This window comes from Nonomuraea helvata (genome assembly GCF_039535785.1).
Classification (GTDB): domain Bacteria; phylum Actinomycetota; class Actinomycetes; order Streptosporangiales; family Streptosporangiaceae; genus Nonomuraea; species Nonomuraea helvata.
This window is the reverse complement of the sequence record NZ_BAAAXV010000009.1, coordinates 508,590-955,263: the sequence shown is the minus strand read 5'-3', so window position 1 is coordinate 955,263 and position 446,674 is coordinate 508,590. Positions and strand designations below refer to the sequence as shown.

457 protein-coding genes, 3 tRNA genes and 6 pseudogenes (2 of these 466 only partly in view) are annotated in these 446,674 nt (G+C 69.2%); 276 read left to right on the top strand and 190 right to left on the bottom strand.

The genetic code is table 11. The annotated features are described in order from the left end of the window. Both ABD830_RS37240 and ABD830_RS37235 read right to left on the bottom strand, forming a co-directional pair. Positions 1-436, bottom strand: the 5' portion of a protein-coding gene (locus ABD830_RS37240) for a response regulator (RefSeq protein WP_344998172.1). The gene continues 212 nt to the left of window position 1, outside the view; the window shows 436 of its 648 coding nt (coding positions 1-436); the start codon lies at positions 434-436; the stop codon falls past the left edge of the window. Beyond that, complete coding sequence (locus ABD830_RS37235; RefSeq protein ID WP_344998170.1) at positions 433-1,533, bottom strand: sensor histidine kinase; 1,101 nt, start codon at positions 1,531-1,533, stop codon at positions 433-435. Before ABD830_RS37235 ends, ABD830_RS37240 begins: the two co-directional genes overlap by 4 nt. A 109-nt stretch (positions 1,534-1,642) precedes the next feature. On the opposite strand from ABD830_RS37235, the gene ABD830_RS37230 reads away from it, so the two are divergent. Beyond that, positions 1,643-2,719: an alpha/beta hydrolase family protein gene (locus ABD830_RS37230; RefSeq protein ID WP_344998168.1), complete on the top strand. Its 1,077-nt coding sequence runs from the start codon at positions 1,643-1,645 to the stop codon at positions 2,717-2,719. Here the strand turns inward: ABD830_RS37230 and ABD830_RS37225 are convergent. Further along, positions 2,680-3,504 carry an NmrA family NAD(P)-binding protein gene (locus ABD830_RS37225; RefSeq protein WP_344998166.1) on the bottom strand — a complete coding sequence of 275 codons (825 nt, stop codon included), beginning with the start codon at positions 3,502-3,504 and terminating at the stop codon, positions 2,680-2,682. The genes ABD830_RS37230 and ABD830_RS37225 overlap by 40 nt on opposite strands. Before the next feature lie 62 nt (positions 3,505-3,566). Further along, complete coding sequence (locus tag ABD830_RS37220; protein WP_344998164.1) at positions 3,567-4,742, bottom strand: FAD-dependent monooxygenase; 1,176 nt, start codon at positions 4,740-4,742, stop codon at positions 3,567-3,569. Between the two features lie 73 nt (positions 4,743-4,815). Between ABD830_RS37220 and ABD830_RS37215 the strand changes: the two genes are divergently transcribed. Beyond that, entirely contained in the window at positions 4,816-5,382 is a 567-nt protein-coding gene (locus ABD830_RS37215; protein WP_344998162.1) for a TetR/AcrR family transcriptional regulator, read from the top strand. A 12-nt stretch (positions 5,383-5,394) separates the two neighbouring features. Here the strand turns inward: ABD830_RS37215 and ABD830_RS37210 are convergent, their stop codons facing one another. The 4 genes from ABD830_RS37210 to ABD830_RS37195 are packed head-to-tail and all read right to left on the bottom strand — an operon-like array spanning position 5,395 to position 8,478. Further along, a complete protein-coding gene (locus tag ABD830_RS37210) occupies positions 5,395-6,033 on the bottom strand; it encodes a maleylpyruvate isomerase N-terminal domain-containing protein (RefSeq protein WP_344998160.1) in 639 nt (212 codons plus the stop codon). A 60-nt stretch (positions 6,034-6,093) separates the two neighbouring features. Beyond that, positions 6,094-6,822, bottom strand: coding sequence for a nucleotidyltransferase (locus ABD830_RS37205; RefSeq protein WP_344998158.1), 729 nt, complete (start codon positions 6,820-6,822; stop codon positions 6,094-6,096). Between the two features lie 48 nt (positions 6,823-6,870). After that, positions 6,871-7,809: a ribose-phosphate diphosphokinase gene (locus ABD830_RS37200; protein ID WP_344998156.1), complete on the bottom strand. Its 939-nt coding sequence runs from the start codon at positions 7,807-7,809 to the stop codon at positions 6,871-6,873. Between the two features lie 33 nt (positions 7,810-7,842). Next, entirely contained in the window at positions 7,843-8,478 is a 636-nt protein-coding gene (locus ABD830_RS37195; protein ID WP_344998154.1) for an HAD family hydrolase, read from the bottom strand. Positions 8,479-8,598: 120 nt separating this feature from the next. Between ABD830_RS37195 and ABD830_RS37190 the strand changes: the two genes are divergently transcribed. Continuing rightward, positions 8,599-10,398, top strand: coding sequence for an alkyl/aryl-sulfatase (locus tag ABD830_RS37190; protein ID WP_344998152.1), 1,800 nt, complete (start codon positions 8,599-8,601; stop codon positions 10,396-10,398). Between the two features lie 4 nt (positions 10,399-10,402). Here the strand turns inward: ABD830_RS37190 and ABD830_RS37185 are convergent, their stop codons facing one another. Continuing rightward, positions 10,403-10,864: a hypothetical protein gene (locus ABD830_RS37185; RefSeq protein ID WP_344998150.1), complete on the bottom strand. Its 462-nt coding sequence runs from the start codon at positions 10,862-10,864 to the stop codon at positions 10,403-10,405. Between the two features lie 34 nt (positions 10,865-10,898). Continuing rightward, positions 10,899-12,308 (bottom strand): purine-cytosine permease family protein, encoded by a 1,410-nt coding sequence (locus tag ABD830_RS37180; RefSeq protein ID WP_344998148.1) that lies wholly within the window; start codon positions 12,306-12,308, stop codon positions 10,899-10,901. A 39-nt stretch (positions 12,309-12,347) separates the two neighbouring features. Between ABD830_RS37180 and ABD830_RS37175 the strand changes: the two genes are divergently transcribed. From ABD830_RS37175 to ABD830_RS37165, 3 genes are read left to right on the top strand one after another with little or no spacing between them, the layout of a single operon-like run. Continuing rightward, positions 12,348-13,760, top strand: coding sequence for an MFS transporter (locus tag ABD830_RS37175; protein WP_344998146.1), 1,413 nt, complete (start codon positions 12,348-12,350; stop codon positions 13,758-13,760). A 34-nt stretch (positions 13,761-13,794) separates the two neighbouring features. Further along, positions 13,795-14,208 (top strand): hypothetical protein, encoded by a 414-nt coding sequence (locus ABD830_RS37170; RefSeq protein WP_344998144.1) that lies wholly within the window; start codon positions 13,795-13,797, stop codon positions 14,206-14,208. A gap of 5 nt (positions 14,209-14,213) precedes the next feature. Next, positions 14,214-15,218 carry a CehA/McbA family metallohydrolase gene (locus ABD830_RS37165; protein ID WP_344998142.1) on the top strand — a complete coding sequence of 335 codons (1,005 nt, stop codon included), beginning with the start codon at positions 14,214-14,216 and terminating at the stop codon, positions 15,216-15,218. A 24-nt stretch (positions 15,219-15,242) separates the two neighbouring features. Here the strand turns inward: ABD830_RS37165 and ABD830_RS37160 are convergent, their stop codons facing one another. Further along, a complete protein-coding gene (locus ABD830_RS37160; RefSeq protein WP_344998140.1) occupies positions 15,243-16,526 on the bottom strand; it encodes a hypothetical protein in 1,284 nt (427 codons plus the stop codon). Next, positions 16,523-17,623 (bottom strand): HesA/MoeB/ThiF family protein, encoded by a 1,101-nt coding sequence (locus ABD830_RS37155; RefSeq protein WP_344998138.1) that lies wholly within the window; start codon positions 17,621-17,623, stop codon positions 16,523-16,525. Before ABD830_RS37155 ends, ABD830_RS37160 begins: the two co-directional genes overlap by 4 nt. Before the next feature lie 338 nt (positions 17,624-17,961). Here ABD830_RS37155 and ABD830_RS37150 point away from each other — a divergent pair, with 338 nt between their 5' ends. The 3 genes from ABD830_RS37150 (at position 17,962) to ABD830_RS37140 (ending at position 22,734) form a co-directional block, all read left to right on the top strand. Then, positions 17,962-20,916, top strand: a complete 2,955-nt coding sequence (locus ABD830_RS37150; protein ID WP_344998136.1) for an AfsR/SARP family transcriptional regulator — start codon at positions 17,962-17,964, stop codon at positions 20,914-20,916. 343 nt (positions 20,917-21,259) lie between these two features. Then, complete coding sequence (locus ABD830_RS37145) at positions 21,260-21,895, top strand: hypothetical protein (protein ID WP_344998134.1); 636 nt, start codon at positions 21,260-21,262, stop codon at positions 21,893-21,895. 35 nt (positions 21,896-21,930) lie between these two features. Next, positions 21,931-22,734, top strand: a complete 804-nt coding sequence (locus ABD830_RS37140) for a class I SAM-dependent methyltransferase (RefSeq protein ID WP_344998132.1) — start codon at positions 21,931-21,933, stop codon at positions 22,732-22,734. A 30-nt stretch (positions 22,735-22,764) separates the two neighbouring features. Here ABD830_RS37140 and ABD830_RS37135 read toward each other — a convergent pair whose 3' ends face one another. Further along, a complete protein-coding gene (locus ABD830_RS37135; protein ID WP_344998130.1) occupies positions 22,765-25,248 on the bottom strand; it encodes an NHL repeat-containing protein in 2,484 nt (827 codons plus the stop codon). 219 nt (positions 25,249-25,467) lie between these two features. On the opposite strand from ABD830_RS37135, the gene ABD830_RS37130 reads away from it, so the two are divergent. The 3 genes from ABD830_RS37130 to ABD830_RS37120 all read left to right on the top strand — a co-directional run bounded on the left by ABD830_RS37130 (position 25,468) and on the right by ABD830_RS37120 (position 27,201). Continuing rightward, the gene (locus ABD830_RS37130) at positions 25,468-25,830 is read left to right on the top strand and encodes an FG-GAP repeat protein (protein ID WP_344998128.1); all 363 of its coding nucleotides are present in this window, start codon (positions 25,468-25,470) and stop codon (positions 25,828-25,830) included. Further along, positions 25,814-26,254: a MarR family winged helix-turn-helix transcriptional regulator gene (locus ABD830_RS37125; protein ID WP_344998126.1), complete on the top strand. Its 441-nt coding sequence runs from the start codon at positions 25,814-25,816 to the stop codon at positions 26,252-26,254. Before ABD830_RS37130 ends, ABD830_RS37125 begins: the two co-directional genes overlap by 17 nt. Before the next feature lie 224 nt (positions 26,255-26,478). Beyond that, positions 26,479-27,201: a VOC family protein gene (locus tag ABD830_RS37120; RefSeq protein ID WP_344998124.1), complete on the top strand. Its 723-nt coding sequence runs from the start codon at positions 26,479-26,481 to the stop codon at positions 27,199-27,201. Positions 27,202-27,506: 305 nt separating this feature from the next. On the opposite strand, the gene ABD830_RS37115 is transcribed toward ABD830_RS37120, so the two are convergent. After that, positions 27,507-27,902 carry a P-loop nucleotide/nucleoside kinase family protein gene (locus ABD830_RS37115; protein ID WP_344998122.1) on the bottom strand — a complete coding sequence of 132 codons (396 nt, stop codon included), beginning with the start codon at positions 27,900-27,902 and terminating at the stop codon, positions 27,507-27,509. A 414-nt stretch (positions 27,903-28,316) separates the two neighbouring features. Between ABD830_RS37115 and ABD830_RS37110 the strand changes: the two genes are divergently transcribed. Together ABD830_RS37110 and ABD830_RS37105 are read left to right on the top strand one after the other, a co-directional pair. Next, entirely contained in the window at positions 28,317-28,904 is a 588-nt protein-coding gene (locus ABD830_RS37110; protein ID WP_344998120.1) for a hypothetical protein, read from the top strand. Between the two features lie 256 nt (positions 28,905-29,160). Then, positions 29,161-29,811, top strand: coding sequence for an MOSC domain-containing protein (locus ABD830_RS37105; RefSeq protein WP_344998118.1), 651 nt, complete (start codon positions 29,161-29,163; stop codon positions 29,809-29,811). A 247-nt stretch (positions 29,812-30,058) separates the two neighbouring features. Here ABD830_RS37105 and ABD830_RS37100 read toward each other — a convergent pair whose 3' ends face one another. From ABD830_RS37100 to ABD830_RS37090, 3 genes are all read right to left on the bottom strand, one after another. Then, entirely contained in the window at positions 30,059-30,622 is a 564-nt protein-coding gene (locus ABD830_RS37100; RefSeq protein ID WP_344998116.1) for a GNAT family N-acetyltransferase, read from the bottom strand. A 375-nt stretch (positions 30,623-30,997) separates the two neighbouring features. Next, positions 30,998-31,789: an ArsR/SmtB family transcription factor gene (locus ABD830_RS37095; protein WP_344998114.1), complete on the bottom strand. Its 792-nt coding sequence runs from the start codon at positions 31,787-31,789 to the stop codon at positions 30,998-31,000. A gap of 842 nt (positions 31,790-32,631) precedes the next feature. Next, positions 32,632-33,474, bottom strand: a complete 843-nt coding sequence (locus ABD830_RS37090; protein WP_344998112.1) for an alpha/beta fold hydrolase — start codon at positions 33,472-33,474, stop codon at positions 32,632-32,634. A gap of 94 nt (positions 33,475-33,568) precedes the next feature. On the opposite strand from ABD830_RS37090, the gene ABD830_RS37085 reads away from it, so the two are divergent. From ABD830_RS37085 to ABD830_RS37030, 12 genes are all read left to right on the top strand, one after another. Further along, positions 33,569-34,144: a TetR/AcrR family transcriptional regulator gene (locus ABD830_RS37085; RefSeq protein ID WP_344998110.1), complete on the top strand. Its 576-nt coding sequence runs from the start codon at positions 33,569-33,571 to the stop codon at positions 34,142-34,144. 254 nt (positions 34,145-34,398) lie between these two features. After that, a complete protein-coding gene (locus tag ABD830_RS37080; protein WP_344998108.1) occupies positions 34,399-34,710 on the top strand; it encodes a barstar family protein in 312 nt (103 codons plus the stop codon). 219 nt (positions 34,711-34,929) lie between these two features. Further along, complete coding sequence (locus ABD830_RS37075; RefSeq protein ID WP_344998106.1) at positions 34,930-35,433, top strand: hypothetical protein; 504 nt, start codon at positions 34,930-34,932, stop codon at positions 35,431-35,433. A 350-nt stretch (positions 35,434-35,783) separates the two neighbouring features. After that, positions 35,784-37,637, top strand: coding sequence for an IS481 family transposase (locus ABD830_RS37070; protein WP_345002207.1), 1,854 nt, complete (start codon positions 35,784-35,786; stop codon positions 37,635-37,637). Between the two features lie 298 nt (positions 37,638-37,935). Then, positions 37,936-38,577 (top strand): HAD family hydrolase, encoded by a 642-nt coding sequence (locus tag ABD830_RS37065; protein WP_344998104.1) that lies wholly within the window; start codon positions 37,936-37,938, stop codon positions 38,575-38,577. Positions 38,578-39,095: 518 nt separating this feature from the next. Then, a complete protein-coding gene (locus tag ABD830_RS37060; protein WP_344998102.1) occupies positions 39,096-39,413 on the top strand; it encodes a hypothetical protein in 318 nt (105 codons plus the stop codon). Positions 39,414-40,301: 888 nt separating this feature from the next. Next, entirely contained in the window at positions 40,302-41,576 is a 1,275-nt protein-coding gene (locus tag ABD830_RS37055; RefSeq protein WP_344998100.1) for a glycosyltransferase, read from the top strand. A gap of 467 nt (positions 41,577-42,043) precedes the next feature. Continuing rightward, on the top strand, positions 42,044-42,850 hold the full coding sequence (locus tag ABD830_RS37050) for a MerR family transcriptional regulator (protein WP_344998098.1): 807 nt from the start codon (positions 42,044-42,046) through the stop codon (positions 42,848-42,850). Between the two features lie 3 nt (positions 42,851-42,853). Beyond that, positions 42,854-43,771 (top strand): hypothetical protein, encoded by a 918-nt coding sequence (locus ABD830_RS37045; protein ID WP_344998096.1) that lies wholly within the window; start codon positions 42,854-42,856, stop codon positions 43,769-43,771. A 295-nt stretch (positions 43,772-44,066) separates the two neighbouring features. After that, complete coding sequence (locus ABD830_RS37040) at positions 44,067-44,351, top strand: hypothetical protein (protein ID WP_344998095.1); 285 nt, start codon at positions 44,067-44,069, stop codon at positions 44,349-44,351. A 23-nt stretch (positions 44,352-44,374) separates the two neighbouring features. Then, positions 44,375-44,632, top strand: coding sequence for a hypothetical protein (locus tag ABD830_RS37035; RefSeq protein WP_344998093.1), 258 nt, complete (start codon positions 44,375-44,377; stop codon positions 44,630-44,632). A gap of 127 nt (positions 44,633-44,759) precedes the next feature. Beyond that, positions 44,760-46,238 carry an NF041680 family putative transposase gene (locus ABD830_RS37030; protein ID WP_344987595.1) on the top strand — a complete coding sequence of 493 codons (1,479 nt, stop codon included), beginning with the start codon at positions 44,760-44,762 and terminating at the stop codon, positions 46,236-46,238. 437 nt (positions 46,239-46,675) lie between these two features. On the opposite strand, the gene ABD830_RS37025 is transcribed toward ABD830_RS37030, so the two are convergent. Then, a complete protein-coding gene (locus tag ABD830_RS37025; RefSeq protein WP_344998091.1) occupies positions 46,676-46,996 on the bottom strand; it encodes a hypothetical protein in 321 nt (106 codons plus the stop codon). A 679-nt stretch (positions 46,997-47,675) separates the two neighbouring features. On the opposite strand from ABD830_RS37025, the pseudogene ABD830_RS37020 reads away from it, so the two are divergent. Next, positions 47,676-49,109: pseudogene (locus ABD830_RS37020) on the top strand (IS481 family transposase); the annotation flags it as partial. Positions 49,110-49,566: 457 nt separating this feature from the next. On the opposite strand, the gene ABD830_RS37015 reads toward ABD830_RS37020, so the two are convergent. Further along, complete coding sequence (locus tag ABD830_RS37015) at positions 49,567-49,908, bottom strand: inositol monophosphatase family protein (RefSeq protein WP_345002208.1); 342 nt, start codon at positions 49,906-49,908, stop codon at positions 49,567-49,569. A gap of 80 nt (positions 49,909-49,988) precedes the next feature. On the opposite strand from ABD830_RS37015, the gene ABD830_RS37010 reads away from it, so the two are divergent. Then, positions 49,989-50,876, top strand: coding sequence for an IS5 family transposase (locus tag ABD830_RS37010; RefSeq protein WP_378521066.1), 888 nt, complete (start codon positions 49,989-49,991; stop codon positions 50,874-50,876). On the opposite strand, the gene ABD830_RS37005 is transcribed toward ABD830_RS37010, so the two are convergent. Beyond that, a complete protein-coding gene (locus ABD830_RS37005; protein WP_344998088.1) occupies positions 50,871-51,416 on the bottom strand; it encodes an inositol monophosphatase family protein in 546 nt (181 codons plus the stop codon). The genes ABD830_RS37010 and ABD830_RS37005 overlap by 6 nt on opposite strands. Next, a complete protein-coding gene (locus tag ABD830_RS37000) occupies positions 51,413-51,673 on the bottom strand; it encodes a DUF5919 domain-containing protein (RefSeq protein ID WP_344998086.1) in 261 nt (86 codons plus the stop codon). Before ABD830_RS37000 ends, ABD830_RS37005 begins: the two co-directional genes overlap by 4 nt. Between ABD830_RS37000 and ABD830_RS54420 the strand changes: the two genes are divergently transcribed. The 5 genes from ABD830_RS54420 to ABD830_RS36975 all read left to right on the top strand — a co-directional run bounded on the left by ABD830_RS54420 (position 51,636) and on the right by ABD830_RS36975 (position 55,008). Next, positions 51,636-51,980 carry a phage integrase central domain-containing protein gene (locus ABD830_RS54420; protein ID WP_378520979.1) on the top strand — a complete coding sequence of 115 codons (345 nt, stop codon included), beginning with the start codon at positions 51,636-51,638 and terminating at the stop codon, positions 51,978-51,980. The genes ABD830_RS37000 and ABD830_RS54420 overlap by 38 nt on opposite strands. Before the next feature lie 126 nt (positions 51,981-52,106). Next, positions 52,107-52,796: a site-specific integrase gene (locus ABD830_RS36990; RefSeq protein ID WP_344998082.1), complete on the top strand. Its 690-nt coding sequence runs from the start codon at positions 52,107-52,109 to the stop codon at positions 52,794-52,796. A 538-nt stretch (positions 52,797-53,334) separates the two neighbouring features. Then, positions 53,335-53,715: a type II toxin-antitoxin system RelE/ParE family toxin gene (locus tag ABD830_RS36985; protein WP_344998080.1), complete on the top strand. Its 381-nt coding sequence runs from the start codon at positions 53,335-53,337 to the stop codon at positions 53,713-53,715. Continuing rightward, positions 53,712-54,044 (top strand): helix-turn-helix domain-containing protein, encoded by a 333-nt coding sequence (locus tag ABD830_RS36980; protein ID WP_344998078.1) that lies wholly within the window; start codon positions 53,712-53,714, stop codon positions 54,042-54,044. Before ABD830_RS36985 ends, ABD830_RS36980 begins: the two co-directional genes overlap by 4 nt. A 343-nt stretch (positions 54,045-54,387) precedes the next feature. Further along, on the top strand, positions 54,388-55,008 hold the full coding sequence (locus ABD830_RS36975; RefSeq protein WP_344998076.1) for an SMI1/KNR4 family protein: 621 nt from the start codon (positions 54,388-54,390) through the stop codon (positions 55,006-55,008). A 666-nt stretch (positions 55,009-55,674) separates the two neighbouring features. On the opposite strand, the gene ABD830_RS36970 is transcribed toward ABD830_RS36975, so the two are convergent. Further along, positions 55,675-56,256, bottom strand: coding sequence for a hypothetical protein (locus ABD830_RS36970; RefSeq protein WP_344998074.1), 582 nt, complete (start codon positions 56,254-56,256; stop codon positions 55,675-55,677). A gap of 172 nt (positions 56,257-56,428) precedes the next feature. Next, complete coding sequence (locus ABD830_RS36965) at positions 56,429-57,682, bottom strand: IS110 family RNA-guided transposase (protein ID WP_344998072.1); 1,254 nt, start codon at positions 57,680-57,682, stop codon at positions 56,429-56,431. Between the two features lie 483 nt (positions 57,683-58,165). Here ABD830_RS36965 and ABD830_RS36960 point away from each other — a divergent pair. Further along, positions 58,166-59,599 (top strand): annotated as a pseudogene (locus ABD830_RS36960) (IS481 family transposase); the annotation flags it as partial. Between the two features lie 457 nt (positions 59,600-60,056). On the opposite strand, the gene ABD830_RS36955 reads toward ABD830_RS36960, so the two are convergent. From ABD830_RS36955 to ABD830_RS36935, 5 genes are all read right to left on the bottom strand, one after another. Then, positions 60,057-60,884, bottom strand: a complete 828-nt coding sequence (locus ABD830_RS36955; protein ID WP_344998069.1) for an inositol monophosphatase family protein — start codon at positions 60,882-60,884, stop codon at positions 60,057-60,059. After that, positions 60,881-61,507 carry a DUF5919 domain-containing protein gene (locus ABD830_RS36950; protein WP_344998067.1) on the bottom strand — a complete coding sequence of 209 codons (627 nt, stop codon included), beginning with the start codon at positions 61,505-61,507 and terminating at the stop codon, positions 60,881-60,883. Before ABD830_RS36950 ends, ABD830_RS36955 begins: the two co-directional genes overlap by 4 nt. A gap of 154 nt (positions 61,508-61,661) precedes the next feature. Then, on the bottom strand, positions 61,662-62,483 hold the full coding sequence (gene istB, locus ABD830_RS36945) for an IS21-like element helper ATPase IstB (RefSeq protein ID WP_344987494.1): 822 nt from the start codon (positions 62,481-62,483) through the stop codon (positions 61,662-61,664). Then, complete coding sequence (gene istA / locus ABD830_RS36940) at positions 62,483-63,706, bottom strand: IS21 family transposase (protein ID WP_344987496.1); 1,224 nt, start codon at positions 63,704-63,706, stop codon at positions 62,483-62,485. Before istA ends, istB begins: the two co-directional genes overlap by 1 nt. A 25-nt stretch (positions 63,707-63,731) precedes the next feature. Further along, positions 63,732-63,947, bottom strand: a complete 216-nt coding sequence (locus tag ABD830_RS36935; protein WP_344998065.1) for a hypothetical protein — start codon at positions 63,945-63,947, stop codon at positions 63,732-63,734. A 785-nt stretch (positions 63,948-64,732) separates the two neighbouring features. Between ABD830_RS36935 and ABD830_RS36930 the strand changes: the two genes are divergently transcribed. Continuing rightward, positions 64,733-65,464 (top strand): GntR family transcriptional regulator, encoded by a 732-nt coding sequence (locus ABD830_RS36930; RefSeq protein WP_344998063.1) that lies wholly within the window; start codon positions 64,733-64,735, stop codon positions 65,462-65,464. A gap of 5 nt (positions 65,465-65,469) precedes the next feature. Here the strand turns inward: ABD830_RS36930 and ABD830_RS36925 are convergent, their stop codons facing one another. Beyond that, positions 65,470-65,925: a hypothetical protein gene (locus ABD830_RS36925; protein ID WP_344998061.1), complete on the bottom strand. Its 456-nt coding sequence runs from the start codon at positions 65,923-65,925 to the stop codon at positions 65,470-65,472. Positions 65,926-66,098: 173 nt separating this feature from the next. Here ABD830_RS36925 and ABD830_RS36920 point away from each other — a divergent pair, with 173 nt between their 5' ends. The 5 genes from ABD830_RS36920 to ABD830_RS36900 all read left to right on the top strand — a co-directional run bounded on the left by ABD830_RS36920 (position 66,099) and on the right by ABD830_RS36900 (position 68,696). Next, entirely contained in the window at positions 66,099-66,506 is a 408-nt protein-coding gene (locus ABD830_RS36920; RefSeq protein ID WP_344998059.1) for a plasmid replication, integration and excision activator, read from the top strand. Further along, complete coding sequence (locus ABD830_RS36915) at positions 66,506-66,781, top strand: hypothetical protein (protein ID WP_344998057.1); 276 nt, start codon at positions 66,506-66,508, stop codon at positions 66,779-66,781. Before ABD830_RS36920 ends, ABD830_RS36915 begins: the two co-directional genes overlap by 1 nt. 132 nt (positions 66,782-66,913) lie before the next feature. Beyond that, positions 66,914-68,323, top strand: coding sequence for an FtsK/SpoIIIE domain-containing protein (locus ABD830_RS36910; protein WP_344998055.1), 1,410 nt, complete (start codon positions 66,914-66,916; stop codon positions 68,321-68,323). Next, positions 68,320-68,472 (top strand): hypothetical protein, encoded by a 153-nt coding sequence (locus tag ABD830_RS36905; protein WP_344998053.1) that lies wholly within the window; start codon positions 68,320-68,322, stop codon positions 68,470-68,472. The genes ABD830_RS36910 and ABD830_RS36905 overlap by 4 nt, the downstream gene beginning before the upstream one ends. A gap of 29 nt (positions 68,473-68,501) precedes the next feature. Further along, positions 68,502-68,696, top strand: coding sequence for a hypothetical protein (locus tag ABD830_RS36900; protein WP_344998051.1), 195 nt, complete (start codon positions 68,502-68,504; stop codon positions 68,694-68,696). 99 nt (positions 68,697-68,795) lie between these two features. Here ABD830_RS36900 and ABD830_RS36895 read toward each other — a convergent pair whose 3' ends face one another. Genes ABD830_RS36895 through ABD830_RS36885 form a run of 3 tightly spaced genes read right to left on the bottom strand, consistent with a single transcriptional unit; the run spans position 68,796 to position 72,194 of the window. After that, positions 68,796-69,584: an amidohydrolase family protein gene (locus tag ABD830_RS36895; RefSeq protein WP_344998049.1), complete on the bottom strand. Its 789-nt coding sequence runs from the start codon at positions 69,582-69,584 to the stop codon at positions 68,796-68,798. Positions 69,585-69,597: 13 nt separating this feature from the next. Further along, entirely contained in the window at positions 69,598-70,698 is a 1,101-nt protein-coding gene (locus ABD830_RS36890; protein ID WP_344998047.1) for an alpha/beta hydrolase, read from the bottom strand. Further along, a complete protein-coding gene (locus tag ABD830_RS36885; protein ID WP_344998045.1) occupies positions 70,695-72,194 on the bottom strand; it encodes an FAD-dependent monooxygenase in 1,500 nt (499 codons plus the stop codon). Before ABD830_RS36885 ends, ABD830_RS36890 begins: the two co-directional genes overlap by 4 nt. A 143-nt stretch (positions 72,195-72,337) precedes the next feature. On the opposite strand from ABD830_RS36885, the gene ABD830_RS36880 reads away from it, so the two are divergent. Continuing rightward, positions 72,338-73,240, top strand: a complete 903-nt coding sequence (locus ABD830_RS36880; RefSeq protein ID WP_344998043.1) for a LysR family transcriptional regulator — start codon at positions 72,338-72,340, stop codon at positions 73,238-73,240. Here ABD830_RS36880 and ABD830_RS36875 read toward each other — a convergent pair. Further along, positions 73,190-74,308, bottom strand: a complete 1,119-nt coding sequence (locus ABD830_RS36875) for a DUF3500 domain-containing protein (protein ID WP_344998041.1) — start codon at positions 74,306-74,308, stop codon at positions 73,190-73,192. The genes ABD830_RS36880 and ABD830_RS36875 overlap by 51 nt on opposite strands. Positions 74,309-74,334: 26 nt before the next feature. Next, the gene (locus ABD830_RS36870) at positions 74,335-75,396 is read right to left on the bottom strand and encodes a zinc-dependent alcohol dehydrogenase (protein ID WP_344998039.1); all 1,062 of its coding nucleotides are present in this window, start codon (positions 75,394-75,396) and stop codon (positions 74,335-74,337) included. Between the two features lie 157 nt (positions 75,397-75,553). Here ABD830_RS36870 and ABD830_RS36865 point away from each other — a divergent pair, with 157 nt between their 5' ends. Further along, positions 75,554-76,339 (top strand): SDR family oxidoreductase, encoded by a 786-nt coding sequence (locus ABD830_RS36865; protein WP_344998037.1) that lies wholly within the window; start codon positions 75,554-75,556, stop codon positions 76,337-76,339. A 9-nt stretch (positions 76,340-76,348) separates the two neighbouring features. Then, on the top strand, positions 76,349-77,278 hold the full coding sequence (locus ABD830_RS36860) for a dihydrodipicolinate synthase family protein (RefSeq protein WP_344998035.1): 930 nt from the start codon (positions 76,349-76,351) through the stop codon (positions 77,276-77,278). On the opposite strand, the gene ABD830_RS36855 is transcribed toward ABD830_RS36860, so the two are convergent. Together ABD830_RS36855 and ABD830_RS36850 are read right to left on the bottom strand one after the other, a co-directional pair. Further along, positions 77,238-77,897: a TetR/AcrR family transcriptional regulator gene (locus ABD830_RS36855; RefSeq protein WP_344998033.1), complete on the bottom strand. Its 660-nt coding sequence runs from the start codon at positions 77,895-77,897 to the stop codon at positions 77,238-77,240. The two genes, ABD830_RS36860 and ABD830_RS36855, sit on opposite strands and share 41 nt — an antisense overlap. Positions 77,898-78,080: 183 nt before the next feature. Continuing rightward, positions 78,081-78,218, bottom strand: a complete 138-nt coding sequence (locus ABD830_RS36850) for a hypothetical protein (protein ID WP_344998031.1) — start codon at positions 78,216-78,218, stop codon at positions 78,081-78,083. Here ABD830_RS36850 and ABD830_RS36845 point away from each other — a divergent pair. The 3 genes from ABD830_RS36845 (at position 78,208) to ABD830_RS36835 (ending at position 80,783) form a co-directional block, all read left to right on the top strand. Continuing rightward, positions 78,208-78,498, top strand: coding sequence for a diiron oxygenase (locus tag ABD830_RS36845; RefSeq protein ID WP_344998029.1), 291 nt, complete (start codon positions 78,208-78,210; stop codon positions 78,496-78,498). The genes ABD830_RS36850 and ABD830_RS36845 overlap by 11 nt on opposite strands. 167 nt (positions 78,499-78,665) lie before the next feature. After that, the gene (locus ABD830_RS36840) at positions 78,666-79,985 is read left to right on the top strand and encodes an amidohydrolase family protein (RefSeq protein ID WP_344998027.1); all 1,320 of its coding nucleotides are present in this window, start codon (positions 78,666-78,668) and stop codon (positions 79,983-79,985) included. Positions 79,986-80,258: 273 nt separating this feature from the next. Beyond that, a complete protein-coding gene (locus ABD830_RS36835; protein WP_345002206.1) occupies positions 80,259-80,783 on the top strand; it encodes a fibronectin type III-like domain-contianing protein in 525 nt (174 codons plus the stop codon). A 60-nt stretch (positions 80,784-80,843) separates the two neighbouring features. On the opposite strand, the gene ABD830_RS36830 is transcribed toward ABD830_RS36835, so the two are convergent. After that, positions 80,844-81,086 carry a GntR family transcriptional regulator gene (locus tag ABD830_RS36830; RefSeq protein WP_344998025.1) on the bottom strand — a complete coding sequence of 81 codons (243 nt, stop codon included), beginning with the start codon at positions 81,084-81,086 and terminating at the stop codon, positions 80,844-80,846. Between the two features lie 128 nt (positions 81,087-81,214). Here ABD830_RS36830 and ABD830_RS36825 point away from each other — a divergent pair, with 128 nt between their 5' ends. Next, positions 81,215-81,502 (top strand): hypothetical protein, encoded by a 288-nt coding sequence (locus tag ABD830_RS36825; RefSeq protein WP_344998023.1) that lies wholly within the window; start codon positions 81,215-81,217, stop codon positions 81,500-81,502. 138 nt (positions 81,503-81,640) lie between these two features. Here the strand turns inward: ABD830_RS36825 and ABD830_RS36820 are convergent, their stop codons facing one another. Continuing rightward, positions 81,641-82,354, bottom strand: a complete 714-nt coding sequence (locus ABD830_RS36820) for a replication-relaxation family protein (protein ID WP_344998021.1) — start codon at positions 82,352-82,354, stop codon at positions 81,641-81,643. Between the two features lie 382 nt (positions 82,355-82,736). On the opposite strand from ABD830_RS36820, the gene ABD830_RS36815 reads away from it, so the two are divergent. Continuing rightward, positions 82,737-82,991: a WhiB family transcriptional regulator gene (locus tag ABD830_RS36815; protein WP_344998019.1), complete on the top strand. Its 255-nt coding sequence runs from the start codon at positions 82,737-82,739 to the stop codon at positions 82,989-82,991. Next, complete coding sequence (locus tag ABD830_RS36810) at positions 82,988-83,185, top strand: helix-turn-helix domain-containing protein (protein WP_344998017.1); 198 nt, start codon at positions 82,988-82,990, stop codon at positions 83,183-83,185. The genes ABD830_RS36815 and ABD830_RS36810 overlap by 4 nt, the downstream gene beginning before the upstream one ends. A gap of 92 nt (positions 83,186-83,277) precedes the next feature. On the opposite strand, the gene ABD830_RS36805 is transcribed toward ABD830_RS36810, so the two are convergent. From ABD830_RS36805 to ABD830_RS36795, 3 genes are all read right to left on the bottom strand, one after another. Next, a complete protein-coding gene (locus ABD830_RS36805) occupies positions 83,278-83,946 on the bottom strand; it encodes a hypothetical protein (RefSeq protein WP_344998015.1) in 669 nt (222 codons plus the stop codon). Between the two features lie 18 nt (positions 83,947-83,964). After that, positions 83,965-85,212, bottom strand: a complete 1,248-nt coding sequence (locus tag ABD830_RS36800; RefSeq protein WP_344998013.1) for a tyrosine-type recombinase/integrase — start codon at positions 85,210-85,212, stop codon at positions 83,965-83,967. A gap of 142 nt (positions 85,213-85,354) precedes the next feature. Then, a tRNA-Gly gene (locus ABD830_RS36795) sits at positions 85,355-85,428 on the bottom strand. A 106-nt stretch (positions 85,429-85,534) separates the two neighbouring features. Here ABD830_RS36795 and dcd point away from each other — a divergent pair. From dcd to ABD830_RS36780, 3 genes are all read left to right on the top strand, one after another. Next, on the top strand, positions 85,535-86,110 hold the full coding sequence (dcd, locus tag ABD830_RS36790) for a dCTP deaminase (protein ID WP_344998011.1): 576 nt from the start codon (positions 85,535-85,537) through the stop codon (positions 86,108-86,110). Between the two features lie 166 nt (positions 86,111-86,276). After that, entirely contained in the window at positions 86,277-86,894 is a 618-nt protein-coding gene (locus ABD830_RS36785; RefSeq protein WP_106243913.1) for a DUF47 domain-containing protein, read from the top strand. Positions 86,895-86,899: 5 nt separating this feature from the next. Beyond that, positions 86,900-87,904 carry an inorganic phosphate transporter gene (locus ABD830_RS36780; RefSeq protein WP_344998003.1) on the top strand — a complete coding sequence of 335 codons (1,005 nt, stop codon included), beginning with the start codon at positions 86,900-86,902 and terminating at the stop codon, positions 87,902-87,904. A 9-nt stretch (positions 87,905-87,913) separates the two neighbouring features. Here the strand turns inward: ABD830_RS36780 and mshD are convergent, their stop codons facing one another. Then, positions 87,914-88,819 (bottom strand): mycothiol synthase, encoded by a 906-nt coding sequence (gene mshD, locus ABD830_RS36775; protein WP_344998001.1) that lies wholly within the window; start codon positions 88,817-88,819, stop codon positions 87,914-87,916. Positions 88,820-88,927: 108 nt separating this feature from the next. Between mshD and ABD830_RS36770 the strand changes: the two genes are divergently transcribed. Beyond that, complete coding sequence (locus ABD830_RS36770; protein ID WP_344997999.1) at positions 88,928-90,715, top strand: bifunctional metallophosphatase/5'-nucleotidase; 1,788 nt, start codon at positions 88,928-88,930, stop codon at positions 90,713-90,715. Between the two features lie 46 nt (positions 90,716-90,761). On the opposite strand, the gene ABD830_RS36765 is transcribed toward ABD830_RS36770, so the two are convergent. Beyond that, positions 90,762-91,073, bottom strand: a complete 312-nt coding sequence (locus tag ABD830_RS36765) for a pyrophosphohydrolase domain-containing protein (protein WP_344997997.1) — start codon at positions 91,071-91,073, stop codon at positions 90,762-90,764. A gap of 26 nt (positions 91,074-91,099) precedes the next feature. Next, on the bottom strand, positions 91,100-92,467 hold the full coding sequence (locus ABD830_RS36760; protein WP_344997995.1) for a sensor histidine kinase: 1,368 nt from the start codon (positions 92,465-92,467) through the stop codon (positions 91,100-91,102). Positions 92,468-92,627: 160 nt separating this feature from the next. Here ABD830_RS36760 and ABD830_RS36755 point away from each other — a divergent pair, with 160 nt between their 5' ends. Then, positions 92,628-93,611 carry an NAD-dependent epimerase/dehydratase family protein gene (locus tag ABD830_RS36755; protein WP_344997993.1) on the top strand — a complete coding sequence of 328 codons (984 nt, stop codon included), beginning with the start codon at positions 92,628-92,630 and terminating at the stop codon, positions 93,609-93,611. Positions 93,612-93,688: 77 nt separating this feature from the next. On the opposite strand, the gene ABD830_RS36750 is transcribed toward ABD830_RS36755, so the two are convergent. The 3 genes from ABD830_RS36750 to ABD830_RS36740 form a co-directional block, all read right to left on the bottom strand. After that, positions 93,689-95,341, bottom strand: a complete 1,653-nt coding sequence (locus ABD830_RS36750) for an FAD-binding dehydrogenase (protein WP_344997991.1) — start codon at positions 95,339-95,341, stop codon at positions 93,689-93,691. Positions 95,342-95,385: 44 nt separating this feature from the next. Then, positions 95,386-95,775, bottom strand: coding sequence for a hypothetical protein (locus ABD830_RS36745; RefSeq protein WP_344997989.1), 390 nt, complete (start codon positions 95,773-95,775; stop codon positions 95,386-95,388). Positions 95,776-96,169: 394 nt separating this feature from the next. Next, complete coding sequence (locus ABD830_RS36740) at positions 96,170-96,766, bottom strand: histidine phosphatase family protein (RefSeq protein ID WP_344997987.1); 597 nt, start codon at positions 96,764-96,766, stop codon at positions 96,170-96,172. A 48-nt stretch (positions 96,767-96,814) separates the two neighbouring features. On the opposite strand from ABD830_RS36740, the gene ABD830_RS36735 reads away from it, so the two are divergent. Together ABD830_RS36735 and ABD830_RS36730 are read left to right on the top strand one after the other, a co-directional pair. Beyond that, a complete protein-coding gene (locus ABD830_RS36735) occupies positions 96,815-97,762 on the top strand; it encodes a DNA polymerase domain-containing protein (protein ID WP_344997985.1) in 948 nt (315 codons plus the stop codon). Between the two features lie 145 nt (positions 97,763-97,907). Next, a complete protein-coding gene (locus tag ABD830_RS36730) occupies positions 97,908-99,407 on the top strand; it encodes a M20/M25/M40 family metallo-hydrolase (protein WP_344997983.1) in 1,500 nt (499 codons plus the stop codon). A gap of 65 nt (positions 99,408-99,472) precedes the next feature. Here ABD830_RS36730 and ABD830_RS36725 read toward each other — a convergent pair whose 3' ends face one another. After that, positions 99,473-100,966, bottom strand: a complete 1,494-nt coding sequence (locus ABD830_RS36725) for a M28 family metallopeptidase (protein ID WP_344997981.1) — start codon at positions 100,964-100,966, stop codon at positions 99,473-99,475. Positions 100,967-101,077: 111 nt separating this feature from the next. Further along, entirely contained in the window at positions 101,078-101,686 is a 609-nt protein-coding gene (locus ABD830_RS36720) for a hypothetical protein (RefSeq protein ID WP_344997980.1), read from the bottom strand. Between the two features lie 273 nt (positions 101,687-101,959). Between ABD830_RS36720 and ABD830_RS36715 the strand changes: the two genes are divergently transcribed. From ABD830_RS36715 to ABD830_RS36705, 3 genes are read left to right on the top strand one after another with little or no spacing between them, the layout of a single operon-like run. Further along, a complete protein-coding gene (locus tag ABD830_RS36715; protein WP_344997978.1) occupies positions 101,960-102,529 on the top strand; it encodes an NAD(P)H-dependent oxidoreductase in 570 nt (189 codons plus the stop codon). After that, on the top strand, positions 102,526-102,975 hold the full coding sequence (locus tag ABD830_RS36710; RefSeq protein ID WP_344997976.1) for a MarR family winged helix-turn-helix transcriptional regulator: 450 nt from the start codon (positions 102,526-102,528) through the stop codon (positions 102,973-102,975). Before ABD830_RS36715 ends, ABD830_RS36710 begins: the two co-directional genes overlap by 4 nt. Positions 102,976-102,995: 20 nt before the next feature. Further along, positions 102,996-103,766 carry an SDR family NAD(P)-dependent oxidoreductase gene (locus ABD830_RS36705; protein ID WP_344997974.1) on the top strand — a complete coding sequence of 257 codons (771 nt, stop codon included), beginning with the start codon at positions 102,996-102,998 and terminating at the stop codon, positions 103,764-103,766. 160 nt (positions 103,767-103,926) lie between these two features. Here the strand turns inward: ABD830_RS36705 and ABD830_RS36700 are convergent, their stop codons facing one another. The 3 genes from ABD830_RS36700 to ABD830_RS36690 form a co-directional block, all read right to left on the bottom strand. Beyond that, positions 103,927-104,706 carry a maleylpyruvate isomerase family mycothiol-dependent enzyme gene (locus ABD830_RS36700; RefSeq protein ID WP_344997972.1) on the bottom strand — a complete coding sequence of 260 codons (780 nt, stop codon included), beginning with the start codon at positions 104,704-104,706 and terminating at the stop codon, positions 103,927-103,929. 202 nt (positions 104,707-104,908) lie between these two features. Beyond that, on the bottom strand, positions 104,909-105,706 hold the full coding sequence (locus ABD830_RS36695; RefSeq protein ID WP_344997970.1) for an alpha/beta fold hydrolase: 798 nt from the start codon (positions 105,704-105,706) through the stop codon (positions 104,909-104,911). A 30-nt stretch (positions 105,707-105,736) separates the two neighbouring features. Further along, on the bottom strand, positions 105,737-106,687 hold the full coding sequence (locus tag ABD830_RS36690; RefSeq protein ID WP_344997968.1) for an alpha/beta fold hydrolase: 951 nt from the start codon (positions 106,685-106,687) through the stop codon (positions 105,737-105,739). Between the two features lie 151 nt (positions 106,688-106,838). On the opposite strand from ABD830_RS36690, the gene ABD830_RS36685 reads away from it, so the two are divergent. Beyond that, positions 106,839-107,717, top strand: coding sequence for an AraC family transcriptional regulator (locus ABD830_RS36685; protein ID WP_344997965.1), 879 nt, complete (start codon positions 106,839-106,841; stop codon positions 107,715-107,717). 25 nt (positions 107,718-107,742) lie between these two features. On the opposite strand, the gene ABD830_RS36680 is transcribed toward ABD830_RS36685, so the two are convergent. Then, positions 107,743-108,228, bottom strand: coding sequence for a MarR family winged helix-turn-helix transcriptional regulator (locus ABD830_RS36680; RefSeq protein WP_344997963.1), 486 nt, complete (start codon positions 108,226-108,228; stop codon positions 107,743-107,745). A 76-nt stretch (positions 108,229-108,304) separates the two neighbouring features. On the opposite strand from ABD830_RS36680, the gene ABD830_RS36675 reads away from it, so the two are divergent. Beyond that, positions 108,305-109,387, top strand: a complete 1,083-nt coding sequence (locus ABD830_RS36675) for an FAD-dependent oxidoreductase (RefSeq protein ID WP_344997961.1) — start codon at positions 108,305-108,307, stop codon at positions 109,385-109,387. Then, complete coding sequence (locus ABD830_RS36670) at positions 109,380-110,234, top strand: VC0807 family protein (RefSeq protein ID WP_344997959.1); 855 nt, start codon at positions 109,380-109,382, stop codon at positions 110,232-110,234. The genes ABD830_RS36675 and ABD830_RS36670 overlap by 8 nt, the downstream gene beginning before the upstream one ends. Before the next feature lie 160 nt (positions 110,235-110,394). On the opposite strand, the gene ABD830_RS36665 is transcribed toward ABD830_RS36670, so the two are convergent. After that, entirely contained in the window at positions 110,395-111,153 is a 759-nt protein-coding gene (locus ABD830_RS36665; RefSeq protein ID WP_344997957.1) for an SDR family NAD(P)-dependent oxidoreductase, read from the bottom strand. Positions 111,154-111,476: 323 nt separating this feature from the next. On the opposite strand from ABD830_RS36665, the gene ABD830_RS36660 reads away from it, so the two are divergent. The 6 genes from ABD830_RS36660 to ABD830_RS36635 all read left to right on the top strand — a co-directional run bounded on the left by ABD830_RS36660 (position 111,477) and on the right by ABD830_RS36635 (position 121,324). Further along, complete coding sequence (locus ABD830_RS36660) at positions 111,477-112,028, top strand: RNA polymerase sigma factor (RefSeq protein WP_344997955.1); 552 nt, start codon at positions 111,477-111,479, stop codon at positions 112,026-112,028. Then, on the top strand, positions 112,028-112,921 hold the full coding sequence (locus tag ABD830_RS36655; protein ID WP_344997953.1) for a CU044_5270 family protein: 894 nt from the start codon (positions 112,028-112,030) through the stop codon (positions 112,919-112,921). The genes ABD830_RS36660 and ABD830_RS36655 overlap by 1 nt, the downstream gene beginning before the upstream one ends. A gap of 233 nt (positions 112,922-113,154) precedes the next feature. Further along, complete coding sequence (locus ABD830_RS36650; protein ID WP_344997951.1) at positions 113,155-117,405, top strand: HAMP domain-containing protein; 4,251 nt, start codon at positions 113,155-113,157, stop codon at positions 117,403-117,405. A gap of 42 nt (positions 117,406-117,447) precedes the next feature. Then, the gene (locus ABD830_RS36645) at positions 117,448-119,820 is read left to right on the top strand and encodes a SpoIIE family protein phosphatase (protein WP_344997949.1); all 2,373 of its coding nucleotides are present in this window, start codon (positions 117,448-117,450) and stop codon (positions 119,818-119,820) included. Between the two features lie 172 nt (positions 119,821-119,992). Then, a complete protein-coding gene (locus ABD830_RS36640) occupies positions 119,993-120,517 on the top strand; it encodes a sigma-70 family RNA polymerase sigma factor (RefSeq protein WP_425567233.1) in 525 nt (174 codons plus the stop codon). 111 nt (positions 120,518-120,628) lie between these two features. Then, a complete protein-coding gene (locus tag ABD830_RS36635) occupies positions 120,629-121,324 on the top strand; it encodes an anti-sigma factor family protein (protein ID WP_344997947.1) in 696 nt (231 codons plus the stop codon). 2 nt (positions 121,325-121,326) lie between these two features. On the opposite strand, the gene ABD830_RS36630 is transcribed toward ABD830_RS36635, so the two are convergent. From ABD830_RS36630 to ABD830_RS36610, 5 genes are all read right to left on the bottom strand, one after another. Then, positions 121,327-123,591, bottom strand: a complete 2,265-nt coding sequence (locus tag ABD830_RS36630; RefSeq protein WP_344997945.1) for a tetratricopeptide repeat protein — start codon at positions 123,589-123,591, stop codon at positions 121,327-121,329. Further along, a complete protein-coding gene (locus ABD830_RS36625) occupies positions 123,588-125,273 on the bottom strand; it encodes an ABC transporter permease subunit (RefSeq protein ID WP_344997943.1) in 1,686 nt (561 codons plus the stop codon). The genes ABD830_RS36630 and ABD830_RS36625 overlap by 4 nt, the downstream gene beginning before the upstream one ends. Beyond that, complete coding sequence (locus ABD830_RS36620; RefSeq protein ID WP_344997941.1) at positions 125,270-126,472, bottom strand: type 2 periplasmic-binding domain-containing protein; 1,203 nt, start codon at positions 126,470-126,472, stop codon at positions 125,270-125,272. Before ABD830_RS36620 ends, ABD830_RS36625 begins: the two co-directional genes overlap by 4 nt. Beyond that, complete coding sequence (locus ABD830_RS36615) at positions 126,456-127,094, bottom strand: ATP-binding cassette domain-containing protein (RefSeq protein ID WP_344997939.1); 639 nt, start codon at positions 127,092-127,094, stop codon at positions 126,456-126,458. The genes ABD830_RS36620 and ABD830_RS36615 overlap by 17 nt, the downstream gene beginning before the upstream one ends. 94 nt (positions 127,095-127,188) lie before the next feature. Further along, positions 127,189-127,806 (bottom strand): dienelactone hydrolase family protein, encoded by a 618-nt coding sequence (locus ABD830_RS36610; RefSeq protein WP_344997937.1) that lies wholly within the window; start codon positions 127,804-127,806, stop codon positions 127,189-127,191. Between the two features lie 78 nt (positions 127,807-127,884). Here ABD830_RS36610 and ABD830_RS36605 point away from each other — a divergent pair, with 78 nt between their 5' ends. Next, complete coding sequence (locus tag ABD830_RS36605; protein ID WP_344997935.1) at positions 127,885-128,547, top strand: hypothetical protein; 663 nt, start codon at positions 127,885-127,887, stop codon at positions 128,545-128,547. A gap of 56 nt (positions 128,548-128,603) precedes the next feature. Here ABD830_RS36605 and ABD830_RS36600 read toward each other — a convergent pair whose 3' ends face one another. From ABD830_RS36600 to ABD830_RS36590, 3 genes are all read right to left on the bottom strand, one after another. Then, entirely contained in the window at positions 128,604-128,972 is a 369-nt protein-coding gene (locus ABD830_RS36600; protein ID WP_344997933.1) for a hypothetical protein, read from the bottom strand. Positions 128,973-129,040: 68 nt separating this feature from the next. Next, positions 129,041-132,532 (bottom strand): tetratricopeptide repeat protein, encoded by a 3,492-nt coding sequence (locus ABD830_RS36595; RefSeq protein WP_344997931.1) that lies wholly within the window; start codon positions 132,530-132,532, stop codon positions 129,041-129,043. Between the two features lie 101 nt (positions 132,533-132,633). Continuing rightward, positions 132,634-133,326 carry a response regulator transcription factor gene (locus ABD830_RS36590; protein ID WP_344997929.1) on the bottom strand — a complete coding sequence of 231 codons (693 nt, stop codon included), beginning with the start codon at positions 133,324-133,326 and terminating at the stop codon, positions 132,634-132,636. Positions 133,327-133,502: 176 nt separating this feature from the next. Here ABD830_RS36590 and ABD830_RS36585 point away from each other — a divergent pair, with 176 nt between their 5' ends. The 10 genes from ABD830_RS36585 (at position 133,503) to ABD830_RS36540 (ending at position 139,527) form a co-directional block, all read left to right on the top strand. Beyond that, a complete protein-coding gene (locus tag ABD830_RS36585) occupies positions 133,503-133,754 on the top strand; it encodes a MoaD/ThiS family protein (RefSeq protein ID WP_344997927.1) in 252 nt (83 codons plus the stop codon). Positions 133,755-133,825: 71 nt separating this feature from the next. Further along, positions 133,826-134,491, top strand: coding sequence for an LmeA family phospholipid-binding protein (locus ABD830_RS36580; RefSeq protein WP_344997925.1), 666 nt, complete (start codon positions 133,826-133,828; stop codon positions 134,489-134,491). A gap of 37 nt (positions 134,492-134,528) precedes the next feature. Next, a complete protein-coding gene (locus tag ABD830_RS36575; RefSeq protein ID WP_344997924.1) occupies positions 134,529-135,041 on the top strand; it encodes a sigma-70 family RNA polymerase sigma factor in 513 nt (170 codons plus the stop codon). Next, a complete protein-coding gene (locus tag ABD830_RS36570; protein WP_344997923.1) occupies positions 135,038-135,886 on the top strand; it encodes an anti-sigma factor family protein in 849 nt (282 codons plus the stop codon). The genes ABD830_RS36575 and ABD830_RS36570 overlap by 4 nt, the downstream gene beginning before the upstream one ends. Positions 135,887-135,914: 28 nt before the next feature. Next, positions 135,915-136,373 (top strand): thioredoxin family protein, encoded by a 459-nt coding sequence (locus ABD830_RS36565; RefSeq protein ID WP_344997921.1) that lies wholly within the window; start codon positions 135,915-135,917, stop codon positions 136,371-136,373. A gap of 171 nt (positions 136,374-136,544) precedes the next feature. Then, entirely contained in the window at positions 136,545-136,958 is a 414-nt protein-coding gene (locus tag ABD830_RS36560; protein WP_344997919.1) for a DUF4395 domain-containing protein, read from the top strand. Continuing rightward, positions 136,955-137,794 carry a sulfurtransferase gene (locus ABD830_RS36555; RefSeq protein ID WP_344997917.1) on the top strand — a complete coding sequence of 280 codons (840 nt, stop codon included), beginning with the start codon at positions 136,955-136,957 and terminating at the stop codon, positions 137,792-137,794. Before ABD830_RS36560 ends, ABD830_RS36555 begins: the two co-directional genes overlap by 4 nt. After that, positions 137,794-138,096 carry a DUF1416 domain-containing protein gene (locus ABD830_RS36550; RefSeq protein ID WP_344997915.1) on the top strand — a complete coding sequence of 101 codons (303 nt, stop codon included), beginning with the start codon at positions 137,794-137,796 and terminating at the stop codon, positions 138,094-138,096. The genes ABD830_RS36555 and ABD830_RS36550 overlap by 1 nt, the downstream gene beginning before the upstream one ends. Before the next feature lie 109 nt (positions 138,097-138,205). Then, positions 138,206-138,766, top strand: coding sequence for an RNA polymerase sigma factor (locus tag ABD830_RS36545; RefSeq protein ID WP_344997913.1), 561 nt, complete (start codon positions 138,206-138,208; stop codon positions 138,764-138,766). After that, complete coding sequence (locus tag ABD830_RS36540; protein WP_344997911.1) at positions 138,763-139,527, top strand: methylated-DNA--[protein]-cysteine S-methyltransferase; 765 nt, start codon at positions 138,763-138,765, stop codon at positions 139,525-139,527. The genes ABD830_RS36545 and ABD830_RS36540 overlap by 4 nt, the downstream gene beginning before the upstream one ends. A gap of 5 nt (positions 139,528-139,532) precedes the next feature. On the opposite strand, the gene ABD830_RS36535 is transcribed toward ABD830_RS36540, so the two are convergent. Continuing rightward, positions 139,533-140,081, bottom strand: a complete 549-nt coding sequence (locus ABD830_RS36535; protein ID WP_344997909.1) for a helix-turn-helix domain-containing protein — start codon at positions 140,079-140,081, stop codon at positions 139,533-139,535. A 232-nt stretch (positions 140,082-140,313) separates the two neighbouring features. Here ABD830_RS36535 and ABD830_RS36530 point away from each other — a divergent pair, with 232 nt between their 5' ends. After that, positions 140,314-141,555 carry a hypothetical protein gene (locus ABD830_RS36530; protein ID WP_344997907.1) on the top strand — a complete coding sequence of 414 codons (1,242 nt, stop codon included), beginning with the start codon at positions 140,314-140,316 and terminating at the stop codon, positions 141,553-141,555. 6 nt (positions 141,556-141,561) lie between these two features. Here the strand turns inward: ABD830_RS36530 and ABD830_RS36525 are convergent, their stop codons facing one another. Genes ABD830_RS36525 through ABD830_RS36515 form a run of 3 tightly spaced genes read right to left on the bottom strand, consistent with a single transcriptional unit; the run spans position 141,562 to position 144,513 of the window. Then, positions 141,562-143,196 carry a flagellar basal body-associated FliL family protein gene (locus ABD830_RS36525; RefSeq protein ID WP_344997905.1) on the bottom strand — a complete coding sequence of 545 codons (1,635 nt, stop codon included), beginning with the start codon at positions 143,194-143,196 and terminating at the stop codon, positions 141,562-141,564. Between the two features lie 7 nt (positions 143,197-143,203). Continuing rightward, positions 143,204-143,854, bottom strand: a complete 651-nt coding sequence (locus ABD830_RS36520; protein ID WP_344997903.1) for a hypothetical protein — start codon at positions 143,852-143,854, stop codon at positions 143,204-143,206. Further along, positions 143,851-144,513 (bottom strand): DUF4352 domain-containing protein, encoded by a 663-nt coding sequence (locus ABD830_RS36515; protein ID WP_344997901.1) that lies wholly within the window; start codon positions 144,511-144,513, stop codon positions 143,851-143,853. The genes ABD830_RS36520 and ABD830_RS36515 overlap by 4 nt, the downstream gene beginning before the upstream one ends. Before the next feature lie 170 nt (positions 144,514-144,683). On the opposite strand from ABD830_RS36515, the gene ABD830_RS36510 reads away from it, so the two are divergent. Next, positions 144,684-146,630, top strand: coding sequence for a hypothetical protein (locus ABD830_RS36510; RefSeq protein WP_344997899.1), 1,947 nt, complete (start codon positions 144,684-144,686; stop codon positions 146,628-146,630). 167 nt (positions 146,631-146,797) lie between these two features. After that, a complete protein-coding gene (locus ABD830_RS36505; RefSeq protein ID WP_344997897.1) occupies positions 146,798-149,674 on the top strand; it encodes an ATP-binding protein in 2,877 nt (958 codons plus the stop codon). Between the two features lie 92 nt (positions 149,675-149,766). On the opposite strand, the gene ABD830_RS36500 is transcribed toward ABD830_RS36505, so the two are convergent. Beyond that, positions 149,767-150,201: a YjdF family protein gene (locus tag ABD830_RS36500; protein ID WP_344997895.1), complete on the bottom strand. Its 435-nt coding sequence runs from the start codon at positions 150,199-150,201 to the stop codon at positions 149,767-149,769. 157 nt (positions 150,202-150,358) lie between these two features. Here ABD830_RS36500 and ABD830_RS36495 point away from each other — a divergent pair, with 157 nt between their 5' ends. Both ABD830_RS36495 and ABD830_RS36490 read left to right on the top strand, forming a co-directional pair. Then, positions 150,359-151,588, top strand: a complete 1,230-nt coding sequence (locus ABD830_RS36495) for a MurT ligase domain-containing protein (RefSeq protein ID WP_344997893.1) — start codon at positions 150,359-150,361, stop codon at positions 151,586-151,588. Beyond that, entirely contained in the window at positions 151,578-152,291 is a 714-nt protein-coding gene (locus ABD830_RS36490) for a type 1 glutamine amidotransferase (protein ID WP_344997891.1), read from the top strand. Before ABD830_RS36495 ends, ABD830_RS36490 begins: the two co-directional genes overlap by 11 nt. Positions 152,292-152,365: 74 nt before the next feature. Here ABD830_RS36490 and ABD830_RS36485 read toward each other — a convergent pair whose 3' ends face one another. Beyond that, complete coding sequence (locus ABD830_RS36485; RefSeq protein ID WP_344997889.1) at positions 152,366-152,818, bottom strand: winged helix-turn-helix transcriptional regulator; 453 nt, start codon at positions 152,816-152,818, stop codon at positions 152,366-152,368. 91 nt (positions 152,819-152,909) lie between these two features. Between ABD830_RS36485 and ABD830_RS36480 the strand changes: the two genes are divergently transcribed. After that, on the top strand, positions 152,910-153,503 hold the full coding sequence (locus ABD830_RS36480) for a dihydrofolate reductase family protein (RefSeq protein WP_344997887.1): 594 nt from the start codon (positions 152,910-152,912) through the stop codon (positions 153,501-153,503). Next, a complete protein-coding gene (locus ABD830_RS36475) occupies positions 153,503-153,823 on the top strand; it encodes a putative quinol monooxygenase (protein ID WP_344997885.1) in 321 nt (106 codons plus the stop codon). Before ABD830_RS36480 ends, ABD830_RS36475 begins: the two co-directional genes overlap by 1 nt. On the opposite strand, the gene ABD830_RS36470 is transcribed toward ABD830_RS36475, so the two are convergent. Together ABD830_RS36470 and ABD830_RS36465 are read right to left on the bottom strand one after the other, a co-directional pair. Next, entirely contained in the window at positions 153,817-154,179 is a 363-nt protein-coding gene (locus ABD830_RS36470; protein WP_344997883.1) for a DsrE family protein, read from the bottom strand. The genes ABD830_RS36475 and ABD830_RS36470 overlap by 7 nt on opposite strands. A 64-nt stretch (positions 154,180-154,243) precedes the next feature. After that, positions 154,244-156,352, bottom strand: a complete 2,109-nt coding sequence (locus ABD830_RS36465) for a transglycosylase domain-containing protein (RefSeq protein ID WP_344997881.1) — start codon at positions 156,350-156,352, stop codon at positions 154,244-154,246. A gap of 117 nt (positions 156,353-156,469) precedes the next feature. Here ABD830_RS36465 and ABD830_RS36460 point away from each other — a divergent pair, with 117 nt between their 5' ends. From ABD830_RS36460 to ygfZ, 4 genes are all read left to right on the top strand, one after another. Then, a complete protein-coding gene (locus tag ABD830_RS36460) occupies positions 156,470-156,958 on the top strand; it encodes a heme-binding beta-barrel domain-containing protein (RefSeq protein WP_344997879.1) in 489 nt (162 codons plus the stop codon). Positions 156,959-156,964: 6 nt separating this feature from the next. Then, positions 156,965-157,261, top strand: coding sequence for a DUF2470 domain-containing protein (locus ABD830_RS36455; protein ID WP_344997877.1), 297 nt, complete (start codon positions 156,965-156,967; stop codon positions 157,259-157,261). A gap of 324 nt (positions 157,262-157,585) precedes the next feature. After that, positions 157,586-157,999: a Fur family transcriptional regulator gene (locus ABD830_RS36450; RefSeq protein ID WP_344997875.1), complete on the top strand. Its 414-nt coding sequence runs from the start codon at positions 157,586-157,588 to the stop codon at positions 157,997-157,999. A 76-nt stretch (positions 158,000-158,075) separates the two neighbouring features. After that, entirely contained in the window at positions 158,076-159,014 is a 939-nt protein-coding gene (gene ygfZ / locus ABD830_RS36445; protein ID WP_344997873.1) for a CAF17-like 4Fe-4S cluster assembly/insertion protein YgfZ, read from the top strand. Between the two features lie 6 nt (positions 159,015-159,020). Here ygfZ and dtd read toward each other — a convergent pair whose 3' ends face one another. Then, on the bottom strand, positions 159,021-159,446 hold the full coding sequence (dtd, locus tag ABD830_RS36440; protein WP_344997871.1) for a D-aminoacyl-tRNA deacylase: 426 nt from the start codon (positions 159,444-159,446) through the stop codon (positions 159,021-159,023). Between the two features lie 70 nt (positions 159,447-159,516). On the opposite strand from dtd, the gene ABD830_RS36435 reads away from it, so the two are divergent. Then, complete coding sequence (locus tag ABD830_RS36435) at positions 159,517-160,425, top strand: asparaginase (protein ID WP_344997869.1); 909 nt, start codon at positions 159,517-159,519, stop codon at positions 160,423-160,425. Here the strand turns inward: ABD830_RS36435 and ABD830_RS36430 are convergent. Further along, a complete protein-coding gene (locus ABD830_RS36430) occupies positions 160,422-162,029 on the bottom strand; it encodes a DUF2207 domain-containing protein (protein WP_344997867.1) in 1,608 nt (535 codons plus the stop codon). The genes ABD830_RS36435 and ABD830_RS36430 overlap by 4 nt on opposite strands. Positions 162,030-162,057: 28 nt before the next feature. After that, positions 162,058-163,149, bottom strand: a complete 1,092-nt coding sequence (locus tag ABD830_RS36425) for an FAD-dependent monooxygenase (RefSeq protein ID WP_344997865.1) — start codon at positions 163,147-163,149, stop codon at positions 162,058-162,060. 102 nt (positions 163,150-163,251) lie between these two features. Here ABD830_RS36425 and ABD830_RS36420 point away from each other — a divergent pair, with 102 nt between their 5' ends. Further along, a complete protein-coding gene (locus ABD830_RS36420) occupies positions 163,252-164,163 on the top strand; it encodes a TetR/AcrR family transcriptional regulator C-terminal domain-containing protein (protein ID WP_344997863.1) in 912 nt (303 codons plus the stop codon). A 6-nt stretch (positions 164,164-164,169) separates the two neighbouring features. On the opposite strand, the gene ABD830_RS36415 is transcribed toward ABD830_RS36420, so the two are convergent. The 6 genes from ABD830_RS36415 to ABD830_RS36390 all read right to left on the bottom strand — a co-directional run bounded on the left by ABD830_RS36415 (position 164,170) and on the right by ABD830_RS36390 (position 167,680). Next, positions 164,170-164,904: an alanyl-tRNA editing protein gene (locus ABD830_RS36415; protein WP_344997862.1), complete on the bottom strand. Its 735-nt coding sequence runs from the start codon at positions 164,902-164,904 to the stop codon at positions 164,170-164,172. Positions 164,905-164,963: 59 nt separating this feature from the next. Then, positions 164,964-165,329: a DUF2516 family protein gene (locus ABD830_RS36410; protein WP_344997860.1), complete on the bottom strand. Its 366-nt coding sequence runs from the start codon at positions 165,327-165,329 to the stop codon at positions 164,964-164,966. Between the two features lie 119 nt (positions 165,330-165,448). Next, complete coding sequence (locus ABD830_RS36405) at positions 165,449-165,865, bottom strand: hypothetical protein (RefSeq protein WP_344997859.1); 417 nt, start codon at positions 165,863-165,865, stop codon at positions 165,449-165,451. 3 nt (positions 165,866-165,868) lie between these two features. After that, complete coding sequence (locus tag ABD830_RS36400; RefSeq protein ID WP_344997857.1) at positions 165,869-166,360, bottom strand: helix-turn-helix domain-containing protein; 492 nt, start codon at positions 166,358-166,360, stop codon at positions 165,869-165,871. Between the two features lie 61 nt (positions 166,361-166,421). Beyond that, entirely contained in the window at positions 166,422-167,327 is a 906-nt protein-coding gene (locus ABD830_RS36395; RefSeq protein WP_344997855.1) for a M56 family metallopeptidase, read from the bottom strand. Continuing rightward, the gene (locus tag ABD830_RS36390; RefSeq protein ID WP_344997853.1) at positions 167,324-167,680 is read right to left on the bottom strand and encodes a BlaI/MecI/CopY family transcriptional regulator; all 357 of its coding nucleotides are present in this window, start codon (positions 167,678-167,680) and stop codon (positions 167,324-167,326) included. Before ABD830_RS36390 ends, ABD830_RS36395 begins: the two co-directional genes overlap by 4 nt. Before the next feature lie 123 nt (positions 167,681-167,803). On the opposite strand from ABD830_RS36390, the gene ABD830_RS36385 reads away from it, so the two are divergent. Genes ABD830_RS36385 through ABD830_RS36375 form a run of 3 tightly spaced genes read left to right on the top strand, consistent with a single transcriptional unit; the run spans position 167,804 to position 169,841 of the window. Then, entirely contained in the window at positions 167,804-168,289 is a 486-nt protein-coding gene (locus tag ABD830_RS36385) for a DUF305 domain-containing protein (RefSeq protein WP_344997851.1), read from the top strand. Between the two features lie 3 nt (positions 168,290-168,292). Next, the gene (locus ABD830_RS36380; RefSeq protein WP_344997849.1) at positions 168,293-169,321 is read left to right on the top strand and encodes a cytochrome c oxidase assembly protein; all 1,029 of its coding nucleotides are present in this window, start codon (positions 168,293-168,295) and stop codon (positions 169,319-169,321) included. 16 nt (positions 169,322-169,337) lie between these two features. Then, positions 169,338-169,841, top strand: a complete 504-nt coding sequence (locus ABD830_RS36375) for an O-acetyl-ADP-ribose deacetylase (RefSeq protein ID WP_344997847.1) — start codon at positions 169,338-169,340, stop codon at positions 169,839-169,841. A 13-nt stretch (positions 169,842-169,854) separates the two neighbouring features. Here ABD830_RS36375 and ABD830_RS36370 read toward each other — a convergent pair whose 3' ends face one another. Continuing rightward, positions 169,855-170,679, bottom strand: a complete 825-nt coding sequence (locus ABD830_RS36370; RefSeq protein WP_344997845.1) for a class I SAM-dependent methyltransferase — start codon at positions 170,677-170,679, stop codon at positions 169,855-169,857. Beyond that, entirely contained in the window at positions 170,672-171,415 is a 744-nt protein-coding gene (locus tag ABD830_RS36365) for an SDR family NAD(P)-dependent oxidoreductase (protein WP_344997843.1), read from the bottom strand. The genes ABD830_RS36370 and ABD830_RS36365 overlap by 8 nt, the downstream gene beginning before the upstream one ends. A gap of 166 nt (positions 171,416-171,581) precedes the next feature. Between ABD830_RS36365 and mshA the strand changes: the two genes are divergently transcribed. From mshA to ABD830_RS36350, 3 genes are read left to right on the top strand one after another with little or no spacing between them, the layout of a single operon-like run. Next, positions 171,582-172,859 (top strand): D-inositol-3-phosphate glycosyltransferase, encoded by a 1,278-nt coding sequence (gene mshA, locus ABD830_RS36360; protein ID WP_425567230.1) that lies wholly within the window; start codon positions 171,582-171,584, stop codon positions 172,857-172,859. Positions 172,860-172,898: 39 nt separating this feature from the next. Next, positions 172,899-173,378: a type III secretion system chaperone family protein gene (locus ABD830_RS36355; protein ID WP_344997841.1), complete on the top strand. Its 480-nt coding sequence runs from the start codon at positions 172,899-172,901 to the stop codon at positions 173,376-173,378. Positions 173,379-173,429: 51 nt separating this feature from the next. Further along, the gene (locus ABD830_RS36350) at positions 173,430-174,173 is read left to right on the top strand and encodes a phosphoglyceromutase (protein ID WP_344997838.1); all 744 of its coding nucleotides are present in this window, start codon (positions 173,430-173,432) and stop codon (positions 174,171-174,173) included. 201 nt (positions 174,174-174,374) lie between these two features. On the opposite strand, the gene ABD830_RS36345 is transcribed toward ABD830_RS36350, so the two are convergent. Then, entirely contained in the window at positions 174,375-174,914 is a 540-nt protein-coding gene (locus ABD830_RS36345; RefSeq protein ID WP_344997836.1) for a GNAT family N-acetyltransferase, read from the bottom strand. 180 nt (positions 174,915-175,094) lie between these two features. On the opposite strand from ABD830_RS36345, the gene ABD830_RS36340 reads away from it, so the two are divergent. The 5 genes from ABD830_RS36340 (at position 175,095) to ABD830_RS36320 (ending at position 179,076) form a co-directional block, all read left to right on the top strand. Next, on the top strand, positions 175,095-175,436 hold the full coding sequence (locus ABD830_RS36340) for an ArsR/SmtB family transcription factor (RefSeq protein ID WP_344997834.1): 342 nt from the start codon (positions 175,095-175,097) through the stop codon (positions 175,434-175,436). Continuing rightward, positions 175,433-175,681 (top strand): hypothetical protein, encoded by a 249-nt coding sequence (locus tag ABD830_RS36335; RefSeq protein ID WP_344997832.1) that lies wholly within the window; start codon positions 175,433-175,435, stop codon positions 175,679-175,681. The genes ABD830_RS36340 and ABD830_RS36335 overlap by 4 nt, the downstream gene beginning before the upstream one ends. Before the next feature lie 177 nt (positions 175,682-175,858). Then, on the top strand, positions 175,859-177,973 hold the full coding sequence (locus ABD830_RS36330) for an MMPL family transporter (protein ID WP_344997830.1): 2,115 nt from the start codon (positions 175,859-175,861) through the stop codon (positions 177,971-177,973). A 3-nt stretch (positions 177,974-177,976) separates the two neighbouring features. After that, complete coding sequence (locus ABD830_RS36325; protein ID WP_344997828.1) at positions 177,977-178,273, top strand: tyrosine-protein phosphatase; 297 nt, start codon at positions 177,977-177,979, stop codon at positions 178,271-178,273. Further along, on the top strand, positions 178,270-179,076 hold the full coding sequence (locus ABD830_RS36320) for a carbon-nitrogen hydrolase family protein (RefSeq protein ID WP_344997826.1): 807 nt from the start codon (positions 178,270-178,272) through the stop codon (positions 179,074-179,076). Before ABD830_RS36325 ends, ABD830_RS36320 begins: the two co-directional genes overlap by 4 nt. 51 nt (positions 179,077-179,127) lie before the next feature. On the opposite strand, the gene ABD830_RS36315 is transcribed toward ABD830_RS36320, so the two are convergent. Then, positions 179,128-179,403 carry a hypothetical protein gene (locus ABD830_RS36315; protein ID WP_344997824.1) on the bottom strand — a complete coding sequence of 92 codons (276 nt, stop codon included), beginning with the start codon at positions 179,401-179,403 and terminating at the stop codon, positions 179,128-179,130. A 262-nt stretch (positions 179,404-179,665) separates the two neighbouring features. Continuing rightward, complete coding sequence (gene phoU, locus ABD830_RS36310) at positions 179,666-180,310, bottom strand: phosphate signaling complex protein PhoU (protein WP_344997822.1); 645 nt, start codon at positions 180,308-180,310, stop codon at positions 179,666-179,668. Between the two features lie 123 nt (positions 180,311-180,433). Between phoU and ABD830_RS36305 the strand changes: the two genes are divergently transcribed. Next, positions 180,434-181,615, top strand: coding sequence for a sensor histidine kinase (locus ABD830_RS36305; RefSeq protein WP_344997820.1), 1,182 nt, complete (start codon positions 180,434-180,436; stop codon positions 181,613-181,615). Further along, positions 181,612-182,304, top strand: coding sequence for a winged helix-turn-helix domain-containing protein (locus ABD830_RS36300; protein ID WP_344997818.1), 693 nt, complete (start codon positions 181,612-181,614; stop codon positions 182,302-182,304). The genes ABD830_RS36305 and ABD830_RS36300 overlap by 4 nt, the downstream gene beginning before the upstream one ends. Positions 182,305-182,356: 52 nt before the next feature. Here ABD830_RS36300 and ABD830_RS36295 read toward each other — a convergent pair whose 3' ends face one another. Beyond that, positions 182,357-182,935: a copper chaperone PCu(A)C gene (locus ABD830_RS36295; RefSeq protein ID WP_344997816.1), complete on the bottom strand. Its 579-nt coding sequence runs from the start codon at positions 182,933-182,935 to the stop codon at positions 182,357-182,359. A gap of 275 nt (positions 182,936-183,210) precedes the next feature. Between ABD830_RS36295 and ABD830_RS36290 the strand changes: the two genes are divergently transcribed. The 4 genes from ABD830_RS36290 (at position 183,211) to ABD830_RS36275 (ending at position 185,019) form a co-directional block, all read left to right on the top strand. After that, positions 183,211-183,693 carry a CarD family transcriptional regulator gene (locus ABD830_RS36290; RefSeq protein ID WP_043624891.1) on the top strand — a complete coding sequence of 161 codons (483 nt, stop codon included), beginning with the start codon at positions 183,211-183,213 and terminating at the stop codon, positions 183,691-183,693. A gap of 17 nt (positions 183,694-183,710) precedes the next feature. Beyond that, positions 183,711-184,181: a 2-C-methyl-D-erythritol 2,4-cyclodiphosphate synthase gene (gene ispF / locus ABD830_RS36285; RefSeq protein WP_344997814.1), complete on the top strand. Its 471-nt coding sequence runs from the start codon at positions 183,711-183,713 to the stop codon at positions 184,179-184,181. 183 nt (positions 184,182-184,364) lie between these two features. Then, on the top strand, positions 184,365-184,652 hold the full coding sequence (locus ABD830_RS36280) for a GlsB/YeaQ/YmgE family stress response membrane protein (protein WP_344997812.1): 288 nt from the start codon (positions 184,365-184,367) through the stop codon (positions 184,650-184,652). A gap of 97 nt (positions 184,653-184,749) precedes the next feature. Continuing rightward, the gene (locus ABD830_RS36275; protein WP_345002203.1) at positions 184,750-185,019 is read left to right on the top strand and encodes a GlsB/YeaQ/YmgE family stress response membrane protein; all 270 of its coding nucleotides are present in this window, start codon (positions 184,750-184,752) and stop codon (positions 185,017-185,019) included. Between the two features lie 654 nt (positions 185,020-185,673). On the opposite strand, the pseudogene ABD830_RS36270 reads toward ABD830_RS36275, so the two are convergent. Beyond that, a pseudogene (locus ABD830_RS36270) lies at positions 185,674-186,009 on the bottom strand (DUF2637 domain-containing protein); the annotation flags it as partial. Between the two features lie 53 nt (positions 186,010-186,062). Between ABD830_RS36270 and ABD830_RS36265 the strand changes: the two are divergent. The 4 genes from ABD830_RS36265 to ABD830_RS36250 all read left to right on the top strand — a co-directional run bounded on the left by ABD830_RS36265 (position 186,063) and on the right by ABD830_RS36250 (position 189,005). Beyond that, on the top strand, positions 186,063-186,449 hold the full coding sequence (locus tag ABD830_RS36265; RefSeq protein ID WP_344997810.1) for a PPOX class F420-dependent oxidoreductase: 387 nt from the start codon (positions 186,063-186,065) through the stop codon (positions 186,447-186,449). A gap of 64 nt (positions 186,450-186,513) precedes the next feature. After that, on the top strand, positions 186,514-187,908 hold the full coding sequence (cysS, locus tag ABD830_RS36260; RefSeq protein ID WP_344997808.1) for a cysteine--tRNA ligase: 1,395 nt from the start codon (positions 186,514-186,516) through the stop codon (positions 187,906-187,908). A gap of 41 nt (positions 187,909-187,949) precedes the next feature. Beyond that, positions 187,950-188,912 (top strand): 23S rRNA (guanosine(2251)-2'-O)-methyltransferase RlmB, encoded by a 963-nt coding sequence (rlmB, locus tag ABD830_RS36255; protein ID WP_344997806.1) that lies wholly within the window; start codon positions 187,950-187,952, stop codon positions 188,910-188,912. A 20-nt stretch (positions 188,913-188,932) separates the two neighbouring features. After that, positions 188,933-189,005 (top strand) — tRNA-Thr (locus ABD830_RS36250). A gap of 53 nt (positions 189,006-189,058) precedes the next feature. Here ABD830_RS36250 and ABD830_RS36245 read toward each other — a convergent pair. Both ABD830_RS36245 and ABD830_RS36240 read right to left on the bottom strand, forming a co-directional pair. Continuing rightward, the gene (locus tag ABD830_RS36245) at positions 189,059-189,685 is read right to left on the bottom strand and encodes a replication initiator (RefSeq protein WP_344997804.1); all 627 of its coding nucleotides are present in this window, start codon (positions 189,683-189,685) and stop codon (positions 189,059-189,061) included. 220 nt (positions 189,686-189,905) lie between these two features. Further along, positions 189,906-190,067, bottom strand: coding sequence for a hypothetical protein (locus tag ABD830_RS36240; protein ID WP_344997802.1), 162 nt, complete (start codon positions 190,065-190,067; stop codon positions 189,906-189,908). Positions 190,068-190,253: 186 nt separating this feature from the next. On the opposite strand from ABD830_RS36240, the pseudogene ABD830_RS36235 reads away from it, so the two are divergent. Both ABD830_RS36235 and ABD830_RS36230 read left to right on the top strand, forming a co-directional pair. Beyond that, a pseudogene (locus tag ABD830_RS36235) lies at positions 190,254-190,729 on the top strand (NUDIX hydrolase). Positions 190,730-190,757: 28 nt separating this feature from the next. After that, positions 190,758-191,249, top strand: coding sequence for a GNAT family N-acetyltransferase (locus tag ABD830_RS36230; protein ID WP_344997800.1), 492 nt, complete (start codon positions 190,758-190,760; stop codon positions 191,247-191,249). On the opposite strand, the gene ABD830_RS36225 is transcribed toward ABD830_RS36230, so the two are convergent. Continuing rightward, positions 191,203-191,772, bottom strand: coding sequence for an HD domain-containing protein (locus ABD830_RS36225; protein WP_344997798.1), 570 nt, complete (start codon positions 191,770-191,772; stop codon positions 191,203-191,205). The genes ABD830_RS36230 and ABD830_RS36225 overlap by 47 nt on opposite strands. A 296-nt stretch (positions 191,773-192,068) precedes the next feature. Continuing rightward, positions 192,069-192,248 (bottom strand): hypothetical protein, encoded by a 180-nt coding sequence (locus tag ABD830_RS36220; RefSeq protein WP_344997796.1) that lies wholly within the window; start codon positions 192,246-192,248, stop codon positions 192,069-192,071. A 60-nt stretch (positions 192,249-192,308) separates the two neighbouring features. On the opposite strand from ABD830_RS36220, the gene ABD830_RS36215 reads away from it, so the two are divergent. The 3 genes and pseudogenes from ABD830_RS36215 to ABD830_RS36205 all read left to right on the top strand — a co-directional run bounded on the left by ABD830_RS36215 (position 192,309) and on the right by ABD830_RS36205 (position 193,660). Then, on the top strand, positions 192,309-192,800 hold the full coding sequence (locus ABD830_RS36215; RefSeq protein WP_344997794.1) for a DUF2975 domain-containing protein: 492 nt from the start codon (positions 192,309-192,311) through the stop codon (positions 192,798-192,800). After that, positions 192,800-192,997 (top strand): annotated as a pseudogene (locus ABD830_RS36210) (helix-turn-helix domain-containing protein); the annotation flags it as partial. The gene ABD830_RS36215 and the pseudogene ABD830_RS36210, both read left to right, overlap by 1 nt. A 459-nt stretch (positions 192,998-193,456) precedes the next feature. Further along, positions 193,457-193,660: a DUF4177 domain-containing protein gene (locus ABD830_RS36205; protein WP_344997793.1), complete on the top strand. Its 204-nt coding sequence runs from the start codon at positions 193,457-193,459 to the stop codon at positions 193,658-193,660. Between the two features lie 247 nt (positions 193,661-193,907). Here ABD830_RS36205 and ABD830_RS36200 read toward each other — a convergent pair whose 3' ends face one another. Next, on the bottom strand, positions 193,908-194,369 hold the full coding sequence (locus ABD830_RS36200; protein WP_344997791.1) for an NUDIX domain-containing protein: 462 nt from the start codon (positions 194,367-194,369) through the stop codon (positions 193,908-193,910). Positions 194,370-194,806: 437 nt separating this feature from the next. Between ABD830_RS36200 and ABD830_RS36195 the strand changes: the two genes are divergently transcribed. The 5 genes from ABD830_RS36195 (at position 194,807) to ABD830_RS36175 (ending at position 201,623) form a co-directional block, all read left to right on the top strand. Next, positions 194,807-196,009, top strand: a complete 1,203-nt coding sequence (locus ABD830_RS36195; protein ID WP_344997789.1) for an MFS transporter — start codon at positions 194,807-194,809, stop codon at positions 196,007-196,009. 134 nt (positions 196,010-196,143) lie between these two features. After that, positions 196,144-196,677, top strand: a complete 534-nt coding sequence (locus tag ABD830_RS36190) for a SigE family RNA polymerase sigma factor (RefSeq protein ID WP_344997787.1) — start codon at positions 196,144-196,146, stop codon at positions 196,675-196,677. After that, positions 196,674-197,753: an ABC transporter substrate-binding protein gene (locus ABD830_RS36185; RefSeq protein ID WP_344997785.1), complete on the top strand. Its 1,080-nt coding sequence runs from the start codon at positions 196,674-196,676 to the stop codon at positions 197,751-197,753. The genes ABD830_RS36190 and ABD830_RS36185 overlap by 4 nt, the downstream gene beginning before the upstream one ends. A gap of 706 nt (positions 197,754-198,459) precedes the next feature. Further along, complete coding sequence (locus ABD830_RS36180; RefSeq protein ID WP_344997783.1) at positions 198,460-199,164, top strand: ABC transporter ATP-binding protein; 705 nt, start codon at positions 198,460-198,462, stop codon at positions 199,162-199,164. Beyond that, positions 199,164-201,623 carry an ABC transporter permease gene (locus ABD830_RS36175; RefSeq protein WP_344997781.1) on the top strand — a complete coding sequence of 820 codons (2,460 nt, stop codon included), beginning with the start codon at positions 199,164-199,166 and terminating at the stop codon, positions 201,621-201,623. Before ABD830_RS36180 ends, ABD830_RS36175 begins: the two co-directional genes overlap by 1 nt. A gap of 523 nt (positions 201,624-202,146) precedes the next feature. On the opposite strand, the gene ABD830_RS36170 is transcribed toward ABD830_RS36175, so the two are convergent. The 3 genes from ABD830_RS36170 to ABD830_RS36160 form a co-directional block, all read right to left on the bottom strand. Further along, positions 202,147-203,649: a hypothetical protein gene (locus ABD830_RS36170; protein WP_344997779.1), complete on the bottom strand. Its 1,503-nt coding sequence runs from the start codon at positions 203,647-203,649 to the stop codon at positions 202,147-202,149. A gap of 122 nt (positions 203,650-203,771) precedes the next feature. Next, positions 203,772-204,605: a hypothetical protein gene (locus tag ABD830_RS36165; RefSeq protein WP_344997777.1), complete on the bottom strand. Its 834-nt coding sequence runs from the start codon at positions 204,603-204,605 to the stop codon at positions 203,772-203,774. Next, a complete protein-coding gene (locus tag ABD830_RS36160) occupies positions 204,605-205,159 on the bottom strand; it encodes an RNA polymerase sigma factor (protein ID WP_344997775.1) in 555 nt (184 codons plus the stop codon). The genes ABD830_RS36165 and ABD830_RS36160 overlap by 1 nt, the downstream gene beginning before the upstream one ends. Positions 205,160-205,507: 348 nt before the next feature. Between ABD830_RS36160 and dnaE the strand changes: the two genes are divergently transcribed. Both dnaE and ABD830_RS36150 read left to right on the top strand, forming a co-directional pair. Further along, a complete protein-coding gene (dnaE, locus tag ABD830_RS36155; RefSeq protein WP_344997773.1) occupies positions 205,508-209,062 on the top strand; it encodes a DNA polymerase III subunit alpha in 3,555 nt (1,184 codons plus the stop codon). After that, positions 209,059-209,397 (top strand): DUF6300 family protein, encoded by a 339-nt coding sequence (locus tag ABD830_RS36150; protein WP_344997771.1) that lies wholly within the window; start codon positions 209,059-209,061, stop codon positions 209,395-209,397. The genes dnaE and ABD830_RS36150 overlap by 4 nt, the downstream gene beginning before the upstream one ends. A 30-nt stretch (positions 209,398-209,427) precedes the next feature. On the opposite strand, the gene ABD830_RS36145 is transcribed toward ABD830_RS36150, so the two are convergent. Together ABD830_RS36145 and ABD830_RS36140 are read right to left on the bottom strand one after the other, a co-directional pair. Beyond that, positions 209,428-209,880, bottom strand: coding sequence for a hypothetical protein (locus ABD830_RS36145; RefSeq protein WP_344997769.1), 453 nt, complete (start codon positions 209,878-209,880; stop codon positions 209,428-209,430). Next, positions 209,877-210,359, bottom strand: a complete 483-nt coding sequence (locus tag ABD830_RS36140) for an RNA polymerase sigma factor (protein ID WP_344997767.1) — start codon at positions 210,357-210,359, stop codon at positions 209,877-209,879. The genes ABD830_RS36145 and ABD830_RS36140 overlap by 4 nt, the downstream gene beginning before the upstream one ends. 180 nt (positions 210,360-210,539) lie before the next feature. On the opposite strand from ABD830_RS36140, the gene ABD830_RS36135 reads away from it, so the two are divergent. From ABD830_RS36135 to ABD830_RS36125, 3 genes are all read left to right on the top strand, one after another. After that, the gene (locus ABD830_RS36135; protein ID WP_344997765.1) at positions 210,540-211,811 is read left to right on the top strand and encodes a hypothetical protein; all 1,272 of its coding nucleotides are present in this window, start codon (positions 210,540-210,542) and stop codon (positions 211,809-211,811) included. Between the two features lie 66 nt (positions 211,812-211,877). Beyond that, positions 211,878-212,186: a hypothetical protein gene (locus ABD830_RS36130; RefSeq protein ID WP_344997763.1), complete on the top strand. Its 309-nt coding sequence runs from the start codon at positions 211,878-211,880 to the stop codon at positions 212,184-212,186. Further along, the gene (locus ABD830_RS36125) at positions 212,183-213,526 is read left to right on the top strand and encodes a class III lanthionine synthetase LanKC N-terminal domain-containing protein (RefSeq protein WP_344997761.1); all 1,344 of its coding nucleotides are present in this window, start codon (positions 212,183-212,185) and stop codon (positions 213,524-213,526) included. Before ABD830_RS36130 ends, ABD830_RS36125 begins: the two co-directional genes overlap by 4 nt. Here ABD830_RS36125 and ABD830_RS36120 read toward each other — a convergent pair. Beyond that, positions 213,481-214,101 carry a TetR/AcrR family transcriptional regulator gene (locus ABD830_RS36120; protein WP_344997759.1) on the bottom strand — a complete coding sequence of 207 codons (621 nt, stop codon included), beginning with the start codon at positions 214,099-214,101 and terminating at the stop codon, positions 213,481-213,483. The genes ABD830_RS36125 and ABD830_RS36120 overlap by 46 nt on opposite strands. 71 nt (positions 214,102-214,172) lie before the next feature. Between ABD830_RS36120 and ABD830_RS36115 the strand changes: the two genes are divergently transcribed. Next, positions 214,173-214,838: an esterase/lipase family protein gene (locus ABD830_RS36115; RefSeq protein WP_344997757.1), complete on the top strand. Its 666-nt coding sequence runs from the start codon at positions 214,173-214,175 to the stop codon at positions 214,836-214,838. On the opposite strand, the gene ABD830_RS36110 is transcribed toward ABD830_RS36115, so the two are convergent. Further along, entirely contained in the window at positions 214,823-215,302 is a 480-nt protein-coding gene (locus ABD830_RS36110) for a MarR family winged helix-turn-helix transcriptional regulator (RefSeq protein WP_344997755.1), read from the bottom strand. The genes ABD830_RS36115 and ABD830_RS36110 overlap by 16 nt on opposite strands. Positions 215,303-215,405: 103 nt before the next feature. Between ABD830_RS36110 and ABD830_RS36105 the strand changes: the two genes are divergently transcribed. Next, positions 215,406-215,750 carry a DMT family transporter gene (locus tag ABD830_RS36105; protein ID WP_344997753.1) on the top strand — a complete coding sequence of 115 codons (345 nt, stop codon included), beginning with the start codon at positions 215,406-215,408 and terminating at the stop codon, positions 215,748-215,750. Between the two features lie 31 nt (positions 215,751-215,781). After that, on the top strand, positions 215,782-216,102 hold the full coding sequence (locus ABD830_RS36100) for a DMT family transporter (protein WP_344997751.1): 321 nt from the start codon (positions 215,782-215,784) through the stop codon (positions 216,100-216,102). A 46-nt stretch (positions 216,103-216,148) separates the two neighbouring features. On the opposite strand, the gene ABD830_RS36095 is transcribed toward ABD830_RS36100, so the two are convergent. From ABD830_RS36095 to ABD830_RS36080, 4 genes are read right to left on the bottom strand one after another with little or no spacing between them, the layout of a single operon-like run. Beyond that, positions 216,149-217,768, bottom strand: coding sequence for a GMC oxidoreductase (locus ABD830_RS36095; RefSeq protein WP_344997749.1), 1,620 nt, complete (start codon positions 217,766-217,768; stop codon positions 216,149-216,151). Between the two features lie 51 nt (positions 217,769-217,819). Further along, the gene (locus ABD830_RS36090; protein WP_344997747.1) at positions 217,820-218,326 is read right to left on the bottom strand and encodes a carboxymuconolactone decarboxylase family protein; all 507 of its coding nucleotides are present in this window, start codon (positions 218,324-218,326) and stop codon (positions 217,820-217,822) included. Next, positions 218,323-219,381, bottom strand: a complete 1,059-nt coding sequence (locus ABD830_RS36085; protein ID WP_344997745.1) for an NAD(P)H-dependent amine dehydrogenase family protein — start codon at positions 219,379-219,381, stop codon at positions 218,323-218,325. The genes ABD830_RS36090 and ABD830_RS36085 overlap by 4 nt, the downstream gene beginning before the upstream one ends. Before the next feature lie 39 nt (positions 219,382-219,420). Then, complete coding sequence (locus tag ABD830_RS36080; RefSeq protein ID WP_344997743.1) at positions 219,421-220,179, bottom strand: class I SAM-dependent methyltransferase; 759 nt, start codon at positions 220,177-220,179, stop codon at positions 219,421-219,423. 72 nt (positions 220,180-220,251) lie between these two features. On the opposite strand from ABD830_RS36080, the gene ABD830_RS36075 reads away from it, so the two are divergent. Next, the gene (locus tag ABD830_RS36075) at positions 220,252-220,818 is read left to right on the top strand and encodes a CGNR zinc finger domain-containing protein (RefSeq protein ID WP_344997741.1); all 567 of its coding nucleotides are present in this window, start codon (positions 220,252-220,254) and stop codon (positions 220,816-220,818) included. Between the two features lie 2 nt (positions 220,819-220,820). Here the strand turns inward: ABD830_RS36075 and ABD830_RS36070 are convergent, their stop codons facing one another. From ABD830_RS36070 to ABD830_RS36055, 4 genes are read right to left on the bottom strand one after another with little or no spacing between them, the layout of a single operon-like run. Next, the gene (locus tag ABD830_RS36070) at positions 220,821-221,765 is read right to left on the bottom strand and encodes a D-2-hydroxyacid dehydrogenase family protein (RefSeq protein ID WP_344997739.1); all 945 of its coding nucleotides are present in this window, start codon (positions 221,763-221,765) and stop codon (positions 220,821-220,823) included. Between the two features lie 34 nt (positions 221,766-221,799). Further along, positions 221,800-221,946 (bottom strand): hypothetical protein, encoded by a 147-nt coding sequence (locus ABD830_RS36065; RefSeq protein ID WP_344997737.1) that lies wholly within the window; start codon positions 221,944-221,946, stop codon positions 221,800-221,802. Positions 221,947-221,997: 51 nt separating this feature from the next. After that, positions 221,998-222,360 (bottom strand): ClpX C4-type zinc finger protein, encoded by a 363-nt coding sequence (locus ABD830_RS36060; RefSeq protein ID WP_344997735.1) that lies wholly within the window; start codon positions 222,358-222,360, stop codon positions 221,998-222,000. Positions 222,361-222,378: 18 nt separating this feature from the next. Further along, complete coding sequence (locus ABD830_RS36055) at positions 222,379-222,720, bottom strand: hypothetical protein (RefSeq protein ID WP_344997733.1); 342 nt, start codon at positions 222,718-222,720, stop codon at positions 222,379-222,381. A gap of 353 nt (positions 222,721-223,073) precedes the next feature. Here ABD830_RS36055 and ABD830_RS36050 point away from each other — a divergent pair, with 353 nt between their 5' ends. From ABD830_RS36050 to ABD830_RS36015, 8 genes are all read left to right on the top strand, one after another. Next, positions 223,074-224,852 carry a glycosyltransferase family 2 protein gene (locus ABD830_RS36050; protein WP_344997731.1) on the top strand — a complete coding sequence of 593 codons (1,779 nt, stop codon included), beginning with the start codon at positions 223,074-223,076 and terminating at the stop codon, positions 224,850-224,852. Positions 224,853-224,923: 71 nt separating this feature from the next. Further along, positions 224,924-225,925 (top strand): energy-coupling factor ABC transporter permease, encoded by a 1,002-nt coding sequence (locus ABD830_RS36045; RefSeq protein ID WP_344997729.1) that lies wholly within the window; start codon positions 224,924-224,926, stop codon positions 225,923-225,925. A gap of 3 nt (positions 225,926-225,928) precedes the next feature. Further along, entirely contained in the window at positions 225,929-226,684 is a 756-nt protein-coding gene (gene cbiQ, locus ABD830_RS36040) for a cobalt ECF transporter T component CbiQ (protein ID WP_344997727.1), read from the top strand. After that, positions 226,678-227,415: an energy-coupling factor ABC transporter ATP-binding protein gene (locus ABD830_RS36035; RefSeq protein ID WP_378520912.1), complete on the top strand. Its 738-nt coding sequence runs from the start codon at positions 226,678-226,680 to the stop codon at positions 227,413-227,415. The genes cbiQ and ABD830_RS36035 overlap by 7 nt, the downstream gene beginning before the upstream one ends. 95 nt (positions 227,416-227,510) lie before the next feature. Then, positions 227,511-227,849 (top strand): STAS domain-containing protein, encoded by a 339-nt coding sequence (locus tag ABD830_RS36030; protein ID WP_051112646.1) that lies wholly within the window; start codon positions 227,511-227,513, stop codon positions 227,847-227,849. 49 nt (positions 227,850-227,898) lie between these two features. Then, complete coding sequence (locus tag ABD830_RS36025; protein WP_344997722.1) at positions 227,899-228,672, top strand: SDR family NAD(P)-dependent oxidoreductase; 774 nt, start codon at positions 227,899-227,901, stop codon at positions 228,670-228,672. Between the two features lie 7 nt (positions 228,673-228,679). Then, positions 228,680-229,444, top strand: a complete 765-nt coding sequence (locus ABD830_RS36020) for a crotonase/enoyl-CoA hydratase family protein (RefSeq protein WP_344997720.1) — start codon at positions 228,680-228,682, stop codon at positions 229,442-229,444. Positions 229,445-229,597: 153 nt separating this feature from the next. Next, on the top strand, positions 229,598-230,218 hold the full coding sequence (locus ABD830_RS36015; RefSeq protein WP_344997718.1) for a rhomboid family intramembrane serine protease: 621 nt from the start codon (positions 229,598-229,600) through the stop codon (positions 230,216-230,218). Here the strand turns inward: ABD830_RS36015 and ABD830_RS36010 are convergent. Both ABD830_RS36010 and serC read right to left on the bottom strand, forming a co-directional pair. After that, positions 230,215-230,811 carry a TIGR00645 family protein gene (locus tag ABD830_RS36010; RefSeq protein WP_345002202.1) on the bottom strand — a complete coding sequence of 199 codons (597 nt, stop codon included), beginning with the start codon at positions 230,809-230,811 and terminating at the stop codon, positions 230,215-230,217. The genes ABD830_RS36015 and ABD830_RS36010 overlap by 4 nt on opposite strands. Positions 230,812-230,931: 120 nt before the next feature. Beyond that, positions 230,932-232,044 (bottom strand): phosphoserine transaminase, encoded by a 1,113-nt coding sequence (serC, locus tag ABD830_RS36005; protein WP_344997716.1) that lies wholly within the window; start codon positions 232,042-232,044, stop codon positions 230,932-230,934. Positions 232,045-232,188: 144 nt separating this feature from the next. Here serC and ABD830_RS36000 point away from each other — a divergent pair, with 144 nt between their 5' ends. Continuing rightward, entirely contained in the window at positions 232,189-234,801 is a 2,613-nt protein-coding gene (locus ABD830_RS36000) for a hypothetical protein (RefSeq protein ID WP_344997714.1), read from the top strand. Between the two features lie 19 nt (positions 234,802-234,820). On the opposite strand, the gene ABD830_RS35995 is transcribed toward ABD830_RS36000, so the two are convergent. After that, positions 234,821-235,927, bottom strand: coding sequence for a citrate synthase 2 (locus ABD830_RS35995; protein WP_344997712.1), 1,107 nt, complete (start codon positions 235,925-235,927; stop codon positions 234,821-234,823). A gap of 183 nt (positions 235,928-236,110) precedes the next feature. Between ABD830_RS35995 and pdxH the strand changes: the two genes are divergently transcribed. Together pdxH and ABD830_RS35985 are read left to right on the top strand one after the other, a co-directional pair. Continuing rightward, complete coding sequence (pdxH, locus tag ABD830_RS35990; protein WP_344997710.1) at positions 236,111-236,764, top strand: pyridoxamine 5'-phosphate oxidase; 654 nt, start codon at positions 236,111-236,113, stop codon at positions 236,762-236,764. Between the two features lie 10 nt (positions 236,765-236,774). Then, complete coding sequence (locus tag ABD830_RS35985) at positions 236,775-238,010, top strand: MFS transporter (protein ID WP_344997708.1); 1,236 nt, start codon at positions 236,775-236,777, stop codon at positions 238,008-238,010. A gap of 9 nt (positions 238,011-238,019) precedes the next feature. Here the strand turns inward: ABD830_RS35985 and ABD830_RS35980 are convergent, their stop codons facing one another. Further along, positions 238,020-238,637 carry a UdgX family uracil-DNA binding protein gene (locus tag ABD830_RS35980; protein ID WP_344997706.1) on the bottom strand — a complete coding sequence of 206 codons (618 nt, stop codon included), beginning with the start codon at positions 238,635-238,637 and terminating at the stop codon, positions 238,020-238,022. Positions 238,638-238,738: 101 nt separating this feature from the next. On the opposite strand from ABD830_RS35980, the gene ABD830_RS35975 reads away from it, so the two are divergent. The 3 genes from ABD830_RS35975 (at position 238,739) to ABD830_RS35965 (ending at position 242,552) form a co-directional block, all read left to right on the top strand. Further along, positions 238,739-239,443 carry an iron-dependent transcriptional repressor DtxR gene (locus ABD830_RS35975; RefSeq protein ID WP_344997704.1) on the top strand — a complete coding sequence of 235 codons (705 nt, stop codon included), beginning with the start codon at positions 238,739-238,741 and terminating at the stop codon, positions 239,441-239,443. Between the two features lie 123 nt (positions 239,444-239,566). Next, entirely contained in the window at positions 239,567-241,783 is a 2,217-nt protein-coding gene (locus tag ABD830_RS35970) for an ATP-binding SpoIIE family protein phosphatase (RefSeq protein ID WP_344997702.1), read from the top strand. 16 nt (positions 241,784-241,799) lie between these two features. After that, positions 241,800-242,552: an alpha/beta fold hydrolase gene (locus tag ABD830_RS35965; protein WP_344997700.1), complete on the top strand. Its 753-nt coding sequence runs from the start codon at positions 241,800-241,802 to the stop codon at positions 242,550-242,552. Here ABD830_RS35965 and ABD830_RS35960 read toward each other — a convergent pair. Further along, positions 242,542-242,892, bottom strand: a complete 351-nt coding sequence (locus tag ABD830_RS35960; RefSeq protein WP_344997698.1) for a helix-turn-helix domain-containing protein — start codon at positions 242,890-242,892, stop codon at positions 242,542-242,544. The two genes, ABD830_RS35965 and ABD830_RS35960, sit on opposite strands and share 11 nt — an antisense overlap. Positions 242,893-242,912: 20 nt before the next feature. Here ABD830_RS35960 and ABD830_RS35955 point away from each other — a divergent pair, with 20 nt between their 5' ends. Next, positions 242,913-243,341, top strand: coding sequence for a MarR family winged helix-turn-helix transcriptional regulator (locus ABD830_RS35955; RefSeq protein ID WP_344997696.1), 429 nt, complete (start codon positions 242,913-242,915; stop codon positions 243,339-243,341). 33 nt (positions 243,342-243,374) lie between these two features. Then, entirely contained in the window at positions 243,375-244,040 is a 666-nt protein-coding gene (locus ABD830_RS35950) for an HAD family hydrolase (RefSeq protein ID WP_344997694.1), read from the top strand. Between the two features lie 135 nt (positions 244,041-244,175). Here the strand turns inward: ABD830_RS35950 and ABD830_RS35945 are convergent, their stop codons facing one another. Both ABD830_RS35945 and ABD830_RS35940 read right to left on the bottom strand, forming a co-directional pair. After that, on the bottom strand, positions 244,176-244,337 hold the full coding sequence (locus ABD830_RS35945) for a hypothetical protein (RefSeq protein ID WP_344997692.1): 162 nt from the start codon (positions 244,335-244,337) through the stop codon (positions 244,176-244,178). A 38-nt stretch (positions 244,338-244,375) separates the two neighbouring features. Beyond that, positions 244,376-245,521, bottom strand: coding sequence for an acyl-CoA dehydrogenase family protein (locus ABD830_RS35940; RefSeq protein ID WP_344997690.1), 1,146 nt, complete (start codon positions 245,519-245,521; stop codon positions 244,376-244,378). Between the two features lie 186 nt (positions 245,522-245,707). On the opposite strand from ABD830_RS35940, the gene ABD830_RS35935 reads away from it, so the two are divergent. The 6 genes from ABD830_RS35935 to ABD830_RS35910 all read left to right on the top strand — a co-directional run bounded on the left by ABD830_RS35935 (position 245,708) and on the right by ABD830_RS35910 (position 252,026). Beyond that, positions 245,708-247,072, top strand: coding sequence for a hypothetical protein (locus ABD830_RS35935; protein ID WP_344997688.1), 1,365 nt, complete (start codon positions 245,708-245,710; stop codon positions 247,070-247,072). Next, a complete protein-coding gene (locus ABD830_RS35930; RefSeq protein WP_344997686.1) occupies positions 247,072-247,857 on the top strand; it encodes a class F sortase in 786 nt (261 codons plus the stop codon). The genes ABD830_RS35935 and ABD830_RS35930 overlap by 1 nt, the downstream gene beginning before the upstream one ends. A gap of 140 nt (positions 247,858-247,997) precedes the next feature. After that, entirely contained in the window at positions 247,998-249,323 is a 1,326-nt protein-coding gene (locus tag ABD830_RS35925; protein WP_344997684.1) for a hypothetical protein, read from the top strand. Between the two features lie 44 nt (positions 249,324-249,367). After that, the gene (locus tag ABD830_RS35920; protein WP_344997682.1) at positions 249,368-250,096 is read left to right on the top strand and encodes a class F sortase; all 729 of its coding nucleotides are present in this window, start codon (positions 249,368-249,370) and stop codon (positions 250,094-250,096) included. 34 nt (positions 250,097-250,130) lie between these two features. After that, positions 250,131-250,799, top strand: coding sequence for a hypothetical protein (locus ABD830_RS35915; protein WP_344997680.1), 669 nt, complete (start codon positions 250,131-250,133; stop codon positions 250,797-250,799). Between the two features lie 81 nt (positions 250,800-250,880). After that, on the top strand, positions 250,881-252,026 hold the full coding sequence (locus tag ABD830_RS35910; RefSeq protein WP_344997678.1) for an acetyl-CoA C-acetyltransferase: 1,146 nt from the start codon (positions 250,881-250,883) through the stop codon (positions 252,024-252,026). A 42-nt stretch (positions 252,027-252,068) separates the two neighbouring features. Here the strand turns inward: ABD830_RS35910 and ABD830_RS35905 are convergent, their stop codons facing one another. The 9 genes from ABD830_RS35905 to ABD830_RS35865 all read right to left on the bottom strand — a co-directional run bounded on the left by ABD830_RS35905 (position 252,069) and on the right by ABD830_RS35865 (position 257,386). Then, on the bottom strand, positions 252,069-252,326 hold the full coding sequence (locus ABD830_RS35905; RefSeq protein WP_344997676.1) for a hypothetical protein: 258 nt from the start codon (positions 252,324-252,326) through the stop codon (positions 252,069-252,071). Then, positions 252,327-253,199 (bottom strand): hypothetical protein, encoded by an 873-nt coding sequence (locus tag ABD830_RS35900; RefSeq protein ID WP_344997674.1) that lies wholly within the window; start codon positions 253,197-253,199, stop codon positions 252,327-252,329. Continuing rightward, on the bottom strand, positions 253,190-253,495 hold the full coding sequence (locus ABD830_RS35895) for a hypothetical protein (RefSeq protein WP_344997672.1): 306 nt from the start codon (positions 253,493-253,495) through the stop codon (positions 253,190-253,192). Before ABD830_RS35895 ends, ABD830_RS35900 begins: the two co-directional genes overlap by 10 nt. Before the next feature lie 49 nt (positions 253,496-253,544). Beyond that, complete coding sequence (locus tag ABD830_RS35890) at positions 253,545-253,931, bottom strand: YbaB/EbfC family nucleoid-associated protein (protein ID WP_344997670.1); 387 nt, start codon at positions 253,929-253,931, stop codon at positions 253,545-253,547. Next, positions 253,931-254,332: a YbaB/EbfC family nucleoid-associated protein gene (locus ABD830_RS35885; RefSeq protein WP_344997668.1), complete on the bottom strand. Its 402-nt coding sequence runs from the start codon at positions 254,330-254,332 to the stop codon at positions 253,931-253,933. The genes ABD830_RS35890 and ABD830_RS35885 overlap by 1 nt, the downstream gene beginning before the upstream one ends. Before the next feature lie 84 nt (positions 254,333-254,416). Beyond that, complete coding sequence (locus ABD830_RS35880) at positions 254,417-255,031, bottom strand: TetR family transcriptional regulator (protein WP_344997666.1); 615 nt, start codon at positions 255,029-255,031, stop codon at positions 254,417-254,419. Beyond that, positions 255,028-255,459 (bottom strand): hypothetical protein, encoded by a 432-nt coding sequence (locus ABD830_RS35875; protein WP_344997665.1) that lies wholly within the window; start codon positions 255,457-255,459, stop codon positions 255,028-255,030. Before ABD830_RS35875 ends, ABD830_RS35880 begins: the two co-directional genes overlap by 4 nt. A gap of 10 nt (positions 255,460-255,469) precedes the next feature. Next, the gene (locus ABD830_RS35870; protein WP_344997663.1) at positions 255,470-256,861 is read right to left on the bottom strand and encodes a serine hydrolase domain-containing protein; all 1,392 of its coding nucleotides are present in this window, start codon (positions 256,859-256,861) and stop codon (positions 255,470-255,472) included. A gap of 69 nt (positions 256,862-256,930) precedes the next feature. Continuing rightward, positions 256,931-257,386, bottom strand: a complete 456-nt coding sequence (locus ABD830_RS35865) for an Lrp/AsnC family transcriptional regulator (RefSeq protein ID WP_344997661.1) — start codon at positions 257,384-257,386, stop codon at positions 256,931-256,933. Between the two features lie 81 nt (positions 257,387-257,467). Between ABD830_RS35865 and ABD830_RS35860 the strand changes: the two genes are divergently transcribed. From ABD830_RS35860 to ABD830_RS35840, 5 genes are all read left to right on the top strand, one after another. Beyond that, positions 257,468-258,697, top strand: coding sequence for an APC family permease (locus ABD830_RS35860; protein ID WP_344997659.1), 1,230 nt, complete (start codon positions 257,468-257,470; stop codon positions 258,695-258,697). A 65-nt stretch (positions 258,698-258,762) separates the two neighbouring features. Beyond that, positions 258,763-260,634 carry an acyl-CoA dehydrogenase family protein gene (locus ABD830_RS35855; RefSeq protein ID WP_344997657.1) on the top strand — a complete coding sequence of 624 codons (1,872 nt, stop codon included), beginning with the start codon at positions 258,763-258,765 and terminating at the stop codon, positions 260,632-260,634. A 206-nt stretch (positions 260,635-260,840) separates the two neighbouring features. Continuing rightward, complete coding sequence (locus tag ABD830_RS35850; protein ID WP_345002201.1) at positions 260,841-262,118, top strand: extracellular solute-binding protein; 1,278 nt, start codon at positions 260,841-260,843, stop codon at positions 262,116-262,118. Between the two features lie 66 nt (positions 262,119-262,184). Beyond that, entirely contained in the window at positions 262,185-263,069 is an 885-nt protein-coding gene (locus ABD830_RS35845; RefSeq protein ID WP_344997655.1) for a carbohydrate ABC transporter permease, read from the top strand. Further along, positions 263,069-263,953 carry a carbohydrate ABC transporter permease gene (locus tag ABD830_RS35840; protein WP_344997653.1) on the top strand — a complete coding sequence of 295 codons (885 nt, stop codon included), beginning with the start codon at positions 263,069-263,071 and terminating at the stop codon, positions 263,951-263,953. Before ABD830_RS35845 ends, ABD830_RS35840 begins: the two co-directional genes overlap by 1 nt. On the opposite strand, the gene ABD830_RS35835 is transcribed toward ABD830_RS35840, so the two are convergent. Continuing rightward, entirely contained in the window at positions 263,946-264,689 is a 744-nt protein-coding gene (locus ABD830_RS35835; RefSeq protein WP_344997651.1) for a class I SAM-dependent methyltransferase, read from the bottom strand. The genes ABD830_RS35840 and ABD830_RS35835 overlap by 8 nt on opposite strands. A 126-nt stretch (positions 264,690-264,815) precedes the next feature. On the opposite strand from ABD830_RS35835, the gene ABD830_RS35830 reads away from it, so the two are divergent. Beyond that, entirely contained in the window at positions 264,816-265,355 is a 540-nt protein-coding gene (locus tag ABD830_RS35830; RefSeq protein WP_344997649.1) for an RNA polymerase sigma factor, read from the top strand. Then, positions 265,342-266,160, top strand: coding sequence for a hypothetical protein (locus ABD830_RS35825; protein WP_344997647.1), 819 nt, complete (start codon positions 265,342-265,344; stop codon positions 266,158-266,160). The genes ABD830_RS35830 and ABD830_RS35825 overlap by 14 nt, the downstream gene beginning before the upstream one ends. Here the strand turns inward: ABD830_RS35825 and ABD830_RS35820 are convergent. Then, complete coding sequence (locus ABD830_RS35820) at positions 266,149-267,171, bottom strand: adenosine deaminase (RefSeq protein ID WP_344997645.1); 1,023 nt, start codon at positions 267,169-267,171, stop codon at positions 266,149-266,151. The genes ABD830_RS35825 and ABD830_RS35820 overlap by 12 nt on opposite strands. Before the next feature lie 69 nt (positions 267,172-267,240). Between ABD830_RS35820 and ABD830_RS35815 the strand changes: the two genes are divergently transcribed. The 4 genes from ABD830_RS35815 to ABD830_RS35800 are packed head-to-tail and all read left to right on the top strand — an operon-like array spanning position 267,241 to position 269,735. Beyond that, positions 267,241-267,741: a SigE family RNA polymerase sigma factor gene (locus ABD830_RS35815; protein ID WP_344997643.1), complete on the top strand. Its 501-nt coding sequence runs from the start codon at positions 267,241-267,243 to the stop codon at positions 267,739-267,741. After that, positions 267,738-268,622 carry a PASTA domain-containing protein gene (locus ABD830_RS35810; RefSeq protein ID WP_344997641.1) on the top strand — a complete coding sequence of 295 codons (885 nt, stop codon included), beginning with the start codon at positions 267,738-267,740 and terminating at the stop codon, positions 268,620-268,622. Before ABD830_RS35815 ends, ABD830_RS35810 begins: the two co-directional genes overlap by 4 nt. Before the next feature lie 43 nt (positions 268,623-268,665). After that, positions 268,666-269,196 (top strand): hypothetical protein, encoded by a 531-nt coding sequence (locus ABD830_RS35805; RefSeq protein ID WP_344997639.1) that lies wholly within the window; start codon positions 268,666-268,668, stop codon positions 269,194-269,196. Between the two features lie 32 nt (positions 269,197-269,228). Beyond that, a complete protein-coding gene (locus tag ABD830_RS35800) occupies positions 269,229-269,735 on the top strand; it encodes a hypothetical protein (protein ID WP_344997637.1) in 507 nt (168 codons plus the stop codon). Positions 269,736-269,750: 15 nt separating this feature from the next. On the opposite strand, the gene ABD830_RS35795 is transcribed toward ABD830_RS35800, so the two are convergent. Next, a complete protein-coding gene (locus ABD830_RS35795; RefSeq protein ID WP_344997635.1) occupies positions 269,751-270,959 on the bottom strand; it encodes a pyridoxal phosphate-dependent aminotransferase in 1,209 nt (402 codons plus the stop codon). A gap of 171 nt (positions 270,960-271,130) precedes the next feature. Between ABD830_RS35795 and ABD830_RS35790 the strand changes: the two genes are divergently transcribed. The 9 genes and pseudogenes from ABD830_RS35790 to ABD830_RS35750 form a co-directional block, all read left to right on the top strand. Next, positions 271,131-271,203 (top strand) — tRNA-Trp (locus ABD830_RS35790). Positions 271,204-271,282: 79 nt separating this feature from the next. After that, positions 271,283-271,528, top strand: a complete 246-nt coding sequence (secE, locus tag ABD830_RS35785) for a preprotein translocase subunit SecE (RefSeq protein WP_344997633.1) — start codon at positions 271,283-271,285, stop codon at positions 271,526-271,528. An 84-nt stretch (positions 271,529-271,612) separates the two neighbouring features. Continuing rightward, positions 271,613-272,377 carry a transcription termination/antitermination protein NusG gene (gene nusG, locus ABD830_RS35780; RefSeq protein WP_344997631.1) on the top strand — a complete coding sequence of 255 codons (765 nt, stop codon included), beginning with the start codon at positions 271,613-271,615 and terminating at the stop codon, positions 272,375-272,377. A 126-nt stretch (positions 272,378-272,503) separates the two neighbouring features. Beyond that, on the top strand, positions 272,504-272,935 hold the full coding sequence (gene rplK, locus ABD830_RS35775) for a 50S ribosomal protein L11 (protein ID WP_344997629.1): 432 nt from the start codon (positions 272,504-272,506) through the stop codon (positions 272,933-272,935). Between the two features lie 63 nt (positions 272,936-272,998). Next, positions 272,999-273,718: a 50S ribosomal protein L1 gene (gene rplA / locus ABD830_RS35770; protein WP_344997627.1), complete on the top strand. Its 720-nt coding sequence runs from the start codon at positions 272,999-273,001 to the stop codon at positions 273,716-273,718. 190 nt (positions 273,719-273,908) lie between these two features. Beyond that, positions 273,909-274,733: an SCO4651 family lipoprotein gene (locus tag ABD830_RS35765; RefSeq protein WP_344997625.1), complete on the top strand. Its 825-nt coding sequence runs from the start codon at positions 273,909-273,911 to the stop codon at positions 274,731-274,733. Positions 274,734-274,969: 236 nt separating this feature from the next. Then, positions 274,970-275,494: a 50S ribosomal protein L10 gene (rplJ, locus tag ABD830_RS35760; RefSeq protein WP_344997623.1), complete on the top strand. Its 525-nt coding sequence runs from the start codon at positions 274,970-274,972 to the stop codon at positions 275,492-275,494. Between the two features lie 72 nt (positions 275,495-275,566). After that, entirely contained in the window at positions 275,567-275,959 is a 393-nt protein-coding gene (rplL, locus tag ABD830_RS35755; RefSeq protein WP_344997621.1) for a 50S ribosomal protein L7/L12, read from the top strand. 367 nt (positions 275,960-276,326) lie between these two features. Continuing rightward, a pseudogene (locus ABD830_RS35750) lies at positions 276,327-276,710 on the top strand (glycosyltransferase family 39 protein); the annotation flags it as partial. On the opposite strand, the gene ABD830_RS35745 reads toward ABD830_RS35750, so the two are convergent. After that, positions 276,686-276,820, bottom strand: a complete 135-nt coding sequence (locus tag ABD830_RS35745; RefSeq protein ID WP_344997618.1) for a hypothetical protein — start codon at positions 276,818-276,820, stop codon at positions 276,686-276,688. The pseudogene ABD830_RS35750 and the gene ABD830_RS35745 overlap by 25 nt on opposite strands. Positions 276,821-276,843: 23 nt before the next feature. Here ABD830_RS35745 and ABD830_RS35740 point away from each other — a divergent pair, with 23 nt between their 5' ends. Next, the gene (locus tag ABD830_RS35740; RefSeq protein WP_344997616.1) at positions 276,844-278,049 is read left to right on the top strand and encodes a mannosyltransferase YkcB-related protein; all 1,206 of its coding nucleotides are present in this window, start codon (positions 276,844-276,846) and stop codon (positions 278,047-278,049) included. A gap of 23 nt (positions 278,050-278,072) precedes the next feature. Here ABD830_RS35740 and ABD830_RS35735 read toward each other — a convergent pair whose 3' ends face one another. Continuing rightward, positions 278,073-278,465: a nuclear transport factor 2 family protein gene (locus ABD830_RS35735; protein ID WP_344997614.1), complete on the bottom strand. Its 393-nt coding sequence runs from the start codon at positions 278,463-278,465 to the stop codon at positions 278,073-278,075. A gap of 145 nt (positions 278,466-278,610) precedes the next feature. Between ABD830_RS35735 and ABD830_RS35730 the strand changes: the two genes are divergently transcribed. The 44 genes from ABD830_RS35730 to truA all read left to right on the top strand — a co-directional run bounded on the left by ABD830_RS35730 (position 278,611) and on the right by truA (position 313,289). Continuing rightward, the gene (locus tag ABD830_RS35730; protein WP_344997612.1) at positions 278,611-279,123 is read left to right on the top strand and encodes a TetR/AcrR family transcriptional regulator; all 513 of its coding nucleotides are present in this window, start codon (positions 278,611-278,613) and stop codon (positions 279,121-279,123) included. A gap of 105 nt (positions 279,124-279,228) precedes the next feature. Further along, entirely contained in the window at positions 279,229-280,230 is a 1,002-nt protein-coding gene (locus ABD830_RS35725; RefSeq protein ID WP_344997610.1) for an ABC transporter ATP-binding protein, read from the top strand. A gap of 212 nt (positions 280,231-280,442) precedes the next feature. After that, positions 280,443-280,943 carry a hypothetical protein gene (locus tag ABD830_RS35720; RefSeq protein WP_344997608.1) on the top strand — a complete coding sequence of 167 codons (501 nt, stop codon included), beginning with the start codon at positions 280,443-280,445 and terminating at the stop codon, positions 280,941-280,943. Continuing rightward, positions 280,940-281,437, top strand: a complete 498-nt coding sequence (locus tag ABD830_RS35715) for a hypothetical protein (RefSeq protein ID WP_344997606.1) — start codon at positions 280,940-280,942, stop codon at positions 281,435-281,437. Before ABD830_RS35720 ends, ABD830_RS35715 begins: the two co-directional genes overlap by 4 nt. Before the next feature lie 435 nt (positions 281,438-281,872). Then, on the top strand, positions 281,873-285,343 hold the full coding sequence (rpoB, locus tag ABD830_RS35710; RefSeq protein WP_344997604.1) for a DNA-directed RNA polymerase subunit beta: 3,471 nt from the start codon (positions 281,873-281,875) through the stop codon (positions 285,341-285,343). Positions 285,344-285,359: 16 nt separating this feature from the next. After that, a complete protein-coding gene (locus ABD830_RS35705; protein ID WP_344997602.1) occupies positions 285,360-289,235 on the top strand; it encodes a DNA-directed RNA polymerase subunit beta' in 3,876 nt (1,291 codons plus the stop codon). Positions 289,236-289,847: 612 nt separating this feature from the next. Next, positions 289,848-290,222, top strand: a complete 375-nt coding sequence (gene rpsL / locus ABD830_RS35700; protein ID WP_020542315.1) for a 30S ribosomal protein S12 — start codon at positions 289,848-289,850, stop codon at positions 290,220-290,222. Positions 290,223-290,224: 2 nt separating this feature from the next. After that, entirely contained in the window at positions 290,225-290,695 is a 471-nt protein-coding gene (gene rpsG, locus ABD830_RS35695) for a 30S ribosomal protein S7 (protein WP_138670613.1), read from the top strand. Positions 290,696-290,779: 84 nt separating this feature from the next. Then, the gene (fusA, locus tag ABD830_RS35690) at positions 290,780-292,828 is read left to right on the top strand and encodes an elongation factor G (RefSeq protein WP_378520773.1); all 2,049 of its coding nucleotides are present in this window, start codon (positions 290,780-290,782) and stop codon (positions 292,826-292,828) included. Positions 292,829-293,008: 180 nt separating this feature from the next. Beyond that, complete coding sequence (tuf, locus tag ABD830_RS35685; RefSeq protein WP_344997595.1) at positions 293,009-294,202, top strand: elongation factor Tu; 1,194 nt, start codon at positions 293,009-293,011, stop codon at positions 294,200-294,202. Positions 294,203-294,460: 258 nt separating this feature from the next. After that, positions 294,461-294,769: a 30S ribosomal protein S10 gene (rpsJ, locus tag ABD830_RS35680; protein WP_012887830.1), complete on the top strand. Its 309-nt coding sequence runs from the start codon at positions 294,461-294,463 to the stop codon at positions 294,767-294,769. Positions 294,770-294,783: 14 nt separating this feature from the next. Beyond that, entirely contained in the window at positions 294,784-295,437 is a 654-nt protein-coding gene (rplC, locus tag ABD830_RS35675; RefSeq protein ID WP_344997593.1) for a 50S ribosomal protein L3, read from the top strand. Then, the gene (gene rplD / locus ABD830_RS35670) at positions 295,434-296,084 is read left to right on the top strand and encodes a 50S ribosomal protein L4 (RefSeq protein WP_344997591.1); all 651 of its coding nucleotides are present in this window, start codon (positions 295,434-295,436) and stop codon (positions 296,082-296,084) included. Before rplC ends, rplD begins: the two co-directional genes overlap by 4 nt. Then, complete coding sequence (gene rplW, locus ABD830_RS35665) at positions 296,084-296,386, top strand: 50S ribosomal protein L23 (protein WP_344997589.1); 303 nt, start codon at positions 296,084-296,086, stop codon at positions 296,384-296,386. Before rplD ends, rplW begins: the two co-directional genes overlap by 1 nt. A gap of 106 nt (positions 296,387-296,492) precedes the next feature. Continuing rightward, positions 296,493-297,329, top strand: a complete 837-nt coding sequence (gene rplB, locus ABD830_RS35660) for a 50S ribosomal protein L2 (RefSeq protein WP_043623439.1) — start codon at positions 296,493-296,495, stop codon at positions 297,327-297,329. Positions 297,330-297,340: 11 nt separating this feature from the next. Beyond that, entirely contained in the window at positions 297,341-297,619 is a 279-nt protein-coding gene (gene rpsS / locus ABD830_RS35655; protein ID WP_012887835.1) for a 30S ribosomal protein S19, read from the top strand. Between the two features lie 24 nt (positions 297,620-297,643). After that, positions 297,644-297,997, top strand: coding sequence for a 50S ribosomal protein L22 (gene rplV / locus ABD830_RS35650; protein WP_020542306.1), 354 nt, complete (start codon positions 297,644-297,646; stop codon positions 297,995-297,997). Then, the gene (gene rpsC, locus ABD830_RS35645; protein ID WP_344997586.1) at positions 297,997-298,842 is read left to right on the top strand and encodes a 30S ribosomal protein S3; all 846 of its coding nucleotides are present in this window, start codon (positions 297,997-297,999) and stop codon (positions 298,840-298,842) included. Before rplV ends, rpsC begins: the two co-directional genes overlap by 1 nt. Before the next feature lie 2 nt (positions 298,843-298,844). Beyond that, complete coding sequence (gene rplP / locus ABD830_RS35640) at positions 298,845-299,264, top strand: 50S ribosomal protein L16 (protein WP_344997584.1); 420 nt, start codon at positions 298,845-298,847, stop codon at positions 299,262-299,264. Beyond that, complete coding sequence (gene rpmC, locus ABD830_RS35635) at positions 299,264-299,500, top strand: 50S ribosomal protein L29 (protein ID WP_106253417.1); 237 nt, start codon at positions 299,264-299,266, stop codon at positions 299,498-299,500. Before rplP ends, rpmC begins: the two co-directional genes overlap by 1 nt. Continuing rightward, the gene (gene rpsQ / locus ABD830_RS35630; protein WP_344997582.1) at positions 299,493-299,777 is read left to right on the top strand and encodes a 30S ribosomal protein S17; all 285 of its coding nucleotides are present in this window, start codon (positions 299,493-299,495) and stop codon (positions 299,775-299,777) included. The genes rpmC and rpsQ overlap by 8 nt, the downstream gene beginning before the upstream one ends. 196 nt (positions 299,778-299,973) lie before the next feature. Then, positions 299,974-300,345, top strand: coding sequence for a 50S ribosomal protein L14 (rplN, locus tag ABD830_RS35625; RefSeq protein WP_026214151.1), 372 nt, complete (start codon positions 299,974-299,976; stop codon positions 300,343-300,345). An 11-nt stretch (positions 300,346-300,356) separates the two neighbouring features. Next, the gene (rplX, locus tag ABD830_RS35620; protein ID WP_345002200.1) at positions 300,357-300,650 is read left to right on the top strand and encodes a 50S ribosomal protein L24; all 294 of its coding nucleotides are present in this window, start codon (positions 300,357-300,359) and stop codon (positions 300,648-300,650) included. Then, a complete protein-coding gene (gene rplE / locus ABD830_RS35615) occupies positions 300,650-301,225 on the top strand; it encodes a 50S ribosomal protein L5 (protein ID WP_344997580.1) in 576 nt (191 codons plus the stop codon). The genes rplX and rplE overlap by 1 nt, the downstream gene beginning before the upstream one ends. Before the next feature lie 4 nt (positions 301,226-301,229). After that, positions 301,230-301,415 (top strand): type Z 30S ribosomal protein S14, encoded by a 186-nt coding sequence (locus ABD830_RS35610; protein ID WP_020542298.1) that lies wholly within the window; start codon positions 301,230-301,232, stop codon positions 301,413-301,415. A 155-nt stretch (positions 301,416-301,570) separates the two neighbouring features. After that, positions 301,571-301,969 (top strand): 30S ribosomal protein S8, encoded by a 399-nt coding sequence (gene rpsH / locus ABD830_RS35605; protein WP_020542297.1) that lies wholly within the window; start codon positions 301,571-301,573, stop codon positions 301,967-301,969. 16 nt (positions 301,970-301,985) lie between these two features. Then, positions 301,986-302,528: a 50S ribosomal protein L6 gene (gene rplF / locus ABD830_RS35600; protein ID WP_344997577.1), complete on the top strand. Its 543-nt coding sequence runs from the start codon at positions 301,986-301,988 to the stop codon at positions 302,526-302,528. A 2-nt stretch (positions 302,529-302,530) separates the two neighbouring features. Further along, positions 302,531-302,914, top strand: coding sequence for a 50S ribosomal protein L18 (gene rplR, locus ABD830_RS35595; RefSeq protein WP_344997575.1), 384 nt, complete (start codon positions 302,531-302,533; stop codon positions 302,912-302,914). Between the two features lie 25 nt (positions 302,915-302,939). Further along, a complete protein-coding gene (gene rpsE, locus ABD830_RS35590) occupies positions 302,940-303,569 on the top strand; it encodes a 30S ribosomal protein S5 (RefSeq protein WP_091090115.1) in 630 nt (209 codons plus the stop codon). Positions 303,570-303,571: 2 nt separating this feature from the next. Beyond that, entirely contained in the window at positions 303,572-303,754 is a 183-nt protein-coding gene (gene rpmD / locus ABD830_RS35585) for a 50S ribosomal protein L30 (protein ID WP_020542293.1), read from the top strand. Positions 303,755-303,756: 2 nt separating this feature from the next. After that, positions 303,757-304,212, top strand: a complete 456-nt coding sequence (gene rplO / locus ABD830_RS35580; protein ID WP_344997572.1) for a 50S ribosomal protein L15 — start codon at positions 303,757-303,759, stop codon at positions 304,210-304,212. Positions 304,213-304,379: 167 nt separating this feature from the next. After that, positions 304,380-305,684 carry a preprotein translocase subunit SecY gene (secY, locus tag ABD830_RS35575; protein WP_344997570.1) on the top strand — a complete coding sequence of 435 codons (1,305 nt, stop codon included), beginning with the start codon at positions 304,380-304,382 and terminating at the stop codon, positions 305,682-305,684. After that, positions 305,684-306,334 carry an adenylate kinase gene (locus tag ABD830_RS35570; RefSeq protein ID WP_344997569.1) on the top strand — a complete coding sequence of 217 codons (651 nt, stop codon included), beginning with the start codon at positions 305,684-305,686 and terminating at the stop codon, positions 306,332-306,334. The genes secY and ABD830_RS35570 overlap by 1 nt, the downstream gene beginning before the upstream one ends. A 113-nt stretch (positions 306,335-306,447) precedes the next feature. Next, positions 306,448-307,257: a type I methionyl aminopeptidase gene (gene map / locus ABD830_RS35565; protein WP_344997567.1), complete on the top strand. Its 810-nt coding sequence runs from the start codon at positions 306,448-306,450 to the stop codon at positions 307,255-307,257. A gap of 18 nt (positions 307,258-307,275) precedes the next feature. Further along, on the top strand, positions 307,276-307,707 hold the full coding sequence (locus tag ABD830_RS35560) for a DUF1707 SHOCT-like domain-containing protein (protein ID WP_344997565.1): 432 nt from the start codon (positions 307,276-307,278) through the stop codon (positions 307,705-307,707). A 104-nt stretch (positions 307,708-307,811) separates the two neighbouring features. Continuing rightward, entirely contained in the window at positions 307,812-308,213 is a 402-nt protein-coding gene (locus ABD830_RS35555) for a hypothetical protein (RefSeq protein ID WP_344997563.1), read from the top strand. Positions 308,214-308,496: 283 nt separating this feature from the next. Continuing rightward, entirely contained in the window at positions 308,497-308,718 is a 222-nt protein-coding gene (infA, locus tag ABD830_RS35550; protein WP_012887858.1) for a translation initiation factor IF-1, read from the top strand. A gap of 25 nt (positions 308,719-308,743) precedes the next feature. Further along, positions 308,744-308,857: a 50S ribosomal protein L36 gene (gene rpmJ / locus ABD830_RS35545; protein ID WP_003956441.1), complete on the top strand. Its 114-nt coding sequence runs from the start codon at positions 308,744-308,746 to the stop codon at positions 308,855-308,857. Positions 308,858-309,080: 223 nt separating this feature from the next. Then, positions 309,081-309,461 carry a 30S ribosomal protein S13 gene (gene rpsM / locus ABD830_RS35540; protein ID WP_125644650.1) on the top strand — a complete coding sequence of 127 codons (381 nt, stop codon included), beginning with the start codon at positions 309,081-309,083 and terminating at the stop codon, positions 309,459-309,461. 42 nt (positions 309,462-309,503) lie between these two features. Beyond that, a complete protein-coding gene (gene rpsK / locus ABD830_RS35535; RefSeq protein WP_020542285.1) occupies positions 309,504-309,908 on the top strand; it encodes a 30S ribosomal protein S11 in 405 nt (134 codons plus the stop codon). A 23-nt stretch (positions 309,909-309,931) separates the two neighbouring features. Next, positions 309,932-310,558, top strand: a complete 627-nt coding sequence (rpsD, locus tag ABD830_RS35530; protein ID WP_344997560.1) for a 30S ribosomal protein S4 — start codon at positions 309,932-309,934, stop codon at positions 310,556-310,558. 97 nt (positions 310,559-310,655) lie between these two features. Continuing rightward, positions 310,656-311,672: a DNA-directed RNA polymerase subunit alpha gene (locus tag ABD830_RS35525; RefSeq protein ID WP_043623495.1), complete on the top strand. Its 1,017-nt coding sequence runs from the start codon at positions 310,656-310,658 to the stop codon at positions 311,670-311,672. Positions 311,673-311,808: 136 nt separating this feature from the next. Then, the gene (gene rplQ / locus ABD830_RS35520) at positions 311,809-312,336 is read left to right on the top strand and encodes a 50S ribosomal protein L17 (RefSeq protein ID WP_344997558.1); all 528 of its coding nucleotides are present in this window, start codon (positions 311,809-311,811) and stop codon (positions 312,334-312,336) included. A 77-nt stretch (positions 312,337-312,413) separates the two neighbouring features. Next, the gene (gene truA, locus ABD830_RS35515; RefSeq protein ID WP_344997556.1) at positions 312,414-313,289 is read left to right on the top strand and encodes a tRNA pseudouridine(38-40) synthase TruA; all 876 of its coding nucleotides are present in this window, start codon (positions 312,414-312,416) and stop codon (positions 313,287-313,289) included. A gap of 37 nt (positions 313,290-313,326) precedes the next feature. On the opposite strand, the gene ABD830_RS35510 is transcribed toward truA, so the two are convergent. The 3 genes from ABD830_RS35510 to ABD830_RS35500 form a co-directional block, all read right to left on the bottom strand. Then, positions 313,327-315,507: a hypothetical protein gene (locus ABD830_RS35510; protein WP_344997554.1), complete on the bottom strand. Its 2,181-nt coding sequence runs from the start codon at positions 315,505-315,507 to the stop codon at positions 313,327-313,329. 105 nt (positions 315,508-315,612) lie between these two features. Beyond that, positions 315,613-316,857 (bottom strand): hypothetical protein, encoded by a 1,245-nt coding sequence (locus ABD830_RS35505; RefSeq protein ID WP_344997552.1) that lies wholly within the window; start codon positions 316,855-316,857, stop codon positions 315,613-315,615. Positions 316,858-316,881: 24 nt separating this feature from the next. Continuing rightward, positions 316,882-317,577, bottom strand: coding sequence for a CAP domain-containing protein (locus ABD830_RS35500; protein WP_344997550.1), 696 nt, complete (start codon positions 317,575-317,577; stop codon positions 316,882-316,884). A gap of 371 nt (positions 317,578-317,948) precedes the next feature. Here ABD830_RS35500 and rplM point away from each other — a divergent pair, with 371 nt between their 5' ends. From rplM to glmM, 3 genes are read left to right on the top strand one after another with little or no spacing between them, the layout of a single operon-like run. Next, positions 317,949-318,392, top strand: a complete 444-nt coding sequence (rplM, locus tag ABD830_RS35495) for a 50S ribosomal protein L13 (RefSeq protein ID WP_344997548.1) — start codon at positions 317,949-317,951, stop codon at positions 318,390-318,392. A 26-nt stretch (positions 318,393-318,418) separates the two neighbouring features. After that, positions 318,419-318,943 (top strand): 30S ribosomal protein S9, encoded by a 525-nt coding sequence (gene rpsI / locus ABD830_RS35490; protein ID WP_344997546.1) that lies wholly within the window; start codon positions 318,419-318,421, stop codon positions 318,941-318,943. Position 318,944: 1 nt separating this feature from the next. Then, positions 318,945-320,291, top strand: coding sequence for a phosphoglucosamine mutase (gene glmM, locus ABD830_RS35485; RefSeq protein ID WP_344997544.1), 1,347 nt, complete (start codon positions 318,945-318,947; stop codon positions 320,289-320,291). A gap of 47 nt (positions 320,292-320,338) precedes the next feature. Here glmM and ABD830_RS35480 read toward each other — a convergent pair whose 3' ends face one another. Genes ABD830_RS35480 through coaA form a run of 6 tightly spaced genes read right to left on the bottom strand, consistent with a single transcriptional unit; the run spans position 320,339 to position 325,629 of the window. Beyond that, a complete protein-coding gene (locus tag ABD830_RS35480) occupies positions 320,339-321,055 on the bottom strand; it encodes an ABC transporter permease subunit (RefSeq protein WP_344997542.1) in 717 nt (238 codons plus the stop codon). Further along, positions 321,055-321,969, bottom strand: a complete 915-nt coding sequence (locus ABD830_RS35475; protein WP_344997540.1) for an ABC transporter ATP-binding protein — start codon at positions 321,967-321,969, stop codon at positions 321,055-321,057. The genes ABD830_RS35480 and ABD830_RS35475 overlap by 1 nt, the downstream gene beginning before the upstream one ends. Continuing rightward, a complete protein-coding gene (locus ABD830_RS35470; RefSeq protein WP_344997538.1) occupies positions 321,966-322,823 on the bottom strand; it encodes an ABC transporter permease in 858 nt (285 codons plus the stop codon). Before ABD830_RS35470 ends, ABD830_RS35475 begins: the two co-directional genes overlap by 4 nt. After that, positions 322,816-323,724, bottom strand: coding sequence for an ABC transporter ATP-binding protein (locus ABD830_RS35465; RefSeq protein WP_344997536.1), 909 nt, complete (start codon positions 323,722-323,724; stop codon positions 322,816-322,818). The genes ABD830_RS35470 and ABD830_RS35465 overlap by 8 nt, the downstream gene beginning before the upstream one ends. Positions 323,725-323,764: 40 nt before the next feature. Further along, on the bottom strand, positions 323,765-324,700 hold the full coding sequence (locus ABD830_RS35460) for a DUF389 domain-containing protein (protein WP_344997534.1): 936 nt from the start codon (positions 324,698-324,700) through the stop codon (positions 323,765-323,767). Between the two features lie 26 nt (positions 324,701-324,726). After that, positions 324,727-325,629 carry a type I pantothenate kinase gene (gene coaA, locus ABD830_RS35455; RefSeq protein ID WP_345002199.1) on the bottom strand — a complete coding sequence of 301 codons (903 nt, stop codon included), beginning with the start codon at positions 325,627-325,629 and terminating at the stop codon, positions 324,727-324,729. Positions 325,630-325,824: 195 nt separating this feature from the next. On the opposite strand from coaA, the gene ABD830_RS35450 reads away from it, so the two are divergent. The 12 genes from ABD830_RS35450 (at position 325,825) to tsaD (ending at position 336,490) form a co-directional block, all read left to right on the top strand. Continuing rightward, the gene (locus ABD830_RS35450) at positions 325,825-327,228 is read left to right on the top strand and encodes an alkaline phosphatase PhoX (RefSeq protein WP_344997532.1); all 1,404 of its coding nucleotides are present in this window, start codon (positions 325,825-325,827) and stop codon (positions 327,226-327,228) included. 13 nt (positions 327,229-327,241) lie between these two features. Further along, a complete protein-coding gene (locus ABD830_RS35445; protein WP_344997530.1) occupies positions 327,242-327,592 on the top strand; it encodes a holo-ACP synthase in 351 nt (116 codons plus the stop codon). A 9-nt stretch (positions 327,593-327,601) separates the two neighbouring features. Continuing rightward, positions 327,602-329,053 (top strand): NAD(P)H-hydrate dehydratase, encoded by a 1,452-nt coding sequence (locus ABD830_RS35440; RefSeq protein ID WP_344997528.1) that lies wholly within the window; start codon positions 327,602-327,604, stop codon positions 329,051-329,053. 182 nt (positions 329,054-329,235) lie between these two features. Next, on the top strand, positions 329,236-330,369 hold the full coding sequence (gene alr / locus ABD830_RS35435; RefSeq protein ID WP_345002198.1) for an alanine racemase: 1,134 nt from the start codon (positions 329,236-329,238) through the stop codon (positions 330,367-330,369). A gap of 45 nt (positions 330,370-330,414) precedes the next feature. After that, on the top strand, positions 330,415-331,545 hold the full coding sequence (locus ABD830_RS35430; RefSeq protein WP_344997526.1) for an alpha/beta fold hydrolase: 1,131 nt from the start codon (positions 330,415-330,417) through the stop codon (positions 331,543-331,545). Next, a complete protein-coding gene (gene tsaE / locus ABD830_RS35425) occupies positions 331,542-332,000 on the top strand; it encodes a tRNA (adenosine(37)-N6)-threonylcarbamoyltransferase complex ATPase subunit type 1 TsaE (protein ID WP_344997524.1) in 459 nt (152 codons plus the stop codon). Before ABD830_RS35430 ends, tsaE begins: the two co-directional genes overlap by 4 nt. A gap of 210 nt (positions 332,001-332,210) precedes the next feature. After that, on the top strand, positions 332,211-332,849 hold the full coding sequence (locus ABD830_RS35420) for a hypothetical protein (RefSeq protein WP_344997522.1): 639 nt from the start codon (positions 332,211-332,213) through the stop codon (positions 332,847-332,849). 3 nt (positions 332,850-332,852) lie between these two features. Then, positions 332,853-333,389 carry a class F sortase gene (locus ABD830_RS35415; protein WP_344997520.1) on the top strand — a complete coding sequence of 179 codons (537 nt, stop codon included), beginning with the start codon at positions 332,853-332,855 and terminating at the stop codon, positions 333,387-333,389. 32 nt (positions 333,390-333,421) lie between these two features. Next, on the top strand, positions 333,422-334,351 hold the full coding sequence (locus ABD830_RS35410; protein WP_344997518.1) for a phosphotransferase: 930 nt from the start codon (positions 333,422-333,424) through the stop codon (positions 334,349-334,351). Positions 334,352-334,378: 27 nt separating this feature from the next. Next, positions 334,379-335,023 carry a tRNA (adenosine(37)-N6)-threonylcarbamoyltransferase complex dimerization subunit type 1 TsaB gene (gene tsaB, locus ABD830_RS35405; protein ID WP_344997516.1) on the top strand — a complete coding sequence of 215 codons (645 nt, stop codon included), beginning with the start codon at positions 334,379-334,381 and terminating at the stop codon, positions 335,021-335,023. 11 nt (positions 335,024-335,034) lie between these two features. After that, entirely contained in the window at positions 335,035-335,466 is a 432-nt protein-coding gene (gene rimI / locus ABD830_RS35400) for a ribosomal protein S18-alanine N-acetyltransferase (RefSeq protein ID WP_345002197.1), read from the top strand. Further along, positions 335,459-336,490, top strand: coding sequence for a tRNA (adenosine(37)-N6)-threonylcarbamoyltransferase complex transferase subunit TsaD (gene tsaD, locus ABD830_RS35395; protein WP_344997514.1), 1,032 nt, complete (start codon positions 335,459-335,461; stop codon positions 336,488-336,490). Before rimI ends, tsaD begins: the two co-directional genes overlap by 8 nt. A gap of 78 nt (positions 336,491-336,568) precedes the next feature. On the opposite strand, the gene ABD830_RS35390 is transcribed toward tsaD, so the two are convergent. The 3 genes from ABD830_RS35390 to ABD830_RS35380 form a co-directional block, all read right to left on the bottom strand. After that, a complete protein-coding gene (locus ABD830_RS35390; RefSeq protein WP_344997512.1) occupies positions 336,569-336,730 on the bottom strand; it encodes a hypothetical protein in 162 nt (53 codons plus the stop codon). A 156-nt stretch (positions 336,731-336,886) separates the two neighbouring features. Then, positions 336,887-338,722 (bottom strand): apolipoprotein A1/A4/E domain-containing protein, encoded by a 1,836-nt coding sequence (locus ABD830_RS35385; RefSeq protein ID WP_344997510.1) that lies wholly within the window; start codon positions 338,720-338,722, stop codon positions 336,887-336,889. A gap of 185 nt (positions 338,723-338,907) precedes the next feature. Beyond that, on the bottom strand, positions 338,908-340,104 hold the full coding sequence (locus ABD830_RS35380; RefSeq protein WP_344997508.1) for a class I SAM-dependent methyltransferase: 1,197 nt from the start codon (positions 340,102-340,104) through the stop codon (positions 338,908-338,910). 229 nt (positions 340,105-340,333) lie between these two features. On the opposite strand from ABD830_RS35380, the gene groES reads away from it, so the two are divergent. Continuing rightward, positions 340,334-340,645, top strand: a complete 312-nt coding sequence (gene groES / locus ABD830_RS35375) for a co-chaperone GroES (protein WP_043623565.1) — start codon at positions 340,334-340,336, stop codon at positions 340,643-340,645. A 70-nt stretch (positions 340,646-340,715) separates the two neighbouring features. Further along, positions 340,716-342,335 (top strand): chaperonin GroEL, encoded by a 1,620-nt coding sequence (groL, locus tag ABD830_RS35370; RefSeq protein ID WP_344997506.1) that lies wholly within the window; start codon positions 340,716-340,718, stop codon positions 342,333-342,335. A 619-nt stretch (positions 342,336-342,954) separates the two neighbouring features. On the opposite strand, the gene ABD830_RS35365 is transcribed toward groL, so the two are convergent. Both ABD830_RS35365 and ABD830_RS35360 read right to left on the bottom strand, forming a co-directional pair. Further along, positions 342,955-343,296: a hypothetical protein gene (locus ABD830_RS35365; protein ID WP_344997504.1), complete on the bottom strand. Its 342-nt coding sequence runs from the start codon at positions 343,294-343,296 to the stop codon at positions 342,955-342,957. Between the two features lie 616 nt (positions 343,297-343,912). Then, positions 343,913-344,404 (bottom strand): hypothetical protein, encoded by a 492-nt coding sequence (locus tag ABD830_RS35360; RefSeq protein ID WP_344997502.1) that lies wholly within the window; start codon positions 344,402-344,404, stop codon positions 343,913-343,915. A gap of 676 nt (positions 344,405-345,080) precedes the next feature. Here ABD830_RS35360 and ABD830_RS35355 point away from each other — a divergent pair. From ABD830_RS35355 to ABD830_RS35345, 3 genes are all read left to right on the top strand, one after another. Then, complete coding sequence (locus tag ABD830_RS35355) at positions 345,081-345,602, top strand: SigE family RNA polymerase sigma factor (protein ID WP_344997500.1); 522 nt, start codon at positions 345,081-345,083, stop codon at positions 345,600-345,602. Next, positions 345,599-346,777: a WD40 repeat domain-containing protein gene (locus ABD830_RS35350; protein ID WP_344997498.1), complete on the top strand. Its 1,179-nt coding sequence runs from the start codon at positions 345,599-345,601 to the stop codon at positions 346,775-346,777. The genes ABD830_RS35355 and ABD830_RS35350 overlap by 4 nt, the downstream gene beginning before the upstream one ends. 750 nt (positions 346,778-347,527) lie before the next feature. Then, positions 347,528-348,163 carry a sigma-70 family RNA polymerase sigma factor gene (locus tag ABD830_RS35345; protein WP_132334441.1) on the top strand — a complete coding sequence of 212 codons (636 nt, stop codon included), beginning with the start codon at positions 347,528-347,530 and terminating at the stop codon, positions 348,161-348,163. 109 nt (positions 348,164-348,272) lie between these two features. On the opposite strand, the gene ABD830_RS35340 is transcribed toward ABD830_RS35345, so the two are convergent. Both ABD830_RS35340 and ABD830_RS35335 read right to left on the bottom strand, forming a co-directional pair. Then, positions 348,273-348,650 (bottom strand): DUF5319 domain-containing protein, encoded by a 378-nt coding sequence (locus tag ABD830_RS35340; protein ID WP_090930411.1) that lies wholly within the window; start codon positions 348,648-348,650, stop codon positions 348,273-348,275. A gap of 39 nt (positions 348,651-348,689) precedes the next feature. Then, entirely contained in the window at positions 348,690-349,682 is a 993-nt protein-coding gene (locus ABD830_RS35335) for a helix-turn-helix transcriptional regulator (RefSeq protein ID WP_344997494.1), read from the bottom strand. A 491-nt stretch (positions 349,683-350,173) separates the two neighbouring features. Here ABD830_RS35335 and guaB point away from each other — a divergent pair, with 491 nt between their 5' ends. The 4 genes from guaB to ABD830_RS35315 all read left to right on the top strand — a co-directional run bounded on the left by guaB (position 350,174) and on the right by ABD830_RS35315 (position 354,839). Beyond that, complete coding sequence (gene guaB / locus ABD830_RS35330; RefSeq protein ID WP_344997492.1) at positions 350,174-351,655, top strand: IMP dehydrogenase; 1,482 nt, start codon at positions 350,174-350,176, stop codon at positions 351,653-351,655. A 4-nt stretch (positions 351,656-351,659) separates the two neighbouring features. After that, positions 351,660-352,781 (top strand): GuaB3 family IMP dehydrogenase-related protein, encoded by a 1,122-nt coding sequence (locus tag ABD830_RS35325; RefSeq protein WP_344997490.1) that lies wholly within the window; start codon positions 351,660-351,662, stop codon positions 352,779-352,781. A gap of 5 nt (positions 352,782-352,786) precedes the next feature. After that, positions 352,787-353,983: an RNA polymerase sigma factor gene (locus tag ABD830_RS35320; RefSeq protein ID WP_344997488.1), complete on the top strand. Its 1,197-nt coding sequence runs from the start codon at positions 352,787-352,789 to the stop codon at positions 353,981-353,983. A 79-nt stretch (positions 353,984-354,062) separates the two neighbouring features. After that, the gene (locus ABD830_RS35315) at positions 354,063-354,839 is read left to right on the top strand and encodes a phosphotransferase family protein (RefSeq protein WP_344997485.1); all 777 of its coding nucleotides are present in this window, start codon (positions 354,063-354,065) and stop codon (positions 354,837-354,839) included. A gap of 100 nt (positions 354,840-354,939) precedes the next feature. On the opposite strand, the gene ABD830_RS35310 is transcribed toward ABD830_RS35315, so the two are convergent. From ABD830_RS35310 to ABD830_RS35295, 4 genes are read right to left on the bottom strand one after another with little or no spacing between them, the layout of a single operon-like run. After that, positions 354,940-355,764, bottom strand: a complete 825-nt coding sequence (locus tag ABD830_RS35310) for a class II fructose-bisphosphate aldolase (protein WP_344997484.1) — start codon at positions 355,762-355,764, stop codon at positions 354,940-354,942. A gap of 10 nt (positions 355,765-355,774) precedes the next feature. Next, positions 355,775-356,683, bottom strand: a complete 909-nt coding sequence (locus ABD830_RS35305; protein WP_344997482.1) for a 1-phosphofructokinase family hexose kinase — start codon at positions 356,681-356,683, stop codon at positions 355,775-355,777. Continuing rightward, positions 356,680-357,816: an N-acetylglucosamine-6-phosphate deacetylase gene (gene nagA / locus ABD830_RS35300; RefSeq protein WP_344997480.1), complete on the bottom strand. Its 1,137-nt coding sequence runs from the start codon at positions 357,814-357,816 to the stop codon at positions 356,680-356,682. Before nagA ends, ABD830_RS35305 begins: the two co-directional genes overlap by 4 nt. Then, positions 357,813-358,685, bottom strand: coding sequence for an SIS domain-containing protein (locus ABD830_RS35295; RefSeq protein ID WP_344997478.1), 873 nt, complete (start codon positions 358,683-358,685; stop codon positions 357,813-357,815). Before ABD830_RS35295 ends, nagA begins: the two co-directional genes overlap by 4 nt. Before the next feature lie 178 nt (positions 358,686-358,863). Between ABD830_RS35295 and ABD830_RS35290 the strand changes: the two genes are divergently transcribed. From ABD830_RS35290 to ABD830_RS35280, 3 genes are all read left to right on the top strand, one after another. Next, positions 358,864-359,634 (top strand): DeoR/GlpR family DNA-binding transcription regulator, encoded by a 771-nt coding sequence (locus ABD830_RS35290; protein WP_344997476.1) that lies wholly within the window; start codon positions 358,864-358,866, stop codon positions 359,632-359,634. 214 nt (positions 359,635-359,848) lie between these two features. Continuing rightward, complete coding sequence (locus ABD830_RS35285; protein ID WP_378520771.1) at positions 359,849-361,582, top strand: glycerol-3-phosphate dehydrogenase/oxidase; 1,734 nt, start codon at positions 359,849-359,851, stop codon at positions 361,580-361,582. 35 nt (positions 361,583-361,617) lie between these two features. After that, positions 361,618-362,097 (top strand): DinB family protein, encoded by a 480-nt coding sequence (locus tag ABD830_RS35280; protein ID WP_344997474.1) that lies wholly within the window; start codon positions 361,618-361,620, stop codon positions 362,095-362,097. A 62-nt stretch (positions 362,098-362,159) separates the two neighbouring features. Here the strand turns inward: ABD830_RS35280 and ABD830_RS35275 are convergent, their stop codons facing one another. The 3 genes from ABD830_RS35275 to ABD830_RS35265 all read right to left on the bottom strand — a co-directional run bounded on the left by ABD830_RS35275 (position 362,160) and on the right by ABD830_RS35265 (position 367,879). Continuing rightward, complete coding sequence (locus ABD830_RS35275) at positions 362,160-363,404, bottom strand: S8 family serine peptidase (protein ID WP_344997472.1); 1,245 nt, start codon at positions 363,402-363,404, stop codon at positions 362,160-362,162. Positions 363,405-363,560: 156 nt separating this feature from the next. Further along, positions 363,561-365,612 carry a beta-propeller domain-containing protein gene (locus ABD830_RS35270; protein WP_344997470.1) on the bottom strand — a complete coding sequence of 684 codons (2,052 nt, stop codon included), beginning with the start codon at positions 365,610-365,612 and terminating at the stop codon, positions 363,561-363,563. A gap of 32 nt (positions 365,613-365,644) precedes the next feature. Then, entirely contained in the window at positions 365,645-367,879 is a 2,235-nt protein-coding gene (locus tag ABD830_RS35265; protein ID WP_344997468.1) for a protein kinase domain-containing protein, read from the bottom strand. A gap of 73 nt (positions 367,880-367,952) precedes the next feature. Here ABD830_RS35265 and ABD830_RS35260 point away from each other — a divergent pair, with 73 nt between their 5' ends. From ABD830_RS35260 to ABD830_RS35250, 3 genes are all read left to right on the top strand, one after another. Then, the gene (locus tag ABD830_RS35260) at positions 367,953-369,458 is read left to right on the top strand and encodes a succinic semialdehyde dehydrogenase (protein ID WP_344997466.1); all 1,506 of its coding nucleotides are present in this window, start codon (positions 367,953-367,955) and stop codon (positions 369,456-369,458) included. A gap of 75 nt (positions 369,459-369,533) precedes the next feature. Then, on the top strand, positions 369,534-370,355 hold the full coding sequence (locus ABD830_RS35255) for an MBL fold metallo-hydrolase (protein WP_344997464.1): 822 nt from the start codon (positions 369,534-369,536) through the stop codon (positions 370,353-370,355). A gap of 4 nt (positions 370,356-370,359) precedes the next feature. Next, positions 370,360-371,337, top strand: coding sequence for a PLP-dependent cysteine synthase family protein (locus tag ABD830_RS35250; protein WP_344997462.1), 978 nt, complete (start codon positions 370,360-370,362; stop codon positions 371,335-371,337). 17 nt (positions 371,338-371,354) lie between these two features. Here ABD830_RS35250 and ABD830_RS35245 read toward each other — a convergent pair whose 3' ends face one another. After that, complete coding sequence (locus tag ABD830_RS35245; RefSeq protein WP_344997460.1) at positions 371,355-372,098, bottom strand: N-acetyltransferase; 744 nt, start codon at positions 372,096-372,098, stop codon at positions 371,355-371,357. Between the two features lie 79 nt (positions 372,099-372,177). On the opposite strand from ABD830_RS35245, the gene ABD830_RS35240 reads away from it, so the two are divergent. Beyond that, entirely contained in the window at positions 372,178-373,671 is a 1,494-nt protein-coding gene (locus ABD830_RS35240; RefSeq protein ID WP_344997458.1) for a DUF885 family protein, read from the top strand. Positions 373,672-373,766: 95 nt separating this feature from the next. After that, positions 373,767-374,588, top strand: coding sequence for an SDR family NAD(P)-dependent oxidoreductase (locus tag ABD830_RS35235; protein ID WP_344997456.1), 822 nt, complete (start codon positions 373,767-373,769; stop codon positions 374,586-374,588). Here the strand turns inward: ABD830_RS35235 and ABD830_RS35230 are convergent. Then, the gene (locus ABD830_RS35230) at positions 374,579-375,529 is read right to left on the bottom strand and encodes a DUF2207 domain-containing protein (protein ID WP_344997454.1); all 951 of its coding nucleotides are present in this window, start codon (positions 375,527-375,529) and stop codon (positions 374,579-374,581) included. The genes ABD830_RS35235 and ABD830_RS35230 overlap by 10 nt on opposite strands. 98 nt (positions 375,530-375,627) lie before the next feature. On the opposite strand from ABD830_RS35230, the gene guaA reads away from it, so the two are divergent. Together guaA and ABD830_RS35220 are read left to right on the top strand one after the other, a co-directional pair. After that, positions 375,628-377,175 carry a glutamine-hydrolyzing GMP synthase gene (gene guaA / locus ABD830_RS35225; protein ID WP_378520770.1) on the top strand — a complete coding sequence of 516 codons (1,548 nt, stop codon included), beginning with the start codon at positions 375,628-375,630 and terminating at the stop codon, positions 377,173-377,175. Between the two features lie 182 nt (positions 377,176-377,357). After that, a complete protein-coding gene (locus tag ABD830_RS35220; RefSeq protein WP_344997450.1) occupies positions 377,358-378,296 on the top strand; it encodes a hypothetical protein in 939 nt (312 codons plus the stop codon). Positions 378,297-378,303: 7 nt separating this feature from the next. On the opposite strand, the gene ABD830_RS35215 is transcribed toward ABD830_RS35220, so the two are convergent. Both ABD830_RS35215 and ABD830_RS35210 read right to left on the bottom strand, forming a co-directional pair. Further along, on the bottom strand, positions 378,304-378,954 hold the full coding sequence (locus ABD830_RS35215; protein WP_344997448.1) for a protein-L-isoaspartate(D-aspartate) O-methyltransferase: 651 nt from the start codon (positions 378,952-378,954) through the stop codon (positions 378,304-378,306). Positions 378,955-379,092: 138 nt separating this feature from the next. Next, positions 379,093-380,286: a DUF1996 domain-containing protein gene (locus ABD830_RS35210; RefSeq protein ID WP_344997446.1), complete on the bottom strand. Its 1,194-nt coding sequence runs from the start codon at positions 380,284-380,286 to the stop codon at positions 379,093-379,095. Positions 380,287-380,650: 364 nt separating this feature from the next. On the opposite strand from ABD830_RS35210, the gene ABD830_RS35205 reads away from it, so the two are divergent. The 3 genes from ABD830_RS35205 to ABD830_RS35195 all read left to right on the top strand — a co-directional run bounded on the left by ABD830_RS35205 (position 380,651) and on the right by ABD830_RS35195 (position 383,898). Further along, positions 380,651-381,556, top strand: a complete 906-nt coding sequence (locus ABD830_RS35205; protein ID WP_344997444.1) for a CHRD domain-containing protein — start codon at positions 380,651-380,653, stop codon at positions 381,554-381,556. A 230-nt stretch (positions 381,557-381,786) separates the two neighbouring features. Beyond that, entirely contained in the window at positions 381,787-382,266 is a 480-nt protein-coding gene (locus ABD830_RS35200) for an ATP-binding protein (RefSeq protein WP_344997441.1), read from the top strand. Between the two features lie 726 nt (positions 382,267-382,992). Further along, a complete protein-coding gene (locus ABD830_RS35195; RefSeq protein ID WP_344997439.1) occupies positions 382,993-383,898 on the top strand; it encodes a DNA-processing protein DprA in 906 nt (301 codons plus the stop codon). Between the two features lie 584 nt (positions 383,899-384,482). On the opposite strand, the gene ABD830_RS35190 is transcribed toward ABD830_RS35195, so the two are convergent. The 7 genes from ABD830_RS35190 to ABD830_RS35160 all read right to left on the bottom strand — a co-directional run bounded on the left by ABD830_RS35190 (position 384,483) and on the right by ABD830_RS35160 (position 391,374). Further along, the gene (locus tag ABD830_RS35190) at positions 384,483-386,021 is read right to left on the bottom strand and encodes a hypothetical protein (protein WP_344997437.1); all 1,539 of its coding nucleotides are present in this window, start codon (positions 386,019-386,021) and stop codon (positions 384,483-384,485) included. Positions 386,022-386,029: 8 nt separating this feature from the next. Further along, positions 386,030-386,701 carry a polysaccharide deacetylase family protein gene (locus ABD830_RS35185; protein ID WP_344997435.1) on the bottom strand — a complete coding sequence of 224 codons (672 nt, stop codon included), beginning with the start codon at positions 386,699-386,701 and terminating at the stop codon, positions 386,030-386,032. A gap of 83 nt (positions 386,702-386,784) precedes the next feature. Next, the gene (locus ABD830_RS35180; RefSeq protein WP_344997433.1) at positions 386,785-388,005 is read right to left on the bottom strand and encodes an acyl-CoA reductase; all 1,221 of its coding nucleotides are present in this window, start codon (positions 388,003-388,005) and stop codon (positions 386,785-386,787) included. Continuing rightward, positions 388,005-389,030, bottom strand: a complete 1,026-nt coding sequence (locus ABD830_RS35175) for a LuxE/PaaK family acyltransferase (protein WP_344997431.1) — start codon at positions 389,028-389,030, stop codon at positions 388,005-388,007. The genes ABD830_RS35180 and ABD830_RS35175 overlap by 1 nt, the downstream gene beginning before the upstream one ends. A 46-nt stretch (positions 389,031-389,076) precedes the next feature. Then, positions 389,077-390,384, bottom strand: a complete 1,308-nt coding sequence (locus ABD830_RS35170; RefSeq protein WP_344997429.1) for an AMP-binding protein — start codon at positions 390,382-390,384, stop codon at positions 389,077-389,079. Next, positions 390,384-391,151, bottom strand: coding sequence for an SDR family NAD(P)-dependent oxidoreductase (locus ABD830_RS35165; RefSeq protein ID WP_344997427.1), 768 nt, complete (start codon positions 391,149-391,151; stop codon positions 390,384-390,386). The genes ABD830_RS35170 and ABD830_RS35165 overlap by 1 nt, the downstream gene beginning before the upstream one ends. After that, positions 391,129-391,374 carry an acyl carrier protein gene (locus ABD830_RS35160; protein ID WP_344997425.1) on the bottom strand — a complete coding sequence of 82 codons (246 nt, stop codon included), beginning with the start codon at positions 391,372-391,374 and terminating at the stop codon, positions 391,129-391,131. Before ABD830_RS35160 ends, ABD830_RS35165 begins: the two co-directional genes overlap by 23 nt. Positions 391,375-391,535: 161 nt before the next feature. Between ABD830_RS35160 and ABD830_RS35155 the strand changes: the two genes are divergently transcribed. The 3 genes from ABD830_RS35155 to ABD830_RS35145 are packed head-to-tail and all read left to right on the top strand — an operon-like array spanning position 391,536 to position 396,011. Continuing rightward, on the top strand, positions 391,536-392,372 hold the full coding sequence (locus tag ABD830_RS35155) for a hypothetical protein (RefSeq protein ID WP_344997424.1): 837 nt from the start codon (positions 391,536-391,538) through the stop codon (positions 392,370-392,372). 29 nt (positions 392,373-392,401) lie between these two features. Further along, the gene (locus ABD830_RS35150; RefSeq protein ID WP_344997422.1) at positions 392,402-394,084 is read left to right on the top strand and encodes a class I SAM-dependent methyltransferase; all 1,683 of its coding nucleotides are present in this window, start codon (positions 392,402-392,404) and stop codon (positions 394,082-394,084) included. 40 nt (positions 394,085-394,124) lie between these two features. Beyond that, entirely contained in the window at positions 394,125-396,011 is a 1,887-nt protein-coding gene (locus ABD830_RS35145) for a glycosyltransferase family 2 protein (protein WP_344997420.1), read from the top strand. 24 nt (positions 396,012-396,035) lie between these two features. Here the strand turns inward: ABD830_RS35145 and ABD830_RS35140 are convergent, their stop codons facing one another. Further along, the gene (locus ABD830_RS35140) at positions 396,036-397,160 is read right to left on the bottom strand and encodes a DegT/DnrJ/EryC1/StrS family aminotransferase (RefSeq protein WP_344997418.1); all 1,125 of its coding nucleotides are present in this window, start codon (positions 397,158-397,160) and stop codon (positions 396,036-396,038) included. After that, positions 397,160-398,134 (bottom strand): UDP-N-acetylglucosamine 4,6-dehydratase (inverting), encoded by a 975-nt coding sequence (gene pseB / locus ABD830_RS35135; RefSeq protein WP_344997416.1) that lies wholly within the window; start codon positions 398,132-398,134, stop codon positions 397,160-397,162. Before pseB ends, ABD830_RS35140 begins: the two co-directional genes overlap by 1 nt. Before the next feature lie 104 nt (positions 398,135-398,238). Here pseB and ABD830_RS35130 point away from each other — a divergent pair, with 104 nt between their 5' ends. Together ABD830_RS35130 and ABD830_RS35125 are read left to right on the top strand one after the other, a co-directional pair. Beyond that, entirely contained in the window at positions 398,239-398,967 is a 729-nt protein-coding gene (locus ABD830_RS35130; protein ID WP_344997414.1) for a cytidylyltransferase domain-containing protein, read from the top strand. Continuing rightward, the gene (locus tag ABD830_RS35125) at positions 398,964-399,929 is read left to right on the top strand and encodes a PseG/SpsG family protein (protein WP_344997412.1); all 966 of its coding nucleotides are present in this window, start codon (positions 398,964-398,966) and stop codon (positions 399,927-399,929) included. Before ABD830_RS35130 ends, ABD830_RS35125 begins: the two co-directional genes overlap by 4 nt. On the opposite strand, the gene pseI is transcribed toward ABD830_RS35125, so the two are convergent. After that, complete coding sequence (gene pseI / locus ABD830_RS35120) at positions 399,910-400,953, bottom strand: pseudaminic acid synthase (RefSeq protein ID WP_344997410.1); 1,044 nt, start codon at positions 400,951-400,953, stop codon at positions 399,910-399,912. The genes ABD830_RS35125 and pseI overlap by 20 nt on opposite strands. Beyond that, on the bottom strand, positions 400,950-401,441 hold the full coding sequence (locus ABD830_RS35115; protein ID WP_344997408.1) for a GNAT family N-acetyltransferase: 492 nt from the start codon (positions 401,439-401,441) through the stop codon (positions 400,950-400,952). The genes pseI and ABD830_RS35115 overlap by 4 nt, the downstream gene beginning before the upstream one ends. Before the next feature lie 146 nt (positions 401,442-401,587). Between ABD830_RS35115 and ABD830_RS35110 the strand changes: the two genes are divergently transcribed. Genes ABD830_RS35110 through ABD830_RS35100 form a run of 3 tightly spaced genes read left to right on the top strand, consistent with a single transcriptional unit; the run spans position 401,588 to position 404,959 of the window. Next, positions 401,588-403,033, top strand: a complete 1,446-nt coding sequence (locus ABD830_RS35110; protein ID WP_344997406.1) for a glycosyltransferase family 2 protein — start codon at positions 401,588-401,590, stop codon at positions 403,031-403,033. Between the two features lie 48 nt (positions 403,034-403,081). Next, positions 403,082-403,900, top strand: a complete 819-nt coding sequence (locus ABD830_RS35105; protein WP_344997404.1) for a CDP-alcohol phosphatidyltransferase family protein — start codon at positions 403,082-403,084, stop codon at positions 403,898-403,900. A gap of 21 nt (positions 403,901-403,921) precedes the next feature. Further along, positions 403,922-404,959, top strand: a complete 1,038-nt coding sequence (locus ABD830_RS35100; RefSeq protein ID WP_344997402.1) for a sulfotransferase family protein — start codon at positions 403,922-403,924, stop codon at positions 404,957-404,959. Here ABD830_RS35100 and ABD830_RS35095 read toward each other — a convergent pair whose 3' ends face one another. The 8 genes from ABD830_RS35095 to ABD830_RS35060 all read right to left on the bottom strand — a co-directional run bounded on the left by ABD830_RS35095 (position 404,960) and on the right by ABD830_RS35060 (position 415,026). After that, positions 404,960-405,982: a glycosyltransferase gene (locus ABD830_RS35095; protein ID WP_344997400.1), complete on the bottom strand. Its 1,023-nt coding sequence runs from the start codon at positions 405,980-405,982 to the stop codon at positions 404,960-404,962. It abuts the gene before it with no gap. Then, entirely contained in the window at positions 405,979-408,594 is a 2,616-nt protein-coding gene (locus tag ABD830_RS35090; RefSeq protein WP_344997398.1) for a bifunctional glycosyltransferase/CDP-glycerol:glycerophosphate glycerophosphotransferase, read from the bottom strand. Before ABD830_RS35090 ends, ABD830_RS35095 begins: the two co-directional genes overlap by 4 nt. Positions 408,595-408,686: 92 nt before the next feature. Further along, positions 408,687-409,415, bottom strand: coding sequence for an SRPBCC family protein (locus tag ABD830_RS35085; protein WP_344997396.1), 729 nt, complete (start codon positions 409,413-409,415; stop codon positions 408,687-408,689). Between the two features lie 77 nt (positions 409,416-409,492). After that, complete coding sequence (locus ABD830_RS35080) at positions 409,493-410,347, bottom strand: FAD binding domain-containing protein (protein ID WP_344997393.1); 855 nt, start codon at positions 410,345-410,347, stop codon at positions 409,493-409,495. Beyond that, positions 410,344-412,710: a xanthine dehydrogenase family protein molybdopterin-binding subunit gene (locus tag ABD830_RS35075; protein WP_344997391.1), complete on the bottom strand. Its 2,367-nt coding sequence runs from the start codon at positions 412,708-412,710 to the stop codon at positions 410,344-410,346. Before ABD830_RS35075 ends, ABD830_RS35080 begins: the two co-directional genes overlap by 4 nt. After that, positions 412,707-413,189 (bottom strand): (2Fe-2S)-binding protein, encoded by a 483-nt coding sequence (locus tag ABD830_RS35070; protein ID WP_344997389.1) that lies wholly within the window; start codon positions 413,187-413,189, stop codon positions 412,707-412,709. Before ABD830_RS35070 ends, ABD830_RS35075 begins: the two co-directional genes overlap by 4 nt. Positions 413,190-413,261: 72 nt before the next feature. Further along, positions 413,262-413,465, bottom strand: a complete 204-nt coding sequence (locus ABD830_RS35065; protein ID WP_344997387.1) for a hypothetical protein — start codon at positions 413,463-413,465, stop codon at positions 413,262-413,264. Then, positions 413,455-415,026, bottom strand: coding sequence for a PspC domain-containing protein (locus ABD830_RS35060; protein ID WP_344997385.1), 1,572 nt, complete (start codon positions 415,024-415,026; stop codon positions 413,455-413,457). The genes ABD830_RS35065 and ABD830_RS35060 overlap by 11 nt, the downstream gene beginning before the upstream one ends. Before the next feature lie 113 nt (positions 415,027-415,139). Between ABD830_RS35060 and ABD830_RS35055 the strand changes: the two genes are divergently transcribed. The 3 genes from ABD830_RS35055 to ABD830_RS35045 all read left to right on the top strand — a co-directional run bounded on the left by ABD830_RS35055 (position 415,140) and on the right by ABD830_RS35045 (position 418,071). Next, a complete protein-coding gene (locus tag ABD830_RS35055; protein WP_344997383.1) occupies positions 415,140-416,348 on the top strand; it encodes an ATP-binding protein in 1,209 nt (402 codons plus the stop codon). Further along, on the top strand, positions 416,345-416,977 hold the full coding sequence (locus ABD830_RS35050) for a response regulator (RefSeq protein ID WP_185070757.1): 633 nt from the start codon (positions 416,345-416,347) through the stop codon (positions 416,975-416,977). Before ABD830_RS35055 ends, ABD830_RS35050 begins: the two co-directional genes overlap by 4 nt. Positions 416,978-417,117: 140 nt before the next feature. After that, positions 417,118-418,071 carry a L,D-transpeptidase gene (locus tag ABD830_RS35045; RefSeq protein ID WP_344997379.1) on the top strand — a complete coding sequence of 318 codons (954 nt, stop codon included), beginning with the start codon at positions 417,118-417,120 and terminating at the stop codon, positions 418,069-418,071. 54 nt (positions 418,072-418,125) lie between these two features. Here ABD830_RS35045 and pcrA read toward each other — a convergent pair whose 3' ends face one another. After that, positions 418,126-420,378: a DNA helicase PcrA gene (gene pcrA, locus ABD830_RS35040; protein ID WP_446686092.1), complete on the bottom strand. Its 2,253-nt coding sequence runs from the start codon at positions 420,376-420,378 to the stop codon at positions 418,126-418,128. Positions 420,379-420,473: 95 nt separating this feature from the next. On the opposite strand from pcrA, the gene ABD830_RS35035 reads away from it, so the two are divergent. Next, a complete protein-coding gene (locus tag ABD830_RS35035; RefSeq protein ID WP_344997377.1) occupies positions 420,474-421,193 on the top strand; it encodes a PIG-L deacetylase family protein in 720 nt (239 codons plus the stop codon). Positions 421,194-421,213: 20 nt separating this feature from the next. Here the strand turns inward: ABD830_RS35035 and ABD830_RS35030 are convergent, their stop codons facing one another. From ABD830_RS35030 to sucC, 8 genes are all read right to left on the bottom strand, one after another. After that, positions 421,214-421,642 carry a PIN domain nuclease gene (locus ABD830_RS35030; RefSeq protein WP_344997375.1) on the bottom strand — a complete coding sequence of 143 codons (429 nt, stop codon included), beginning with the start codon at positions 421,640-421,642 and terminating at the stop codon, positions 421,214-421,216. Then, the gene (locus tag ABD830_RS35025) at positions 421,624-421,848 is read right to left on the bottom strand and encodes a type II toxin-antitoxin system VapB family antitoxin (protein WP_344997373.1); all 225 of its coding nucleotides are present in this window, start codon (positions 421,846-421,848) and stop codon (positions 421,624-421,626) included. Before ABD830_RS35025 ends, ABD830_RS35030 begins: the two co-directional genes overlap by 19 nt. 244 nt (positions 421,849-422,092) lie before the next feature. Then, the gene (locus ABD830_RS35020) at positions 422,093-422,776 is read right to left on the bottom strand and encodes a CPBP family intramembrane glutamic endopeptidase (RefSeq protein ID WP_344997371.1); all 684 of its coding nucleotides are present in this window, start codon (positions 422,774-422,776) and stop codon (positions 422,093-422,095) included. 45 nt (positions 422,777-422,821) lie between these two features. Further along, entirely contained in the window at positions 422,822-423,079 is a 258-nt protein-coding gene (locus ABD830_RS35015) for a WhiB family transcriptional regulator (protein WP_344997369.1), read from the bottom strand. A gap of 113 nt (positions 423,080-423,192) precedes the next feature. Continuing rightward, complete coding sequence (locus ABD830_RS35010; RefSeq protein WP_344997367.1) at positions 423,193-423,837, bottom strand: neutral zinc metallopeptidase; 645 nt, start codon at positions 423,835-423,837, stop codon at positions 423,193-423,195. Beyond that, positions 423,834-425,234, bottom strand: a complete 1,401-nt coding sequence (locus tag ABD830_RS35005) for a glutamate-cysteine ligase family protein (RefSeq protein WP_344997365.1) — start codon at positions 425,232-425,234, stop codon at positions 423,834-423,836. The genes ABD830_RS35010 and ABD830_RS35005 overlap by 4 nt, the downstream gene beginning before the upstream one ends. Positions 425,235-425,416: 182 nt before the next feature. Further along, the gene (sucD, locus tag ABD830_RS35000) at positions 425,417-426,292 is read right to left on the bottom strand and encodes a succinate--CoA ligase subunit alpha (protein WP_344997363.1); all 876 of its coding nucleotides are present in this window, start codon (positions 426,290-426,292) and stop codon (positions 425,417-425,419) included. 3 nt (positions 426,293-426,295) lie between these two features. Then, positions 426,296-427,477 carry an ADP-forming succinate--CoA ligase subunit beta gene (sucC, locus tag ABD830_RS34995; protein ID WP_344997361.1) on the bottom strand — a complete coding sequence of 394 codons (1,182 nt, stop codon included), beginning with the start codon at positions 427,475-427,477 and terminating at the stop codon, positions 426,296-426,298. Positions 427,478-427,869: 392 nt separating this feature from the next. Here sucC and ABD830_RS34990 point away from each other — a divergent pair, with 392 nt between their 5' ends. Continuing rightward, positions 427,870-428,682: a hypothetical protein gene (locus ABD830_RS34990; RefSeq protein WP_344997359.1), complete on the top strand. Its 813-nt coding sequence runs from the start codon at positions 427,870-427,872 to the stop codon at positions 428,680-428,682. Positions 428,683-428,745: 63 nt separating this feature from the next. After that, positions 428,746-429,498, top strand: coding sequence for a hypothetical protein (locus ABD830_RS34985; protein WP_344997357.1), 753 nt, complete (start codon positions 428,746-428,748; stop codon positions 429,496-429,498). A 125-nt stretch (positions 429,499-429,623) separates the two neighbouring features. Here the strand turns inward: ABD830_RS34985 and galE are convergent, their stop codons facing one another. Beyond that, entirely contained in the window at positions 429,624-430,601 is a 978-nt protein-coding gene (gene galE, locus ABD830_RS34980) for a UDP-glucose 4-epimerase GalE (RefSeq protein WP_344997355.1), read from the bottom strand. Positions 430,602-430,803: 202 nt separating this feature from the next. Between galE and ABD830_RS34975 the strand changes: the two genes are divergently transcribed. Then, a complete protein-coding gene (locus ABD830_RS34975) occupies positions 430,804-432,432 on the top strand; it encodes a cell division protein PerM (protein WP_344997353.1) in 1,629 nt (542 codons plus the stop codon). A gap of 9 nt (positions 432,433-432,441) precedes the next feature. Here ABD830_RS34975 and ABD830_RS34970 read toward each other — a convergent pair whose 3' ends face one another. Further along, complete coding sequence (locus tag ABD830_RS34970) at positions 432,442-432,861, bottom strand: hypothetical protein (protein WP_344997351.1); 420 nt, start codon at positions 432,859-432,861, stop codon at positions 432,442-432,444. A 74-nt stretch (positions 432,862-432,935) separates the two neighbouring features. Here ABD830_RS34970 and purN point away from each other — a divergent pair, with 74 nt between their 5' ends. The 3 genes from purN (at position 432,936) to ABD830_RS34955 (ending at position 435,587) form a co-directional block, all read left to right on the top strand. After that, positions 432,936-433,565 carry a phosphoribosylglycinamide formyltransferase gene (gene purN, locus ABD830_RS34965; protein ID WP_344997349.1) on the top strand — a complete coding sequence of 210 codons (630 nt, stop codon included), beginning with the start codon at positions 432,936-432,938 and terminating at the stop codon, positions 433,563-433,565. Then, on the top strand, positions 433,562-435,100 hold the full coding sequence (gene purH, locus ABD830_RS34960; protein ID WP_344997347.1) for a bifunctional phosphoribosylaminoimidazolecarboxamide formyltransferase/IMP cyclohydrolase: 1,539 nt from the start codon (positions 433,562-433,564) through the stop codon (positions 435,098-435,100). Before purN ends, purH begins: the two co-directional genes overlap by 4 nt. A 286-nt stretch (positions 435,101-435,386) precedes the next feature. Beyond that, a complete protein-coding gene (locus ABD830_RS34955) occupies positions 435,387-435,587 on the top strand; it encodes a hypothetical protein (RefSeq protein WP_344997345.1) in 201 nt (66 codons plus the stop codon). A gap of 322 nt (positions 435,588-435,909) precedes the next feature. Here ABD830_RS34955 and ABD830_RS34950 read toward each other — a convergent pair whose 3' ends face one another. The 4 genes from ABD830_RS34950 to ABD830_RS34935 are packed head-to-tail and all read right to left on the bottom strand — an operon-like array spanning position 435,910 to position 442,231. Continuing rightward, the gene (locus tag ABD830_RS34950) at positions 435,910-436,176 is read right to left on the bottom strand and encodes a DUF4190 domain-containing protein (protein WP_344997343.1); all 267 of its coding nucleotides are present in this window, start codon (positions 436,174-436,176) and stop codon (positions 435,910-435,912) included. Positions 436,177-436,236: 60 nt separating this feature from the next. Next, on the bottom strand, positions 436,237-437,163 hold the full coding sequence (locus tag ABD830_RS34945) for an ROK family protein (protein ID WP_344997341.1): 927 nt from the start codon (positions 437,161-437,163) through the stop codon (positions 436,237-436,239). Then, a complete protein-coding gene (locus ABD830_RS34940) occupies positions 437,163-438,050 on the bottom strand; it encodes a DUF7158 domain-containing protein (protein WP_344997339.1) in 888 nt (295 codons plus the stop codon). Before ABD830_RS34940 ends, ABD830_RS34945 begins: the two co-directional genes overlap by 1 nt. Beyond that, on the bottom strand, positions 438,047-442,231 hold the full coding sequence (locus ABD830_RS34935; RefSeq protein WP_344997337.1) for a glycoside hydrolase family 38 N-terminal domain-containing protein: 4,185 nt from the start codon (positions 442,229-442,231) through the stop codon (positions 438,047-438,049). The genes ABD830_RS34940 and ABD830_RS34935 overlap by 4 nt, the downstream gene beginning before the upstream one ends. Positions 442,232-442,465: 234 nt before the next feature. On the opposite strand from ABD830_RS34935, the gene ABD830_RS34930 reads away from it, so the two are divergent. Beyond that, entirely contained in the window at positions 442,466-443,314 is an 849-nt protein-coding gene (locus ABD830_RS34930) for a bifunctional methylenetetrahydrofolate dehydrogenase/methenyltetrahydrofolate cyclohydrolase (protein ID WP_344997335.1), read from the top strand. Between the two features lie 59 nt (positions 443,315-443,373). On the opposite strand, the gene ABD830_RS34925 is transcribed toward ABD830_RS34930, so the two are convergent. Together ABD830_RS34925 and ABD830_RS34920 are read right to left on the bottom strand one after the other, a co-directional pair. Next, on the bottom strand, positions 443,374-444,834 hold the full coding sequence (locus tag ABD830_RS34925) for a benzaldehyde dehydrogenase (protein ID WP_344997333.1): 1,461 nt from the start codon (positions 444,832-444,834) through the stop codon (positions 443,374-443,376). Between the two features lie 10 nt (positions 444,835-444,844). Further along, positions 444,845-446,431, bottom strand: a complete 1,587-nt coding sequence (locus ABD830_RS34920) for a thiamine pyrophosphate-dependent enzyme (RefSeq protein ID WP_344997331.1) — start codon at positions 446,429-446,431, stop codon at positions 444,845-444,847. A 143-nt stretch (positions 446,432-446,574) separates the two neighbouring features. On the opposite strand from ABD830_RS34920, the gene ABD830_RS34915 reads away from it, so the two are divergent. Then, positions 446,575-446,674, top strand: partial view of an IclR family transcriptional regulator gene (locus tag ABD830_RS34915; protein WP_344997329.1) — the 5' portion only. The gene runs 671 nt beyond the window's last position; 100 of the gene's 771 nt are visible here — the first part of the coding sequence; the start codon lies at positions 446,575-446,577; its stop codon lies off the right edge, out of view.

Below are 446,674 nucleotides of genomic sequence, written 5' to 3'. Positions count from 1 at the left end.
CGGCCCGTGAGGGCGCGCGGTCCACGTACGCGGCGAGCAGGCGCTTGGTGACCGAGGGGGAGAGCATGGCCTGGCCGCCGGCGACCGTGCGGACGGCGGCGGCCAGCTCCCTCGGCGGGGTGTCCTTGAGCAGGAACCCGACCGCGCCCAGGCGCAGCGCCTCGTGCACATAGTCGTCGAGGTCGAACGTGGTCAGCATGATCAGCTTGGGCGCGTCCGGCCCGGACATGAGGCGGGCGGCGGCGGTCAGGCCGTCCATGCCCGGCATGCGTACGTCCATCAGCACGACCTCGGGCCGCAGCCGCCGCACGGCGGAGACCGCCTCGGCGCCGTCGCGTGCCTCGCCGGCGACGGCGATGTCGCCCGCCGCCTCCAGGATCAGCCGCAGCCCCGAACGGACGAGCTCCTCGTCGTCCACGATCAGCACCCTGATCATGTCGGGATCCTCGCGCTGACCAGGAAGCCGCCGCCGTCCTGGGCGCTGGTGCGCAGCGTGCCGCCGAGCAGCTCGACCCGTTCCCGCAGCCCCACCAGACCCCAGCCCGCGCCGGGCAGTTCCTCGGGCGGCGATCCCGGCGCCTGGTTGCGCACCTCCACCTCCAGCTCGCCCGGCCCGTAGCGGATGAGCACGTCCGTGGCGGCGTCCCCCGCGTGCTTGTGCACGTTGGTGAGCGCCTCCTGAACCACCCGGTACGCGGTCCGCTCCACGCTCGCCTCGATCGGTCGCGTCTCGCCCTCGTCGCGCCTGGTCACCGCGATGCCCAGGGTTCGGGACTGGTCGAGCAGCCGGTCGAGGTCGCCGAGAGTGGGCGGCGGCCGGCGCCCGGCCTCCGACGTGGGAGAGCGGAGGACGCCGAGCACGTCACGCAGGTTCGTCAGGGCCTCGCGGCCGATCCCGCCGATCATGGCAGCCGCCCGCGCGGTCTCCTCGTCGGCCGTCCGCACCTCCAGCGCCCCGGCGTGCAGCACGATGAGCGAGACCCGGTGCGCGACGACGTCGTGCATCTCCCTGGCGATCCTGGCCCGCTCCTGCGCCCTGGCCTGCTCGGCCCGCATGACCTGCTCGCGTTCGAGGCGCCTGGCCCGCTCCGTGGCCGCCTCCCGCGTGGCCCGTACGGACAGGCCGAGGGCCAGCGGCAGCCCGATCACGACCAGCGCCACCATCAGCGCGTTCCCCGGACTCGCGGTCATCAGCCGGTGGGAGCCGCCCTGGTGCTCGCCCACGAGCGCGGCGGCCCCGCACACCGCCAGGCAGCCGCCGAGATAGGCGGCGATGCGGCGCCCCCTCAGCGTCAGCCCCGCGCAGTAGGAGGCGACCAGCAGCGGCGGCCACATCGCCAGCCAGGCGTACCCGACGGCGCTCACCGCCGCCAGCGGCCACCACGACCTCCGCGCCTGCCAGGCGGCCACGCCCGCGGCCGCGGAGACCGCGATCAGCACCGGCAGCGGCAGGTCGGAGGGCACGCCGATCTGTCCTCGCACCACGAGCAGCGAGGCCGCGAACACAGCTCCGCCGAGCAGGACGAACCGCATGTCTCACAGCGTATGGGGCGACCGGAAAAGGGCTTTACGACGAAAGTAGTAAGAGCCGATCGACGATCGGGGCATCCTCGGCGGCGGCCCGGGGCACCAGCCTGGCTCCATGCGTAGAACTCTCGCCATAGCCGCCATGTCCCTGGCGGTCCTCGCCGCGGCCCCGCCGGCGCACGCGGCCGATGTCGCCCTTCCGAAGCCGACCGGTCCGCGGCCGGTCGGCACGACCAGCCTGCACCTGGTCGACTCGAGCCGCCCCGACCCGTGGAACCCCGAGGCGTCAGAGCGGGAGCTGATGGTCTCGCTCTGGTACCCGGCGAAGCGGGCCGTGGGGCGGCCGGCGCCGTACATGACGCCCCAGGAGTCCGCCGCCGTACTCAAGGACTTCTCGAACGTCCCCCCGGACGCGCTCATCAGGACCAGGACGTACGCCCGGCTGGACGCGCCCGTGAGCCCGGGCAGGCACCCCCTGGTCGTCATGTCGCCCGGCTTCTCCTTCCCGCGCGCCACCCTGACCTCGCTGGCCGAGGAGTTCGCGAGCCGCGGCTATCTGGTGGCGGCGGTGGAGCACACGTATGAATCGGTCGCGACCACGTTCCCCGACGGCCGGACCACCACCTGCCTGGCCTGCGTGAAGGGCCAGGACAGCGTCAAGGTGGCCGCGGGACGGGTCAAGGACGTGCGGTTCGTGCTCGGAGAGCTGGTCAAGGGCCGGTGGGGCAGGGCGATCGACCGGTCGAGGATCGCCATGGTCGGCCATTCCATGGGTGGGTACGCCACCGCCCAGACCATGCTGGCCGACACCCGGATCAAGGCCGGCGTCAACCTGGACGGCACGTTCGCGCTGGACGAGCCGCTCGACCGGCCGTTCATGCTGGTCGGGGCGCCGGGGCACGCCCCCGGATACGGCTCGTGGGACAAGGCCTGGATTAACCTGAAGGGCTGGAAGCGCTGGATCACGGTGGCGGGGACCGACCACGCGGCCTTCGTCGACTACGCCGTGCTCAGGCCGCAGCTCGGCCTCCCGGCGCAGCAGCTCGACGGCGCGCGGGCGCTGCGGATCACCCGCGCTCACCTGGTCAGCTTCCTCGACCGGCACCTGCTCGGCAAGCGGGCCCCGGTCGAGGACTATCCCGAGGTCTCCGATCACACCCGGAACGCGTCGGCGTTCTCCGAGGCCCACTGAGCGAAGCTGCGCGCGTCCCGGCCGGTGACCTCGCGCACGGTCGGGACCACCGTGTAGCCGACCTCCGGGGTGTTGCCCAGGGCCTGGACGAGGAAGTCGATCGTCTGCTCGCCCATGCCGTCGGCGGCCCACTTGGCCCGCGCCTCGTCCACGGTCAGCTCCACATACTCGACGTGGCTGCCGATCGACGTCCCCAGGATCTCGACCTTCTGCCTGAGCGTGATCGCCTCGGGACCCGTCAGCACGTACGTCCTGCCGCCGTGGCCGCCCTCGACCAGCACCGTCGCGGCCACGGCGGCGATGTCGCGCTCGTGCACGAGGGCGCTCAGCCGGTCGCCGAACGGCTCCTTGATGACGCCTTCCGTCTTCACCGTCTGCGCCCACCAGCGCAGCGTGTTGGACATGAACTCGACCGGGTGGAGCAGCGTCCATTCCAGGTCGGTCGCGGCCAGCGCCTGCTCGAGCGAGCCGTCCTCGCGGCCGCCCAGCACGGTGGCCCGTCGCACGCCCGCCGCGACGGCCAGCTTCACGATCGCGGCGCCGTCCGGCAGGGGTGCGTAGTCGTCGCCCGCGAAGTTGATCAGGTGCACGCCGGTGACGCCCTCGAAGGCGTCCTCCAGGGAATCGGGCCTGGCGAGATCGCCGGCGACGACCTCGACGCCGTCGGGGAGGCCTGCCTTGGCGGGGTTCCTGGTCAGGGCGCGTACGTGCTGCCCGGCCGCGAGGAGCTCCTCGACGACGAGACGGCCGACGGTCCCAGTGGCTCCGGTGACGAGGATGGTCATGGTGAACCCCTTATTTCTCTGGAACGGAATGTTCTGCTCTTACTATAGCAGAACGGAACGCTTCATTCCGAGTATTTTCTGAGCGAGATGGCGTTGGCGGCGCGGTGGATGGGGCCGGCGATCCTGTCGATCATCCGGTCGCGCCCGGGCAGGTGGGGGAGCAGCTTGATCATCTTGAGCTGGAACCAGAGGGCCGCACGTGACCCGATCACCATGCCCTTGACGTTGGCGGGCCCGAGTGCCTGGTTGGCCTCCACGAACGGGCGCATCTCGCGCTCGTAGCCCGCCGCCCCGCCGCCCTTCGCCAGCTCGCCCGCCAGCACGTACGCGCCCACGAGTGCCAGGCTCGTGCCCTGTCCCGAGGCGGGCGAGGCGCAGTACGCCGCGTCGCCCACGAGCACGACGCGCCCCTTCGACCAGTGGTCCATGTGGATCTGCGTGACCGAGTCGAAGTAGAAGTCCGCAGCGTCGCGTACGGACTCCAGCAGCGCCGGCACCTCCCATTCGACGCCCCGCATGGCCTTCACCAGCAGGTCCTTCTGGGCGTCGATGTCGCGGTGGTCGTAGGCCAGCGGCTCCGACGACCACATGAACAGGGCCTTGGCGCTGGTGTCCTGCCTGGTGCTGTAGACGTTCGCGGTCCGGCCGGGGGCGGCGTGCACGGCCTCCTCGCGGTCCAGGCCCAGCTTGTTCGGCACCGTGCAGATCGAGATGTAGTGGCCGAGGTCGCGGGCGTACCGGGACTCCTCGCCGAAGGCGATCCTCCTGGTGGTGGAGTGTGCGCCGTCGGCGCCGACGACCAGGTCGAACCTGCGCGGCGCCGAGCGCTCGAACGCCACCGTGCCGTCTTCGGCGATGCCCGTGACGGAGTCGCCGAAGACGTACTCGACGTCGTGGCGCGTGAGGTCGTACAGCAGCTCGTTCAGGTCGCCGCGCATGATCTCGACGTCGTCGCCCGTGCGCCCGCCGAACAGCGCGGCGTCCATCGTCGCGACCTTCCTGCCCCTGGCGTCGTAGTGGGTGGCGATCCGCATGTCCGTGCTCCTGGCGCGGACCGCGTCCATGATCCCCATGCGCTCGACCACCTGGAGGGCAGCGCCCCTGATGTCCACCTTGTAACCGCCCTCGCGGATCGCGGGGGCCCGCTCCACCACGGTCACGTCGAAGCCGTGCCGCTTGAGCCAGTACGCCGTCGTGGTGCCGGCGATGCTGGCGCCGGAGATGAGGATGTTCGTCATGGCCATGACAGTACATACGTCTCAGACACGTGTCTAGGACGAATTTTCAAGACAGTTGTGCTAGCCTCTGGGCATGGGAAACAGGGAAGATCTGTTGGCCGGGGCGAAGCAGTGCCTGATCGAGAAGGGCTACTCGCGTACGACGGCACGCGACATCGCCAACGCTTCCGGGGTGAGCCTGGCGGGCATCGGTTACCACTTCAAGTCGAAGGAAGCGCTGATGAACGAGGCGCTCTTCGAGACGATGCGGGAGTGGGGGGACGAGCTCGGGGCCACTCTGGCGGCCGACGTCAAGGCGGACGCGACGCCGCTGGAGCGCTTCGAGGCGGCCTGGGACCGGGTGACGGCGTCGTTCTCCAGGCTCCGGCCGCTGTGGGTGACCCAGTTCGAGCTGCTGGGGCAGATCGACCACGTGCCGGAGGTGCGCGAGCAGTTGGTGCGCTCCATCAAGGAGGCGCGGACGGGGCTGGCGGAGCTTTTCGAGGGGCTGGAGCCGGGGAGCGATCCGGCGCGTGAGCGGCTGGTGGGGACGGTCTACCAGGCGATGCTGACGGGGTTCCTGTCACAGTGGCTGCTGGACCCGGACAGCGCGCTGTCGGGCCGCGAGGTGGTCACGGCCCTCCGCATGATCACGTCCTGACGGTGGGTGTGGTCAGAAGGCGCTGATGGTGGCCGGGGCGCGTTCGGCGCGGCTCAGGGTGCGGATGACCGCGGTCGCCCCGTGCCGGTGGACGGCCAGCCGGGCCAGCAGTTCCACCACCGGATCGATGATCGACGAGGGCAGCTCCGGTGTGTCCAGGCCCACGCTCGCCGCCAGGTCGTCCGAGTGCACGACCAGCTCCACCAGCCGCGTCAGCAGGAAGTCGTCCAGCCGCAGGGCCCAGCCCGACCACGGCAGGTCCACGACCCGGTCGGCGGGCTCGGCGGGCAGGGCGGCGATCTGCAGGTCGAGCAGCGCCTGCGCCCTGTCGGCCAGCGTCGCGGCGCCGTCCGCCGCGGCCGCCTGGCCGCCGCGCCTGATGCTCAGGTTGCTCTCGTGGTCGAGCCCCGCCTGCACCCACGGCGACCTCGAATAGTGCTCCAGGAGCTCGACCGGCTCCTGCGGCTGCCCGTTGGGCGTGAGCACGTCGTCGACCCTGACGAGCTGGTGGGCCAGGTGTCCGGCCAGCCCTCCGACGCTGAACTCGGTGAGCGCGCTCGGCTTGTCCCAGGCCGCCGCCACCGCCGGAGTGCGCAGCAGCGAAACCGCCGACGCCGCGGCCACCAGATAGGACTGCCTGATTCCCCCCATTTGCCGCCCTTCCTCCTGATTTCAGGTGGTAACTCGGGCCAAGACTATCCGTTGGATCCGTCAGGTCAGCGCCTTGCGGATCGCCGATCTGATGAACGCGCGGGCCAGCCTGCCCCTCCTGAAGCGGCTCAGCACCGGCGCCGCCGTGCCGTACCGGCGGGCCCGCACGTCGGCCACCACCTTCTCCGGCGCCCCCAGCTCGGCGAGCACGTCCAGGGCCTCCCGCTTGCTGATCAGCCGCCCCTCCCGCAGGGTGACCGTGGCCCTGGCGACCGTCAGCATCCCCAGGTCCACCCAGATGTCGCGCAGCCAGCGCCGCCGTCCGCGCGTCTTGATGAGCCAGAAGTCGCGTAAGTCGGCCCGTACGAACTCGGCCACCTCCTCGTCGGACACCGGTGGCAGCAGGCCCGCGGGCGGCGGGCCGTACAGCTGGAGGGCCCCGTCGTGCAGCTCGCGGCGGGTGATCGCGGTGACGGGGCGGCGGAAGATCCGCTCATGCGCCCACGTCACATGTTCGGCGGCGTGGTCGGCCAGCTCCTCCCTGGCCATGTACGAGCAGTGCAGCCGAGCCGCCAGCGGCCGGTCGAGCCCCCGGTGGACGGCCTTGATGCGGCGCCACTGCTCCATCGTCACCGGCGTGCCGACGACCGCGATCAGGTCCAGGTCACTGCGCCCCGGCTGGTAGTCGTCGGTCGCCAGCGAGCCGTGCGCCCATAACGCGACCAGGGGAACGGTTGGCTCGATGCCCTGGAGGAAGTCGCTCAGCAGTCGTTGAGTCGCTGCGTGCATAGTCGCCACTATGATCCATCGATCGCTGAGTGGGAAGGTCGCCCGTGATCACGAAGCGTTGAACAGCGCGCTCACCGACTCCCCGTCGTGGATGCGGCGCATCGCCTCGGCCAGCGCGGGCGCGATCGACAGCACGGTGAGCTTCTCGCTGGGCTTGGGCGGCGGCACGGTGTTGGTGCAGACGATCTCCGCGACCTCGGGCAGCGCGCTCAGCCGCTCCACCGCCCCGCTCGCGAACAGCCCGTGCGTGCACGCCACCCGCACCGTGCGCGCGCCGAGCTCGCGCAGCCGGTCGAGCAGCTCGATGACCGTGCTGCCCTTGGCGATCTCGTCGTCCAGGATGATCACGTCCTTGCCGGCCACGTCGCCGATCACGGAGCTGATCACCACGCGGTCGTCGCTGAAGCGCTGCTTGGCGCCCATCGCGACCCCGGTGCCGAGCAGGCGGGCGAAGTGGGCGGCCTCCTTGGCGTTGCCGAGGTCGGGGGAGACGACGACCGTGTTCGACAGGTCGTACCGGCGGAAGTGCGCGGCCAGCTCGCGCAGCGCGTGCAGGTGGTCGACGGGGACGCTGAAGAAGCCGTGCACCTGCGGCGAGTGCAGCGTCATCGCCAGCACCCGGTTGGCGCCCGCGGTCACCATCAGGTCGGCGACCAGCCGCGCGCCGATCGAGATGCGTGGGGCGTCTTTCTTGTCCGACCGCGCGAAAGCATAGTGCGGCAGCACCACGGTGGTCCGCGCCGCCGACGCGCCCCTGGCCGCGTCGAGCATCAGCAGCAGCTCGACCAGATGCTCCTGTACGGGCGGCACGAGGGGCTGGATGAGGAACACGTCGCGCTCCCGGCAGTTGGCCTGGAGCTGCACCTCGAGCACGTCATTGGCGAAGCGCTCTATCCGCACCGGGTGGAGAGGCGTGCCCAGGTGGCTGCAGATCTCTTCGGCCAGCTCAGGATGGGCGCTGCCGCTGAAAACCGTGATGTCTCGCACGATTTCGTAAGCATAGCCTCCTGGCCTGCACGTTCACGAGGGCGACCCCAGCAGCTCGGTGGTCAGCGCGTCGAGGTCGGGCAGGACGCGCCCCGCCAGGGCCAGCGCGTCCGGCGCGGGTGGGTAGCGCGGATGCGGCACGGCGATCACGCGCATGCCCGCCGCGTGCGCCGAGCGCAGCCCGTTGCTGGAGTCCTCCACGGCCACGCACTTCCGTGGATCGACCCCGAGCCGCCGGGCGGCCTCCAGGTACCCGTCGGGCGCCGGCTTGCCCCGCTCGACCTCCTCGGTCGAGACGGTGGCCGCGAAGCACGCCGTCAGCCCGGCCGCCTCCAGCACGACGTCGATCAGCGTGCGCGGGGACGAACTGGCCAGCCCCAGCGTGACCGACTCGTGCAGCCGCCGCACCGTCTTCACCGCCCCCGGCATCAGCGGCACCTCGTCGCGGTAGCGGGCGGCCATCTGGTCGACCACCCCCCGCGCGATCTCGTCGGGCGACAGCGACACCCCGAGCGAGTGCAGGTACGCGGCCCACTCCTGGGTGCTCATGCCCATGAGCCTGGACTGCGTGTCAGGCTGCCACGTGCCGCCGTGCTCGGCGACGAAGGCCCGCCGCACCTCCTCCCACACCGGCTCGGAGTCCACCAGCACGCCATCGAGGTCGAACACACACGCTTCCACCCGACAAGCCAACCACACGGCCTTCGGCGTGTCCTTATTGCCCTAGATTCATGCTATTGGGGCGATTTATTGGGCTATTCGGGCTCATTCTCGGGCACTCGGCTTGACATGGCAGACCTTCCATTTCACGACAAGGGCGACTTCGCGGACGCGGACCGCGGTTTCATCGGGAAGCTCAGCCCGGCAGTGATCAGGACGGCGGATGGCAGGGTCATCTGGGACAACGACTCGTACGACTTCCTCCAGGGTGAGTGCCCGGACACCGCCCATCCCAGCCTCTGGCGGCAGGGCCGGCTCTGTGCCAGGCAGGGTCTGTACGAGGTCACCGAGGGCGTCTACCAGGTACGCGGCCTGGACCTGTCGAACATGACCCTCGTCGAGGGCGAGCGCGGCGTCCTCGTCATCGACCCGCTGATCTCCGTCGAGTGTGCCGCCGCCGCGCTGAAGCTGTACCGCGACCACCGCGGCGACCGCCCGGTCACCGGCGTCCTCTACACGCACTCGCACGCGGACCACTTCGGCGGCGTACGCGGCGTCACCGGCGGCGGCGTGCCGATCCTGGCCCCCGCCGGCTTCATGGAACACGCCGTGGCGGAGAACGTCTACGCGGGCCCCGCCATGACCCGCCGGGCCGTCTACATGTACGGCCCCGCGCTGCCCCGCTCGCCCGAGGGCCAGATCGGCTGCGGCCTCGGTATGACCATCTCGACGGGCACCGTGTCGCTCATCCCGCCCACGCTGGACGTCACGCGTACCGGACAGGAGGAGACCGTCGACGGGATCCCGCTGGTCTTCCAGCTCACACCGGGCACGGAGGCCCCCGCCGAGATGAACTTCCTCCTGCCGGACCGCCGCGCACTCTGCCTGGCCGAGAACGCCACCCACAACCAGCACAACATCCTCACCCTGCGCGGCGCGCAGGTCCGCGACGCCCGCCTCTGGGCGCGTTACCTGAACGAGGCGGTCTCGCTCTTCGCCGACCGGGCCGACGTCGCCTTCGCCTCGCACCACTGGCCCACCTGGGGCCGAGACGGCATCGTACGGCTCCTCGAGCAGCAGCGGGACATGTACGCCTACCTGCACGACCAGACCCTGCGGCTGCTCAACAAGGGCCTGACCGGGCCCGAGATCGCCGAGGTCCTGCCCATGCCGCCCGGGCTGGAGGAGGCCTGGCACACGCGCGGCTACTACGGCTCGGTCAGCCACAACGTCAAGGCCGTCTACCAGCGCTACCTGGGGTGGTTCGACGGGAACCCGGCACGGCTCTGGGAGCACCCACCGAGGGAGAGCGCGGTCCGGTACGTCGAATGCCTGGGCGGCGGCTCGGCCGTGGTCCAGCTCGCCAGGCGCTACATCCGCGAGAAGGACCTGCGCTTCGCCGCCCAGCTGCTCAACCACGCCGTCTTCGCCGACGAGGGCAACAAGGAGGCGCGCGACCTGCTCGCCGAGGTCTACACCCGGCTCGGCCACGGCGCCGAGAACGCCACGTGGCGCAACTTCTACCTCATGGGCGCCCTGGAGCTGTCCGAGGGCATCGTGCCCGCCACCGTGGACGCCACCTCGCCCGACCTGCTCACCGCGCTGACCGTGGAGCAGGTCTTCGACTCGCTCGCGATCCGCGTGGACGGGCCCCGCGCCTGGAACGAGCGGCTGTCGATCGACTGGCATCTCACCGATCTGGGGGAGCGGCACCGTACGACGCTGTCCAACGGCGCGCTCATCCATCAGCGGGAGCCGGCGGACGAGACCGCGGACCTGACGCTCCGGCTGACGAAGGAGCAGCTCGTGGGGCTGCTGTCGGGCAAGGGCGTCGAGGGCGTGGAGCGCGAGGGGGACACGGCGGCCCTGCAGCGGCTGGTCGCCGTGCTCGACCGGCCGGTGCCCGACTTCGCCATCGTGACGGCCTGAACTGTTAATCCGGCCCTTCGACCTCGAGCGCCCTGCAGGCCAGCACCAGCAGCGTCACCACGGCGGCCCCGGAGCCCGGGCCCACCACGAGCGGCATGGTCAGCTCACCGGTGTGCCAGGCCGCCGCCAGGATCGCCGCCGACGTCACGACCGCCACCCCGAACATCGCCGCCCACAGCGGCAGCAGGTCGAGGTACGCGAAGAGCAACGGGAACGCCAGCCAGACGAACGGCGGCGCCACCGCGGCGAGCACCAGCCATCCGGCCGTCACCAGCCCCAGCCACACGGGCCCCCGCGCCCGGACCACCGCCAGGCAGCCGGCGGCGTAGGCCAGACCGAGCAGCACGCCGGCGAGGGCCACGGCGGTGCGGCCCTCGCGCAGCGAGCTCACCACGGCGATCGCGAGAAGCACGCAGGCGGTGGCGTGCACCGCCCACCGCAGCAACCGCGACGGAACGTCCATCATTACTCACCGACAGTAACAATGGACATGCCCGAAGTCACGCGCCCCGACGCCGCCTCATGAAGGTCGTGATCAGGAAGTACAGGATCCCGGCCAGCACGAGAGCGATGACCACCCCGATGTTCGCCGCCCCGAACGTGCTCTTCTCCAGTTCGTCGCTCATCAGGAAGCCGACCACATTGGCGATGTACGGATCGGCCGAGGTGATGAGCCCGAGCCCCACGACCGACGCCACGACCAGCGACACCAGCCCGGCCCCGTTCAGCGGGGGCGCGCCCGGCCGCAGCAGCCGCTCGTCGTATGACCGGCCGCCGGCCCGCAGCAGCCACATGTCCACCAGGAAGATCGCCACCCAGGCCGCCATCACCACGCCGATGATCGCCAGGAACGCCTGGAAGGTGCCGAGGAAGCTGTCGGACACGAACAGCAGGTAGTACCCGCCGAGCACCATGAGGACGCCGTCGATCAGCACCGCGTAGTGCCGCCTGATCGGCACACCCAGCGCCAGCATCGACAGCCCGGACGAGTAGATGTCCATGATCGCCCCGGCCAGGAAGCCCCCGATGGCGGTCAGCAGGTACGGCAGCAGGAACCACGTCGGCAGCGCCCCGGCCAGCGCACCCACCGGATCGCCCCCGGCGGCCTCGGCCAGCTTCGGATCGCCGCCCGCCAGCAGCACGCCGAACACGAGCAGCACCATGGGCGGCAGCGCGCCGCCCAGCGTCGTCCACAGCGCCACCGACCTGGGCCGGGAGTTCGCGGGCAGGTACCGGGAGTAGTCGGCGCCGCAGTTGACCCAGCCCAGCCCCAGCAGCGTCATGGCGAAGATGACCCCGCCCACCCATCCGCCGGGTCCCGCCGTGCTCTCCAGCGACCCGCCGAGTTTCGGGGCCATGAGGACCATGTAGACGACGGTCAGCACGACGAACGCGTACGTCAGGTACCGCTGCACCGCCATGATCATGGCGTGGCCGTACACGCCGACCCCGACCACCACGACGGCGGCGACGGCGAAGCAGAGGGCGGTCGCCGTCGTGGCGGGGATGCCGGGCGCGAGCCGGGTGAGGATGGCCGCGCCGCTCTGCGCGGACAGCGTGACGAGGACGATCTCCCAGCCGACGTTCGAGATGTAGGAGAAGACAGCGGGCAGCTTGTTCCCCTGGTAACCGAACGGCGCCCGGCCCAGGGCCATCGTCGGCACGCCCGACCGTGTCCCGCCGATGGCGACCAGGCCGACCAGCAGGAACGACAGCACGTACCCGATGGTCCCGGTGATGATCGCCGGGACCACGCCCAGGCCGAGACCGACGATGTACACCCCGAACGCGACGCCGAACAGGGAGAGGTTGGAGCCCGCCCAGGGCCAGAACAGGTCCCCGGGACGGCCGCGCCGCTCGGCTTCGGGAACGGCGTTGATGCCGTTCTGCTCAACGGTCATCGAATTCATGACCGGACGTTACCCGTCTTTTGGGCAGAAAGGAGAACTATGAGCCGAATGGGAGCGTCCGGAGTGGACACGCGCAGACACGCGCTGGCGGTGTGCCTGGTGGCGGCGTTCATGACCGGGCTGGACGTGAGCATCGTCAACGTGGCGCTGCCGTCGATCCGGGCGAGCCTGCACGCGAGTGAGGACGGCCTGCAGTGGACGCTGTCCGGTTATGCCCTGACGTTCGGGCTGCTGCTGGTCCCGGCCGGGAGGCTGGGGGACGCCAGGAGCCGCAGGACGCTCTTCATGTGGGGCGTGGTGCTGTTCACGCTGTCCAGCGCGGCGTGCGGCTTCGCCTGGGACACGAAGGTGCTGATCGCGGCCCGGCTGGTGCAGGGCATGGCCGCCGGAATGCTGAACCCGCAGGTCTCGGGTCTGATCCAGCAGATGTTCAGCGGATACGAGCGAGGCCGGGCGTTCGGCGCGCTGGGCGCCACCATCGGCGTCTCCACTGCCGCGGGCCCGCTGATCGGCGGCGCCCTCGTCACCGCTTTCGGGGCCGATCACGGGTGGCGATGGGTGTTCCTGGTGAACGTGCCGATCGGGATGATCCTGCTGCCCCTGGCCTGGCGTGTGCTGCCCGCGCCTGACGTCATGCCGAGTCGGGAGCGGCGGGAGAGCATGGACCCGGTCGGCGTCCTGCTCCTCGGCATCGGCGTGGCGGGCCTGCTCCTGCCCTTCATCCAGCGCCACCAGTGGGAGGGGAACGCCAAATGGGTGCTCATCCCCCTCTCGTTCCTGGTGCTGGCCGGTTTCGTGACGTGGGAGCGGTTCTACCGGCGTGAGTCGCTGGTCGACCTGGCGCTCTTCAGGAAGCGTTCGTACAGTCTGGGCTCGGCCATCGCCCTGTTCTACTTCTGCGGCTTCACGGGGATCTTCTTCATCTTCACCCTGTACCTGCAGAGCGGCCTGGGATACAACCCTCTGCAGGCCGGCCTCTCCATCACCCCGTTCGCCCTCGGCTCCGCCTCGGCCAGCGTGGTCGGCGGCCGGCTGGTGAACCGCCTCGGCCGCCGCCTGGTCGCACTCGGCCTGACCACGGTGATCATCGGCATCTCCGCGACCATGGCCGCCACCGCCCTGGTCCCCGGCGGCGGCGTGGGCCTGGCCACCGCGCTTCCCCTGCTGGTGGCTGGCATGGGCAGCGGCCTGGTCATCTCCCCGAACCAGGCCATCACCCTGTCGGAGGTCCCGCCCGCGGGCGGCGGCAGCGCGGCAGGGGTCCTGCAGACGTGCCAGCGCCTGGGCTCGGCCATCGGGATCGCGGCGGTCGGCTCGACGTTCTTCGGCGCACTGAACCAGGGCTGGCCGGTGGCCTTCCGCCACGGCCTGATGGTGGTGCTGCTCTTCATCGTCCTCGCCCTGTCGGCCGCCGCCTACGACCTGGCACGCACACAGGAGGCTGCGCGATGATGCTGGGAAGCAGAGTCGACGAGAAGGAGGCGGCGTGCGGGCGAGGCTGCGCAGGCTGTTCGCGGACGGGCGGGAGTTCGTGTGGACCAGCCACATCCACCACGTGGCCGGTGACCGCGACTGTCACAGGTGCGTGCGCCTGCGCGTCTGGGGCGCCGGGAAGAACAGCCGGGTGCTCGAGGCGGACCTGCTGTCGAAGGCGATCCTGCCGTGGGGCTGTGCGACCGACAACTCCTACCCGACGCCGGGCGAGGTGCGGAAGGTCATCGACCACGCCCTGGCGCACGGCTGGGATCCTGGCCTCGTCGGCGGGACCTTCTTCCTGAGCGAGGCCTCCGCGTTCGAACTGCCCGACTTCCTCCTCACAGACCGTCTCAGGGACGAGGGGGCGCCGGATCCGACCACACGAGTATTCGAAGCGGCCGACGCGGCTGACCAAATACCTTGATGGTCATGGATCACGGAACGGCGGAGCGGCGGTTCCCGCCCGAGCGGGTGCCGGGCCGGGGGCGTGGCTGGTACCGAGGCGACTGTCATGTGCATTCGGAGCTCTCGCACGGCGGAGAGCTGACACCGGAGCAACTCGCGGCCGGTGCCCGCGCGGCAGGGCTGGACTTCATCGCGACCACCGAGCACAACACCTCCGACGCGCACGGCGCCTGGGGCACGCTCGCCGGTGACGATCTGCTCGTGATCATCGGCCAGGAGGCCACCAGCCACACCGGGCACTGGCTGGCGCTCGGCATCCGCCCTGGTCAGGTGATCGACTGGCGGTACCGCGTACGGGACGGCGTGATAGAGCGGCACCTCGATCAGGTCCATCAAGCCGGTGGGATCTGCGTGGCGGCCCACCCGCACGCGCCGTACCCCTCAGGCGTCTTCATGTACCCGTACGACGGGTTCGACGCGGTGGAGGTGTGGAACGGGCTGTGGACCTCCAGCCTGCCGTGGAACGCGGACAACGAGTCGGCGCTGGCCGAATGGGGCCGCAACCTGACCTGCGACATTCACGGCGGACGGTGGCGGCCGGCCGCAGGCAACAGCGACACCCATCTTGAGGGCCAGATCGGCACGCCGCACACGGTCGTGCTGGCGGAGGAGCTGAGCACCGAAGCGGTCCTCGCCGGCATCCGCGCCGGCCGGAGCTGGATCGCCGAATCGGCCACGGTCGCGCTGTCGTTCGAGGTCTCGGCCGGTGATCGCAGTGCCGGCATCGGGGAGCGGCTGGAGACCTCCGGCGCGCCGGCCGTGGTGCGGGTGGACGTACGGGGGGTGCCGTCCGGCGCTGTCAGCTTTCACACCGATCGAGGCAAGGTGCACCGCGAAGCGCTGCCCGACGATGGATCGGGATCCTTGGAGTGGCGCACCAGCGCGGAGGAATCGGCGTTCGTACGCATCGAGGTACGCCATCCCGGCGGGGAGATGGCGGCCCTCACCAACCCGATCATCCTCACCTGAGATTCGTGAGCCCGACCCTATCGATCAGCCCGCGACCTCGGTCCCGCTCGCGCCACGCGACGCGCCCCGGCGGGCGGCGAGCCGTCCCGCGTACTCCTTGACGGCCAGCGACAGGGCCAGGGTCTCGGGGCCCAGCAGCAGGCCCGCGCAGAGCAGCCGGTACCAGAACGCGGCGGACAGAGGACCCTCGGCGAGCCCGTCGGCCGTCCAGCGCAGGACCTCCGCGAAGACCGGCAGCAGCAGGAGGCAGAACCAGGCGGCCACTCCGAGGAACCCCGCCAGCCACACCCAGCGGAACCAGCGTCCGACGCGCAGGTCGGTCTCGGTCGAGTCGGCCAGTTCCTCGGCTTCCTCCGGCGTCAGCCTTCCGAAGGCCTGCCGCAGCATCAGCGACTTCACACGCCACAGGTTGCGGCAGCCCAGGGCGTTGACCAGCACCGCGTACAGGTCGGTACGCAGGAAGACCAGGATCTGCCAGAGCATCTGCATGACCTTGATGAACACCCAGGCGGCCAGCAGCGACCGGACCAGGTCCGGGGGCGACCAGAGGCCGGTGTCGATCAGCAGCCGGCCGGTGAGCAGCGCGGCGAGCAGCACGGAGTCCACGGCCAGCCCCGCCAGCAGCGGGCCGTACCGCCGGCGGCGGGGGAGCGTCCACAGCTGGGTGAGGTCCGTCTCGAACACGAGCATCCACATGCGGCGGTCGACGCCGAACCGGGTCTGGATGCCGAGAGCCCGCGCGCCGAGCCAGTGGCCGCACTCGTGGCTGGCCGCCGCGAACCACACGAAGGGAAGCCAGGCCAGCGCGCTCAGCCCCGTGTCGTCGAAGGCGAAGGCGTCCTCGGCCGGGTCCGGGATCAGACCGGGCCGGAAGGCGAAGACGCCCAGCGCGTAGAGCAGGCAGGCGGCATAGAAGGTCCAGGCCACGGGGCCGAAGAAGGGGCGTACCGCCTCCGGGCGGATGCCCGTCATCCAGCGGCGGGCTTGGATGGGTGCGGTGCGGACGGGTTCCGACACGGCGCCGTCCCCCGCGTCCTCGTCGCCGTCGTCCTCGGCCAGGAAGCCGAGCTCACCGAGGGTGTCGACGAACGACGGCACGTTGACCGGCTGGCCGGCGAACTCCTCGGCCTCGGCCGCCGCCTCATCGATGCTCGCTCTCCGCTGGAGGGCGGCGATCACCACGCCGCCGACCGCCGGGATCGTCACGAACGTGCCGGTGGCGGGGTCGCCCACCAGCACCTCGTCATCGCCCTCGGGAACGACGCTGAGCGCCTTGAGCCTGACCGTGGCGGAGCCGGGGGTGGTCACCGGCGGTCACCTTCGCGCGGCGGCGCCAGACGGCAGATCTGGCACTCCGGGTTCTTGGGCAGGGGCTGCCATTCCGGCACCAGTCCCTCGCGCATGTCGAGCGTGACCCGGAACCCGGCCGCGCGGGGCGGTTCGTAGCCGGTGAGGTACCGCTGCGCCTCGAAGGCGAGCAGCGAGCCGACCTGCATCGCCATCGGGCCGGTGAGCGGGTTGCTCAGCTTCATGTTCTCCACGATCCGGTACGCGATCCCCTCCGAGGTGTCCTCGGCGGGCCGGTCGGCGTAGTCGCAGGCCAGACAGGCCGTCCGGCCCGGGTCCACGGAGAGGTACATCAGTTGGCTGCGGTTGGCGCCTCCCAGCACGTACGGGATGCCGGCCCGGACCGCGGCCTCGTTCGCCCAGAGGTTGGCGTGCGGATGGCCGTCGAGGCCGCCCGCGATCAGGTCGACGCCCTGGACCAGGTCGGCGAGGTCCTCGGGGGCGGAGACCCAGCGGTCGACGGGGTGGACCTTGATGCCCGGGTCGTAGTCGCGCACCCACGCGGCCGCGCGCTCGGCCTTGGACAGGCCGATGTCCGCATGCCGGTAGAGGAACTGCCGGGCGAAGTTACGGGGTTCGACGCGGTCCTGGTCGACCAGCGTCATCTCGCCGACGCCGAGGCCGGCCAGGCACTGCACCAGGGAGGAGCCGCCTCCGCCGACGCCGAGCACCAGGACGTGGGCCTCGCGCAGGGGCCGGAGGAACGCGGCGCGGCGGCGGTCCAGGGAGGCGTAGGTGCCGTAGAAGCTGAGGTTCGAGAAGTGGCGTTCGTCCTCATCCGGGTCGCCGAGGGTCCTGCCGTCGGCGTCCTCGATGAGGCCCAGGGAGTCGAGCCCGCTCAGGCCCCCGGTGACGTCCTCCTCGGAGAGGCTGAACCCGTGTCTGCCGAGGGCGACGCTCAGCTCGGCCGCGGTCTGCGGGGCCCGGCGCAGCTCGCTCAGGAGCGCGGCCACCTGGCCTTCCGGATCGCTCAGGGTTATCGCCTCGCGAGCGTCGAAGACCACCAGCAGATCCTCGCCGGTCGCCTCCCACTCGCATTCCTTCAACGCCACACGCATCGTGCCTCCAGCGCCAGTACGCATGTAGGGGGGTCCCGCGGGGAGGGACAAGGCGCGCAAGAGCGGAGCGCCTTGTCCCTCCCCGCGGGAGATATCGCCAGGCGGTGTCAGCGCCTCACGTGGCGGGGTTCTGGGTGGCCTTGACGGACTCGACCTTCTTGACCTTGATCTCCATGATTGCCTCCTCGTGAGGTTGCGCGGCAGGTGGTGCCGCTGGGAAAAGACTGCCTTTTGGTGCTGAAATAGCGCTTATTTTCTGCTGAGTCGGCGGTTAGGCTGCCAGGAAGTGATCATGCCGGGCGCTCACCAGGGCATTGTGCGGCTGGAGGCAGGGACGAGTGACCGTGGACGGCGTCGAGTTCCGTCTGCTGGGATCAGTAGGAGTGTGGGACACCGGACGGTGGCTGGGCCCGTCCACCGCGCAGCAGCGGACCGTCCTGGCCATGCTGCTGCTCGAAACGGGACGGCCGGTCGCGGTGGCGCGGCTGGAGACTGCGCTGTGGGGCGCCGAACCGCCCGAGTCCTCCCGCAACGCCGTGCAGGGGCACATCTCCAGGCTCCGCCGGCTGCTGGCCCCGTTCCCCGAGGTGACGCTGGTGACCTCGGGGCGCGGCTACTGCCTGACGGTGGGGCGGGACCGCATCGACCTGCACCGTTTCCGTGAACTGGTGCGCGAGGCCGGGGGCGAGACAGATTGGGAGCGCGCCTCCGGCCTGCTGCGTGCGGGGCTGGCGCTGTGGCAGGGCGTGCCCCTGGCGGACGTCGCGGGCCGGTGGCTGCCGGACGTCGTCGTACCGGGGCTCGAGGAGGAGCGGCTGGTCGCACTGGAGCGGCGGGCCGCGCTGGACCTGCGGCGGGAGCGGCATCAGGAGGTGGCTGTGGAGCTCGCTGCCCTGGTCGGTGAGAACCCGCTGCGGGAGCGGCTGGTGTCCCTGCTGATGACGGCGCTGCTGCGCTGCGACCGCCGGACCGAGGCGCTGGCCGTCTTCCGCCGCGTCAGACGCCGTTTCGCCGAGGATCTGGGCATCGAGCCCGGCGAAGAACTGCAACGGCTGCACCAGGCGATCCTCGCCGGCCGTGATGAGGCGGCCGAGGCCGTGACCGCGGCACCCGGGACCTTCGGGGGCGAGTCTTCTGTGGGCGGGGCTTCGGAGGGCGGGGCTTCCGAGGGTGGGGCGCCCGGCACCGCCGTTCTCGCCGTCCCGCGCCACCTCCCCCCGGACACCGAGCTGTTCACCGCCCGCGAGGACGAGCTGGCCGCCCTGGACCGGCTGACTCTCCCGCCCGCCGGCTCCTCGCCTACGGCGCACGTGATGGCGCCCTGCGTCATCACCGGCACCGGCGGCGTCGGCAAGACCACCTTGGCCGTGCACTGGGCCCACCGGGTACGCGACCGTTTCCCCGACGGCCAGCTCTACGTGAACCTCCAGGGGTTCGGCCCCGCCCACACCGCCCGGCCGCCGGCCGAGGCGGTGCGGCTGTTCCTGGACGCCCTGCAGGTGCCCTCGCAGCTGATCCCCACGACGCTGGAGGCGCAGGTCGGGCTCTACCGCAGCCTGCTGGCGGAGCGGCGCATGCTGATCCTGCTCGACAACGCCCTCGACTCCGAACAGGTCCGGCCGTTGCTGCCCAACGCGCCCGGCTGTCTGGCGCTGGTCACCAGCCGCGCCGAGCTGACCGGCCTGGTCGCGGCGGAGGGCGCCCGCACGCTGTCCCTGGGGCTCTTCTCTCCTGCGCACTCCCGTGCGCTCCTGACGCGCCGGCTCGGCGTGGACAAGGTGGGCGCCGAGCCGCAGGCGGTCGACGACATCGTCTCCCGGTGTGCCGGGCTCCCGCTGGCCCTGGCCATCGTGGCCGCCCGCGCCCATGCCCGCCCGGCGTTCCCGCTCGGCACGCTCATCTCGGGCCTCGACGAGGGCGCCAGTGGCGCTGACGGCGTTGACGGCGCTGACGGCCTCGACAGCCTCGACGTCTTCGACGGTGGGGACGCGGCGACGAACATGCGTACGGTGTTCTCCTGGTCCTACCGCGCCCTCAGCCCGGACGCCGCACGGCTGTTCCGGCTGCGTGGCCTGTTACCGGCGCCTGAGATCTCCACCGCCGCGGCCGCCAGCCTGGCCGGCATCTCCGTACGGCACGCCTACCGCCTGCTGACCGAGCTGACGCGGGCCAACCTGGCGGCGGAGCGCTCTCCCGGGCGTTACGGCTGGCACGACCTGCTCCGCACGTACGCCGAGGAGCTGACCCGCCTGCACGACTCGGAGGCCGAGCGGCGCGAGGCGCTGCACCGGCTGCTCGACCACTACCTGCACAGCGCCCGCCTCGGCGACGGGCTCCTGGACCTGTACCACCGCGTGCCGCTGGCCCTGGCGCCGCCGCGGCCCGGCGTGGTCCTGGCCTGGATCACCGACCGCGCGCAGAGCCTCACGTGGTTCGGTCGCGAGGCTCGGACGCTGCTGGCGGCGATCCGGCATGCCGCGGGCTCGGGGTTCGACACGCATGCCTGGCAGCTGGCGGGCGCCTGCTGGGGCTTCCTGTCCCAGGAGGGCCGCTCCGACGACCAGGCGGCCATGCACCACATCGCGCTGGAGGCGGCCGTACGGCTGAACGACCGGGCCGCGGAGGCCCACGCCCGCGTCGGACTCGCGCAGGCCCTCATCCGGCTCGGCCAGGACGGCGAGAGCGAGTCCCACCTGCGGGAGGCGCTCGGTCTGTTCGGGGGGCTGAACGACCACATCGGACAGGGACTCTGCCTCATCTATCTCAGCGTGCTGCATGACCGCCACGGCCAGTACGCGGAGGGGCTGGACCTGAGCGAGCAGGCGCTCCGGCTGTACCGGGAGGGCGGCGACCGGGCCGGCGAAGGCCGGGTGCTGAACAACATCGGCTGGTTCCACGCGCAGCTCGGGGCGTACGAGGAGGCGCTGCGCCGCTGCGAGGAGGCGCTGGCCATTCATCGCGAACTGGGCGACATGCCCGGCGAGTCGGCCACCCTCGACAGCATGGGCCACATCCATCACCTGCTCGGTCAGTACGAGGAGGCGATCGCCTACTACCGCCAGTCACTGGCCTGGCGCCGGGGTGGGAAGCGCGCGCTCGGGGCCCGGACCCTGCGGCGGCTGGGCGAGGCCCAACTGGCCGCGGGCCGGCTGCGTGAGGGCGGCGGCACCCTGCGGCGCGCCCTGGACCTCGTCGCCGAACTGGCCCCCGGCGACGCGGACGCCCTCCGCGCGCGGATCGCCGGCCTCAGCGACGTGCCGCCCGACAGGCCGGAAACCGGTGGAGGCGGCTGACGCCTGCGGTAGGGACGATCAGACGCCGATCGCCGGCGTCCACCGACTCCCTGTGCCTGTCCTCGGCGCCGGTGCATTCGATGCGCGAATCAAGGTAGTGCCCGTCTGGGCTGAAGCGGTGGAGGATGGCGTACCACCTCTTGTGGGCCTGCCAGTCCTCTGTCCTCGAGTAGCCCTCTCGAAAGGCGGCCACGACCCCGCCGAGGAACTGGCCGTCGCGCCACTGGCCGATGCGGTCGGTGCGATAGTCGGGCACATATGAATCGGGATGATCTCGGGATACGTCACGAGCCGCACCATAGCCGCCAGTTGCTTGGATCCATATGGCAGGTAACACTGCAGCGTGCACTCCGATGAGCAGACCCGGCAGTTCGCCCACGAGTTGGAAGGCCGCATCTACGTGGCGCTGCGCGACGGCGACCTCGACGCCGAACCCATGATCGAGCTGGCCTGCTTGCTGCTGGAGGGAGGCGTGAGCACTCCCGCCACGCGGGAACTCCTCGAACGCCCCACCGCCGATCTGACAGCCGCCGACCTCACCCGGCTGGGCAGGAGCCTTCTCCGCGACATCGACTTCCAGCCGACCTTCGCCCTCGAACCGGGCCTGTGGGCGGCCTTGGAGCAGGCGCTGAGTGTCGTCGAACGCGACGTCCGCGGCGCGGGAATCACCGGAACCCTCCGGCTGGTCGTCCCCGACTGGGACGACAGCGGTTCTGCCCGGGTGGAGTTCCAGGGTGGTCACCACGGCAACGGCATCTGGCCCGTCGAGGGAAGCGATGCTCAGGGGGCGCTCGTGAGCGTCGCCGACGCCGCCCAGGAGGCGATCGTGGAGATCCTGTGGAAGGTCTGGCCCGTCTGCCCTGCCCATGATCGAGGCCTACGCCCCGAAATGGAGAAGAAGACCGCTGTCTGGCGATGCACGGGCGACGGAACGCACACGGTGGCGCGGATCGGTGAGCTGTTTCCCGAACAGCGATAGATCAACTCCGAGGCGCGCGCTGCCAGAATGAGGGCATGTCCCGCGAACGTCTGCGAGCCACCTTCGACACTGTGGCCTCCCGATATCAGAAGGCGCGCCCCGACTACCCCGCTGATCTGTACGCCGAACTGCTCGCGATGACAGGGCTCGAACCGTCCGCCCACCTTCTCGAAATCGGATGCGGCCCGGGAAAAGCCACACTGCCGCTGGCGCAGGCGGGCTTCCGGATCACGGCCGTCGAGCTCGGCGACGCCCTGGCCGATGAGGCGCGGCGCGGGCTACGTGATTTCCCCGGCGTCTCGGTGGTCACCTCGTCGTTCGAGGAATGGAAACCTCCGACCGGCTCCCACTTCGACCTCATCTACGCGGCCACCGCCTGGAAATGGGTCGACCCCGAGGTGAAGTACGAGAAGGCGGCTGCGCTCCTGCGCCCAGGTGGCCACCTGGCCGTATGGAACGCCGACCACGCTTTTCCCCCGGACTTCGACCCGTTCTTCGCGGAAATCCAACGGGTGTACGACGAGATGGGGGAAGGCGACGGCGGCTCCTGGCCACCGCCGCGTCCCGAGGACCAGCCCGATACCACCGCCACCGAATTCGAGGTCTCCGGGCACTTCGCGGTCATCGGGACACGGCGTTTCGTATGGGGCCATCGCTACTCCACAGAGGAGTACATCGCCCTGCTGGAGACCTTCTCCGGCCACATCGCCATGGAGGCGGCCAAGAAGGAGCACCTCTACCGCGAGATACGCCGCCTGCTTGCCGCACGCCCCGACAGATCACTGACCCGGCACTGGCTGGCCGTCCTCACGGTCGGCCGACGCCGGGGACCCGCGTAAGGCCCATTTCGGCTTGGACCGAAACAGGACCTACGATCCGAGGACGGCGAGCCTGTACAGCCGCTCGTTGACCTTGTAGTAGAGATTGCCGAAGCCGTCGACCGTCAGCCCTTCCATCCCCGGTACGGTCAGCAGCACGGTCAGCGCTCTGCTTGTTTTGTCGATCCTGAAGATCTGGTCGCCGCTCGTGCCGTACACGTGATCCGGATCCTGGGCCACGGTCAGCAGCCTCCCGTCACGCCACGCCATGCTGGGCTTGGCGGCGTAGTCAGGGTCGGGGAACAGCCGTTTCGCCGTGATCGCCGCAGGCCGCGCCGGGTCGAGCGTGAACAGCGATCCTCCCGCCAGTCCCCACAGCTCGCCGTCCACCTCGGCAAGGGCCGTGACGGCCTTGGGCGCTGTGAGCGGCAGCTGGTACGTGCGCACGCCGCCGTCGGCGGGATCGTACGAGAACAGCACGGCCGACGCCCCCGGCGCGTAGACGGGGTCGACGCCCAGCGCACCGCGTGTGGACGTGCCGCCGAACAGCCTGCCTCCGGCGTAGGCCAGTGAGACGACGGACTGGTTCGGCGCCACGCAGACGGTCCGCCCGGCCGTGCCCTCCTTCCAGATGGTCAGTGCGCCGCTGCGCTTGCCGTACTTCGGGACCGTGCCCATGTAGACGGTCCCGTCCGGCCCGCCGGCCAGCGCGTACGGCCGGTCCTGAGGCGGCGGCCCCTTGCCCGGCTCGCAGTCGTCGGCCTTGTCGCCCGCCTCGCCGCCGGTGTACCTGAGCGTGGGCGGCCACGGGCGGGCGGGATCGTAGCTGTAGAGCTTGGCCGACGGGTAGGCGCCGATGTAGAGCAGCCCGTTGTGTGCCAGCAGGCTGTCGGTCTGGCTGAGCCCGTTGAGCGTCGGCGTGTCCGGCCGGTCGTCGTCACCGTCGCCCCGTAGCGGGTCGTAGACGCCGGTGCCGCCCGTCAGATAGCCGCCGGTGTAGACCTTGCCGTCGGGCCCCGCGCCGAGCGCGTTGATCGCGGCAGGCAGTACGGGGGTGCCGGAGACGGCTCGGGTGCTCCAGCGGCCGTTCGCGGGATCGTACTTGAAGATCCTCGTGCCGTCCGTGGCCGCACCGAGGCCGACCAGCGTGCCGTCGGCCCAGGTGTATCCGGTGACATCGAGGCCGGGGCGGACGTCGGTCGCCTGCACGGCTCGGGTGTCCACGTCGTACGAGTGCAGCAGGCCTTCCCGGACGAACCAGACCTTGCCCTCGCGGGCCGGCGAATGGTGCAGGTCCACGTCGGTGATCGTGGCGTCGGTGACGGCGGCGTACGAGCCGTCGGTCTGGCGGACGACGCGCAGGACGAGCAGGGTGCGGTCGATCCAGGCGAACAGCCTGCCCCCTGTCCAGGTGAGCCCGCCCACCATGGAGTTATGGGCGTAGGCGTCGGGAAGGAGCCGGTCCACCCGCCCGGTGACATTGTCGAACCTGATCAGCCCGGCATTGGTGCCGGTGCCCAGGTACGTGGCGTTGGCGGCCGGATCATGGGCGAGGCTGCGGACGTACTGGGCGCCCTCCACGACGGGCACGCTGCCGATCGTGGTGAAGGCGCCGCTGTCGTACTTGAAGTAGCGGCCGTCGTTGTACGTGCCCCCGTACACCTTGCCGTCCGCTCCCGGCTCCAGGTCCCAGATGAACGAGTAACCGCCCTCCGCCCTCCCGAGGTCGGTGACCGTGGACTGGCCGGGGACGTACCGGTAGAGCTTGGAGTTGGGATAAGTGCCGAGGTAGACGCTGCCGTCGGTGGCCGTGGCAGCCGCCCAGCCGCCGACGGTCGGAGTGGCCGCGGTGTCGGGAATGGTGATCTTCCTGGTCACCTGCTCGGCGGCCACGTCGATCACGGCGAGCTGGGGGTTGGTGTCGGCGGTGCCGGTGTAGAGGGCGTACGCGCTGCCGCCCGCGAACGTGGTGGCGTTCGGCACACTGCTCTCGATCTGCACGCCCAGATCGGTCACGTCCCGGGTGATCAGCACCTCGTCCCAGTAGGCGGTGCCCACGTCGGTCACGCCCGAGTAGATGAGGGCCGATACGGTGGCCGTGCCGGTGGGCGCGACGCCCGAGGCCGTGACGCGGTTCCACTGCCGGCCCGTCGCCGAGGCGTTCGCGCTCGCGCTCGCGGTGAGCAGGCGGCCCGAGGCGTCCCTGAAGCGCAGGTACAGATTCGCGGTGCCGCTGTCGGCCCAGACCTCGCCGTACAGCGTGTAGCGGGTCCCCGCCGTGGCGGGCAGGCCCGGCAGGCTCTCCCGGCCGTAGGCGGCAGCCGGGTCGGCGTCGGTGATGCGCGCGGTGGTGCGCCCGTCCCAGACCACGGCGTCGACCCCGCCCGGGCTGTGCGAGCCGCTCCAGCCGGTCAGCCCGCCGTCGAAGCCTCCGTTGACGATCCGCAGGTCGGCCGCGGACGCCGGCGCGAACGGCAGTGCGAGCAAAGTCGCGAGGAGCGCCGCCGCCACCGCTCCGCGCAGGGCGCGTCTCAAGCGCCTCCGCCTTTCCGGCGTACGGACAGGTGTTGAGCGTGCTGCTGCACAGCGTCACCTCCACGTGTGTTTCGCGCGTTTGCGATTACGGTCATGACCGTAACTTTGCGATGAAGATCCGTCAACGCCGCGCTTCCCGCCGGCGGCCCTCATCCTGCCGGTCATGCTGTTGATCATGCGCGGGCTTGCGGCCGTGACCATCGCGGTGGGCCTCGCCGCATGCTCCGCCGAGGCGCCATCGGCGCCACTCCCGACAACAGCGATTCGCCGGCCGATGTGAGCATTCTCTTCGGCGGCAAGGAAGGGCTGTCCGGGCGGTCGGCGGTCCTGCTCGAGGCCGAGAACGCGACCTTCGGGCAGTTGCTGACCGCGGGCGACTACAACGGGGACGGCTACCAGGACCTGGGGTTGGTGACGGACGATCCGGCCGACGAGGGCACCGGGGCCGTCTACCAGGGCTCGCCGAGCGGACTGAAGGGCGTGGCCGGTCACACGTTCGACGCATGGGGTGTGCAGTCCCTGGCCGTCGGCGATGTCAACGGAGACGGCTTCGGCGCATCCGCTCGTGCCCCAAGAAAGTGACCGCCGCCTCGCGGCCGAAGACCTGACCTGGTTGGCCCATCGCGCCGCCGAGGCACTCAAAGAGGCCTTCAACAAGGTGTCCCGTGCTGCCGGCCTCGCCGACCTCCGGGACTGGCTCGTCCTTGCCCTGGTCAGCGACGGTTCGCAGCGCACTCAGCTCGAGATCGCCCGCGAGCTCGACATCGACAAGACGACGCTGGCGGCCATCATCGACCGCCTGGAGAAGGACGGCCTGATCGTCCGCAACGTCTCCGAACGCGACCGGCGCGTCCGCATTCCGGCGGCCACACCGAGGGGCGTCGAGGTGAAGAACCAGGTCGCCATCGCCCGCGACGCGGCCACCAGCGAACGCCTCGCCGCCATCCCCGCGTCCGAACATGCCAAGCTCCACAGCATGCTGTGGAGCATTGTCGAAGGCGCCTGATACGGCTGAGAGGTCTTCCCCGTCGTTGCCGCCGGCCGTACTGCCGGCGGTCGCCGCGAGCTGAGCGACGCCCTCGAAAACCTTTAGAGGATTGTCGTCGGGCATGCCAACATGACTCGGGTGCCACTTCTCTTCGCGTGGCGGGCCCCGGTAGCCGAGCGTTCGGCGCGACGGCACCGCCCTGTCTGCGGCTTCGAATCAGCAGATCGGAGGTGCGGAGCGGAATGACCTGTCACCTCGTCGCGCTCTGCTTCGATGCGAACGACCCGCTCGGTCTCGCGCGCTTCTGGGCCGGCGTCCTGGGCTGGGAGCCGGCCGACGACCCTCAGGACGGCATCACGCTCCTGCCGAGCGATGACACCGGGTTCCGGATCCGGTTTCTTCCGACTCAGCAGCAGAAGGTCGGCCAGAACCAGATGCACTTCGACCTGACGAGCACGTCCCTCGAGGACCAGCAGCAGACGGTGGCGAGGTCGCTCGAACTCGGCGCCCGGCACATCGACGTCGGTCAACGCCCGGAAGAGGGTCATGTGGTGCTCGCCGACCCCGAAGGCAACGAGTTCTGCGTCATCGAACCGGACAACAAGTTCCTCGCCGACTGCGGATTCATAGGAGCGCTGGCGTCCGACGGTTCGCAGGAGGTCGGCTACTTCTGGAGCGAAGCGCTGGGCTGGCCGTTGGTCTGGGACCAGGACCAGGAGACCGCGATTCGCTCACCGCACGGCGGCCCGAAGATCACCTGGGGCGGCCCCCCGCTGATGCCGAAGACCGGCAAGTACCGGCTCCATTTCGACCTCGCGCCACCCGCCGACGGTGATCAGCAAGCGGAGGTCGACCGTCTCATCTCCTTGGGGGCGACGCGCGTCGACATCGGTCAGGGCGAGGTCGGCTGGGTGGTCATGGCCGATCCCGATGGCCATGAGTTCTGCGTTCTGACCCCGCGATAGTTGCGTACAGATCCCAGGTAGCCCGGCAAACGCATTGTCGCGCGCCGTACCCGAACACCTACGCGGGGCCCAGCTAACCCGTACGGGAGCGTAATCGTCCTGGTACATGCTTTTGAGGAAGGTGTGACCGGCTATCTGCTGGTTGGTGGGCGGCACCCTGATCTCCTGTTCTCGCCGTGATCCGGTGCGCCGATACTGCACCACGCCACCGACAACGAGGGCTTGTTCATCGGCTGAAAAGAACCGCGCCTCTAGCCGAGATGATCACGGAGGAGGATGTCGTACGCCTCCCGCCATAGGTCGTCTCAGTCCTGCAGGATCATGAGCTCCCCTTCATCAACAGGCTCCTCAAATCCAGCCAGGTACCTGTCGAGAAGATCCTCGGACACGGTCACAGAGTTGGCCCCGTGCAGCTTGTTGCGTACGGCCAGCCGCCGGCGCAGCGTCTCTGGGCTTGCCTTGAGATAGACCAGCTCCCACCGACACCCATGACTCTCGACCAGGGCCTTGTAGTAGTCACGCGTCGTGCGGCGCCAGAAGCTGTAGTCCAAGACCACCGCTTGGCCGGCTCCCAACGCCTGTGCATAGGTCGACTTGCCTGACCCCGCGATTCCGCACATCATCACGACGGACCGCGTCGACGCGTCTTGCGAACCATCCGAGAGCCGGTCATCTCCAGCCCCACCGTCAAGGTCGTTCACGTCCGGGACCTTATCGCCACGTCTGCGATCAGACCGTGCAAGCCGGTACATCGCGATGGAGTGAGACCGGGCCGGCACCTACCCTCTCGGCAAGCCGCCGAGGAAGCACTGAAGGCCGAGCTCATGCTGGCCGCCTCATTGACATCTGCCTTAACAGAGCGTTCCCGCGAGGATGCACATTAGACACGCCGTCCGCACATTTCGCCTCGGCGGGGATTCAAAGAATGCGGAAGCTCTTATGAACTCCTGTGCACCCGGCGACATCTAAAAGCATAGAGCAAGAGGCTCGGAGCGTCTCGCCCAGGCCACGGGGAGTGGATGGCCCGCCTGCGAGAAATGGCGGCACCGGAGCGCGATGTCCACGCGGCGGCTCGCGCGAGCGCTCGCAAACACCTGAGAACACGGGAGGGCACCATGAGAACGACGTTCGGCGGAACTGTCCTGGTGACCGGCGCGCTCGCCCTGGCGAGCGTGAGCGGCGGTCTGCCGGCACAGGCCGATTCGACGGCGGCCGTTCGGGCGCCGGCGAGGTCGGTGAGCACCGGCGCCTCGGCGGCCCAGGTCACCAGGTGCGACCAGGACAACGACGCCAAGAAGTACGCTCTCCCCCACAAGAGCGACATCGTCGTCAAGATCGACCACTGCATCACCAAGAGGAAGTCCGGCAGCGGCTACAAGGTCTTCTCCAGCCTGTCCATGTCCTGGGACGAGCTCAGCGAGCATTTCGGATCGATGCAGCGGTTCAATCATTTCTACGTCTATTTGTACGTCAACAGGAGAAACAATGGCGGGGGCGGCGACAAGAACTACAAGAGAACCATGTGCATCTTCACCGACGCCCTCAACGCGCGCAGGGAAAGTGCCATCGCGTGCTCCACGCCAATGGTGAGCTACAGTAAAAAGTACGACTACTACTCGGACGTGTTCGTCGTCGCCGACGTCGCGAACGACGGTAAGGGCGAGATTTACTGGGCCCTCCACCGTTCGAAGTACATCTACTGAATCTTTCGCCGTTCTTCAGAACCACCGCGTCGCCCATGCCGCGTGCGGATGATTGATCCACTGTTGTCAGCCGATGTATGGGCCCTCCCGCAACCAGCGTGTGAGTGTGGTGGCCGGGGTCAGCGAACCAGGCGGCCCAGCAGAAGGAGAAGGGATCCAGGAAGCCTGGCACAGTTGGCGGACGAGGTGCTCTCGGTGCATGAGCTCGGCGTTTAATGCGTCGCTTCGGCGCTTGGCGGCCCGTACCGTCTCCCGCATGAAGCTCGTCTCCGTCAACATCGGCAAGCCTCGACCCAACCCGTGGAAGGGCCTCAGTGCGACAGGCATCGACAAACGCCCCGTTGACGGTCCGGTCGCCGTCACCGCTCCCGGCCCCAAGGGCACTGGCGCGGTCGGTCTCGCGGGCGACCGCGTCTATGACGTGAAGAACCACGGCGGTCCCGACCAGGCCGTATACGCCTATGCCCGCGAGGACCTCGACAGGTGGCAGGACGAGCTGGGCAGACCGCTTGCCGGCGGCGCCTTCGGAGAGAACCTCACGACCCTTGGCCTCGACGTCAACGAGGCGCTGATCGGCGAGCGTTGGCGCATTGGGTCCAAGGTGGTCCTGGAGGTGTCGTGCCCACGGATCCCGTGCGCGACGTTCCAGGGGTGGCTGGAGCGCGACGGTTGGATCAAGCAGTTCACGCGGGCCGCTTTGCCGGGTGCGTATCTGCGCGTGATCGAACCCGGAGACATCCGTACCGGTGATCCAATCGAGATTGTGCACCAGCCTGGCCACAACGTGACCGTGGCGCTCGTCTTCCGTGCGATGACGCTTGAACCGGACCTCCTGCCCCAGCTGCCGGCCGCCGACGCGCTACCGGAGGAGATCAGGGAACTGGCTCGTAGGCGTACGACCAGATAGTTGACCGACTTCGGGACCCCGTCGAACGAACATACCCTGACAAGATCAAAGCCCAGGTCCCGAATCCATCGGTCTACCTGGGCTTCACGATGAGAGCGAGTGACGGGAATCGAACCCGCGCTGTCAGTTGACCTGCTTTCCCCCGCGACTCGCGACCGCCTGATCATCCTGTCTGCCGTCGACCCCGCCCGCAGGGGAAGCGTGGTTGGCGGTCATTCCGAAGCCAGAGGACCCCCACCGGGGGCCTCTACGACGCAAGCCGGTCGGTAGCGGAACGGTTGTCGGCAAGGACTCGGACGATGTCCGGATCCCATGTGTACTCGACGACGGGTAGTTCGAACCCTGCCGGGAAGCGTTCCATGAACTCTTTGGTGGGATGGCCGTCGAGACGCCGGTAGAAGGTGATCGCGGCGACGTTATCGCGCAACACTTCCAGGTAGACCGCCTTGCCAGGGTGTTGCTCGGCGGCCCAGCCAAAGGAGTGGTACACGAGTTGGCGGCCGATGCCGGACTGCTTGCGCTCCGGCTGGACGTGCAGGTTGTCGAGCAAGATGCGTCCGTCGGTTTCGACGGCGAGATAGGCGAAACCCAGGAGGGCGTTGTCATCGACGGCAACGAGCAAGCAGCGGGCGTGATCTGGTTCCGGGGCGACGGTGGCGAGCCGGGTGCTCCACATCACCTTGCGCTCATCGAGCAGGGGCCCATTCAAGTAGCTGGCGGGCATGATCCCGGAATAGGCAGTCAGCCAGCTACGAGTGTGAAGCTCTGCGATCTGCTCGGCGTCGTCTTTGGTACCGGACCTGATGTGCATGGCATAGAGGTTCGCATAGTCGCTGATAGATCCGTGAATCGCCGGAACGCCGCATTGAGAGCCGGAGTGGTCGATCGAAGCCAGTGTGCCTTCCGTCTATCCGAAGTATCTGTAATGGATCACGTAGGGGTTGGCAGAGGGACGGCCTGGCGACGGCGTGCCGCTGGAGTCGGTGGGCGACGTCGGATATGACGGGGTCGCGCTACGGTGACGCCCCGCGCGGCGCCCATGCCGTGACCGGCCCCAGGCCTGAGGCCGCAGCGCGGGGACGCCGGCGCGGGGCGTACGGCGGCGCGCCGCGCCGTCGCTTGATCTGGAGCCGGCGACTGCCGGGGCCGGGCGGCCCGCGACGTCGTCGAGCTCCGATCGGGGAGGTCATGCATCGTCCGGCAGCGGTTCGCCGGTCTCCAGCAGCGACTTCAGGCTCGACACCACGTTCGGCCAGCCGTGGCTGACCATCTCGGCCAGGCTCGATCCGGGCTCGAAGCCGTCGTGCACGACGGTGAGCTTCACGACCTGCGCGGCCTCCTCAATCGTGAAGGTGACCTTCGAGCGGGCCTCGCCGGACAGCCGGGCGAGCAACTCCTCGTCCCAGCCGAAGCGCTTGGCGAGCTCCGGGGTGATGGCGTGCCAGGTGTAGGAGAGCCGGCTGTAGGGTTCGGCCTCCAGCACGACCTGCTCAGGGTCGCTGATCAGCACGCCGTGGTTGTCCCAGGTCATCGGCGAGCCGACGGACCAGTCCGTGTTGAACTCCGTGGCCCAGTAGCGGCGGGTGAAGGCGGGCTCGGTCAGCGCCTGCCAGAGCTTCTGCGGGGTGGTGCGGATGTAGGTGGTGTAGACGAAGGTCGGCGCGTCCATCGGGGTCTCCTCCAGAGCGAGTTTCAGGTCCGCCAGGGCTTGGACCCTGGCCTGGTCGTAGCGGCTGATCCACCGGTGGGCGATCTCGTGCACGGGCGCGGCGTTGAGGTAGTGCAGCTTCTCCCGGCCCCGCCGCACGGTGGCGACGAGTCCGGCTGCCTCCAACACCGCGAGGTGCTTGCTTACGGACTGCCTGGCCATGTCGAGTCCGGCGCACAGCTCGCGCAGCGTCTGCCCGTTGCGGGCATTGAGCGAGTCGAGCAGCGCGCGCCGGCTCGGATCGGCCAGCGCCTTGAACACCTCGTCCATGTCCGCCCCTCGTACCCGGGTTGCCGCTTGTCGATATGCAGCCTTTCGGCTGCCTTTAATTTAGGCAGCCGGATGGCTGCCTGTCAAGGCACGCGGCTACGGTGGGCGGATGCGGGCATGGCGGGAGCACTGGTCCCCACAGGGTGATCCCGAGCTGATGGCCCGTTGATGGCCCGCGAAGATCGAACCAGGCCGGAAACGATCAAGGCCGGGTCGGGATTCGGGTCCCTACCTGAGCCTTCACGATGAGAGCGGGTGACGGAATCGAACCCGCGCTGCCGCACTGGACTCTTGGGCTGTGCTGCTGGGACGCCGCAGTCGTAGGTTGCGGTGTGTGCACCTACGAACGGATCCATCGGTATCGCCTCGTGTCCGCCATTTCCTGGACGAGTTCGCGCGTTGGTCGGACCCGATGTCTGTGGAGCGGATCAATCGGATTGCTCGTGCGGTCGATCAGGCCGGCCTCAATATCGACGCTCCCGTTGAGGCGGTGGAGGCGATGATCGCCTTCGAGCAAAGGTATGGCGGACTCTTGCGGACACACCGCTGAGGATTCTCAATCGGAGCATCGAGCAGCGGTTGGAGGCTCACGCGCTGTTCGCCGCAGTACGCGACTGGCCGCACCTGACACTGAGACTGACCTCTGAGCGGGGAACCGTCCCGAACCTGAGAGGGCGTTGCGTGAGTTGATGTCCTTTTCGTCGTTTGCGCTGGGCAGGGAAGGCTGGTCAGGGACTTCGCGGGCGGGCTAGGGCTGCGGTTGAGCGAACAACCCGGGACGAGTCACCCGCCGTGGCCAGGCAGCCGCCGGGGTAGCGGGTAGTGCCACCCCGGCGGCGGGGTCACTTGGCGGCGAAGGCCAGCAGTGCCTCGTTGACCTCATCGGCGTGCGTCCACAGCAGGCCGTGCGGGGCGCCCTCGACCTCGACGTAGTGCGCCTCCGGGAACGCCTCGTGGAAACGACGCCCGGTGACGTCGATCGGGAGGATGTTGTCCCTGGTGCCGTGCAGGATGAGTGACGGCTTTCCGGCCGCGCGCACCGCCGCGACGTCCTGGCGGAAGTCCTCGATCCACGCCGCCACCACCGCGTAAGCGGCGACCGGGGCGGAGGTCGTGGCGGTGTTCCAGTTGGCGGCGACGACCTCCTGGCTGATCCTCGTGCCGAGATTCTCATCCAGGTTGTAGAAGTCCTTGTAGAACTGCGTGAACCAGGCGTATCGGTCGGCGCGGGCAGTGGCGACGATGCCGTCGAACACCGACTGCGGTACTCCGGCGGGGTTGTCGTCCGCCTCCACCAGGTACGGCTCCAGCGACGCCAGGAAGGCCAGCTTGGCGACGCGCTCGTGGCCGTGGTTCTTGACGTAGCGGGCGAGTTCGCCGGTGCCCATGGAGAACCCGACGAGAATGACCTCGCGCAGGTCGAGCGTCTCCAGCAGCGTGTTCAGGTCAGCTGCGAAGGTGTCGTAGTCGTACCCGCTCCCGACCTTGCTCGACTGGCCGAAGCCCCGGCGGTCGTAGGTGATCACCCGGTAGCCGGCGGCGAGCAGCTCGCGCGTCTGACGCTCCCAGCTGTGCCCGTTCAGGGGGTAGCCGTGGATGAGGACGACCGGCTGACCGGATCCCTGGTCCTCGTAGTACAGCTCGACGTCGGTGCTGTTCTCGGTGCCTACCTTGATGTGGCCCATGAGAAATCTCCCTCCAATCCGCTAGAGAACGATCGTTCTCCGCGTATGTCCACTACAGTAGAGAACGCTGGTTCTCTGCGCAACTGGAGCTCCCGTGATCGATGAGGAAACAGCACGTGACCAGGTCGTCTCCACCGCCGACCGGTTGTTCTACGCCCACGGCGTCCAGGCCGTCGGCATGGACGCCGTCCGCACCGAGGCGGGTGTCTCGCTGAAGCGCATCTACGCCCTGTTTCCCTCCAAGGACGACCTCGTCCTGGCAGTGCTCCGCCACCGGACCGAGCAGTGGGACGCCGGCGTGGCCCGCGCCCTCGCCGCCGCCCGCACGCCCCGTGACCGGATGCTGGCCGTCTTCGACTTTCTGGCGGAATGGTTCCGCGAGGACGACTTCCGGGGCTGCGCCTTCATCAACTTCTTCGGCGAGCTGGCCGGTGGCAGCAGCCGGGTCGCCGAGGCGGTCAGGGAGCAGAAGACCTCTTTCCAGCGCCATGTTGCCGACCTGGTCCGCGAGGCGGGTGGTCCCGGCTACCTCGCCCCGCAGCTGGCCCTGCTCGCCGAAGGCGCCCAGACCACGGCCGCCATCACCGGGGACCCCGCCACGGCTGCCCACGCCCGCGCCGCCGCCGAGACCCTCATCGGGGCCGCCTTCAGTCCTGCCAGCGGATTCTGACCAGCCTTCCCTGCCCAGCGCAAACGACGAAAGGACATCAACTTGCGCAACGCCCTCTTAAGATGGCTCCTTTGGAGAGGGTAGAAATCGAAACCCGGCTGTCAGCTTGGGAATTGCAGGGATCACGGGCAATACACCACGGGTTCCGTGGTCGGCGCGTTTGCTGGGGCAGTCGTGGTTGACCCCTCGTTGCCGGAGTTAATGGCACGGCGATCAGGCTCTGGGTTGCGGCGATGCATGTTGGGGGTGGCGTGATGCGCGTCGTCGTGGATGGTCGGCAGGTGTCCTCGGAGGCCGATCTCCACCGGTTACTCGCAGGACCTTTGGACTTCGGCCCGTACTACGGCAACAACCTTGCCGCGCTCTGGGACAGGCTGAGTACCGATGTGGAGCGACCGGTGGAGCTGGTGTGGACTCATTGGGAGGAAAGCAGGGCCAACCTGGGTGCCGATCTCTTCGACAGGATCCGCCGACTCTTTGACAAAGTTCAGGCACAAGACGCGGCATGGGGCCTGCGCAACCGCTTCACCTTCGAGCTGCGCACCGCGCACACGCCGCCCGCCTGATCACCCCGTCTGCCGTCGGCTCGCCCGAAGGGGAAGTGGCCCTTGTCTGCTCGGCGTGTCCCGGGTCGATGGCAGACGGGATGATCAGGTCCCTCCCTCAGCCACCCACAGATCGGCGGCGATGAGCAGACCCTTGGCGATCACCCCGGAGCCGGAGCGCCCGCCAGGGGCGATGGTTTAAGGAGCGGCGATTGTGGCTGGACCGGTACAGTTTCGCCCATGCAGATTATTTATCGTCCACGTTGGTCGCTCGCCTTTTTCTCTGGTGGAGTCGGCGCCATCGTGGTCGCCGTCGTCTATTGCATCCTGGCCATCGCCCTTGGCTTGCCCGCAGGTTTGACGGCAGGGGTTACCGTGGCGGCGAGCATGTTGTATCTGCTTTTCATTGTGATGAAGGTGCGGCGCCGAAGTCTGACGGTTACCGAGGAGGGAATGATCGCTCAGAGAGATACCTTCAGGGTTGCGGTGAACTGGTCGGACTTCGTTGATGTGCAGTCCAAACGCATCGGTGGCCTGTATCCGGTGGACGTGATGACCTTCAGCGGCGGAGCCGTGGAGCCGGTGGACGTGAGTGGCCGTCGGCGGAAGGCAGTTCCGTCGAAGGTTCACACGATCGGTGCCGATCGACGGATTCAGGTGGGCGTCTACGCCTCTGATTGGCGTACGGGGCCGATCGGCGAGTTGGTCGCGCGTCACTCCTCGCAGGGCCAGGGAGTCGAGTAGGAATCGGGAAAGTCTCGCTCTGATGTGGCGGTGCGCCGCTGGGATCGGTGAGTGTGTTCGGTACGGCGGGCGTGCGGGCGCGGTTACGGCCCGGCTCGCCGCCGTCCGGGACCGGCCCTCAGACAGCGCGCCTGGGCGGCGGGCGGCAGAGGGCCAAGAAGGATGCGCGCCGCGCCGCCGTCTTGATCCCTATGCGATCAATTCGGCAACGCCGCTGCTTGATCGCCTGTCCTGTCTCGCTTGATGGTTGACACACTGGCCTCGCTTGATGCTTGACACCTTGATCGTTATCTGTGCCTGCTCGTGGCGTTATCGACGCTTCGGGGGAGGCTCGGGTGGCATTGGTGGAGTTGAGCGTCGTGGAGCAGCGGTATCACGCGGTGATCGAGGTGTTGTCCGGAGCGAAGGTCACCGACGTGGCCGGCCGTTACGGGATCTCGCGGCAATCGGTGCACTCCTGGGTGCGCCGCTATGAAGACGGCGGCCTGGCGGGGCTGGCCGACCGCTCGCATGCGCCGAAGGCCCATCCGATGCAGACCCCGGCCGCGGTGGAGGCGCTGATCTGCGAGCTGCGGCGGGCTCATCCGCGGTGGGGGCCGCGCACGCTGTTGTGGGAGCTGGGGCGGCGCCGGGTGGAGCCGTTGCCGTCGCGGGCGAGCATCTACCGGGTACTGGTGCGCAACCATCTGATCGAGCCGGTCACCAGGCGGCGCAGGCGCGAGGACTACCGGCGTTGGGAGCGGCCGGGGCCGATGCAGTTGTGGCAGATGGACATCATGGGCGGGCTGCTGCTGGCCGACGGCAGCGAGGCCAAGCTGATCACCGGCGTGGACGATCATTCCCGGTTCTGTGTGATCGCCTCGGTGGTGGCCCGGCCGACCGGGAGGCTGGTGTGCGCGGCGTTCGCCGCGGCGATGCGCGCTTATGGGGTGCCGCTGGAGGTGCTGACCGACAACGGCAAGCAGTTCACCGGTCGATTCGGCGGGCCGAAGGCGGGCGAGGTGCTGTTCGAGCGGGTCTGCCGGGAGAACGGCATCAAGCTGCGGCATACCGCGCCGCGGACTCCGACCACCACCGGCAAGATCGAGCGGTTCCATCAGAGCGTGCGCCGCGAACTGCTGACCGAAGCGCTGCCGTTCGCCTCGCTCGAGGCCGCCCAGGCCGAGCTGGACGCCTTCGCCGAGCACTACAACACCGCCCGACCGCACCAGGCCCTGGCGATGGCCTTCCCCGCCGACCGGTTCTTCACCGAACGCAGCGACGAGCAACGCCGGGCCGAGCGGGAACTGCCGCTGCAGTTGCCCGCCAACCTGACCACGGTGACCGCTCCCGCTCCTGCAACCGCTCCTGCGGCGCGGCCCGCCGCCACGTCCGCGGATCTCCCGGTCCCGGCCATCAATCACTCTGATCAGTCCGAACGGCCAGAGCCCATCCTGACGAGCACGGTCGATCCGCTGTTGCGCCAGGCGATCGAGGTCGATCGGGTCGTGCCCGCCTCGGGCAACCTGTCGATCGGTGGCCAGCAGCTCTGGCTCGGCCCCGACCGGGCGGGCCTGCCGATCACCTTGTGGATCAGCACTCAGCGGCTGCACGTGTTCACCACCGGCGGTGGCCGGCTCAAGAGCGTGGCCTCCCGGCTGACCGTCAAGGACCTGGCCGCGTTGCTCGCCTCGGGGCAGGCTCGCCCGGCGCCGGACGACCCCGTCGCCGAACCGCCGATCGAGGTGAGCGCCGTCGAGGTCGACCGGCAGGTCAGCTCGATCGGCACGATCAGCCTGGCCGGCCGGGCCTTGTGTATCGGCGCCCACCTGGCCGGCCGCCGCGTCATCGTGAGGCTGGACGGCATCACCGCCCGCGTCATGGACGAGCAGCGCCTGCTGCTGCGCGCCGTGTCCTGCCCGCTCCCGCTCGGTGAGTGCGTCTCCCTGCGCAACGCCCGCCCCGCCGGGTCACCGCCCGGCGCTCCGACCGAGCCCGTCACTGTCCAGCGGGTGGTCTGCAGCCGCGGCCACTTCCAGGTGGTCGGGCAGAAGATCCAGGTCGGCCGGGTTCATGCCCGCAAGATCCTGGACGTGACCGTGGACGATACCCACATCACCGTGCACGACAACGGCGAACCGGTCCGCGTCGTGCCCCGAACCACCACCCAGGAGGTCACCCGGATCAAGTCCCAGGCGCATACTAAGAAGCGAAAGATCGGCTAGGAGTGTCAAGCATCATCCGATGCCAAAGCGTCAAGCATCAAGTGAGATCAGACAGCCGGTTGAACGTGGCGGCCTTACGGCCTGAGCCGTACGGCCTGCGCGGTATCGGGTTTGATTACCTACTGGGTCACACGCACGCCGTGCTGGCCGGCCTGCTGGAGGCGGCACTGCGTGCCTCTACTGCTCTGCTCGGGCCCAGCGGGGCTGCCGTCACATGGTGATCCGGCCCGCAGAATCTGCATTAGAGTGCTGGCTGGTCGAGCAGTGGTCGCCGCGGCTACCGGAAAGGACCGAGACAGTGAAAAAGTACATGCTCTTCGATCATGATGGCGTTCTGGTGGACACCGAGTTCTGGTATTACAAAGCCGGGGAACGCGCCCTGGCGGACATTGGCTTGACCTTGGACAAGGATCAATACCTTCGGGAGATGGGCCAGGGCTTGGGCACATGGGCCCAAGCCAGGGTGGCCGGTATAGATGAACAAACCATCAGCAGACAGCGTCAGGTCCGTGATGATTACTATCAAGAATATCTGAGAACAGAAGCCATTGAGATCGAAGGCGTTGTTGAAGCTCTGGCTGAACTGTCAAGATACGTCCGTATGGCCATTGTGACAACTGCCAAACGTGCGGATTTTGAGCTTATCCATGAAAAGCGCCAGATCAAGCAATTCATGGATTTCGTTGTTGTTCGTGAAGACTGTCGGCTCGCCAAGCCGCATCCGGAACCATACCTGATCGGCGTTAAGCGCTTCGGAGCCACCAAAGAAGAGACACTGGTTGTTGAGGATTCATCCAGGGGGCTGAACTCAGCCGTGGCGGCCGGTATTGACTGTGCTGTTGTCCACAACGACTTCACAAAATCAGATGACTTCACGCAGGCTACCTATCGAATCGAAACTCTGGCTGAATTGAAGGACATTATCCTTAATGTAGACTGAAGGAGCAAGTTGGGTCGGCCGGTCTGCTCCGCGTTCTCGATCTTGTTTTCAAGCTGCTGGGCAGGGGGTCCCGCCCGGCTGTCGCGTCGGGTGGGCGTCGGATCCACGGTCTGACGGGGTGCCTCCGGGGTTGGGGTCGGGTGGGCGTGTTGGGCGGTCCGCCTGAGGGATCGAGCGCGAGAGCGAAGGCGAAACAGGCCAGGAGTGTGTCCGCCCAGGGCCAGGTCGCCGGGATTCTTGGTCACAGGTGGGTGAGTTGCAGGCGAACTCGGCGCGCAACTGAGCCGGCGACTGCACCTGCGGGGGCCGCTGCGGCGTGCCCTGCTGCAGAAGGTCAGCGACTCGGCGACAAGCGGCAGCCGCGCCGATTCGCTATTGACAGTGCGCCCCAGTCGGCCCGCGGCGTAACGTTCACCGGCGTGCCGCACCCCGGGCCGCTCCCCGCCGGCCCGCCGCTCGGCCGACATTGTCGCCAACGCCTGCTTTCGCCTGTTCGCGCACCTCAGCCGGCCCACCAATTGCGTGAGAACACGCCCGACCCGGTCGAACGCGAGCGCCTGGCTGTCGCGCTGCAGGCGGTCGAGCTAACGGTCGCCAAGACGGCCGCGGTCGCCGGCATGCCATCCCAGCAGACTCCAGGACGAGTGAGAGCTGGCGGACACGCATGGGTGCCGCTCCCCGCTTGGGGGGACGACAACATCAGGGCGGTCGTGATCTACCAGCACGCGGTCAGAGGTGCTGACCGGGTGATCACGAATGCCATCGATCAGCGGCTCAAGCAGCGGGACGAGGGCGACGATGACGGCTTGGCGAGTGTGCCGGCTTCCGAGGGCTAATTGCACGGGAGATCGAAGAGAGCCCTAGAAACGATCAAAGCCAGGTTGGGAATCCATCCCTGACCTGGCTTTTCGTAGTGAGAGCGGGTGGCGGGAATCGAACCCGCGCTGTCAGCTTGGGAACTCCTTCAGATTATGCCATCTGACCTGGGGAAAGGCCGATCTGGGCAGGCAGCGGTCGAGTGGCCGTGGGTCCCCACGATTCCCCGCTGATCGCCAACCGTACGGGCACGCAACGGGCACGACCGGCGGTGGGTGGAATATCCGGCAAGGCGCAGGTCTCCCCATGCATACGGGGCGCTCGAGGCTTGTGCTGGCTAGAAAGTTCAGCATAGGCTGAATCTCCTAGCCTAAAGGAAAGTCGGAACGGTACGTGTCTCTACGGCATCGTCAGGCGCTGCCTGCGACTCGCCCCCGTCGTGGGCGAGTCGCGGTGACAACGGCGTCGGCTCCGGGCGGTGGTGCGGACCGCGAGCAGATCCTGCACTGGGTCGAGCGGGGAGCGACAGTTTGCAGCGAAGTATGGGATTGGCGCCGATTACCGCGAGGGTCCTTGACTGGCTGCTGATCTGCGATCCGCCGGAGCGGTCGGCCGGCGAGATCGCGGAGACGATCGGGGCCAGCCGTGTTCGCCGCCTTTGGCGATATCGCGGAAGAGGGCGTACGGCTCCGCCGGGGAGACGCGGCGCGTACCCAGCGCATCCGCTCCCGCCCGGCGATCCATCGCGCTGCTGACCAACCTGCCCTCCTAGCGAATCGGCGGCGCCACCGCGGGCTGAGCCATCCGGGCCGCTCTCATCCCGGCCGAGCAGGTGGCAGCCGCTGAGCCATTGGGCGATCGCGCGGCGACCAGTTGAATGTTCAGTTCAGGAAGGCGCAGAGAACCATATGAAAGTTGTCATCATCACCAGCGGCACGCGTGGCGACGTGGCGCCCTTCGCCGGCCTGGGAGTGCGGTTGATCGCGGCGGGGCACACCGTCGCGATCGCCACGCAGGAGGCATTCGCCGACACAGTACGTGACGCCGGATGTGAGTACCGGTGGATCCCGGGTGACACCCGCGGACTTCTTGGATCCGAACAGGGGCGGGAGTGGCAGGAGCAGGGGACCGGGAAGCTGAGCGGCATGCGTACCAACATCAGGTTGGGCATGCGACTGCTGGAGGAGATGGGCAAGGGAGTCCTGGCCGCCGCCGAGGGCGCGGATGTCCTGCTGCTGCAGCGGGTCGCCGCGTGGCACGGGTACGTCGTGGCCAAGGCCATGGGCATCCCCGGCATCACGCTGGAACTCTTCCCCAGTGTGCCGACCGCGGACTTCGCGCTGCCGTCGTTCGACGTTCGGGCCTTCGGCCGGTGGGGCAACCGGAACATCCCCCGATTCGCCATGTGGGCCAGCAGCCGGATCAAGACGCCGCTGGACCGTCCGATCAGGGAGTTCCAGCGGCAACTCGGCGTGCCGGTCAGCGGGCTGGGCGCGGTCAAACTGCAGATGCTCCACGATCGGAACTGGCCGATCTACCACGGGTACAGCCCGGCCATCGCGCCCCGGCCGGCCGACTGGCGGCCTGGCGTGGAGGTCGTCGGCAGCTGGTGGCCGCCGTACCCGGACGGCTGGCAGCCGCCGGCGGAGCTGGCGAGTTTCCTGGAAGCCGGGCCGCCGCCGGTGTTCGTCGGCTTCGGCAGCATGACCGGCAGCGCCGGGCAGCGCCTCGCGGAGACCGTGTCGGCGGCGCTGCGCCAGGCCAAGGTCAGGGCGGTGGTCCAGGCGGGCTGGTCGGACCTGGCCGCGACAGGCGACGACGTGATCACCATCGGGGACGCGCCGCACGAGTGGCTGTTCCCACGGATGGCCGCGGTGGTGCACCACGCCGGCGCGGGAACGACGGCGGCCGGGCTGCGCGCCGGCTCGCCGGCGATCCCGGTGCCGGTATTCGGTGATCAACCGTTCTGGTCGGACAGGCTGGTCAGGCTGGGCGTGAGCCCGGGGTGGACGCCGATGAGGAAGCTATCGGCCGAGCGGCTGGCCGCCCTGATCCAGCAGGCGGTGACTGATCGCTCTTACCGGCAACGGGCCACGGCGATCGCCGATCGCATCCGCAAAGAGGACGGCTCCGGCCAGGTCATCCAGGCGCTGGAGCGCATCGAGCGTGGACGCACCAGTTGACGCGTTCTCAGGCCTGAGGTGAAGGCCGGAGATTCTGGCCTGTGCGACGCCGTTCAAGCGGCGGCACTTCCTGGGCTTCCTGCTTCGTCGGGCTCCCGCGACCACCGCACCGACACATCCCGATCTTCGGCAGGCGCAGCTTGCCGCAGGCGGTGAGGTCACGTCCACGTCCGTGGACGTGACCGACCTGGGCAAACGGAGGTGCAGGTCGTGCCGGGTCAAGTGGCCGTATGTATCCGTGAATGGCCTCGGCTACTCGTCCGTTCTGGCACGGATCCGGCACGTGGATCATGCGGGCTCCAGCGCGGGGGTTCGTATCAGGTGTTGACGTCACTCCAGACGACCATGTTGGTGATCGGCCCCCCTGACATGCACTACGGCACGACGGCTTCCCTGTACCGGCTGTATAGAAGCCGGTGACTGCGCGGGTTTGACCTCGCCCCAAGGGCATGGTCCAGGCTAGGCGGGTGAACGACGCGGATCTCATGCTGCCTGGCGAGTTCGGTGCTGCCACCCGGCTGTCTCCGAAAGCGCTGCGGCTCTACGCGGCGCAGGGCCTGCTGGTGCCGGTCTACACCGACCCCAGCAGCGCGTATCGCCGCTATCACCGCGACCAGATCCCACTCGGTCGGCTGATCGGCTGGTTGCGCATGCTGGACCTGCCACTGGCCCGCATAGCCTCGCTGCTTCCACTCAATTCGCAAGCCCGCCAAGCCGAGCTGCGCGCCTGGCTGGCCGCTCAGGAGATCGAGCTCCAGCAGCGGCGTGAGCTGGTTGAGGCACTCGATTGCACGAGCCGTGCAACCGCCGGTACCCCGACGCTCCGAACTCGGCCGCAACGCAAACTGCTGTGCCGGGAACGACGTGTCCACATCGACGAGTTGGAGGCTTTCATGGCCGACGCTCAGGAGCACATCTGTGCCCGGTTGCGGGCTGTCGGATTGTCCGACGACGGACCGACGTTGGTGCACTTCCACGGATTCGTGACCCGGGACAGTGACGGGCCAGTGGAGGTCGCGGTGCCGTTTACCGGCTCGGTGGAACCCGTCGACGATCTGCGGGTCAGACTCTCGCCAGCCGGCACCGATGCCGTGCTGCCGGTCGCCAAGGCGGACGCCGACTTCCCCATGATCTTGCACGTCTACGGTGCGTTGGAAGCCTGGATCGACGCGCATCGGCTGGTCTGCGTCGGCAGCCCGGTCGAGGTCTGGCCCGGCAGTGATGGCGCGGTCCTCGACGTCACCTATCCCATCGTGCCAAGTGCAGAAAGTTGAGCGATGCATCCCTACGTTGGTTCCGGACCCTACTGTTACGCCAACTCACTGGCGATGGTGTTCGGCTCCACTTCGCCCTCGCCGTCGGTGATCGAGGTGCTGACGGGTTCGCCGTTCGGCTTCGAGTTGCTGGCCGAGCGGCTGCCGCTGTTCGACCCGTACGGCTGGGACCCTGATCGGGGCCTCGATGACGCGATTGCGCTGCTGGGTTGGACCTGCCGACGCCAGGGTGCGGACGACGATGAGCAAGCCCTTGCGCTGCTGCGCGACGCGGTCAAGGCCGGCCCGATCCTGGCGGGACCCGTGGAGATGGGCCTGCTGTATCACGTGCCCGAGATGAGTGGGCCGATCGAGGCGGACCACTTCGTCACGGTGCTGGAAGCCGACGACAAGGTCATCCGATTCCACGACCCACACGGACACCCCTACGCGACCCTGCCAACCCGAGATTTCCTCGCCGCGTGGCGCGCCGACACCATCGCTTACCGAACCACGCCCTACACCATGCGCAGTGAATTTCAGCGGGTCCGAGAGGTCACCGCCGAGGCGGCGCTACACATGGCCCTGCCCGGTGCGGTCGCCTGGCTGCGCGGACGCGATGACCTCACGGTGCCACCAGGCACGCTGGGGGGCGCCGCCGCGGTCAGCCGGCTCGCCGACATGATCACCGGCGGGCTGGATCCCGAGGTGCACGATCACCTCGTACACTTCGCGATCCGGGTCGGTGCTCGACGGCTCACGGACGCCGCGACCTCCTTCGCAAACCTGGGCCGCCACCAGGCCGCCGCCGTGGCCACCCGACAGGCGCGGCTAGTGGGTAGCCTCCAATACGACCTCGTATCCGGGCTCACGACGTCCGCTGCTGAGACGCTGCGGCAGCTTGCCCCGACATACGAGGAGTTGGCCACCGTGCTCTGCTAGCTGGGAGCTGGGGGTCTGCACGGGCGCGGTGGACCCTCTGCCACGTAGAGAGGCCCTGCGATCAAAGCCCGGGTATCATATCCATCGTTCTGCCTGGGCTTTCGCAGGGAGAGCGGGTGACGGGAATCGAACCCGCGCTGTCAGCTTGGGAATTGCAGGGATCTTGGCTCGTAGGGGCGTTGACCTGCGCCTGAGGCCGGTCGTGAATGACCGTGGTTGACCCCTCGTTACCGCCCCTTATGCCACGCTAATGGCACGGCGATCATGCCGTCACCCAGGTAGTACGCTCCCTGTCATGCTCACCACGCGGTGGCCTGACGACTTCGACGACCACGCCTGGGAGATCGAGGCCAAAGGCTGGTTTGAGGGCGTCATGGTGGAGTGGAACGGGCGCCACATCCGGCCGGTGTTCTACGACCCCGTACGGCTCGGCCAAGAGATCGCCGATACCTTCGCCCGAGGCGAGGCGTACTTCCGGGAGCCCAATCTGATCGTGGTCCAAGCCACTACTCGGGACCACATGCAGACCGCTGTTGAGGGGCTGTCCGATGAGGACCTGGAGCAGTTGGTAGCCGAATGAGGGCTCGCGGAAGGTGAGACGCGGTGCGTGTTGAGCAGCTGGCGGCGGTGCGGATCCATAGCGATGGGCTGAACCCCGAGGAGATCAGTGATCTTCTCGGAGTCCGCCACTCGTCCACCGGGCCGGGAGATGTGTGGATACTCGAACCTTCGGCCGCTGACGAGGCGGCATCACTTGATGATCAGATCGCGGCTGTGATCAATCCCCTCCGCGTGGTGGCGGACAAGCTCTCAGCTTGTCGTTTAACCTCTGGCCTGGACGTTTGTGGCGATCGGGTCTGAGAGTCATCTATCCGGCATAGCGGATTGTGTCCTCTGCGATACGGCGTGTCGCCGTGACCCAGGCCAGCCACCGTCTCCACCTTCAAGGTGTCAACCCAAAGAAGAGGAGGCGGTGGCTGTGTCCTCCATGCTGGCATCCGCGGTGGCGGCTGTCCTGGAATCGGGCCAGGAGGGTGAGCGGGCCGAAGCGATGGCGGAGTTGTCGGAGTTCCGCCAGGAGATATATGGTTGCCTGACGGCGCGCGCGGATGAGCTGTTCGAGCTGGCCGAGGCGGTGTTATGCGCCGACGGGCCGGTACGCAGCCTGGTCGGACTGGCGCTGGCCCCCGAACACCGGCGCGGTCACGGCGCCTTGTATGACGCGATCAACCACGGCCGGATCGAGATCGGCCGGCTCCGCAGAGCCCTGGCTACGGTGCCGCTGCCGCGCGCGGCGGGCGGGCGGATCGTCCTGGCCGCCGATGTGACTGCGTGGCTGCGGCCAGACGCGCCGACCAGCCCCGAACGGCTGTTCTGCCACACCTACGGCCGCCGCAAGGACGAGCATCAGATGATCCCCGGCTGGCCATACTCGATGATCGCCGCACTGGAGACCGGCCGGACCTCCTGGACTGCGGTGCTCGACGCAGTGCGGCTCGGCCCCGACGACGATGAGGCCGCCGTCACCGCAACCCAGCTTCGCGACCTGGTCGCCCGCCTGATCCAGGCCGGGCAGTGGCGTCAGGGCGACCCGGACATCCTGCTGGTGGTCGACGCCGGATACGACACCGCCCGACTGGCCTTCCTCCTGGACGGCCTGCCGGTGGAGGTGCTGGGCCGGTTGCGCTCGGACCGGGTGCTGCTGCGTCCCGCCCCATCGCGTGAGGAATTCCTGCTGGCCAGCCCCGGTGGCGGACGTCCGCCCAAACATGGAGGCGAGTTCCGGATGAAGGACGAGACCAGCTGGGGCGAGCCGGCCCACCTCACGAGCACCGCCACCAGCCGGTACGGCACGGCGGTCGCCTCCTGCTGGGACCGGCTACACCCTCGGCTGGGCCGCCGCAGCGCCTGGATCGATCATGTCGGCGAGCTCCCGGTCATCGAGGGCACCCTCATCCATCTGCGGGTCGAGCACCTGTCCGGCGAACGTGATCCCAAGCCGGTGTGGCTGTGGACATCGGCCATCGGCATCACCGCCGCGCATCTGGATCGGCTCTGGCAGGCGTTCCTGCGCAGGTTCGATCTTGAGCACACGTTCAGAATGTGGAAGCAGACCCTGGGCTGGACCGTCCCCAAGATCCGCGACCCCTACGCCGCTGACCGCTGGACCTGGCTGATCATTATCGCCTACACCCAGCTTCGTCTCGCTCGCCTCCTCGCCGAAGACCTTCGCCGCCCGTGGGAGAGGCCGCTGCCGCCCGAGCGGCTCACCCCCGCTCGCGTCCGCCGGGGGTTTCGCCACCTCCGCACGAGCCTGCCCCAGCCCGCCGGTGCGCCCAAACCCACGAGCGCTGGTCCCGGACGCCCCAAGGGATCAAGGAACCGCGTCCCCGCCCGTCATCACGAGGTGGGAAAGACCGCCAAACGCGCGGCATCACTCACCGAGCACCGCGAGCAGGCAGGTTAAACGACAAGCTCAGAGCTGGCCGAGAAGGGAGCCGAGGTCGAATTGCTACTTACGAGGAGCCTGTTGGGGCCCGGAGTGGGGATGCTGTGTTTCATGCTCGACAGCCCCGTGATCAAGTTCTTGGCGGATGTGGGTGGATCAGTGTGGTTCGACGAGTACGACGAGGCCACCGAGGCGACGTGATGCGCACACCACCGCCCGCCTGATCACCAGGCGTGCAGGTCAGGGCTGGCCGGTTGACCGTGAGTGGCCGCTGTTCCCCTGCCGTTCCGGCACGGATCTGGCACGGTGAGCGAGTCTGTGCCTGACACTGCCTCAGCTACCTTGCACTTCCCCCCATATCCATAAGAGCGTGATGGATCACGTCGTCAAGGACAGCGCGAGCCTAACTTGGACGCCTTCGCAGACCACGATCTTTCTCTATGTTGCCATTGTGATCAACGCTCTTCTGTTACGCGGTGTGCTACGGAGTCGTCCTGAAGGACGGCGCTCCGAAACTCTTCGATCACCGGCCACAGCGGGCTGTCCTTCTGGTTGAAGGTGTCGATATCGATGTGCTGATCTTTGTCGATGATCCTCGCGTTCGACGCGTCGCCCTCCTCTGTCGGCTCGGTGACCGATCGACTCGCTTTCTCCGGACTGTCGCGACTGGCCAGATGGACTCCGACTATGAGAATCAAAGCAATGCCCGAGAGGGCCATCAGCCAGTAGCGCCATGCCCGACCAGACCTGGACCGCATTGGGTCTTCCATGATCACCTGTCTACTCCAATACGCATGGGCAAGTCTGGCGTTTCACGAATCAGGCCGTGAGGGCGGTAAGGATCTGGTGCCTCGTCGCCAGTTCGGAAGATTTCGACGCGCGACTCTCTGACTTTCCGCACTCTAGGCCCGAGAGCTTTTGGTTCCCGTGAGTTCCCGTCACTTCTCCTGACCCCTCGCCTTACTGACACGCGAGTGGCACGGCTGGAGTGACTACGGTCTCCAGCCCCGCTGTTCGGTGGGCTGGGGCTGAGGCAAGAAGTCCCAGACCTTCGATCGCCCCGGCCCTGAACGGAGCTCAGCCGTCATCAGGCAATCGTGAGGGTGGTACTGGTTCATACCTTCGGCGGCGGTGCGGCCCAGTACGGTGGCCGAGGGCCGGGTACGGCGCGCGGGCGGTGCGGCGGGCGGCCCAGAGTCCCGCCGCCGGCCGAGACCGGCGCCCACGCCGCACGCTCGGGCGGCGTTCGGGCGGCGGGCCGTGCGGCGGTGCGCCGCGCCGCCGCGCTTGATACTTACAAGAGCTATTCGGCAGTGTGCAGGCTGTGTCTCGTGTCCTGTCTCGCTTGATGGTTGACACACTGGCCTCGCTTGATGCTTGACACCTTGATCGTTATCTGTGCCTGCTCGTGGCGTTATCGACGCTTCGGGGGAGGCTCGGGTGGCATTGGTGGAGTTGAGCGTCGTGGAGCAGCGGTATCACGCGGTGATCGAGGTGTTGTCCGGAGCGAAGGTCACCGACGTGGCCGGCCGTTACGGGATCTCGCGGCAATCGGTGCACTCCTGGGTGCGCCGCTATGAAGACGGCGGCCTGGCGGGGCTGGCCGACCGCTCGCATGCGCCGAAGGCCCATCCGATGCAGACCCCGGCCGCGGTGGAGGCGCTGATCTGCGAGCTGCGGCGGGCTCATCCGCGGTGGGGGCCGCGCACGCTGTTGTGGGAGCTGGGGCGGCGCCGGGTGGAGCCGTTGCCGTCGCGGGCGAGCATCTACCGGGTACTGGTGCGCAACCATCTGATCGAGCCGGTCACCAGGCGGCGCAGGCGCGAGGACTACCGGCGTTGGGAGCGGCCGGGGCCGATGCAGTTGTGGCAGATGGACATCATGGGCGGGCTGCTGCTGGCCGACGGCAGCGAGGCCAAGCTGATCACCGGCGTGGACGATCATTCCCGGTTCTGTGTGATCGCCTCGGTGGTGGCCCGGCCGACCGGGAGGCTGGTGTGCGCGGCGTTCGCCGCGGCGATGCGCGCTTATGGGGTGCCGCTGGAGGTGCTGACCGACAACGGCAAGCAGTTCACCGGTCGATTCGGCGGGCCGAAGGCGGGCGAGGTGCTGTTCGAGCGGGTCTGCCGGGAGAACGGCATCAAGCTGCGGCATACCGCGCCGCGGACTCCGACCACCACCGGCAAGATCGAGCGGTTCCATCAGAGCGTGCGCCGCGAACTGCTGACCGAAGCGCTGCCGTTCGCCTCGCTCGAGGCCGCCCAGGCCGAGCTGGACGCCTTCGCCGAGCACTACAACACCGCCCGACCGCACCAGGCCCTGGCGATGGCCTTCCCCGCCGACCGGTTCTTCACCGAACGCAGCGACGAGCAACGCCGGGCCGAGCGGGAACTGCCGCTGCAGTTGCCCGCCAACCTGACCACGGTGACCGCTCCCGCTCCTGCAACCGCTCCTGCGGCGCGGCCCGCCGCCACGTCCGCGGATCTCCCGGTCCCGGCCATCAATCACTCTGATCAGTCCGAACGGCCAGAGCCCATCCTGACGAGCACGGTCGATCCGCTGTTGCGCCAGGCGATCGAGGTCGATCGGGTCGTGCCCGCCTCGGGCAACCTGTCGATCGGTGGCCAGCAGCTCTGGCTCGGCCCCGACCGGGCGGGCCTGCCGATCACCTTGTGGATCAGCACTCAGCGGCTGCACGTGTTCACCACCGGCGGTGGCCGGCTCAAGAGCGTGGCCTCCCGGCTGACCGTCAAGGACCTGGCCGCGTTGCTCGCCTCGGGGCAGGCTCGCCCGGCGCCGGACGACCCCGTCGCCGAACCGCCGATCGAGGTGAGCGCCGTCGAGGTCGACCGGCAGGTCAGCTCGATCGGCACGATCAGCCTGGCCGGCCGGGCCTTGTGTATCGGCGCCCACCTGGCCGGCCGCCGCGTCATCGTGAGGCTGGACGGCATCACCGCCCGCGTCATGGACGAGCAGCGCCTGCTGCTGCGCGCCGTGTCCTGCCCGCTCCCGCTCGGTGAGTGCGTCTCCCTGCGCAACGCCCGCCCCGCCGGGTCACCGCCCGGCGCTCCGACCGAGCCCGTCACTGTCCAGCGGGTGGTCTGCAGCCGCGGCCACTTCCAGGTGGTCGGGCAGAAGATCCAGGTCGGCCGGGTTCATGCCCGCAAGATCCTGGACGTGACCGTGGACGATACCCACATCACCGTGCACGACAACGGCGAACCGGTCCGCGTCGTGCCCCGAACCACCACCCAGGAGGTCACCCGGATCAAGTCCCAGGCGCATACTAAGAAGCGAAAGATCGGCTAGGAGTGTCAAGCATCATCCGATGCCAAAGCGTCAAGCATCAAGTGAGATCAGACAGCTGGTTATGCCTGGTGGCATTGGGGGCCTCGGCGATGAGTTCGACGAGGTCGGCTATGAGTTTCGGGCTTGCGGCGATGGTCGCGTGGGCGCTCATGCTGTGGGGGCTGCCATCGAGGTCGACGACCGCGGCTCCGGCTTCGCGGGCGATGATGACGCCGGCGGCGGTGTCCCATGGGTTGTTGGTGAGCATGACGTTGGCGTCGATCTTGCCGTCTGCGACCCGGGCGAGATCGATCGCGGCTGAGCCGAACATCCGAATGCGCTGGACGCGTGCGGCTAGGCCGTGTTTCGAAAGATCACGTGTGTGAGGCGTGTCGGTGATCGTTGAACGAAGAGGTCTCCGGTAGGTGGTTCAACGACCAAGAAGAACGAAATACCGGAGACCTCGTGACCAGCGTAGTGGTGACGAGGCGGCACGACCTCACTGATGCGCAGTGGGCGGCGCTGGAGCCGCATCTGCCTGCCGCATCGGGCAAGGGGCGTCCGCCGAAGTGGAGCAAGCGTCAGTTGATCGACGGGATCCGGTGGCGGATCCGGACCGGGGCGCCGTGGCGGGACGTTCCTGCCTGCTACGGCCACTGGTTCACCGTGTATGGCTTGTTCCGGCGCTGGCAGCGGGAGGGGATCTGGGCGCGGATCCTGGCGGCCTTGCAGGCGTGTGCGGACGCCGCCGGGAAGATCGATTGGACGGTGAGCGTGGACTCCACCATCACCCGGGCTCACCAGCACGCGGCCGGAGCACGCCGGGACGGTCACCTGCAAAAGGAACCACCCGGCGGGGTGCACAGCGAGCCGGCCGATCATGGCCTGGGGCGCTCGCGCGGCGGGCTGACCACCAAGACCCATCTGGCTTGCGAGCAGGGCCGCAAGCTGCTGGCTGCGGTGGTGACCGCCGGGCAGCGGGGCGACAGCCCGCAGTTCATACCGGTGCTCGGCAAGATCCGGGTGGCCCGCCTCGGCGGTGGCCGTCCCAGGACCCGCCCGGACCGGGTCCTGGCCGACAAGGCCTACACCAGCAAGGCCAACCGGACTCATCTGCGCCGGCGTGGGATCAAGGCGTGCATTCCGAGCAAGGCCGACCAGGACGCTCACCGGCGAGCCAAGGGATCGAAGGGAGGTCGCCCGCCCGCCTTCGACCCCGCGTTCTACCGGCTGCGTCACGCTGTGGAGTGCGGCATCAACCTGCTCAAAGGCAACCGCGGCATGGCGACCCGTTACGACAAGCTCGCCGTACGCTACGAAGCCGTCGTCATCATCGCTGCGATCAACCAGTGGCTCAATGCCTTATGAAACACGACCTAGTTCCTTGGTCAGGGCGAGACGGGGCCGGTTCCGTTCGTGGGCATCCTTGCCCACGGCATAGTCGCCGATGGCCACGATGGCGGTTTCCAACTCGCGGGCATCACTCACTCGAATGTCGGATCCGTTGGCTTGAGCACCTGCCCCTTCGGCTGCTGTATAGCGGATACCGAGGAACGGGAGATCGATGACTCCGAGCGTGGGCATGTCCGTGTCGATCAGCCCGAGAGATACACCGCACAGTGGGATGCCGTGCAGGAAGTTGGCTGTTCCGTCCAGCGGGTCGAGTGCCCACATCAGACGGTCACCCATGCGGCTGACGCCCTCTTCTTCGCCGAGGAACCCGGTCCCAGGTGTCTCTCGCGACAGGAATTCGCGTACGGCGTGTTCTACGGCGTAGTCCACTTCTGTCGCCATGTCACGGTCACCTTTGGTGGTGACGACACCGGGAGTCTTGGTTCTGATGATGTCGCTGGCGATTGATACGGCGCGTTCGGCGATGGGAAGAAGCGTTCGGGGGTCGATGGTCATACAGGTTTGCTCCGCTCCCACATATCCCTGAACACCTGGTCGAAGACGGGGAACAACCCCTCCGCGGCGGTGTTGTCTTTGATCACGAAGGTTGGCGAGTCGACTCCGCGGGATTGCGGTAGGTACGGCTGAACCACGCAGAGCGCCCGGTCAACGATCAGCAGGTTGAAACGGATCGTCTCGTCGTAGACGTGGAGTTCGAGGCGCTGGGCCGACGCGGTGTCGAGTCGATCGCGCAGCCTGGTCAGCAAGGTCAAGCTACAGGACTACGCCGAGACCTGGATCGCCCAACGGCCCGGCCTACGGCCTCGAACTGTCGATCTCTGTCACTGGCTGCTCAAGAAGCACCTTGCGCCACATCTCGGCAACGTCCAGATAGCCAAGATCAGCACTTCGGCCGTTCGGCAGTGGCGGGCCGATCTTCTCGGTAACGGTGTGTCGGTGAGCATGGCGGCCAAGGCGTATCAGCTGCTACGGGCCGTACTGATGACCGCCGCCGACGACGACCGCGTCATCCCGGACAACCCGTGCCGGATCCGCGGGGCCGGCGACGAGCACGCGTAAGAGCGTCCTGTGCTCACCGTCTCCCAGGTGTTCGAGCTGGCCGACTGAGTCGGGCTACGTCCGATCGGCAACGTCCGCAAGATCAAGGATGGTGCGTACCGGCTGCGCTTCCAGCGGCACGGCGCGATGCGCACCTATCCGGAGATCTTCCTCACACGAGCGGCGGCCGAGCGGGCGCTGTGGAAGATGGTTATGGAGGGAAAGGCCGACGCCACCCAGGACCGGCGGTTCCGCGCGATGGTGCTCCTGGCCACGTTCGCGAGCCTGCGTTGGGGTGAGGTCAGCGCGCTACGCCGGATGGATGTCGATCTCGAGGCGCGCACGGTCCGCGTCCGGGTCGCTTTCGTCGAGCGCTCTGCGGGTGGGCTGGTGCTGGGGCCTCCCAAGTCCGAGGCCGGACGCCGCACGGTGGGCATTCCGCAGAGCATCGTCCCCATCCTCCGGGAGCACATGGACACCTACGTTCAGGACGAGCCGGGCGCCCTCATGTTCCCAGCGGCCAAGGGCGGGCCGATACGCCGCAGCGGCTTCAACATCCGCACTCGCTGGGTGGATGTCGTCACGGAGATGGGTCTGACGGGGCTCCATTTCCACGACCTGAGGCACACGGGCAACATGCTGGCCGCCGAGTCCGGCGCGGGCCTTAAGGACCTCATGGCCCGCATGGGCCACGACAACGTCCGAGCGGCCATGATCTACCAGCACGCCGTCAGGGGAGCCGACGAGGCGATCACTAACGCCATCGATCGGCAGCTCGAAGCGCGCGACGATGACGGCGACGAGGGCACGACGGGCGCGCTGGTCCCCACAGGGTGATCAAGAGCTAATGGCCCGTTAATGGCCCGCGAAGATCGAATCAGTCCGGAAACAATCAAGGCCCGGGTCGGGATTCAAGTCCCCACCTGGGCCTTCACGATGAGAGCGGGTGACGGGAATCGAACCCGCGCTGTCAGCTTGGGAATTGCAGGGATCTTGGCTCGTAGACGCGTTGACCTGGAGCTGAGGCCGGTCGTGAGTGACCGTGGTTGACCCCTCGTTACCGCCCTTAATGGCACGCTAATGGCACGACGATCAGCCTGCGACCTGCTGTTCCTCGCGCGACGTGTACCCTCTGGGCGCCTGATCACTTTGCCTGCAGTTGACCCGTGCGGGGGGAAAGCGGCCAGGGCCACGGGGGCATCCTTGATTGGAGACACGCAACGGGCACCCCCGTGCGGGGCAGTGCCTGGACCCGCGAACCTACGCATCCACCAATCGGCTCGACACCAGGCTCGCCAGGCGCAACCTTCGGCGAGAGGCGACATGCATCGGATGTGGATGTGAAGAATATGACTAGATGGTTATAATCGCTTCCATGGGCTGGGAGGTCAGTCTTCATCCGGAGGTCGAGGCGTGGTACCTGACCATGTGCGTAACCGATCCGGAGACTGCAGACCTAGTCAAGGACGCGATCGATCAGCTCGCGGAGGAAGGCCCGACGGCGCGTCGTCCTCTGGTCGACCGGGTACAGGGCAGCCGGTACCACAACATGAAGGAACTACGCCCGCCCTCATCGGGGACGAGTGAGATCCGGATGCTGTTCTGCTTCGATCCGGTAAGGGAAGCGATCTTTCTGGTAGCCGGCGACAAAGCCGGCAACTGGAACCGCTGGTATCGGGAAGCGATACCACTGGCTGATGAACGATTTGCCCAGCACCTGATCACGCTCAAAGAAGAAGAGCAGGAGGAGCGATGAGCGCTCGGTACAGCAAGTGGTCGGATGTCAAGGCCAAAGCGGCAGCGCTCGACCCGCGAGACGAGACGGAACGCGCTGCTGGAGAGGCCGCCGCGCGTGAACGCCGCGAAGCGTACGTCCGCGGATTCCAGCTCGCCGAGATCCGTCAGGCCGCCGGTGTCACTCAGGCTGAACTTGCCCACACCTTGGGAGTCAGCCAAGCTCGCATCTCCAAGATCGAACACGGCGAAGTATCCGGCATCGACGTCGTACGAGAGTACATCGCTGCACTCGGGGGTCACTTGGATCTCGTAGCTACGCTCGGCGACCGAACGTGGAAAGTCGCCTGAGATAGGCGCGCCGATCCACAGCCAAGTAGGTCAGAGCTTTGACCATGCCAGCCCTGACCTGGGCCTTCCTTGTGGAGCGGGTGACGGGAATCGAACCCGCGCTGTCAGCTTGGGAACCGGCTACTGATCTTGCCGTCCTGAGCTGGGAAAACGGGGATGCAGGTCAGAGCGGATTGCTTGCTCGTGAGTGACCGCGGCTGCCCGCCTGTTCTGGCACGGATCTGGCACGCGATCGATGCCTTCATGTTGTGGCATTGTCGGCCGGAGCTGGCAGCATGCAGCCTTATGGACGTGGACGACTTCAGGTTCTTCCTCCAGCGGTCCCGCACGCGGAGTGCAGATCATGACCGAGGATGAGATCTTCGAGGCGATACGGTCAGACGCTGGGCCCGATGTCCTACCGGTGGCTTCGTGCGAGGCGGTCGCTGAGGCTGAAGAGGCCATTGGGTACCCGCTTCCTTCGCTGCTACGGCGGTTGTATCTGGAGGTGGGAAACGGAGGTTTCGGTCCTCGGGGTGGCATCATCGGTGTCCGGGGCTACGACTTCTGGAGCAGCGATATCTTCGCGGACATCACTGAATCGGCTGTGGAGTTTCACACCGAGTCCTCCGGACGACGGGCGGGCATGATCCAGTTGTTGGACTGGGGGTGTGCAATCGCGTCGTTGCTGGATTGCCGTGATCCTGAGGGTGCGATGTGGGGATGGGATCCCAACCTGTGCTGCTTGGATCATGCGCTCTTTCCTCAGGACATCACCTTCGCGTCGTGGCTCGCGGAGTCGATTGGCCGCGACTTCGCCGAGCCCTTCTATGACGGTTACTTCGAGGTCTCGTCGCAAGATGAGCCAGGGAGCGCGGTGAGCACCATCGGAGAAGAGGATGAACCGTGCATGTGGTTGCCACCCGTCTGGGTGAAAGGCAGGAAGGCCGGCATCTGGGAGCGCCGTCACCAGTCCGATGACTGACGGATTGGTTTCGTGAGCGAGTACGGGGTCCAGTTCGGGAGGAGCGCTTCCATCAGGATCTGGCCGGGGCGATCAAGAAGGCGCAGGTCTCCGATTTCGCATCCGACCTGGACTCTCGTACTGAGAGCGGGTGACGGGAATCGAACCCGCGCTGTCAGCTTGGGAACTGCAGGGATCGCGGCACGTGAGGGCTCTGAGCTGGGCGGAAGCCTGGTCGTGAGTGACCGTGATTGACCCCTCGTTACCCTGCCTAATTGCACGCTAATTGCACGGTGATCGGCCCGCCACCAGGTGTTTCCGCGCGCCGCGCACCCGCCGCCCACCGGATCATCCCGTCTGCCGTCGGCCCGCCCGAAGGGGAAGCGGGCCAGGGCCATGGGGACAAGGTGGAGCGCCCAACTGGACGAACGACCTTGGCCCCATGGCCCTGGTCTGCTCGGCTTGTTCCGGGTCGATGGTAGGCGGGATGATCCGGCCTCTACCTCGGCCACTCACGGTCCAGGTGAAAGGCAACGGCCATCCCGGAGTCGGAGGCCCCGCCGGAGGCTGCTTGAACAGAACTCTGTCAGGAGGGGCGGCGTGGGATTACGACATCACGGCGAAGCGTTCATGTCGCGCTGCGGCGTACAGGGCGCTGAGCCTGGCCGCGTCGGCGATGCCAACTGATTACCAATGGTCCCAGCCCTCAGAGCCGTACCAATGGTCCTTCAGGTAGCGGTAGCTGTCGTCGGATGTCTCGTCTGGCTCGCCGGAGGGTAGCCAAAGGAACCCCTTATTGTCGTGCAAGAACCAGTCCTGGACTCCGAACTGTGCACTGCCAGGGATCTCTTCCCCACTCTGGAGATCTGAATATGGCCATCCGCCACAGACGTAGTACAGGCCCACCCATTGGCAAGGCTCTTTGCGATCGGGATTGTCGACCACAGCTTGGACGTAAGCTTTCATGCTTGGTTCGGAGAGCGTGAAGCGGATCCAAAACGGCGCGTCGGTAATGAGAGCAAGCAGGACTCCGGCGGCAACAAACCACGGCCAGAACCAGCGACTGCCGAGGCCGCCGGTCAACGTTCCCTTGCGGTCGGCCCATACCATCCGGATCCCCCAGTAGGCGAGCAGGAGCAAGCCGACGGGGATCGTGAACAGGAACATCTCCGGCCCGTACCAGTAGGGGTAGCTGGCCCATATCAAGATGACGGCTGCCGCCGCTGAGAAGACGGCCAGAAAGGGCAATCCCGGCGGCTTGTTGATCACGGCGCTACCTTATTGCCGTCCAGTGACACAGGACAGCCTGCGCGGCTGACTTTGTGCGGCGGTGCGGCGCTCGGGCGTCGCTCCCGGTAAGTATTGCGCGGTCGTGCTACGGCGATGCCCCGCGCGGCGCGCCGTCCGGGACCGGCCCCCAGACATCCCATGCGCTTAGATGTCAAGCCGCGATCTTGGATGTCTTTTCCGATCTCTGCCGGGGCTCGCCTTCCGTGCGATGCGACCAGGCGGTTGCTTCGTCGTATTTGGTGCGTGTTTTCAGGCATCCGTGGAGGATCCCCACGAGCCGGTTGGCGAGTTGGCGCAGAGCTGCGTGATGACCTACGTCGCGTGTTCGCAGCTCGTCATAGTAGGCGCGGGCACCTGGTGAGGCGCTCAGCGCGGCGAATGCCTGAGCCCCCAGGGCATCGATGAGCCTGTCGTTGTGCACGAATCGTGCCAGCACGACCTTCTTCTTGCCGGAGGCCCTGGTGATCGGGCTGGTCCCGGCATAGTTCCTGCGGGATTTGGCGTTGTCGTACCGGTCGGGGTCGTCGCCGAACTCACCCAACACCCGGGCACCGAGTAGGTGTCCCAGCCCAGGTTGGCTGAGGTAGATCTCAGCGTCCGGGTGCCGGCCAAAATGTGCCTCGACCTGGTCTTCCATGGTCTTGATCTGCTCGTTCAAGGTAGCCAGGATCGCTGCTTGGGCGCGCACCGAGGCGGCGTATGCGGCAGTGACGACCTCAGGCTGGCTCAGATGGCGAGCCTGCAGAGCCACCTGTATCGCCGCTGCCTTGTCGGCCACGTTACGCCGCCGGGCTCGCCTGAGTGCCGCGCTGATCTGCTCAAAGGTCAGTTCGGCCGCCGAAGCCGGATCTGGTGCCGTAACCAGCAGTTCCAGGGTGTCTGCCCTGGACAGATCATCGAAGGCGGCCAGAGCTGCGGGAAAGTACTCTCGCAGTGCATGGCGTAGCCGCTGCACGTGGCGGGTGCGCTCCCAGACCAGCGTCTTATGCGCCCGGGCCACCACCTTGATCGCCTCCCCCTGAGGAGTATCACCGGCGATCACGCGATGCTGGTGCCGATCGGTTCGCACCATGTCGGCCAGTGTGCGCGCGTCCGCGGCATCACTCTTGGCCCCCGATACGCTGTGCCGCTCGCGGTAACGTGCCACCGACAACGGATTCACCGCATACACCCGGTAGCCCGCCGCGATCAACGCCTGCACCCACGGACCTCGATCGGTTTCAATGCCGATCACCACCTGATCCGCCTCTACGCCCTCAGCCACATGCCGGCCGATCAACTCATGCAGTTTCGCGATCCCGGCAACGCCTTCCTCCAACCGCGCCTTGCCCAGCCGTCGCCCCGTCTCGTCTTGCAACTCGACATCATGGTGCTCCTCAGCCCAGTCATCCCCGACGAACAGCACCTCAGTTCCTCCTACCCATGGACGGCAACCTGGTTCAGCAGCTCGCGGGAGGACTGTCCCAACCTAATGATCTAGTGCTCAAGACCGACTGCCTGGCACGACATCCCATCAGCGATCAACCCTCCCGACCACCGACAGGGGCACGATCTGGGGGTAGAACTCCCGAAAGGTCCCGGCCGCACGAGTGCTCACCTGCCGACGGCTACTGTCACCGAGTCTGCCCCAGCTCGAAGCCGACCCGGTAGCTCTCATTAGGCCGCACGCGCAGCGCGGCGGCGCTGGCGCGGGGCGTACGGCGGCGCGCCGCGCCGCCGCTTGATACTTACAAGAGCTATTCGGCAGTGTGCAGGCTGTGTCTCGTGTCCTGTCTCGCTTGATGGTTGACACACTGGCCTCGCTTGATGCTTGACACCTTGATCGTTATCTGTGCCTGCTCGTGGCGTTATCGACGCTTCGGGGGAGGCTCGGGTGGCATTGGTGGAGTTGAGCGTCGTGGAGCAGCGGTATCACGCGGTGATCGAGGTGTTGTCCGGAGCGAAGGTCACCGACGTGGCCGGCCGTTACGGGATCTCGCGGCAATCGGTGCACTCCTGGGTGCGCCGCTATGAAGACGGCGGCCTGGCGGGGCTGGCCGACCGCTCGCATGCGCCGAAGGCCCATCCGATGCAGACCCCGGCCGCGGTGGAGGCGCTGATCTGCGAGCTGCGGCGGGCTCATCCGCGGTGGGGGCCGCGCACGCTGTTGTGGGAGCTGGGGCGGCGCCGGGTGGAGCCGTTGCCGTCGCGGGCGAGCATCTACCGGGTACTGGTGCGCAACCATCTGATCGAGCCGGTCACCAGGCGGCGCAGGCGCGAGGACTACCGGCGTTGGGAGCGGCCGGGGCCGATGCAGTTGTGGCAGATGGACATCATGGGCGGGCTGCTGCTGGCCGACGGCAGCGAGGCCAAGCTGATCACCGGCGTGGACGATCATTCCCGGTTCTGTGTGATCGCCTCGGTGGTGGCCCGGCCGACCGGGAGGCTGGTGTGCGCGGCGTTCGCCGCGGCGATGCGCGCTTATGGGGTGCCGCTGGAGGTGCTGACCGACAACGGCAAGCAGTTCACCGGTCGATTCGGCGGGCCGAAGGCGGGCGAGGTGCTGTTCGAGCGGGTCTGCCGGGAGAACGGCATCAAGCTGCGGCATACCGCGCCGCGGACTCCGACCACCACCGGCAAGATCGAGCGGTTCCATCAGAGCGTGCGCCGCGAACTGCTGACCGAAGCGCTGCCGTTCGCCTCGCTCGAGGCCGCCCAGGCCGAGCTGGACGCCTTCGCCGAGCACTACAACACCGCCCGACCGCACCAGGCCCTGGCGATGGCCTTCCCCGCCGACCGGTTCTTCACCGAACGCAGCGACGAGCAACGCCGGGCCGAGCGGGAACTGCCGCTGCAGTTGCCCGCCAACCTGACCACGGTGACCGCTCCCGCTCCTGCAACCGCTCCTGCGGCGCGGCCCGCCGCCACGTCCGCGGATCTCCCGGTCCCGGCCATCAATCACTCTGATCAGTCCGAACGGCCAGAGCCCATCCTGACGAGCACGGTCGATCCGCTGTTGCGCCAGGCGATCGAGGTCGATCGGGTCGTGCCCGCCTCGGGCAACCTGTCGATCGGTGGCCAGCAGCTCTGGCTCGGCCCCGACCGGGCGGGCCTGCCGATCACCTTGTGGATCAGCACTCAGCGGCTGCACGTGTTCACCACCGGCGGTGGCCGGCTCAAGAGCGTGGCCTCCCGGCTGACCGTCAAGGACCTGGCCGCGTTGCTCGCCTCGGGGCAGGCTCGCCCGGCGCCGGACGACCCCGTCGCCGAACCGCCGATCGAGGTGAGCGCCGTCGAGGTCGACCGGCAGGTCAGCTCGATCGGCACGATCAGCCTGGCCGGCCGGGCCTTGTGTATCGGCGCCCACCTGGCCGGCCGCCGCGTCATCGTGAGGCTGGACGGCATCACCGCCCGCGTCATGGACGAGCAGCGCCTGCTGCTGCGCGCCGTGTCCTGCCCGCTCCCGCTCGGTGAGTGCGTCTCCCTGCGCAACGCCCGCCCCGCCGGGTCACCGCCCGGCGCTCCGACCGAGCCCGTCACTGTCCAGCGGGTGGTCTGCAGCCGCGGCCACTTCCAGGTGGTCGGGCAGAAGATCCAGGTCGGCCGGGTTCATGCCCGCAAGATCCTGGACGTGACCGTGGACGATACCCACATCACCGTGCACGACAACGGCGAACCGGTCCGCGTCGTGCCCCGAACCACCACCCAGGAGGTCACCCGGATCAAGTCCCAGGCGCATACTAAGAAGCGAAAGATCGGCTAGGAGTGTCAAGCATCATCCGATGCCAAAGCGTCAAGCATCAAGTGAGATCAGACAGCAGGCTGTGTCTCGTGGACTTGCGGGTCTCGGCGATGAGTTCGATCAGAGAGGCCATGAGCTTGGGACCTGCGGCGATGGTTGCGCTGGCTGTCATGCTGTGGGGGCTGCCGTCGATGTCGATCACGTTGGCTCCTGCTTGGCGGGCAATGGTGACGCCTGCGGCGGTGTCCCAGGGGTTGTTGCTGAGCATGATGGTGGCGTCGATCTTGCCGTGTGCTACCCAGGCTAGGTCGATCGCGGCTGAGCCGAACATGCGAATGCGCTGGACGCGTGCGGCTAGCTCTTGAGTGAGGGCGAGGCGGGGACGGTTGCGCTCCTGGGCGTTCTCGCCTACCGCGTAGTCGCCGATGGCCACGATGGCGGTTTCCAGGTCGCGGGCATCGCTCACCTGGATGGGGGACTCGTTGGCTTGGGCGCCCGCTCCTTCGGCTGCTGTGTAGCGGATGTCGAGGAATGGCAGGTCGATGATGCCGAGGGTGGGCATGTCGTTGTCGACCAGGCCCAGGGATACGCCGCAGAGCGGAATGCCGTGCAGGAAGTTGGCCGTCCCGTCCACTGGGTCCAATGCCCACATCAGGTGGTCGCCGGTGCGGCTCATGCCCTCCTCTTCGCCGAGGAATCCGATCTCGGGTGTCTCTCGGGTCAAGAACTCACGTACGGCGTGTTCTACGGCGTAGTCCACCTCCGTGGCCATGTCGCGGTCGCCCTTGGCGGTGACCGCACCGGGGACCTGCGTGCGAATGATGTCGCGGGCGATGGAGACGGCTTGTTCGGCGATGGGGAGGAGGGCGCGGGCTTCGATGGTCATATGGGCTTGCTCCGCTCCCACATCTCGCTGATCACTTGGTCGAAGACGGGGAACAAGCCTTCTGCGGCGGTGTTGTCTCTGATCACGAGCGTGGGGGAGTCGACTCCGCGGGCTTGCGGGAGGTAGGGCTGCACGACGCAGAGGGCTCGGTCCACGATCAGGATGTTGAAGCGGATCGTCTCGTCGTAGACGTGAAGTTCGAGGCGCTGGGACGATGTGGGGTCGAGCCGGTCGCGCAGTCTGGTGAGAACGCTGATGTTGAGCGCGGTAAGGGTCGTGAGCGTGTTCTCCACATGGCCCTCTTCTGCTTCGCGGGCACGGATCGCCGTGCCGTTCGGATCAAGGAAGAGGCAGCGAATTCGGGTGCCTGACTCCAACAGACGCCTGAGCTGGTGATCGGGATAGTTCTGGCAGAGCATGTTGAGCGACAGGCCCGCGGCGTTGATTTCCCTGGCGCTGTCGAGCAGGGTCGATGCCGGATAGGCCGAGGAGAAGGTGGAGCGGCTGCTGAACACGGCGGTCACATCGGCCATGTGCGGCAGAGCGCTGATATCGGCTGTGGGGCCGGCGCCTGTGGCTGGCTTGGGCTCTGTCCTCGGTTCAGGCTCCTCGACGGAGTTCACGGGAGAGAACAGCTCGTGGACCGACCTGCCGGGGAACATCGCTTCCAAGACGCGGCAGTGGTCGGAGTACGGCAGGCCCTTGAGTTTGTCAACGACGGCCGAATTCTGACCCCCTGACGACGGTTGAATCTTGACCCCCTGATGTTGTCGTTGGCTACTGCTCGTGCTCGGATCGGGCTGGTGGAACCCGGCCCAGGTCGCGGTTCTTCAGCCGGTAGCTGTCTCCCTTCAGTGAGATCACTTCGGCGTGGTGGACGAGGCGGTCGATCATGGCGGCGGCGACCACGTCGTCGCCGAATACCTCGCCCCAGCGTCCGAAGGGCTTGTTGGACGTGACGATCAAGCTGGCGCGTTCGTAGCGGCTCGAGACCAGCTGGAAGAACAGGTTGGCGGCCTCGGGCTCGAATGGGATGTAGCCGACCTCGTCCACGATCAGGACCGGGATGCGGGCCAGCTTGACCAGCTCGTCCTGCAAGCGGCCGACGGTGTGCGCGTCGGCCAGGCGGGCCACCCACTCGGCCGCGGTGGCAAAGGCGACCCGGTGACCGGCCTGGCATGCGCGGATCCCCAGCCCGATCGACAGGTGCGTCTTGCCGGTGCCGGGCGGGCCGAGGAAGACCACGTTCTCCCGGGCGGTGACGAAGTCCAGCGTGCTCAGATGGGCGATGGCCTCGCGTTTGAGTGAGCGCTGGTGGTCGTAGTCGAAATCTTCTAGAGCCTTGCGGGCCGGGAAGCGGGCGGCGCGGATGCGGGCCTCGCCGCCGTGGGAGTCGCGGGCGGCCACCTCGCGTTGCAGGCAGGCGGCCAGGAACTCCTCATGCGTCCAGGACTCGGCGCGGGCTCGTTCGGCCAGCCGTTCGACGGCCGCGGCCAGCGACGGCGCCTTCAGCACCCGGGTCAGATAGGCCAGCTCGGCGGCAAGGTTGCGGCCATTCGCGGCCGCCGCCGACGCGGTGCTGGTGGTTCGTGTGGCCATCACGCCACCGTCTCGATGCCGAGCAAAGCGTCGTAGTCGCTGAGCTGGCGTTGTTCCACCTCAGTGTCGATCGGCGTGGCCACGGCCTGCAGCCTGGCTGAGCGCAGCGCCGCCGCGGCCCGGGCGTGAGCGGGGTCGGTGAGCGTCTGGTGGGCGTCCCAGCAGCGCTCGTGCCGGGCCATCACCTGGCCGGCGCAGGTCACCGTGACGTGCTCCAGGTCGGCGACGACCTCGACCAGGCGGCCGATCGCGGACGGGTGAACGGAGTAGTCGTTGGAGGCGACGCGCACGTAGTGATCGCGCGCCAGCCGGGTCGCGCTGCGCCAGCCCACGGTCGGCGGCACTGGCGGCAACGCGACCATCGCCGCCCGATCCGCGCCGATCCGGTCCGCCGGACGGCAGTCCAGACGGCGATGATGGCGCTGGTTGGCTCGCTGCAGCCAACCCTCCAGCTGGGTGTTGAAGTCGTGCGGGCCGGTGAAGGCGCGGCCCGGCAGGAATGAGGTCTCCAGATAGCCGTTGGCCCGCTCCACCAGCCCTTTGGCTTCCGGATCGGCCGGCCGGCACTGCAGGATGCGAGCGCCCAACGTGCCGCGGAAGGCTTCGGCGTCGCGGGTGAGCTGCGGGCGGCCGCCTTTCCATGCCCCGATGGCGCCCTCGTTGTCCCACACGAGAGTCTTCGGGGTGGCGCCGAGCAGGGACAGCAGCGCCCACATCCCAGCGAACAGATCCCCCGCTGCGCGGGAAGGCAGCATCCGGGCCAGCAGCCAGCGCGAGTAGCCGCAGACCAGGACCAGCACCGGCAGGCTCATCCCGCGGCCGGGCCCGACCGGGATGCGGGCCGGCGGGAACCATAGATCGCATTGAGCCAGCTCGCCCGGCTGGTAGCTGGTGCGCGAGGCCGGATCGACGGGCCGGTACTCCGGCCGGATCTGCCGGATGCGGTCCTTGAGCACGGTTATCGACCGCTGCCAGCTGATCCGCTCGGCGATCACCGTCGCGGGCATGTCCGGCCACTGCCGCAGCAGCTGGCGGATCTGCGGTTCTACCGCATCCACGATCGACTTCTTACTTGGCCGTTGATACTTCGGCGGCTCCTCGGCCGCCAATGCCCGCCGCACCGTGTTCCTGGCGATGCCCAGATGCCGCGCGATCGCTTTGATCGGCATGCCCTCGGCCCGGTGCAACCGGCGGATCTCCGCCCAGTCCTCCACCTTGATCACCCTCCAGAGTGAACTGCAAGGGGGGTCAGATTTCGGCCGTCGCCTGGGGGTCAGTATTCACGCGTCGTCGACAGAGTTCGCCAGTCAGCCAACGGTGGAGTTGTGCGCGGCTTGGCCATCCGCCCTGCAGCGAAGGGTCAACCTTCTTGGCAGCCTTGTCGTACTCCTTACAGAACGTGCTGTATGTCTGCCAGTGGCGTTGCGTGAGCAGCTTCTTCAACAGGATCTGCTGGTCAGTCATGATCCGTGCCTCGGGCTGGGGGCCATATGAGCCCAGGTTAGCGACGGAGACGAGCTCGGACGAGACAAAGACGAGACGAAGTGAGACGAGAAGATCACAGACGGTACTCGCGGGCGATCGAGACGTGACAGGTCCTGGGGCAATCCTCGATCCATGACTGCGGAATGCGACTCCTGCTCGGGACGGGGCTGGAAGTACGTGAGCCTTCGCCGGACCATGGTGGCGGCTCAGACATCCGGTGACGTTGACTCCGGTGAGCGGCACAAGGGCGCTTGCTGGCGCTGCGACGGGACCGGCACGGTTGGAGCGCAGTCATGATCGTGCGTACTGGCTGCCTGAGTCCTCATGTCGTTGCTGTCCAGCCGGATCACATGCGTCTGGTCTGGCGGGAGCCCTATAAGGGTGAGGATCGAGTCCGCGTTTTCGCCTGGACGTGCGAGTGCGAGGACACCGTGTACGAGCTGTGTCATGCGGCCGGTCTCGCCCATATCCGTAGGAGGCGGCTCGTCAACGGAGCGACAGAGCTCCGCGAGACGTATCGGTGGCGGTTGGGGGAGGCGCACAGCGTCTGGGGCGCAATCCTGGGCGGGCAGGCCCGATAGGCGGGGCGTGGTGGCGTGATCAACCGGGTATTCATGCCGTCGCGCCTTGTGGCGGTGGGGGGCTTCTGTAGCGCAGTCAGGTAGTCCCCCACCAGTCACCCCACGCTTCCTCTTCCCAAGGGGGAGACAGACAGCTCGACTCGAACTAGTCTTTACGACAAGTCGAGTTGTTGGATGGTCGTCATGTCGTCTGAAGAGTTCGCCCCGCCGAAGTACGCCCAGATCGTGCAAGCAATCAGGCAGAAAATCGCGGACGGGACCTATCCTCCTGGCTCGTTGTTGCCTTCGGAGACGCAACTCGTCCGTGAGTTCCGAGTAAGCCGTCCGACCGTCGTACGGGCGCTTCAGGTTCTTCAGCTTCGTGGCGTCATCGAGAGAGAGCACGGCAAGGGCTCCTTCGTAAAGGCGACTCCGCCCGGATCGCCGGAAGAGAACACCCGGCCCGGACGGGCCGTCCTGGATCGGGTGGAGGCCGACGAGAACGGCTCCGTCGTCGATGCGGGACCTTTCGCTGCCGATGCGGTTGTGGCAAAGCTGCTCGACGTGCCCAAGGGATCCCCCGTGGTTCGCCGGCGCGTCCTGTTCCGCGATGTTGAGCGGCCAACTGACCTGGTCACTCTCTGGTGTTCAGCCCATCAGGCCGACGACACGCAGCTCGGCGAGGCGGCGCCGCTCACTTCCGGCATCAGGCAGCATCTTCAGACGAGGAAGGGCCTCAAGCTCCAGCATGTCGTCGAGCGGTTGAGTGCCCGGCATCCTTCAGCCGATGAGGCCAAGCTCCTTGAGCTACGCAAGACCGCTCCGGTTCTCGGGGTGCTGGCGAGCGTGTTCAACGGTGGCGGACGGCCTGTAATGGTTGTTGATCTGGTGATGCCGGGCGATCTTCACGAGCTTGAGGATTCGTACTCGCTGTAGGGCGCTCAGGTGTCGTAGGAGCCGTCCCAGGGTGGATAGAAGCCGATGTTATCGGGATAGAGCTCTGCGTGCTCGTTGCCTTCGTAATCTTCCAGGATGAGGCCGAACACTACGCCGTCGAACTCCAGCCGAAATGGGCGGATGGCGATGTCGCCGAACTCGACGTCGGGGAGTTCGGCGAGCCATTCGCTCAGTCGCTGGACCGCGGCATCCACCGACTCCCTGTGCCTGTCGTCGGCTCCGGTGCACTCGATGCGCGAGTCAAGGTAGCTGCCATCAGGGCTGAAGCGGTGGAGGATGGCGTACCACCGCTTATGGGACAACCAATCCTCGGTCATTGAGTAGCCCTCCCGGAAGGCGGCTACGACCCCGCCAAGGAACTGACCGTCGCGCCACTGGCCGATGTGGTCGGTGTGATAGTCGGGCTCATATGAAATCGGGATGACCTCGGGATACGTCACGCCCCGAACCGTAGTCACCTTGTACGACAATCTCCTGCTTTGCCCTTCTCGAACGGCTGACGCTCTCAAATTGATTCGCTAACTCGTGTTGTCGAGTGCTCGAAACTGGGGTACCTTCATGACAACTCGACAAGACGAGTTAGCGACAAGACGACTATCTAGGAGCAAGCCTCATGGCACTGCAAGGTCCCATCCCCGTCACGTTCGACATGGTCTTCCCGCACGGCTGCTACATCGTCGGCGAGGTCGAGCCGGTCAAGGACTTCGACGCCTCGACCAACGGGCGCTTCGTTCAGTCCCGCGACAAGCAGAGCGGAGAGCTCGTCTGGCAGGTCAGCGTCATGGACGCCGATCCGTCGCTCAAGGCCGCTCAGAAGACCGTGTCCGTGAAGATCCTCAACCCGGTGCAGCCGGTTCCTCCGGCGCCCATGGCTGGACTGCCGTTCACGCCGGTCGAGTTCGACCACATGACCGTCACGCCGTACGTCAACCAAGCAGGAAGGCTGGCGTACTCGATCAAGGTTCGCGAGATGCGCGCTCCTCGTCCCGCTGGCAAGGCGACCGCTAAGGACGCGGCGTGATGAGGCGGCGCAAGGGTTACCCGGCCAGCACGATCAATCTCAAGGTCGGTCAGGGCGCAGATGTGCGTAACCACCCGTATCCGCAGAGGTCGCCGGTCCTGGGGCTGGTCTTCGGCGGCACTCAGATCCTCGTCACCACATCTGCGAACGATCACGTCACCCTCGACGACGTCGAATTCGCTCGGAGCCTGGCGCGTGAGGCCGCCATGTTCGCGGGTGCGGTGGAGCGCATGTTCCACGGGCTCCCGAACGGCTCGGGGGTGGCGGGTCGATGACTCTCAGCCCGTACACCAAGGCCACCGCTGGCGAGGCGGCCTGATGTTCAGCGGGGCCGCAGGAAGCGGCAACTTCCGGCGGCCCCTCGGTCTTCCTCACACACGCGACATGCATGGAAGGACTTCACCCTAATGTTCAAGAGGATGCCCGGCGACGAGCCGCACCGCATCGTCTCCACCACCCCCGACACGGCGGTGGTCTTCAAACCGGCCGTGGTGCGAACCCCGGCCATCATCGCCCTGGTCATCTTCGCCGCTCGATTCGTCGCCGGCCTTGTCCGCCTCATCTGGCGGCATCCCGTGGCTCTGGCCGTGATCGCCGTTCCGGGCGCGCTCTGCTTCGTGTACGGCTGGCGCGTCGCGCTCCTGCTCGTCGCTCCTGCTCTCGCTGGTCTGGGCGCATGGGCGGTCCTCGACAGGCCGACGTTCACTCGATGGGTCGGCTGGCGGGTGACGGCGTTCGTGCGCTGGTTCTGGATCTATCGGCGACACTGGCAACCGGTCATGACCGTGTCCGGCCTGGCTCGGCACATACGCGGGCGGGAGTACGTTCCGCGGCTGGTCAAGGTCACCTCCGACTCGTGGGCCGACCGGGTCACCGTCCGGATGCTCGACGGTCAGGCGGTCAAGAACTGGACCGACAGGATCGAGAACCTGTCCCATGGCTTCGGGTCGGAGACCTGTCGAGTCTCGGTGGCCAAGGCCGGTCGGCTCGTACTGACCTTCCCTCGCCGTGATCCGCTGGCCACGCCCATACCGGCGCTTCCCATCCCGGATATACCGACGGTGGGGCCGATTGAGATCGGCAAGCTGGAGGACGGGTCCCCCTGGCTGTTGCGGCTGCACGGAACTCACGTCCTGGTCGCCGGTGCCACCGGGGCAGGCAAGGGCTCGATCATCTGGTCAGCGGTCCGCGGGCTCCTACCAGCCATGTGGGCGGGCCTGGTGGAGATCTGGGCGCTCGACCCCAAGCTGATGGAGCTGTCGTACGGCAAGGCGCTCTTCGGCGGCCGGTACGCGGCTGATCCCGCTGACTGCGCTGACCTGCTCGACGAGGCGGTGAGTGTCATGCACAAGCGCGCCGCTCGCTTCGCTGGAGTTCAGCGCTCGCACGCACCCACCCTCGACGACCCCTTCATTCTGGTCGTGGTCGACGAGGTGGCCTTCCTGACCGCCTACCAGTCCGACAAGCAGCTCAGGCAACGTATCTCCGCCGCCCTGGCCACCCTGACCACTCAGGGGCGGGCGGTCGGCGTCGGGGTGCTGGCGGCTCTCCAGGACCCTCGGAAGGAGGTCATGAACATCCGCAATCTCTTCCCGGACAAGATCGCTCTGCGCCTGGACGAGTCGGAGCAAGTGGACATGGTGCTCGGTGACGGGGCGCGGGATCGCGGTGCGCTGGCTGATCTGATCTCTCCTCGTCCGGAGCGGGGCGCGGGCGTCGGATACGTCCGGCTGGAGACCAGCCCTGACCCGATTCGTGTGCGGGCGGCGTACGTCTCCGACGAGGACATTCGTGCGATGGTCGGTGAGGTCCGATGACGCTGGCTCACTTTCTCGATGGCCTGCGCTGCTCCGTCTGCGGCGTGCTCAACGTCCTGCGGCTCGACCCGCTGCGTGGCCTGGTCGAGTGCTCCGAGTGCGGACAGACCGCGCTCACGTTCCCCGAGATCGGAGAGGAGGTCCATTGACCGACCGCAAGACTCCACGCGCTGTCCGCATGGCTCAACCGCTCGCCCGCGACGTGGCCGAGGAGATCGCCAAGCTCTACGGCGTCTGTATCCGGCCCGTGGCGCTCAGGCGGCTCGACATGACGACCGGGAAGTCAGAGGCCGGATCGATCGTGGTGGTAGGCGGTTGCTGCGGATTCGACGGGTCAGACGTGAGCATGGGCACTCCAGGGGCGGGGGTGTGACCTGTCACACAGCTGCAAGTGGACCGCAGGAAGGGTTGCGCGCGCCAAGACCGGCTAGCTCGGTCCGGCATAGGAGGCGCCTATACCGGAAGCGGCATTTCAGCGCCAGCCGATCCAGTTGGCCAGGCCACGGCCCATGAACAGCTCGAGGTCCTTGCCCTTCAGCCAGGGCAGTTCTTCGGTGAACATCGTCACGCATTCGCGCCACGTGCAGCGCATACGGGTGATGTCGGTGCCCCAGAACATCCGCTCGGCGCCGAAGGCGTCGAACACCCGGCGCAGCAGATCATGGGTGCTCGCGTACGGATACTCGTCGGTGGCCATGCTGGGGACGGCCGTGGCTTTGACGGCGATGTTGGGCTGGTCCGCCAGGGCGAGCAGGGCGTCCAGGTGCGCGGCGGCTTCCGGCAGCTTCTCGAAAGGGCTGGCCGCCAGGTGGTCCATCAGCAGCCGCATCTGCGGATAACGCGCGGCGATGTCGCCGATGAGGGGCAGATGCTGGGGCCACACCATCAGTCCCACCGGGAGCTCACGCTGGTTGGCTGCCTCCCACAACCAGTCGAGCTCGCCGGGGTCTGTCGCCATCAGGACGAACCGCAGCCCCAGCATCCCCGGTTTGTCGAGCCAGTGATCGACGAGCGACTCGTCCGCCGTTTCGTCGAGGGGAAACCAGCCTAGGGTCGCGAATCGATCCGGGTGCTGCCGCGCCGCTTCGACGGCGTAGTCGTTAGCGCCGGGGTCCCAGATCGCCGGGCAGTTGACGGCCCGGTCGATTCCGGCTTCGTCCATGTCGCGCAGGGCGTTCTCGATGGTGTACGGCGCGCGCCAGTGATGCGGCGGTGCGTTGTCACCTTCCCACAGGTGGATCTGGGCATCGATGATCTGCATAGGGTGACCTCATTCAGCTCAGGCGGGCTCTCAGCCAGTCGGCCATCAGCACGTCGCGGTCGTGCTGGTGGTTGTAGACGCAGTGTTGACCGTCGGAGAAGACGACCATCTGCTTGTCGTCGGTCGGTGCTTGATTCAGCAGCACTTCGCCCAGGTCCACCGACACCAGGGGGTCCTGGCCGCCCTGCACGATCAGCAGTGGGTAGCCGGCGTTGGGACCGTCGGCGGCGGGAGTCACGGTCTTCCAGGCGTCCAACGCCTTGTCAGCATCCTCTGTGCCGCAGAAGGCCACCATCTTGGAGAAAAAGGTGCCGATGGTCGGCGGGACCATCCATGGGGCGAGGATGCCGCCGTTGCCGCAGCACGCGCCGATCCGTGGGTCGTCCACCGCAACGGCCATGGCGAAGCTGCCGCCCATGCTGTTGCCGATGATGCCGATCGGGCGACCCGGGGCGCGCTCCTCGAGGAAGTCGATGGCGCTGCCGTACGGCTGACGCCACTGCGGGGACATATAGTGCTCGTGCTGGAATCTCGTCTCGCCCTGTCCCGGAGCGTCGAGCATCAGCGCGTCGACGCCGCGCGCCGCGAGTGCTTCGCCGAGGCTGTCGAAGTCCATGGCCCAGCCCTCGATTCCACCGATGACGATGGCCGAGGCGCCGGCGGCCTCGCCGGCGGGGATGAGCCAGCCCGCGAGCATGCCGTGATCGGTCTTGATGGAGATGCGCTTGCGATCCCCGGCCAGCTCGGCGGCTTGTGCGTACAGTTCCGCTGCGTTGGCGTAGATGGCCCTGCGTTCGGAGGTGTCGGACAGCATCATCATCTGGCTCATGCGCAGCAGGGCTGACGCCCGACGAAGGTAGCCGATCCGCGTGACACGGGAAGCGTCTTGGACCTGCTCCAGGCAGACGTCGGCGAGCTCGGTGGCCGCCGATCGCCAGTCCTGGCCGTCGAGCACGCGGGCGCGCAGCTCGATGGCATCGGCGTAGTTGACGCCGTATCCGATGGTGCGTTCGAGCGAGAACTGGCGCAGCGCTGCCTGCGACTCGATCGAGAGCTTCGAAGTGATCTCGTCGGTTTCTGCCCGGCTCCCGGTGTACTCACGTGTCACGATCACCTGGAATCCTTGTCGTCGAGTTTCGGCAGCATGAGCTGGGCATGTTGGTCCAATGCGGCGTTCCAGTCGTCGCGGGTGACGTAGGCGATGTAGCCGTCGGGCCGCACCAGGATGTGGGCCGGTGCCTGAATGCCGTAGGGAACCGCGCCCGATGGGATCGCCACGGTCGTCAGCGGCGCACCGCGATCGGGCCAGCTGATGTGGTCCAGGGCGTCGATCGCGGCGGCACCGATCGCGATCAGCGTGAAGTGCGGACCCCGGAACAGGTCGAAGAGCCGCCCGGAGCGCCCCTGGGCGTCGGTGTAGCTGGCATCCGGCGCGCGGTCGCCGGCGCCGACGAGTTGCTCGCCACCGGATGGAGCCAGAGGGCCGCCGCGGTAGGTGAGCGTGAGCTGTCGTTCCTCGTCACCGCGCTTGACGGCGGTCAGGGGCCGATCGCTCATGCTCGCGTAGAGCTCGCTGGACAGGCCGAGCACCCGGGCGGCGACGGGCTGCCGCTCTGCCTCGTAGCTGTCGAGCAGGACGTCCGGCGCTCCGGCCAGCACCTGGGCCAGTTTCCAGCCGAGGTTGTAGGCGTCCTGGACGCCGGTGTTCAGCCCCTGCGCACCGGTGGGCGGGTGAACGTGGGCGGCGTCCCCGACGAGGAAGACGTTCCCGGCACGGTAGCGCTCGGCCAGCCGGATGTTCGGCCGCCAGACCGAGGCCCAGTGGATCTCCCGCACGCGCAGCTTGGCCAGGCCCACGAACTCCTGGACGAGGCGATTCACCGCGTCCTGGCTCAGGTCGACCTTTTCCTCCGGACGGAGTTTGAGCATGAGCTGGAACTTCTCGCTGCCGGGCAGTGGGCACAGCGCCATGAATCGGCCCTTGTTGCGTGGCCAGACGTGCCAGCGCCTGCGCGACAGGCCGCTGAGCGTCACGTCGGCGACGATCATCCGGTCCGTTTCGTCGGTCGTCCCGACGAAGTCGATCCCCGCGGTGAGACGCACGGTGCTGGCGCCGCCATCGGCGCCCACCAGGAAGCGGGTGTGGATCTGTTCGGTGCCGCCCGATCCTTCGACGGTCGCGACGATGCCGTCGGCGGTCTCTTCGTAGGAGAGCAGGCGGGTGCCGTACTCCACAGCGCCGCCGAGCTCCTCCAGTCGTCGCCGGATACACGCGTCGGTCTCGTACTGCGGCACCAGCATGGTGTTGGGGTAGGGCACGTCCTCGGTCGCCTTGTGGCGCCGGTACATCACCCAGGGCAGGGTGAGCGGGCCGACGTGGAGGCCGAGCAGCGGGTAGAGCGTGCCGCGCGACTGAAGCTCGGGCAGGACTCCGAGATCGTCGAAGACCTCCAGCGTCCTGGGCTGCACGCCCTTGGCGCGGGAGCCCTCGAAGCCGTGCTCGGCCGCGTTGACGATGCGGAAGCGGATCCCGCGACGCTGCAGGTCGCAGGCCAGCGCCAGGCCGGCGGGCCCGGCGCCGACCACTAGGACCTCGATGTGCTCAGTCATGCTGCTCACCTCACTTTTCGGCTACAGTGTATCCGAAATATCGCCGTGCGGCTTTCCCTATGGTGGGCGGGACCGCCGAAAACCGTCCAATATCGGCTACGACTAGGAGTTATAGGCACTGCCTATGGCCTAATGTGGCCTGCATGCGCCTTCGCCAGCTCGAATATTTCATCGCCATCTGTGAGCACGGCTCGTTCAGCGCGGCAGCCAACCACCTCCTCGTCGCTCAGCCGTCGTTGTCGCAGCAGATCAGGGCATTGGAGCGCGAGCTTGGCGCCGAACTCCTTGAGCGCGGGCGCCAGGGAGTCGGGCTCACCGCCGCCGGTCGCGTGTTCCTGCCCAGGGCCCAGGCGGTGATCGGAGCGGTCGAGGCCGCCCGCAAGTCGGTGGCGGACCTGGTGAGCGGTGAAGAGGGAGAGCTGCACGTGCTGACCATCCGGTCGGTCGCCTCCGGGGTCCTGCCCGTGAGCATGGTGCGCTGGCACGAGCAGCACCCCGGCACGATGCTTCGGCTACACGACTTCTCCCATCGCAAGGACCTGGAGTCGGCGATGCGCGAAGGGCGTGGCGACCTGGCGATTGGACCGCGCCCTAGCGACTGGGACGGCGAGATGGTGTCCCTCGGCTTCGAGAGCCTGGTCGTGGCCGGCCGCGGCCCCTACGACAGCGAGCGTGCCACGGTGGCGGAACTCGGTGCTGCGAAGTGGGTGCACTACGAGCCAGAACAGGGGATGACGGAGGTCCTCGACTGGGCGGCACGCTGTCTCGACTTCAGCCCGCGGGTGGTGGCCCGGGTAGGCCAGGTGGCCGCCGCGCTGCGACTCGCCGTCGAAGGCGTCGGCTTCACCGTGATCCCGGCGAACGCCGTACCGCACGGATGGAGTCAGCATGTACGGCAGGCGGAGCCGCCGCTCTACCGCGAGATCGTCGCCTACAGCCGGGGCTCGATGGCGCAACTGACTCAGCGGTTCGTCGACCTGCTCACTTCGGTGGAGCTACCGCTGGTCAACCCCGCGGAGCTCCCAGCCGATGCCCTGATCCGCTGAGAGGCCGAAATCCCCGGCTGGATCGCGCCACACCGAGTGCGCGTGGTTGGCGCCCCGTTGCGTGTTGTCGTACTCGACGAGGAGCCGCGGGCCGGTGAGGCGGTAGTAGTGCGGCTGGCCTGGGGTGAGCTCGCCGGCCCAGCCGAAGTGGATCGCGTCCAGCCGTGCGTCATCTGCGTATCGACGGCGGAGGGCAGCAGCGAGCGGCTCGGGGGAACGGTCGGTGTAGGCGGCGATCAGGTCGTGGAGCAGGCCGCGCTGATCGGCCGTCATATCGGCGGCGGCGATGCCAGGCGAACCCAGACCGAGCGCCATCCGCTCATGGTCTGCCGGGGAGTAGCCGGATCCGGCCTCGGCGGCCTCGTCGATACGGTCGACGAGATCGGCCAGGCGCGGAGTCGGCAGAGGACCGCGGAACAGGTCCTGCATGTGCATCATCTGGTCGCCACGGCTGAGGCGCGCGCGGTTGCCCGAGACGATGTCGGAGATCGCCCGCGGATGCAGCAGGGCTTGGGCACGCTCCTGCTCTCCGAGCGATGTCATCAAGGTCCGGGCGAGGTCTTCTGTCCCGCCGAGCGGGCGCAGCTCACCCACCAGAAGCGGCGATGACGCCGGATCGGCGCCGATGAATGACGGCGTGGCCGCGGCTATACGTTCGTCGCGCATCAGTAGGTTGACCGACAGGTGGTGGCCGCCGAAACGCCAGCCCCAGGTGGCGTCGCCGGGATGCCCGAAGACGCGGACCCAGTACAGCCCCGGATCGCGCCCGCGGACCCGGCCCCAATCGACGGTCCACCCCTCCGCCTCGTCGAGGACGTTCTCCAAGCCGATTACGGTGCAGGCGGTGACGTACGCCTGCCGGGTCAGCCCCGTGGCCAGGAGCTGCATGGCCAGGCTCTGCTGCACCGGTGACAGTTCGCCGAGCGCGACCCCGCCGTGGTCGGTAGGGGTGTAGAACCACCGCACCCGTTCTGCCTCGACGTCCTGGTCGCCGAACGGAGTCCAGCAGGCGCGCGCTCGCGTTTCCGGATCGAGTGAGTCGAGCAGGTCGGTGGCCAAGTGGACCATCCGACGGACCAGGTCATGGTGCCCGCTCACTGGGAGATGTCCAGCATCACCTTGAGGGCGTCGCCACGCCGCTCGGCGTAGGTGTCGAACGCCTCCGCCACCGCATCGAGGGGGAAGTGATGTGTCACCAGGCTGTCGGTGTCGATCCGGCCCTGGCCCGCCAGCGACAGGGCCCGGGCCACCGACCCGGAGCCCTCCCCGCGTACGGTGTGGAGCGTGATGCCGTTGATGACGGCATGATTCAGGTCAGCGGTGACCGGCTGGTCGAAGAATCCGACCAGCACGACGCGACCACCACGCTTGACCATCCGCAGGGCGTCGTCGACCGCCGGCCCGGCCCCCGAGCACTCAAGGACGACATCCACTCCGTGTCCGCCTGTTGCGGCCCTGATCTGCGAGACGGTGTCGCCATCAGTGACGTTCAGGACGAGATCGGCCCCGAACCGCTTGCCGAGTTTGAGTCTGGACTCGCGCGTCCCGGCCAGCGCCACAAGCTCAGCCCCCAGTTGCTTGGCGACCTGTACGGCGAGCAGGCCGATCGGACCGGGGCCGAGCACGGCGACCCGAGCGCCGGCCAGCAGGTCGGCGAGGACGTCGAAGGCGTGCATCACGGTGCCCACGGTCGTCAGGACGACACCGGCGTCGAAGCTGACGCCCGCCGGAAGGCGGTGGAGTGCGGAGACGTGGTTCAGGGCGTACTCGGCGAACCCGCCGTTGACCGTCATGCCCTGGGTGCGGTGCCCCCTGGCCCGCACGCCGTAGTTGAGGCAGTCCGTGTAGGCGCCGCGCAGACAGTTGGCGCACCGCATGCATCCGCGGTGGGCCTCGGATACGACCCGGTCGCCGATCCGGAGCTCGTCCACCGTCGAGCCGACGGCCACCACGACACCGGCGTACTCATGGCCCGGCACGAAGGTGTCAACCGGCGGGCCGCCGTCCTTGAAGAAGGCCCTGCTGCGGATCTTGAGGTCGGTGCCGCACAGAGACGCACGGCGCACCTGCACCAGCACGTCCTCCGGCCCGGGCTCGGGTACCGGAAGCTCTCTTATGCGGACCTGACCGGGCTCACCGAGAACAGCTGCTCTCATCACGGCTCCAGTGTGGGGTTCACGCTGTTGAGGCGTCCAAGACGTTTGTCGGCTCGATCCCATAGCCGACTCCTATGGCGGGCGGCGGGATATTGGTCTTTGCGGGCGAGCGGCCCCTAGCGCTTCAGTGATACCGATCGTCATGAAGGGAGTTCGGGTGGACTTGGGGATCGCTGGACGGGTCGCGCTGGTGCACGGCGCGGGCGGAGGTCTCGGCGGTGCTGTCGCGCGGAAGCTCGCGGTCGAGGGAGCTGTGCTCGCCGTGGCCGACCTCCGCGGTGACGCGGCCGAGGCAACTGCCGGTGAGATCCGTGACGCCGGGGGCCGAGCACTGGCACTGGCATGGGACCTCGGTGATCTGGAGGCGGTGGAGACCAACGTTGCCCGCATCGAGAATGAACTCGGCCCGGTCGACATGCTGGTCAACAACACCGGTGGTCCACCGCCCACGTCGGTGCTGGGGGTGAGTCGTGAGGCCTGGGCAGGCCACTTCCGCTCGATGGTCCTGTCCGTGATCGCCATCGCCGACAGGGTCGTTCCGGGCATGTGCGAGCGCGGCTGGGGACGGGTCGTGACCAGCGCTAGCTCCGGGGTTGTGGCCCCGATCGCCAACCTGGGCCTGTCCAACTCCTTGCGTGCGGCGCTCCTGGGCTGGTCGAAAACCCTGGCTCGGGAGGTGGGCGGGTCAGGGGTCACCTGCAACGTCGTCGTCCCTGGGCGGATCGGCACGGCCCGCGTTCATGCGCTCGACGAGAGCAAGGCGTCTCGCGAGGGCCGATCCGTGGCCGAGGTGGCCGACGCCAGCATCGCCTCGATTCCCCTGGGCCGGTACGGGGATCCCGACGAGTACGCGGCCGTCGTCGCTTTCCTGGCCAGTGCACCGGCCTCCTACGTCACCGGATCCCTGGTCCGCGTCGACGGCGGACTCATCCCCAGCATCTAGGAAACCGCCATGCCGTTGATCATCAGGACCACCCGCGGCGTGTACGCGATCGCCCCGACTCCCTTCTTTCCCGACGGCGCCCTCGATCTGGACTCCATGCGACGCCTCGTCGATTTCTACGAGGATGCCGGGGTCGACGGCCTGACCCTGCTCGGGCAGATGGGAGAGGCGCCGAAACTGACCCAGGCCGAGGCCGTGGAGATCGTCGCGACAGTAGTGTCCAGAACCACCCTGCCGGTAGTCGTGGGCGTCTCGGCCCCGGGGTTCGGCTCGATGAAGGCGTTGACCAGCGAGGTGATGGCGCTGGGGGCGGCGGGGGTGATGGTCGGCCCGCCCAACACGCTGCGCACCGACGACCAGATCGTGGGCTACTACACCGAGGTGGCCAAGACGCTGGGAGCCGACGTGCCGATCGTCGTCCAGGACTACCCGCTCACCTTCTCCGTGGTCATGTCCGTGCCGGTGCTCACGCGCATCGCCGGAGACGTGCCGTCGGTGGTGATGCTCAAGCACGAGGACTGGCCGGGCTTGGAGAAGATCAGCGCCCTCCGTGCTGCAGAGGCAGCGGGCGAGATGCCGCGCCTGTCGATCCTGTGCGGCAATGGCGGGTTGTTCCTCGACTTCGAGATGAAGCGCGGCGCAGATGGGGCGATGACTGGCTATTGCTTCCCGGAGTTACTGGTCGACATGGTGCGCTTGACTGCCGAAGGTCACGATGACCAGGCGCACGACCTGTTCGACGCTCACCTGCCGCTCATCCGCTACGAGCAGCAGCCCGGCTCCGGCCTCGCAGTCCGAAAGTACATCATGATGCGTCGAGGGTTGTTGAGCACCGACGCCCAGCGAAGGCCGGGGAGGTCACTCAGCCCCACCGAATGCGCCGAGGTCGACTTGCTGCTCACGCGTCTGAAGCGTCGTGAAGGCGTTCGAGGCCGCTGATGATGAGGGTCAGGCCGAAGTGGAATTCCTCATCGAGCGGAACAGTGGTGAGTTCTTCGGCGGCCGAGACGGTCGCCCGATAGACGGCAGGGTCGAGGTCACGGTAGAACGCCAGGAGCTGCGGGGCTTCGTCGGGGCTGGCCGAGGCCGTACCGAACTGCTGGATGGCGAAGCCGATCACGTAGTGACCGACGGCGGTGAACGCGCGGGCGGCCAGCCCGATGGGGAACCCGTGACCGAGCAGGAGCCGCAGCACGCGCTCGCGGTGGGCCAGCCCGTTGGGGCCGACCGGCACCTGAGCGACCAGCAGGGGCAGGACATGAGGGTGGCGACGCAAAGTGTCATACAGGGCTTCCGCCACGGAGGTGATCACCTCCTGCCAGGTGGCGATGCCTTCGAGGTCGGAGACCTCCACCTCACCAAGGACCCGGTCGACGACATGGACCATGAGCTCGTCTTTGCTCGCGAAATGGCGATAAAGCGTCGCCGTTCCCGATCCCAGGGCCTCGGCGAGCATTCGCAGAGAGAAGGTCTGAACACCGACCTCGTCGACGAGTCCTAGCGCGACCGTGACGATGTGACCCACATCTACCGGAGGGCGGCCCCGCCGCTGCGTCATCGGTACCTGAGGGTGGCTTGCCCACCAGGCAGGGCTACCCGGTGTCTCCGACGAGGTCGAGCTCATCTATCCTCCCCACATTCCGGAGTCACAGTATCCGCAAGTAGTGATGGAGCTTGACGCTGAACGTCTTGGCCGGCCGTGGGTGGTGGTGGATGACGCTGCCCACCATGGCGTCCAGGATCAAGGCCGGGAGATCACGTCCTGGAGTTCACCACGCTCGATCGCCTGAAACACGATGCGCCAGCCGTGCTCGGTGCGCTTATGGTCAATCCGGTTCAGCTCGCGTCCGAGCACCTCGGGGAAGACCTTGGCCTCCACCGCGCGGGTGCCCCGCTGGCAGCGTTTCACGCCCAAGCTCCTGGCGGTCTTCGACGACCCGATGGTGCTGTTCGTCGGCGCCCTGGCCATCGAGGAGTACACCGACGCCATGCAGCGGCTCGTCATGGCGGACGAGGACCTTCAACCGCTCGCCCCGGCAGGTCTCACGGATCCATGTGACGAGGAGACGCGCCACATCAAGTACGCCCACGAAGAGCTCAAACGGCAGGTCGTCGCCCGATCCACAGCCTGCACCACCGCCAGACCGGACAGTGGCTGATGGCCAAAATGCATGGGCTACCTGGAAGAGATCGGCTACCTGGACGGCCCGGCTGAGGCAAACAGGCCGGGAGCAGCGCCGCCGGAGTGATCAGGCTCAGTCGCGCGTTTGACAGGCCGTTCAAATATTGGCAACACTGTATCCGTTAATCGATTGGTGGGTGAAGCATGAGCCGGACACTGCTGCGCGGGGCCCGCGTGATCACGATGGCGGAGGGCCGTCCCGACGCCGAGAACCTCGATGTCCTCGTCGAGGACGATCGGATCGCCGCTCTCGGCGAGGGAGTCGAAGGCCCGGCGACCGAGATCGTCGATCTGACCGGGCGCATCATCATTCCCGGCCTGGTCAACGCCCATCTCCACACTTGGCAGACCGCTCTGCGCGCAGTAGGCGCCGACTGGACCTTGATGGAGTACCTGTCGCGCATGCATGGCGGCACGGGCGCGCACGTCACGCCCGCGGACATGCACATCGCCGCGCTCGCGGGCGCTCTCAACCAGATCAACTGGGGCACGACCACGCTCGGCGACTGGTGCCATAACAGCCTGTCGGCCGGGCACGCCGACGGCTCGACCGACGGGCTCGTGCAGTCCGGCATCCGGGCGGTCTTCCTGCACGGCACCCCCTACCGGCCGCCGGGTGACCCCCACCCCATCGCAGACGTCGACCGGCTGCTGAGCGGGGCGGCGCGCGCTCACCCGCTTCTGACCATCGGCATGGCCGTTCAGGGGCCGCAGTACTCCGATCCCGCGGTCGCCGAAGCCGACCTCCGCGCCGCCGCCGACCGCGGGATCGTCGCCTCGATGCACCAGAGCGGCGGAGCCCCCGCCGCGGGATGGGACGTCGTCCACGCGGCCGGGCTGTTCGGCCCGAACATCAACATCGTGCACGGCATGGGCCTAACCGATACCTGGCTCAAGATCCTCGGCGAGGCCGGCGTCACCTTCACCAGCACGCCGGAGAACGAACTCGGCCAGGGCCACGGCACACCCACCATCGGACCGCTCCTGCGCCTGGGCACGGCGCCCTCGCTCGGCACCGACGTCGACAGCGTGGTGCCCGGTTCGATCCTCACCGCCGCCCGCATCGCCCTCGCCCACCAGCGCTCCCTCGACCACGCCCATTCGGTCAAGACGACGGGCTTCGTCTCCACCGAGCCCTCGATCACCGCCAGACAGGCGCTGTCGTGGGCGACCGTCGAGGGAGCTCGGGCCCTCGGCCTGGCCGGCACGGTCGGCCGGATCGAACCCGGCATGCAGGCCGACCTCGTGGTCATCGACGCCCGCGCCCTCAACCTGTGGCCCGCCCACGACCCGGTCGCCGCGGCGTTGCACGCCGATCTCGCCAACATCGAAGCCGTCATGATCGCCGGCCAGTGGCGCAAACGCGACCACTCCCTCACCTTCGCCGCGCTCGACACCGTCAAGGACGAACTCCAGGAATCGGGCGCACGACTCCTACAGGCCACAGGCCTCGGCCGATCCTGACAACCCCCGCGTGTAGATCGGCCTCACCCCATCCCGTCGGGCAGAGGAAGACCAGCATGAGCTCGCCAGCACAGACCGGCAGACGGCCGTGGAGACCCGCAGTCTCGTCGGTCGACGCGCCGAGACCGAAGAGGCGATGGCCGCCCTCAGTGTCGAGTCCCAGGCAGGTCTGCGCCAGTTTTCCTTCGAGCGGATGCTCGGATCGGGCTTGATCGCACGGCCCGTGCCTGCGCCGCTTCGGCCTGGTTGATCTGGCTGAGTGGGTAGGTGGTGATGAGCTTGTCGAAGGGAAATCGGCCCTGTTCACAACTCGATGAGCTGGGGAATGAGCAGGTGAGGGACTGTGTCACCTTCGAGGATGCCCATGAGGTTGCGACCGCCGGCCAGGGCCATGGAGTCACCTTCGACCTCGACGACCGTGCCTTCGCCTACTGGGACGTCGTCGAAGGCCGGTGGCTGGTCGCGCCCGGCTCGTACGCGATCCAGGTCGGCGAGAACGCCTCGCGGATCGTCGCCGAGGAGATCGTCGAGCTCGCCGGGGAGGTGATCCTCAAGGAGCTGAGCCTGGGCTCCAGCGTCGGCGACTGGTTCGCGCACCCGGCTGTCGGGCCGGTGCTCATGGGACACATCACGGCGACGATGACCCCGGAGCAGCAGGCGCAGGCGGCCGAAAACGCGGACATGCTGCGCATGATCGAGTCGCTGCCGATGCACCAGTTCGTCAGCCCGCTGGGAGTCCAGATTCCGGCCGAGAGGCTTGAGGAGATGATCGAACTCAGCCGACAGGACAGCCAATAGGGCATAGGGACGATCACAGGCGGCCCGCGATGTGGACTCGCCGTATGATCGCTTGCGTGACTAGCGATCCGTCGCCTCAGACGGGCTGACGATCGACCCCTTTCCCGGCTTGGTCGTGATCAGCCCTTGCTCGCGGAGGGATTCCATTGCCTTGCGAACCGTGACCCGGGCGACGTCGAACTCCTCCTGGAGTTTCACCTCGGAGATGAGTGTCAAGGGCGGGTAGGTACCGTCCTTGATCCGCTCGGCGACGACGCCTGCTATCTGCTCCCACTTGTAGAGCCTGGGGTCCCATTCGATCACAAGACGACTCTAGGTAGGCAGGGTGATGCAGGCATAGAACAGCAATTCCTAGGAATGGTGTAGACAGGTTAAGACAGGTTGACCTACGCTCGGGTCAGAGTTCCGTCGCGTATAGAGGTCCAGTTGCCATGGCTGACCCGAGCGCCTACCACGGCATCCATCCCGCTCCGGTGCGCAGCGGGTGTGAGCGTGTGGACTGGTCGCCGTGCGTGCCGCGGACTGATCGGGTGCGCGTGCGCGCTCACACCTGCGAATGCCTGCCGACGGTGTACGAGATGTGCGCCGCAGGTGGCCTGATGTTCATCCGCCGCATCGACAGGAAGCACGGCCAACCCGAGATTCACGAATCCACGTGGACGCGAGCGCGAGATGTGGAGGAACTCTGGCGGCGACTCATCACCGGTGAAACACACTGAGCATTAGGGCTGCCAATAGCCGACGCATTAGCCTGCTGATTACCCCTCCAATTTAGAGTAGGAGGGGCATGCCGGGGTAGATCTACTGGTGGAAGCGCTATTTGGGGGTCCGTTGGACGCCCCGACTCATATAGGAAATCACTTCTCTATTCCTAGATGCGGCCAGTGCGCGGCCAGTTGGGCCAGCCGCATGCGGCCGCCTTGAGTGTCGATGGGAAGCCATTCCTCCCCTGCAGGACCGTCGTCCACCACGCTACGGACACCCGTGGCCACTGGAACAGGGATATCTGCCAGCTTTCGCCGGAGGTTGGCCTCACGCTGCCCACTGTGCAGGGAGAACAGCACGATCGTGGTGAGCCCCGTGGACCGGGTAAGCGCCAGGTACTCGGCGAGCTTGCCTGCGACGCGGCCCAGCGGCTCGCTGCCAGTGTCGTACTCCAGGAAGAAGTCAACGGTCAGGCCGCTCTCGCGCCAGCGGCCGTAAGCGTCCGGGCGGACGATGTCACCCCACATCGGACGGCAACGGCTCTCGGGCCACCATCGCAGCAGCTCAGCGATCGGAGACCTGCGAGCGAGCCCACGCAGTGCGGCGCCGAAGCCGTTGACGCCGATCGTGTGGGCCAAGCGCTGGCTGTGGGCGATCGCGAGAGTCTGAGCCGCCTGGTAGCCGGCGGTGGACAGGGTGCCCTCGTTCTCGGCCGAGAGTACGGCTGCGCCCGCGGGCCCGATCACGTAGTGGTAGGGCGCGGTGCCCATCCCCATGGGCAGGCGAGGGCGGAAGCGCTCCAGGAGCCCGAGTTCGTGCAGGATGCGGAGGCGTTTGCGGGCAAGGTCCTCGTTGTCGAAGAACATAGGGCGAGTTGAGCCAGGGTGAGGACTCGCTGCTCCTGGATGGTGCGGAGTAGTTGACGGTCCCGGTCGGCGAGTCGTGCGGCCAGCCGAACAAGCGATTGGGGAGAGTGTCGGGGCAATCGGGTTTCCTCTCGTTCCGATAAGGGCGGCTTTATAGCACACACCTCTGGCGGCCCTTTGGCGAACGTTTCTGCCAGAGCACTTGCCATAGACATGCCAGAGGTTCCCGGCTTAATCTAAGAATGCACTACTTTCTGGAATTGATTCCAGGCACGGTGTGCGGATCTGAGGAATTGCCCCAATTTGCCATGACAGTGACGTGTTGTGGAGCCGTAGCCATGCGGCGACTTCACTCGTTCCCTTGCGGAGGAACGAGGATCACGTGGGCGGCACCGTGATGGGCTCACGGTCAGGCGTGCTGAAGGGGGCGTGGTGGGGACTGGCCGCGTGCGTCGGCATGGACCCGGCTCTGTTCTATCCGCCCCAAGGTGGCTCGGTTCGCGAGGCCAAGCGGATCTGCACCTCGTGCCCGGTCCGCACGGAGTGCCTCGCCTATGGCCTGGCGTACGGCGAGATCTATGGAATTTGGGGCGGCACGACTGAAGATGAGCGGCGGCGGATGAGGAAGGCCGCATGACCCATCCGCCGCTCACCTTCAAACAGGCCGCCGAGCGCCTCAACGTGCCCGAGTCATGGCTTCGTGAGAAGGTCGCCAAACGCCAGATCCCGCACATCCGCCTGGGCAAGCACGTCCGGTTCACCGAGGCCGACCTGGAGGAGATCCTTCGCGCCGCCCGCCAACCGGCGATCCCGGCTGGGAGGCAACCATGAGAGGCACGGCCTCAGCGCCGAGGAGGTCCAGCAGGTGCGCCGTCCTGCTCCCTCCGCCTGGCCAGAACCAACATCGACTCGGACCTGTAGACCTACTGACGCACACTCTTCGCGAGCAGGCGAGCGCGAGCCGAACTGATCCGAAGCTCCCGGCGGAGAGTCTCAGCCGAGACCGGCCGTCCAGCCGTCCGGGCGCGATGCTCAGCGTCGATCCGGAGCGCTTCCTCAACCAGGTCATGATCGGACTGCTGGCCTACCGGTGCGGCATTCGGGTCCGGACTCGGACTCCCCGACTCGGTGCTGCGCCGGAACTGCTGCAGCCGACCGAGCAGACCGGGTCCCACCTCGCTCCAGCCGATCAGCAGCAGCGGCGCGACAGCATCGAAGGCGGCCTTGCCGTACAAGCCCCCGGCTATGGGTTCGGCGATGTTCAGCGCCAACGTCGCCAGGCCCGAGAACGCCAGCAGCAGCCGAGCGGGACGCAGTTCGGCAGCCCGCACCCCGCACAGGGCCAGATGGCGGACTCCCACGATCAGGCCGATCACCGATAGATCCACCGCAGGACCGATCAACGGCGCGAGCCAGGGCGCGACGCCGAGTCTCAACCCCAGCGACCACACGTTGCCGAAGGAAAAGGCGAAGGTCAGGGCCGCGATGGTCAGCATCGTGGCCGTAACGATCCGCCGGGTGAACGCCTCTTCCGAGGTGCTGACACGCCGCGCAGGTGAGTCCGAGTCCGGACTCGGAGTCTGCATCGCCACTCTCCTCTCCCTCCCGGATCAGGCGACCGACCGGACGGCGCGGAGGCCACCGCCGAGGGCGCGATCGATGGATTCGATGAGGTCCTGATCGACGTAGGGCAGCAGGTGACCGTAGCGGTCGATGGTCGTGGTGATTGACTTGTGGCCCATGCGCCGCTGAATGGCAGCCATCGGAATGTTGTCCGAGATCAACCACGCCACATGCGTGTGACGAAGATCGTGGATTCGCGGGCGCTTGGTCAGCCCACGGGAGATCGCATCATCCACGGCAGGGAGCCAGCGACGGTCGTAGAAGGACGAGTGCCGCCACCACGACCCGGTTGGCGATTTGAAGACGAACTCCTCCGGATACTTGCCGGCGATGTGCGGCAGGATCGCGTCCAAGACCATCGGGGACAGGGCAATGGTGCGCCGGGACTGCTTGATCTTGGGCGGGCCCAGCTTGAAACTGTTGTCCGCCTGCCGCTTCCACGCCCGCCGTACCCGCAGCGTCGGCACCGGCTTGGCGAACGGCTCGATGTCGCGCACCTGCAGAGCGGCCAACTCGGCATAGCGCAGCCCGGTCCCGACAAACACGGTGAGCATGTCGCGGACGTCGGCCTTGGCACAGGAGCGCAGCAAGCTGAACTCCTGCTCGTTGAGGAAGACCATCTCATCGTCACCCTCCCCGTCGTCCAACCGGGGCAGCCGCGTGCGCGCGGCTGGGTTCGAGCTACGGATCGGTGGGATGGCCTCCACGGCACTCTGCAGGATCGTGTAGAGCAGCCCGTGCAGGTTCTGGATGGTCTTGGGCGCCAACGGCCGCCGGAGCCACTGGCGAGGCTCCGCAGGATCCGGGATCCCCCGATGCAGCTGGTTCACCCAGGTGGAAACAGTTGCCCGATCGAAAGCCTGACTCTCATCGCGCAGATCGAGATCACCGAAGACCGGCAGGATGTGGTTCTTGAGGTCGCGCAGGTAGTCACTACGCGTACGATCCTCGATCCCCGACAAGCTCGCGACGAATCGCTGCGCGTACTCGCTGAAGGGCACCGGCGGGTCAGGCTCCGGCGCAGTCGGCGTCTCGGGAGCCCACCCGAACCCTTTGATCCATCCGTCCGGCCAGTAGTGCCCGCATGCCTCCACCGCGAGCTTGAAGGTCACCGCGTGCGCCTTCTGGTCGAACGTCTCCGATGCCCAGTCGCCGCCGCGAGCGCCACCGATGCGCCAACGGACCCGGTAACGGGTGGTGCCGCTGCGCGTCTTGCGCTTGTCGATGCTTGCCACGCGACCAGTTTGTGGAGGTCAGCGGCCCTTTCAAAGGGAATCCGAAGAGATCATCTTCATGCCGTGTGACCACGGTGTGACCACAACAACGGAAAGCCCTCCCAGCGATCAAGGGATCGCCTGGCCAGGGCAGGCAAAGAAGTGGAGCGGGTGACGGGAATCGAACCCGCGCTGTCAGCTTGGGAAGCTGATGTTCTGCCATTGAACTACACCCGCATACGACCCCAACTCCGAAGCCGCGCCCCCCACTGTAGCGGAAACTTGGCGTGTAACAGCAATCCCGACCCCGCACAGTTTCCGCCTGGACGGTAGGTTGCTCACCGTGCTGCTATCTGACCGTGACATCCTTGCCGAGATCGACGCCGGACGGCTTGCCCTCGATCCCTTCGACGGGGACATGATCCAGCCCTCCAGCATCGACGTACGGCTCGACCGGTTCTTCAGGGTGTTCGAGAACCATCGCTACCCCCACATCGACCCGTCCGTGGAGCAGCCGGATCTTACGCGGATGGTCGAGCCCGACGGGGATGAGCCGTTCATCCTGCATCCGGGTGAGTTCGTGCTGGCCTCCACCTACGAGGTCATCACGCTGCCGGACCACCTCGCCTCGCGGCTGGAGGGGAAGAGCTCGCTCGGGCGGCTGGGGTTGCTGACGCATTCGACGGCGGGGTTCATCGATCCCGGGTTCAGCGGGCACGTCACGTTGGAGCTGTCGAACGTGGCCACGCTGCCGATCAAGCTCTGGCCGGGGATGAAGATCGGACAGCTCTGCGTGTTCCGGCTCAGCTCGCCCGCCGAGCATCCGTACGGGTCGGCCAAGTACGGATCGCGGTACCAGGGGCAGCGTGGGCCCACGCCGTCGCGGTCGTTCAGGAACTTTCACCGCACCAAGGTCTGATAGGGGATCCCCCCGTTAAGGCAAAAAAAGATCTCAAAGTACTCTCTGTCCCGGTGTCGTAGAACATACGTGGGGTAGCCAGAAGGAGAAGGGGACATGAAGTTCGCATTTCGCCTGGTAGCCCGTACCCTCTACACGGACCATCCCCGCACATCTGGAGAACGACGTGCGCCTGCGTCTCACGCCACGTGAGGACAGCTATTACGACCTGTTCGCCGACTCCGCGAACAATCTGGTCACCGCATCCCGCCTGCTAGTGGAGATCATCAGCGACGGATCGGACAGGGAGGCCCTGGCCGAGAAGATGCGTGCTTGCGAGCACGCCGGTGATGAACGCACCCATGCGATCATGAACCGGCTCAACGAAAGCTTCATCACGCCGTTCGACCGCGAGGACATCTACCGCCTCGCGTCCAACCTCGACGACGTGATGGACGCCATGGAGGCCGCCTCCGACCTCATCGTGCTGTATCAGATCGACCATCTGCCGAAAGACGTGGTCAGGCAGGTCGAGGTGCTCGAGCGGGCCGCCGAGTTGACGGCCGAGGCCATGCCGCGGCTGCGGTCCATGAAGAACCTCAACGAGTACTGGATCGAGGTCAACCGCCTCGAGAACCAGGGTGACCAGGTCTACCGCAGGTTGCTGGCCAAGCTGTTCAGCGGGGAGTACGACGCGCTCACCGTCATGAAGATGAAGGAGGTCGTCGACGCCCTCGAAGAGGCGGCCGACGCCTTCGAGCACGTGGCCAACACCGTCGAGTCGATCGCGGTCAAGGAAAGCTAGGCCCTGTGGACCTCACGCTCGCCCTCGTCATCGGCGTGGTCGTCGTCTCACTGGTCTTCGACTACACCAACGGGTTCCACGACGCGGCGAACGCCATCGCTACCTCCGTCTCGACCAGGGCTCTGACCCCCAGAGCCGCGCTGTTCATGGCCGCGGCCATGAACTTCATCGGCGCCCACCTGGGCACCCAGGTCGCGCAGACGGTCGGTAAGGGGATCATCGACGCTCCGGACGGCCCACACGGGCTGGTCATCGTGGCCTCGGCGCTCATCGGAGCGATCGCCTGGAACCTGATCACCTGGTACTTCGGACTGCCCTCCTCCTCCAGTCATGCGCTCATCGGTGGCCTGGTGGGCGCCGCGCTGGCCTCGGCCAGTGTGGTGCACTGGAGCGGCGTCCTCGAGAAGGTCGTCATCCCGATGGTGCTGTCGCCGCTGGTCGGGTTCACCCTGGCGGCCCTGATCATGATCGCGATCTACTGGATCTTCCGCCACAGCCAGCCGGGCAAGACCAACCGGGGCTTCCGCTACGCGCAGACCGTCTCGGCCGCCGCCATGGCGCTCGGGCACGGGCTGCAGGACGCGCAGAAGACCATGGGCGTCATCTTCCTGGCGCTCAGCGTCGGCGGCTTCGCCGCCCCGTCCGATCCGATCCCGCAGTGGGTCATCCTGTCCGCCGCCGGGGCGATCTCCCTCGGCACGTACGCGGGTGGCTGGCGCATCATGCGTACCCTGGGCCGGCGCATCATCGCGCTGGACCCGCCCCAGGGTTTCGCCGCGGAGTCGGCGGCGGCGACCGTGCTGTACGGGGCCGCCATCGGGTTCGGGGCGCCGATCTCCACCACGCACACGATCACTACGGCGATCATGGGCGTGGGAGCCACCAAGCGGCTCAGTGCCGTGCGGTGGGGGGTCGCCGGGAACATCGTGACCGCGTGGATCCTGACCATTCCGGCCGCCGCCGCGGTGGCCGCGCTGTCCTACTTCATCCTGCACGGGATCATCGAGTAAGCCCCTGGCTCACGCGGGCCCGTACATCACGTCCACGTCCCAGCGGTTGAAGCCGAGGGACTCGTACACCCTGATCGCCGCCGTGTTGGCCTCGTCCACGTACAGCATCACCTGGGCGAGGCCGCGCGAGCGCAGGTGGCACAGCCCGGCGAGGGTGAGCGCCTTGCCCAGGCCCGTGCCTTGCTGGGTGGGATCGACGCCCACGACGTACACCTCGCCCACGGGCTCGTGGCCGTGGGACGTGGAGCCGTGGATCTTCGTCCAGTGGAAGCCGGCGAGCCGGTCGCCGCGGAAGGCCAGGAAGAAGCCCTCCGGGTCGAACCACGGCTCCTGTTCGCGGCGGAGCAGGTCGTCCATCGTCCAGGCGCCCTGTTCGGGGTGGTGGGCGAAGGCCGCGGAGTTGACCTTGAGCCAGGCCTCCTCGTCCTGGCCGGGTACGAACGTGCGCAGCCGTACCCCGTCGGGCAGGGTGAAGGCCGTGAGAGGCGCGAAGAGGGATCGGCGCATCTGCCAGAGCGAGCGCACCCGTTCGAAGCCGAACTTGGCCGCCAGCTCCTCGGCCCCCGCGTGGTCGCCGTGCGCCCACAGGCGCGGCCGGCCGCCCGTCAGCTCCATGACCGAGCTCAGCAGGCGCGTGCCGTGTCCCTGGCGGCGGTGGCCGGGGTGGACGGCGAGCTCCACGCTCGGGCCCTCGACCTCGTCCGTGGGATCGACGTGGGCGTAGCCCACCAAGGTGCCGTCGGCCTCCAGCAGAAGGGAGCGGGCCTGCGGATCGCCGCCGTAGCGGAGGTGGAGCATCACGTGCTCGTTGAGCGGACGGACGCCGTCGGCGTCCGTCGCCGCCTCGACCAGGCCGAGCACCTCGGCGATCTCCGCGTCATCGAGCCGTTCCCTGACCTTCACGTGTACGCTCACACAACGAACTCTAGGCGTCCGACTGGCAAATAACGCTAGGTGACAGCCTGGCAAATCGTTACCTTTGCGACATTGGCCGCATAGGTTCGGGCCGTAACGTCTTGGGGCATGACGTCTCGTTCTTTCCTCCGGCTGGCCATGGCCGGAGCCGTCGCCTCGGGTGCGGTCATGCTCGCCACCCTCCCGGCGGACGCGAGCAGCGGTGCCAAGACGGTCCCCGTACGGCTGCTCGCGCTCAACGACTTCCACGGTAACCTCGAGCCTCCTACCGGATCCTCCGGCCGCATGGTGGACGAGAACGGCAAGACCGTCGAGGCCGGTGGCGCCGCGTACGTGGCCACGCACATGAAGGCGCTGGCCGACAAGAACACCATCGCCGTGGCCCAGGGCGACCTCATCGGGGCGACCCCCCTGATCTCGGCGGCCTACCACGACGAGCCGTCGGTCGAGTTCATGGGCAAGCTGGGGCTCAAGGTGGCCGCGGTGGGCAACCACGAGTTCGACGAGGGCTACACCGAGCTGCGGCGGATCATGAAGGGCGGCTGCCACCCGGTGGACGGCTGCTCGCCTGCCGGCCCGTGGAAGGGCGCGGCGTTCGACTACGTGGGCGCCAACGTCCTGTTCAAGAACTCCAACGAGAAGACCGACGCGCTCGCCGCGCTCGGCGGCTCGAGCTCGCCGCAGGTCAAGCAGGTGCTGTCGGACTGGGGCGTGCCCGCCCTGCCGCCGGTCAGCATCAAGTGGATGAACGGCGTGCCGATCGGCTTCATCGGCCTGGTCACGCAGACCACGCCCAGCATCGTGACGAGCGAGGGGATCAAGGACCTCAAGTTCGTGGACGAGGTCAAGGCCGCCAATGTCGCCTCCAAGCTGCTGAAGCTGGTCGGGGTGAAGGCGCAGGTCGTGCTGGTGCACGAAGGCGACCAGGTGACGGCCGGGCAGTCGCCCGACGCGTGCAGCGCCATCCCGGGGGCGGGCAACCGCATCGCCACGCAGGTGGACCCGGAGATCGACGTCGTGCTCAGCGGGCACTCGCACCAGGCGTACCTGTGCAAGGTCAAGGACCCGGCGGGCAATGACCGCCTCTACTCACAGGGCGGCTCGTTCGGGCGGGTCATCACGCAGGTGGACCTGAACGTGAACGTCAAGACGCACGACATCGACCGCGCTTCGGTCGTGGCGGACAACCACGTTGTGACCCGGACGGTTACCCCGGATCCCGAAATTTCGGCGTTCGTTCAGACGTGGAAGGACCGCGTCGCGCCCGTCGCCAACAAGCCCGTCGGCACGATCACCGCCGACATCACGAACGTGGCCGCGCCCTCCGGCGAGTCCCCGCTCGGCGACCTCATCGCCGACTCCCAGCTCGCCGCCACCAAGACCGGCGGCAACGCCCAGATCGCCCTGATGAACCCAGGCGGCGTGCGCGCGTCCCTGACGTACGCGAACTCCCCGGCGAACGAGGGCGACGGCGTCGTCACGTACGGCGAGGCGTTCACGGTGCAGCCGTTCAACAACCTCATGCAGGTCGTCACGCTGACCGGCGCCCAGCTCAAGACGGTGCTCGAGCAGCAGTTCACCGGCGGCCCCAACAACCAGGCGTTCACCAAGATCCTGCAGCCCTCGGCGAACTTCACCTACACCTACAGCCGGGGCGCCGCCTGGGGCGCCAAGGTGTCCGACATGAAGATCGACGGGGTTCCGGTCACGGACACGCAGTCGATCCGGGTCGCGGCGAACAACTTCCTGGTGGGCGGGGGCGACGCGTTCCTCGGCTTCAAGGACGGGACCGACCTGTGGAGCGGGCCGCTGGACATCGACGCCTTCGTCGATCACCTCGGCAAGGACAACCCGGTGGCCCCGCCGGCCACCAACCGCATCACCGCGGTCGACTGATCCCTTTTCGCGGCCCGTCCGGCTCCGTCCGGGCGGGCCGCCTTTCTCACTTCTCGGTTTTCCAGGCCAGCCACTTCCGCTCGACCTCTTCCTCCAGGTCCACCCCGTGGTGGTGAGCCATGAGGAGCACGTGGCACAGCACGTCGGCCAGCTCCGCACGGAAGTCGGTCTCGAGCTCCTCCGCCGTGCGCCCCTTGGTCCTGGCCCGGCCCGTGCGCATGAGGAACGCCTGCGTCAGCTCCCCGAGCTCCTCCTGGAGCTTGAGCAGGAACCAGGTGTCGTCGCGCTCGATCCCGAGCCGTTCCGCGTACTGGCTGGAAATGGATTCGATCTCGGTGGAGAGCCCGCGCAGGTCCATGCATGGGAGTGTAAAAGCGACTCCGGTCACGGTGGGCCGTACAGCGGGAGGACGGCCACGAAGCGGGCGCCCGGTGAGTGGTCGGCGATGGTGAGGCTGCCGCCGTGGGCGGCGGCGATCTCCCTGGACAGCGGCAGGCCCAGCCCGCTGCCCTCCTTGTCCTTGACCCGGGCGCTCTCCAGGCGGGTGAAGCGCTCGAAGACCCGCTCGCGGTCCTGCGGCGGGATGCCCTCCCCGTCGTCGGTCACCGTCACGACGACCTTGTCGCCCTCCACCGCCACCTCCAGGTCGATCCGGCCGGCGGCGTGCCTGGTGGCGTTGTCGAGGAGGTTCGTGAGGAGGCGGTCGAGCTGCAGGGTCGATCCGAAGACCGGGGCCGCGGCACACAGGTTGGGGACGATGGGCACCGGGGAGCCCTCGCGGCGGCGTACCTGTTCCTGCGCCACGTGGGCCAGGTCCACCACGCGGCGCTCCGGGACCGCGCCCGCGTCCAGCCTGGCCAGCATCAGCAGCTCCTCGATGATGCCGGTGAGGCGGTCGGCGGCGGCCAGCGCCCGCTCGCCCGTGACCTTCCAGTCCGTCTCGTCCGGGTAGGCGGTGGCCACCTCCAGCTGGGCGCGGAGGGCGGAGATGGGGCTGCGCAGCTCGTGCGAGGCGTCGGCGACGAAGCGGCGCTGGGTCTCGGCGGAACGTTCCAGGCGGTCGAGGGTGTCGTTCGTGGTGGTGGCGAGGTCGGTGATCTCGTCGCCGGTGTCGGGCACGGGGACGCGCCTGCTGAGGTCCTGGCCGGTGATCTCGGCCATCTCGGTACGGATGCGTTCGACGGGACGCAGGGCGGACCCGACGGTGACCCAGGCGATGCCCGCGACGCTCACCAGGACGAGCGGGGTGCCGACGAACACCAGGAGATAGACCCAGATGAGGGCCCGGTCGACCTCGGCCAGGGAGGACGCTCCGTACACCGTGACGGGGCCGTGGGGCGTCCGCACCGTGAGGGCCATGATCAGGTAGTGTCCCTCGGCCTCGTCGGGGCTGCGATAGACGGTGCGCTCGGCGGTGTAGAGGGTGTCGGCCTTGGGGGGACGGAGGCTCGTCACCTGCAAGCCCTTGGGGACGCTGTGGCTGCTCGCGACCACCCTTCCGTCCGCCGCGACCACCTCAAGTAGGTGGACGCGCGTCGGGGGCTCCAGCGCCGGGGACAGCTCTCCCGTACGTGCCTCGCTCGCCGCCCGCCGCACGGCCACCTCGACCCTGGCCTGTACGACACCGCGCAGGTTGTCCGGCACGGTGGTGAGCGTGATGGCGGACGTGACAGTGAAGACCAGCGCCGCTATCAAGGTCGCGACCGCGGTCAGGCGCGCCCGGATCGAGCGCGGAAAGAGCCGCCTCACCATCCCATCCCATCCCCCCTCTGTGTCACTGTGTGTGACATTTACCCTTCGGACGGCGATCGCAATATGGCCTCTCGTGAGCGCCCCGGGCTTTCGCTCCTGGCGATTCCGCTGACGGCGTGATCCGTATCGCCCAGGAGGTGGGAGGGCCAAGGTGGACGGCATGAGGCTTCTGGTGCTGGGTGGTACGGAGTTCGTGGGGCGGGCGGTCGTCGAGGAGGCGCAGGCGCTGGGCTGGGAGGTGACGACGTTCAACCGCGGCAGCCACGAGCCGGCGGCGGGTGTGACGGCGTTGCGCGGTGACCGGACGGCGCCCGGCGGGCTGGCCGCGCTGGAGGGCGGGGAGTGGGACGTGGTGGTCGACACCTGGTCGTGGGCGCCGTCCGCGGTCAGGGACGCCGCGTCGCTGCTGGCCGGCAGGGCAGGCCACTACGTCTACGTCTCCAGCCGCTCGGTCTACGCGCAGCCGGTGCCGTACGGCGCGGACGAGAGCGCGCCCGTCGTGGCGGCTTCGGCCGATGACGGGGATGGCGACTACCCCAGCAACAAGGCGGGGGCCGAGCTGGGCGCGGTCGCGGCCTTCGGCGACCGGGCGCTGCTGGCCCGCGTGGGCACGATCATTGGCCCGTACGAGAACATCGGGCGCCTGCCGTGGTGGCTGGGCCGGATCGCCCGCGGCGGACCGGTGATCGCCCCGGGGCGGAGAGACCTCCCCCTGCAGTACATCGACGCCCGCGACCTGGCCCTATGGTGCCTGGAGGCGGGCCGGCGCGGCCTCGGCGGGGCGTACAACGTGGTGAGCCCGATGGGGTTCGTGACGACGGAGCAGCTCCTGGAGACCTGCGTGAAGGTGACGGGATCCGACGCCGAGCTGCGATGGGTCGAGGCCGAGCGGATCCTGGCGGCGGGGGTGGAGCCGTGGCGGGACCTGCCGCTCTGGCTGACTGGCGAGGACTACGACTTCATCCACGGTGGCGACGTGTCGAAGGCGCTGGCGGCGGGCCTGCGGTGCCGGCCGCTGGAGGAGACGGTGCTGGACACGTGGACGTGGCTGCGGAGCATCGGCGGCCGGGCCCCGCAGCGCCCCGACCGCCCCACCCTCGGCCTGGACCCGGAGGTGGAGGCGCGGCTGTTGCGAGAGGCGTAGGTCAACCGGCTGCGGGGCGGCTGTTGCGGGAAGCGTAGGTCAACCGGCTGCGGGGCGGCTGTTGCGGCAGACCTAGGTCAACCGGCTGCGGCGCGGCCGGCCTGGCGCCCGGAGAAGAGGCAGCCGCCCAGGAAGGTGCCCTCGAGAGCGTTGTAGCCGTGCACCCCGCCACCCCCGAACCCGGCGATCTCGCCTGCCGCGAACAGCCCGTCGATGGGGCGTCCGTCCAGGCCCAGGACGCGCGAGTCGAGGTCGGTCTGGATGCCGCCGAGCGTCTTCCGGGTGAGTACGTGCAGCATGACCCCGATCAGCGGTCCGGCGGCCGGGTCGAGGATGCGGTGCGGCGTGACGGTGCGGCCCAGCCGGTCGCCGAGATAGCGGCGGGCGTTGCGGATGCCCTGGATCTGCGAGTCCTTGCTGTACGGGTTCGCGACCTGCAGGTCGCGGGCCTCGATCTGGCGGCGCACGAGGTCGGCGTCGAGCAGCGGCTCGATCGTCAGCTGGTTCATCTTGGCCACGAGCTCGTCCAGGGTGCCGGCCACGACGAAGTCGGCCCCGTTGCGCTTGAAGGCCTCCACCGGGGCGGGGGCGCCCTTGCCGAGGAGACGTTCGCGGAGGAACGCCTTGCGGTCGTTGCGCGTGATGTCGGGGTTCTGCTCGGACCCCGACAGCGCGAACTCCTTCTCGATGATCCGCTGGGTCAGCACGAACCACGAGTGGTCGTGGCCGGTGCCGCGCAGGTGGCGCAGCGTGCTCAGCGTGTCGTAGCCGGGCAGGCAGGGGTCCGGCAGCCGTCGGCCCAGCGCGTCGAACCACATCGAGGAGGGCCCCGGCAGGATCCGGATGCCGTGGCCGGGCCAGATCGGGTCCCAGTTGCGCAGGCCCTCGGTGTAGTGCCACATGCGGTCGCGGTTGACCAGCCGCGCTCCGGCCTCGGCGCTGATGTCCAGCATCCGGCCGTCGACGTACGCGGGCACGCCGGTCACCATGCTCTCCGGGGCGCTGCCCATCCGCTCGGGCCAGTAGCGACGCACCATGTCGTGGTTGCCGCCGATGCCGCCGCTCGTGACGATCACCGCGGGCGCGGCCAGCTCGAACTCGCCGACCTCGTCGCGGTTGGAGGCGACCCCGCGCGGCGAGTCGTCCTCGGCGAGCAGCGTGCCGCGCACGCCTTTCACGGCGCCGCCGCTCATGACCAGCTCGTCCACCCGGTGGCGGTGGTAGAAGGTGACCAGCCCGCGGGCGGCCGCCTGCCGCACCCCGGCGACGAACGGCCTCAGCACGCCCGGCCCGGTGCCCCAGGTGACATGGAACCGCGGCACGGAGTTGCCGTGCCCGTCCGCGCGCAGGTCGCCGCGCTCGGCCCAGCCGACGGTGGGCAGCAGCTTGATGCCGAGCCGGTCGAGCCAGGCGCGCTTCTCCCCGGCCGCGAACTCGACATAGGCGCGTGCCCACCGTACGGCCCAGGAGTCCTCGTCCTCGAGCCGGTCGAACTGGGCGCTGCCCTGCCAGTCGTTCCAGGCCAGCTCGAAGGAGTCCTTCACCCCCATCCGCCGCTGCTGCGGCGAGTCGACCAGGAACAGGCCGCCGAAGGACCAGAATGCCTGGCCGCCCAGGTTGGCCGCGCTCTCCTGGTCGACCACGGCGACCTTCTTGCCTTTGGCGGTGAGTTCACAGGTCGCCACGAGGCCTGCCAGGCCGGCCCCGACGACGATCACGTCAGCGTTCATGCGCCGATGATTGCGTCTGCGACATCTCCCGGTCCAGGGGGCTGTCACGCGCCCTTCGGCTCCAGCAGGCGGTCGAGTCTGAGCGCGAGGTCGATCATCTCGCACCGGAGAGAGTCGAACTTCTCCATGATCTCGGACTGGGCGGACTTGAAGTTCTCGTTCGTCTGCGCGCGGAAACCGGCGATCTCCACGACGAGAGCCTCGAGGTCCTGGCTCACCTCCGTGCGGACGTCCGCGATCTCGGCCTTCAGCTCGGCGAGGCGCGTCGCCGTCTCCGGGGCGTGGACCGGCGGGCCGGGCCTGTTCGGGCCGGTCTGTGCCGGTACGAGGCCGGAGTGGTGGGAGCGCTGGCCGGGGTTCCTGGCGGAACGCACGAATGTCTCGAGAGCTGCCACTCGGCGTTTCAAGTCGAGGATCTCTGCCTCTACGTTCACGCACTCCTACCTTCGCCATGGCCACCCCGGGCCTCACTCCATGTGTGCACATGATGGCAAGCGGTTCATGATCAGGAGCGATCGATCGCCGAAGCGGGTGCGGATTTTTCGAAAGCCGGCGCTGAGGGCGGACATGGTGACGGCCACCGCGTGACGCTCCTCCGAAGAGCCACGGTTCGCGTCGGAGAAGCACAGAGCGATGGCCGCAGGCACCAGTTTGCCGCCTGGCCGGCCCCCGTTGAAGTCCCGTCAGGATCGGTGACTCCTACTTGTCGCGTCGCACCCGTTCGGTCAGGGTCCTGAGCTCCCGCTGCCGACCACGCAGGCGCCGTTCGAGGAGTCGAAGATCTTCGCCCCTGCCGGGCTCGTCGCGGCCCGGGAGGAGCAGGAGATCCTAGAGGCGTAGCTCCGGAGGGAAGCCTGTCCACCGCAGGTCGGCGGGCAGGTGCCCCATGTCGTTGAAGAACAGGACGGAGGCCGGGCGGTCCTGTGCGTACCTGATGACGGTCAGGGCGGCGTTGCCGTGGTTGAGGCCGAGCCAGCGCCAGTCCGGGGCGTCCAGCGCGGCACGGACGAGCCAGCCGACCAGGAAGTTGTGCGTGACGACCAGCTCGTGACGCGTGCCTTCCACCGGCCCGGTGAACAGCTCCTCGGCCTCCCGGGCGAGCCGCGCGCCGTCGTCCTCCGGGAACCGGCCGACGAAGCCCAGGAGCTGTTCCGCGTGCTGCGGGGGCAGCTCCTCCTTTTTCGGTACGTACGGGATGAAGTCTCCGGCGGCCTCGGAGACCCGCACGGGCACGTCCGGGAGCTGTTCGGCGATCAGGCGGGCGGTCTGGGTGGCTCTGGGGAGCGGGCCGTGGTGGATGGCGGCCAGGGGGACGTCCCTCAGCCGTTGGCCGAGCAGCGTGGCCTGGCGGCGGCCGTTCTCCGTCAGACCGCTCTCGTCCGGCGTGGCCTCGCCGTGGCGGGTGAGGTAGAGGTATCGGGTCATCGGGCCCCTTTTGTTGATTTCGGAGGTACGTCATGGGCATGGTAAGGCGTGGCCAGTGACGAGACGCGCGACGGGATCGCGCTCACCAACCTCGACCAGCCGCTCTTCGACGGGGCGGGAGCGAGCAAGCGTGACCTGGTCGACTACCTCGACGCCGTCAGCGACCGGATCATCCCGGCGCTGCGCGACCGGGCGCTCTCGGTCATCCGGGTGCGGCCGGGACAAGAGCCGTTCATGCAGAAGAACCTGCCCAAGTACGCTCCCGACTGGCTGAGGTCGGTCTCCGTGTGGGCCGAGGCCTCACGCAGGCAGGTGACGTACGCGCTGTGCAACGACAGGAAGACGCTGCTCTGGTTCGCCAACCAGCGGGCCGTGGAGTACCACCCGGCGCTCTTCCTGGGCGACCATCCCACGCACATGGTGCTCGACCTCGACCCGCCCGAGGGCAGTGACGCCTTTTCGCTGGCCGTACGCGGGGCGTTGCTGGTGCGCCAGGCGCTGGACGACGCCGGGCTGGCGGGGGCGGTGAAGACCAGCGGGGCCAAGGGCGTGCACGTGTTCGTGCCCGTGGCCGAGGGGACCGGCATGGAGGACCTGGCGGCGGCCACCCGCGCGCTGGCGGCGCGGGCCGAGCGGCTGGATCCGGCGCTGGCGACCACGGCGTTCATCCGTGAAGACCGCGCCGGCAAGGTGTTCATCGACTCGACCAGGGCGGGCGGGGCCACGGTGGTGGCCGCGTACAGTCCGCGCGTGCGTCCCGGCGCGCCCGTGTCCTTCCCGGTGGCGTGGGAGTCGCTCGAGGACGTCGCGCCTGCCGACTTCACCGTTCACACGGCGGCGGAACTGCTCAAGGGGGCCGACCCGTGGGCCGAGCTCATGCCGGAGCCACAGCGGCTGCCCGCGGACCTGGTCGAGCAGGGGCACACGATCCCGGTCGCCCGCGTGCAGGCGATGCACGAGGGCAAACGCCGCGCCCGCGCTCGCCGCGGCGAGTGACCTTACACCGCTCGCGTCGGCGGTGGCCCCTCAGAGATGTCCGGATTTTGACGCACGTGTCGCCTTCTCAGTGATCCGCAGGCGGGTTACGTTCGCCTGGCGGCTCGGGGGACTTGCCGCATTCCCGTTCAGCAGAGGGATCTTCATGCGTCGAATCGCCATCGCACTGATCACCGCACTCTCCCTACCGCTGGCCATGGCCACGCCCGCCGGCGCCGTCGGCCTGGACGACGTCTTCGCCAAGCTGCTCGTCAAGCAGGTCAAGGGCCCGAACGTCAAGAAGCACCTCGAGGCCCTGCAGGCGATCGCCACCGCCAACGGCGGTACGCGCGCCGCGGGCACGCCGGGCTACAACGCCTCCCGCGACTACGTGGCGGGCAGGCTGCGCAAGGCCGGGTACAAGGTGACGCTCCAGCCGATCAACTACGTCGAGAGCTGGTCCGAGAACGCACCGCCCACCCTCGCGCTGACCGCGCCCGGCTCGAAGTCGTACGTGCCGAACGAGGACTTCTACTCCTTCCAGCCCTCCCCGGCCGGTGACGTGACCGCGCAGGTCCAGGGCGTGGACCTGACGCTGCCGCCGACTCCGGCGCCCTCGTCGAACAGCGGCTGCGAGGAGTCCGACTTCGCCGGCTTCGTGCCCGGCCGGATCGCGCTCATCCAGCGCGGCACCTGCGCCTTCGCCCAGAAGATCCGCAACGCCGGGCGCGCGGGAGCCGCCGGGATCATCGTGTTCAACGAGGGGCAGCCGGGGCGGACCGACGCGTTCCCGCTGGACATCGGCGAGTGGCGGGCCAACGTCCCGATGGTGTTCGCCGACTTCGCCGTCGGTAACGAGCTGGCCTCCACGCCCGGCGCGACCGTCCGGCTCAAGGTCGACTCCAAGCTCGTGCTCGGCACCAACGACAACGTGATCGCGGAGTCCCGCTTCGGCGACCCGCGCCACGTCGTGATGACCGGCGCCCACCTCGACAGCGTCACCGCCGGTCCCGGCATCAACGACGACGGCTCCGGCACCGCCTCGATCCTGGAGGTGGCCGAGGAGATGGCGCACTTCCCGGTGAAGAACAAGGTCCGCTTCGCCTTCTGGGCCGCCGAGGAGATCGGCCTGCTCGGGTCCGACCAGTACGTCGAGTCGCTGCCGGAGGCCGATCGCGATCGGATCAGGGTGTACCTGAACTTCGACATGGTGGCCTCGCCGAACTACGCGTACAAGCTGTATGACGGGGACAACTCCGACAACGTCGGCTCCCCGGCAGGGCCGCCCGGATCCGCCGAGATCGAGAAGCAGCTCCAGGCCTTCTACGGCTCGCGCCACCTGGCCACCGTCGGAACGGACTTCGACGGGCGCTCCGACTACGGCCCGTTCATCGCGGTGGGGATCCCGTCGGGCGGGATCTTCACGGGCGCCGAGGGGATCAAGACGGCCGAGGAGGCGGCGCTGTTCGGCGGCACGGCGGGGGTGGCGTACGACGTCTGCTACCACCAGGCGTGCGACACGACGGCCAACATCAACGACACGGCGCTGGACGTGGACGCGGACGCGATCGCCGACTCGATCGCCCGCTACGCCTTCAACCTCCGCTCGATCCCTTCGAGGACGGCCCCTGGGGCGGCGACGCTGGCCGCCAAGACGGCAAGCTGACAACCCGCCGCTCGGGAGGCGAGGCCGCGTCCGACAGCAGGGTCGGGCGCGGCCTCGCGATCCCCCTAGCGGGTGATCTTGACGTCGTCCACGCCCGCCTCCACCAGGGAGGCGCCCGAGGCGTCGGCGGCGTCGATGAGGATGCGGACCGTCTGGCCCGCGAACGCGTTCAGGCTGGCGGTGGCCGTGGCCCAGGCGCCGTTGCGGTTGGCGGCCGAACCGGTCTGGTTCAGCACCGTCGTCGTGGTGGTGCCGACCACGCGTACCCGGAAGTAGTCGGCGCTGGAGGCGTTCGAGCCGTGCGCGAGGTACCACGACAGCGACAGGTTCAGCGGACCCGTGGACGGGAGCGTGATGGGCGGTGACTGGATCGAGGTGATACCGCCGTCGATGTCGTAGTCACCGGCCGATGACCCCGCGAGCCGGCCGGTCACCAGGTCGTTGGCGCCGCTCACGGTGGTGCCGAGCTGCTTGGCGCCGCTTGAGTTGGTGTCCTCGGGGTCGCCGCGCTCCCACTGCCCGGTGGTGGCGGTGTCGGTGCTCGACGGGTTGACGGTCCACCCCGTGGCCGCCTCGAACGTGTCCTGCCAGACCACGGCCGGCGGCACGGCGGTCGCGATCGTCCACACCGCGTACGCGATCGCGTCGGCGTTCCTGTCGAGTGCGGTGTCGTTGATGTTGGCCGCCGTGTCGCAGGAGCGGTGGTAGCAGGCGTCGAACGCCTGCCCTGCTGTGCCGCCCCACAACGTGGCCTGGGCCGAGGACTTGATGCCTTCGGCGCCGGTGAACGTGCCGCCCGCCGGGATGCCCGCCGAGATGAACGGCCCGTAGTCCGAGCGGCCGTCGAAGTCGGTGCCCCGGGTCGGGACCCCGATCGAGGTGAAGTAGTCCTGGAGGGTCTTCTCCAGCTGCGCGGACCCGGCCGGCCCAGGGCCGGAGCCGGTGCCGTCGGAGTTGTCGCCGTCGTACACGAAATAGCCGGGGTTGGGGGAGCCGACCATGTCGAAGTTCAGGTACGCCTTGATCCGCGCGCGGTCCGCGGCCGGCAGGTTGTTCACGTAGAACTGCGATCCGCGCAGCCCCAGCTCCTCCGCGCCCCACCAGGCGAAGCGCAGGTGCTTGGCCGGCTGGAGCGACTGACGGGCCACTTCGAGCGCGGTCTCCAGGATGGACGCGCTGCCCGAGCCGTTGTCGTTGATGCCGGGCCCGGCGGTGACGCTGTCGAGGTGCGCGCCGACCATGAGGATGTCGTTGGGGTCCCCGCCCGGCCAGTCGGCTATGACGTTGTAGCCGGTGGCGCCGTTGTAGGTGAACGACTGGAGGGTGGTGGTGAAGCCGGCGGCGTCCAGCTGGCCCCGTACGTAGTTGGCCGAGGCCAGGTAGCCGGGGCGGCCGTGCGCGCGGGTGCCGCCGTTGGCGGTGGCGATGGACTGGAGCTGGGCGAGGTGGGCTTTGACGTTCGCGAGGGAGATGTCCGGCGATGCGGCGGCCCGGGCGGGTATGCCCGGCAGAGCAATCGCGAGGGATGACGCGATCACTGCGGCGATGCCTAATCGCACGCCTTTTCCGCAGGTGAGCGGCATGGTGGTGCCTCCATCCGAGGTCGAGGGTGGAAGATCCCGAGATGGTGCTCATAGGAACGTAACCCGCCAAATCGGGTTCGCCTAGGCCTATGAATGGAGGGTCAGACGGGGCCGCAGCGCCGCCAGGACGATCTCCGGCTGGTCGGCGAAGAAACGGATCGAGGTGGCCTCGGCACGGCCGCCGAGCGGGCGCACGAAGGCGATCGGCTCGGTCAGTTCGATCGTCACGTTCGTCTGCGAGGCGACCGCCACGCTGAGCCGCCCGTCCTTGATCGCGATCATCTTGTTCTCGTTGTAGCTGCGGCTGGTCCGCACGGAGGCGATCTGCTCGACGGGCACGCGCAACTCGAAGTACACGCCGTACCGGATGCGCAGCTCGTCGGAGGTGATGACGTGCGGCCGGGTGGCGCAGGAGGCGGCCATCATGACCCCGAACAGGAGCCCGTAGACGTCGCCGACGAGCACCGTGAACCGCAGCCAGACCGGCACGTCGAGCGCGACCAGCAGCAGATCGATCACCAGGGTCTCGACCGCCATCGCGAACAGCATCAGCGACAGCAAGAACGTCTGCGCCTTCGTGTACGTCGCCACGGCCGCCCCGTCGGGCACGCCATGCCGACGCCGCACCATCCACAGCCCGATGGCGGCCAGCCCCTTCAACTCGAATCCCACGATCCGCAGCACGGCTCGGCCCATCGGGTTCCTCTCTCTCGGTGCGATCAACCCCGATTAGAAACGTTGACGTCGCGTCAAGGTCAAGCCGATGGGATTCCGGCTCTCTCGACTGCTCAGAAGGGGAGTCAGGGGGTCACTGTTGATCTTTGAGAGCCAAACGGGGAGCCACTGCTCTACCCGGCCTGCGGCTTGAAGATCTTGTCCATCGCGACCGCGCTCCTGGTGGCGGCGGGCCTGACCTCTTGCCAGTAGACGGTTCGCCGCATTACATGCCTGGCTATAGGATTGCCGGCTATGGAATCTATAGATGTGCTCGGCATCTGCGGGAGCGTGCGGGCCGGGTCCCTGAACCGAGCGCTGCTGCTGGCCGCGCAGGAACTGGCCCGCGCCCCTTTCCAGGTGGAGGTATGGGCCGGCAACGCGGAGGTCCCCCGCGTCGACGCGGCCATGGGGCGTCCGTTCCCGCCGGTCGTCGCGGCCTTGCGAGATCGGGTCGCGGCGGCTGATGTGCTGCTGCTGGTGACGCCGGAGCTGAACCGCAGCATTCCCGGCAACATGAAGGACATCGTCGACTGGCTGGGGATTCTCGCACCGCCTCGCCCGCTGGCCGACAAGCCCGTCGTGCTGATGAGCGCCTCACCGAACAGGTTCGGCGGCGCGTTCGCCCAACTGCAGCTCGCCGACCTACTCCGGCGGTCCGGCGCCGAGGTCCTGTCCGACCTTGACGTCGCGGTTGGCTACGCCCACCGTCACGTCGACGACCACGGTGTCCTGGTGGGCGAGAGCCCACGACACGAAATCGCCGAACTGTGGCAGCGCGTTCTCACCCGAGTGCAAAGTCATCGGCAGGTAGTGCCGGCATGATCACCGGGCGTCAGACAGCCGCCGACAACGGGCCCGTCGGTTACGCGCTCGCCCATGCCACCCGGGCGCACCGTGCCGTGTTGCAACGCCGGATGGCACAACTCGGCCTCCACCTGGGCCAGGAACTCCTCATAGTCGACATCCACCACAACCCCGACACGACCCAGGCGGAACTCGTCCAGCGGATCGGCTTCGAGCAGCCCACCATCGCCAAGGCGCTCACACGGATGGAACGGACCGGGTTCGTCCAGCGCACCGCCGATCCCAACGACCGCCGGGTGACACGCCTGCGGCTGACCGAACGCGGCGAGGCCGTCGTGGCCGCCGTAACGGCCGCATGGGCGGAGACAGACGCCCAGGCCACCGCCGGGCTCAACGACGAGGAGGCCGAACAGCTCATCCGCCTGCTGACCGCCGTCCGCCACAACCTCGAACAACCCCACTGACTGAGACAGAACATCAGGAGATGAACGTGGACCTTGGCCTGGCAGGAAAAGTCGTGCTGGTGACCGGCGCCAGCACGGCGATCGGCAAAGCCACCGCATTGGCATTCGCCGAGGAAAAGGCGAACATCGCCGTCGGCTACCACTCCAACGCCCAGGCCGCCGCCGAAACGGTCGCCCTGGCCGAGCAGCGCGGCGCTCGCGCGATCCGCTGGCAACTCGACCTCGGCCAGCCCGACTCTCTGCAGATCGCGGTCGAGCACGCCCGCGAAGAACTCGGACCGATCGACGTCCTGGTCAACAATGCGGTCCGCTGGCCGGATTGGCCCCAGCCCGACGAACTGTTCGAAACCGCACCGCCAGAGCGATTCACCACCTCAGTAAACGCGAACCTCATCGGCCCCTACCTGCTCGCCCGCGCAGTCGTCGCCGACATGCGCAGCCACGGCTGGGGCCGCATCGTCAACGTCTCCACCGGCCTGGTCGAGGACGGCTTCCCCGGCAACGTCTCCTACATCGCCGCCAAGGCAGGACTGCACGGCCTCACCCGCGTCATGTCCCGAGAACTGGCCGCCTCCGGCATCCTCACCAACGTCGTCATGCCCGGCTTCACCCCTGCAGACAAACCCCTGCCACCCGAACTCATCGAACAGGCCGGCACCGCCGCCGCAACCCGCAGAGTCACCCACCCCGACGACGTCGCCCGAATGATCGTCTTCCTCTGCTCGACCGCTAACACCAACACCACCGGCGAAGCCATCAGAACCGACGGCCACTTCCTCAGCCCGGGCTGACCCCAGCCACATCTCGATGCTCACTGGAGCTACCACCTCGCCCACGGCGTTCTGTTACATGGTGGCCTGCGGGTATGAAACGGGTTCCGTTGCAGGTGCATCCCTCACGCCATGGCCACACCGCCATGGATCTCTGGGCGAGGTTGCATCCAAGCGTGCATCAGCCGTCGGTGACCCAGTCCATGTGTTCGATCCAGTGGTCGAGCAGCGCCCGATCCCCCTGCAATTCCAGGGAAGGAGCCGCATCCAGTGCGCGGCGCCTGCTGATCACGAGCAGGAGCTCGACGGCTGGGCCGCGTACCACGACGTCCGCCTCGGTGTGCGTGCGCTCCAGCACGACCATGTCCGGTTCCCGGCGTGCCACCCACTCCCCAGGCGCGTCGGTTGCGTGGAAATGCAGAGTCTGACCGCCCCCGCGCATCGCATCGGCGAAGGCCGGCCTGTTCTCCCAATAGCCGCGGGAAGTCATCGCGTCCAGCCAGTCCTCGAGGGCCGCCACGGCAAGCTCCGGCGCCAGCTCGTACCGCATGCCGAGCGCCGCAGCCGCGTCCGCGCGATGCACGCAAGCCTCGCTGAACAGCCGACGTGACCAGAACGGCACGCCTGCGGCGCCGCCCGCCGGATTCCACACCGGCGTGTCATCGGCGACCGATGCGAACGCCTGTCTCGCCTCGGCCGCGCCGTCGCTCAGCCAGGCGCGCCACTGGCCCGAATCGGTCGGACCCGGAACGTAGCCGGCGAACGCCCTGCTCGGCTCGGTCATCTGCTCACCCACGAGCATGGCCACCATACGCTGTGTCCCGCCGACATGGTCGACAAGGTCGGCCAGCGTCCATTTCGGACATGTCGGCACCGGGGCCGCCGCATCCCTGCCGTGCACCCAGTCGGCGAACATGCTCGTCTGCTCGACGACGGCCTTTAAATACGCGGATGTGTCCATCGCTGCACCTCCAAGTGCTTTGCGATCTTCCCGAAGTTCGCGGGCCATATGTGTGGCACTATGCCGGAAAACAGGGCTGCCGTGGTTGCGTTTGACTGTCGTGAACCGTCGGGGTTCCTGCCGGCCTCGGTTGCGTCCACGGGAGTGATGCGACGGATGCGTTGCTGCGGCATTACAACACGGAGGACCGACCTCACGTCTGTCAAGCCGATGGGGTTCCGGCCGGCCGGCCGTCTGCGTCGCCTTTGAGGACTGGCTCCAGGAAGTTCGAGATTTCATTCGCGACGACGTCGGGCCTCTCGAGGCCACACAAGTGGCCAAGATCGCTCAGCAGGACCGCACGGCCTCCGGGGATGCGCCGCACGTCGTCAAGCTGCTTGGCTTGATCTACGACGATGTCCTTCCCGCCGAGTATGTAGCAGGTCGGTACGCGTATCTCAGACAGCTCGTCGGCCTGGCTTGTCAGCGCACCGCCGGCCAGCCAGCCGTGCCACATCTGCTCTGTGACGGTCAGCATGCTGCTCGTCAGACTCGAGGTCTTCGACGGGTCCAAGGAGATTGCTGCCACTGCTTGCGTGAGGGCCTCGACATTGCCGTACGCGGCATCGAAGCCGGCGATCACCTCGTCACCGGCAGTCGTCCCCGCGGCGTTCCACGGGACGACGCCGACCAGCGCACGCACCTCGTCCGGGTGGTCAAGCGCGATACGCACCGCGATCGCACCGCCGAGGGAGTAGCCGACCAGGCAGTAAGCGTCGACGCCCGTGTCGTTGATCGCGTCGTGCAGGGTCGCGGCCAGCGTGGTGAGTCTCCCGTCCGCCGGCGCGCGTACGGACTGGCCATGTCCGGGCAGGTCGAAGATCAGGACGCGGAACCCGCTGAGGTGTCGCGCGATTCTGACCATGAGGTCGGCCGAGGCGCCGAATCCCGGCAACATGACAAGTGCCAGAGGGCCCTGGCCGTGTTCCTCCCAGTAAATGCCTGAACTGGTGTGTGGCATCGCGAGCTCCTAGGTTCGGTGCCGTCACGGTCAGTGCGACGGCGAAGTGTGGCTCGTGGTGAAGGCCAGAAGAAGGGCGGCGGTCCGTGGCGGATCCTCGAGTATGGGTGTGTGTCCGATGCCGGGCAGCACCTCCACTTTCGCGCCCGGCACGGCGCGGTACTCCTCGGCGGATGAGGATCGCCATCGCTTGTCCTCCTTGCCGAAGATCACCAGCAGCGGCTTGCCGAGGTGGATCAGCCGATCGGGGAGCGCGCGCTGCGTCAGATAGTCGTCGCCGGCCCGCGATGTCGCGGTGAACGCGTGGTAGGTCATGCCGCGCACGTCGTCCACGATCGCTTGCGGGATCTGGTAGCCGCGGCGGCTGAACGCGGTGCTCGCGCCGTTACGGATCACGCTGTCGGTCCGGAACCGCCACAGCAGCTGCCCGATGACGGGGTCGTACAAGAGCCCGGCGACGAAGCCGTTCGAGACGAAGGCGTCCAAGCGGGGTGCGGTGTCGATGATCGCGAGCGCGGTCACCAGGTCGGGTCGTTGCTCGGCGAGGGACGTGACGACCACACCGCCGGTGGAATGGCCGACCGCCACGGCGTGCTTGACGCCGAGCCGGTCCATCGCCTCCGCGACCCGGCGTCCCTGCTCGGGGATCTCGTAGCCGCCGCCGGCCGGTTTGGCAGACTGGCCGTGTCCGAGCAGGTCGATCCGGATGACGCGATAGGACTTGGTCAGCAGCGGAACGAGCGCGTCCCACGAGCGGGTCGACGAGGCGAGCCCGTGGATCAGTACGAGCGCAGGGGCATTGCGGGGGCCGTCCTGGCGCACGTAGATGTTCCCGCCGTCGAGGGGCAGCGTCGAATTCCTACTGGCCTCTGCGCCCTCCCGCGTCACCAGCTCCGCGTTCAGGAGAAGCAACCCGACGACGGCGAAGAGGACGGCCGAGGTGATCAGGAGGCGCCGCCGGCGCCGTGCCGCGCGGCTCACCTCAGCCTGCCGGTGCGGAGACCGCGGGTCGGTGTCGTCGAAAGGGCGGGGTCATCGAGCCCCAGGGGAATCACCATGGGTCTACGGTCGCCGCAGGTGCGCGCCGGAGTATTGAACGAATGTTCCGGTCAGTGGGCTCTAGCATGTGACGATGCGGTCCACCGCGTACGAACGTGACGATGTGACTGCGTGGGACGTCGCACGCCCCGCGCGGACCGGCCGGGCGGCCGGTGTCAGCATGGCTGGGTTCGGTGTCCGTAGCCTGGCCGGGGTCGGCCTCCGGATGGTCCCGCACCCGGCCGTGATGCTGGCTGTGGAGTTCGGTGACGGCACACCCTTCGTGGACGACGCCGCCGGACGGCAGCATCGGGGAAGTCTCGTCGCCGGGCTCGGGGTCGGGTTCGGCGGCGCGGTTCGCGTGCGAGGTGAGAACGTCGAATGCGTGCAGGTGCGCCTGTCTCCGACGGTGGCACGCGCGATTCTGGGCGTCTGCCCGGCCGAGCTGGAAAGTGTCGTGGTGACCCTTGAGGATCTGTGGGGCCGAGAGGCGTCACGGATCCGTGAGCAGCTGGGCGATGCCACCTCCTGGACGGATCGCTTCGTGTTGATCGACGCGGTGCTCGCCCGCCGACGCGAGGCGGCGTCGCCGGTAGACCCGGAAGTGGCCTGGGCCTGGCACCGGATCGCCGTCAGCCGAGGCCTCGTCCGGATCGACCACCTGGCGGCTGAGGTCGGATGGAGCCGCAAACGCCTGTGGTCCCGATTCCACTCTCAAATCGGCCTGCCACCCAAGCGCGCCGCAAAGCTGGTCCGTTTCGACCATGCTGCCCACCGCCTGGTCGCGGGTGAAGGCGCGGCCCGAGTCGCGGCGGACAGCGGCTATGCCGACCAGTCCCACCTGCATCGGGACGTCATGACGTTCACCGGGGTAACCCCATCGACTTTGGCCGGCGAACCATGGCTGGCGGTCGACGACACCGCATGGCCCAGCCGGCGCTCAGACCTGCGACGACAGCTCTCGACGACCTAAGACGCCTGCGCCACGTCGGTCGTGGTCAGCCATCCGGTCGGGCGGGGTCGAGGCGGGTGACCCGCCGGGTGTTGGCGAGCAGTGCGTCGGTGGTGCTGCGGACGAAGTCGAGGATCGCGCTGAGCTCGTTGTCGTCGTATCGGCCCATGATCGCGGTCATGTCCCCGACGAACGGGCCGAACGCCGTCGCCATCAGGGCGTCCATCCGTTCGTTGGGCAGCAACTGCACCACGACCTTGCGGCGGTCGTGCGGATCGGGACAGCGCTGCACATAGCCGGCCTTGCTCAGCCGGTCGACCATACGGGTGACGGCACCCGTGGTGAGACCGGTGTGCTCGCCGATGGCCCCCGCCGTCACCGGGCCCAGCCGTTGCAGCAGGTCCAAGCATTTGCGCTCGACCGCACTGAGTCCCAGCAGCCGACCGACGGCCTCGTGGAACACCACGACCGCCATGGCGAACTCGCGACCGACGAGTTCTGCGGCCTGATCGACGGGGTCGACTTGCGTCATGCGTTCAGCATATCTTACCGTTGCATTATCTTAATGTCGTGATAATGATGAGCGCAGATAATGAACGGGGCAGGCAATGAGAGTCGTCGTGGTAGGAGCAGGGCTCGGAGGGTTATGCGTGGCCAACGCGCTACGCCGCACCGGCGCGGACATCGAGGTGCTGGAGGCGCACGACGGCATCACCGACGCCGCACAGGGCTACCGGATCAACATCAACGCGACCGGGCATGACGCGCTGCACGCCTGCCTCGCGGCCAAACAGTTCGAGGACTACGAGCGGAGCCTGCACCGCCAGGACGACCCCGCGACGTACCTGTTCTCACCTGCCTTGCAGCTGCTGTCCCGCGACGAGATGCCACCGGTTCCCGGAGCCGTCGACCGGGGGGCGCTGCGGCGCGTGCTGGCCGAAGGCGTGGCTGACCGGATCACCTTCGGCCGTGAGGTCACCTCGCTCGCCGACGTCGGTGACGCCGACCTGGTCGTGGCCGCCGACGGCATCGGGTCCGCGCTGCGGCGGGAACTGCTGCCGCACGCCGGTCCAGAGCCGCTCGGCTGGACGGCGATCTTCGGTCGCAGCCCGTTGACCGCCGTGAACCGGCCATGGATGCCGCCGGTGGTCATGCGGAGCCGCTTCTGCGGCGTGACTGACCAGGCGGCCACCCTGGCCCTGTGCGCGTACGACCCACCGGTCTCGACGACGATCGCGCCGTACGTGATGTGGGTGTTGATGGGCAGAGACGAAGAACTGCCCCGACACGGTACGAGCCGCGCCGACCTCGTTCATTTCGCTCAGGACCGTACGGCCGACTGGGATGCCCGCGCGACCTCTGTGCTGCGTGACTCGATCATCGCCGACACGTTCATGACTCCGCTGCGCGCGATGCCCGCGATTCCGGACATCCCCACCGCCACGGGAATCCCCGTCGCATTCCTTGGCGACACCATCCACGCAATGTCGCCCGCCGGCGGCGAGGGCGCGAACACCGCGCTCGGCGATGCCGCCCGCTTGATGTCCCATGTGGACCGGACAGGTGACCTCACCGAGGCAGTCGCCGCCTACCACCGGGACATGCGCATCACCGCAGGCGCCGCTCTCGCCCGGTCGGCCGGGTTCGCTGTCGAGGCACACCACGTCGCCGGAAAGGCGTCCCATGTCTGAGATCCGCCTGGGCCGCAAGGCGGCCTACATAGCCTTGATGATCGCGAACGCCGCGGTCGACCTGCTCCTCCCGACGGTGATGCTGTTCGCGCTGGCTCCGACCGGCATGCCTCCTGCGGTACGGCTGGCCGTCGGCGGAACCCTGCTGAGCGGCAAGGCGATCGGTGGCCGTGCCGAGTCCGGCCGGTTCCGCTGGCGGCTGGCCGTGGTGGCGGCACTCCTGCCGGCGGCGGCGATCGTCGGTTCCTACGCCCTCGGCCTCGGCAATGTCCCCAGCATGGTGATCGGCGCGATCGCCTCCGGTGTGATCGTGCTCGCCGACCTGCTGCGCAGCCGTTGGCGGGACGGATCCAAGCATCGGGTGGACGTGTTCGCCGTGGTCGTCCTGATCGAGGTCGCGGCCAGCGTGGTACTCACCTCGATCAACGGTGACGCGCGCTTCGTGCTGGCCCGGATATCGATCTACCTGGCCATCGGCGGCATCGTGATCCTTGCGACGACCTGGTCCGAACGACCGTTGATGCGCACCGCACTCAAACCCGTTGCCTCGCAGGGCGATCCGGCGCGCGCCGAGGCGTTCGATCGGGCCTGGCAGCACTCTCGGCAGTTCCGTACGCTGTACCGGGCGATGACGGCCAGTCTGGGCGGGGTGCTGATCGTGGACGCCGTCCTGCGCGTCGTGATCATCTACAGCCAGTCCGCCGACGCGGTGGCCCGATCGTCGCTCAGTTCCCAGCTCCCGCTGATCATCCTGATCGCCGTGTGGTTCGCGGTCGGCCGGGGCCTCGCGGTGCCCCGAGCCATGCGGCTGCTGGAGGCCGAACTGGCGAACGGCTCGGCGAAGTGAGCGGCTCCACCACGGCCCATGCGGCGAACGAGCAGCGCGTTGAGGACGACGGCGACCCAGACGAACGGGCGGCACCGATGTGGAGACGCTGGTTGCGGCGAGCCTCTTGAGGGAGGCGGACTGGTGACCGTGCTCGCCCTGCGCGGAGGACGGTGGGGCGTCAGTACATGGACATCCCGCCGTTGACCGCGGCCGTGGTGCCGGTCATGAAGGCGTTGTCCTCGCCGGCGTAGAAGGCGACCGCCTGGGCGACGTCGTCCGGGTGTGCCAGGCGGCCCATCGGGGTAGCGGCCACCTGCCGCTGCCGGTGCTTCTCGTCGAGCACGTTCTTCGCCATGCGGGTGTCCTCCACCGGGCCCGGCTCGACGACGTTGACCGTGATGCCCCGCGGGCCCAGTTCCTGGGCGAGGTACCGGGCGAACTGCACCAGTGCGGCCTTTGCCGTGCCCAGTGCGATCATGCCCTCGCGGGGATGGTGGCTGAGGCCGGTGCCGAGGTAGATGATGCGTCCCCAGCCCTGTTCGGTCATGGCGGGGAGGACGGCTTTGGTGACCGCGAACGCCGCACGCATCTCGGCGTCGAGCTTGCCGCCCAGTTCGTTCCAGGTCATGTCGTGGAACGGCTTGACCACATACGGGATGAGTGCGTTGTGCACGAGCACGTCGATGCCGCCCCACGCCGCCTTGACCTGCTTGACCATGCTCTCGACCGCCGCCGCCTCGCGCACGTCGGCCTGCACCGCCATGGCCTGGCCGCCGGCGGCCTCGATGCCGGCCACGACCTCGTCGGCGGCCGTGACGTTGCGGAGGTAGTTGACCACCACGCGCATCCCTCGCGCGGCCAGAAGGCGCGCGGTGGCCGCACCGATTCCGCTGCTGGCGCCTGTCACCAATGCCACCCTGCCGGTTGTTCCAGTCACGGGCCCACCTCCTGCTCATCGCGAGCGAACGAATGCTGTGCCTGTGGCGCGAGGACGGGGAGTGGAGTCGGCAAGGGCCGGACGGCGTGATCGACGTGGCAGGCTTGGGCCTCTTCGGCCACATCAAGGCGCGCGGCGTGAGCGGCGCCCCGCTTGGACGCCGCGGGAGGCCAGTAATCAGCCTAATCTGGCGCTACGGCCGCTCTGTTGCGCGTTGCCAGACAATAGGCCATTCCATGCTGAACGCGAACCAGACGTGAACCCTTTCGGCGTGTGGCGGTAAGTAACGGTGGCCGCTGCCACTCCGAGAAGGGCTCATATGCATGACCATCACCCGTGAAGTCGATCAGTCCGACGACGCGACCCTCATCCAAGAGTCGCTCCGTGAACCGGAGATCTTCGCGGCGCTCTTCGACAGGCACGCACCCCTGTTGCACCGCTATGCCGTACGCAGATTAGGCCCGGACGCGGCCGAGGACGTCGTCTCCGACACCTTCCTCGCGGCCTTCAAGCACCGGGACCGCTACGACCGCTCGCGTCCCGACGCGCGCCCCTGGCTGTACGGCATCGCCTCGAATGTCATCGGCAAGCGAAAACGCACCGAGCTGAGCCTGTACCAGGCATATGTCCGCAGTGGCGTGCATCCGGGGGTGCCGCCGGTGGAGGACGAGGTCAACACGCTGGCCGTCAACCGGCCGCTGGCCGCGGCGCTGCTGGAACTCAAGCGCGGCGACCGCGACGTACTGCTGCTGGTCGCCTGGGCGGAGCTCACCTATGAGGAGGTGGCGAACGCGCTCGGCATCCCGGTGGGAACAGTGCGCTCCCGCCTCAACCGGGCCCGCACCAAGATTCGCGAGACGTTGGGAGACAAGTGATGGACAACCTCAAGACCATGTGGGCGGAGGTTCCCGCGGGCACCGAGCGTGACCTGGCCGGGGCCCGGCACCGGCTGCTGAACGGCATGCGGCAGCCCCGGCGCAGCCGCGCGAGGCTCAGGTTCGCGGTCGCAGGGGGGCTGGCCGCGGCGCTGACCGTGGGGTTCGCCGCCGTGCAGGTGACCTCGGACGTCAGACCGGCCAGTGCGCAGGAACTGCTGGCGCGGGCGGCGGAGTCGGCCGGGTCGGAGCCGGATCTCCACCCGCGCCCGGGCCAGATCGTGCACACGGTGGGCCGCGACCTCTACTCCAGCGGCGCGAGGTCCGGCGATTCCTCGGGCATCGAGGCCGAGGCCCGGGAGGACTGGGCGCCCGTCGACGGCTCACGCGAGTTCATGATGCGCCAGGGCGAGCAGGTCACCCTCATGAAGCTCTGCTCCGACAGCTTCAACAGAACCGTGGGCATGACCTACGTGGACCTCGCGAACTGGCCCACGGACGTGGCGGCACTCAAAGAGCGGGTACGGCAGGTGGTGGCCAAGCACCCGGCAGAGCCGCAGCTGCGCGAGACGTTCACGCTCCAGGACCTGATCAACATGTCCGCGGTACGGCCCAGCCTGCGTGCCTCGCTGTTCAAGCTGGTCTCGGAGATGAAGGGGGTGTCCATGAGGCCGTCGGTCACCGACGCCTTGGGGCGTAGCGGCATCGGCGTGCAGACCCCCGACCACATGGTTCTCATATTCGAGCCGGAGACCTACCGCTACCTGGGCTACAACTCGCTGGACGAGCAGGGACAGCTGGTCGGCGGAGGCGCTGTCGAAAGGGTGGAGCTGCTCGACAGGCTCCCGAAGGAGAAGGTGACCTTCACCGAGCCGAAGTGCATGCCGGCCTGAATGCCGCGGCATCCGTCAAGCCGAGGAGACTGCCGCCTCAAACTGCGACGTCACCTTCCCGGCACAACCCGACGGATTGCAAACGTGCCCCCATCAAGTAATCTCACGTGCAAAGATTCAGGAAACGAAGCTCCTCTTTGGCCGTATGGGCGTCGATCGGGGCGCGGTGATCGCCCCGTGACGGGTTGCAGCATCGCACCGGGCTTGGCCGTGAGGCAGACAGTGAGGTGGACATGGGTGGCTCGACCATCGAGGGGTCCCGTTCGGCCGGCGCTCCCTCGGCCGAGGTGGGAGAGCCGGAGCTGAGGCAGTTGCTCGCCGGACTGACGGCGATCAAGGACGGAAACTTCGGCACGAGGCTGCCCGGTGACGCCGACGGTCTGTTCGGCGAGATCGCCACGGTCTTCAACGGCATGGTCGACCAGTTGGCCCTGGTCACCTCTGAGGTGACCAGGGTGGCCCGCGAGGTGGGCACCGACGGGCGGCTGGGCGGCCAGGCCGAGGTCACGGGTCTGTCGGGCACCTGGACGGATCTGACGGAGTCCGTCAACGCCATGGCGGGCAACCTGACCGACCAGGTGCGGAGCATCGCCCAGGTGACCACGGCCGTGGCCAGGGGCGACCTGACACAGAAGATCACCGTGGACGCCCGGGGCGAGATCCTGGAGCTGAAGAACACCGTCAACACGATGGTGGACCAGCTGTCGTCGTTCGCCGACGAGGTGACGCGGGTCGCCCGTGAGGTGGGCACCGAGGGCGAGCTCGGCGGTCAGGCCGACGTCAAGGGCGTGGCCGGCACCTGGCGGGATCTGACCGACTCCGTGAACTTCATGGCCGGCAATCTCACCGACCAGGTCCGCAACATCTCCCAGGTGGCCACGGCGGTGGCGCGCGGCGACCTGTCGCAGAAGATCACCGTGTCGGCCCGGGGCGAGATCCTGGAGCTGAAGAACACGCTCAACACGATGGTGGACCAGCTGTCGTCGTTCGCCGACGAGGTGACGCGGGTCGCCCGTGAGGTGGGCACCGACGGGCGGCTGGGCGGTCAGGCCGACGTCAAGGGCGTCTCGGGCACCTGGAAGGCGTTGACCGAGTCGGTCAACGTGATGGCCGACAACCTCACCGCCCAGGTGCGCAACATCGCCGAAGTGACCACGGCCGTGGCCAAGGGCGACCTGTCGCAGAAGATCCGGGTGGACGCCCGCGGGGAGATCCTGGAGCTGAAGGAGACCATCAACACGATGGTCGACCAGCTCTCGTCGTTCGCCGACGAGGTGACGCGGGTCGCCCGCGAGGTCGGCACCGAGGGCAATCTGGGTGGCCAGGCGACTGTGCGTGGGGTGTCGGGCACCTGGAAGGACCTCACCGACAACGTCAACGTGATGGCCTCCAACCTGACCAGCCAGGTGCGGAGCATCGCCCAGGTCGCCACGGCGGTGGCCAGGGGCGACCTGTCACAGAAGATCACCGTGGAGGCCAAGGGCGAGGTGGCCGCCCTGGCACAGACGATCAACACGATGGTCGACACGCTGAGCGCGTTCGCCGACGAGGTGACGCGGGTGGCCCGCGAGGTGGGCACCGAGGGGCAACTGGGCGGCCAGGCGCGGGTGCCCAACGTGGCCGGCACCTGGAAGGACCTTACCGACAGCGTCAACTCCATGGCCGACAACCTGACCAACCAGGTGCGCAGCATCGCCCAGGTCACCACGGCGGTGGCCAGGGGCGACCTGACCCGCAAGATCGACGTGGACGCTCGCGGGGAGATCCTGGAGCTGAAGACCACGATCAACACGATGGTGGACCAGCTGTCGTCGTTCGCCGCCGAGGTGACCCGGGTGGCCCGCGAGGTGGGCAGCGAGGGCCGGCTGGGCGGTCAGGCCGAGGTGGAGGGCGTATCGGGCACGTGGAAGCGGTTGACGGAGAACGTCAACGAGCTGGCCGGGAACCTGACCCGGCAGGTGCGCGCCATCGCCGCGGTGACCAGCGCGGTGACCTCGGGCGATCTGACCAGGTCGATCACCGTGGACGCCGAGGGCGAGCTGGCGGACCTGAAGGACAACATCAACTCGATGGTGGGGTCGCTGCGCGAGACCACCCGGGCCAACGAGGATCAGGACTGGCTCAAGTCCAACCTGGCCCGCATGTCGGGGCTCATGCAAGGGCACCGCGACCTGGCCACGGTGGCCGAGCTGGTCATGAACGAGCTCACGCCGCTGGTGTCCGCCCAGTACGGCGCCTTCTTCCTGGCCGACGGTGAGGAGCTGCGGCTGATCAGCGCCTGCGGCTACTCCACCGAGTCCGGCCGTCCCACCCGCTTCAGGGTGGGGGAGGGGCTGGTCGGCCAGGTCGCGAGCACGCGCAAGAGCATCGCCCTCACCGAGCTCCCGCCGGGATACGTCAAGGTCTCCTCCGGCCTCGGCGAGGCGCCGCCCAGCGCCCTGGTGGTGCTGCCCGTCATCTTCGAGGAGCAGGTGCTCGGTGTCATCGAGCTGGCCTCGGTGCACGCGTTCACCCCGGTCCACCGGTCCTACCTCGAGCAGCTCACCGAGACGATCGGCGTCAACCTCAACACCATCGTGGCCAACGCCCGCACCGACGAGCTGCTGGCCGAGTCCCAGCGCCTGACCGCGGAGCTGCAGGCCCGATCCGCGCAGCTCCAGCTCCAGCAGGAGGAGCTGCAGCACTCCAACGCCGAGCTGGAGGAGAAGGCGCGGCTGCTGGCCAGCCAGAACCAGGACATCGAGGCGAAGAACCTGCAGATCGAGCAGGCCCGCCAAGAGCTGGAGGAGCGGGCCCACCAGCTGTCGCTGGCCTCCAAGTACAAGAGCGAGTTCCTGGCCAACATGAGCCACGAACTGCGCACCCCGCTCAACTCGCTGCTCATCCTCGCCCAGTTGCTGGCCCAGAACCACACGCGCAACCTCAGCCCGAAGCAGGTCGAGTACGCCGAGATCATCCATTCGGCCGGCTCGGACCTGCTGCAGCTCATCAACGACATCCTCGACCTGTCCAAGGTCGAGGCGGGCAAGATGGACGTCACCCCCGAGCGGGTGTCCCTGCGCCGGCTGATCGAGTACGTCGAGGCCACCTTCCGGCCGATGACGAGCCAGAAGAGCCTGGACTTCGAGATCGTCACCGCGCCCGGCATCCCGGTGGAGCTGCTGACCGACGACGCGCGGTTCCGCCAGGTGCTGCGCAACCTGCTGTCGAACGCGGTCAAGTTCACCGAGACGGGCGGCGTCGAGCTGCGCATCGAGCCGGCCGGCCACGGCGAGCTCCCTGCCACCGTACGCGCCCATGGCGCGGCGCTGGCCTTCCGGGTGATCGACACCGGCATCGGCATCAACGAGCATCAACTAGAGATGATCTTCGGGGCGTTCCAGCAGGCCGACGGCACCACCAGCCGCAAGTACGGCGGCACCGGGCTCGGCCTGTCGATCAGCCGCGAGATCGCCCACCTGCTCGGCGGCGCGATCACCGCGCAGAGCGCGCCCGGCCAGGGCAGCACCTTCACCCTGTACCTGCCGATCGCCCACCCTGATTTCGAGGAACTCGCCTTCGTCGCGGAGCCCTCCGCCGAGGCGCAGGAGGCCGGAGAGGACGAGCCCACGGAAGCCGGCCCGTCGGCGGCGCCGGCTCCGCAGCACCGCCGGCTCCTGGTGATCGAGCAGCGGCCCCGCGGGCTGCTGTCCCTGGTCACCGAGACGGTCGTGACGGAGCTGTCGGGAAGATGGGACGAGACGATCGAGCTCGTCACCGCGGCGGGGGTGCAGGAGGCGGCCGCCACGCTCGCCGACCAGCCCTGTCACTGCATCGTGCTCGACCTCGACCTGCCCGAGGGGGCGGCCTACCACCTGCTGGAGACCATGGAGAGCGACCCTGCCCTGGCCGGGGTGCCTGTCCTGGCCTACAGCAGCTGGCGCACCACCCAGCAGGAGACGATCCTGCGCCCGCACTCCCCGGACCGGCCCCTCGAACAGCTGTCCAGCCTGGACGAGCTCCGTGAGCGCATCGCCCTGCACCTCACCGCCAATCGGGCGGGGGAGGTGCCGCCGCTGATCCGGCGCGAACCGGCGCAGGCGCCCGCAGCGGTCACGAGTGACAGCCCGCTGGCGGGCCGCACGGTCCTGGTGGTCGACGACGACACGCGGAACCTGTTCGCGCTCACCAGCATGCTGGAAAGCCACGGCATGACGGTGCTGCACGCCGAGAACGGCCGGCTGGGCATCGACACCCTGATCGCCAACCCCGACATCGATCTCGTCCTGATGGATGTGATGATGCCGGAGATGGACGGTTACACCGCCACCAGCGCGATCCGGGCCATGCCGCAGTACGCCGACCTGCCGATCATCGCGGTCACCGCCAAGGCCATGCCGGGCGACAAGGAGAAGAGCATCGCGGCCGGGGCCAGTGACTACGTCACCAAGCCCGTCGAGATCGGCCATCTCGTCGATCGGATCCGGCACTGTCTCAACGCCTGACGCTCACCAAGGTCGCAGCTCACCGGCAAGGAGCATCCGAAGTTGCAAAGCCATCAGCAGCCACCCGCCCCCCTCTCCCGGGACGGCCGTGCGGCAGCCGACGCCGTCACGAACGTGGGGCGGCTGGCGGCCACCGTCGAACGACTGCGTGAGGAGATCCGGCGTGCCCAGCGCGCCGCCGACGGGCGTGCCCTGATCGAGGTGGCCAAAGGCATCCTGGTCGAACGGCTGCAGTGCGGCCCGACCGCGGCCGCGCAGCAGCTCGCCACTCTCGCGGAACAGGCGGACTTGACCCAGCTCGAACTGGCCGCCGACATCATCAACCAGGCGGCGCGCGACCGCATCAGCCACACCGCGCGTGACTTCCTGGATGCGACGCGGTCGGGACGGAGCCCCCGCGAGGTGGCCGATGTGGCGGTCCGGCTGCGTTCGGCCGAGATCGGCATGATGACGGCCACCGAGTCCCAGGCTGTGGCGCAGTCGTTGCTGGAGCACGCTCTCGCGCCGCTGGGAGCGACGGGTGTGGCCATCTGGGCGGCGGGACCCGACGCCTCCCTCACCCTGGTGGGCCATGCCGGATTCACCGCGGCGGAGGCCCGGCGGTGGCGCTATGTCCCGCCGGGCGTCGCCACTCCCGCCCAGCGTGCGCTGATCGAGCGGGAGTCCCTGTGGACGCGGGCGCTCAGCGAGGTCGGCCTGCCCTCGATCGGGATGCGTGAGGCGCCGGACGGGGGGCGGGTGGCCGTGCCGGCAGGGACCGGCGGACGCATCCTGGGCGTGTTGGAGATCGGCTGGCCGGCTCCGCTGGAGCCGCAGCCGCCGCAGGTGATCAGGCAGGTCGAGGCCCTGGCCGACCTGTGCGCGCACACCCTCGAACTGCCCGCCGGCTCCGGCAACACGCTGGGCCTGGCGGAGCTGACCAACCTGGCCGACGCGCTGCCGGACGCCGCCTTGGTGCTGACGCCGCATCTTGACGGTGACGGCAATCTCGCCGATTTCCGCATCAGCCACATCAACCCCCGCTTCGTCGATCCGGCCGGCCGCCCGGCCGGCGTCGTCAGCGGCGCCCTGATGCTGGAGGCGTACCCGCTGGCCGCCGACGAAGGCGGGCTGTTCTCGATGATCGAGCGCGTGCACGCGACCGGCGAGCCGTTCATCGCCGACCAGATGACGATCACGGCGCTGGTGGACCAGGTACCGCTGGACAACATCGCCACGGTCAGCGTCACCCGTCACGGCGAGGGCGTGCTGTTGATCTGGCGGCTGCAGGACGAGTCGGCACGCCTGGCCAGCCTGCTCCAGCATGCCCAGCGCCTGGGCCGCATCGGGGCGTTCGAGGAGGACGTGCTCACCGGGGAGATCGCCTGGAGCAGCCAGCTCTACACCCTTCACGGGCTGGAACCGGGCCAGCCTCCCATCCCGCTGGAGCAGCTCGCCGACTACGCCCACCCCGACGACGCCGATGCCATCGGCCGCTTCCTGCGCAAGCTGCTGCATCACCGTCTGCCGGACTCCACCACGTTCCGGTTGCAGCGGCCGGACGGCATCGCCCGGCACATCCGCGTGGTCGCCGACCCCGTCCTCGCCCCCGACGGAAGGCTGCTGGCCATCAGGGGCGCGTTCCAGGACATCTCCTCCCAGCACTGGACGGAGGTGGCGCTCGCCGCCACCCGCGACCAGCTCGCCCACAGCGAGCAGCAAGCCGCCGAGCGCAACCGGCTGGCTCTGCAACTGCAGCGGGCCATCATGCCGCCCACCCGAGGGCCGATGGAGGCCTTCGACCTGAACATCGCCGTCCGCTACCGGCCGGCCGAGCACGAGCATCTGGTCGGCGGCGACTGGTACGACGCCGCCGTCCTGCCGTCGAAGCAGATCCTGCTGTCGGTGGGTGACGTCGCCGGCCACGGGATCGAGGCGGCCACCGGCATGGTCGTCCTGCGCAACGCGCTGCGTGGCCTGGCGGCCACCGGCGCCGGCCCCAGCCAGATGCTGGGCTGGCTGAACCTGGTCGCCCACCACCTCACCGAGAACGTCACGGCCACCGCCATCTGCGCGCTCTACGACCCCCAGACCCGGGTCCTGCGCTGGGCCAGGGCCGGACACCTGCCCCCCATCCTCATCAGGCGGGACGAGGCGGTGGAGATGGACATGATCGGCGGGGTTCTGCTCGGCGCGGTGTCCGAGGCCGACTACGACGAGGGGCAGGTCCAGCTCGAGCAGGGCGACATCATCCTGATGTACACCGACGGACTGATCGAGCGCCGTGACCGCGACCTGCACCACTCACAGGAGCAACTCCTGCGGACGGCGACGCGGCCCACGTCCACGCTGGAACACCGCCTCGACTACCTGCTCACCCACAGCAACTCCGACACCGACGACGACACCTGCCTGGTCGGCATCCAACTCCACTGATCCGGCCGCGCCGCGTCACACGGCCACCGCGCCGGGTCGTGTAACCGGACAGCTCGCGCGGAAGTGCCCGCATTCGCAAAGTGCCAACCCCCGGCTCTTCTGCTGGCTACAGTGAGAAGTCCAATATCAGCGGGATATTTCGGGATTATCCGCAGCGCGAGGAGCCCGAGGCGTGAATCACCGCGTAACCGACGAAGCCATGGTCCGAGCCCTGTACCGCGAGTACGGCGCCCCCTTGATGGCCTTCGCCGTCCGCCTGACGGGGGGCGATCGGCGCTGGGCCGAGGACGTCGTGCAAGAGACCCTGGTACGCGCCTGGCGCAACCTCCACGACCTGCGTACCGACTCCGGCTCGCTGATGCCCTGGCTGGCGACGGTGGCCCGCAGAGTGGTGATCGACAACCGGCGGCGCTCCGGCTCGCGCCCCCTCGACACCGTCGAGGACGTCCCGGAACGCGCCAACGCCGTCGCGGCGGAGGACGAGCGGCTGCTCCGCGAGATCGTCGTGACGGACGCGATGCTCTCGCTCTCGCCGGCCCACCGCCAGGTGCTCACGGAGACGTTCCTGCTGGATCGCACCGTCCAGGAGGCCGCGGAGACCATCGGCGTGCCGGTGGGCACGGTGAAGTCCCGCGTCTACTACGCCATGCGGGCGTTACGGGTCGCGCTGGAGGAACGGGGGGTGACGCTGCCATGACAGGGGAGCCGCGTCACCGGGAAAGTCGCAACGGAAGTCACGGGGAAAGGGGGGTGACGTTGCCATGACACAGGAGCCGCGTCACGACAGCAGGCAGGAGGTGACGCGCTCATGACGGAGGTGCGTCACGAGGACGTGGCCGCGTACGCGCTCGGCCTGCTCAGCGAGGAGGAACGCGCCGAGTTCGAACGTCACCTGAGCGGCTGCGCGAGCTGCGCTGAGGAGGCCGGGGCGTTCGCGGCGATGGGGGAGCTGATCAAGGGCGTGCACCCGGACGATCTCCTGCCCCAACCGCCCGAGCACGAGGTCGAGTCGCTCCTGGTACGCCGCGCCGCCACCGAGCGCCGCCGCCGGCGGCTGCACCGCGCGTTCATGTCCGCCGCCGCCTGCCTCGTCGTCGCGGCCGGCGTGTTCCTCGCGGTCAGTTCGGTGACCGGCGGCCCGAACCCCGACAGCATCCACAGCCCGGCCCGCGCGCTCCTCATGACCGGCAACACGTACTCCGCCGCCGACCCGGCCACCGGCGTGTCCGCCGTCGTCGGCCTGGAGGACAAGGGCTGGGGCACCCACGTCGCGCTGGAGCTCAAGGGCGTCAAGGGGCCGCTGCAGTGCCGGCTCATGGCGGTGGGCGACGACGGCCGCTCGGAGACGGTGGCGAGCTGGGGCGTCCCCGACAAGGGGTACGGCGTGCCCGGCTCCCCCGACCCCCTGCTGCTGCACGGCGGCACCAGCCTCCCGGAGTCGGAGCTGAACCACTTCACGGTCGAGACCTTCGAGGGCCGCACCCTGGCCACCATCCAGGTGTGAGCTCAGAGAGCCGATAAGCTCGCCCGCAACTCGCTGACCTGACGCGGCTCGGCGATCCCGTCCCAAGGGGCCAGCGCCGCCAGCCCGGCCGCCCGGTGCTCCGCGGCCCGGTCGGGCCGCAGCCGGGCCAGGTGCAGGTGGGTCAGCGCCATGCTCACCCCTGCGGGGGGCAGCCGCGGCTCGGCCTCCTCCAGCAGGGCGACCACCTCGTCCTGCCGGTGATCGGGCTGGTCCAGCAGCGCCACGGCCCGCTGCACGAGGCAGCGGGCCCGCCCGACCTCGTCCGCGCTCTCCGCGTAGAGCCGCTCGGCCTCCTTCAGGTGGGACTTGGCGTCGTGGGGCTGGTCCAGGTAGTGGTGCGCGAGCGCGAGCAGCTCCTGCGCGTGTGCCGCCGCGCTCGGGTCCGAGGCCCGCTCCGCCAGGGCGAGCGACTCGTACAGGACGGCGCGGGCGTCGACGTACAGGCGTCGCGCCTCGGTGCCGCGTCCGTCGTGGTCGAGCGTCTGGCCCTTGCGCAGCAGCAGCGCGGCCACGTTGGTCAGCCGGATCGAGTGTCCCGCGAAGTCGCCGCCGGACAGCGCCTGCCCGTAGCGTACGAGTGCGGACTCGACGGCGGTGAACTCGTCGCCGCCGGCCAGCAGGATGGCCGCGTGCTGCAGGTGCAGCTCGGCGGGCCACGACTCCACCTTGACGCGCAGCGCCGCCGCTTGGTCGAAGTGCTGGCGCGCCTTGCGCGGGTCGCCCCAGGTGAGCAGGATCGCGCACTGGCGCAGCTCCGCCGTCGCCTGCACGTGCTCGTCGCCGATCGCCTTGGCCGCCCTGGCCAGCGCCTCCGCCGCCCGCAGCCGGTCCTCGTGCCGCTGCTCGAGCCGGAACCACGTCTCCAGCCCGTCCGCGATCCGCGCCAGCGCCCGCGCGGTCTTGGGCACCGGGCCCTCGAACGCCAGCACCTGCAGCAGCACCCGGTCCTCGATCGCGAACCAGGCGCGGGCCTCCTCGCCCGGCAGCAGGGCGCCGTACGTGCCGGCGCGGTCGGCGAAGTGCTCGACCAGGCGCCGCCAGGCCGCGGCCTCCAGCGGGGTGCCGCCACGGCGGAACGCGCCGGCCACCCGGACGCGCGTCATGCGGACGTTCTCGACGAGGCCCAGGTCGGCCAGCTCCCCGATGGCGTCCTCGGCCGAGGGCACGCCGAGCAGCGCGGCGGCCGCCAGGTGGTCCACCTCGGCGATCGGCAGCCCCGCCAGCAGGACGATCAGCTGCTGGGCCATCGGTCTGAGCTGCGTGATGCTCCGCTCGAGCACGAAGTCGAGCATCTTGTCGACGGACACGCTCCGCAGGTCGTCGACCAGGCCCTGGAGCGTGACCTTGCGGTTGCGGGCGAGCCAGCGGCCGATCCTGATGATCTCCAGCGGGGTGCCGAGGCAGGCGTCCACCAGCAGTCCCAGCGCCTTGGGGTCGCGGTTGGCGCGTTCCTCGCCGACGTGGCGGGTCAGCAGCCGCCGCCCGTCCTCCGGGGAGAGCGGGCCGAGCTGGATCGGCTCGACGTGCTGCGGCAGCTCGTCGGCGAACGTCCCCGCCACCACGATGTGCGCGCCCGGCACCCTGGGCGGCAGCCAGGCGACCTGGCTCCACGTGCTGACGTTGTCGAGCAGGAGCACCCGGTCGGTGCCGGTGAGCGCCTCCATCACCTGCGCGGTCGCGTCCTGCGGCTCCTGGATGGCGCCGGGCGGCCGGTCGAGGGTACGCAGGACGCGCTGGGCCACGCTCAGCGGCGTCTCCGGGCGGTCCCTGTCGGGGCCGCGGAGGTCGGCGTACCGCTGCTTGCGGGCGTCGGCGGTCAGGCCCCAGGTGGCCGCGATCGACACGGCGGACGTGCCCATGCCCATCGCGCCCTGCACGACGACGATCCCGCGCTCCTTGGCGCGCTCCTGGACCTGCTGGATCTCGGCGTCCCTGCCGACGAGCCCGTCGATCCTGTCGGGGAACGGCTGGCGGTGGAAGATCGGCTGGGGCTCGGGTCTGCGGCGGCTGCGTACGACGTGGGTGAGCCAGCCCGTGGCGACCGGCAGCGAGAGGATCAGGATGACGAGCAGCCAGGGCGGCAGCCACTCCGCCACCCGCTCCATCAGCTTCTCCTGCAGCAGCAGGGCCGTGCCGCCCGCCGTCACCAGGCCGCCCAGCCCCAGCTCGGGCAGGTGTGCCCCGGCCTGCTTGGAGAGCCGGGACAGGCGGAAGCGCAGGCGGTCCTTTCGCGAGATGTCCGTCATCGGCGTACCCCTCGCGTCAGCCCCCTGTAGAGCCAGCGCGCGGTGGCGACGACCACCAGCACGGGCACCGCGGTCGCGATCACCGCCTGCGCGGCCACCGCGCTCGCGGCGCTCATGAAGTGGCGCGACTGCTCCAGCACGATCAGTTGCAGGTGGTCGCCCGCCGGCCAGTTGAGCAGCAGCCCGACGACCGTGTCGTTCCACACCAGGACGAACGCCAGGACCCCGGCCAGCACCACGGCGGGACGCGCCTCGCGTACCACGTGGAACAGTTCCCAGCGGTCACGCGCCAGCATGGGCGCCGGCACGCGGACGAAAGCGTTGTGCAGCACGAGCACCGCCAGCGGGATCACCAGCGCCGCGTGCACGATGGCCAGCGCAGGAGCGGTGCCGACGGGGCTGAGCCGCTGCTGCAGCGGCACCGCGAACGCCTGCGGCGGCAGCACGGCCAGGGCCACCGCGACCAGCAGCACCGGCCGCCAGGCGCGGCGCGGCAGCAGGTGCTCGTGCGCCAGCACGTACGCGGCCGGCACCGCGGCGAGCAGCACCAGGCACACGACCACGAAGGCCCGCAGGAGCGTGGTGCCGAGCGCGTGCACGAATCCGGCGTCGGCCAGCGCGTCCGCGTACGAGCCGAGCGTCCACGGCCCGCCGCTCCACCACCCGGACAGCGCCGCGGCGACCGGATCGCGCAGCGAGGTCAGCACGAGCACCGCGAACGGCAGCATCCAGAGCACCGACACCGCCACGGACGGCAGCCACACCCGCCAGCCCTTGCGCGAAGGCGCGGCGGCCACCGGCTCGGCCCAGGTCGCCCGCCCGCGCAGCCCGGACAGGGCGGGCACCGCCATCACGGCCACGAGCGCGGACAGCCCCACGGAGAGCGCGGAGGCCCGCGTGTCGCCCAGGTCGCCGTGGTGCCGCCACCAGAACAGCCCGCCCCCCTCGATCTCGGCCTGCATCGACCCGGGCGCGCCCATCAGCACGACGTCGAACACCCGGGCCGCCGCGACCAGCGCGAAGAGGTACGCCAGCGCGGCCGGGCCGGCGAGCGAGGGGAGCAGCACGGACCAGAGCCGGCGCCGCCGCCCGACGCCGAACGCCCGGGCCATCCGCAGCAGGTTGGTCGGCATCCGAGCCAGCGCCTCATGGAAGACCAGGAACGCGACCCCGGCCCACTGCCAGATCAACGCCAGCCCGAACACCAGCCAGATCCACACGGGGCCGAGGAAGGCCACCTCCGTGCCGAACAGGGCGTTGACCAGGCCGCGCCGCGGGTTCGCGTCGAACATCAGCCGGAAGATCGCGCCCGTGGTGAGCGGGGAGACGGCGGCCGGCAGGACCAGCAGGAAGCGCAGCACGCCGCCGAGCACCGGCCCCGCGTTCCTGGCCAGCCAGGCCAGGCCGAGCCCCACGACGCACACGACCACGGCCAGCACCAGCCAGACGAACGAGTTGCCGAGCGCCTGGAGCACCTTGCCGTCGAACAGCACGTCGTACGCGCCGAGCCCCTCGGAGAGGCTGAGCACCACCGTCGCGCAGAGCGGGACCAGGATGACGCCCGCCGACAGCAGGACCGCGAGCAGGAGGTAGAGCGACGCGCGCCAGCGGCTTATCCCGTGCCTGACCACCGGGATCCTGGCGTCGTGATGCGGCGCCACCTCGAACATGAAGCTGTTCACAGCGCGCCCTCCCTGCTGCCGGCGTAGAGCTTGTCCTGGGCCGTGCGCGCCGCGGTGTCCGGCTCGACCGTGTTGACGGTGACGTCCGTGAACAGCTCGGTGAGCACCCGCCACAGCCCGCGACCGTCACCGCCCTCCAGACCGCCGAGTAGCCGGTCGGACAGGTCGTAGTGGGCGTTCGCCGCGGCCTTCAGCTCCTGGGCGGGCTCGCGCAGCAGCTCGTGCGGCGGCAGCGTGAACGGCGTCAGGAATCCGCCGTCGGCCACCCAGCGGGTCAGCGCGTCGGGTTTCTTGCGCTCCCTGGTCAGCCAGTTGACGAAGTCGACCGCCTTCTCGCCGCCGTCCTTCATGGCCACCGCCACGTCGCCGCCGACGACCAGCGGGGGCGGGTTCTGCCTGTAGGCGGGGAACCGGAAGTGCGCCGCGACGCCCTTGCCGGCGTAACGCTCGATGACCGGCAGGGCGAAATCGGGCGCGGCCACCAGGTCGGCGGTGCGGTAGACGAACACGTCGAGTATCGAGTCGTGGAACTGCATGGTGAGGGCGCGCCTGCCCTGCTCGGGGGTGAACGCGCTCCGCCAGATCGTTCCGAGCAGCTTCAGCACGCTCGCCACCTGTGGCGCGCGCCACCAGTCGGCATTGTCCAGCGGCGGGAACAGCCCGCCGTAGACCTCGGGGGCGTAGGCCAGCAGCACGTTCTCGAACCAGTCGCTGAGCACCCACCCGTCGGCCGCCCCGATCGCCAGCCTGCCGGGCTGCCAGCCGTCCAGGTTCGCGGGCGGCGTGCCCTCACCGGCCCGGTGCCAGACCAGCGACTTGTGCGCGATCTTGAACCAGGCGCCGAGCCGCTCGTCACTCCCGTACGGCGTCACGAGCCCGCGCCAGAACTCCGGCTGCCTGGACCCCGCCTCGGTCAGCGGTCTGATGCGGCCCTGGATCGACGGGTCGAAGAGCAGGCCGAGCCGGGGGATCACGGCCACGTCGGGAAGGACCTCCTGGGCCGGTCCGCGCAGCAGGGCGCCGATGTTGTCGCCCGCCGAATAGACGTTGACGGACCCGTACTCGTCCACCACTTCGTTGAAGCGCCGCAGCTCCTCGCCGCTCCACACCACCGCCACCTGCAGCGGCCGCTCGCCGGCGCAGCCGGCCAGCGCCGCCGCCGGGATCGCGGCCAGGAACGTCCTACGGCTCAGGGACATCGTCGATCTCCCAGAAGCGTGAAGGGGAGGCCAGGCTGGCCACCCTGGTCCTGTCGTCGGCGACGACCAGCACGGCCAGGTGGGGATCGGTGCGCAGCGCCACGCTCACCGCCGCGTGGCAGGGCCCGTGTCCCGTGCGGTCCTCTATCACCATCACCTTGGCCGGGCGCTTCCTGCACAGGGCGCGGACCAGCGCGACGCTCAGCCGCTCGTCGTGGGCCAGCTCGTGCGGCCTCGACCGTAAGAAGCCCTGGATGTCCATGCGCTTGGCCATGTACGCGACCCTGCTGTGGAGGAACGAGGGCGCGAGGTCGTCGCGCGCGGCCAGCGCGAGGTTCTGCTCGACGGTCAGGTGCGGCAGCAGCCCCGCCCCCGCCGGGACGAGCGCGATCTCACGCTCGGTCGGCAGCCACATGGTGATCTCCTGGCCGCCGACGCGGATCTGGCCGTCGTCCGGCATCTCCAGCCCCAGCAGGATGTCGGTGAACGTGTCGGCCTCGGCACCGTCGGACGCCACCACCACGGCGGTGCGCCCTGAGGCGACGGTCAGGGGGTCGGGCCTGAGCCCTCGGCGGGTCCCGCGCGTCTGCCAGGTGAGATCGGAGAGCTCAAGAAGTGGCACGTGTCCACCCGCCGTCGAGTCGGATGTCCTCCACACTCGACGTTTTCACAAACAGTGGATCATGGCAACGTAATTGCGCGATTCCGCTATGTGCTCACCCGGATGCAGAAGCTCGTCGGGCGCTGGTGAAGTGCGTCGAGAACCAGTCTCTGGCGTGCTCCGCCACGGCCTCCAGGGCGCCGGGCTCCTCGAACAGGTGGGTGGCCCCGGGCACGACGGTGATCCGGCTCTCGGAGCGCAGGCGCCGCTGGGCCTCCTCGTTCAGCTTCACCACGATCGGATCCCGGCCGCCCACGATGAGCAGCGTGGGCGCGCGTACCGCGGCGAGCCGAGGCCCGGCCAGGTCGGGCCGCCCGCCGCGCGAGACGATCGCGGCGATCTCGTTGTCGGGCTCGGCCGCCGCCCACAGGGCCGCCGCCGCGCCGGTGCTCGCGCCGAAGTATCCGACGGGCAGCCCCGCCGCCGCGTGCTGCCCGCGTACCCATGCGGTGCTCTCCCGCAGCCGCTCGGCCAGCAGCCCGATGTCGAAGACGTTCGCCCTGTCGCTCTCCTCGTCGGGCGTGAGCAGGTCGAACAGGAGCGTGCCCAGCCCTGCCTTGCTGAGCACCTCGGCCACGTAACGGTTGCGCGGGCTGTGCCGGCTGCTGCCGCTGCCGTGCGCGAACACCACCACTCCCTGAGCGGTGTCAGGGATGACCAGATCGCCCTCCACCTGCCACACCTCCCTCTTCGCCGCGACGTGTCCTCTTCTTCCGCCTTCCCCGTGTGGCGTGATCCATATACTGCGCGGATGTCCGATTTCATTGACTTCCGGGCCAGAGGACGGGCGGCCCTGCTGGCCGGCGGGGCGACCCACGACTCTCCCATGGTGGAGGGCGCGCGGCGGTGGGGAGCGGCGGCCGTGTTCCGTCCCTCGGGCGAGGTGCTCGACCGGCTGGCGGCGCTGGCCGGCACCGTGGAGGCGCCGGGCCACTGGGTGCACGGCCGGCGGACCTTGCACCTCACGCTGAGGTCTCTGGAGCCGTACCGCGAGCGGATCCCGGCCGGCGACCCGCTCCGCGTGGTCTACCGGGACGCCCTGGCCGAGGCGGTCGAAGGTCTCGCGCCCGCGAGGGTGCGTCTGGCGGGCGTGAGCCCCCATCCGGGCGGTGTCGTGGCCTGCGGCCACCCGGAGGACGACACGCTGGTCACGCTCTGGAAGCGGTTCGCGCACGCGATGGAGTCCCGCGGCGTACTGGACCTGGAGCACGGCCGGGTACGCGACCGCTGGTACGTCAGCATCGTCCACTTCGCGGGCCCGCTGACAGACCCTCGCCGGATCGTCGCGTGGTGCGACGCCCACGCCGACGTCGATATCGGCCTGGCCGAGCTGGACACGGCGGAGATCGTCCAGTTCGTCCTCACGGGGACGGGCATCCAGGTCAAGGCGCTCGAAGAGGCCCGGCTGGCATGAGACGGCGGGGCGGCACCCGGCCCCATTCCAAGGGTGTCGCCCCGCCGCCGTCCCGGTCAGCCCAGCACCAGCGCGGTGACGAAGTGCAGCAGGTGCCAGGCCACGTAGGCGCTGAGCGAGCAGAACGCCCACTCCTTCCCCCGGCTGATCCGGGAGACCCAGCGGAGCTGCTCCGCCGGCTCCTTGCGCGCCCTGACGGTCCTGGTGACGAAGTACGCCGACATCAGCCAGGCCGCGCACGAGGCCCCGAGCAGCCCGAGCGAGAGCGCGAGCAGCACCGGGGACCCGGCCGGCAGGTCCGACGGCGGGAGCTGGCGGACCCAGGCGGCCGGCACTCCGGCGAGCACCGCGGCGGTGATCCGCCGATCCTTGCGCGCCTGGCGCTTCAGCCACTGAAGGTCTCGACGCAAGTGGTTCTTGAGCATCCGGATCACCCCCGTGTGAGTAGCTGGTGACCCCAGCTAACGGGAATGTCCAGATAAGATCTCCGACCTCACAATCGAGATTTCACGACTTTTAGCGATGTTTCAGCGCCCGGCACGGCCCCGAGCTCGCGCAGCTCCACCGACACCCGCCGCGCCTCCAAGGCGTCCCCCACCTCTTCGAGCAGCCGCAGCGCCTCCCGGAGCTGCTCGACCGCCGCCGGCCGGTCGCCCTGCCTGGCGGAGATCAGGCCGAGCGCCCGCAGGGCGCACCCGAGGTCCCGCCTGGTCCCGCACTCCAGGTGGACGTCCCTGGCCTGCTGCGCGTACACCAGCGCCTCCCCGGTCAGGTCCAGGTCGAGCAGCACCATGGCCAGCGTCGTGAGCGCCGCCGCCCACCGGTCCTTGGTGCCGGTCTCGTTCTGCAGCTCCACCGTCTCCCACGCGAGCTTCAGCGCCGCCTGCGGCTTGCCGGCCGTGTGCAGCGCCTGCGCCATCGACAGCAGCGCGCTGGCCCGGTTGTCCCGCAGCTCCTCCCTGATCGCCAGCGACGCCTTGGCCGCCTCCAGGGCCGGCTGGTGCTGCCCCAGCGACAGGTACGTGTTCGCCAGCGTCTCCTGGACGTCCGCCTCCGCCCGCCGGTTCCCCAGGCCCTGCACGATGTCGAGGGCCTCGAGCGCGTACACGAACGCCACGTGCGGCAGCCCCTGCCGCCGCCGCACCCTGGCGAGCCGGTTGAGCATGCGGGCCTCCACCGGCTCGTCGCGGATCACCCGGCTGATCGCCAGGGCCTGGTTGAGGTAGTCGTCGGCCCGCAGGTAGTCCGCCAGCCGCCAGTGCACCAGCCCGATGTCCCCGAGCGTCTCCGCCTTGCCCTGCTCGTGGTGGAGCTCGACCTGTACGGCCAGCGCCTGCTCGTAGTACGACAGCGCCTCGTCGTACCGCGAGCCGTTGCGCGCGATCCGCCCGAGCGCGCACAGGGCGCGCCCGCAGCCGTACTGGTCGCCCGTCGCCGTGTACCCGGCCAGCGCGCGCTCGGCGTCCCGGCGGGCGTCGTGCGGCAGCCGCAGCAGGTCGTAGATCTCGGCCAGGCAGAGCAGCGTCTCGGCCTCGGCGTGCTCGTCGCCCAGCTCGTGGCAGATCGACAGCGCCTCCAGGCCCTCCGACAGCGCCGCGTTCGGCTCGCCCAGGTTCCGCTGCACCGTGGCCAGGATGATCAGGCTCTGCGCCGTGCCCCTCCGGTCGCCGAGCTCCTCGCGTACCTCCAGTGCCTGGCCGGCGTGTTGCAGCGCCAGCTCGTGCCGCTCCTGGGACAGGTGCAGCCGCGAGAGCGTGTGCAGGCAGTTCGCCACCCCGGCCAGGTCGCCGATCTCGCGGTAGAGGTCGAGCGCCTCGCCGGCGCACTTCAGCGCCTCCTCGTTGTTGCCCGCGATGCCGTGCACCTCCGCCAGGTCGTTGAGGGCGTGGGCCCGCCCCTCGGCGTCGCCCAGCGAGGCGAAGTCGTCCAGCGCCTCCGCGATGAACCTGGCCGCCAGCGTCGACGGCCCGATGTCCCGGTGGATCGAGCCGAGGTTGCCGCGCATGAGCGCGATCGCCCGCCGGTTGCTGACCTGCATCGCCGAGGTCAGCCCGGCCTGCTGGATCTCCAGGTTGTTCTCGTAGTAACGCAGGCTCCTGAACGGCTCGAACACGGCCTTGGCGAGCCGCCACGCCATCCCCTGCGCGCCGCTCTCCTCGGCCATCCGCACCGCCGAGACCAGCGAGCGCCGCTCCGCCTCGAACCATTCGGGCGGCGTCGCGGGGTCCGTCGCCTTGGCCAGGTAATGGTCGAGCAGCCGCACCCTGGCCTCACGCACGCCGCCCTCCGCGTGCCTGCCCAGCTCCCTGGCCAGCCGCTTGACCAGGTCGTGCACCCGGTAGCGCGGTCCGGCCAGCGGCTCCACCAGGTATGCCCGGTGCAGCTCCTCCACCGCCACCACGGCCTCGTCCACCGGCACGCCGAGCGCCGCGGCCAGCACCTCGGGCGTGAAGTCCCGGCCGGGCAGCAGCCCCACGTGCCGGAACGCCCGCCGCTGCCCCGGGCTCAGCGACTCGTACGCCAGGTCCAGCGCCGACCTGAACGCCTCCTCCGGATCGCCCATCAGCAGCCGCCCTGGCCCGCGCAGCTCCTGGACCCGCTCCTGCACACTCAGCCCGGGGTTCTCGGCCAGCTTGGCCGCCGAGATCCGCAGCGCGAACGGATGGTACGAGCACACCCTGGCCAGCTCCGCCAGCGCGTCCCTGTCGGCGGCCCGCGGCGAGTCCCCGCCGAGCACCGCCACCAGCAGCGCCACCGCGTTGCCCGGGTCGAGCACCGGCAGGTCCATGAGGTCGGCGTGCCCGGTGGCCCGCAGCGGAGCCATCCGCGTGCGGCTCGTCACCAGCACCACGCAGTCCTTGCCGCCCGGCAGCAGCGCCCGCACCTGCGCCGGGTCGGCGGCGTTGTCGAGGATGAGCAGCAGCCGGCGCCCCGCGATCCTGCTGCGGTAGAGCAGCATCAGCTCGGCGCCGTCGTCAGGGGGCATGTGCTCGCCCACCCCGAGCGAGCGCAGGATCTGCCCCAGCGCCTCGGCCGGTGTCATCGGCGGCTGGCTCGGCGACTGCCCCCGCAGGTCGATCACGATCTGCCCGTCGGGGAACCGGTCGGCGTGCAGGTGCCCCCAGTGCGTCACCAGCGCGGTCTTGCCCACGCCCGGCAGACCCTGCACGACCATGGTGTTCGTCCGCCTGGGCCGCTCCAGCCAGTCGGTGAGCAGGTCGAGGCTCTGCTGCCGCCCGGTGAAGTCAGGCACGTCCGCGGGCAGCTGGCGCGGTTTCGGCACCCCGCCGACCGGCAGCGGCTCCATCGTGCCCGGCCGGGTCAGGAACGGCGTCACCTGCCCCTGCCACGGCGCCGACAGGTGCTCCCAGCCGCCCGCCGCGTCACGCAGCGCGGACGGGTCGGCGATCCGCAGCCGCCGGTAGCCGGGCCGTACCAGCCAGCCCCGCCGGACCCACTGCGTGAGCTGCCGCTGCACCACGTCGGGAGAGCTGCCGACGAGGTCCGCCAGCGTCTCCATCGACAGCGGCGGCGCCGACTCCGAGGCCAGCACGTAACGCTCGTCGAGGTGCAGCAGCCACACGGCCAGCCGGGCTGAGACGGGCGCGCGGGCGAGCGCCTCGTGCCTGCGGGCCGCCACGTTCCTGGCGAACAGCTCCTGCACCAGCGCGGTGGCCACGGCCGGGCTGGCGGCGGCGTGCTCGCGTAACCGGCGCAGGTCGATGGGCCAGGCACGCAGCTCGGTCAGAGCGTCGATCTTGGCGCGCTCGGCGGGGCTCCAGAAGGCCAGCTCCCCGATGAGGTCGCCGTCGCCGCGGAGATCGTGAATGGCCTCGCGTTCGCCGACGGGGGTGTATTCGCGGGCGTAGCCGTAGTCGATCACATAAACGCGGTTGGCCGGCCGCAACGGCGAGCAAATGGTCTCGTTACGCCGGAAGACGCGGGGCCTCGCCCCCTCGTCGACCAATGACCGGAACAGATCCACCCCGACACCACCAATCTGGGGACGGCGGTGTCCTCGTATGACGGACGTGAAACAGCCTCAACGACAATTTGTCACATCAGCGGGCTCCGCTGTCAATCGGCTCAGACGGCGGCGGTGTCCTGGCGGTCGGGGACGAAACGGTAGCCGACGTTGCGGACCGTTCCGATCAGGGACTCGTACTCGGTGCCGAGCTTGGCGCGCAGGCGGCGTACGTGGACGTCGACCGTCCTGGTGCCGCCGAAGTAGTCGTAGCCCCAGACCTCCTGGAGCAGCTGGGCCCGGGTGAAGACCCTGCCGGGGTGCTGCGCGAGGTATTTCAGCAGCTCGAACTCCTTGAACGTGAGGTCGAGCACCCGGCCGCGCAGCCGCGCGGTGTAGGTGGCCTCGTCGATCGAGAGGTCTCCGCTGCGGATCTCGTCGGGCACGTCCTCCCCGCCGGCCTGCGAGATGCGGCCCGTGGCCATGCGCAGGCGCGCCTCGACCTCGGCCGGCCCCGCGCTGTCGAGCAGCACGTCGTCCACGCCCCATTCGGCCGTCATCGCGGCCAGTCCGCCCTCGGTGACGATCACCAGGAGCGGGCAGTCGATGCCGGTCGTGCGGATCAGCCGGCATAGGCTCTTGGCGTGCACGAGCTCCTTGCGCGCGTCGACGAGAACCGCGTCGGCCGGAGGCGTGTCGATCAGCGCGGACGCCTCCGCGGGCGAGACCCGGACCGAGTGGAGCAGCAACCCCAGCGCCGGAAGCACCTCGGCGGACGGCTCGAGGGCGTTGGTCAGCAGGAGCAGGTTGCTCATTACGGCCTCCTCAAACACGCAAGGACCCGGGGGCTACGTTGCCCAGGTCCTGTAGGTGAGGATATCCCACGAGTAAGTCGCGTCCATTGCGCGTCCAGCAGGTGAACAGCGCGTCTACTGAAACAACCTCGTTAAGGGCGACGCACAATAGACCAGAAACTGATTGTGAGGTGCCTATGGCCACGGGAAAGGTCCGTTATTGGGCTGCGGCGAAGGATGCGGCAGGCGTGGCGGAGGAGCCGTTCGACGCGGCCACTCTTGGTGAACTCATGACGAAAATCACAGCGAATCGTGCGGATCTCGCACGGGTGGTGCGGCGGTGCTCGTTCATCGTGGACGGGTCCCCGGTCGGCAAGCGGCCCCATGACGAGGTCGTCCTCGCCGACGGGGTGACGGTGGAGGTGCTGCCGCCGTTCGCCGGTGGGTGATGGGCGGCTTCGTAGGGGAATGAGTGAGCCAGTCGATAGGCTCTTGCCCCCCGCCATAGACAGGTAGCCCCATGCGCAAGCTGATCGTTTTCCTGATCGTGCTGGTCGTTCTCCTGGTCGCCGTCGACAGGGTCGCCGTGGCCGGAGTCGAGCGTGACCTCGCGAACAGGATCGCGGCCGCGTCCGACCTCTCCGGCAAGCCGACCGTGACCATCGAGGGCATCCCCTTCCTCACGCAGGCCATCTCCGGGCGCTATCCGGAGGTACGGTTCGACCTCGGCACGTTCACCTACGGCGGAGTGCCGGTCAAGAACCTGCGCGGCGCCGCCTACGACGTGACGGCGCCCCTGGAGGACGTCCTCCAGAACAGAGCCAACATCCAGGCCCGCCGCGTGGCCATCAGCGGCACCCTGACCAGGGAGACGATCGACAAGTACGCCCCCCAGGGCGTCAAGATCGGCGGCAACGGGCAGCGGCTCACGGCGTCCGGCGAGGTGACGGTGGGGGTGCAGAAGGTCAAGTTCAACGCCGAGATGCGGGTCGAGGTGGCCGACGGGGGGATCAAGCTCCAGGCCGAGAAGATCGACGGCGTTCCCGGGCAGCTCGCGCAGCTCGTCTCCTACACGATCCCGTTCAAGGGGAAGCTGCCCTTCGACGTGAAGGTCACCGGGGTCAAGAGCGTGGCCGACGGATTGGAGTTCTCGGCCGAAGCGTCTGACGTGCCGATCCGTGGATGACGTTGAACCGGGCCGGCCCGGTATACGTGATGGGGATGTGAGCGCAGCCGGTACAGCCGACGAGGAACTCGTGAGGACCCTCTTCGACGAACATGCCGGGCCACTCTACGGCTACGTCCTGCGGCTGACCGGTGACTCTGGGAGGGCGGAGGATGTCGTGCAGGAGACCCTGCTGCGGGCCTGGCGACATCCCGAGGCTCTCTCCGGCAAGCCGATCCGCGCGTGGCTGTTCACGGTGGCCCGTAATCTCGTCGTGGACCAGCACCGGGCGAAGAAGTCCAGACCACAGGAGACCGGTGACGAGGCGCTGGCGGTCATGCCGGCCGACGACCACCTGGAGCGCGCGGTCGAGTCGTGGGCGGTGGCCGAGGCGCTGGCCGCGCTCAGGCAGGAGCACCGCGAGGTGCTGCTGGAGGTCTACTACCGGGGGCGATCGGTGAAGGAGGCGTCGGCGACGCTGGGCATTCCGCCGGGCACGGTCAAGTCGCGTACCTACTACGCGTTGCGGGCGCTCAAGCTCGCCCTCGAGGAGCGGGGGTTGGCGCCATGATGACGTGCGAGGAGGTACGGCTGGCTCTGGGCGCGCACGCCCTGGGCGCGCTGGACCCCGACGAGGCGCTGGAGGTCGACCAGCACCTGGCGACCTGCGAGGAGTGCGGGGCCGAGCTGCTCGATCTCGAGGGCGTGGCCTCCTTTCTTGGCAAGGTGTCGGAGCGCGACGTCGAGCTGGTGGTCAGCCCTCCCCGGCAGGTGCTCGACCGGCTGCTGAACGACCGCGTCAAGCGGACCAGGCGCGGCCGGCTGTTGCTGGTGGCGGCCGCCTCCGTCGTGACGCTGGCGCTCGGCGGCACGGTCTGGACGGCTGTGAGCAACGACACCCCGGAGCAGAGCGCGATGGCCCCGGTGTCGGTCACCCCGGCGTCCACGCAGCCGCCGGCGAGCGTGCTGGACGCGACGGAGGACAGCAAGGCGAAGTCGCTGAGCAGCCAGGCCGAGCCGTCCGCGAGCAGGAAGCCGACCACGCGGCCGACCGCGCTGCCGACCAGGGCGAGCAAGCAGCCGAGCAGGGCGCCGCGGGAGGCGGTGGACGGGCCCACGTTCAAAGGCAGGACCGCGGGCTTCACCGCAAGCGTGTCGGCCTGGCCCGGCGACGACGGCGGGACGGAGCTGGGCGTGCAGGTCGGCGGCGTGCCCGTCGGCACCACCTGCAGCCTGATCGTCGTCGCCGCGGACGGGCGGAGCGAGCGCACACAGAGCTGGGCGGTCAGCCAGGAGGCCTACGAGGAGCACACCGTGTTCAAGCGCGTGACGTCGCTGCCCATGGACGACATCGCCAGGTTCGACGTCGTCGATCAGGCCGGGAAGGTGCTTGTCAGGGTCCCGGTGCGGAAGTAATCGCGGGCGCGCGTGGTTGCATCTGGCGATGACTGGTTGGTGGGTGGCGCTGGCGACCCTGGCGCTCGGCACTGTGATCGGGGTGGTCCGCCTGCGCCGCGACGGACGGGTGCGTGACACGGGTGACACCGGCGAGGACCGGCTGTCCGGGGCCGAGCTCGGCGTGGGGCTGGGCGAGCGGGCGACGCTGGTGCAGTTCTCCACGGCGTTCTGCCAGCCGTGCCGGGCGACCAGGCGGATCCTCGCCGACGTGAGCGAGCTCGTGCCGGGGGTGAGCCACGTCGAGATCGACGCCGAGTCGCGGCTCGACCTCGTGCGGCGGCTCGACATCATGCGCACGCCGACCGTCCTCGTGCTGGACGCCGGCGGAAGGATCGTGAAAAGGGCCGCCGGCCAGCCCCGCAAGGCCGACGTCCTGGCGGCGCTCGCCGCGGCCGTCCCACCTCCGCCGTCTCAAGAGTCGTCTCACCAACCGGACGAGATGTGACAGATGACGAGACGCCGAGTAGTGTCTTCGGCATGAACCCAACGACAGAGCTGCTCACGAAGCGGCGCGCGGTTGATTTCTGCCGCGTGACCACCGCGCTCTGTCGCGCTGCCTGAGGACGATCCCGCGGACGTCTGGTCCGCCCCGTCGACCCTTCAGGAGCATCCTTCGATGCGTGCCGACCCTAGAGCGCTGCGCTTCGGCGCGGCCATCACCACCCTGGTCCTCGCCCTCGTTCTGGTGACGGGGAGCGCCTGGCTGCTCGCCGCCCAGGCGGTGGTCTTCGCGCTCGGATTCGCATGGCGCTCGCCGTACACGATGCTCTTCAAGGCGCTCGTCACGAGCGCGCCGAAGGAGACGGAGGACGCCCGCCCGCCGCGCTTCGCGCAGGGGGTGGGGCTCGCCTTCGCGGTCGTGGGGCTGGCCGGATACCTCGCCGGGATCGTGCCGCTGGCCCTCGTGGCCACGGCCGGGGCTCTCCTCGCCGCCTTCCTCAACGCAGCCTTCGGATTCTGCCTTGGCTGCGAGATGTACCTGCTCATTCGCCGTCTACTGCCCGCCGCCAACATGGAGGTTCCCAAATGAGCCGCTCCGCCGCCCTGGTGGACGCCGACTGGGTCGAGGCCAACCTCGACACCCCTGGAGTCGTCCTCGTCGAGGTCGACGAAGACGTCAGCGCCTACGACAAAGGCCACATCCGTGGCGCCGTGAAGGTCGACTGGCGGCAGGACCTGCAGGACCCGGTGCGCCGCGACTTCGTGGACAAGACCGGTTTCGAGGCCCTGCTGTCGGACCGCGGCATCTCCAACGATGACACCGTCGTGCTCTACGGCGGCAACAACAACTGGTTCGCCGCCTACGCGTACTGGTACTTCAAGCTCTACGGCCACGAGAACGTCAAGCTGCTCGACGGCGGGCGCAAGAAGTGGGAGCTCGACTCCCGCGAGCTGGTGCGGGACGTGCCCGAGCGGGCCAAGACGCAGTACGTCGCCCAGGAGCAGGACACCAAGATCCGCGCCTTCCGCGACGACGTGGTCGCCGCCATCAGCAAGCTCAACCTGGTCGACGTGCGCTCGCCCGACGAGTTCACCGGCAAGCTGCTCGCTCCCGCGCACCTCCCGCAGGAGCAGGCGCAGCGCGCCGGCCACGTGCCCACCGCCCGCAACATCCCCTGGTCCAAGGCCGCCAACGACGACGGCACGTTCAAGTCCGACGACGACCTGCGCACGCTCTACGGCGAGGCCGGGGTCGACTTCGGCAAGGACACCATCGCCTACTGCCGCATCGGTGAGCGCTCGGCGCACACCTGGTTCGTCCTGCACGAGCTGCTCGAGCAGGACAACGTGAAGAACTACGACGGTTCGTGGACCGAGTACGGCTCGCTCGTGGGCGTGCCGATCGAGCTGGGGGAGGCCCGCTGATGACGACTGCACAGGGTTGCGGAGCGCCGGAGCAGACGATCGCGCTGCCCGCCGGGATCGACCTGGCCACCCAGGCCGTGATCCAGGGCGTGGTGACGGGAGCCGGCACCGCGTACGCACGGCTGCTCGACCACTCCGGCGAGTTCACGGGCGAGGTCGTGGTGTCCGACGAGGGCATCTTCCGCTTCTTCGCCGCTCCCGGCGACTGGACCGTCCGCATCATCGCGGGCGGTGGCGTCACCAGGGACATCAAGGTGGAGGCCAAGCTGGGCGAGGTCTCCTCGCTCGCGGTCGCCGTCTAGCCCCGTATTCCGCGAAACCATTCGCCCGCGTCCGCGCCGGACGCGGGCTTCTGGCTTTTCAGGGACGTGGCCCTGCAACGGATCGGTACGCGGCGGTGTTGTAGCAGGTGTGAGTGAAACCGACTGTCTCGACCCAGTGCGCAAGGCGCTGCTCGACGACCTCGACCAGGGGTTCGCCGAGCTGTACAGCACCTACCGCGGCCTGGTCTTCTCGACCGCGCTGCGGTTGAGCGGGCGCTGGGCCGACGCCGAGGATCTCACCGCGGAGGCGTTCCTCCGCGCGTACCGGGCGCTGGCCGGCTACGAGGGCGACCGCATCGCCGCTCTCCAGCCGCGCGCCTGGGTGATGACGATCCTGATGAACATCTGGCGCAACTGCGCCAGGACCAAGTCCCGCAAGCCGCCACCCGAACTGCATGACCAGCCGATCGAGGAAGTCGATCCCGGACAGGACGTCGAGGAGGCCGCGGTGCGCCGCGAGACCGGCGACGAACTGGTCGAGCTGCTCGGCCTGCTGCCCGAGGATCAGCGGGTCGCGGTGGTGCTCAGGCACGTCGTCGACCTGCCGGTCAGTGAGATCGCCACCGTGCTCAAGATCCCGCAGGGTACGGTCAAGTCGCATGTGTCGCGCGGGCTGCGGCGGCTGCGCGTATTGGGAGGTGCCCGATGACCCACGATCCGCTGCTCGAGGGAACGGAAGCGCCGGACGGGCTGCTCGCCGCCCTCGCCGGGCTGGCCGCCGACGCGCCCCGGGGGCTGTTCGACCGGATCGCCGCCCGCTGGGTACACGTGCCGAGCCCGATCGGTGAGCTCGGGGTCGCGTTCACCGACCAGGGCGTCGCCTACGTGCACGCGGGCGAGGGGTTCGCGGAGGCGTTCAGGAAGCGGTTCGCCCGGCCGCTGCTGCCCGCCGAACGGCCGCCCGCCGGGCTGCTGCCCGCGCTGCGCACCGGCCGCCCGTCCAAGGTCCGGCTGGACCTGCGCGGGCTGAGCGACTTCCAGCGCGACGTGCTGGAGGCGGCCCGTACGATCCCGCGCGGCGAGGTCAGGCCGTACTCGTGGATCGCGGAGCGGATCGGCCGGCCGGGCGCCGTGCGCGCGGTGGGCACGGCGCTCGGCCGTAACCCCGTGCCGCTGCTGATCCCGTGCCACCGCGTCACCAGGTCGGACGGTGTCGTGGGTGACTACGTGTTCGGCTCGGCGGCCAAGGAGCGCCTGCTGCTGGCCGAGGGCGCCGATCTGGAGCGGCTGCGGGAGCTGGCAGGGGAGCGGGTCTTCTACCTGGCCAGCGACACCACGGGCGTCGTGTGCTTCCCGACGTGCCACAACGCCAGGCGCATCACGCCCCGGCACCGGCACGGCTTCCGCACCGTCGCCCAGGCGGCGGCGGCCGGTTACCGTCCATGCCGCACCTGCCGGCCCGCCGCGTAGGCCGCTCAGGGCTTGGCCGGGTAACGGATGAGGACCGTGGCGCGTACGACGTCGGGGCCGCGCGCGCGGTAGCCGTGCGGCACGTCGGAGACCCACGAGATGTGGTCGCCCGGCCCGGCCGTGAGCGGCTCGTGGATGGGCCCCGCGCTGAGCGTGCCGGTGAAGACCGTGACGTGCTCGCTCACGCCCTCGTGATGCGCGGGCGAGGTCTGGGTGAGGCCGGGCGGGACGGTGACCCGGTAGAGCTCGTACGTGACGCGCTCGTCCTCGAACACCTCGAGCAGCTCCGCCTCCATCGCCGTGCCCCGCATGATCTGCGGCTCGGGCGGGTCGGCGAGCAGCGCCCCGATCGGCACGCCGAGCTGCGCGGTGATCGCCCAGAGCGTCTCCAGCGTGGGATTGTGCGTGCCGGTCTCGGCGTCGGCCAGGATGGCCTTGTCGACGCCGGAGCGCTTGGCGAGCTCCGACAGCGACACGCCGCGCTCCTGACGCAGTCGCCGTAGGCGATCCCCCACCACGCGAGGGTCGGCGTCCATTGCGGGCTGCGGCTCCATAGAGCCATGGTGCACGCGTCACGCTTCGTGGTCGCCAGTCCTCGCCGATAATTCTTTTGTCACTGCCAAGGGACGACACCCGCACCAGCACGCCTGTGCCCGGTCCACGGATGGGAGCGCTTTGGGGGAGTTGCGGCTGCGGCAGATGGGACAGACCGCTACGATTCTGCAGATGTCCGGTTCGACAGGTGTGATGGCGCCTCCCCGACCTGGGCCTACGTCGGCTCCGGGGATGCCGTCGCCGTACTCGCTGCCCCTGCACACCCTGCGACTGGCGGGCAAGTGCGCCCTGCCGCTGATCTTCTGGTTCGCGGCCGGCCAGCTCGCGCGCTTCGTCCTGCTGTACGGCGCCACCGAGGTCGCGTACGGCGATTTCCGGCAGGTCCGCCTGGTCGCCGTGATGACGTTGCTCACGCTCATCGTCCTGACCGCCATGACGGTCACCACCGGCATGCTCTACTCGCTGCGCGGCGCGCTGTGGGAGATGCGCGCGAGGGTCGAGGAGGGCGTGGCGCAGGAGCGCTTCTTCCGCGTGCTCGACCGGGTGGCCCCGGCCTTCGCCGTGCTCTACCTGGCGTGGGGGTTCCAGACGGAGGACGCCAGGGACGTCTACCAGATGGACATGTTCCACCATTTCCACGACCTGACGGGCGCGGCCTGGTTCGGCGAGAAGTCGCACGTCGGCCGGGGGCTCGTCGATCTGGACTGGCGGGTGTCGCTGGGGACGATGGCCGTCATGTTCGGGCTGAAGTGGCTCTTCGCGAAGCTCGTCGAGAAGGGCAAGGGCAGCTTCTACGGCTTCCTCGCCGCCTTCTCCGAGTTCGCCTTCGTCTTCTACGGCCTGAACGCCACCTTCTTCATCGCCAGCGCGCGCTCCGAGTGGCTCCAGCACCGCAACGTGGTCGCCGGCACGGAACACGTCTGGGCCGAGGCGCAGAAGAGCCTGCCGCTGTGGGAGACCGTCTCCGGCTTCTTCGGCGATGTCTGGCCGCTGTTCCTCGACGCCGTCGCCGTCCCGCTGGCCTGGCTCACCGTGGCGATGCTCGTCTTCGGCGGCTACTCCGACGAGACCCGCGCCCTGCTCAAGGGCACCCGCCTGGAGAAGGGCGTGGACCGGCTCGAACACAGCCACGACCTCACGCAGAAGTCGTTCGACCACCTCACCGGCGGCTTCAGGGACCGCTGGCTGCCGCTGGCCAACTCCCTGCGGATGGTGTTCAACAGCGGCGCGCCGCTGTTCGGGATGATGTGCCTGTGCTACGGGATCATCTCGGTGGCGGGGCAGTACGCCGAGCGTGGGCTGCTGACGCTGGTGGGGACGCAGCAGGAGAACGCGTTCGCCTTCATCGAGCCGCCGGTGTCCTTCGTGCGCGACATGATCGTGACCGTGCTGACCATGTCGCTGCTGGCGGCCGCGTACGACATCGCCGCCACCAGGGCCCGACTCAACGGCGAGCCGCTCAACGACGTCTGAGCCGTCTCACCTGCGCCTGAAGCGGAGCACCTCGACGTCCTGGTCCATCTTCTCCACCTTCTCCCGGTTGAAGAGATCCGCGGTGGGGGTGTCCGACCGGTAGTTGCTCGGGCGGAAGGAGAGCTCGACCTCGTTCGCCACCGGGGTCGGCACGATGGCCAGCCCCTGGATCTTGTACTCCTTGCCCACTTCCATCCGGTCCGTCGGGGCGTCTCCCACGTCCTCGGTCTCGACGGTCCAGGTACGGCCGGCGCGGTCCTCGAACTGGACGTCGTAGGGCTTGGCGGTCATGGTGGCGCTGCCCTCGTCGAGGACCTTCTTCGTGATGTCCACCTTCAGCCAGGTCACCTCGGCGCCGTGCTTGCTGCTCGCGGGAGCCTTGGTGGGCGCGACCGCGGCCCGGTACTCGACGTTGCGTACCGTACCGGCCTGGCCGGCGGGCACGATGATCTCCTTGGTCTCCTTGGCGTTGCTCTTCTCGAAGAAGAGGTAGCCGTCGTACGACTGGGCGGCTGTCGTGAGGAGCGACACGATCACGGCGCCGGCGGCGATCAGCAGCGTCCGCTTGCGCCGCGCCTTGGGCGCGGTGGCCCTCGACCCTTCGGACGGCCCTTCGGCCGGGTCCGCTTCGAGCGGGCCCTCGGCGTGGCTCGCCCCGTACGGACCTTCGGCGGCGTGCGCCGGCCCGGACGCAACCGGCCCGGACGCAACCGGCCCGGATGGGGCCGCGCCGGAGTGCCGTGGGAAGGGCGTGGGCGGGCCGGACGGCGACGGGCTCGGCTGCGGCTCGAAGGGCAGGGGGCCCTCGACGGCCGGTAGCGGCTGGGTGGAGCCGCCGACGGGTTCGCGGGGGGCCGGCGGCCACACCTGCTGGTCGGACAGGGCATGCCGAGCCCGGCCCTGCGCCGCGCCATGGCGTCCCTGTCCTGGCACGGGCCTCGGACGCCGGGCCGCGCCGCGGGGCGACTCCGTCGCGCCATGCGCTCCATGGGCCTCGTGCACCCCGTGGGGCCGCTCCGGCGCCCTGTGTGGCGCGGTGGGCTCGGAGGCGCCCTGGGGCGTGCTGAGCCATTCAGGCGCCTTCTGCGGCGCGGTGGGCTCGGACGCGCCTAGCGGCGAGCCGGGCCATTCCGGAGTCTGGTGCGGCGCGGTGGGCTGGGACGCCCCTTGCGGCGAGCCAGGCCATTCCGGAGCCTGCTGCGGCGCGCTGGGCCATTCAGGACCGCCCTGTGGCGCGCTGGACCATTCCGGCGCATCCTGGGGTGCGGCATCCGGCCACCCCAGCGCGTCCTGCGACCCGCTCGGCTGCGCCTCCAGCGCGTCATAGCCGGGAGGCGGCGTCGCGCGGCCGTGACGCCCGCCGTGGCGCGGCCCGAGCCCGGGCAGCGCTCCCCCGGAGGGCAGCCGAGGGACGGGCGCCGTCTCCGCACCGGGCGGCACGTCGTCCCAGGGGCCCGGCCCGGCCGGCGGCTCCTGGCCGGATCGCGGGCCGTACTCGGAATGCCGCCCATGACCGGACGGCACGGTGTGGGAGCCGAGACCGGGGGGCGGCTCCTGGCTGGACGGAGGCGGAGGCTGGGGCGATTCCTCCTCGCGCCGCTCGTCCTTGGGCGAGAACCAGTCGCGCTCGTTCGTGCTCATCCTGCGATCACTTCTTGTCGGTCGAGTAGACGTCCTGAGGCGAGGCCGCGAGCTTGCGCGCGCCCTCCTCGTCCAGGCCGAGATCCACCTCGACCTCCGGCTGGTACGACTCCACCAGCACCTTCTGCGGCAGCGTGAACAGCACCTTAGCCCCGGGCAGCGCGGAGGCCGGCACCTCGAAGAAGAACCGTCCGCTCACCCAGATGTCCGGCTGCACCCATGTGTTGGCCAGCGTCAGCATGGTGTTCACCCGGTCGGTGGCGGAGAAGCGCTTGCCGTCGGCGGTCACCAGCACCGGCTGCGCCAGGTGATAGGGCTTGAGGCTGGACTTGGCCGAGGCGTTCACGATGAGGAAGAGATGGTCGGTCCCGAGGGTGCTGCCGCCGGTCTGGATCGACTTGGCCGCGACGAACGAGTCCAGCCGGACGGCGAACCGCCGCGCGTCCACGGCCTCGCCCTTGGCTCCCGTGTAGGTGAGCGGATCGCCCTGCTCACCCTCGGTCATGTGCAGGGTCTGCACCCCCACGGCGCCGGCCAGCAGCACCAGGCCCACGACCACGCCGAGCAGCCGGGCCCCCGTCCCTTGGCGCTGATCGGCCCGCCTGCCGCCGCCGCGGCGGGCGGGCGCCACGGCTGATCTCTGCTCCGTCGTGGTCACGCTGTGTCGCCCTTCTTGACAGTCAGCGTCACCCGGGCCTTGACCTCGGGGATCCACTTGTCGCCCACTTCCTCGGCGACCATCTTCCAGACCGGTATGTTGCTGCCGAATTCGGGTTCGAGCTCGAAGGAGGCCACGTCCATGCTGATCCTGTCCGGCGGACGCTCGTTGTCCTTCAGCTCGTAACGCACGATGACCTGGCTGGCCATGCCCGGCTGGAGCTGGCGGGTCTGGCCCCCCTTGGCCAGCGCGTAGGCGAACGGCCCCGCCTCCTTGTCGAAGGCCGGGCTGATGTTCAGCAGTGAGGCGGCGAAGGCATTGGAGGTGAAGGCCTGCTCGATCTTGTCGGCGGGCAGTCCGACGGAGAAGGTCTCGTCGCCCTGGTTGGTGACGTCGAAGACCAGCTCCACGAAGCGCTTGTCCTCGTCGAACTGCGTCTTCGCCCGCTCCACCGCCACGCGTGACTCGACGAACCTGGTGGAATAGAGGCCCTGGTCGAGCACCGCGCCCTGGCCCAACGGCTCCGGCTCGTCAGCGGCCTCGCTCAGACCGCCCAGCAGAGCGGTGATGCCGACGGCGGTGAACGCCACCAGGGCGATCGCGGGCACCACTACCGGGCGTCTGGGCTTGTCACTGCTTGCGCCGGAGGGTTCCGTCATGAGTAAGGATGGTAGTAGGTCTCGTCTGTCCCATCTGCCGCAATGCTCCCATCGGACAGGGAGAATTGCCGAGAAACCCTGCCGCTGCGGGGCTGGAAACTCATACGCTGTCACGGAGCGGAAAGGGCTGGCCCCTACTCCTAACGACATATCGGCGGCCGGAGGGTCACGTGACGGACGTGCATCCCGAGCATGTCCAGCTACAGGCGGACCGCATCTACCTGGGCTGGCAATACATCCTGCTGCACCCCGACCCCGGCCCACCACCCAAACGTCCCTCGCCGGTCGAGGAGCCGCCGCCCGCCGCCGCGCCCGACGCCGTGGCGCAGGAGCTGCTGCGCCGTGAGCGCCGCCAGGAGGACATGCTCAACCAGCCGGTGCGGATCGTCCGGACGTTCATGCTGGTGCTGGCCGTGCTCATCCTCGCCGCGGCCATCGCGGGCTACCTCGCGTGGCCGTTCGCGTTCGCCGGGCTCACCGCCACCGGAGGCGTGGCGGGCATCTGCAGTTACGCGCTGCTGCAGGGTGACAGGGCGGTCAAGTACCGCGTGCTGGAGCAGCAGGCCAGGGACGAACGCCGGCGCGAGGAACGTGACAAGGAGCTGTTCCGCGCGCAGGAGGAGCACGCCCAGCGCTACCGCGAGTGGCAGGACTCCAAGGAGCGCCACGACAGGCAGCTCACCTGGTACGCGGTCGCCGTACCCGACGAGATCGACCGCATCGACGTGGCGGGCGGCACGCTGCCCGGCTGGTCGGCGCTGATCACGCTGCTCGGGGCGACGCGGCTCTACAGCGGCGGCCACCTGACCGTGCTCGACCTGTCCGAGGGCGCCATCGCCAAGGACCTGATCGAGCTGGCCCGTAAGGGCGGCGACGATCCGCTGGTCTGGGTGCTGCCGGTCGATCTGCCCAGGCTCGACCTGGGCGCCACGCTCAAGCCCGAGGCGTTCGCGGACGTGCTGGCGCACGTGGTGAGCGTGAGCGAGGAGCACCGCACCACGCGCGACCTCAGCTTCGACAACGCGATCCTGGAGCGGGTGCTGGAGGTGCTCGGCGAGAACGCCACGATCAGCCAGGTCACGGCCGCGCTGCGGGCCCTGGCGCAGGTGGGCGACCCGCGCGACGACCTGAGGTTCGGGCTGATCACGGCCACCCAGCTCGAGCGGATCGGCACGCTGTTCGGGCGCGGGGTGAGCGACCGGGTGGTGATCGAGCGGGCCTGGGCGCTGGAGTCGCAGCTGCGCAAGCTGGAGACGCTCGGCACCGAGGCCGTCCGGCTGCCGCCGGCCAGGCTGCGGGTGGTGAGCATGGACCGGCAGGCGGGCGTCTTCGGCAACCGCGTGCTCGGCACGTACGTGGCCACGGCCCTCACCCACATCCTGCGCCAGTCCGCCGCCTCGGACCGGCCCTGGTACCACACGATCATCGTGGCGGGCGCCGACAAGCTCAGGGGCGACGTGCTCGACCGGTTGATGGACGCCTGCGAGACCTCCCGTACCGGACTGGTCCTGACATACCGGTCCTTGACGCCCACGGTGCGGGAGCGGCTGGGCAGGGGGCACGCGGCGGTGGCGTTCATGCGGCTCGGCAACGCCGAGGACGCGCGGGTCGCCAGCGAGCACGTCGGCACCGAGCACCGGCTGGAGCTGGCCCAGCTCACCGAGACGATCAGCGAGTCGCTGCCCGGCCTCGACGGCGGCTACACCTCGACGATCTCGCAGCTGGACGACGACAGGGAGACCAGGGACGAGAGCCACGCGGACCTGGCCGGCGACATCACCGAGTCCACCGAGTGGGGCAGGACCGCCGACAAGATCTCCGAGAAGGAGCGGGTGCTGCAGCGCTCGCGGGAGTTCCTGGTCGAGCCGCACCAGCTTCAGCAGCTCCCCACGACCTCCGTGATCGTCACGGACGCCACGGCCCAGGGCAGGCGCGTACGCCTCGCCGACGCGAACCCGGCCATCCTGACCTTCCCCAAGACCACGCTCGGCGAGCTGGAGGAGGTACGCGAGGCCGTGATGGCGCTCGACCCCAAGGCGCGGGACGGCGACGCGGAGCCCCCACCGAACCTCGGACCACCACCGCCACGCCTGGACTGGCGCAAGGGGAGGCAATGACATGGTCAATGTCAAGGTGACGAGCTGACGGTTGGCGGAATTTAACAAAGAACCGTCTGTGGGGGAATGAAATGCAGCCGAGTGTCTCGTTGAGTGGGCCCTGGTATCGAATCCAGTCGATCGCAGCACCCTCGCGAAGCTCGTCGGCGGAGTGGGATTTCGTCACCGTGCTGCCCGCGGTGCTGTCGGCCGCGCAACGCGACCGGCCGTTCGTCATCGGGTGGCTGTCGCGAGGGTCCGGCGCGCCGCTCGAGCTCATCACCAACGCGGGGCCGCTGTCGCCGCCGCGCCAGCCGCGCAGGTCCACCGACGCGGCCGAATACCCGAGCGGCCCGCAGCCGCTGCTCTTCCCGGGAGGGGCACGCGGGGTCCAGCTCAGCGAGGAGTACCTCGCCGACCTGGCGGACCTGGTCTGGACGCCGTGCCCGGGACGGCAGGCGCCGCCGCTCGGGAGCAAGGGGCGCGAGTTCGACCCCGACGAGCTCAGGCGGCCGACCCTCTTCGAGGCGACGGTGGTGACGCTCATGTCGCGGCCGTTCGCCTGGCTGGTGGTGGCCGAGCCGACCGACCTGCTCGACGCCGAGGTGGCGCACCTGCGTACCCAGCTCAACGTGCTCAGGCAGTACGGCGACGCCTCCGAGCGGTCCCGCTTCGACGCCGAGCGGGCCGAGCGGCGCATGCAGGAGCTGGACGCGTTCAGGGAGGCTGGCCTCTGGAATGTGCGCGTGCTGGCCGGGGGCGCCACCGCCGAGGAGCTGCGGCAGATCGCGCCCGTGCTGGTCGGGTCGGTCGAGATGAGCCAGCACCCGTACCGGCTGCGCAGCTCGCACGGCGCGGCCTACACGCTGTCGGAGGCCCTCGCCATCACCATGCAGGACCCGGCCGACGGCGCCGCCGCCCCGTTCGCCGCCACCGCCGGCGCCCTCGCGGCGCTGGCCGGACTGCCCAGGCGGGAGGTCCCCGGGGTACGCGTGCTCGAGTCGGGCTTCTTCGACGTGACGTCCGAGGCCGACGGGGGCGAGCTGGAGCTGGGGGAGATCCTCGACGGGCAGGACCGGGGGGTCGGGACGTTCCGGGTGCCGCTGGCCACGCTCAACCGGCACGCGTTCGTCACGGGAGCGACCGGCTCCGGCAAGTCGCAGACCGTGCGTCACCTGCTCGAGCAGCTCAGCAGGGCCGGCATCCCGTGGCTGGCCATCGAGCCGGCCAAGTCCGAGTACGCCGCCATGGCAGGCCGCGTCGACGAACCGATCACGGTCATCAACCCGTCGGCCCCCGACGGCGTGCCGTTCAGCATCAACCCACTCGAACCCGAGCCCGGCTACCCCGTCCAGGCCCACATCGACATGGTCAGGGCGCTGTTCATGGCGGCGTTCGACGCGGAGGAGCCGTTCCCGCAGATCATGTCCCTCGCGCTGCAGCGCGTCTACGAGGCCACCGGCTGGGATGTCGTCACGGGCGGCGCCGTGCCGGGCTCGAACGTCCCGCCCAGCGTGCCCACCCTCGAACAGCTCCAGCAGCACGCCATGGACGTGATCAAGGAGATCGGCTACGGCCGCGAGGTCCAGGCGGACGTCGAGGGCTTCATCTCGCTCCGGCTCCGGTCCCTGCGGGTCGGCTCGGCCGGGCGCTTCTTCGAGGGCGGCCACCCGGCCGACATCGGCGGCCTGCTCGAACGGGACGTCGTGCTGGCGATCGAGGACGTGGCCAACGACGAGGACAAGGCGTTCCTGATGGGCACGCTGATCATCAGGATCGTCGAGCACCTGCGCATGCGGGCACGCAGGGAGAAGTCCCCCGAGCTGCGCCACGTCATCGTGATCGAGGAGGCGCACCGGCTGCTGCGTGACCGCGGCCACGGTCGGGCCTCCACGCACGCGGTGGAACTGCTGGCAGGGCTGCTCGCGGAGGTCCGCGCGTACGGCGAGGGCATCGTGGTGGCCGAGCAGATCCCCACCAAGCTCGTCTCCGACGTCGTCAAGAACACCGCGCTGAAGGTCGTGCACCGGCTCCCGGCCGAGGACGACAGGAAGCTCGTCGGCGCCGCCATGAACCTGAGCGACGAGCAGTCCCGCCACGTGGTCTCCCTGCAGCCGGGCTCGGCCGCGGTCTTCGCCGACGGGATGGACCGGCCGCTGCGGGTCCGCGTACCGCTGGGGGAGTCCAGGGAGAAGGTGCTGCCCGGCCCGCCGCCTCCCATCCGCGGGCGCCGGTCGGCGGCGTGCGGCGCGGCCTGCCGCACCGGGCAGGCGTGCACGCTCGTGGAGCTGCGCGAGGCCGACGTGCTCGCCGACGCGCCCGACTGGGCCTGGCTGCGGATCTGGTGCGACACGGTCGTGCTCGCCTTCGTCAGCAACCGGCCGCTGCCCGGGGTGCCGCGCGTCCTCGCGTCCGCCTGGGCCGACCTGCCGGCGCGGCGCAGGGAGTGCCTGCTGGCGACCCTGATCGAGCGCTCGGTGCAGCGGCGCGCCTGGTCGCTGCGGAGCTGGTTCGACCCTTCGCTGCTCACCGAGAAGGCCGCCGCGACCGCTACCCGGCTGCTCGCCGGGCTCGACAGCGGCGGGGAGCGGCCGGGGGCGCAGTGGGTGATCCCGCAGGTCCGGTGGCTGCACGAGGTGGACAGGCTCTTCCCGTACGGTCAGCCCGCCCCCAACCTGCGCAGTCCGGCCCCTCCCATGGAGTACGCCCTCTTCCGTCAGCCGCCGAACGGCAACGGCTCCTCGCCCGATCTCGTCCACACCGAGCTGCTCGGGCACCGGGCCAAGGCGCTCCGGCACCACCCGCTGTCCATGGAGGTGGACCGGAACCGGGCGCTGGCCTGGCGGGTGATCCTGGGGGACGACGAGAACGAAGGGGTCCAGCGGGACATCATGACGGTGGCGATCGGGATCGAGTCGTCGGCGCGGGTGCGGCATGTGGGGCAGACGATGGGGGCCGGGTGGCTGGAGGGCGTGCTCTCCTGGCCCCGGCGCTTCGTCCTGCCGTTCGACCAGGGGGGCGCCCTGGAGATCTCCTTCGCCGAGTCCGCCCCCAGCCCCTCCTGACCCCGCGCCGCCACCAGGCGCACGCGCCGGGCGCCGGTGTCCTTTCGGTGAAGGGGCGGGACGTCGCGGGTCGCCCCGGGGCGCAGCGGGGGTCACCGGTCCCGGCGGCGCTCGATGCGTTTGCGGCGGGCCACCTCCCGCTTGTGCTCCGCCGCCTCCCGCCGCCGGGCCCGCCGGTCGTCCACGGCCTCCGCCTTCCGGCCCTCCAGCTCCAGCCGCAAGGCCTCCTGGGAGGCGGTGTTCCGGCTGGACACCCTGGCCGCCGCCCGGGCCGCCAGCTTCGCGGCCCGCTTGGGGTTGACCCGCTTGACCTCCCGCCCCTCCGACGGGACGGCGGGTGAGGAGGCCGCGCGTTCCAGGAGGGCGACCCCGTGCCGCTGCAGGAACTCGTACAGCTCGGGGTCGGTCGGCTCGGACCCCAGCGTGAAGCGGGTCGCCCGGACCGCGCCGTCCTCGACGATCTCCAGGACGCCGACCCAGAACGGCCCGTCCAGATACACCGACAGCGTCACCACGATGCCCTCCATGCGGCATGCCGAAAAGACGGCCTGACGAGGCCGATTCCGGCACACCGGACATCCCATGGAAGGGCGGATACGGTGCGACTCGCCCGGGCTACCAACCGGGCCGCGTTTTCGTGTGCATCTCCAGACTATCGGCCAACGCCGACTAGGATCCTTGGACATGACCCAGCTTCCTCTGCGGGCCCAGCTCGCCAGCGCCCTGGGCCGCAGTGCCGCCACGCTGTCCAGGATGACCGGACGCGGAGACGGCTCGGTGATCGGCGGCCGAGTGGGCCTGATGCTCGAGCCCGACCTCCTGCGCAAGCTGGCCCACGACCGCAAGCTGGCTCTGGTCAGTGCCACCAACGGCAAGACCACCACGACCAGGCTGATCACCTCGGCGCTGCTCGAGCTCGGCGAGGTGGCCACCAACGCGTTCGGCGCCAACATGCCCGCAGGCCACGTCTCGGCGCTGTCCCAGCACAAGGACGCCCCTTACGGCGTGCTGGAGGTGGACGAGAAGTACCTGCCTGAGGTGCTCGACACCACCGGCGCGAGCGTCGTCTGCCTGATGAACCTCAGCCGCGACCAGATGGACCGTGCCGCCGAGATCTGGCTGCTCGCGCAGAAGTGGCGCAGGGCCCTGTCCGGCAAGCCCACCCACGTCATCGCCAACTGCGACGACCCGCTCGTGACCTGGGGCGCCTCCACGGCTGCCAAGGTCACGTGGGTCTCCGGCGGGCAGCGGTGGAAGGAAGACTCCTGGTGCTGCCCGGAGTGCGGCGGCCCGCTCGACCGCAAGGACGCCTTCTGGGCGTGCAGGGAGTGCACGTTCCACCGGCCGGAGCCGCAGTGGGCGGTCGACGACGACGTGGCCGTCGACCCGCGCGGGCAGCGGTGGATGCTCGACATCCAGCTTCCCGGCCTGGCCAACCGCTCCAACGCGGTGATGGCGCTGGCGGTGGCCGAGGCGTTCGGGTTGCCGGTGGAGCGTGCGCTGCCCCGGCTGCGCGAGGTCACCTCCGTGGCCGGCCGCTACACCACCGTCGAGCGTGACGGCCGCCACGCGCGGCTGTTGCTGGCGAAGAACCCGGCGGGCTGGCTCGAGGCGTTCGACGTGGCCGATCCGCAGCTGCCGATCATCCTCTCGGTCAACGCGCAGGGCCCCGACGGCCGCGACACCTCGTGGCTGTGGGACGTCGACTACCGCATCCTGCGCGGGCGGCCCGTGTTCGTGACCGGCGAGCGCCGCCTCGACCTGGCGCTCAGGCTCGACGTGGCGGACGTGCCGTTCACGCTGTGCGGCTCGTTCTCGGAGGCTCTCGCCATGCAGCCGCCCGGCCGGGTCGACGTGATCGCCAACTACACCGCCTTCCAGCACATCCGATCGGAGTTCGGCCGTGCCGTCTGACAGCGCCCTGCGCATCGTCTGGATCTACCCTGACCTGCTGAGCACGTACGGGGACCAGGGCAACGTGCTCGTCCTGGAACAGCGTGCGGCCCGCAGGGGCATCGAGACGGAGACGATCCACGTACGGTCGGCGGACCCGGTGCCGGAGAGCGGCGACATCTACCTCATCGGCGGCGGCGAGGACCGTCCGCAGATCCTGGCCGCCGAGCGCCTGCGCCGCGACGGCGGCCTCCACCGCGCGATCGCCCATGGCGCCGCCATGCTGGCGGTGTGCGCCGGATACCAGATCATGGGCAGCACGTTCGGCGGCGAGGAGGGCCAGCCGGTGGACGGCATCGGCCTGCTCGACATCGCCAGCTCCCGCGGGCCGGCACGCGCCGTGGGCGAGCTGGTCGCGGAGGTGGACGCCGCGCTCAATCTCCCCACGCTGACCGGCTTCGAGAACCACATGGGCGTCACCCACCTGGGGCCCGGCGTCAGGCCCCTGTCCAGGACCGTCGTGGGCGTGGGCAACGGCGACGGCTTCGAGGGCTGCTACGCGGGACACGTGGTCGGCACCTACCTGCACGGGCCCGCCCTGGCCCGCAACCCCGCGCTGGCCGACCTGCTGCTGTCGTGGCGGGTGGGTGAGCTGGTGCCCCTCGACGACACCCGCTACGAGGCCCTCCGCCAGGAGCGTCTGGCGGCCGTACGGCCGGCCTGACTTTCACCCTCGATCGAGCCGCACGCGGAGCTGGACGCGCGTGCGGCTCGAGTTTTATGTACGCGCAGTCCTGATCACGTGGCTGCACCGGGGCCCGGCAGCGGGTCGACGTCGCCTGCGTGCATCGGCTCGCCGCAGTGGGCGCAGCGCAGGTCGACACTGCTGATCTCACCGCACGCGTGGTGGCGGTAGAGCACCGGTGGCCCGGCCTCGCCCGCGAGCCACCTGTCTCCCCAGCCGGCCATGACCATGAGCAGGTCGACCAGCTCGGCGCCCTTCACCGTCAGGTGGTACTCGTAGCGCGGCCGCTGGTCGTAGGGGCGGCGTTCGAGCACGCCCTGGTCGACGAGGTGGTTGAGCCGTTCGGTCAGCACCTTGCGCGAGATCCCGAGATCGGCCTGGATCTGGTCGAAGCGACTCATGCCTACCCATACGTCCCGCAGGATCAGCGGCGACCACGGCTCACCGATCACGTCGAGGGTGCGCGCGATCGAGCAGGCCATCTCCCCGAACTGTGTGCGTTGCATGGGATCAGTCTAGCAATTGGGGTTCCCTTAGGGAACTTCATGGTGCTACGGTAACGGAGTCTCTTCAAGGAACTCCGAAAGGATCACGCAGATGAGCAAGGTCATCAGCGCCCACGCGGTGTCGGTCGACGGTTACATCACCGGCCGCGAGCCCGGCCCGGGGCGCGGACTCGGCGACGGGACGATGCTCTTCGACTGGTACTTCGACGGCGGCACGCCCAGCCAGGTGTTCGACGGCTTCAAGCTGAGCGAGCCCAGTGCCCGGGTCTTCGACGGCCTCGCCGGACGTGTGGGCGCGGTCGTGGCGGGGCGCAACACGTACGAGGACTCCGACCGTTTCGGCGGCGGCAGCCCCCACCCGGGGGCCCGGCTGATCGTCCTGAGCCATCGGGCGGCGCCGGAGCTGACCGAACGGCAGACCCTCGTCACCACCGGCATCGAGGACGCGATCGCGGCGGCCCGAGAGGCCGCCGATGGCAAGGACGTCGGCCTCATGGGCGGCGGCGCGCTGACCTCCGCGCTTCAAGCCGGTCTGGTCGACGAGGTGATCCTCCACCAGGTGCCGGTCCTGCTCGGCGGCGGCCGCCCCTTCTTCCAGGCGCTGCCCGAGCACGTGCGCCTGCGCCTGGTCGAAGCCGTCCCGGCGCCCGGCGTGACCCATCTCCACTACGAGGTGGTCCGCTGATGTACGGAGCACTCGTCAGACTCGTACTCAAGCCAGGGAAGCGAGCCGAGTTCCTGGAGTTCGCGCGCTGGAACATCCAGGTGGTCAGGGATTCCGAGCCGGGCACGCTGCGCCACGACCTGTGGGAGGTCGAGACGGAACCCGACGTGGTGTACGTCTACGAGGTCTACACGGACGAGGCCGCCTTCGAGCGCCACATCGAGAACGAGCCGGTGCGGAAGTTCGGCGAGATCATGAACGACCTGGTCGAGGGCTGGACCATGGTCATCCCCTTCGGACACAGCGTGGCGTCGAACACGGTCGAGCCCGCGGGTCAGTAGACCAGGGCCTGCGCGCCCTCGCTGACCGCTTCCTCGACGAACGCCGGAGCGCCCGCGATGCGGACCCCCTCGATGACGTCGTCCACGGTGATGTCCCTGCGGGCCGCGCACTGGGTGCAGAGCGTCACCCGCCCTCCCGCCAGCACGGCGTCGAGCAGGTCCGCGAGCGGTGCGGCATGTGGCAGGCTGAACTCCTTGGCCCGGCCCGGCAGCGCGAACCACGACGCCTCGCCGGTCAGCCAGAGAGAAACGGGCACACCGCTCGCGAGCGCGGCCGCGGCGACGGTGAAGGCCTGGTTGCACCGCTCGGGAGCATCCGCCCCGGCGGTCACCTTGATCACGAGTGATCGTCCCATACCGTCACCCTAACGCCCTCCGCCCGCGGCGACGGACTCCGATCGAGGACTCCGCCGAAGGACGCTAGTCCTGCTCCGTTTCCGGGTGGTCCTCGCGGGCCGGCGCGCAGCTCTCGGAGCAGCCGCCGAAGCGGGCCGTGTTCAGCGGGGTGAAGTCCGAGGCCGGCACGTCCTTGAGCGCCGCCGTCATGGTGTCCTTCCAGATCGGTCCGGGCACCGAGGCGCCGGCCACCGCGCCGAAGTACCGGCCGCCGATGGTGACCCCGGTGAGCTTGTACCGCTGCGAACCACGGGGGTCGCCCACGCTGACGGCCCCCGCGAGGTCAGGGGTGAACCCGGCGAACCAGGCCGTGGCGTACCCGTCCGTGGTGCCCGTCTTGCCCGCCGCCGGGCGGCCGATGCCGCCGACCCCGCGCATCGTGCCCTTGGTGAACACGCCGGACAGGACGTGCGCGGTGGCGTCGGCCACCTCCGGGTCCAGCGCCTTGCCGCACGACGGCTCGTACGGCGTCGTCGTGCCCGCCTCGGTCACCTTGGTGATGGCCATGGGCGCGCAGTACGTGCCGCGCGCCGCGACGGCCGCGTACGCGGTGGCCACGGTCACCGGGTCCATCTCGTTGATCCCGAGCGTGAACGTCTCGTACTCCTGCAGCGGACCGCCGTCCGCCCGCTCGATGCCCAGCGACTTGGCCGTCCGCACCGTCTCGCACAGGCCGACCCGCTGCTCCAGCGCCATGAAGAACGTGTTCACCGAGCCCCACGTGCCGGTCGCCAGCGTCTTGAATCCGGGCGAGCCCTCGTCGTTGGTGACCGTCCAGGAGGGAATGCCCATGTTCTGACCCTTGCAGTTCTTGAACGAGGCATAGCCGGGAGCGGTGTAGGCGTTGCTCACGCTGATCCCGTCGTCGATCTTCATGCCCTGCTCGAGCGCCGTGATCAGGGTGAACGTCTTGAACGTCGAGCCCGCCTGGAAACCGATCAGCCCGCCGTGCGACTTGTCCGCCACCGGGTTGTAGGAGATCTCCTTCCGCTTGGCCGACCGGCCGTAGGGACGGCTGGCCGCCATCGCCCTGATCTTGCCCGTGCCCGGCTCGACCAGCGCCTCGGCGGCCAGCGCGCGGTCCGAGGCGAACACGTGCTTCCTGATCGCCGTCTCAGCTGCCCGCTGGGCCTTCGGCTCCAAAGTGGTGTAGATCTTCAGGCCGCCGCGCTCGAACCGCTGCTCCCTGATCCGCTGCGTCCTGCCGAAGGCGGGGTTGGTGAGCAGCTCGTAGCGGACGTACTCGCAGAAGTAGGGATACCGGCTGGCCTGGCAGCCGTTGGGCGCCTCGACCCCCTTGTAACCGAGCTTCTCCGCCTTGGCCTGGGCCGCCTGCTCCGGCGTGATCCGGCCGAGCTCCGCCATCCGGTCCAGCACCACGTCGCGGCGCTGCAGCAGCCGCTCGCGGGCCTGCTTCCCGAGCTCGGGATCGGTGCTGTTGGGGTTCTGGACGGCGCCGGCCAGGGTCGCCGCCTGGGCGAGGCTCAGGTCGGCCGCCGAGACGCCGAAGAAGCGCCGCGCCGCCGCCTCCACGCCGTTGGCGCCCGCCCCGAAGTACGCGATGTTCAGATATCTACGGAGAATCTCGTCCTTGGAGTACTTCTCCTCGACGCCCATCGCGTACCGCAGCTCCTTGAGCTTGCGCGCGTAGCTGGCCTCCAGCGCCTTGTTCTTGCCCGCCTCCGTGTCGGCCGAGTTCAGCAGGACCTGCTTGACGTACTGCTGGGTGATCGACGAGCCGCCCTGGGCGATGCCGCCCGAGCTGAGGTTCTTGGCCAGGGCCCGGACGGTGCCCTCGAAGTCGATCGCGCCGTGCTCGTAGAAGCGGAAGTCCTCGATGGCGACGATCGCCGTCCGCATCACATCGGCGATCTGGTCGAGACGGACGACCTTGCGGTTCTCGGCGTAGAACTGGGCGATGCGGTTGCCCTTGGCGTCGTACACGACCGAGGTCTGGGCCAGGGGCGGCTCTTCGAGCCGGGCGGGCCTGAGATCCAGCGTCTCGGTGGCCGAGACGACCAGCGTGCCCGTGCCGCCCACGGCGGGCAGCGCGAGCGCGGCCAGCAGGGCGCCGGCGGCCACGGCCGCCCCGGTCAGACGGGCAAGGCTCGACAACGGGCTCGAAGGGGACATGGGCGTCATGACAGCACAGGCCCGTTCTTCCTGTCCAAGACTGATATGCCCTGTCCATTGATATCGGAATGGATATCGATGCCGTACGGCAGCCCAAGGCCACTAGGCTTGGGGAACATGGAAGAACCTGAGGTGCACCCCGACCTGGAGCCGATCGCGTTCCTGCTGGGGCGGTGGGAAGGCGCCGGCGTGGGCGGCTATCCGACGATCGAGAGCTTCAACTTCGGTCAGGAGATCGAGTTCGGGCACAACGGGAAGCCGTTCCTGTCCTACGTGAGCCGCACCTGGCTGCTCGACCAGGACGGCAACCGGGTCAAGCCGCTGGCCACCGAGTCCGGATACTGGCGTCCCCAGCCTGACAGGCAGATCGAGGTGGTGCTCGCGCACCCGACCGGGATCGTCGAGGTCTACATCGGCGAGGTCGTCTTCCACAAGATCGAGCTGCGTACGGACGTCGTCGCCCGCACCTCCTCGGCCAAGGAGTACACCGCGGGCCACCGGCTGTACGGGCTGGTCAAGGGCAACCTCATGTGGGCCTACGAGATGGCGGCCCTGGGACACCCGCTCACGGATCACATGTCGGCGGAGCTGAAGAAGGTAGCTTGATCAGCTATGAGCACGCCCTTCACCGCTGACGCCGTCGAGGCGATCAAGCGCCACATGAACGACGACCACGCCGAAGATGCTCTGATCATCGTGCGGGGGCTCGGCGACCGGCCCGACGCCACCTCGGCGGTGACGAGCGACGTGGATGGCGAGGCGATCGAGTTCACCGTCGACGGCGGGGAGCGGGTGCGGGTGCCCTGGGGCGAGACGCTCACCGAGCGGGCCCAGGTACGCAAGGCCGTGGTGCGGCTCTACCAGGAGGCGTGCGGCCGGCTCGGCATCGCGGCCAGAGGCGAGCACTGACCATCGGGAAATGAAGAAGGGCCCCGGGCCAACTCCGCCTGCCGAGCAGACGGGCCGGATGGACCATGGTCGGGATGGGATCCCGCCCTCCGGCTGCCAGGGGCCCCGGTGGTTGCCTCGTATTCGCGATACGTCACGAGACAACAGTCCGCGACGTCAGCGGACAACCACCTCGCTAGCCCAACTATGATTCACCATTGCTTGGACCACCTCCTTTCCGCGTACCAATGAAGCTATGCGCTCACGCTCGGAAGGGGCAAGTGAATATCCGGGGGCCGTCCTGCAGCCCATCCGCAAGGGTGGACAAGCGCCTAAACTCAGGACATGACCGAGACGCAGTGGCATGAGGAACTTCGCGCCAAGGGCTACCGGGTCACCCCCCAGCGCCAGCTCGTCCTTGAGGCGGTCAAGTCGTTGGAGCACGCCACGCCGGAGGAGATCTGCGTCAAGGTCCGCGAGACCGCCCGCGGCGTGAACATCTCGACCGTCTACCGCACGCTGGAGCTGCTCGAAGAGCTCGGCATGGTCACCCACACCCATCTCGGGCACGGCGCGCCGACCTACCACCTGGCCGCCGAGGCCGATCATGTGCACCTGGTGTGCCGGGGCTGCGACGAGGTGTTCGAGGTGCGGCCCGAGCTGGCGGACGGGCTGGTCAAGGGGCTGGACGAGGAGCTCGGGTTCGTCGCGGACGTGCGTCACCTGACGGTCTTCGGCCGCTGCCGCAACTGCCGGTAGCCGGTGCCGCGACCGCCGGTCGGCGCACGGCCTCCCGTCTTCGGGCATCGCCGTGGCTGCCGATAACCTTGGTGGCATGCGTAGCCCTCTGCTCGACCTCCCCGGCGCCGTCCCCGCGGATGGGCCGGACTCCGACGTAGCCGCGCACTACGGCGACCTGTTCGCCGAGCAGCGCGCGCTGGCCAAGGGTGAGGCGGTCGTCGACCGCAGCAACCGCGAGGTGGTCCGCATCTCCGGCGCCGACCGGCTGAAATGGCTCAACGACCTGACCTCGCAGAAGCTCGACACGCTGCGGCCCGGCGAGTGGACGCAGACGCTCGACCTCGACCTGCAGGGTCACGTGCTGCACCACCTGACGCTGGTCGACGACGGCGAGAGCGTGCTGGCCCACGTCGAGCCGGGCACCGCGCAGAGCCTGATCGACTATCTCGACCGGATGCGGTTCATGCTCCGGGTGGAGGTGTCGCGGGCCGACGACCTGGCCGTGCTCTCCACGGCCACGGAAGACCTCCTGGTGCCGCGCGACGAGCTGCCCGACCATCTGGGCAGGCCGCTGGCCGGGCTGTGGGCGTACGAGGCGCTGCGGATCGAGGAGCACCGGCCGCGGCTGGGGCTCGACACCGACCACAAGACGATCCCCCACGAGGTGGGCTGGATCGGCTCGGCCGTGCACCTGACCAAGGGGTGCTACCGCGGCCAGGAGACCGTGGCCAGAGTGCACAATCTCGGGCATCCGCCGCGCCGCCTGGTCTTCCTGCACCTCGACGGCAGCGTCGACACGCTGCCCCCGCACGGCGCCCCCGTGGTCCTCGAGGGCCAGGAGGTCGGCGTGGTCGGCTCGTCCGCCCGCCACCACGAGCTGGGCCCGATCGCGCTGGCCGTGGTCAAGCGCACGGTGCCGGTGGACGCGACGCTGCTGGCCGGCGGGGTGGCGGCGGCTCAGGAGGTCGTCGTGCCGCCGGACGCGGGCCGCAACGTCACCATCGACCCCTCGCTTCGCCGCCGCATCCGCTGAGGAGGCTCAGACCTCGACGACGAGGGTGATCGGGCCGTCGTTGACCAGCGACACCTTCATGTCCGCCCCGAAGACGCCCGTCTCCACGCGCGCGCCCAACGCGCGCAGCTCCTCCACCACCGCGTCCACCAGCGGCTCGGCGACGGGTCCTGGGGCGGCCGCCTGCCAGGTGGGCCGCCGCCCCTTGCGGGCGTCGCCGTACAGGGTGAACTGACTGATCACCAGGAGCGGCGCGGACACGTCCGAGCAGGACTTCTCGCCGTGCAGGATGCGCAGCCCCCACAGCTTCGCGGCAAGCTTGGCGGACGAGGCCCGGGTGTCCGTGTGGGTGACGCCCACCAGCACCAGCAGCCCCGGCTCCTCGATCGCCCCAACCGTGCGCCCGTCGACCACGACCGACGCCGAACTCACTCTCTGCACCACTGCTCGCATGCCAACCCATTCTGGACCAGGAGCGACGGTCCGTAGACTCAGGCCGAAAGGAGAGAGAAAGGAGAGAGATATGTCGATGATTGTGGAAGTTGTCCGGTCTGGGTTCGTGGAGTCCACGCATCAGGCCCGGATGCTGACCGTGGACGCGGAAGGGCGTCCGGTCGAGGCGAGGGGTGAGGTGCATGTTCCCGCGTCGCCACGGTCGTCGATGAAGCCGCTGCAGGCGCTCGGCATGCTCCGCGCCGGCCTGCGGCTGGAGGGGGAGCTGCTGGCGCTGGCCTGCGCCTCGCATTCGGGCGAGCCGTTCCACGTGGACGGTGTCAGGAAGATCCTCGCGGGCGCGGGGCTGGAGGAGTCGGCGCTGGGATGCCCCGAGGACTATCCGGCCGACCGCACGGTGACCGAACGCGGGCGCGTCTACATGAACTGCTCCGGCAAGCACGCCGCCATGCTCGCCACGTGTGTGTTGAACGACTGGCCCACCGACTCCTACCTCGAGCCCAGGCACCCGCTCCAGCGCGCCATCCGTGAGACCGTGGAGGACCTGACAGGGGAGCGGGTCGCGGCCTCAGGGGTGGACGGCTGCGGGGCGCCGCTGTTCTTCGTCTCGATGCTCGGCGTGACCAAGGCGTTCAGGGCGTTCCCCATGTCCTCGCCCGACTCGTACGAGCGCAAGATCTTCGACGCCATGACCACCTACCCCGAGTGGACCTCGGGCACCGACCGGCCGGAGGCCAAGCTCATGCGCGCGCTGCCGGGCCTCATGCTGAAGACCGGGGCCGAGGCGTTCGACGCGTTCGCGTTCGAGGACGGGCGCGCGGGCACCGTCAAGATCGAGGACGGGTCGCAGCGCGCCCGCGTCCCCGCCACGGTCGCGGCCCTGCGCTCGCTGGGGCTGGACGCGCCCGAGCTGGCCGAGCTGGGCGCGCCGCCGGTGCTCGGCGGCGGCCGGCCGGTGGGCGAGCTCCGCCTGCGCTAGAGGGTCCGGAACTGACGGGTGGCGGAGATGGCGCCCGAGGTCGTGGTGGTGAACGTCCGCATCGACCCGGCGAACTTGGACAGGTCCCACTCCGCCGGCCCGTGGTACCAGTACAGGTTGTCGGCCTGGTGGCCGTTCCCGGTCACCGAGGCCACCACGCGCGACCAGTGCTCCACCCCGTCGAAGATCACCGCGTACGGCAGGTAGCGCGAGAACAGCTCCACCCGGTGCTGCTCGGGCACGTCCCCCAGCTCGCCGGAGAACAGGTACTTCCGGAAGCCCATGGTGTGCGCCAGCGCCGCCGAGCCCTTGGCCGTCTTGGCCGGCATGTACTGCCCGCCGGCGGCCAGCGCGCCGCCCGCGATGATCAGAGCCAGGCCGAGCAGCCCGTACGTGGTGAACCAGGCCAGCGCCACCGTGGCCACCAACCCGAGGCCGATGAGCACCACGCCGATCGTCGTCCACCTGGTGCGCTCGGTGTCCGGGCGCCGGGCGAACCAGCCCTGCTTGACCACGTCGGCGTAGAGCGCGTCGCGCACCTTGCCCAGGTGGGCCGCGAACGAGCCGGACAGCTGCGACAGCAGCACCGCGTCGCGCCCGTCGAAGATGGCGTCGTACAGGGCGTGCTCGTAGGGCAGCAGCGCGTTGACGGGCGCGTTCGGCAGCCTGACCAGCATCCAGTCGGGCGCGTCGTACGCCTGCCGCGGCTGCTCGTCGATCCGCAGGTAGCCGCGGACCGCGAGGTCCACGATCGTGGCGGTCACGTCGACCACGTCGGCCTGCTCGTCCACGAGCGTGCCGATCTGGCCGGGCCGCACGCCGTCAGGCGGGGAGAAGTGGCCGTTCTGCACCGGATCGACCGCGCCCTGCTCGTGGCCCGCGACCCTGGCGTCGCGCCCGCGCGTCCAGTAGAGCAGGGCGAGGCCGCCGAGCAGCAGCACCAGGAGCCCGGCCAGGGCGCCGCCGGTGACGGTGTTCAGGGTGAAGGCGGCGGCCAGCGAGAAGCGCCTCTCCAGGATGGGGGCGCCGCCGCTGGAGCCCTTCGGGTATCCGACGACCACGGTCAGCGCCTGGCCGGAGCCGATGTTCTCCTGCTCGAAGTCGGCCTCGGTGGCCGAGTGGTCCATGGAGGCCGAGGTGCAGCCGATGGCCGAGGTCAGCTCCCCGGCGAAGCAGGACAGGTTCTGGACCTGCCCCGGGCCGTTCACCTTGACCGTGGCCTTGGCGACCTGCTGGTTCCAGCCGTTCACCGCGAACCAGCGCAGCTCCTCGACGCCGCCCGAGGTCGCCACCGCTCCCTTGACGTCGTACTCGACCGTCCCGTTCCCCTTCACGGTGAGCACGTCGCCTGCGAGGGTGCCGCCCTTGACGTTCGAGATCTGGTAGACGCGGTCGCTGCTGTCGTCGTACCGCGTCCTGGTGATGAACGTCCGCCTGAGCTCACCCGACGCCCCGCTGATCTTCTCGACCACGTGCAGGGTGCCGTTCTTGCCGAGGGTCATCGTCACCTCGTCCGTGATCCCGGCCGCCGCCGCGTACGCGGGAGCGGCGGTCAACGTCAGAGCGGTGGCCCCGAGCGCGGCGATCGTGAGTCTGATACCCATGGCGGCAAATCGTATCGGTTCGTGACTGTCAGTCCAGCGTGATGCTGGTTGCAGCTCGCTGAACACTCTCCGGCGCGGCGCCCCCGCCGGGGTTCTCGAGGGCGAGCGCCTGGTTCTGCTCGACGAACGGGCGCATGCGCTCCTCGTACCGGTCGAAGGCCCCCGCCCGGTCCCCGCCGAGCTCCTGCGCCAGCACGTACGCCCCCACGAGGGCCAGGCTCGTGCCCTGCCCCGACAGCGGCGAGGCGCAGTAGCCCGCGTCCCCGATCAGCGCGACCCTGCCCTTCGACCAGCGCTCCAGCTTGACCTGCGCCATGGCGTCGAAGTAGAAGTCGTCGGCCTGCCACATGGCCGCGAGCAGCTTGGGCACCTCCCAGCCCAGCCCCTCGCAGTGCTCCTGGATCAGGCGCTTCTGCTGCTCCAGGTCGCGGTGGTCATAGGCGATCGGGCCCGCGCCGAAGCCCAGGTTGACCCGGATCACGGAGGTGTCCCGGTCGCTGAAGACGGCACCGCCCGCGTCGCCCTCGCGGAACCAGGTCTGCCAGTGGTCCAGGCCGAGGAAGTTGTCGGCGGTGAAGATGGAGACGTACATGCCGAGGTGGCTGAGGAACGGCTCCTCGGGGCCGAAGACGAGCCTGCGCACGTTGGAGTGGAGGCCGTCGGCGCCGAACACGTAGTCGTAGCGCTCCCGCCGGCCGCTCTCGAACGTCACGTCCACGCCGTCGTCGTCCTGGGCGAGGGTGGCGATCGAGTCGCCGTAGACGTACTCGGCGCCTTCGGTGGCGGCCGTGAGGATCGCGGTCAGGTCGTCACGCATGATCTCGATGTCCGGGCTGTCGAACCGGCCGCCGCTGATCGTCTCCTCGTAGCTGCGCATGAGCTCGTTGCCCTCGCCGTCCACCATGGACATGCCGCGCATGGTCGTCCGCAGCGCCCTGATCTGGTCGATGACGCCCATCTTCTCGACCACCGTCAGCGCGGCGCCCCTGATGTCGATGGCCTGACCGCCTTTGCGCGGGGCCGGGGCCCGCTCGACGAGCGTCGTCTCGTAGCCGTGCTGCCGCAGCCAGTAGGCGAGGACGGGGCCGCCGATGCTCGCGCCGGAGATGAGTGCCTTCATGATGTGCTCCTGTCTGTTGACGTCGTACGCTGAATGTACGTCGTACGGACAGCAGCTCACAAGGGTATGATGGGAGGATCTGTACTAGTACAGGAGGCTCGCATGACAGCGCCCTACGCCCGCATCGTCGCCGACATCAAGCGGCGCATAGCCGACGGCAAGCTGCGTCCGGGCGACCGGGTGCCCTCGACCAGGCAGCTCGCCAGGGACTGGCAGGTCGCGCTGGCCACCGCCGCCAAGGCGCTCGCGCTCCTGGCCCAGGAGGGCGTGGTGGTCGCGGAGCCTCGGGTCGGGACGGTCGTGGCGGAACCGCGCGGCGGTCGGGCGGCCGCTCGGCGTCCTGACATTTCAGGAAATGACCTGACCCGCGAGCGCATTGTGCAGGCCGCCATCGAGATCGCCGACGCCGAAGGGCTGCCCGAGCTCACCATGCGCGGTGTCGCCGACCGGCTCGGCATGGCGACCATGTCCCTTTACCGGCACGTAGGCGGCAAGGACGATCTGGTGCTGCTCATGGTGGACGCCGTGATCGAGGAGTTCCCGCTGCCCAAGGAGCCTCCGGACGGCTGGCGGGCCAGGGTGGAGGTGTCGGCCCGCCTCCAGTGGGCCGGCTACCGCGCGCACCCGTGGATGGCCGGCGTCACGTCACTGACCAGGCCGCTGCCCTCGGCCAGCCTGATCAGGCACACGGAATGGGTCATGGCGGCGCTGGCGGACACGAGGCTCGACGCCACGGCCAAGATGCACGTGCACACCCTGGTCTACAGCTACGTGCAGGGCATCGCCGCCAACATCGAGCTGGAGCGGCGGTTTCAAGCCGCCACGGGCATCACCGCCGACGAGTGGATGTCCGAGCAGGACGAGGCCCTGCGCTGGATCACCGAGTCGAACGAATATCCCGCCTTCGCGAAAGTCGTCGAGGAGCTGGACGGCGACTTCGACCTCGAGCTCGACCGGCTCTTCGAGTTCGGGCTCGGCCCGCTGCTCGACGGCCTCGCCAAGGTGATCGACTGACCCGCCCTAGTTGGTGATCTGGATGCGGAGCCGCCGGAAACCGCGCCCCTTGCTCTCGATCTTGGCGACCTTGATGCGCCCGATCTGCTTGGTGGAGGCCACGTGGGTACCGCCGTCGGCCTGGGTGTCGAGGCCCACGATGTCGACGATGCGCACGTCCTGCACGCTCTCCGGCACGAGGTTGGTCGCCGTGCGGATGATGTCGGGGATCTCGAAGGCCTCCTTGCGGGGCAGCACGCGTACGTCGATGCGCCGGTCGGCGGCGATCTCGGCGTTGCACGCGTCCTCGACGGCCTCCTTGAACCCGGGAGGCACCTCCGGCAGGTCGAAGTCCATCCGCGCGCTGAGCTCGTCCATGTTGCCGCCGGTGACGAGGCAGCCGTAGTCCCTGAACACCACCCCGCACAGCACGTGGAGGCCCGAGTGCGTACGCATGAGGGCCGAGCGGCGCTCATCGGCCACGGCCGCCTGGACCACGGTGCCCGCGGGCGGGATCGGGTCGCCCTCGGCCGGGATCAGGTACAGATCGTCGCCTTTGCGCACCCCCACGATGCGGGTCTCCACGCCCTGCCAGATCAGCACCCCGTGATCCGCCGGCTGGCCGCCCCCGCCCGGATAGAAGGCCGACCTGCTCAGCACGATCCCGTCAGGCGTCGCGTCCAGCACGACGGCCTCGAAGTCGCGGAGGACCTGGTCCGACAGTTCCAGCCGCTGCGTGCGCCCGTGGAGGTCGTTGGTCATGTCGGCAGCCTAGTGCCCCGAGGCTCATCGCATGGTGGCCGGCGGGCGAGCCGGCCTGATCACCAGGGGCCGTAGGGCCCGTTGTTGCCCCGGCCCATGCCCTTCACGGCCGGCTTGACGTCCACGATGTAGATCGTGGCGGCGATGACCGCCAGGATCGAGAAGAAGCCCACGGCATCCAGGCCGATGAATTGGAAACCGCCGACCATGAGGAAGAAAGAGAGATAGCTCCACGCGCCCGCGGCGGAGAACAGTGTCGCCAGCGCGAGGATCAGCAACCAGATGTTCTTCTGCAGCTTGCCCGCCGAGACGAACGCGCCGGTCGGCACCCGGAGCGCGTGCACCAGTGAGTAGACCGACATGCCGAAGATGACGGCGGCGAGCACCAGGAAGAGAAGGTTGAGAACACCGTTGATCAAGTTCATGTTGTTGGCTCCGCACAACGCCGCGACGAAAACGGCTTCAGCCTAATAGGCGGCCCCGACAGGCGGGCACCCCAAAGCGGAAAGGCCCGCCTCCCGAAAGAGGCGGGCCTTGCGTCAACTCAGGCCTTGGCCTTGGTGGTGCGGGGCTTCCTGACCGGCGTCACCGGCTTGGCGACGGGCGGCTCGGCGGCCTCGGACACCTCTTCGAGCTCGAGCGCGGCGGTGCCGCTCGCCTGGCTGACGACCTTGCGGCCGCGCGTGGCGAAGTCCTCGTAGACCTCGGTGGCCCTGGTGGTGAGCTGGTCGGCGTACTCGCGGGCCTTCTCGGGGAAGTCCTTGGCGATGCCCTCGGCCTTGTCGGCGTACGCGCGGGCGCGCACCGGCAGCTCCTTGGCGAGCTCGGAGCGGCGCGACTGCAGCTTCTGCAGCTGCTCGGGCAGCTCACGCAGCTTCTCCACGGCGTAGTCGCCGACGCCCGCGACGGCGTAGAACGGCTTGGACTCGGTGAGCTTCTTTACCTCGGTTGCGAGCGTCATGGGTTAACCTTCCTTGGTTTCCTGGGTGACGTTGCCGTTGCCGGAGGGCGCCGCAAAGGGCTCAAGAGCGGCGAGAAACTCCTCCGGCAGTGGTTCGTCGTCCGATGCGGAGTCGCGCCGAGGGTCGGCATTCTGGGAGGTCTGCTCACCCTCGGTGCGGTTCTCCTTACGGAACGACTCATAGATATCAATCAGCACCTGGCGTTGCCGCTCGGTGAGATTCGTGTCGGCCCTTATTGCCGTGATGACGTCACTTGGCGGCTCGCGGTCCTCGATGAGGCCCGCCTGCACATAGAGCGCCTGCGAGGAGATGCGCAGACCCTTGGCGATCTGGTTGAGGATCTCCGCGCTCGGCTTGCGCAGCCCACGCTCGATCTGGCTCAGGTAGGGGTTGGAGACCCCTGCCGCCGCCGCCAGCTGCCGCAGCGAGATCTTCGCCTGCTGCCGTTGGTCGCGGATGTATTCGCCGATCGAACCGACCTTGGGTAGTGCCATGCCCCATAGTCTGCCTCATCCTGCTTGCATTTGCAAGCAGGATGGCTAACACCAGCAAGCGTCAGAGCTGGAGGAACCAGAGGAAGGGCGTCGTGGTGACCAATGCCACAGAGAGTGCGATGTATGCGTAGCGGGCGGACGTGGCCAGCTCCGGCCCCGGCTTGATCAGGCGGTCGACCCTGGCCATGACGTTCTGGGCGTGCACGCCGATCATGCCGTGGGGCGTCGGCATGGCGCCCGCCGTACCGAACCTGAGCAGCGCCGTCGCCAGCCGGCGCGGCGAGCAGTAGCGCCGGGCGCGGTCGTCGGCGGCCATCTCGATGAGCAGCTCCACCTGCGCCTGCGCGTCGGCCACCACCTTGGACCAGGGCAGCGCCCTGCCCAGTGCGGCGAACGGCAGCAGCACCAGGTCGTGCCGCTCGCGCACATGCGCGGCCTCGTGCGCGAGCACGGCCTCCAGCTCGTCCTCGGACAGCAGCTTGAGCGCGCCCTCGCTCACCACGACCTGCGAGCGCAGGCCGGGCACGCAGTACGCCGCGGCGCCGGGGTGGTCGAGGACCCGCACTCCGGGCACGCCGGGATCGTCGTGGGAGATCAGGGCGAGCAGCATGCGGTGCCGCCGCCGCGCCCGCAGCGCCTGCACGCCGGCCGTGAGGAGCACCGCGATCAGCACCGTCAGCGCGGTCAGCCCCGCGATGAGGGCCAGCACGTGCAGCGGGTCCCACGCCTCCAGGGGCTGCTCTCCCCGCGCGAACGCGACCAGCCCCGGCAGCACCCCCACGCCGTACGGGTCGAGCGCGTAGGCGAGCATGGCGCCGGTGGTGGCCAGGCCCCAGGCCACGCCCAGGGACTGCCAGACGATGATGGCCAGCCGTGGAGCACGCGAGGTCCACCGGGCCGAGGTGAAACGCCAGGAGCCGACCGCGCACGCCGTGGCGAGCGCTGCCAGCACCGCTGCCGTGATCACTCTTCCTCCAGCTCCGTAAGGGCTCTGCGCAGGATCTCCGCCTCGGTCCCGGACACGGCCTGGGCGAAGCGGGTCAGGGCGGCCGATCGGTCGCCCGTCATGTCCAAGGCCTCAAGCATAAGCTCGGCGATGTACGCGTCGCGGCTTTCGGCGGGTTCGTATCTCCATGCGCGTCCGTCACGGGTGCGCTCAAGGAAGCCCTTACGGGTGAGGCGGTCGAGCACGGTCATCACCGTGGTGGGGGCAAGGTCGCGGTCGGCTATGAGCCTGCCGACTTCGCGGGCGGTCAGCGGGCTGTTCTCCGCCCAGAGGATGTCCATGATGCTGCGCTCAAGCTCGCCAAGACCCTTCACGTCCTTCAGGGTAGCTCTACAACCTGTCGAGCTGGCATTTGGGGCGTGTGAACCCCGCCACGTCGGCTGAACCCTCGTCCGGTGCTCCGCGTATCTCCAGGCATGCGTTGGAGCACGGCAATTATGGCGCTGCTCGGCCTCGTGCTGGCGGCGGGATGCGCGGCGGCGGCGGACACGTCGTCGGACACATCGGTGGATCACGTCAAGGTGGACGTGGTCTTCAGCCAGGAGATGATCGCCCACCACCAGCAGACGATCCAGCTGGCTGAAGTGGCGGCCGAACGGGGCAGGAGCTCGTACGTCCGCGAGCTCGCCAAGAAGCTCATCCCGGAGGAGAAGGCGGACATCGAGATGATGTCGTCGTGGCTGCGCTCCTGGCGGGAGCCGCTGCCGCCGGAGCCGACCACCCGGATGGGCTCTGAGCTGAAGGCCGGGGCCGAGTTCGACCGGCAGTGGCTGAAGGAGCTGTCCGGGCACCTGGAGCACGGGGTCATGATGGCCGAGGAGGTGCGCAAGGCGGGCAGGCACGGGCCCACGCTGGAGCTGGCCGACAAGGTCGTCCAGGCGCAGAAGGCCGAGCTGGCCGACATCGCCGAGCACGCGGGCTGAGCCATGGCGAGGACGTACCCGATCGAGCGCCCGGCCACGGTAAGGGCCTTCCCGTTCAGGGTGGTCCCGGTCTACGCGGGTGCGGCGGTGGCCGCGGGTGTCGTGGTGCTGCTCGCCGTCCTGCGCACGGTACGCCGTACCTTCGTCCGGCTGGCGGCCGGAGAGATGACCGTGATGGTGGCTGCCATCGGGCTGGCCGCCGGCCTGTCGCGTACCCCGCCGCCTCCGGGCAGCGGCGGCGGCCACGGGCAACTCGCGCTGGAGTACGCGCTCGCCCCCTTCACCCCCGGAGCGCTGATCACGGAGTTCCGTCTGGACCCGACCGTCCTGCTGCTCCTGGCGCTGCCCGCGGCGGCGTACGTCGTCGGCGCGCGCAGGGCCGGTCCGTGGCCGGCCGGCCGCGCGCTCGCCTGGCACGCGGGGCTGGCGCTCGCGGCGTGGGCGCTGCTCGGCGGGGTCGGGAGCTACTCACGGGCGATGCTCTCGGCGCAGGCGCTCCAGCACATGGTGCTCACCGTCGTCGCGCCGCTCCTGCTCAGCCTGGGCGCCCCGCTCACCCTCGCCGCCAGGGCCTTCCGGCACGACCGCACCGGCCCCGGGCTCCTCACCCGTCCCGTCGTCCTGACGGCCGTCTACCCCGTGTCCTTCCTCCTCCTGTACGGCACCTCCTGGCTTCCCTGGTCCCTGTCCGGCTACGCCCCGCGCCTCCTGACCGAGCTGCTCTTCCTCGGCATCGGCCTCCTGGTGTTCCGGGTGGTGGCAGCCGTGGACCCGCTGCCCGGCCCGGTCCAGTGGGCCGAACGCGCCCGGCTGCTGGCCGTCGTGACCGCGGTCCACCTTGCCCTCGGCGCCTTCCTGCTGCTCGGGCCCGCGGTGGCGGCCGGCTGGCTCTCGCTCGTGGCCCCGCCAGGAGCGCCCGGCCTCCTCGCCGACCAGCGCCTGGCCGGGGCCGTGTCCATGCTCCTGCCGCTGCCGGCGCTCGCCCTGCTGGCCGTACGCATGGCCCCGGTGCTGGCGCGGGACGGCCGATGATGACACTCTCGGTGCGATGGAGATCACGCTGGTGCGCGGCGACATCACCGAGCAGCGCGCGGACGCCGTCGTCAACGCCGCCAACTCCTCCCTCATGGGCGGCGGAGGGGTGGACGGCGCGATTCACCGCCGCGGCGGGCCGGAGATCCTCGAGGAGTGCAGGCGGCTGCGGGCCGGTCACTACGGAAAGGGCCTGCCCACTGGCCAGGCGGTGGCCACGACGGCCGGGCGGCTGCCCGCGAAGTGGGTGATCCACACGGTCGGGCCGGTTCACTCGAAGTCGGAAGACCGCTCGGAGCTGCTGGCCTCCTGCTACCGGGAGTCGCTGCGGGTGGCCGACTCGCTGGGGGCCAGGTCGGTGGCCTTTCCCGCGATCTCGACCGGCATCTACGGCTGGCCCTTGGACGACGCCGCGCGGATCGCGCTCGACGCGGTGCGGCAGGCGGACACGTCCGTGGCGGACGTCCGTTTCGTGCTGTTCGACAGCGCGGCCTACGCCGTGTTCGAGACGCTCCTCTGACGGCGGCGGTTTCTCAGCGCGGGTCGACGGCCGACCAGGGGAGAGTCAGCTCGCCGAGCCGCCAGCGGGCCGGGCCGCCCAGCGGCGGGACCATGGGCACCGGCCACGACGTGGACAGCACCCGCACGGCGGCCAGCCACCGCTGCTTCAGCCCGTGAGCCCCATATGGCGCGCTCATCGCCCAGGCATGGTCGAAATCGCTCAGGAACGCATGAATCCGCTCACCGGGCACGTTCCGGTGGATGAGGGTCTTGGGCAGGCGGTCGGCCAGGTCCGAAGGCCGCTCGAAAGCATCGAAACGCGCCGAGAACGTGATCGTCCGCGGCCCTTCCGGCGACAGCCCTGCCCAGATCGCCCGCCGGCCGTTCTCGGACGACGTCCCCTCGACCAGGACGCCGTCCGGTGCCAGCCCGCTCCTGAGCACGTCCCAGTAGTGCCACGCCTCGGCCTCGCCGTACTGCCGGAGGACGTTGAAGGCCCGCACCAGCGTCGGCGGGCGCGAGACGGGCAGCTCGAAGCCGCCCAGCCGGAAGCTCAGCCCCTCCCTCTCGTACGGCTTCGCCACCGCCACCCTGGCCGGATCGATCTCGATCCCGACCACCTCGACCCCCGGGGCCACCCTGCGCAGCCGGGTGAACAGCTCCAGCGTCGTGGTGTGCGACGCCCCGTACCCGAGATCCACCACGAGCGGCCGCTCCGCGGCCCGCAGCAGCCCGCCGTGCACGGCGACGACCCACCGGTCGGAGCGGCGCAGCCGGTTGTGCCCGGTCGTGCCCCGGGTGATCGTGCCGACCGGCGACACGCGCACTGTCCGGCGCGGGTCGCGGGCTCTAGCCACTGACGCGGTGCACCTTGTGCTGGGCGGCCTGGGCCCTCGGCCGGATGATCATGCGGTCGATGTTCACGTGGGCGGGGCGGGTCACGCACCAGGCGACCGCGTCGGCCACGTCGTCCGAGCTCAGCGGGTCGGGCACGCCCGCGTAGACCCGCGCGGCGGCCTCCTCGTCCCCGCGGAAGCGGGTGACCGCGAACCCCTCGCTCTGCACCATGCCCGGGGCGATCTCCACGACCCGCACCGGCTGCCCGACCAGCTCCAGGCGGAGCGTCTCGACCATCGACGTCTGGGCGTGCTTGGCCGCGCAGTAGCCGCCGCCGCCCTCGTACGACACCAGGCCCGCAGTCGAAGTGATCATCACCAGCACGCCGTCGCCCGACTCGACGAGCTTGGGGACGAGCGCCTGGGTCATGCGCAGGGAGCCGAGCACGTTGACGTCGTACATGCGCTGCCAGTCGTCCAGCCGGCCCTCCGCCACCGACTCCAGGCCGAGGGCGCCGCCGGCGTTGTTGATCAGCACGTCGCAGCGCTCGAGCGAGTCCACCAGCGCGTCGACCGACTCCTGGGAGGTCACGTCCAGCGTCACGGGTCTGATCGACTCCACGTCCGCGGCCAGCTTGTCCAGCCGCTCGCGCCTGCGCGCGCCCGCCACCACCTCGAAACCCTCGGCGGCGAGCCTCCGCGCGGTCGCCTCGCCGATCCCACTGCTCGCCCCGGTCACCACAGCCGTTCTCCGCATGCCCTTCATCCTGCCAGCCGCCCCGCCCCCACCCCACGCCCGCCTCGTGCCCCGGCTCTGAAAGGCGACAGCCGGTTCACGGCCGCCCTAAACACCTAGTTATGACCCAATGTCGGGAATGTCGCAAAAATCTGGATGGTTGTATCCGACTTGGAGGTGGTGTGGAGTGAAGCGACGACGGGTGAGCCGGGTCGCGACCATCAGCATGCACACGTCACCCCTGGACCAGCCCGGGACGGGCGACGCCGGGGGCATGAACGTGTACATCGTCGAGTCCGCCAAACGCCTCGCTCAGCTCGGCGTGGAGGTGGAGATCTTCACCCGGGCCACCGCGCGCGACCTCCCACCCGTGGCCGAACTCGCCCCGGGCGTCCTCGTACGGCACCTCACCGCGGGCCCGTACGAGGAGATGGACAGGAGCGAGCTCCCGAGCCAGCTCTGCGCGTTCCTGTCCGAGGTGCTGCGCACCGAGGCCATGTACGACCCGGGCCGCTACGACGTCATCCACTCCCACTACTGGCTGTCCGGCCAGGTCGGCTGGCTGGCCAAGGAGCGCTGGGGCGTGCCGCTCGTGCACACCATGCACACCATGGCCAAGGTCAAGAACCTCCTCCTCGCCCGGGGTGACAAGCCGGAGCCGCAGGCCCGCGTGGTCGGCGAGCAGCAGGTCGTGGACGTCGCCGACCGCCTCGTGGCCAACACCGTCGACGAGGCGCGCGAGCTCATCGAGCTGTACCGCGCCGACGAGCAGCGCGTCGCCGTCGTGAACCCGGGCGTCAACCTCACCGTCTTCCAGCCCGCCTCGCAAGGCGCCGCCCGCCGCCGGCTCGGCCTGCCTCAGGACGCGCACGTGCTGCTCTTCGTCGGCCGCATCCAGCCGCTCAAGGCCCCGGACGTCCTGCTCCGCGCCGCCTCCAGGATGCTCATCGACGACCCGTCACTCCGTGACCGCCTGGTCGTGGCCTGCGTCGGCGGCCCGTCGGGCAACGGCCTGGCCAGACCGTCCCTTCTCGCCGAGATGGCCACCGAACTCGGCATCTCGGACGTCGTCCGCCTCGTGCCCCCGGCCCCGCAGGAGGAGCTGGCCGACTGGTACCGGGCGGCCTCGGTGACGGTCGTGCCCTCGTACAGCGAGTCGTTCGGCCTCGTCGCGCTGGAGTCGCAGGCGTGCGGCACGCCCGTTGTGGCCGCCGCCGTGGGCGGGCTGCGCACCGCCGTACGGGACGGTGTGTCCGGGCTGCTCGTGGACGGCCACGACCCGGCGCAGTGGGCGCAGGCGCTGCGCCGCTTCGTCGCCTCGCCGCGCTGGCGCGACTCGCTGGCGCAGGGCGCCCGGTCGCATGCGGCCGCGTTCGGCTGGCAGGCGACCGCGGCCCGGTTGACGGAGGTGTACGCGGCCGCCGCCGCGCACATGCACAAGAAGCCCGTCGCCCTGAACTTCTAGCTCCGTACTTTTGTTCTGGCGGCCTCTATCCTGGTCGGCATGCGCGATGTCGTCGAAGCCGCGCTCAAGGCCGCGGACGTCTCCTACGACGAGCCGCGACCGGGGGCGTTCCTGGTCAAACTGCCCGGCCAACACAAGCTCGCCACCATGACCTGGCTGATCGTGGGGGAGCAGGCGCTGCACGTCGAGGCGTTCTTCTGCCGCCAGCCCGACGAGAACCACACCGAGTTCTACCGCTGGCTGCTCGGCAAGAACGGCTCGATGTACGGCGTGCACTTCTCGCTCGACCCCGTCGGGGACGTCTACCTGGTGGGACGGGTGCCGCTGGCCGCCATCACGCAGGACGAGGTGGACCGGCTGCTGGGGTGCGTGCTGACGTACTCGGACGACTGGTTCGACCGGGCCCTGGAGCTCGGCTTCGCGTCGTCGATCCGGCGGGAGTGGGAGTGGCGGGCCAAGCGCGGGGAGTCGCTCGCCAACCTGCAGGCGTTCGCCCGTTTCGCCGACCCCCAGCGTTGACGTTTGATCCACAGAACCGCCCCCGACTCCGGTAACCATAGGATTGGCGACATGGCGACTTTGGTGCTGCTTAGGCACGGCGAGAGTGACTGGAACGCGAAGGGCCTGTTCACCGGCTGGGTGGACGTGACCCTCTCGGCCAAGGGCGAGGACGAGGCCCGCCGCGGCGGCAAGCTCCTCCAGGACAGCGGGCTGCGCCCGGACGTCGTCCACACCAGCCTGCTCACCAGGGCCATCCAGACGGCCCAGTTGGCGCTGGGAGAGGCCGACCTGGCCTGGCTGCCGGTCAAGCGCAGCTGGCGCCTCAACGAGCGCCACTACGGCGCACTCCAGGGCAAGAACAAGGCGCAGACGCGCGAGGAGTTCGGCGACGAGCAGTTCATGCTGTGGCGCCGCTCGTACGACGTGCCGCCGCCCCCGATCGCGGACGACGACGAATACTCCCAGGCCGGCGACCCCCGCTACGCCCTGCTGCCCTCAGAGCTGATGCCCCGTACGGAGTGCCTGAAGGACGTCGTCGACCGCATGCTCCCGTACTGGTACGACGAGATCGTCCCCGACCTGGCGGCGGGCCGCACGGTCCTGGTGGCGGCCCACGGCAACTCCTTGAGGGCCCTGGTCAAGCACCTGGACGGCATCGGCGACGAGGAGATCGCGGGCCTCAACATCCCGACGGGCATTCCGCTGCTGTACGAGCTGGACACGGACTTCCGGCCGCGGCGGCCGGGCGGCGAATACCTGGACCCGGATGCCGCCAAGGCCGCCATCGAAGCAGTGGCCAACCAGGGTCGCTGACCCCCCGAAGGCGCGGTCTTCGCAGGGGTGCGCTTCGCGCTGCGGGGGTGTGGGGGCACGCCCCCACACCCCCGGCGAGGGGACTACCGTCCCCTCGCGCACCCCGGACGCCGGCCATCGGGCGCCCGCATCCGCAGCGAAAAGGGCACGTGCTGGGGCGGACGCCCCCTCAACGCGTCAGCCTGATCAAGCGATCCAACGTCACATCCTCGTACCACGGGCGATGCGGTACAGCACGTTCGGACGCAGTGGCCCTTCGGGTGCGGTGAGGTCGTCGAAGTCGTCGGCCGGGTCCCGGGTCATGCCGATCCGGCGCATCACCGCCTGTGAACGGAGGTTGGTGGCTGTTGTCACAGCGAGGATCTCGGGCAACTCGAGAGTGTCGAAGCCGTAGGCCAGTACTGCCAGCGCGGCCTCGGTGGCGTAGCCGTGGCCCCAGGCTGATCGGGCGAGCCTCCAGCCGATCTCCACTCCGGTGAACGGCATGCCCTCATCCACCCGGTCCAAGCCCGCGAAGCCGATGAACTCGCCTGTGGCCTGCACCTCAACCGCCCACCACCCGTAGCCTCGCAGGTCGAACTCGGCCTGGAACCGCGCCACAGAGGCATCGCTCTGTTCGCGGGTGAGTACGTCGCCCAAGTGCTCCCGAACCTCGGGATCGGCGTTCATCTTCGCCCATGGCTCAAGGTCGGAGTCACGCCATCGACGCAGGGTGAGGCGATCGGTATGCAGTTCAGTCACGTCGGCCAGTCAAACGTGGGCTCTCCCTCGGGGCAATCCGTTTTCTTCAGGGCGACACCGCCACGCGGAAAGGACTTACACAGCTCGCTACCAGGCTGACCGAAGCGCCTGGCCGCCGACTGAGTTGGTGAACAAAGTTATGCACCTGCTAAGTTCTGTTTGCATGTCTCGGGATGCGTCATGAGCGCCCCGGCGCCGACCGGGGACGAGCTGCTGTCGGTGATGGCCACGTTGGCCAATCCGCATCGGCTGCGCGTCCTCGCGGCGCTCGCGGGAGAGCGCGACTACGTGAGTCGGCTCGCTCGCAAACTCGGCATCAGCCGGCCGCTCCTGCAGGTCCACCTGCGCAAGCTGGAGGCGGCGGGGCTGGTGACGAGTCGGTTGGAGCTTTCGGAGGACGGCAAGGCGATGAAGTTCTACGAGGTGAATCCGTTCGTCATCGAACTGACTCCACAGTCAATCCAGACCGCGGTGGGCACGCTGACCGTGCCCGTGGCCGACAAGGAGGGATCGGAACGATGAGCGGACACAGCTTGGCGGAGGTGGTCGGTGCTCTTGGCATCTTCGCGTTCGTCACCACCGTGATCACAGCGATCATCGTGCAGATCGGCGCGACGGCCAGGGCCCGCGCGGCGCTTGCACGTGAGGTCGAATACCGCAAGCTCGCCTCGAGCGGCGTGGACGCACAGCAGGGCTTGGAGCGACAGCTCGGTGCGATCGACGAACGACTGGCCGCGATCGAAAAGGTCCTCAAGACGGTCGAGTAGCCCTGGGGCCATGCCCTGGGCCGCCGAGCTGCAACTCGGCGACCCAGGTGAACGAAGAAGTACGCACCCACTCACAGGAACGCTCCTTCAGGGAAAGGACAGCAGTTCATGCTGCCTGAAAGCAAATCGCACGGCCCACTGGTGGAACGGATCGCCGGTTGGTCCGCCCGTCATCGCATGACCGCGATCATCGGGTGGTTCGCCCTGGTGATCGTTTCAGTGCTCGTCGGCACCGTTCTGGGCCTGGATTCGGCGCAGAGTACGGATCCTGGAGAGTCCGGCCGGGCCGACCGGGTCCTCGATGCTCAGACCAGCTACGTCCCGCTGCAGGAGAACGTCCTGGTCCAGCCGCTCGAAGACGGTGCGCGCCTCGCCGTGAACCCGCGGGTCAGGGGCGCCATCAAGGATCTGACCGCCGGCTTGCGGCAGGTGCCGGGCGCGGTCGCCCAACTGCGTTCGCCTCTGGAGCCCCACAGTGCCGACCTGATCTCCGAGGACGGACGCTCCGGCCTGGTCAACATCCAGATAGCCGGGCCCAGCGAGCAGTTCCGCGACCACCGCGCCGCCATCGAGTCGACGGTCAAGGAGGTGGCGGCCAGGCATCCTGACGTCAGGCTGGCCCAGGCCGGAGACGCCAGCCTGTCGGCAGCGGTCAACGACGGCATCAAGGACGACATGAAGTGGGCCGAGTTCCTTTCGCTGCCGCTCACCGTGGTGATCCTGCTGGTGGTGTTCGGCTCGCTCATCGCTGTGGGGATTCCGCTGCTGCTGGCGATCACGACCGTGCTCGGCGCGTTCGGCCTGCTCCAGGTGGTCGCGCACTGGGTCCCTGTCAACAGTGCCACCTCGTCCGTCGTGCTGCTGATCGGCATCGCCGTCAGCATCGACTACTCGCTGTTCTACCTGCGCCGGGAACGTGAGGAACGGATGGCCGGACGTAGCGTGACCGAGGCGCTCAAGATCACCTCGCGGACGTCCGGGCACGTGGTGCTCGTCTCCGGCCTCACCGTGATGCTGTGCCTGAGCGGCCTGCTGTTCACGGGCCTGGACAACTTCCAGGGCCTGACCGCGGGCGCCGTCCTGGTCGTCGGACTCGCCATGATCGGCTCGGTCACAGTGCTGCCCGCTCTTCTGGCCCTGCTCGGCCACCGCGTCGACAAGGCTCGTATTCCCTGGCTGGGCCGTCGCCGCACCGCGGCCGGTGAGTCCCGATTCTGGACAGCCGTAGCCCGCGCAGTGGTACGGCGTCCGCGGCTGTGGGGCGGACTGGCTGCTCTTGCCCTCGTCGTGCTGACTCTGCCGGCGTTCCAGATGCGGCTCCAGGATGCGGCGGTCACCGACAGCCTGTCCCGGGAGGTCCCGGTCGTGGACGCGGCGATCCGCATGCAGGAGGCCTTCCCCGGCAGTCCGCTGCCCGCGTGGGTGGTCATGTGGGAGAAGCGACCTGGCGCATTGGACGCCCCCCGGGTGCTGCAAGCGGTGAAGGAGCTGCATCCGATCTCCACCGTGCGCGTCGACCGGATCATGGTCGCCCGCGTTCCACTGGCGGACTTCGGCACGGGCGAGGTGGCCAACCGATCCCTGGAGGAGTTGCGAGCCGTCAAGGCTCCGGCCGCGCTCGGCTCGCTGCAGGGCGTGGACTACGCGGTGTCGGGCAAGACCGCGTTCGCGTACGACTTCACCAAGCAGATCACCGAACGATCACCGCTGGTGATCGGATTCGTGCTTGCGTTCGCGCTCGTACTGCTGGCGGTCTCGTTTCGGTCCCTGGCGGTGGCTCTTGTGTCGATCCTGCTCAACCTGCTGTCGCTCGGCGCCGCGTATGGCGTGCTGACCTGGGTGTTCCAGGACGGCCACTTGAGCGCGGCGCTTGGCTTCACACCGTACGGCGGCGTGATCGGCTGGTTGCCGCTGTTCATGTTCGCGATTCTGTTCGGACTGAGCATGGACTACCACATCTTCATTCTCAGCAGGATCCGGGAACGCCAGGCCGCCGGCGCCTCGGTGCGCCAAGCCGTCGTCACCGGGATCGGCGCCAGCTCCGGCGTTGTCACCAGCGCCGCCGTTATCATGACCGCTGCCTTCAGTGTGTTCCTGGCGCTGTCGGCGATCGAGTACAAGATGATGGGCGTCGGGCTCTCCGTCGCCATCTTGATCGACGCGACCCTTGTCAGGGGTGTGTTGTTGCCGGCCGCGATCACCCTGCTCGGCGATCGGCTCGGCTCCGCCGGGAAGGTGCCCGTCGTGAGCCCCGAAGAGAAGAACGGATCCGGAGCTGTGTGCGTCAAATGACGCATGAGTGCTGACATCGGGATGGCGCGTACCGATCGTGACCTCGGCTGGCAAGGCTGCTTCAACGTTCGCGACCTCGGCGGCATCCCGGTGGCCGGTGGCGGGGTGATCCGGTGGGGTGCCGCCGTCCGGTCGGACAACGAGATCCGGGACATCCTGGCGTGCAAGAACACCACAGCCCGCGCCGCCATGCTGGACGCCTTGAAGGGACTCGATGTGGAAGCCCATCTGCGGGCGGCGGGGCTCCACGCGCAGGACGTCCAAGCCATCCGTGAACGCTTCCTCGGTGTCCGCGCATGAGAGTGGCGGCGCTGCAGGCGAAGCTCGCCGTATCGGCGGCCGGCGATCTCCCACGGGCGATCGAGCGCTGCGCACGAGAGGCGGTCGAACTGCTCGTCCTGCCCGAGTGCTACTTCGGCGGCATGCCGACGGACCGACCGGCCGCCGAGGCCGTCGCGATGTCACCGCCGTACACGGAGCTGATCGCCCCCCTGCGTGACTGCCCGCCCACGATGACCGTCGTCGCCGGATTCACCGAACGCTCGGCCGACGGCCGGTTGCACAGCTCCGCGGCGGTCGTGCGCGGCGGCCGGCTGATCGGAGACGTCACCCGCAAACTCTTCCCCAGGGAATCAGCCTTCAGCCCCGGCGAGGACCTGCCCCTGTACCAGGAGGGCGACCACGCCTTCGGCGTCGTGATCTGCAATGACGCCAACTTCGTCGAGCCGTCCCGCCTCCTGGCGCTGGCCGGCGCGCGCATCCTGGTGTGTCCGCTCAACAACGACCTGCCCGCGGAGGTCACCCGGGGCTGGGCGGTCAGGACGCGGTCCACGCTCGTCGCCCGGGCCGTGGAGAACGACTGCTGGGTGATCGCGGCCGATGTCGCCGGGACAACGGGGAGACGCGAAGGCGGAGGGGCGACCCGGATCATCGGTCCCGACGGGCAGGTGGTCGCTGCGGCAGGTGCGGAGGAGCCAGGGCTGGTCATGGCCGACATCGAGGTGGCCGGCCGCTCCTTCCTGGAACGTTGGGACGTGGCGCGGAACCCGGCGGTTCTCAGTAGCTGGCTCGACTACGTGTCCGGGCAACGGAGTGAAAGCTGACCGAACGGCAAGTACTCCTGCGCGAGGCTGTACTGTCACGGGGCCGGCGGTTCAATTGCTGCTCGGCGGCCAGCTTCCCCAGGAGCGATCCGATCCGCTCTCCTCGCCGTACCGCGTCGCCTTGCTCACGCAGTCGGGGCAGACAGGTTCGTCAACCGACCTGGCCACGGCTTCCGGCTTGGCCGGACGAAGAGAGCCCAGGACCGTGATCCCTGGCGGCATACGGGTCTCGGGATCGATCAGGACGGTCGTGACCTCTTTCGGGTCGAAGCTGAATGTGCGCTTGCACGCATAGCACCGACCGGTGTTCTCGGCATGGTCGCTCATCTGATGTCGTCCTTCCCTTACCAGGAAGGTACCCGTCCGGTGAACGTCCGGAGGATCAACTGGCCCTCGCCATCAGGCGGACCGGCACGGCTTTTGCCGGTCGCCATCAGGAACCAGCATTGGATGCGGAAAGGGCCCAAGGAAGGAGAGCGCGAGGGGACGGGAGTCCCCTCGCCTGGGGGTCGAAGGGGGCGGGAAGCCCCCTGGGAGCGCTGTCTGGAACCCCGAGCGCGAAGCGCCAGTGGGTGGAAGGCCGTGCTTCTCAGCTGGGACGGGACCCCGTGACCAGGTAGACGACGTCGGCCGCCACCCGCACCGCGTGATCCGCGTACCGCTCGTAGTAGCGCCCGATCAACGTGATGTCGATCGCCGGCTCCACACCGTGCTCCCAGTCCTTGGACAGGATGTTCCTGAACAGCCTCCGGTGCAGCCGGTCCATCGCGTCGTCGTCCTGCTCCAGCTCCAGGGCCGAGTCCACGTCCCGCGAGGCGATGCAGCTGCCGGTCTTGGTAATGAGGTTCTCCGCGATCTGCCCCATCTCCACGATGGTCGAGCGCACCTCCGCCGGGATCGCCGACTCGGGGTGGCGGAGCCGGGCGACCTTGGCGACGTGGACGGCGAGGTCGCCCATGCGTTCCAGGTCGGTGCCCATGCGCAGCGCCGTGATGACCATCCGCAGGTCCACCGCCACCGGCTGCTGCCTGGCCATCAGCTCGAAGATCGAGCTCTCGATGTCGGCGAAGATGGCGTTCACTTCCTCGTCTCGGGAAATGACGCTCTCGGCCAGCTGGAGATCCGAGTCGAGCAGGGCCGTCGTGGCCCGGGAAATGGCCGAACGGACGAGCCTGGTCATCTCGACCAGCTTGTCGGTCAGTGAATCGAGTTCCTCATGGTACGCGTCGCGCATGTGGCCACCGTACGGGCCCGTCGATGAACGAACCCCTACCGTCAGATGAACTTTCCAGGAAAGGCCGTTCATCCGCTGATGAGGGGGGTTATCCCTCAGAAAACGCCACCTACCATCGGAGATATGAGTGAGATGGCCATGAGCTTCGCGGCCCTGGCCGGGTTCGTCGTGGGCGCCCTGGCGGTCCTGTTCTACCGAAACCAGATCGAGGCTCCCAAACGTAGCGGTGGGCCCGACCCCGTCGAGAGCGGCGCGGCGCTGCCGCAGGGCGTGGCGTCCGTGCTGGCCGTGCTGCCCTCGTCCGCCGTGGTGCTCGACGCGCACGACAAGGTGCTGCGCGCGAGTTCGGCCGCGCGGGCGTTCGGGCTGGTCAAGGGCGACCGGCTGATGGCCGCCGAGCTGCTGGCGCTGGCCAGGCAGGTACGCAGGGACGGCGAGATCCGCGAGAGCGAGATCGACGTCGCCGGACACAAATTCGGTCAGGAGACCACCAACTTCGCAGTACGCGTGGCCCCGCTCGGCTCCCACGGCCTGGTGCTGGTGCTCGCCGAGGACCAGACCGAGCGGCGCAGGGTCGAGGCCGTACGCCGTGACTTCGTCGCGAACGTCAGCCACGAGCTGAAGACCCCGGTCGGCGCGATGAGCCTGCTGGCCGAGACCATCCAGGACGCCGCCGACGACCCCGAGGCGGTCGGCCGCTTCGCCGGGCGGATGCAGCACGAGGCCGCCCGCCTCAACTACCTCATCCAGGACTTGATCACACTCAGCAGGATCCAGGGCGCCGAGCCCATCCCCACCCCTGGTCAGGTCTCGATCGACGAGGCCATCCACGACGCCATCGACCACTGCAACACCAAGGCCGTCGCCAAGGACATCGCGCTCGTCACCGGGGGCACCGAGGGCCTGCGCGTCTGGGGCGACGACGAACTGCTCGTCACCGCCCTGCGCAACCTGATCGACAACGCCGTCGCGTACAGCCCCGAGCACACCAGGGTCGTGGTCAGCGTGCGGCCCGCGGGCGACTCGGTGGAGATCAGCGTCAGCGACCAGGGCATCGGCATCCCCGAGGAGGCGCTCGAGCGGATCTTCGAGCGCTTCTTCCGCGTCGACGCGGCCAGGTCGCGCGCGACCGGGGGCACGGGACTCGGCCTGGCCATCGTCAAGCACGTCGCCGCCGCGCACGCCGGCGAGGTGTCAGTCTGGAGCAAGGAAGGCTCCGGCTCCACCTTCACCCTCCGCCTGCCCGCCTTCGGCGGCACGGCGGTGGCAGTACCACCCTCGATTCCCCTGGAGACAGCTAAATGACCCGCGTACTCGTCGTGGAGGACGAGGAGTCCTTCTCCGACGCTCTGTCCTACATGCTCCGGAAAGAGGGCTTCGAGGTGTCGGTCGCCGCGACCGGGCCCGAGGCGCTCGACACGTTCGACCGCAACGGCGCCGATCTGGTGCTGCTCGACCTGATGCTGCCGGGTCTGCCCGGTACGGAGGTGTGCCGCTCCCTCAGGCAGCGCTCCAAGGTCCCGGTCATCATGCTGACGGCCAAGGACAGCGAGATCGACAAGGTGGTGGGCCTCGAGCTGGGCGCCGACGACTACGTCACCAAGCCGTTCTCCTCGCGCGAGCTGGTGGCCCGCATCCGCGCGGTGCTGCGCCGGCAGGGCGACGTGATGGAGGAGCTGGAGACCGCGGTGCTGGCCGTCGGCCCGGTGCGCATGGACGTCGACCGGCACGTCGTCGCCGTGCGCGGCGAGCAGGTGCAGCTGCCGCTGAAGGAGTTCGAGCTCCTGGAGGTGCTGTTGCGCAACGCCGGGCGTGTCCTGACCCGCGGCCAGCTCATCGACCGCGTCTGGGGCGCCGACTACGTGGGCGACACCAAGACCCTCGACGTCCACGTCAAGCGCCTGCGCGCCAAGATCGAGGCAGACCCGTCCAACCCGCGCTGCATCCTCACCGTGCGGGGACTGGGCTACAAGTTCGACGCCACCGAGGAATGAGAGAACCCTTGTTCCGGTACGGATCGCGTACCGGAACAAGGGTTCTCGCGTGTCAGTGGGCTTCTTCGGAAGCGCTGGCGGAAGGCGTCGGCGACGGGGTGGCGGCCGGCGTGGCGTTGGGAGCCGCGGGGTAGTCCTTGAACTCACGGCTGCGCGTGACCACAGGGACGTTCAGGGACACGATCCCGGCGTTGGCGAACTGGAGGTCCAACTTGATGCTCTCGCCGCCCCTGAGGCTCTTGGGGATCGCCTCGAGCATGATCTGAGGGGTGGGCTTGCCGGTGTTCACCAGCTGGTTGCTCGGGAGCTGGATCGGAGCCGTGACCTTCACCGTCCCCATGCTGCCCGCGTTGACCGCCTCGAGGGTGTCGGGGGCGCCCGCGGTGTTGAGGATGTTCAGGTAGATCGGGGCCGAGCCGCGCCAGGCGAGCTGCGCACCGGAATCGGGGCCGAGGATGAACGCCTGGGGAATCTGAATGCCGCGCGTGCCGTAAGCACCGTTCTGGATCAGTACCCCTGCCTCGTTGGGCGCGTACGGCTTGTTGGTGTTGGCGTCGAATCCAGCCCCGCAGCCCGCGAGCACGGGGGCTGCCAAGAAGGCGGCTACGACAATCCAGCGACGGCTGGTCACGGGCGGGTTCTCCTTGGTCTTGCGGAGGGCTCGCGCATGCGCTATGCGGAGGTGGCGCGCATGCGTGATGTGCAGCGCCCACCATATCCACCCCAATCCATGGTCATATCCGCACCCCTGCAGGTCATTCGCTATGTCCGGAAATGCGATTCATAGAGTTGAGCGGTTGTCAAGCCCTAATATGAGGCCTTGACCTGCAGTTATGAGGTTTTCACTGTTCCGGGAGGCTGTGGATGCGTGGTACCCTGGAGTACAGCGGAAGGGGTACTTGTCACATGACTTTCCAGGTCGGCGACACTGTCGTCTACCCCCACCATGGGGCTGCTCGGATCGAAGCAATCACGAAGCGATCCATCAAGGGTGAGGAAAAGACCTACCTGGTGCTCAAGGTCGACAAGGGCGACCTTACCGTCCAGGTGCCAGCCGAAAACGCAGAACTCGTCGGTGTGCGCGATGTTGTCGGTCAGGAAGGCCTTGAGCGGGTTTTCGATGTCCTGCGAATGCCGCACACGGAAGAGCCCACCAACTGGTCTCGTCGCTACAAGGCCAATCTGGAGAAGCTCGCCTCCGGCGATGTGAACAAGGTCGCCGAGGTGGTTCGGGACCTGTGGCGGAGGGACCGTGAGCGCGGTCTGTCCGCGGGCGAGAAGCGCATGCTCGCCAAGGCACGCCAGATCCTGGTCAGTGAGCTCGCCCTGGCGGAGAAGACCAACGAGGACAAGGCTGAGGCCCTGCTCGACGAGGTTCTCAACTCCTGAACACACATCTTCCACGGGTGGGCGTCGGAGTCGACGTCCACCCGTTCGCTTCAGGAGCCTCGGGGCGGGAGCTCAACCTCGCCGGCCTGCACTGGCCGGGCGAGACCGGACTCGAGGGGCATTCGGACGGCGACGCGGCCGCGCACGCCGCGTGCGACGCGCTGCTGTCCGCCGCCGGTCTGGGTGATCTCGGGCAGTTGTTCGGGACCGCCGATCCACGTTGGGCGGGCGCCTCGGGCGTCGCGTTGCTGGAGGAGACCGCGCGCCAGGTGCGCGCCGCAGGCTACGAGATCGGCAATGTGGCCATCCAGGTGATCGGCAACCGGCCCAAACTCGCGCCGCGCCGTACGGAGGCCGAGAAGGCGCTCAGCGCGGCCGTGGGCGCGCCCGTGAGCGTGTCGGCCACCACCACTGACGGGCTCGGCCTGACGGGGCGCGGAGAGGGCATCGCGGCCTTCGCGACGGCCCTGGTAGTCAACCTTTCCTGAACGCCGGGCGTCTTTACGTACGGATGCGTGAGGGTGTCCCGGCGGGCCGTCGCGCGGCCCGCTGAATCCGGAGGCGGCGGTTCGTCACTGGCGCGGTACGGGCCGCCGCCTTCTTCCGGTTGCTTGCCTGCTCAGAGGGTAGATGCCCCTCAAGACATGTGAACGTCTCGGGGGGAGCTACACATGATCGGAGCGATTGTTTCCGCAGTAGTCATCGGCGCGATCGTCGGTGCCCTCGCCAGGTTGATCGTGCCTGGCAAGCAGAACATGTCCATCGGCCTGACGCTCATCGTCGGCATCGTGGCCGCTCTGCTCGGCACGCTGATCGCCCAGGCGACCGGAGTGGCCGACACGCGGGGGATCGACTGGATCGAGCACATACTTCAGCTCGTGCTGGCGGTCATCGGCGTGCTCCTCGTGACGCGCATGGGCCCGGGACGCACCGGCCGTACTCGCGGAACACCCACCTGACCTGCGCATTCTTCAAGTCCACGCATAAACCCGGTAGATCGGGTAGCGACATCCCCGTGAGAGTGAACCGTTCACTCTCGCGGGGAGGTTTCGAGTCATGACAATCGAGTCCATCCTTGGCGCCATCGTGATTGGCGCCGTGATTGGCGCAATCGGTCGTCTGCTGCTTCCGGGTAGGCAGGCCATCGGGTGGATCCTCACCATCGTCGTCGGCATCGTGGCAGCCCTGCTGGGCACGGCGCTCGCGCAGGTGCTCGGGGTGGAGACGACGCCTGGCATCGACTGGATCGAGCTGATGATGCAGGTGGTGCTCGCAATCGTCGGCGTCGGCCTGGTGGCCGGACTCCGACGCGGCTCGAGGGTCTAGGCGGGATAGCGGGACAGAAAGGCCCGCCCGGGACATGCGTCCCGGGCGGGCCTTTCTCAGTCTTCTGGGTCCGCCGGCGGTCGCGGGGTGCTGCGCAGGCGCCCTGAGGGTGCCGGCGGGCCGTCGTCGTGGATCACGGGGTGGGGGGGCGGTGTCCTCTGACGCGTCGTCCCGCTCTTCCGCCTCGGCCTGCTCGGGGCCGTGCTCGGGATCGGGCACGTCGTCCGTCACGACGGGGTGCGGCTGGGTGTCGGCGTCTCTGTCGTCGTTGCGCGGGTGGACCAGGACGTCGGTCGGCTTGACCCGGTCGCCCCAGCGCACGGGCCGCGGCCGCGGCTTCTCCTCGTCCGGAACGGGCCACTCGGTCACCTGCGCCGCCATCGGCTCTTCCGCGACATGCGCGACCTCCGGGACCTCGGGGACCTCTGGGACCTCTGGGGTTTCTTGCACCGGTGGTGGCGGCGTCTCCGCGGGCCGGTCCACGGGCCGGTCCACGGGCCGGTCCGCAGTCCGGTCCTCGGGGAAGGGAACGATGTCCTGCTCCACCGCGGTGGGGGCCACCTCGGTCCGATGCGACTGCACGTGCTTGATCAGCAGCAGCCAGAGCCACAGGGCCACGGCCAGCATGATCCAGGGCGCCAGCGCCACGCCGACGGCCGTCTGCCGCACGTCGAACGCGAACCGCATCGCCGTCGCCACATTCGCCGCCGCGGCCGCCGCGATGAGCACGACCAGCACGGAGGCCGCCTGCACGCGTACCAGCAGCCGGGCCGAGCGCAGCAGCAGCACGTCGATCAGCGCGACCACCAGGAGGGCGTCGAAGGCCGCCGGATAGAGGAAGGCGAGGTCCTGCCGGGCCTCGCCGGTGATGGCCAGCGCGCGCAGGTCGTCGAACGAAAGCGCGCACGCGGCCCCGGTGAGGGCGGCGACCGCGAGCCCGGCCAGGGCGATGCCCAGGCGGCGGAGCGTAGAGGGGGGAGTCACGTCCATGGCGGTTTCGAGCCTACAGAAGAATGGAGGCCAGGATCGATCAAGGGAGATACATGGCCGAGCTGTCGGAAGAAGTGCGCAAACTCCTGGACGCACCGAATTATGCGACCGTGACCAGCATCAACCCTGACGGTGGGCCGCAGTCGACCGTGGTGTGGGTACGTACGGACGGCGACGACGTGCTGTTCTCGACCGTGAAGGGGCGCAGGAAGCCGCGGAATTTCGAGCGCGACGCCCGGGCGAGCCTGCTCGTCATCGACCCGGACAATCCGTACAGATATGTCGAGGTGCGCGGGCGCGTGACCATGGCTGACGACCCTGAAGGCTCGCTCATCCAGGAGCTCTCGCAGAAGTATCGAGGGCTGCCATGGGAGGACAAACCGGGCACAGAGCGGCTCATCGTACGGATCTCGCCGGACAGGGTCACGTTGCGGGGCTGATTTATCGGTGTGACGGCCGTATTTATCGGCGTGACCAAGGCGCGGAGGCGTTAGCCTAGCCTTCGTGAGCCTGCACATCTACGACACCAGTACGCGCGCCATCCGTGAATTCGTTCCGGTCGAAGCCGGCCGGGCGTCGATTTACCTGTGTGGGGCGACCGTGCAGGCTCCTCCGCACATCGGGCACATCCGCTCAGGTGTGAACTTCGACGTGCTCCGGCGCTGGCTAGCGCGTTCCGGCTATGACGTGACGTTCTGCCGCAATGTCACAGACATCGACGACAAGATCATCAGGGTGGCGGCCGAGGAAGGCGTGCCCTGGTTCGTCGTGGCCGAGCGCAACCAGCGGGCCTTCACCTGGGCGTACGACACGCTGGGCTGCCTCCCGCCGACCGTCGAGCCGCGGGCCACGGGGCACGTGCCCGAGATGATCACGCTGATGGAGCGGCTGATCGCGCGCGGCCACGCGTACGCGTCCGGCGGTGACGTCTACTTCGACGTCCAGTCGTACGCCGACCGCTACGGCTCGCTCTCCAACCAGAAGCTGGAGAACATGCGCGCCGCGGCCGACACCGACGACGAGTCCTGCAAGCGCGACCCGCGCGACTTCGCCCTGTGGAAGGGGGAGAAGCCGGGCGAGCCGACCTGGCCCACTCCCTGGGGGCCGGGCCGTCCCGGCTGGCACCTGGAGTGCTCGGCCATGGCGACGAAATACCTCGGCGCGACCTTCGACATCCACGGGGGCGGGCTCGACCTGATCTTCCCGCATCACGAGAACGAGATCACGCAGTCGCAGGCGGCGGGCGACGGCTTCGCCCGCTACTGGATGCACAACGGCCTGGTCAAGATCGGCGCGGAGAAGATGAGCAAGTCGCTCGGAAACTCGCTGCTGATCCCCGAGATGGTGCAGAAGGTGCGGCCGGTGGAGCTGCGCTACTACCTGGCGGCGCCGCACTACCGCTCCTCCATCGACTACTCGGAGGAGGCCCTGCTGGAGGCCGCGGCGGCGTACCAGCGCATCGAGGGCTTCGTGACGCGTGCCGCCGAGGTCATCCACGACGTCGACGCGGACGCGCCGCTTCCGCAGGCGTTCGTGGACGCCCTCGACGACGACCTCGGCACGCCGCAGGCTCTCGCGGTCGTGCACGAGGTGGTGCGCGAGGGCAACGTGGCGCTGTCGCGGGGCGACAAGGAGGCCGTGGCCCGGCTGCTCGCCGAGACCCAGAACATGCTGGACGTCCTGGGCCTCGACCCGCGCTCCCCGCAGTGGCGCGGGGCCGGATCGGACCTGTCGCCGGTGGTGGACGCGCTGGTGGCGGTGGCGCTGGAGCAGCGCAAGGCGGCCAGGGAGCGCAAGGACTACGCCGCGTCCGACGCGATCAGGGACCAGCTGGCGGCGGCGGGGATCACGGTGGAGGACACCCCGCACGGCCCCCGCTGGGAGCTGTCCCGCTCTTAGTGTGGGATTCGGTGCCCTTGGGCCCGAGTACCCTTGTTGGCATGGCAGCAGGCGGTAGGGCATCGGGCAGGCCCGCAAAGAAGAAGGGCCCGTCCAAGGGCACCGGAGGGCAGAAGCGCCGGTCGCTCGAGGGCAAGGGTGCGACCCCGCCTGCTGAAATGCGGCATTGGTACAAGGACAAGGCCCGAGCCGAGCGCATCTCCCGCGAGGAGCACGGGGGTGCGCGGCGTACCGCACCGGTGCGGCAGAGGCGCTCCGAGGACGCCCCCGAATACATCGGCGGCCGCAACCCGGTGCTCGAGGCCCTGCAGGCGGGCGTGCCGTCCAGCGCGCTCTACATCGCCCAGCGCATCGACAACGACGACCGCGTACGCGACTCCATCAGGATCGCGGCGGAGCGCGGGATCGCGCTGCTGGAGGTCAGCCGCGACAAGCTCGACCGCCTGACGGAGGGCGCCGTCCACCAGGGCATCGCGCTCCAGATCCCCGCCTACGACTACGCGCACCCGTCCGACCTGGTGCAGCTGGCGCACGACGCCGCCGAGGTCCCCCTGATCGTCGCCCTCGACTCGGTCACCGACCCGCGCAACCTCGGCGCCATCGCCCGCTCCGCCACCGCTTTCGGCGCCCACGGCCTCCTCGTCCCCTCCCGCCGCTCGGCCGGCGTGACGGGCGGGGCCTGGAAGACCTCCGCGGGCACCCTCGCCACCCTGCGCGTGGCCCGAGCGGCCAACCTGACGGCGGCGCTGCGCGAATACCGCGAGGCGGGCCTGTTCGTGATCGGCCTCGACGGCGCCGGCCAGACGGACATCCAGGACGTCGACCTGCTGACCGAGCCGCTGGTGGTGGTCGTGGGCTCCGAGGGCAAGGGGCTTTCACGGCTGGTCCGGGAGCAGTGCGACGTGGTGACCCGCATTCCGATGCAGGCGGCGGCCGAGTCCCTCAATGCGGGGGTGGCTGCTGGAGTGGCGCTGTACGAAGTCGCTCGTCACAGGCGTCGCTAGCGTCTACACTGGTAGGCCGCGCCGACGTAGCTCAATCGGCAGAGCATCTGTCTTGTAAACAGAAGGTCAGGGGTTCGATTCCCCTCGTCGGCTCTGCAGTAGAGGGCCCCTGAACAGGCATAACGCCGTCAGGGGCTTTCTCTTTGTCAGGACAATGTCGAGATCTTGCTAACACCCTTGCTAACACGGTGGCTCCCGGGTGGCTCCCCGCTATCCGCCGACAGCCTCGGCGAAGACATCGGCCGCCGTGGCTGCCTGTTCGTGGATGGCGTGGGCGTAGACGCGCAGGGTTCCGTGCAGGACATGATGCGCCCGTGTGGGCAGGTTTCGGCGTCGCGGCGGGCGTGGCAGGGCAGGACGTTGCCGTTCTTCTCACGTCGCATGTGGACCGTTCCAAAGCTGGATGCGGTGAGGGTGATGGACAGTGTGGGATGGGCGGTGACGCTTTCCGGCACGCCCGTGACGCCGATCAGGCCGGCGCGGATGAGGTGGTAGGTGTCGGCGCGGTAGATCTCGGCGCAGGCCGGGCAGCAGGAGGCGCGGCGGGTCTTGCAGGGAAGGCGAAGGACGCCGTCGGGCTCGTAGCGGGTGGTGTAGCGGTGCAGGAGCCGGCCGGTCGCGCGATCGTAGTGTTCGACCTTGCCACGCAGGTGGATGGGCTGGCGGCAGCCCCCGGTGGCGCGGATCTGGGCGGCCCACCGGTCGTAGTCCGGAGCGTTGAGTCGGGCGATCATGCCCGCAAGGGCGTGCGGGTTGGTGGTGCATGCGGGCAAGATGGAAGCCTCCTTTCACTCGTTCGGGTGAGGGGATGGCCCCCGACCTGGCAGTCGTCTTGGCGGATGTGCGGCCAGGCCGGGGGCGCTGCGCGTTATGCGCCTGGTTGCCGGTGCCAGTGCCGGTGCCGTCGCAGTCGCGGCAGCGGTTGCGGTCAGTGTCGAGGCCGGTTCCGGTGCAGGTGCAGCAGCGGTGGTGGATGACTTGGATCAAAGCTGTTCACCTCCTTTGGCGTGGTGTCGTGGTGAGGTAGATGCGCCGGTGGGAGGGCCTGGTGCGATCGGGATAGAGCCGTGAGACACCCGTGACGGTGAAGTTGAGGCGGAGACGGAACAGGGCGTCGATGACTTCGGCACGGGTGCCGTCGAGGCGAATGCGCATGGTCGCTTCTCCTGCTGGTCAGGTGGTGGGTGCCGGGTCGGGCTCGATGCAGCGCCAGTAGCTTCGTTCGGCGGCGTGACGGGCGCGTGCAGCGGCCAGGACGGCTACGGCCCGGTACTCGACTGGCCCGAAGTAGACCGAGGTCGTGTAGTGGCAGAAGGCGCACGACAGATAGGGGCCTGAGCCATGGCCAAGCGGATCGACTACTACAACGACCCCGACGCCCAGCGCCCAACAGCCTGGTCCCGTCCGTGAACGTCATCGTCACCAACGCCGCGGACGAGATCCTGATGATCCGCCGCAGCGACAACGGCAACTGGGCCGTCCCCGGCGGGGCGATCGATCTCGGCGAGTCCATCCCGCAAGCCGCCATCCGGGAAACTCTCGAAGAGAGCGGCATCGTCTGCGAGATCACAGGCTTGGTCGGAACGTACAGCGACCCCCGGCACGTGATCCTCTACACCTCCAACGGCGAGGCCCGCCAGGAGTTCTCGATCGTCCTGACAGCCCGGGCGATCAGCGGGGAGCCGACGCCGAGCGACGAGTCCCGCGAGGTCCGCTGGATGCCCCGCGAGCAGGTCACCGCGCTGCAGATGGACCGCTCGATGCGGATGCGCATCGAGCACTACCTAGTCGGCATCGCCCTGCCGTACATTGGTTGATCTTTGGCGGACCAGGTTGGGAGCGATCGTGGAAGAGTGGTTGGATCCGGCTGGGATCTCTACGAAGCGATTGTGGGTTCGGGCGACTACGCGCGATGATCTGCCCGCGCTGGAACGAACCTGGCTGGACCCCGAGATCCGCCGCTATCTGGGCGGTCCCGTCTCTGCTGAGACGCTGGAGCGTCGGCGGCAGATGCAGCCGGGCCGTGGCACGTTCACCGTCACCCTGAACGAGGACGCGATCGTTGGCTTCTGCTTCTACTGGCGTACGGAGCAAGATGACCTCGAACTGTCCTATAGCTTCATGCCCGAGCATTGGGGACACGGCTACGCACGCGAGGCTTGCGCCGCTGTCCTGGAATGGGGTTTCGCCAATATCCCCGGTACCGAGCGAATCGTCGCCATCACCCAGGCAGCCAACCTCCGCTCCGTCCGCCTGCTGGAGTCTCTCGACATGGTGAAGGTCGACGAGTTCATTCGGTTCGACGCGCCTCAGGTGATGTACGCGGCGTACCGCTAAGCGCTGCCTCCACCGCCCGGACGGCGGACAGGATGCACGGCGTCGAAGCGGTGATCGACCGGCTTACCAGCTGATCAGGCCCGTAGCGGGGATGGATCTCGGCCAGGCGTTCCGTGACGTCGAGATGTTGTCCGTCCGGGCCGGTTGTCATGTCGCAATAGGTGAGCGCCTGGACCAGTTCCGGCCCTTCCTCGTCGAACTCTTGCGTCAGTTCCGTGAACAGGGACCGCTCAAGGGCCTCGTTCACCGCGCAGGAGTGGTGAGCGACCAGCCGACACAGCGTGTCGTCGGCCTGGTGGACATCGCGGAGGTAGCGCGCGCCGTCGAGGGGATGGAATCCGGTCGAGACGAGATCGGGGGCGTATCCGATGTCGTGCAGGTAGGCGGCGGCGGTCAGGGTGTCGGCCTCGTCGCCAAGGATGGGCGCCAGCGACACGGCGCGAGCTGCTACGCGGCACGCGTGATCCACCCGCGGTTTGAGCTGTTTGGTGGCGGGCGCAGGGGTGGCGTGCGCGTCGGTCACTGGCGATTCTGGTAGACGGCCATGGACTCCAGGCAGACGGCCACGAAAGATCCCGGCAGTCGGACTCGTCTCCCGAGGGCCGACTCCGGTATCGGGATGGGTCCGATGCGCTCGTGGGCGCGGCCCGGCCGGCAGGGCGTCCGGCGCAGCGGTCAGCTCGCGCACATCACCTCCTCGATCGCAGGGAGGAAGGTTCAGCCGGTGACCCGGGCCAGGCACTGGCCCTTGGCGTGCTCGTCGGTCTCCCGGGTGCCGTAGCCGGTGGCCCACAGGCCGCCGCCCGGCACAGCGCCGAGCTACTTGATCCGGTAGTCATCGAGCAGCGGCGGTTTCGGCGCCTGCTGCCAGGCGGTGCCGTTCCAGCGCAGCAGCACACCGACGCTGCGCGCCACGGTTCGCGCGAACGCCATGCCATGGGAGATGGTGGCGGTGTACCGCCACGGTGCGTAACCGCCGCCGCCCACCCTCCGCTCCACCCTTGCTTAGCTTATCGATATTCGATAGATTCACATCGTAACTCGATGGAGGGGTGGACCATGGGAAAGCTGACAGTGCGTGCGCTGCGCGCGGTGCTCGGGGTGGTGTTCGTCGGCACCGTGTGCATACAGGCATCGATGGTGTGGGTGTTGGTCAGCGGGAGCGACCCGGAGGACGGGTCGCTCCCGCTGACCGCGCTGCGCGTGATCACGATCCTGGGCATGGTGTCGGTCCAGGTCGCCCTGGTCAGCGTATGGCGGCTGGTGACGATGGTGCGACGCGGAACCGTGTTCTCTCACGCCGCCTTCCGGTACGTGGACGCCGTGATCGGCGCGATCGTGGCGGCTGCTCTCCTGTGGTTCGCGGTCACGGCCCTCAACGCGCCGGGCCAGCGGGACGACCCGGGCGTCACGGTCATCATGGGCGGGATCGGCCTGGCCATCCTGGGGGTCGCGCTCATCGTGCTCGTGCTGCGGATGCTGCTCGCCCAGGCCGTCGCGCGCGACGTCGAAGCGACGCAGATGCAGGCCGAGCTGGACGAGATGATCTGATGCCGATCGTCGTCGACATCGACGTGATGCTGGCCAGGCGGAAGATGTCCGTGGGCGAACTCGCGGACCGCATCGGGATCACGCCCGCCAACCTGGCGGTACTCAAGAACGGCCGCGCCAAGGCGGTGCGCTTCACGACGCTCGCCGCGCTCTGCGAGGTACTCCAGTGCCAGCCGGGCGACCTGCTGCGCTGGGAGGCCGAGGACGCCGCCGGCGATGACGTGCCCCAGAGCGGGCGTGAAACGCCTGGCACCACCGGCCCGACACGGCACGTGGACCGCATGGACTTGGTCGCCGATCACCCGCAGCACCGTCCCGACCCCGTTGCGTAGATTTTTGGTGACCTGCGCAGAACCGTCCTGGGCGACGATCGCGACCTGCGAACGTGACCTACCCACCGGCACCCTCCGGGTCCTTCCATCGCGGAAGGGGAGTTCGCCGTTGGGTCGTAGCCAGGGTCATGTGGTCTTGGAGCAGTGCGGGGCCATGTCCGATGCCGTAGATGCCGGACACCATCGGGCACTGCGTTGCTGGGGTGCCGTCCTGGCTGAAGACGGCGATCCGTATCACGCGGTACACATGCATGATCAGCGTCTTGGTGTTCACTGGTGAGGAGCGTCTGCATCGGATCATGAGGATGGGATCGGAGAATCCGAATGGCGAGCCGCTGGGAGTATGCCCAGATCTTCATCACGCGTGACATCAAGCTGTGGCTCTCTCCAGAAGGGCGAGAAGATCTTGACCGGAGCGCATCTGAGATTGACATTTTGAACCGGGTGGGTGCGGACGGCTGGGAACTGGCCACCCACGAAGTCGGCGATCGGCAGATCATCTACACGCTCAAGCGGGAGCTCTTCTAGCGTCCAGAAGCCGGAAGGACTCCGCCCTTCTGGCATGCACTGCCCTCGATCGTCGACTTTTTCGATCTTCGTATAGCAGCTTCATGATGCAACGCGGTCTTTGACGAGCATCGAGGAGACCACCGGCGATCGGAATGCTTACATTCGCCGCCTGAGCCCCCCCAATCGGAGCCGGGGCAACCGGCTGCGTGGGACTCTTCCGCTGAGAAAGCTGGAGCTCCGAGCGCGGCGAGCTCGGAGCAGGAGGTCAACTGCGAAGTAGTTCCACGAGCGGCCCGCGCACGTCGGCGGGATACAGGTTCAGCTGTTCGAACTCGGCGGCCGTCGCCCATCTGAGCTCAAAGCTGTTATCCGGCCCATGTTCCTCGGCCTCCTCGCCGGAGAGCGACGGGACGCCATTGACGTCACGCATGAGGAAGTAGAAAGCGGGCCGGCCATTGTGCGAGCTGGCGAAGAGCAACCGATCGATCCTCCCGGTGAGCGTCGTCTCCTCGTGGAGTTCACGAACTGCCGCACTCTCTGACGACTCGCCATCCTCCACATGGCCTCCGGGAAGAACCGCGTAGTGGTGCCCGGGACACTGCGCCCCCTGCCAGCCTGCGGCATCGCACATGGCGCAGGTGACGCCGGGGCTGCGCCGGAGGAACCGCTTGATGACCAGGACTCGGTTGCCGTCGACGACCACGGCAACCGCTCGGGGGATCAGCACGGAATGGATCCTACGATTCGGCCCAGCGGATCTGGGTGAGTTCCGCCGGGCCGTCGATCAAAGGCTGTGCGCCGTGATCCAACGACTGGGGTAGGCGTCCTCGAGCTCGTGACCATGAACGATGCTCCCGACATCGATCGTGGATTTCTGCACAATACGTACACATCCGCTCGGCGGAATCGCCACCACCAGTGAAAGTTAGGATCACGCGGTGGACACAACCAGCGATCTTCCTGATGCGTCTCGCCGGCGCGCTCCCATAAACGTCAGCGGCAGGCGCTGGGGGGCGATCGCCGTATTGCTGGGGCTCGGGGGCGGCCGTGCCTGCGGTGCGAGAGCGAAAAATGATTTGACAGCACAGATATTCTGATCCTCCGTGCTTTCGGCGGACCGTGAGTCGCGAGGGGGCCCTGCCCTCTCGAGACTCAGGAGCCGCAATGCGCCGGGCGCCCGCCCTCTCCTTCCTCCTCGTCACCGTCTTCCTCGACATGCTCGGGCTCGGCCTGATCGTGCCGATCGTGCCGGCCCTGATGGCGGCCGTCACCGAGGACGCCACCGCCGCCGCCTTCTGGTCCGGCCTGCTCGGCTCGATCTACGGCCTGCTGCAGTTCGTCGTCTCGCCGCTGCTCGGGCGGCTCTCCGATCGGTACGGCCGACGGCCTGTCCTGCTCGCGTCGCTGGCCTGCCTCGGCGTCGACTGGCTGGCTCATGCGGTTTCGGCCGGCCCTTGGACGCTCTTGGTGTTCCACGCCCTCGCCGGCGCGTGCGCGGGAACGAACACCGTGGTCAACGCGTACATCGCGGACGTCACGGAACCCGAGTCGCGGGCTCGCGCGTACGGGCTGATCGGCTCCGCGTTCGGGCTCGGCTTCGTCGCCGGTCCGACGATCGGCGGCCTGCTCGGCGCCGTCGACGTACGCCTGCCGTTCTTCGCCGCGGCCGCGCTGTCCTTCGCCAATGTCGCGTACGGCTGGTTCGTCCTGCCCGAGTCGCGTCCCGGTGACCGGACGACCCCGCTGACCCTGCGGATGGCGAACCCAGTCGCCGCCATCGCCGTCGTCCTGCGCCGGCCGCTGCTCGGGCGGCTCGCGTACGCCCGATTCTGCGCCGACGTCGCCCGCATGACCCACCAGTCGATCTGGACGTTCTTCCTCACGTACCGGTTCTCCTGGAGCCCCGCGCACGTCGGCGTCGTGATGGCGGCGGGGGCGCTCGCCGGCGCGGTCTTCCAGGCGCGGGCCGTCGGCCCGGTCGTCCGACGGCTCGGCGACAAGCGTGCTGCGGTGGCCGGCAGCCTGCTCAGCGTCGTGGCGCTGGCAGGTACGGCGTTCGTGTCCGTGCCGTGGATGCTCTACGTCCTGCAGGCGGTCGGCGTGCTCGGCTCGGTCGGTGGTGCGGCCGCGCAATCGTGGATCTCTCGCAACGTCCGGGCCGACGAGCAAGGGACCGTGCAGGGCGCGCTGACGGGGATCGGCGCCGTTGCGGAGACCGTGGTGCCGGTTGCGGCCGGCACGGTGTTCGGGTGGTCGCTGGCGTACGCAGCGCCGGGTTCGGTCTTCGTCGGTGCGGCCGCTTTCATGGCTTTGTCGGCGTTCCTGCTGGCCGCGACGCCCGATGTCCGGACAGCGCCATTTGGATAAAGCCGATGCGTTCACCTACGTCAACGGCGCAGGGGGTGCGGGAACACCTGTCACTTCCGTACGTCGGCTTCTCAGCAGTGCCAACCTTTTGCCGCGGCCATGGCGTTTGGAGGGTACCGACATGAGGAGAGACGTTGGATCGCGATGCCAGTTTCCGGGCGTTCGTGGATGCTCACCAACGCCCGTTGATGCGCTTGGCCTACCTGCTCACCGGAGAGGTCCACCTCGCAGAGGACCTCCTGCAGAGTGTGCTGGTCCGCATGATCGGCCGGTGGTCGAAGTTACGCCACATCGACAACCTTGACGCTTATGCGCGTAAGACCATGGTGAACCAGTACATCTCGTGGCGGCGGCGGCGCGGTTCGGCCGAGGTGCCGAGTGCCGAGCCGCCCGACCACACGTACTCGCCCGAGGACTCCGCGGTCCTGCGGATCGTCCTGCGCCAGGCGCTCATGCGGCTGACGCCCAAGCAGCGCACCGTGCTCGTCCTGCGCTTCTACGAGGACCGTACCGAACGTGACGTCGCCGACCTGCTGGGTTGCTCCGTCGGCACCGTCAAGAGCCAGGCCCACCACGCCCTGGCCCGCCTGCGGGCGCTGGCGCCCGAGCTGGCGCCGCGACTGCCCGTACTGGACGACCCGGCTCGTAGTGAGGGGGCACGCCGATGACCTGGCTCGGAGAACAGTTCGACCGCATCGCGGACGACATGCCGGAGCGCGACCTGGGCGCCAGGGCGATCGAGATCCATCGGCGCAGGCGGCGCAACTTCATGGCGCTCGCCGCCGCCGCGGTGGTCGTCGTCACGGTGCTCGCCGCCACCGTCGCGGTACGGGTACTGCCCGCGGAGCCGCGTGCCGCCGCGCGCCCGTCCACCCCGCCCGAGCAGTCCATCGTCAAGGTCGGGGTGGTGCCGAGTGTGGAGTCGGCGCCCGTGTTCGTGGCCCAGGTCAAGGGCTATTTCGAGGAGGAAGGCCTGACGGTGGAGCCGATGATCATCACCGGAGCGGCGGCGGCGGCGCCCCAGGTCGAAAGCGGCGCGCTGGACCTGGCGCAGACCGACTACACCACGCTCTTCAGAGCGAACGAGTTGGGCAGGAAATTCAAAATCGTCTCCAGCCTGTACCAGGCCGCGCAAGGGAGCTTCGCGGTCGTCGTGAACGCCAAGTCGAAGATCAGGACGGCGACCGAACTCAAGCGTAAGAGGGTCGCGATCCCGAACCTCGGGACGCTCGGGCCGTTGACGCTGGCAGCCGTGCTGAAGCGGGCCGGGCTGACGTTGAATGACGTCGTGCTGGTCGAGAAGCCCAATCCCGACATGATTGACGCGATGGGCGCAGGGCAGGTCGACGCCGCCCTGCTGGCCGAGCCGTACGTCACCGTGGCCCGTGAGAGCAAGCACACGCGGATCGTGGAGGACGCGATGACCGGGGAACTCGCGAACCTGTACACCGCGGGAATGACGGCCACCGATGAGTGGATCCGGCGAAACCCCCGCACGCTGGCGGCCTTCCAGCGCGCGCTGGCCAAGGCGCAGCGCCTGATCGCGAGCGATTCTCAGCAGGTGCGCGACGTGCTGCCCCGCTACATGAGGCTCTCCAGGGCGGTGACGGCAGGTGTCGAGCTCGGCTCCTATCCCGCCAGGTTGAACCTGACAGAACTCCAGCGGGTCGCCGATCTGACCCGCACCTACAAGATGATCAAGCGCCCGGCAGACCTCGGGAGCGCTGTCGCGAAGGGCGGATGAGCCCGGTAGCTACCAGCTGATCGGTCTGACGGAGCTGCAAGACGGGCTCCTGCAAAACGGACGGATCGGTGCCCGTGAGCCTATTCAGCACGACGATGCAGGGCTGTCGTGCGAGTCGTGGACTCCGACGACCGGCGCAGGACTGGGGCCGCCCTTGGCCGGCCTTGGGGCAGCACAAGGGGAGACGTGCGTGCATTGCAGCGCGCCGAGTGACGGGCTCATCGGAACAGCAGGTCAGGAGTTCGATCAGATCGAGCACGACGGCGTCGGGAAGGTCCGCACGCAGCCGGTCCAGCCCCTGCTCGCCGGAGTCCACCGCGCGGCACCCGGTGCCCATGCCGGGTCAGGGTCGGCTCAAGGCCCTCCCGCACGGCCGGGTCATCGCCGTGCCACGGTCGTACCGGCAGTGGCCGCCGTCGACAAACGGTGACATGCGGCGGACAAGGCGCGCACATTCAGCGCCAATCGTTGTTCGTCATGAACGGACCACGCACCCTCCTACCCCGGCCCCGGGACCGGCTGTACGCGGCGGTCACGCTGGTACTCGCCGTGCTCCTAAGGGCATCGGGCTGGACGTGCGCCCCCACGAAAGCGCGCGCCGGCTCGAGGACCATGGCGCCCACCACGGCCTCTATCCGATCTACGACAACGAAGTGACCAGCACGTTCGGCATCTCCCAGGCCGGTCAACCGAAAGCCTCTCTGCCATGACGACCACCACCCAGCAGGCCACTCAGGAAACCCTGGCCGCCAGCGCGCGGAACCTGACCAAGACCTACGGCCAAGGCGATGCCCAGGTGCATGCCCTGCGCGGCATCGACCTCGACCTCCCACGAGGGAGGTTCACCGCGATCATGGGGCCGAGCGGATCGGGCAAGTCCACGCTGATGCACTGCCTGGCCGGACTTGACCAGGCCAGCGGGGGCACCGTCACCGTGGCCGGCACCGACCTCGGATCACTCGACGACGACGCGCTCACGATCTTCCGCCGGGAGCACATCGGCTTCGTGTTCCAGTCGTTCAACCTGCTGCCGATGCTCACCGCGCTCCAGAACATCGTGCTCCCGCTCGAGCTGGGCGGTCGCCGGATCGACCACGCGGCACGGCAGCGGGCGCACATGCTCGCCGATACCCTCGGTGTGGCGGACAGGCTCGGCCACCGGCCCGCGGAGCTGTCCGGCGGCCAGCAGCAGCGGGTCGCGATCGCCCGGGCCCTGATCACCCAGCCGGACCTGCTGTTCGCCGACGAGCCCACCGGAAATCTGGACAGCGCCACGTCGGCGGAGGTGCTGGAGCACCTGCGCCGGTCGGCGCGCGAGCTCGGCCAGACCATCGTGATGGTCACCCACGAGCGGGACGCGGCGGCCTACGCCGACGACGTGGTCTCCATGCAGGACGGGCGGATCGTCTGATGCGCACTGTCTTCCTGGCGTCGCTGCGCACCCACACCCGCAGGTATGTCGCAGCAATGATCGCGGTGACCGCCTCGGTCGCCTTCGTCGTCGTGATCGGCGTGCTCACGTCCGGGGCACGCGCCGGATTCATGGAGACCACCGGGTCGCCGTACCGCGGCGCCGACTACGTTGTCGACGCCGCCAAGGACGGACGCGAGCGGGGCCCCTCGTGTTGCCCCGGAACCCTGGACACGTCGGCCGCGATCGAGCTCATCGACCGCCTCGGCGACAACGCATCCGGGCTGGGCCGGGTCGCCCTGCCGGCGCACCGGGAAGGCGGCGCCCCGCTCGGCTCGGGCGAATTCCGGGGCCAGACGACCGTGGGGCCGATCGCCGCCGCGGAGGACCTGCGCTGGCAGAAGCTCGTCTCGGGCCGCTTCCCGGCACGTACGGGCGAGGCGGTGATGCACGTGTGGGACGCGCAGGCCCAAGAGGTCGCGGTCGGCGACCGGATCAGGGTCGGCAAGGGCGCCACCGCGACCGACCTGGACGTGGTCGGCATCGTGGAGTCCCCCACCACCTGGACCCAGGCCTCGATGTACGTCACGTGGCCGCAGTACCGGCAGTGGCGCGACCAACCCACCTTCCACGTGGGCAGTGTGGCGGTGCGCGGGGAAGTGGGTCCGCTCCCGGAAGGCATGAAGGTGTGGTCGGCGGACGAGTACGTCAGGGACGGCCTGGCCGGGCTCAACAACGACACGGACATGATCGCGTTGATGCTGCTGCTGTTCGCCGGCGTCGCGCTCGTGGTCTCGGTCCTGGTCGTCGCGAACACGTTCTCCATCCTGTTCGCGCAACGCCTGCGCGACTTCGCACTACTGCGCTGCGTCGGCGCGACCCGGCGGCAGGTGCTGGATTCGGTACGCCGGGAGGCCGCCACCGTCGGCGTGCTCGCATCGCTGACCGGGACACTGATCGGCTTCGGACTCGGCTACGGCCTGCTCCCCATGATCAACACCCTCGCGCCCACCACCCCGCTGGCCGCCCCCGCACCGCCTGTGCCCTGGCTGCTGGGCGGGTTCGGCGTCGGCCTGCTCGTCACCATGATCGCGTCCTGGCTGCCGACCCGGCATGTGGTCGCGGTGAGCCCGCTGGCGGCGCTGCGCCCGGAGGCCGCGGTCATGCACACCGCCACCGGCCGGGCGCGGCTGGCGCTCGCCGCGTTGCTGTTGGTCACCGGGCCGGCCCTGCTCGGGATGGCGATGATCCGGGACAGCACGCTGTTCATGGTGGCCGGCGGAGCATCGGTGTTCAGCGGCATCCTGCTGGTCGGGCCGGTGCTCGTGCCCCGCCTGGTCCGGGTCACCGGGGCGCTGCTCGGCCCGGCCGGGCGGCTGGCCACCGAGAACGCCGTGCGCAACCCGCGCCGGACCGCGGCCACCACCGCCGCCCTGCTGGTCGGGGTCACCCTGACGACCGCCGTGCTCACCGGGATGGCCACGTGGCGTGCGGGGCTGGACGAGGTGAACGCCAGGCATCACCCCATCGACGCCGCGCTCACCTCGCTCGACGAGCCGATCACCATCGACCTCCTCGACCGGGTACGTCGCACTCCCGGTGTGGAGCAGGCCATCGCCGTCGACGGCGCCGTGGCCCGGATCACCGGGTTCGACAAACCGCTACCCGTCCTCACCGCGCCGGACGCGGCGCAGGTGGCCCGCGACGGCGGGGCGTTCGCCCGGGTGGAGCAGCCCGGGACGATCAGGCTCGACCTGGACGCCTTCGTGGACCCGAGCATCCGGCCTGGTGACCAGGTCACGGTTCGTGTCGGCGATCGCCAAGCCCAGCTGCGGGTCGTCGCCCTCTCCGGCTGGGGCGAGGCCGGCCTGGTCGCGCCCGAGACCCTGGCACAGCTCACCGACGCCCCCGAACCGCACGTCATCTGGGTCCGCGCCGCCGCATCCGCCGACCCGCTCATGCTCGTCGACGAGCTGGACGGGCTGGCGGATGCGGCCGGCGCGAAGATCGAGGACCAGCTGCAGGCCCAGGCGGTTGCGAATCGGGAGCTGGACATCCTCACCTGGTCGGTGCTCGGCCTGCTCGGCATCTCTGTGGCGATCGCTCTGATCGGGATCGCGAACACCCTGGGGCTCTCGGTCCTCGAACGCGCCCGCGAACATGCGCTGCTGCGCGCGCTCGGGCTCACCCGCAGGCAGCTGCGGCGGATGCTGGCGGCCGAGGCGGTGCTGATGTCGGGGGTGGCCACCCTGCTCGGCACCACGATCGGCGTCGGCTTCGCGTGGGTCGCCTACGAGACGGTTGTCAAGCGGGCCCTCACCCGGGCCATCATGCTCATCCCCTGGCCATCACTCGGCGTCGTCGTCCTCACTGCCGCCCTGGCCGGACTCCTCGCCGCTGTTCTCCCGGCACGCCGGGCCGCCCGGGTGACTCCGGCCGCAGGGCTCTCCCTCGACTGAACCCTCGTCCATCGCTTGGCCGGCGGCTGCTGAAGACCGTCGGCCAACGCACGGGTGAATACAAGCCCGGCGAGCGCATTCCCTCGCTCGTCGCCCTCATCGAGGAGTTCGGCATCGCCAACGCCACCGGCCAGAAGGTTATGCGTGCTCAGATGCCGCACATGTCGTTGCTGAATGCGCGGCCGGGGTGGGGGCTACCGAGTCGGACTGGGGCTGCGGAGGCGGGGCCGGCGGCACCAGGTAGGCGACCAGCGCGACCACGGCGGCAACTGCACCCGCCAGAGCGCTCACTGCCGGCCAGTTCAGGCGCAAGCCTCCTCCTCCCGCCGCCGGCGGCTGCGCTGATCCGCTCTTCGTCATGCCCTCATCGTGGCCGAGCCGCCGAGGGCGGTCCAGAATGCCTCCTGCTGGTCTTCTTGAACCGCCTCGGCCATAGAGGCGCTGGGCGTCTGCGACCCCTCTTAGAGGGCGTGATCGACATGCCGTTTCCGCAGGTGGTGGAGAGCAGTCTGAGGGGACCCGATCAGGGGCAACTGGCCAATTCCGCTCTCTCTGCGGTGACCTGACTCGGCTTCGAGTGGGTGGGTTGGGCGGTCGTCTGGCGGAGTTCCGTCGTGGTGCTGTCTGCAGGGCGGCCACTCCCTCTGAACTTCTTACGATCTCCGGTTCGGAAAGCGAGGGCGGCGGCCAAACAGGCGACGGGTATGACGGGCAGCACGTACCGGTGGTCGAAGTCCAGGACCGCGGCCGGGCCGATCAGCAGGCCCATCGCCACCGCCCATGGCAGCAGCGCCACGCGGGGGCGTCGGACCGCGGCGACCGCGCCCAGCAGGAGGATCAGGCCCAGGAACGGGCCGCGCAGGTAAGCGGCGTACTGGTAGGCGATGAGGAAGTCCGCGTACGGCGACACCGATGACAGGCCGCGAATGTCCGGGTCGTACTCCCGTTTGACCTTGTCGATCAGCGGCTGGTCGGGCAGCTCCCAGTGCCCGCTTCTGAAGCCGAACGCCGGGGTGGTGCGGTCAGGGTGCGGGATCGGCGTCCAGGAGAAGGCGATGGAGGTGTCGCGTACGACGTGGCCCAGGTAGTCCAGCGGCTGGGCGAGGATCGCCTTGATCGCGAACGAGCGGGCCTGGTCGTTGTACGTGAAGTGGTCGCCGGGCAGCCGGTTGAGCGAGGCTCCGGGTGCCCAGACGTACTCCGAGGCCGCGTCCACTTTCGTCCCGTTGGGGCACAGGGGCGCCAGATCGGGCGGCGGTTGGATGCGGGCGCAGTCGGCGAACGTCATGGTGCGGGCCCACAGGGCGACGCCGTCGGCGCCGCTGATGGCGAAACGGCCGTGGTGCTGGGCGTACCAGGCGGCGTACCCGGCCAGGGGCAGCGCGCCGGCCAGGACCAGCGCGGCCAGCGGCCGCCGGCCCACCCGCCGCACGGCCAGCACGAGTACGACGAGCAGGAGCAGTGGCAGCGCGATCGTCCTGGTCAGCGCGGCTGCGGCGAACAGCAGGCCCGCTCCGGCGGCGGCGCGCACGGACAACCGTGGCGACCACATCAGCACGGCCAGCCCGGCCACGATCAGGAAGATGAACTGCGTGTCGGACAGGACGGCCTGCTCCAGACGCAGGAAGGAGGCGTCGAACAGCAGCGGCACCGCCGCCGACACCGCCACCCAGCCGGGCGCCGACCTGCGGCGCAGCACCGCGTAGAGCAGCATGCCGGTGCTCAGGCCGATGATGTGCTGGACGGCCGCGACCAGCTCCACGCTGTGGAACGGCAGCAGCGCCCGCAGCAGCAGCGGGTAGCCGATCGGGTGGAAGGTCGCCGACGGGGCCGGGTGCACGGCGGTGTCGAGGTAGGTGAAGGAGTCGTACCAGTAGAGCGTGGCCGGGCGATAGGCGAGCATCGTCACCACCCGTAGCGCGGCGGCCAGGAGCAGCAGTGCGACGAACAGGCGGTGACCGGCGAGGAGGCGGTGGTCGGTGAGGAGGCGCTGCGCGGGCAGCGCTACGCGGGTGTCGGTGGGCACGCGAAATCCGATCGTGGGGCATGGCAGGGGGCCGCGCATGCCGAGGAGGGCGCATGGCGGTGATGGGGGCGCGCGCTCAGCCGCGCGCGCCCCGAGGGGTGGCTCTCAGTGCCGGGACGGGATCAGCAGCGGGACGGCGGTGCCGGCCGGGTGCTGGGCTCGGAGCCGACCAGCAACAGGGCCTGGCCGTCGGCGCTCATGACGCCGTCGTGCACGTACCAGTCGCCCGGGGCCGAGGGGGCCGAGGGCTTGCCGTTGGCGATGTACGACGGGGTGACGCCCCGCTCGCGCAGGAGGGCCGAGATCTTGGTGACGCTCTTGTTGACGTAGTCCACGCAGTGCAGAGGCTCGCCGGGCAACGCGATGCGGGGCGGCATCTTGTACCTCTCGCCGGGCAGGGCCCGCCTGCCGAGAGTGATCTCGGCCTTCTTGCCGAAGCCGACCGGCACTTTCACGCCGATGGGGCAGCCGGCGAAACGCTCGCAGGATCCCGGGGCGTCGATCGTGGTGATCGGGCCGTCGGCGGGCACCAATTTGCCGGACAGCAACCGGTCCATGTCGTTGATCACGATGATCTGGCCGGCCAGGCTCGCGGAGGTCGGCACCACGTCGAGCGTGATGTCCAGGCCCCTGGCCCGCAGCTCCCGCTGGTACACCTCGGACTCGGCCAGCAGGTCCTTCACCGTGATCACGTAGTGGTCGTCGACCAGTTCGATGTCGAGCGCGGCGGAGGCGGGCGCCTGCGCGACGCCGAAGGACAGCAGGGCCGCCAGTGTGGCCAGCACCGGCATGGCCGCCCAGCTGCGCGGCCGGGGTACGGCGAGCCAGCTGCGGCGGGGGCGGGGCTGGGGGACAGGGACGGAGGTGATCTCCTCCAGCAGCTCCCTGGCGATCGGCGTCGTGCCGGGACCGGCATCGGGCGCGATCCCGGCCACCAGGCGGTCGATCTCGTGCATCACACAACCCCCTTCGTCATCGCGACGGCGCGCAAGCCGATGCGGGCCATGTCGACGCCGGCCGTGTCCAGGTGCCTGGCCAGCCGTTTGCGGGCCCGGTGCAGCCGCAGCCGGGCGTTGGCGCGCGAGCAGCCCAGGACGGTGGCGATCTCGTCGGAGCTCAGCCCCTCCCAGCCGGCCAGCGCGAGGATCTCCCGGTCGTCAGCGCTCAGCCGCGCGAACGCCTCCTGCACGCCCGCCAGGCCCTGGCCGGCCTCGGCGTGCTCCGCCCACCCGGCGAGCTGCCGGCCCAGCCGCTCCACCAGCTCGCTGCGGCGCGACTCGGCGCGGCGGCCGTTGGCCAGCACCCGGCGGGCCACGCCGAACAGCCACAGGCGCGCGTCCCGCCCTTCGGGGATGTCGTCCAGCCGGCGCCAGGCCGTGGCGAACGTCTCAGCGAGGGCATCGGCGGCATCCTCGTGGATGTCGGTACGTCGTCGGACATAGGCAAGGATGTCGGCATAGTTGGCAACGTAAATCACCTCGAAGCGCTGCTTGCGGTCATGGTGGGTCACGCTGCCTTCTCTCATCCGATCGGTCCTACACCCCGTACCTGTCCGGACCCGCCAGATAGTTTCACCCCGACTTCCGGAGAAAATTGGATGGCCGCATGTCGGTCATCGGTCAGTGCGATCTTCAGGATCTCGTGCGGGCGACCGTACCCCTCCAGCGTCCCCATCGCTCCAGGAGCCGCGACGTCCTCGCCGTCGTCCGGCCCTTGGCCGTCGCAGTCCGGGACGACATGCAGTCTGGCAACAGCTCGCGACAGGGTGTCTGCCCCTTGCGCGCGTCGTACCGACAGCCCCATGAGACGGCATAGGTTCGAGCGGTAAGTCTGGACGGGGCTAGCGTTAGGGGACCGGGTGAGCAAGTCCTTCGTACATCTGCACGTGCACACCGAATACAGCATGCTGGACGGTGCGGCGAAGCTGAAGCCGCTGTTCAAGGAGGCTGAGCGGCTGGACATGCCGGCGATCGCCATGAGCGACCACGGCAACATGTTCGGTGCGTACGAGTTCCAGAAGGTGGCGTCGGGCTCCCCGGTCAAACCGATCATCGGCATCGAGGCGTACGTGGCGCCGCACAGCCGGTTCGTGAAGAAACCGGTGTTCTGGGGGCAGCGCGCCGAGACCGGCGTGGCGGACGGTGAGGGCGGCAAGGACGTCTCCGGCGGCGGCCGGTTCACCCACATGACCATGTGGGCCAAGGACGCCGACGGACTGCGTAACCTGTTCCGGCTGTCGTCCATGGCGAGCTTCGAGGGCTACTACTCCAAGCCGCGCATGGACCAGGACCTGATCTCCCAGCACGCTGCCGGCATCATCGCCACGACCGGCTGTCCGTCCGGTGCGGTGCAGACCCGGATCCGGCTCGGTCAGTACGACGAGGCGGTCAAGGTCGCCGGCGAGTACCAGGAGATCTTCGGTAAGGAGAACTACTTCCTGGAGCTGATGGACCACGGCATCAGCATCGAGCGTGAGGTGCGGGAGGACCTGCTGCGGCTGGCCAAGCAGCTCAACATCCCGCTGCTGGTCACCAACGACTCCCACTACGTGACCGAGGACCAGGCCGACGCCCACGACAGCCTCCTGTGCGTCGGCGTGGGCAAGAACAAGGACGACCCCAACCGGTTCCGGTTCAACGGCTCCGGCTACTACCTCAAGCCGGCCGACGAGATGTACGCGCTCTTCCCCGAGCTGCCCGAGGGGTGCGACAACACGCTGCTCGTGGCCGAGATGGTCGGCGACTACGGCGATGTCTTCCGCCAGGTGGACCGGATGCCCGACTACCCGGACGTGCCCGAGGGGGAGACGCAGGAGTCCTGGCTGCGCAAGGAGTGCGAGGCCGGGCTGGCGATGCGGTACGGCACCCCGATCCCCGCCGAGGTGATGGAGCGCTACGAGACCGAGATGAAGGTCATCGGCCCGATGGGGTTCTCCTCCTACTTCCTCGTCGTGGCCGACATCTGCAAGTACGCCCGCGACAACGGCATCCCGGTCGGGCCCGGCCGTGGCAGCGCCACCGGCTCGATCGTGGCCTACGCCACCCGCATCACCGAGCTCGACCCGCTGGAGCACGGCCTGCTGTTCGAGCGCTTCCTCAACCCCGAGCGGATCAACCCGCCGGACGTCGACCTCGACTTCGACGACCGCCAGCGCGACCGCATGGTGGCCTACGTCACCCAGAAGTACGGCAGCGAGTACACCGCCCAGGTCAACACGTTCGGCACGATCAAGGCCAAGGCCGCCGTGAAGGACGCGAGCCGGATCCTCGGCTACCCGTTCGCGATGGGCGACAAGATCACCAAGGCGATGCCGCCGGACGTCATGGGCAAGGGCGTCCCCCTCGCGGACATGTTCAACGAGAGCCACCCCCGCTACAACGAGGGCACCGAACTCCGCGCCCTGTACGAGAACGACCCCGACGTCAAGAAGGTCATCGACACCGGCCGGGGCATCGAAGGGCTGATCCGCGGCACCGGCGTGCACGCCGCCGCCGTCATCCTGTCGTCGACGCCGCTGCTGGACCTGATCCCCATGCACATGCGGGACAAGGACGGCGTGGTGATCACGGGGTTCGACTACCCGTCCTGTGAGGACATGGGTCTGGTCAAGATGGACTTCCTGGGGCTACGGAACCTGGGCATCATCGACCACGCCATAAAGATCATCAAGCAGAACCGGGGCATCGAACTCGACACCCTGACGATGCCGCTCGACGACGCCAAGACCTACCAGCTCCTGGCGCGCGGCGACACGCTGGGCGTGTTCCAGCTCGACGGCGGGCCCATGCGGTCGCTGCTGAAGCTGATGGAGCCGACCCGGTTCGAGGACATCGCGGCCGTGCTCGCCCTCTACCGGCCGGGCCCGATGGCGGCCAACGCGCACACCAACTACGCCCACCGGAAGAACGCCCGCCAGGACATCGAGCCGATCCACCCGGAGCTCAAGGAGGCGCTCGAACCGATCCTCGGCCCCACCTTCCATCTGCTCGTCTACCAGGAGCAGATCATGGCCGTCGCCCGCGAGCTCGCCGGCTACTCCCTCGGCGGCGCCGACCTGCTGCGCCGCGCCATGGGCAAGAAGAAGCCCGAGATCCTGGCCAAGGAGTTCGCCAACTTCCAGCAGGGCATGCGCGGCAACGGCTACAGCGACGAGGCGATCCAGGCGCTGTGGGACGTCATGCTGCCGTTCTCCGGGTACGCGTTCAACAAGTCGCACACCGCCGGCTACGGACTGGTCGCCTACTGGACCGCGTACCTGAAGGCCAACTACCCCGCCGAGTACATGGCCGCCCTGCTCACGTCGGTGGGCGACGACAAGGACAAGGCGGCCGTCTACCTGGCCGAGTGCCGCAAGATGGGCATCCAGGTTCTCCCGCCCGACGTCAACGACTCCCAGCTCGACTTCGTCGCGGTCGGCGACACCCAGGTGCGGTTCGGCATGGGCGCGGTCCGCAACGTCGGGGAGAACGTCGTCGACGGGATCGTGAAGGCCCGCACCGAGAAGGGCCGCTTCACCGACTTCAACGACTTCCTGGGCAAGGTGCCGCTGACCGCCTGCAACAAGCGGGTCATCGAATCGCTGATCAAGGCGGGCGCGTACGACTCACTCGAACATCCGCGCAAGGGCCTGCTCATGATCCATGAGCAGGCCGTCGAGTCCGTCATCGACATCAAGAAGAACGAGGCGCACGGCCAGGACTCGCTCTTCGGCGGCCTGGCCGACGACGGCGAGGACCAGGTGTTCTCCATCGCCGTCCCGGACGGGGAGTGGGACAAGAAGACCAAGCTCGACTTCGAGCGGGAGATGCTCGGCCTGTACGTGTCCGACCACCCGCTGGCCGGCACCGAGCGCCTGCTGGCCAGGAACCGCGACACCACGATCGCCGACCTGCTGGACAGCGGCCGTGACGACCGCGGCGACGTCCGGGTGTCCGGCCTGGTCACCAAGGTGGACAGGCGGGTGAACAAGGCGGGCAACACATGGGCCATCCTCACCGTGGAGGACATGGACGCCGCGGTCGAGTGCCTGTTCTTCCCCCGCAACTACGAGCTGTACGGGCCGGAGCTGCGGCCGGACATCGTGGTGTCGGTGAGCGGCCAGATCAACAACCGGGACGGCGCCATCTCGATCTTCGCCCAGGAGATGTCCCTCATCGACGTGTCCGGCGTCAACAGCGAATCCGGCGCTCCGATCACCCTGCTGCTGCGGGAGGAACGCATCACCCCGACCCTGCTGGAGGAGCTGCGACAGGTGCTGAAGACGCACCAGGGGCAGGTCCCGCTGCACATCAACGTACGGCGGCCGGCGGGCAAGGTCATGGTGATGGCGCTGCCGGAGTGGCCGGTCAACGGCGCGCCGAGCTTCGCCGCCGACATCAAGGCGCTGCTCGGGCCCGAAGCGCTCTCGCTGTGAGGCGGATCGACGTCGTCACCACCGACGACGCGCCGGCGTGCCCCCGCTGCGGCGGCGAGGGGCTGCTGTGGGCGCGCGTACCGCACAGCTGGGAGAACGCCGCCGGCGAGCGGGTGGACGGCCTCAGCGGGGTCGTCCTGTGCCCTGGCTGCGACGCGCGGACCCCGCACGCCGCCGCGCTGATCACCTGGTTCCACGTCAACGGCCGGACCGACGACGAGGATGCCGAGTTCGTGCGGCTCCTCGTGGAGTGGGCGACCAGTGTGTTCGTGCCGGAGCTGGATGAGCAGGCGTTGGAGGAGGAGGTCGAGCGCTGGCGGCGCGACAGCCGCTGACCCCCTTCACCCGCTGACTGCTGGCTCCCTTCAGCTGAACCGGGCGGCCAGGCGATCGAGCGCGCGCTCGTTGGCCCGCCGTACGAGGAGGGGGACGAGGCCGGCGCGACCGGGCACGCGTACGCCGCCCGTCGCCGCGAACAGCGTCCCCCCGGCGACGGGTACGGCCGCGAGCCCGATCAGCAGGAACCGGCTCTGCATCCAGACCCAGCCCGGCCGCAGGTCCACCTCGAAGCGGGCGCGGAAGCCGTACCGGCTGCGAGCGTGGGCGACAAGTCCGGATTCGGTCTGTTCGACGCGCACGGATCGCATGTCCGGCTCGAACGTGCCGAGCCCCCGCTCCAGGTCGCCCGCCACCTGCCACACCTGCTCGAACGGCGCGGAGATGACCCGGGACGCCACCGCCGCCCCCGATATCGCCGAGGCGAGCACGTGCAGCCTGCGGACGGGGTCAAGCTCGGCCACCGGCCACGAACCACTCATGACGACCACGCCTTCCTGAAGTTGTCTCTGGCTCTGAACAGCCTCGACTTGACCGTCCCCACCGGCACCTTGAGCAGCTCGGCCGCCGCCCGCTCGTCGAGTCCCTCCACGTCGCGAAGCATCAGCACCGCCCGGTGCTCCGGCGAGAGCCGGGCGAGCAGGTCCCTGATGTCCGCCGCCTGCTCCAGGTCAGTGGGTGAGGGCAGGTCGTCCTCGAACTCGACCGTGTGACGGCTCCGCCTGGCCACCCTCACCGCCTCACGCACCGCGATCGCCCTGGCCCAGCCGTACAGTGCGGCGGGCTCGCGCAGGCCGCGCAGACCCTTGAAGATCGCGATCAGCGCCTCCTGCGCCGCGTCCGGCCCATCGGCCAGCGCGATCGGGCCGCAGATCCGGGTGACGTACGGCGTGAGCAGGTCGAGCAGCTCGTTCATCGCCATGGTGTCGCCGCGCTGCGCCGCCCTCACCAGCTCGTTCACTTGATGCATCCTGTCAGCAGCTCGTCGGGCCGCCTCTGCCGGGCGACGTCAACCAGGAAGAGGCGCTCTCCGCCGCTGAGGTTCCATGCCATCTTCAGCGGGCCCTGTGACGCAGAACACGTGGAACGTCCGGGCGGTCCGAGCGCTCTTCCGGGTCGAGACACCCACAAGGAGGAAGCGATGAGAGTTCCGTGGATCTGTGCGATCACGATGGCCCTGGCCCTCACCACGGGGGCCGCCACAGGGAAGGTCCGGGAGGCCTACGTGTCGATGCCCGGGGCCGACGCGCCGGGCCCCGCCGCCGATGACCGGGTCCATGTGCTGAAAGTCGGTTCCGCCGACGCCCGGCAGGTCGTGGTGCTGGTGGCCGGGCAGTTCGGGGCCGCGGGCGGCTTCGGTCCGCTCGCCAGGGAGCTGGCCGCCCGGCTGCCCGGCACCCAGGTCTGGGCCGTCGATCGCCGGGAGCAGAACCTGGCCGATCTGCGCGGGTTCCGCCGCCCGCCGGACCGCGCCGCCGACTACTACCTCGGCGGGCGCTACCGGGCGCGGACGCCACAGAGCGTGCCGTACGTCGGGACGTGGGGTCTCGGCGTCGAACTCGCCGACCTGCGGAAGGTGGTGCTCGCGGCAGCCGACGGCGGACGCCGCCGGGTGATCCTGGGCGGGCACTCGTGGGGCGCGACCACCGCGCTCGCGTACGCCGGCTGGGACTTCGACGGTCACCCCGGATACCGCGACCTGTCAGGTCTGGCGCTGATCGACGGCGGCGTGCACGACGCCTTCGCCGGGGAGGGCTACACCTACCGGCTCACCGCCGACCAGGCGGATGCCCGGCTCGCCAAGATCGCGGATGGCGAGGTCTTCGACAAGTCGCTCACCATGGGCCGGACCGAGACGTTCGCGATCCTGCAGCAGCTCGCGGGCAAGTACGCGGCGGCACTCGCGGACGAACCCTCGGCGGTGGCCGGCCACCTGCCGGACCAGCTGCGTCCACCGGCGAAGGTGACCAACGAAGGGCTGGTCGAGTGGCTGTTCGCCACCCATCCGCTGGTGCCGGACATCAGCGTGAATCCGGCCTACACCTCGACCGCCACCCTTGCCCGCGCGCTGGCCGGCCCCGTGCCCGCCCTGTTCGAGTGGTACTGGCCGAACCGGCTCAGCCTCGATCTCGAGGCAGCCGACCCGTTCGACGACACCTCGGTCGCCCGGAAGCTGGGGCTGCGCCTCACGCACACCCGCGAGATCGACGTACCGCTGTACTCCTTCCAGAGCGGTCTGACGCACGGCACCGTCAACAAGGCCGCCGCGTGGGTGGCGGCGCAGTCGCGGATCACCGACGTGACGTATGCCGAGGACAGCGCCATGACCCATCTGGACCCGCTGTTGGCGGCCCCCGCGAAGAACACCATGCTGAACACGCTGACGCCGTTCCTCGCCCGGCTCGCCGATTAGGTACGGGTTACTCATGCGATGTCGCGGCAGGCGGACGACCCTGAGGGCAGAAAGGAGACAGACACCATGTCCAAGATCGACGAAGTCATCGACCGCGCCCTCCAGGACACCGCCTTCGCGGAGGAACTGCGTGACAAGAGCATGGCTGTGGCCAGGGAGGGGTTCGCCGGCGCGGCGTGGCAGGAGCTCATCGGGTACTTCGCGCAGTCGCCCGACGCGCTGGCGCAGCTGGCTCCGACGGCGAGCGACGAGGATGCGGGAACGACCTCGCTGACGGTGACGACGACCACCACGACCACCACGGCGGCCTGCACGATCACCACGACGACCACCACCACGACCACGACCACGGCCGTTCAGGTGGTCAACGAGTGATCGCCCCGAAGGACGTCATCGCCGGCGCCGAGCAGGAGTGGCGCGCGCTGGTGGCAGAGCATCTGCCACACGCCGCGCCGGAGTCGATCTGGCGGTTCAACCGGCCGTCCAGCTCTCAGGCCGACGGCACACAGGGCTGGAAGCTCCACGTGTCGGCGACCTCGCGCTCGGCCGCCGACGTGCTTCGCAGGGTGGCTCCGGTGCTGGCCGAGATGTCGGTGCTGTGGAAGGCGCCGGGGTCCATGGTCGACATCCGCCGCCTGAACTCGGGCCTGTTCTACGGCTACACGCAGATCGGCAAGGTGATCACCGCGTACGCCGGTGACGCCGACCGGGCCAGGTCGCTGGCCGGCAGGCTGGACGTCGAGCTGCGCGGTGTGCCCGGCCCCCGAGTGCCCTTCGACCGCCGGCTGCGGCCGGGCAGCGTGGTGCATTACCGCTATGGAGCGTTCCATCCGGTCAGCCAGGTCGAGGTGGACGGCGTGCAGGTGGACGCGTTGGTCACCCCCGACGGTCAGCTGCAGCCCGACCGGCGCGCCGAGGCGGTGCCCGGCTGGGTGGAGGACCTGTTCCCCGCGGCGCCGCCGGAGCCGCCGCGAGGTCCGCTCGCCCGTACCTACCTGGCCTACGAGTCCATCGCGCAGCGCGGCAAGGGCGGCACGTACCGCGCGCTCGACCTGAGATCGTCACCGGCCGAACGCGTGGTGCTCAAGGAGGGCAGGAGGCACGGCGAGACCGACTTCGACGGGCGCGACGGCCGCGACCGCGTCGCGCACGAGGCCCGGGTGCTGGCGGAACTGTCAGCCGCCGGCGCCCCCGTGCCGGTGCTGCTGGACTCCTTCGCGTGGGAGGAGAACCACTACATCGTCATGGAGCATCTCGACGGTCCCGGGCTGCTGGAGCTGCCGGGTGAACGCGAGCGGGTAGGGGCCGCCGCGGGCGTGGCCGAGGTGGTGGCCGGCATCCATGCAGCAGGCTGGGCGTGGCGCGACTGCAAGGTGACCAACCTGATCGCGGCGCCGGACGGGGTGCGGGCCATCGACCTCGAGGGGGCGTGTCCGATCAGCGACCCCGACCCGTGGCCGTGGGGCAGCCCCGGGCATGTGCCGCCGGAGTGGCCGTTCACCACGTTGGTGGTCGAACAGGACCTGTACGCGCTGGGCGCGGTCCTCCGGCAGCTTCTGGACGGGATCGCGGCGCCCGCCGAGGTGAGCAGGCTGGTGACGGCCCTGCTCGCCGACGACCCCGCCGAGCGCCCGCCCGCGGCCGCCGTACATGAAGCGCTTTCACGGTTTCATGGGAGGCCGCATGTGAGGTCGTGCTCCAGGGTGCGGGCGTAGGACTCGACGCCGGCCACGATGTCGATCATGTCGGGGTCGAGCAGCCACTGGGTCTGCAGGCCGTCGAGGGTCGCGATGATCTCGGCCGCCTTGGCCGCGGGGTCGATGTCCGCGCGGGTGAGGCCGGCGGCCTGTGCGGAACGGATGCTGTCGGCCACGATGGCGCGCATCGCGCGGTAGCGGTCGACGAAGTGCTGATGGCCGGGAGCGCCGGGCTCGAGGCTCTCCGCGACCAGGACGGTGAACAGCTTGGCCAGCCCCACCCGGTCCTTGTTGCGGCGCGCGAACTCCGGCAGGGCCCGCAGCCGCCCGGTGGGCTCCATGCCCAGGAGCTCCATCGCGAACATCTCGCTGTCGAGGTCGCGCCGCTCGATCACCGCCAGGAGCAGACCGGCCTTGCTGCCGAAGTGGTGGAGGAGGCCGGGCTCGCTGATGCCCGCCCGGGCCGCGATGTCGGCCAGAGATGTGCCGCGGTAGCCGCCGCGCGCGAACATCTCCGCGGCCACCGCGATGATCTCTTCTCGCCGCAGGCGGGCGCGTTCCTGCCTGCTTGGGTCTTGCCTACTCCGGGGCACAGTGTTAAATCTAGCGCATCACTTACCGAGCACTCGCTAAGTGAAGTCCCTCTGGATTGGCGAGGTGGCCCATGTCATGGCAGCGCCGGCACATCGGAGTGTTAGTCGTCGCGGGCACCTTGCTCGCCGGGTCGGGCACCGCTCACGCGGCCCAGGCCGCGGAGCGGGAGCCGGTCATCCTGATCCACGGCTGGAACGGCTCGCCGACCGAGTTCACCCAGATGAAGGCGGCGCTGGAGCAGGACGGTCATCCCGCGTACGCGATCACCCTGCCGGGCGGGGACAACGTCGCCAACGCCGAAGCCATCAGGAACCTGGTGACGCAGGTGCGGCAGGAGCACGGCGGTGGGAAGGTCAGCCTCGTCGGGCACAGCATGGGAGGACTGTCGGCGCGCCACTACCTGAAGTTCCTCGGCGGCGCCGACGCGACGCTGAGCTACGTCTCGATGGGCACCGGTCAGCGCGGCTACTGGCCTGCCTGCCTCCTGCCGGCGAACCAGGGCGGGCAGATGTGCCCCTCCAGCACCTTCCTCAGCCGGCTCAACAGCGGCGACCCGACCCCCGACCCGGTCCGGTACACGCTGCTGGCGAGTTCGCTCGACGAGACGCGCAACGACGTCATCGACGGGGTGTGGTGCAGGGCCGAGTTCGCCGGGGTGGCCCATGCCGACGAACCCAAGTCACAGGTGTTCATCGACGGGGTGATCAGCGCTCTGGACGGTCAGTGCCCGTCCTGAGGACTGGTGGTGAACAGCGGCCTGGCGGTGGTCAGCAGGGTGCTGAGCAGCGGGTTCTGCTGCGCGGCTGCGTCCAGGGCGGCTGACAGGACCTGGGCGTAGGTGCTCCGCGCCTCGCGGTGGCGGGCGCGGCCGGCATCCGTGATGACGGTGTAGACGCCCCGCTTGTCGTCGGGGCACAGGTCGCGGTACGTGTATCCTGCGGCGTTCAGCCGGCTGACCAGGCGGGTGACCGAGCTCTGGTTCAGCCCCAGGCGCGCCGCCAGGTCCTGCATGCGGAGTTCGCCGTCGTGAGCGCCGGCCAGGAGGTCGAGCGCGCGGTACTCGGACAGGCCGAGACCGTGCCGGCGCTGGAGGGCGGTGCCGAGGCTGTGCTCGACATGCGCGTACAAGCTGAGCATGTGGTTCCACATGAGCCCATCCCCGGTGTCGCTCGGGGCGATCTGAGCGGTTGACGACGTCACGTGGTCTCCTTCGGCGGCGATTGACACGAGTTTACTTGTACATGCATACTTTTTCGAGTCGGGATTACTTGTACATACATGCAACTACTTTGGAGCAGCTCACATGGCCTGGATCTACCTGTTGATCGCCTCGGTCTTCGAGGTGGTGTTCGCCCTGGCCACCAACGCGACCAACGGCTTCACCGAACTCGGCCCGTCCCTGCTCACCGCCGCGGCCGCCGCCGGTGGCATCTTCTTCCTCAGCCAGGCGCTGAGAACGCTGGACGTGGGCGTCGGCTACACCGTGTGGACGGGCATCGGCTCGGTCGGCACGGTGGTGTTCGGGACCGTGATCTTCCATGAGTCGATGAACATCTGGAAGGCGCTCGCCTTCGTCCTCATCATCGGCGGCGTCCTGGGGCTCAAGCTCGCCGACACGTTCACCAAGGATCAGGCCACCGCAGGCTGACCACTCACCCTCGATCAAGGAGCACACCGTCATGGCCTGGATCTACCTGGCGATCGCCATCGTCTTCGAGATCGCCTTCGCGCTCGGCACCAACGCCACCCAGGGTTTCACCAAGCTGTGGCCCTCGGTCTTCACCCTGCTGGCCGCCGCGGGCGGCATCTTCACCCTCAGCCTGGCGCTCAGGACCCTGGACGTGGGCGTCGGCTACACCGTCTGGACCGGTCTGGGCTCCATCGGCACCGTCATCCTGGGTGCTCTGATCTACAAGGAGAAGATCACTCTGCCCAAGGTGCTGTCGTTCGCCGCCATCATCCTCGGCGCCATCACCCTCAAACTGGCCGCCGGAGCCTGACCCACCGGAGAACGGCAGCCCCGCGTCGCGGGGCTGCCCGTCCGGTTCAGAGGTCGACGGCAATGATCCGTTCGATGTTCCGTTCGGCCAGCGCGGTGATGGTGACGAACGGATTGACCGAGGTGTTGCCGGGGATCAGCGCGCCGTCGATGACGTAAAGACCGGGATAGGCGGTCAGGCGGCCGTAATTGTCGGTGGCCTTGTTCAGCACCGCGCCGCCGAGCGGGTGATAGGTGAGATGGTCGCCCCAGATTTTGTAGACCCCGAATAAGTCGGTGCGGTAGATCGTCCCTTCCTTCGCGTTTATTTTGTCGAATATGGTCTTGGCCATGTCGATGGCCGGTTGTTTCCAGGACGTCTGCCAGCTCAGGTCCACCGTGCCGGTCGCGGCGTTCCAGGAGAACCGGGCGCGGTTCGGGTTGTTGGTGATCGACAGGTAGAACGAGGCGTAGGTCTCGATCCCGGTGGGCAGCGGGGCCACTTCGGCGAATGCGCCTCCCGCGCTCCAGTTGTCGATGCCGGAGCACGGGATGGCCGACTGGAGCGCGCCTGTCGGGTCCCACAGGTGGTTGGCGCGGCCGCACATGACGTTGCCGTTGTCGCCCCAGCCCTTGCCGACCTCGTCGTTCAGGTTGGGGAGCGCGCCGGTGGCCTTCAGCCTGACCAGCAGCTTGCTGGTGCCCACGCTGCCCGCGGCGAAGAACACCCGATCGGCGGTCACGGTCTTGGTGGCCGTGGTGTCGCCGTTGGTGTTCAGCTGGTCGATGACGACCGTGTAGCCGCCGCTGGCCGCCGGGGTGACCGAGGTGACCTTGTGCAGGGGGGAGACGGCGACCCTGCCGGTGGCCCTGGCCTGGGCGAGGTAGGTTTTCTGCAGCGATTTCTTGCCGTGGTTGTTGCCGTAGAGGATCTCGCCGGCCAGGGCCGACTTGGTGACCGTTCCCGCCGCTTCCTGCTGCATGTAGGTCCAGTCGTACACGTCCGGCACGAAAACGAAGGGGAATCCGGAGCGCTGGGCGTGCTTGCGGCCGACGCGGGCGTACTGGTAGCAGTCGGTGGAGTCGAACCAGGCCGGGTCCACGGTGGCCGCTCCGAGGCCGGCGTTCGCGCGCGGGTAGTAGGTGTCGTACATCTCCGCCGGGTTCACGGAGGGGAGGATGGACGGGAAGTTGGCGCGCTTCGGCGTGACCGCCATGCCGCCGTTCACCAGCGAGCCGCCGCCGACGCCGCGGCCCTGGTAGACCGTGATGCCGCTGAAGTCCTCCGCGTCCAGGACGCCGGTGTAGCGGGGGATGTCCCGGTCGATGGGGAAGCCGAGGAAGTAGTTGAGCGGGGCCTTCGTCCTGGTACGGAGCCAGTAGGAGCGGTAGTCCGGCTCGCGCGTGTTGCAGAAGATCTTGCCGTCGGAGCCCGGGGTGTCCCAGGCCATGCCCATCTCGACCATGTGCACGTCCACGCCCGCCTGGGCCAGGCGCAGGGCGGCGACGGAGCCGCCGTACCCGGTGCCGATCACCAGGACCGGCACGTGGGCCCCGTTCGCGATCGGGCCCGCCGCCGCCGCGGTGGCGGGCTCGCCGAGGGCCGCGGCCCCCAGGACGGAGCCGGCTCCGGCGAGGAAGCCGCGGCGCGAGATGCCGCTGCCCGAGGGTCTGTCGCTGCTGCTCATGTGGTCCTCACTTCCTGGGCTGTGCCGATCCCCCGAAGTGGGTGTGGGTGCCTAGTCCCCCGAAGCGGGTGTGGGTGAGGAGCCGCCGGTCAGCGTGCAGGCGGTGTCGAGGCCAAGCACGTGGTTGAGGCGGCCGAACGCCAGCCATGAGCCGAGGCACATGCTCAGCTCCACGATCTCGAGCTGGCTGTAGTGCGCGGTCATCCGCGCCCAGAACTCGTCGTCGAGCCCGTGGTGGTCGAGGGTGTACCGCTCGGCGTACTCGGCGGCCAGGCGGGTGCGCTCGTCGAAGGCGTCGGTGGTGCGCCACTGCGTCACCGACTCGGCGAACTCCTCCTCGACCTTCTCCCCGTCACGTTCGGTACGCCAGTCGAGGCAGAAGGCGCACCCGTTGATCTGGGCGATGCGCAGCCGGGCCGCCTCGAACTCGCGCAGTCCGAGCGTGCTGTGGGCGTACACCGCCATCGAGAACTTCGAGGCGGCGATCCCGATGCCGGGCACCATCTCGCCCCACACGTACGCGATCGGGTCCCTGTCCTGGGGGATGTCGATGTTCACGGCCGGTCACCTCCGAGTCTGCCGGGGCGCAGCGGGACGTCGAGCGCGTCGTACAGTCCTGGCTCCTCGTCGGCGAGCCAGCCGATGGCGCCCACCAGCCGGGCGACCGCGGTGGCGTTCCCGCCTGCGGAGCCGTTGCCGCCCTCGTCCGTGGCCTCGACCGTGACCTCGATGCGCGGACGGCCCTCGATGATCACGCGGTGCGCGCCCACGCCGTTCGGGGGCGTCGGCCAGTCCGGCGCGCAGGACGGGTGGATGCGGGTGACGTGCTCGATGACGATGCGGGGCTCGCCCCCGACGATGCCCTGCACCTCGAACCGCACCGCGCCCTGGGTCCCCGCCTCGTACTCGCCCACGGTGGCGTCGAGCGGGCGCCGGTCCCGGCTCTCGCGGATCTCGTCGAGCTCGACGCCGAGCGCCCTGGCCATCAGGCGGATCTGCCCGCCCCACACCATCGTCGGGACGGTCGGCGCGATCATGGGCGGTTCGTACTCCATCGGCTGGCCCATGCCGACCAGGTACCGGACCGAGTCCGGCTGGTCGTACGTGGAGTAGTCGAAGATCTCCTGGCAGCGGATCGCGTCAATGGCGGTGCCGAGCCCGCTGACCAGCAGCGGCAGCACGTCGTTGCCCCAGCCGGGGTCGATGCCTGAGACGAACAGCGAGCCGCCGCCCTCGCCGATGGCGGCCAGCACCTGCTCGCGCAGCTCCGGCGGGGCGCCGCGCTGGTCGTAGAGCGCGTACAGGGAGGGGGTGACGACGACGGCCCCCGCCCGGATCGCCCGGGTGACATCGGCGAGCGCCTCGTCGGGGCGGAGGTCGCCCGAGGCCGCGTACACCACGGCTCTGGGGCTCGCGGCCAGCACCGCCTCGACGTCGTCGGTCGCCGCGACCCCGAGCGGGTGGCCGAGCCCGCCGAGCTCCCCGGCGTCCCGGCCCGCTTTGCCCGGATCGTTGACGAGTACGGCTGAGAGCTTCAGCTCCGGGTGGGCTGCGACGGCGCGGATGGCCGCGCGGCCGACGTTGCCGGTGCCCCAGACGACCGTGGACATCATGGCCGGAGCGTAGCAAGCGCTTGGTTGACTGTATAGAGGTCAGCCGCGTACGGCGCACAGCAGGCGGTTGTTGCCCCGCTGCCAGAGCGTGCCGATCTCCGAGAAGCCGGCCTCCCGGAGCGCCTGGACGTGCTCCGACAGGAGCCGGGACTCGGAGCCGTGGTGGGAGGCCCCGGCCGTGGTGCGCCGCTCCTCATGGAGCTCGGCGAAGGCGGGATCCGCCTGGACCGCGTCCCACCAGGCCCGCCAGTCCTCCGGCGGGTTCGCGCCGAACCTCCGCTCCGTCTCCCTGTCGTGGACGGCGTGCTCCAGGCGCGCGAGGGCCGGGGTGGCGTCGTCGGTGTCCAGATGGTCGCCGTTGAGCAGCAGCCCGCCCGGCCGCAGCACGGCCGCGACCTCCCCGTACATGCCCTTGAGGTCGGCGGCGGAGATCCAGTGCAGTGCCGTCGTGCTGATCGCGGCGTCGGCGGGTCCGTCCAGCCCGAGCAGATCCGTCCACCCGCCGGTACGGAGGTCCGCCGAGACGAACGTGATCTGCGGGTACGCGGTACGCCCGAGCCCGATCAGCAGCGGGTCGGCGTCCACCGCGATCACCCTCGCCTCCGGGAGGCGGTCGAGCAGCCGGGCGGACAGCGAGCCGGGGCCGCAGCCCAGGTCGATCACCACCGGATCCGGCCGCCCCAGCGCCTCCACGGCGTCGATCAGAGCGGTGAACCGCTCCTCGCGATCCGGCAGGTAGCCCTCCTGCTGACGGTCCCAGCGCGCCATCCACTGCGATGCGGCATCGTGAGTGAGCATGTACGGCTCCTTGTAACTGTCGTCTAAGCTTTGGGCAGTCACAAGCTAGAACACGAAGGTGTAACCGGTCAAGTGGATTTCAACAGTCACGCCGATGGAGTGGTCAGAGCAGCGGTGGCGCTCGTCAACGCCCTCACCCCAGGTGAGAGGCGGGGGCGCGACCATCCGGCGCCCGGGAGGCCCGGCGCCGCCGCCACTGAGGGCCTGCGTACCGTCTATCCGAACCATCGCGAGGTCGCCGAGCCGGAGGGCGCCGAGCTGGCCGAGGTGGCCGCCCGCCTGCGGACGGTCTTCGCCGCCGTGGCCGCCGGCGACATCGACACGGCGGCAGGACAGGTGAACGCGCTGCTGGACGAGACCCACGCCAGGCCCATGCTCCAGCGGCACGACGGCGAGCCGTGGCACCTGCACTTCCACGGCCGCGGCGGCACCCTGGCGGGCGAGTGGGGGGCGAGCTGCGCCACCGGGCTCGCGATCGTGCTGGGCGGCGAGTTCAGCGACCGCCTGGGCGTCTGTACGGCGCCGCACTGCGACCGCGTCTACGTGGACGTGTCACGCAACGGCACCCGCAGGTTCTGCTCCACGGCCTGCCAGAACCGCGTCAAGACGGCCGCTTTCCGGGCCAGGAGCAGGGCCTGAGGTCACGCCAGCCGGCGGATGGGGGCGCCGGCGAGGAAGGCGTCGATGTCCTCGACCGCCTCGCGGAAGTACGTACGGTAGTTCAGCTCCGTCACGTAACCCAGGTGCGGCGTGGCGAGCACGTTGGGCAGCGTGCGCAGCTCGTGGCCGGGGGGCAGCGGCTCGGTCTCGAACACGTCCAGCCCGGCCCCCGCGATCCGCCCCGCCTGCAGCGCCGCCGCCAGCGCCTCCTGGTCGACGATCGCCGCCCGCGAGGTGTTCACCAGGTACGCGTCCGGCCGCATCAGCGACAGCTCACGCTCCCCGATGAGTCCCCGCGTCCGTTCGCTCAGCACGAGGTGGACGGAGACGATGTCGGCCTCGGCCAGCAGCGCGTCCTTGCCCGGGGCGAGCCGCACCCCGAGGGCGTCCGTACGTTCCTGGGTCAGGTTCCGGCTCCAGGCCACGACGTCCATGCCGAACGCCCGGCCGATCTCCGCCATCCTGGACCCGATCTTGCCGAGCCCCAGCAGCCCGAGCGTGCGGCCGTGCAGGTCCGTGCCCAGCGTGCTCTGCCAGGGGCCGCCCGCGCGCAGGGCCGTCGCCTCCGGCACCAGATGGCGGGTGAGGCCGAGGATCAGCGCCCAGGTGAGCTCGACCGGCGGGGTCGAGCTGCTGCCCGTGCCGCAGACCGTGACGCCGCGCGCCCGCGCCGCGTCCAGGTCGATGGCGGCGTTGCGCATGCCCGTGGTGATGAGCAGCCGGAGATTGGGCAGCCGGTCGAGCACCTCGGCCGGGAGCGGCGTGCGCTCCCGCATGGCGACCACGATCTCGTAGTCGTGGAGTGCGGCCACGAGCTCGTCCCGGCCGGTGAAGTGGCCGCGGAAGCTCGTGGCCCGCACCCTGGACCAGTCGGCCAGGCCGAGAGCCACTCCCTGGTAGTCGTCAAGCACGGCGCAGCGCAGCATGGCCGGAATCTTACGAGGCGTCCGGCAGGCGCTCTCACCCGTCCCCCTGCTCCAGCTCCCCGGGTGTGTCCCGGGGAGCTGGAGCCCGTTTCTCCGCCTCTTCATGCAGCGCCAGGATCAGCAGCAGCTCCAGTTGGAGCTCCTGGAGATCGGGCGCCGCGAGACCGTCGAGCGCGCGCATGTTGGGCCTCCCTGGCTATAGGACGTCCCACGCGCCACAACGGTTCACGGATCAGGTCTCGGTCCTGAAACGTTCCCACGCGGACTGCCGCGTCATGCCGAGCGAGGTGCCGATGCGTTCCCAGCTGACGTCCCTGGTGCGCAGGTGCGCCACCCAGTCGCGCAGATTGTCGTCCACCTGTGCTTGCACGGCGGCGATTTTCGGGAGGTGCTCGAGTATCTGCTCTTCGGTCATCGACTCCCACATCGGGAGCCGGGGCTCGGTGGAGGAAAGCTTTTCCCCTTCGAGGATGTCATTGCACAGTCCTATGCATTCGTCGCAAATGTGCACACCAGGACCGGCAACCATCTTGGTCACCTCCGCGCTCTTCTTGTGACAGAAAGAGCAGCGGATCTTTTCCTTCCAGTCAGGCATGGCCTGACACTACTATCGTCAGGCTGCTCCTGACAACCCCATGTGCTCCCGCAAGATCTCCTGGCGTTCCTCGGTGATGTTGTGGCAGATCGTCACGTACGCGTTCAGCACCTTGCGGTACAGCCCGCGCGCCTGCTCCAGTTGGACGCGCAGCTCCAGGACGCGGTCCTCCTCGCCGCGCTGCTCGGCCTCCGCCAGGAGGGCACGCGCCTCGTCCACGATCTCTTCGGCCCGCATCCTCGTACGGCGAAGCAGTGCGGAGCACTCGTGCAGCTCTTCCAGTCGAGCCGCCGAGGCAATGAACTCGGCAGAGTGCTCGGGCGACTCGTACGCCGCCCGCCTGCGGAGATCCGATCCCATTTACCGCCACCTCCCGGTCAAGGATGCCTAACTGTAGACGCGCAACTCTCGGAGGCGGATCACCCGCCGACGTGCGGGGGTATCTCAATGATCCTGGTGGAAAGGTTTCTATTCCTCGGTAGGAAAACCTCGTCCCTGAAACTCGTTCGGTCCAGGCCAAATGCGGTACTTCATCGGCTATTAGTGGAATGCCGTAAATCTCCGCTCTCGGCAAAAGCCGGGGATGAAGACGCCCGATCCGCCCCCATGAAGACCGTTGGCGGTCACATACTGAGACCGGACAACAGCGCAACGTGACTCAGGCGGCGGTGGTGGCGATGTCGGCAACGGGGAACGAAGACGACGCGGTTGACGTGAGCGTCGTCATCCCCGCGCACAACTGCCGGGCATACCTCGACAGATGCCTCACCTCAGCGCTCGTGCAGCGCGTGAAGAAGGAGATCGTCGTCGTCGACGACGGCTCCACGGACGGCAGCGGCGAGCTGCTCGACCTCTACGCCACCTATCACAAGGACAGCATCAAGGTCGTCCACATCGAGTGCAGCGGCGGCGCGGGCCGGCCGCGCAACGTCGGCATCGAGCACGCCACCGGCCGGTACGTGTTCTTCTGCGACGCGGACGACTACCTCGGCCCCGAGGCGCTGGAGCGCATGGTCGCCATGGCCGACAGGAACGGCTCCGACATCGTCCTCGGCAAGATCGTGGGGCACGGCCGGCGCGCGCCGGTCTCGATGTTCCAGCAGAGCGCCAACCGCGTGGGCCTCGGCGACAGCAACGTCTACAACAGCCTGTGCTGCTTCAAGCTGTTCAGGCGGGAGATGCTCGAACGCCACCGCATCAGGTTCGGCGAGGGCATGCTCGTCGGCGAGGACATCGTCTTCACCGTCCACGCCTACTGCCACGCCCGGGTCATCTCCGTGGTGGCCGACTACGACTGCTACCACCTCGTGTCCAGGCCCGACGGCAGCAGCATCATGCAGCAGAAGGGCAGCAGGGACCCGCTGGCCTGGCTGGCCATGATCAGGCGGCCGATCCGGCTCATGGCCGAGCACGTCGAGCCCGGCCCGCTCCGCGACCACCTGCTCCGCAGGCACTTCAGGCTCGACGCGTTCGCGCAGCTCGGGGCGGTGTTCCTGGAGAGCGACGACATACGGCGCAAGGACATCGCCAGGGAGGTGGCCGCACTCTGCGACGAGTGGTACACGCCCGGGGTGCACGAGCTGCTCAACAGCATCGACCGGCAGCGGGCGACCGCGCTCGGGGACATCGACCGCCTGGTCCGCCTAGCCCGCATCGAGAACGCCACCGTGCGGCGCAGGCTGACCGGGCTGCGCTGGGACGGCGACCGCCTGGTGGTGACAGGCTCCGCCCGGCTGGACGGCATCAGCAGTGACGACGGCCTGGCCGTGGTGCTGCGCGCGCGGCACGACCCGGCCGCCGAGATCGTCATCCCGGCCGAGCGGAAGGGGGGCGATTTCACCGTGCGGGTGGACGTCTCCGCGCTCGCCTCGGGGATCTGGGATCTGCGGGTGGCGGTCGAGCTCGAGGGCGTGGTGCGGTTCGGCAGGCTCGGGGCCGAGCGCGACAGCGGCCTCGCCCTCCCGCCGTCCCGGCTGATCGACGGCGTGGTGGCCCTGCCCTACTTCACCAGGGACAACGGCAACCTCAGCATCGACGTCGGAGGCCACGTGGTCGCGGTGCCCGGCACGGCGCGCCTCATCAGGACGAGATGGGGGCTGGGGCACCGGCTGCTCATCGACGGCGAGGTCAGCGTCGTCGGCACCGCCCCGGCGGTCTCGGCGGTCAAGCAGATCGTCTGGCGCGAGCGGCGCACCGGACGCGAGCGGACCGAGGGCGTGCTGGCGCTGCCGGGCGGCGGTTTCGCGGCCAGGGTCGCGATCGGCTGGCTGCCGCCGGGGACCTGGGACGCGTACCTGGAGCTCGATCTGGGCGGGCCGCCCGCGCGGTTCAGGATCGAGACCGACGCCGAGACGGTCGCGGCGCCGCGCAGGTGGCTGGGCGCGGCCGTGCTCAGGACCGTGCGGCCGTACGCGACCTCGGGGAAGGGGCGGCTGAGCACGGTGGTGCGGCGGCTGACGGCGCGGACGATCATCAGAAGGATCACGCGCTAATTGCCATCTATGTGCAGGTGCAAGACGATGTCCTAAAGTAGGGACCGTTTGGCTCTTGCAGGAGGTTGGCCGTGCACGTACCCGATGGCTTCTTCGATGCGGCGACATCCGTCTCGGCCGGAGTCGTGGCCGCAGCCGGTGTCGCGGTCTGTCTACGCGGGGCGCGGCGCGAACTCGACGACAGGACCGCACCCATGGCCGGCCTCGTCGCGGCCTTCATCTTCGCCGTCCAGATGCTCAACTTCCCCGTCGCCGCCGGCACCAGCGGCCACCTGCTGGGCGGGGCACTGGCGGCGATACTCGTCGGGCCCTATACGGGCGTGTTGTGCATGGCCGTGGTCCTGCTCGTGCAGGGGGTGTTCTTCGCGGACGGCGGGCTCACCGCGCTCGGGATCAACATCACGATCATGGGGATCGTCACCGTGCTGGTCGGGTGGGGGATCTTCCGGCTGGTCATGAGGCTGGCCAGAGGCAAGGTCGTGGTGGCGGCGTTCCTGGGGGCGCTGGTCTCGGTGCCCTCCTCCGCGCTGGTGTTCTCACTGCTGTTCTGGATCGGCGGGACCGCGCCGATCCAGGTGGGCGCGGTGGCGGCGGCCATGGGCGGCGTCCACGTGCTGATCGGGATCGGCGAGGCGCTGATCACCGCGGTGACGGTCGGCGCGGTGCTCGCGGTCCGGCCCGACCTCGTGTACGGCGCCCGCGGCCTGGCCAAGCCCCTCGTCCTGCGCGGTGCGGAGGGCACCAGCACCACTGTCGACGAGCCGGAGCCCGCCGCGGCCGCGCCCGGCAGGCTCAGGCCGTTCCTGCTCGGCGGGGTCGGTCTGACGCTGGTGCTGGCCGGGGTCGTGTCGTTCTTCGCCTCCTCCTCACCCGACGGGCTGGAGGCGGTCGCGGAGAACAAGGGCTTCCTCTCGCAGGCGGGCGACCACGTGGTGACGTGGGGGCTGGCCGACTACGGCGAGGTGGGCGGCATCCCCGTCGGCGTGGCCGGCATCGTCGGCGTCGGGCTCGTGCTGATCATCGCCGGTGCCGTGGCCTACGCCGCGCGGAGCCGTACCAAGGTCGAGGCCTGATCCATGAGCGCGGGTCACCATCACCAGCTCTACCTGCCGGGCGCCTCGGTGGTGCACCGGCTGCCGCCGCAGTGCAAGCTGCTGGCCGTCTTCGCCTTCGCGATCGTCGTGGTGGCCACGCCGCGGGAGCGGTTCTGGGCCTTCGCGGTCTACGCCGCGCTGCTGGGGGCCGTGGCGGTGGCGGCGAAGGTGCCGGTGACGTACGTCCTGCGGCGGATGGTGATCGAGGTGCCCTTCGTGCTGTTCGCGTTCCTCATCCCGATCGTCGGGATGGGGGAGCGGACCAGCGTCCTGGGCGTCTCGCTGAGCGTGCCCGGGCTCTGGGCGGGGTGGAACATCCTGGTCAAGGCCACGCTCGGCGTGATCGCCTCCATCCTGCTCGCGGCCACCACCGAGCCGCGGGTGATCCTCGTCGGGGCACAGCGGCTGCGACTGCCGAGCCTGCTGGTGCAGATCGCCATGTTCATGCTGAGGTACATGGACGTGATCGTGGATGAGATGCGGCGGATGCGGGTGGCCCGGGAGTCCCGGGGGTTCGAAGCACGAAATTTCCGGCACATCCCAGTGATCGCCCGGTCCGCCGGTGCGCTGTTCATCCGGTCGTACGAGCGAGGTGAGCGCGTGCATCTGGCGATGCTCAGTCGGGGATACTCAGGACAGATGCCGATTATTCAAGATTTTTCGGCATCTGCCCGCCAATGGGGCATCGCCCTAGCCCTCCCGGCCCTGGCCCTCGCAGTATGGGGACTCTCCTGGTGAACTCTCTCGAAGTACGGCAGCTCGCCTACGCCTATCCCGACGGCACGCAGGCGCTGTTCGGCGTGGACCTGTCGATCGCCCGCGGCGAGCGCGTGGCCCTGCTCGGCCCGAACGGCGCCGGCAAGACCACCCTCGTCATGCACCTCAACGGGATTCTCACCGCCGGTCACGGAAGCGTCACCGTGGCCGGCACCCCGGTGCGCAAGGACACGCTCAAGGAGGTCAGGCAGCGCGTCGGCCTGGTCTTCCAGGATCCGGACGATCAGCTCTTCATGCCCACGGTCAGGGACGACGTCGCCTTCGGCCCGGCCAACGCGGGCGTGCGCGGCGAGGACCTCGACCGCGTCGTCAAGGACGCGCTGGAGCGGGTCGGCATGCTGGAGTTCGCCGACCGGCCGCCGCACCACCTGTCGTTCGGCCAGCGCCGCAGGGTGGCGGTGGCGACGGTGCTGGCCATGTCGCCGGAGATCCTGGTGCTCGACGAGCCCTCGTCCAACCTGGACCCGGCGGCCCGCAGGGAGCTGGCCGAGATCCTGCGCTCGCTCGACGTGACGGTGCTCATGGTCACGCACGATCTTCCGTACGCGCTGGAATTGTGCGAACGCTCGCTGATCCTCTCCGGCGGCGTGATCGCCGCCGACGGCCCCACGCGAGAGCTGCTCTCCGACGCGGAACTGCTGGCAGAGCACCGCTTGGAGCTTCCGTACGGCTTCGCCATCCCCGTGGTATGAGGCCTATTCAAGGCAGCTTGTCCGCATCTTCGTAGTTTGTGCGTGCCCAGTATCCGGGGATGTCGAAGTACAGTGGCTCATCGAGGAGGGGCCAAATGAAGCTGCGGCTTGCGCGACACGCTCTTGGCGATGCCGTGGTGGTGGCCGTTGAGGGTGAGCTCGACCTGTTCACCGCACCGTTCCTGCGGGACGAGGTGCGTGACGCCATCAAGCAGGACGGCGCCAAGCTCGTGCTCGACCTGCAGCAGTTGTCGTTCATGGACTCCAGCGGCCTGTCGGTGCTGATCGAGGCCTGGCGGCTGGCGACCGGAGAGGGCGGAGGTGTGTCCCTGGCGGCGCCTCAGGCGCCCGTGGCGCGCATTCTGCGCACGACCGGGCTCGACCGGCGGATCAAGGTCTACTCCGACGTGGACAGTGCCGTGGGCGAGATTTGACCGCACCCCGAGTAGAACTTCATTCGGTCTGCGGGTTAGGGTCCGGAATATGGACGTGAACGGATCTGCAGCAATCATCTCCGGCGGCGCCAGCGGCCTCGGCGAGGCCACGGCCCGCGAGCTGGCCCGCGTGGGCGCCACCGTGGTCGTCGCCGACCTCAACGAGGAGCGCGGCAAGACGGTCGCCGACGAGATCGGCGGGGTGTTCGTCAGGACCGACGTGTCGGACGACGACCAGGTGCAGGCGGCCGTGGACGCCGCCGTGGCCACCGGCAAGCCGCTGCGCGTGGTGGTCAACAGCGCCGGCATCGGCTGGGCCGAGCGTACGGTCAACCGCGACGGCAGCCCGCACAACTCGGCGACCTACCGCAAGGTCATCGAGATCAATCTGATCGGCACGTTCAACCTCATGCGCATCGCCGCCGCCGCGATCGCCAAGACCGAGCCGGCCGACGCCGACGGCCAGCGGGGCGTGGTGATCAACACGGCGTCCGTGGCCGCGCTCGAGGGCCAGACGGGGCAGCTCGCGTACTCGGCCTCCAAGGGCGGCATCGTGGGCATGACGGTGCCCGCGGCGCGCGACCTGGCCGCGATCGGCGTACGGGTGAACACGATCTGCCCGGGCATCATCGACACCCCGATCTACGGCTTCTCCGCCAACGCGGACGAGTTCAAGGCCAAGCTGGTGGCGCCGGTGGTGTTCCCCAAGCGCATGGGGCGGGCCGACGAGTTCGCGCACCTGGTGCGGTCGCTGATCGAGAACGACTACATGAACGCCGAGGTCGTCCGCTTCGACGGCGGCATCCGCTTCCAGCCCAAGTGAGGTCTCGTTGTCTGACGAAGTGCTCGTCGAGGAGTCCGAGAACGTCGCCATCATCACGATAAATCGCCCCAAAGCGCGCAATGCCGTGAATGGGGCAGTGGCGCGGGGGATCGCCGAGGCGCTGGACACGCTGGACGCTCGTCCCGACATTTCCGCTTATGTCCTGACCGGTGCCGGTGGCACCTTCTCCGCAGGCATGGACCTCAAGGGCTTCCTGTCCGGCGACTTCCCGGTGGTCGAGGGGCGCGGCTTCGGCGGGCTGACCGAGTCGCCGCCGAAGAAGCCGCTGGTGGCCGCCGTGGAGGGGTACGCGCTCGCGGGCGGGTTCGAGCTGGCGCTGTCGTGCGACGTCGTCGTGGCGTCGTCGGAGGCCACGTTCGGCCTGCCGGAGCCGAAGCGCGGGCTGGTGGCGGGCGCGGGCGGCATCATGCGGCTGCCGCGCCGGATCCCGTACCACGTGGCCATGGAGATCGCCCTGACCGGCGACCACTACCCGGCCGCACGCCTGTACGAGCTGGGACTGGTGAACCGGATCACGCCGCCGGGAGAGGCGCTCGAGGGAGCGCTGGAGCTGGCCCGCAAGATCGCCGGCAACGCGCCCCTGGCCCTCGCCGCCACGAAGAAGGTGATCATCGAGTCCGCGGACTGGTCGCTGGAGGAGATGTTCGCCAAGCAGAGCGCGATCGTCGGGCCGGTCTTCGGCTCCAAGGACGCCATGGAGGGCGCGGCCGCCTTCGCCGAGAAGCGCCCGCCTCGGTGGAAGGGCGAATGACACGGGGAGGGCGCCCCGCCGGCGCCCTCCCGCAGCACTGAAGGAGTCCCGCGCGGCCCGGCGACGTGCGGCGCGACGAGAGCGCCTTTAGCGCGCGCATAAGGCTTCCTGGCTACGGTAAAGAAAGGGAAAGCAACCCACCAGGAGAGGCGCATGAGGGACTATTCGGGTTCCAGGTTCGAGTCGGCCAAGCGCGGCGCCGGTGCTCTCCTTTCCGGTGCGTTGAGCGCCCTCGCCGTCGTGATCGCCATGCTCGCCGTCATGTGGGTCGTCGAGGGCGTCGACTACTTCCTCAACGGCGCGCTCGACCGCGAGTTCGGCATCATCGGGTGGGAGCCCGACGGCCTGATCGGCATCCTGTTCGCCCCGTTCCTGCACGGCGGATTCGGCCACCTCATGGCCAACTCGCTGCCCCTGCTGATCCTGGGCTTCCTGGCCGGGCTCCGCGACCTGCGCAAGTTCCTGTGGGCCAGCGTGCTGATCATCCTCATCGGCGGCCTCGGCACCTGGCTGACCAGCCCCGGCGTCTACACGGTCGGCGCGAGCGGCCTGGTCTTCGGCTACTTCGGCTTCATCCTGGCCCGCGGCCTGTTCGACCGCAGGCTGCTGGACATCGTCATCGCCATCGGCGTGGGGTTCGCGTACTGGGGGATCCTGGCGGGCCTGCTGCCCAACCAGCAGGGCATCTCCTGGCAGGGCCACCTGTTCGGCCTCATCGGCGGCGTGGTGGCCGGCTGGGTGCTGCGGCGCAGGCGCGAGATCCCCGCGTACTAGTCAGGACTCGTGCCGGCCAGCGAGTGCGCCCGCGTGTGCTCCGCGGGCGAGGAGGACAGCAGGCGGTCGATGTAGGCGAGGCCGATGGCCGAGGCCACGAACGCCAGATGCATGATCGTCTGCCACATGATCTTGTCGTTGGGCGTCGTCTGGGCCCGGATGAACGTCTGCAGCAGGTGCACCGACGAGATGCCGACGATCGCCGTGGCCAGCTTGACCTTCAGCACGTTCGCGTTGACGTGGGAGAGCCACTCCGGCTCGTCGGGATGGTCCTCGAGCCGGATGCGGGAGACGAAGGTCTCGTAGCCGCCGACGATCACCATGATCAGCAGGTTGGAGATCATCACCACGTCGATGAGCCCCAGGACGGTGAGCATGACCACGACCTCGGAGGAGGGCGCCGCCTCGGGGGCCGGCCCGGAGTGGAGGAGCACCGTCTCGATCAGGTGCCAGAGCTCCAGGGCGAACTGCCACACGTACACCGCCTGGGCCACGATGAGGCCCAGGTAGAGGGGGACCTGGAGCCATCGGCTGGCGAACATCAGATAGCCGAGGCTCTTCGGCCGGGTGGTCCTCCGGCCGGGTCTGAGCATGTCGGACAAGAAGGTTCCTAGCTATTCGAGCCGGGCGTGGCGGACCCGGCCGGCAACGGCAGGCTGCCGGCCGGGTCGCGCAGAGCGTCGAGGCGGCTCCCACAGGAGCCGCCGGACGAGTCAGCCGAGGCGCTCGACCACGTAGTCGACGCAGCCCGTGAGCGCCTCGATGTCGGCCGGGTCGATGGCCGGGAACATCGCGATGCGCAGCTGGTTGCGGCCCAGCTTGCGGTAGGGCTCGGTGTCGACGATGCCGTTGGCGCGCAGCACCTTGGCCACTGCCGCGGCGTCGACGGAGTCGGAGAAGTCGATGGTGCCGACCACCTGGGAGCGGAACTCCGGAGCGGCGAACGGCGTGGCGTACGACGACTTCTCGGCCCACGTGTAGAGGCGCTGGCTGGACTCGGCCGTGCGGGCGGTGGTCCAGGCCAGGCCGCCCTGGGAGTTCATCCAGTCGAGCTGGTCGGCCAGCAGGAACAGCGTGGCCACGGCCGGCGTGTTGTAGGTCTGGTCCTTGGCGGAGTTGTCGATGGCGACCGGCAGGCTGAAGAACTCCGGCACGTAGCGGCCGGTCGCGGCGATCTCCTCGACCCTGGCCAGGGCGCGCGGCGACATGATCGCGATCCACAGGCCGCCGTCGGAGGCGAAGCTCTTCTGCGGGGCGAAGTAGTAGACGTCGGTCTCGGTGATGTCGACGGGCAGACCGCCGGCGCCGGAGGTGGCGTCGACGAGGACGAGGGAGTCGCCGGAGCCCACGCGCTTGATCGGCATCGCGACACCGGTCGAGGTCTCGTTGTGGGTGAGCGCGTACGCGTCCACACCCTCCTCGGCCACGGCGTCGGGGTAGGTCCCGACCTCGGACTTGATGACGCTGGGCTCGGACAGCCACGGGGCCTTCTTGGTGACCGCCGCGAACTTCGAGGAGAACTCGCCGAACGACAGGTGCTGCGACCGGTCGCGGATCAGCCCGAAGGCGGCGATGTCCCAGAACGCGGTGGTGCCGCCGTTGCCCAGCACGACCTGGTAGCCCTCGGGGAGCGAGAACAGGTCGGCGAGCCCGGATCGTACGCGGCCGACCAGGTTCTTGACCGGCTTCTGGCGGTGGGAGGTGCCCATGAGGCTCGCGCCGGAGGCGGCGAGCGCGGCCAGTTGCTCGGTGCGCACCTTCGAGGGCCCGCAGCCGAATCGGCCGTCGGCGGGCTTGATGTCAGCGGGAATCACGATGTCAGCCACGTGACCAGGGTACTGAGTTCGCGCGGATGGTCCGGGACCGGGGCGGGATCTGAGAAGAACCCCACAACCAAAAGATCGTCCATGCCGCAGAATGGAAAGGGCCGGGGGTCTGCCATGTTCGTGATGTGAGAGCGGCGGTGGTCCATGCCCACTGAACGGGATTCGCGCGAGGTGGTGGAGGGCCTGCTGCTGCGGCCCTTCTGGCGGGACCTCCCGCTGCCGGTGCTGGTCATCACCGGGGCGCCGGCCGGCAGGGCCGGGCAACTGGCCGAGCGTTTCAACGGGCGCCTGCCGTACGCGAAGCCGGTCGAAGGCGCGCACAGATCACTGGCCGACCTCGTGGACGGGCTGGCCGGCCCCAAGGGCGCGCTCGGCGGCAACCGGGTCAGGAACACCCTGCTGCCCGCGCCGCGCTTCCCGCTGACGGAGTTCGTGCTGTGGGCCTGGGCGCAGCGCGCCAAAGAGCGCAGGCCGGAGCAGTGGCCGCAGGGGGAGCGGTGGCCGCCGGTGCCCGACTCGCGTCACGGGCAGGAGGAGCTCAAACAGCGCTTCAGCGCCAGGTTCGGGGTGCGCCCCAGCCTGAAGGCCGACAGCCGCAAGCGGTGGGCGGCCGGCGACTTCCTGGTGCGGGCCGCGGTCTTCTTCGTGCCGGTCGCCACCGTGCTCGCCTGGTGGCTGGACGCCGGGATCACCGATCTGATCCCGCTGGCGCCCGGCCTGCTCGCGCTGCTGCTGGGCGCCGGCGCGATCGGGCTCCAGGCCGTGCGCTACATCCGCGGCTCGGCCTTCTCCCGGTGGTTCCGCCGCCACCGGTACGAGGACTTACGCCGCAAGGTCGGCGACAGCCGCCAGGCGTACGCGCTGCAGCTGATGAACGCGCCAGAGGCGAGGATCGAGCTGCTGCTGGTCTACGCGATGCTGGAGGACCTGCGCCAGGCGTACCGCAAGTGGCCGCGCATCCCGTGGCCGAGCTGGGGGCGCGGACTCTACGCGCTGCTGGTGCTCAACACCGCCGACCAGTGGCACGCGCGGTTCCTGGAGGTCTATCAGGAGGTCCTGCACGACACGGGCATCGTGCCGCCGCTGCTGGTGATCGCCGAGGACCCGGGGCAGCCGGCGCTGACCGGGCAGCCGGGTCGGACGCGGGCCGGCGAGCAGCCCAGGACCGTCGCCGACGACGTCGAGCTCTGGCGCTCGCGCGTGGCGCTGCGCGGCCCGGAGCCGCGGCTGCCTCTCGCCTCCGACAAGCTGAGGCTGACCGAGCCGTACCGGCCTCGACTGGGCAAGGTCAGGGTCCGCGCGGTCGGCTACTGGCTCGCGATGCTGGCGCTGCTGCTCGCCCCGCCACTGGCCGTCTACGGCAGCAACTGGTTCGGCTGCGGCCCCGGCATGATGCGGGCCGAGCAGCAGTGCGTCGGCCTGGGCGACGATCTCGCCGAGATCGCCCCGCACCCGGTCCTGCTCCCCATCCTCGAACGCATCAAGCAGCAGAACGCGGACATCGACACCAGGCAGCGGGTCATCACGGTCTTCTATCTCGGCCCGCTCACCACCTCGCATCCGGGCGACGACCAGGTGGGCGGCTCGGCCGGCGAACTGTCCGGCATCGCGGCCCGCCAGGGAGCCTACAACCGGCTCGGCAGCTGGCAGATCAAGGTGGAGCTGGCCAACGCCGGGCAGTCCTTCCGCTATGCCAAGTTCGCCGCCGACATGATCAGGCAGCGCGCGGCCGGCGACCCGGACGTGGCCGGGGTGATCGGGCTCGCGTGGAGCAGGACCGAGACGCAGGACGCCATCCGGGTGCTCGGCGACGCGCACATCCCGATGCTCAGCACCACGAACTCGGCCGACAAGACGCCGCTGGTCTACAACGACCGTCCCTCGCCGTACTTCTTCCGCATGGCGGCGCCCAACTCCGCGCAGGCGCGGGCGTTCGAGCTGTGGCTCGCGCACGGGCTGCCCGGCAGGAAGCCGGTCGATCCGCGGCGGGTCGCCGTCCTGGTCGAGAGCGACGCGGAAGACCACGAGCTCTACAGCGAGGACCTCGCGGAGGGGCTGGCCAAGGGGCCGTACGGGTCCGCCAAGCCCTACCGGTTCGCCAACCAGGACGAGCTGGCCGACAAGGTCCAGCTGGCCTGCCAGGAGCATGCGGAGGTGCTGCTCTACACCGGCAGGGCGACCTTCCTGAACACCGTCGCCGACACCCGCGAGCACCAGTGCCCGGACAACGTGCAGATCCTGGCGGGCGACGACGTCACCGAGAAACTGGTGGAACTGCTGGGCAGGGAGGACTTCACCAACAAGCCGGCGATCTCGTTCGTCGCGCTCAACGACATGCGGCAGGGGCAGGGCGCCAACCGTACCCAGACGGAGATCGAGAGCTGGATCGAGAGCGCCAAGGCGAAGGGCGTGTCACGCGTGCACGCGTGGCTGGGCTACGACGCGCTGCTGGCCGTCACCTCGGCGCTCAACAAGATCAAGGCATCGGACGTCGACGAGTCGGTCAACATCGCGGAGAGCGTCGCGTACAACCTGCGTGGGCTCGGTGTGGACGGCCTCATCCAGGGCGCGAGCGGGAAGTTCTACTTCTCGGAGGACGCGGAGTCGCACTCCGCGCTCCCGCGCGGGCTCTGGCTGTTCTCCACGGACCCCGCCGCGGGTTCCACCGCGAACGGCGTGGTGTCGCAGGGCGGCTGCACGGTCGACGAAAAGGCCCCGGGCACTGCCGAACTCGAGGTGAAGTGCTCGTTCGGCTGACGCGCCGGGGCCGATCCCGTCAGAACGTGCCGGTGACCTCGGCGGCGCCGGGCACGTCGCTCAGGGGACGCGAGGCGGGGCCGACGTAGTTGGCGCTCGGGCGGACGAGCCGGCCCGTGCGCTTCTGCTCCAGGATGTGCGCGGCCCAGCCGGCCGTGCGGGCGCAGGTGAACATCGAGGTGAACATGTGCGACGGCACCTCGGCGAAGTCCAGCACCACGGCCGCCCAGTACTCCACGTTGGTGGCCAGCACCCGGTCGGGCTTGCGCGCGTGCAGCTCCTCCAGCGCGGCCTGCTCCAGCGCCGCGGCGACCTCGTAGCGGGGCGCGTCGAGCTCCTTGGCGGTGCGGCGGAGCACGCGGGCGCGGGGGTCCTCCGCGCGGTAGACGCGGTGCCCGAAGCCCATGAGCCTGTTGCCCTTGTCGAGCTCGCTCTGGACGTACTTCTTGGCATCGCCGAGCTGCTCGACGCCCTCGATCATGTGCAGGACGCGGGCCGGGGCGCCGCCGTGCAGCGGGCCCGACATGGCGCCGACGGCGCCGGAGAGCGCAGCGGCCACGTCGGCCCCGGTGGAGGCGATGACGCGGGCGGTGAACGTCGAGGCGTTCATGCCGTGCTCGGCCGCGGAGGTCCAGTAAGCGTCGATGGCCTTGACGTGCCTCGGGTCAGGCTCACCGCGCCAGCGGATCATGAAGCGCTCGACGATGGTCTTGGCCTCGTCGACCCGGCTCTGCGGCACCATGGGCAGGCCGAGGCCGCGCGCGGACTGCGCGACGAACGAGAGAGCCATGACGGAGGCGCGGGCGAGCTGGTCGCGGGCCTCCTCGTCGCTGATGTCGAGCAGAGGCTTGAAGCCGTAGGCGGGAGCGAGCATGGCCAGCGCGCTCTGTACGTCTACGCGGATGTCACCGGAGTGGACAGGGATGGGGTACGGCTCCGCCGGAGGCAGGCCCGGCTGGAACGTGTTGTCGACCAGCAGGCCCCAGACAGCCCCGAACGGGACACGGCCGACCAGTTCCTCAATGTCGACGCCCCGGTATCGAAGGGCGCCCCCTTCTTTGTCCGGTTCCGCGATCTCGGTCTCGAAAGCTACGACGCCTTCGAGTCCGGGTTTGAAGTCGGACATACTCGGCCGCCTCCCTTTCCCTTGCCATGTTTCGGCAATGCGATGCCTTGATGTCGAGATACCGGCGGGTCAATTTAACCCCTTCCCAGGTGGTGCTCGGTCTCCGGACCCGCTGTAAGGCCAAACCCGCTGGTGAGGGGGGTGCATGGGATCTACCACACAAGCGCGCAAGAATACCGTCTCGTGGATGCCACCCCGCGCCCGCCCGTGCTGGCGGGGCTTCGCCGTACGTACGAGGGCGAGCCGCTGCTCGAATCCGACCTCGCGTCCGACCCGATAGAGCAATTCACCATGTGGTTCCAGGACGCGCTCGACGCCGGCCTGCCCGAACCCAACGCCATGGTCCTGGCCACCGCCTCCGCCGGCGGCCGGCCCAGCGCCAGGACGGTCCTGCTGAAGGGCTATGACGAACGCGGCTTCGTCTTCTACACCAACTACGAGTCGCGCAAGGGCCGCGACCTGGGCGAGAACGCCCGCGCGTCGCTGCTCTTCCCCTGGCACCCGATCCGGCGCCAGATACGTGTCGAGGGGACTGTGACGCGAATCTCCCACGAGGAGTCGGCCGCGTACTACAACTCCCGCCCCTACGGCTCGCGCATCGGGGCCTGGGCGTCGCGTCAGTCGGCGGTCGTGCGCTCCAGGGAGGAGCTGGACGACCGTTACGCGGAGCTGGCGGCGCGCTGGCCGGAGGATCCGCCGGTGCCCGACTTCTGGGGCGGTTTCCGGGTCCATCCGATCGAGGTGGAGTTCTGGCAGGGACAGCTCGACCGGATGCATGATCGGCTCCGTTACCGGCGCACGAGACCCGGCTGGGCCCTGGAAAGGCTTGCGCCTTAATGTTCATTGAGTGGCAATTGCGGAGCTGGTCAAGCGACATCTGGTAGATACCCGTCCGCTGGGTGTGCGGGACTATCGGCGGCTCTGGCTGGGCCAGTCCGTTTCGCACGTCGGCGTCGCGGCGACCGTCGTCGCGGTCGGACAGCAGGTCTGGCAGCTCACCCACTCGTCGTTCTACGTCGGGCTGCTGGGCATGGCCAACCTGATCCCGCTGATCGTCTTCGGCCTGTGGGGCGGGGCGGTCGCCGACGCGGTCGACCGGCGCAAGCTGCTCATCATCGGCTCGTTCATCGCCTGGGCGGCGACGCTGCTCATCCTCGCCCAGGCGCTGCTCCACCTGGGGAACATCTACCTGATCTTCGCCGCGGTCGCCGTGAACGCCACCGGCTTCGCGATCACCAGCCCGACCAGGGGCGCGATCATCCCCAGGATCCTGGACAAGGAGCTGGTGCCCGCCGCCAACGCGCTCAACTCGCTCGTCTTCAGCATGGGCGCGGTGGTGGGCCCGATGATCGGCGCGGTCGCGCTGACCACCGGCGGGTACGCGGCGGCGTACGCACTGGACGCCCTGCTCTTCACCGGCAGCCTCTACGCGGCGCTCAGATTGCCCTCACTGCCCCCGCTGGGCGAGGTGACACGTCCGGGTGCCCGGGCGGTGCTCGAGGGGCTCAGCTTCATCGTCAGCAGCCCGGTGCTGCTGATGTCGTTCGTGGTGGACGTCATCGCGATGGTGTTCGCCATGCCCCGCGCGCTCTACCCCCAGCTGACCGCCGAGCGGTTCGGCGGCTCGAGCCTGGCGCTCGGCATGATGACCTCCGCCATGGCCATCGGCTCGGTCGCCGGTGCGCTGTTCTCCGGCTGGGTGGGCCGGGTGTCGCGGCAGGGTGTGGCGCTCGTCGTGGTCATCGCCGTCTGGGGGCTGGCCGTGGCCGCCGCGGGGCTCGCGCACGAGCTCTGGCTGGTGGTGGCGTTCATGGCCGTGGGCGGCGTGGCGGACGTGATCTCGTCGGTGTGGCGGCAGTCCATCCTGCAGCTGTACGCGCCCGACGAGATGCGGGGGCGGCTGCAGGGGGCGTTCATGGTGGTCGTGGCCGGCGGGCCGCGCCTCGGCGACCTGCGGGCCGGGGCCACGGCGACCGCGCTGGGGCTGAGCGGGGCCTGGGTGGGCGGCGGCATCGCCTGCGCCGTCGTGGTGCTGGCCGTCGGCCTCTCGGTGACCGGCTTCCGTGATTACCGGGCCCGTTAGCGCTGCCCGTTAGGCGAGGGTGGCCGCGACCCTCAGGTCGGCCAGGAAGCCCTTGTACGCGAGGTCCCTGTCGGGCGCGCGCAGCACGGCCGACGGGTGCACGGTGGCCACGGCGAGCGCGTCCCCGAGCGGCACCGGCTCGCCCCGCTGCCGGGTCACCCGGAACTCCCGCCCCAGCAGCGACCTGGCCGCCGTCGCCCCGAGCACCACGATCACCTCCGGCCGCACCACGGACAACTCGGCGTCGAGCCACGGGTGGCAGGCGGTGATCTCGGCGGCCGTCGGCTTCTGGTGGATGCGCCGCTTGCCGCGCAGCGTGAAGGAGAAATGCTTGACCGCGTTGGTGACGTACACGTCGTCGCGCTCGATGCCGGCCTCCTCCAGCCCCTTGTCCAGAAGGCGTCCCGCCGGGCCCACGAACGGGTGCCCCTGCCGGTCCTCCTGGTCCCCGGGCACCTCGCCCACGAGCATGAACCTGGCCTCCTTCGGACCCTCGCCGAACACGGTCTGCGTGGCGTTCCGGTAAAGACCGCAGCCCTCGCAGCCGGCCGCCGCGTGGCGAAGAGAGTCGAGATCGAGCCGGTCGGGAAGGAACTCGGCCGCCCCTTTGTTGCCGTCCTTATCCATCGTCGGTCGTTCTCCCAATAGGGTTCCTGTGACTCCTGTGCCCGCTGCGGACGGGCTCAGTCCCACGCCGACCGGCGTACCATTTACTTGGGAGGACTGCCTTGACCGCACACGGCCTGATCGACACCACGGAGATGTACCTCCGCACGATTTACGAGCTCGAAGAGGAGGGCATCGTCCCCCTTCGCGCTCGCATCGCGGAGCGTCTGCAGCAGAGCGGGCCCACCGTGAGCCAGACCGTCGCCCGCATGGAGCGCGACGGCCTCGTCCGCGTCGAGGGCGACCGGCATCTGTCGATGACCGACCTGGGCCGCACGCTGGCCACGCGCGTGATGCGCAAGCACCGGCTCGCCGAGTGCCTGCTGACCCAGGTGATCGGCCTTCCGTGGGAAGAAGTGCACATCGAGGCGTGCCGCTGGGAGCACGTCATGTCGGAGTCGGTCGAGTCGCGCCTGGTGACGCTGCTCGACAACCCCACGGTCTGCCCCCACGGCAACCCCATCCCGGGGCTGGGCGAGCTGGGCGCCAAGGAGGTCGCCGAGGGCGGTGCCAACGCGCTGACCTCGATGTCGGAGCTGGCAGGCCCGAGAGACACACCTGTCGTCGTGCGGCGAATTAGCGAACAAGTGCAAAGCGATCCTGCTGTGATGCTTAAACTCAAGCAAGTTGGGATACAACCCGGACGCGAGGTGACGCTCGCGGCGAGCGACGACGGTGTGCGGGTGACAGGTGACGGTGACGCGAACGACACTCCCGCGGAGCTTCCGCGCGATGTCGCCGCGCACGTATTTGTCTCCAAGCGCTGACGCGCGCGCGGCTGCTTGGTTGAATCCCTCCTGGGAGGCCCTCCACTCTCCCCTGGCCAAGACTGTTGCAGGAGCGCCCGTGGTCCGCTTTGCGTGCATGCCACCCCGAGGAGTGGTCTCCGGATGAACCGTTGGGGGGATCTGTCACAAGAAACGGCTGATCACCTTGATGCCGGATCTGTGCTTGACCACACCGAGATGGCCGTGGTCGTCACCGACCGTTTCAGCAATCTCCTCTACTGGAACCCGTTCGCCGAGAAGCTCTTCGGCCGTAAGTCGCCGGCACGTGACACCCACCTCCTGTCCCTCGGGATTCTGGAGAAGGACCACCCGCTCGCCATCGACCTGGCCAAGCACGTGCTCAAGGGCGGCGTGTGGGAGGGCACGTTCGACGTCCGGCGCGGGGACGGCACCATCGTCTACGTACGCGCCCAGGCCGTGCCGCTGCGCCACCCCTCGGGTTCGGTGACCGGCATCGTGATCATGGCCCGCGAGGCGCTGCGCAGCAACGAGCGGGAGAAAGACCGGTTCGGCCTGCTCGAGCGCATCGGCGAGCGGCTGGCGGGCTCCCTCTACGTCGAGGAGACGCTCAAGCGGGTCGCCGAGATGCTGGTCCCGCAGTTCGCCGACCACTGCTTCATCGAGCTGATGGAGGGCGACAGGCTCGTCCGCCGGGTCTCGCAGCACGTGCAGGGGTGGGCGCCGCCGTCGGGCACATGGAAGCCGGTGGGCGCGGAGATCCGCTACCCCGCCGGCCACTACGCGGACACGGCGCTGCGCCGCCAGGAGACGATCCTGGTCGAGAGCTTCGCCTCCAACAGCTACCCGGCCCCCAGCGAGGGCAGCGCGCGGCTGTGCGGTGAGATCGGCATGACCTCCGCCATCGTCGCTCCGCTGCTGGTGCGCGGCGAGACGCTCGGGCTGATGTACCTCGGCCTGTCCAACCTCACCGACCGGCGCAGCCCCCACTACGACGCCTTCGACCGCGACTTCGTGGGCGCCATCGCCACCAGGGTCGCGCTCGCCATCGACAACGCGCTGCTGTTCGAGGAGGAGCGCCACACGGCGGAGTCGTTCCAGAAATACCTGCTGCCCCGGGCGCTGCCGCAGCTCGACGGCCTGGACATCGCGGTGCGCTACTACCCGGCGGCCCCGCTGGCCTCCCACGGGCAGGGCATCCAGACCCAGGTCGGCGGCGACTGGTACGACGTGATCCCGCTCTCGGCCGGCCGGGTCGGCATCGTGATCGGCGACGTCGAGGGCAGGGGCGCCAAGGCGGCGGCCATCATGGGCCAGCTCAGGGCGGCGCTGCGGGCCTTCGCCCAGGACGACAAGTCGCCGGCCGACATCCTGGCCAGGCTCGACGAGTGGACCCGCATCATCGCCACGCCCGAGCACGACGACAACGGCGCCGAGGTCAGCATCCCGCCCATCGTGACCTGCCAGTACCTGGTCTACGACGCCTGGTCGCGCCAGCTGTCGTTCGCCAACGCGGGCCACGCCCCGCCGCTGCTGCTGGTCGACGGCCAGTGCGTCGAGCTCGACATCGAGGAGGTCGGCCAGCCGCTCGGCGTCCGCGCCAAGGGCCTGCACGCCGACCTGGTCTACAAGGAGGAGACGCGCACCCTCCCGCCGGGCGCCGCGCTGCTGCTCTACACCGACGGCCTGGTCGACCGCCGCCCGGGCCGCGACGGCCGGCCGCCGAGCGAGGAGGAGACGCTCGGCGTGCTCTGCGAAGAGCTCGCCAAGATGTCCGGCGCCGAGGTCGAGCGCATCGCCGACACCGCCACGGTGGCCGTACCGGGCGAGATCGACGACGACATGGCGATCCTGGTCGTCCGCTCCAGCGACGTCGACCTCGCCGTCGAGGAGCGCACGTTCCCCGCCCAGCCGATCATGGTGGGCGAGGCGCGCCGCATGGCGTCGGAGGCGTTCTCGAGCTGGAACGTCCCCGAGGAGCGGGCCGAGCTGGCCTGCCTGCTCGTCTCCGAGGTCGTGACCAACGTCGTGCTCCACGCGGCCACCGCCAGCATCCCGCGCAGGGAGCTGGTCGTGGAGGGGCCGCCGCTGCCGTTCGAGGAGTCCTGGGACGTGCCGGGCTTCGAGGACGAGGTGGTCGGCGACAAGGAGTTCACGCTCAGGCTGCGCAGGGGCGACGAGTCGGTCTGGGTCGAGGTGTTCGACCAGGACCTGCGCCTGCCGCGCATCCGCAGCGCGGGGGAGAACGACGAGGGCGGGCGCGGCCTCTACCTCGTCGACCAGCTGGCCAGACGCTGGGGATCGCGTCCCACCAGGGAAGGCAAAGCCGTCTGGTTCGAGATTCCCACACGCGGCAGGTGAGTGATTAGCTGGCCCTATGGAGCTGGCGTTCGAGCGACGAGGCACCGGTGCGCCGCTGATCCTCATTCACGGGATCGGTCACCACTGGCAGGCCTGGCTGCCGGTGATGGACCGGCTCGCCGCCTCGCGTACGGTGATCGCGATCGATCTGCCCGGTTTCGGAGTCTCGCCGGGGCTGCCTGAGGGCATCCCCTACACCGCGGAGTCGCTGGCCGACGCGGTCGAGTCGTTCTGCGCGCGGCTCGGCGTCCGCGAGCCGCATGTAGCGGGCAACTCGCTCGGCGGCTACATCGCGCTCGAGCTGGCCTCGCGTGGCGTCGTGCGTTCGGCGACGGCGCTCTCGCCCGTCGGCTTCTGGTCCCGCCCCGAGCTGCGCTACGCCCAAGCTGTGCTGCGTGCCCTGAAGGCAGGGACCAGGTTCGGCGCCACCCCGTTCCTGAGCGGCGCGTCCGCCGGGATTCTCGTCGCCCACCCGTCCAGGCTGGAGCCGCAGGCGCTGGCGGCGGCCGCGCAGGCGCTGAGCGGGGCGAGCGGCTTCGACGAGACGCTTGAGTCGTTCGCCGGCTTGATGCCGCCCGCGCCGCCCAAGTCGCCCATCACGATCGCGTGGGGCGAGCGCGACCGGCTCCTGCTGCGCCGCCAGGCCGTACGCGCGGCCCGGTGGTCGGGGCAGCGGGTCAAGCTGCTGAAGAGCTGCGGTCACGTGCCGATGAGCGACGATCCGGAGCTCGTGGCCCGCGTCATCCTGGAAGCAAGCGCTACTTCGTGAGATTGGCGGACATGCGGCGGAGCACGTCGACGGTGGCCAGATACTCCTGCGAGCTCACGCCGACGAGCACCTGCTGCCTGAAATGCCCGACCTTCTCGGAGATCTCCTCATGCGCGGCCCTGCCCGCGTCGGTGAGCTTGCCATCCGCCAGCCAGCCCTTGGCGGTGAGCCGCTCCACGGCTTCGTCCACGCCGGTGAACGGCATGGTGTAAGTGCTTTCCTGGGCCGCCCGGTTGAGCACCTGCCACTCCCGTCGGGTCGTGGACTGGAGCGCCTGCTCCATGGCGTCTTCCAACAGGTTGTCGAGATGCTTCAGCCAGTGGCCAATCGGTTTGTCCATGAATGTAGGATAGCAACTATATGTATAAAGACAAGGACATTGCCGCGATCGAGCGGGCGATGGTCGCGATCAGGCGGCGGCAGAGCAGGCGGGCGCTTGCGCGGCAGCAGGGCGCCACGGGGCCGGAGTTCGAGGTGCTCGACGTGATCGAGGGCGCCGGCGAGGCCGTCACCGTCTCCACGGTCGCGCAGGCGCTCAACGTCGATCAGCCGAGGGCCAGCCGGCTCGTGGCGGCGGCCGTGACGGCGGGCCTGGTCAGGCGGGAGGCCGATCAGGCTGACGGGCGCAGGGCGTGGCTCGTGCTGACCGACGCGGGCCGGGCGGCGTTGGAGCAGGCCCACCACGGCAGGCAGGCGGCGTTCGCGGCGGCCACGGAGGGGTGGACGGCGGAGGAGCGGGCGGAGTTCGCCAGGCTGCTCACCCGTTTCGTCGAGGGCATGCCCGGCTAGAGTCGCTTGGCTGGGGCCTGGCAGGATCGATGCGTGACCGGTGGACCGCGCGGTAAGTATGTCCTGTTCGACGTCGACGGCACGCTGATCGACGCGCTGAGCAACCAGCGCCGGGTCTGGGGAACGTGGGCGGAGCGGTACGGGCTGGATGCGGACGAGGTCTACCAGGTGGCTCTGCGGACGCGGCCGATGGAGACGTTCGCCCAGGTTGCCGCGGACCGAGATCCGCGCGAGTGCCTGGCCACGCTGCACGAGTTGGAGGACGAGGACGTCCGGTCCGGTGTCTATGCGGCTTTCGACGGCGCGTCAGATCTGCTGCACGGCCTGTCGCCGGGCTCCTGGGCGCTGGTGACCTCCAACTACGAGCACCGGGTGCGCGGCCGTTTCCTGCGGACGGCCTTGCCGGTGCCGGGCGTGATCGTGGACGCCGCCGCTGTCGAGGAGGGCAAGCCCTCTCCCGTCCCGTACCTGCGGGCCGCTGAAGCACTCGGCGCCGAGCCGGGCGACTGCCTGGTCATCGAGGACGCCCCGTCCGGAGTGCGGTCCGGGCTGCGGGCCGGGATGACGGTGTGGGGCGTGAACGCCGCTGTCGCGGTGGAGGGCGTGCATCGCCACTTCGCCAGTTTGCGCGAGGCGGTCCCGCACATCCTGGCCTTCGCGTCGTCCGAGGCGTCCTGGACAGCTCCGTCACCGAGCTGAGCCGGGTTGGTTCGGCCTGCCGGGGTGAACCGGCGCCAGGGCCCGCTCGCCCTCCTCCCCGCTGCCGATCTTGGAATGGCGGGCCTACGACCGTTGGAGCCTGCCCCGCCCGCGCACAGCTAGGGGCGTTCACGTCTACACCTTGGTCTGACCCCAGACGAGGAGCATGGCGATGATGAAGACGATCATCACGCCGGCATAGCCGACCGGTCCCAGGCGGAACGCCCGGCGCACGCGGTTGAGGCCCCAGGCGAACAGCAACGCCAGGAAAACCAGGAGGATCAGGCCGCTGTCCATGGTGTCCAGTATGAGGTGCGGGCCGCCTTCGCGCGCGGTCAGAACCCGAACGACCGGCCGATGATCTCCTTCATGATCTCCGTGGTGCCGCCGTAGATCGTTTGGACCCGGCTGTCGAGCCACGCCTTGGCGACCGGGTACTCCGTCATGTAGCCGTACCCGCCGTGGAGCTGGAGGCAGCGGTCGATGACCTTGTTCTGCAGCTCGGTGGTCCACCACTTGGCCTTGGCCGCGTCCACCGCCGTCAGCTCGCCGGCGTTGAGCGCCAGGACGCACTTGTCCACGTAGTGGCGGGCGATCTCGGTCTCGGTGGTCAGCTCCGCCAGGACGAACCGGGTGTTCTGGAACGAGCCGATGCTCCGCCCGAACGCCTTGCGGGTCCTGCAGTACTCGATGGTCTCCTCCAGGACGGCCTCCGCCGCGGCCACCGCCGCCACGGCGATCGACAGGCGCTCCTGCGGCAGGTTGTTCATGAGCTGGAAGAAGCCCTCGCCGTCGCGGGGGCCGAGGCGGTTGGCGACGGGCACCCGTACGTTCTCGAAGAACAGTTCGGCCGTGTCCTGCGCCTTCATCCCGATCTTCTCGAGGTTCCGCCCTCGCCCGAAGCCCTCCATGCCGCGCTCGACCACGACCAGGGTCGTCCCCTTGGCGCCCGCGGCGGGATCGGTCTTGGCCACGACGACGACGAGGTCGGCGTTGACGCCGTTCGTGATGAACGTCTTCTGGCCGTTCACCAGGTAGTGGTCGTCCTCGCGGATGGCCGTGGTCCTGATCCCCTGCAGGTCGCTCCCGGCCCCCGGCTCGCTCATCGCGATCGCCGTGATCAGCTCGCCGCCGACGAAGCCGGGCAGCCACCGCTGCTTCTGCTCGTCGTTCGTCAGATCCACCAGGTACGGCGCCATGACGTCGTTGTGCAGCGAGAACCCGAGCCCGGAGGCGCCATGCCGGATGATCTCCTCGACGATGACCGCGTTGTACCGGAAGTCCTTGACCCCCGCACCGCCGTACTCCTCCGGCACCGAGAACCCGAACATCCCCAGCTCCCCGGCCTTCTTCCAGACCTCGCGCGGGACGATGCCGTCCTTCTCCCACTCAGCGTGGTGCGGCACGACCTCGCGGGCCATGAACTCGCGCACGGTCTCGCGGAAGAGCAGGTGCTCCTCGTCGAAGAGGTCTCGCCGCATCGGTCGCCTCGCCTCCCGAATAGAGTTCTGTTACTGGGAGGTATACCCGTTTTCCGCGCATGGCGGGAGCCTGGGGACACGGCTTCATCACAAGTGTCGGTCGTTGCCGCGTTCGGTATGTGTTGCGGGTGTTTTCGACTCTAAGATCTACCCTCGGTCTATTTTGTGGCGTGATCGGAGTCTCCCGTGAGTCGCTGGCGTACGGCGTTGATCGCCGCATCGGTGGGGGTGGCCGCGTCTGCGGCGTTAGTCGCGACATCCTCGCTCCCGGGCCAGGCCGAAGCCTCGCTGGTGGCCAACTACCGGTGCACCGGCGGCATCGCGGGCGCGGGGGTGGACCTGGAAGCCCGCATGACCCCGCAGATCGAGTCGGGCGGGCTGATGAGAGTCCGCTGGGACATGTCGTACAAGAGCGTGCGGAAATTCGGCTCGCCGGGCTTCTTCCCCAAAGGCTCCTCGCTGGACCTGGAGGGGGTCGTGGACATCAGCGGCGCCTGGATCGGCCAGCTCCGGCCCCGGGGTGGGAAGGACCAGCGCGAGCTGGTGCCAGGCGAGTACCTCGACCTCCCCGAGGGCCTGTCCGACCAGGGCTCCATCAGTCGTACGGGCAAGGTCCGCTTCAAGCCCGGCGCGTTGTACGTGCGCTTCACGCCCGCCAAGGGCGAGGTGATGGTCAACAACCACAAGCCGGCCATCACCTATTCGGCCGGCTGGTCGCGGGAGCACACCGAGGAGGAGTACAAGGACTTCCTCAACGACGTGCACAAGACCAGCGCGCAGAACGCCAAGGCCACGCTCGACTTCACCGGCACGAAGGTCGCCTACATCGGCAGGCGCGCACCGGGCCTCGGCGCGATCCAGGTGAAACTCGACGGGGAGCCCGTCACCGACCCCCTGGTCGAGCCGGGCAAGGACCGCAACGGGACGGACATGACGGGCACCGAGGGCCAGCAGGTCCTCTGGGAGTCTCCGCAGCTCAAGTACGGGCCGCACACGCTCGAGGTCATCAACACCGAGGCCAAGGACGCCTATGTGGACGCGTTCAGGGTGACCACCGGCGACTTGGAAGAGCCGCCGATCTACAACCAGGCCACCTGCACGCTCCAGGGCGACCCCGGCGCAATCGACATCACCCTCCCCGGCAGCACCCCGACGGGCAGCCCGACGCCGACGGGCAGCCCCACGACCAGCCCCACCCCCGACAACACCCCGACGAACACGCCGACCAACACACCGACATCGACGCCCACCGCGACCAACACCACACCGAACGGCCGCTCCAACGACGGCGGCCTCGGGCACGTGATCGTGATGCCCAGCGCCACCGGCACCAACTCCGCCTCGGCCACGCCCAAGAGCACCGGGCCGACCGCGACCAAGTACTACAAGGCGCAGGTGGCCAAGACTCCCAAGGGCGGCGTGGACAGCGGCGAGGCGCCGGATCCTGAGACCCGGCCGTACGGGCTGATGGCGGCACTCGTGATGGCCGGCGCGGGCGGCGGGCTGCTGCTGCGCCGGCGCAGGGCCGCGCACGCGGGAGGAGTTCACTGATGACCGAACAGCAGAAGACACCGATGCAGCGGGCGCAGCCCGGGCTGCTGATCGCGGGCTCGCTGGGCGGCGTCGGCATGGTCATGGTGACCCTGCTCTCGCTGGTGCCCAGCATGGACGACGGCTCAGCCTCGCTGCCCGCGGCGGCGCAGGACAGGCCGACGCCGGTGCAGGAGATGGCGAACGCGGGCGCGTTCGTGCTCCCGCCCACCGTGGGCCCCGGGGGCAAGAACGTCCCCCTCACCCCGGCCCGCCCCGACGCACCTCCGCCCCTCGCGGCGGTCCCGGTCGTGGCCCCGATCCCCACGGCCAAGGCCAAGACCGCCCGGGCCAGGCCGACCCGCATCAAGATCCCCAAGATCAAGGTCAACGCGCCCATCGGCGCCGTCACCTTGGACACCAAGGGCAAACTGGGCACCCCACCCTTGTCCAAGCCCAGCCAGACGGGCTGGTACCGCGACTCGCCGGTGCCCGGCGAGATCGGCCCCGCGATCATCAACGGCCACGTGAGCACCCGCAAGGGCCCCGCCGTCTTCGACCGCCTGCGCGAACTGGCCAAGGGCGACCAGATCTACGTGTACCGGTCGGACGGCAAGGTCACCCGGTTCACGGTCAGCGGGATCGAGCAGGCGAGCAAGACGTCGTTCCCGACATCCCGGGTGTACGGGAACACCAAGGACTCTCAGCTGAGGCTCATCACCTGTGGTGGGGTCTTCAACCAGGCGGCGCACAGTTACACGGACAACATTGTTGTGTACGCGACGTTGTCGAAGAAGAAGGTTTGAGGGGTTAAGGCTTGGCCGATTTGGCGTTTTACGAGAAGTTGACAGGATCAGTTCGTAGGATCTCAACCTAACCGTGACCAACGGCTGGAATTCTGGCACGACTGTTGATACTGGCTTTGATCGGAGATGGACCCGTGCTTATGGCCCAGGCGTGGCGCCGCCTCGCCCAGAAGATGTCGGCCGTGGGGCTTATTAGCACGCTCGTCCTCTTTGTTGGCTCCGTGTTAGCCCTCTCGTCGCCGGCCCAGGCGGCCGTCGACAAGACTATGGAGATCACCTACAGATGTAGTGGGGGCACGGCGCTGACGGCGGGGGACGTCAAGGCGACCGTCACAGTGCCGGATGCTGTGGAGCCCGGTAAGACGGCGACTGTCAAGTGGAAGTTCTCCGTGATGAAGGCGGCGAAGGCGTTGACCGCATCGCTGCAGACGAGCTCGAGCGGTGGCGACCTTACGATCACGGGCGGGGGGACGCCGACTCCCTTGAAGGGGACCGGCACTGGAACCGTGCCTGCAGGCGGTATTCAGGCGCAGGGTGATTTCACACCGCCAGAGATGACCGCGACGCTTACCGCGCCATCGACTGCGGGCACTGTCACTCTGATGCCAGCGACCGCTTCAACCGCCGCCCCGCTGCAGTTGAAGGTCGGCATGGACACCGCTGACTGCACTTACTCCTCTGTTACGCCCACCACGGGCATCTCCATCGACGTGAAGACCGGCGCTGGCGGCGGCACCGACACCGAGACAGTGGAGTACTACTGCACGCTTACCAGCGGCGGCGACGCCGACTACCCGGCCAACGTCGATATCAAGGTCACCATGACCACGCCGACCAGCGCCTCCGCCAATGCGGATGCTTCTATCACCTGGACCGGCACGATTCAGAACACCGGCGATCCGCTGAAGGCCCCCACCGGATTCCCCACGACCAGTCCCAAGATCTTCGTCAGCATCAAGGCTAGCGGGGCCGGGGTCTCGACAACTACACCCCCAAGCGGGGAAGCCGCACTCACTGGCGTCACGGTCGGTTCGAACATCGCGACGCTCCCCAGCGTCACCATCAAGGTCAAGCCCACTACCACGGGCACTGTGACACTGACCGCAGGCGACCTGGCCTTCGGCAGCTCCTCGACCTCGGCGGCGATCAAGTGCGCGGCTCCCACGTCCGGGCTCAAGACCTTCACCTTCACGGTGGGCTCCTCCAGCACCACGCCGACCCCGACTCCCACCCCCACCCCGACCACCACCTCGCCCAAGCCGACCAAGACCAGCACCCACACGGTGACCGTCACCCCCTCCAGCAAGAAGACCACCAAGTCCAAGACCCCCAAGGCCGGTGCCGACACGGGTGGCGGCGGTGAGATGGGGCCCGACGGGCGGTTGTTCATCCTGACCGGCACCGCGCTGATCGCGGCCGCCGCCGTAGGCGGGCTGATCATGCGTCGGCGTTCCATCCGGAGTTGACGCACATGTCGGGGCACTATCCGTATGGAGGTGGCGGTGGGACCGTGCCGCCGCCTGAGGACAAAGGGAGCACGGCGCTCAGGACCGTGCTGATCGTGGCCGCCATCGCCGGTGTCGTCACCGTCGTGGCCGGGCTGCTCATCGTGCTCAAGTCCCCCGACGAATACGGCCTGGCCGCCAACCGCGACGCACTCAACCTGCAGGCCCAGCCGAATGGGAAGGCGAGCGGGCAGCCGGAGCAGGCGCTCTTCCAGGCCGCTCCCGACGTGCCGCCGCCGCTGCCGCAGATCAACCCGGCGCCCCCCATGATGCCCTCCACGCCCGTGCGGATCGTGATCAAGCGGCTGGGGATCAACGCGCCGGTCGAGTCGGTCGGGCTGGCCAAGGACGGGACGATCGAGGTGCCCCCGGTGACCAACCCCAACCTGGTCGGCTGGTACCGGAACATGTCCACCCCGGGCGAGGCCGGCCCGGCGGTGATGCTCGGGCACAAGGACACCAGGACGCGCAGCGCCGTGTTCAGCCGGTTGTTCGAGATCAAGAACGGCGACACCATCGAGGTCAAGCGTCAGGACAAGACCACCGCGGTGTTCACGGTCGGCGGGGTCGAGCAGGCGAGCAAGAAGACGTTCCCGACCCAGCGCGTCTACGGGCCGCAGGAGAACGCCCAACTGCACCTGATCACCTGTGGTGGCACCTACGATCACAGCATCGGGCACTACGTGGACAACATCATCGTCTATGCGACGATGACGAGCTCCTATCGAAGCTGAAGAAGCTGAAGCGCGGAGGCGGGCTATGGGCTGGATGGCGAAGCGGAGACTGCGTACTGGCCCGACGGCGGCCCTGCCGGCGAAACCGGACCCGGCCGAGCTGCTGCGCGTCGTGCGGCTCGCGGACCCGGGCGCGCGGCAGGACGGTGACGACATCGTGGCCACCGACGTGCGGGTGTGCGCGCCCGTCGAGGCCGACACCGAGCTGACCGGCGGGGAGCTGGAGAAGGTGTGGGCGGTCCGGGTGGTCGCCGAGGGGCCGCTGCCGCTGGACTTCTTCGACCGCTTCCTCGCCGAGGGCCTGGCCTTCCGGCTCAAGGGGCTCGCGGTGTGCCGGGGCGAGGTGACCGATCCGGCCGACGATCAGGAGAGCGGCCCCGCCGTCATCCTCCCGGTACGTCCCACCGCCGAGGAGCTGGCGCCCCTGCTGGAGCCGGACGAGGACGACGAGTTCACCTTCACGGCGGGCGAGATCCGGGCCGCGCTCGTACCGCAGAAGGGGCAGCCGCCGGCCGTGCAGGAGCTGCTGCCGTTCGCCACCGAGCTGACCGCGATCGAGCTGCGCGGCGACGAGCCCGCCAAGCTCGGCGCGCTGGCCCTCGAGCTGGCCGAGGCGCTGAACGGGCTGGTCGTCGACCGGTGGCGGTTCAGGGTGGACGCCGCGGAGGATCTGGTCCCGCCCAGGACGTCTGAGGACGCCTGAGGCCCCGCCCGGATGAGCAGAACGTCGTTCTGTTGTAGTCTGCCCTTAGTAACCGAATAATGCTCGGTTTCAGGAGGCACTGTGGCAGAGGCGTACATCGTCGGGGCGGTCCGCACCCCGGTCGGCAAGAAAAAGGGCGGCCTTTCCACCGTCCACCCCACTGACCTGGCAGCTCATACCCTGAAGGCGCTGATCGACCGCACCGGCGTCGACCCCGCGGCGGTGGAGGACGTCATCCTGGGGTGCGTCATGCAGTTCGGCCCCCAGAGCATGGACATCGCGCGAAATGCCTGGCTGTCGGCGGGGCTGCCCGAGACCACCGCCGGTGTCACGATCGACCGGCAGTGCGGCTCCTCGCAGCAGGCGATCCACTTCGCCGCCCAGGGCGTCATGTCCGGCACCCAGGACCTGGTGGTGGCGGGCGGCGTCGAGTCGATGAGCATCGTCCCCATGGGCTCCTCGATCACGGCCGCGCTGGAGAAGGGCATGCCGTTCCCGTTCGGCGAGAAGTGGGTCGAGCGGTACGGCAAGCAGGAGATCTCGCAGTTCCGCGGCGCGGAGCTGATGTGCGAGAAGTGGGGCTACACCAGGGACGTGCTCGAGCAGTACGCGCTCGAGTCCCACCAACGGGCCGCCAAGGCCATCGCGAACGGCCACTTCAAGGACCAGATCGCTCCCGTCAACGGCGTCGAGGACGACGAGGGCCCGAGGGCCGACACCACGCTGGAGAAGATGGCCTCGCTGAAGACGCTGAAGGAGGGCGGCCAGATCACCGCCGCGACCTCCTCGCAGATCTCGGACGGCTCGGGCGCGCTGCTGATCGCCTCCGAGCAGGCGGTCAGGGACCACGGCCTGACGCCGCGGGCCCGCATCCACCAGCTGGCACTCAAGGGCGACGACCCCGTCTACATGCTGACCGCGCCGATCCCCGCCACGCGGCGGGCGCTGGAGAAGGCCGGCATGTCGATCGACGACATCGACGTCGTGGAGATCAACGAGGCGTTCGCCCCGGTGCCGCTGGCCTGGACGCACGAGCTCGGCGCCGACCCCGCCAGGGTCAACCCGAACGGCGGCGCCATCGCGCTCGGACACCCGCTCGGCGGCACGGGCGCCATCCTCATGACCAAGCTGCTGCACGAGCTGGAGCGCACGGGCGGCCGGTACGGGCTGCAGACGATGTGCGAGGGCGGCGGCCAGGCCAACGTCACGATCATCGAGCGCCTCTGAGCCGACGGCCGTGGCGCCCCGGTCGCCGGGGCGCCACGGCGGTCAGAACTGGCCGTAGGCGGTGGGCTGCGGCGGCTGCTCTTCGTCCTGCACGTAGTCGTAGTAGACCGTCACGTACGGCCAGGGATCGCCCTCGTCGTCGGTGTCGTCGTGCAGGACCAGATCGCGGATCTCGATCCTGCCCATCTCCTCCAGCGTGCTGGCGAGCCTGCGCAGCAGGTTGGGCACGTCTTCCTGGCCTTCGCCCTGAGGATTGTTCAGCGAGAAGTGCCGGGTCTGGAATCCAAGCTGGTCGGACATCTACTTCCTCTTGTTGTTCGCCCTCTTCTGAGCGTTTCTGGTGCCCAAGAACTTCTGCGCCTTGTTCTGTTTGGACTCGGCGGCCTTGGCGGCCTTCTGGTCGTAAGGCTGCCCCTTCTGCTTGGCCTCCAGCGCCGCCTGCTCTGCCTGGTTGAGATTGGCCTGGCCCTCGGTGCTCCCGCCGCGGCCGCCGCCGCGACCGCCTCTGCCGCCGCGCTGCAGGATCCCGGGGGACCGGTCGAAGGCGTTCTTGCCGGTGGAGAGCGGCATCCGCCCAGGACCATGGCCGACGCCCGCGAGGGCCGTGCCGCCGGGCCCGCCCGGCGGACGCAGCCTCTCCATGATCTCGTGCAGGCGTCGCGTGGCCAGTGTCCGCAACCCGGTGGCCAGGTGACGGCCGCTGCCCTCGGCCGCCTGCCGGAAGACCTTCGTGCCGGCGCGCCGGACGGCCAGCAGGACCAGACTCTGCGCGAGCCCCGCCGTCGGGCCGCCCGCCAGCGCGCTGTAGACCAGGCGGACGGTGCCGACGGCCGCGATCGTGCCCACCGCGACCTTGGTGGCCGTCACCACGGTGCCCAGGCCGTCCAGCGCCACCGGGGCGACCTTCATCGCGGACGAGGCCTGCGCCAGGTGGCCGGAGTTGCTGTCGTTGGCCTGCCAGGAGCGCTGCATCTCGGTGGCGGATTCGCCCCGGTAGACGGCCGAGGTGCCGCGGACCGTGGCGTCGGCCTCGGCGCCCGCCAGCGTGGTGCCGGCCTGCACGACGCGCGCGGCCTGGGCGTCCGCGTGGATCTCGTCCTCGTTGATGTTGGGAAACCAGAGGCCGGCCAGCTCCAGCGTCGTGTCCAGCATCGGCGGCAGCATTATTGCCATGCGGCGGTCTCCGGCAGGGTGCTGGCGGCGTCGGCCGCGTCGATGTTCGCGGACACCGCGTGCATGCCGTGGCTCATGCGGCCGATCATGCCGCCCAGGCTCGGAACGGCGGCGAGCACGGTCTGGCGGCACTCGACCCAGGCCATCTCGATCTCGGCGAAGAGACCGTCGTCGCCCCACCGCCCGTTTCGCTCCTGCAGTCGCTGCACAGCCGCCTCGTAGTCATCCCCGTGGCCCCGCATGCGAGACGCTTCGAGCCGCAGCGTCTCCTTCGCGATCTCGAACCCCGAATTCATAGGGAGACCTTAGCGCCCTCTTGTGACGGTTGAGGGTGATGTGCCGATCTCACTCGAGAAGGCGGTCCACGTGCTGCTGGAGAGCGACGGGATCGATGCCGGCATCCGGGACGGCCTGCTGGAACTGCTCCCGCAGCAGGGCCTCCACCTGACGCCGGGCGTCGTCCTGGGCCCGGCTCACGGCCGCGAGAATCTGCTCGGAGAGCTCCTTGCTGCCCTGGCGTACCGCCTGCTGTCCGATGAGGACCTGCAGGATCCGGCCCTCGGCGGTCGCGCTCGCCTTGACGTGGCCGCCGTCGGCCTCACCCGTCCCGCTGATCTCCGCCAGCAGTTCGTCCACGTCCCCGAGCACGGCCTCGGCCTGCTGCGCCTGCCGCGTGGCCCGGTCGATGTCCTGGGACCGGATGTTGCTGGGGTCGAGCCTGTAGCCCGGCATCACAGCCCTCCCGAGTACAGATCGCGGGCCGCGGCCTCGATGCGATGCTGCACGAACGTCTCGTCCAGCGGTTCGGGCAGCAGCCCGACGTGGCCGGCGACACCGTCCACGATCTCCTTGGCCTGCCGGGCGGACGCTTCCTGCGCGGCCTGGATCGCCCGGATCACCTCGCGGCTGAGCGTCGTCGTGTCGAGGCGTAGCGCACGGGGGTTGATGTCGATGCGCCGTATGGAGCCGCCCGCGTCGGTCGTCGCGAGGATCATCCCGTCCGCGGCCTCGCCCTTGCCTTCGATCTCGCCGATCACGCGCTTGGCCTCGCGGAGGTGGCGCATCGCGTCCCTCGTCTGCTGGAGAACCTGTTCAAGGTATTCTTGATCTTGGTCGGGGGCCGGCCAGGACACTTGCGATCTCCTTGTCGGTAGTTTTTGGAGATCTCATGGATATCAGAGCAGCGGAGATCGTTTAGGCGGAGTTCACATGATCGGCTATTGGTGTGGGTAACCGTCGCCGGTGAGCCGGCGCTCGAATCCGGTCACCATGGCGGCCAGGCCCGCGTCGAACCACTGGTCGTAGAAGGCTGTGGCAGTCTCGTCAGCGGGCGCGGGCGTGCCGCCGGGCGGGGTGCCGACCTGGGCCAGCGCGTGGCCGAGCACGTACACGGCGACCGACTGCACAGCCGTGATCACGTCCTCCTGCGGGATCCCGCCGGCCTCGAAGCGGGCCAGCAGCCCAGCGAGCAGCTCCTTCCCGAGATCGACGTCCACAGGGTGGGTGGCGAGCAGCGGCACGGCGTGCGGGTGTGCGAGCAGGACCCGCCGGTACGCCACCGCGAACCCCGCCAGCGCCTCCGGCCAGGCCGCCGCGGGCGCGTAGCCGGTCACGGCCTCCGCGAACAGCCGGTTGACGATCTCCGCGAGCAGCGCCTCCCGGTTGGGAACGTGGCGGTAGAGCGACATGGCTGCGACTCCGAGCCGCGCGCCGAGGCGGCGCATGGTCAGCGCGTCCAGGCCCTCGGCGTCCAGGACCTCGATGGCCGCGGTCACGACACGGTCGGTGGTGAGCACCGCGGGCCGTCCCGCGCGTCTCCTGCCTTCGTTCACCCGGCCAGCGTAACGACGAGCGTGGTCGCCATCATGATCAGGGACAGGGCGCCCACGACCATGTGCTGGACGTCGATCACGACGTCGTGGCCCTCGGTGGGCAGGAGCTTCAGCGTGCGGCTGTAGTCCCGCTGGTAGGTCGCCCGCTGTTCGGCGGTGCTGACGCCGAAGTACGGCAACCACCAGTTGGTGACGTGTCCGATCAGGATCAGCACGCAGAGCGCGGTGGCGGTGACGAGCGACCAGGTCCGGCCCAGCGCGATGCCGGCCGCGATCAGCAGCGGGAACGGGTAGTTGATCGCGGCCGCCAGGACCCGGCGACGGACGTTGCCGCCGGTGAGGTCGTTGAGCGGGAACATCGGCACCCATTCGGTGACGACGAGCCAGGCCAGCCATAAGACGGGGACGACGATCGCGATCGTGTGCACGGCTGCTCCTCTAGTTTGTGTACCTCGTAAGCTTACACAGTACGCAAATGCGGGTCACCGTCGCAACCATCCCCGCGAGCGCCGTCACGAGCAGCATGATCGACAGAGGCGCGGCGAAGTAGGTGAGCTGGGCCCACGTCACCGCCCGCCCGTTCATGAGGAACGAGATCAGATCCGGGTAGGCAGCGAGCACCACCGCGGGCAGCAGCAGCGGCACCAGCCGCAGCCACGGCCGGCGCGGTCGCCTGGCCGCCCAGCGCCGGGCGCGCAGCACGCCCATGGCACCCAGGCCCGCCGCGACCACCGCGATCGCGCCCAGCACCAGCTCGTAGAGCTGCCGGTCACCGCCGGGCGTCTCGGGGCTCCGGCCCTCGCTCAGCGCGGCCAAACCCTCCATGATGGCGTACGTGTCGTCGGTCAGGGCGGCGCCGTTGGCCATGACGGCGAAGCCGTACCCGGTCTTGGGGGAGATGGCCTCGACGGCGTTGTACGTGAACAGGTTCCCCGAATGCGTGAGCAGCCCGGTGTCCTGATCCACGCCCCAGCCCATGCCGTAGTCCCTGGTTTTGATGGGCGTGTGCATGACGTCGAGGCTCTGCCGCTTGACCAGCGGGCGGCCGTCGCCGGTCTGGGCGATCAGCCATCGGCCCATGTCGGCGGCGGTGGTGATGACCCCGCCCGAGCCGCTGTCGTTGAGGAAGCCGGACAGCTCGGGGCGCGGGAGCCAGGCGCCGAAGATCGAGTTGTAGCCGTCGGCCGGCTTGACGACCTGGTCGCTGACGGCGCTGGACTTCATGCCGAGCGGGCCGAACACCCGGTCCCGCAGATAGTCGCCGAACCGCTGCCCGGAGGCCACCTCCACGAGCCTGGCGGCGAGGTCGTAGTTGACGTTGCAGTACTCCCAGTGGGTGCCCGGGTCGGCGCGGAGCTCGGAGTCGGCCAGCCGGGAGGTGTAGTCGGCGAGCGAGGTGGCGTTCTCCACCGCGGCGATGTCGACTGTGGTGTCCGAAAGGCCGGAGGTCTGGTTCAGCAGCTGCCGTACGGTGATCTTCGCCGCACGCGGGTCCGCCATCCGGAAACCGGGCAGCTGCGCGGCCAGCGGCCCGTCAAGGTCGATCTTGCCGCGCTCCACGAGCGTCATCACGGCCATCGCGGTGAACGACTTGCTCACCGAGGCCACCCGCATCGGAGTGTTCTGGGTGACCGCGTGGCCTTCGGAGTCGTGGCCGTACCCGGCGGCGTGCACCACCTGGCCGTTGTGGGTGACGACCACGGACACGCCGGGCAGTCCAGTGGATTCGACGGCGCCGCGCACGTAGGCGTCGATGGTGGCGGGGGCGATGGAGGGCGTCGGGGCGCTGAGGGTCGCCGCCGTGAAAAGGCTGATCAGGAAGGTGTTCACGGGAGAAACCTAGAAAGAGACCACCCCCTGCCGGATCGGCCGACCGTCCAGTACCGACCCTGACGAAAGTCAGGTCAGCCGCTCGGGGACGGTGTTGTGCACCTGCTGGAAGATCACCGACGTGCGGAAGCCGACGATCTCCTTGCGCTTGCTCAGCCGGTCGAGCAGGAACGAGTGCAGGTGGTCCAGGTCCTGCACCGCCACGTGCAGCAGGAAGTCGTCACCGCCCGCCAGCACGAACACGCTGAGCACCTCCGGCATCGCCGCCGCCGACGACTTGAAGGCGTTGATCACCGCCCGGCTCAGCGGCCGTACCTGGACCATGACCATGGCCTGGACGCTCCGGTTGAGCGCCGCCGGGTCGATGTCGGCGTGGTAGCCGCGGATGACGCCGCGCCGGGTGAGCGCCCTGACCCGCTCGAGGCACGTGGAGGGCGCGATGCCGAGCTGACGCGCGAGCTCTCTGTTGGACTGCCGAGCATCCGTTTGGAGGAGCCGCACGATCTCCGAATCTAGTTCGTCCATGCGTGGATCCTCGCATGATCTTCCGGCCGTGCGTTCGGCTGATGCCTAGCCGAGCCGAATGAATGCACTAATTTCACCCCTATGACGGAACATCGCATAGGAGCGGGTCAGGGCACGGCGATGCTGGTCGGAGCGGTGCTGGGGCCGGGGATGCTGGTGCTGCCGCACCTCGCCGCCTCCGCCGCGGGGCCCGCGTCCGTGCTGGCCTGGGCGGGGCTGCTCGCGCTCAGCGTGCCCGTCGCGCTCACCTTCGCCACGCTCGGCGCCAGGTACCCCGACGGCGGCGGAGTGGCGAGCTTCGCCGGGCTGGCGTTCGGCCGGCACGCCGCCGCCGTGGTCGGCTGGTGGTTCTACGGAGCCGTCCCCATCGGCACCGTCGCGGGCGCGCTGATCGGCGGCCAGTACGTCGAGGCCACCCTGGGCGTGAACGCCACCCTGGCCGCCTGCCTGATCCTGGCCGCGGCCTTCACCGCCAACGCCGCCGGGCTGCGTACCTCGGGGCGGCTGCAGATCGGCTTCGTCGCCCTGCTCGTCGCCCTGCTGGCGACGGCCGTGATCACCGCCGCGCCGCACGCCGACCCGGCCGCCTTCACCCCCTTCGCCCCGTACGGCGCAGCGGGCGTGGCCAGCGCGGCAGGCGTGCTCATGTTCGCGTTCGTCGGCTGGGAGGCGGCCAGCCACCTGTCGGCCGAGTTCGCCGGCGGCAAGAACGGCCTGGTCAGAGCCACCGTGGTGACCCTCGTCGTGATCGCCCTCCTGTACGTGGGCGTCTCCGTCGTCTCCGTGGGCGTGCTCGGCGCCCACATGCCCGGCGTGCCGCTCACCGCCATGCTGGAGATCGGCATCGGCCCGGCGGCGCGGCCGGTCACCGGGGTGGTGGCGGTGCTGCTCACCTTCGGGGCCGTCAACACCTACATCGCCGGGGCCGCCCGGCTGGGCGCCGCCCTGGCCAGGGACGGGGCGCTGCCGGGCTGGTTCGCCAGGGGAGGGTCGCCGGGCATGACGCCGTACCGGAGCCTTGGGCTGCTCGCCGTGCTGAGCGTGCCCGTGCTGGTGTGGGCGGTGGACCTGGACCTGCTCATGCGGGCCACCTCGGCATGCCTGGCCGCTGTCACGGTCGCGGGCGTGGCTGCCGCCGTGCGGATGCTGCCCGCCGGACGGCACCGGACCACCGCCGTCGTGGGCGCCGGACTGTCGCTCGTGGCGCTGGCGTTCTGCGGGGTCTATCTGGTGGTGCCCGCCGTGCTGGCTCTGGTGGCGCTCGGGGCGCTGAAAGCGAATGCTCGGCGTTCGTACAAATTCCGGCTATAAACAGCGCAGGGCGCTGTCAGGCGGGCAGTACTCATAGCACAGACGGCGCATCGTCGGGAGGTGCTATGACCGAGCACGCCAAGTACGCGGAGTCCAGAGAGGTCGGCGAGCAGGCCCGCGAGAAGGAGTGGACGCGGCCCAGCTTCGCCAAGCAGCTCTTCCTCGGCGACTTCCGGCTGGACCTGGTCTACCCCGTGCCGTCCCTGTCCGACGAGGCGACCATGCGAGGCGAGGAGTTCGTCAGGGCGGTACGACGCTACCTCGACGCGAACGTCGATCCGGCGCTCATCGAGCGGACCGCCCAGGTGCCCGACGAGGTGGTGAAAGGCCTGGCGGCGCTCGGCGCGTTCGGGATCACGATCAGCGAGGAGTACGGCGGCCTCGGCCTTCCCTACCTGTACTACTGCCGCGCTCTCATGCTCGTCGGCTCGTACTGCCCGGCGCTGGCCACGCTGCTGTCGGCGCACCAGTCGATCGGGGTGCCGCAGCCGCTCAAGCTGTTCGGCACCGAGGAGCAGAAGCGGGAGTTCCTGCCGAGATGCGCACGGGGCGAGATCTCCGCTTTCCTGCTGACCGAGCCCGACGTCGGCTCCGACCCGGCCCGCCTGTCCACCACCGCGGTCCGCGACGGCGACGACTACGTGATCGACGGCGTCAAGCTGTGGACGACGAACGGCGTCGTCGCCGACCTGCTCGTGGTCATGGCCAGGACCGGCAAGTCGATCAGCGCGTTCGTGGTCGAGGCCGACTCTCCTGGCATCACGGTCAAGCGGCGCAACGGCTTCATGGGGCTGCGCGGGATCGAGAACGGGGTCACCGAGTTCACCCAGGTCAGGGTGCCTGCCAAGAACATGGTCGGGCGCGAGGGCCAGGGGCTGAAGATCGCCCTCACCACGCTCAACACCGGCCGCCTGTCGCTCCCGGCCACCTGCGCGGGCAACGCCAAGTGGGCCGTGAAGATCGCCCGCGAGTGGGGCAACGAGCGCGTGCAGTGGGGGCGCAAGGTCGGCCGGCACGAGGCCGTGGCCACGAAGATCTCCTTCATCGCGGCCACCGCGTACGCGCTCGAGGCCGTCAGCGAGCTCACCAGCCGCCTGGCCGACGACCAGCGCAACGACATCAGGATCGAGGCGGCGCTGGCCAAGCTCTATGCGTCGGAGATGTCGTACCAGGCGCTCGACGAACTGGTCCAGATGAGAGGCGGGCGCGGCTACGAGACCGCCGACTCGCTCGTGGCGCGCGGCGAGCGCGGCGTGCCCGCCGAGCAGATGCTGCGCGACTCCCGCATCAACCGCATCTTCGAGGGCTCCTCGGAGATCATGCGGCTGATGATCACGCGCGAGGCGGTGGACGCGCACCTGTCGGCCGCGGGGGAGCTGGTCAACCCGGAGGCGTCGCGCCAGGAACGCGCCCAGGCCCTGCGCAGAGCCAGTCGCTTCTACGCCAAGTGGCTGCCCACGCTGGTGGCCGGCACCGGCAACCTGCCCACGTCGTACGGCGACTTCGGCCCGCTCGCCCAGCACCTGCGCTTCGTGGAGCGGACCAGCAGGAAGCTGGCCAGGTCCACCTTCTACGGCATGTCCCGCTGGCAGGGCAGGCTGGAGCACAAGCAGTCGTTCCTCGGCCGGATCGTGGACATCGGGGCCGAGCTGTTCGCCATGACGGCCGCCTGCGTGAAGGCGGAGGAGGACTCCGCGGACCTGGGACGCCGGCCGTACGAGCTGGCCGACACCTTCTGCCACCAGGCAAGACAGCGCGTGGACTCGCTGTTCGATCGGCTCTGGGACAACACCGACGCGGGCGACGTGCGGCTGGCCGAGTACGTCCTCGAAGGCCGCTACGGCTTCCTCGAGGAGGGCATCCTCGACCCGTCCGTCGAGGGCCCGTGGATCGGCACGCCGCAGGGCGGGGAGAGCGTCCGGAGAAAGATCCTCTGACGCCCGGTCTAGACCGGTTGTGAGGTTTGTAGGCCCTCGATGTTTTCAAACTGATACGAGCCGGTATAGACCGGCTGCGCGAGCCAGGCTTACGCTGGCGCAAACGCGTCGGGCCGCGTGCTCGCGCGCCTCATCCCCCAGGGCGGGGTCGTCAGCTGGTACGGACCAGCGACCCGCCCGGCGAGAAGGCGGTATCTCCAGTGAACATGAAGCTTGTGGGCGGCGCCGCTCTCGGCCTTGCCACGATGCTGGTCCTGTCCGGCTGCGGTTCGGGCGGCTCCGGCGGTTCGGGCGGCTCCGGCGGTGACGACAAGGCGGCGGGCGGCGGGCAGGTCACGCTGAAGATGGTCGCCGCCGACTACGGCGACGGCCCCGGCAAGCCGAACTCGGGGGAGACGTTCTGGAAGGGCGTCACCGACGAGTTCACCAAGGCCAACCCGAACATCAAGGTTGACGTCCAGGTCATCAACTGGAACGACATCGACAAGCAGGTCGCCACCATGGTCCAGAACGGCCAGGTGCCCGACATCCTGCAGACCGGCGACTACTCCGGCTTCGTCAAGGACGGGCTGCTCTACAAGGTGGACGAGGTGCTGTCGCCGAACGTCTCCGGCGACATGCTGCAGAAGTTCGCCGAGTTCGGCAAGGTGGACGGCACCGCGTACGGCATCCCGTTCGTCTCCTCCGCCCGCGCCCTGTTCTACAACAAGGACCTGTTCCAGAAGGCCGGCATCGCCGAGCCGCCGAAGACGTGGGACGAGCTCAAGGCCGACGCCGAGAAGCTGAAGAAGGCCGGCGTCACGCAGCCGTTCGGCCTGCCGCTGGGCCAGGAGGAGGCCCAGGGCGAGTCGTTCCTGTGGATGCTCGGCAACGGCGGCGGCTACAAGGACGCCTCCGGCAAGTGGGCGATCAACTCGCCGCAGAACGTCGAGACGTTCACGTACATGAAGGGCCTGGTCGACGCGGGCCTGACCACCCCCAACCCGGGCACCAAGGACCGTAAGACGGTCTGGGAGGACTTCGGCGCGGGCAAGGTCGGCATGGTGAACGGCGGCCCCATGTCCATCCCGATCTTCGACGCGGCCGGGCTGAAGAACTACGGCGTCGCGCCCATCCCCGGCAAGGCCGGCCCGCTCGACACCACGCTCGGTGTCATGGACTGGATCATGGCGTTCAACAAGAACGGCCACGCCGCCGAGATCAAGAAGTTCTTCGACTTCTTCTACACCGGCAGCGCCGCGCAGAAGATCTCCGACACCTACAAGCTGCTGCCCGTCACCAACGGCGGCATCAAGAAGCTCGAGGGCGACGAGAAGCTCAAGCCGTTCCTCGACGCGCTGCCGAACGCCAGCTTCTACCCCTTCCAGGACCCCAAGTGGGCCGAGGTGAACCCGGCGATCAAGCAGACCATCGGCGGGGCCGTCAAGGACGACCCGGCCAAGGTCCTCGGTGAGCTCCAGAAGACCGCCGAGTCGGCCGGCTGATCGATCGGGGGCCCGTGCGGCCGGCGCTGTCACCGGTGCCGGCCGCACCGTCTTGGAAGGTTGCTCATGAGAAGGTTGCGCGTCCTCGAGCCCCTCGCGTGGGTGGGACCCGCCGTGGTGCTGATCGCGCTGGTCGTGCTCTGGCCCGTGATCGAGATGATCAGGTCGTCGTTCCTCAAGATCAGCCGGTTCGGCGTGGTCCAGGGGAGCAACGGGCTCGCGAACTACGACAAGCTGTTCGGCGAGAAGGACTTCGCCGACATCATGGTCCGCAGCGTGGTCTGGGTGGTCGCGGTCGTCGCGTTCACCGTGCTGATCTCGCTGGCCCTCGCCCAGCTGTTCAACCAGCGCTTCCCGCTGCGCAAGGTGGCCAGGTGGGCGCTGATCGCGCCGTGGGCCGCGTCCGTGCTGATGACGGCGATCATCTTCAAGTGGATGCTCGACCCCGAGGTCGGCGTGATCAACCAGATCCGGCTGAAGCTGGGGCTGATCGACGCGATGGGCGGGGCCTCGGCCGACCAACTCGGCGACGCCTCCACCGCGATGCCGTGGCTGGTGTTCGTGGCCGTCTTCGTGTCGGTGCCGTTCACCACGTACGCGCTGCTGGCCGGGCTGGCGACGATCCCCGCCGACGTCTATGAGGCGGCCAAGATGGACGGAGCCGGACGGTTGCGTACGTACTGGTCGATCACGCTGCCGCTGCTGCGCCCCGCGCTCACCGTGGCGGCCCTCATCAACGTCATGAACGTCTTCAACAGCTTCCCGATCATCTGGGCCATGACGCACGGCCAGCCGGGCTACTCCACCGCTACCTCGACGATCCTCATGTTCATCCTCAAGGGCTCGAACATCGGCGAATCGGCGGCCATGTCCGTCGTCAACTTCGGCATGGTGATCATCCTGACCGCGATCTTCCTCAGGGTCTCACGCTGGAACAAGGAGGTGGCGTGATGGCCGTGAACACCGCGCGCCCCGCGGCCACCACATCGCACCAGCACGTCAGGCCGGTCGCCCCGCGCAGGATGCCGCGTCTCAAGACGGTGTTCGTCGCGGCCGCCGCGTACGTCATCGCCCTGATCTTCCTGTTCCCGTACGTGGTGATGCTGCTCACCTCGCTGCGCGCCCAGGACTCCCTGCGTGAGGTGACGTTCTGGCCCAAGGAGTGGGTCTGGTCCAACCTCGCCAACTTCTGGACCAGCGGACTGGCGGGGAACCTGTGGGTGACGCTCAAGGTCGCCGGCGGCTCCACCGTGCTGGTGCTGCTGGTGGCGCTGCCCGCCGCGTACTACTCGGCCAGGCACGACTTCAGAGGGCGCACGGCGTTCCTGATCCTGGTGCTGATCACCCAGATGTTCCAGCCGACGGCCATGCTGGTCGGCATCTACCGCGAGTTCTACCAGTTCGGGCTGGTGGACTCGGTCTGGTCGCTGATCCTGGTCAACGCCGGGTTCAACCTGGCGTTCGCGGTGTGGATCCTGAACGCGTACTTCGCCTCGATCCCGCGCGAGCTGGAGGAGGCCGCCTTCATCGACGGGAACGGGCGCTTCGGCGCGCTCTTCCGGATCACGCTGCCGCTGGCCATGCCCGGCGTCATCACGGCGCTGATCTTCACGTTCATCGCCGCGTGGAACGAGTTCGTGGTCGCGCTGACGCTGACCACGACGCCGGAGAACCAGCCGCTCACGGTGGCTCTCAACTCGTTCATCGGCCAGTATCAGGTCGACTGGCAGAACCTGTTCGCCGGCTCGGTGATCGCCACCATCCCCGTGATCATTCTCTTCGCGCTGATCGAGCGGAAGGTGGTCGGCGGCCTGACGGCCGGCTCCATCAAGTGAGCGGCTTCGGGACCCGCGCCACGCAGAAGACGGTCTGACCGAACGGTGGCCTGATGAACCGCTCGATGAAGCGGGTCGTCGGGACCACCGTGCGGTCGTAGATCTTGACCAGCCGCGGGTCGGGGTAGCCGACGCCGCCCCGGCGCACGGCCGCCCACCAGGCGATGCCGCCCAGGAAGTTGATCGGCTTGAGCACCTCGATGTCGAGGCCCGCCCTGGCGACCGTGGCACCCAGCGTCTTGGGCGTGTAGCGCTGGACGTGGCCGACCTTGCGGTCGAAGTCTCCGTAGAGCTGCGGGTAGCCCGGCACCCAGATGATGATCCGCCCGCCCGGCAGCGTGACGCGGGCCAGCGAGCGCAGCGCCTCGGCGTCGTCCTCGATGTGCTCCAGGACGTTCATCATGACGACGGTGTCGACCTTGTCCTCGAGCGGGATGTCGGTGGGCAGGCCGAACTGCAGGACGCTGATGTCGTCGCGGTCCGCGAAGCGCTTGCCCAGCTGCTCGACGCAGTAGGGGTCGAAGTCGCTCACGACGAGTCTGTCGAGGCGCGGCAGGAACTGCTCCGCGAAGTGGCCGAGGCCCGAGCCGATCTCCAGCATCGAACGGCCGACATGCGGGGCGACCATGTCGAACTCGTACTGCCGATAGTTCTTGGCCTCGTCGCCACCCAGGTGGTTCTCCAAGGCCTCGTCACCGGCGGCCGGTTGTACTACACGGTCATACCCAGAAGACATTGTCCAGTTCCTTCAAGGGGGCTCATGGATTGCCCGAGTCTAATGCCCCGATCACCGGTGAGGGTCACCTGATGCGTGAAAGACCCTTCCGCGAGGCCCCTCGGATGGGGTGAAATCTGACTCGTCATGAACGACGACGAGGCGATCGAGCGCTCGCTCGCCGGTGACCTGGCCGCCTATGAGGCGCTGGTCGCCCGCTACAGCGCGCTCGCCCACCGTACCGCTTCCATGCTCGGGGCGGGGGACGAAGCCGAGGACGTCGTGCAGGAGGCGTTCGTCAAGGCGTTCCGGCACCTGGCGAGTTTCCGCAGGGACGCGCCCTTCCGCCCGTGGCTGCTGCGGATCGTGGCCAACGAGACCCACAACCTGACCCGGTCGCGGGGCCGCCGCTCCGAGCTGACGCTGCGGCTGGGCGCCACGGCCTCCGTGGCCGCCCCCGACGACCCGGAGGGCGCGGCGGTAGCCACCGACCGGCGCTCCCGCCTGCTGGAGGCGGTACGGCGGCTGCCGGATCGGGAACGCCAGGCCGTCGTGTGCCGGTACTTCTTACAGCTGAGCGAGGCGGAGACGGCGCAGGTGCTCGACTGGCCCGTCGGCACCGTCAAGTCCAGTACGCATCGGGGGCTGGCCCGGCTGAGGGAGGAGGTGGGCAATGAACTCGCGTGAGCCTTTCGACGACCTGGAGGCCGAACTCCTGGCGCTCGGGGACCTCCTGGACGTCCCCACCCCACCGCCTGCCGACGTCGCCTCCGCCGTCCGCGCCCGCCTCGAGGCGGAGGCCCACGACACCCCCGATCCAGCGCATGGTCCCTTCGACGCCTCCGTCCGACCGCATCCCCGGGCGCCGGGGCGGCGGGACGACGGGCGGCGGCCACCGGCGGGACGTGGCCGGCGGGCGAGGTGGAAGATCGTCACGGCCGTCGTCCTCGTGGTCATCGCCATCACGGCGGCCACTCCCCAGGGCAGGGCGGCCGTGGTGCGGATCCTGCGTTTCGCCGGGATCGAGCTCCGGGTAGGCGAGACCACCCCGCCGCCGGTCACCACCACGGCGCCCATGCCGGGCGAGCACACCGTGCAGCCGGACAAGGTCAGCGGCCAGGTGAAGTTCCAGGTCAAGACGGTGAAGGCACTCGGCGACCCGAAGAGTGTCACGGTCGCCGACAACGGCAGGGTGGTGTCGATGTTCTGGCCGGACGGCGTCCGGCTCGACCAGTTCGACGGCAGCCTGGACCCGGTGATCTTCAAGAAGCTCGGCCCGCCGTGGCCCGACTACGCCAGGGTCGGCCTGCACGAGGCCTGGTGGATCCCAGGAAAGCACCCTCTCGGCTACATCGTGCGCCAGGACGGCACCGAGGTCCCCCTGCGCCAGGCCGGACCCACCCTCATCTGGCAGCAGGACGCGGTGAACTACCGCCTGGAGGGCCTCAGGACCAAGGAGGAGGCCGTCCGCGTCGCCACGTCACTCCAGTGAGCCCGTCAGCCAGTCGTCCACGCCCTTGAGCAGCTCCTTGCGTACCGGATCGGGGGCCGCGGACGACCGGATGGACTGGCGGGCCAGCTCGGCCAGCTCCGCGTCGCTGAAGCCGTAAACCTCGCGAGCCAGCTCGTACTGCCGCAACAGCCGCGCGCCGAAGAGCAGCGGGTCGTCGGACCCCAGAGCGAGCGGCACCCCCGCGTCGAACAGCCGCCGCACCGGCACGCCGGCGGGCTCCTCGGCCACTCCCAGCCCGACGTTGGAGGTGGGGCAGACCTCGCAGCAGATCTGCCGGTCGGCCAGCCGCTCCATCAGCCGCTCGTCCTCCGCCGCCCGCACGCCGTGCCCGACGCGGTCGGCTCCCAGGTCGTCCACGCACTGCGCCACGCTCCGCGGCCCCATCAGCTCGCCGCCGTGCGGCACGGCCAGCAGCCCGCCGCGCTTGGCGATCCTGAACGCCCGCTCGAAGTCCCTGGCCGCGCCCCGCCGCTCGTCGTTGGAGAGCCCGAACCCCACCACGCCCTGGCCGACGTACTGGGTGGCGAGCCTGGCCAGGGTGTTGGCGTCGAGCGGATGGCGGGTCCTGTTGGCCGCCACGACCACCGCGATCCCGATCCCCGCGTGCTCGGCGGCCTGGCGCGCCGCGTCCAGCGTCAGCTCCAGCGTGGCCGTCAGGCCGCCGAAGCGCTGCGCGTACCCCGACGGGTCCACCTGGATCTCCAGCCACCGCGACCCGGCCGCCGCCTCGTCCTCGGCCGTCTCACGCAGCAGCCGGTAGACGTGCTCGGGCCGGGTCAGCACGGACCTGGCGATGTCGTACAGCCGCTGGAACCTGAACCACCCGCGCTCGTCGGTGGCCCGCAACTTGGGCGGCCAGTCCTGCTCCAGCGCGTCGGGCAGGTGCAGCCCCTGGTCCCTGGCCAGCTCGATCAGCGTGGAATGCCGCATCGATCCGGTGAAGTGCAGGTGAAGGTGGGCCTTGGGTAGCGCGATCAGGGGCCTTGCCATCTGCATATCTTGCCACTCAACCTCGGGCGGGACTCGCGCGTTGGGGAGGGCGAAAGGGGACCCTCACTCATGACAGATGACGACGAAGCGGCGTTCGACGAGTTCCTCGCCGCTCGGAGCACGTCGCTGCTGCGTACCGCGATCCTGGTCTGCGGGGCGACGAGGCACGACGCCGAGGACCTGGTCCAGCACGCGCTGGAGAAGGTCTACCGGCACTGGCCGCGGATCAGGGGCGACAACCCCGAGGCGTACGCGAGAAAGATCGTCATCAACGCGGCGATCAGCAAGGCGCGGCGGCGAAAGATCGTCCAGGAGATCACCTTCGCCCGCCCGCCGGAGACCGCCGCCGACTCTCCCGACCTCGACCTGCGCGACACGCTCATCCAGGAGCTGCGCAGGCTGCCGCCCCGCATGCGGGCCGTTCTCGTCCTGCGCTACTGGGAGGACCAGAGCGAGGAGAGCACCGCGGCCCTGCTCGGCTGCTCGGCCGGGACCGTGAAGAGCCAGGCGGCACGGGGGCTCGCCAGGATCCGCGAAAACCTGAATCTCGCCAAGGAAGTGATCGGATGATGATCGAAGAAGACCTCGCGGACGCCATGGAGGCGCACGTCGCCGACGTACAGGCCCCGCCGGACCTGGGCCGGTCCGTACGGCGCCGGCACCGCTCCCGCGTGGTCCGGTCCCGCGTGGCGGGCGCCGCGCTCGTCACGGCGGCGCTGGCGGTGGCCGTGCCGGTGACGCTGAACTCTGCCGAGCTCGCGGGCACCGCGAACACCGCCGGCGGCCGGGACCGCTCCGTGGCGGAGACCGGCGGCGTCACCGTTCCGAGGGTGACGGGCAAGCGCGCCGCCGAGGCGGTGATGGAACTCCGCGACGCCGGGTTGGCGGTCGACGCCCCCAGCATCGAATTGCGGAACGGCCTGGTGAACAGTCAGAGCCCGGGGATGGGGGAGAAGGTCGCTCCCCGCACCCACGTCGAGATCCGTGTCGATCCGCCGCTGCGAGACCTGGGCGACCTGGGCGACGGGCGGGAGTTCGGCGGCATCCGCCTGAGCTATCTGCCGGATGGATTCAAATGGGGCAGGTGGTCGGGCAAGGACGGGTTCGGCGTGCACAGCTACGCGACGAGCTTCGACAAGTCGGCCACCGACGAGCGGTTGTTCTGGGTCCAAGTGACCGTGTTCGAGGGTGAGGCCGCCAAGGGGCGCTACATCGATGTCCCAAAGGGGGCGGAGATCGTGGACGTCAACGGCAAGAAGGCGTGGCTGGCCAACCTCAGCGAGGCAGGCGAGGTCGAACCGTTCTTCACCGACAAGAGCACGCTCACGATGGCCTGGAAGCTCCGCGACGGCCTGGCCGTCAGACTGACCGTCAGCCCCGACTACGAGATGGCGGTCGGCAACCATTCCGAGCTGAAGAAGATCGCGAGAGGCATCCGGGCGATCAACTGAACCCTGGCGGTACGGACGGGGCCGAACGGGGGATCAACCAGGCATGATCCCTGAGGATCCCGGCCGCATCGGGGAGGGCCGGCGTGCGGTGCTCGCGGCGCTGGCGTTCGGGGTGGCGGCCGGCATCATCTACCTGCTCTTCTCCTCGGGCTTCGGGCGCCCACGGCCCGCCGCCGTGGCCGCCGCCGTCCCCGTACGGACCCCGCCGGAGGCCGGCCTCGCGGTCGTCTCCCACGATTTCTGGCTCACCTACCTGCCCGCCGGGCTGGCGCGCAGCGGCGGGGGAGCGATCGGGGCGGCGGGGGCGTGGGCCAGGTTCGGCTCGGGCGACCGGTTCGTGGAGGCCAGGATCGAGCCCGCCCCCGACTGGGCGAGTTACCGCAGGCAGGTCGCGGACGCCCGCGCCACCATCGTGCGCGGCAGGCCCGCCGTGGCGGGCAGATATCCGGGAGGCGGCCTTTTGATCGTCTGGCTGGAACGCGCGGGCACCGGCGCGTTGGTCCGGGTCAGCGAGCCGCTCGGCCGCGAACTGGTCGCGATTGCCGCTTCCGCCAAAGGTCCTGTAGGAGACTAGGAGCCTTTCCGTGCGTTTCTTGGGGGGGTCCGATGCGGCGTCTGGCAGCGGTGCTCCTCGTGTTCGCGCTGGCGGGGTGTGGCAGTGGCGACACGCCCGTGTCCGAGCCCGAGTCCCACGCCATGCCGCCGCCCACGCCCGTACCGCACGAGGGTCGCACGCTGGCCTGCGGGCCGACCGACGTGCGGCTGCCGGCGATGCGGGAGGGGCTGACCAGGAGGGGCTCGTTCGCCCGGCTGGAGTCGCTCACCAGGCGGTTCGAGGTCAGCGGCCTGATCTGGCGGGAGAACGACGAGGAGCTGTACGTCGGCGTCGTCTGCGGGGTGCGGACGGCCGAGCAGTTCGCCACGCTGGTCGCCAGGTCGACGCTGACGGCGTACAAGGGCAGGCCGGCACTGCGCTGGAACACGCGTACCGGCCTGCGTAACTTCATGTGGCTGGAGCGGCCGGGCACCGCGGTCTACATCGGCGCGACGCCCGGGCTGGTCGGCGAGATCCGGCGGATCGCCGCCAGGGTCGCACTCAGCCCCGCGCCCTGACGGCCGCCGCGGATCTCAGCGGGCCTCCGACAGCAGCTTGCCCATGCGGCTGACGCCCTCGACCAGGTCGTCGTCGCCCAGCGCGTACGACAGCCGGAAGTAACCAGGCGTGCCGAACGCCTCGCCCGGCACCACCGCCACCTCGGCCTCCTCGAGGATCAGCTCGGCCAGCTCGCCCGACGACTGCGGCCGCTTGCCGCGCAGCTCCTTGCCGATCAGCTCCTTCACCGAGGGATACGCGTAGAACGCCCCCTTCGGCTCCGGGCAGAACACGCCCGGGATCTCGTTGAGCATCTTGACGATCGTCTGGCGGCGCCGGTCGAACGCCGCACGCATCTCCGCCACCGCCGACAGGTCGCCGGACACGGCGGCCAGCGCGGCCATCTGGGAGACGTTCGAGACGTTGGAGGTGGCGTGGGACTGCAGGTTGGTGGCGGCCTTGACCACGTCGGACGGGCCGATCAGCCAGCCCACGCGCCAGCCGGTCATCGCGTACGTCTTGGCCACGCCGTTGAGGATCACGACCCGGTCGCCCAGCTCGGGGACGGCCGTGGCGATGCTGGTGAACTCGGCGCCGCCGTACACGAGGTGCTCGTAGATCTCGTCGGTGACCACCCACAGGCCGTGCTCGGCGGCCCAGCGGCCGATCGCCTCCGTCTCCTCGCGGGAGTAGACGGCCCCCGTCGGGTTGGACGGCGAGACGAACAGCAGGACCTTCGTGCGCTCGGTGCGCGCGGCCTCGAGCTGCTCGACGCTCGCCAGGTAGCCGGTGGACTCGTCGGCCACGACGTCGACCTGCACGCCGCCGGCCAGCTTGATCGCCTCGGGGTAGGTGGTCCAGTACGGGGCCACGACCAGGACCTCGTCGCCCGGGTCGAGCAGCGTCGCGAACACCTCGTAGACCGCCTGCTTGCCGCCGTTGGTGACCAGCACCTGCGACGCCTCGACCGCGTACCCGGAGTCGCGCCGCGTCTTGTCGGCGATGGCCTGCTTGAGCTCGGGCAGGCCGCCCGCCGGCGTGTACTTGTGGAAGCGGGGCTCGCGCGCCGCCTGGATCGCCGCCTCGACGATGTAGCCGGGCGTCGGGAAGTCGGGCTCGCCCGCGCCGAAGCCGATGACGGGACGGCCCGCCGCCTTCATCGCCTTGGCCTTGGCGTCCACGGCGAGCGTGGCGGACTCGGAAATCGCGGAGATTCTTGCGGAGATACGAGGTCGGGTGGACATGCGTCCATGCTCCCACGCGACCGTTGCGCGGTCGTGACCTGGGCGATCGGTATTCGGTTCGACGTGCCGGGCAATCCCCCGTATGCTTTCGGCTGGTCCTTCCGCACCGCATGTCGGTGAGCGGTTCGGTCCGGGCAGTGGGTCGATCAGGGTAGTCTGGTCTAACGACATAGGGCACTGGCGCAATTGGTAGCGCACCGGTCTCCAAAACCGGCGGTTGGGGGTTCGAGTCCCTCGTGCCCTGCGAGTGCGGTCCGCGCAATAATGGGCGTGTAAGCGCGCCGCAAAACTGCGTTGGATACGACAGATTTCGGGTGAGGACTGTGGCGATCGACACGCGCGGCGAGACCGCAGGCAAGCCGAGTGGCGAGAAGAAGACACGCACTTCACCTGCCCTTTTCTACCGGCAGGTCGTCAACGAGCTTCGCAAGGTCATCTGGCCGACACGCAAGGACCTCATCACCTATACCACGGTCGTCCTGGTATTCGTTCTGATCATGGTCGGGATCGTGTACGGGTTTGACACCGCTCTGGGATGGGTGATCCTCAAGGTCTTCGGCGGCGGCTGATCCAGCCGTCAGCCGGTGTCGCTTGAGGGGGTCGCCATTTCGGTACGAGCCGAATCGCGAAGAGACGAAAGAGGAAGAGTCACCGTGTCCGATCCTTCAGTTCCGGCGGACGAGTCCCGCGAGGAGTGGGGCGACGAGCTGGAAGAGGCCGCTGAGGAGGCCGCCGAGTCGGCGCTTCAGGAGGCCGAGGTCGCGGAGAGCGACGAGGCAGCCGACGCCGAGGCTTCCGCCGTCGAAGACGGTGAGGTCCTTCCCGACGTCGACCCCGTCGAGGAGTTCAAGAGCTCGCTGCGCGGCCTTCCCGGCGAGTGGTACGTCATTCACTCCTACGCCGGTTACGAGAACCGCGTGAAGTCCAACATCGAGAGCCGCAACGTCTCGCTCAACATGGAGGACTACATCTACCAGGTCGAGGTGCCGACGCACACCGTCCAGGAGTTCAAGAGCGGCAAGAAGGTGCCGGTCAAGGAGCGTGTGCTGCCCGGCTACGTGCTGGTGCGCATGGAGCTCACCGACGAGTCCTGGGCCGCCGTGCGTAACACGCCCGGTGTGACCGGCTTCGTCGGCCTGTCCAACAAGCCGAGCCCGCTCAGCCTCGACGAGGTCGCCAAGCTGCTGGCGCCCGAGCCGACCGAGGAGACCAAGAAGGCCGCGGCCAAGACGGCCACGGGCCCGGCGGTCGAGTTCGAGATCGGCGAGTCCGTCACGGTCATGGACGGCCCGTTCGCGACGCTGCCCGCCTCGGTGAGCGAGATCAGCCCCGAGTCGCAGAAGCTCAAGGTGCTCGTCTCGATCTTCGGTCGCGAGACTCCGGTCGAGCTCTCGTTCAACCAGGTCTCGAAGATCTAAGACGATCACATACACTTAGACGTTCGGTCGGCCGCCTGTCGCTTCTTGGCTGGGCGGCCTCCGACATGTCAGGGCCGCAATCCGCGCCCCCGACAGGCATCGCAATCAGGACCCGGAGAAGGACAAATGCCTCCGAAGAAGAAGATCGCCGCGTTGGTGAAGGTCCAGCTCCCCGCTGGCCAGGCCACCCCGGCGCCGCCGGTGGGTACCGCGCTCGGTCCCCACGGCGTCAACATCATGGACTTCGTCAAGCAGTACAACGCTGCGACGGAGTCCCAGCGGGGCAACATCATCCCCGTTGAGATCACCATTTTCGAGGACCGCAGCTTCACCTTCATCACGAAGACGCCGCCGGCGCCGGAGCTGATCAAGAAGGCCCTCGGTCTCGACAAGGGCAGCGCGGTCCCGCACCGCGACAAGGTGGGCAAGCTCAGCCGCGAGCAGCTGCGCAGCATCGCCGAGACGAAGATGCCCGACCTCAACGCCAACGACATCGAGGCGGCCGAGAAGATCATCGCCGGCACCGCCCGGTCGATGGGCATCACCGTCGCCGACTAAGTTCTTCGCAACCGTGGGAGGGCCCTTCGCACGGGCTCGCCGTACCACTCAGGAGTCAAAAGCATGAAGCGCAGCAAGGCGCACAAGGACGCGGCCGCCAAGGTCGACCGCGACAAGCTCTACTCGCCCGTCGAGGCCGCGAAGCTGGCCAAGGAGACGTCGACCACCAAGTTCGACGCCACCGTGGAGGTCGCGCTGCGGCTGGGCGTCGACCCTCGCAAGGCCGACCAGATCGTGCGCGGCACGGTCAACCTCCCGCACGGCACCGGCAAGACCGCCCGGGTCCTGGTCTTCGCGACCGGTGACCGTGCCGAGGCAGCCCGCGAGGCGGGCGCCGACATCGTCGGCGCCGACGAGCTGATCGACGACATCTCCAAGGGCAACCGGCTCAACGAGTTCGACGCCGTGGTGGCCACGCCCGACCTGATGGGCAAGGTGGGTCGCCTGGGCCGCGTGCTCGGTCCGCGCGGTCTCATGCCCAACCCCAAGACCGGAACGGTGACGCCCGACGTCGCCAAGGCCGTGACGGAGATCAAGGGCGGCAAGATCGAGTTCCGCACCGACCGCCAGGCCAACCTGCACTTCATCATCGGCAAGACGTCGTTCCCCGAGCGCCAGCTCATCGAGAACTACGCCGCCGCCCTTGACGAGGTGCTGCGTCTCAAGCCGTCCGCGGCCAAGGGGCGTTACCTGAAGAAGGTCACGTTCTCCACGACGATGGGCCCGGGCGTCCCGGTCGACCCCAACGTCACCCGCGGCCTCACCGCCGAGCTCGAGGCCTGACCTCTCTTTGCGAAAAGCCCCGCCCGGTTCCCGGGCGGGGCTTTTTGTGTGCTGCCATGTCCTGCGCTTCCGCGGCGTCAGGCCGGGTTGTGCAGGGAATGTGTGAAGTGTGTGGGGGAAAACCCTGGGTTTTCCCCTAATTGTGCGGGGAAGTCGCTACAGCGGCGAAACCTAAAAGTAGGGTCAAGACATGCTGAAGCGCACGATAAGTCTCACCGCGGCCAGTGCCGCGCTCGTTGTGGCGGCGGTTGCCGGGTGCGGATCGAACGCACAGCCCATCCAGGTCAACCTGGCCGCCTCAGAGGTGCTCGCGCAGGCCGCGCAGAAGACCGCAGAGGTCACCAGCTACACCGTCGACGCCGTCGTCAACGTCACGCAGCCTCAGGAGGAGGGCAGCGGCAAGGTGCAGGGGCGCATGCTCTACCAGAGCAAGCCCCAGCTCGCCGTGGACCTCACCCTGGACACCGTCGACATGGGCGGGAAGAGCCTGCCGGGCGGCGTGCACGCCGTGCTGCAGGGCGACACCGTCTACGTCAAGGTCGAGGCGCTCAAGGACCTCCTCGGGGCGACCAAGCCGTGGATCAAGGTGCCGCTCAGCGAGATGGGCGACTCCGGCCAGGTGAACCAGTACCTGAGCCAGATCCAGCAGTTCGACCTCGGCAACGTGACCAAGCTGGTCACGGCCTCCAAGGACGTCAAGTCGGCCGGCAACGAGAGCGTCAACGGCGAGGACACCACGCACTACAGCGGCACCTTCCCCGTCGACGCGGCCGTGCAGCTGCTGCCGGCCGACAAGCAGGAGCAGGCCCGTACGAACCTGGCCGAGCTCAAGGACGTCAAGTTCGACATCTGGGTGGCCGCCGACGGTCTGCCGCGCAAGCTCGTGCTGAACGGCTCCAAGGAAGGCGCCACGCTCGACGCCACCCTGCTCTTCAAGGGCTTCAACGAGCCGGTCACGATCCAGGCTCCGCCCGCCGACCAGGTGGGAGAGCTGCCCAAGGGCACGACCAACTGAGAACGATTTGGAAACTCGGCGGCCAGCACGTACTCTGGTCGTTGCCGAAGACCGCCGGTCGTCGTCAGGTGCCTCAAATGCCTGGCGACCGAAGGATCCACGTCATGTGGACGGCCTGCGCAGGTGTGATGCGAGTTTCCCATATGGTCTGATCCATGTGTGAGCCCCGTGCGCCCCTGCGCCGGGGCTGTTCTCATTTCTGGGCCTTCGCCGGCGGCACATCTGGAAGGAGGCCCATGGCGAGGGCGGATAAGGCGACAGCGGTTGCCGAGCTCAAGAGCGAGTTCGAAGGTAGCAGCGCCGCCGTTCTGACCGAGTACCGCGGTCTCACCGTCGCGCAGCTCAAGGAGCTGCGCACCTCTCTCGGTGAGAATGCGAAGTTCGCCGTGGCGAAGAACACCCTGACCAAGATCGCCGCCAATGAGGCAGGCGTGACGGGTCTGGACGACCTGCTGCTCGGCCCGACCGCCGTCGCCTTCGTCAAGGGCGACGTCGTCGAGGCGGCCAAGGGTCTGCGTGACTTCGCCAAGGCCAATCCCCTTCTGGTGATCAAGGGCGGTGTCCTCGAGGGCAAGACGCTCGACGCCACCGAGATCACCAAGCTCGCCGACCTCGAGTCCCGCGAGGTCCTCCTCGCGAAGCTTGCTGGCGCGCTCAAGGCGAAGCAGAGCGCTGCTGCCGCTATGTTCGCCGCGCTGCCCACGCAGATGGCTCAGCTGGCCGACGCCCTCCGCGCGAAGCGCGAAGAGGCGGGCGAGTAACACGGGGGTTGCCGCAGCACACCGCGGTCCCGTTCCTAGTTTTCTGCAAGTCCTAAACGTAAGGAAAAGATCATGGCGAAGCTCAGCACCGAAGAGCTGCTCGACTCGTTCAAGGAGATGACCCTCCTCGAGCTGTCCGAGTTCGTGAAGCAGTTCGAAGAGGTCTTCGACGTCAAGGCCGCCGCCCCCGTCGCGGTTGCCGCCGCCCCCGCCGCCGGTGGCGGTGGCGAGGCCGCCGCCGAGGAGGAGAAGGACGAGTTCGACGTCATCCTCGAGGCCGCCGGCGACAAGAAGATCCAGGTCATCAAGGAGATCCGCGCCCTCACGTCCCTGGGCCTCAAGGAGGCCAAGGACCTGGTGGACGGCGCTCCCAAGCCCGTCTTCGACGGCAAGGTCAACAAGGAGCAGGCGGAGAAGGCCAAGGCTGCCCTCGAGGGCGCCGGCGCCACCGTGACCGTGAAGTAACTTTCCCCTTCACGCGAGCTCTTCGGGAAGAGGCGGACACACCCTGGTGCCGGGTGTGCCGCCTCTTTTCGCGTTCCCGGGCCCGCACGGCTCAGGAGATTCTCATCTTCGTCTCATCGCCTCGCCAACCGGCCTGCCTAGCGTGCGGGATGTGGTCACCGAAGCGAAGTCTCGATGGGCGCCGGCTGCCCTCCTCATAGGCACCGCGGTGCTGTACGTCTGGGGCCTGGGCGCCTCCGGATGGGCCAACTCCTTCTACGCGGCGGCCGTACAGGCGGGCAGCCAGAGCTGGAAGGCGTTCTTCTTCGGATCCTCCGACGCCGCCAACGCCATCACCGTCGACAAGACCCCGGCCTCCTTGTGGCCGATGGTGCTCAGCGTGCGGCTGTTCGGGCTCAACTCCTGGGCCATGCTCGTTCCCCAGGCGCTCATGGGCGTCGGCGCGGTGGCGCTGGTGTACGCGTCGGTGCGCAGGTTGTTCACCGTCTGGGCCGGGCTGCTGGCCGGGGCCGTGATGGCGCTCACTCCGGTGGCCGTGTTGATGTTCAGGTTCAACAACCCGGACGCGCTGCTCGTCCTGCTGCTGACGGCCGCCGGGTACTGCGTGGTGCGGGCGCAGGAACGTGGGGCCACCCGGTGGCTGGTGCTGGCGGGGACCGCGATCGGGTTCGCGTTCCTGGCGAAGATGCTGCAGGCGTTCCTGGTCCTGCCCGGCTTCGCGCTGGTCTATCTGATCACCGCGCCGGTGGCGTTCTGGCGGCGGGTGCGGCAGTTGCTGCTGGCCGGCGCGGCCATGGTGGTCTCGGCCGGGTGGTGGCTCCTGGCGGTGGCGCTGGTGCCCGCGTCGGAGCGGCCGTACATCGGGGGGGTCGCAGACCAACAGCGTGCTGGAGCTGGCGCTCGGCTACAACGGGATCGGGCGGCTCAACGGCGCCGACTACGGCGGGCTGGGCAATCTCAACCAGCAGGCCGGCTGGCTGCGGATGTTCGACACGGAGGCGGGCGGGCAGATCTCGTGGCTGCTCCCGGCGGCGCTGGTGCTCCTGGCCGCCGCCACCTGGCTCACCCGTCGGGCGCCGCGGGTGGATCCGGTTCGTGCCGCCTTCTGGGTGTGGGGGAGCTGGCTGGTCGTGACCGGGCTGGTCTTCAGCCTGATGCAGGGGATCTTCCACGCGTACTACACGGTGGCGCTGGCCCCGGCCATCGCGGTGCTGGTGGGCATGGGGGCGGCCCTGCTGTGGGAGCGGCGGTCGCTCCGATTGCCGGCGATGGTGGCGGCGGGGACGGCGGTGTGGTCGTACGTGCTGCTGTCGCGCAGCGCGGACTGGAACTCCTGGCTGGGCGTGGTCGTGCTGGTGGCGGGTCTGGGGGCGGCGCTGGCGATGATGTTCACGCGCCGGGCCCTGGCCGTGGCGGCCGTGGCCTCGGTGGCGTGCCTGGCGGCTCTGGCGGGGCCGGCGGCCTATGCCGTCGACACGGCCGCATCCCCGCACACCGGGGCGATCCCGACCGCCGGGCCCTCCACCGGCGGCTTCGGCGGCGGGTTCCCGCGTCCGGGCGGGGGAGGCGGCCGGACGTTCCGTCAGATGCCTGGATGGGGTGCGGGTACGGGTCAGCAACCTGGAGGCGGCCAGGCGCTGCGGCAACCGCCGGGCGGCGCGCAGGGGCAGGGCGGCACCGGGTTCGGCGGCCGCGGCATGGGGGGTGGCGGGATGGGCATGGGCGGGCTGCTCAACGCGGGCACTCCGGCCGCCGAGCTGACCGCGCTGCTGAAGACCGAGGCCTCCGCCTGCACGTGGGCGGCGGCGACGGTGGGCTCCAACAACGCGGCCGGATACCAGCTGGCCAGCGGGCAGCCGGTGATGGCGGTGGGCGGGTTCAACGGCACCGATCCGGCGCCCACACTCGAGCAGTTCAAGCAGTACGTCGCCGAGAAGAAGATCCACTACTTCATCGGCACCGGCATGGGCGAAGGGCGTCGCAGCACGGGCGGCAGCGACGACGCGGACCAGATCGCGGCCTGGGTCCAGGACACGTTCACCGGCACCACCGTCGGCGGTACGACCATCTTCGACCTCACCCAGTCCTGACCGTCCCGGGGACGCCACGGAGATCAGGAGGCGGCGGCTCGGACCTGGGTCACGGCGCTGGTGTCCATGTAGTCCCTGGCGTGGACGATCCGGCCGTTCCTGATCCGCAGCACCAGAAGGCCGGGGACGGTGATCCGCTGGTCGCCGGCCGCGACGAACGCGTTCTGCTCCACCACCACGACCTCCGGGTCCGTCGTCCGGTAGAGCGACACGCGCCGCACCTCCTCGGCCTCGAACGCGGTCGCGCCCCACATCGCGCGGTAACCCGCGCGGATCTCCTCCCTCCCCTTGAACGGCGCCAGCCCCCCGAACGGGAACTCGTGCAGTCCGTCCTCCGCGTAGAGGTCGGCCAGCTCGTCGGGGGACTTGTGCAGCATGGCCGCGTGATAGGCGGTGACGATCTCCTCGATGGACATGGGAGTAGCCTCTTTCGCTCAACGGGTGTTGACTCAACGAGCGTAGAGTGAAAGGGAAGGTTCGGTCAACGCGTGTAGAGTTGGCAGCGTGGGCGAGAGAGTGCTTCCGCGGGCCGAGAGGCGGCGTCGTACCGAAGGAAAGATCTTGGATGCCGCCCGGGCGCTCTTCGCCGAGCTGGGCTTCGAGCGGACCACCATCAGGGCCGTCGCCAAGGCGGCCGAGGTCGACCCCGCCCTCGTGATGCAGTACTTCGGCAGCAAGCGGCAGCTCTTCCAGCAGGCCGTACGGGTGACCCCGGTCGGCGACGGCGAGCTGACCGCCGAGGAGCTCGTCGAACAACTGCTCGGCACGCTCAACGTGAAGCTGGGCGCGCTGCCGCAGAGCTCGCTGGCGATGATGCGGTCCATGCTCACCCACCCCGAGGCGGCCGCGTCGGCGCGGCAGGTGCTGGGGAGCCAGATCGACCGGCTGGCGGAGGCCATTCCCGCGGAGGACGCGCGGCTGCGCGCGGCGCTGATGACGACGATCATGCTCGGCATCGCCGTCGGGCACCAGCTGCTGGAGCTCGAAGAGCTGCGCGAGGTGCCGCAGGAGGAGATCGCGCGGCTCCTGCGGCCCAGCCTGCGGGCGCTGACCGGCGGCCCGGAGGTTTCATAACCGGGCAGTAACAATTATGAGAACGGGTTCCCATGCGGCCGCACCCCATTACGGTGAGGACGTCACGTTATCCGGCGGATACTCACTGCGATCGGAAGGTGTCCAGTGGGAGTCGAAGTCGTGGTCGACGGGTTGACCAAGTCGTTCGGCCGGCAGGTCATCTGGGAGGACGTCTCGCTCACGCTGCCCGCGGGCGAGATCTCCGTCCTGCTCGGCCCTTCCGGCACCGGAAAATCGGTCTTCCTCAAGACGCTGGTCGGCCTGCTGCGGCCGGATCGCGGTCACATCTGGATCGACGGCTACGACCTGGCCAACTGCAACGAGAACAAGCTGTACGAGCTGCGCCGGCTGTTCGGCGTGCTCTTCCAGGATGGCGCGCTGTTCGGCTCGCTCAACCTCTACGACAACATCGCCTTCCCGCTGCGCGAGCACACCAAGAAGAGCGAGTCGCAGATCCGCCAGATCGTGATGGAGAAGGTCGAGCTGGTCGGCCTGATCGGCTCCGAGTCGAAGCTGCCCGGGGAGATCTCCGGTGGCATGCGCAAGCGTGCGGGGCTGGCCAGGGCGCTGGTGCTGGATCCGGAGATCATCCTGTTCGACGAGCCCGACTCCGGCCTCGACCCGGTCCGCACCGCGCTGCTCAACCAGACCATCGTCGACCTCAACGCCGAGATCGAGGCGACGTTCCTGATCGTGACGCACGACATCAACACCGCCCGTACCGTCCCCGACAGCATCGGGATGCTGTTCAGGCGCGAGCTGGTCATGTTCGGCCCGCGCGAGATGCTGCTGTCGAGCGAGGAGCCGGTGGTGCGGCAGTTCCTCAACGCCAGGAGGCACGGCCCGATCGGGATGTCGGAGGAGAAGGACCTCTCCGAGCTGGAGGCCGAGGCTCAGATGGGGCTCGACCCCGGCGTGCTGCCGCCGATCCCGCCGCAGCTCATGCCGACCGGCAACCGGATCCGCCGTACGCAGCAGCCTCCGGGCACGTGGCTGGCGGCCAACGGGGTGATCCCGCCGCCGGGATCGTTCGTGGACGAACGCGGTCGTAACTGGCTGGAGGAGTACCCCCGGCTCGTCAACGCGTACCTCCACGGCACCCGCTGAAGCCTCTTCAGGGCGCTGTCCGGTCTTTCGTCCCCCGAGCCCGCGTTGGACGCTCAGCGAGCCTCTGAGAGCCTTCTGAAGGCATTTGCAGAGATCTAGGCGCCTTGACCGGATTCATCCAGAGTTCTCTACCGCCTCGGTTGATTCGGGGGCTCCAGGACCGGACAGCGCGTTATGATCCGGCGGACCGGCCGAGGGAGGGGTGAGCAGACGTGGCAGGACTTGCCGCCCGGCCCGCCCGCATCCTGATCGCCGCGCTCAGCGGAGTGCTCGCGGTGCTGGTCGGCTCGGGCGTGTGGATCGCCGCGCAGGCGCGCGAGGAACAGGGCAGGGCAGGCGACAAGCAGGCAGCGCTCCTGGCCGCGGGGACCCACGCGAAGAACCTGGTCTCGCTCGACTACAAGAGCGTCGACGCCGACATGAAGCGCATCCTCGACACCTCGACCGGGGCGGCCAGGGCGGAGTACGAGGCCAACCAGGCCAGGCTCAGGTCCACCACGGTCGGCAACAAGGTGATCCAGCACGGCGTGCTGCGCGCGACGGGGCTGGTCTCCATGGCGGGCGCCACGGCGAAGGTGCTGGTGGTGGCCGACGTGGAGATCCGCTGGGACGGCTCCAAGAGCCCGCCGCAGGAGCGGTACTACCGGTGGTCGATGGAGGTGACCAAGGTCGGCGGCGTCTGGCTGGTGTCGAAGGCGGTGCAGGTCAAGTGAGGACGTTCGCGATCGTGCTGCTGGGCGTCCTCGTGGTCGTGGCGGGCGTGCTGGTGCCGACGATGTGGTTCAACCTGCGCGACCTGCGCGCGGCGGACGCGGCCGGGGCGGAGGCCATGACGGCGGCCAAGGAGGTGGCACCCGATCTGCTCTCGTACGACTACCGGACGGTGGAGGCGGACCTGGCGCGGGCCGGCACACACACGACCGGCGAGCTGACCAAGCACTACAAGGAGCTCACCACGTCCCTGGTGTCCAGGGCGAAGGCGGAGAAGATCGTGCAGACCGTGTCCGTGGCGGGCGTGGGAGTCGAGCGGGCCGAGCCCGACCGGGTAGAGGTTCTGCTTTTCGTGAACACGGGTACGGTCAAGCAGGACGCGGGCAAGACCGGGCTCGAGCAACAGTTCACCCAGAACCGGGCCAGGTTCGTCATGGTCCGGCAAGATTCGCGCTGGCTGGTGGCCGACATGTCGACGCTCCTCGGCACCGCCTGACGCCTCAGCGCGCCGCTTCCTTCAATTGTTACCAAAAATCAGGTTTAGCGAAGCCTTTGGAACGGGTACCTCCGTCACAGCTACACCGGTTGTCGGCATCGGTTCGACCCCCGGTGTGACGGAGCGTTAACCGCCCCCGTTCGCGGGTATCGTCTTGGGCCTGGCGGTAGGCGACCAGTCACACAGGGGAGAAAACCCAGCGTCCGGCCCCCTAGTCGGCTAAAAGTCGGGGTTGTGGGCTTGACGTTTCCGCCTGAACGGGCGATGCTGCGACCAACGTGGAGCATGCAGCGAGAGCGAAGTGGACAGGCGTGTGCCGTTCGGCTACACTGCCCCTTTGCGCTGCCCTTTGACGACCCGCTCCGCTTGCTCACGTTGCGAGGTTGTCTGGCGTGCGTGTAGTCAGTCCGCCGCGAGCCCTCGGAAGGACATCTGTTGGCAGCCTCGCGCAACGCCTCCGCCGTACCCGCTGGTCCCCGTCGCGTCTCTTTTGCGCGCATCCAGGAGCCCCTCGAAGTTCCTGACCTTCTGGCCCTGCAGACCGAGTCTTTCGACTGGCTGCTCGGAAACGAGAAGTGGAAGGCCCGGGTTGAGGCGGCTCGCCAGGCCGGGCGCAAGGACGTCCCGACCCAGTCGGGCCTCGAAGAGATCTTCGAAGAGATCAGTCCGATCGAGGACTTCTCGGGGACCATGTCCTTGTCGTTCCGCGACCACCGGTTCGAGCCGCCGAAGTACTCAGTCGATGAGTGCAAAGACAAGGACATGACCTTCTCCGCCCCGATGTTCGTGACGGCGGAGTTCATCAATAACACCACTGGTGAGATCAAGAGCCAGACGGTGTTCATGGGCGATTTCCCGCTCATGACGCCGAAGGGCACGTTCATCATCAACGGCACCGAGCGTGTCGTGGTCTCGCAGCTGGTCCGCTCGCCTGGCGTCTATTTCGAACGTACTGTCGACAAGACGTCCGACAAGGACCTGTACGGCTGCAAGGTCATCCCGTCCAGGGGTGCCTGGCTCGAGTTCGAGATCGACAAGCGCGACAGCGTCGGTGTGCGCATCGACCGCAAGCGCAAGCAGGCCGTCACCGTGCTTCTCAAGGCGCTGGGATGGACCAACGAACAGATCCTCGAGCGCTTCGGCCAGTACGAGTCCATGCGGGCCACCCTGGAGAAGGACCACACGGCCGGCCAGGATGACGCGCTGCTGGACATCTACCGCAAGCTGCGGCCGGGTGAGCCGCCGACCAAGGAGTCGGCGCAGACCCTGCTGGAGAACCTGTACTTCAACTCCAAGCGGTACGACCTGGCCAAGGTCGGCCGATACAAGATCAATAAGAAGCTGGGCGTCGACTCTGAGATCTCTCAGGGCACCCTGACCGAGGACGACATCGTCGCCACCATCGAGTACATCGTCCGCCTGCACGCGGGCGAGGAGTCGATGCCGGGCGCCAATGACCGTGAGGTCATCGTCGAGGTGGACGACATCGACCACTTCGGCAACCGTCGTCTGCGCAGCGTCGGCGAGCTGATCCAGAACCAGGTCCGCCTGGGCCTCGCCCGCATGGAGCGCGTCGTCCGCGAGCGCATGACCACGCAGGACGTCGAGGCGATCACGCCGCAGACCCTGATCAACATCCGCCCGGTCGTGGCGTCGATCAAGGAGTTCTTCGGCACCTCGCAGCTGTCGCAGTTCATGGACCAGACCAACCCGCTGGCCGGCCTGACGCACAAGCGGCGTCTGTCCGCGCTGGGCCCCGGTGGTCTGTCGCGTGAGCGGGCGGGCTTCGAGGTCCGTGACGTGCACCCGTCCCACTACGGCCGGATGTGCCCGATCGAGACCCCTGAAGGCCCGAACATCGGCCTCATCGGCTCGCTGGCCTCCTACGGCCGGATCAACGCCTTCGGCTTCGTGGAGACTCCTTACCGCAAGGTCGTCGACGGCAAGGTGACCGACCAGGTCGACTACCTGACCGCCGACGAGGAAGACCGCTACGTCAAGGCGCAGGCCAACACGGTGCTCAACGCCGACGGTTCGTTCGCCGAGCCTCGCGTCCTCGTCCGCACCAAGGGCGGCGAGACCGAGCTCATGCGGGCCGAGGAGGTCGACTACATCGACGTGTCGCCGCGCCAGATGGTGTCGGTGGCCACCGCGATGATCCCGTTCCTCGAGCACGACGACGCCAACCGCGCGCTCATGGGCTCCAACATGCAGCGGCAGTCGGTGCCGCTGCTGAAGAGCGAGGCGCCGCTGGTCGGCACCGGCATGGAATACCGTGCCGCGACCGACGCCGGCGACGTGATCAGCGCCGAGAAGGCCGGTGTGGTCGAGGAGGTCTCCGCCGACTACGTCACCGTCATGAACGACGACGGCACGCGCACCACCTACCGTGTCGCCAAGTTCAAGCGCTCCAACCAGGGCACGAGCTTCAACCAGAAGCCGATCGTGGCCGAGGGCGACCGCATCGAGGTCAACCAGGTCATCGCCGACGGGCCGTGCACCGACAAGGGTGAGATGGCGCTCGGCAAGAACCTGCTCGTGGCGTTCATGCCGTGGGAGGGCCACAACTACGAGGACGCGATCATCCTGTCCCAGCGACTGGTGCAGGACGACGTGCTCTCCTCGATCCACATCGAGGAGCACGAGGTCGACGCCCGCGACACCAAGCTGGGTCCCGAGGAGATCACCCGGGACATCCCGAACGTCTCCGAGGAGGTCCTGGCCGACCTCGACGAGCGCGGCATCATCCGCATCGGCGCCGAGGTCGTCCCCGGTGACATCCTCGTCGGCAAGGTCACGCCCAAGGGTGAGACCGAGCTGACCCCGGAGGAGCGGCTGCTGCGCGCGATCTTCGGTGAGAAGGCCCGCGAGGTCCGCGACACCTCACTGAAGGTGCCGCACGGCGAGCAGGGCAAGGTCATCGGCGTCCGTGTCTTCTCCCGTGAGGAGGGCGACGAGCTTCCGCCCGGTGTCAACGAGCTGGTCCGCGTCTACGTGGCCCAGAAGCGTAAGATCACCGACGGTGACAAGCTGGCCGGCCGTCACGGCAACAAGGGTGTCATCTCCAAGATCCTGCCGGTCGAGGACATGCCGTTCCTGGAGGACGGCACCCCGGTCGACATCATCCTCAACCCGCTGGGCGTGCCCGGCCGAATGAACGTCGGCCAGGTGCTGGAGACCCACCTCGGGTGGATCGCCGCCCGCGGCTGGGACATCTCGGGCGTCCAGGAGGCGTGGGCCGAGCGCCTGCGTGACAAGGGCTTCGACAAGGTCGCCCCGCGCACCAACGTCGCCACGCCCGTGTTCGACGGCGCGCACGAGGAGGAGATCGTCGGCCTGCTCGGCAACACCATCGCCAACCGCGACGGTGACCGGATGGTGCAGCAGGGCGGTAAGGCCCAGCTGTTCGACGGGCGTTCCGGCGAGCCGTTCCCGTACCCGATCTCTGTCGGCTACATCTACATCCTCAAGCTGCTGCACCTGGTCGACGACAAGATTCACGCGCGGTCGACCGGTCCTTACTCCATGATCACTCAGCAGCCGCTGGGTGGTAAGGCCCAGTTCGGTGGCCAGCGCTTCGGTGAGATGGAGGTGTGGGCGCTGGAGGCGTACGGCGCCGCCTACGCCCTGCAGGAGCTGCTGACGATCAAGTCCGACGACGTCCTGGGCCGCGTGAAGGTCTACGAGGCCATCGTCAAGGGCGAGAACATCCCCGAGCCTGGTATTCCGGAGTCCTTCAAGGTCCTCATCAAGGAAATGCAGTCGCTGTGCCTGAATGTCGAGGTGCTCTCCAGCGACGGCATGTCCATCGAGATGCGCGACACCGACGAGGACGTCTTCCGCGCCGCGGAGGAGCTCGGTATCGATCTGTCCCGGCGTGAGCCGAGCAGCGTGGAAGAAGTCTGAGGGGGAGATCGCACAAATGCTGGACGTCAACTTCTTCGACGAGCTTCGGATCGGCCTCGCGACGGCCGACGACATCCGTCAGTGGTCGCACGGCGAGGTCAAGAAGCCGGAGACCATCAACTACCGGACCCTCAAGCCGGAAAAGGACGGGCTCTTCTGCGAGAAGATCTTCGGTCCGACCCGCGACTGGGAGTGCTACTGCGGTAAGTACAAGCGGGTCCGGTTCAAGGGCATCATCTGTGAGCGCTGTGGCGTCGAGGTGACCCGTGCCAAGGTGCGTCGTGAGCGGATGGGCCACATCGAGCTGGCCGCGCCGGTCACGCACATCTGGTACTTCAAGGGCGTCCCGTCGCGCCTCGGCTACCTGCTCGACCTCGCCCCGAAGGACCTGGAGAAGGTCATCTACTTCGCGGCGTACATGATCACGCATGTCGACACCGAGATGCGTGAGCGTGACCTGCCCTCGCTGGAGGCGAAGATCTCCGTCGAGCGGCAGCACATCGAGCAGCGCCGTGACGCCGACGTCGAGTCCCGGCAGAAGAAGCTCGAGGCCGACCTGGCCGAGCTCGAGGCCGCCGGCGCCAAGGGCGACCAGCGCCGCAAGGTCCGCGAGGGCGCCGAGCGCGAGATGCGCCAGCTCCGCGACCGGGCCCAGCGCGAGCTGGACCGCCTCGACGAGGTCTGGAGCCGCTTCAAGAACCTCAAGGTCCAGGACCTCGAGGGCGACGAGCTGCTCTACCGCGAGATGCGCGACCGCTTCGGCCGCTACTTCAAGGGCGGCATGGGCGCGCAGGCGATCCAGGACCGCCTGATCAGCTTCGACCTCGACGCCGAGGCCGAGAACCTGCGCGAGACGATCCGCAGCGGCAAGGGCCAGAAGAAGGCCCGCGCCCTCAAGCGGCTCAAGGTCGTGTCGGCGTTCCTCAACACCACCAACTCGCCGCGCGGCATGGTGCTCGACTGCATCCCGGTCATCCCGCCGGACCTGCGCCCGATGGTGCAGCTCGACGGTGGCCGGTTCGCGACCTCCGACCTGAACGACCTGTACCGCCGGGTCATCAACCGGAACAACCGCCTCAAGCGTCTGCTCGACCTCGGCGCCCCCGAGATCATCGTGAACAACGAGAAGCGGATGCTCCAGGAGGCCGTCGACGCGCTGTTCGACAACGGCCGCCGCGGTCGCCCGGTCACCGGTCCCGGCAACAGGCCGCTGAAGTCCCTGAGCGACATGCTCAAGGGTAAGCAGGGTCGGTTCCGCCAGAACCTGCTGGGCAAGCGAGTCGACTACTCCGGCCGTTCGGTCATCGTCGTCGGCCCGCAGCTCAAGCTGCACCAGTGCGGTCTGCCCAAGCAGATGGCGCTGGAGCTGTTCAAGCCGTTCGTGATGAAGCGGCTGGTTGACCTCAACCACGCCCAGAACATCAAGTCGGCCAAGCGGATGGTCGAGCGCGCCCGCCCTGTGGTGTGGGACGTGCTCGAAGAGGTCATCACCGAGCACCCGGTGCTGCTCAACCGTGCTCCGACGCTCCACCGCCTGGGCATCCAGGCGTTCGAGCCGCAGCTGGTCGAGGGCAAGGCCATCCAGATCCACCCGCTCGTCTGCACCGCGTTCAACGCGGACTTCGACGGCGACCAGATGGCCGTGCACCTGCCGCTGTCGGCTGAGGCCCAGGCCGAGGCACGCATCCTGATGCTCTCGACCAACAACATCCTCAAGCCGGCCGACGGCAAGCCCGTGACGATGCCCACGCAGGACATGGTCATCGGCCTCTACTGGCTGACCACCCAGAAGGAAGGCGCTCGGGGCGAGGGCCGCGTGTTCGGCTCGATCGCCGAGGCGCAGATGGCCTTCGACCGCCGCGAGCTGGAGATTCAGGCGAAGATCCAGATCCGGCTCAAGGACGTCCTGCCGCCGCGCGAGTGGGTCGCTCCCGAGGGCTGGGAGCAGGGTGACCCGATCCGGCTGGAGACCACGTTCGGGCGGTGCCTGTTCAACCAGACGCTGCCCAACAGCTACCCGTTCGTCGACTTCCAGGTCGGCAAGAAGCAGCTGTCCACGATCGTGAACGAGCTGGCGGAGACCTACCCCAAGATCGAGGTCGCCGCTTCGCTCGACGCGCTCAAGGACGCCGGCTTCCGCTGGGCGACGCGCTCCGGTGTCACGATCTCGATCGAGGACGTCGTCGCGCCCCCGAACAAGACCGACATCATGGAGAACTACGAGCGCCGGGCCGACAAGGTCCAGCGCGAGTACGAGCGCGGTCTGATCACCGACGAGGAGCGCCGTCAGGAGCTCATCGAGATCTGGACGCACGCGACGGCCGACGTCGAGACCGACATGGTCAACGCCTTCCCGGCGACCAACCCGGTCTGGATGATGGTCAACTCCGGCGCCCGTGGTAACAAGATGCAGGTCCGGCAGATCGCCGGTATCCGCGGCCTGGTGTCCAACACCAAGGGTGAGACGATCCCGCGGCCGATCAAGGCCTCGTTCCGCGAGGGCCTGTCGGTGCTGGAGTACTTCATCTCCACCCACGGTCAGCGGAAGGGTCTGGCCGACACCGCTCTGCGTACCGCCGACTCGGGTTACCTGACCCGTCGTCTGGTGGACGTGGCGCAGGACGTCATCGTGCGTGAGATCGACTGCGGCACCGACCGCGCGGTCCCGCTGCACGTGGGCGAGCGTGACGCGTCGGGCAACCTGGTCAAGGCCGAGAACGCCGAGTCCAACGTGCACGGCCGCATCCTGGCCGAGGACGTCGAGGTCGACGGCAAGGTCATCGCGGCGGCGGGCGTCGACATCAACGACACCCACGTGACCAAGCTGGTCGAGGCGGGCGTCGAGACCGTGCGCACCCGTAGCGCGCTGGTCTGCGAGGCCAAGATCGGTGTCTGCGCGACCTGCTACGGCCGTTCGCTGGCCACCGGCAAGCTCGTGGACGTCGGCGAGGCGGTCGGCATCATCGCCGCCCAGTCGATCGGTGAGCCCGGCACGCAGCTGACCATGCGTACGTTCCACACCGGTGGTGTGGCCGGCGCCGACATCACCCACGGTCTGCCCCGTGTCACGGAGCTGTTCGAGGCGCGCATCCCCAAGGGTGTCGCCCCGATCTCCGAGGCCGAGGGCCGGGCTCGCATCGACGAGACCGACAAGACCAGGAAGATCGTCATTACTCCGGACGACGGCTCGGAGGAGATCGCCTACCCGGTGTCGATGCGCTCGCGCCTGCTCGTGCAGGACGGTCAGCGGGTCACGGTCGGACAGCAGCTCGTCGCCGGTGCGGTCAACCCCAACGAGGTGCTGCGCATCCTCGGCCCGCGGGCCGTGCAGTTGCACCTGGTGGCGGAGGTCCAGCAGGTCTACCGGTCGCAGGGTGTGTCGATCCACGACAAGCACATCGAGATCATCGTGCGGCAGATGCTCAAGCGCGTGAACGTGCTCGAGTCCGGTGACACCGACCTGCTGCCCGGCGAGCTCGTGGAGCGGCCGCGCTTCGAGCAGATGAACCGTGAGACGGTGGCGGAGAGCGGCTCGCCGGCCGCCGGCCGTCCGGTGCTCATGGGCATCACGAAGGCGTCGCTGGCCACCGAGTCGTGGCTGTCGGCGGCCTCCTTCCAGGAGACGACCAGGGTGCTGACGGACGCGGCGATCCACGCCAAGTCCGACTCGCTGCTGGGCCTGAAGGAGAACGTCATCATCGGTAAGCTCATCCCGGCCGGCACCGGCATGCCGCAGTACCGGAACATCCGGGTCGAGCCGACCGAGGAGGCCAAGGCCGCCATGTACACCGTGGGTGGCTACGACGGCTCCGCCGCCGACTACACCTTCGGCACCGGCAGCGGCGAGGCTGTGCCGCTGGAGGAGTACGACTTCGGTCAGTACAACCGATAGCTCGAGGTAACGCGCCCGGGCCTCTCATGGAGGGGCCCGGGCGCTCTGCTGTTCCCAGGCCCTTTCCGTGCCCGTACGGGGCTGACAGCCCCTTGCAGGGGCCTGCACCGGCCCGCCGCTTGACCGGCTCCGTGTTTCCTGCCGTATGAGTGGGCAGGCGACTGATGACGGCGCATGCCGTGGAGGCCGATACCCGTGCCGGCGTAGGCGGATTTGGGAAGGGGGTAGGAGGGTTTGGGAACGTCGTGCGGAGTGGTCGGGTGGCCCGATATCATGGCCTCCGGAGCTGTGGATGGGCTTGATGAAGTAGGCCCAAGCGACACGGAGTGGCAAGGCTTGTCCGCTTTGCCGCGCCGTTTTGACGTGTCGCGTGGGCCTGGGTAGTCTTGTGCATCGTGCCCGTCTCTATGCGGGCTCTCGACCGTGCGCTCATTGCGGGCGTAGGACGGCTTCCTGGCTCGTAAACCTCGCGGGACGTCTGCGTGAATAGCGCGACACGCCCGAGCGCGGGGGCACCGGGTCGAGAAAAATCAGCAGGTCATGACACCGGCAGTACCTGCGAAATGCAGCACAACTGACGTATCACCGGCCAAGGCACGAAACGGAGTGGCAGTGCCCACTATTCAGCAGTTGGTCCGCAAGGGCCGGCAGGACAAGGTCTCCAAGACCAAGACTCCTGCCCTCAAGGGGAGTCCGCAGCGGCGCGGCGTCTGCCAGCGCGTTTACACGACGACTCCCAAGAAGCCCAACTCGGCACTGCGCAAGGTGGCCCGCGTTCGGCTCACGAACGGCATCGAGGTCACGGCCTACATCCCCGGTGTGGGCCACAACCTGCAGGAGCACTCCATCGTGCTCGTGCGTGGCGGTCGTGTGAAGGACCTGCCTGGTGTTCGCTACAAGATCATCCGCGGTTCGCTCGACACCCAGGGTGTCCGCAACCGCAAGCAGGCCCGTAGCCGCTACGGCGCGAAGAAGGAGAAGAGCTAACAATGCCTCGTAAGGGTTCTCCTGGCCGTCGTCAGCTCATGTCTGACCCGGTTTACAGCTCGCCGCTGGTGACCGCTCTGATCAACAAGGTGCTCCTGGACGGCAAGCGCTCCATCGCGCAGTCGATCGTCTACGGCGCCCTTGAGGGCTGCAGGGACAAGACCGGCAACGACCCGGTCGTCACCCTGAAGCGCGCGCTTGACAACGTCAAGCCGACCCTCGAGGTCCGCAGCCGTCGCGTCGGTGGCGCGACCTACCAGGTGCCGGTCGAGGTGCGCGCCGCGCGCAGCACCACCCTGGCCCTGCGCTGGCTGGTGCAGTACTCCCGCGCCCGCCGCGAGAAGACCATGACCGAGCGCCTCATGAACGAGCTCCTCGACGCCAGCAACGGCCTTGGGGCGAGCGTCAAGAAGCGCGAGGACACCCACAAGATGGCCGAGTCCAACAAGGCCTTCGCCCACTACCGCTGGTAGTGGATCCGACGAGACGACGAGGACGCGAGAGAAGTGGCCACGCAGACCGCTCTTGACCTGGCCAAGGTCCGAAACATCGGGATCATGGCCCATATCGACGCGGGCAAGACCACCACGACCGAGCGCATCCTGTTCTACACCGGCATCAACTACAAGATCGGTGAAGTCCACGAGGGCGCTGCCACGATGGACTGGATGGAGCAGGAGCAGGAGCGCGGCATTACGATCACGTCTGCCGCGACGACGTGCGAGTGGCTCGGTCACACCATCAACATCATCGACACCCCGGGTCACGTCGACTTCACCATCGAGGTGGAGCGTTCGCTCCGCGTCCTCGACGGTGCGGTCGCCGTGTTCGACGGCGTCGCGGGTGTCGAGCCGCAGTCGGAGACGGTGTGGCGCCAGGCTGACCGCTACGACGTCCCCCGTATCTGCTTCGTTAACAAGATGGACCGCGTCGGCGCGGAGTTCCACCGCTGCGTCGACATGATGATCAGCCGCCTGGGTGCGACCCCGGCTGTCGTCCAGCTTCCGTGGGGCGTTGAGGCCGACTTCAAGGGCGTCATCGACCTCATCAAGATGAAGGGCTACCTCTGGAGCGCCGAGGCGGCCAAGGGCGAGATGTACGACACCGTCGACATCCCGGCCGACCACGCCGAGGCCGCTCGCGAGTGGCGTGACCGGCTCATCGAGACGGTCGCCGAGAACGACGACGAGCTGATGGAGCTCTTCCTCGAGGGCGTCGAGCCCTCCGAGGAGCAGCTGGTCGCGGCCCTCCGCCGCGCGACGCTGTCCAGCGCCATCAACCCCGTGCTCTGCGGCACCGCGTTCAAGAACAAGGGCGTGCAGCCCCTGCTCGACGCGATCGTCGCCTTCCTCCCGGCGCCGACCGACATCCCGGCCTTCAAGGGCCACGCGGTCGGCAACGAGGACAAGGTCGTCGAGCGCCACGCGGACCCGAGCGAGCCGTTCTCCGCTCTGGCCTTCAAGATCGCCAGCGACCCGCACCTGGGCAAGCTCACCTACATCCGCATCTACTCGGGCACGCTCGAGACCGGTTCACAGGTCGTCAACTCTGTGAAGGGTAAGAAGGAGCGGATCGGCAAGATCTACCAGATGCACGCCAACAAGCGCGAAGAGCGCCCGACGGCGATTGCCGGCCAGATCGTCGCGGTCATGGGTCTGAAGGACACCACGACCGGCGACACCCTGTCCGACCCGTCGAACCCGGTCGTGCTCGAGTCGATGACGTTCCCGGCTCCGGTCATCAACGTCGCCATCGAGCCCAAGACCAAGGGCGACCAGGAGAAGCTGTCGACCGCCATCCAGCGGCTGGCCGAGGAGGACCCGTCCTTCCAGGTCCGCCGTGACGAGGAGACCGGTCAGACGGTCATCTGGGGCATGGGCGAGCTTCACCTGGAGATCCTCGTCGACCGCATGCGTCGCGAGTTCAAGGTCGAGGCCAACGTCGGCCGTCCGCAGGTGGCCTACCGCGAGACCATCCGCCGCAAGGTGGAGAAGCTCGACTACACCCACAAGAAGCAGACCGGTGGTTCCGGTCAGTTCGCGCGGGTGATCATCAACCTCGAGCCGCTGGGTGAGGGCAACGACGGCTACGAGTTCGAGAACAAGGTCACGGGTGGTCGTGTCCCGCGGGAGTACATCCCGTCGGTCGACGCGGGCGCTCAGGAGGCCGCCGAGTTCGGCGTGCTGGCCGGCTACCCGATGGTGGGCGTGAAGGTGACGCTCGTCGACGGTGCCGCGCACGACGTCGACTCCTCGGAAATGGCCTTCAAGATCGCCGGCTCGATGGCCTTCAAGGAGGCCGCGCGCAAGGCGGACGCCGTGCTTCTCGAGCCGATGATGGCCGTCGAGGTCACCACGCCCGAGGACTACATGGGTGATGTCATCGGTGACCTCAACGGTCGCCGCGGGCAGATCCAGGCGATGGACGAGCGGGCCGGCGCCCGTGTCGTCCAGGCGCTCGTGCCGCTGTCTGAGATGTTCGGCTACGTGGGTGACCTGCGTAGCAAGACGCAGGGGCGCGCGAGCTACAGCATGCAGTTCGACTCCTACGCGGAGGTGCCCCCGGGCATCGCCAAGGAGATCGTCGCGAAGGCCCGGGGCGAATAGTTCCAGGTCCTGAGGTGGCTGGGCTTGGCGGAGATCGTCGCCCCGCTGCCAAGGGGCCCGGGGCGAATAGCATCCGGTCCCTGGTGGGGTGGTGCGAGCCACCCCACCGCCTAGGGGTTCGGGAGCTCCCGGGCCCGAGTGTGTAGACGAAAGTCAGTCAGATTCTCAAGGAGAGAACCAGTGGGCAAGGCCAAGTTCGAGCGGACTAAGCCGCACATGAACATCGGCACCATTGGACACATCGACCACGGCAAGACCACGCTGACCGCGGCGATCACCAAGGTGCTTCACGACCGTTACCCCGAGCTCAACAAGGCGACCCCGTTCGACAAGATCGACAAGGCGCCGGAGGAGAAGGCTCGCGGTATTACGATCTCCATCGCGCACGTCGAGTACCAGACGGAGAAGCGTCACTACGCTCACGTCGACTGCCCCGGTCACGCCGACTACGTGAAGAACATGATCACCGGTGCGGCTCAGATGGACGGCGCCATCCTGGTGGTCGCCGCCACTGACGGCCCGATGCCGCAGACGAAGGAGCACGTCCTCCTGGCCCGCCAGGTCGGCGTCCCCTACATCGTCGTGGCTCTCAACAAGTCCGACATGGTGGACGACGAGGAGATCCTGGAGCTCGTCGAGCTCGAGGTCCGCGAGCTCCTCTCCGCCCAGGAGTTCCCCGGCGACGACCTGCCGGTCGTCCGCGTCTCCGCGCTCAAGGCTCTTGAGGGCGACGAGAAGTGGGCCGACAGCATCATCGAGCTGATGAACGCCGTCGACGAGAACGTCCCCGAGCCCCCGCGTGAGACGGAGAAGCCGTTCCTCATGCCGGTCGAGGACGTCTTCTCGATCACCGGTCGCGGCACCGTCGTCACCGGTCGTATCGAGCGCGGCATCGTCAAGGTCAACGAGCAGGTCGACATCATCGGCATCAAGCCGGAGAAGACGACCACCACCGTCACCAGCATCGAGATGTTCAACAAGATGCTCGACGAGGGTCACGCCGGTGACAACGCCGCCCTGCTGCTCCGCGGCATCAAGCGCGACGACGTCGAGCGCGGCCAGTGCATCATCAAGCCGGGCACGACGACCCCGCACACCGAGTTCACCGGCCAGGTCTACATCCTGTCCAAGGACGAGGGCGGCCGCCACACGCCGTTCTTCAACAACTACCGCCCGCAGTTCTACTTCCGTACGACTGACGTGACCGGTGTCGTGAACCTCCCCGAGGGCACGGAGATGGTCATGCCGGGCGACAACACCGAAATGCGCGTTGAGCTGATCCAGCCCATCGCCATGGAGGAAGGCCTCAAGTTCGCGATCCGTGAGGGTGGCCGCACCGTCGGCGCCGGCCGGGTCGTGAAGATCATCAAGTAGCTAGACCGTCGGGGCGGCGGTCGGCCCTGTACCTCGGAGCCGACCGCCGCAACGCGTGAGGACCTCACGTACGGCGCCGTGATCCAGCAGTTGCTTCGGCCAGCTGCTTGTGACCGAAGTCACTGCCGGATCACGGAAGAAAAGGCAGATCGACTACGTCTGTCTCGTGGGGTTAAGCAGGCTTCGACCTGCACCAAATTAGCGGCAACAGGCCGCACGATACTTTTTCAGACGACAGCGAAGGACACCGAGGCCACTATGGCGGGACAGAAGATCCGCATCCGGCTTAAGGCCTATGACCACGAGGTCATCGACAGCTCGGCCAAGAAGATCGTCGAGACGGTGACGCGGACTGGCGCGAAGGTCGCGGGCCCGGTGCCGCTGCCGACCGAGAAGAACGTGTACTGCGTCATCCGCTCGCCGCACAAGTACAAGGACAGCCGCGAGCACTTCGAGATGCGCACGCACAAGCGGCTGATTGACATCATCGACCCGACCCCCAAGACGGTTGACTCGCTCATGCGGCTCGACCTCCCCGCGGGTGTCGACATTTCGATCAAGCTCTGAGGGAACGCACTGACATGGCTAAGACGATCAAGGGCGTCCTGGGCAAGAAGCTCGGCATGACCCAGGTCTTCGACGCGGACAACCGGATGGTGCCGGTGACCGTGGTCGAGGCCGGTCCGTGCGTGGTGACCCGGGTCCGCACCGCCGACAAGGACGGCTACTCCGCCATCCAGCTCGGCTTCGGGCAGGTCGACCCCCGGAAGGTCAACAAGCCGCTCGGCGACTACCTGCGTAAGCACGACATCACCCCGCGCCGTTACTTCGCGGAGATCCGCACCGACGACGCGAGCGACTACACCCTGGGCCAGGAGCTGCTGGCCGACACCTTCGAGGCCGGCCAGTTCGTCGACGTGACGGGCAAGAGCAAGGGCAAGGGCTTCGCCGGTGTCATGAAGCGGCACGGCTTCGGTGGTCTGGGCGCGTCGCACGGTACGCAGCGCAAGCACCGTTCGCCGGGTTCCATCGGTGGCTGCGCCACCCCGGGCCGCGTTTTCAAGGGTCTGCGCATGGCTGGTCGGATGGGTAACGTCCGCACCACTGTGCAGAGCCTCAAGGTTCACTCCGTCGACGTCGAGAACGGTCTCATCCTGATCAAGGGTGCGATCCCCGGCGCCAACGGCAGCCTGGTCCTCGTTCGCACCTCTGCCAAGAAGGGGGCTGCCAAGTGAGCACCACCATTGACGTCCTCGACGCCAGCGGCGCGAAGGCCGGCACCGTAGAGCTGCCGGAGAACGTGTTCGGCGCCAAGGTCAACGTACCGCTGATCCACCAGGTGGTCGTGGCCCAGCTCGCCGCTCGTCGGCAGGGCACCCACAAGGCCAAGACCCGTGGTGAGGTCTCCGGCGGCGGCAAGAAGCCGTACCGGCAGAAGGGCACCGGCCGCGCCCGTCAGGGCTCGACCCGCGCGCCGCAGTTCACCGGCGGTGGGACCGTCCACGGTCCCGTGCCGCGCGACTACTCGCAGCGCACGCCCAAGAAGATGAAGGCCGCCGCCCTGCGTGGCGCCCTCTCCGACCGGGCCGGCGGCGGTCGCGTCCACGTGGTCAGCTCGCTGATCACCGGCGAGACCCCCAAGACCAAGGCCGCCCTGGAGGCGCTGCGCAAGGTCACCCAGGCTCCGCGCGTTCTCGTCGTGGTCGACGAGGCCGACGAGCTGACCTGGATGAGCCTGCGTAACGCTCCCGAGGTCCACCTCCTGGACGCGGGGCAGCTCAACACGTACGACGTGCTCGTGGCCGACGACGTGGTCTTCACGCAGGAGGCGTATGACCAGGTCGTCGCTCGCCTGAGCGAAAGCGGGAAGGAAGAGGCCTGATGGAGAAGATCGCCGACCCGCGCGACATCATCGTCAAGCCGGTCGTCTCTGAGAAGAGCTACGGCCTGATCGATGAGAACAACAAGTACACGTTCCTGGTGAAGAAGACCGCGAACAAGACCCAGGTCAAGATCGCCGTCGAGCAGATCTTCGGGGTCAAGGTCACCAACGTGAACACGATCAACCGGCAGGGCAAGCGCAAGCGCACCCGTACCGGTTACGGCAAGCGTCCCGACACCAAGCGCGCGATCGTGAGCCTGGTCGAGGGCGATCGGATCGACATCTTCGGTCAGATCGGCTAGCAGCCATAGAAGTGAGTGCGGGCCGCATGGCCTGCGCGGGGTTGAGACCGTCGCACTTCGGTGCGGCGGGCTCACCCATGTAACCGACGAAGGATGAACGAAAAAGATGGGCATCCGTAAGTACAAGCCGACGACTCCGGGTCGCCGCGGGTCGAGTGTCTCGGACTTCTCCGAGATCACCCGCAGCACGCCCGAGAAGTCGCTGCTTGCGCCCCTTCACAGCAAGGGCGGCCGCAACGTACACGGCCGAGTCACCGCTCGCCACCAGGGCGGCGGTCACAAGCGCGCCTACCGGATCATTGACTTCCGTAGGCATGACAAGGACGGCATCCCGGCCAAGGTCGCTCACATCGAGTACGACCCCAACCGCACCGCCAACATCGCTCTGCTCCACTACGCCGATGGCGAGAAGCGCTACATCATCGCGCCGACGGGCCTCAAGCAGGGTGACCGTATCGAGAACGGCCCCGCTGCCGACATCAAGCCGGGCAACTGCCTGCCGCTGCGCAACATCCCGACCGGTACCTTCATCCACGCGGTGGAGCTCCGTCCGGGCGGTGGCGCCAAGCTCGGCCGTTCCGCGGGCGCTCAGATCCAGCTGCTCGCCAAGGAAGGCACGTACGCCACGCTGCGTATGCCCTCCGGCGAAATGCGCATGGTGGACGTGCGCTGCCGCGCGACGGTCGGCCAGGTCGGCAACGCCGAGCAGGCCAACATCAACTGGGGCAAGGCCGGCCGTATGCGTTGGAAGGGCAAGCGCCCGACCGTTCGCGGTGTCGCGATGAACCCCGTCGACCACCCGCACGGTGGTGGTGAGGGCAAGACCTCCGGTGGTCGCCACCCGGTGAACCCGAAGGGCAAGCCCGAGGGCCGCACCCGCCAGGCCAACAAGGCCAGCGACCGGCTGATCATCCGGCGTCGGAGCAAGAGGAAGAAGCGGTAGGAGCAGCCGAAATGCCACGTAGCCTTAAGAAGGGTCCCTTTGTGGACGATCACCTTCAGAAGAAGGTAGATGTCCAGAACGAGAAGGGCACCAAGAACGTCATCAAGACGTGGTCGCGGCGCTCCATGATCGTTCCCGACATGCTCGGGCACACGATCGCCGTGCACGACGGCCGCAAGCACGTCCCGGTCTTCGTGACCGAGTCGATGATCGGTCACAAGCTCGGAGAGTTCGCCCCCACGCGTACGTTCCGCAGCCACGTCAAGGAAGACCGCCGCAGCCGGCGGTAAGCGTCCCGGAAGTAGGAGAAAGCGATGGAAGCCAGGGCTCAGGCGCGGTTCGTCCGTGTCACGCCCCAGAAGGCCCGCCGTGTGGTGGACCTCATTCGCGGGCTGCCCGCTTCGGAGGCGCAGGCCGTGCTGCAGTTCGCTCCCCAGTCGGCGAGCGAGCCGATCTACAAGGTGCTCAGCAGCGCGATGGCGAACGCGGAGCACAACTTCGACCTCGACCCGCAGACGCTCGTCGTCAGCCGGGCGTGGGTCGACGAGGGCCCGACGCTGAAGCGGTTCCGCCCGCGTGCCCAGGGTCGTGCCTATCGGATCAACAAGCGGACGAGCCACATCACTGTGATCGTGGAGTCCCGCGAGCCGAAGGGAAGGACCCGATAGTGGGCCAGAAGGTTAACCCGCACGGGTTCCGCCTCGGCATCACGACCGACTTCAAGAGCCGGTGGTACGCCGACAAGCTGTACAAGTCGTACGTCGCCGAGGACGTGGCGATCCGCCGCATGCTGCAGAAGGGCATGGAGCGGGCCGGCATCTCCAAGGTCGAGATCGAGCGCACGACGGACCGCGTGCAGGTGGACATCCACACCGCGCGTCCCGGCATCGTGATCGGCCGCCGCGGCGCCGAGGCGGACCGTATCCGTGGCGACCTGGAGAAGCTGACCAAGAAGCAGGTCCAGCTCAACATCCTCGAGGTCAAGAACCCGGAGATCGACGCGCAGCTCGTCGCGCAGGGCGTTGCCGAGCAGCTGTCCAGCCGTGTCTCGTTCCGCCGCGCCATGCGCAAGGCGATGCAGTCCGCCATGAAGTCCGGCGCCAAGGGCATCCGTGTCCAGTGCTCCGGTCGTCTGGGCGGCGCTGAGATGTCGAGGTCGGAGTTCTACCGCGAGGGCCGCGTGCCGCTGCACACCCTCCGCGCGGACATCGACTACGGCTTCTACGAGGCCCGTACGACCTTCGGCCGCATCGGCGTGAAGGTCTGGATCTACAAGGGCGAGGCTCCGACCAGCCGCGCCGAGCGCGAGGCGGCCGCTGCCGGCGCCCGTGCCGGCCAGCGTCGCGAGCGCGACGACCGTCGTGGTGGCGGCGCCGACCGTCCGCGTCGTGGTGGCGGCGACCGTCCCCGTCGTGGTGGCGGCCGTGGCGACCGCGCCCCCCGCACTGAGGCGGCCTCGCAGGCCGCCCCCGAGACCGGCCCGGCTGCGCAGCCGGGTGCTGAAGGGAGCTGACCATGCTGATCCCGCGCAGGGTCAAGCACCGCAAGCAGCACCGGCCCGACCGCAGCGGAGCCGCCAAGGGCGGCACCAGGGTCACGTTCGGCGAGTTCGGCATCCAGGCGATTGAGCACTCCTACGTGACCAACCGCCAGATCGAGTCCGCTCGTATCGCCATGACCCGTCACATCCGCCGTGGCGGCAAGGTGTGGATCAACATCTACCCCGACCGTCCGCTCACCAAGAAGCCTGCCGAGACCCGCATGGGTTCCGGTAAGGGTTCGCCGGAGTGGTGGATCGCCAACGTCAAGCCCGGACGCGTGATGTTCGAGCTGTCCGGCGTGGCGGAGCCGATCGCTCGCGAGGCGCTTCAGCGTGCGATCCACAAGCTCCCGATGAAGTGCAAGATCGTTAAGCGTGAAGTGGGTGAGGCGTGATGGCTAAGGGCCTGACCGCCGGCGAGCTGCGGCTCGAGGACGAGGACACTCTCGTCCAGAAGCTGAAGGAGGCGAAGGAGGAGCTGTTCAACCTCCGCTTCCAGGCGGCGACCGGTCAGTTGGAGAGCCACGGGCGGCTGCGCGCCGTCCGCCGCGAGATCGCCCGTATCTACACCGTGATGCGCGAGCGCGAGCTGGGCATCGTCACGGTCGAGAAGGAGACGAGCGATGGCTGAGACCGAGACCACCGAGACCACCGACCAGCGGAACTTCCGTAAGGTCCGTGAGGGCCTCGTCGTGAGCGACAAGATGGACAAGACCGTCGTCGTCGCCGTCGAGGACCGCGTGAAGCACCGTCTGTACGGCAAGGTCATCCGCCGTACGACCAAGTACAAGGCGCACGACGAGGCCAACGCCTGTGGCGTGGGCGACCGCGTGCTGCTCATGGAGACCCGCCCTCTCTCTGCCACCAAGCGGTGGAGGGTCGTGGAGATCCTCGAGAAGGCCAAGTAACCCTTCCTTCTCGACATATACCGCGCCTCGTGGGGGCTCTCAGAGCCCCCATGACGGCGTCCAAGGACGCGGGGCCACATGTGGTCTCGCGTCGCCTGCGGTGCGGCGCTCACGGGTGCTGTGGCCGTGGGAACAAGACAACGACGGTTCCGCCAGGCTCAGAAATGAGAACCGGCGCGACTAACAGGAGTTCAACGTGATCCAGCAGGAGTCGCGGCTCAAGGTCGCCGACAACACGGGCGCGAAGGAGATCCTTTGCATCCGTGTTCTCGGTGGCTCGGGCCGACGCTACGCCGGTATCGGCGACGTCATCGTCGCCACTGTCAAGGACGCGCTGCCCGGCAGCACTGGCGTCAAGAAGGGCGATGTGGTCAAGGCCGTCATCGTCCGCACGGTCAAGGAGCGCCGCCGGCCCGACGGCTCCTACATCCGCTTCGACGAGAACGCCGCCGTCATCATCAAGGACAGCGGTGACCCTCGCGGCACTCGTATCTTCGGCCCGGTCGGCCGCGAGCTGCGTGACAAGAAGTTCATGCGGATCATCTCGCTCGCCCCGGAGGTGCTGTGATGCCGAAGTCGCTGCATGTGAAGAAGGGTGACCTGGTCCAGGTCATCGCCGGCAAGGACAAGGGTGCCAAGGGTCGCGTCATTGCCACGCTGCCGCGCGAGGACCGCGTGGTGGTCGAGGGCATCAACATGATCAAGAAGCACTCCAAGGAGACCCACCAGGGCCCGCGCGGCGCCAAGACCGGCGGCGTGCAGACCATGGAGGCCCCCATCCACGTCTCGAACGTGAAGAAGCTCAAGGACGAGAAGCCCGCCGACAAGAAGGCCGACGAGAAGAAGGCCGACGAGACGGGTGAGGACAGCTGATGACTGCCACGACCACTGAGACCGAGCGCCCGACGCCGCGACTCAAGACGAAGTACCGCGAGGAGATCGCGGCCCAGCTTCGCGAGCAGTTCGGCATCGAGAACGTCATGCAGATCCCGGCGCTGACCAAGATCAAGGTCAACATGGGCGTCGGCGAGGCGGCTCGCGACTCCAAGCTCATCGAGGGTGCTGTCCGCGACCTCACCGTGATCACCGGCCAGAAGCCGGCCGTCGTTCGCGCGCGCAAGTCCATCGCCCAGTTCAAGCTGCGCGAGGGCATGCCGATCGGCGCGCACGTCACGCTGCGAGGCGACCGCATGTGGGAGTTCCTCGACCGGCTGCTGGCGCTCGCGCTGCCCCGCATCAGGGACTTCCGCGGCCTGTCGCCCAAGCAGTTCGACGGGAACGGCAACTACACGTTCGGTCTGACCGAGCAGGTCATGTTCCACGAGGTCGACCAGGACAAGGTCGACCGTCCGCGGGGTATGGACATCACGCTCGTGACCACCGCGAAGAACGACGACCAGGGCCGGGCGCTGCTGAAGCTCCTCGGCTTCCCCTTCAAGGAGGCCTGATCCAATGGCGAAGAAGTCGCTGATCGCCAAGGCGGGGCGCAAGCAGAAGTTCGAGGTCCGGGCGTACACCCGGTGCTCGCGTTGTGGCCGGCCGCGCGCCGTCTACCGCAAGTTCGGGCTCTGCCGCGTGTGCTTCCGCGAGATGGCGCACCGGGGCGAGCTGCCCGGTATCACCAAGTCGAGCTGGTAGATACCCTAAGGGGCGGCCTCAGGTCGCCCCTCAGGTGATCATATTTTTCATGTAAGAACCGGACGTTCTCTCTGAACGCCCATGACCACGCCGAAGGTCCACCGGCAGAGCGCTGCTTGGCCGACTGGAAACCGCGGCGAGGAAGGCCACTGGCCATGACGATGACCGACCCGATCGCAGACATGCTCACGCGTCTGCGTAACGCGAACTCGGCGTACCACGACAGCGTGTCGATGCCGTACTCGAAGATCAAGGCGCACATCGCCGAGATCCTCCAGCAAGAGGGCTACATCCAGGCTTGGACCGTCGAGGACGCCAAGGTTGGCAAGAACCTCGTGGTGGAGCTCAAGTTCGGGCCTACCCGTGAGCGGTCGCTCGCGGGCCTGCGCCGGGTTTCCAAGCCCGGTCTGCGGGTTTATGCAAAGAAGGACAACCTGCCTCGAGTCCTGGGCGGACTGGGCGTCGCGATCATCTCGACGTCCCACGGCCTCATGACCGACAAGCAGGCCGGCAAGCGTGGTGTGGGCGGGGAAGTCCTCGCCTACGTCTGGTAGAGGGGAGGAACCCAGCATGTCGAGAATCGGACGGCTGCCCATCCCTGTGCCCAGCGGCGTAGACATCACGATCGACGGCCAGGATGTCCAGGTGAAGGGCCCGAAGGGCACGCTTTCTCACACGGTCGCGACGCCCATTGCGGTCGCTCGCGACGAGGACGGCGCCATCGCCGTCACCCGGCCCAACGACGAGAACAAGGTCCGTGCGCTGCACGGTCTGTCCCGGACGCTGATCGCCAACATGGTGCAGGGCGTCACCCAGGGGTACTCCAAGTCCCTGGAGATCGTCGGCGTCGGTTACCGCGTCCAGGCCAAGGGCCCGACGCAGCTGGAGTTCTCTCTGGGCTTCAGTCACCCGGTCATCGTGGACGCCCCCGAGGGCGTCACCTTCCGCGTCGAGAAGCCGACCCTGTTCCACGTGGACGGCATCGACAAGCAGAAGGTCGGCGAGGTCGCGGCCAACATCCGCAAGTTGCGCAAGCCTGACCCGTACAAGGGCAAGGGCGTGCGCTACCAGGGCGAACAGATCCGCCGCAAGGTCGGAAAGGCTGGTAAGTAGGCATGGCTCCGAAGACTGCGTTCAGCAAGCACACGGCTGCCCGCACCGTCTCGCGGGCCCGCCGTCACCGCCGCGTCCGCAAGAACGTCGTCGGTACGACCGCGCGTCCGCGCCTGGTCGTCAACCGTTCGACGCGTCACATGTTCGTCCAGATCGTGGACGACACCGTCGGCCACACGCTGGTGAGCGCGTCCACCATGGACCCCTCGCTGCGCGCGCTCGAGGCGGACAAGACCGAGAAGGCGAAGAAGGTCGGCGAGCTCCTCGCTCAGCGGGCCAAGGAAGCCGGGATCACCGCTGTCGTGTTCGACCGCGGTGGCAACCGCTACGCCGGCCGCATCGCGGCTCTGGCGGACAGCGCCCGCGAAGGCGGGCTCGAGTTCTGATGGCAACTGAGAAGAGGAACCACTGATGGCTGCAGCTCCGCGTCGCGGTGGCGGCACCGGTGGCGAGCGGCGGGACCGTCGTGACGATCGCCGCGGTGGCGCCGCCGACAAGGGCGTCTCGTACATCGAGCGCGTAGTGAAGATCAACCGAGTGGCCAAGGTCGTGAAGGGTGGTCGTCGCTTCAGCTTCACCGCCCTCGTCGTCGTCGGTGACGGCAACGGCCTGGTCGGCGTCGGCTACGGCAAGGCCAAGGAAGTGCCCGCGGCCATTGCCAAGGGCGTCGAAGAGGCGAAGAAGCACTTCTTCAAGGTGCCTCGGATCCAGGGCACCATCCCGCACACCGTGCAGGGCGAGGAGGCGGCCGGTGTCGTCTTCCTGCGGCCGGCCTCGGCCGGTACCGGCGTCATCGCCGGTGGCCCGGTGCGTGCGGTGCTGGAGTGCGCCGGCATCCATGACGTGCTGTCCAAGTCGCTCGGCTCGGACAACCCGATCAACATCGTGCACGCCACCGTGGCGGCTCTGAAGGGTCTTTCGCGGCCCGAGGAGATCGCCGCCCGCCGTGGCCTGCCGATCGAGGACGTCGCTCCCGCCCGCATGCTGAAGGCTCAGCGTGAGGGTCTCGCCGAGGCGGCGGCCGCGAAGGCGGTGAGCTAGTCATGGCACGCCTGAAGATCACTCAGGTTCGCTCGAAGATCGGTGGCAAGCAGAACCAGCGTGACTCGCTGCGTTCGCTTGGCCTGAAGCGAATCGGCGACGTCGTCGTCAAGGAGGACCGGCCCGAGATTCGCGGGATGGTCGCCGTGGTGACGCACCTCGTCGAGGTGGAAGAGGTCGACTAGTCATGACTGACAAGGCTCCGCTCAAGATTCACGACCTGCGTCCCGCCCCCGGCGCCAACAAGGCCAAGATCCGCAAGGGTCGTGGCGAGGCGTCGAAGGGCAAGACCGCCGGTCGCGGCACCAAGGGCAGCCACGCCCGTACGACGGTCCCCCTCGGGTTCGAGGGTGGCCAGGTGCCGCTGCAGAGGCGTCTGCCGAAGCTCAAGGGCTTCTCCAACGCCCTGTTCAAGACGACCTACCAGGTCGTCAACCTCGACAGGATCGGTGAGCTGTTCCCCGAGGGTGGCGAGGTCACCGTCGAGGCGCTGGTCGCCAAGGGTGCTGTTCGCAAGAACCAGCTCGTGAAGGTGCTCGGCACCGGCGAGATCTCGGTCGCGGTGAACGTTCAGGCTCACGCCTTCTCGTCCTCCGCGAAGGAGAAGATCGCCGCTGCGGGTGGTTCCGTTACCGAGCTGTAAGAGCTATTACGCGGCGTGGGGGCTTTGACAAATGCCCCCACGCCCGTAGTGCGTTAGAGTTCGCGAGACGGCAGGATTCTGTCCGGCTCGTAAGACCTAAGACTTGAGATGGCAGATCCCCGCACCATCGCATACTCACATCGCCGTAAAGGCGCGCAGGAGGGACCGTGCTGACCGCGTTTACCCGGGCGTTCCGGACACCGGACCTGCGCAAGAAGTTGCTCTTCACCCTGGGCATCATCGCGCTTTTCCGTCTCGGCTCGGTTCTTCCGACTCCGGGAGTTCACGTCCAGAACCTCGCGGCCTGTTTCGAGCAGGCCCGTAACGGAGCCGCCGGCAACATCTACGGGATGGTGCAGCTTTTCAGCGGTGGTGCGCTCCTGAAGCTGTCGGTGTTCGCGCTGGGCATCATGCCGTACATCACCGCGAGCATCATTCTTCAGCTGCTCGTCGTCGTGATTCCGCGTCTCGAGGCGTTGAAGAAGGAGGGGCAGGCCGGTCAGGCCAAGATCACGCAGTATACGCGTTATCTGACCATTGGCCTCGCCATCCTGCAGTCGACCGCGTTCATCGCGCTGGCCCGCACCGGGCAGCTCTTCCCGAACTGCCAGCAGGACGTGCTGATCGACCCCGACAACATCTTCATGATCGTCACCATGGTCGTCATCATGACGGCCGGCACCTCGGTGATCATGTGGCTCGGTGAGCTCGTCACCGACCGCGGCGTCGGCAACGGCATGTCCATCCTGATCTTCACGCAGGTCGTCGCGGTCTTCCCGGCCGAGCTGACCAACATCTTCAAGGCCAACACCTTCACGTTCGCGGTCGTCATGGTGGTCGGCATCTTCATGATCGCCGCCGTGGTCTTCGTCGAGCAGGCGCAGCGGCGCATCCCGGTCCAGTACGCCAAGCGGATGGTCGGGCGCAGGATGTACGGCGGCACGTCCACGTACATCCCGCTGAAGGTCAACCAGGCCGGCATCATCCCGGTCATCTTCGCGTCCTCGCTGCTCTACCTGCCGCAGCTGCTCACGTCGCTCTTCCAGACGTCTGACAACGCCGCGATCCGCTGGATCTCGCAGAACCTGGCCACGGGTGACACCCCGATCTACATGACCACGTTCTTCGTGCTGATCATCTTCTTCACGTACTTCTACGTGTCCATCACGTTCAACCCCACTGAAGTCGCCGACAACATGAAGAAGTACGGTGGTTTCATTCCGGGCATCCGCCCCGGACGGCCGACGGCTGAATACCTGAACTTCGTGCTCACTCGTCTGACCGCGCCGGGCTCGCTCTATCTGGGTCTCATCGCCATGGTCCCGATCATCGCGCTCGCGGTGTCCGGTGCGAGCCAGAACTTCCCGTTCGGAGGGACGAGTATCCTGATCATGGTAGGCGTCGGCCTGGACACCGTTAAGCAGATCGAGAGCCAGCTGCAGCAGCGCAACTACGAAGGTTTCCTGCGGTAGTGCGTCTCGTTCTCGTCGGGCCCCCCGGAGCGGGTAAGGGGACGCAGGCCCAGTACATCGCATCCAACCTGTCCATCCCGAAGATCTCGACAGGTGATATTTTCCGTGCCAACGTCTCGGGGGGCACGGAGCTCGGCAAGCTGGCCAAGACGTACATGGACCGTGGTGACCTGGTGCCCGACGAGGTCACCATCGCCATGGTCCGTGACCGTCTGTCCGAGGCCGACGCGCAGGACGGGTTCCTGCTCGACGGCTTCCCGAGGAACGTCGCGCAGGCGGAGATCCTGCGCGACATGCTCAAGGACTGGGGCCAGGCGCTCGACCTCGTACTCGAGCTCGTCGTCGACGACGACGAGGTGGTCAGGCGGCTGGCCGGCCGGCGCACCTGCAGCCAGTGCGGCCGCATCTGGCACGTCGAGTTCGACGACAAGAAGGACGACAGGTGCGACGCGTGCGGGGGCGCGCTCTTCCAGCGTGACGACGACAAGGAGGAGACCGTGAGGCACCGCCTGGAGGTCTACCAGGAGCAGACGGCGCCGCTGGTCTCCTACTACGCCGACGAGGGCATCCTCGTGGGGGTGGACGCGACGGGTCCGGTCGAGGAGGTCACCCAGCGGGCCATGGAGCAGATCCGCCCGTATATGGGTTAGTACCACGTACGACCGATTTGCGGAGGTGGCACGGGATTCCGTGCCACCTCGCGGTTATTGTGGGGGAATTGGGCCCCCAGCGTGGCCCGTTGAGTGACCCAGGGGGGCACAAGATGTTCAAACGGAACAGACACGGCATCCAGATCAAGTCGCCGGAGCAGCTGGAGAAGATGCGGGCGGCGGGCCTGGTGGTCGGGCGCACGCTCGACCTGCTCAAGCGCTCGGTCGAGCCCGGCATGACGCCGCTCGACCTCGACGTCATCGCCGAGAAGGCGATCAGGGACGAGGGCGCGATCCCGTCGTTCAAGGGCTACCAGGGCTTTCCGGCGACGATCTGCGCGTCGGTCAACAACGAGGTCGTCCACGGCATCCCGACCGACGCCCGCAAGCTGCGCGAGGGCGACATCATCTCGATCGACTGCGGCGCGATCCTGGAGGGCTGGCACGGCGACTCGGCCGTCACGGTCCCGGTCGGCGAGGTGGACCCGAAGCTGACCGAGCTGATGCGGATCACTGAAGAGGCCATGTGGCGCGGCATCGCCGCGCTGAAGGTCGGCCGCCACCTCTCCGACATCGGCTACGAGGTGGAGCGGTACGTCAGGTCGCAGGGCCGCTTCGGCATCCCCCCGGAGTACGGCGGCCACGGCATCGGCACCGAGATGCACATGGACCCGTGGATCGCCAACCACGGCAGGCCCGGCAAGGGCCCGGTGCTGGAAGAGGGTATGTGCCTGGCCATCGAGCCCATGGTGAACCTCGGCACCGAGCGCACCCGCGTGCTGGCCGACGACTGGACCGTGGTGACGATCGACGGCAAGCACTCCGCCCACTTCGAGCACAGCGTCGCGGTGACACATAATGGTCCTTGGGTGCTTACCGCCCTGGATGGGGGCGAAGAGCGCCTGTCCCAACCGCAGAACTGACCCCCGGGAGTGGGTGGGATGGCGAACAGCCCCGAGATGCGAGCTTCCGACGCCGATCGCGACCGCGTCGCCGCCATCCTCCGCGAGCACACCGCGCAGGGCCGCATCACGATGGACGAGTTCAACGAGCGGCTCGAACAGCTCTACAAGAGCAGGACGTACGGAGAGCTGGCCAGGCTGACGGCCGACCTGCCGGACGTGGACCTGCGCCAGGCCCCCGCCAAGGTGTCCCAGAGCCCCGAACGGCGGGGTGGCATGCATCCCGGCATGAAGGCGGCCTGGGGCGCCTGGGCCACGGCCAGCGGCATCAACTGGGTGATCTGGCTGATCGTGAGCATCACGGCCGAGCACGTGGTCTATCCCTGGCCGCTGTGGGTGATGGGCCCGTGGGGCGTCATCCTCCTGATCAGCACTGTCTTCGGCGGTCCGCCGCCCAAGAAGTACCGGTAGGGCTCTGTGCACTAGTGCACTGTGTGCATTCCTCCGCAGTGCGGATATGTCTGGATTTCTAGCGTGAGTGGTGTCGAGAACACGACTCACGGAGGGAATCCGAAATGCGCAAGGTCCTCGCAGCCGCCGCCCTCGCCGGCTCCATCGCCGTCACCGGCCTCGCCGTCGCCCCCGCCGCCCAGGCGGCCACCACGACCCAGGCGGCCACCGCTTCGGTGAGCAGCTGGGGCAAGTTCTACTCGAAGAACCACAAGGCCTACACCTACGGGAAGACCTGGAAGCAGCACGGCAAGGTCTACACCCACTGGTACGGCAAGGAGTTCACCCCGAAGAAGGGGTACGTGTGGTTCAAGTACTACTCCGGCGGGAGCTGGCACAGGTTCGTCCAGGGCTGGGACGGCTCGTACCAGGCGACCTGGTCGAAGCACGGGATCAAGAAGCTGTACACGTACACCTGCTGGGGCGGTCCGTCGACGTACTGCGGGCCGGTGCACCGCATCTACTGAGGCCCCTTTCCCCCTGAAAGGCCCGCCGGGAACGCTCCTCCGGCGGGCCTTTCGCTGTGTGGCCCAGTGCGCGGAGAAGGTAGGGTAAACTCTTACATGGTTGTGTCAGGACGCCTGGCACGCGTTTCGCGTTTTGGGCCCAGGTGTCGTACACTCCTTAGTCGGCTCACTATGACTATCACGCGTCGGTGACCGTTGCCGGTCGCCGCTCTCTCCGAAGCGTGAGGTCGCGGCTGCTAGTGACCCGAGCCTCAGACGATCGATCAGTGAAACGCGAGGAATTTTGGCCAAGAAAGACGGCGCCATCGAGATCGAGGGCACTGTGGTCGAGTCGCTCCCGAACGCCATGTTCAGGGTGCAGCTCGACAACGGCCATAAGGTCCTGGCCCACATCAGCGGTCGGATGCGGATGCACTACATCCGGATCCTGCCTGACGACCGGGTAGTCGTTGAACTGAGCCCCTACGACCTGAGTCGTGGGCGGATCGTCTACCGATACAAGTAAGACGTCTGAGGAATCACGAAGGACAATGAAGGTAAAGCCGAGCGTCAAGAAGATCTGCGACAAGTGCAAGGTGATCCGCCGGCACGGTCGCGTCATGGTGATCTGCGACAACCTGCGCCACAAGCAGCGCCAGGGCTAGTCGCCGCAAGGCTTCTCCGAGTCCGCCCCGAAATCAGGGAGCGGGCTCGACGCATGAGGAGCCTGAGTCAGTAATCGCGTCCCACACCTGAACAGGCGGGCCTTTTCGCAAGGCCCGAACCATTCGGGAGACCCCCGGTCGGAGGCCGGGGCCCTCACCCCGGGCATTGGGGAGGGGTAGTGCGGCGCAAGACCTCCGCCACAAAGAAGGAGAATGCCCGACCATGGCTCGCCTGGTTGGCGTCGACCTCCCCCGCGAGAAGCGGCTGGAGATCGCTCTCACCTACATCTACGGAATCGGCCGCACCCGCGCCCAGGAGATCCTCCAGGCCACCGGTGTCAGCGGCGACCTCCGCGTGCACCAGCTCAGCGACACCGAGCTCGTCCCGATGCGTGACTACATCGAGGCGAACTTCAAGATCGAGGGTGACCTGCGCCGCGAGGTCCAGGCCGACATTCGTCGCAAGATCGAAATCGGTTGCTACCAGGGCATCCGGCACCGCAAGGGCCTGCCCGTCCACGGTCAGCGCACGCAGACCAACGCGCGCACCCGCAAGGGCAAGAAGAAGACCGTGGCCGGTAAGAAGAAGCCCGGTAAGAAGTAGTCCACAGCCGCGGACCGAAGACCTCAGGAGTAATGGCAAGCAATGCCTCCTAAGAGCCGTCAGGGCGCCCCGAAGAAGGTGCGCCGCAAGGAGAAGAAGAACGTCGCTCACGGGCACGCCCACATCAAGAGCACGTTCAACAACACGATCGTCTCGATCACCGACCCGAACGGGAACGTGATCTCCTGGGCCAGCGCCGGCCACGTGGGTTTCAAGGGCTCCCGTAAGTCCACCCCGTTCGCCGCGCAGATGGCCGCGGAAAACGCCGCCCGCCGCGCCATGGAGCACGGCATGCGCAAGGTCGACGTCTTCGTCAAGGGTCCCGGCTCCGGCCGTGAGACCGCGATCCGCTCGCTGCAGGCCACCGGCCTCGAAGTGGGCTCGATCCAGGACGTCACCCCGGTTCCGCACAACGGCTGCCGCCCGCCGAAGCGCCGCCGCGTCTGAATTAGCCCAGGAGATACAGAGAAATGGCTCGTTACACGGGCGCGGACTGCAAGCTCTGCCGTCGCGAGAAGACCAAGCTCTTCCTCAAGGGCAGCAAGTGCGAATCCGCCAAGTGCCCCATCGAGATCCGTCCTTACCCGCCGGGTGAGCACGGCCGCGGACGCCCCAAGGAGTCCGAGTACCAGCTTCAGCTTCGCGAGAAGCAGAAGACCCGCCGCATTTACGGCGTCCTCGAGAAGCAGTTCCACAACTACTACGAGGAGGCCGCGAGCAAGACCGGCAAGTCGGGTGAGGTGCTGCTCCAGATCCTGGAGAGCCGGCTCGACAACGTGGTCTACCGCGCCGGTTTCGCTCAGTCGCGCGACGCCGCCCGCCAGCAGGTCCGTCACGGGCACTTCCTGGTGAACGGCAAGAAGGTCGACATCCCGTCCTACCGCGTGCGCGAGCACGACATCATCGAGGTCCGCGAGACCAAGCGCAACCTGATGCCCTACGAGGTCGCCAGGGCGACCGCGGGCGAGCGCACGGTTCCCGCGTGGCTCGGCGTCGTGCCGGACAAGCTCCGCGTCCTGGTGCACCAGCTGCCGGTTCGCCAGCAGATCGACACCCAGGTCCAGGAGCAGCTCATCGTCGAGTACTACTCGAAGTGAGCCTTGGCTGAGGTGCGGATTTCCGCACCTCAGCTACGCTGTTTATCGGAGTGGCGTCATATAGCGGGCGTCACACGAAACAAGGGGAGACCCACACATGCTGATCGCTCAGCGCCCGACTCTTCTCGAAGAGTCGATCGACGAGACCCGGTCCCGGTTCGTCATCGAGCCGCTGGAGCCGGGCTTCGGCTACACCATCGGCAACTCGCTCCGCCGCACGCTGCTGTCGTCCATCCCGGGCGCGGCCGTGACGAGCATCCGGATCGAGGGCGTCCTGCACGAGTTCTCGACCGTTCCCGGGGTCAAGGAAGATGTCACCGACATCATCCTCAACCTCAAGGAGCTGGTCGTCTCCTCCGAGCACGACGAGCCGGTCGTGATGTACCTGCGCAAGCAGGGCCCGGGTGAGGTCACCGCCGCCGACATCGCGCCGCCGGCCGGTGTCGAGGTGCACAACCCCGAGCTCCGCATCGCCACGCTCAACGGCAAGGCGAAGCTGGAGATGGAGCTGACCGTCGAGCGCGGTCGCGGCTACGTCTCCGCCGCCCAGAACAAGCAGCCGGGCCAGGAGATCGGGCGCATCCCGATCGACTCGATCTACTCCCCGGTGCTCAAGGTCACCTACAAGGTCGAGGCGACCCGAGTCGAGCAGCGCACCGACTTCGACCGCCTGATCCTCGACGTCGAGACCAAGCCGGCCATGAAGCCCCGCGACGCGGTGGCCTCCGCCGGTAAGACCCTCGTCGAGCTCTTCGGCCTGGCCCGCGAGCTCAACGTCGAGGCCGAGGGCATCGACATCGGCCCGTCGCCGACCGACGCCGCTCTGGCCGCCGACCTGGCGCTGCCGATCGAGGAGCTCAACCTCACGGTTCGCTCCTACAACTGCCTCAAGCGCGAGGGCATCCACACTGTGGGCGAGCTTGTCGCCCGCAGCGAGCAGGACCTGCTGGACATCCGCAACTTCGGCGCCAAGTCGATCGAAGAGGTCAAGCAGAAGCTGCACGAGATGTCGCTGGCCCTCAAGGACTCCCCGCCCGGGTTCGACCCGAGCGCGGTGGCCGGTGGCGGTTACGACGACGACGACAGCGCGTACGTCGAGACCGAGCAGTACTGATCCCGCTTTTCGAGCGGCCCCGCGCAGTGTCATGGCGCGGGGCCACAGTAACGGATCGCACACAAAGCGACGGCGATCCGGCCCGACTCCGGTACCTGGTACGGCCGGGGCGGGTTAATCCAGGAGGAGAAAGACCATGCCCAAGCCCACCAAGGGTGCACGTCTTGGCGGCAGCCCGGCGCACGAGCGGCTGATCCTGGCCAACCTGGCCACCGATCTGTTCCGCCACGGCAAGATCCGCACGACGGTCACGAAGGCCAAGCGCCTGCGTCCGCTGGCGGAGCGCCTGATCACCAAGGCGAAGAAGGGCGACATCCACAACCGTCGCCAGGTCCTGACCGTCGTCAAGGACAAGGGCGTCGTTCACCACCTCTTCACCGAGATCGCGACGACGTTCGCCGAGCGTCCCGGTGGCTACACCAGGATCACCAAGGTCGGTCCGCGTAAGGGCGACAACGCCCCGATGGCGGTCATCGAGCTGGTGACCGAGCCGCTGAACGCCGTCACGACCCGCCGCACCGAGGCCCCGGCCGCCGCTACGGCCCCGGCGCCCGCCGCGGAGGAGACCGAGGCCCCCAAGGCCGAGGAGGCCGTTGAGGCTCCCGAGGCCGCCGCCGAGGAGGCTCCGGCCGCCGAGGCTGAGGCGAAGAAGGACGAGGCCTGATCTCTCAGGCCGCATGAGACGGGCCCGGACCCCTGCGGGGGTGCGGGCCCGTTTTTCAGTTTTGAAGGAGGATCATCGTGGTACGGCTCCGCCTCGACCTCGCGTACGACGGGACCGATTTCTCCGGCTGGGCCAGGCAGCCGGGGCGCCGTACGGTCCAGGGCGAGATCGAGCAGGCGCTGGGCCGGATCCTGCGCCTCGAAGGGCCCGCCATGCTGACCGTGGCCGGCCGTACCGACGCCGGGGTGCACGCGCGCGGCCAGGTGGCCCACGTGGACGTGCCGGACGGCTCGCTGGCCGAGCTCGACGGCAACCGCGGGCCGCTGGGTGTCGATGAGCGGCTCTCTGCGCTCGTCCGGCGTCTGGGTGGGGTCTTGCCCCCGGATGTACGTGTTTTTCGCGTCTCCGTGGCTCCTGAGGGCTTTGACGCGCGTTTCTCGGCGATGTTCCGGCGGTACGCGTACCGGGTGAGCGACGCTGTGGGCGGCGTCAACCCGCTGCGGCGGCGTGAGGTGGTCTGGCACAACCGGTCCCTGGACGTCGGCGCCCTGAACGCGGCGGCGGCGCGGCTGCTCGGGGAGCACGACTTCGCGGCGTTCTGCAAGAAGCGCGAAGGGGCCACCACGATCAGGGAGCTGCAGCGGCTGGAGTGGGTACGCGAGCCGGACGGGGTGCTGGTGGCGACCGTCGTGGCGGACGCGTTCTGCCACTCGATGGTGCGGGCGCTGGTCGGGTCGCTGCTGGCGGCGGGCGACGGCAGCCGGCCCGTGGAGTGGCCGGGCGAGGTGCTGACGCGGGCCGTACGCGACTCCGGGGTGCACGTCGCGCCCGCGCACGGACTGTGCCTGGAGGAGGTCGGCTACCCGGCGGAGGCGCAGCTCGCCGCGCGGGCCTCGGCCACGCGGCGAGTGCGAACTGCGTCTGATCGCCGAGCTCCGCTCGGCGGACTGTGATGGATGTCCTCGCTTCGCTGCGGATCCATCCCAGTTGTCACCCCTTCGTGACGCGGCGTTCCAGGACGAGTGAGGTCTGGTCGCGCAGCGCCCCGCTGACCTTGGGGAGCGTCTTGTCCTTCGGGTCGGGCGTGTGGCCGTCGGCGTACGTGGCGTAGCTGAAGACGATGTAGCGTCCCCACACCAGGCCGGACGCGTAGCCGCCGGCGATGTGCACGCGCTCGCTGCCCGAGCCCGCGGCGCCGGGGAGCGGGCGGAACCAGATGTTGTGTGACAGGTTCTTGGCCTTGTCGGCGGCGGCGGCCGCGTCCTTGTCGGGGAGGACCGCTATGCCCGTGGTGACGGCGTAGCGGCGCTTGCTGTCGACGTACGTGGCCCTGAGCACGCGGCCGCACTTCCGCTCGCGCAGCGCGTCGGCGAAGGCGCCCACGGCGGCCTTGTCGCAGCTCGTCTCCATGTCGGCCTTGACCCTGGCGAACGTCGTGCCCGCGGCGCTCACCTTCTTCTTCGGGAACGCCTCGGACAGCGACAGCTTCTGCGGGTCGGTCTGCTCGGAGTTGAGGATCGACGTGCCGTCGGGCGCGTCCGGGGGCTGGGCGTCTGATGGCTCGGCTGACGGCGGCTGCTCGGAGCTCGCCTGTCCCGACGCGCTGGGCCGGGCGGCGGTCGTGGTGGGGGCGGGGGAGCTCACCGCCTGGTAGGCGAAGAAGCCGCCGGTGGCCACCCCGGCCAGGGCGAGGGCACCCAACGTGACGAACAGGGCGCGTCTGCTCTTCCCGGGCGGAGCGGGCGGCGGGGGCGGGGTCTGGAACGGGGGCTGTTTGAACGCTCCACTCGGGAACGCGGGGCCGCCGCCCGGGGGGAGGGACTTCTGGCCCCAGGTGTCCCTGGGGAACGGAAGGTCGGGCAGCTTGGCCTCGGCCGGGGGAGTGGGCGGCCAGACGGGTACGTCGCCGGGCTCCGCCGGGTGGACCGGAACGTTGGCGGGGTCGGAGAGCGAGACCGGCGGGTGGTCGCGCCTGGCGGCCTTGGGGTCGAAGTAGTGGGCCGGTTGCTTGGTGTCGTGGGGTGGTTGCGCGGCGCCCTCATGGGCGAGCGGCCGGGTCTCCTCCTGCGGCGGGGCGACGGGGGCCGACAGTGGAACGCTCCTCTGCTTGGCAGGAGGGGCGCTCGCCTGCTTGGACGGAGGGGCGTCGTCCACCTCGGCGGGGCGCTGCGCGTCCTCCCGTTGCTGCTGCGGTGCGTCGGATCCCGCCTGGGCGCCGGCTCGTTGGGACGCTTCCCTGCGCGCTGCTTCCGGGTCGAAGTAGTGGGCCGGGTGGGTGAAGCCCTCCGGGTTGGTGGCGTTCGGGTCGAAGGGGGTGCTCGGCTCGTCGTTGTCGGGCTCGGCCACCAGCTCGCCCGTGGCGGCGGGCCAGGGCGGCATGGCGTGCGGGTCGCTGATGGGCGCGGGCCACGCGGGCATGCCCGCCGCGGCGGCGGTGAACGCCGGCGGGGGCTCCCAGGGCGGCGCGCCTGGCACGACCGGTTCGGCCGGCGGAAGGGGTGGGCGGGCCGGGCGGGTCGTGTCCGAGAGCGGGATGTACGGCCGTAGCTCGCCCGGCCGGGTGGGTTCGACGTCGTCGTCGGCGAACCAGTCGTACTCCGCGGCGTCGTCTCCGGCGACCTCCCACGGCTGCGTGCCGGGCGGGTCGTCGGGGTCGGGCAGGTTCGGTGGCGGGCCCTGGAAGACGGGGATAGCAGGGCGCTCGCCGGCGCTTGCGGCACCGCCAGAGGGGGCGGACGCCGATCGGCCGGATGGCGCGTGCGCCGCGTCCTGGGCGGACGTGGATCGGCCGGAGGAGTCGTGCGCCGCGTCTTGGGCGGATGTCGATCGGCCGGATGGCGCGTGCGCCGCGCCCTCGCCGGACGTCGATCGGCCGGGTGACGCGTGCGCCGCGTCGTGGGCGGACGCGGACGCCGCCTCGTCGGCGGAGCCACGCACGCCGCCACCGGCGGAGCCACGCATCCCGCCGTCGGCGGGGCCGCGTACGGCGCCTTCGGCGGCATCACGTGTCACATCCTCGGCGGAGTCGTGTGCCGCCTCGTCGGCAGGCGTGAACGCCGATGGCATGTCTCGCCCGCCGGTCTGCCCGAAGCTCGGCGGTGGCGTCGCCGGTGCGGACGAGCCGTCGGCTTCCCTGCGATCGGGCTCGGACCCGGGTTCCTGGCCACGCATAAGGGGGAGCCTAGCGAGAGCAGCGAGATCGTTATGTCGGTATGCGCGTTCCCAGAGGGATCCGGCATCCCGTTTGGCCGCCTAACGCGTACGAAGCCCGTTTCGCTACTGGGGAACACCGGTCAGTGAGCGGTTGTCCAGAGCCTTGAAGACCGTCGCCTTGGTGATGTCGTTGATCGCGGAGAAGAGCTGCTTGGAGCCCTTCTTGTCCGGCTTCGTGCCGTCCTTGTTCTGGAACCAGACCATGATCGCGTAGTGGCCGTGCGTCCAGATCTTGGCCCCGCCTGCGCCCGAGCCGAGCTGTTTGGTGACACTGTCCTTGCCTGCCAGTGGCTTCACGTAGTTGCTCGTGCTGCCGACCTTGGCCACCTTGGTGGCGGACTTGCTGCTCTTGAGGTTGGCCACGCCGATCGTGCCGATCACCTTGCCGGCCTTGTCACGGAAGCTCGCGCGTACGAGCTGGGTGCATTTGCCGGCCTTGAGGGCCTTCTTCAGTGCGTCACCCAGGGCGCCGTCACTGCACTTCTTGTCCTTGCTGGTGATCGTCATCTCGTACGACCGGCCAGAGACGGTGATCTTCTTCTCCTTGCCGAAGATCTCTTTCACCGTGATCGGCTCGGGGTCCGAGGAGCGCTCGGCCGCGAAGCCGTACTTGCCGGCCGGGGCCGACGGGAGCGGCGCCGAGGTCCGGGTCGGGACGGAGGCCTGGGTGGTGGCGGGGTCATCGGCGTTGAACATCAGCGCGAGGCCGCCGCCGAGCAGGCCGAGCACCGCGATGCCGCCGAGGGCGAACCACAGCGGGGCGCGCGAGCGCGGGCCCTCGTCGTACGGGCTCCAGCCGACCCGGCTCTGCGGTGCCTTTTCGGACTGGCCCTTCGACGCCTTGTCGGCCTTGTCAGGCTTGTCTTCCTTGCCCGGAATGTCAGGCTGGTCGAAGTCGTCGGCGGCGCGCCCCCTGCGGGAACGGCGGGAACCCCTCGGAGCGTCGGCCTCGGCAGCCCCAGGCGCGTCAGGACCGCCAGGACCACCGGGCGCGCCGGAACCGCCAGGACCGCCGGGACCGCCGGGCGCGCCGGAACTGCCAGGAGCGCCGGGACCACCGGGCGCGCCGGGAGCACCCGGACCGCCAGGACCATCGGGACCACCGGGGAAGCCCGGACCGCCGGGGAAGCCCGGGAAGCCCGGACCGTCGGGGCCGCCGGGGAAGCCGGGACCACCCTGAGCAGGGGGGCCACCCGGATCGCCCGGCGCGCGGCGACGGCCCTGACCACCCTGACCGTTGCCCGCAGGCTGGAACATGCTCCCCATCCCGTAGGGGGCGCCGTTTTCACGTCCTTCGGGAAAACCCATGCGGCGACATTACCGTGATGTTCGTCATCGGGTTCCGAAGTCCTGGGTCCACCATGGCCCGTCCGGGCCTGACGCGACGCCCACGCCGATGGCTTTCAGGTCGCAGTCGAGGAGGTTCTTGCGGTGGTCGGGGCTGCCGAGCCAGCCGCTCACCGCCTCTTCGGGTGTGCTGTACCCGGCGCCGATGTTCTCGGCGGCGCCCCAGTGGTACCCGGCGCGCTCCATCCGGTCCCAGGGTGACGAGCCGTCGGGGGAGTTGTGGGAGAGCTGCCTGGAGGTCGCCATCTCCAGCGAGTGCGTACGCGCGGAGCTGGTGAGCCCCCTGTCCACCCGGAGCGCCCCGCAGCCGTGCCTGGCCCTGGCCGAGTTGGTGAGCGAGACGACCCTGGCCGCCAGGCCGGGCATCATCTGCACGCCGGTGCTGCCGTCGCTGAGCAGCGCCGGGTTGTCCTGGCTGTTGAACCCGGGGATCTTGCCCTCGGGCGTCTTCGTGGCCCGGGGGGTGGTCCTGCCGCGCGGCACGGTCTTGGTGGTGAGCTTCCTGGGGATCATCTCGGCCTGCTGCTGCGCCTTCTTGGCCGAGGTCGGCGCGGGATTGGCGGTGGCGGCGGCCGGCGGGGCGGTCTCGTTCAGGTATACGTGGCGGGCCGGATCGGCCTCGTCGCTCAGCCGGCCGATCAGTACGCCGGTGAACAGCACGGCCATGAGGCAGGCGAGCAACCCCAGGTGATTCCGGCGCCGAGCGCCCTGCTGGGTTTGCCGGGAGTGAGAGTTCTGCCACATACCGCCGCTAACGATAGGGATGTCTGGTCCTGGGAAAGAAGAGGTCCCAGGGAAACGAAACCGAACCGTTCTGCGGTCAGGTAGACTCACACACCGGGTTACCGTCATTTTGACCTGCGCGCCTATGGGCGGGTAGCTTAGGTTCGTTGTGTGCATAGGTCCGTGAGACCAATGCGCGGCGCGTCCGGCGTCATCTCCCGTGTTGCGGAGACGGAAGGTCCGGGCCGTCGTGTGCCCGCACCGACCGACCAATGTTAGCTGTCACTTCCGACAGCGCCGAAGACGCGAGCATAAAGAAGGCTACGACCGTGCGCACGTACTCACCGAAGCCCGCCGACGTCCAGCGTCAGTGGTACGTCATCGACGCGACCGATGTCGTGCTGGGCCGGCTGGCCAGCCACGTCGCGACCCTGCTCCGCGGCAAGCACAAGCCGATCTTCGCTCCGCACGTCGACACCGGTGACTTCGTCATCGTGATCAACGCGGACAAGGTCGCGCTCAGTGGCAACAAGCTTGAGCAGAAGAAGGCGTACCGCCACTCGGGCTACCCGGGCGGTCTGCGTTCCGTCAGCTATGGCGAGCTCATGGAGAAGCGGCCGGACAAGGCCGTCGAGAAGGCCGTGAAGGGCATGCTTCCCAAGAACTCCCTCGGCCGGAAGATGGCGAAGAAGCTGAAGGTCTACGCGGGTTCCGAGCACCCGCACCAGGCCCAGCAGCCGGTGCCGTTCGAGATCACCCAGATCGCCCAGTAGTAGTTCGAAAGATTTAGAGGAGAACCGTGGCTGAGCCCACCGGTGTCGAGACGGCCGTCGTCGAGGCCGAGCTGGAGGACATCTCCAGCGAGGACTTCCCGTCCGAGTACACCACCGAGTCCGCCGCCAGCGCCGACGCGCCCGTCCGCAAGCCCGTCACCACGGGCAACTCGTACGGCACCGGCCGCCGTAAGGAGGCGATCGCCCGCGTGCGCATCGTCCCCGGCACCGGCAAGTGGACGATCAACGGTCGTTCGCTGGATGTCTACTTCCCGAACAAGGTCCACCAGCAGATCGTCAACGAGCCCTTCGTGGTGCTCGGCGCCGAGGAGGCGTTCGACGTCATCGCGCGCATCGACGGCGGCGGTGTGACCGGCCAGGCCGGCGCGCTGCGCATGGGCCTGTCCCGCGCCCTGGCGATCCTGGACGTCGAGGTCAACCGCCCGCCGCTGAAGAAGGCCGGCTTCCTCACCCGTGACGCCCGCGCCACGGAGCGGAAGAAGTACGGCCTCAAGAAGGCCCGCAAGGCTCCGCAGTACAGCAAGCGCTAAATTGGCGCGCCTCTTCGGCACCGACGGGGTCCGTGGGGTCGCCGGCCGCGACCTCACGGCGCAGCTCGCCATGGACCTCGCGGTCGCGGCGGCTCACGTCCTCGGCGATGCAGGCGCGTTCGCAGCCACCGGGCGCCGACCGGTGGCTGTCGTAGGCCGGGACCCGCGTGCCTCGGGAGAATTTCTCGAGGCCGCAGTGGTCGCCGGCCTTGCGGCGTCTGGTGTGGACGTGCTGCGCCTCGGCGTGCTGCCCACCCCGGCCGTCGCCCACCTCACCGCAGCGCTCGGCGCCGATCTCGGCGTCATGCTGTCGGCCTCGCACAATCCGGCGCCTGACAACGGCATCAAGTTCCTGGCGCGTGGCGGCTTCAAGCTGTCCGACGCGGTCGAGGACGAGATCGAGCGGCGCCTGGGCGAGGAGTGGACCTTTCCCGTCGGCTCCGGCGTGGGCCGGGTGCGGGACGCGTACGGTGAGGCCAACCGGTACATCTCTCACGTGCTGACCACGATGAACGCGGCCCTCGACGGGCTCGACATCGTGGTCGACTGCGCTCATGGGGCCGCCCACATGGTGGCTCCCGAGGCGCTGGTCCGCGCGGGCGCCAGGGTCGAGGCCATCGGCGCCAGGCCCGACGGCCTCAACATCAACGCGGGCCACGGCTCCACCCACCTGGAGAAGCTCCAGCAGGTGGTCGTGTCGCGCGGGGCCGACCTCGGCGTGGCCTACGACGGCGACGCCGACCGCTGCCTGGCGATCGACCACACGGGCGCGATCATCGACGGTGACCGCATCATGGCCATCCTCGCCGCCGCCATGCATGGCGAGGGCCTGCTGGCCAAGGACACCGTGGTGGCGACCGTGATGTCCAACCTGGGCTTCAAGCTGGCCATGCGCGATGCGGGCATCACCGTGGTGGAGACCGCGGTGGGCGACCGTTACGTGCTGGAGCGGATGAAGTCCGACGGCTTCAACCTCGGCGGCGAGCAGTCGGGCCACGTCATCATGCTCGACCACGCGACCACCGGCGACGGCCTGCTCACCTCGCTCCACCTGCTGGGCGTGGTGGCCAAGTCGGGCGTGCCGCTGAAGGAGCTGGCCGCGGTGATGACGCCGCTGCCGCAGATCCTGATCAACGTCAAGGGCGTGGACAAGGGCAAGGCCTCGGCGCCCGACCTGCTGGCCGCCGTCGCGGAGGCGGAGGCCGAGCTGGGCGAGACGGGCCGGGTCCTGATCAGGCCGAGCGGCACGGAGCCGATGATCCGCGTCATGGTGGAGGCCGCGTCGGAGGAGCACGCCACCCAGGTGGCGGAGCGCCTCGCCGACGTCGTACGCAAGGTCTGCGCCTGAGCGTCTCTTGAGTGACGGCCCGCGGGATGATCCCGCGGGCCGTTCGCTTATTCGTCCCCGGTGAGCGAGAAGACCCGCAGCCGCTCTCCCGCCCAGAGCACGCCGACGACAGTGACGACGATGAGGGCGGGTAGGGCGAAGCTCAGCGCGACGTCCGCGTCGATGAAGGTGGAGTCGGAGATCTGTTTGGCTATCGTCTGACCCCATTGCTGGATCGAGAACTTGTGGGCGCCCGGCATGAAGCCACCCACCACGCTCTCCCAGACGATGGCGTAGATGATGCCGATCGTGACCGCGTGCCGGGTGATGACGCCCAGCAGGAGGAAGAGGGCGGCGTACGCGATGCCGGCCACCAGGGCTCCCAGGGCGAAGCCTGGGGCGATGCCGTCCTCGTTGCCGGCCATGATCCAGGCCGCCAGGTAGGTGGGCACGGCGCCGAACAGGGCCATCAGGGAGACAGCCACCAGGAACTTGGTCTGGGCGATGACCGGGCGGGAGATCGGCTTGGACATCAGATGGAGGATCGTGCCGTCGTCGATCTCCGGAGCGATGACGCCCGTGCCGGCGATCAGGCCGAGCAGGGGCAGCATGGTGCCGATGGCGAACTTCTGCATCAGCTCCACGGCCGCGCGCTGGTCGCCTCCGCTGAGCACGCGGAAGAGCACGGCCAGGCCGATCAGTGCCAAGGGCAGCAGAAGCAGCAGGATGATGCGGCGCCTACCGAGCAGGGCCCGGTAGGTGATACCTGCAACGACTGGATTCATCAGGTGCTCCTGTTGATCAGGTAGGCGAAGACGCTCTCCAGGTCCTCGTCCGCGGGGGAGACCTGGTGCAGGCGTACGCCCTCCGCCTGCGCCACCCGGGGGAGCAGCCAGGCGAAGCGCCGGAACTCGGTGGCCTGAACCTCGAGGCCGTCGGGACGCAGGGTGATGCCGCCCGTCGACTGGTCGCGCATGAGGGCGGCGGCGAGCTTCCTGTCGTCGCTCGAACGGATCATGAACAGGTGGGGTCTGTCGGTCATCAGCCGCCTGATCTCGCGGAAGTTGCCCGACGCCGCGTGCCGCCCCGCCACCAGGACCTCGATGTGCTGGGCTACCCGTTCGACCTCCTCCAGGATGTGGGAGCTGAACAGGATCGTCTTGCCCGCCGTGCCCATGGCGCGGATCAGGTCCATGAGGTGGAGGCGCTGGCGAGGGTCCATGCCGTTGAACGGCTCGTCGAGCAGGAGCACCGGCGGGTCGTGGACGAGCGCGGCGGCCACCTTGACCCGCTGGCGCATGCCCTTCGAGTACGTCTCCACGCGGCGGTCCTTGGGCTCCTCCATCTCGACCGTGGCCAGGGCCTTGCGGGCGGCCTCGACCGGGTCGCTCAGGCCGTGGAGGCGGGCGGCGGAGAGGACGAACTGCCATCCGGTGAGGAAGCCATACACGCCCTCCCGCTCCGGGACCAGGCCGATGTTCCGGTAGATGTGGTGGTTCTTCCAGACCCGATTCCCGTCCAGCGTGACCGAGCCGCCCGACGGGGCCAGGAAGCCGGCCATCATGTGGAGGAGCGTGGACTTGCCCGCCCCGTTGGGGCCGAGCAGGCCCGTGACGCCGGGGCCGATCGTCATGGTGACGTCGTTGACCGCCACCACGTTGCCGTACCAGCGGGAAACCTGAGACAGCTCGATCTTCACCGCGAGGCCGCCTTCCTGTAGCGCAGCGCGAGAGCGGCCAGGGCGAGAGCCACCAGCACCACGAGGACCGTGGCCGAGACGGGGCCGCTCGGGTAGTCGCCTTCGGGGATGTGCGGCGGAGTGTCGAACAGCCAGGACTGTACGGAGTCCACCAACCAGAACGGGTTGGCCAGCCAGGCCCAGGCGGCCGCGGACTCGTAGCCGGAGGAGTAGAGCGTCGTGTACATCAACGGCACCGACCCCACCGACAGCAGGTAGACGACGATCACCGAGGCGACGCCGAGCCCGCGCCGCGGCGTGAACGAGGCCAGCGCCAGCCCGAACGCCGACAGCAGCAGTGCCAGCAGCAGCGCCATGAGCACCGAGCCCAGGAACTCGCCGGTGGCCGGCGGCCCCGGCATGTCCACCACCACCTCGCCGATGTAGATCAACGTCAGGGGCGCCGCCACCAGCAGGAAGAGCGCCAGGGTCATCGCCGCCACCTTGGCGCCCACGTACTCGGCGATCGAGACCGGACGCGAGAGATAGAGCGGCAGCACGCGGTAGCGCAGGTCGGGCGCGACCACGGTGGGCGCCTGGGAGGCCAGGAAGACCGCCACCACGGCCTGCATGATGACGGCGAAGCCGCTGTAGGGGAGGATGCGCTGCTGGGCCAGGGCCATCGTCGCGATGGCCACGACGGCCGGCAGCAGCATGATGGCGAAGAGGGAGAACGGCATGATCTTGCTGCGGGCCGTGCGCCCGAGGCCGAAGATGCCGCGCAGGCTGTGCACGGTGAGCGCCCTGGTCGCGTAGGCGCGGCCGAGCCGGGGGCCGTCGTAGTGGCGGTAACCGATGTCATAGATCTCAGACACCCGCGACCTCCTCCCTGAAGACGTCCTCGATGCGGTGGCGTCCCTGTTCGAGGCGGATGAGGCAGAGGTCCAGCTCGACGGCGGCGTCCCTGATCGCGTCGAACGTCTCCGGGCCGAGCACCTTGACCACCAGCAGGCGGCCCTGGCGTGAGACGGTCTGCCCGACCTCGGTCAGGCGGGCGGCCAGCGGCTCCAGTCCGTCCTCGACCTCGACCGTGACGGTCTGCGTGGCCTGGGTGAACTCGCCGATCGCGGACGAGCGCAGCAGCCGCCCGGCGTCGATGACGATCACGTGGTCGCAGATCCGTTCCAGCTCGCCCAGCAGGTGGGAGGTGACCAGCACGCTGATGCCGAACTCGGTGCCGATGCGCCTGATCAGCGTCAGCATCTCGTCGCGGCCGCGCGGGTCGAGGCCGTTGGTGGGCTCGTCGAGGAAGATCAGTTTGGGGTCGTGCACCAGAGCCTGGGCCAGCTTGACGCGCTGCTTCATGCCCGTGGAGTAACCCCCGACGGCGCGGTAGCGCTCTTCTGCCAGGCCGACGTGGCGGAGCACGTCGGCCGCGCGCTCGCGGGCGGCCGTGCGTGGCAGGCCGGACATCTGTGCGAGGTGGACGACCAGCTCGGTAGCGGAGACGTCGGGCGGGAGACACTCGTGCTCGGGCATGTAGCCGACGAGCCGGCGAATCTCGGCGCCCTGCGCGGTCACGTCCAGATCGAGCACCTTGGCGCTGCCGCCGGTGGGCGGCAGCAGGCCGAGCAGGATCTTGATCAGTGTCGACTTGCCCGCGCCGTTCGCCCCCACCAGGCCGGTGACCCCGGGTCCCACGGTGACCGAGAGCTGATCGACCGCGGTGACGGTGGGGAAGCGTTTGGTAAGCCCCTCGGTGGCGAGGATGTGCATGTGCCCGACCGTATCGCCGGGCCGGGGGCCGCCGCCTCGTTCAGACGGATGAACGCCGTCCTACTTGAGGCCAGAATTTCCGCTGCACCAGCAGCGTGCCGGTGCCCGCGATGACCATGCCGAGGATGTTGACCGCGAGCTGCGACACCGAACCGGAGACCTCCTCCCAGTCACCCAGCGCCAGCGCGACGGCCACGTAGCCGGCCGCGGGCACCGTGGTGACCGAGATGAAGACGCCGACCAGGGCCGACGACTTGCCCGCCGTGATCGACAGCACGCCCGCCGCGCCGGCCAGCAGCGCCACGATGAACGACCACCGGTCCGGCTTGACGATGAACTGGACCTCCTCGTTCCCCCTGAGATGGCCGAGGTCGATCCAGCCGAGCCAGTTCGAGACCAGCGCGCAGGCGAACGTGATCGCGATCGCCACCGTGAAGCCGACGACCAGCGTCCTGAACGAGGTGACAATCAGGTGCCACCTGCGGTGCAGCAGGCCGAAGCAGATGGCCGCGACCGCGCCGAACTCCGGCCCGAGCACCATCGCGCCGACGATCAGGATGGGCGAGTTCTGCAGCACGCCGATGCCCGCGAGCTGGGTGGCGATGGCGAGGAACGTGAGGTACGCCCACGTGATGCGGGAGTCGGCGTGCACCTTGTGCGCCAGTTCCTCCCACACCACGGCGTCGTCGGGATCGCCGGGCGCCTCGTCCACCGCGTGGTCCGCCGCTCTGGACAGCGAGAAGTCGACCTGCTCGATGGCGATGGAGCCCTCGGTCTCCACCCACTTGAGCCTGCCCAGCACCTCGTTCGCCGACTCGCGCGCGGCGTCGCACAGGATCACGTCGCCGGCCGGCTCGCGGGCGGCGCCGGGCAGGACGACGATGTTGGTGACGCCTGGGCAGTCCTCCAACACCGCCGTCGCCTCTTCTGTGCGGGTGGCGGGGCTGATCAGTCGGAGATGCAACACAGACCACATTGTGGTCCATGTGGTGTCGGGGCCGGTCAGGTCTGGCGGAGGCGTACTCGTCTGACGGAGTGGTCGGCGCCTTTCTGGAGCACGAGGTCGGCGCGGCCCCGGGTGGGGGCGATGTTCTCGACCAGGTTGCGCTCGTTGATGTCGCGCCAGACGTTGACGGCGAAGTCGGTGGCCTCCTCGTACGAAAGCTCCGCGATGTATCGGAAGTACGACTTCGGGTCCTCGAAGGCGGTGCGGCGGAGCTTGTGGAAGCGGTCGACGTACCAGGTGCGGACGTCCTCGACCTTCGCGTCCACGTAGATCGAGAAGTCGAAGTAGTCGTTGACCGCGAGGGAAGTGGGCGGGGCCGGTTGGAGGACGTTGAGCCCCTCGATGATCAAGATATCCGGATTTTTCACGATCTGGGTGGCGCCGGGCACGATGTCGTACTCCAGGTGGCTGTAGACCGGCGCGCGGACCTCCGCCGACCCCGCCTTCACCTCGGCCACGAACCTGACCAGCGCCCTGCGGTCATAGCTCTCCGGGAAGCCCTTGCGGTGCATGATGCCCTTGGACTCCAGCACCGCGTTCGGGTAGAGGAAGCTGTCGGTGGTGATCAGCTCCACGTGCGGGTGCTCGGGCCAGCGGGCCAGCAGCGTGTGCAGCAGCCGCGCCGTCGTCGACTTGCCCACCGCGACGCTGCCCGCGATGCCGAGGACGTACGGCACGCGCTGCTCGGGATGCCCGAGAAACGCGCTCAGCACGCTGCTGCGCTGCTTGGACCCGGTGAAGTGCAGGTTGAGCAGCCGGGTGAGGGGGAGGTAGATGTCGGTGACCTCGGTGAGATCGATGGGATCGTCGAGGCCGCGAAGCTCTTCCAGCTCGTCTGCGGTGAGAGTCAAGGGCGTGTTCTTGCGGAGCTCGCTCCACTGCTCCCTGCTCAGTTCCACGTAGCCGTTGTTCACCTAGGCAGCGTAGCGATGAGGGACAAACCGGATCATGGTCGGGGCACTCCCGGCGTGATCCACAGCCTGTGGATAAAGGCGTGGGATTACCGAGACTCTGTTCGGGGAAGGAAGAGTCGCTTCGGCGAATGACGTATACGAGGATGCGCCGGCGGCTACTGTTCGAGGCTGGGAGGTCTCATGGACCGTCGTCGCTTCATCGCCAATGTGATCGCCGTCGCCGGGCCTTTCGCCGGGGTGGCCTGCGCGGGCGCGCAGGGCGGCGTCAAGCCGGTGCCGGGGTACGGGCGGCTGAGGCCCGTGGCCGACCTACGTGACGGGAAGGTGCGGCTGCACCTGCCCGACGGGTTCAAGTACCGCTCGTTCAGCGCCGCCGGCGAGAGGTTCAGCGACGGCTCGACCGTGCCGGGCAGGCACGACGGCATGGCGGCGTTCTCCGGACCTGACGGCAGCGCCATCCTGATCCGCAACCACGAGGTCAACGGCCCCGTCGGCGCGTTCGGCGACAAGGACAAGGCGTACGACCCGATGGCCGGGGGCGGCACCTCGACGCTGCGCGTCAGCCGTTTCGGCGAGGTGATCCAGAGCGCTCCCTCGCTGAACGGCACCATGATGAACTGCTCGGGCGGCCCCATGGCGTGGCGGGCCTGGGTGAGCTGCGAGGAGACGGTCAACGGCCCCGACGTGGCCGACGACTTCTCCGGCGGCGACAACGCCAAGCTCACGCGGAAGCACGGCTACATCTTCGAGGTGCCGGTCGGCCGCGCCGCGACCGCCAGGCCGATCAAGTCAGCCGGCCGGTTCCCGCACGAGTCCGTGGCGTTCGACCCCTCGACGGGCGCGCTCTACATGACCGAGGACAACTTCTCCTTCGCCTCCGGGTTCTACCGTTACCTGCCGCCGAAGCATCCCGTACAGGCCGGGCGGCTGCTCGACGGCGGCAGGCTGCAGATGCTCGCCGTCAAGGGCGCCAAGCGCAAGGACCTGTCCGTCGGGCAGCGCGCGGGGACGACGTACGAGACCGTCTGGGTGGACATCGACGAACCCGACCCGGCTTTCACCGGCAGGCCGGCCTACGACGAGGCCGTGCAGGCCGTGGGCCGGCAGGGGCGCGAGGAGGGTGCGGCCGTCTTCTCCAGGCTGGAGGGGGCCGTCTTCCACCAGGGCGTCGTCTACTTCGTCTCCACCCAGGGCGGTGACACCGCGCCGGGTGACACGCCGCCGTCCGGGTTCGGCAAGGGACGGGGGCAGGTCTGGGCGTACGAGACGTGGAGCGGGCGGCTGAAGCTCGTCTACGAGTCGCCGCGCTCGGCCACGCTCGACCTGCCGGACAACGTGACCGCCAGCAAGCGGGGCACGCTCGTGCTGTGCGAGGACGGCGACGGCGACAACTACCTCCGCGGGCTCACCAAGTCGGCGGAGATCTTCGACTTCTGCCGCCTGGAGCCGATCTCCGGCGATCCAGGCGCGGAGTTCGCGGGCTCGACGTTCGGGCCCGACGGCCACACGCTGTACGTCAACGTGCAGGCCAAGCAGGGCCGGTCGTTCGCCATCTGGGGGCCGTGGGAGCGGGGCCTGTTCTGAGTACGCTGGGGTGATGATTCTGGGCATCGGCGTGGACGTCGTGGACATCGCCCGCTTCGAGGCGACGCTGGAGCGCACGCCGAAGCTCATGGAGCGGCTGTTCACCGAGGGCGAGCGGGGGCTGCCGGTGCAGTCGCTGGCCGCCAGGTTCGCCGCCAAGGAGGCCGTGGCCAAGGCGCTCGGCGCGCCGGCGGGGCTGGACCACCGGGAGGCCGAGGTGCGCCGCGGCGAGGGCGGCAGACCGGAGTTGCGGATCACCGGCCGTGCCGCGGAGGTCGCCTACGACCTCAGGGTGAAACGGTGGCACATCTCGCTCAGCCACGACGCGGGTGTGGCCGTGGCCTATGTGATCGCGGAGGGATAGCTTCGGATCATGAAGACCGCCTACACCGCCGACCAGATCCGGGGCGCCGAGCATGAGCTGATGGCGCGGCTGCCCGAAGGCACGCTCATGCAGCGCGCCGCCGCCGGGCTCGCCGCCGTCTGCGCCGACCTCTTGGGCAGGGTGTACGGCAAACGCGTCGTGCTCCTCGTCGGCAGCGGCGACAACGGCGGCGACGCGCTCTACGCGGGTGAGCGCCTGGCCAGGCGCGGTGCCTGGGTGGGGGCGATCCTCGCCGGGTCCAAGACGCACGAGGCCGGGCTGGCCGCGTTCCGCGAGGCCGGTGGGCGGGTCGTCGACCGGGGCTCGCTGGAGGGGGCGGACCTGATCGTCGACGGGCTCGTCGGGATCGGGGCCTCGGGGGCGCTGCGGGAGCCGTACAGGGAGCTGGTGGAGGAGGCGAACGCGGTCCGCGGCCCGATCGTGGCGGTGGACGTGCCCAGCGGAGTGGACGCGAGCAGCGGGCGGGTGGAGGGCGCGGCGGTGCGGGCCCGGGTGACCGTGACGATGGGGGCGTACAAGACGGGCCTGCTCGTCGATCCGGGCGCTGACTACGCGGGGCGGGTAGAGCTGGTGGACATCGGGCTCGGGGCGTACCTGCCCGATCCCGACGTCGCGGCGCTGGCGTCCGCCGACGTGGACGTCCTGCTGCCGCGGCCGGGCAACGAGTCGGACAAGTACCGCAGGGGCGTGCTGGGCGTCGCGGCGGGCAGTGACCTGTTCACCGGAGCCGCCGTGCTGGCCGTGGGGGGCGCGCTGCGGGCCGGGGCCGGCATGGTGCGGTACGTCGGGCCGAGCGAGCCGGTCACGCAGGTGCGTTCGCACTGGCCCGAGGCGGTGATCACCGAGCTGGACCGGCCGTCGATCGACGACGTGGGGCGGGTGCAGGCCTGGGTGCTCGGCCCCGGGCTGGGCACCGGGGAGTGGGCGCACGAGCTGGCCACCGCCGTGCTCGCCTCCGACGTGCCCGTGCTGATCGACGCCGACGGGCTGACGCTGGTGTCGCGGGACCGGGCCCTGCTGCGGCGGTCCGCGCCTGTCCTGATCACGCCACACGCCGGTGAGCTGGCACGGCTCCTGCGCGCCGACCGCGACGCCATCGAGTCGGCCCGGCTGGAGCACGCTCGGCGCGCCGCCGACGAGCTCGGGGTGACCGTGCTGCTCAAGGGGTCCACGACGGTGGTGGCCGAGGACTCCCGGCCGGTGCGGGTGAATCCCACGGGGACGTCCTGGCTGGCCACCGGCGGGACCGGGGACGTGCTGTCGGGGGTGGCGGGGGCGCTGCTCGCCCAGGGGTTGAGCTGTTACGACGCGGGGTCGTGCGGGGCGTTCCTGCATGGGCTCGCGGGCCGCCTCGCCGCCGACGGCGCCCCGCTGGCCGCCGCCGACGTGGCCTCCGCCGTTCCGGCGGCCATTCGTGCGGTGAGCGCCGACGGCGCGTGAACACGGCCCGCCCCGGTGTGGCGGGTGGGCGCGTTCCGTCGGGTCACACTGTGCAGCGTCTCGCGCCACGCGGCGCACCGGAGGTGCGGGAGAAAGGAAGTCGTCCGTCAAGGGTGCGTCAGGGGTGCGAATCGCGCTCGACCACGTGTGTGAGCTGCCACACTAGAAGGATGTACTCCCCGATGGCCACCCCCGCCGAGGCGCGGGTCGACCTGGACGCGATCAGGCACAACGTGGCTCTGCTCAGAGCACGGGCCGGCGGCGCGGAGTTGATGGGCGCCGTCAAGGCCGACGCGTACGGACACGGCCTGGTGCCGACGTCCGAGGCCGTGCTGGAGGGAGGGGCGAGCCGGCTCGGCACCGCGTTCGTCAGGGAGGCGCTCGCGCTGAGAGAGGGCGGCGTGACCGCGCCGATCCTGGCGTGGCTCATCACGCCGGGCGAGCCGCTGGACGAGGCGCTCAGCCATGACGTCGAGCTGTCGGCCTCCGACGAGAATCTGCTTGAGGAGATCGCCGCGGCGGCCCGGCGCACGGGATGCGTCGCCAAGCTGCACCTGGAGGCCGACACCGGCATGAGCAGGGGCGGCGCCCCGCTGGCCGGCTGGCCGGGGCTGCTGGACCGGGCGATGCGGCTGCGGGCCGAGGGCGTCATCGAGATCGTCGGGCTCTGGTCCCACTTCGCCTGCGCCGACATCCCCGGCCACCCGTCGATCGGGCAGCAGCTGGAGGCGTACCGGACGGCGCTGAAGCTGGCCGAGCAGGCGGGCGCGGCGGGCTCCCACGTGATCAGGCACCTCGCCAACTCCGCCGCAACCGTGACCCTCCCCGAGGCGCACTACGACCTGGTCAGGCCGGGCATCGCGATGTACGGCCTGAGCCCCATCCCCGAGCTGGGCGACTTCGGCCTCCGGCAGGCGATGACGCTCGTCGCGCGGATCGGGCTGGTCAAGCGGGTGCCGGAGGGTTCGGGGGTGTCATACGCTCACCTCTACGTCACCGAGCGCGAGACCACGCTCGGCCTCGTGCCGCTCGGATACGCGGACGGCATTCTCAGGCACGCGACGGGGCGGGCCGAGGTGCTGGCGGGCGGGCAGCGCAGGTTGATCGCCGGCCGCGTGTGCATGGACCAGTTCATGATCGACATGGGTGACGACCCGCTGTCGGCAGGGGACGAGGTCGTGCTGTTCGGGCCAGGCGACGGGGGCGAGCCGACCGCTCAGGAGTGGGCGGATACTCTCGGCACGATCACGCATGAGATCGTGACGAGGATCGGCTCGCGCGTGCCGCGGGTCTACGAGCACAGGCGTTCGGAGTGACGACGGGCACTTCCCGGCGGGCATGAGCGGAGAAGGATCGGGGACATGACGACGACGACAACACGGCGCAGGGTGGGAATCGCCGGCGCGCTCGTCGGTGCGGCTTCGGCCGGGGTCGCGGCGGCGGCACTGGCCAAGCGTTACGCGGTCGGCCGGATCAGGCTGCGCCCCGACACCGAGGCGAGCGAGCCGTTCGGCGAGCTGCGGGGCCGGGAGCGCACGCTCATCACCTCCGACGGCAAGGCGCTCCACGTGGAGATCGACGGGCCGGAGGAGCGAAGGAGCTCGGGGGGAGAGAGCGAGAGTAACGATGCCAACGAGCCCCGAAGCGGTCGCGACCATGAGCACGACGCGCCCTTGACCGTCGTGCTCTGTCACGGCTACTGCCTCAGCCTGGAGTCCTGGCACTACCAGCGCAAGGACCTGCGGGAAAACTACCGCCTGGTGCTCTGGGACCAGCGCTCCCACGGACGCTCGCAGCGCGCGGGCGCCGACGACAGCACGATCGACCGGCTCGGCGAGGATCTGGCCGAGGTGATCGAGCGGTTCGTGCCGGGCCCGTGCGTGCTGGTCGGCCACTCCATGGGCGGCATGACGATCATGGCGCTGGCCGATCGCCATCCCGGCCTGTTCGAGGAGAAGATCCGCGGTGTGGCGCTCATCTCGACCTCGGCGGGCAAGCTGGCCGAGCTCACGCTGGGCCTGCCCGCGATGCTGTCCAAGGCGGTGCACAAGGTCGCGCCCACCACGGTCTCGATGCTGGGCCGGCGCGGCGCGCTGGTCGACCGCACCCGGAGCGTGGGCAGCGACATCGCGTTCCTGATCACCCGCTACATGGGCTTCGGCGACTCCAAGAACGTCAGCCCGACCGTGGTGGACTTCGCCGAGTCCATGATCAGGGCGACCCCGACCGAGGTGGTCGCCGATTTCTATCCCGCGCTGATGAACCACGACAAGCTCTCCGCGCTCCACGTCCTCGACCCGGTGCCCACCGCGATCCTGGTGGGCGACCGTGACTGGCTGACCCCGCCGGACCACAGCAGGGCCATCGCGGCCGCGCTGCCGAAGGCGCAGCTCACCGAGGTGCCCGACACGTCGCATCTGATCCAGCTGGAGCGGCCGGGCGTGGTCAACGACGCGCTGCGCGACCTGGTGAAGAGGGTGGAACTGCAGTGAGGCTCCCGACCACAGAGGACATGCGCGCGTACGGCGCCCGGCTGGCCGCGCGGCTGCGCGCGGGAGACCTGGTCATCCTGTCGGGCCCGCTCGGCGCGGGCAAGACCACGCTCGTGCAGGGCATCGCCGAAGGGCTCAAGGTACGCGGCCCGATCACGTCGCCCACGTTCGTGATCGCCAGGGTGCATCCTTCGCTGCGCCAGGGGCCGCCGCTCGTGCACGTGGACGCGTACCGGCTGGGCGGCGACCTCGAGGTGGACGACCTCGACCTGGACGCCTCGCTGGAAGAGTCCGTCACCGTCGTCGAGTGGGGCGAGGGGCTGGTCGAGGGCCTGGCCGAGGACCGGCTGGAGATCCACATCGACCGCGAGGCAGGCGAGGAGGTCCGCCTCGTGACCCTGCGCGGCGTGGGCCCCAGGTGGGCCGACACGCCGTCTGAGCCGCCGGAAGAGTAAAAGTCCCGTCAATTCTCGGTGACCCTGGCACCCTTGACGTACCAGGCCGGCGACATAAAACATGATCGTTGGTCAGGGATTGGCCCAGATTTTCTGGGTATCAGGAGGGGCGACATCCATAATTCTGGTGGATGCTGGGTAGCAGGACGGCAAAGTGGGGTGCGGCCGGTGCTCGGGATCAGGCGAGTCGCTTACGCGGGAGCCATCGTCATGGTCGGTCTGACCGGCTGCGCGGCCTCCGCCGAAACCAATCCGACAAGCACGCCCACCCCCACGGCCAGCGGCACAGGCACGCCGACCGGCACCGTGACGAGCAGCCCCAGCCCGACCGCCACCGTCACCAGGCAGACCATCTCGGTCCAGCTCAACCCCGACCGCGTCACCGCAGGCGAGACGTCCAAGGTCTGGATCCTGGCCAACTGCCCCGTCCCGACCGGCGGCCCCGCGCACACCGGCACCGCGACGTCCAAGGCGTTCATCAACGGCGTCGTGCTCAACCCGGTCCCCGCGGCGTCGGCCACCCCCACCGCCACGGGTGCGTCCTCCGGCGGCTCGCCCTGGGTCCGCGGCGAGGCGCAGGTCTCGGGAACGGTCCGGCGCGGCTCCTACCGGGTCGACGTCAAGTGTGACGGCACCAACGACATGGGCCGGGCCACGCTCAGGGTCGGTGCGGCCGAGCCCGAGTCGTCCACCGTGCCGAGCAAGGCCCCCAAGGCGGGCGGCGGCGGCACGTACGGCATGGACCTCAGCGACGACTCCTCGGTCCCCATCGGCCCGGCGGGCGTGCTCATCGGCCTGGCGCTGGCAGTGGGCATCGGCGTGGCGGTCAAGCGTCGCAGCCGGGCATAGTCGATGGCCCGCCCTGGACGGGTGGTGCTCGCGGGTGCCGTCACGGGCCTGGTGCTGGTCGCGTTCGGCAAGAGCATGCAGACGAACACCACCCCTGCCGCCGCTGTCGTGCCCGAGAGCATCGACATCCCCGCGATCGACGTCGAGGCGCCGCTGATGAAGCTCGGCCTGTCCAAGGACGGCGAGGTCGAGCTGCCGCCGTACGAGAAGCCGAAGGTGGCCGGGTGGTACTCCGGCAGCGCCGTGCCCGGCGAGAAGGGCGCCTCGGTGATCATCGGGCACGTCGACACCAAGACGGCCCCCGCCGTGTTCTACCGGCTCAGGCAGCTACGCAAGGGCGAGACCGTCAAGGTCGAGCGCAGTGACGGCAAGGTCGTGAGCTTCAAGGTCGAAGCGATCGAGCAGGTGCACAAGGACAGCTTCCCCACCAGGCGCGTGTACGTCGAGGACGGGCTCAAGCTGGTCACCTGCGGCGGCAAGTTCGACTATGCCAAGGGCGAGTACCTGGACAACATCATCGTGTACGCCTCCCGCGCCTGAAAAACACTTGTGCCTACCGAGACCATGGAGGCATGAGCACAGATACGAACCCGCCCGCGGCCGGCGTACGGGTGCCCTGGCACGAGGTGCACCCGCCGGTGCGCGCGGCCGTGGAGGAGTTCCTCGGAGGGCGTGTGGCCGAGGCGGTCACCCAGTCAGGAGGCTTCTCCCCGGCGGCCGCGGTACGGCTCCGCACGGAGAACGGCAGACGTGCCTTCGTCAAGGCCGTCGGCCCGGAGCCGAACCCCGACTCCGTCCGCCTCTACCGCGCCGAGCTCGAGATCGCCGCCGCTCTCCCGGAGTCCGCGCCCGCCCCCAGGCTGCTGACCGGCTTTGAGCTGGAGGGCTGGGTCGTGCTGGTCTTCGAGGACGTCGAGGGTGCGCACCCCGCGATGCCGTGGCGGCGTGACCAGCTCGACCGGGTGCTGGAGGCCGTCGACGAGATGTCGGCCGTGCTCACCCCGGCCCCGATCGACGCGCCGCCGGTCGGCGAGATGTTCGGCTCGTCGTTCCACGGCTGGCGCGACCTGCTGGAGGAGGACACCGAGGGGCTCGACCCGTGGGCGGTGCGGCACCTCGCCGAGCTGGCCGAGCTGGAGTCCGGGTGGACCAAGGCGGCGGCGGGGGACACCTTGGTCCACGCCGACGTGCGGGCCGACAACATCCTGCTCACCGAGGAGCGGGTCTACTTCGTGGACTGGCCGTGGGCCTGCGTGGGCGCCTCGTGGTTGGACCGGTTGTGCATGTTGCCCTCGGTGGGCATGCAGGGCGGACCCGCGCCGCACGAGCTGTTCGACGACCCCGATCCCGCGGTGACCGCGGTGGTGGCCGCGATCACCGGCTATTTCGTGCATCACTGCCGCCTGCCCGACCCGCCGGGGCTTCCGACGGTCAGGGCGTTCCAGCGTGCCCAGGGAGTGGTCGCGCTCGACTGGCTGAAATTCCGTACGGGCTGGGTCTGACCCGTTCGGCGGGTAGGCTAGACAGCCGTGCTGGTCCTGGCCTTTGATACCGCGACACCCGCCGTCACCGCCGCGCTCCACGACGGCGATCGAGTGCTCTCCGAGCACACGACGATCGACGCCCGGCGCCACGGCGAGCTGCTCGTGCCCACCGTCGAGCGCGTCGTGCGCGAGGCGGGCGTGGCGCTGCGCGACGTGACCGCCATCGTGGCCGGCAGCGGCCCCGGCCCCTACACCGGGCTGCGCGTCGGACTGATGACCGCGCAGGGGCTCGCCACCACGCTGGGCGTTCCCGCGTACGGCATCTGCACGCTCGACGCGGTCGCGTACGGCAGCGGGCTGTCCGAGCCGTTCCTGGTGGCCACCGACGCTCGGCGCAAAGAGGTGTTCTGGGCGCGCTACGCGGACCTGCGCACCAGACTCGACGGGCCCTTCGTCGACCGGCCCGCCGACGTGCCGGTGGAGGGGCTGCCGGTGGTGGGCGCGGGCGCCGCGCTCTACGCCGAGGTCCTCGGGAAGAACGACGCGCCGCCCTACCCCTACGCGGGAGCCCTGGCCGCGCTGGCGGCCGAGCGCCTCGCCGAGGGCACGCCGCTCGGCCCGCCGCGCCCGATCTACCTGCGCAGGCCCGACGCCGTGGTGCCCGGGGCTCCCAAGAAGGTGACGGCGTGAGACTCAGGCAGATGACCGAGGCGGACCTGCCGGCGGTCATGGCGATCGAACGGACCACGTTCCCGCTCGACGCGTGGAGCGAGGGCATGATGCGCGGCGAGCTGGCCGACATGCCGCGCTCACGCCACTACGTGGTGGTGCTCGTGGACGGCGAGATCGTCGCGTACGCCGGGCTCGCCGCCGCGGCCGACCAGGCCGATGTGCAGACCATCGCGGTGCTGGAGCAGCACCGGGGCACGGGCATCGGTGGCGCGATGCTGACCGAGCTGCTGGCCGAGGCGGGCCGCAGGGGGGCCCGCGAGGTCTTCCTGGAGGTACGCGCCGACAACCCGCAGGCGCAGGCGGTCTACCGGCATTACGGGTTCGAGGAGATCGGCACCCGCCGCCGCTACTACGACGACGGCACCGACGCGATCATGATGAGAAGGAAGCTTGGTGACTGACGCACCCTTGGTCCTGGGCATCGAGACCTCCTGCGACGAGACCGGCATCGGCATCGTCAGAGGCCACACCCTGCTGGCCAACACCATCGCCTCCAGCATGGAGGAGCACGCCCGCTTCGGCGGCGTGGTGCCCGAGGTGGCCTCGCGCGCACACCTGGAGGCCATGACGCCGACCGTCGAGGCCGCGCTGGCCGCGGCGGGCCTGAGGTTCTCCGACATCGACGCCATCGCCGTCACCGCCGGCCCGGGGCTGGCGGGTGCGCTGCTGGTGGGGGTGGCCGCGGCCAAGTCGTACGCGCTCGGGCTCGGCGTCCCGCTCTACGGCGTCAACCACCTGGCCGCCCACGTCGCCGTCGACCAGCTCGAGCACGGGCCGCTGCCCAAGCCGTGCATCGCCCTGCTGGTGTCGGGCGGCCACTCGTCGCTGCTGCTCGTGCCCGACGTGGCCCAGGACGTGATCTCGCTCGGCTCGACGGTCGACGACGCGGCCGGTGAGGCGTTCGACAAGGTGGCCCGGGTGCTGGGGCTGCCGTTCCCCGGCGGTCCGCACATCGACAGGTCCGCCCGCGACGGCTCGGGCACGGCCATCACGTTCCCGCGCGGCAAGATCGACGACGGCACGCTCGACTTCTCCTTCTCCGGCCTGAAGACGGCCGTGGCCCGCTGGGTCGAGGCACGGGAGGCGTCAGGGCAGTCCGTCCACGTGCCCGACGTGGCCGCCTCGTTCCAGGAGGCCGTGGTCGACGTGCTGACCCGCAAGGCGCTGCAGGCGTGCCGGAAGTACGACGTGCACGACCTGCTGATCGGGGGCGGCGTGGCGGCCAACTCGCGGCTGCGCGCGCTGGCCCAGGAGCGGTGCGACGCGGCCGGTGTACGCCTGCGGGTGCCCCGTCCGGGGCTGTGCACCGACAACGGCGCGATGGTCGCCGCCCTGGGCTCCAACTTGGTCGCGGCAGGGATCTCGCCTTCGACCCTGGAGATCCCCGCCGACTCGTCGCTGCCGATCACGACGGTTCACGTCTGAGTCTTTTCCGCACACTCGGACTCGGGTAGGCGGGGGCCAGGCGAGCTCACTCTGGGCCCTGCCGCTGCCCAGGGGAGCTCATATTGGGCCCCGTACGCGGGTCCAGGCGGGCTCACGCCCGGCCCTGCCGTTGTCCAGCCGGAGCCGGGCGCGGGACGGCCAGCGTCCTCGCTCGAGCGCGGCCACGGCGGCGGAGGCGGCGTCGTGCAGCCCCGCAGCCGGCACAGAGCGCAGCGCCATTCGCCGAACGCGCCGGTGGCGCGTGGGCGTTGTTCTGGGGCGCCGCGGCGTGTCGACGCCGACGCCGTTGCCGTTGCCGTGCGCGGCAGCCGCGGGCGCGTAACGGGGCACCCCACGGAGGCGGAGCGCGGCGCGCCCCGCTTCCGTGGGCCTGCCTCAGTCCTTGGACCGGCTCGGGCGCAGAAGAGCCTCGGCCAGGGCCAGCATGGTCTCCTCCAGGGCGCCCAGGCGCTTGGTGAGGTCGTCGGCCGCGGGCTGGACGATGCCGGTGACCGTCTCGGCGAGCTGGTCGCGGTCGGGGCGGGAGGTGACGAGCTCCGTGAGGGCGTCCGTGGCGGCGGCGAGGCGTTCCGCCTGATCTCCCGCGTGCGTCTGGAGCAGCTCGCCCTGGCTGGCCAGGGTGGCCGGGAGCTGTCCCATGCGCTCGCTGACGGCCTCGATGCGGTCGTCGAAGGTCTCCAGGTGCGCGCCGGTCTGCTCGGCACGGGCGGCCAAGCCGTTCATGCGGGTGTCGATGCCGTCGAAGCGGCTGCTCAGGTGCTCCTCGGCCTCGATCAGGCGCTCGTCGATGGCGTCGATCTGGGTGTCGAGCTTGTTGAAGCGGCCCTCGTTGCGGGTGGCCGTCTCGTTGAGCCGCTGGTCGGTCGTCACCAGGCGCTCGTCGAGCGCGGTGAAGCGGGCGTCGATGCGTACGTCGAGGGCGTCGAACCGGTCGTCGTGGCGGCCCAGATGGCCGTCCACCGTGCCGAGCCGCTTGTCGACCCCGCCGAGCTGGCTGTCCACGGACGTGAGCCGTTTGTCGACCCCGCCCATCCTGCCGTCGATCCCGTCGAGCCTCGTGTCGATGTCGGCCAGGCACTCATCGGCGGACTCCAGCCGGCTGTCGAACCCGGTGAGCCTGGAGTCGAGGCCCAAGAGCTTGCCCTCCACCCGGTCGAGCCGGGAGTCCACGCCGCTGAGCCTGGCGCTCAGGCGCTGCTCGCTCTCGCCGAGCTGGACCGCGAGGTGCTGGTCGGCCTCGTCGAGCCTGGTGGCGAGGCGCAGCTCGACGTCGGACAGGAGGCTGGAGAGGCGATCGTCGGACTCCTTGAGGCGGCCGGCGAGCCGCTCGTCCGCCTCGACAAGGCTGGTGGCCAGGCGCTGGTCGGTCTCGTCCATGCGGGCGGTGAGCCGCTCGTCGGTCTGGTCGAGTCGCGCGGTGAACTGCTGGTCGGTCTGGTCGAACCGGGCCGTGAGCTGCTGGTCGGTCTGGTCGAACCGGGCTGTCAGGCGCTGGTCCGTCTCGTCGAGTCTCGTGCTCAGGCGCTGATCGGTTTCGTCCAGGCGCGTGGTGAGATGCTCGTCCTGCTCGTTCAGCCGGACCGTCAGCTGCTCGGACAGGTCGCCGACCACGACCTCCACCCGGTCGGTACGGGTGGTCAGCTCGGCCATCGACTTGTCGAGCCGGGTGAAGCGGCTGGCGGCGGCCTCCATGCTGGAGTTGAGGGTGGCCAGCTTGGTGGCGAAGTCGGACATTCCCCTTGTGATGCCATCAGTGGTGTCGAGCACCGATTGCAGGCGGTTGAGGGCTTCCTCCACGCTGTCGCCCACCGTGCCCAGGTCGGCCCAGAGGTTCGGCAGCTCGGCCACGGGGGCGACGTGGGCGTCCACGTGGCCCACCTTCTCCCCGACGGCGTCCACGTGGTCGCGCACCGCCTCCACGTGCTGGGCCAGCCCCTCCGCCCACATCGGCGGCTTGGCGGCGAGGTCGTCGAGCCGCCCGCTGACCGCATGCAGCGTGCCGCTGAGGCCGCCGAGCTCGCGCTCGCGCACCTCCCGCAGAAGCCACTCCATGCCTTCGAGTCGCTGGCGGATCTCGTCCAGCACTGCCCCCTGTGTGCGCTGCTCGTACACGTGATCCTGCGCGGCACGCGCGAGCAGATCCCGCATCCTCTCCGAGATGCCGGATTGGCCTCCTGCCTGGAGAAGGGTGGTGTGGTTGGAATGGTCCACCGAAAGCTCCTTTGGCTCGCCGACGGTCTGCCGCGCAGCGGTGGGGATAGGTCCGATTTGCAGATGGAAGCGAGAACACGGGTAACCGCATCAGGGGGAGAACTCCCGCCCGCCCACCTTAGTCCTTCGATCAAGGTCAGGAAGCGGCGAATTGAAAGATCGTGCGTAACGGAAGAATGCCCGGTTTATGCAGGTGGGGTAGCATCGCAGATGATGACTGATGGCTTATCAATGATCCTGGTAAGGATTATTACCGCGGACTTTTCGCCATTCAGCCGTAGGTCCGATCTGAGGCGTTCGATGTCGACGGCGGAGCCACGCTTTTTTATGGTGACATTCCCGATTTGCCGCTCGCGGAGTAGCGCTCGCAGCCTTTTCAGTGAGAACGGGATGACGTCTGAAATTTCATATCTGGCCGCCCATGGGGTGTCGATCGGTTCGTCCCCGGTGATGTAGGCGATCAACGGGTCGAGCAGGCGTCCGCCCACGATTTCGGCCACCTCGCCCACGAGGTGCGCCCGGATGGCCGCGCCGTCCGGCTCGTAGACGTACCTGCCGACCGGGCCGACGTGGGCCTCGACTCCTGTGGCTGTCAGCGTGTGCCCGCCGGGCAGCAGGGTGGCGCGCCGCGTCGCCTCCTGGAGGCCGGTCCAGAGCGCGGCCTCCTTGACCTCGCCCTTGTACGACACCCACTCGGCGTCGGCGCCGTCCGGGATGAACTCGTACGGGATGCCCGGGGCGACCTTGACGCACGCGCGGGAGGCCCTGGAGACCAGGTCGAGCACCACCGGCCAGGGCGGCGAGTAGGCCATGGGGTCGAACGTCCTGCCCCTGCTCGTCCGCCTGGCCGGGTCGGCGAACAGTACGTCGTACTCCTCCGGCCTGATCTCGGCCGCGTCCGCCACGGACACCGTCACCCTGTCGCCCAGCCCGAGCGCCTCGGCGTTGGCCCCGGCCACGGCGGCGGTCAGCGGGTCGGTGTCCACGGCGGTCACGGTGCAGCCGGCGCGGGCCAGCGCGAGGAAGTCGCCGCCGATGCCGCAACAGGCGTCTACCACGCTGGGCGTACCCGGCCATGATCCGGTCAGGCGGCGGGCGCGGTGCTCGGCGACCTCCGCCCGGGTGGACTGCTCCAGGCCGTGCGGCGTGAAGTACATCCGCGCGGCGTCCTCGCCGAACTTGGCCCTGGCGCGCTCCCTCAGCCCGGCCTGGGTCAGCGCGGCGGAGGTGAGGACGGCGTCGTACGTCTTGCGCAGCTTTGTGGCGGCGACGACCGGATCGGCCCCCACCAGCTCCCCGGCCTCCGCGAGGGCCCGCTGTCCGCGGGGGGTCAGCAGCTCCCTGAAGGCGTCGAGGTCCACATCACCCGACGTTAGTGCCATGCCCGAGCAGGTTGGGCCGCGGGCGTACTGTGGGAAAGAGCAGTTGGGGTGCTGATCGCTCTCAGCAGACGCGTTCGTGTTGACTGTCAAGCCCCTCTTGCATATGTTTCCTGTTGGCACTCTCCCCTTGAGAGTGCCAACGTGCGACGAGGCAGGTCTGACACCCGCGACGGCAGGCCCAGCTGGTCGCCTCTTCTAGATCATTCAAATCTGAAGGGGAGGTCCGATCGTGACGACCGCCACTAAGGTTCCCGTTAAGCCGCTCGGCGACCGCATCGTGGTCCAGCCGCTTGAGGCTGAGCAGACCACCGCTTCCGGCCTGGTCATCCCGGACACCGCCAAGGAGAAGCCGCAGGAGGGCAAGGTCCTCGCGGTGGGCCCGGGCAACTGGGATGAGGACGGCGACAAGCGGATTCCGCTCGACGTCTCTGAGGGCGACATCGTCCTCTACAGCAAGTACGGCGGCACCGAGGTCAAGTACGGCGGCGAGGAGTACCTCGTGCTCTCCGCCCGCGATGTTCTCGCGATCATCGAGAAGTAAGCCGGTGTGTCGGGCCCCGGGCGCTCTTGAGGGCGGCCGGGGCTTTCGACGCTAGGAGAGGACTTTCAGCATGGCGAAGATCCTGGAGTTCGACGAGGGTGCCCGCCGCGCGCTTGAGCGCGGTGTCAACGCCCTCGCGGACGCCGTGAAGGTAACCCTCGGCCCGCGTGGCCGCAACGTCGTCATCGACAAGAAGTTCGGTGCACCGACGATCACGAACGACGGCGTCACCATCGCTCGTGAGATCGAGCTGGAGGAGCGCTACGAGAACCTCGGCGCCCAGCTCGCCAAGGAAGTTGCCACCAAGACCAACGACATCGCGGGTGACGGCACCACCACCGCGACCGTCCTGGCCCAGGCCATGGTCCGCGAGGGCCTGCGCAACGTGGCCGCCGGCGCCTCGCCGCTGTCGCTCAAGCGCGGCATCGACAAGGCCGCCAAGGAGATCAGCGACAAGCTGCTCGCCAGCGCCCGCGCGGTCGAGGACAAGAAGGAGATCGCCAACGTTGCGACGATCTCCGCTCAGGACGCGCAGATCGGCGACCTGATCGCCGAGGCGTTCGACAAGGTGGGCAAGGACGGTGTGCTCACCGTCGAAGAGTCCAACGCCATGGGCATGGAGCTCGAGTTCACCGAGGGCATGCAGTTCGACAAGGGCTACGTGTCGCAGTACATGGTGACCGACCCCGAGCGGATGGAGTCCGTCCTCGAGGACGCCTACATCCTGCTCACCCAGGGCAAGATCTCCTCCATCGCGGACTTCCTGCCGCTGCTGGAGAAGATCGCCCAGACGAAGAAGCCGCTGCTCGTGGTCGCCGAGGACGTCGAGGGCGAGGCCCTGGCCGTCCTGGTCACCAACAAGATCCGCGGCACGTTCACCTCCGTGGCGGTCAAGGCCCCCGGCTTCGGCGACCGCCGCAAGGCGATGCTGCAGGACATGGCCATCCTCACCGGCGGCCAGGTCGTCAGCGAGGAGGTCGGCCTCAAGCTGGAGCACGTCGGTCTCGAGGTGCTCGGCCAGGCCCGCCGCGTCGTCGTGACGAAGGACAACACCACCATCGTCGACGGCGCCGGTGACGCGCAGGCCATCGAGGACCGCGTCAAGGAGATCAGGCTCGCCATCGAGCAGTCCGACTCCGACTGGGACCGCGAGAAGCTGCAGGAGCGCCTGGCCAAGCTCGCCGGCGGTGTGTGCGTGCTGCGTGTCGGCGCCGCCACCGAGGTGGAGCTGAAGGAGAAGAAGCACCGCCTCGAGGACGCGATCTCCGCGACCCGCGCCGCGATCGAGGAGGGCATCGTCTCCGGCGGTGGCTCCGCGCTGATCCACGTCTCCAAGACTCTCGACGACCTCGGCCTGACGGGCGACGAGGCCACGGGTGTCGGCGTCGTCCGCCGCGCCCTGGTCGAGCCGGCCCGCTGGATCGCCGAGAACGCCGGTCTCGAGGGCTACGTGGTCACCCACAAGGTCGCCGAGCTGGAGGCCGGCCACGGCCTCAACGCCGCGACCGGCGAGTACGGCGACCTGATCGCGCAGGGTGTCATCGACCCGGTGAAGGTCACGCGCTCCGCCGTGCAGAACGCGGCGTCGATCGCGGGCATGCTGCTCACGACCGAGGCGCTCGTGGTGGACAAGCCCGAGGAGGAGGCTCCGGCCGCCGGCCAGGGCCACGGTCACGGCCACGGCCACTGATCCGTCCCCTTCCGCTCGTCACGGCCCGCACCTTTCAGGGGGTGCGGGCCGTGCGGCATTTATGGCGACCGGTTCCCGCCCTGCCCTTTGACGACTGGTGCCGCTCACCAGCCCAGGTCGCGTAGCGTCGCCACGTACACCGACGACGGCAGCAGGCAGACCGCCGCCCAGTAAGCGGGCCGCGACCCGAACTCCCCGGCTCGCCGCCGAGAGCGGGAGCACCACGGCCTGGTTGGCCGCGGAGGAGGCGGCCGGCGTTCACTTTAGTTCGGTGTCATCGGTGGTTTTCGAACTAAGAGGCAGGTCGCGGCCGCCCTGGAGCGCGTCAGCCATCAGCCGTACGAGATCCATGTGCTTGGTCTGCCCCCTGGTGGGAACAGCCATTGGCGGTGAGAAAGATCTTGCTGATCCAAGGCGAAGGGTGTCGCTCCCGCGGAGGACGCCCTTCGTGAGTTACGTGGCCGGTTACAGTGCGACGGGGACCGTCTGGTACCAGCCGGTGATGGGGTGACCAGGTGGACGATGTTCTGGTTCCGCATGATCGGTGCAGCCGCGTTCGGCTCGAAGCCGACGCGGGCGGCGGTATGGCCGCCAGAGCCGCTCTCGCCCGTCCGACGGGTCAGTGCACGCAGAGGGCCGAGACGGTCACTTCGTAGACCCACCAGGAGCTGTCCGGCGCAATGAAGAGAGCGCGATCGCTCTGCGACCAGTTCGTGCAGTCGCCACCCGCCGCCAGCACCGCCGCCCCGGCCTCCTGCGCGCCGTTGTGCTTGGCCACGTCCGAGGTTCGGCCCTGCCCCACCGCGCTCGCCGAACGCGGAACCGTGTAGGACATGGCGGACTGATCGGTGGCGGCGTCGGCTGTCACGGCGCCGAGACCGAGCGCCGTCACCGTGACAAGGGACGCGGCCGATACGCGCCAAAGGAGCGCTCTCCTGCGGCGGCCTGTGCGAGATTCCATCTGGCCTCTCCATTTCGTCGGACGTAGGGGGGTCGCGGCGCCTGGCGCGCCGCGACGTCAACGTAGATCCGTAAGCGCGGCCACGCCAGATTCGGTTGATCGCCCCCGCATTCACCCACGATGCGGCGTCCGATCGGCTGAAAGTTTCACCGATCCGGTGCGGGCACGGCCTGCCGGGCACGTCGAAAGCGCAGGCGCGCGGGCAATCGCCGGTCGTGGTCTCTCCCGAAGCGGGGTCGCGTCCGGTCTCGTTGTCGCGGTTGCGCCGCCGCAGCGGGCGGCCGATCGGCGGCGATCGCGATCAGCGCGGCGGCCAGCGCGCGGGCGGCCTGGGCTGGGGTGTGGGCCGCAGCCCCGCCCACAGCGCCGACCGCCGCCCTGCACCGCGGAGGGCTCGCCGCGTCTGCGGCCCCGCCGTCCTGACGGGACTGGCCGCCGGAAGCAGGTGGCCGCCCCGCGGCACGCTGTCTGCGCATGCTGCCTCAGCGAGGCTGCACGGTGCCTGCCCAGAAGTGGTCCAGCGCGCGAGCGCACTTTCGGTTACCGTCCTGCGCGGACGGGGTTGTGTCCCAGCCGCGTACGCCGGGTGGCGGTGTGGTCGCGGCTTTCGGACGGCTCAGTTGTAGGGGTTGTCGTAGGTCACGGATTTGGTGCGGCTGTTGTAAGTTTGGCCTGGATAGAACCAGCCGCCCGTCACGTACAAGGTGACGTTCGTGACGGTGGCGGAGTGGGTGTATTCACCGTCGTAGAGGAATAGGGACAGCTGGCATCCGGGGGGAGCGGCTGCCGTGCCCGTCTGGGTCGGATAGAAGACGGTGCTGCCGTTGACGGAGACGTAGAAGTTCGGCTTGGGGTACGACCCGGTGCCCCAGCACAGCCGGAGCGTGTACCTGAACTTCGTGTTCCCGTCGTCGAACGCCAGCGTGCCGGTCAGCTGGGCGAGCATGATCGGCGGTCCGGCGTTCGAGGTCACTGTGACGGACACGGACTGGTCTGGGCCGTAGGCGGCGTGCGCGGGAGTGACGGGCACCAGGATTGCCGCGACGGTTGCGATGGCGATGGCGAAAGAGCTGGCCGCACGACGTGCTTTGGAAGGTGTCAATTCCAACCTCATCTCTTTCGTGATGTCGGCGGGGCGCGCACGGAGACTATTGTGGGGGGCCTCCAGGCGTCCAGAGAGACGATCGAGAGCCACTGATTCGGCTCGGCGATAACTTGCACCGGCGGCTCTCGCGAGGGCAGGCCAGGCGTGCCACCAGGTCGAGGGTCGCTCCTGCGGAGCCGTAATGCCGGCGTGATGGGTGAAATTTTCATTCGACCGGAGAGGCCGCCGATGCCGGCGGAGGAGGTGGATAGCCCTTTGTCGGCAGGCTCTAAAAGAATTGTGTAGCTGAGGCGTCTCTGTGCTGCCCAGGCATGATCCCCCGTGAGTTCGTGCATTCTGAAGGCTCTTTGGGCGCGAACCGGAGGGAAGAGACCAGCAGAGGGCGCTTCCAGGGCTTGAGTTCAGGAACCGAGTACCCGGCCGTAAGCTCAAGAAGCCTCGCGATGGCATGTGCCCTATTGCCGCAAGCCCACTTGGGCGGGCAGCGGCACGTGGTGCCAACGACGGCCGAATTCACGCGTCGTCGACACGTGGAAGGCTCGCAGGAGAGCAAGAGACAGTGACAATCGGCTTGACGTTGTCGACCACTCGTGACAGTGGTCCTTACCGGCACCCTTTCTAGCGCGGATCGAACCTTTCCACTCCTCTCCGGCGTCGGTAACGGTCGAGAGGAGTCGTCTTGGATCCCAATGACAGCTTCCGTGAGTTCGTCGCCGCGCATCAGCAAGCGCTGATGCGCACGGCGTACCTACTCACGGGAGACGCCCACCAGGCCGAGGACCTGCTGCAGAGCGTCCTGCTCAAGGTGCTGCGGCGCTGGTCCCGGTTAACGCACGTAGAGCGCCCCGAGGCGTACGCGCGTAAGGCGCTGGTGAACCAGCACATCTCGTGGCGGCGGCGCCGGGTCAGGACGGAGCTCCCGACCGCCGACCCGCCCGACCAGCCGTACTCAAGCGAGGACTCCACCCTCGTACGGCTGGTCATGCGCCAGGCCCTCATGGGGCTGCCGCCTCGACAGCGGGCGGTGATCGTGCTGCGTTACTACGAGGACCGGACAGAACGGGAGACCGCTGAGCTGATGAACTGCTCGATCGGGACGGTGAAGAGCCAGACCCACTACGCGCTGGCCCGCCTGCGCGAGCTGGCGCCGGGCCTGGCGCCGAAGCTCGCCGGCCTGGAGACCGAGGAGGCCTACCGATGACCTGGCTGCGAGATGTGCTCGTCGATCTGGCCGCCGAGTCACCACGGGTGGACCTGGCCGAACGCACGATCGCCACGCGCGACCGCAGGCGGCGTACCGCGATCTCGCTCCTCGCGGCGGCCATGGTCGTGGTCACCGCGCTCGGCGGGACACTCGCCGTGCGGCTGCTGCCGCAAGCGCCCGCGCCGGCCACCTCGGGCAAGGACGACCTGCCCCCGCGTGGGGTGGGGCCGCTGAGTTACGCCTACAAGACCTTCTGCGAGCCGACCAGCGGAAAGGCCCCGTCAAAGTGCCGGGACGGGGGCTGGCGAGTGGTCACCCGCAGCGGCAGGACCTACCACGTGCGGGAGGCGCTGCCGAGCCGCAGCCTGCAGGACAGCCCGCTGGCGATCAGCCGGGACGGCCGCAAGATCGCTTACTACAGCGCGAAGGAAGGCACCTTCCAGGTTCGCGATCTGGCCTCGGGCGCGAAGACCACGGCGCCGATGAAGCTGCCCCCGAAGAAGTGGCTGTACAGCATCACGCGGCTGATGTTGTCGGACGACGGACGGTACCTGGCCTTCAGCAAGGTCCCCGATCTCAAGGATCCCGCGCTGCTCTTCGACATGCACGACAGGGTCGTCCGCGAACTTCCAGCCCGCTGGGTCCCCATCGGCCTGTCACCGGATGGAGCCACCATCACCCTCGCGGAGTACTCGCCCAACTCCCAGCTGCGCACGATCTCCAACCTCTGGCCGCCCACCTCACCGGGCAACTCCACGGCGGTCATCCTGCCACAGCACTACGCCTTCAGCCCGCTGGCGCCGGACGGCAAGACCGTCGCAGCCGTCGAAGACCACAGCACCGCCAAGAAACCCTGCCAGATGGGCGACCTCGTCCTGCTGGATCCGCTCACCGGCAAGAAGCGGAAGACCGCCCCCATCCGTGGCCTGTCGCCTGACGTCAGTCAGATCTACCTGCGTACGTGGCGCAGCGCCGACGAGGTGACGGCCCTGACGACGTCCGTCCACTGCAGACCGTCCTCCGAGGTGCCGGACGACGAGACGGCGCCGCCCTACCTGACCTTCACGGCCTACGCGGTGAACGTCAGGACCGGCGAGGCGAGGAAACTGACCACGTTCAGGGCACAGGACATCTTCGGTATCGCCATGCCCGGTCCTCCCGGGGCGATATGACCACGACCTTCCTGCCCCACAGCAGGGGTCGTTGCACGATGCCGGCGATGACCGCTGGATGCCCGAGTTCGGCCTGGCCGTCGTGGTGACTACGCGGCGCGTGATCTGCAGCGGGATCATGAAGGGCATCACGGTGCTATGACGTGGGAACACGCACGAAGACGTGGCTCGCAGACGGCACTGGCTACCACGACAAGGCCACCTCGAACCCTCAACGAGAACGGCGGCGCATGGACCGATGCGCCGCCGGAGAGCACGCACCGTCACGGCGGAGCTCATCTTCAACGATGACTTGCGACAGTTGAATAGGCGGCCTCACCAGTATCAACCCCCTGCCCGAGCTCCTGTCGCGCGAAGCGCGCCCCAAGCGAGGACTTGCCTCTGGGGGATCGAAAGGGGGCGTGCCCCCTTGGGAGGCGCTGCCTGGAGCCCACGCTGCGCGGAGCGCATCCCGTGCGGAGGGCCGTGGGTTTCCGTCCCGGGCGCTCCTGGGGTGCCCGGGCGCCGGGCGGATTGGTTCTGGCGGCTTGGGGAGAAGTGGGGGAAAAGGTGGAATATTGGAGTAAACCGGGAGTGGGGGATAAGCGTCTGCGATCTGACAATTGTCGTACATTGCGGGTTATGGGATGAAACATTATGTCAGCGATTAAGGCTTAGTGTGGTCAGTTGATTACTCGTGGTTATCGTCGCGTCAATGTGACCAATCCGTAGCCGTTCGCCATGACGACAGGTCGGATCAGTGCGGGCATCATGCCTATCGTGAGCGAGGGAAGCGTCGCCGACGCCAAAATTGGGGTAAGGCTCGCGTCGAGACTTCCGGCACGGACGGATGACTCCGACCTTAGGGAACTGACGAGCCTCGCCGTGCAGGGGGATCGCAGTGCGATCGAATCTCTGCTCGGTGAGTTGCGTCCGATGGTGGTGCGGTATTGCCGCGCCCGGCTGGGCAGGGTTTCAGGGCAATATCACATTGCCGATGACGTAGCCCAGGAGGTGTGCATCGCGGTCCTGTCCGCGCTGCCGCGATACCGGGACATGGGGCGGCCGTTCGCCTCCTTCGTGTTCGGGATCGCCTCGCACAAAGTGGCCGACGCGCTGCGGAGTTCGGTGCGCTCGGCCGTACCTACTCAGGATCTGCCCGACGGCCCGGACGACGGGCCGGGGCCCGAGGAGACGGTGGTCCGCTACATCGAGGTCGAGCACGCGCGGCGGCTGCTGGCCCGGCTGCCCGAGAATCAGCGCGAGTTGCTGCTGTTGCGGGTGGTGTCGGGGTTGTCTGCCGAGGAGACCGGTAATGTACTCGGTATGTCACCGGGTGCGGTCCGCGTCGCCCAGCATCGGGCGCTGGCCAGGTTGCGGCAGATGGCCGAGCTGGAGTCGGCTTGACGCCAGAGGAAGAGACCGACGCGCTGCTCGATGCGCTCGGTCGTGGAGAGATGCCTGACTCAGGCGATCCAGCGGCGCGGCTGCTGGCCGCGCTGCTCGATGATGTCGGTCAGCGGCGCTCCTCCGTGTCGATGACGCCGTCGACATAGCCTCTGGCGTACTCCCAGCTGACGTAGTCCGCCGGGTCCGGGTGAAAGGCCGGCTCGTGGACCTGCGGCTGGCCCTTCTCGATCATTTGTCGTAGGTTGCCGCGCAGCAGCTCCCAGTCGAAGAAGTGCTGCTCGCCGCATTCAGGGCAGTCGAGTACGAGACCCAGCACTCCCTGCGGTTCGAGCAGGGAGCGAAAGACCTCGACGTCGGCGAGGTCCGTGATGGCCTCGTCACGCTCGGCCGCGGTGAGTGGCTCGGCGTCGTCGAGCGCGCCCATCGCCGAGGAAGGGTCGTTCGGGTCGTCCGCGAACGGGTCGCGGGGGACGTCTTCCAGCACCTTCCCACCATATGACCGAAGCGGCCCGAGCGGTGGACATTACCTCAGCCATCCGCGTCTGGCGGCTTCCACGCCTGCGTGGAAGCGGGATTGAGCGCCCAATTCCGTCATGGCGTCCGCGAATCTCGCCCTGACCGTACGGACCGAAACACCTAGCTGGCGGGCTATGGAGTCGTCGCACATGCCCTGGGCCGCCAGGCGGAGGACCTGGACCATCCCCTCGCTCCTGCGGCCGCTCCACGGCAGCGGCACGGCCCTGGCCCACAGCTCCCTGAAGAGGGTCCGCAGCAGGCCCACGACGACGGGCGTGCGTACGAGATAGAAGTTGTACGCGTGATCGGGCAGGTTGCCGCCCCAGAACGGGGGCAGCCCCGCGACCTCCGACCCCGCTGTCATGAACCAGCTCGGCACCCGGTCCAGCGTGCGTACCTTGCCGCCGGCGTCGAGCAGGCGGGTGAGCTGATCGCGTACGCCGGGCAGCACCAGGGTGGACACCGGCACGATCGCATGAACCGCCAGAAGCTCTCGTTTCTGCGCATCAATCCACGTATCCGCAAATTTCCGGGCAAAGTCGGTCATGGTGCGCTCGTCCGGAAGGGCGGTCATCAGTTCCGCCGGCGGGGACTGCACGGCAAGGCCGACCACGCTCTCGTACAGCACGTCCGCCCCGTTCACCATCTCCACCGTGAAGGTGCCGCTCTGGTAGTCGCGCCCGGCGTCGTAATCGCGGATCAGCGACCGGATCGAGCCGAGCGCGCTGTCGATCCTGCGGCTCTCCTCCGCCAGCCGGTCGAGCCGCTCGGCGATCATCCGGCCTAGAGCCGCCGCGGGGTGTCTGGCCAGGTACTCCCCCGACTGCTCGTCGATCACGCCCAGCTTGACGAGGTCGTCGAGCTGGCGGCCGACCTTCTCGACGGGACCGTCCATGGCCAGGGCGAGATCGGTGATGGTCGCTCGATGCAGGCGCAGCACCGCGGAGTACAGGGCGGTCTGCGCCGGGTCTAGGCCCAGCGTCTCGAAGGGGTCAGACACTGTAGGCGACTGGTTGCGCATGCGGGGCGGCTCCGTCGGGGGGACACGGGCGTGCCGTGAGAATAACCCCGCAATACGCTCGTGTCCCCCCGTTGTCATGACTGGCGGGGGCGAGGTGCAACTTCATGAACTTGCACCTTTTCGCATTGCGTTGTTCCGTTCCGTAACGCACTCTTTACCTAGCGTCGGCATCCTGCAAGGGCTGCGGTGGCACCGGCCATCAGGACGCGGAGGGGGGTTCGGTGGCGTGGAGCGCCGCCACACCCGGGTGCCGGTGGCCGGGGGATGGGACGGATCACCGACCGGCCCATCCCCCGGCACTTTTCATGCCGGGGGTACGACGGACCGTGGGGGTCATCGTGCCCCCGGCATCCCCATGTCGAAAACTTGGGAAGCAGCCGAGGTAGGTGGGGCCATGGGTGCTGCGACGCGGTTTGGAGGCAGGGCCTAGACTTGCTTCAATCAGCGCAACGGCAGGAGGGGGCCGCAGCATGTCCAAGTTCACCGAAACAGGTTTGACCTTCGATGACGTGCTGCTGGTGCCCGCGTATTCAGACCTGCAGCCAGGCGAGGCCGACACCAGGTCGCGCCTGTCCCGCAACATCACGCTCTCCATCCCGCTGGTCTCCGCGGCCATGGACACCGTCACCGAGGCCCGCATGGCGGTGGCCATGGCCCGCCAGGGCGGCATCGGCATCCTCCACCGCAACCTGTCGGTCGACGAGCAGGCCCAGCAGGTCGACCTGGTCAAGCGGTCCGAGGCCGGCATGGTCACCAACCCGGTGACCTGCAGCCCGGACGACACGCTGGCCGACGTCGAGCGGCTCTGCGGCACGTACCGGATCTCGGGTGTGCCTGTGACGGACGTGGACGGCACGCTGCTGGGCATCGTGACAAACCGCGACATGCGCTTCGAGACGGACCACTCGCGCCTCGTCCGCGAGGTCATGACCAAGATGCCGCTCGTCACCGCCCCGGTGGGCGTGTCGCGTGACGAGGCGTTCGCGCTGCTCCGGCAGAACAAGATCGAGAAGCTGCCCCTGGTCGACTCCGACGGCAGGCTGCGCGGCCTGATCACGGTCAAGGACTTCACCAAGAGCGAGCAGTACCCGCTCTCCACCAAGGACGCCGATGGCCGGTTGATCGTGGGGGCGGCCATCGGCGTCGGCGGCGACGCGGAGCTGCGGGCCAAGGCGCTGATCGAGGCCGGGGTCGATGTGGTGGTCATCGACGTGGCCCACGGTCACTCCAAGGGCCTGGCCGACATGGTCGGCAAGATCAAGGCCAACAGCAAGGTCGAGGTCGTCGCGGGCAACATCGCGACCAGGGCCGGGGCGCAGATGCTGGTCGACGCGGGCGCCGACGCGGTCAAGGTGGGCGTCGGGCCCGGCTCGATCTGCACCACGCGGGTGGTGGCCGGGGTCGGCGCGCCGCAGGTCACGGCCATCTACGAGGCCTCCAGGGCGTGTGGTCCCGCGGGTGTGCCGGTCATCGGCGACGGCGGCCTGCAGTACTCCGGCGACATCGTCAAGGCCATCGCCGCCGGCGCCGACACGGTCATGCTCGGCTCGCTGCTCGCCGGGTGCGAGGAGTCGCCGGGTGAGCTGATCTTCATCAACGGCAAGCAGTTCAAGTCGTACCGCGGCATGGGCTCGCTCGGCGCGGTGCGCAACCGCGAGCGCGGTGGCACCTCCTACAGCAAGGACCGCTACGCCCAGGCCGACGTCGGCGGCGACGACAGGTACATCCCCGAGGGCATCGAGGGCCAGGTGCCCTACCGCGGCCCGGTCTCGGCCGTCGCCCACCAGCTCGTCGGGGGCCTGCGCCAGGGCATGTGGTACGCCGGCTGCCGCACGATCACGCAGATGCACACCGACTGCGAGCTCATGCCGATCACGGCGGCGGGCCTCAAGGAGAGCCACCCCCACGACATCCAGATGACCGTGGAAGCTCCGAACTATCACAGAAGGTAAGTTCATGACTCAGCAGGTGGAGATCGGCCGGGGTAAGGCCGGGCGGCGGGCGTACTCGCTTGACGAGATCGGCCTGGTTCCCTCACGGCGCACCCGGGACCCGGAGGAGGTCTCGATCGCCTGGCAGATCGACGCCTACCGCTTCGAGTTGCCGGTGGTGGTCGCCCCCATGGACAGCGTGGTATCCCCGGCGACCGCGATCGAGATCGGCCGGCTCGGCGGTCTCGCGCCGCTCGACCTCGAAGGGCTCTGGACGCGGTACGAGGACCCGTCTCCGCTGCTGGAGGAGTGTGCCGCACTCGACGCGGCGGCGGCCACCAAGCGGCTCCAGGAGATCTACGCGGCGCCCATCCAGGAGGAGCTGATCGGCCGCCGGATCGAGGAGATCCGGGCGTCCGGCGTGACCGCCGCTGTGCGGCTGTCGCCGCAGCGCACGGTCCAGTACCACAAGGCCGTGATCGACGCGGGCGTCGACATCTTCGTCATCCGCGGCACCACCGTGTCGGCCGAGCACGTGTCGGGCCGGGCCGAGCCGCTCAACCTCAAGCAGTTCATCTACGAGCTTGACGTGCCGGTCATCGTGGGCGGCTGCGCGACGTACACGGCGGCCCTGCACCTCATGCGCACGGGCGCGGCGGGCGTGCTGGTGGGCTTCGGCGGCGGCGCCTCGCACACGACCCGCAACGTGCTCGGGGTGGCCGTGCCGATGGCCACCGCGATCTCCGACGTGGCGGCGGCGCGCCGCGACTACATGGACGAGTCGGGCGGCCGCTACGTGCACGTGATCGCCGACGGCGGCATGGGCACCTCCGGTGACATCGCCAAGGCCATCGCGTGCGGGGCCGACGCCGTGATGGTGGGCTCGCCGCTGGCGCGGGCGGTCGAGGCGCCCGGCCACGGGTTCCACTGGGGGTCGGAGGCGCACCACCCGGACCTGCCGCGGGGCCGGCGGGTGGAGTTCGGCACGGTCGGCACGCTCGAGCAGATCCTGCACGGGCCGTCGAGCGTGGCGGACGGCTCGATGAACCTGATGGGCGCCCTGAAGCGGACCATGGCCTCCACCGGCTACTCGGACATCAAGGAGTTCCAGCGGGTCGAGGTCGTGGTGGCCCCCATCCAGCGCTGACGCTCATGCCGGAGACCGCGGTCGAGCGGGTGTTCCGCGAGGAGTACGGGCGGGCGGTCGCCGTGCTCGTGCGGGTCTTCGGCGACATCGACCTCGCCGAGGAGGCGGTGCAGGAGGCGTTCAGCGTGGCGGTGCGGCAGTGGCCGTCCGCCGGGGCGCCGCCCAGCCCGGCCGGATGGATCATCACGACCGCGCGCAACCGGGCCATCGACCGGTTGCGCAGGGAGTCGGCGCGGCCCGGCAAACACGCCCAGGCCGCGCTGCTGCAGGCCGCCGACGGGCCCCAGGACGTGGGGCCCGTACACGACGACCGGCTGCGGCTGATCTTCACCTGCTGCCATCCCGCGCTCGCCATGCACGCGCGGGTCGCTCTGACGCTCCGGCTGCTCGGCGGGCTGACGACGGCGGAGATCGCCCGCGCTTTCCTGGTGCCGGAGCCGACCATGGCGCAGCGTCTGGTGCGGGCGAAGAGCAAGATCCGCGCCGCCCGCATCCCGTACCGCGTCCCGGAGGAGGCCGACCTGCCCGAGCGGCTGCGGGCGGTGCTGGCCGTGGTCTACCTGATCTTCAACGAGGGCTATACGGCCAGCTCCGGCGATCGGCTGGTCCGGGAGCACCTGTGTGCCGAGGCCATCCGGCTCGGCCGGCTGCTGGCCGAGCTCATGCCGGACGAACCCGAGATCATGGGGCTGCTCGCGCTCATGCTGCTGACCGAGTCGCGGCGCGCCGCCCGTACCTCCGAGAGGGGCGAGCTGGTGCCGCTCGCCGAGCAGGACCGGGGGCTGTGGGATCGCGCGCTCGTCGAAGAGGGACAGGAGCTCGTACGGCGGTGCCTGCGGCGCAACGCGCCCGGCCCGTACCAGATCCAGGCCGCGATCAACGCCGTGCACAGCGATGCGGCGGAGGCGCGGGACACGGACTGGCGGCAGATCGTGCGGCTGTACGACCTGCTGACGGCCTTCGACCCCGGACCGGTCGTGGCGGTGCACCGGGCGGTGGCCGTGGCCGAGGTGGAGGGGCCGGAAGCGGCGCTGGGGCTGCTCGAAGGGCCCGATGATTACTACCTGTTCCATGCGGTACGAGCCGATCTGCTGCGGCGGCTCGGACGCGAGGCGGAGGCCGTGGCGGCGTACGAGGCGGCGATCGCGCGGGCGGGCAACGAGGTCGAGCGGACTTTCCTGCGGAAACGGGTGGGGGCATGACGAGGGTGTGCGTGGTCACGGGGGCCAATCGGCGGTGATCACCGGGGCTGTCGGGAGACCGGTGCCCTAGCATGCGGGCATGGCCGACCTTCGCCACACGCACGAGCTGGCCTTCGCCGGCGACGTGGTCATCAAGCGCTACATGGACAGCAAGCCCGGCGCGGCCGAGCGCGAGTGGCGCGCGCTGAACCTGCTGGCCGAGTACGCCCCCGGCCTGGCCCCCGAGCCGATCGGCTACGAGGCGGGCGTGGTGACGATGTCCCGGATCGACGGGGTGCCGCTGCGCGGGCTGTTCGCGACGGCCGTACACGTCACGGCGCTGGTCGAGGCGCTCACCGAGCTGCACACGGCGGTGCCGCCCGACGTGCTCAGGGCCGTCCCGCTGCGCCCGTGGCAGCTCGAGGCGGTCGCCGACTGGGTGCGGCGGCGCGGCGCGAGCTGGGAGCCGCGCGACCCGCCGGCGGACCGGGCGGTGAGGGAGGGCCTGCGGTGGCTGGAGAGCTGGTCGCCGGGCGAGTCGGGGGTCACGCCCGTGTTCGGGGCGGGCGACGGCAACCTGGCGAACTTCCTGTGGGACGGCGTACGCGTCCGGATCGTCGACTACGAGGACTCCGGGCGCAGCGACCTGGCCTTCGAGCTGGCGGAGATGGCCGAGCACGTGTCGATGTGGGTGGACGGCGAGGTGGAGATCGCGCACCGGTTCGAGCTGAGCCCGCCGGTGGAGCGGCGGCTGCGCGAGTGCCGCAAGGTGCACGCCCTGGTCTGGCTGTTCCTGCTCTCGCACGAGCACCCGCGCAATCCGCCGGGCACCTTCGGGCGACAGGTCGAACGCGTGCTGGCAACATTGGGCGCATGAGACGGGCAGGAGCGGCGGACAAGGCCGCCGTCGAGCAGCTACGTCGAGACCGGCCGGCAGGGGGTCGAGGGCCGCTCCGCTGTGATGATGCGCAAGCGGCTCAGCCCGCGAGGACGCCCAGGAGGTGGCTGACCTCCCTGGCCACCGCGTCGCGCCCGGCCTTGAGGTATTTCCGGGAGTCGACGACGCGCTCGTCGTGGGCCAGGTAGTCGCGCACGGCGCCGGTGAACGCCTTGTTCAGGTGCGTCGCGATGTTGATCTTCTTCATGCCGTTCCGCACGGCCTCGCGCAGCACGTCGTCGGGCACCCCTGACGAGCCGTGCAGCACCAGCGGTACCGGCACCGCGGCCCGCAGCTCGGCGATGAGCTCCAGGTCCAGCACCGCGTCCTTGGTGGTCATGGCGTGGGAGGTGCCCACGGCCACGGCCAGCGCGTCCACGCCGGTCCTGGCCACGTAGTCGACCGCCTCGTGCGGCTTGGTGCGCGCGCCGGGGGCGTGCACGCCGTCCTTGCCCCCGACCTCGCCCAGCTCGGCCTCCACCCACACGCCGCGCTCGTGGCACCAGGCGGCGACCTCGGCGGTCGTGCGGACGTTCTCCTCGTCGGGCAGCGCCGAGGCGTCGTACATGACCGAGCCCAGGCCCAGCCCCACCGCCTCCTCCACGAGCGCCCGGTCGGTGGCGTGGTCGAGGTGGACCGCGACCGGCACCTCGGCGCGCCTGGCGATCGCCAGGGCCGCCAGCGCGACGGGCTCGAGCGCGCCGTGGTAGCGGACGCAGTTCTCGCTGATCTGCAGCACGACCGGCAGGCTCAGGGCCTCGGCGCCGGACACGATGGCGGTGGCGTGCTCGAGCTGGATCACGTTGAACGCGCCCACCCCGGCGGGCGACTGGCTGACGATGTCGCCGATGGCGGCGAGGGGCATGCCGGGCTCCTTACGTGACGATGATCTGGGGATGTATGTCGGCGTACACGTCGGGGTCGAAGTCGCCCGCCACGGGCGCGGCCACGGCGGCCGCGCCGAGGGCCGCGGCCCTCCGGAGGCTGTCGGGCCACGGCGCCGACTCCACCAGACCCAGCGCCAGCCCGGCGACGAGCGAGTCGCCCGCCCCCGTCGGGTTACCGCGCACGGTGTACGGCATGCGCGCCGTGAACGTCCCCTCCCCGGTGACCGCCAGCAGCCCGTCGGCGCCCATGGAGACCACCACGGCCTCGGCGCCCTGGCTGCGCAGCGCCTGGGCGCCCTCGGCCGGGGTGCCGCCGGGCACGGCCCTGGCCAGCTCCTCCCGGTTGGGCTTGACCACGGAAGGACGGCCCTTGGGCGCGTGGCGGAGCGGGTCGCCGTCGGCGTCCACGATCGCGGGGACCCCGTGGTCCGCGGCGATGGAGGCCAGCCGGGCGTAGGTGTCGGCGGGGACGCCGCGGGGGAGGCTGCCCGAGAGGACGACCGCGTCGGCCGTGGCGAGCAGCGATGCGTAGTGCCGTACGAAGCCCGCCAGCTCGGCGGGGGTGACCTCGGGCCCCGGCTCGTTGAAGAGGGCGGTGCGCGTCCCGGCCTGCTCCGAGACGGCCAGCGTGGTGCGGGAGTCGGCGGCGATGGCGCACAGCTCGCCCGGCAGGCCCGCCTCCCGCAGGTCGTCCTCGATCGCCCGCCCTGTGGGCCCGCCCGCCAGCCCGGTGACCAGCACGTCCTGGCCGAGCGCGGCCAGGACGCGGGCCACGTTGACGCCCTTGCCGCCCGCCCGTCTGTGGACCGCGCCGACCCGGTTGACCCCGTCCCAGTCCACCTCCGGGACCTGGTAGGTCACGTCGAGCGCGGCGTTGAGCGTCACGGTGAGGATCATCGGGGCTCCGTGACCCAGGCGCCGTCCTTCATCACACCGGCCACCTCCAGCGAGTCGGACAGCACCACCAGGTCGGCCGCCTTGCCCACGGCGATCGAGCCAAGCCTGTCTGCCAGCCCCAGCACCCGCGCGGGCGTCAAGGACGCCACCTGGACCGCGTCGGGCAGTGACATCCCGACCTCCTGGACGCTGCGCCGGAACGCGACGTCCATGGTCAGCGTGGACCCCGCGATCGAGCCGCCCTCGACCAGCCTGGCCACGCCGTCGTCCACGCGCACCCGCATGGGGCCGAGCACGTAGTCGCCGTCGCCGAGGCCGGTGGCCGACATCGCGTCCGTGATCAGCGCCGTCCTGCCGGGGCCCGCCACCTCGTACGCCAGGCGCAGCATGGCGGGGTGCACGTGCACGCCGTCGTTGATCAGCTCCACCGTCACCCGCTCGTCGTCGAGCAGCGCGGCCACCGGTCCGGGCGCGCGGTGGCCGAGCGGCGGCATCGCGTTGTAGAGGTGGGTGGCCACGCTCGCGCCCGCCTCGATGCCCGCGATCGTCGTGTCATAGTCGGCGTCGCTGTGGCCGAGCGCCGCGATCACGCCTTCGGCGGCGGCCATGCGGATCGTGTCGAGGGCGCCGGGCAGCTCGGCCGCGATGGTCACCATGCGTACGTGCCCGCGCCCCGCCTTGACCAGCGTCGCGAACTCCCGCGGCGATGGCTCCCTGAGCAGGGTCGGGTCGTGCGCGCCGCAGCGGGCCTTGGAGATGTACGGGCCCTCGAAGTGGATGCCGGCCAGCAGCCCTTCCTCGCAGAGCTCGGCCAGCGCCGACGCGGCCCGGATCAGGCCGTCGGGCGAGTCGGTGACCAGGCTCGCCATCGTCGTGGTGGTGCCGTGGCGGCGGTGCAGCTCGACGGCCTCACGTGCCTTGTCCTGCTCGCCGGTCGGGAACGAGCCGCCCGCCCCGCCGTGGTTGTGGATGTCCACGAACCCCGGGATGACGTGCCGCCCGCCCACGCTCAGGCCCTGACCCGGTGCGGATCCGCGGCCGACATGCGTGATGCGGCCGTCTTCGATGGTCAGCCACCCCTCGTGAACTCCCTCGGGGGTCACGATCCTGGCGTCGGCAAGAGTAAGGCTCATGAAGAAAGGATCACAGATCGCGTGAGGTGCATGGGCTCGTCGGGGTTCAGCCCCTGCGCGAACGCCCGGGCGACGGCCACCCGCTGCGCCCTGATCAGCTCGGCCATCGGGTCGAGCGCGGTCTCGAAGAACGTCCCGCCGGTCTCCTCGACCTGCGCGCGCAGGCCCTCGGGCGCGGTGCCGAGCATCCAGGTCACGCGCCCGGGGGCGGCGATGCTGATCGGGCCGTGCCGGTACTCCATCGCCGGGTACGCCTCCGTCCACGAGCGGGACGCCTCGCGCATCTTCAGCGCTGCCTCCTGCGCCAGCCCGACCGACCAGCCGGTGCCGAGGAAGCTGAACTGCTCGGCCCCCACCAGCTCGTCCGGCAGCGGCGCGGCCAGGGCCTCCTCGGCGTCCTCGACGGCCTGCGTGAGGTCCTCGCCGAGGCTGGCACGCAGCAGGGCGAGCTGCGTGGTGGCGAACCTGGTCTGCACGACCGACCGCTCGTCGGCGTAGTCGAGCACGACGACCTTGTCGGCGGCCTTCATGATCGGCGTGTTGGGGTCGGCGGTGATGGCCGTGGTCTGCGTGTCCGTCCTGGCGAGCAGCTCCAGCACCTCGGTCGTGGTGCCGGAGCGGCTCAGGGCGAGCACGCGGTCGTACGAGCGGCCGATCGGGGCCTCGGAGGCGGCGAAGGCGTCGGTCTCGCCGTGGCCGGCCCGCTCGCGCAGCACGGCGTACGCCATCGCGATGAACCACGACGTGCCGCAGCCGACGACGGCGACCCGCTCGCCCTGGCGCGGCAGCGCGTCGGCGGGAACGCTCGCGACGGCGCGCCGCCAGCACGACGGCTGGGACGCGATCTCGGCCTCGGTGTGGGTGGTCACCACTTGCCTCCCCGGAGATTGATTGTTTCTGCTGGATTTATATCAGGAAGGAGCATTAATGGACACCGGTGGCCCTGTCCTGTGCCGTTGTGCCACGCTTGCCCTTGTCGCCACCTGTCCCCTGTCACCACCTGCTCTTGTCGCCACCCGCTCTTGTCGCCATCGCCTAGGAGGCCTCGTGTCCCGCTACGACCGCTGGAACGCCATCCTCGAGCTGCTGGCCCAGGAGGGCAGGCTGTCGGTGGAGGAGGCCGCCCGGGCGCTCGACGTCTCCACCGCGACGATCCGGCGGGATTTCGACCAGCTCGCGCAGCAGCAGATGCTCATGCGCACGCGGGGCGGCGCGGTCGCGCAGAGCGTGAGCTACGACCTGCCGCTGCGGTACAAGACGGCCAGGCACGCCGGCGAGAAGCACCGCATCGCCGCCGCGGCGGCCGAGCTGGTGACGCCCGGGGCTGTGGTGGGGCTCAACGGCGGCACCACCACGTCGGAGCTGGCGCGCACGCTCGCGACGACGCCGACGCTGGAGAGCGGGTTCACGATCGTCACGAACGCGCTGAACATCGCGGCCGAGCTGACCGTACGGCAGCACGTCAAGATCGTGGTGACGGGCGGGGTGGCCAGGCAGCAGTCGTACGAGCTCATCGGGCCGCTGGCGACCGGGGTGCTGGAGCAGGTGACGCTGGACGTGGCGTTCCTGGGTGTGGACGCGCTGGACGTCGAGGTGGGGGCCTCGGCGCATCACGAAGGGGAGGCCAGCGTCAACCACCTGCTGATCAGCCGGGCGGCGCAGGTCGTCGTGGTGGCCGACTCCTCCAAGATCGGCAAGCGGGCCTTCTCGCGGATCTGTCCGATCGGCCAGATCGACACGCTGGTCACGGATGACCAGCTCTCCGACGCGCTGGCCGGGGAGCTGACGGACGCGGGGGTGAAGGTCGTCCGCGCCTGACCCGGCGTCCGTCCCCTAGGGCGAAGGTCGCACACGGCTGTCCCACCGATGTCTCTTCTGTCCTCTTGGAGGGGAAGAGGAGGGCCGGTGGGTTGGACGCGTGCGGCGGTTCACACGACGCCGGCGAGGCCCGCACTTGGGCGGTGGCGTTACAGGGCGAGGGGCCCGAGGGTAGGTATGGAGCGCAGGCGACAAAGCCGTACCAGGGGGAGATATGACGCCGGGAAGATGTGTGGCTCGGCTCGGGCCCGCGGAGCGGACCGAGGCGCTGGAGCGCATGGCCGCGCAGGACTTCGACGTGGTCGTGGTGGGCGGCGGCGTCGTGGGGGCGGGGATCGCGCTCGACGCCGCGACCCGGGGGCTCGACGTGGCGCTGGTCGAGGCCAGGGACTTCGCCTCCGGCACGTCCTCCCGCTCGTCCAAGCTCATCCACGGCGGCCTGCGCTACCTGGAGCAGCTCAACTTCGAGCTGGTGCGCGAGGCCCTGCAGGAGCGCGCGCTGCTGCTCCAGCGGATCGCGCCGCACCTGGTCAGGCCGGTGCCGTTCCTCTTCCCGCTGACCCACTTCGCCTGGGAGCGGCCGTACGTCGGCGCGGGCGTGGCGCTCTACGACACGCTCGGCCTGGCGACCGGGATCGCCCGCGGCGTGCCGGGCCACCGGCACCTGTCCAGGTCGCGGGCGCTGCGGCTGGCTCCGGCGCTGAAGAAGACCGCCTTCACGGGCGCCGTCCAGTACTGGGACGCGCAGGTGGACGACGCCCGTTACGTGACGACCCTGCTGCGCACCGCCGCCACCTACGGCGCCCTCATCGCGCCGCGGGCGCAGGTGGTGGGGTTCCTGCGGGAGGGCGAGCGGGTCACCGGCGTGCGCGTGCGCGACCTGGAGCTCGGCGACGAGCTGGAGGTACGCGCCCAGCAGGTGGTGAACGCCACCGGCGTCTGGACCGACGACATCCAGCAGCTCGTCGGCGGCCGCGGCCAGATCCACGTACGCGCCTCCAAGGGCATCCACCTCGTGGTGCCCAGGGACCGGATCCACTCGCTGACCGGGATCATCCTGCGTACGGAGAAGTCGGTGCTCTTCGTGATCCCCTGGGGTCGCCACTGGATCATCGGCACCACCGACACGGACTGGACGCTCGACAAGGTTCACCCGGCCGCCTCCCGCACGGACATCGACTACCTGCTCGATCACGTGAACGCCGTCCTGTCCGTCCCCCTCACCCGTGACGACGTCGAAGGCGTCTACGCGGGGTTGCGGCCGCTGCTGTCGGGCGAGTCCGACGAGACGTCCAAGCTGTCCAGGGAGCACGTGGTGACGCACCCGGTGCCGGGCCTGGTGATGATCGCCGGCGGGAAGTACACGACGTACCGGGTCATGGCCAAGGACGCGGTGGACACGGTGGTGCACGGGCTCGGCCAGCGGGTGCCGGGCTCGTGCACCGACCGCATCCCGCTCGCCGGCGCGGAGGGCTACCAGGCGCTGTGGAACTCCAGGCACCGCCTGGCCCACACCTCGGGGCTGCACGTGGCCAGGATCGAGCACCTGCTGCAGCGCTACGGCTCGCTGATCGACGAGGTGCTGGAGCTGATCGAACGCGACCCGTCGCTGGGCAGGCCGCTGTCGGGGGCCGACGACTATCTGCGCGCCGAGATCGTCTACGCCGCCACCCACGAGGGGGCCAGGCACCTCAACGACGTGCTGACCCGGCGTACGCGCATCTCCATCGAGACCTTCCACCGCGGTCTGGCCGTGGCGCAGGAGGCGGCCGAGCTGCTGGCCGGGCCGCTGGACTGGGACGGCGAGCAGGTGAAGAGGGAGGTGGAATACTACGCCAAGCGGGTCGAGGCCGAGCGGCGCTCGCAGGAGCAGGACTCCGACCAGGAGGCCGACGCGATCAGGCTCGGCGCGCCGGAGATCGTCCCCGTCGTCGTCCCGGAGCATTGACCATGAGCGAGCGCAGCGAGCGAATAATCAGACACGTGAGCGAACCTTCGAAGCAGTTGTCCGACCCCCGGCAGTTGCTGGAGGGTTACCTCGATCACTACCGCGAGGAGATCCTGCGCAAGCTGGACGGGTTCCCCGAGCCCGAGGTGAGCCGGGTGCCGTCCGGGTGGACGGCGGCGGCGATGCTCAAGCATCTGGCGTTCATGGAGCGGCGCTGGTTCCAGTGGGACTTCGCCGGCGAGCAGGTGCCGGATGCGAACGGAGACCGCGACCAGGACGGCGCGCTCGTCGCGGGGGAGTCGCCGGCGGAACTCAAGGGGTTCTACCTGGCGCAGTGCGAGCGGTCCAGGCAGATCGTGGCGAAGGCGAGCCTGTCGGACGTGGCCTCGCGGATCGGCAGGTTCCAGCCGCCCAAGGAGCCTCCGACGCTGGCATGGATCATGTTCCACGTCCTGGAGGAGTACATGCGGCACGCCGGGCACCTCGACATCGCCCGGGAGCTGGCCGAAAGCTGAGAAGAGGGGCGGGCGGCACGCGGCGCTGCGGGATCCGCGTACCGCCCTTCCAGGATGGTCCTCTAGTACTGCGTGGAGTCGTGCACGTCGAGCAGCGGCTCCTTGACGCCGTCACCCGAGTCGTCGGTCCAGTTGGAGTTGCCGGTGGCGATCAGTTTGGTGCGTACGGCCAGCGCGCCCGCCCTGGTCGTCGGCTTGCGGCTGCCCGAGGTGAGGATGCCGGCCGCGCCCGCCACGTGGGGGCTGGCCATCGAGGTGCCGCTGATCGTGTTGTAGCCGCCGTTCATCCACGTCGAGTAGATGCAGGTGCCCGGCGCGGTGATCTCGACAGTGGAGCCGAAGTTGGAGTAGAACGCCGAGGTGTCGTCCTGGTCGGTCTCGCTGCGGCACGAGAGCGTGCTGCCGCCCGCGCCGCCGGGCAGGCCGTCGTTGTCGGTCAGCGCCGAGACCGTGACCACGTCCGGGTGGTTGGCGGGGAAGAAGGAGGACGTGTTCGCGTGGCTGTTGCCCGCGGCCACGACGACCACGATGCCCTTGTTGACGGCGTTCGTGATCGCGGTGCTGATGGCACTGCTCGAGCAGCCGCTGCAGCCCAGGCTCAGGTTGATGACCTCGATGGTGGAGGCCCGTGCCACCACCCAGTCGATGCCGGCCGCGATGGCCGACAGGGTGCCGGAGCCGGCCGAGTTGAGCACCTTGACGCCGTGGATGCGGGCCCCGGGCGCGACGCCGACCGAGCCGATGGTGTTGTCCTTGGCGCCGATGATGCCCGCCACGTGTGAGCCGTGGCCGTTGTCGTCGGTGCCGGTGTTGTTGAGGCAGACGCCGGTCACGCAGTTGGCGCGGGCGACCACGTTCAGGTCGGGGTGGGTGTAGTCCACGCCGGTGTCGACGACCGCGACGTCCACGTCGACGCGCACGTCATCGACGCCGTCGATGTCCAGATTGGGGTTGGCGGGGGCGAAGATGCGCCTGACGCCCGTGGGCGTGGTCTGGGCGAACGTCGTCACCACGGCGTCGGGTTCGACGCTGAGCACGTTCGGGTTCTGCTTGAGCCGCTCGGCGGCGGTCGCGCTGAGGCGGGCGGTGTAGCCCTTGAACGCGTGCTCGTAGACGCCGACGAGCTCGCCGCCGTACTGCGACACCTGGTCCTGGGCGGCGGAGCGGGGTGCCGCCCGCAGCGTCGGCTTGAGCTGGACGATGTACGTCTCCTGCGCGGCCTGCGTGGCGGCGGAGGCGGCCGGCGGCGTCAGGGGTAACGCCAATGCGCTGACGAGCAATGCGAGCAGGGGGGTGCGTGATCGCATGGCGCGTGGGCCCTTCCTGTGATGGGTCTGGAGAGGCCTGTGGGATTACAAGCCCCACCAATCCGACATTACATGGTTAGTAAAGTTTTCATCACGAGTGGGGGGCTGTCCATGGATAAAGGTGCCAATCATACGAAATCGGCACCTTTCTTGCTTTTAGCGCAGCGGGATCCACGCCTGCTGGGCCAGGGTGGCGATGTCGTTGACCTGGACACCGTCGTACGAGACCGTCCAGATCGAGTCGCCGATGACCATCGCGCGGTCGATCCCGGCCTCGTTCGACGGGTGCTTGATCATGCCGAGCTTCGACACGCCGGAGTCGTCGATCTTCAGCACGAGCGCGCCCGACTCGGTCTGCTGGAACAGCGGGATCACCGCCAGGCCGGTCTTCGGCCAGTACAGGAACGCGTGCGGGTCCCACTCGGCCGTCGAGCCCGAGTCCTTCTGGAACAGCTGCGACAGCCTGCGCGGACTGGCCGGGTCGCTGACGTCGAACAGCGAGATCTGCGTGCCCAGCGTCCGGCCCTTCTCGCTGGCCTCCTGGCCGATGCCGATCAGGCGGCCGTCGGCGCCGGGGTGCAGGTACGCGGAGTAGCCGGTGATCTTCAGCTCGCCCGTCACCTTGGGCGCCGCCGGGTCGCGCAGGTCCAGCGTGTAGAGCGGGTCTACCTGCTTGAACGTGACGCAGTAGCCCACCGGGCCGATGAACCTGACCGAGTAGATGCGCTCGCCCCGGCCGAGACCGCCGACCTCGCCCGTCTTGACCAGGGTGTCGGCCTTGAGCACGTACACGGCGCTGGAGCTGTTCTCGCCGTCCTGGGAGGTGAGTGTGGTCGCGACGCGGAGGTGGCCGTCGTACTCCGACAGCGAGTACTGGTTCAGCAGCCGTCCGGGGACCTTGCCCGAGGCCACGTAGGCGGGGGCGCCGGGCGAGGAGATGTCGAACCGGTGGACCTCCGTCTCCTCCGGCGGGATGGTGGGCGTCGGGCTGGGCCCGGACGAGGTGAGCTCGGACGAGGTGAGCTCGGACGAGGTGAGCTCGGACGAGGTGAGCTCGGACGGGGTGGGCGCTGGTTCTTCGGAGGCCTGCGTTGGTTGCGGGTCCGTTGGCGTGGGCTCCTCGGCCGGGGCGACGCCTTCCGAGGGCGGCGTGGTCGCCGTGGCCTCCGGGTTCGTCTGCGGGGTGTCCTCCACCGGCTGGGGCATCCACCAGCGCGGGTTGCTGGCCACGTAGAGGCTGCTGCCGGTGCCGTACACGATGTCGCCGTCCGCCGCCAGGCTGATCGGGTCGGTGCCGGCCGCGGTGAGGCCCTGCGCGAGGTCGATGGTGTGCACGGTGAGCAGCGACGTGCCGGTGTAGTCGGCCGGGTGGCTGATCCGCTCGCACTTCACGGAGTCCTTCTTGACCGTCCCCGACGCGTCCGTGATCTCGGTCTTGGGGAGCCAGGCCTCGGCCGGGGCCTTGCGCACCGCGGCCTGGTTGCGCTTGAGGCGCTCGGCCTCCGGGACCTCCCCGTTGATCACGGGGAACGTGATGTCCGGCTGGCTGCGGGTGACCAGCCTGACCGTGGAGCCGACCATCCTGGCGTCCACGTACGAGCCCTGCGTCTTGATCGTGCTCAGCACCTTGGGCTGCCCCGAGAGATCGACCAGCACGTATTTCGTCTCGCCTGGCCGGACGAAGTCCCTCGCCTTGTACATGATGTCGCCGCCGCGCATGAGCACCAGCGCGCGGTCGCCCGAGACCAGCAGGTCGGCGGAGACGCCGGGCTGGTCCTTCCCCGTCAGTTTGAGTGAGGCGGTGACCTTCCTGGTGGCGGTGTCGATGACCCGCAGGATGCCGTTCTGGACGGTGATGACCCGGTTGCCGTCGGTCTTGACCGCGTCGGGCTCGTCCACGCCGGCCTCGTGCACGTTCGTCGTGGAGTGCTCGGGAGCGTCGGCCTGCTCGGAGGCCACGCGGGCGTCCTTCGCCAGGGCCGCGTAGGGCAGGATGCCGCCGTCGAAGCCGTACGCGCCGACGTTCCTGGCGGCGTGCTCGCGCAGCCCGGACAGCAGGTCGTCGCAGCTGGTGTAGGCCACCAGGCGGATCGCGCCGAGCGGGCTCGTCCTCGGCTTCTGCGGCGGCTCCGCGGCCGTGGAGGTGCAGGCGACCGTTACCGTTGCGAGCGCAGCGGCGGTCGCGGCCGCACGGATCAGCGTCTTCATGCCCTCATTGACGGCTCTCCCGGCCGGATGGTTCAGGACCGCCTGTTGGGATTGACGGTGAAGACCGGGCTGAAGTCGATCTTGTCGGGCACCTCCAAGAGCTTGCGCACCAGCTTCCCGGTGAAGTCGACCACCTGGACCTCGTCGTTGGTGCCGTTGTTCTGCTCCCAGCAGTAGAGGTGGGTCTCGTCGTAGAAGCCGAGGACCTTGTCGCAGTCGGAGGAGAACGTGCGCACCCGCTCGCCGGACCTGGAGTCCCAGACGCAGTGGTCGCCGTCGCCGCCGTTGGGGCAGTTGGTGACGAACGTCTTACCCGAGGGCGAGAAGATGTCCTGCGTGCCGGCGGACAGCGTGCCGATGCCCGTCATGGAGTGCGTGGCCTTGCCCTCCGAGTCGAAGAAGCGCAGGCTGCGGTTCTTCTCGCTGCCGTAGACGTTGACCGCGCCGTCCTCGGCGCCGTCGAAGCCGAAGGCCGTCTGGCGCACCGAGGTGTCGGAGACGTTCACGGTGGTGGCGTGTTTCCTGGGCACGTCGATCAGGACGAATCCGAGGTAGATCCAGTCGTCGCCGGTCTTCTTCTCGACGTTGAGCAGGATCTTGGAGCCGTCCTTCGACCAGGCCCTGATGCTGCTGATCAGCGGCTCCTTGACGGTCTTGATCGTCGTACGGCCGCCGCTCTGCCTGTCGCTGATGACGACGAAGTCGAAGTCGTCCGAGCTGTAGCTCCTGCCCCTGGTCGCGAGATAGCGGCCGTCGGGGGAGACCATGGACTCCCAGTTGCCGGCGTACTTCGTGTACGAGCCGTGCAGGGAGCCCCTGGCGAAGTCGATCCAGTCGTCCTTCTTCTTGTCGTAGACCTCGTAGGACGTCAGGACGACCGCGTCGCGCGGGTCCTCGTAGAGGTACATGCCGCTCGCGCCCGGGATCGACACCCTCTCGCCCGTCGCCGGCACGGCCGGCTGGCTGGGCGACTGGCTGGTGGTCGTCCTGGATCTGGTCGGGCGGGGCGTCGGGGAGTGCGCGGGGTCGGCCAGCGTGCCCTTGTCGGCCTGGATGTACACGATCACGCCCGCCAGGATCAGCAGCGCGACCGCCACCGTGATGCCGGCGACGAGCGGGCCCCGGCCCTTCTTCTGCGGCGGGCGCGGCTGCTCCCTCCAGCTCGGATGGGTGGGCTGCTGCCCGTAGGGGCCCGGAGGCTGCCACGAGGGCTGGGCGGACGGCGCGACGGAGCCCGTGTGGGGGACCGGGCCCGAGTACGGGTTGGGGCCGGACGGCGGTCCCTGCGGATAGGGGCCGGCCGGCGGACCCGCGTACGGTCCCGACATGGGCCCCGAGACGGGCCCCGACGCGGGTCCTGACGGCGAGGAGAAGGGGGGCGCGGGCGTGGGGGCGGCCTCGGCCGCGGCCTGCGCGAGGATGCCGGCGTTCGGCGCGGAGCTCGGTGCGGAGCCGGGCGCGGGGTGCCGCAGCAGCCGCATGATGACCTGCTCGGCCGTCGGCCGCTGCGCCGGGTCCTTGGCCAGGCACGCGGCCGCCACATCACGCAGCTGGCCGTCCAGCACGCTCAGGTCGGGATGGTGGTTGAGCACGCGGTTGATCACCGCGGGCATCGTGTCGCTGCCGAACGGCGCCTGACCGGAGGCGGAGAAGATCATCGTGCTGGCCCACGCGAACATGTCGGAGGCCGGCCCGACCGTGTGGCCCATGATCTGCTCGGGCGACATGTACGCCGGCGTGCCCACGACCATGCTGCTGATCGTCGCGGTGGCGTTCAGCGCCCGCGCGATGCCGAAGTCGATCACTCGGGGGCCGTCGGCGCCGATGATCACGTTGGCCGGCTTGAAGTCGCGGTGCACGATGCCCGCCTGGTGGATCGCGGCGAGCGCGGTGGCCGTGCCGATGGCCAGCCGGTGCAGGACGGAGCCCGTGCGCGGCCCCTCTTCCTGCACGACCCGGTGTAAGGAGGGCCCCTCGATGAACTCGCTGATGATGTACGGCCGATCCTGCTCGGCCCCGGTGCCGAGGACGGCCGCGGTGCAGAACGGCGCCACCTGCTGGGCCACCTGGACCTCGCGCAGGAACCTCTCGACGCTCACCTGGTCGCCCGACAGGTCGGGCCGTAGCCACTTGACCGCGACCCGTGAGTCATTGTGGCCTTGGGCCAGGTAGACGACGCCTTGACCGCCCTCGCCCAGCCGGCCGAGGAGATCCAGGCCCCCTAGCCGCTGTGGATCCCCGGGGCGTAGCGGAGCGAAGGTTGCCATGTAGGGATTCTGGCCCTATGGCGCGCATCCGCAAAAACTACCCGCTGGTAGCCGGGCGGAATATCCTTCTGCCATGCACGTGACGTCCAGCGGTAGGACACGGCACATCATCGCTCCCTTTACCGGCGAAACCCTCGCTGAGCTGCCCATATCGGACGTTGGCGACGTCCGCCGGGCGTACGAGAAGGCCAGGGCGGCCCAGGCCGACTGGGCGGCCAGGCCCGCGGCGGAACGGGCGAAACCGTTCCTGCGGCTGCACGACGCGATCCTGGACCGTAGGGACGAGATCCTCGACATCGTCCAGAACGAGACCGGCAAGGCCCGCAAGCACGCCTTCGAGGAAGTGCTCGACGTCGCGGGCTGCAGCCTCTACTACGCCCGCCGCGCGCCCGGCCTGCTCGCCCCGCGCGCCCGCAAGGGCATCTTCCCCGTGGCCACCCGCGTGGCGGAGCTGCGCCAGCCCAAGGGTGTGGTGGCACTGATCTCCCCGTGGAACTACCCGCTCGCGCTCGGCGTCACCGACGCGGTGCCCGCGCTGCTGGCCGGGAACGCGATCGTGCACAAGCCGGACACACAGACCGCCCTGTCCGCGCTGTGGACCATCGACCTGCTGGCCGAGCTCGGCATGCCGCGCGACATCTGGCAGGTGGTGCTCGGCGAGCCGGCCGAGATCGGCGACGCGCTGCTCGACGACGCCGACTACGTGGGGTTCACGGGCTCCACGCGCGGCGGCAGGAAGATCGCCGAGGAGGCGGCCAAGCGGCTCATCGGCTGCTCGCTCGAACTGGGCGGCAAGAACCCGATGGTGGTGCTCGACGACGCGGACCTGGACGTGGCCGTACAGGGTGCCATCCGGGCCTGCTTCACGAACGCCGGCCAGCTCTGCCTGTCGATCGAGCGGCTGTACGTGCACGCGTCCGTGTTCGACGCGTTCGCCGAGCGCTTCGTCGCCCAGGTCAGGGGGCTCAAGCTGGGCGCGGGCCACGACTGGTCGGTGCAGATGGGCTCGCTGACCTCGCAGCGCCAGCTCGACACGGTCACCGCCCACGTCGAGGACGCCCTGGCCAAGGGCGCGACCCTGCTGACAGGCGGCAAGGCCAGGCCCGACCTGGGCCCGCTGTTCTACGAGCCGACCGTGCTCACCGGCGTCGGCGAGGAGATGGAGCTGTGCCGCAACGAGACGTTCGGGCCGGTGGTGGCGCTCTATCCGTTCTCCTCCGACGACGAGGTGGTCGAGCTGGCCAACGACACCATCTACGGCCTGAACGCCTCCATCTGGACCTCCAGCCTGCCGCGCGGCCGCGCGCTCGCCGCCCGCGTCAGGGCCGGCACGGTCAACATCAACGAGGGATACGCCTCGGCCTACGCCTCCTACGACGCTCCCATGGGCGGCATGAAGGCGTCCGGCCTGGGGCGCCGGCACGGCGCGGAGGGGCTGCTGCGTTACACCGAGTCCAAGACGGTGGCCTCGCAGGCGGGCTGGCTGGGGTTCGAGCCGCCGTTCGGGCTGCCGTACGAGAAGTGGGCCGCCACCCTGGCCACCACGCTCAAGGCGATGCGGCGCCTCCACCTGAAGTGACGCCGACGCGTCAGCGTGCGGTGCGAGGCCGACTTGCGCGGAATAACCGGTCATGGCGCGATGTCGTTGACAAGCATGGAGATTCGTTACGTCGGAGGGCCCACGGCGGTCCTGGAGATCGGCGGGGTGCGCCTGCTGACCGACCCCACGTTCGACGCACCCGGCGACTACCCGATCGGTAACAGGGCGCTCACCAAGACGACGGGGCCCGCCGTCGAGGTCTCCTCGCTCGGACCGGTGGACGCCGTGCTGCTCTCGCACGACCAGCACCCCGACAACCTCGACCAGGCCGGGCGGGACCACCTGGCGTCCGTGCCGCTGACCCTGTCCACGCAGTCGGCGGCCGCGCGGCTGGGCGGCTCGGTGCGCGCCCTGCCCAACTGGACGTCCGTCACGCTGGGCGACGGGTTGACGGTGACCGGGGTCCCGGCGCAGCACGGCCCGGACGGGACCGAGCACCTGGTGGGCGAGGTCACCGGGTTCGTGCTCAGCGGTGAGGGGCTGCCGACCGTCTACGTGAGCGGGGACAACGCCTCGCTCGACGTCGTACGGGAGGTCGTGAAGCGGGTCGGCCCGGTGGACGTGGCCCTGCTGTTCGCGGGCGGGGCCCGTACCCCGCTGGTGGACGGGTTTCTGACGCTGAACAGCGACGACGCGGTCACGGCCGCCGAGATCCTGGGCGCGGTACGTGGTGCCGCTGCACTTCGAGCACTGGGCGCACTTCACGCAGGGGCGGGAGACGGTGGAGAAGGCGTTCGCCGGGTTCGGCGACCGGCTGCGGCTGCTGGCGCCGGGCGAGACCACGCGCCTCCCCTGACCCGGGTGCTCGCGGCTACGGGCGGTGGCTCGGCTCGTGGCGAAACGGGCAGTCCGTCCGGCCCGCGCCTGGCAGGGTGAAGGCGTGAATTGGAACGCGCGAGCGCTCGACGTGCTGGCGGCGGGGGAGCCCACCCCGCTGATCGACTTTCCGGTGCAGGCGCCCGGGATCAGGCTGCTGCTGAAGGACGAGTCGGCGCAGCCCACGGGGAGCCTGCGGCATCGGCATGCCAGGGCGCTGTTCCGCCGGGCGATCCTCGACGGGCTGGTCGCCGAGGGCACGACCGTGGTCGAGGCGACGGGTGGCAACGCGGCGGTGGCGCAGGCGTGGTTCGCCCGGCGGCTCGGGCTGCCGTACATCGTGGTCATGCCGGGCGAGCGGAGCGAGGCGCGCGCCCGGGCGGTGGAGGCGCTGGGCGGAGAGTGCAGGTTCGTGACGCCGCCGCTGGCGATCTACGATGCGGCGCGCGAGATCCCGGGGCATTTCCTCGACCAGTTCGGGCGTGCGGCCGAGCATGACCTGGGGGAGGAGCTGTTCGGACAGGTGCGGCCCGACTGGGTGGTGACGGGGGCGGGCACGGGCGCCACGTCCGCGACGCTCGGCCGCTGGATCCGTGCCCACGAGGTGGAGTGCCGGGTCGCGGTGGCGGATCCTGATAATTCTGCGTATTTCCCAGGATGGACGCTCGACGTGCCCGACTACGCGACCGGGATGCCGTCGCGGATCGAGGGCATCGGACGGCCCCGCGTCGAGCCCGGGTTCCGGCCTGACCTCGTCGACCTGGTCGTTCCCGTGCCCGACGCGGCGAGCGTGGCGGCGGCCAGGCACATCAAGGAGGTCACGGGGCTGCCGGTGGGCGGCTCGTCGGGCACGGCGCTCTGGGCGGCGCTGGAGCTGGTCGAGCGCATGCGCGCCAGGGGCGAGACCGGCACGGTGGTGTCGGTGCTCGGGGATGCCGCCGACCGTCATCTGGCGACATATCACGATGATGCCTGGGCTGCCGGAAAGGGGCTGGACGCCGGGCAGTACACGGAGGAGCTGCGGAGCCGTACCGGCGTCTGAAAGCTCAGGCTGAAGTCTCAGATCAGGGGGTGGCTGACCCAGACGTTCGGCTCCACGTACACCGCGTGGTCGTGCTCCACGTCGCAGTGCACCGGGGTGAGCGCGCCCGGCACCTCCAGCGGTCCCGAGCGGTCGAACGGCAGGTCCGTCCACTTCCGCCACTCCGCCAGCGTGCCCGCCACCACCATCGAGCGGGGCGCGACCTTGAGGATCTTTCCGCCCGCCCGCACGTGCACCCGTAACCAGGCGTCATGGGGCAGGCCGTCGGCGCGGGTCCTGAAGGCGTACTCGGACATGGGGGTGTGCGGTTCGAGATGCTTCCTGTTCGGCCGGGCGGGCGCAACCAGTTCGGAATAGCCGAGGCGGGCAGCGTGGTCGCGCATGCCCGCCAGCATCAGCGAGGACAGGCCCATGCCCTGCAGGTCGCGGCGGACGCTGATATCCAGGGCGGAGAGGCTGTCAGGTCGCGTGCCGCGCTCGCGGGCCAGCCAGCCCGACCTGATCACGCCGTCCCACCCGTCGTCGGGCAGTTCGGCGCCCTCCAAGAGGAACGGGATCATGCTGCCCCGCGCCACCAGCCGCCCCGGCTCCGCCTCGTCATCGGCCACCAGCACGTACTCGGCATAGGTCGTGGTGGCGAAGGGATAGAACAGGTCCGCGATCGGGTCCTGCAGCACGAACTCCTGCCACGTATGGTCCATCTCGAACAGCGACGGCGCGAACTCGGGACGCTCCGCGAGCGTCGTGATCTTGATAGCCATGCGGATCATTTTCACATTACGGCCGACCGGTACGCGCACGAATAATCCGGGCGAGAAACCGTGCGCTACCGTCGGCCGCATGACAGAACTTGACGCCAGGCTGCGAGCCATCACCGACCTGATCGTGGCCGAGGCGCGCGAGGGCGGCGGCAGGCACGAGTACGACGGCCGGATCCAGGACCTCTCACCCGAGGGCGTGCGGTCCGGGCTGGCACGGCTCGGCCAGGGACCCGCGCCCGAGGACGCGCATGACGCCGAACACCTACAGGTGTTCGAGGAGAGCCTGCGTACTCAGTTCGGCGAGCTGGAGCTGCACCGCAAGAACCCGCTGATCCACCTCTCGAACCTCGACCTCGCCTGCTACGACCGCGACTACGCCCCCGAGGCGGAGCGCGCCGCGGCCAAGGCGGCCCACCTCGGGCTCTGGCCCGAGGCCGTGGACCAGGCGATCGCCTCGCTCGACCAGGTCCCGGCCCCGGTCGCGAAGTCCCTGCTCGCGGCGGTCAAGGGCCTGGCCGCCGGGGTCACGGACGAGGCCGCGCTCGAGGCCCACGGACGGCTCGTCGCCCACGTCGAGCGGGCCGCGGCCGAGGGCGACCCCGACGCCGCGCTCGGCGGCGAGGCGCTGGCCAGGCTCATGGGCACGGGCGAGGGCCTGCCGGTCGATCTGGGCAGGCTGGCCGAGCGGGCCGACGCCGAGCGGGACCGGCTGATGGCGCTGCTCGCCGAGTCCTGCGCCAAGCTGGGCGAGACGGACCGGGCCCCGCTGGACGTCGTACGCGAGCTGGTCAAGGACCACCCCGACGCGGACGGCGTGATCGAGGCGGCGCGGATCGGCACGGAGAAGGCCATCGCGTTCACCCGCGAGAAGGATCTCGTGCCCTACCACGACGGCGAGTGCCTGGTGGGGCTGGCGCCCGAGTCGCGGCGCTGGGCGATGGCCATGATGGCGTGGAACTCGCCCGGCGAGCCCGAGGGCCCGTCCTGGTACTACATCACGCCGCCGGACACCTCCTGGCCCGAGCAGGACCAGGAGGAGTGGCTGGAGGTCTTCAGCCGGACGACGCTGCCGGCGATCAACGTGCACGAGGTCGCGCCCGGCCACTTCTCGCACGCCCGCGCGCTCCGGCGGGCGAAGTCCGACGTGCGCAGGCTGCTGCAGTCGATGGCGTTCATCGAGGGGTGGGCGCATTACGCCGAGGAGCTCTGCGTGGAGGAGGGCTTCGAGGCGGACGACCCGCGGTTCGAGATCGGGGTGTGGGTGGAGGCGCTGATCCGTGTCACGCGGCTCGCCTGCGCGATCGGCGTCCACACCGGGCAGATGACGGTCGAGGAGGGGGCCAGGCGCTTCGAGGCCGACACGCATCTGGCCGGGCCCGCGGCGCTCTCGGAGGCCAGGCGGGCGTCGTTCGACCCGACGTACGGGCGTTACACCTGGGGCAAGCTGCTCATCCTCGACCTGCGGGAGCGGGCACGCAAGGAGTGGGGCGCGGGCTTCAGCCTGCAGCGCTTCCACAAGGCGCTGCTCGACCTCGGCTCGCCGCCCCTGGGCCTGATCGACCGCGTCCTCTAAAGCTGACGGGGAGCTCCCGCGCCGTGCGGACGCATTTCCTGGAGCGGCGACGACACCTCAGGTAGCGTCGGTCGCGAGCGAGGGAGGTTGGGCCTGTGCGGGAGCTCTCTGGCAAGACCGCCGTGGTGACGGGCGCGGCCGGCGGCATCGGGCGGGCGCTGGCGCTCAGGTTCGCGGCCGAGGGCATGACGCTGATGCTCGCCGACGTCGATCCCGGCGGCCTCGCGGAGACGGCCGCCCAGGCAGGCGACGGCAAAGTGTTCACGCAGGTCACCGACGTCTCCGATGCGGCGTCCGTACGACACCTGGCCAACCGCTGCTTCGGCGAGCTCGGCGCCGTGCACGTGCTCTGCAACAACGCCGGCGTCTTCCAGGGCGGCCACATGTGGACCCGCGGCGAGGACGACTTCGCCTGGCTGCTCGGCGTGAACCTGTGGGGTGTGCTGCACGCCGTCCGAGAGTTCGTGCCGCGCATGATCGAGCAGGACACCGAGGGGCACATCGTCAACACGGTGTCGGTGGCCGGGCTGTTCGCCACACCGGGGGCCGGCGGGTACGCGGTCACCAAGTACGCCGCGCTGGCCGCGTCCCAGGCCCTCGCCCAGGACCTGGCCGCCGCTGGCGCCAAGCTCCGCGTGACCGCGCTCTGCCCCGGCGCGGTCAGGACGCGCATCGCCGACTCGGCGCGCGTGCGCCCGCCCACCCTGGTCCACACCCCCACCCAGGACGAGATGGAGGTCCAGGAGTCCGTCAGCAGGTCGGCGGAGCGCGGCATCGAGCCGTCCCAGGTGGCCGACCTGGTCGTGGAGGCCATCAGGGAGGAGCGGTTCCTGGTGCTGACCGATCCCCGCTACGCCGCCCGGCTGCGCCTGCAGACCGAGACCCTGCTCGGTGGCAACCTGCCGTCCTACCAGTGACGTTCGTGGGCCAGCACCCGCTTCACCCTGCCGGTACGCGGCTTGACCAGCAGCCGGACGAAGTCACCCGGCAGCACGTCGTGATAGACGCCCTCCTTGACCAGGTATGACGTGGCCTTCTCCGAGCTGCCGTCGTGAAGCGCGAGGTAGTGGCAGCGCCTGCTGCTCAGCGAGTCGGAGTCCATGTCGATGACGGCCCAGCGCTTGACGACGTAACCGGAGACCTCCTGCCGGCTGGGAACGGGACCGGACGAGCCGGGATCCTCGATCTCGACGCCACGCCAGCCGCTGCCGGTGTAGATCCACTCCTGCCGAGGGTCCACCGGCGCGCCCTCGGACCCGGCGATCTCCCGCCCGGCCTCGGTCAGCAGGAAACCCCTTCCGGCCATGAGCAGGCTCACACCGGCCACGAACGACACCACTGTCGCGATCATCCCCGGCCACGACAGCCCGGCCGCCGAGAGGGTGGCGTACCAGGGGACCACGAGCCCCATGGCGAGGAGCAGCGGCACGATCATGGTCCGCCAGCGCCTGCGTGCCAGGCCGAGCTCGATGGCCGCTCGCCGGACGAGCGGGACGAGGTCGCCGTCCAGGTCGGAGCCTTCGGGCATGAGCGCCATCACCGGCGCGTTCGGCCTGCCGCCCAGGCGGGCGGCCACCCGTTCCAGGACCCACCCTTCATAGGGGCGGAGCGGCTCCTGCCTTCTCGCCGCCAAGGAGAGGCGCTCGCCCTCGACCGTGACCCAGCCGCGGCCCGCCAGGTCGAGCAGCGCCGAATGGAACACATCCTGAGACCGCATCCCGCGTAAGAGCTCGGCCACGGGCGCGGGCACCTCGTACCGGGGCGCTTGCCGGGGTCGTTCGCGGCTGGACGCCTTGAAGGCGGCGGCCAGCGCGGTCACCCACAGGGCCCACGCCGTCACCGGCCAGACAAGATCCATCGTTCTGTGTTAGCACGAGTGCCGCCTGCAGGCCAGGTGTAATGCACAGGGCCGATAGACTGTGGTTACCGCATTTCGCCTTTGGGGGGTTTCTCACGGTGTCTGAATTCGACACAGTGCTGGTGGTCGACTTCGGCGCGCAGTACGCGCAGCTGATCGCCCGGCGCGTCCGCGAGTGCCACGTCTACTCCGAGATCGTTCCCTCGACGATGCCGGTCGAGGAGATGATGGCGAAGAACCCCAAGGCGATCATCCTGTCCGGCGGCCCCTCCTCGGTCTACGCCGAAGACGCGCCGCCCGCGCCGCACGGGCTGTTCGACACGGGCGTCCCCACGTTCGGCATCTGCTACGGCTTCCAGGCCATGGCGCAGGCGCTGGGCGGCGAGGTGGCCCGCACGGGCGTCGCCGAATACGGCGGCACCGCGCTCGAGGTGCTCAACGAGGGCGTGATCTTCGCCGGCCTGCCGGGCGCCCAGACGGTCTGGATGTCACACGGCGACAGCGTCTCGGCCGCCCCCGAGGGCTTCACGGTGACCGCTTCGACGCGCGAGACGCCGGTCGCCGCCTTCGAGCACCCTGGGCGCGGCCTGTACGGCGTGCAGTTCCACCCCGAGGTGCTCCACTCCGAGCACGGCCAGACGGTCCTCAAGCACTTCCTCGACGCGGCCGGCTGCCGCCCGTCGTGGACGATGCTCAACATCGTCGAAGACTCCGTCGAGTCCGTGCGCCGCCAGGTCGGTGACGGCCGCGCGATCTGCGCGCTGTCGGGCGGCGTCGACTCCGCGGTGGCCGCCGCGATCGTGCAGCGGGCCATCGGCGACCGGCTGACCTGCGTCTTCGTCGACCACGGCCTGCTGCGCAAGGGCGAGGCCGAGCAGGTGGAGCGCGACTTCGTGGCCGTCACGGGCGTGAAGCTCCGCGTGGTCGACGCCGCCGACCGCTTCATCAAGGCCCTCGACGGCGTCTCCGACCCGGAGGAGAAGCGGAAGATCATCGGCCGCGAGTTCATCCGCGTCTTCGAGGACGAGCAGCGCGCCATCATGGCCGACGGCCCGGTCGACTTCCTGGTCCAGGGCACGCTCTACCCCGACGTGGTGGAGTCGGGCGGCGGCACCGGCACCGCCAACATCAAGTCGCACCACAACGTCGGCGGCCTGCCGGAGGATCTCCAGTTCAAGCTGGTGGAGCCGCTCAGGGCGCTGTTCAAGGACGAGGTCCGCCGGGCGGGCGAGGAGCTCGGGCTGCCGGCCGCCATGGTGTGGCGCCAGCCGTTCCCCGGCCCCGGCCTCGGCATCCGCATCGTCGGCGAGGTCACCCGCGAGCGCCTCGACATTCTGCGCGAGGCCGACGCGATCGCCCGCGAGGAGCTGTCCCGGGCCGGCCTGGACCGGCAGATCTGGCAGTGCCCGGTGGTGCTGCTGGCGGACGTGCGCTCGGTGGGCGTGCAGGGAGACGGGCGCACGTACGGGCACCCGGTGGTGCTGCGGCCGGTGACGTCGGAGGATGCGATGACGGCCGACTGGGCGCGGGTGCCCTACGACGTGCTGTCGCGCATCTCGACCCGGATCACCAACGAGGTCCGCGAGGTCAACCGCGTGGTCGTCGACGTGACCAGCAAGCCCCCCGGCACCATCGAGTGGGAGTAACCCTCGCCGGGTAGACCTGCACGGTCCCCGGGTTCGCCGTGATCCCCGGGACCGGTCCCGGGGATGCTCTCGTAACTTACGCTCCATGCCTCGACCGGGGCATAGGCGGTGTGGTGCGACATGTCCGGGGTCCTATACGGCACGCATCGCTTGGCCGAACACGCCAAGGGATCCAATTGACCATGACTTTTCAGTCTTATCCGTTAGATCAGCAGGTTCCGGCTGGTCCGGCTGATTTACCGTCGGCCGAGGCCGCCGTAGAGGAGGAAGCGGACCGGAGCGGGGTCCTGGACGTCCTCGAGAAGATCGGCTCGGTGGTGGTCCCGGCCGGCGTCACGCTCTACGCGCTGCTGTACATGGGTTTCCAGCAGATGTACGCCGTCTTCGGCATCACGCCCGAGCAGGCCGGGCTCGACCAGGCCGTGCTGCTCGGACGGCTCCTGGGCACCCTGATCCCGCTGCTCCTGCTCCTCGCCGCGGGCATCGGCCTCCTCGTCGGACTCGCCTGGCTGCTCAACCTGATCACCCGCGGCTGGGCAGGGCGCCTCTTCGGGGCGCTCAGGGAACGCCCGTGGATCGTCGCGGTGATCGCCGGAATCTGGGCCGGACTCTCCTACCTGGGCTTCCTCTCGTACGTGTCAGCGGGGGACGCGGAGCAACTGGACGGCGGGGACGTCGTCTTCGCGGTCGTGCTGGGCGTGCTGGCCTACGTCGTGCCCTTCCGCCTGCTGCGCCGCAGGTCGGTGGGCCGCGCCGGCATGAAGGTGCTGATCGGCGCCTTCACGGGTATCGGGCTCGGATACCTGCTCATCCTCCAGATGGTCTTCGGCGCGGTGGACGTGTACAAGACCGGCCGGTCCAACACCCTCCTCGACACCCTCGGCTTCCAGGACCAGTGGGCCACGCTCCAGGACAGCGGCGGCAAGACGCTCTACGACGGGCGCTGGATGATGCTGCTGGGCGAGTTCGAGGGCGGCTACGCCTTCTACGACTGCGACAGGATGACGACCTTCCGCAAGTTCTCGGAGAGCACGATCCTGGTCGACATCCAGCTCCAGCCCGAGCGGGAGAAGGGATTCACCTGCGGCTCTCTCGTCGAGGGCGCCAAGAAGGGGCAGTGATCGGGCGCTAGCGCCCGGGCGGCTCGTCGCCCGGGACGTCCACGTGCTCGCCGATCAGGGGGACGAAACGGGCGGGAGTCAGCAGGCGCTCCTGGACCAGGTGGCCCCGCCGTTTGCCGAAGAGTGTGACGATCTCGTTCAGGTCCTCCTGGATCGGCATGACCAGTCGTCCACCCTCGGCCAGTTGGCCGGCGAGCGGGGCGGGCACCGTACGGGCCGTGGCGGAGACGACGACGGCGTCGAAGGGCGCGTGTTCCGGGAGGCCGGCGGTGCCGTCGCCGACCATGACCTCGGCGTTGGCCACCCCTGCCGCGGCGAGGTTGGCCCGTGCGTGCTCGGCCAGGTCGGCGTGGCGTTCCATCGAATACACCTGGCGGGCCAGGCGGGCCAGCAGGGCGGTCTGGTACCCGTACCCGGTGCCGATCTCCAGGACCGTCTCAGTGCCCGACAGCCTGAGGGCGTCGATCATCTGTGCGATCAGGGACGGCTGTGACGTGGGCTGCCCGTGGCCGATGGGGATGGGCTCGTCGCACGGAGCACGTGCGGCATAGCGTGGCGGCACGAACCGGTCACGTGGCGTGGTGGCGATGGCGGCCAGCAGTCGCGGATCCTCAACACCGGACCACTGGGCGGCCTCCACCAGCGGGTCGTACTCCATCGGCGGTCACCGGCCGCAGGCCCCCGTCGGCATGCTTCTCCGAGCCATGCCCACCTGCTTCCCGACCGCCTCGATCCGAATCCACGAGCGGACACCGCACCGGCCGGTGCGGTGTCCCCTCGACGGGTGGGTCAGGTGTCAGCAGGTCCTGCCGCTGTTGACGCAGCGGACGACGGTGCGCATGAGCTTCTCCGACATCACCCCGATGGAGCCGGCGTGGTCGGTGCCCGGGTCGTTCTGTTCGCTGGCGAACGCGTCCACCGCGAAGGGGACGTCCGCCGTGCTGGGCAGGTTCTCGTAGGTCAGCGTCATCCGGAGCTGCGGCACGGCCTCGGTGCCGCTCGGGCAGGCGCCGGTCTCGTCAGGGAAGACGAGGTGCGTACGGTGGTCGGCGCTGTCGAGGTTCTGGCCGTCCCAGCAGCTCGGCATGTCGAAGACGCGGACCACGTCGCTGCCGGAGGGGCAGATCGGATACTTGTCGGTCAGCCGGTCGGTGAAACCCGTGCAGGTCCACGTCGGCCGGGCGTCGGCGCCGCCGTTGGTGACCGCCCTGGCGTCGCCGGAGACCATCCTGAGGAACCTCGGTGCGGCCGTGACCTGCGACGTGGGGTTGCCGCGGTACTCGAGCCGGACCGACGACGGCTGTACGGGGGTGCCGACGTTGTTCGAGCCGGTCTCGTCATCGGAACCGCGTACGCGCAGGGTGGGCCAGAAGTAGGCGGACCGGTCGGCGGCCGTGCGGCAGCTGGTGTCCGCTTCGGCCAGGGTCTCGTTGGTCGAGAAGGCGTCGGTGGACATGTTGCCCACGTAGTCCAGCTGGAGCTGGGCTCCGTCCGACATGCCCGGGGCGAGGATGAGGTCGTCGGCGTTGGAATGGCCTGAGCCGGTCGTACCGCATCGGGAGACGAACGTGCCGGTTGAGCCGTTCTCGTCCGCCTGTGGCTGCTCTGTCTCGGGGACCTTCCGGATGTCGACGAAGTCCTCGGCCGAGGGGCCGGCGTTCTGCGCTGAAGAGCCGCCGAGTGTGCAGGTGGCGAGCTGGTTGAGGCCGGTGGGGCGTTGGGCGGCGCGTCCGATGGCTATGGCGATGCGGTCGAGGGTGGCGGCGCGTTTGTCGGCGAGTGGGCCGAGGATGGCGTTCTGGACGAAGTTGGGGCCGCCTTGTCCTGTCGATCGGGCGAGTCGGTCGTTGGCTTCCTGGAGTTGTTTGTCGAGCAGTGCGAGGTTCCGGTCGACTTCGGCCTGGGCGGCTGCGGGGATGCCGGGCAGTTTGCCGGTCACGCTGGGGCAGACGATGGACTGCGCCGCGGCCGTACCGAGGTAGACGTTCACCGTGCCTGCCTGCGCGGACAGCGGAGATCCCCACAGGACGACGGCGATGCTCCCGCCTAGGGAGGCAGCCCCCAACCAGGGCCTGAATCGTCTTCCCCCCGATGGACTTCGCATGCGACCACTCCCTCCGGTTTCGTGATGTGGGCAAGGAGTCCGATCTTCGAGAGGTACGCGGGTCCGGATCGGGGGGTTCATCCGGCGATGATCAACTCGGACGCAGGGCGGCGGACGGACCCCTGCTGACCAGCACGAATGCGTATTTATGCACATTCGAGGATTGAACCCGGCGCGAGACGCGGGTCGTACAACCGTGCGACGAACACCGCTACGCGCCTCACACCCGAGGCGACTGAAAGGGTTGATCATGACGAAGCGCATCCTCACCGTCCCCGGCCTCGCGCTCGCCGCCACGCTGGTCGCCGCCTCCTTCGGCCCCGCCATGGCGCAGGCGGAGACGGGCACCGACGTGTACCTGGCGGCGACGCTGCTGGGCAAGAACGAAGTGCCCGCCCCTGGTGCCAAGGTCGGCGACAGGAACGGCAGCGCGATCGCCGTGTTCCGCATCCACGGGCAGCAGGTCGACTACGCGATCCGGTGGCAGAAGGTGGCCGCTCCGACCGCGTTCCACATCCACCAGGGCAAGGCCGGCAAGAACGGCGACGTCAAGATCCCGTTCTTCGGCGAGGCGCTGCCCGGCTCGCTCGACGCCGTCAAGGGCACCGTCACGGTCAAGGATCCGGCCCTGCTCGGCAGGATCGCGAACAACCCGAAGCGCTGGTACGCCAACCTGCACACCAGCGAGTTCCCCGGCGGCGCCGTCCGTGCCCAGCTTCACCGGATCCACCCCGTGTCACTGGAGTCGGTGCTGGCCGGCGGCTCGCACAGCACGCTCACGGCACTGGCCGACGGCCGCCAGGAGGTGCCCGCGCCCGGTACGAAGGTCGGCGACAAGGACGGGCGGGCCGCCTGGCTCCTCTGGGTGCAGGGCACCAAGGTTCACTTCGCCACGGCCTGGAAGCGGATCGCCCAGCCGACCAACGGCCACATCCACCGCGGCGTGAAGGGCAAGAACGGCCCGGTGGTCGTCGACTTCTTCGCCGCCAAGAACGGCCTGCCCGCCGGCGTCAACGGCATCGCCGGCACCGGCACCACCACGGCCAAGGTCGCCGACGGCATCAGGCACAACCCCAAGGGCTGGTACGCCAACCTGCACACGAGTGAGTTCCCCGGCGGCGCGGTGCGCGGCCAGCTGCACCGGGGCGGCTGGTAACGCGTCAAGTCGCCGTACGGGGGTGCCGCCCCCCCGTACGGCGACGCTGCGTGTGATGGCAGTACCTACGTAGTCCGAAATAGGTATCTATACGGGGATTTTTCACCTCTCATCCAGGGGCTCACTGAGGCATTCTCAAGGTGTGAGCAATCCACGCTCACCTGAAGAGGGGACAGCAGGAAACCGAAAGGCAGCATCACGTCCTCAGCTGCCACTCGGGGTGCAGGGCAATGAATATGGTTTCGTGGAGCAGGATCTGGACAGCGGCGACCGGCCGTCGCCCGGTGGCGGGCCGGACGGCCTCGTGGTGGCTGCCCGCTGACGACTTCGGCTCGGTGCGCAGTGCGCGCCGGCTCACCCGTGACAAGCTCGCCGACTGGGGCTTCAAGGCCCAGACGGAGGTCGCGGAGCTGCTCGTCAGCGAGTTGGTGACCAACGCACTGGAGCACGCGTACGGACAGGTCCGCCTCAGCCTCTTCGCCGAGGACGGCCTGCTGCGGTGCGAGGTCGAGGACGAGAATCCCGAGCTCCCGCACATGCGCACCGCCGGCCCGGCCGCGGAGAGCGGGCGCGGGCTGTTCCTGGTCGACGCGCTCTCCTGCTGCTGGGGCGGTGTCCGCACGCCTCGCGGCAAGGCCATCTGGTTCGAACTGCCGACGTTCACCCACGCCGAGGCCTGCCCCCTGGACGCTCTCGCGTTCGCTGCGTGAGGATGTACATGCTCTGCGTATCGTCAAGACATGACGATAGAGTCGCTGGGCATCGTGGAGGCCCGCAACAAAGCTCGGCGTCCTGGTGTCCCGCGCCGTTCACGCTCATCGACCCACCAAGATCAGCCGGGGGAACCGCGCCCTCATGACGACCCTGCCAAGCTGCTGCCTCAGATCGCCCAGGAGGCCTACACGAAGGCAGAGGCAGCGTTCCAATAGCTGCATCGCTGAACTCTTAGCATCCTGATTGCCCTGGTCACGATGGTTCGGCGGAGAGCGGTGGCGGATGAGAGGAGGCTCCCGATAAGACAGCAGATGAGCAAGGTCCGATGCCCAAACCGGGAGCCACGTTGCTGGGGTTCGGTCGGCGAGGGCTCGCCGGTGGAGGGTTCTCTCGGTTAATGATCAGCCCCAGCAGCGCCCCGATGAAGATGGGCGAGGCCTTGTACCGGAAGTCCTGCGCCGAGCCGCAGGGCACAGGCCGCCAGCCCCGCGGCCAGTAGCGATGCCAGGGCCGCGCTGCGTGGCGTCGCTCCTGGCTGCCCGAGCCTCGAGCTTGGAGGAGTCGCTGGTGGCGGTTCATCCCCGCGCTGGTGGTCGTGGCGCTGTGTCCGTCGGGCAGGCCGTCCCGATGGTCACCAGCGCCCGCGATGCTGTTGGTGCGTTTTGGACATGTGTTCGATGTCTAGGGTGACGGAGGGATGGTCGGGCCACTACTCTTGTGCTGTGAGCCGGTGGGACGACAGGGAACGCGCTGCAATGGTGGCGCTACTTCGTCGTACCGCTACGGAGAAGGGCGAGCGTGAGCTTGTTCAGCAACTCGCCGAAGAGGCCTCAGCTGTGGCACTCTTGCGCGAACGCCTGGCACCCGTCGATCTGTTCTCGGATCCAGTTGACGAAGCGATAGCCCAGGCCGCAGAGGAGATCGCCTCCTGGGAGCAGAGTGGCATCCAAGTCATCGCCTTGAGAGACGATCGCTATCCGCACCGGCTGCGGGACGTGTTCGATCGACCTCCGCTGCTGTTCGCCCGTGGGACGGTCCTTGACGAGGACAATGGGGTCGCGGTGGTCGGTTCACGGGTGGTCTCATCGGAAGGTCGATCTACGGCGGCTGAGCTGGCCACGCGGTTGGTGGAGCGCGGTCTCTCAGTTGTCTCGGGTCTGGCCGCCGGTGTCGATACTGCGGCTCACCGGGCCGCGCTCACAGCCGGCGGTCGGACGGTGGCCGTCATCGGCACCGGGATCTGTAAACATTTCCCCCCAGAGAATCGTGACCTCCATCGAGAGGTTGCCGAGCAAGGTGCCGTGTTCTCTCAGTTCTGGCCGGACAGAGGGCCGGACAAGACGACGTTCCCACTGCGGAACGGCACGATGTCGGGCTACAGTTTGGCGACGATCATTGTCGAGGCCAGCGAGCGGAGCGGGACCCGCATCCAGGCGCGCAAGGCCGTGGAACACGGTCGACCGGTGATCTTGATGCAGTCCGTGATTGACCGCACCCAGTGGGGCCGGGTTACGGCGGGCAAGCCCGATGTCCATGTGGCTCGAAGCGCTCGCGAGGCGATGGTCATCGTCGATGCCCTGCTGGACCGTCCCAAGCAGTTGGAGAGTTTGCTCACGAGGATCGGCTGACTCAATGGCGGAGGCATCGCCTGTGCTTCGGGGGATGATTCGAGATCGGCTTGGCGCGATCATGACGAATCCCACCCGGATACCGAATGTCACATGTGACATCTGTACGGCTCCTGTCCCCTCGCAGTACACGAAGTGCTACCGCTGCTACGCGGATGCCCACAAGGGGAGTGTGCCTGTCGCACGGCGAGTCGTTCCTTTGACCTACGCTGTCGTGGGCACGCAGGCGGACCGGGACATGTACCGCTACAAGGATCCAATGCCCGACGGAGCCCAGCGGCTCCGCAACCCCTCTTATCAGCGGTTACTCCTTCTTCTGCTGGGTTTCGCCAATGTCCATGCATCGTGCCTCGATGTCGGTGCGCGTAGGCACGTCACGGGCGTGACGGTGGTTCCCTCACTTCGAGGACGAGCCGGCACCCATCCACTGGCTACTCTGGCGGCGGTTCTTCCAGGTCATTGGGAATGGACGGGGCTCAACGCCGCTCCCGAATCCTCACCGACCGCGAGTACTCCCTGGACATTTGTCCTGTCACAGGCGGCAACTGCCAGTGGCCACGACGTCCTGGCGTCGCCGTCGGCGTCTAGCCGGGTCCGTGTCCAGGTACGTCCGGCTCGTCTTGCGCGGGGGGCTCACTCGGCGAACGTTCGCTCGGCGCGGGCTCGCCCGGTGAGGACGTGACCGTCTCAGATTCCGCCGGTACGGGACGCAGCGCGCGCCCGCCCCGCCGTACCGACGCCACCACCAGCCGCCCCACGCTCCCCAGCAGCAGCGGCACCAGCAGCACCCCGATGAGGATCGGCGAGGCCATGTACCGGAAGTCCTGCGCCGAGATGTTGGCCAGGATGGCCAGCTGCTGCCCGGCCACCACGGCGGCCACGCCCAGCACGTACCGGTTCCGCAGGGCCCAGGCCGCCAACCCCACGGCCAGATACGAGAGGTACGCCCACAGCGCCCCCCGCCACAGCGCCCAGTCGTACTGCGGCGCCAGCGCGTCGGCCAGCCACGGGTCGGCCACCCGGTTCAGCTCCCATGACAGCGGCCGCAGCGAGTAGACCCAGCGCCCGGGGAAGTCGGGCACCTTGTTCGGCCCCACGTAGGTGTCGGCGTTGGGCCGTCGCGAGAACCGGTAGGTCATCCCCCCGATCGTGAGATCGTCCTGCACGGGCCTCCAGGCGATCGCCCCCCGGCACAGGCGGGTGTCCAGGATCATGCGCGGCTCGGAGAGCAGCAGCCGCTTCCACAGGTCGAGCAGCTGGGAGGCATGCGCGTCGGCCTGCTGCCAGCTGAAGTCCCGCCGCCAGATCAGCGGGTTGACCGTGTAGCAGGTCCCGCCCTCCTGCCACCGCGTCAGGGGCGCCACCGACGCCATCAGCGTCTTGTCCTGTTCGCTGAACAGCTCGGGATGGTCCCGGTACGCCACCGCGATGTCGCCGAACGCCGTGTGGTACACGTACGTCTTGGACGGGGCCGCGATGCCGAAGTTCGGGAACACCAGGTTCGTGAGCACGAGCGGGAGGGCGGCGGCGAAGGTGCCGGCCAGGAGCAGCCGCACGCGCATGGTCCTGACGATCACCAGCAGCGCCAGGACGGCGACGCCCACGACGAGGAAGCCGTTCGCCCGGAACAGGCCGAGCAGCGTGAAGAGCACCCCGAGCCCGGCCAGCGCGGGCACGGTGACAGCGCGCCTGGCCGCGATCCGCGCGCACACGCCCGCGATGGCGATCGCGCAGATCGTGAACGGCACGTCCTTCCACAACGTCACCGAGAACGCGCCCACGGGCGGCGCCAGCGGCATCAGCATCGCGACGAGAGTGGTCGGCAGGCGGGGCGCGCCGAGCGCCTTCAGGGACTGCGCCAGATACGTCAGCGCCGCCGCCATCGCGGTGGTCTGCGCGAACGTGACCGCGCCCAGGTCACCGGTCTTGGTGAAGCTCAGCCACACCAGCGCGTCGTAGAGCACCGAGTGGTCGCTCACCCAGGGCCCGACGACGGTGTGGCTGAGGTACAGGACCGAGTCGCGGCTGAACAGGCCCGGGTAGAATGCGGCCCACCAGCAGCCGAGGACGGCCTGGATGACCACGAAAGTCGCGAGTGCGACCCATCGCCTCCGCTTGCCCATGATCCTGATCAGGGGTAGCTGACTCCCGGCTTCGGCCCCTTACCGCGTAGCAGCGTCGGGACCGTGACGAGGTGGTAGCCGCGTTTCTTGAGCTCCTTGAGGATCTCGGGCATGACCTTCACGGTCGCGGGGACCACGTCGTGCATGAGGATCATGCCGTCGCGCTTGGCCAGCCTGAGCACGGCGGCCTTGATCTTCTTGGTGTCACGCAGCTTCCAGTCGAGCGTCGTGCCCGTCCAGAGCACCTGCGCCAGGTCCAGCTCGTCGGCCAGCCCGAGCACGCGGTCGTCGGTCTCCCCGTAGGGCGGCCGGAACATCGTCGGCCGCACCCCCGTGGCCTGCTGGATCGCGCTCTGGGTGGTCTTGATCTCGTCGAGGATCTGCTCGTCCGACAGGGACGGCAGCGAGGCGTGGGAGTAGGTGTGGTTGCCGATCGCGTGCCCCTCCGCGAGCTCCTGCCTGGCCACCTGCGGCCGCTTCTCCACCTGCTTGCCGACCAGGAAGAACGTGGCCTTGGCCCCTGCCTGCTTGAGCGTCTTGAGCAGGGCGGGCGTGTTCGGGCCTGGGCCGTCGTCGAAGGTCAGGGCCAGGCACTTGACCCGGGCGCAGTCGACCGTTGTCGCCTGGGCGGGCAGCGAGGTCATGGCCAGCGTCACCGCGAGCAGGGCATGAAACACCACGGATCACAGCCTAGGGCCAATATCCCCAGACCGCGCATGCCAGGGCGTCTCGTTCTGAATACGCCCATCTCGCGAGCCAAGCGTCATTTGATGACGGTCACCAGCCGCGTGAACTCGGCAGGGAGATCGAACCCGTCCCACACCCGGTGGAAGCTCAACGCGCTCCCGACCGGCACCATGCGATCGACCCCGCGCCCGGCGAGCTCCCTGGCCAGCCTCTCCAGCTCGTCCTTGGCGAACCCGAAGTGCGTCATCGTCTGGTCCCGCCGTTCGACCAGCATGACCAGCTCCGCCAGCGACCCGAGCCTCGCGTGCGCGAACGTCCCCGCCCCCAGCCACTGCCTCGGCGCCGTGGCCGCCGCCGCCAGCGTCACGTTGGCCAGCGCGTTCCCCCGGAACTCGATGCTCTCCGCCAGCCCGTCGGCGGCCAGGCCGTAGGTGGAGACGCGCTTCTCCACGGCCATCGCCGCATCGACCCCCCACCCGCGTACGGTCACCACTCGCGCCACGTGCTCGCAGAAGTCGGCCCGCGCCGCGTCGCAGTCGCCCTCCGCGCCCACCCAGAACACGGTCCTGGGCGAGGAGCAGGCGGCCTGGTCGAACCAGTAGGTGTCGTTCACGAACCCCTCGGCCACGGTGACCCGCGCCGCCCTGGGCGCGCACAACCAGGCCGCCGCGCGCACGACGGCGAACGAGGAACGGTCGGGGAAGACCAGGTCGCGGGCGTGCGGGGCCAGCGGGTGACGCCGCATCTCACGTACGGTGCCGTCGCCGCCCCACACCACCCGCAGGTCGCAGGCGGCGGAGAGCGCGGCGGTGATGCCGTCGCTGCGGCCATAGGAGACGATGCGCTGGGTGGCCGCTATGACCGGATCGGCGTCGGTCAGGGCCTCGTGCAGGGTGTCCAGGATGACCTCGGCGACCGCGCCGGAGCGGGGCGACAGGCGCACGATGTTGCGGTTGCCCATCAGGGCTGACAGGGCCCAGGAGTAGACGAAGACGGTGTCGACGTTCGCGGGCGGGATGTGGAAGACCAGGCCGCGCGGCACGCGTACGTGCTCGGTGCCGAGCCCCTCCAGGGTGCGGGCCAGCTCGCTGGGCCGCAGGAAGAAGCCGAGCGAGCCCAGCTCGGGGTGGCGCCGCGCCAGCGCGGGCCGCAGTAGCCGTCTGCCGAAGGCGGAGAGGAACTCGCGGACCCGCTCGTCACCCACGTCGAGCCCGCCGCCCAGCTCCCCGAGCAGCTCCTCGACCGGCACGTGGGCCCCGGCGGGGAAGCGGACATCGAGCTTCGGGTCGTCCAGCATCAGCCCTGCCCCATGGTGTCGCTGCAGCCGCGTGCCTCCGCCCTGGGCAGCCTGCCCAGGACCTCGAACCGCTTTCCCGGCCAGTGCCCGTCATCGACGCCGCGCACCACGCCCAGGTCCTCGGTCAGCAGCACGTGGCCGGGGTAGGACGTGGGCAGCGTGCTGACGACCTCGATCAGCCCCGGCTCGCCGACGGCCGCCTCCTGCCAGCTCTCCGGATCACGGATCACGACATCGGCGAAATCGGGGCAGTACAGCCCATCGCCTTCGGGGCCTTCCAGGAAGACGGTGCCGATCTGCTCGACCATCCCGTAGAAGTTGTGGATCCGGCTCAGCCCGCACTCGGCCGCCAGCCGCCTCCGGAACTCGGCGTTGTCCACCGCCTGCTCGGCCAGCCGCTTCCACCCCCCGGAGTGGATCAGCACCCCCTGCGACAGGTCCGCCCCGAGGCCGCGTAGGTGGAGCCAGACCATGAACGTGAACCCGAAGACCAGGAACCGCTCGCTCCCGTGACGCGCCAGGAACGCCTCGACCGCCTCCGCGTCCACCCCGCCCTGGTCATCCAGCACGAACGTGTGGTCCCTGCCGAAGTTCATCATCCCGAGCACGCCGGCGCCCCGGGCGCTCAGCGTGGGGTCGCGTACGACGGAGCGGCTGTCCACGATCAGCATCGGCAGCCGGCGCTCGCCGAGCACCTCCCTGAGCGTCGCCGCCAGCATCCGCGTCTGCGCCGCGGCCGCCTCGCGATCGAGATAGACCCGGCTGGGCTGCTGCCCGGTGGTCCCGCTGGAGGTCAGCACCCTGAACACCTGGTCCTCCCGCACGCTGCGCAGCTCGTGCGTCTTGAACAGCCGCACGGGCAGCCAGGGCAGCTCGACCAGCCGCTCGTACGGGGGCCGCGCGGCGATGGCGTCGAGGATCCTCCGGTAGGGCGGGCACGCCTGCCTGTGCCGCTCGGTGAGCGCCGCCAGCTCGCTCGCCAGGGCTGCCTCCCGCTCGCGCTCGGCCAAGCTGAAAACGCTCACCTGCCCCCCTCCACCCCACGGCGGGTCGCGGGGCGCTCGCCGGCCGTCATGTGCGCGACTCCAGCGCCCGGTAGTCCACCTTGCCGGTGGACAGCAAGGGCAGGCTGTCGATGCCGCGGACGTCGAACCCGCTCCAATGGACCCGCAGCTCGGCCCCAAGCCGCCGCGCCAGGACCGCGCAGCCGGCCGCGTCGAGGCCCTCGGCCCACACCGTCACCCGGTCGTCGCCGCTGGTGGCCGCCACCGGGACCGGGCCGCGCAGCAGGCGCTCGACGTCGTCGAGGTTGACCCGCACGCCGAAGACCTTGCCGATCCGCCTGAGCCGCCCCGTGATGTAGAGGAACCCCTCGGAGTCGAGCCGCCCCAGGTCGCCCGTACGCAGGACGCCGCCCAGATCGTCGCCCCTGGCCAGGTCGGCAGCCGTCTCCGCGTAGCCCATCATGACGTTGGGCCCGTGGTAGACGATCTCGCCCTCGTCGACGGACAGCCGCCCGCCGGGGATGGCCGGCCCGGCGGAGCCCGGCTTGTCGGCCAGGCGGTCGGGGGGCAGGACGGCGATGCGGGCAGTGGCCTCCGTCTGCCCGTACATCACGAAGAACCGGTCGGCCTTGCCCGCGAACTCCGTGACCAGCTCCGGGCTGAGCCGCCCCCCGGCCTGGGTGAGCGTGACGAGCGTCGGGTGCTCGGACCGCTCGTAGCGCAGCCGCCGCAGCATCTCGTACTGGTACGGTACGGCGGCCAGCGACGTGCACCGGTGCGCGTCGAGATGCGTCCAGAACGACCGTTCGAGCAGCCCCGCCTCCGTCAGCATCACGGTCGCCCCCGCCGCCAGATGGCTGTTGAGCACCGACAGCCCGTAGCTGTAGTGCAACGGCAGGCTGGTGGGCGCGATCTCGTCGGAGGTGATGGACAGCGCCGCGGCGATGGCGGCGGCGTTGGCCGACACGGCCTGGCGCGACAGGCGTACGAGCTTGGGATTGCCCGTCGAGCCCGAGGTGGCGAGGAGCACGGCCAGGTCGGGATGGGGCTCTGGGGCGTCGTGGCGTGGCGGCGGCGAGCCGTCGGCCGCGTGCGTGAAGCCGAGCAGCGCCGTCGGCCGGAACCGGCCCACCAGCTCGGCCAGCGCCCCCGGCGACAGGTCGGGGTCGAGCAGCGCGACCGGCCGGCCCGACCGCCAGGCGGCGAGATAGCGCAGGACCGACGTGAGGTTGTTGCGCATGCCGCAGAACAGCGGCCCGGGACGCAGCCGGGCCAGGGCCTCCGCGGTGCGGTTGACGTGGTGGAGCAGCTCGTCGCCGCCCAGGCTCGCCGGCTCTCCCGCGATGACGAGGCGGGCCTGTGGGTGCGGGAACATCACAGCACCAGCCCGCCGTCCACGCCGATGACCTGGCCGGTGACGAAGGCGGCGGCCGGCGAGAGCAGGAACGCGACGGCGCCGGCGACGTCGGCCGGCGTGCCGAGCCGCCCGAGCGGGGTCGCGGCGACGGTGGCGGCGCGGGCCTCCTCGTCGAGCGTGGCGAGCATGTCGGTCTTGATGTAGCCGGGGGCCACGGCGTTGACCCTGATGCCGGTGGGCCCCAGCTCCTTGGCCGCGGCCAGGGTCAGGCCGATCAGGGCCGCCTTGGTGGCGGAGTAGACCGCCTGGCCCGCGCCGCCCATGCGGCCCATCATCGACGAGACCAGCACCACGGCCGGAGAGGTGCCGCGGCGCAGCAGCCTGAGCGAGGACTGCAGCGTGTACGTCGCCCCCACGGCGTTGACCTGGAAGAGCCGGTCGACCGTGTCGTGCCGGGTCATGCCGAGCGGGCCGCCGGCGTGCACACCTGCGTTGACCACGAGCGCGTCGAGCCGGCCGTGCCGCTGGTAGATCTGCCGCATCACGGCCGACACGGCCCCGGCGTCGGCCACGTCGCAGGCGACGGAGTCGGTGACCCCGCCGGTCTCCGCGGCGACCTCGGCGGCGGCCTTCGCGGTCCGCTCCTGGTCGCGCCCGTGGAGCACGACGTCGAAGCCGGTCGCCGCCAGCGTGGCCGCGACGGCCCGTCCGATGCCCGCCGTCGAGCCGGTGACGAGGACGACCCTGCGCTCAGCCGGGGCCTCAGACGGCGGCGCCGACGCCATGCTTCTCCAGCAGCTCGGCCGCCTTGGCGAACGAGCTCATGTCGATCATCTCGTCAGTGTCGATCATGATGGAGAACTCGTCCTCCATCGCGGCGATCAGTGCCATGTGGGCCAGTGAGTCCCACTGAGGGATGGCGCGGTATTCGAGCCCGTCGACGTCGGCGTCGGCCGGGAGGTTGAGCGCGCCGCGGAAGACGGCCCGCAGGCGGTCGAGATGACTCATGATCACTCACTCTCTGTCCTCAAGCCGCGACACAGTGTAGCGGGATCTGCGGGATGAGGAAAAACCAAGCCCCCGTCTCCAGTAATGGAACCGTATAACGGCGGGTGGCGCCCGTTGAGGACTGGGAATGTCGGACGGACACGGTCCACCGTACGGGGGGAATGATGGACGAATCCAATCACTGGTACGGGCACTCGCGCATACTCAGCAGATACTGCGGCCTGCCGGAGGAGTCGCCGAAACGCATCCAGGGTTTCCTTCAGCACGGCTGGAACTATCTCCACGGATTTCCGCCCGACGACCACTGGTGCAGCCCCGGATATCCCCGTTTCATCTGGTCCGACGTGCTGCGCCGCCGGGGCTGGTCCATGGGCCGCAGGGGGCACTACCTCATCGGCGCGCCCTGGATTTACCTGCTTCACCTGGAGCCTGAGTTGGGCACGGTGCCCGAGCGCAAGGGTACGATCTGGTATCCCTTTCATGGCTGGGAAAAGCACTCCGTCATTGGCGACCATGCCCGGCTGGCCGACGAAATCCGAAATGTCGAGACCGAGCGTGTCACGGTCTGCCTTTATTGGTTGGAATTCGCGAATCCGGACATTCGGCGGGCGTACGAATCGAGGGGGTTCCGGGTCATCTGCCACGGCGAGCGCGGTTCCCGCTGGGAGGGAAAGGGCCGCGACTTCCTGCGCAAGCAGCTGGTCCAGTTGCGGCGCCACCGCAGGGTGGCCTCCAACCGGCTCGGCAGCGCGCTGTTCTACGGCGCCTCGGTGGGGTGCGAGGTGGCCGTGTACGGGGATCCGATGCAGTTCGAGGACGAACGTCCCGAGTACGGCGGCACGGCGCGCCGCATGCGCCTCTGGCCCGAGCTGCACGGCACGCACGTCGACCGCGAGCTGGCGGCGGAGGTGGCGCGGCGCGAGCTGGGATTCGAATATCAGGCGACACCGGAGGAGCTACTGCGAATGTTCGGATGGAAGCGGGCACGGGCTGTATGAACACGACTGATTTGCCCGAGAATGTTCGGTTGATCGGCGGAGAGATGCTGCTGTGGTCCGACATGTCCAACATGGGCGGCATCACGGACTGGCGGGGCGCGGCGCTCGAGCTGATCAGGCGGCTCATCCCGGCGAGCGGCCGGGTGCTGCTGGTCGGGCCGCATCCACAGGGGCTGGTGGACGAGGTGGTCTCCCAGGCCACGTCGGCCGCCGTGCTGCTGCGCTCCTACCCCGACGCCTGCGCTCTCGGCGAACGGCATCCGGGGCTGGCGGTCTTCTGCGGGCGGCTGGAGGTGTTCGCCGCGGAAGAGCCGTACGACCTGGTGCTGGCGCTGGACGGGCTGCTGCGCACGCACTCCGCCGAGGCGCCCGCGGCGGCCTGGCGCGAGTCGCTCGGGGCGCTGGCCGGGCTGACCGCGCCCGGCGGGCTGCTGGTGCTCGGCGTACGCAATGACCTGGGCGTCGACCGGTTCCTCGAGGCCAGGCCGGCGGACCGGGAGGGCGGCGACGACCAGTGGGCGCCGCACGGCTTCGACCCGACCTACCCCAGCGGTCCCGCGGCCCTCGACAGGGGGCTGGAGTCGGCGGGGCTGAGCGTGCGGCGGTGCTATGCGGCGTATCCGGCCAGGCAGGCGCCCCGCGCGCTGCTGTCCCGCGAGGCGCTGGCCGCCGACCTCCCGGACGCGCTCACGTTCCCGCTGAGCGCGCGGGGCGGCGAGCGCATGCTGGTGGCCGACCCGCTCCAGCTGACCCGCCTGGTGTTCCGGCACCGCCTGGGGGAGGAGCTCGCACCGCTGTGGCTCGCGGTGGCGACACGCCCCCCGCACGACACCGAAGCGGCGGCGACACGCTCCCCGCATGACACCGAAGCGATCGCGACACGCCCGCCGCACGACACCGAAGCGGTTGCGACACGCCCGCCGCACGGGCTCTGCACGACCGACGACGACGGAACCGGGTTGCCGCTCGGGCTCGTCGAGGAGGGCGCCACGCTGTACGAGCTCACCGGCGACGGCGCCAGGCGCCTCCCGGACGGTGAGGAGCGCCCGATCCCGGCGGGCCGGGTCGTGGAGGAGATCCTCGTCGAGGCCTGCGCCCGCGAGGACGTCCGGGCCGTACGCGAGCTGCTGCGCGAGCTGGCCGCATGGCTGGAGGCGGGCGGCGACGTGTCGGCCGCGACGGACTGCCTGGTGTACGACGGCGAGCGGTTCGCGGCCATCAGCCCGCCGGCGGGCCCGTCCACCCCGCCCGAGCCGAGGATCGTCCTGTGCAGGATCCTGTGGCGGTTCGCGGTCAGGCTGCTGGCGGCCGGCCATCACCACCCGTGGCCGTGGCCGCTGGAGGCCGACCAGCTCGCGCTGACCCTGTGCGGCATGGCCGACCGTCCCTGCGGCCAGGGCGACCTCGACCGCGCCCGCAAGCTGGACGCCGAGCTGGGCTGCCCCGGCGAGGAGCACGTGCCCACGTACCGGGACCTGCTCGGGGTCCGCGACCGCCTGGCCGACCAGCTCACCGGGGCCCTGGCCAGGATCTCGCGCCTGGAGACCAAGCTCTCCTACCGGGAGCGCGAGCTGGTGCGGGCGAAGGCCAAGCTGCGCAGGAGCCAGCGCAAGGCCTCCGCCTACCGCAAGACGCTCGGATACCGCCTCTCCCGCCGCCTGGCCCGCCCCCGCAAGGTCGCCCGCAGGGTCATCCGGCTGCTGTCCGGCTAGCCATGGAGAAACGGATAACCACCCAGAAAGAGGAGAGCGTGTGCCGGTTCTTTCGGTGATAGTCCCGTTCCACAACGTCGAGAGGTACATCGGGCCCTGCCTGGACTCCATCGCCGCCCAGACGCTGGACGACCTGGAGGTCATCTGCGTCGACGACGGCAGCCGCGACGGCGGCGCCGCCGTCGTCGGGTCCAGGCTGGCCGATGACCGCCGGATCAGCCTCATCAGGCAGGACAACCAGGGCGTGGGCCACGCCCGCAACGTCGGGGTGGGCCGGGCGACCGGCCGCTACCTGGCCTTCGTGGACGGCGACGACACCGTGCCGCGCGACGCGTTCAAACGCATGGTGTCCTCGCTCGAGTCCACGGGCTCCGATCTGGCCTGCGGAAACGTCATGCGTCTCTACCGCAACCTGCTCATGCCGTCGTGGGCGCACAGGGAGGCGTTCGCCCGGCCGATCAGGCGCACCCACATCACCCGCCACCCGCTGCTGGTCCGCGACCGCATGCTGTGGAACAAGGTCTATCGCCGCTCGTTCTGGGACCGCCTCGGCCTGAGCTTCCCCGAGCGCATGTACGAGGACCAGCCCGTCGCCATGGCGGCCCACGTGGGGGCGGAGAAGGTGGACGTGCTGGCCGCGATCGTCTACCACTGGCGGCAGCGCGACGAGGAGGCCGCCTCCATCACCCAGCGCCGCCTGGAGCCCGGCAACCTGCGCGACCGCCTCCTGTCCGTGCTGGAGACCGCCGCCCTGCTGGAACGGGGGGCGCCGGGGCTCAAGACGGACTTCGACCGCGACACGCTGGACATCGACATGTCCGTCGCCGTGGAGGCCATGGCCGCCATGGGCGCGGCGGCGGACCCGGCCCTGCTGGACCTGGCCGCCCGATACCTCGACGGTGTGTCACGGGAGGCCTGGCGGAGCATCCCGTACCCGCTGCGCCTCCAGGTCCACCTGCTGCACCAGCGCCGCCTGTCCGAGCTGGCGTACGTCTTCGCCCAGGACCGCTGCGGGCAGCTGCAGCCCCGGGTGGGCGCGGCCGGGCTCCTGCGCAGGCGCTGGTACGGCAGGCACCCGATGATGCCGGAGCGCCTGTCGGAGGTCTCCGACGAGCTGGCCGTGACCGCCAGGCTGGTGAGCCTCGACTGGCGCGACGGCGTGCTCCACGGCGTGGGCCGCGTGGGGTTGGGCAGGTTCGAGGTGGGTGAGCTGCGCCGGATGCGGGTCAAGGTCTGGCTCGAGGAGCGCAGGACCGGCGCGAAGGTGCTGCTCTCCGACAAGGAGAGCGTGCCGACCTGGGAGAGCGTCGCGCAGGAGGACGGCGGCCCGCTGCCGGAGCACGCGTTCCCGTTCAGGTTCGCGTTCGACCCGGCCGCGCTGACGCCCGCGCAGCTGGCCAGGCATGGCCGCTGGGACCTGTGCGTGCGCCTCAGGGGTCACGGGCTGAAGCTCGACGGCCGGGTGGCGGGGCCGCGCTGGCTGCCGCCGCTGATCCCCGCGCCGCGCCTCAGCAGGGGCGTGTGGCTGGTGCCGGTACGCAGTCCCAGGGGCGCGTGGGGCCTGCGTCTTCGCACGGCGGAGGCGATCATCCGCGAGTGCCGGGTGGACGGCGGCGACCTGGTGTTCTCGGGGCAGCTGTCCGATCTGGGAGACGGGGAGCCGGTGGTCAGGCTGCGGCGCAGGAGCGACGGCGAGGAGATGTACTTCCCCGTGACGCTCGCGGGCCAGGACTTCCAGGCGCGGGTGCCGCTGGCCGACATCGACGAGTGCGTCGGTCACGAGTCGTGGTGGGAGGTCGTCATCGACCAGGGCAAACCCATCAGGCCGCTCGTACGGACCAGGCAGCGGCCCGTCGCGACCGTCGCGGACCGGCGCTTCCTCGTCGACCGGGGCGAGGACGGCTGCCTGCTGCTGGCCGAGCGCTGAGCAGCGCCGGTCAGGCAGCGCCGGTCAGGCAAGGATGCCGGCGAGCGTCTCCACGACGCGGTCCTGCTGGGCGTCGGTCAGATCGGGGAACAGCGGCAGCGACAGCTGCTCGGCGTAGTAGGCCTCGGCCTGGGGGCAGAGCCCGCGCTGGTAGCCGAGGTCCGCGAACACCGGGTGCCAGTACGCCGGCACGTAGTTGACCTGCACGCCGATGCCGGCGGCCCGCATGCGCTCGTAGACCTCGCGGCGGCGGCCGTCCTGGACCCTGACCGGGTAGAGGTGCCAGCTCGGCCGCACGTACGCGCGCTGGGTCGGCAGCGTCAGCCCCGGCACGTCACGCAGCAGCGCGTTGTAGCGCGCGACCAGCTCCCACCGCCGCGCGCGGAAGGCCGCGAGACGCCCGAGCTGGCTGAGCCCCAGCGCGCACAGCACGTCGGGCAGGCGGTAGTTCAGCCCGAACTCGTGCACCTCCTGATGCCATCCGCCCACGTCCGGCTCGCGCTGGTCGGCCGGGTCCCTGACCAGGCCGTGGTTCCTGAAGCGGTCGGCCCGCAGCAGCAGCGTGGGGTCGGCCGCCGCGACCGCGCCGCCCTCGGCGGTCGTCACGGTCTTGGTGGGGAAGAAGGAGAACGTGGTCAGGTCGGCGAGCGCGCCCACGGGCCGGTCCTTGTACGCGGCCCCGATCGAATGCGCCGCGTCGGCCACCAGCACCGCCCCGGCCGAGTCGGCGACCGTGCGCAGCTCGTCGTAGTCGGCCGGATGGCCCGCGTAGTCCACCGCCGTGACCGCCCGTGTCCTCTCACCGACCAGCGCGGCGACGGCGTCAGGATCGAGGTTGCCCGTGTCGGGCTGCACGTCGGCGAAGAGCACCCGCGCGCCCAGCAGCACGGCCGTGGCCGCCGTGGCCACGAACGTCAGCGGCGAGGTGACCACCTCCTCGCCCGCCCGCACCCCGGCCGCCACGTACGCGACGTGCAGCGCGGCAGTCCCCGACGTGACAGACACGCACGGCACGCCGCCCGTCCAGCGGGCCAGCTCCGCCTCGAACCGGCCGACGGCGGGCCCGGTGGTCAGCCAGTCGCCGCGCAGCACCCCGGCGACGGCCTCGACGTCGGAATCGGCGATCGACTGCCGCCCGTAGGGGAGCATCAGCCGGTCGCCATGGCGCGCAGGTCGGCGACCGAGAGCCACCGGTCGTTGGTGTCGGAGCGGTAGGTGAACCCCTCAGGCAGCACCTCTCCGCCCGGCGGCGTGTAGCCCCAGGTGGCGATCGTGGGCTGGACGATGTACCGGTCGGGCAGGCGCAGCGTCCTGCGGCCGTCGTCGGGCGCGATCATCTCCTCGTGCAGCTTCTCGCCCGGCCGGATGCCGATCTCGTAGATCGTGCTGTCGGGCGCCAGCGCCTCGGCCAGGTCGGTGATGCGCATGCTCGGGATGCGCGGCACGTAGAGCTCGCCGCCCCGCATGAGGTCGAACGAGTCCACCACGAACCTGACGGCCTGGTCGAGCGTGATCCAGAACCTGGTCATGCGCTTGTCGGTGATCGGCAGGCTGGCGCCCTGCTCCGCCAGGCGCAGGAAGAACGGCACCACCGAGCCCCTGCTGCCGATCACGTTGCCGTAGCGGACGACGGAGAATCGGGTCTCGTGGGCGGCGGCGTAGTGGTTGGCCGAGACGAAGAGCTTGTCGGCGACCAGCTTCGTGGCCCCGTACAGGTTGACCGGGCTGGAGGCCTTGTCGGTGGAGAGCGCGACCACCTTGCGCACGCCGCAGTCGATGGCGGCCTCGACGACGTTCTGGGATCCGGCGACGTTGGTGCGGACGTACTCGAACGGGTTGTACTCGGCCGTGTCGACCTGCTTGAGCGCCGCCGCGTGGACCACGTGGTCGATGCCGTGCATGGCGCGGGCCAGCCGCTCGCGGTCCCTGACGTCGCCGATGAACCAGCGCAGGCGCTCGTCGTCGCTGAAGAGCTGCCTGAGCTCGTACTGCTTGAGCTCGTCGCGTGAGAAGACCACCAGGCGGCGCACCCCCAGCGAGTCGAGCGCGTGGCGGATGAACGCCTTGCCGAAGGACCCCGTGCCTCCGGTGATCAGAATCGACGATCCACTGAGAATGCTCACGTGGCCCCCTGAAATCGCGCTGACGCGCTGTAGTCGTTCGAGCAGTTCGGTAGCATAGCGCGATCGATTGGGCACGCAGAGCCACACGGGGGAATGGGGCTTCGATGCGTATTGTCGGGATTGTCCAGGCACGCATGGGCTCGACCCGCCTGCCGGGCAAGGTGCTGCGGGAGCTGGGCGGCAGGTCGGTGCTGGGGTGGGTGGTCCGCGCCGTACGCGAGGCCGGCGCGCTCGACGATCTCGTGGTGGCCACCACGACCGAGGAGGCCGACGACGCGGTGGTCGCCGAGTGCCGCCGTCTCGGCGTGGCGTGGCACCGGGGGCCCGTGGACGACGTGCTGACGAGGTTCATGGAGGCGCTGGCGGGGCGGCGCGGGGACGCGGTGATGAGGTTCACGGCGGACTGTCCGCTGCTGGACCCCGCCGTGATCAGGGAGGCGGCGCTGGTGTTCCGTGCCGTGCGCGGGCTCGGCTACCTGAGCACGAGCCTGGCGCGCACGCTGCCGCGCGGGCTCGACGTGGAGATCGTGAGCAGGGCCGCGCTCGAGCGGGCCGACGCCGAGGCCGCGGGGTTCCACCGCACGCACGTGACCTCCTACGTCTACTCGCACCCGGGTGAGGCGCGGCTGCTCGGGCTCGCCTACCAGCCGGTCGCCGACGACCTGCGGATCACGCTCGACACGGAGGACGACTGGCGGCTCATCTCCCGGGTGGTGGACGCGCTGGGCGACCGGTGCCTGCCGTTCGGGACGGTGGTGGGCTGGCTGCGCGAGCGGCCGGAGGTGTGCGGGCTCAACGCCCACGTGCGGCAGAAGGCACTTCAGGACGCGTGAGCGGGGTCGGCTTCCGGTGCGACGCTGGCGTCAGGAGCGGCGTCGGCCACCTGGTGAGGTGCGTGGCGCTGGCCGAGGAGCTGTGCGCGCGGGGCGTGCCGGTGGTGTTCCTCGGCGAGGTGCGCGGCTCCGATTGGGCGCGGGCACAGCTCAGCGAGCGCGGGCTGCCGCTGGTGCCCGCTCCGGGGCGGCCGGCACGTCTGGCAGGGCTGGTCCGGGAGCTCCGGCTGGACGCCGTGGTCCTCGACTCGTACGAGCTGCCGGACGGCACGGGGGCGGCGCTCAGGGGGGCGGGTCCGCGCGTGCTGGCGATCGTGGACGGCGACCCGCTGGGCCAGGAGGCCGATCTCTACCTCGACCAGAACCTCGGCGCCGAGCGCCGCCCCTTCCCCCGGCCCGCGCCGCGCCTGGCCGGGGCGCGCTACGTACTCCTGCGGGACAGCGTGCGGCGGCGCAGGCGGGCCAGGCGTGCCGGGCCGGTGCCGCGCGTGCTCTGCTTCTTCGGCGGCACCGACAGCGCGGGAGTGGCCTCCGCCTGGGCCGGGGCACTGCGGGCGACCGGGGCGGCGTTCGAGGCCACGGTCGTCAGCCCGGAGCCGTTCGAGGCGGACGGGCCGATCACCGTGATCCCGCCGACCGACCGGCTGCCGGACCTCATGGCCGAGGCCGATCTCGTGGTCACCGCCGCCGGGTCGGCCATCTGGGAGCTGCTCTACCTCGGCGTGCCCACCGCCCTGAGCTGGGTGGCCGACAACCAGCTCATCGGCTATGAGGAGCTCGTGGGCCGGGGCGTCGCGGCCGGGCTGGGGCGCGAGGCCGACGCCCGGGCCGTCGGCGTGCTGGCCCGTCTGCTCGCCGACCCCGCCGCCCGCGAGGAGCACGGGTGGCGGGGCAGCGGCCTCGTGGACGGCCTGGGCAGGGAACGCGTCGCGGACGCCCTCCTCAGACCAGATCCCAGCTGAGCGGCGTGCCGGCCGGCACATCGCAGGTGAAGCGCCGTCCTATCACCTCTCTGGCCGCGTCGGGAGGCAGGCCGCCCGCGGGCCGGATCGAGCGGACGTTCTCCGAGCTCACCTCGTCGCCGGCGCGCACGTCGCGCACCACGTACAGGGACCGGCGGAAGCGCAGCCCCTCCTGCTCGGACGGCCGGGGCCCGATGCCCACGCCCCCCAGCGACTGCCACGCCCGTTCGCTCTCCACCACGAGCGCGGCCAGCTCGGCGGGCTCCAGCGAGAAGGCCGCGTCCACCCCGCCCTCGGCACGCGACAGGGTGACGTGCTTCTCGATCAGGCGCGCTCCCAGCGCCACCGCCGCCAGCGGCACCCCGATGCCGGGCGTGTGGTCGGACAGCCCGATCACCGCGCCCGTGAGCGCCTCGAGCCGCGGCAGCGACCGCAGGTTGCTCTCGGACGGAGAGGCCGGGTAGGAGGCCGTGCAGGACAGCACGGCGAGCTCGGTGCAGCCCGCCTCGCGGGCGGCGCCCAGCGCGGCCTGGATCTCACGCATCTCCGCCATCCCCGTGGAGATGATCAGGGGCTTGCCGGTGGCGGCCGCGAGCCGGATCAGCGGCAGGTCCACGATCTCCGAAGAGGCGATCTTGTACGCCGGCACGCCCAGCCCTTCCAGGAACTCGACGGCCGTGGGGTCGAAGGGCGAGGAGAACGCGATGAGCCCGTGCTCGCGGGCCCGCTCGAAGATCGGCTCATGCCACTCCCAGGGCGTGTGGGCGCGCTCGAAGAGCTGGTAGAGGGTCTCGCCGCCCCACAGCTCGTGCCCGTCGCCCACGCGGAACGCGGGCCCGTCGCAGTCGATGGTCAGCGTGTCGGGCCGGTAGGTCTGCAGCTTCAGCGCGTGCGCCCCACTGGCCGCCACCGCGTCCACGATGGCCAGCGCCCGCTCCAGGCTCCCGTTGTGGTTGCCGGACAGCTCGGCGACGACGAACGGCGGCTGGTCGACCCCGATCGCCCGCCCCCCGATGGAGATCATGCGTGCTCCTTACTGAGCCTGATGGTCACAACGTCTCGCGGCACCCCGTCGACGTCCCGCCGGTAGGCCCCGGCCTCCACGAACCCGAACCGCCTGTGCAGCCGCCGGGCCGCCTCGTTGCAGGCCAGCACCTCGCCGCGGAGCGTCGTCAGCCCGAGCGGCCCGAAGGCGTACTCGATGGCCGCCCGCTCCAGGCCGACCCACACCCGAAGCAGCGCCCCCGACTGGTCCAGCCCGTCAAGGTCGAGGTAGAAGCCCCAGGTGGCGCTCTCGGACGACAGGCCCGAGTAGGTGACCACGCCCGCGGCCCCCTCCTCGTGGTCGTAGATCAGCACAAGCTTGCGCGCGTCGGCGCGGGTGATCTCCCACCAGCGGGCGTGCTCGTCCTCGGAGATCTCGTGCGTGGTGAAGCTGGCTGCCCGCACGCGTGGATGGTTGCGCCATCGGCGCATGACCGGCAGATCGTCGTCCCGGACGCTTCTCAGCACCTCTCCCCCTACTGTTCGTGCTCGACTCACTGCACAACGTAGCGGATTATGCGTCCGGTAAAGAGCTGATCAGGGCTGCGGAATCCGCCGGGCGGCCGGGGCATGCTGCCCCTGAACCCGTCCCGAGAGCCAAGGAGCAATTCGGAATGATCCCCCTGCTCAGCGTGGTCGTCCCGGTCTACAACGTGGAGCCGTACATCACGGAATGCCTGAAGTCGCTGGCCGCGCAGACGCTGGACGACATCGAGGTCGTCCTGGTCGACGACGGATCCTCGGACGGCAGCCGGCGCATCGCCGAGGACTTCGCCGCGCAGGACGACCGCTTCGTCCTGCTCGGGCAGCGGAACCTGGGGCCGGGGCCGGCCCGCAACGCGGGGCTCAGGCAGGCCCGGGGCACGTACCTGGCCTTCGCCGACAGCGACGACGTCGTGCCACCGGACGCGTACCGGCGGCTCGTGGACACGCTCGCGGAGACCGGCTCGGACCTCGCGTGCGGTGCGGTGGGGCGGCTCGTGGACGGCGTGCTGGAGGAGTCGACCCTGCACGAGAAGGCGTTCAGGCGGCCGGAGCTGTGCACGCACATCACCGACAAGCAGGTCCTCGTCAGGGACCGCACGGTCTGGAACAAGGTCTACCGGCGCGACTTCTGGGAGCGCGGCGGTCTGGCGTTCGCCCCGGGCATCTACGAGGACGTGCCCGTCGCCATGCAGGCGCACGTCCTGGCCACCAGCGTGGACATGATCGGCGACGTGGTCTACCACTGGCGCAAGCGCGACGCGGGGGAGACCTCGATCACGCAGCGCCGGGCCGAGCTGCCCAACCTGTACGAGCGCCTGGCGGCCATCCGCTCGGTCCGCGCCTTCCTCGACGAGCGGGCGCCCGAGCTGCTCGACGGCTTCGACGCGCTGGTGCTGGAGAAGGACATCATCTTCCTGTTCCAGGCGCTGGAGGCGTGCGAGGAGAGCGGGCCGCTGCTGCAGCTGGCCGACGCGTGGCTGACCACGCTGAGCCCGAGGGCGCTGGCCACCGCGCCGTCGCTGCGCCGCCTGGAGCTGCACCTGATCAGGCGCGGCATGGTGGACGAGCTGCGGCAGGTGCGAGAGTTCCGGCGCGCCTGCGAGGACGGCACCCGCATCGTTCCGCGCGGCCGGCGCACCACCAACTGGTACGGCGACTACCCGTTCTTCCGCAAACGCCGCCGGCTCCGCATCCCCGACGAGGTGTTCGACGCCCGCGACGAGGTCAGGCTGGTCGCCAGGGTCGAGGAGTGCACCTGGACCGGCGCCGAGTACCACCTGCGCGGCCAGGTCGCGTTCCACCGGGTCGACCGCAAGGTGAGCAAGGTCGACCTGTGGCTCAGCGACGGCCGTCGCCGGGTGCCGCTGGAGGTGCGCCGGACGGGCCGCCACGGCATGGCCGCGACCGTCGATCCCGAGCGGCTCCAGGGCGGCGGGCCGAGCTGGCGTCTCCAGGTGCGCGGCGAGGTCCGCGGCCTGGTGCTCAAGAGCTGGGCCAGGGACGGCGACGCGAACTCCGCGTGGCGGCTGTCCGTGCCGGGTTGGTCAAGAAGCGGCATGGACATGCCCCAGTAGTTCCAGAGAGTAATCACTCCGGCGCGTCGCGTGGTCATGCTTGGGTCCATGAGGACCTATTCGCTCGATGACGTCTACGAGACACGCAAGCGGAGAGACTCGTGGTGGACCGTGTATTTCGTGGATCCGGTCGCCTGCCGGGTCGCCCTCCAGGTCGCCAACCACACCCGGCTGACGCCCAACGGCCTCACCGTGTTCTCGCTGGTCCTCGGCGCTGTGTCGGCCGCCTGTTTCGCGACGAACCAGCTCATAGCGGGCGCCATCGTCTTCTATCTGAGCTTCATGATCGACTGTGTGGACGGCAAAATCGCCCGGCTCAAGGGCACGGGCACGCCGTTCGGCCTCTGGCTCGACTACGTGGGGGACCGGGTCAGGGTGGTCCTGTGTGCCGGGGGGCTGGCATACGGGCAGTACGACCTCACCTCGGATGTGCGCCACATCCTGCTCGGGGCGGCTGTCGCCGTGCTGGACCTGTTCAGGTACGTCAACGCGCCGCAGATGAAGCGCGTACGCGAGATCGTCAGGGAGGAACGGGGGGAGCGGGAGCCCGACGAGGACTTCGCCGAACCCCTGGAGCGGGTGCCGCTCGCCGAGAGGACGCGGCGGCCGCGCAGTTTTCCCAGACGGTTCAACCGGTTCCTGGCGCGGCACCGGGTCCGTTCGCACCTGATCAGCGGCATCGAGTTCCACGCGGCGGTGTTCGTGGTCGCGCCCCTTGCGGGGGCATGGGCGCTGATCCCGCTCGCCGCGCTGGCCGGGGCGCTGCTGCTGGTCAACGAGGTCTTCCTGGTCTACCGGCTGTGGCGCTTCACGCGCAGGCACGACGTCGCCTCCGCTCAGGAGAGCCGAGAGCACGTTCTCGTCTAAGTTTTCGGGGGTTACTAAGAAATGTCCGACCGTCCAGTCTTCGTCATCGGATGTCCGCGGTCCGGCACCACGATGCTCCAGCTCATGCTCCACTCGCACCCCCGCATGGCGGTGCCACCGGAGACGCGCTTCCTCATTCCCGCCTACTACCGCCGCCGCACGTGGGGCGACCTGCGGGTCGTCTCCCGCCGCCGCGCCCTCGCGCAGTGGATCGCGACCGACCGCAGCACGAAGTTCCGCGAGCTCAAGATCGACAAGGACGAGTTCGTCCGGCAGGTCGTCGAGGGGCCCGGCTCGCTGGGCTCGGTGTTCGGGACGGCCTTCCGCATGTACGCCGACCGGTTCGACAAGGTCCGCTGGGGCGACAAGCGGCCCAGCTACGTCAAGCAGGTGGACCTGCTGCTCAGGCTCTTCCCCGACGCGCAGTTCGTCCACCTCATCAGGGACGGCCGCGACTGCGTGGCCTCGCTGAAGGAGATGCCCTGGTACACGCTCGACTCCTTCCACGCCATCTCCACCTGGGCCGAGGCCATCGACGCGGGCGGCCGGCTCAGGCGCACGCTGAGCGATGACACGTACTACGAGCTGCGTTACGAGGACCTCACCGACGATCCGGCGACCGAGCTGAAGAAGCTCTGCCACTTCCTGGACGAGGACTACTCGCCCGCGATGATCTCGCCACGTGAGGCCGCCGTCGTGGCGGTGCCGCAGCACAAGGTCTGGCACAGCAACACCCACGGCGAGGTCACCCGCAGCCGCGTGGGGAGCTGGGCCACGCGACTGGACGACTGGGAGATCGCACTGGCCGAGCACATGCTCGGCGACCGGCTGGAGTCCATGGGGTACGAGCTCACCGGCGCCCCCAGGCCGACCAAGGAGCACGTGACGGCCTGCCAGAAGACGATGCAGAAGCGCAGGGCGAGCCGCCTGCGCAAGCACATGCGCGACCGGCTGAACCGGCTGCGCGAGCCCAGCCCCGTGGCCGCGATGCTCACCTCGGGCCAGCGGTCCCTGGCGGGCGTGCCCCAGCAGCGTACGGAGCTGACGGAGACGGTCTAGCTAGCGCTCGATGTGGGCGAACAGCCGCTCCCAGCCGTCCAGCACGTGGTCGAGGCGGAACGCCTCGGCCCGTGCGCGCGCGTCGGCCCCCAGCCGCCGCCGCTCGCCCAGGGAGCCGGCCAGCTCGGCCAGCACGGCGGCGAACGCGTCCACGTCCCCCGGCGGCACCAGCACGGGCCCCGCGCGGCGCACGCCGCCCGACACGTCGAACGCCACCGACGGCACCCCGTGCGCGGCCGACTCCAGCAGCACGATGGGCAGGCCCTCGTGCTCGCTGGTCAGGCCCAGGACGGAGGCGTCCAGGTATTCGGCGGGCATGCGGGCCGCCGGCACCGGCCCCCTGAAGACCACCCGGTCTCCGACGCCCTCCCGGCGCGCGTGCTCGCGCAGCCGCTCCAGCTCGCCGCCGTCGCCGATGAGGTGGAGCTCCCACGGCGGCGGCAGGCGCGAGCGGGCGAACGCGCTGATCAGCCGGTCGAACCGCTTGACCCCTTCCAGGCGGCCCACGCCGAGCACGCGGGGCGCGGTGAGCGTGGAGAGCCGCTCCGGCCAGCAGGGCAGGGGGTTCGGCAGCGTCCAGACGTTGGGCAGCAGCGCGTGCTCGGAGAAGAGCCGGGCGTCGTCCTCGGTGAGGAAGACCGCCTGGTCGAGGTGGAGGTAGTGGCGCCTGATCGAGGCGAGGTGCCAGCAGCCGCGGGCGTGGTCGTACGAGCCGTGGTACTGCCCGATCGGCCGGAACCCCGGGGGCAGCAGCTTCGACAGCCGGGCCACCACGGACGGCGAGGTCATGACGGCGTAGCCCGGCTCGATCGCGCCCAGCAGCCTCCTCAGCCGCCGCCTCGTCCCGGTCACATGGCGGTGGTACAGCGGCCGGTCCACGTAACGGAACGGCGAGCGGGACCGCTCCAGCCCGATCACGTGCACCTCGTGCCCGCGCCCGGCCAGCCCCTGGGCGAGCGTGTGGGTCACCTGCTGGACGCCACCCAGGGTGTCGGCGTCCAGGCAGGCGAACACGACACTCATGAGAAGAAGTCCCGCACGATGCGCGCGGACGCGTCGCCGCGCTCGTCGGCGCACCACAGGGCGCGGAAGGCCGCGTACCGTCCGGCGAAGGCCCGGTGGGTCTCGGGCAGCCGCCTGATCGCGGCCACCAGCTCCTCGGTGGTCGTGACGCACGGCCCTGGGGCGATCGCGGGCAGGTCGTGGTAGACGCCGCGCTCCGACAGCCGGTAGTCGTCCCAGTCGTCGATGAAGAACACCATCGGCTTGCCGGTGATCGCGTAGTCGCACATCACCGACGAGTAGTCGGTCAGCAGCGCGTCCGAGGCCAGCATCAGGTCGTTGATCTCGGGATACGACCCGGCATCCCGTACGAAGTGCCTGAGATGCTCGGGCGGGGACCAGCGCTCGACCGGATGCGTACGCAGCACCAGCACCCATTCGTCGGCCAGCTCGGCGGCCAGCAGCTCCAGATCCACCCGGACGGATGTGCCGCGGCCCATCTCCCGATCCCGGTACGTGGGCGCGTAGAGCAGGATCTTCCGCCCGCGCGGGATCTCCAGCAGCTTCCGGACATCACCGGTTGTCTCGCCCTTGACCAGCGCGTCGCAGCGCGGCGTCCCGTACCGGTAGACCTTGCCCGTGTAGCCGTTGGCGGGCAGGAACAGCCGCGAGAACTCCGCGCTCGGCGAGACCAGCGCGTCCCACCGCGCGACGGCGGCCCGCCACTGCGCGCGCGGCCGGTCGAAGTCGGCACGCAGGTCGGGCGCGTCGAACCCGATCGACTTGATGCCCTGCCCGTGCCAGGTCTGCAGGTATCGGGTGCCGCGCGGCTTCGGGTGGTCGAGCGGGAAGCCGTGGCTGTCCACCCAGATCCCGGCCCTGGCCATCGTCCAGATGTAGGCCCAGCTGCCCCTGCGTACGAGCCGCGCGCCGGGCGGGAGGTCGCCGCGCCTCTTGGCCACCGACCAGACCACGTCGATCGGCAGCCCGCGCCGCCGCAGCTCCTCGTAGACGGCCCGCGGGCTGCCGCCGCAGCTCTTGCCGACGTCCGACTCGAACAGCGCGAGGTTCCGCCGCGGCGGCAGCACCTTGACGATCAGCTTGTAGGCGCGCAGCTTGTTCTCCGGCGTGCTGAACCGCCTCATCAGCGCCCGCGCCGCCCGCCGCAGGAGCGGGCAGGGGCCGGGCCGCACGCACAGGTACCCGGCGTACCCCTCGACCGCCACCGTGCATCCGGGCAGCTCGATCGGCTCGGTACGCGGGTCGGCGATGATCCGGTCGGTCGTGGTGTGCCCGTCGGAGGCTCTGGTGAAGCCGATGCGCGGCTCGCACTTGCCCGTAGGGGTGAAGACGACCTCGCCGACGTACCCGCCCTCGCCTGACGGCTCCAGCCGCATCGGGATCTTCCGGGTTCCGAGCTGCAGGAACGCCGTCCAGTCCAGCGGCAGCGCCCCGAAGGGGTCGTACGTACGCACCACCATCCGCACCCGCTCGCCGTCCGAGGAGAGGTCCGACGCCTCGTGCCGCAGCCTGGACTCGGAGAAGGGCAGCTCGGCCAGGCGCAGCTTCGTGATGTCCATGCCGGGCGAGGCCGACGTCCCCCAGTACGTACGCCCGTGGAGCTGCACCGCCGCCCGCGGCGCGGCCCTCGCCCCGGTGAGCGAGCCCGCCGCCATCAGCAGCTCCTCGGCCCGGTCCGCCAGGATGAGCCGGCAGCAGACCCGGTCCAGCGGCTCCATCCCGTCCAGCACGCGGCCGGGGATCTCCTCCAGGTACGGCCGCACGATCGAGGCGAACTCCTTGACCCACACCAGATCCCGCGCGGGCAGCGGGTTGAGATAGACCCGCAGGTCCTGCCGGAGGAAGCGGCGCTGCCGGTGCGGCACCAGGTCCGCGGCCCCGTGCTCCCGCAGGACGTCGTCGCTCAGCCGGGCGGCGAGGACCCGCTGCCGCACGTTGTCCAGGTCGTCGACACGCTGCGAGATCGAGTCGCTCACCGGCGCCCGGTGCCAGTGGTAGACCGTCCAGGGCACGATCGCGAACCTGCGCGCGACCGCGTACAGCTCGGCCGTGAAGACGTGGTCCTCGTAGAGGATGTCCTCGGGGAAGCGCACGGCGTGCTCCCGCAGCAGGCGCGTGTCATAGATCTTGTTGGTGCTGAAGCAGTCGAGGAAGAGCTCGGGCTCCCGGCGGATGCCCGCCACCACCCGCCGCGGGGCGAAGAGCGAGGGATAGTACGGCTTCAGCCGCCCCTCCGGCTCGATCAGCCGCGAGATCTGCCCCGACACGAAGCCGGCCCCGGTCCGCTCGATCTCGGTGAGCAGGCTCTTGCACGCGTGCCTGGGCAGCTCGTCGTCGCTGTCGAGGAACATCACGTACGGCGAGGCCGCTGCGTCGAGCCCGTCGTTCCTGGGCGCGCCGCAGCCCCCGCTGTTGGCGAACCTGCGCAGGTACCGGACCCGGCGATCGCGCACCATGAGCCCGGCGGCCACGTCCGGCGTGCCGTCCGTGCTGGCGTCGTCGACGACGATCACCTCGAGGTCGCGCAGCGACTGCCCGAGCACGGAACGCACGGCTCTGGGCAGGCGGGCCGCGTCGTTGTAGGAGATCACGACAACGGTGCAGTCCGGCATCCCAACCTCCCGCGGCTCCATTCACCTGCGGGAATGGCACTTCCCCCAGGCCGGGGGAAGTGTCCGGACTTGATGGACTGTTTGCCCGAAAATCAGCGCATAAGCCGACGAATCACCCAAGCGATGACCACCAGGGCGGCGAGCGCGCCCGCGATGGGTGCCAGGCGCTTCAGCAGCGGCTGACCCGCGACCTCCAGCAGGTCGAGCGCCTCCTCCTCGGGCGTGAGCGAGGTGCGTATGGTGCCCGCGGGCCGCGACTCCTGCTCGGGCGGCGGCACCGCGCTCAGGTGTCGTTCCTCCTCGTGGCTCGCCGCGAGGGCGGGGGCGGGCTCGGGCTCGGACAGCGGCCCGGACGGGGCGGGCTCGACCGTGGACTCGGAGAGCAGCCCGGCCAGGTTGGCCGCGAACTTGTCGATGAGCCTACCGCCGACCTCGGCCATCACGCCGCGCCCGAACTGGGCCGGCCGCCCGGTCACGTTGAACGTCGTCTCCACGGTCACCGTGGTGTCCTCGTCGCTCGGCGTCATCCGCGCCTTGACCGTGGCCGAGGCCGTGCCCGAACCCCTGGCCTCCTTGCCCGACGCCTGGATGGTGAGCGAGTAGGAGTCCTTGTCCACGTCCTCGAACCTGGCCGAGCCCTTGTAGGTCACCATGATCGGGCCGACCTTGACCTTCATCCTGCCGGTGAACTCGTCGCCCTCGAAGATGTCCAGCGTCGCCCCCGGCAGGCACGGCGCGACCCGCTCGACGTCGAGCAGCACCGCCCACGCCTGCTCGATCGGGACTGGAACAGTGAACTCGTGCTCGAACCGCATCGCCATCGATACGCTCCTTCCCGGTGGTTGCGACACTATGTCTGGGCGGGGGCGCCCCGGAAGAGGCGCCCCCTCTTACCGGCTCAGGGTGTTCCGGCCGCGGTGCGTACGGCTCGGTGGGTCAGGACCTGGGCCAGATGTCGGCGGTAGTCGGGCTGGGCGTGCAGGTCGGCCGGGGGCGAGGCGCCGTCGGCGGCCTCCTCGCATGCCTGGCGTACCCGGTCGCCCAGCTCCACGCCCTCCAGCGCGGCCTCCGCGGCACGGGCGCGCAGCGGCGTCGGGCCCATGTTCGTCAGCCCGATCCTGGCCTCGGCGATCGACCCGTTGGAGCGCTTGACGGCGGCGGCCACGCCGACGATGGCCCACGCCTGCGCGGTCCTGTGGAACTTCTCGTAGTGGAAGCCCCAGCCCGCGCCCAGCTTCGGGATCTTCACCCCGGCCAGGATCTCCCCGGCGTCCAGCGACGACTCCAGGTAGTCGACGAAGAACTCGGCGGCCGGGATCTCCCGCTCGCCCTGCGCCGACCTGGCCACGAACACGCCGTCCAGCGCCAGTACCACGGCGGGCAGGTCGCCGGCCGGGTCCGCGTGGGCCAGCGAGCCGCCGAACGTGCCCCGGTGCCTGATCGCCGGATCCGCCACCGTGGCGGCGGCCATCGCCACCAGCGGGCAGCCGGCCCGCACCACGCCGGAGCGCACGACCTCGTCATGCGTGGTCATCGCGCCGATGAAGACGTGGTCGCCGCGGTCGTGCACGCCCTTCAGCTCGGGCAGCCGGCCCACGTCGACCAGCGTCGACGGGTACGCCAGCCGCAGCCGCAGCAGCGGCAGCAGGGACTGACCGCCCGCCAGCACCTTGGCGTCCTCGTCGGAGGCGAGCGCCCGGCAGGCCTCGTCCAGCGAGTCCGGACGCACGTAGTCGAACTGCGCGGGGATCATTGCCGCACCCCTTCCTGTGCCCGCTCTTCCTGCGCCCGCTCTCGTAGGGCCCGCCAGACGCGTTCGGGCGTGCACGGCATCTCGACGTCGTGGATGCCGTGCGGGCGCAGGGCGTCCACGATGGCGTTCACGACAGCCGGGGTCGAGGCGATGGTGCCCGCCTCGCCCACCCCCTTGGCGCCCAGCGGGTTGCTGGTCGCCGGGGACTCGGTCCTGTCGAGGTCGAACGTCGGCAGGTCCGCCGCCGACGGCATCAGGTAGTCGGCCATCGTGGTGGTCAGCAGGTTGCCCTCGGCGTCGTAGACGGCCTCCTCGAACAGAGCCTGCGCGATGCCCTGCGCGATGCCGCCGTGCACCTGGCCCTCGACGATCAGCGGGTTGACGACCTTGCCGACGTCGTCCACCGCCACGTACGAGCGGATCTTGACCATGCCCGTCTCGGTGTCCACCTCGACCGCGCACAGGTGGGTGCCGTGCGGGAAGGAGTAGTTCTCCGGGTCGAACGTGGCGTCGGAGTCGAGCCGCGCCTCCACGCCCTCCGGCAGGTCGTGCGCCGTGAACGCGGCGTAGGCCAGCTCCTGGACGGTCTTCTGCTGGTCCGTGCCCCGCACCTTGAACGCCCCGGCCGCGAACTCCAGGTCGTCGGGCGAGCACTCCAGCACGTGCGCGGCCAGCTTGCGGGCCTTCTCCTTGACCTTGTCGCACGCCTTGAGCACGGCCACGCCGCCGACGACCAGCGAGCGGGAGCCGTACGTGTCCATGCCCTTGTGCGCGATGGCCGTGTCGCCGTGGAGCACCGTGACGTCCTCGAACGGCACGCCGAGCGCGTCCGCCGCGATCTGGCTCCACGAGGTCACGTGCCCCTGCCCGTGCGGCGAGGTGCCGGTGATGACCTCGACCTTGCCGGTGGGCAGCATGCGTACCGAGCCGTGCTCCCAGCCGCCCGCGCCGTAGTTGGACTCGCCGAGCATCCTGGACGGCGCCAGGCCGCACATCTCCGTGTACGTGCTGACCCCGAGGCCGAGCTGCACCGGGTCGCCCCTGTCACGCCGGTCGGCCTGCTCCGCGCGGAGCTTGTCGTAGCCGAACAGCGCCAGCGCCTTCTCCGTGGCCGCCTCGTAGTTGCCCGAGTCGTACGTCAGGCCCGAGATCGTGGTGTACGGGAACTCGTCGTGCTTGATCCAGTTGCGCCTGCGCACGTCCACCGGGTCCATCTTCAGCTCGGCGGCCAGCTCGTCCATCACGCGCTCGATGCCGAACGTGGCCTCAGGACGGCCCGCGCCCCGGTAGGCGTCCGTGGGCATCTTGGTGGTGAACACGCCCGTGCAGCCGAACTCGTACGCGTCCATCTTGTAGATCGCGTTGAACATCGACGCGCCGAGCAGCGGGATGCCCGGCGTCACCAGCATCAGGTACGCGCCCATGTCGGCCAGCAGGCCGACCCGCAGCCCGCGGATGCGTCCGTCGGCGTCGGCGGCCAGCCGGATGTGCTGGATCTGGTCGCGGCCGTGGTGCACGGTCAGGTTGCCCTCGGAGCGGGACTCGGTCCACTTGACCGGTCTGCCGAGCCTGCGGGCGAGCAGCAGGCAGAGCACCTCTTCCGCGGTGACCTGCAGCTTCGAGCCGAACCCGCCGCCCACGTCGGGGGCGATCACCCGGAGCCGGTGCTCGGGGATGCCGGTCACGACCGCCAGCATGACCCGCAGCACGTGCGGGATCTGGGTGGACGACCAGAGCGTGAACGCCTCGCCGTCGGTGTCGGCCAGCACCGCCCGCGGCTCCATCGCGCTGGGGATGAGCCGCTGCTGCCGGTACGTACGGTCGATGACGACGGGCGCGTCCCTGAACGCGGCCTCGATGTCACCGGAGTTGATCTTGACGCTGAACGCCTTGTTGCCTGCCTCGTGCACCTTCGGGCTGCCCTCGGCCAGCGCCTCGTTCATGTCGAGGACCGCGGGCAGCTGCTCGTACTCGACGTCGATCGCCTCAAGGGCGTCGGCCGCGCGGTAGCGGTCGGTCGCGATCACGCAGGCCACGGCCTCGCCGACGTACCGGACCTCGGACACCGCCATCGGCGGGTGGTCGGGGATGACGACGTCCTCGCTCACCGGCCACGCGCACGGCAGGCTGCCCTGCTCGGCGGCGAAGTCCTGCCCGCTGAACGCCGCCACGACCCCGGGCAGATCGCGCGCCCCCGACACGTCGACCCTGGCGATCCTGGCGTGCGCCATCGGGCTGCGCAGGAACATCACGTGCAGCATGCCCGGGCGGGAGAGGTTGTCCGTCCACTGGGTACGCCCCGTCAGCAGCCTGGCGTCCTCCTTGCGCCTCCTCGGCCGGCCGATCTCCTGCTGGACGGTCATGGCGTGGTCACCGCCCGTCCCATCTCCTGCGCGCCTCGGCGTACGGCCTTGACGATGTTGCAGTAGCCGGTGCAGCGGCAGAGATTGCCTTCCAGGCCCTCCCTGATCGCCTCCTCCGACGGCTCGGGATTCTCCCTGAGCAGGTCTATCGCGGCCATGACCATGCCCGGCGTGCAGTAACCGCACTGCAGGGCGTGCTCTTCGTGGAAGGCCCGCTGCATCGGGTGCATCGACCCGTTGGCGCCCAGGCCCTCGATCGTGACGACGTCGCAGCCGTCGGCCTGCACGGCGAGCGCGGAGCAGCTCTTGACGCTCTTGCCGTCGAGCATGACCGTGCAGGCGCCGCAGTTGCTGGTGTCGCAGCCGACCGGTGTGCCGGTCTTGCCCAGCCGCTCTCGTAGCAGGTGGACGAGGAGGAGCCGCGGCTCCACATCCTCCTCGTACTTGATCCCGTCGACGGTGACGGTGATTCGGGGCATACGTCCTCCCTCAGGAGCAGGGGATCGGCGGACACACCCGAACCTACGCCGGTGTTTATCCCGGTCAAGGGGTTACTTACCGCGGAACACCCTCGCGATGATCGCCACCAGCCCGGCGAACGCCAACCCCAGCACCAACACCCCGACCAGGACCAGCGGATCCGTGATCGCGCGTGTCACAATCAGGATGCCCAGAACGATGAAGAGCACACCGCTGAGCAGGGCCATCCAGTCGGTCCTGTGCAGGCGCCGAGTTTTTTCGACGTCACGCGGCACGCCGCACCTCCATGTCGCTGAGGCCGCCGCGCAGGTTGAGCACGATGGTGGAGACCTTCTTGTCCGGCCTGACCTCGGGCTCCAGGACCTTGTCGCAGCGCACGTCCACGCCGCCCTTCACCGAGTGGTCGAGCTTGATGTCGCCGACCTTGTTGGTCGCGTGCACCTCCACCCGTGCCGTCGGCGGCACGATCACCACCAGCTCGCCCACCGTGACCGACGCCTTGAACGTGACCGTGCTCCCCGGGCTCAGCGGCAGCTCCGACAGGTCCAGCCGGCCGTCGCCGACGCCCACGTCGTACAGCATGCTCGCCTCCGCCACGCTGGTCGGGGCCCATGCCGACTCACCGACGTTCCGGGGCACGCCGCCGAGCACGAGGCCGACGGCCACGATGACCGCGACCATGGTGCCCCAGGCCACCAGCCCGGCGCCGCGTCCCCACCAGGCGGCGATCAGCAGCCCGGCGCCGATCGTGATGAGCATGGCGCCACCGACGATGGTCGGGCTCACTCCGGCGGCCGACCTGGCTTGGACCGCCACGACGATCCCTCCAATGATGAATGCCAGCAGGATGGTGATGCCGCCGATGAACGACCTCGGACGCGGCTTCCGCTCTGTCTTGGGGATCGGGCGGCCGTACAGGGTGGGGTCGTACGGCGAGTGGCCGGCCCGCTTGGCCGGGTCGAGCGGACGGTAGGGCCCGTTCGGCGCGAAGGGCTCGCCGTACGGGGTGTAGTCGACGCGAGTTCTGGGCTGTGGCCGGTACGGCGGGACGGGGTGCTGGGCGGTCGCCTTGACGTCCTCGTCCGCCTTTACGTCGGTGGCTTTTACGTCGGCGGCTTCTGCGTCCGCGGCTTTTACGTCGGCGGCTCTTGCCTCGGCGGCGTGCGCTTGTTCGGTGGCCTCGTCCACCCCGATCGGCGGCTCCTGGGCCTGGGCGGGGCTCTCAGCCCGCTCCTCGCCCCGGCCCCAGACCGGTTCTGAGACGGGACGCTTGTTGACCGGCTCGGGCGCCGGTGCCCTGACCGGCGGCGCCCCCGAGGCGGAGGCACTCGGGGGGTCACTCGCAGCGGTGCCGACAGGGGCGGTGCCGACAGGGGCGGTGCGCCTCCGGCTCAGGCGTTCGGGCATCGAGCGGGCCAGGCCCAGCAGGTCCACCCCGTTCGAGTGGGCGGCGAGCAGGGAGACGGCCAGGAAGACGCCCACCACCAGCGAGCCGGTGTCGAGCCAGACCGTGGCCAGGTTGAGCGCCAGCCCGAACGCCAGCACCGCCGTCAGCAGCGCCATCACGGCCTCGGCGTCGAAGTCGCGGCGCGTCCACTGCTCGATGATCCCCGGCTTGCCGTTCGGCTCCTTCATCAGCAGGAACGCCGCCAGATAGAGGAACAGCCCGATGCCGGAGCCGACCAGGAGCACGACGAAGCCCACGCGGAACACCACCGGGTCGATGCCGGTGTGCCGCCCGAGACCGGCGCAGACGCCCATGAGGAAGCGCCCTTCGCTGCTGCGTCGCAGCGCCCGGGGCGGGGCGGCCGGTTCTCTGGGTGGAGCCTCTGTCATGGAACCATCGTGGACCCACGGGCGGTGTGCCCGCATCCGGGACACCCCTGAGCAGACCCGGGGGTTGTTCCCTGATGCCCGCACTGGCCCCGACATGTGACTATGGCCATGTTATGGCTGACCAGAAGACTCTCGCCGAGCCGACCGGCGACGCGCCTTACCGGCGCATGATGCGCCCCATGGAGGGCCGCCTGCTCGGCGGTGTCGCCCAGGGGCTGGCCGCGCAGCTCTCGCTCGATCCCGTAGTGATCAGGCTGATGTTCATGCTGCTCAGCGTGGTCGACGGCGTCGGCGTGGTGGCGTACGCCGTGCTGTGGATGATCGCGCCGCGGCAGCCGTACGAGGGGCAGCCGCCGCAGCGGGACTGGAGCCAGCTCGCGGCCTTCAGCGCGATCGGGGTGGCGCTGTTCGCGTTCGGCTGGCTCACGGGGGCCTCCAAGGGCGGGATCGGCATGCTGCCGTTCGCCGTGGGCGGCATCGGCGCGTTGATCCTCTGGCAGCAGGCAGATCCTGAACGCCGCAAGAACTGGGTCCGCGGGGCCACCACGAGCATCAGGAAGAACCGGGTTCGGACGCTGCTCGGCGTGGCGCTCGTGGTGATCGGCGCGGCCGGCTTCCTGTACGTCCAGGGCGAGCTGGCCCAGGCGCGGCCTGGTCTGCTGTTCACCGTCGTGGTGGTCGGCGGCCTGGCGGTCATCGCCACACCCTGGCTCGCCGGTCTGTGGAAAGAGCTGCAGCTGGAGCGGCGCGAGCGCATCAGGCAGGAGGAGCGGGCCGAGGTGGCCGCCATGGTGCACGACTCGGTGCTGCACACCCTCACCCTCATCCAGCGCGTCGCCCACGACCCGCGCGAGGTCGCCAGGCTGGCCCGTTCGCAGGAGCGCGAGCTGCGCAACTGGCTCTACCAGCCCGCTCAGGACGCCGACGCCACGGTGGCGGCCGCCGTACGCAGGATCGCGGCCGAGGAGGAGGACGCGCACGGGGTGCCCATCGAGGTCGTCTGCGTGGGGGACATCGACCTCGACTCGACCGGCAGGCTGGCCGCCATGCTCAAGGCGTCGCGGCAGGCGATGGTCAATGCGGCCAAATACTCTGAGAGTCCTTCCATTTCCGTCTATGCGGAAGTAGAGGGTGAAGAAGTCACGATTTTCGTGAAGGATCGGGGCAAGGGCTTCGACCTCGAGGCGGTGCCGCTCGACAGGATGGGCATCAGGGAGTCCATCATCGGGAGAATGGAGCGTCACGGGGGCGTGGCCAGGGTGCGTACCTCGGTCGGCGAGGGCACCGAAGTGATGTTGACGATGAAGGTGGAGAAGGCATGACGCGCGTGTTGATCGTCGACGATCACCGGCTGTTCCGTTCGGGCGTACGCGCGGAGCTGGGCGACTCGATCGAGGTGGTCGGCGAGGCCGAGGACGTGGAGACGGCCGTCAAGGCGATCGCCGAGCACCAGCCCGACGTGGTCCTGCTGGACGTGCACATGCCCGGGGGCGGGGGCCAGGAGGTCCTGCGCCGGGTGCTGGGCGCGGGCTCCCAGGTGCGCTTCCTCGCCCTGTCGGTCTCGGACGCCGCCGAGGACGTCATCGGCGTGATCCGGGGCGGGGCCCGGGGGTACGTGACCAAGAACATCAGCGGCAAGGAGCTCACGGACGCCATCCGGCGGGTGGCGGAGGGCGACGCGGTCTTCTCGCCGCGGCTGGCGGGTTTCGTCCTGGACGCGTTCGCCTCGTCGGAGGCGCCGTCCATCGATCCGGAGCTCGACTCGCTGACGCAGCGGGAACGCGAGGTGCTGCGGTTGATCGCGCGCGGGTACGCGTACAAGGAGATCGCCAAGGAGCTCTTCATCTCGGTCAAGACCGTGGAGACCCACGTCTCGTCGGTCCTCCGCAAGCTCCAGCTCTCCAACCGCCACGAACTCTCCCGCTGGGCCACCGCCCGCCGCCTGGTCTGACCGCCGTTTCCCTTTTGGGTGGTCGGTCACCCATGTGGGGAGTGGAACGTTACGTGATAGTTATCACCGATCCGCCCACAAAACTCCTGTCTCAGTTGTCACACATGAAGGAGAAAAACTCATAGTCCAGGAGTGCCCCCTTGAATCGCGTCCCCCGGATGCTGCCGGCCCTGGTCGCATTGGCCGCTCTGACGGCATGTGCGGCCGAAAGCGGCCACGTCCCGCAAGTGCAAGCCCCGGTGGTGCAGGCCGTCGGTGCGGCAGGCGTCACGGCACCGGCGAAGAAGATCAAGCTTGATATAGCCGACATAACCCCGATGGGGGAGAAGTCCGAGAAGGTAGGCGTCGGCTTCCCGATCATCGTCACGTTCGACCACGACGTCGAAGACAAGGCGGCCGTGGAGGGCCTGCTGGAGGTCCAGGCGGAGCGGCCGACCGAGGGCGCGTGGCGCTGGGTGTCGGCCCGCAAGGTCATCTACCGTACGAAGACGTACTGGAAGCCCCACCAGAAGGTGCTCTTCACCGCCCGCCTGTCGCAGCTCCCCGGCAACACCGGCGCCAAGGACGTGTCCCAGCGCTTCGCCGTCGGCACGAAGAACATCTCCGTGGTCAACACCCGCAGCCATCAGATGAAGGTGTACCGCGACGGCAAGCTGGCCAAGAAGATCCCGATCAGCGCCGGCCGGGGCGGGTTGGTCAGGAACGGCGTGGACGTCTACCTCACCACCAGCGGCGTCCACCTCACCATGGGCAAGAAGCCCGTGGAGACCATGACCTCCTCCTGGATGGGCGTGACGGATCCCAAGGACCCGCGCTACTACAAGGAGGAGATCCCGTGGGCGGTACGCATCTCCGACAGCGGTGAGTACGTCCACCAGAGCGCCGGCTACTACCAGTTCCTGGGCCGCTCCAACCAGAGCCACGGCTGCGTGCGCGCCACCCCGGCCGGGGCCAAGTGGTTCTACGGCATCGCCCAGCGCGGCGACGTCGTCAAGATCACCGGCACGAAGCGCAAGCTGCAGTGGAACAACGGCTGGAGCTACTGGCAGCTCAACTGGACCGAGTGGAAGAAGGGCAGCGCACTGAAGAGCTGACCCCCACCGAGCTACCGTGCCCCGCCCCCTCCCTCCAGGGGCGGGGCACGAGGGTCAGAGCTTCTCGAGCGGGGCGTAGGCCAGCAGCAGCGTCTTCTCCCCGCCACCGCCAAAGTCGATCTTCACCTTGGTCTTCTCGGCCACCCCGTCCACGGAAACCACCGTGCCCAGGCCGAACGCGTCGTGCGTCACCCGGTCGCCGGGCGCCAGCGAGGGCACCTTGCGCCCACCGCTCTTGGCGGGGGCCGGGCGGGCGGCGGGCTCCCGCCGGGTGGCCGCGCTCCAGGCGGACTTCTCCGGGTCCGTACGCCAGTCGATGAGCTGCCCCGGCACCTCGTTGACGAACCGCGAGGCCGGGTTGAACGAGGGCGCCCCCCAGGAGCTGCGCACGGCCGCCCGCGTGATGTAGAGCCGCTTCTGCGCCCGGGTGATCCCGACGTACGCCAGCCGCCGCTCCTCCTCCAGCTCCTTGGGCTCCCCGAGCGACCGGATGTGCGGGAACACCCCGTCCTCCATGGCCGTCAGGAAGACGACCGGGAACTCCAGCCCCTTGGCCGTGTGCAGGGTCATCAGAGTGACCACCCCCTGCCCGCCGTCCGCCTCGGGGATCTGGTCGGCGTCGGCCACGAGCGACACCTGCTCCAGGAACTCCACCAGCGTCCCCTCCGGATTGGCCTCCTCGAACTCGGAGGCGACGGAGATGAGCTCGTTGAGGTTTTCCAGCCGCGACTCGTCCTGCGGATCCTCGGACGCCTCCAGCTCGGCGCGGTAGCCGGTGGCCACCAGCACCTCCTCGGCCAGCGCCGACGGCGGCATGCCCTCGCCCTTGGCGATCAGCTCCTCGACCAGCGCGACGAACTCGCGTACCGCGTTGAGCGAGCGGGTGGCCATCCCGTACGCCTCGTCGGCCCGGCGCAGCGCGTCCCAGAACGAGATGCGCTCGCGCGACGACAGCGCCTCGATCATCGCCTCGGCGCGCTCGCCGATGCCGCGCTTGGGCACGTTGAGAATGCGGCGCAGCGACACCACATCGGCCGGGTTGGCGAGCACGCGCAGGTACGCCAGCAGGTCCTTGACCTCCTTGCGCTCGTAGAAGCGCACGCCCCCGACCACCTTGTACGGCAGCCCGGTGCGGATGAAGATCTCCTCGAACACGCGGGAGGCGGCGTTGGTGCGGTAGAAGACGGCGACGTCGCCCGGCCTGACGTCCTCCTCGTCGCTGAGCCGGTCGACCTCCTGGGCCACGAACATGGCCTCGTCGTGCTCGTTGTCGGCGACGTACCCGACGATCTTGGGCCCGTCGCCCTGGTCGGACCAGAGGTTCTTGGGTTTGCGCGACTCGTTGCGGGCGATGACCGCGTTGGCGGCGGCCAGGATGTTCTGGGTGGAGCGGTAGTTCTGCTCCAGCAGGATCGTGCGCGCGTCGGGGTAGTCGCGCTCGAACTCCAGGATGTTGCGGATCGTCGCGCCGCGGAAGGCGTAAATGGACTGGTCGGCGTCGCCCACCACGCACAGCTCGGACATGTCGGCGCCCGACCTGACCAGCTCGCCGTCGGTCGTGCGCAGCTCGGGATGCCCGACCAGCTCCCTGATCAGGATGTACTGGGCGTGGTTGGTGTCCTGGTACTCGTCCACCAGCACGTGCCTGAACCGCATCCGGTAGTGCTCGGCCACGTCGGGGAAGAGCTGGAACAACGTCACCGTGTTCATGATGATGTCGTCGAAGTCCATCGCGCCGGCCTCGGTCAGCTTGAGCTGATAGGCCTTGTACGCCTGCGCGAGCGTCTTCTCCAGGTGCGAGCCCGCCTTGTCGAGCGCGGTCTCGTAGTCGATCAGCTCGTTCTTGAAGTTGCTGACCTGGGCCGAGAACGAGCGCGGCGGGTAGCGCTTGGGGTCGAGCTCCATCTCCCTGCAGACCATCGCCATGAGCCGCTGCGAGTCGGCCTGGTCGTAGATCGAGAAGCTCGACGGGAACCCCAGCCGCTTGGCCTCCCGCCGCAGGATGCGCATGCAGGCACTGTGGAACGTCATCACCCACATCGCCTTGGAGCGCGGCCCGACCAGCTTGTCGATGCGCTCCTTCATCTCGCGGGCGGCCTTGTTGGTGAACGTGATCGCCAGGATCTCGCCCGGATGCACGTCGCGCTCGGCCAGCAGGTACGCGATGCGATGCGTGAGCACCCGCGTCTTCCCGGATCCCGCCCCCGCGACGATGAGCAGCGGACTGCCATGATGGATCACGGCCTCGCGCTGCTGCGGGTTGAGGCCGTCCAGCAGGGGGTGGTCTACAGAGACTTGGGTGGGCACCTACCTAGGTTAAGACGCCCCACCGACAATCGTTGACCGGAATGCCATCCGAGGGGCCCGCGGTTGTCCTTCGTAGAACATCAGAAAGGGGAGCCATGCTGCCGGAAGCCGAGATCAACAGGGTCCTTGTGGTGACCGCCCACCCAGATGACGTCGATTTCGGAGCGGCGGGCAGCGTGGCGCTGTTCGTCGACAAGGGGGTCGAGGTCACGTACTTGCTGGTGACGGACGGGGATGCGGGCGGCAACGAACGTACTCTGGACAACTCCGGCATGGCCGAGCTCCGCAGGACCGAGCAGCGCACCGCCGCCAAGGCGGTCGGCGTCACGGACGTGCGCTTCCTCGGCTACTCCGACGGGCAGGTGGTGCCCTCGCTGGAGCTCAGGCGCGACATCTCACGCGTCATCCGCCAGGTCCGGCCGGACCTGGTCATCACCCACCACCCGGACCGCAACTACCAGCACGTCGCCCCCAGCCATCCCGACCACCGGGCGGTGGGCGGCTGCGCCCTGGACGCCGTCTACCCGGACGCCCGCAACCCCTACGCCTACCCTGAGCTGGTCAAGGACGAGGGCCTGGCGGCGTGGACCGTACGCGAGGTGTGGCTCACCGGCGGCTCGTCCCCCAACCACTGGGTGGACATCACCGAGGCCATGGACCGCAAGCTCGCGGCCTTGCAGTCACATGTGAGCCAGGTCGCCCACGTGGAGGGCTTCATCGACTTCGTCAAGACCCGCTTCGCCGCCTGGGGCGAAGAGGCCGGCCTCCCCGCCGGCCACTACGCGGAGGCGTTCCAGGTCGTCCCCACGGCCTGACCTCTGCCCAGGGCTCGTCTCTAGGGCACGGACCCTGGGCGCACCACCCAGAGCGACGGCTGACCGGTGGCTTCGGAGATGACGTCGAAGTCGCGGTCGTAATGCAGGATCGTCGCCCCGTGCACCTCCGCACAGGCGGCGATCAGCAGATCGTTCGGCCCGAGGCCGCGGTGCTGAGACCGTTCGACGAGCTGTCTCTGCACGTCCAGCGCTCTCGCCTGGACCTCCTGGTCCACTGGGAGGGATACGCACTGCCGCTGGGCGTGCAGGATGCGCTGATAGTGCGCGTAGTCGCGGGCGCTGTAGAGCACCTCCAGGTCGATGATGGCGCAGGTCGCCACGACGCGGGCCGCGTAGAGCGGATGAAGAGCCTTGGCGACCACATCGCTGGTGCGTATGCGAGCCAGTGCGCTCTTGTCGAGGAGATACATCACTCCAGTCGCCGCCACGCATGCTTCATGATCTCCGGATCCAGCAGGTCCGGGCTCCCCTCCGTGCGCCAGAACTCGAACGCCTCGATTGCGCTCGCCCTTTCCGCGTCCCTGTCGACGACCGCCTGAAGCGCCGCGCGAACTGTTTCCTTCATGGTCGGGGCGCCCAGCTTCCGCTGCGCCCTCTCCAGAAGGTCCTTGTCGATGTCGATTACTGTACGCATGCAGTATCACCTCTCTGCTCCTATCGTATATCAGAATTGATGATCTTGATATACGCACTTCTCAGGGCGGCACCGGCCCTGAGAAGCCCGCGGCAGAGACGGTAAAGCACCAGGCGAAGACGGGTATGGAACGCTCCATCTGAAGATGAAGGAACTTGGACCGGCGGAGGAGAAACCTCACGCCCGGCATGCCAAAGATCCACCGGACGTTACCCACTCTCCGTAGCCAACCCGGGCAAAAGCCCTACTTTCGCTTGGCGGCGATCCGGGCGAAGAGGTAGCCGAAGGAGTTGGTGGCGACGTGGAGCATGGTGGGGGCCAGCAGACCGCCGTGACGGCGCAGCTCGCAGAACAGCACCCCGGCCGCCGCCGTGGACACCACACTCCCCGCCACCACCCGTGCGGTGTCGAGGTGGGTGGAGGACTCGGCGGACGTCAGGGCGCCCAGCGCGGGGTTGGCGCGGGCCATGTCGATCGCGGGGAGGATGTGCCACAGGCCGAACAGCGCCGAGGAGGTCGCCGTGGCGGCGACCGTGCCGTGACGCCGGCGCAGCATGGCGTACAGGGCGCCCCTGAAGCCCACCTCCTCCAGCAGCACGGTGCCCATCGGGACCTGGAGCAGGGCCTCCTCCAGGGCGCGGGCGCGCGAGAGCGACAGGGCGCGCTCGTCGAGGAAAAGCGGCCTGGTGCGGGGGTTCGCGATGCCGACGGTGTAGACGGCGGCCACCGCCGCCGCCAGGGCACCTCCTGTCAGGGCGCCCCGGCGGCCGTGCTCGAACCCCAGCTCCTGCCACGACAGGCCGGACCGGCGAGCCATCGCGACCAGGGCGGCGGTCGCCGCGGCCGAGGTCAGGGGCGCCAGGCGAGGGGCGACCTTGTTGTTCATGATGTTGGCGGCGGTGAGTATGGCGATCGAGCGGATCAACACCCTTGCAGGCTACGTCGCGCCTCCGCCCCGGGCGGGGTGAAGGAGCTACGAAGCGGCGGGGCGGCGCCAGCCGGTGGGGAAGCGGGTGCGGCGGCGTTCCTCCGGGGTGAGGCCGCCCCAGATGCCCTCCGACTCGCCCGCACGTAACGCGTACGAGCGGCACTCCTCGATGACCTGGCAGCGGGCGCACACCGCCTTGGCGCGGGCCTCCTGCAAGGGGGTGGGGGCTAGGGGGAAGAAGAGGTCAGGGTCGCTGGACCTGCACGCACCCCTGCGCAGCCAGCCGATCTCCTCCAAAGGCATGGGTCAAAGGTAGAGCGTGGTCATGATCAGACACATCATCCTCTGGGTTGACCCGTGCGTACATCCCCGAGTTGGACCCAGGCACGAATGTGCACATCCCAGGAGGGCGATGCTCAGCAGGCGCTCACCCCCCTCTTCCAACCCGTCGCGAACGACGCCTGGCGCCGCTCGGCCGTCCCGTGCGCGGACGGGTTCAGCCAGTCGTCCGTCGGGTCGCCGGCGGCCTCCAGGCTCAGGAGCAGCTCGTCCTCGTCGCCCGGCTGCGTCTCCAGCGCGCCCGAGCCGACCAGGGACGAGAGGGTGCCGCCCGCGTAGCAGTCGGCCTGCAGCTCCATTTGTACGTTCAGCTGGAAATCGGTCTGGAGCTGTGCCTGCACGGCATGCCCGAGCTCATGCGGAATGATCACATAGACCGACCCGTCACCCATCTCGTTCCAGAGCGACTCCATCCAATCCTGGTCGTAGGCGATGAAGTGTCCGACAGGACAGTAAAAGGCGTTGTTCGGGACGGCGGGCTCATTGCCGCACTTAGGGCCAGAATTACCGGAATAGGGGACGAAGTCAGCGATAGGCCGATAAGTGCGCCCGAGCCGCTGAAAGTACTGCTTCCAGAACTCCTCCGTCAGCGTACGAGCGGTCCGCACGTCGTCCTCGAACGAGTCGGCCCCCCTCGCGTCCATGGACCGCGGCCTCGCGAGGCCGCAGGCGCCCAGGAGCAGGACCAGGCCGATGATCAGGATGCGCTTCACGGAAGTCACACGTCCCACATGTGCACGGGCTCATTCGAGTGCATCCGCTCGATGTACCCGAGTGTCATGGATCGCAACGCTTCATGCCGATCTCCTCCGTGCGCGCGTACGCGGTCCACCTGCCAGCTCGCCCCCGTACGGCCCGTCAGGCAGCGGCCCTCGATGATGCCGAGCAGCCGGTCGGCGACGGGACCGTTCACGCCCCACTTGGCCAGACCCTCGTGCGCCATGGGGAGGAGGCGGCGCAGGATCAGCTCGGCCGCGGGCACCTCTCCCATTCCCGGCCAGTAGAGCCGCGCGTCCAGCCCGTGCCGGGCCGCCGCGGCGAGGTTGTCCTCCGCCGCCTGGAACGACATCTGACTCCAGATCGGCCGTTCGGCGTACGGCAGCACGCGCATCAGCCCGTAGTAGAACGCGGCGTTGGCCGCGATGTCGGCCACGGAAGGCCCGGCAGGCAGCACGCGGTTCTCCACGCGCAGGTGCGGGACCCCGTCCACCACCGCGTACACCGGCCGGTTCCAGCGGTAGATCGTGCCGTTGTGCAGGGTCAGCTCATGAAGGTGCGGGATGCGTCCCTGTTCGAGCTCGGTACGCGGGTCCTCGTCCTCACAGAGCGGCAGCAGGGCGGGGTAGTAGCTGACGTTCTCCTCGAAGAGGTCGAAAACACTCGTGATCCACCGCTCCCCGAACCACACCCGGGGCCGCACGCCCTGCGCCTTCAGCTCGGCCGGCCGCGTGTCCGTGGCCTGCTCGAACAGGGCGATCCTGGTCTCGCGGTGCAGCTCCTTGCCGAACAGGTAAGGGGAGTTGGCCGCGAGCGCGATCTGGGGCCCCGCGATGGCCTGGGCGGCGTTCCAGTGCGAGGCGAACGCCTCCGGGCTGACCTGCAGGTGCAGCTGCACACTGGTGCACGCGGCCTCGGGGGCGACGCTGTCGGCATGGGTGTCCAGGCGTTCGACGCCCTCGATGCACAGATGCAGGTCCTCCCCGCGGGCCGCGAAGATCTGCTCGTTGAGCAGGCGGTAGCGGGGGTTCGCGGAGAGCGTGCCCTCGCCGATGTCCTGCTCGCGCAGCGTGGGCAGGATGCCGATCAGGACCAGGTGGCCGTCCTGGGAGCGGGCGCGCTCCTCGGCGTGGTTGAGCCGCGCCCTGACGTCGTTCTCCAGGTGCAACGCGCCGTCGCCGCTCAGCTCCTGGGGCTCGATGTTGATCTCGATGTTGAACTGTCCCAGCTCCGTCGCCCAGTCCGGCTGCTCGATGGCGGCCAGCACCTGGGCGTTGCGCATGGCGGCCTCGCCGTACGCGTCCACGATGTTGAGCTCGATCTCCAGGCCGGCGAGGGGGCGTTCGAACTCGAAGCGGGACTCGCGGAGCATCTGGGCGAAGACGTCGAGACATCGACGCACCTTTTCCCGATATTTCCGGCGATCTTCCCGACTGAACACGACGACTGGCACGTCCCTGCCCATAACAGGAAATGTGCCACGTCAGAACCGACAAGACCAGAGCCGCGTCGATCCGACCTCACGCACCATACGCAGAAAGCCCCGCGCGGCGCGAACCGCACGGGGCTTTGAAACGCGAGCAATCAACGCGCCTGCATGATTTCCCGCATGAGCTGGGCGGTCTCGGAGGGGGTCTTGCCGACGCGGACGCCGACCTTCTCCAGAGCCTCCTTCTTGGCCTGGGCGGTGCCTGCGGAGCCGGACACGATCGCGCCCGCGTGCCCCATGGTCTTGCCCTCCGGCGCTGTGAAGCCCGCGACGTAGGCCACGACCGGCTTGGTGACGTGCTGCTCGATGTACGCGGCGGCCCGCTCCTCGGCGTCGCCGCCGATCTCGCCGATCATCACGATCGCGTCCGTGCCCGGGTCCTCCTGGAACGCCTGGAGCGCGTCGATGTGCGTCGTGCCGATCACGGGGTCGCCGCCGATGCCGACCGCGGTCGAGAAGCCGAAGTCACGCAGCTCGTACATCAGCTGGTACGTGAGCGTGCCCGACTTCGAGACCAGGCCGATGCGGCCGGCGGTGGTGATGTCGGCCGGGATGATGCCCGCGTTGGACGCGCCGGGGGAGGCGATGCCGGGGCAGTTGGGCCCGATGATGCGGGTCTTGTTGCCCTTGGCGACCGCGTACGCCCAGAACTCGGTCGAGTCGTGCACCGGCACGCCCTCGGTGATCACGACGCAGAGCGGGATCTCGGCGTCGATGGCCTCCTTGACCGCGTCCTTGGTGAACGCCGGCGGCACGAAGACGACCGACACGTCCGCGCCGGTCTTCTCCATGGCCTCCGCGACCGTGCCGAACACGGGCAGGCCCTCGTGGGTGATGCCGGCCTTGCGGGCGTTCACGCCGCCGACGACCTTGGCGCCGGAGGCGAGCATGCGGCGGGTGTGCTTGGTGCCCTCACCGCCGGTCATGCCCTGAACGATGATCTTGCTGTTCTCAGTCAACCAGATGGCCATGGGTCACGCACCTACCGCAGCGAGCTCGGCGGCCCGCTTGGCCGCGTCGTCCATCGTGTCTACCAGCTCGACCCGCGGGAGTGCGGCGTCGGCCAGGATCTGCCGCCCGAGCTGGGCGTTGTTGCCGTCGAGGCGGACCACAAGGGGGTGGGTCACGGCCTCGCCACGGCTCTCCAGCAGCTTGAACGCCGAGACGATGCCGTTGGCGACGGCGTCGCAGGCGGTGATGCCGCCGAAGACGTTCACAAAGATCGACTTGACGCTCGGGTCGGAGAGGATGATCTCCAGACCGGCGGCCATGACCTCGGCCGAGGCGCCACCGCCGATGTCGAGGAAGTTGGCCGGGGACGGCTTGCCGGGGAACTGCTCGCCCGCGTAGGCCACCACGTCGAGGGTGGACATGACCAGCCCCGCGCCGTTGCCGATGATGCCGACGTCGCCGTCGAGCTTGACGTAGTTGAGGTCCTTCTCCTTGGCCTTGGCCTCGAGCGGGTCCTCGGCCGCCTTGTCGGCGAGCGCCTCGTGGTCGGCCTGGCGGAAGGAGGCGTTCTCGTCGAGCGTGACCTTGCCGTCGAGGGCCTTCACCTGGCCGTCGGCCGACAGGATCATGGGGTTGACCTCGACGAGCGTGGCGTCCTCGTCGACGAAGCAGCACCAGAGCTTCTCGATGAGCTCGGCGGCGCCGTCGAGCGCCTTCTCCGGCAGGCCGCCGGCCACCGCGATCTCGCGAGCCTTGGCGCGGTCGATGCCCGTCAGCGCCGAGACCGGCACCTTGGCGACCTTCTCGGGCGAGGTGTGAGCGACCTCTTCGATGTCCATGCCGCCCGCCGCGGAGCAGATGGCGAGGAATGTACGGTTCGCGCGGTCGAGCAGGAAGGAGAAGTAGTACTCCTCCGCGATCGCGCTGGCCTCCTCCACCAGGACCTTGTGGACCGTGTGGCCCTTGATGTCCATGCCGAGGATGGCTTCGGCCTTGCTGACCGCGTCGGCGGCGTCGTCGGCCACCTTCACGCCGCCGGCCTTGCCTCGGCCGCCGGTCTTGACCTGGGCCTTGACGACAACGCGGCCGGTCAGCTCCTCGGCGGCCGACCGCACCTCCTCCACGTTGTGTGCGACGATGCCGCGTGGCACCGGGATGCCGTAGTCGGCGAAGAGCTCTTTCGCCTGATGTTCGAACAGGTCCACGAGGGTCCGTCCTCTTCCACTTGGTCGCTCGCCCTCTGTCGGGTTCGCGCCCTGCTATTCCGACTGATGTTCGACGGCCCGGGCAACTGCGCTGATGGTCGCATCCGCTTCGCCGCTCGTTGGCATCGTTCGTTGCCCTCTCGCGGCGAGCTCCTACGCTCAGGGGTGCGTGCCGGGCGTTTCCGCCGGTAAAGCCTAGCCCGAAGCTTGACCTGCCCAGGTCATCGGGGCATGGTTCTCTCGCTGTGTGACGGTGATCTCACTTCTCCAGAACCCGTACTGCACGAAAAATACACGGTTTTGGCGGCTTCTGACACGGTTCTCGAGATATGTTCGTGATCTTCTATTGGCAGGATTCTGCTCCCTCTCCTTTTGAATCCGAAGGAATACGAATGAAGCGAATTCTCGCGGGCCTGGCGTTAACCACGGTCGCCGCGCTCGTGACTGCGACCCCGGCCGCGCAGGCCGCGCCGGTGGATCCGGTGAAGGCGCTGAAGAAGCAGTTCGTCGCGGGGCACGGGGTGCGGATCACCGAGACGACCCGGCTCACCCTGGACGGCAAGAGCGCCGGCGCCTCCACCCGGACCTCTGGAACGTTCGAGTTCGGCAAGAAGGGCATTGTCGCCTCCGACATCAAGAGCCACGGGGCGGGCGGCGACAAGTCCCTGGCGGGTGCGTACGGCCCGCCGCGCGTCGTCACGGTCGGCGGCTACAGCTACGTCCAGGGCGGGTTGTTCAGTGAGAACCTGCCCGACGGCAAGACGTGGGTGCGCTACACCGGGGAGGCTTCCGGTGGCACCTACAACCAGACGCTCGACATCTTCGAGCCGAAGGTGCTGAAGGCGATCGTCTCCCACGCCAAGAGCTTCAAGGGCGGCACGTACAAGGGCTCCCTTACCTACAAGGATCTGGCCAAGGCGTACGGGCAGAAGATCGGCGGCCGGATCGCCAATATCAAGATCGACTATGCCCTGCAGGTCAACTCCAAGGGCCTGGCCACTCAGCTGACGTCGGGCTGGACCATGGATCTCGGCATCCTGGGCAAGACCCGCTCTGTCACCGAGACCCGGTACATCGGCTGGGGCTCCAAGGTCAAGATCAAGGCTCCGGCCGAGGACCAGTGGATCGACGTCGCGAACCTCGGTGAGGACAGCAACGTCCCGCAGGAGATCCCGAACAGCGCGCTGAACTCGCTCGCCAACTAGCCCGTACCCGGCCTCCTCCCGCCCTGCCGGGCAGGAGGGGGCCCTTTTGTGATGAGGATGCCTATGAAGCGAGTTCTCGCGGCGGCGGTGGCCGCCGCGGCACTGGTCACCGCCTCGCCCGCACAGGCGGCCGTCGATCCGGTCAAGGCTCTGAAGAAGCAGTTCGTCGCCGGCCACGGCGTCACGATTTCAGAAGTCTCCCGAACGCAACAGGAGGGCAAGAAGCTGGAGTATCTCCGAATGACCGGCACTTTCGCGTTCGGCGAGTCGGGCGTGGTCGCCTCTGACATCACCCTTCGAGGTGCCCTCAAGCCCTCATCGGAAGCCGCCCTCCGTTTCCTGATCATCGGGAAGAAGGTCTACGCCCAGAGTGCGGGGTTCAAGCGCGAACTTCCCGAAGGGAAGTCATGGCTGCTCTTGGACGACGCGTCCAATGCGTCCGCCACCACTCAGCCCATCGACATCTTCCGATCCGGGAAGTTGAAGAGCCTGCTCTCGCATGCCAAGTCGGCCAAGGGCGGCCTCTACCGCGGCTCGTTCCATGGGGACAGGGAGCGCCAGGCATTCGACTATCGGCTGAGCGTCAGCTCCACGGGCCTGCCCAGCCGGTTTCACACCAGCTCGAAATCCGACTACGGCACGTTGGGCTGGTATCGAGAGACGACTGACAGCCGATACACCGCCTGGGGTCACAAGGTGACGATCGAAGCTCCTCCAGAGGACCAAGTGATCGACATCAAGGATGCCGAAGCCGCCCTCGACGAGGTGCTGGAGGAGATCCAGGTCATCCCGAACGAGGCGCTCGCCACCCGATAGGTGATCTTCAGCCCGCGCGCCGGCCCACCTGCCTCCGCGCGGGCATCGAGCGCAGGTTGCAGGTGGCCGAGCACGGCGTGCATCCTGGCGGTCAGCCCGGCCGCGATCGGGCAGGCGGCGCCGGTCTAGCCGAGCCGGGACTCCCGGATGCGCGCCCATTCGAGCGAGTGCCTGATGCCGTCCTCGATGGAGTGGCCCGCCTGCCAGTCCAGCAGGCGGCGGGCCAGGTCGCTGCGGGTGTAGGCGCCGGCCACGTCACCCGGGCGCGGGGCCGCCTCGACGACCTCGATCGGGCGGTCGACGACGCGATTGAACGCCTCGGCCAGTTCCCGGACGGTGGTGCCCGCGCCGGTGCCCAGGTTGATCACGTCGGCCTCCAGCGCGTCGAAGCGGCGCAGCGCCGCCACGTGGGCGGTGGCCAGGTCCCAGACGTGGACGTAGTCGCGGATGCCCGTGCCGTCCCTGGTCGGGTAGTTCGTGCCGGTGATCTGGAAGGGCACCCCGTCCTCGTACGCCTCGATCATCTTGCCCAGGGCGTGGCTGGGGCGGCGCAGCTGCAGGCCGGTGCGCATCTGGGGGTCGGCGCCGATCGGGTTGAAGTAGCGCAGGGAGAGGATCCTGATCGGGTGACCGGCGGCGATGTCGGCGAACATGGCCTCGCACACCGCCTTGGTCCGCGCGTAAGGGCTCTGGGGGTCGAGCGGGGACTCCTCGTCAACGGTGTGGTCGTCGCCCGTGCGGTAGATGGAGGCAGAGGAGCTGAAGATCATCCGGGTGCAGCCGTTGCGGAGCAGGTGATCGACGAACTCGAGGCTCTTGGCGACGTTCGCGCGGTAGTAGCCGACGGGGTCGGCCACGGAGTCCGGGACCACGATGAGCGCGGCACAGTGGACGACAGCCTCAATATCCGGATTTTCGGTAAATATCTTGTCGATCAGCGGCCCGTCGCTGATATCCCCTTCATAGAACACCCGCCCCTCAGCGAACTCCCGCCTGCCCGTGACGAGACTGTCCAGAATGACGGGCTCGATCCCGGCATCGAGGCACGCGGACGCGACAGTGCTCCCGATATATCCGGCCCCTCCGGTAACCAATACACGCATCCGCGCTCCCAGCGTCGGTCGGTCTGTTGCAGGACTCATCATCGTGTACAGCCGCGCCGGCGGGCGCATCCTCTCCCATGGCTCTCCCGCGGCGACCGGACCCCCGTGGGCCGCGTCCGCGCCCCATCCGGGTTCACAAAGTGGGCAAGGGGCGGCGCGTCAACCAAGCGCTGGTCGGGAAACCTTGAGAAAATCGCCTACTGTGACGGCGATTCTCGACCAGTTGCGGACTGCCCCCCGCTCGATGCTCGGCAAGCTCCCCGGTGTCCCGGGCGACGACGACGAGACGAGGCGGCCGCTGCCGGTGTCGGGGATGCTGGCCGCCGCCGCCACCCTGGGCGTCGGGCTGGCCGCGCTCACCACACTCACCCTCGTCGGCTGGATCGCCGCGCCGGGCGGCACGCTGGGCGTCGGGCTGCCGGGCGTGTTCCGCACCGCGGCCCAGCTCTGGCTGGTCGCGCACCACGCCGGGTTCGCGATCCCCGGCGGGCGGGTCGGGCTGCTGCCCCTGGGGCTGACGATCCTGCCCGCCGTCCTGCTCTATCGCGCCGCCCGGTGGATGGCGCGCGACGCGGACCTGCGACTGCGCCTGCCTGCCCGGCTGCCGAAGAACAGCCCGAAGGAGCAGGCCAGGGCCCGCCGGCGGGCCCAGCTCATCCTGGTGGTGCAGGCCGGGGTGTCGCTGGCGGCGCCGTACGCGCTGCTCGCGGGGTTGATCGCGCTCGCGGCGAGCAACGAGATCACCCAGCCCTACATCGGCGAGGCGCTGCTCAGCCACTTCGTGCTGGCGTTCCTGGCGGGGTCGCTGGCGACGGCGCGGATGATCGGTCCCTGGCGGGTGATGCTGCGGCTGCTGCCCGAGCGGGTACGCGCGCTGACCGTCGGCACGGCGGTCGCCACGGCCGTGCTGCTCGTGGCCGGGCTCGCGCTGGTGCTGGTCGCCGTCGTGCTGAACTTCGGGCAGGTCAAGGACCTGTCCAGCGTGCTCTCGCCCGGGTTCGTGGGCGGGGTGCTGCTGTTGCTGCTGCAGGTGCTCTACCTGCTGAACGCCGTCATCTGGGCCTCCTCCTACATCGCCGGGCCCGGGTTCGCCATCGGCGCCGACACCCTGGTCGCGCCCACCGGGGTGCAGCTCGGCACGGTGCCGAGCCTGCCGCTGCTGGGGGCGTTGCCGGAGAGCGGGCCCGTTCCGGTGTGGATGATGGCGGTGATCGCGCTGCCGTTCGCGGCGGGGGCCGTGGCCGGGGTGATGGTGGCCAGGATCTCGCCGTCGCCGTCCTATGAGGCCGCGCCGCTCTGGGGATTCCTCAGCGGGGTCGTCACCGGGCTCGTGGCGGGGGTGCTGGCCGCGCTGTCCGGCGGGCCCATCGGCGGCGGCCGGCTGGCCACAGTGGGGCCCTCGCCCTGGGAGGTGGCGCTGTCGGTGGCGCTCGAGGTCGGCGTGGCCGCGGGCATCTCCGCCGGGGTGACCAACCTGCTGCTGCTCAACAAGCGGGCCCGTACGCCGCTGGACAAGGCGGCCGCTCCGGTGCGCAAGGCGGGCGCCGCCATCGCCAAGGCGGCGAGCAAGGTGGGGCTGGCCGAGTCCGACCCGCGCCCCCTGCCCGGCCACTGGATGGACGCGACCGAGGCCGACACCCAGGAGATCCCGGTCATCAGGGACGACTGGCAGGACGAGCACGCCTCGGCAGAGGCGGAGACCCTCGCCCAGGCCCGCCCGCGCCCACCGGAGCCGGCGGCGCGCCCGCCGCGCAAGGACATCGTGGACGAGTCGGACGACCGTGGCGGCCATGTGATCTACGTCGACCCGTACGCCTGGGACCGCGACTAGGCCAGGAGGCTAGGGCTGCATGGCCCCGAGCACCTCGAGCACGTCGGCGGGGAGCTTGCGCTGGGCCGCGTCCCTGAACTGCGTGAAGCATTCGCCCTGCGCGGAAACGGTGCCGGCGCCCTTCATGCACTCCTGGTAGGCGGAGTACTCGTCCATCAGGTACAGCTGCATCCCCGTGGCCATGGCCGACAGCGCCAGCGCGATCGAGGAGATGGTGATGCCGCCCACAGCGGCGCCTGTGGTCCGGCCCGAGGCCTTGAGCAGCGGGAACGCCCGGATCCCGGCCATCAGCGCGAACAACGCCATGACCAGTCCGGCGAGCGGCAACATGAACGTCATGGCCAGCGCTGCGATGGACAACCAGATCGCTCGGCGGCCCGCCGAATCAGCGGGCTGCTGGCCTGCCGGTGCCTTCACCGGTGTCGACACCTGACCTCCTCTGCGTCGCCGGGTGAGGAACAGATACCCTGTCAGCCCCACCCTGTTTCCTTTTTGGAGTGCGCGTGTCTAAGGCTGGGCGGCTCGTCGTCCTCGTCTCCGGCTCTGGAACCAACCTACAGGCCCTGCTGGACGCTTCTGCCGACCCGTCGTACGGTGCTCGCGTGGTCGCGGTCGGCGCCGACAGGGATGGGATCGAGGGGCTGGCCAGGGCGGCGAGGGCGAACGTACCAACTTTTGTCGAAAAATTGGGCGATTACCCGACGAGGGCGGAATGGGATGCCGCCATCGCGGCCAGGATCGCCGAGTACGAGCCTGACCTGGTGGTTTCGGCGGGCTTCATGAAGATTCTGGGTCCGCCGACCTTGGACGCCTTTCCCGTGCTGAACACTCATCCGGCGCTGCTGCCGTCGTTCCCCGGCGCGCACGGCGTGCGGGACGCGCTGGCCCACGGGGTCAAGGTGACCGGCTGCACGGTGATGCTGGCCGACGAGGGCGTCGACAGCGGGCCGATCATCGCCCAGGAGGCGGTGCCCGTGCTCCCGGACGACGACGAGGCGGTCCTGCACGAACGCATCAAGACCGTCGAGCGGCGCCTGCTCGTCGACATGGTCGGCCGGATGGTCCGCGAGGGCTGGACGGTCAGCGGACGCATCGTCCGCATCGGCAACCAAACAGGAGGGGAATCCACGTGACTCGCATCGCCATCCGGCGCGCGCTGATCGCTGTTTACGACAAGTCCGGGCTCGAGGAGCTGGCCAGGGCCCTCGACGGCGCAGGGGTGGAGATCGTCTCGACCGGTGGCACCGCCGCCGCGATCTCGTCGTTCGGGATCCCGGTGACGAAGGTCGAGCAGCTCACCGGGTTCCCTGAGTGCCTGGACGGGCGGGTCAAGACGCTGCACCCGCGCGTGCACGCCGGACTGCTCGCCGACGTCACCAAGCCCAGCCACGTGGCGCAGCTGGAGGAGCTGGAGATCGACCCGTTCCAGCTCGTCGTGGTGAACCTCTACCCGTTCCAGGAGACGGTGGCCTCCGGCGCGTCCGACGAGGAGTGCGTCGAGCAGATCGACATCGGCGGGCCGGCCATGATCCGCGGCGCCGCGAAGAACCACAACACCTGCGCCGTCGTGGTCGACCCCGCCTTCTACGGCGACGTGCGCGACGCGCTGGCCGAGGGCGGCTTCACGCTGACCGAGCGCAAGCGGCTGGCGGGCATCGCCTACGCGCACACGGCCTCGTACGACGTGGCGGTGGCCAACTGGTTCGCGCGGACGTACGGGGAGGGCGGGTTCCCCGAGTTCACGGGGGCCGCCTATGAGCGCAAGGCCACGTTGCGGTACGGCGAGAACCCGCACCAGAGCGCCGCGCTCTACGTGGGTCGGGCGGACGGCCTGGCCAACGCCGAGCAGTTGCACGGCAAGGAGATGTCGTACAACAACTACCTCGACTCCGACGCCGCGTGGCGGGCCGCCTGGGACTTCGCCGAGCCGTGCGTGGCCATCATCAAGCACCAGAACCCGTGCGGCATCGCGATCGGCGCCGACGTGGCCGAGGCGCACCGCAAGGCGCACGCGTGCGACCCCGTGTCGGCGTACGGCGGAGTGATCGCCGTCAACCGCACGGTCACAGCCGAGCTGGCCAGGCAGATCTTCGACATCTTCACCGAGGTCGTCATCGCGCCGTCCTACGAGGAGGAGGCGCTGGAGGTGCTGCGGGGCAAGAAGAGCCTGCGCCTGCTGCGCTGCCCGGAGGGGCCGTCGCGGACGACCGAGTTCCGAGAGATCGACGGCGGGCTCCTGGCGCAGACCGTGGACAAGGTGGACGCGACCGGCGACTCGGCCGCGCAGTGGGAGCTCAAGACCGGCGCGCCCGCCACGCCCGAGCAACTGGCCGACCTGGAGTTCGCCTGGCGCGCCTGCCGCTCGGTGAAGTCGAACGCCATCCTGCTGGCCAGCGACGGGGCGACCGTGGGCGTGGGCATGGGCCAGGTCAACCGGGTGGACTCGTGCCGCCTGGCGGTCGCGAGGGCGGGGGACCGGGCGGCCGGGGCGGTCGCGGCCTCGGACGCGTACTTCCCGTTCCCGGACGCGCCGCAGGTGCTGATCGACGCCGGCGTACGCTTCATCGTGGAGCCGGGCGGCTCGATCCGGGACGAACTCGTCATCGAGGCCGCCGAGAAGGCCGGGGTCACCCTCTACTTCACCGGCACCCGTCACTTCTTCCACTGATCCTCGACCCGTCCAGAGGCCACCCGGACCGCCCCCACGAGCGCGCTCGGACCGCTACCACGGCAGCTCTCGGCCCACCCATCACATGGGATCAGGGCCGCCGGCTGCGTGACGGCCGAGCCGCCGGTTACAGGGGCGGCCGGGCTGCCCGCTGCGGAGACCGCCTGAGGACGAGTGGCCCGTCGGCGTGGACTCGGACCACCGGACGCGGGCATCCCTGGGCGTGCCGTGTCCGGTTTCGGGGCCGAGCATCCGCGGGATGCGGTTAGCCTGATGCTCCCCCATCTTGCCGATCCTCACGGAGTTCGCCTTGCTCGAGCCGATCCTGCGCGCATTCGTCACCATGAACGGCATCGCCACCAGCCCCGCCGTCCTCCTGGTGCTCGCCTTCATCGGTGCCTATCTCGGCAGCCGCGTCGTCGAGATCATCCCGTTCACCCGCCGGATCATCGAGCGCCGCGAAGCGCAGGCCCTCGAGCGCGAGTAACTTACGGGGACCGCACCCTCAGAGGAGTCCGCCGGCCCGGCGCAGGCGCGGCACGCGCTGACGCCCGGGTTCACCTCTCCACCGTCCCGTCGGGGTCGGTCAGAATCAGCTGGTCGCGTGGGTCGTACACCAACCGCAGCACATCCCCGACCCGCTCCCAGGCGATGCCTTTGAGTCGTGGCCTCATCGCCGCATCAGCCAATCTCTGAGATGGGATTTGGCAGCAGCGTGGCAGCCGTGCGCATGGATCCTGCATGGATCCCGCATGGGGAAGAAATTGATCTTTAGGAGTAGCGGTGGCCGAAAGGCTCCATAGGGCTCGTCAGCCAGACAAACCATCGAAAAAGTCGTTGAGCCATTGAGCCAGCGTCACCGGGTGCGTGAGGATGACCCCGGAGACGATGAGTGCCGGAACGAGCACGATGTATCCGAGGACGAGTCCGCCCACCGCCAGGCCGTGCCCGGCCCTGAGGCCACGTTTGGTCTTCGTGGTGGCCACATGGCCCAGGACGACGGCCACGATGGACGGGAAGCCGAACAGGCACCAGCTCCCGAAGAGTCCGATGATCCCGAAGATGAGGCTGGTCACGGCGACGCCCGACGTCGGCGGCGGGGTGCACGAGGTCGCGGGCCCCGCCGTCCGGTCACATCACCAGGGGGCCGCCGGCGTGCGCTGCCAGGCTAACCGGGCCGCTCCCGCCAGGGCCGCGTGCACGCCCAGGGTGCTCTGGTGGACGCGTACCGCCCGGACGAACGCCAGCCCTGATACGTCGTCAAGCATGCGCTCCAGCGGGTCGAACAGCACCTTTCCCGCCGCCGACACGCCACCACCGACGACCACCGTGGTGATCTCTACTGCGGCCGCCGTGGAGGCGATCATCCCGGCCAGCGCCCGCGCGCCGCGTTCGAACGCCGCCACCGCGATCGGATCGCCTGCTGCGGCGTCTCTGGCGAGTGCTCGCGCGTCCGCCTTCTCATCCGCTTGGCCTGAGGAGGGCGACCAGCCGTTGTCGAGGGCCCAGCGGGCGAGGTTGGGGCCGCTGGAGTAGCGCTCGACGCAGCCCCGGCCGCCACACTCGCACCGCTCGCCATAGGGATCGATGGACATGTGACCGACGTGCCCCGCGTTCCCGGTCGTCCCCAGCAGCGGCCTGCCGTCGATCACCAGCCCGCCGCCGATCCCGGTGGACACCACGATCCCGAGCAGCGAGCTGCTGTCTCGGCCCGCCCCCAGCCAGTGCTCCCCGAGTGCGAAGCACTGCGCGTCGCCCGCGAGGACGGTGGGCAGCCCCGTCAGCCTCCGCACCTCCTCGCGCAGGGGGAAGCCGCGCCAACTGGGCATGTTCACCGGGCTCACCGTCCCGGCGGTCAGATCCAGCGGTCCGGCGCAGCCGATCCCGACGGCCTCCGGTGGCGGGCCGTCCTCGGTCACTTCCGCGATGAGCGCGGTCAGGGCGGACATGACGTCCGTACGTGGCGTGGGCCGCGTACCGGAACGCAATACGGAACCCTCTTCGTCCACCAGTGCGGCGGCGAGCTTGGTTCCTCCGATGTCAATGGCAAGTACGTAGTTCATCAATGTTTGTGGTGGTTGTCGGGCTGGCGGGGATCGCCAGGGTGTTCGAGTCCGGGCACGAGTTCGACCTTCTTGGCGCGCATGTCATCCAGCCGGCGCGCGAAGGCCCTCCGCCGCGCGGCATCCAGCAGCGTCGCTCCACTCCGGTCTTGCCGGGGTGGGATGGCGGTTGGTGGTGGCCGAAGGGCGGCTCCTCGCTCTTTGACGGGGGTGACGATGGCGACATGCCAGCCCAAGGCATCCTGTACGGGGCCTACCAGAGTGCCGTGTGGATGGCGCTGGAGCGCTTCGGCTATCGCCGTAGGAAGGAAGTCGAGCGAGGCCGCCGGGCCGAGCGGGTCGAGGGCGTCGGGCGTCGCGCGCTGGGCGCTCGACTGATCCGGGAAGAGGCGGTGCCGGATGAGGTACTGCGGGGAACGCTCGACGCGGGCGATGGACCGCCATTCCGGTGGGGCTGCCACATCGGCGGTGACGTGCTCGAACACGGCACGCACCCACGGATTGCCGTTGTACGCGGCGGTGTTGATGGAGCCCAGTTCGACGGCCGCCACGCCGTCGAACGGCTCGGCCTCCACCGGATCGAGCCCCAGATCCGCTGCCACCGCTTCGCACAGCGCCTCCGTGAGGATGACCTGGGTCAGCCATCTGGCGAGTTGACGGTCTTCCGAGCTGCCGGGCACGGGCAGCGTCGCGCGGAAGGGACCGTCGCGCAGGTCGGCGAGGCGTCGTTCGAGCCGCTCGCGGGGGATCGGACGGCCGTCGACCCACCCGGCCACCGCCCCGATGCCGGGCGCCGAGGCCGCCCCCGTGGCAGCCGGACGCACGCCCTCCGCCACCGGCCCGCCCCAAGCCCGGCCGCCTTCCAGACGCTGCACGCGGGTCGTCATCGGGTCACCTCCAGTCGGATCGCCGGGCTGTACTGGCAGCGGCCGAACCACATGACCTTGGCCAGGGCCCAGGCGTGGCCTTCAGGCGCGTCCTCGGGGACCTCCACCCGGAACGACACGTCCACCGTTTCGCCTGCTGCGACCGTGAAGCCCTGGATGACCTCGGGGAGCAGGTGCCACGTCCCCCAGGGCGAGGCGAGCTGGGACTCGCCGCGGATCTCATCGGAGGTGGTGTTGGTGAGCCTCAGGACGAGGGAGGTGCTGGTGCCGGTACGGAGAGCGAGGGCGTCGGTGACGGGGGAGACGGACAGCCCTGTGGGGCGGCCCTCGGCGGACTTGGTGCCGCGGTCGGCCCTGGTGGAGGCATCGGGTGTGCCCTGGCTCGGAAGCTCGGGGGTGGGGTTGAGTGCCACTGTGGTGACGTCTTCGATGACCTGGCCGCCTGCCGAGGTCCGGGCGGAGACGAAGTGCAGGCCCGTGGCAGGGTGGGCGTTTCCGGAAGAGGCCGACGGAGTCACCGTGACCGGGAAGCGGAGGTGGCCGCCCGGCGGCAGACGGAAGGCGCGTTGGGCCGGGGAGGCGGTCCAGCCTTCCGGGACGTGGAGGGTGACCAGGCCCTCGTGGGCATCGTTCGTCAGGTGGGAGGAGAGCACCACGTCCACCTCGAAGGGCTCTTCGCCCGACGGCGTGACCAGGCCGGGACTGATCGCAAGAGAGATCGGCAGGTAGCCGAGCGGAGCCGGGCCCTTGTTGTGGAGCCAGTAGCGGGTGAAGACCGGCTGGGCCTGCTCCGCGGTGGGGCCGAGCTCGGGAGGCGCGGTGCCGGATTCCATCGGAGTGCCCCCGTCTGTGGTGGTCAGGTAGGTGGCGATCTCGGAGCCGGTCAGACGGAGGCTCGTGACCGGGGCGCCGCGGTGCTCCAGAAGGTTGGAGTGCGTCAAGGAGTGCAGAGGGAGGAGCGGGGAGCTGATCTCCGCTGTGGACCCCAGGCCGGTGGCTTCGACCAGGCGGATCGTCACGCCTTGGTCGGGCCCGGTGGTGTGGCCGTGGGCGTGGGGATTGCCGGTGGCTTTGAGGGTGCCCAGGAGGACGTCCCGGGCGGGGGTGATGGTCAGGAGGGAGTGGGTCTGGGGGAGGTCGCCGGCCTGGGGCGTCGTGAGGGTGCGGGGGAGCAGAGGAGTGATGTGCTCCTGAGCCCTGGCGGGGAGTCGCTGGGCTCGCCAGTCGCCCTCGCCGCCGACCAGGGCGTACGAGAACTCGTGCGTCCAGTGCTGGAGCTGGAAGCCCGAGCCGTCCGGCGTCGTGCGGTGAGGTGGGTCCAGCCAGATGCCGGACGGCCAGCCCGTGCAGGAGCGCATCAACGACAGGTGCAGCGCGCCCGATGGGTCGACCGCGAAGCCGGGCAGGCCGTAGGCGAGCAGGGCGACCGTGCGGTCGTCGAGGTGCTCCGTGCCCAGGGGGCACACCGCTTCGATCGTCGCGTCGTCCAGGTCCGTCACGAGGTCGGCGATCGGGCCTGCGACGATCAGGGCCGGGAGGGCGCGTACGTCACGTAGGTCGGCGCTCGGTTGCCAGACCGCCGGGAGCGGGTGTTCGGCCGGGATCCACACCCGGGACTCGCCGGACTTCAGGGCGTCCAGGTAGACCGGGTCCGCCCGGGAGAGGATCTCGGCGGCCAGCGGATTGGTGTCGGGGCCGCCGAGGACGATGCGTACGTCCGGAAGGTTAGAGTCGACGTCGAGCCAGCCGTACCTCGTGCCTGGGGCGGAGGACGTGGTGGCGGTCACGCCCACGCGGGCCAGGGCCACCACCAGGTCACGGGCCTCCGGGGCGTCCTCCAGGGTGGGCACCACGACCTCGGCCACGCCCAACGCGCGGGCGCCCGCTTCGCCGAGGTCGACCTTCGCCGTGGCCGACAGGCCGAACCAGGTGTTGGCCGGGTTGTCGAGCGTCCACGGGTGCTCGGCCGAGTCCACGTCGGGGAGCGCGAAGCCGCGCCCCACCACGGCGCCCGAGACGTCGGACACCGGCAGCGCCCCTTCCACGTGGGCCGGGAAGCGGACGCGGAGCAGGCGGTCGGCGCCGGTGTGGTCGAGCACGCGGGTGGTGAACTCGATCCGGTCGGAGCCGGCCGGCAAGGTGACGGTCTGCTCGTAGGCGATCTCGCCGACCTGCCCGGTGACGGTCAGGCGCCGGCCTGTCGGGCCGGCGTCGGCGCGTGCGGTCGCGGCGTGCGTGTCCGCGGAGCCCACGACCCGGCCCGTGGGGATGAGGTGCCAGGGGCCCTCGCCCATGTCCGGGTGCTGGGGGTATTCGTCGTACAGGCGGAGCTCGTTGCCGGGCCCGGTGAGGAGTTCGCGCCCCGTGGATCGGTCGAGGATCGAGGTCAGCGCGCCGCCTCGGGCGGGATCGGCCGTGACCTGCCATCGGTCGTTCTCGATGGTGATCGGGCCACCGGTCGGGTCGGCGGTCGGGTGCCAGGTGGCGGCGGAGCCGTTCACGATCCGGTACGTACGCCAGCCCATGGACGGAACGTCGCGGGCCAGGAACGTCAGCGTGCCGTGCTCCCGGACGGCGGGGACATGGGCGCCCGAGGGATCGGCCAGGGTCTGCCCGGCCGGCAGGCGCACGCGGACCAGGCCGTCGCGGGCGAAGGGGAGCGTGTTGGTCACCACCACGCTCGCCGCGTCCACGCCGATCCGGCCCGTCAGGGCGCTGAGTGCGTTGTCCCGGGCGGTCGTGGCCAGGTCGTACGCCTCTCGCCAGCCGGTCAGCAGGTCGATGTAGACCTGGTCGGACTCCGAGCCGGTGATCGCGTCGTGGTGCGCGCCGTAGGCCAGCTGGCGCCACACCTTGTCGAGCGCCGTGTGCGGATAACGGCCGAGCCCGAGCAGGCTCGCGAACGTCGACAGCCGCTCGGCGTCCAGGGCGGCCACCTCGGCGGCGCGCTGGGCCTGCTTGGTGTCGATGTACGACACGTCCTTGCCGGTGTAGACGGGGTTCATGTCGCGGGTCTGGGGGCTGAATGACGACAGGTCGGCGCGGACGGCGTCGAGGAAGTCTCGAGGAGTGGCGCAGACGAACCTGGGCCAGACATAGCGGCTCGCCCACGTGCGGTGGATGTCGGTGACCCACTTGTTGGGCGGGGTGTAGTCGGTGCCGACGGGGAGCAGGATGTTCTTGGTCGCGGCCACCGGCTTGAGCGAGCGGTAGAGGCCGTAGACCGCCTGGCAGGCCTCCTCCAGGGACGGCGAGGAGTCCATCCACCAGCCCGCGGAGTAGTGGCCGGGCATGTAGTGGGTCAGCACCCCCTGGCCGGACGGCGAGATCCACTCGAACTCGCTCGGGAACTGCATCAGCGCGGCGTCGTTCTTGGCCTGCTTGAAGTTCTTGCCGATCGGGCCCCACTGGTGGAAGGGGCCGCGCGCCCACGCGCTGCCGGTCAGCCCGGCCGCCGCCAGGTAGCCCGGGAACTGCGGGTCGTGGCCGAACACGTCGAGCTGCCACGCGGTGCGCGGATCGCCGCCCAGGATGTCGCGCTGGTAGCCGATGCCGTAGACGAGGTTGCGGATCGTCGTCTCGGCACCGGTCAGGTTGGTGTTGGGCTCGTTGTAAGTGCCGCCGATCAGCTCGACCCTGCCCTCGGCCATGAGGGCGCGCAGGTCGGCCCGCCGCTCGGGATGGGTGTCGAAGAACGGCTTGAGATAGTCGACCTCGGCCAGCACGAAACGGTAGTCGGGGTCGCGGAGCGCCAGCTCGATGTGGGCCTCGACCAGCGCGAACGCGTTTCGCTCCCACAGCGGCCTGGTGGTGCCGTCGCCGGAGAGCAGCTCCCACGGGCTGGTGTAGGCCGCCTGCGTGTTCCACCACACCGGGTCGTAGTGGAAGTGGGACACCATGTACATGGTCCAGCCCGGCTCCTCGGCCGTGACCGTGACCTCCAGCGACTCCTCGCCCAGCGTGAGCACGCAGGGCACGGTGCTGCCAGACGGCGCGGACACGGCCATGGGCACCTCGAGGACGGCGGCGGCCGCGGGCACGGTCACCGGCTCGGCCAGCCGCACGCCCTCGCCGCTCAGCTCCAGCGACGACTCGTGCTCTCCTTCGGCAACGGTGACTCTCAGCACCTGGCAGGGCGCGTCGTGGGAGCCCACGAACAGATCGGTCGACTCTGCGGACAACAGGCGGCAAGGCAAGGGGACCTCCTGAGCATGTTGCTGGCGCCCGCAACACTAAGCCCTTCCAAGATCAATGACAACGATGTCAACGATTGCCTGTGGATAACTCGGCCTAGCTGCCTGGCGTCTGTGGATAACTCTTCGCCCGGGAGGCCGGCGTACGCAACACCCGCGGCGAACGCCGGACGCGGTCGGGCGGCGTGCCGAGGGCGCCGGGGGACATGGAAGGATTGCGGCATGAGCGCAGTGAAACTCGACGGCAAGGCGACCGCCGCCAAGATCAAGGCAGACCTCACGGCCCGGGTGGCCGCGCTCAAGGAACGCGGCATCACGCCCGGCCTGGGCACCGTGCTGGTGGGCGACGACCCCGGCAGCCAGATCTACGTCGCGGGCAAGCACCGTGACTGCGCCGAGGTGGGCATCGCCTCCATCCGCGTCGACCTTCCGGCGACCGCCACCCAGGCCGAGGTCGAGGCGGCCGTCGACGAGCTCAACGCCTCACCCGAGTGCACCGGCTACATCGTCCAGCTCCCGCTCCCCAAGCACCTCGACACGATGGCCCTGCTCGAGCGCATGGACCCGGCCAAGGACGCCGACGGCCTCCACCCGGTCAACCTGGGCCGCCTCGTCCACATGGTCGACGCCCCGCTCCCGTGCACCCCGCACGGCATCGTGCTGCTCCTGCAGGAGTACGGCGTGCCGATCAAGGGCGCGGAGGTGGCCGTGGTCGGGCGCGGCATCACGGTGGGCCGCTCGCTCGGCCTCCTGCTGACCCGCCGCAGCGAGAACGCCACCGTGACCCTCTGCCACACCGGCACCCAGGACCTGGCCGGCCACGTTCGCCGGGCGGACATCGTGGTGGCGGCGGCAGGCGTGCCCGGCCTGATCACCCGCGACATGGTCAAGCCCGGCGCGGCCGTTCTCGACGTGGGGGTCTCCCGCGTGAACGGGAAGATCGCCGGTGATGTCGCGCTGGACGTGGCCGAGGTCGCGGGCTTCCTCACCCCCAACCCCGGCGGCGTCGGCCCCATGACCCGCGCCCTGCTCCTGTCCAACGTGGTCGAGGCCGCCGAGCGCCTCCACTGAGCCACGCGGCACCTTTCCGCGGGCGGCGGACCCCGCCGCCCGCACCCCCACGCAACGCCTCAGAACGGGTACGCGGCGATGTCCCCCTGCATCGTGACCCACTGCGTCTCCGTGAAGGCGTCCACGTTCGCCCCGGTGCCGCCGAACCGGGCCCCCGTCCCCGAGGCCCCCACCCCGCCGAACGGCGCCACGGCCTCGTCGTCCACGGTCTGGTCGTTGATGTGCACGATCCCCGTCGGCACCAGGTCGGCCAGCGCCAGCCCCTTCATCACGTCGCGGGTGAGGATGCCCAGCGAGAGCCCGTACTCGGAGTCCGCGGCCAGCGCCGCCGCCTCCTCCAGCGTGGAGAACGTCGTCACCGGCGCCACCGGCCCGAACACCTCCTCCGCGTACGCGGGCGCGGTCACCGGCACCTCCGCCAGCACCGTGGGCCGGTAGAACAGCCCCTCGTACGTCCCCCCGGCCGCGAGCCGGGCCCCGGCCTCCACGCTGGAGGTGACCAGCCGGTGCACCCGGTCACGCTGCCCCGCGTCGATGAGCGGCCCGAGCGCGACCTGCCCGGTGGCGGGGTCGCCGACCGGTAGCTCCGCGGCCTTGGCGGCCAGGCGCTCGACGTACTCCTCGGCCACGGCCTCGTGCACGAGGTGCCGCCCCGAGGTCATGCAGATCTGCCCCTGGTGGAAGAACGACGCCCACGCGCCCGCCGAGGCGGCCGGGCCGAGATCGGCGTCGTCGAACACGACCAGCGCCGAGTTCCCGCCCAGCTCCAGGTGGACCCGCTTGAGCAGGCGCGCCGCGGCCTCGCCGACCCGGCGCCCGGCGGCGGTGGAGCCGGTGAAGGAGATCACGGGGATGTTCGGGTCGGCGACCAGCGCCTGACCGGCCTCGGGACCGCCGGGCAGCACGTGCAGCAGCCCGTCCGGCAGCCCGGCCTCCTCGAAGACCCGCGCGATCGCGAACCCGCCGCAGACGGCCGTGCGCTGGTCCGGCTTGAACACGACCGCGTTCCCCAGAGCGAGCGCCGGAGCGACCGACCGGATGCCCAGGATCAGCGGGAAGTTGAACGGCGCGATCACCCCCACCACCCCGACCGGCACCCGCCGCGCGAAACTGAGCCGCTTGCGGGCCGTCGGCAGCACCTCGCCAAGGGGCTGTGAGGCCAGCGCCGCCGCCTCGTAGCACTCCTGCGCCGCCACGTGCGTCTCGAACCCGGCCTTGCCCGGCACGCCGCCGGACTCGCGGACGATCCACTCCTGGATCTCCTGCGCGTGCTCCTCGAACAGCCGCCCGGCCCGCCGCAGCAGCGCCGCCCGCTCCTCGTACGGCGTCGCGGCCCACGCCCGCTGCTCCTGCCGCGCCCGTACGGCCGCCGCCGCCACGTCATCGGCGCCGGCCGTGCCCGCGCGCCCGAGCTCATTGCCGGTCGCGGGCTCGATGACCGGGGCGTCACCGGCCCGCGAGGCCGTCCATCCGCCGTCGAAGACCGATCCCGTCCAGATCTTGGGGTCGAGGAACGTCATGGTGAGCCTCCTAAGGCTGGTAATCCGGGTCCACGGTCACGGTCACGTCGAGCAGCAGCGGTTCGTCGCGGGTGGAGAGCGTCGGCAGCACCTCGTCCAGCGCCGCCGTCAGCTCGTCGTAGGTGTCCACCCGCCTGGCCGGGCAGCCCAGCGACCGCGCCAGGCCGCGCATGTCCACCTCGGTGAACGGCGGCCACGGCGCCTTGCCGCCCTGCTTGTCGGCCAGCCGGTCCATGATCGCGTACCGGCCGTTGGCGAGCACCACGAACAGCGCGCCCACCCGGTAGTGCGCGGCGCTCCAGAGCGCGTGCACGCCGTAGAGCGCCGACCCGTCGCCCACGACCGCGACCACGGGACGCTCCGGCAGCGCCATCCGCAGGCCGACCGCGGCGGGCACGGCGAACCCCAGCCCGCCCATGGCCGCCGACAGGAAGCCGAGCGGGGTCCTGGCGGGTACGAGCCGGTGCAGGTCGGGGCGGGAGGACGGGGTCTCCTCGATCAGCGCGGTGTCGGCGGGCAGCCGCAGCGCCAGCTCTTTCAGCACGTGCGCCGCCCGCAACGGCCGCCCTTCCGCCGGCCGACCGGGAACGTCGGGTACGTCAGAACGCCGCGCCACCGGATGCCGGGCGGGAAGCAGGGCGGCCAGGCTAGCGCAGACGGCCGACGGCGAGGCGAGGTAGGCCAGGGCGGCCGGGCTCCGATGCGCCTCGGCCGGGTCGTCCGTGACCACAGCGACCGACGTCCCCGGCGCCACCAGCGGACCGGGCGCGTACGGGTACTGCCGGAACACCGGCGCCCCCACGGCCAGCACCACGTCATGCGGGGCCAGCGCCTCCCGCAGCCGGCCCCGGTCGGCCGGCAGCACCCCGGCGTACTGCGGATGGTCCTGCGGGAACCCGGCACGACCGCCGAACGGCTCCTGGAACACCGGACACCCGAGCCGCTCGGCCAGCAGGACCAGCGACTCCCATCCCGCTCTCGCCCCCGCGACGATCGCCGGGAACCGGGCCCCGGACAGCAGCTCCACCAGCGGCGCCAGGTCCCCGTCCGAGACGGCGACCGGCCGCATCACCTGAACAGGCGCCGCCACCGTCTCCCCTGAGAAGGGCGCCTCCCAGTCGTCCATCGGCACCACCACCAGCGCGGGCCCGTGGAAGGTCGTCGCCTCGTGAAAGGCCCGCGCCACCGCCCCAGGCACGTCCTGCGCCCGTACCGGCTGATCCACCCAGACCGGATAATCCCCGGCCAGCCCGTGGATCCGCCCGGTCAGGAACGGCTCCAGCGCCAGATGCCGCCGATCCTGCTGCCCGACCAGGATGACGAGCGGCACCCGGTTCACCCGGGCGGTGGCGACGGCCCCCACCGCGTTACCCAGCCCCGCCGTGGTGTGCAGGACGGCCAGCGCGGGCGCCTCCTGCCCGATGGCCCACCCCGTGGCCATGCCCACGACCGAACCCTCGTGGAGGGCGAGCACGAAACGCAGGTCGTCCGGCAGCCCGGTCAGCAGCGTCACCTCGGTCGAGCCGGGGTTGCCGAAGACCGTGGTCAGCCCGTACCGCCTGAGCACGTCGAACGTGGCGTCCCTGACCGTCGTCACCGCTCGCCTCTCTCCTGCTTGATCTGCCGGAGCGCGACGCACGGCGACTCCTATGTGTTCGCGATGCGCACAGGTATTCTCTGACCGAACAGCCCCGTACCGCGGAACCTACGCCTTCACCCGCCCATGTCAAGGGGATCACCATGGCTGATCACGTGCAGTCGCTGGCGCGAGGGCTCGCGGTGATCCGGGCCTTCAGCGCCGCCGAGCCCGAGCTGACGCTCAGCCAGGTGGCCCGCGCGA

Bases quoted from the DNA above. Each gene is read 5' to 3' on its own strand.
- ABD830_RS37120 (WP_344998124.1), top strand. From the start codon at position 26,479: ATGACCTGTCACCTCGTCGCGCTCTGCTTCGATGCGAACGACCCGCTC.
- ABD830_RS36905 (WP_344998053.1), top strand. From the start codon at position 68,320: ATGACGCTGGCTCACTTTCTCGATGGCCTGCGCTGCTCCGTCTGCGGC.
- ABD830_RS35995 (WP_344997712.1), bottom strand. From the start codon at position 235,927: ATGTCCGACTTCAAACCCGGACTCGAAGGCGTCGTAGCTTTCGAGACC.
- rplL (WP_344997621.1), top strand. From the start codon at position 275,567: ATGGCGAAGCTCAGCACCGAAGAGCTGCTCGACTCGTTCAAGGAGATG.
- ABD830_RS36590 (WP_344997929.1), bottom strand. From the start codon at position 133,326: ATGAGCAACCTGCTCCTGCTGACCAACGCCCTCGAGCCGTCCGCCGAG.
- ABD830_RS36935 (WP_344998065.1), bottom strand. From the start codon at position 63,947: ATGACTGACCAGCAGATCCTGTTGAAGAAGCTGCTCACGCAACGCCAC.
- ABD830_RS36760 (WP_344997995.1), bottom strand. From the start codon at position 92,467: ATGGTGAGGCGGCTCTTTCCGCGCTCGATCCGGGCGCGCCTGACCGCG.
- ABD830_RS35140 (WP_344997418.1), bottom strand. From the start codon at position 397,160: ATGCTCCCCTACGGGCGGCAGTCGATCGCCGATTCCGACGTCGAGGCC.
- ABD830_RS35525 (WP_043623495.1), top strand. From the start codon at position 310,656: ATGCTGATCGCTCAGCGCCCGACTCTTCTCGAAGAGTCGATCGACGAG.
- ABD830_RS35060 (WP_344997385.1), bottom strand. From the start codon at position 415,026: ATGACAGAGGCTCCACCCAGAGAACCGGCCGCCCCGCCCCGGGCGCTG.
- ABD830_RS36080 (WP_344997743.1), bottom strand. From the start codon at position 220,179: ATGCTCACTCACGATGCCGCATCGCAGTGGATGGCGCGCTGGGACCGT.
- alr (WP_345002198.1), top strand. From the start codon at position 329,236: ATGGCCACCCCCGCCGAGGCGCGGGTCGACCTGGACGCGATCAGGCAC.
- rplK (WP_344997629.1), top strand. From the start codon at position 272,504: ATGCCTCCGAAGAAGAAGATCGCCGCGTTGGTGAAGGTCCAGCTCCCC.
- groL (WP_344997506.1), top strand. From the start codon at position 340,716: ATGGCGAAGATCCTGGAGTTCGACGAGGGTGCCCGCCGCGCGCTTGAG.
- ABD830_RS36540 (WP_344997911.1), top strand. From the start codon at position 138,763: ATGACCCACGATCCGCTGCTCGAGGGAACGGAAGCGCCGGACGGGCTG.
- ABD830_RS37215 (WP_344998162.1), top strand. From the start codon at position 4,816: ATGGGAAACAGGGAAGATCTGTTGGCCGGGGCGAAGCAGTGCCTGATC.
- ABD830_RS36980 (WP_344998078.1), top strand. From the start codon at position 53,712: ATGAGCGCTCGGTACAGCAAGTGGTCGGATGTCAAGGCCAAAGCGGCA.
- ABD830_RS34930 (WP_344997335.1), top strand. From the start codon at position 442,466: ATGAGCGCAGTGAAACTCGACGGCAAGGCGACCGCCGCCAAGATCAAG.
- ABD830_RS36430 (WP_344997867.1), bottom strand. From the start codon at position 162,029: ATGGGTATCAGACTCACGATCGCCGCGCTCGGGGCCACCGCTCTGACG.
- ABD830_RS36275 (WP_345002203.1), top strand. From the start codon at position 184,750: ATGACAATCGAGTCCATCCTTGGCGCCATCGTGATTGGCGCCGTGATT.
- ABD830_RS36550 (WP_344997915.1), top strand. From the start codon at position 137,794: ATGACGACTGCACAGGGTTGCGGAGCGCCGGAGCAGACGATCGCGCTG.
- ABD830_RS35130 (WP_344997414.1), top strand. From the start codon at position 398,239: ATGCGTATTGTCGGGATTGTCCAGGCACGCATGGGCTCGACCCGCCTG.
- rplE (WP_344997580.1), top strand. From the start codon at position 300,650: ATGACTGCCACGACCACTGAGACCGAGCGCCCGACGCCGCGACTCAAG.
- ABD830_RS36205 (WP_344997793.1), top strand. From the start codon at position 193,457: ATGGCGAGCCGCTGGGAGTATGCCCAGATCTTCATCACGCGTGACATC.
- ABD830_RS35160 (WP_344997425.1), bottom strand. From the start codon at position 391,374: ATGAGTCATCTCGACCGCCTGCGGGCCGTCTTCCGCGGCGCGCTCAAC.
- ABD830_RS35190 (WP_344997437.1), bottom strand. From the start codon at position 386,021: ATGGGCAAGCGGAGGCGATGGGTCGCACTCGCGACTTTCGTGGTCATC.
- ABD830_RS35110 (WP_344997406.1), top strand. From the start codon at position 401,588: ATGATCCCCCTGCTCAGCGTGGTCGTCCCGGTCTACAACGTGGAGCCG.
- ABD830_RS35925 (WP_344997684.1), top strand. From the start codon at position 247,998: ATGGCCCAGGCGTGGCGCCGCCTCGCCCAGAAGATGTCGGCCGTGGGG.
- ABD830_RS34990 (WP_344997359.1), top strand. From the start codon at position 427,870: ATGAAGCGAATTCTCGCGGGCCTGGCGTTAACCACGGTCGCCGCGCTC.
- ABD830_RS36770 (WP_344997999.1), top strand. From the start codon at position 88,928: ATGACGTCTCGTTCTTTCCTCCGGCTGGCCATGGCCGGAGCCGTCGCC.
- ABD830_RS35705 (WP_344997602.1), top strand. From the start codon at position 285,360: ATGCTGGACGTCAACTTCTTCGACGAGCTTCGGATCGGCCTCGCGACG.
- ABD830_RS37005 (WP_344998088.1), bottom strand. From the start codon at position 51,416: ATGACCATCGACCCCCGAACGCTTCTTCCCATCGCCGAACGCGCCGTA.
- ABD830_RS36810 (WP_344998017.1), top strand. From the start codon at position 82,988: ATGACCCATCCGCCGCTCACCTTCAAACAGGCCGCCGAGCGCCTCAAC.
- ABD830_RS36480 (WP_344997887.1), top strand. From the start codon at position 152,910: ATGAGCAAGGTCATCAGCGCCCACGCGGTGTCGGTCGACGGTTACATC.
- ABD830_RS36530 (WP_344997907.1), top strand. From the start codon at position 140,314: ATGCCGTCGCCGTACTCGCTGCCCCTGCACACCCTGCGACTGGCGGGC.
- ABD830_RS37090 (WP_344998112.1), bottom strand. From the start codon at position 33,474: ATGGGCCACATCAAGGTAGGCACCGAGAACAGCACCGACGTCGAGCTG.
- ABD830_RS35420 (WP_344997522.1), top strand. From the start codon at position 332,211: ATGGTCGGTCTGACCGGCTGCGCGGCCTCCGCCGAAACCAATCCGACA.
- ABD830_RS35035 (WP_344997377.1), top strand. From the start codon at position 420,474: ATGCTGCCGGAAGCCGAGATCAACAGGGTCCTTGTGGTGACCGCCCAC.
- ABD830_RS35105 (WP_344997404.1), top strand. From the start codon at position 403,082: ATGAGGACCTATTCGCTCGATGACGTCTACGAGACACGCAAGCGGAGA.
- ABD830_RS37045 (WP_344998096.1), top strand. From the start codon at position 42,854: ATGCATCCCTACGTTGGTTCCGGACCCTACTGTTACGCCAACTCACTG.
- ABD830_RS35095 (WP_344997400.1), bottom strand. From the start codon at position 405,982: ATGAGTGTCGTGTTCGCCTGCCTGGACGCCGACACCCTGGGTGGCGTC.
- ABD830_RS37155 (WP_344998138.1), bottom strand. From the start codon at position 17,623: ATGCGTGTGGCGTTGAAGGAATGCGAGTGGGAGGCGACCGGCGAGGAT.
- ABD830_RS35845 (WP_344997655.1), top strand. From the start codon at position 262,185: ATGAGAAGGTTGCGCGTCCTCGAGCCCCTCGCGTGGGTGGGACCCGCC.
- ABD830_RS36415 (WP_344997862.1), bottom strand. From the start codon at position 164,904: ATGACCAACGACCTCCACGGGCGCACGCAGCGGCTGGAACTGTCGGAC.
- ABD830_RS36355 (WP_344997841.1), top strand. From the start codon at position 172,899: ATGCGCGATGTCGTCGAAGCCGCGCTCAAGGCCGCGGACGTCTCCTAC.
- ABD830_RS36000 (WP_344997714.1), top strand. From the start codon at position 232,189: ATGCCCACTGAACGGGATTCGCGCGAGGTGGTGGAGGGCCTGCTGCTG.
- ABD830_RS36195 (WP_344997789.1), top strand. From the start codon at position 194,807: ATGCGCCGGGCGCCCGCCCTCTCCTTCCTCCTCGTCACCGTCTTCCTC.
- ABD830_RS37110 (WP_344998120.1), top strand. From the start codon at position 28,317: ATGAGAACGACGTTCGGCGGAACTGTCCTGGTGACCGGCGCGCTCGCC.
- ABD830_RS35320 (WP_344997488.1), top strand. From the start codon at position 352,787: ATGCCGGAGACCGCGGTCGAGCGGGTGTTCCGCGAGGAGTACGGGCGG.
- ABD830_RS36875 (WP_344998041.1), bottom strand. From the start codon at position 74,308: ATGGTCCACTTGGCCACCGACCTGCTCGACTCACTCGATCCGGAAACG.
- ABD830_RS37220 (WP_344998164.1), bottom strand. From the start codon at position 4,742: ATGACGAACATCCTCATCTCCGGCGCCAGCATCGCCGGCACCACGACG.
- ABD830_RS37030 (WP_344987595.1), top strand. From the start codon at position 44,760: ATGCTGGCATCCGCGGTGGCGGCTGTCCTGGAATCGGGCCAGGAGGGT.
- ABD830_RS36675 (WP_344997961.1), top strand. From the start codon at position 108,305: ATGAGAGTCGTCGTGGTAGGAGCAGGGCTCGGAGGGTTATGCGTGGCC.
- ABD830_RS35480 (WP_344997542.1), bottom strand. From the start codon at position 321,055: ATGAATCCAGTCGTTGCAGGTATCACCTACCGGGCCCTGCTCGGTAGG.
- ABD830_RS35415 (WP_344997520.1), top strand. From the start codon at position 332,853: ATGGCCCGCCCTGGACGGGTGGTGCTCGCGGGTGCCGTCACGGGCCTG.
- ABD830_RS35055 (WP_344997383.1), top strand. From the start codon at position 415,140: ATGGCTGACCAGAAGACTCTCGCCGAGCCGACCGGCGACGCGCCTTAC.
- ABD830_RS36115 (WP_344997757.1), top strand. From the start codon at position 214,173: ATGTCATGGCAGCGCCGGCACATCGGAGTGTTAGTCGTCGCGGGCACC.
- ABD830_RS35325 (WP_344997490.1), top strand. From the start codon at position 351,660: ATGACTCAGCAGGTGGAGATCGGCCGGGGTAAGGCCGGGCGGCGGGCG.
- ABD830_RS36070 (WP_344997739.1), bottom strand. From the start codon at position 221,765: ATGCTGCGCTGCGCCGTGCTTGACGACTACCAGGGAGTGGCTCTCGGC.
- ABD830_RS35915 (WP_344997680.1), top strand. From the start codon at position 250,131: ATGGCGAAGCGGAGACTGCGTACTGGCCCGACGGCGGCCCTGCCGGCG.
- ABD830_RS37205 (WP_344998158.1), bottom strand. From the start codon at position 6,822: ATGCACGCAGCGACTCAACGACTGCTGAGCGACTTCCTCCAGGGCATC.
- ABD830_RS34925 (WP_344997333.1), bottom strand. From the start codon at position 444,834: ATGACGTTCCTCGACCCCAAGATCTGGACGGGATCGGTCTTCGACGGC.
- rpmD (WP_020542293.1), top strand. From the start codon at position 303,572: ATGGCACGCCTGAAGATCACTCAGGTTCGCTCGAAGATCGGTGGCAAG.
- ABD830_RS35200 (WP_344997441.1), top strand. From the start codon at position 381,787: ATGAATATGGTTTCGTGGAGCAGGATCTGGACAGCGGCGACCGGCCGT.
- ABD830_RS37235 (WP_344998170.1), bottom strand. From the start codon at position 1,533: ATGCGGTTCGTCCTGCTCGGCGGAGCTGTGTTCGCGGCCTCGCTGCTC.
- ABD830_RS36885 (WP_344998045.1), bottom strand. From the start codon at position 72,194: ATGACTGAGCACATCGAGGTCCTAGTGGTCGGCGCCGGGCCCGCCGGC.
- ABD830_RS36525 (WP_344997905.1), bottom strand. From the start codon at position 143,196: ATGAGCACGAACGAGCGCGACTGGTTCTCGCCCAAGGACGAGCGGCGC.
- rimI (WP_345002197.1), top strand. From the start codon at position 335,035: ATGACCGAGGCGGACCTGCCGGCGGTCATGGCGATCGAACGGACCACG.
- ABD830_RS36325 (WP_344997828.1), top strand. From the start codon at position 177,977: ATGAGTGCTGACATCGGGATGGCGCGTACCGATCGTGACCTCGGCTGG.
- ABD830_RS36715 (WP_344997978.1), top strand. From the start codon at position 101,960: ATGGAATCTATAGATGTGCTCGGCATCTGCGGGAGCGTGCGGGCCGGG.
- ABD830_RS37185 (WP_344998150.1), bottom strand. From the start codon at position 10,864: ATGATGGACGTTCCGTCGCGGTTGCTGCGGTGGGCGGTGCACGCCACC.
- ABD830_RS37180 (WP_344998148.1), bottom strand. From the start codon at position 12,308: ATGAATTCGATGACCGTTGAGCAGAACGGCATCAACGCCGTTCCCGAA.
- ABD830_RS35085 (WP_344997396.1), bottom strand. From the start codon at position 409,415: ATGGCGATGCGGTTCGAGCACGAGTTCACTGTTCCAGTCCCGATCGAG.
- ABD830_RS36630 (WP_344997945.1), bottom strand. From the start codon at position 123,591: ATGACGGACATCTCGCGAAAGGACCGCCTGCGCTTCCGCCTGTCCCGG.
- ABD830_RS35890 (WP_344997670.1), bottom strand. From the start codon at position 253,931: ATGCCGGGCTACAGGCTCGACCCCAGCAACATCCGGTCCCAGGACATC.
- ABD830_RS35365 (WP_344997504.1), bottom strand. From the start codon at position 343,296: ATGGAATCTCGCACAGGCCGCCGCAGGAGAGCGCTCCTTTGGCGCGTA.
- ABD830_RS36085 (WP_344997745.1), bottom strand. From the start codon at position 219,381: ATGATGTCCACGGTCGTCTGGGGCACCGGCAACGTCGGCCGCGCGGCC.
- ABD830_RS36025 (WP_344997722.1), top strand. From the start codon at position 227,899: ATGGACGTGAACGGATCTGCAGCAATCATCTCCGGCGGCGCCAGCGGC.
- ABD830_RS35180 (WP_344997433.1), bottom strand. From the start codon at position 388,005: ATGCTGGACGACCCGAAGCTCGATGTCCGCTTCCCCGCCGGGGCCCAC.
- rplO (WP_344997572.1), top strand. From the start codon at position 303,757: ATGACTGACAAGGCTCCGCTCAAGATTCACGACCTGCGTCCCGCCCCC.
- ABD830_RS36340 (WP_344997834.1), top strand. From the start codon at position 175,095: ATGAGCGCCCCGGCGCCGACCGGGGACGAGCTGCTGTCGGTGATGGCC.
- ABD830_RS35505 (WP_344997552.1), bottom strand. From the start codon at position 316,857: ATGGGTTTTCCCGAAGGACGTGAAAACGGCGCCCCCTACGGGATGGGG.
- ABD830_RS35940 (WP_344997690.1), bottom strand. From the start codon at position 245,521: ATGCGGCGAGACCTCTTCGACGAGGAGCACCTGCTCTTCCGCGAGACC.
- ABD830_RS36265 (WP_344997810.1), top strand. From the start codon at position 186,063: ATGGCCGAGCTGTCGGAAGAAGTGCGCAAACTCCTGGACGCACCGAAT.
- ABD830_RS35100 (WP_344997402.1), top strand. From the start codon at position 403,922: ATGTCCGACCGTCCAGTCTTCGTCATCGGATGTCCGCGGTCCGGCACC.
- ABD830_RS36870 (WP_344998039.1), bottom strand. From the start codon at position 75,396: ATGAGAGCAGCTGTTCTCGGTGAGCCCGGTCAGGTCCGCATAAGAGAG.
- ABD830_RS36710 (WP_344997976.1), top strand. From the start codon at position 102,526: ATGATCACCGGGCGTCAGACAGCCGCCGACAACGGGCCCGTCGGTTAC.
- ABD830_RS37165 (WP_344998142.1), top strand. From the start codon at position 14,214: ATGGATCACGGAACGGCGGAGCGGCGGTTCCCGCCCGAGCGGGTGCCG.
- sucD (WP_344997363.1), bottom strand. From the start codon at position 426,292: ATGGCCATCTGGTTGACTGAGAACAGCAAGATCATCGTTCAGGGCATG.
- ABD830_RS36730 (WP_344997983.1), top strand. From the start codon at position 97,908: ATGCGTCGAATCGCCATCGCACTGATCACCGCACTCTCCCTACCGCTG.
- ABD830_RS35860 (WP_344997659.1), top strand. From the start codon at position 257,468: ATGACGGAACATCGCATAGGAGCGGGTCAGGGCACGGCGATGCTGGTC.
- ABD830_RS36840 (WP_344998027.1), top strand. From the start codon at position 78,666: ATGAGCCGGACACTGCTGCGCGGGGCCCGCGTGATCACGATGGCGGAG.
- rplB (WP_043623439.1), top strand. From the start codon at position 296,493: ATGGGCATCCGTAAGTACAAGCCGACGACTCCGGGTCGCCGCGGGTCG.
- dtd (WP_344997871.1), bottom strand. From the start codon at position 159,446: ATGCGAGCAGTGGTGCAGAGAGTGAGTTCGGCGTCGGTCGTGGTCGAC.
- ABD830_RS35745 (WP_344997618.1), bottom strand. From the start codon at position 276,820: ATGTACGGCCGCTCCGACGCGGGCACCAGCGCCACCGCCAGGAGCCAC.
- ABD830_RS36365 (WP_344997843.1), bottom strand. From the start codon at position 171,415: ATGCGGAGAACGGCTGTGGTGACCGGGGCGAGCAGTGGGATCGGCGAG.
- ABD830_RS36915 (WP_344998057.1), top strand. From the start codon at position 66,506: ATGAGGCGGCGCAAGGGTTACCCGGCCAGCACGATCAATCTCAAGGTC.
- rplQ (WP_344997558.1), top strand. From the start codon at position 311,809: ATGCCCAAGCCCACCAAGGGTGCACGTCTTGGCGGCAGCCCGGCGCAC.
- ABD830_RS35835 (WP_344997651.1), bottom strand. From the start codon at position 264,689: ATGTCTTCTGGGTATGACCGTGTAGTACAACCGGCCGCCGGTGACGAG.
- ABD830_RS35840 (WP_344997653.1), top strand. From the start codon at position 263,069: ATGGCCGTGAACACCGCGCGCCCCGCGGCCACCACATCGCACCAGCAC.
- ABD830_RS36660 (WP_344997955.1), top strand. From the start codon at position 111,477: ATGACCATCACCCGTGAAGTCGATCAGTCCGACGACGCGACCCTCATC.
- ABD830_RS36460 (WP_344997879.1), top strand. From the start codon at position 156,470: ATGGAAGAACCTGAGGTGCACCCCGACCTGGAGCCGATCGCGTTCCTG.
- ABD830_RS35090 (WP_344997398.1), bottom strand. From the start codon at position 408,594: ATGCCGGACTGCACCGTTGTCGTGATCTCCTACAACGACGCGGCCCGC.
- rpsM (WP_125644650.1), top strand. From the start codon at position 309,081: ATGGCTCGCCTGGTTGGCGTCGACCTCCCCCGCGAGAAGCGGCTGGAG.
- ABD830_RS36465 (WP_344997881.1), bottom strand. From the start codon at position 156,352: ATGTCCCCTTCGAGCCCGTTGTCGAGCCTTGCCCGTCTGACCGGGGCG.
- ABD830_RS35165 (WP_344997427.1), bottom strand. From the start codon at position 391,151: ATGGCGTCGGCGCCGCCGTCTGAGGCCCCGGCTGAGCGCAGGGTCGTC.
- ABD830_RS35850 (WP_345002201.1), top strand. From the start codon at position 260,841: ATGAAGCTTGTGGGCGGCGCCGCTCTCGGCCTTGCCACGATGCTGGTC.
- ABD830_RS36475 (WP_344997885.1), top strand. From the start codon at position 153,503: ATGTACGGAGCACTCGTCAGACTCGTACTCAAGCCAGGGAAGCGAGCC.
- ABD830_RS35825 (WP_344997647.1), top strand. From the start codon at position 265,342: ATGAACTCGCGTGAGCCTTTCGACGACCTGGAGGCCGAACTCCTGGCG.
- ABD830_RS36560 (WP_344997919.1), top strand. From the start codon at position 136,545: ATGCGTGCCGACCCTAGAGCGCTGCGCTTCGGCGCGGCCATCACCACC.
- ABD830_RS36705 (WP_344997974.1), top strand. From the start codon at position 102,996: ATGAACGTGGACCTTGGCCTGGCAGGAAAAGTCGTGCTGGTGACCGGC.
- ABD830_RS36015 (WP_344997718.1), top strand. From the start codon at position 229,598: ATGAGGGACTATTCGGGTTCCAGGTTCGAGTCGGCCAAGCGCGGCGCC.
- ABD830_RS36975 (WP_344998076.1), top strand. From the start codon at position 54,388: ATGACCGAGGATGAGATCTTCGAGGCGATACGGTCAGACGCTGGGCCC.
- ABD830_RS35460 (WP_344997534.1), bottom strand. From the start codon at position 324,700: ATGTGGTCTGTGTTGCATCTCCGACTGATCAGCCCCGCCACCCGCACA.
- ABD830_RS36420 (WP_344997863.1), top strand. From the start codon at position 163,252: ATGACAGCGCCCTACGCCCGCATCGTCGCCGACATCAAGCGGCGCATA.
- ABD830_RS35350 (WP_344997498.1), top strand. From the start codon at position 345,599: ATGACCTGGCTGCGAGATGTGCTCGTCGATCTGGCCGCCGAGTCACCA.
- ABD830_RS37130 (WP_344998128.1), top strand. From the start codon at position 25,468: ATGCTCCGCCGAGGCGCCATCGGCGCCACTCCCGACAACAGCGATTCG.
- ABD830_RS36290 (WP_043624891.1), top strand. From the start codon at position 183,211: ATGACTTTCCAGGTCGGCGACACTGTCGTCTACCCCCACCATGGGGCT.
- galE (WP_344997355.1), bottom strand. From the start codon at position 430,601: ATGCGTGTATTGGTTACCGGAGGGGCCGGATATATCGGGAGCACTGTC.
- rplW (WP_344997589.1), top strand. From the start codon at position 296,084: ATGGAGAAGATCGCCGACCCGCGCGACATCATCGTCAAGCCGGTCGTC.
- ABD830_RS36565 (WP_344997921.1), top strand. From the start codon at position 135,915: ATGACTGGTTGGTGGGTGGCGCTGGCGACCCTGGCGCTCGGCACTGTG.
- ABD830_RS37040 (WP_344998095.1), top strand. From the start codon at position 44,067: ATGCTCACCACGCGGTGGCCTGACGACTTCGACGACCACGCCTGGGAG.
- ABD830_RS35255 (WP_344997464.1), top strand. From the start codon at position 369,534: ATGGAGATTCGTTACGTCGGAGGGCCCACGGCGGTCCTGGAGATCGGC.
- ABD830_RS35245 (WP_344997460.1), bottom strand. From the start codon at position 372,098: ATGGCTATCAAGATCACGACGCTCGCGGAGCGTCCCGAGTTCGCGCCG.
- ABD830_RS36305 (WP_344997820.1), top strand. From the start codon at position 180,434: ATGAGTGAGATGGCCATGAGCTTCGCGGCCCTGGCCGGGTTCGTCGTG.
- rplR (WP_344997575.1), top strand. From the start codon at position 302,531: ATGGCTCCGAAGACTGCGTTCAGCAAGCACACGGCTGCCCGCACCGTC.
- ABD830_RS36755 (WP_344997993.1), top strand. From the start codon at position 92,628: ATGAGGCTTCTGGTGCTGGGTGGTACGGAGTTCGTGGGGCGGGCGGTC.
- rpsE (WP_091090115.1), top strand. From the start codon at position 302,940: ATGGCTGCAGCTCCGCGTCGCGGTGGCGGCACCGGTGGCGAGCGGCGG.
- ABD830_RS36405 (WP_344997859.1), bottom strand. From the start codon at position 165,865: ATGACGCTCGCAACCGAGGTAAAGAAGCTCACCGAGTCCAAGCCGTTC.
- ABD830_RS35805 (WP_344997639.1), top strand. From the start codon at position 268,666: ATGATCCCTGAGGATCCCGGCCGCATCGGGGAGGGCCGGCGTGCGGTG.
- ABD830_RS36240 (WP_344997802.1), bottom strand. From the start codon at position 190,067: ATGCGCATTCGCCTCGACGGCACCCGTGCCGAAGTCATCGACGCCCTG.
- ABD830_RS35310 (WP_344997484.1), bottom strand. From the start codon at position 355,764: ATGCCCCTCGCCGCCATCGGCGACATCGTCAGCCAGTCGCCCGCCGGG.
- ABD830_RS36455 (WP_344997877.1), top strand. From the start codon at position 156,965: ATGAGCACGCCCTTCACCGCTGACGCCGTCGAGGCGATCAAGCGCCAC.
- ABD830_RS36635 (WP_344997947.1), top strand. From the start codon at position 120,629: ATGACGGAGGTGCGTCACGAGGACGTGGCCGCGTACGCGCTCGGCCTG.
- ABD830_RS35610 (WP_020542298.1), top strand. From the start codon at position 301,230: ATGGCGAAGAAGTCGCTGATCGCCAAGGCGGGGCGCAAGCAGAAGTTC.
- ABD830_RS36280 (WP_344997812.1), top strand. From the start codon at position 184,365: ATGATCGGAGCGATTGTTTCCGCAGTAGTCATCGGCGCGATCGTCGGT.
- ABD830_RS36010 (WP_345002202.1), bottom strand. From the start codon at position 230,811: ATGCTCAGACCCGGCCGGAGGACCACCCGGCCGAAGAGCCTCGGCTAT.
- ABD830_RS35795 (WP_344997635.1), bottom strand. From the start codon at position 270,959: ATGTCCACCCGACCTCGTATCTCCGCAAGAATCTCCGCGATTTCCGAG.
- ABD830_RS35315 (WP_344997485.1), top strand. From the start codon at position 354,063: ATGGCCGACCTTCGCCACACGCACGAGCTGGCCTTCGCCGGCGACGTG.
- ABD830_RS35390 (WP_344997512.1), bottom strand. From the start codon at position 336,730: ATGGCGCTGCGCTCTGTGCCGGCTGCGGGGCTGCACGACGCCGCCTCC.
- ABD830_RS35830 (WP_344997649.1), top strand. From the start codon at position 264,816: ATGAACGACGACGAGGCGATCGAGCGCTCGCTCGCCGGTGACCTGGCC.
- ABD830_RS35930 (WP_344997686.1), top strand. From the start codon at position 247,072: ATGACCGAACAGCAGAAGACACCGATGCAGCGGGCGCAGCCCGGGCTG.
- ABD830_RS35560 (WP_344997565.1), top strand. From the start codon at position 307,276: ATGGCGAACAGCCCCGAGATGCGAGCTTCCGACGCCGATCGCGACCGC.
- ABD830_RS36500 (WP_344997895.1), bottom strand. From the start codon at position 150,201: ATGGAGGGCATCGTGGTGACGCTGTCGGTGTATCTGGACGGGCCGTTC.
- ABD830_RS35080 (WP_344997393.1), bottom strand. From the start codon at position 410,347: ATGATCCCCGCGCAGTTCGACTACGTGCGTCCGGACTCGCTGGACGAG.
- ABD830_RS37190 (WP_344998152.1), top strand. From the start codon at position 8,599: ATGGCAGACCTTCCATTTCACGACAAGGGCGACTTCGCGGACGCGGAC.
- ABD830_RS36165 (WP_344997777.1), bottom strand. From the start codon at position 204,605: ATGCACGAGATCGACCGCCTGGTGGCCGGGATCGCGCCCGATGCCGGT.
- ABD830_RS36425 (WP_344997865.1), bottom strand. From the start codon at position 163,149: ATGAAGGCACTCATCTCCGGCGCGAGCATCGGCGGCCCCGTCCTCGCC.
- ABD830_RS37175 (WP_344998146.1), top strand. From the start codon at position 12,348: ATGAGCCGAATGGGAGCGTCCGGAGTGGACACGCGCAGACACGCGCTG.
- istB (WP_344987494.1), bottom strand. From the start codon at position 62,483: ATGGCCACACGAACCACCAGCACCGCGTCGGCGGCGGCCGCGAATGGC.
- rpsH (WP_020542297.1), top strand. From the start codon at position 301,571: ATGACGATGACCGACCCGATCGCAGACATGCTCACGCGTCTGCGTAAC.
- ABD830_RS35025 (WP_344997373.1), bottom strand. From the start codon at position 421,848: ATGCGTACAGTAATCGACATCGACAAGGACCTTCTGGAGAGGGCGCAG.
- ABD830_RS35380 (WP_344997508.1), bottom strand. From the start codon at position 340,104: ATGGCACTAACGTCGGGTGATGTGGACCTCGACGCCTTCAGGGAGCTG.
- ABD830_RS36105 (WP_344997753.1), top strand. From the start codon at position 215,406: ATGGCCTGGATCTACCTGTTGATCGCCTCGGTCTTCGAGGTGGTGTTC.
- nagA (WP_344997480.1), bottom strand. From the start codon at position 357,816: ATGAGCCTTACTCTTGCCGACGCCAGGATCGTGACCCCCGAGGGAGTT.
- guaB (WP_344997492.1), top strand. From the start codon at position 350,174: ATGTCCAAGTTCACCGAAACAGGTTTGACCTTCGATGACGTGCTGCTG.
- ABD830_RS36535 (WP_344997909.1), bottom strand. From the start codon at position 140,081: ATGGAGCCGCAGCCCGCAATGGACGCCGACCCTCGCGTGGTGGGGGAT.
- rplP (WP_344997584.1), top strand. From the start codon at position 298,845: ATGCTGATCCCGCGCAGGGTCAAGCACCGCAAGCAGCACCGGCCCGAC.
- ABD830_RS36895 (WP_344998049.1), bottom strand. From the start codon at position 69,584: ATGCAGATCATCGATGCCCAGATCCACCTGTGGGAAGGTGACAACGCA.
- ABD830_RS36130 (WP_344997763.1), top strand. From the start codon at position 211,878: ATGTCCAAGATCGACGAAGTCATCGACCGCGCCCTCCAGGACACCGCC.
- ABD830_RS37095 (WP_344998114.1), bottom strand. From the start codon at position 31,789: ATGGACGAGGTGTTCAAGGCGCTGGCCGATCCGAGCCGGCGCGCGCTG.
- ABD830_RS35970 (WP_344997702.1), top strand. From the start codon at position 239,567: ATGAACCGTTGGGGGGATCTGTCACAAGAAACGGCTGATCACCTTGAT.
- ABD830_RS35170 (WP_344997429.1), bottom strand. From the start codon at position 390,384: ATGTTCCCGCACCCACAGGCCCGCCTCGTCATCGCGGGAGAGCCGGCG.
- rpsQ (WP_344997582.1), top strand. From the start codon at position 299,493: ATGGCTGAGACCGAGACCACCGAGACCACCGACCAGCGGAACTTCCGT.
- fusA (WP_378520773.1), top strand. From the start codon at position 290,780: ATGGCCCATATCGACGCGGGCAAGACCACCACGACCGAGCGCATCCTG.
- ABD830_RS36485 (WP_344997889.1), bottom strand. From the start codon at position 152,818: ATGCAACGCACACAGTTCGGGGAGATGGCCTGCTCGATCGCGCGCACC.
- rpmJ (WP_003956441.1), top strand. From the start codon at position 308,744: ATGAAGGTAAAGCCGAGCGTCAAGAAGATCTGCGACAAGTGCAAGGTG.
- ygfZ (WP_344997873.1), top strand. From the start codon at position 158,076: ATGCGTAGCCCTCTGCTCGACCTCCCCGGCGCCGTCCCCGCGGATGGG.
- ABD830_RS35810 (WP_344997641.1), top strand. From the start codon at position 267,738: ATGATGATCGAAGAAGACCTCGCGGACGCCATGGAGGCGCACGTCGCC.
- ABD830_RS36620 (WP_344997941.1), bottom strand. From the start codon at position 126,472: ATGTCCCTGAGCCGTAGGACGTTCCTGGCCGCGATCCCGGCGGCGGCG.
- ABD830_RS35075 (WP_344997391.1), bottom strand. From the start codon at position 412,710: ATGACCGTCCAGCAGGAGATCGGCCGGCCGAGGAGGCGCAAGGAGGAC.
- ABD830_RS36180 (WP_344997783.1), top strand. From the start codon at position 198,460: ATGACGACCACCACCCAGCAGGCCACTCAGGAAACCCTGGCCGCCAGC.
- ABD830_RS36740 (WP_344997987.1), bottom strand. From the start codon at position 96,766: ATGACCCGATACCTCTACCTCACCCGCCACGGCGAGGCCACGCCGGAC.
- rpsJ (WP_012887830.1), top strand. From the start codon at position 294,461: ATGGCGGGACAGAAGATCCGCATCCGGCTTAAGGCCTATGACCACGAG.
- ABD830_RS36555 (WP_344997917.1), top strand. From the start codon at position 136,955: ATGAGCCGCTCCGCCGCCCTGGTGGACGCCGACTGGGTCGAGGCCAAC.
- ABD830_RS35855 (WP_344997657.1), top strand. From the start codon at position 258,763: ATGACCGAGCACGCCAAGTACGCGGAGTCCAGAGAGGTCGGCGAGCAG.
- ABD830_RS35765 (WP_344997625.1), top strand. From the start codon at position 273,909: ATGCTGAAGCGCACGATAAGTCTCACCGCGGCCAGTGCCGCGCTCGTT.
- ABD830_RS35955 (WP_344997696.1), top strand. From the start codon at position 242,913: ATGTATAAAGACAAGGACATTGCCGCGATCGAGCGGGCGATGGTCGCG.
- ABD830_RS36670 (WP_344997959.1), top strand. From the start codon at position 109,380: ATGTCTGAGATCCGCCTGGGCCGCAAGGCGGCCTACATAGCCTTGATG.
- ABD830_RS36680 (WP_344997963.1), bottom strand. From the start codon at position 108,228: ATGACGCAAGTCGACCCCGTCGATCAGGCCGCAGAACTCGTCGGTCGC.
- ABD830_RS36350 (WP_344997838.1), top strand. From the start codon at position 173,430: ATGGCGACTTTGGTGCTGCTTAGGCACGGCGAGAGTGACTGGAACGCG.
- map (WP_344997567.1), top strand. From the start codon at position 306,448: ATGTTCAAACGGAACAGACACGGCATCCAGATCAAGTCGCCGGAGCAG.
- ABD830_RS36175 (WP_344997781.1), top strand. From the start codon at position 199,164: ATGCGCACTGTCTTCCTGGCGTCGCTGCGCACCCACACCCGCAGGTAT.
- ABD830_RS36655 (WP_344997953.1), top strand. From the start codon at position 112,028: ATGGACAACCTCAAGACCATGTGGGCGGAGGTTCCCGCGGGCACCGAG.
- ABD830_RS35945 (WP_344997692.1), bottom strand. From the start codon at position 244,337: ATGGACAGCGGCCTGATCCTCCTGGTTTTCCTGGCGTTGCTGTTCGCC.
- ABD830_RS36765 (WP_344997997.1), bottom strand. From the start codon at position 91,073: ATGGACCTGCGCGGGCTCTCCACCGAGATCGAATCCATTTCCAGCCAG.
- cbiQ (WP_344997727.1), top strand. From the start codon at position 225,929: ATGAGCGCGGGTCACCATCACCAGCTCTACCTGCCGGGCGCCTCGGTG.
- ABD830_RS36695 (WP_344997970.1), bottom strand. From the start codon at position 105,706: ATGCCACACACCAGTTCAGGCATTTACTGGGAGGAACACGGCCAGGGC.
- ABD830_RS35735 (WP_344997614.1), bottom strand. From the start codon at position 278,465: ATGTCCATCGAGGAGATCGTCACCGCCTATCACGCGGCCATGCTGCAC.
- ABD830_RS34985 (WP_344997357.1), top strand. From the start codon at position 428,746: ATGAAGCGAGTTCTCGCGGCGGCGGTGGCCGCCGCGGCACTGGTCACC.
- ABD830_RS36185 (WP_344997785.1), top strand. From the start codon at position 196,674: ATGACCTGGCTCGGAGAACAGTTCGACCGCATCGCGGACGACATGCCG.
- ABD830_RS37225 (WP_344998166.1), bottom strand. From the start codon at position 3,504: ATGACCATCCTCGTCACCGGAGCCACTGGGACCGTCGGCCGTCTCGTC.
- ABD830_RS36515 (WP_344997901.1), bottom strand. From the start codon at position 144,513: ATGACGGAACCCTCCGGCGCAAGCAGTGACAAGCCCAGACGCCCGGTA.
- ABD830_RS36330 (WP_344997830.1), top strand. From the start codon at position 175,859: ATGACCGCGATCATCGGGTGGTTCGCCCTGGTGATCGTTTCAGTGCTC.
- ABD830_RS36855 (WP_344998033.1), bottom strand. From the start codon at position 77,897: ATGACGCAGCGGCGGGGCCGCCCTCCGGTAGATGTGGGTCACATCGTC.
- ABD830_RS36910 (WP_344998055.1), top strand. From the start codon at position 66,914: ATGTTCAAGAGGATGCCCGGCGACGAGCCGCACCGCATCGTCTCCACC.
- ABD830_RS35265 (WP_344997468.1), bottom strand. From the start codon at position 367,879: ATGGCAACCTTCGCTCCGCTACGCCCCGGGGATCCACAGCGGCTAGGG.
- ABD830_RS35230 (WP_344997454.1), bottom strand. From the start codon at position 375,529: ATGGATCTTGTCTGGCCGGTGACGGCGTGGGCCCTGTGGGTGACCGCG.
- ABD830_RS36215 (WP_344997794.1), top strand. From the start codon at position 192,309: ATGGGAAAGCTGACAGTGCGTGCGCTGCGCGCGGTGCTCGGGGTGGTG.
- ABD830_RS36820 (WP_344998021.1), bottom strand. From the start codon at position 82,354: ATGTTCTTCGACAACGAGGACCTTGCCCGCAAACGCCTCCGCATCCTG.
- ABD830_RS36750 (WP_344997991.1), bottom strand. From the start codon at position 95,341: ATGAACGCTGACGTGATCGTCGTCGGGGCCGGCCTGGCAGGCCTCGTG.
- pseI (WP_344997410.1), bottom strand. From the start codon at position 400,953: ATGATCTCCATCGGGGGGCGGGCGATCGGGGTCGACCAGCCGCCGTTC.
- ABD830_RS37140 (WP_344998132.1), top strand. From the start codon at position 21,931: ATGTCCCGCGAACGTCTGCGAGCCACCTTCGACACTGTGGCCTCCCGA.
- ABD830_RS37210 (WP_344998160.1), bottom strand. From the start codon at position 6,033: ATGGGGGGAATCAGGCAGTCCTATCTGGTGGCCGCGGCGTCGGCGGTT.
- ABD830_RS35285 (WP_378520771.1), top strand. From the start codon at position 359,849: ATGACGCCGGGAAGATGTGTGGCTCGGCTCGGGCCCGCGGAGCGGACC.
- ABD830_RS36055 (WP_344997733.1), bottom strand. From the start codon at position 222,720: ATGGGATCGGATCTCCGCAGGCGGGCGGCGTACGAGTCGCCCGAGCAC.
- ABD830_RS35220 (WP_344997450.1), top strand. From the start codon at position 377,358: ATGACTTTTCAGTCTTATCCGTTAGATCAGCAGGTTCCGGCTGGTCCG.
- ABD830_RS36650 (WP_344997951.1), top strand. From the start codon at position 113,155: ATGGGTGGCTCGACCATCGAGGGGTCCCGTTCGGCCGGCGCTCCCTCG.
- ABD830_RS35440 (WP_344997528.1), top strand. From the start codon at position 327,602: ATGAAGACCGCCTACACCGCCGACCAGATCCGGGGCGCCGAGCATGAG.
- ABD830_RS36580 (WP_344997925.1), top strand. From the start codon at position 133,826: ATGCGCAAGCTGATCGTTTTCCTGATCGTGCTGGTCGTTCTCCTGGTC.
- ABD830_RS36380 (WP_344997849.1), top strand. From the start codon at position 168,293: ATGGCGAGGACGTACCCGATCGAGCGCCCGGCCACGGTAAGGGCCTTC.
- ABD830_RS35800 (WP_344997637.1), top strand. From the start codon at position 269,229: ATGCGGCGTCTGGCAGCGGTGCTCCTCGTGTTCGCGCTGGCGGGGTGT.
- rplJ (WP_344997623.1), top strand. From the start codon at position 274,970: ATGGCGAGGGCGGATAAGGCGACAGCGGTTGCCGAGCTCAAGAGCGAG.
- ABD830_RS36685 (WP_344997965.1), top strand. From the start codon at position 106,839: ATGCGGTCCACCGCGTACGAACGTGACGATGTGACTGCGTGGGACGTC.
- ABD830_RS36720 (WP_344997980.1), bottom strand. From the start codon at position 101,686: ATGGGCCGAGCCGTGCTGCGGATCGTGGGATTCGAGTTGAAGGGGCTG.
- ABD830_RS35900 (WP_344997674.1), bottom strand. From the start codon at position 253,199: ATGGCAATAATGCTGCCGCCGATGCTGGACACGACGCTGGAGCTGGCC.
- ABD830_RS35905 (WP_344997676.1), bottom strand. From the start codon at position 252,326: ATGTCCGACCAGCTTGGATTCCAGACCCGGCACTTCTCGCTGAACAAT.
- ABD830_RS35820 (WP_344997645.1), bottom strand. From the start codon at position 267,171: ATGGCAAGGCCCCTGATCGCGCTACCCAAGGCCCACCTTCACCTGCAC.
- ABD830_RS36990 (WP_344998082.1), top strand. From the start codon at position 52,107: ATGCGCACCTATCCGGAGATCTTCCTCACACGAGCGGCGGCCGAGCGG.
- ABD830_RS34945 (WP_344997341.1), bottom strand. From the start codon at position 437,163: ATGAACTACGTACTTGCCATTGACATCGGAGGAACCAAGCTCGCCGCC.
- ABD830_RS36145 (WP_344997769.1), bottom strand. From the start codon at position 209,880: ATGAGTGGTTCGTGGCCGGTGGCCGAGCTTGACCCCGTCCGCAGGCTG.
- ABD830_RS36955 (WP_344998069.1), bottom strand. From the start codon at position 60,884: ATGACCATCGAAGCCCGCGCCCTCCTCCCCATCGCCGAACAAGCCGTC.
- ABD830_RS36920 (WP_344998059.1), top strand. From the start codon at position 66,099: ATGGCACTGCAAGGTCCCATCCCCGTCACGTTCGACATGGTCTTCCCG.
- rplC (WP_344997593.1), top strand. From the start codon at position 294,784: ATGGCTAAGACGATCAAGGGCGTCCTGGGCAAGAAGCTCGGCATGACC.
- ABD830_RS35345 (WP_132334441.1), top strand. From the start codon at position 347,528: ATGCCTATCGTGAGCGAGGGAAGCGTCGCCGACGCCAAAATTGGGGTA.
- ABD830_RS35445 (WP_344997530.1), top strand. From the start codon at position 327,242: ATGATTCTGGGCATCGGCGTGGACGTCGTGGACATCGCCCGCTTCGAG.
- ABD830_RS36930 (WP_344998063.1), top strand. From the start codon at position 64,733: ATGTCGTCTGAAGAGTTCGCCCCGCCGAAGTACGCCCAGATCGTGCAA.
- ABD830_RS35240 (WP_344997458.1), top strand. From the start codon at position 372,178: ATGACAGAACTTGACGCCAGGCTGCGAGCCATCACCGACCTGATCGTG.
- ABD830_RS37105 (WP_344998118.1), top strand. From the start codon at position 29,161: ATGAAGCTCGTCTCCGTCAACATCGGCAAGCCTCGACCCAACCCGTGG.
- ABD830_RS35275 (WP_344997472.1), bottom strand. From the start codon at position 363,404: ATGCGATCACGCACCCCCCTGCTCGCATTGCTCGTCAGCGCATTGGCG.
- rpsD (WP_344997560.1), top strand. From the start codon at position 309,932: ATGGCTCGTTACACGGGCGCGGACTGCAAGCTCTGCCGTCGCGAGAAG.
- ABD830_RS36470 (WP_344997883.1), bottom strand. From the start codon at position 154,179: ATGGGACGATCACTCGTGATCAAGGTGACCGCCGGGGCGGATGCTCCC.
- ABD830_RS36985 (WP_344998080.1), top strand. From the start codon at position 53,335: ATGGGCTGGGAGGTCAGTCTTCATCCGGAGGTCGAGGCGTGGTACCTG.
- ABD830_RS37100 (WP_344998116.1), bottom strand. From the start codon at position 30,622: ATGCACATCAGGTCCGGTACCAAAGACGACGCCGAGCAGATCGCAGAG.
- ABD830_RS36700 (WP_344997972.1), bottom strand. From the start codon at position 104,706: ATGGACACATCCGCGTATTTAAAGGCCGTCGTCGAGCAGACGAGCATG.
- rplA (WP_344997627.1), top strand. From the start codon at position 272,999: ATGAAGCGCAGCAAGGCGCACAAGGACGCGGCCGCCAAGGTCGACCGC.
- ABD830_RS36060 (WP_344997735.1), bottom strand. From the start codon at position 222,360: ATGCCTGACTGGAAGGAAAAGATCCGCTGCTCTTTCTGTCACAAGAAG.
- ABD830_RS37055 (WP_344998100.1), top strand. From the start codon at position 40,302: ATGAAAGTTGTCATCATCACCAGCGGCACGCGTGGCGACGTGGCGCCC.
- ABD830_RS36900 (WP_344998051.1), top strand. From the start codon at position 68,502: ATGGCTCAACCGCTCGCCCGCGACGTGGCCGAGGAGATCGCCAAGCTC.
- rpsG (WP_138670613.1), top strand. From the start codon at position 290,225: ATGCCTCGTAAGGGTTCTCCTGGCCGTCGTCAGCTCATGTCTGACCCG.
- ABD830_RS36835 (WP_345002206.1), top strand. From the start codon at position 80,259: ATGAGCTTGTCGAAGGGAAATCGGCCCTGTTCACAACTCGATGAGCTG.
- ABD830_RS36335 (WP_344997832.1), top strand. From the start codon at position 175,433: ATGAGCGGACACAGCTTGGCGGAGGTGGTCGGTGCTCTTGGCATCTTC.
- ABD830_RS35015 (WP_344997369.1), bottom strand. From the start codon at position 423,079: ATGCCTTTGGAGGAGATCGGCTGGCTGCGCAGGGGTGCGTGCAGGTCC.
- ABD830_RS36375 (WP_344997847.1), top strand. From the start codon at position 169,338: ATGGAGATCACGCTGGTGCGCGGCGACATCACCGAGCAGCGCGCGGAC.
- ABD830_RS36300 (WP_344997818.1), top strand. From the start codon at position 181,612: ATGACCCGCGTACTCGTCGTGGAGGACGAGGAGTCCTTCTCCGACGCT.
- ABD830_RS35960 (WP_344997698.1), bottom strand. From the start codon at position 242,892: ATGGACAAACCGATTGGCCACTGGCTGAAGCATCTCGACAACCTGTTG.
- ABD830_RS36600 (WP_344997933.1), bottom strand. From the start codon at position 128,972: ATGCTCAAGAACCACTTGCGTCGAGACCTTCAGTGGCTGAAGCGCCAG.
- rlmB (WP_344997806.1), top strand. From the start codon at position 187,950: ATGGCAGCAGGCGGTAGGGCATCGGGCAGGCCCGCAAAGAAGAAGGGC.
- ABD830_RS36030 (WP_051112646.1), top strand. From the start codon at position 227,511: ATGAAGCTGCGGCTTGCGCGACACGCTCTTGGCGATGCCGTGGTGGTG.
- ABD830_RS36495 (WP_344997893.1), top strand. From the start codon at position 150,359: ATGACCCAGCTTCCTCTGCGGGCCCAGCTCGCCAGCGCCCTGGGCCGC.
- ABD830_RS36065 (WP_344997737.1), bottom strand. From the start codon at position 221,946: ATGCGCGCGCTCGACGGTCTCGCGGCGCCCGATCTCCAGGAGCTCCAA.
- rplF (WP_344997577.1), top strand. From the start codon at position 301,986: ATGTCGAGAATCGGACGGCTGCCCATCCCTGTGCCCAGCGGCGTAGAC.
- phoU (WP_344997822.1), bottom strand. From the start codon at position 180,310: ATGCGCGACGCGTACCATGAGGAACTCGATTCACTGACCGACAAGCTG.
- ABD830_RS36100 (WP_344997751.1), top strand. From the start codon at position 215,782: ATGGCCTGGATCTACCTGGCGATCGCCATCGTCTTCGAGATCGCCTTC.
- ABD830_RS36435 (WP_344997869.1), top strand. From the start codon at position 159,517: ATGTCGATGATTGTGGAAGTTGTCCGGTCTGGGTTCGTGGAGTCCACG.
- ABD830_RS36135 (WP_344997765.1), top strand. From the start codon at position 210,540: ATGAGAGTTCCGTGGATCTGTGCGATCACGATGGCCCTGGCCCTCACC.
- ABD830_RS35980 (WP_344997706.1), bottom strand. From the start codon at position 238,637: ATGGATAAGGACGGCAACAAAGGGGCGGCCGAGTTCCTTCCCGACCGG.
- ABD830_RS35305 (WP_344997482.1), bottom strand. From the start codon at position 356,683: ATGATCCTCACCGTGACGCTCAACGCCGCGCTCGACGTGACCTACCAG.
- ABD830_RS37075 (WP_344998106.1), top strand. From the start codon at position 34,930: ATGCAGATTATTTATCGTCCACGTTGGTCGCTCGCCTTTTTCTCTGGT.
- ABD830_RS37230 (WP_344998168.1), top strand. From the start codon at position 1,643: ATGCGTAGAACTCTCGCCATAGCCGCCATGTCCCTGGCGGTCCTCGCC.
- ABD830_RS36860 (WP_344998035.1), top strand. From the start codon at position 76,349: ATGCCGTTGATCATCAGGACCACCCGCGGCGTGTACGCGATCGCCCCG.
- ABD830_RS36385 (WP_344997851.1), top strand. From the start codon at position 167,804: ATGGCGCTGCTCGGCCTCGTGCTGGCGGCGGGATGCGCGGCGGCGGCG.
- ABD830_RS35270 (WP_344997470.1), bottom strand. From the start codon at position 365,612: ATGAAGACGCTGATCCGTGCGGCCGCGACCGCCGCTGCGCTCGCAACG.
- ABD830_RS36320 (WP_344997826.1), top strand. From the start codon at position 178,270: ATGAGAGTGGCGGCGCTGCAGGCGAAGCTCGCCGTATCGGCGGCCGGC.
- ABD830_RS35895 (WP_344997672.1), bottom strand. From the start codon at position 253,495: ATGAATTCGGGGTTCGAGATCGCGAAGGAGACGCTGCGGCTCGAAGCG.
- rpsK (WP_020542285.1), top strand. From the start codon at position 309,504: ATGCCTCCTAAGAGCCGTCAGGGCGCCCCGAAGAAGGTGCGCCGCAAG.
- ABD830_RS36450 (WP_344997875.1), top strand. From the start codon at position 157,586: ATGACCGAGACGCAGTGGCATGAGGAACTTCGCGCCAAGGGCTACCGG.
- ABD830_RS36585 (WP_344997927.1), top strand. From the start codon at position 133,503: ATGGCCACGGGAAAGGTCCGTTATTGGGCTGCGGCGAAGGATGCGGCA.
- rpsS (WP_012887835.1), top strand. From the start codon at position 297,341: ATGCCACGTAGCCTTAAGAAGGGTCCCTTTGTGGACGATCACCTTCAG.
- ABD830_RS35815 (WP_344997643.1), top strand. From the start codon at position 267,241: ATGACAGATGACGACGAAGCGGCGTTCGACGAGTTCCTCGCCGCTCGG.
- ABD830_RS34940 (WP_344997339.1), bottom strand. From the start codon at position 438,050: ATGACGACCCGCGTGCAGCGTCTGGAAGGCGGCCGGGCTTGGGGCGGG.
- ABD830_RS35450 (WP_344997532.1), top strand. From the start codon at position 325,825: ATGGACCGTCGTCGCTTCATCGCCAATGTGATCGCCGTCGCCGGGCCT.
- ABD830_RS35260 (WP_344997466.1), top strand. From the start codon at position 367,953: ATGCACGTGACGTCCAGCGGTAGGACACGGCACATCATCGCTCCCTTT.
- ABD830_RS35215 (WP_344997448.1), bottom strand. From the start codon at position 378,954: ATGGAGTACGACCCGCTGGTGGAGGCCGCCCAGTGGTCCGGTGTTGAG.
- ABD830_RS35410 (WP_344997518.1), top strand. From the start codon at position 333,422: ATGAGCACAGATACGAACCCGCCCGCGGCCGGCGTACGGGTGCCCTGG.
- ABD830_RS35965 (WP_344997700.1), top strand. From the start codon at position 241,800: ATGGAGCTGGCGTTCGAGCGACGAGGCACCGGTGCGCCGCTGATCCTC.
- ABD830_RS35430 (WP_344997526.1), top strand. From the start codon at position 330,415: ATGACGACGACGACAACACGGCGCAGGGTGGGAATCGCCGGCGCGCTC.
- ABD830_RS35555 (WP_344997563.1), top strand. From the start codon at position 307,812: ATGCGCAAGGTCCTCGCAGCCGCCGCCCTCGCCGGCTCCATCGCCGTC.
- ABD830_RS36605 (WP_344997935.1), top strand. From the start codon at position 127,885: ATGTCCGATTTCATTGACTTCCGGGCCAGAGGACGGGCGGCCCTGCTG.
- ABD830_RS35070 (WP_344997389.1), bottom strand. From the start codon at position 413,189: ATGCCCCGAATCACCGTCACCGTCGACGGGATCAAGTACGAGGAGGAT.
- ABD830_RS35050 (WP_185070757.1), top strand. From the start codon at position 416,345: ATGACGCGCGTGTTGATCGTCGACGATCACCGGCTGTTCCGTTCGGGC.
- ABD830_RS35465 (WP_344997536.1), bottom strand. From the start codon at position 323,724: ATGCACATCCTCGCCACCGAGGGGCTTACCAAACGCTTCCCCACCGTC.
- rplV (WP_020542306.1), top strand. From the start codon at position 297,644: ATGGAAGCCAGGGCTCAGGCGCGGTTCGTCCGTGTCACGCCCCAGAAG.
- ABD830_RS35510 (WP_344997554.1), bottom strand. From the start codon at position 315,507: ATGCGTGGCCAGGAACCCGGGTCCGAGCCCGATCGCAGGGAAGCCGAC.
- rpmC (WP_106253417.1), top strand. From the start codon at position 299,264: ATGGCTAAGGGCCTGACCGCCGGCGAGCTGCGGCTCGAGGACGAGGAC.
- ABD830_RS35205 (WP_344997444.1), top strand. From the start codon at position 380,651: ATGACGAAGCGCATCCTCACCGTCCCCGGCCTCGCGCTCGCCGCCACG.
- ABD830_RS36400 (WP_344997857.1), bottom strand. From the start codon at position 166,360: ATGGCACTACCCAAGGTCGGTTCGATCGGCGAATACATCCGCGACCAA.
- ABD830_RS36825 (WP_344998023.1), top strand. From the start codon at position 81,215: ATGGCTGACCCGAGCGCCTACCACGGCATCCATCCCGCTCCGGTGCGC.
- ABD830_RS36095 (WP_344997749.1), bottom strand. From the start codon at position 217,768: ATGAGCAGCAGCGACAGACCCTCGGGCAGCGGCATCTCGCGCCGCGGC.
- ABD830_RS36315 (WP_344997824.1), bottom strand. From the start codon at position 179,403: ATGAGCGACCATGCCGAGAACACCGGTCGGTGCTATGCGTGCAAGCGC.
- ABD830_RS37080 (WP_344998108.1), top strand. From the start codon at position 34,399: ATGCGCGTCGTCGTGGATGGTCGGCAGGTGTCCTCGGAGGCCGATCTC.
- ABD830_RS35155 (WP_344997424.1), top strand. From the start codon at position 391,536: ATGATGGACGAATCCAATCACTGGTACGGGCACTCGCGCATACTCAGC.
- ABD830_RS36410 (WP_344997860.1), bottom strand. From the start codon at position 165,329: ATGAACTTGATCAACGGTGTTCTCAACCTTCTCTTCCTGGTGCTCGCC.
- ABD830_RS36570 (WP_344997923.1), top strand. From the start codon at position 135,038: ATGATGACGTGCGAGGAGGTACGGCTGGCTCTGGGCGCGCACGCCCTG.
- ABD830_RS36880 (WP_344998043.1), top strand. From the start codon at position 72,338: ATGCGCCTTCGCCAGCTCGAATATTTCATCGCCATCTGTGAGCACGGC.
- ABD830_RS35865 (WP_344997661.1), bottom strand. From the start codon at position 257,386: ATGGACGAACTAGATTCGGAGATCGTGCGGCTCCTCCAAACGGATGCT.